Genomic DNA, 461373 nt, shown 5'->3' with positions numbered 1-461373 from the left:
CCAGTTGAACCATTATCTATATCTGATGGAGTAATTTGAGTATTTCCTGTAGCATCTAAAGTCACAGTAATATCTTGACAATTTGCAACTGGTGGATTAATAACTAATGGACCTTGATACTGAATTTTTATTATAACACCAGGATTATCTATTGATACACCAGAATTAGAAGATGGACCAGAAGTACCACCACCATTATCTGTAACAGCATAAATAGTTAATCCATCTGGAGAGATTGCTATATCACGATATCTATCGTTAGAGGAATGAAATTCTTCATAAAAATCACTAACTATATCTTCTCCATCTGGTGTTAATTTAGCTCTGTATATTGTTCCTTTTTTTAATGAAGGTACTAATAAAGATCTTCCCCAACCAGGAATATTATTAGCCTCATGAATATCTATACTTGAAGGCGCTGGTGTTGGCCAAGTAAACCAACCACCAGAAGGATCGTTTGCTATTGTACTATTATAAGTCCCAATTGGTGGCTCAAAGTTAGAAGGTGCTGCAGAAGGGTAAGATTCATATTCTGTTGCAGTTGCTGCTCCATTAGGACAGTTATGATCACTAAAATCTCCTGCATTACAAGAACCACCTAAAGAAGACCAATTGCAATAAGTATAAGCTAAGTTATCATAATAACCAGCTATTTCTGGCCAACCATAATTTTTACCAGATTTAATTACATTAATCTCGTCATCAGTTTTAGGACCATGTTCTGAAGCATATAATGTTCCATCTTGACTAAATATTATTCCTTGAGCATTTCTATGACCATAAGTATAAACATGACTTTGAACTCCGCTTAAATATGGATTATCTGATGGAATTGTACCATCTGTATTTAATCTTAATGTTTTACCAGGATAATTCTCATAATCTGCAGAATAACTTGGCAACACCTGAGATAATACAGGATTACAAGAATAGTCAAATTGATTTGCTCCTTGATCACCAATTGTATAGTATAATTTTAAATCTGGACCAAAAATTAATCGTCCTGAATTATGATCTGCACTTGCTGGCACATCTTCTAAAATTGCACCATTTACGTTTAAACTTGTATCTTCTGATAAAGATTGAGTTGCATTATCGTAAATTAATCTTGCAATTCTTAGTTTTAATTCTCCGCCATCATCATATGTATAAGAAATAAACACATAATTATTTAAAGTAGTATTAATGTCTTGATATAATGCCGGATGAATTGCCATACCCATTAATCCTCCTTGTTTTGCATTAGCAATTTTAGCACTTAGATCTATCATTGTTAAAGGCGCATTTGTTGCTGTTGCAGTGCTTACTTTTACAATTTTTTCACCAACTCTTTCTGTTACCCACAAAGTGTTGTCTGGTCCATAAGTAATTTCCCAAGGATAATTTAAAGCGCCATCTGCAGTAATTTTTACGGTAGACCAATCTGATCCATAAGTTATTGCAGTAGAACTTGGCGTCATAGCTGTTTGTGCTGTTAACAATTGAGTTAACAACATAATTGATAGTAGTAATTTTGATTTCATTAAGTAAGAATAAGGGCTTTGTTAGTTAATTATTATTTTTTTATTTAATGTGTTAGATTCTATTTTTAGCTGAACAATATAGACTCCAGAACTTTGATTATCGATTGAAATTCCTGAAGTTAATTGAGATGGATTTACATTATATTTAGTAAATATTTTTTGTCCTAATGTGTTGTAGATTGTGATTTGCTCAACAGTTTTATCTATGTTTTTTACAAATAGTTTTTTATCAGAATTATTATAATAAATTATTGAATTATCCCATTCTGGTTGATCCACAGATAAACTAGATTGTTCCTGAAACACAATTTTAAATCTATCGTTAAAAGTTCCGGATTCTGAATAAAAAGTATACGCTGTATCTGTTGTTAAATCATGATAAGTATTATTTAACGTATCAAATAAATAAATATCCTGACTGTTAGAAATGTTTACCAGTTCTTTTTTAGAAATGGAATAATTACCTGCATTCTCTGCGATAAAATGTAAATTTATAATTTTCTCTGGTATAATTTGAGCATAAGCTTGTATCACCATTTTTTTATCATTTAATGGTAAATACAAGTCGCTAGCATTAATTTGATAAGCCTTACTATCGTAACCATAATCATATTGATCTGAAGTAAAATCACTAAATCCTAAAACAATTTCTCTACCTAAATTATCTTGGGTTTTAAACAACAACCTAATCATTTGTATTGAATCTTGATTTGCTTCTACTTGATTTGCTTGAGAATTGTTTGTTCTAAAAAAAATAGATTCGCCACTAGTTTCAGTTTTAAAAATTCTCTGATTATTATTAAACTGTAAATCACCAGAACTTTCAACCTCTACCATAAATCCTTGCGCAACTGGTAAATATCTTGTTGGTGTTTTTGTTCCATCTTGCGACCCATTATTTGATCCGTTTAATCCAACAAATTGATAGGCTTGAACAGATGTCATTAAATTTAAAGTAGCATAACCACCTTGATATAAAGCTAAAACATGTGAATTTCCTGCCCATTGTTCCCATAAATAAATCTCACCACTTATAACCGATGCATTATCTGTTATAAATTGATGTGCATCTAAAGCAGATGGATACGGGTTACCTAATAAATATTCTGTTTTACTAACACCACCAACAGATCCAGCACCACCAATATCTGTTGCAGAGATTTGAATTACACCGTTATTTGGCTTTCCTTCAAATACATATTGAAATTCTGTTCCTCCTAATCCTAATCCTTTATGGATATAACCAACACCAGGTAAAACTGGATCTGTTATACTTATATTATTCCAATGAAAATAAGATACACCGTTTTGATATGTATGAGTCCAATAGGTACTTAGTTTACCTATTTCGTCATAACTTGTAGTAAATTCTATTGGTGTTAAAGCAGCATCTTTTAAAAGATCTAAAGTGAAATTAGAATTACTCGAATTGGTTGGAATATTGTTATCTGAAAGTGCTGTGCTTTGTGCATTTCCTATAGGTGATCCCCAATAATTATATCGATAGACATTAGATAGTCCTTCCTGTCTTCTTAATATTTTACCTGTTATACTAGTCACTAAATCACTTGTATTGGTTTGTACTAGTTGAGATTCGTCTACTAAATCTATTGTACCGTTTAACTCTAGATACCAATTATTTGATATTTCATTATCGTTATTTACCAATAATGTATTACCTGTATTTATTATTAATCCAGTATGCGCATGAGAAGTTGTTGTAGTAATGTTGTTATTTATTTGAACAATACTCCAAGGTTGATTTGTAGATACAGATGTAATATCCCAAACATTTCCATGTTGCCATGTTGCTGTATCTGTCCATAATCCATCTTGAACAGTTACATAAGGTAAAGGCGCTGTTTGAAAATATATTTGTTTAATATTGTATAGTTTAGCACCGTTAATTTCATCTATAGCAGTAGTAACTTTATTGTCTGTAATATCATCTTTATAAGCATCCATTTTATAATACTTAAGTAAACTAGATCCTATTGAATTAGTTGATATATCTTTTGGAATAACAGCACCTTGATTAAAGCCTAAACTTTCGTTTAATTCTTGGTAGACTGTTCTTTGCACTTCTAGATTTGTTAAGGCTGTAGAAAAAACTCTTACTTCATCTATTTCTCCATGAAAATAATTGTTATCTATGCTAGAACGCTTTCCTATGGTAAAATTAGAGCTATCTGCTGTAATGCCTCCAGACATAGCACTTGCTTGAAATTCTCCATTAACATACAATACGCTTTGACTAGCATCTGTTGTTATTGCTACATGTGTCCAAATATTATTAGTTATCACAACTGATGAAGAAAGTAAAACAGTACCATTTAATACTAAAGAAACTGTGCCATCTAAATTAACTCTTGCATAAAAATTATCTTGACCAGCAATTACTTGATCGTTAGCTAGCGTATTATTTCCAGTTAATTTTATCCAAGCTGAAATAGTTGCAGATCCAGAAGCGAGTATGTTTAGATCTTGAACATAATCATTTCTACCATCAAAAAACAAGCTATATGAACCATCTAAATCTCTTGGCGACCCAAATATTAAATCTGAAGTATCAAAATTGTCTAACAATCCATCGCCATCTGCATCTGAAGTTCCATCTATAACACCATCATTATTTACATCTAAATATTGATATATAGTTCCAGAAATATCAGATCCATTACTTAGATCATTAGTTGCGTCATGACTATCTATATCTAAATAATCAGGAATTCCATCACCATCAGAATCTTGTGGTAAGTTGTAACTAAAAGTCCCATGGTCATTTTGAGTAGGTCCATCTACATCATCATCATTATCATCTATTTGAGGTAAAATTCCATCACCATCTTGATCGTCTGACATGTTGTTAACAGTTGCATCTTGATAATCACTTCCTTCTGACAATCCATCGCCTGAAACATCAATATCTCCATAACCATCATATTCTACATTATCAAAAATACCGTCATTATCACTATCAAGATCTAAATAATCAGGAGTACCATCACCATCAGTATCTATTGGCACAACAGACTCGTAAGCATCATGTACACCATTACCGTTAACATCTACCCAAGGATTTGATGTATCATTATATACTGTTGCATCAAAATTATCATCTACTAACCCTAATTCTACAACATTAGGAATACCATCGTTATCATTATCTAAATCTACTGTATCTGCAACACCATCTCCATCTAAATCACACAAAGTTTGCTTAACAAAAATATCATCTATTGCTAAATCGTTACCTAAACCACCTAAATTAGCATTACTTAACTCTACTGTAAACTGGCTAAATGTTGTAGTAAAACTTGCTGTAACTTCTACCCAATCTCCAGCAGGACTAGTTGGATTAATTAATCCTGAAGAAGCAGAAGTAATTTCTACACCGTTGGGATCGTATATTCTAATAACAACTTCAGGCTTTTCTCTGGTAGATAATTCGGTAGGATCTATATCATCTCTATCAATATTTAATGCATAAAATCCAAATTGTATAGGAACATTTGGAGTTGCTCCAGTTATTTCTTGACTATAAAAAACACCAGGATCTTCTGTTGCATTAAAAATTGCCATTCTTCCGTTAACATCACCTGGTGTATGATCAAGACCAGCATACCAGTAATCTTCTGCCCAATCGGAAATATCTATATCTATTCCTTCTTGAATATCATTATCGTTAGTTATCGTATAGTGTACAGTATAATCACCATCATTAACACTTGTTGGATTATAAGTCGCTAAACAAGAACCAGCACCATCTTCATAACAATAAGATGTAGTAACTCCTGGATAATTTCCATTAATTTGAATTCTATTTGTTCCTGCTCCAAAGGTTTCATTTAAAAAAACAACATCTGTAGTTAATGCGTTAGAATAAGCTGTACAAGATAAGGTTTCTAGTGTATCTGTTAATCCATCATTATCATCGTCTTGATCAATGTTGTCTGGTACTCCATCTCCATCGGTATCTGGAAATGTTTGAGCGCCTTCACCTTCAACTAAAAATGTGTAAGGATTTTCATCTGGATCATCAGAATAAAGACTAACTACTGTTGAAAACGCTCCAATTGTAGAAGGATTAAAACCTATAGTTAATGTTGTAGATTGTCCAGGCGTTAATGTTGTCAAGGCTGGCGCAGTAATTATAGTAAAATCTGCAGAACCAGTTAGCGCCGCATAAGGAGGTAATAAATTTAAATCTAGTAATCCGTTATTTGAAATTATAAATGTTCTAGAAATTGTACCAGAATTAATATCGTATACACCAAAATCTGTGTTATTGTCTGTAGATGTAATTGTTGAACCAGATGCTACAAAATTACCATTACCAGTAACATCTAAATCTTGAGGTGAAGCAGGATCTAATTGAATATCTATGACATAATCTTCAAATTCTCCTGGTTGTGCTACTTGACCACATGGATCTGCTGGATACCAATACCTTCTTGTTCCAACTCTCATTATTGTAGTTCCAGAAAGCGCAGTAGTAGGTACTGTAAATGTTGCCGGATTAAAAGTGTTATCTGTATTAGAAAGCGAGTTATCTTCTCCATTTGCTAAATTAGGGACGTTATAAGAATCCCAAACTTGTTCATCTGCTGTATTAAAAACACCATCTTGGTTTAAATCGATATAAATAACCCAACCTGATCTGTTCTCTGTAGCTGCTGCATTTGAAACAGACAACTCCATCGTATATGAATTACCTTTATAAAAATCTACAATTGGTGTTACGTTTAAATGAGATCCATAACCAGCATCATCACCAGATGCGTAATTTAAGGTATTAGTTTCTCCTGGTACAAGAACATTGGTTATGTAATGTGTTCCCCAAGATCCAGTAGTTGGTGTACAAGCACCAAAATCTACAGTTATATAAACTGTTGCTGTGTCGCAATCTCCATTAGCATCACAAATTTGATACGTAAAACTATCGTTACCTATAAAATCCAAATTTGGTATATATTCAAAAACTCCATCTGATAATTCGGTAATTGTACCATTAGTTGTGGTGCTTAGTAAGGCATAATCTTCTCCGTCACTTCCATCTGTTCCTATATCGTCATTTAAAGCAACATTAATTTGATTATCTACACCTGAAGTACTGTTTTTAATCACATTTAATTCATCATTAGAAGCAAAAGGATCAGGTGATGCTAAAATATTAACCGTGTAATCTTCTGTTTCTCCAAAGTTAGATGTATCGTTAGCACAAGAGCCTGGTTCGTACCAACTAACCATATTAATTCTTAATCTTAAATTAGTTAATGTAGCGTGGCTTGGCACTGTGAAGCTAAATGATACTGTATTGTTAGTTGAAGTTCCAAAAGACCAGATTTGTTCATCTACATCATCAAAATCGTTATCATTATTATAATCTATCCAAACACCATAACCTGCAGCTCTCCAATTATCTACTCTAGCGGTATGTATATTCATCGTGTAAGTACTACCAACAACCAAATCTGTAGATTGCGCTGTAAAATCTGAATAGCTATTTGTAGGACTAACGTAAGTAGATACGTTATTGATAGTATTAATCTCTACTTGACTGATATAGTGTTGTGATGGATCACCAAATGTAGGTGTACAGTATTGAGCGTGTAAATTATAGAAAAAACCAGATACAAAGAATAGTATAAAACATAACGTTTTATGGTTGGTTGGTGTCATATTGATAGCTTTTTTGGGTTTTTTATGTAATTCACATATTAATCTCTAAAAAAGAAATAAAAATGTATATTTACGAAGTAAATTTATAAATGTGTATATCACATTTTTCAATTTAATCGATAAAACGATACAAAAAAACGCTTAAAGACACTTTTTATTTAAAATCTATCTAAATAATAAGCATTTTCTTATCAAAACCGAATACATATTCTACTGAGTTATATAACATTACAAAAAAAGCCTCTAAATGTTAGAGGCTTTTTTATTATTTGATAACTGTTATTGCTTATTTAACTATTATCTTTTTGTCTATACTTGTATTATTATTTAATTGAATTGATACAATATAAACACCTGTACTTATACCATTTATAGCTAATCCATTAGCTAATTGATGTGTTGTTACACTACTATTTTTATACATCACTTGTCCTAACGTGTTGTATATAACTAATGTTTTTACTTCTTCTTTTAACTCTTTTACATATAACGATTGTTGTGTTGTATTATAATACAATGTTATTTGATCCAATTCTACATCTTCTGTAGATAATGTTTGATTGGTTTGAAATACAACATCAAAACGATCGTTAAAAGTTCCTGCTACAGATGTGAAATTATAATCTAAACCTGATTTTAAATCGTGATAAGTCCCATTTAAATTATCCAATAAATAAACTGATTGATCCATTGGTATATTATCAAAACTTGTTGCTTTTATTGTGTAAGTACTGTTTCCGTCTGATTTAAAGTTTAAGTCTATCACCTTATCTGATGTGATTGGTGAAAAGGCTTGTATGTTTGATTGTTGGTTATCTAATGGCATTGTTAAATCATTAACAAAAGTCTCTGTCGCTATAGCATCATAACCATAATCAAATGCATCTGAAGTTTGATCACTAAATCCTAAAACAATCTCTCTACCTAATCCATTGGTATTGGTAAACTCTAATTTTATTTTTTGAAACGCTACTTCTGGCGCTGCACTTGTTACTGCTGTATTGTTTTGTCTAAAAAATACTGACTCGCCTGCTGCTTCGGTTTTAAATATACGTTGTCCATTATTAAACTCTATAGCGCCTGTTCCTGTAACTTCTACCATAAAACTTTGTGCTACTGGTATGTATCTTGTTGGTGTTTTTATTCCTCCTTGTGATCCTACTGCATTATTATCTATTCCTATAAATTGATAAGCTCTTACTTTACCTAATTTATTTAAAGTCGCATATCCTCCTTGATACTCGGCTAACACATGTGAATCGCCTGCCCATTGTTCCCATAAATACAATGATCCTGATATAACGCCTGCATTATCGTCTATAAATTGATGAGCATCTATTGCAGATGCATATGGATTTCCTACTAAATATTCGGTCTTTGTACTTCCTGCATCTGATCCTGCTCCGCCTACATCATTTGCTGATAATTGGATGGTTCCGTTGTTTGGCTTTCCTTCAAATATATAAGAATCTAAAGTTCCTCCACCTTTTTGCGTGTATCCTAATCCTGTTGTTATTGGTGTGTTTTGATCAAAACCTTGCCAATTCCAATAACTTGTAGCGTTTTGATAGGTATATAACCAATATGTACTTATGCTTCCGTCTTGATGGTAACCATTTGTAAAAGACACTAAGTTTCCGTTTGCATCTTTTAATGTATTTAATGTAAAGGCTGTATTGTTTGGATTATTTGTTGATGTGTTTTCATCTATTAATGTAGTTGCTGTTGGCGCTCCAACTGGAGAACTCCAATAATTATATCTGTACACATTACTTTGTCCTTCTTGACGTCGCAATATTTTTCCTGTTGCTGATGTTACTAAATCACTTGTTAATCCTTGAACTAATTGTGAATCGTTTTGTAAATCTAATGTCCCATTTAACTCTAAATACCACGTGTTGTTAATTTGATTATCTCCGCTAACAGTAAGTGTTTTATTATTATCGATAAACAACCCTAAATTTGTTACTGAATTTGCAGTAATTACATTATTTTTTATCGAAACAATACTCCAATCTTTTATTTGATTATTCGTTGTAATATCCCAAACATTTCCATGTAACCACGTATTTGACATTGTCCATTCTCCTGCTTGTCTAGTTTGATATGGTAATGGTGCTGTTTGTAAGTAAATATCTTTAATATTATACATTTTTGCACCAACAAATTGATCTATCGCAATAGTAACTTTGTTATCTAAAATATCATCTTTATAAGCATCCATTTTATAATAACGAATTAATGAAGAATTAAAAGTAGCCGAAATTTCTTTAGGTATAATTTTACCTGAATTAAAGCCTTGATTTTCATCTAATTCTTGATAAACCATTTTTTGTAATTGATCTACGGTAACAGCTTCATTAAATAATCTTACCTCATCAATTTCACCTTTAAAATAATTACTATCTGTATTAGAAGCTCTACCAATTGTAAAACTTGAAGTGTCGTTTAACAAATTACCTATTACACTTGTGTTTTCATTTACAACTTCTCCATTAATTAAAATTGAAAGATTTCCATTTAAACCATCGTAAATTGCAGCAACATGAACCCAAATATCAGATTCTACCGAAACTCCAGAATTGTAAGTATTTGCATTAACTTTTGTACTTATATTACCATTAGATTCTACTTCTAATCTAAAGTTATCTTGTCCTACAATTACTCTTTTACCAACAGATGAAGGTTCTATTTTTATCCAAGCCATTAACGATGCACTTGTCCAATTATTAATAACTGCATCTTCTTCTACATAGTCATTACGTCCATCAAAATATAAAGCGTAAGAGTTATCTAAATCTCTAGGTGATCCATATCCATTATCGTTTGTATCAAAAACATCTAAAAGTCCATCATTATCAGCATCTGCCACACCATCTATTTGTCCATCATTATTAGTATCTAAATGAGAATAAACAAACATTTCTATATCATTTACACCATCGTTATTACTATCTACATCTAAATAATCCGGTATGTTATCACCGTCTGTATCTAATGCATCTGGATAACCAGAATTACCATGATCAAACTCGTCTGCATCATCATCATTAGTATCAACTATTGCTAGTAATCCATCACCATCTGAAGTGTCATTACTTACACCAGAATAAGAATCGTCTCCTTCTCCAACGCCATCACCATTTACATCTATATCTCCAAAACCGTCAAACTCTACTGCATCAAAAATTCCGTCGTTATCAGAATCTAAGTCCATAAAATTAGGAATTCCATCGCCATCTGTATCTATTTGCGTTGCGCCACCTTCGTAAGCATCGTGTACTCCATTTCCGTTTGCATCTACCCAACCATCTCCAAATAATGTAGCGTCTTTGTCTCCATCTGATAAGCCAAGTTCTACGATATTTGGTATTCCATCATTATCGTTATCTAAATCTACGCTATCTGGCACACCATCGCCATCTAAATCACATAAGATTTGTTTTACATAAATATCATCTATTGCAAGGTCATTCCCGTCTCCACCATCTTGATCATTAATTAACTGAATAGTAAATTGTGATGATGTAGATACAAAAGTAGTTTCTAAAGTTATCCAATCTCCTGCAGGATTAGAAGCATCTGTAGGCTCTATTAACCCTGAAGATTCTAATGCTATTAATGATCCATTTGGATCGTAAACAGCAATTGCTACTTGTGGTTTTTTCTTATTAGCAATATTTGGATGATCTGTTCTCATTAAATTTATTACAGAAAATCCATAGGTTACTTCTACTCCTGGAGTTACACCATTAATAGTTGCTTGATAAAAAATACCTGGATCGTAATCTGCATTAACAATTAACATTCTACCAGGTTCTGCACCATCTATATTATCTGGTGTGTGATCTAATCCAACATACCAATCGCTATCTGCCCAAGATGCTACATCACCATAAGGTGTTTGATTTATTCCATCTCCGTTAGAAGTTTGATAGTATAGTGTGTAAGATCCATCATTTAAATTATTTGATCCGCCACAAGTTGCTGTTCCATCTTCAAAACAATACGTTGTAGAAGCACCAGCATTTACTTCACTAATTGTTGCTCTATCGTAACCTGTACCAAAGGTTTCATTTAAGAATATAGTTTCTACTTGTGTTGCATAACTGTAAGTTTTACAAGTATTATCTTCGGTTGAATCTAAAATACCATCATTATCATCATCTAAATCTACATTATCTGGTACACCATCACCATCTGTGTCTGGGAAAGTTTTTACAGCTTCACCTTGAATTAAAAAGGTATAATCTTCTTCTGTTTCTCCGTAATCTACATCATCATTTAAAATTCTTACCGTAGCTGTTTTTGTTCCAACAGTTACAGGATCAAAAGTGATTGTAAAGGTTGTAGATTCTCCAATTGCTAAGTACGAAATTGAAGGTTGAGTAATTGTAAAATCACCAGTATTGTTAATAAAAGTAACTAATGGGTTACCTGTTAAAGTTAAAGGATCTGCACCGTTATTAGTAATTTTATAAGTCTTTACCATTGGCACTTCATAGACATCATACTCTCCAAAATCTGTATTGTTATTTGGATCTAACTCTGCTACTCCAGCACCATCAACAATTAAAGTTCCGTTTCCTGTCACATCAATTTCTTGAGGTGAATCTGGTCTAATTTGTAAGTCTAAAGTATAATCTTCAAATTCTCCTCTACTTCCATTCCAGTTATCGTCATTACACGGATTATCTGGCACACCATTTTGTCTTACAGCTACACGCATTCTTGTTAATCCTGTAACTGCAAAAGAAGGAATAAAAATTGATGGGTTATGCGCTTGAAACTGACCTACATTGCTTAAGTTTCCGTTATTATTCCAGACCATTTCTCCAGCATCTTCAAAATCTCCATCACCATTAAAATCAATCCAAATAGCATGTCCGATATTATAATAATTTCTATTCCAAAAAGTAATATTAAACGGATGACTTTCATTTTTGTATAAAACTGTAGATAAATGTGTATTGTCATCATATCCTCCTGGTTCTCTACCTTCTGTATTATTTATAGTACCAACGTTTACTGTTCTTACATAAACTCTGTTACTATTATTTCCTACAGAAGGTGTACAATAACTATGTCCTAAAGTTGTAAAATTATCTATTGAAGTACTTATAGTTGATGATCCACAATTTGCATTAATTTGAAAATTGTAATCTGTTAATTGATCTAAACCTGTTAATATAACTGTATTATCTGTAGTCACTACAGATTGCCAATTTATTAATCCGTCTTTTTTGTATAAAACCTCATAAGAGTCAACACCTGTTTGTTGATCCCAAGTTATTGTTGCTGTGTCTGGACCAATATTACTAACGGTAACATTATTTGGCGCAGTTAAACTATTAATAGTTATGGATTGCACTGAAGTATCACTATTACCACTTACAGAGTCATAATACAACCATGTAATTGTATAATTACCAGGCGAATTAAATGATGTTGCATCTGTAGTAGTTGGTGTTATAGTATTACATTGATAGCTAATATCTGCTGGTGTTGGCGCATCATAAGAACAGTAAGCGCTTACGCTAGGTAAGTTAGGAGCAATTAAAGGACCATTATAACTATTTACTGTCACTGTTGTTGTACACGTGCTTGTTTGAGTACCATCATCTACTGTTAAGGTAATAACATTTGGTCCTAAATCATCACAAGTAAACTCTGATTTATCAATTGATAAAGTCATTGTTCCAACAGAAACACTAGATCCATTATCTATATCTGCTGCTGTGATAGTTGCTGTATCATTTTGATCTAATGAAATTGAAAAATCTCCTTGACAATTTGCTATTGGTGCAGCTGTTGTAGGATCTCCTGATAAAATAACATCGTCTATATAATAATTATCATTACCATTTGCACCATTTTTAAAGTCTGAACTTATCGTAGCTCTAAATGCTGTTGCAGTATCTGGTATTGAAACAACAAAAGGGTTTGGAGTAGGAAAGTTTGTATTAAACATTCTTATATCTGGTTCTACCTGATAACCAAAAACATCTATAGGATTTTCACCTTCTACTAAAATTACTGTTGTATCTACCCAATTACCACCATCTAAATAAGAATATTCTAAAACTAAATCTTCGTTATTGTCAGGATCACCTAAAGATTGATATGCAATAGAAAAAGTAACATTCACATAATTTGTGATGTTTTTTTCTACGAACTCTATAGTAGGCTCATCATTCCAATAATTTTTTAATTCTAAACAATATAAATCTGAAGCTGGATTGGTAATATCTGTATTTACAACTCTTATAATACCTTCAGATGTAGAAGCAGTATAATCCCAATTATCTGTTCCAACATGCGTAGTTATGGTTTGACTTGATGGTGCAAAAACCTCATCTTTATCTGCAACTGTATATTGGTAATTTGGATTACCATTATTAAATCGCTGACTAGCAATTTCAACTTGTGCAACAATTACATTACATCCTAATAATAGGATTAATAAGGTTAGTAACTTAGCATATTTAGCTATGCTTAAATGTAGAGTTAATTTCATCAATAGGACTTTAAAGGTTTAGGGCTTAGTGTAAAACCGGCTGCAAAATTAAGTCCCAAAACAGCTTTTAAAGATTTTGGATGTTGTGGTAAAAACCGTAATAGATAAAATGCAAATATATCCGTTAAAGTGTAAAGCTAATGATTATAGACTCTTATAAATGAAGCTTTTAATGCACATTGAATACTAATTCGGTTAAAAAATAAAGCTTAAGTAAAATTTGCTTAAATTTTTTAAAATAAGATAGAAACAAGATCTTCTATATTAGAAATTAATTGAATTTTAATTCCTTTAGGTTGAATAGTAATTTTATTAAATTTTGAAACAAATATTGTTGAAAATCCTAGCTTTTCAGCTTCAAGAATTCTTTGCTCAACACGTTGTACAGGTCTAATTTCTCCAGATAAACCTACTTCGGCAGCAAAACAAAAATTGGTTTGTAGTGCATCGTCTTCATTGGAAGACAGAATTGCAGCAACCACAGCTAAATCTATTGCTGGATCGTCTACATTAATACCACCAGTTATATTTAAAAATACATCTTTTGCGCCTAATCTAAATCCAGCTCTTTTTTCTAAAACAGCTAAAAGCATATTTAAACGTTTAGCATTAAATCCTGTTGCGCTTCTTTGTGGTGTACCATAAACTGCAGTACTTACCAGTGCTTGTACTTCTATCATTAAAGGACGCATACCTTCTAATGTTGCCGCGACAGCATTACCTGATAAATCGTTATCTTTTTTAGATATTAGTATTTCGCTTGGATTAGATACTTCTCGCAATCCAGAACCTTGCATTTCGTAAATACCAATTTCGTTAGTAGATCCAAATCTATTTTTATTGGCTCTTAAAATTCTAAAAACATGGTTACGGTCTCCTTCAAATTGCAAAACCGTATCTACCATATGTTCTAAAATTTTAGGACCTGCAATTTGACCATCTTTAGTAATATGACCAATTATGATTACAGGTGTATTTGTTTCTTTTGCAAACTTTATAAGCTCTGTTGTGCATTCTTTAATTTGAGAAATACTTCCACTAGAACTCTCTACATAATCGCTGTGCAAGGTTTGGATAGAATCTACAATTACAATATCTGGATTTACAGACTCTATTTGTTTGAAAATATTTTGAGTTTTTGTTTCGGTAAGTATATAACAGCTATCATTATCTGGATAGATACGCTGCGCTCTCATCTTTATTTGCTTTTGACTTTCTTCTCCAGAAACATATAAAGTTTTATAAGGTAAGTGTAAAGATATTTGTAGTAGCAATGTACTTTTACCTATTCCTGGTTCACCGCCTAATAAGGTTAGTGATCCTGGCACAATGCCGCCACCAAGAACACGGTTAAACTCTGCATCTTTAGTATCTAGCCTAGCTTCTTTAGAGTCGTCTATTTGATTTAACTTTAATGGCTTAGAAACTCTTTTGGTCGTGTTAGAAGATGGTAATTTCCAGTCGTTTTTTTCTGGTTTTTGGACTACTTCTTCTACAATTGTATTCCACTCTTTGCAAGAGGTACATTGTCCTTGCCATTTAGAAAATTGTGTGCCGCAATTTTGACAAAAAAATGTTGTTTTTACTTTAGCCATATTGGTATTTTAAGCTATTAATAGCCAAAATCTGCTTTTATTTGCTCTGCTAATTCTAATACTTGATCTTTTGTTATGCCTCCAATTTCTTCTAAAATATATGCAGATTGGTAGGTTTTCATTGCTTTTTTAGGTTTACCTGTTTCTTCGTAAAAACGTCCTAAATAATAATGACCTAATAAAGTTTCTGGATATTCTTTACGTGCAAGATTACCTAAATCTTCAAAATACTCGTATTTTTCTTTTTTCTTTATAGATGCTTCTATAGCTTTAAAGTCGTTAATTAAAATAGGCTTTTTAATTCCAAATAAAGTCTCTATGGTTTGGTACTTTTCTTTAAGGTAGTCTACTGGATTAGTGTCTAGATTGAGGATTGTTGTTCTATATTCTTCTAAACTAATTGGTTGAAAAACTAAAAATATCTTTTGAAGTGCTTTCGGAATTGCTTGAGCTGGTAACGAGTAATGTGTTGCATCTGTAAAGGTTTCGAAAGTTTTTAAAAGATTGTCATTCTCTATTCCTTTCAAACTTGTTGCAAGTGCATCTACACTTGATTTTATATTTTTTTTATCGTTTTCTGAAGTTGCTAAATAATAAAATGTTTTTTGTTCTACTTTTGCTAATTTTTCGGTTAAATAACTATTCATATCTGGCGCTAAATCTGGACTTATACTTATATAAGCTTGAAAAAGTGGTTCTCCTTTTAATAAATAATAGTTAATATAGTTTGCTGTTAAACCATGTCCTACTGCTACTTTAAAGTTTTCTGTTCTAAAGCTTTTATTAATAAATGGAACTAACTCCATACTAACAAACTCGAAAAAAGCAGCTCCAGTTTCTGTTGGTAACGAATTTTGATCGCTGTAATAGCAATCTTCGTTTCTTTTTTGATATTGATTAATTCCTACTACAATTGCTTCTGGCATGTCTTCCCAATAGGCAGCATAATCTACATTGCCTGCGACGATTTCAAATAAATAATCGCCGTCAAATACTATCACTACTGGATATTTTTTATCTGAAGTGTCATAATTACGAGGCACTTGTATTTTTAACTGACGTGATTCTCCTAATTTTTCAGAATTTATTTCTTTATATAAGGTTTGTGCTGCAAGATGATTAAAAGCAATTAACGTAATTAGCAATAATAGAAAACGTTTCATAAGTCAATAGATTTAGTTTAGTGCAATGTACAAATTATTTGTTTCGGTTAAAAAACGGAAGGTATAATAAAGATAATCCTCCTAAAACAAATATTAATACAGTTTGTGATGTCCACATAATCCAACCAAATGCACGACTTGGATCTTCTGGAAGGGCAAATAATGTAAATGCAATTACGATTGCTTCTGGATACGATCCTATTCCTCCATTGGTTGCTGCAATACTAAATGTTGCAAGAATAAAACCCACTAAAACAGCTCCAAAACTTACGTTGCCTAAATCTTTTATTGCAAATGTTGTTACATAAAACATTAAAACGTACATGATCCATATAAAAAGTGTGTGAAATATAAATGCCCACTTTTTTTTCATTTTAAAAATACTTAACGCGCCTTCTATTAGTCCTTTTATAAAATCTTTAATTTTTACTGCAATTTTAGATTGGCTTTTTTTAATCATAACAATAGCTGTTATCGCTATTATTACGACAATTAATAACGCTGTAAGAATTTTTATTAGATTAAACTTTTGAAGAAAAAAATTAAAAATAAATTCAAATTGTATAACCAAAGTTAATGCTATAATAAAAAGCATTACTATAAAATCGGCAACGCGCTCTGCGACTATTGTACCAAATCCTTTTTGAAATGGAACATTTTCATAATTAGTTAATATGGTTGCTCTTGCAACTTCTCCTGCTCGCGGAATTGTGTAGTTTATTAGATAGGCTGCAAAAACAGCCATTATGCTATTACCTAATTTTACTTTATAACCCATTGGCTCTAACATAAACAACCAACGGTAAGCTCTTGATAAATGACTTAATAAACCAAAGATTACACCTAATAATATATACCAATAATTGGCTTCTTTAAAATGCTGTAATAAACCTGTTAGAGATATTTTTGATAAAGAATACCATATTAAAAAAACTCCCAATAAAATTGGGAGCATTATTTTTAATATTTTAACTATTGGTCTTTTAGACATTTATTTTAAAAGGTTTGTAGCTTCATCAGGAAACACCAAAGATGGTTTAAACACTTTTGCTTCTTCTATATCCATAAATGCGTAAGTGATTAAAATAAGCACATCTCCTGGAGATACTAATCTTGCAGCAGCACCATTTAAGGTAATCTCTCCGCTATTTCTTGGTCCAGGAATCGCATAAGTTTCTAATCGTGCACCATTGTTATTATTTACAATTTGAACTTTTTCACCTTGAATAATATTTGCAGCATCCATTAGATCTTCGTCTATAGTAATACTACCAATATAGTTTAAGTCTGCTCCTGTTACTTTAACGCGATGTATTTTTGATTTTACGACTTGTATTTGCATTGGGCAAAGATAATTAATTTAAAGCTATATTATCAATTAATCGGATTTCTCCTGCATAAACTGCAATAAAAGCTCTGTAGGTTTTATATTTAGATTTACGTTGTACGGTTTTTAAGGTATTAGCATCTGCAATTGTAAAATACTCTAATTGTAATAAGGTATGATTTGCAAATTGCTGTTCTACCCATTTAGTAACTTGATTAGCACTTTTTGTGCCAAACTTTTCTTTGGCAGTTAATAAAGTTTTATAAATAAATGGTGCCGCATTTTTATGTGCTTTGGTTAACCTAGTGTTTCTAGAACTCATTGCCAAACCATTTTCTTCGCGATGGATTTTACATCCTACTACATTTACGCCTAAATTATGTTTAGAAACTAACTTTTTAATTATTGCTAACTGCTGGAAATCTTTCTCTCCAAAATAGGCATTATCTGGTGTAACAATTTCAAATAGTTTTTTTACTATAGTACCAACGCCATCAAAATGTCCTTCTCTAAACTTACCTTCCATTTGGTGCTCTAAACCATCAAAGCTAAATTTTGTTGATGTTACTTTATCATCATAAATATCATTTACACTTGGCGCATAAATAATTATGTCTTTAGATAAAGTTTTTAATAATGCAACATCTTGCTCTAAAGTTCTTGGATATTTTTCTAAGTCTGACGGATTATCAAACTGTGTAGGATTAACAAAAATACTAACTATAACGTATTGATTATTAGACATTGCTTGTTCTACAAGACTTAAATGTCCTTTGTGTAATGCGCCCATAGTAGGTACAAAACCAATGGTATGCTTTTGGCTTCTTATAGACGAAATTTTATCTTTTAATTCGTTTTTATTTGTAAATACAATCATTATTTAGTATTTATTAACGCATGCAAACTTAATATTTTAGTGGCAATCTGCATAAAATTTTGTACTTTTGCGTGTTTTTTATTTTTAATTCTAAAAAACTATTAATTTATGAAAGATAAGAGGATATTATACGTATCATCTGAAGTGGTGCCATATTTACCCGAAACAGAAATTTCTTCAATGTCATTTGAAACACCTAGAATGGTAAACCAGCAAGGTGGACAAATAAGAATTTTTATGCCTAGATACGGTAATATAAACGAAAGAAGACACCAACTTCATGAAGTAATACGCTTATCTGGTATAAATCTAGTAATTAATGATCTTGATATGCCACTTATAATTAAAGTAGCATCAATACCAAAAGAAAGAATACAAGTTTACTTTATTGATAATGACGAGTATTTTAAAAGAAAAGCAACTTTTACTGACGAAAACGGAAACCTTTTTGAAGATAATGACGAACGTGCAATATTCTTTGCTAAAGGTGTAATAGAAACTGTAAAAAAACTAAACTGGTCTCCAGACATTATACATGTACATGGTTGGCTAGCTTCTTTATTACCGTTATACCTAAAACAATTTTATAATGACGAGCCTTTATTTAATCAAAGTAAAATCGTTACTTCTATTTACAGACAAAGTTTTGACAATACCTTAAACAAAGACTTAATCAATAAAATTAAATTTGATGGTATTGAAGAAGAAAAAATAAAAGATTTAGAACAACCAACTTACACAAATTTAATGAAAGTTGCTATAGACCAATCCGATGCATTAATCATTGGATCTGAAGAACTTCCTGAAGATTTAACAAAACATTTAAAAAATTGTAAAAAACCTGTTTTAGATTACCATGCAAAAGACGAATTTAGTGAAGCTTACACTAATTTTTACAATAATGACGTTTTAAGCTAACAAAAAGCACAAAATTTTAAATGAAAAAACATATTTTAAAAGTAGTAAAACCATTAACGTTTTTATTAGTTTTTGGTACTTTATTGATTGGTTGTGATGATGATTACTTAAGAATAGAAAGTGACATTAGCGGTACTCAAAACTTTTCTACTAATAAAAAAGATTTTCCTTTTTTATCTTATACCAAAAAATCAAATCCAGTACAAACAAATGGATTACCTAGTAATTTATTAGGCGTTTACAAAGATCCAAATTACGGATCAACAACTGCAAGTATAATTACACAAATACTACCAACAGATTTAACTCCAGACTTTGGTGACACACCACAAGTAGAATCTGTTAAACTATATATTCCATTCTTCTCTGAAGTAGAAAGTACAGATGACGAAGGGAATTCTACTTACACAATAGATTCTACATACGGTAATACTAGTGCGCCTTACAAATTATCCATTTATCGTAGTAACTACCTATTAAGAGACCTTGATCCTGCAACAGATTTTGAAGAAGAACAAGCATACTACTCAAACATCTTTGAAAATATAGATATAGACACTCAAACACTAGAGTTACTTTACGAGAATGATCAGTTTACACCAAATTTTGAACAAATTCATATTTTGGACGAAGACGGAGAAATAGAAACTAGACTTGCGCCAGGAATTAGAGTAGATCTAACCGATTTTGAAGCAGACATCAATTACTGGCAAGATTTATTAATTCCTAATGAAGATAACGAAGTATTAAGTAACGTAAGCAGCTTTAACAACTTTTTTAGAGGATTAATATTTAAAGTAGAAGCAATAGCACCAGATAACGATGGTAGTATGCAGATGTTAAACTTACTAAATAGTAATGCAAACATAACTGTAGCTTACTCGTATGACGATCCAGACGAAGACGATGCAAGTATTACCTTAGATGGTGCATACTCACTCTCTTTTACAGGTATTAAAGCCAATCATTTTGAAAATTTAGATTTTAATATCTCAGATGGTGATGCTACAAATGGCGATTCTAATTTATACTTAAAAGGATTAGATGGTTCTATGTCAATCATAAATCTATTTAATGGAGATGTAGAAGACGAATTTGGTGATAATGTAAATTCACTTGAATATTTTAAATCTAAAAAAGACAAGTGGCTTATCAATGAAGCTAATTTAACCTTTTATGTAGATCAAAATTTAACAATAGATAACGAACCTGAAAGAGTTGTGTTATATGATTTAAAAAACAACCTTCCAATTATAGATTATTATTTTGATGGTACAGATAACTTTATTAACCCTGTAAACTCAAAAGTAATCTATTCAGATAGGTTAACTAGAGATGATAACAACAACGGAGTTAAATACAAAATTAGATTAACAGAACACTTAAATAATATATTATTAAACGACTCTACTAACGTAAACTTAGGATTATTCGTTTCAACAAATGTTAATAATGTATTAGTTTCTAAAATATCAAATTCAACAAATCAAGATATATTACAATCTGTCCCAAGAACTAGCATTTTAAGTCCTGAAGGTACAATACTGCATGGTAGCAATACTAATGTACAGGAAGACTTAAGAGCAAAATTCGAAATCTATTATACAGAAACTGAAAATTAAATTATTATGTGCGGAATTGTTGGCTACATAGGTAAAAAAGAAGCTTACCCTATTGTAATAGAAGGTTTAAAAAGACTTGAATATAGAGGATATGATAGTGCAGGAATTGCACTTTATGATGGAAGCGATTTAAAACTATCTAAAACAAAAGGAAAAGTTGCAGATTTAGAAGACCGTATATCTTCAGAAATTTCAACAAAAGGTACCGTAGGAATAGGACATACAAGATGGGCAACACATGGTGTGCCAAACGATGTAAATTCTCATCCTCATTATTCAAATTCTGGAGACTTAGTAATAATACACAATGGTATTATTGAAAACTACGAGTCTATCAAAAAAGAATTAATTAAACGTGGATACACGTTTAAATCAGATACAGACACAGAAGTTTTAATTAATTTAATAGAAGACGTTAAAAAAAACGAAGATGTTAAATTAGGAAAAGCAGTCCAAATAGCACTTAACCAAGTAGTTGGAGCATACGCAATTGCAGTATTTGATAAGAAAAAACCAGATGAAATTGTAGTAGCTAAATTAGGAAGTCCATTAGCAATAGGCGTTGGTGAAGAAGAATTTTTTATCGCAAGTGATGCCTCACCATTTTTAGAATACACAAAAAAGGCAATCTATCTTGAAGATGAAGAGATGGCTATTGTTAGACTTAAAAAAGGTGTTAAAATAAGAAAGATTAAAAACGACTCTTTAGTAGATCCTTACATACAAGAATTAAAAATTAATCTTGAGCAAATAGAAAAAGGTGGTTACGAACATTTCATGTTAAAAGAAATTCATGAACAACCTAACGCTATAAAGGACACATACAGAGGACGACTTAGAGTAAAAGAAGGCATTATAAAAATGGCTGGAGTAGATGATAATCTGGAGCGTTTTTTAAATGCTAACAGAATTATCGTTGTAGCTTGTGGTACATCATGGCATGCCGGACTAGTTGCAGAGTATATTTTTGAAGATTTAGCACGAATTCCTGTAGAAGTAGAATATGCATCAGAATTTAGATATCGTAATCCAGTAATTACAGAAAAAGATGTCGTAATTGCTATTTCACAATCTGGTGAGACTGCAGATACATTAGCAGCAATAAAACTAGCAAAATCTAAAGGCGCATTTGTATTTGGTGTATGTAACGTAGTTGGTTCTTCAATAGCAAGAGAAACACATGCTGGAGCATATACGCATGCTGGACCAGAAATAGGAGTTGCTTCTACAAAAGCATTCACAACACAAATTACAGTATTAACGCTTTTAGCTTTAAAATTAGCTAAAGCAAATGGTAATATTTCTATTTCAGAATTTCATAAACATTTAACCGAATTAGAGTTAATACCAAATAAAGTAGCAGAAGCTTTAAAAGCAGACGACCATATTAAAACGGTTGCTGCAACCTATAAAGATGCTAAAAACTGTCTTTACTTAGGAAGAGGATTTAATTTTCCAGTAGCATTAGAAGGCGCGTTAAAACTAAAAGAAATATCTTATATACATGCCGAAGGATATCCTGCTGCAGAAATGAAACATGGACCAATTGCTTTAATTGATGATCAAATGCCTGTATTTGTTATAGCAACTAAAAAAGGTCATTACGAAAAAGTAGTAAGTAACATTCAAGAAATTAAATCAAGATCTGGTAAAATAATTGGAATAGTAACAGAAGGTGATGAAGATGTAAAAGAATTAGCAGATCACGTGATTGAAGTTCCTGAAACTTTAGAACTTTTAACACCTTTACTTACAACCATACCATTACAACTACTATCATATCACATAGCAGTAATGTTAGACAAAAATGTTGATCAGCCTAGAAATTTAGCAAAATCGGTAACGGTGGAGTAGTCACGAACGGGGGTGAGTTGATTTAACTTTTTACGACCTCGTTTAACTGGCATAATAGATATTTGGGTTCCGTTTTCGGAACCCTTTTCTTTTTCTAATACGACAGGTATTTTAAAATTAATATTTAAAAGGTGCAGTTTATTCTCATTATCATAGTTCACTGTTATTTTATCTATTATAACCTTGAGAAACTCCTTTTTCATCTCGTCTGAAATATTGGTTTGAGTTTTGATATGTTCTGAGAAATTGTCAATCCAGTCAAACCATTTCTGTTCAGTTCCTAATTGCCTTAGTTTACTTCTCAAACCTTCAATCTTCAATTTGACTTGTTTAAGCTTTATGGCGAGGTCTTTTTTTAAAAGTTTATAAACCTGTTCAGAAGAAAACTCTTGTAATATATTCCGTGATTCGATTTCTACTAAACCTCTTTCAATAGTTGTCTTAGTTTTTGTTAATTCTAAAATTTCAGCTTCGTTTAACTCTATCACTCGTTTGACTTCATTAGTATCAAAGCTACTACCGATAAGTGTTTTTTGTTTTAAAACATCCTTTATCTCAGCTGTGTTGGTTAAAATTTCAATAATTTTATTCCATAAAATACCATCAGTATTAGGTATGTTTAAACATCGTTTCATATTGCATTCAACATTCTGTTTATATGAATTATTAAATTTACGCTCACTTAGAGGACAATAATACTGGCGAATATATTTCTTTTCGTTAGTCCTACCTCCCATTGGTGTTCCACAACCACAAACTAAAAAGTCTCTAAACAAGTAAAACCGTGTTGTTCTGTTAATTTGATTTTTACGTTCTAGTTTTACTTTTTTCCTAGATTGAACTTCGTCCCATAATGTATAACTAATAAGTTGTGGCACTTCATTAGTGATTGTGGTATTAGATTTTTTATCTGTGAATTTTTGTTGCCCAGTATATATTTCATTCTTTAAAATAACTTGGAGAGAACCCATTGACCAGAGTTTATTCCCTCTTCTTGTTTTAATGTTGTTGTCTTCAAGTATTGATTTTATTTCTTTCAAAGATGTTCCTTTAGAATACTCACTATAAATCATACGAATCCATTTACTTTCGGACTCATTTTCTGTTAATCGATTTCCAATTCCATCCCACTTGAGCTTATAGCCAAAAGGACAGTCTCCTCCTCTCCAATAGTTTAGTTTTACCTTTTCGATTTTACCTAGTCTGCTTCTCTCTTTCCTAACCATATTGTCGTAAGTTGAAACTTCGCTGAGAATGCCAAGAATCATATTCTCCATAAAGTCCTGTGTATTATGTACACCATTTGATGTATGAAGAATGACTCCGTTTGCAATCATCTTCTGTCTTATGGTATACCACGTTATTTGACTGCGAGATAATCGGTCTGTATTCCACACATACAAATGTTTTATAATTTTCGAATCAATCAGTTTTAGAACGTTTAATAGTACTGGTCGATTGTCAAGGGTGTCTTTTGAAGAAGATGTACCACCTTCGTTATGTATGACATAGTTCATATTTAGTTTTTTAGCTAAGTCTATTCCAACATCCATTTGTGTTTTAAGTGATGTTCCTTCCTCCTCTTGAACAGACGTGCTAACTCTGACTAAAATGTGTAGTGTTTCTTTCATTAAATACCCTTGTTTAAACTATTCGGAAAATACTAAAATAAATGAAATCACAGTTATAAAAAAACCGAAACATCAAATTCAATAAAATACAGTGTAAAATCCCATCATATTTCAATGAGATTTATTAGATTAGACATAACTTAAAAATGGTTTAAAATGAACCGAATAAAAGAAGTTCTTAAAGACAAAGGAATTAGTCAAACTTGGCTTGCCAATAAGATGGGTAAAAGTTATAATACGATTAATGAGTATGCTCGAAACAAAAGACAGCCGAGTATTGAAGTCCTGTTTGAAATAGCTGAAATATTGAATATGGAGGCAAAAGAGCTAATTGAGAAACGAGATTTTAAGAAAAAATAAATGAATTTAGATACACAAAGCCTACAACCTATTATAAACTTCATCTGGACAGTAGCAGATGATGTTTTAATCAATAAGTATTTAGAAAACCAATATCAAGACGTTATATTACCGATGACAGTATTAAGACGTTTAGATTTGGCGTTAGAGCCTACCAAAGACCAAGTGCTTAAAACGCATAAAGAATTTAAGAGTAAAATAGATAATCTTCTAGGGTTATTAACAAGTAAAGAACACGGTTCTGGATTGGCGTTTTACAACACTTCACCATACACAATGAAAAAGTTGTTGGATGACCCAAAAAACATTGACAGCAACTTTGAAGACTATCTAAACGGATTCTCGGAAAATGTACAAGACATTATTTCTAAATTTAAGTTTAGAAACCAATTAGAAACACTTGAAAATGGTGGTATTACTTTTTCACTTATTGAGAAATTCTGTAATCCAAAAATAGAATTACGCCCTGAAAAAATATCACCTATGGCAATGGGTTATATGTTTGAGGACTTAATTCGCAGATTCAACGAAAAAACAAACGCTGCTGCTGGACGTCACTTTACACCTAGAGAGATTATTGAATTAATGACCCATTTGGTGTATTTGCCTGTAAAAGACCAAATACAAAACGGAACGTTTTTAGTATACGACCCTTGTGCGGGTTCTGGAGCAATGCTAACACAATCTAAAAAATATGCAACCAATCCTGATGGTGAAATAAAATCAAAAGCAACTTTTCATTTATACGGTCAAGAAAACACGGGTGAAATGTACGCCACCTGTAAATCTGATATGTTGCTAAAAAACGAAGACCCAGACAAAATAAAGTTTGGCTCTACATTGAGTGAGTATGGTTTTGACCCAAATCTGAAATTCAATTTTATGTTAACCAATCCTCCTTATGGAACAAGTTGGAAACAAGACATAGAAAACTTAAACGTAGGCACTGGTAAAAAAGTAGAAATAAACGACAGACGTTTTAACCTACCTATTAAAAACTTTAAAGGCGAACTAGAAGAAACATGTTTGACTTCACGTAGCAATGACGGACAGTTAATGTTTATGCTACATATGCTTTCTAAAATGAAAGACCCAAAAGACGGTGGTAGCCGAATTGCTTCTATACATAATGGTTCTGCCTTATTTACAGGCGATGCAGGAAGTGGCGAAAGTGGCATACGCCAGTACATTTTAGAAAACGATTTGCTAGAGTGTATTATACAATTGCCCAACGATATGTTTTACAACACAGGTATTGCTACCTATATCTGGATTTTAAGCAATGTAAAAGAAGAAAAACGAAAAGGGAAAGTACAATTGATAAATGCTTCTTCTAAAGAAATATTCTCTCAAAATATGAGAAAACCTTTAGGAGATAAGAGAGTTGAATTAAAACCCAATCATATTATTGATATACAAAATCTATATTTTGAATTCGAGGAAAACAAATATTCTAAAATATTTGACAACGAAGATTTTGGCTTTTACCAAATCACTACGCATCAACCCGAAATAGATGGAAAAGGAAACATTGTTAAAGACAGTAAAGGCAAGCCGAAATCTGATAAGGAATTAAAAGACTCTGAAAATGTACCTTTAAAAGAAAATATAGACGACTATTTCGCTCGTGAAGTATTACCATTTGCAGAAAATGCTTGGTATGATAAAAAGAAAATGAAAGTAGGTTATCATATTCCCTTCACAAAATACTTTTATGAATACGAGCCTTTAAGAAATTTAGAACAAATTGAAAAAGATATTATGGCTCTAGAAAATGAAACAGATGGTTTATTAAAAGAAATTGTTTCATAATGAGTAAAGTAAAATATCAATCATACAAACCTTCAAAGACAATTTGGCTTGACCAAATACCAGAACACTGGCAAGAAACTGACTTGCGAATGCTGTTTTCAGATAACAAAGTGAAAAATTTAGGGCTTGTTGAAAAAAATCTATTGTCTTTAAGTTATGGGAAATTAAAAAGAAAAGATATTGATAATGCAACAGGTTTAGTGCCTGCTTCTTTTGAAGGCTATCAAATTATAGATGAAGGCTACATTGTTTTGAGATTTACCGACCTTCAAAATGATAAAAAAAGCCTTCGAGTAGGTTATGCTAATGAGAGAGGTATTATTACAAGTGCTTACATCGGACTTGCACCAAAAACTGATTTAGATTCAAAATACTATTATTATTTACTTCATTATTTAGATAAGTTTAAGTATTACTATAATCTTGGTGGTGGTGTTAGACAATCTTTGAGTTATAAAGATTTTGGAAGGGAAACCATTTTAGTTCCTAGTGATGAAGAACAAACCACAATAGCCAATTTTCTCGACTACAAAACCGAGAAAATCAACCGTTTTATTACCAAGAAAAAACAGCTCATTGAGTTACTCAACGAGCAAAAAGCAGCCATAATAAACCAAGCAGTTACAAAAGGCATCAACCCAAATGTACCAATGAAAGATAGCGGTATTGAATGGTTGGGAGAAATCCCTGAACATTGGAAAACAACCAAACTAATTGGTGTTTCCAATTTTGTAAGAGGTAATTCAAGTTTTAAAAAAGATGAATTATTGAGTAATGGAAACTATGTTGCTTTGCAGTATGGAAAAACATATAAAATTGATGAAGTTGATAAAAATTTTCAGTTTTATGTTAATGATGAGTTTTATAAAGATTCACAGGTTGTAAACAAAGGAGATGTAATTATTGTTTCAACTTCAGAAACGATAGAAGATTTAGGACATTCTGCTTTTTACAATAGAACTGATATAGGTTTATTAGGTGGAGAACAAATGCTGTTAAAACCAAATAAAAAAATAGATGGAAAGTATTTGTATTACTCTTCAAAAGTATTCACAAAAGAACTTCGTAAATATTCCACAGGTGTAAAGGTTTTTAGGTTTAACATTAATGACTTAAAAACAATATATACATCTATTCCTCCAATTGAAGAACAAATTAAAATTTCAGAATATATACAAAGTGAATTAAACACAGTAACCAAGACTATAACCACAATAGAGAAAGAAATTACTTTAGTAGAAGAATACAAAACAGCTTTAATAGCAGAAGCGGTTACAGGTAAAATAGATGTAAGAGATTTTAAACTACCTACAGAAGAAACACCTTTGGCAATGGTAGCAGAGGAAGCTTCTAATTATAAAAAAGAAGTTAATTAATTTGATACAAGTTAATACATACCGTTTTTTTGACTTGTATGAGAGATTTCCAAATTTGGTCGTACCAGATTATCAACGTGCTTATACTTGGGATGTTGCCAAAGTACAAGAGTTGTTACAAGATTGGGAAGAATACATTGCTTCAAGTCCTAAACAAACCTATTATATGGGTTCTGTATTGTTGTTTGCCAATACTAAAGATGCTAATTTTCAAATTATAGATGGTCAACAAAGACTTACAACATTAGCACTAATCTATTACCAACTATATGGCTCGTTGCTAAAAGGGCAAAATGTACAATACAATCAAAGTGTTTCAGGTTTTAACATTGCCAAAAACTTAAACTTTGCAAAGCAATCCATAGCTAGATTAGAAAAATTAAAGGATTCTAAAATTTTCCACAAGCTAGAGTTTACGGTAATTGTAAGTGATAATCAAGACCATGCTTTTGCGTTTTTCGATTCTCAAAACAATAGAGGTGTTAGTCTTGGCGTAGATGATTATCTAAAAGCATATCATCTTAGAGCATTACCCGAAAAACTACAAGAGCAAAAAGCAAAATCTTGGGAAGATATTACCTTTAAAGCCAGAAAAGAAGATAACCATTTGCTAGACCTCAAACATTTATTCAATGAAATATTGTTTAAGGTGAGACAATGGAAAGGGCAATCGCATTTCCCGTATCCTAATAAAACGGAAGTGTTAACAGAGTTTCAAAAAAACACGTACAGTACAGAGACTAAAAACGCTTTTCGTTTATTTCCTAATAATAACAATATGCGTTATCACCAATTAGAATATACAGAGAATGGTGTACTACTGGTATCAGCAGAAAAACCTTTAGCTAAAAAAGACTATCCTTTTGCTATAAGGCAACCCATCTATAAAGGACAGAACTTTTTTGATTATACAGATAAGTATCACGCCATATTTCGTTTTCTTTTTAACACCAAAGAACAGAAGTCTCTTGAAATAGAAAAAGCATTGCTTTTTTATAATGCTTTGTACACCAAAGATATGTCGGAGTATTTACGTTATTATATGCAAATGTGTTTAGTAGCCTACTATGACAATTTTAAGGAAGAACAGTTCTTTAAAGCCATACAGTATTTCGATTATTATTTAGGAGCCATTAGGTTAGAGAAATATTATGTGCGTCAAGAAGCCATAAAAAACAGTTTAAAAAATGCGTCTAATAGCTTATTGGATGTAATATGCAGTGCTTATTTGCCTAATGAAGTGTTTAGTTTTATTAATCAAGCAAAACCTACTGAAAACATCTATATCAATAATGGGTTCTTAAATGGAAAAAAAGAAGTAAAAAACAATGTAATAGACCGATATATAGAAAGGTTATGTGAGTATTATAATAAGGATGTTGATAATAGATTAATTGAAGTAAAGAGCCGAAAGCAATGGATAGCATAGTATCAAATTTAACAGATATAAAATCAATTGTAGCTCAAGAATTTGAGTTCAATATTCCTATCTATCAGCGATTGTATGTTTGGACAGAAGAGCAAGTAAAAACCTTATTTGAAGATTTACTTACAGCATATAAAGCAGATAAGGACATATACTACATAGGTGGAGTCATAACTGTAAATAATGAAAATAGCGACAAGTTGTATGACCTGGTAGATGGGCAGCAGCGATTTACCACACTATGGTTATTATCCAATGAATTAGGAGGTAATCTTGAGCCATTCACCTATAAAAATGGAGAACTTAGGTTAAAGTTTGCCATACGTCAAAATGTAACAGACTATTTCAATAATATAGGTAATGCAGAACATTCTTCATCAAATGATTCAAAAGACTATTCTGATTTATTAAAAATAGGGAAAGCTCGAAATCAAATTAACCAATTGATTTTACAACACTTAGAAGATGAGGAAGAAAAAATAAAATTCTCAAATTATATTTTTGAAAAAGTAAAAATGGTATTAACCGATGTGCCAAAAACTACTGACCTTAACAAATTGTTTGAAGCCTTAAACAACAGAGGTGAGCAGTTGGCACATCACGAGATACTTAAAGCTAGGCTACTTAACTACATTAAAAATGTAGAAAAGAGGAATCAATATGCCAAACTATGGCAAGTATGTTCTGTAATGGATAATTATTTAGAACGTGTTATTGCCTTAGAAATTGGCTCTTCAAAGGATGTAGCTCATATTTATCATAATGGATTTCACATTAATGATGTTTTAAATTTATTCGAAAGTTCAAATCCTCAAACCACTCTTATGCTAAGCGATGTGTTAGAACATCCTGAACAATACGAGGATATTGCAACTTCAATTAAAGACAATATTACTCATCATCCTGAATCAAATGAAGATGAGTTTGAACCAGTGAGGAGTATTCTCTCTTTTCCTCAACTTTTGCTACATACATTACGTATTTTTCTATTCAAAAATGATGATGAGGATATTTTACGTATCAATGAAAAAGAGCTTTTAGAAACTTTTGATAAGCACTTATTGAAGTCTGAAATTATCAACGAAAAATTTGTAGTTAAATTCTTTAAAACATTGTTTAAAGTTAGATATTGCTTTGACAGATATGTAATAAAGTGGATTACTGTTTTAGAAGACAAAGAAGAACACGGTATTAAGGACATTTATAAACAAAACCAAAAAAAAGGAGGCTGGACTTATTATTTGAGAAGATTGAATAAAGACAGTTTGAACGGAATGGCATTGCTACAAAGCATATTATACCATTCTCAACAAAACACGACTCAATACTGGTTGACACCTTTTTTATATTGGATGATTGATGAAAAACCATCATTTAATGATGCCTATTACTGGTTAAGACAATTAGACAATACCTTATTTAGTTCAAATACGGAGCATATTTCTTTACCAGAAAGAACTATTAATTCTATGGAAGATTTTTTAGATGTAGAATGTGATGCAGAAACAGTTTTCGGTACTCTGGAGAATTTAAATAATTCAGGTGTTAGCTTTCCACACTATTGGTTTTATAAAATAGAATTTATACTCTGGTATTATAGAGGTCAATTGGATAAAGAAGATGAATGGAGTAATTATAAAATGACAGCAAGAAACTCAATTGAACATATAGGCCCGCAAAACCCAAGAGACCCTAGAGACAAGGTTTGTATTGAAACCTTAGATACAATGGGCAATTTAGTGCTGGTTACTAGAAGTATAAATTCAGAATACAGTGACAAAGCATATGGTGTTAAACGCAGTATGTTTGAAAATAAAAAAGTAAAAGGAAGTATAGATAGCTTAAAATCAGATTTAATATATAATGAAGATGTTTGGAATGATGAAAAAGCAAAAGAACATTTTGAAAAAATAATGGTATTGCTAAATGATTATTTTCATGACCACAATTTGAATTAACTATGAGTAAAAACACCAATACAAAAGAAAATGGCTTTGAAAAGCATATTGTTGATTATTTAGTTAATAGCAACAACTATGTAGAAAGAGCAAACAGCAATTACAATAATATCAATTGTATTGATGAAGATTTGCTGTTTCAGTTTTTAGAAAAAACACAAGCCAAAGTATTAGACAAATTAAAACGTTACCATAAAGACCTTTACAAACAAAAAATAGTAAAGCGTTTAAACGACCAAATAAAACAAAAGGGCATTATAGAAGTTTTGCGTAAAGGTATTGTAGATGGCTTTACAGATACCAAGCTACGCTTGTTTTATGACAAACCAGTTTCTGTATTCAACAAAAAAGCAAATGACTATTACCAAGCCAATATTTTTTCGGTGATGCGTCAAGTCTATTTTTCGCCAAAAAACAAAAAATCTTTAGACATTGTTACGTTTATTAATGGTATGCCAATTATCAGCTTTGAGCTTAAAAACGAGCTTACCAATCAAAATGTAAAACATGCCATAAAACAATACAAAACTGACCGTGACCCAAACGAAGAGTTATTTCGTTTAGGCAGGATGGTTGTTAATTTTGCTGTAGACACAGAAGAAGTATGGATGTGTACAAAGCTAGAAGGCGACAGCTCTTATTTTTTACCTTTCAATAAAGGAAATAAAAACGGAGCAGGAAATGAACCTAATGGTGGTATAAAAACAGATTACCTGTGGAAAGAGATTTTAACTAAAGATACTCTTACCAATATCCTTCAAAACTATGCTAAATTAATCACAGAAGACAAAGAGTATATAGACGCTAAGGGTAAGAAAAAAGTAAAAAAAACTAAAAAACTTATATTTCCTCGTTTTCATCAATTAAACGCTGTTTCCCGATTATTAGCAGATGCGCAAGAAAAAGGGGCAGGTCAAAAATATTTGATACAACATTCGGCAGGTTCAGGTAAAAGTAACTCCATTTCTTGGTTGGCTCACCAACTGGTTGGTTTACATGATAAATCAGGTTCTAAAACAATTTTTGATACCGTTATTGTCATCACAGACCGAAGAGTTTTAGATAAGCAAATACGAGAGAACATAAAACAATACCAACAAGTCAAAGGTGTTGTACAAGCTATTACAGATGGAAGTAAGCAATTAAAAACTGCATTAGAAGAAGGAAAAAAAATAATAATTACTACCATTCAAAAATTCCCCCATATTGTCGAGGATATTGGTGATTTACCAAGCAATAATTTTGGAATCATTATAGACGAAGCACATAGTAGTTTAAGTGGACAAATGGCTCGTAAATTAAACGAAACACTAGCCAAAGTTTCAGACGAAGAACAGCTTCAAAGTGATTTAGAAAACTATGATGAAACAGAAGATAATGAAGTAACAGGTGAAGATTTTATAAGGGCAATAGTTAAAGCTCGTAAACTCTTACCTAATGCAAGTTATTTTGCTTTTACAGCTACGCCAAAAAACAAAACCTTAGAATTATTTGGCGAACCATTTGAACAGGATGGAAAAACCAAATACAAAGCATTTCATTTGTACTCAATGAAACAAGCCATAGAAGAAGGTTTTATTAAAGATGTATTGCTTAATTATACAACATACCAAAGCTTTTATGCTTTACTGAAAAAGATAGAAGACGACCCAGAGTACGATAAGAAAAAGGCTCAAAAAAAACTGAAAGCCTATGTCGAAGGTCATGACCATGCTATCAAAAAGAAATCCATTTTAATGATTAACCATTTTATAGATAATGTAGTTAAGAAGAATAAAATGGGTAACAAGGCAAAAGCTATGATGGTTACAAGTAGCAGAGCTAAAGCGGTACAATACAAACACGCTTTTGATGCTTATCTAAAATCTATTAATAGTCCATACAAAGCAATTGTTGGTTTTTCTGGGGAAATAGATGGAGAAACTGAATCAAGTTTAAATGGTTTTCCAAGCGGTAACATACCTGAAGAATTTGAAAAAGATGAATACAAATTTTTATTAGTAGCTAATAAGTTTCAGACAGGTTTTGACCAACCACTGCTTCATACAATGTATGTAGATAAGAAATTAGGTGGTGTAAATGCGGTACAGACCTTATCCCGACTAAATAGAAGTCATCCGTTAAAAACAGATACTTTTGTTTTAGATTTTGCCAATTCTTCTGAGGATATAGAAAAAGCATTTAAACCATATTTTGAAAATACTATTTTAGGAGAGGCTACAGACCCAAATAAATTATTTGACTTACAAGATGCTTTAGACAGTTATCAAGTCTATTCTAGAGAGCAAGTAGAAAAGTTTTCAAATAAAATATTAGCAAATGTAACAGTAGACCAGTTACACGACATTTTAGACCAGTCAAGTGTTGTTTTTAGAGAAGATTTAGAAGAAGAGCAACAAGCGGATTTTAGAGCAAAAGTAAAGACTTATGTACGTTTGTATATATTCTTATCTCAAATTGTAGATTTTGAAAATGCATATTTAGAGCGTCTGTATATTTTCTTAAATCATTTACAAAGCAAATTAGGAACTGATGCTGAACCTGATTTTTCACAAGGTGTTTTAGATAATATAGATATGGATAGTTACCGCCTACAATTGGAAGCCACCACAAATATAGCAATGGAACAGGGAGAAGATTTACAACCTATTCCTACAGAAATGAGAGGCGGAACATCTGACCCTGAAATTGACCAATTATCTAATATTATTAAAACTTTTAATGACCGCTATGGAACTGAATTTGAAGATGCTGATAAGGTTAGGCAAATGGCTGAAAGTGTTGTAAATGGAGTGGCTAAAAACAAAGATATGCTAAATTCTATCGAGCATTCTGACGAACAGAATGCAAGAATTACAAGTGATAAATTAGCACAAGACGAATTACTGAAACACGTAACAACAAATTTTGATTTTTATAAAGTCATTAATGACAACGAAGAAGCTAAAGAGGAGTTTAATACAATGGTTTTTAATATGGTAAAAGAAATGTTACGTAAATCTTTATAGAGATTACATTAAAAAACTAAGACAACTATTGAAAGAGGTTTAGTAGAAATCGAATCACGGAATATATTACAAGAGTTTTCTTCTGAACAGGTTTATAAACTTTTAAAAAAAGACCTCGCCATAAAGCTTAAACAAGTCAAATTGAAGATTGAAGGTTTGAGAAGTAAACTAAGGCAATTAGGAACTGAACAGAAATGGTTTGACTGGATTGACAATTTCTCAGAACATATCAAAACTCAAACCAATATTTCAGACGAGATGAAAAAGGAGTTTCTCAAGGTTATAATAGATAAAATAACAGTGAACTATGATAATGAGAATAAACTGCACCTTTTAAATATTAATTTTAAAATACCTGTCGTATTAGAAAAAGAAAAGGGTTCCGAAAACGGAACCCAAATATCTATTATGCCAGTTAAACGAGGTCGTAAAAAGTTAAATCAACTCACCCCCGTTCGTGACTACTCCACCGTAACGGAATGTTCTCCAACGGGACAACACTCAGCACCTATTAAACCTATATACTCACTTAATATGTCTGTAAGTTTATCATCATCTAATCTATGGACATCAACTTACAGTCCATATCAGCAAGAACTTTTTGATATCATAAGTAAGTTTCATGAGAAAGATGGATGGAACTTTAAACAGATATCGGATTGGTTGATTGAGAACAATTATAAAACACCTAGAGGTAAGACGTTCACTCACACGCATTGTTGGAGTATTTATAAGAAGAAGAGCAAAAGCATTCAGAGGTTCAGTCGAGAGTTCGAACCTACAATAACGGATGTAAAGATTAATCAGATTTAATTAGGCAGAAAGATTAGTTGTCATGGCATTCTTTACCTTATATATGTAGTTAGGTGAGCATTCAACGATTCGACTAATCTTTCTGATTCCTATATCTTCATTAAGTAAGGTCATTATCTTTTGAACTTTTGGTTTAGATAAGAAGGTCTCAACACTTTCTGTACTACCGATTTTTCGTCCTTTATATTTACCATCTAATTTAGCACGTTCAATTCCTGCTAATGTTTTTTCTCTAGTCTGGTGGTATTGGAACTCACTAATCGAGCTTAATATATTAATAAGCAAGTTAGACATCACGCTCTCTTTACCATCAATAAGAGTAGTTATACCCTCATTTTGCGATGTGATAGGCACATTATAGCTATGGATAGTTTTAATGGTTTTAAGTATGTCCTCTAGGTCTCTTCCAAGACGGTCGATACGAAGGACTATCACTTGATTAATCTTACCGTTTGCAATATCCTCAATAAGTCGCTTACCACTTGGACGTTCGAGGAATGGGATACGACCGCTGACACCTTTATCTTCATACACCTTCCAACCATCTTCAATTTTATCAATTTGAGTTCCGATGTTTTGAAGGTAGTGAGATGTTCTTAGGTAGTATCCAATATTGCTCATAAATGTTATTAATTTAGGTTGTATTAAATAATAACACTAATATAGTGATAATTCCCTGACAAGTGTATGTTTACGGCAATTATCTTATCGTGATTATGTATATTGAATAGATTAGACTTTTAAATAATAACATTACAAATTTTGACCTGTGATAGAACTTTAATTAGTAATCTAAAAGTACAGGTCAAAATTTGTAATGCAAGTGTCTGGTTTAACTTTTAATAAAGAGTTTTGTGACTATTATATAATTGGTATGACATTGCCAAAATTAAAATGGATAGTTTGGTCAATTAATTAAATTATATAGGAATCTTTTTGATTACCGTATAATTCCTACAAGAATTTAACTTATCTGTTTTATTAAAATTATTCAGTTTTTCAAAGTTGTAATTTTGAGGACTCACCATTTTAGATAAAATACCTTTTTCACTTAACGTTGAATGTAATAATTTCATGCTTTTTTCAATTATCACTTCTTCAGTTCCGTTGTCAATAATTGCATAACAAAATTTACTTCTTCTATTTTCAGGTTTTTCTCTAAAAACAGACAATTCATTATCGTATTTTAAATAAAAATCGTTTATACTAATGGATATGGTTTTTTTAGAATTAAAGTTATCCTTTTCTATGTTATAATCAACTAATATATGTTGATTCAACCCTTCTCTAGGGTATTTATCAGAAAGCTCCTTAAGAAGTTTTTCAAATAAATCTGCATTATTTAAAGAGTTAATATTCATATCAAACCCTAAAAAACTTAAAATAGGGGAATCATTGACATCTGACTCAATTTTCCTATTACTCTCTAAAATTTTCAAACTCTCTATTTCTAACTCTTCACTATCTGTCTTTGAGGTAGAAGTTTTATATAATTTTAGAAAAGAGTCATTAACTTTATTGATAATATGTTCTTTAAAAAAATGTTGAAATTGTGGTTCACTTATAACCTTAACATTTTGATAATTGCCTTTTATTAATTCATCAGAAAGATTCTTTGAAAAATGAGAGCTTATTTCATTTGGTATAATTGAATTAAGGATGTTTTTTAAAGTTATCTTATCAATACAATCTCCTTTTGAACTAATAACACTGTCTGTCATTTGTGTAATTATGCTATCTTCATGAATGGTTTTATAAGTGTTAATATAATCTACAATTCTTTTGTCTATTGCTTTTTTACTTGATGTGTTAATAATAAAATTGAAAACGTCTTTAAGTTTATCTTTTTCCCTGTAATAATACATTAAGGTGTTATAACTCCTTCTTAATTTTTGTAATAATGGATGAAAAGCAGAATGATACGCACATTGATAATACCTGATTTCGTCTCTTATTTGTAGGCTATTCTGGTCTAAACTAAATGTAGGCTCTATTTTATCAGCAGTTGATTGTATTCCTTTTTCAAAATAAATTCTTTGACCTGTATCTAAAGTTAGTAATTCATTAATGACATTCAATGAGAACTCGTTTGATAAATCTCCTGTTTTCAATTTTGAGTTTCCTGTATCTGAATTCAAAACATAATAAACCTTACAGTCATGAGTTACTGCTTGTTTAATAAAGGTATCCAATCTCTTTTGCTCTGTGATTAACTGCTCGTTTAGTTCAAATGTAGCTGTTGCACAATCTGATACTTCTTCAAAATGACTAAAACTCACATCACTATATTTAGTGCTTTTTGCTAGCGTTTTATTTTCATAAGTTTTATCTAATTTGTTCTTGTCAAAGATAGAATTGACTTCATCGTTTTTGATTGCAGGTTTATTAATTTTGAACAAATTAGGATTTGAAGTATCCATCAAATTAGAGAAACAATGTATTTCAGTTAATCTAGAACGGTTTCTAAATAATAATTGAATTTGCCCTATAGCTGTGTCATAGCCATTATTAGAACTATAATCAAAAATAAAACTTACCCCTTTCTCTACCCCTGATGATATATTTACACCAACATTTAATACAGAGGTACTATACATTAAATCTACATTAAGATTTTCATTTTTTACTAATTCTTTATAAAGGTCTAGCTCTTTTGATTCTGATGAAACATAACTTCTTGATGGAGGCTTAATCCCCATATCATTGCAGTATTCCTCTAACTTGTTCCATTGTAAATTTATTTGATTTTTATTTTCACAAAAAATTACAACTTTCTTTCCTTGGTCTAAATCAGATACTACTTGCTCAAATATTTGGATATCTTTTTTTACTCTATCGGTATGAATAAAATTATGCACGTATAAAGATGGAGTCTCCTTGTGAGATTTAACAATGTTTAAAAGTTTAAAATCATTTTTATGATATTTAGATATTGTCAATAATTCTATACTAGGAGTTGCAGATAATAAAATAAATTTTGCCTTTGAGTTTTCTTTTTTAACTTCTTCAATTTTTAAAAATGATTTTGGAATTGCTTCTCTATAAGAATCTGAAGTTAATAAGTGAGCTTCGTCAAAAACAATGTAATCATATTTAGAAACTAAATCATTTGGAAGATGAACGAATTGGTCATAGGTTAAAATTACAGATTTAAGATTATTTTTATCATCATATAATTTTTCAGAATTGTTACCAATTGACTGAATATATTCAATGCCATCATTAGTTTTAATTATTTTATCTCCAGTAGATGCAACTATTTGACATAAACCATTTGCTGTTAGAGCTTGTTGTTCTACCATCATTTTACGAGGTACTATAAATAAGACACTAAAATCTTTCGTTAAGCCATCTATATTAGGATTGTTTTTACCCAGAAAGGTTGTTGTTTTTCCTAATCCACAACCTGCATATATATAGTTTATATATGATGTACAATTCTTAATGATTAAATCTGTTGTTAGAAATCCCTCAACCTTTAAAGTTGTGCATATATCAGTATTTTTAATTATGTCAAGAACAGGATATTCGTAACCTGTGGATTTGTATGTTCTATGAAGAGATAATTCAATATCTCGTTCTGTTATTCCTAATAAATCTTTTGCAGTAGTATCTACAACTTCAAATTTACCATTATCGTCAATTTTAAAAGAGTTAAAAATTGTATTTGAACCAATGACTTCATTTAACTCTACTAATGAGTAAGTTTTTTCAAGACTCTCCATTGGATGGTCATAAAATTTATCTTCATCATCAAGCAATTCCCAATTATTCAGAACAGATTTTGTATCAAATATTTCTTTGTTATTTTTTTCTTCATAAATACTCTTAACATAATTATAAGCCTCTCTGGAATCGCCATTAAATTCAAGTTGAGATAATAAATCAAATGGGGTAAAACCCTTTAGGCTACTCGTAAAACATTTAAATGTGTTATTACTTGATAATGATATGGAATCATTTCTCTTACCTACTTTTGATAGTTTAGAATATCCTTGAGAATTTTCTTCTTTAGTTATTTCATATCCATTGTTCATGAATATTTCATAACAGAAATGTTCCATGTTATATTTTTTAATTAATGGTTGATTGTTATATTCTTGATTATAATCATCATCAGTGTATGTGTATGTGTATGTTGATTCCTCTCTTTTATTTTCATATCTAACTTCATTTAGTTCTTTATCAACTTCAATAGACTCAATTTTAAATTCGATAGCATCTTTATTTAATTCTATTTTATCCCAATTATATCTGTCATTGTTACTATAAAACTGAACAGGAAACGAACGTCCTTGAGTAAATTGAGCTTGAGCTTCATCAAATTTAATTTTACAAGGTAGGTCTAGTTTATTATTAATGTAATCATAAACTGCCATCCCCATACTTTTATGAAGTCTATTATCAGTTTCATTCGCTAAACTAGGAACATATATAACACCACAAATACCAAGTCCACTTGCTGACCTAGCTGTTATTAGAGCGATTTTTTTTAAATATTCAAACACTTCGGTATTTAACTTATTAGGAATCCCATCATCTGTATATAATCTTGGGTTTTCTTCTGGCTTTACATCTACATCAAAAAACAAAAATGGAGAACCCTGACAAATAGAATTATACTGTGTACTTATCCCTCCTTTCATTAATCGTTTTGAAATAACTAATCCCTTAGCTTTGTAATTATATCTTGAAGGTATTTCAAATTCAATACCTTGTTCAATGGATTTCTTCTTAAGGTCTTTCAATTCCATTTTCATAGAATAATGGGAAGAAATATTTTGGGCAGAAAATGCATTTAAAGCAATAATAAGTTCATTAGTACTGTAATGTGCATATATTCCATCAACATGATAATCCTTTTCGTTTATACTTCTAGGTGTTTTTGACTTTTCTTCATGTTCGAAAATGGATAGTTCAGCTCTTTTAGCCTCCTCTATTTCGGACTGAAATCTATATTTAAGAGAAGTTCTTCCGTAGAATAACACTTTACGACCATAATCCTTACTACCTATACTGAATCTAGCATTGTAGTCCGTAAAGTATTTTTTATCATAATCAAGAGGTGTATACCCATTTTGATTTTTTTCAACTGATGTTATTTTAAATTGAATGCTCTTATGTGTCATATTTATATTGTTGTAAAAATTTAAGGATTACTTTCATGAATACTTCCAAAATTCACCCCTTGCTAAAGTAATATTTTGAAAATATAGGTACTCACTAATAATTGATTTTTATATCTAAACTTATCTGCTTACTACTAAATCATATTAGCTTAAAGTATATATATAGTATAAAGCAATAAGAAATTAAACAAACATGGAAGAAAGGTTATACACACGTAAAGAACTTCAGTCTTATTTTTCAGTATCCATATTCACAATAGATAATTGGATAAAAAAAGGGGATTTAAAAAGTTATAAAATCGATAATACTGTAAGAATATCTCAAGGTCAATTAAAGGAATTTCTAGAAAAAGTAAAAAACTAAAAAAATGAATAAAATAGAAAAAGCAAAAGAAAAATTATTTAAAATATTAAGGAAAGAAGACATGTCTGGTGATTCTTCGGAAATAGCACAATTCCATTGGAAACGAAATTATGGTGTTTATAAAGATTTACCTTTTTATGAATCTGATAACTCTTATTATTTTGAAGAATCTAAAGGTATTATTCCTTACAATGAAAGGGATGAACAATATGTAGATTATCTTGAATGGTTTAAACCAGATTTTGATAGAGGAAAATTATTATTTGTTCCACATATTACGATATTTCATAAAGGAGCTGTAAAATATGTTCTTATTATAGTAGATGGGAAGGATACACCACATTCTGAGTTAAAGGTAATGGATGATTTTTTCTCTGGATATTGGAATTGCTATCAAATAGAAGCAGATGATATACTAAATTGTGAAAATTTAGAATCTATTGATAAGATAAAAGCTAAGACGATTGTGGATTGGTGGGGAGAAGATATTTAGGAAGAATAAAAAATGAAAAACCACTCAAATACTGAGTGGTTTTTTATTCTATTATTTAATGCTAAAACTATAAGCCAAATATAATTACAGCCCCTTTTAAAACTTGATTAAATTCGACCATGACTTCTTTTGTTTCCATGTCTAATAGCTGCATGAAATCATAGTATTTGTCATCGTTATTATCATATAATGCTTGTACTTTTTTCTGAAGAGCTTGTCCTTTTTTTGTTGCTTCGTAAGCAGCTTTCGTTTTACTTCTATACTGAGCAATTTTATCTAATAAACTAGTTATTTCAGCTTTGTAAGTTTTCATCTTACTTACAATTTTTTTTTCATCTGCGTTAAGTTTTTTAGGTTTTCTTTCTACTGCATATGGGTCATATATATCAATATTGCTATTATAAAAATCAGTACCAGAACCATCTACACTTTTAAAAAAATTATAAGTAGAATATCTTGAATAATTTTTGTCCCCTTCTAACACTTGGTCTTCATAAGTTCCATCATTTACATTATAAGAGTATGAAACCTTTATTTTTCCAGCTAAAAAATATTCTCCTTTAATATTTGTATTGTCTCCTAAATACATAAGTTTTTTGAATGTTAAACTTTTTTTAGGTACTTTGTTTAAAAGGTCTTTTTCGTTTAAATCCTTAATCACCAAATTAGTCCCTTCTAATTCTTTTAATACTTTTTTACTTTCTTCTAGTAAGTTTGGACTATTAATATCAATACCTTCAAAGTGTACTGTCCCAGACCATTTAGATTTTAATCCACTAAAGTACGGTTGATATTTAGTTAAAATTTCAATTCTTTGAGCGCTAAGAGACTTTCTAAGTTTCCTTCCTTCTTTACCTTTTACATTTTCAGATTCACTTAATTTTTTTGAAATAACTTCATAATCCTCAATAAACTCTTTCACTGCATCGTTATAAAACCCATCATACATTGGATTTTTTACTTCAGCTTCATAATCTGGCACAAACCATGTTCCTTCTCTTACGGTATAAATGCTATATCTACTTATATCACGAAATTTGAATGTTTCTTGACTGAAAGAAAGCATACAATTTAGTATAGCTAGTACTATTAAAAAATTTGTTTTTCTCATCTTTAAATCTTCTAATTTATTTTAACATAAGTTTCTTCAACTAATACTCCACCATCATCAAAGCTAATTTTTAATGTCGTATCATTTAATTCTACTATTTGATATACATCTGTTGATGAATCGTCAAAATTCAATGTTAGAGAAGATTCAGATAATTCAAACTCGCCATTATCAAAGTCTTCATCGCAGTAATCGTCAAAATATCTTTCCGTAAAAGAGTTATCTTCATTAAAGACATATTGTTCTCTTTCATTATTGCAAATAATTTGAGTTTCACTGTCAACGCCATCATGGGTAACATTGCTTTCTTCCCATGTACCTTTTAATAGGTCTAATTGTGTAGTAGTAGGTTCTGTTCTTTGTTCTGAAGAATCATCACTAGAGCATGAGGATATAAATAGACTTGTTGCTAATAATGATGAATAAAAAATAATTCGGGTGTTTTTCATTGTATTTAGATTGATTAATATTTGAAAATCACTAAAGATATTTCAGAAGCTTCTGAAAGCTTTACGGTTTTCCTTAATGACTGTAATTTTCTTACAAATGTAAAACAAAAAAGGTTGTAAACAACCTGTTATTTGCAATTGGTTGATAATACCTAATTGTTCTCAAATTTGAATATGACCAAAAGAGAACGTAAAAACGAGGTTTCCTTGTTTTGTATTGAACTAGGAAAACACCTAAGAACTTTGAGAAAAGAAAGAGGTTTATCAATTGAAGAAATTGCTTTCAAAGCCGAAATTGATGCTCAGAACCTAAGAAAATATGAATTAGGAAGGCAAGAGATGAAGATTTCTATGTTAAAACGTATAGCAACTGCTTTTGATTTAACCACTTCAGAATTGTTAGTTTTTGATAAAAAACCTTAACCAATATTTTTTTACTTAAAAATCTCCTTTTAAGTAATAAATTATATCTTTAACTCTCCCTTAATTTTTTTATAGCTATGTTATTTCTATTAAGTAAATGACATAGTTAAACTCGTGAATAAACTAAAATATTTTATGTCAAAAAATAAGTTAACATTAACTACATTAGAATTTTGATTGGGGGATTCTGCCAACATATTAATTTGAAGAAGTAGTTGAAACCATTATGTAAAGAGAGGGCTACTATAGAGAAGAAGCCAAGGATGACACTTATTTTCAGTTACCAGAAGAATCAAGACGGGAAACGATAACAAAACATATTGAAAATATTGATTTTGAATATATAAAGAACTGGATGATAAAAGTAAAAGAACTATGTTGTTAAAATAAGTATAGAGAAAATGCAGTATAGAAAAAAAATTGTTGAAATTTTAAGAAATAGAGACACATCTCTACCACAGAAAATTGACCAAATTAAGCATAACGTAAATTCAGGTCAATTTAAAGAAGCTCTTTCACTTCATTCTTTATTCAAAAACTTTTTGCACAAAACCCCCTATTTTAATTCAATTGAGGATATACATCTGAAAGAACCGTTTAATTTTTCTCAAAACTTAAAGATTGAGTTTAGATGGCTAACTAATATTTTAGAAGATTATTTCTCAGAAATTAATGATTTCATGAAATTGAAAAATAATTTCGAGACATTATTAATGTTGGATAATTATGATGAAGCGAGATTAATAGTTTTAGAAATAGAAGACAAATTTGGAATTAGCCTATGGAGCATTGAGGCTCATTTATTTGTGGAAGATAATATAAATGGGACTGAAGCTAATTGGAATTTACTAAGTGACTACCTTACTAAGATTAAAACTCCTCTTTATGAATTCATTATTAATTCAAGTAGTAAAAGAGTTGAATCTAAAATGAGTTTTGAGAGCTTTTTAAATCATTTTCAAAATGACATAGACACCATCAATGCAGATGGAGTTATTGAAGATTTTTTGGTGTTCAAAAATTTTAATTACCCCAATTACGATTATTCTTATAAAAATTTAGAAAGCGTTTACTATGTAGCAAACACACTTTCTATAGTAGACCAATATTTGATTTTAATTGATGCTATAATATATAACACTAATAAAATCAATAAGCATGATAGGTTCTATCAAGTCTTTCTTAAAAAAGCTAAAAAAATTATTCATAACGACAGTAGATTAATAAATCTTTATAATTTATTAAATATTAAGGATGACTACGATACAGCCAATGATAATGAATTGTTTTTTAATTGTTCCAACTCTTACTATAAGGGGTTGTTTAAAAAAACACTTAAGTTTTCGTTAGAAGGGTTAAAAGAAAACCCTTTAGAATTTGAATATTACGAATTTTATTGTAAATCTTTAATTAATTTAGAGTCTGATTTTATTAAAACAGGCATCAGTAGAGCTATCGATAAAATTCTTTTTAGTGTATTTCAGGTATTTAGTTTCAAAAATGATGAACAAGAGCATTTTGATTTCTTATTAACTACAGCGTTAAGATATATGAATACAAGTTTTGGAAAACAAGTATTCAGTTTAATATCTGAAATTGAAGCAAATTTAGAAAAACACTACATAAGAGGCTTGTTTTCTTCTAGCTACACAACTAGCAAGTTTCTTTTCTTTCATAATACGAGAGAATGTATTATAAAAAATCTTACCCCTGTTAGAAACAATTTTTCTTTTCAAGTTGCTGAATACAAATTAGGTCTAACAACAAATCTAAAAAAACCAATTTCTAAAGATTATAGACAAAACAAAACTTTTGAAGCTATAAGATATTATAATAAAAAGGAATATCCTGAAGTAATAGAATTGTTAGAAAATGACTCAAAACTTGATACAATCAATTATTACAGAGAAAGAAAAATAAGTTTATTATTCCACTCTTACCTTCATCAAAATTTACTATCCAAAGCATTAAAATTATATGGACTTGTTTTTTTTGATGAGAATTTTAGTTCAAGGAAAATTAACACATCCCTTTTATTTAATAAAATTAAAGAGTGTAAAAACAAGCAAGGTTTTGAGGTGCATATTGAGTTTCCTATCGTTATGTCATTACACAGTAAAGAGTTTGACCTATATGAAGCTTATGATGATTTTTTATTCGCAAATAATATTGAAGACCTAAAAAATTTAGATATTGATTCTTTTGTTCATCGCTTTGGTTTAAGTAAGACTATTTATTTCCTTGAAAATGTATCAACCATTGACACAATTAAATATTCCTCAGATTATGGTTCTATTAGTGAAGTCGAAGAAGATAGGGTAATGATTCTTAATATTCTAATAAAATTAAATAATGATTCAAAAACCGAATATGAAAAAGAAATAAATGAGATATTAAGAACCAATTCAGTTAGAAAAGTTTTAAAAGAGGTAGATGAAGGTAGACTGTATATTGATGTAGACAATCTTAAAAAAAAACAAATTAAAAAGTTTAAGGATGATTTTAAAAGATTTAAAGAAATAGAACAATCTTCATCAGCGCAAAAATTAATTAGTTTTAATCCATCTAACAAGCAAAACTGGGATGAATTACTATCTATTAGTTCATCAAAAATTGACTCATATAATTCCGCAGAATATTTGGCTTTTAAAAATATTTATTTAGAATCTAGAGAGAATTTTTTATTTAGTAAAGAGCATGGTTTAGACAGCTGCTTAAGCACCAGAATTCGACACGGTGCTTTGAAAAACCATATCCGAAGTGTTTTTGAGAAACTTAATTTGGTAACATCAAAACTTAATAATGAATATAAGGATAATGATGTATGGGCGCAACAACTCAGTGGTTATTTCGTAGAAAATATTAGAGTACAAAAAGCTCTAAAGAAATTCTCATCTGAAATTGACGAATATATTATTTTCATAGTAGATAAACTAATCCAGATTAAAACAGAAAAGACAAAAGAAAAGGATTATGGTATTTTTGGGTTTTTCACAAATGATGATATATTATATGATTTTTTTGAAAGAAATAGAGAAAAATTTGATACTACTGAAACTATTATAGATATGTTGCTTACAAATTTAGTTGAGCACACTCTTATATCATTACAGAAAAAAATAGTAAATAAATTTAAAGGTGATATTAGGACTAATTTTCAAGAAATTATTGATAATTGTATAGAAGAAGTACGAGAATTTAATTTAACTTCAGATTGTGAACTTATACCTAATTTAATTAAATCTGGCACTGAAATACAAAAAGAGTTAGAGGTTATATCAGACTGGTTTTATTTAAACACTACAAACTCTACATCACTTCTCAGTATAGATACTGTAATTGAAGCCAGTATTGTTCTTACTAATCGAATTAATCCTAATTTTCTCATAAAACCTACTATTCAAAATAATATAGCTCCTTTTGGTGTTTATTCAAGTACAATATTTGTTTTTAATATATTATTAAATAATATCATTTCTCATTCTAAACTGACACCTAACGAGGTTAAGATTCATATTAGTATCGATTTACATCTTGATAAATATGTAAAAATTGCATTTTGTAATAATTTAAAGGAAAATGAAGATTATTCTGAAAACAGAAAAAGACTTGAAGAAGTAAAGCAAAATTGGAACGACCATTCCAATATTGATAGGTCAAATAAAGAGGATAAAAGTGGTTTTGATAAAATTAAAAGGATTCTAATTTATGAAACCTCTGCTAAAACAGACATGTTTGACTTTTCATTTTCCGAAAATAACTTAACAGTTGAATTATTTTTTCCTTTTGTAAAATTAAATGAAGATGAATAAAGTATTAATTATTGAGGATGATATAACTAAAATTGCTCGTCTAAAAGAATTTTTTAGTAGTGACTCTATTACTTTAAAAGAATCCTATCAAAGTGGTGTATCCGAGTTAAAGAAAAATTTCAGAGAATATGATTTTCTGATTTTAGATATGACTATACCTTTGTGGGGGAAGGGTAATAATGATTTGGGGGGAAATTATGAACAATTTGGAGGAGAGAAAGTTCTAAGAGAAATGAAACGAAAAAATTTATTCCTACCTACTATTCTCTTTACAATGTTTGATGTATTTCCAACTAATGATGGAGCATTGACATTTAAAGAATTGAATCAAAAATATAACAAGGAATTTGAAGAATTTTATATTGGAGCAGTTCTTTTTAAGACTAATGAAGATAATTGGATTGAGAAACTAGATAAATTGATAATCGAAATAAAAAAATGAGTTTTATAAGTATACTCATAGTTGATGATGACTTAAAAAAAATCACATCGATTATAAATGCAATAAAAGAAACAATTTCAGAAACTTTATCTATAAATCAAGCATCTTGCGTTCAAGAAGCAATTGAGTATTTACAAAGAAAAGAATTTCATCTTTTAATTACAGACTTAAAAATGCCTATTAAACATGATGATTCTCCTGATGATTCAGGCGGAGAATCATTAGTTAGAAGTTTATACAGAAGAAAAACTAAGGCAAATGTTCCAATGTATATTATAGGTTTAACTCAGTTCATTGAGTTAAAAAAAGATTTAAAAAATGTTTGGAATGTTTGGTATTATGATGCTAGTGAAGAAAAATGGAAAGAAAGTTTAAGAGATTTAATATTTCATATAAGTCTTGTTAAATCTCGAATAAATGTTGAAAAAATAGAAACCTTATTTGTAGAGGGAACAACTGATAAGAAAATAATTAAGTCTACTATTTCTAAGTTTTACCCTAAAAAAGAGAAGTTATTATTCATTGATACTTTAAAGTTTGGAGGAGGAGCTTCTTGGGTTGAGAGACAGTTATTTATTTGGGGGAAACAATTAGCCATAAAAACAAATGATAATAAATATTTAAAAGCAATCGGTTTATTTGATGATGATAAAGCAGGGAAAGATTCGATTGAAAAACTTAGAAATCTTATCGATATAAACTCAGCTGAATCTAAAACATTTATTATTAGAAAATGTAGTGCTAAATATTCTCCTATATTAAAATCTATTAAAAAAAAGGGAATTACTTTTTCTACTGTAATTGAAGATTTGCTTTCTGAATTCTTTTGGAAACAAGCTAAAAAGAATGAATGGTTAGAAAAAAGAGATTTAACTAATATAGTAATTGATGATGCAAAAATAAGTTTATCGATTAAAAGTGATTTTACCGAAGATAGGTTAGAAAAATTTGGGTTTACTAAATTGGAAGCACTTATTATTTTATATAAAATTGGTGATGATTATAAAAAACCTTTTGCTAAATTGATTATGGAATCTGATAAGGAATTACTCATGCCAATTAAATATCTCGTAGATGATTTTTTTGAATCATTAAGTTTATAATGTTAAAAATTTAAATCAAAAATTAACAGCTCTTCTGGGACATAATAACTAGCTGAATACTTTAGTTCTTCACCTGTTTTTCTAAACTCACTAAAAGCTTTGTTATACCACAATGGGTCATTTGGTTTGTTTGAATAATCATCAAATAACTTTACATCAAAATAGTGATTATCCTCAGTCCATGGTTCTATTCCGTAAATTCCGAAATTCATCTTTTCAATTCTCTCTAGAACAGTTTTAAAATCAGTTTCAGAGAAATATGCTATTGTCGGAGCATCCCAACCTGTATTCAAATTTGTAAGTCCTTCAAAAATTTGTTTTTCTAAAATCTTATTTTTCAAACTCTGGTTCATTAATTCTTTCTTTAATTAATAAATACTTCACGACCGAATGCCAATCTTTGAAGTTCTCTTGTCCAAAATGGATATGTTCGCCTGAAAAACGGTCAACCCCATTTGCGAGCCTATCGTCAATAATGTAATCGCCATGGTTCAAATGTTTGTTATGAGATAAAATCAATCTTTTATAGGCTAATTCAGGTAAATATTTTTTTACCCATGATACTTTTTCAGATGCTGCGGTTGGGTTATCCCAAGGACTAGTGGAAAGTATGTATACATCAAAATGTTTTGAAAGTATTTCAAAGGAATTTATTGAATCTTTCATCGGCTTCATAAGAGAAAAAATTCCCTCTATTTCATCCATGTTATCTTTATATTTCTCTTTTATACTATTGTCTAAAAAAGGGAATGCAGAACGGAAGTCTACCAATACATTGTCCATGTCAATGTATAGGATTTTTTTGTTTGTTTTACTCAAATATTTATATGTTATTATTTACACTTAAATATATGAAAAACCCGATAAACATTATACCAAACTATCCATTTTAATTTTGGCAATGTCATACCAATTATATAATAGTCACAAAACTCTTTATTAAAAGTTAAACCAGACACTTGCATTACAAATTTTGACCTGTACTTTTAGATTACTAATTAAAGTTCTATCACAGGTCAAAATTTGTAATGTTATTATTTAAAAGTCTAATCTATTCAATATACATAATCACGATAAGATAATTGCCGTAAACATACACTTGTCAGGGAATTATCACTATATTAGTGTTATTATTTAATACAACCTAAATTAATAACATTTATGAGCAATATTGGATACTACCTAAGAACATCTCACTACCTTCAAAACATCGGAACTCAAATTGATAAAATTGAAGATGGTTGGAAGGTGTATGAAGATAAAGGTGTCAGCGGTCGTATCCCATTCCTCGAACGTCCAAGTGGTAAGCGACTTATTGAGGATATTGCAAACGGTAAGATTAATCAAGTGATAGTCCTTCGTATCGACCGTCTTGGAAGAGACCTAGAGGACATACTTAAAACCATTAAAACTATCCATAGCTATAATGTGCCTATCACATCGCAAAATGAGGGTATAACTACTCTTATTGATGGTAAAGAGAGCGTGATGTCTAACTTGCTTATTAATATATTAAGCTCGATTAGTGAGTTCCAATACCACCAGACTAGAGAAAAAACATTAGCAGGAATTGAACGTGCTAAATTAGATGGTAAATATAAAGGACGAAAAATCGGTAGTACAGAAAGTGTTGAGACCTTCTTATCTAAACCAAAAGTTCAAAAGATAATGACCTTACTTAATGAAGATATAGGAATCAGAAAGATTAGTCGAATCGTTGAATGCTCACCTAACTACATATATAAGGTAAAGAATGCCATGACAACTAATCTTTCTGCCTAATTAAATCTGATTAATCTTTACATCCGTTATTGTAGGTTCGAACTCTCGACTGAACCTCTGAATGCTTTTGCTCTTCTTCTTATAAATACTCCAACAATGCGTGTGAGTGAACGTCTTACCTCTAGGTGTTTTATAATTGTTCTCAATCAACCAATCCGATATCTGTTTAAAGTTCCATCCATCTTTCTCATGAAACTTACTTATGATATCAAAAAGTTCTTGCTGATATGGACTGTAAGTTGATGTCCATAGATTAGATGATGATAAACTTACAGACATATTAAGTGAGTATATAGGTTTAATAGGTGCTGAGTGTTGTCCCGTTGGAGAACATTCCGTTACGGTTGAATAAAAAATCAATATACATTCAAGAAAAGCTTCAAAGTTTAAATTATTCAAAAATGACCTTTGGTTTTTAAGAATAATTGATTTTGAAGCTTATTTTTTTCATAAAAACATATTATGCACGCATAATTTTCTTTCACTTTTTTTTAAGATATAGTTAAAAAACGTATATTGCCTGCATAATTTAACTAAATCTAGAAAATGAAAACAACCCTAAAAATTGTAATGTTGTTTTTTTGTGTAGTATCATTTGCACAAACAACAATAACAGGTACAGTGGTAGATGATGTAAGTAATCAACCAATACCTAGCGCCAATGTTATTATAGTCGGTACATCAGAAGGTACAGTAACCGACTTTGATGGAAATTTCTCATTAACAACAGATCAAACACCACCATTTACAATTCAAGTAAGTAGTGTTGGGTTTACAAGTAAGGATGCAGAAATTACTTCAAACAATCAAACAATAAATATCGTTCTAACCGAAGGAACATCTTTAGATGAAGTTGTTATTTCAGCATCAAGAACTCCAGAACGTATTTTTGAATCTCCAGTAACCGTAGAACGTTTTGGTTTAAAAGAAATAAAAAACACAGCTTCTGTAGATTTTTATGATGGTTTAGAAAATTTAAAAGGTGTAGACATTAACACCAATAGTTTAACTTTTAAATCTATAAATACTCGTGGTTTTGCAACATTTGCAAATACTCGTTTCATGCAATTAGTAGACGGAATGGACAACTCTGCTCCTGCCTTAAACTTCCCTTTAGGTAACTTATTAGGTATGACAGAAACAGATGTTCAAAGTGTAGAATTATTACCAGGTGCTTCATCTGCGCTTTACGGTGCAAATGCATTTAACGGTATACTTTTTATGAGAAGTAAAAGCCCATTTGACCATGAAGGAATTAGTGGTTACATAAAAAGAGGTATTACATCTCAAGAAGCAGCTGGAGACAACACTTTAACTGATTTAGGAATAAGAATGGCTCATAAGTTTTCAGATAAATTTGCAGTTAAAGTAAACTTTGGATATTTAAAAGGAACAGATTGGGCAGCTACAAGTGAAAAAGACAAATTAAATAGAGGTCTTACAAGAGCAGATTATGACTATGATGGAATAAATGTTTATGGTGATGAAGTATCTACAAATATTAGAGCCGCTTCTGGTCTTGGAATCATACCTGATGTTACAGTTAGTAGAACAGGTTATAATGAGCGTGACTTAACTAACTATAATGCAGAAAGCGTAAAAGCAGATTGGGGAGTATATTATAGACCAATTAAGGATAGTGATTTTGAAATTGCTTATGTAGGTAAAGTAGGATCTGGTAACACTATTTATCAAGGTGCTAACAGATACAATATTAATAACTTCTTTTTACAGCAACATAAACTAGAAATTAGAGATAAAAATTTCTTTGTAAGAGGTTATGTAACTGAAGATAAAGCGGGAGACTCTTATGATATGGTCTTTACCGGTATTAATATTAACAGATTTTGGAAAAGTGATGCAGATTGGTTTGGAGATTATATAGCTACTTATGCTGGAATAGAGCTAAGTGGTAACCCTTTAGGTTTATCAGAACAACAAAAACATGACGCTGCAAGAGCAGCTGCTGATACAGGAAGATATTTACCTGGAACTCCACAATTTAAAAATGCTTTTAACAAAGTTACAAGAGATCCAGATTTAAGTACAGGATCAAAATTTCAAGATAACTCAAAAATATATCATGCAGATGCGAATTATAACTTTAGCGATATAATTAAATTTGCTGAAATACAAGTAGGAGGATCTTACAGAAAGTATAAGTTAAACTCTTTCGGTACAATTTATACAGATAACGATGGTCCTATAGATTACTCAGAAGTTGGTGTATATACTCAAATCCAGAAGGAATTTGATTTAAGCGAAAGTGTAGAATTAAAAGCAACAGGATCAGTAAGATACGATAAATCAGAACTGTTTGACGGCTTCTTCTCTCCAAGATTATCATTAGGTTTTACAGTTAATAAAGACCACAACATACGTGCGTCAGTACAAACTGGATTCAGAAATCCAACAACTCAAGATTTATATATTGGTTTAGATGTTGGAAGAGCTGTACTAGTTGGAAGTGCTCCTGACAATCCTCAAAGATATGTAGATACTTATGATGTAAGTCCTGCAGGACAAACATTTACTGGTTCTAGTAGCATACAATTCTCAGGTTTAAATGCATACACAAATTCATACCTAGCAAATTCAGTTCAAGATTTTGCAGCTTCAACAAATCCGGCAGACTTAAAAGTTGGAAATTCAAATTTTGCTCAACCAGAACAAGTAACTTCATTTGAATTAGGGTATAGAGGTAAGCTTAATAAAGTGATCTTAGATGTAAGTGCATACTATAACACATACAAAGATTTTTTAGCTAATGAAACAGTAATAGCACCTTTCTATGGAACAGTTGGAGATAATTCATTATCGTTACTAGCTATTCAAAACGGAGATTATCAAGCCTATCAAACTTATACTAATTCAGATGCAAATGTTAATTCTTATGGTGCAGCATTGGGTGTAAACACTAAAGTTCTTGGAGATTTTGATTTAGGATTTAACTATACTTATGCTAAGTTAGACTTTGATACGGAAGCTAATCCTGATTTTAGAACTAATTTTAACACACCAGAACATAAAGTAAAAGCAAGTTTCGGTAATACTGAATTATTTAAAAACTTTGGATTTAATTTAGCTTGGAGATGGAGCGATGCTTATTTCTGGGAAGCTTCTTTTGGTGATGGAGAAATCCCTGCTTACCACACAATTGATGCACAAATAAACTACAGAGTTCCTAGTATTAAATCTACTTTTAAGGCTGGTGCAACAAACATTTTAGGTGATGAATACTTCACAGCATTTGGTACAGGATTTATAGGATCTCAATACTATTTATCTTGGACTATAAATAACTTATAAAATTAATGAAAATGAAAAAATTAAAATATATATGGTTTATCGCTGCTGCTATAAGTTTAACAGCTTGTAGTGATGATGATAATAATACAGAAGAAATGTCAGAACCATTACCAGAATTAAATGCTGGTAGTGCCAACTTTTCAACTTATGTTTCTTTAGGAAACTCATTAACTGCTGGATTTTCTGATGGTGCATTATATAGAATATCTCAAGAAAACTCAATGCCAAATATTTTATCTTCACAATTTTCTTTAGTTGGTGGAGGTAGTTTTACGCAGCCATTAACTAACGATAATACTGGTGGATTATTAGCTGGAGGAAATCAACTTCCAGGATTTGGTCCTAGATTAGTGTTTGATGGTTCTGGACCAGTATCTTTAACAGATCTTAATCCTATGGCTACAATTACTACAGATATTGTGTTAAACAATCCTACCGGACCGTTTAATAATATGGGTGTACCAGGAGCTAAAAGTTTTCATCTATTAGCACCAGGTTATGGAGATTTAAATGGATTATTTACTTCACCTGCTACTGCAAATCCATATTTTGTAAGAATGGCTAGTTCAACAAATACATCTGTAATTGCAGATGCTATGGCTCAATCACCAACGTTTTTCTCATTATGGATAGGAAATAATGATGTACTTGGTTATGCTTTATCTGGTGGTGATGGTTCAGATCCTATTACAGATCAAACAACTTTTGATTTTGCATATTCAACACTAATAAGTACCTTAACTTCAGGAACTTCTCAAGGTGTTGTAGCAAACATTCCTGATGTAACTTCAATACCTCATTTTACAACTGTACCTTACAATCCAGTACCGTTAGATCAAGATACTGCTACTGCTCTTAATCAAGGGTATCTTAATTACAACGCTGGTTTACAATTCGCTTTAGCTAATAATTTATTAACTCAAGAAGAAGTAGATAGAAGAACAATTACTTTCTCAGCTGGAGAAAACAATGCTATGGTGTTAGTAGATGAGAATTTAACAAACTTAACTGGTTTTGGTATACCAAATTATAGACAAGCAACAGCTGCAGACTTATTTGTATTACCTCTATCTTCTTTAATTCCACAAGGTTATGGAACTCAAATCCCACTAGAAGACAGATGGGCATTAACACCTGAAGAGCAGTCAGAAATTGCAACTGCAACAGCAAGTTTTAATGCTACAATAGAATCGGCAGCAAACAATGCAGGTTTAGCTATTGTAGATGCTAATACGTTATTAAATCAGTTAGCTAATGGAGGTATACCTTCAAACGGATACATTTTAACTGCAGATCTTGTAACAGGTGGTGCATTTTCATTAGATGGAGTACATCCAAATTCTAGAGGATATGCATTAATAGCAAATGAGTTTCTTAAGGCAATAGACGCTAAATATGGATCAAATTTTGAAGCGTCTGGTAACCTAGTAGATATTAGCAATTATAATACTACTTATTCTGCAACACTACAATAAGTAAATAAATAATATTAAATAAAAAACACCTTATAACCTAAGGTGTTTTTTTATATTCAAAAAAGAAAAAAAGGACTTTTATTTTAAATAAAAACACCTATCTTTGCACGCGAAAACAGAAGTAGTTTTCATTCAATTAAATACCATAATATTAAATAGATAAGTAATGTCAAAAGTTACAGGTAAAGTTGCACAAATAGTTGGTCCAGTTATCGATGTAGAATTTGGTGCTGGTGCAGAACTTCCAAAAATTTACGATTCATTAGAAATAAATAAAGCTGATGGTTCAAAATTAGTATTAGAAGTACAATCTCATATTGGAGAAGATACAGTTCGTACTATCGCTATGGACTCTTCAGACGGTTTAAGTAGAGGTACTGAAGTTGTTGCTACTGGTGCTCCAATACAAATGCCAATAGGTGGTGATGTTTACGGACGTTTATTTAACGTAATTGGTGACGCTATTGATGGTTTAGGTGATTTACCTAAAGCTGGAGAAGCTGGTTTACCAATTCACAGACAAGCACCTAAATTTGAAGACTTATCAACGTCTACAGAAGTATTATTTACAGGTATTAAAGTAATTGATTTAATTGAGCCTTACGCAAAAGGAGGTAAAATTGGATTATTTGGTGGTGCAGGAGTTGGTAAAACTGTATTAATCCAGGAGTTAATTAATAACATTGCAAAAGGTCACGGTGGACTTTCAGTATTTGCTGGAGTTGGAGAAAGAACTCGTGAAGGAAATGACCTTTTAAGAGAGATGTTAGAGTCTGGAATTATCAAGTATGGTGAAGACTTTATGCACTCTATGGAAGAAGGTGGATGGGATCTTCAAAAAGTAGATAAAACTGCTATGAAAGACTCTAAAGCAACTTTCGTATTTGGACAAATGAATGAACCACCAGGAGCACGTGCACGTGTTGCCTTATCTGGTTTAACAATAGCAGAATATTTCCGTGATGGCGCTGGAGATGGACAAGGAAAAGATGTACTTTTCTTCGTTGATAACATCTTCCGTTTTACACAAGCAGGATCTGAGGTATCTGCACTTTTAGGACGTATGCCTTCTGCGGTAGGTTACCAACCTACATTAGCAACAGAAATGGGTGCAATGCAAGAGCGTATTACTTCTACTAAAAAAGGATCTATTACATCTGTACAAGCGGTATACGTACCTGCGGATGACTTAACGGATCCAGCACCAGCAACAACGTTTGCTCACTTAGATGCTACAACAGTATTATCTCGTAAAATTGCCGAGTTAGGTATTTATCCAGCAGTAGACCCATTAGATTCTACTTCAAGAATTTTAACTGCTGATATCTTAGGAAACGAGCACTACGCTTGTGCGCAAAGAGTAAAAGAATTATTACAACGTTATAAAGAATTACAAGACATTATTGCTATCCTTGGTATGGAAGAATTATCTGAAGAAGATAAGATGGCAGTAGGTAGAGCAAGACGTGTACAACGTTTCTTATCTCAACCATTCCACGTAGCAGAGCAGTTTACAGGTATTCCAGGAGTTTTAGTAGATATTAAAGAAACTATTAAAGGATTTAACATGATTATGGATGGTGAATTAGATCACTTACCAGAAGCAGCGTTTAACCTTAAAGGAACTATCGAAGAAGCTATCGAAGCTGGAGAAAAAATGTTAGCTGAAGCGTAAAATCAGTTAGCTGTATTAAGTATTCAGTCCTTAATGCGACTGCAAACCTTAGACAGTAAACTGCAAACTAGAAAAATATGTATTTAGAAATTGTATCACCAGAAGCTACTTTATTTAGCGGAGAAGTAACTAGTGTTACCGTACCTGGTTTAAACGGAGACTTTGAGATGTTAAACAATCACGCTCCTATTGTCTCTATATTAAAAGAAGGTACTGTTAAAATTACTGGTAATATAGAGTTAGATGAAGCTGTAGAAGATCGCTTTACTAAAGGCGATAAAAATACTACTTTGTTAAGCATTAATTCTGGTACAATAGAAATGAAGGACAATAAAGTAATTGTATTGGCTGATTAAGACTTTACAATTTATTTAATCATAAAAAACGCGAAGCATATGCTTCGCGTTTTTAGTTTATAATTATTATACTTTTTTAATCACGTTGGTAACAATGCCCCAGATTAAAAAGTTATTGTCTTCGGTTATTCTAATTATAGGATAATTAGGATTTTCTGGCTGTAGCCAAACTTCGTCTTTTTCTACACGTAAACGTTTTACGGTAAACTCGCCATCTAAAAAACAAACTGCTATTTTGTTGTTTGTTGGTTCTAAACTACGATCTATAACTAACAAATCGTTGTCTTCTAATCCTGCTCCTATCATAGATTGACCGCTTACGCGTGCATAAAAAGTGGCTTCTTTATTTTTTACTAACTCTTCGTCTAAGGATAATCTATGTTCTTTAAAATCGTCTGCTGGCGATGGAAATCCTGCAGATATACCTGTGTCAAAATAATGTGCAGATGCGTCTAGATTTACATCTGGCGTAAAGAAGGTTAAACTTCCTGATTTGTGCTTAATCATAGGTCTAGTCGTTTAGTTGGCAAATGTGCGCGTTAGGGATTGAGGTATTGTTGAAGCACATCTTTGATTGCGACTACCGAAAGCCCGACCGTTTTGCGGTAACGCCCAAATTGTATGTTGCTTACTTTGTTTCATTTTACTTTACTACGATAATGTCTTTAAAATTTGTTGTATACCGTGGTGATAATCGTTCTTGACGCATCTTCCATGTGCGTTGTAGGTCTTGGTTTGCTAATTTAATCTTATTTGAGTGATATTTTGAATTTATTTTGTCTATTGTTTGCATTAGCGGTTGGTGTTTTGGGTTTTCGTTTTCAAAAATGTTTAATTGATAATTATCTGTTGGTACTAAACCGGTTACCATTACGCCTGCTTTTTTATATTGTATGCCTTTTTTAAATATTTGTATTGCTGTGTTTACTGCTGTATTACTTATAATGAGGGACGAGTTTGTTGCATAGGGTAAATGTACTGCTACACTTTTTGAGTATTGCGGTTGTTCTTTTTTATGCTTATCGCTTTTTAAAAACACAATTATTGTATGACAACTCGAGTGTTGTTTGCGTAGTTTTTCGGCACAGGTTACTGCAAAGGTTGCTACGCGTTCTTTTATGTAATTTATATCTGAATACGTGTAATCAAAACTTCTGGTTGTTGCTATTGCTTTTTTGGGTTGGTTATATTCTTCTAATGTTAATGTTGGTACGCCGTTTAAATCACGATGTAGCCGTGCTTCTACTACAGAAAAATTGGCTTTTACCCAATCTTCTGGTAAATTAGCAAAATCTAATGCTGTTTTACATCCTTTTGTAAGTAAGCGTTTTGATAGCTGTCTACCTATACCCCAAATATCATCTATTTTCAACCATTTTAGGGCTTTTAATCGCTTATATTCTGTATCTATTACGTAAACGCCTTTTGTTTGATTAGGATATTTTCTAGCGATCTTATTAGCGACCTTACTTAACCCTTTTGTGGTTGCTATGCCTACACAGGTTGGTATGCCTGTCCATTTTAAAACACGTTGTCTTATTTGTTGTCCATAATCGTTTAGATTGTAATTTTCAAATCCTTTAAATTGCAAAAAGGATTCGTCTATACTATATACTTCTACATCTGGTGTAAATTGTTTTAATATAGACATAACACGACTACTCATATCGCCATACAATGGATAATTTGAAGATAATACATGTACATTGTGCGCTTTACAATATGTATCCCATTTAAAAATTGGTGCGCCCATTGGTATATTTAACGCTTTACACTCGTCACTACGCGCAATGATACAACCATCATTATTGCTAAGTATAGCAACTGGTTTACCGTTAAGATTTGGGTTAAATACGCGCTCACAAGAGGCATAAAAATTATTACAATCTACTAATGCAAACATATGTGTAAAATTAAACAATATGTTTGAATTTATAATGCATTTTTTATCTTGAAGAATGTTAAAATTTATATTTAAAAATAAATATTTTCTTACAAAGTGTAACAAAACCGATTATATACTCACTAATCTATAGCAAATAGTTAATTGAATATATTTTTATATTGCCTAAAAAGTTCAAACACACTATATTTCATCTTTAAAACTTACACATTATGTTAGATTGGTTTTCTACTTTAGAATGGTTTCCTAAAATATATTGGGCTATAGCTATTATAGCATCATTAAATTTTATAGTATCAATAGTTATGTCTTTAATAGGTGGCGATGCTGACGAATTAAGTGATGTAGATGCTGAAATAGATGGAGACACAGGTATTGGTTTTCAGTTTATAACTTATAAAAATCTAGTTGGATTTTTTACCATATTTGGTTGGTCAGGTATAGCTTGTATAGACGAAGGATTTTCTAAACCAACAACCATAATCATATCTTTAATCTGCGGACTAATTATGATGGCTATTATGGCTGCAATGTTTTACTATATGAGAAAACTTAGTGATAGCGGTACTTTAGACTATAAAAATGCATTAGATCAAATTGGAGAAGTGTATTTAACAGTTGGTGCTAATCGCTCTAAAATAGGAAAAGCACATGTGCGCATACAAGGTGCTTTACGCGAATTGGAAGCGCTAACCGACTCTGAAACAGATCTTAAAACTGGTACCGTAATAAAAGTCACCTCTGTTACTCCTAACGGGATATTAATCATCGAAAAATTAAATAATTAATCAATATGATAACACTAACCACACAAGATGCCTTTAATTTAGGCTTTCCTGCAGCTGTAATAGCCGCAGTACTTTTCATTTTCTTATTCTTAATCGTGCTTATAAAACGTTATAAGCGTTGTCCTTCAGACCGTATTCTTGTGGTATATGGTAAAGTTGGCGGCGGGCAATCGGCAAAATGTATACATGGTGGTGCTGCATTTATCTTACCGGTTATTCAAGATTACGAGTACTTGGATTTAACACCAATTTCTATAGAAGTTAATCTAGTAAATGCGTTATCAAAACAAAATATTCGTGTAAATGTACCTTCACGCTTTACCATTGGTATCTCTACAGAACCAGGTATAATGCAAAATGCAGCAGAACGATTATTAGGTTTAGGTCAAAATGAAATTCAAGAATTAGCACAAGAAATTATCTTTGGTCAATTACGCTTAGTTGTAGCTTCTATGGATATAGAAGAAATTAACAGCGACCGCGATAAATTTTTATCTAATATATCTGAAAGCGTAGAGTCTGAATTAAAGAAAGTTGGTCTTAAACTAATCAACGTAAACATTACAGATATTGTAGACGAGTCTGGCTACATTGAAGCGCTAGGTAAAGAAGCTGCAGCGCATGCAATAAACGCAGCACGTAAATCTGTAGCCGAAAAAAACAGAGATGGATCTATTGGTGAAGCAAATGCTTTACAAGATGAACGCACACAAGTAGCAGCAGCAAACGCAAGAGCTGTAGAAGGAGAAAATACCGCAAAAATATCTGTAGCAAACTCAGATTCATTACGTCGTCAACGTGAAGCAGAAGCAGAACGTGTAGCAATTGCATCAGAAAAAGTACAATCTGCAAAAGCATTAGAAGAATCTTATGCAGCAGAAAAAGAAGCCGAAACAGCAAGAGCAGAAAGAGAACGCTCTTCTCAAATGGCAGATGTTATTGTACCTGCCGAAATTGATAAAAAGAAAGTCGAAATAGACGCAGAAGCTGAAGCAGAACGCATAAGACGTAAAGCAAAAGGTGAAGCAGACGCTATTTTATTTAAAGCACAAGCAGAAGCACAAGGTTTATACGAAGTATTAACAAAACAAGCAGCTGGTCTTGACGAAATTGTTAAAGCAGCCGGAAACAACTCTAAAGACGCAGTATTATTGCTAATTGCCGATAAACTTCCTGAATTAGTAAAAACGCAAGCCGAAGCCATTAAAAACATAAAAATTGATAAAGTTACCGTTTGGGATAGTGGTAATAGTCAAGACGGTAAATCTTCTACTGCAAATTTCTTATCTGGCATGTATAAATCTGTACCGCCATTACAAGATATGTTTAATATGGCTGGTATGGAATTACCAGAATATTTAAAAGGAAAAAATGTAGAAGAAGTAAAAGACACTTCTAATAATGAAACCGATAACAAATAAAACACTAAAGGTTTCGGTTAATATTTAACCGAAACCTTTTTAATTTTCAGTCATGTCAACAACCTTTAAAACTATAGCAAAATTTCAGTATTCTGCAGAGGCGCAGATTATAAAAGGTCGTTTAGAATCTGAAGGTATCGAAGTGTTTTTAAGCGACCACTTGACCATAGATACAGATCCTTTGGTAAGTAATGCTATTGGTGGCGTTAAACTTAAAGTATTAGCTAAAGATGCTTTAAAAGCACAACATATTTTAGAAACTATTAATAAATACTCGGTAGATGATAATGGCAACGCTATACAATGTCCTAATTGTAACAGCAGCAAAGTAGCTATGTTTTCTACTATTAAAGATTTTAAATCTTTTTTTTCTTTTATGGTTGGCTTTTTATTTGGCACACTTCCCTTTTATGCTAAGGATAAATATAGATGTAATGATTGTAAAACTGAATTTGATATAAAAATAAATGAATAAATATACCATTAGTTATATAGAAAAAATACCATTATGGCGAACTATTTTAGGCGTTGCAATAATAGTTTTTACCATCTTTAACTTAGTAACATCAGGAAATATAGCCACAATCGTTCCTTTAGCTTTCAGCTATTTATTATTAAAAACTGAAGGCACAGAGATTGATTTAGAATCAAAAACCTACAGAAAAGTGTTTTCAATTCTTGGTTTTAAAATTGGTAAGTGGCAGTCAATTCCAGACATTGACTACGTTTCTGTTTTTGCAGCAACATTTAACACCAAAGTTTGGGTATCTTCAGCCTCTACAAATATTTCTGAAAGCAAATATGCTATCAATCTATTTTATAATACTAAAAATAAAATTGAAGCGACAACGGTATATCAAGAAAAAGAAGCTTTTGATATTGGCTTACATCTGGCAGATGCACTTGACGCTGACTTATTAGATGCTACTGAAACTGGTGATTTTAAATGGATGAACAAAGATGCCTATCGTGAAAAAGGCGAATTTGTTTACGAATAAACTAAACTTTAACCGCATCAAAAGACTGCTTCAAAATTTTAACTACGGTTTTAATTTCATCTTCATTTAAGTGACCAAAACCTAATCGCATAGCACAAAGTGATTTATTTTGATACAATATGGTTTTTGGTAAAAATAAATTGTTTGCTTTTGCTTTTTCGGCTAATTGAAATAAAGATATACTCGTTTTAAATTCTAACCATATAGCTAATCCACCATCAGGGATTTTCCATGTAGCTATATCTTTAAAATGGATAGTTAAACATTTGGACAAATAATCTCTGCGTTGTTTATAAACCGTAATATTTTTCTTGATTAATCGGTTAATTTCACCTTCTGCAATAAGCTCAGACAACATTTGTTTTTGTATTAAATCGCCTTGTTTGTCTAATAGCTGAAGGTAATTATTAGCTTCTTTAATTACGTTTTGCGGCGCGATTAAAAATCCTATTTGAAAACTAGGAAAAAAAGATTGTCCTAAACGTCCTAGATAGATTACAACGCCTTCACTATCTGCACTTGCCATAGGCAACATTGCCGATCCATTAAATTGAAAATCGTAATCAAAATCGTCTTCAATTATAGCAAAATTATAAGCTTTAGCTAGTTGTAGTAATTTAACACGTCTTTCGGCAGACAACGTTACTGTTGTTGGGTATTGCCTATGCGCACAAACATAAACACATCTAATACTGTTTTTGGTAAAATGCTGTTCTATAAAATCTACATCTATTCCGTTATGATCAACAGGTATGGTAATTAAATTTGCACCAGCTTGCTGAAAAATCATATTTGATTTATAAGGACTTAATTGCGCAACCAATACCACATCGTTTTTTTTAATAAGTAATTGCGATACGATATACAAACTCATCTCTGTACTTCGTGTACTTAAAATATTATGCGGCATTATGTAAAAACCGCGTGTTGCATTTAAATAATTACACAGTTGTTTATTAAATATAGAATAGAATTGATCTTGGATTTGATTCCATTTAGACACTAAAGTTGGACGTTTCATAGACGCACTATACCAACGCGAAAATTGATGCGTTGGATGCAATCTTAAATCCGGTTGCCCATCGTTTAGCACATATGCACATTCAGAATTTTCTTCTGTAGATGCTAAATTAAATGAAGATTGAAATGAAAACCCTGCTGTTTCTGGATACGTTTTTAATTTTTCTAATCCTTGTGTAGCACCTTTAATTGCTGCTGTTTTCTTTTCAGGCATTAAAACAAAAGTCCCTTTATTTGCAACTATATCTACCCAACCTTGTGATGCTAATTCATCATAAACTGCAACTACTGTATTGCGATTTACACCAAGCAATTCGCCAAATTTTCTGGTTCCTGGCAACTTAGTTCCTTCTGTTAAATAACCACGTTGTATAGCATTTATAACTTGCTGTGCAATTTGAATGTACTTGGGCGAAACAGATGTATTATCTAAAGCTGTTAATGTTAATAATATGTCTTCAACCGGACTATTCATTGTTTTAAAACTGGACTAGTTTACTAATCCGGAAAGTTACGAATTTTGCAGCTTCAAAAATCACATTAAAAATTTATTATGAAATTGACTCGTTTTTTTATCGGGCTAAGCGTTTTAACAACAAGTTTACAAGCGCAAGATTTACAAAAAGAACAACAATTAGACTCGGTTGTTATCTCTTCTACCAGAATAGATTTACCGTTTGAAGAAAACTCTAGAACTATCACTGTGATTTCTTCAACAGATATTAAAAATAGTGCTGCTACCAATGTTGCAGATGTGTTACAACAATTTGCTGGTGTAGACATTAGACGTCGTGGAACTGCAGGTAGCCAAGCAGATTTATATATTCGTGGTGGCGGATTTGACCAAACATTATTACTAATTGATGGTATTAAAATGGACGATGCACAAACAGGACATCACACCATGAATGCGGCTTTACCATTAGAAGTGATAGAACGTATAGAGATTATTAAAGGTCCTGCAGCTCGTGTTTTTGGACAAAACGCTTTTACTGGTGCTATAAATATTGTAACTAAAAACAGTTTAAAAAATACGGTATCTGCAAAGTTAGAAGCTGGTAGTTTTGGACAATTTAATGCTGGCGTTACAGTTGGTGCAGATTTAGAAACCTCTTCACATATTGTACATATAGACAAAATGACGTCTGAAGGTTACCGCTATAACACAGATTACGATAACAGCAATTATTTTGTAAAAAGTGTTTTTAATAAGAAGAAAAAAGCAATTGAAATGATTGCAACGTTTCAAGAGCGAAAATTTGGAGCTAATGGATTTTATGCTCGCGAAAGTGCAATAGATCAATACGAAGAAACTCAAAATAGTTTACTAGCATTTTCAACACAATTTAAAACCGAAAATCTTACTATAAAACCACGTGTATATTGGAAGCGTAATCAAGATGAATACATTTACATACGTAACAATCCAACAGTTTATAGAAATTTACACATTACAGATAAAATAGGAACAGAAGTTAACGCGTCTTACACTTCTAACCTTGGTGTTACTGGTTTTGGTGTAGATGTATCTAAAGTGTATATTAGAAGTAATAATTTAGGTAACAGACAACGTTTTATGTCTACGTTATTTTTAGAACATCAGTTTAAATTATTTAATAATGTTGTAGATGTTACACCTGGAGTTGCAGTAACGTATTTTTCAGATTTTAAATTTTATGCGTTTCCTGGTTTAGATCTTGGTGTTAAAGTAACTAACAACCTTAAAGCTTACGGTAATATTGGTTACACTTATAGAATACCAACTTATACAGATTTATTTTACAACGATCCAAGCACAGAAGGAAACGAGAATTTAGAACCAGAAAAAGCTTTTGCTCAAGAAATTGGGTTAAAATATAACTCTTCAAAGTTTTCTGCTTCTGCAGCAGTATATAATAGAGATTCAGAAAATCTTATTGATTTTATAAAACCAACTGTAGATGCACCTAAATTTATAGCGTCTAACATTGCTAAAGTAAACACTAAAGGTTTTGAAGTTGAAGCAAACTATAATTTCAACATTAATAATTACAAGCAAACTTTTGCAGTAGCTTATAACTTTTTAGAAGATAATATTATTGATCAAAATAAAGAGTTATCTCGTTATTCTTTAAATACATTAAAACACCACTTTACATCACGTTTAAGCACTCAATTATTTAAAAATATTACTCAAAATATTGTTTATAAACATGCAGAGCGTACAACTGGTCAAAGTTATAATGTTTGGGATGCATCTTTAGAGGCTAGATTAAAACAATTTACACTAACCGCTACTGCTAGCAATATTTTTAATGCAGAATATATAGAAGCAGGTTTTGTACCAATGCCACCAAGCAATGTGCTTTTTGGACTACGATATAACTTTAACTAATCTATAAGACAGCTAACTATAGTACATTTGGTAACGTTTTATTAACTTTGCTAATTAATTTGTTAACTGTTTAATTTGGATCTAAAAGATATACCAAGAGTTAAAACCATAACTAAGGAAGCTTTTTTAAAAAATTATTTTAAGCCACAGCTTCCTGTTGTGATCGAAGAGTTTATTACAGATTGGCCAGCTTACTCTAAATGGAGTTTAGACTACATGAAAGACATTGCTGGTGAAAAAACTGTACCGTTATACGACGATAGACCAGTAGATTACAAAGATGGTTTTAACGAGCCTCATGCCAAAATGAAAATGAAAGATTATGTAGATCTTTTAAAAAAAGAACCTACAAAATACCGTATTTTTCTTTGGAATATCTTAAAAGAAGTCCCGCAGTTACAAAAAGATTTTAAATATCCAGATTTTGGGTTAAGGTTAATGAAAGGGTTACCAATGCTATTTTTTGGCGGTCGTGAGAGCTATACATTTATGCATTATGATATAGATTTAGCTAACATTTTTCATTTTCATTTTGAAGGTAAAAAACAATGTATATTATTTGACCAAAAGCAAAATAAACATTTATATAAAATACCACATTCGCTTATAACCAGAGAAGATATAGACTTTGCAAATCCAGATTATACCAAATGGCCAGCATTAAAAAATGCTAATGGTTGGGTTTGTAATTTAAATCATGGAGAAGTACTTTATATGCCAGAAGGCTATTGGCATTACATGCGTTATCTTACTCCAGGATTTTCTATGAGTTTACGTGCTATAGCACGAAACCCGAAAAACTTAGGAAAAGCTATTTATAACGTATTTATCATGCGAAGCATTGATAACGTCATGCGACGTATTAAAGGTCAAAAATGGATAGATTGGAAAAACCAAAAAGCCATTACAAATACAAACAAATTTTTAAGCAAATAATTACAAATGAAAAACGGATTACTTATACTTACTTGTCTAATCACAAGTTTTATGTCAGCACAGTCTTTTAGCGGAAAAGACGATCAAAAATTACAAATTGGTGCAAATTTTCAAGATAATGTAAACGGTATTGTAATCACTTACGATTACGGTTTAGGCGAAAACATTTCTGTAGGTTTAGTTACAGGTTATGCTTTAAATCTTAACAACGGTTTAGAAGCAGATTTTGATAACAGAATAGATTTAAAAGCTAGATTTAATGCCAACCTTGGTAACGTATTAAACATTAGCGATAATTTTGATGTGTATCCTGGAATAAATTTAGGGTTAAAAAACTTTGGTGGTCATTTAGGTATGCGTTATTTCTTTTCTGATGGATTTGGAATCTTCTCAGAATTTGGTACCACTTTTGCCAAATATAAATCAGGAAGATTAAGTCCTGCTGAAAAAATTCACAATCAATTTACTGCAAATATTGGAGCTGTATTTAATTTATAGTTCAGTACTTTATAAAATTAAAGCCTTTCAAATTTACTAATTGAAAGGCTTTTTTTATGGAATTAACTCATTTACCTTATCATATACTAAATGTGTTTCCCAACCGCGATAAAGTAAGTAGTCTACTAACTTTTTTTTCTTCTTAAAAGTATCGGTTTCTTTAAGTGCATTACATCTTTTTCTTGCTAATTGATCTATTGCGTTATAATAATCTTCATCCGTAATCGTCTTTAAAGCTTGATTAATATTGTAAGAGGAAATATCTCTTCGTTTTAATTCTAATTCCAAACGACGTTTTCCCCATTTTTTAATATTAAACTTTCCGCTAACAAATGCTTTTGCAAAACGTTCTTCATTTAAAAAATTATTATCGATTAAATGAACAATTATTACATCTATAGCTTCAGGAATCATCTTCATACTTAACAATTTAGTATACACATCTTTATGGCATCGCTCTTGGTAAGCACAATAATGTTCTAATTTTCTTTTAGCGTCTTCTACCGTATAAGAATTATTCATATTTCAATAATAAAACACATAATTAAATAAATATTAAAAAAGTAGGACAAATATTAAGTTTTAATTAAATATCACTATAAAATGTTGTCGTTCATCGAATTATTACGGATTTTACCCTACAGTTTACCTATATTTGCTTCTGGTCATTTTTTAAAAAACCAATTATAATGAAAAAACTAATACTATCAATAATTTTGACACTTACTGTTTGTGTTTCTTTTGGGCAATCTGATATTATAATTAGTCAATACATTGAAGCCGATTCTGGGACTATACCAAAAGGAATAGAAATATTTAATGTCTCAGGAGCTGATATAACTTTTTCTGCAACTAATAATCTTCAAGTTTATCAAGGAACAAATGGTGGAGCATGTAATCTACTGACAGGTATTAATATCACAAGCGGAACACTACTTGCAGATCAAGTTTGGGTAATTGGAACTTCTAACTTAACGACTTATGCAACCACAAATGGTACAAATCTTTCTGGAACAACAACGTATGCATTTTCATTTAATGGAGATGATGCGTTATCATTATATTTAGGAGGAACTATTCAAGATATGTTTGGTCTGTGCGGTACAGATCCAGGATCAAGTTGGTCAGGAAGTGGTGTAAGCACTGCTAACAATAACCTACAAGTATTAGATGGTTTATGTGATGGTGATATTGATGGTTGGTCTGATCCTAGCACAAGATTTACTCAAATCGCAGATGGATCAACTATGACAGGATTTGGAGATGCTCCTGCATCTTGTGGAAGCGTTACTCCACCAGACATAATATTAAACTCTGCTAATCCTGCAACTGCTGCTACAAATATTATTCAAGCTGCAGACGATACTCCAATCTACGCATTTGATTTAACAGTATCCACAGCCAATGCGACCTTAACAGATGTGTCTTTTACAACAACAGGTACATATGCAGCTTCAAACATCACAAATTTTAAATTATACTACTCTGCAGATGCAACTTTTAATGCAGGTACAGATACTTTACTTGATAATATAACAACAACATTAGGACCAGGCACACATACATTTACTGGATTTAGCCAATTAATTTCTAATGGAAGTACTGGCTATTTATTTATTACTACAGATATACCATGTACTTCAACCAATGGTAACACAATACAAGTAAGCGCTTTATTAACTACAGATTTAACCTTTGTTTCTGCTGGAAGTGTAACAGGAACAGCTTACGATAGTGATACACATACTATACAAACTGCAACACCAAGCAACGTTACAGGATTAACAACTTCTTTATGTGAAAATAATACTACTACTGTAGATTGGACTTTACCAACAGATTGTTATGATAATATTTTAGTGTTTGCAACAGACACATCTTTTTCTACAGCTACACCAACTGGAAATGGTGGTACATACACAGCTAGTACAACTTTTGGAGCTGGTACTGCTTTTGATGGTGGATTTTGTGTTTACAAGGGAACAGGAACTACTGAAACCATAATAGGCTTAACCAATGGTACTACTTACACCTATAAAGTTTTTACAAGAAACGATTTAGAATGGTCTAATGGCGTAGAAGTCTCTTGCACATCTGTATTTGCCTATTGTACATCAGGTGCTACAAGTGCTTTAGATTCGGAAATAGAAAATGTAACGCTAGTTGGAGAAAATAATACAATATCAAATAATACTACAGATGTATGTACAACTGGTGTTAATGATTATACTGCGATGAGTGCCGATTTAAATGTTGGTGGATCATATACTGTAATTGTAGAGTTTGGAGATTGTGATAATGGTACACAATATAACGGTGCTGGTGGAGTTTGGATCGATTGGAATGGCGATGGCGATTTTGACGATTTAAATGAAACTATTACAACTTTAGATGTTGCAGTAAGTGGCGGAAATGTAATAGAAAATATAACCATTAATGTTCCTGCTTTACAACCTGTAGGTAATTATAGAATGCGTATTGTACAAGAAGAAGGCGGTTCTACTGGAACTGTTTCGCCTTGCGGCACATTTACTTACGGTTCTACAGAAGATTACACCATAGAAGTGATTAATGCTTGTATACCTACACAAACTATTGTTAGCTTCACACCTACTTCTGGACCAACAGAAAGTATAGTAACAATAACAGGTACTGGCTTTTCAGGATCTTCAACTGTAGATTTTAATGGTACTAGCGCAACAATCTTAAGTCAAACTGCTACCGAATTAGTTGTAGAAGTACCAAGCGGTGCTACAACTGGTGTTATTACTGTAACCGAAAGTGGTTGTCCTGTAAATTCTTCGTCAAACTTTACAATTATAGATGCTTTTGGATCTTGTTCTGGAGGAACAAGTTTTACCGATTTAATAATTACTGAAGTATATGATTCTGATTCTGGAAACGGTTGGTACATGGAATTATATAATCCTACTGCAACAGCAATAGACTTAGATGCTGTAGGAACAGATTTTGAAATTGAACGCTATGCAGATATTGGCGATGCTGCACCATCAAGAACTATAGATTTAACAGGTACAGTTGCTGCCTATTCTGTGTTTACTTTAAGAATAGGAAGTGCTACGCCTAATCCATGTTCTACTATCACTTATGATTTTACAGAATTAAATGCAGGTATTAATGCTAATGATGAAATTAGATTAACTAAAAATGGATTGCAACATGATGTGGTACATTGCCCTAATGAAACTGGATATTCTATTTTAAGAAACTCTGTTGCAACAGGTCCATCAACAACTTTTACAGCTGGTGATTGGACAACAAATTTAACTGAAAGTTGTGCAGATTTAGGTGCATTTGTTTTACCTACTAGCTTACCTACAGCGTCTCCAATAAGCGACGTTTCTGGTTGTACTGGTGTTACTTTTAACTTTACAGCAACTGCTGGAAATTCTGGGACTTTAACTTATGCATGGTATTACAATGATGGCGTTTCTCCAACATGGTCTACCGTAACAAGTACAAGCTTTTTACCAGGATCTGTTACTGGAGAAAACACAAACACATTAACAATAAATGGGTTTGATTTAGATGGCTATCAATTTTACGCAGAAGTTACAGAAGATGGAAGTTGTGGACAAGCAACAAATGCAGCTCAAGTTAGCATGGTTACTACGACTTGGTCTGCAGGAACTTGGGATAATGGCGTACCTAATTTAACTACAGTAGCAATAATTAATGACACTTATAATACTGGAACAAACGGAAATATAGAAGCATGTAACCTTTACATTAATACTGGAAATACATTAACTGTATCTGCAAACTCATATGCTACAGTTCAATATAGCATTTATAACAATGGTGGTTTAATTGTTCAGCATCAAGGTTCTGTAGTACAAATTGATGACGCAGGAATATATGACGATTCTGGTAGCGCATTAGGATCTCCTACAACAGTAGAAAAATTAACCTCAACACTTGACGCTTGGTATGAATATACCTATTGGAGTAGTCCTGTGTCTGGTGAAACTTTTGGCAATGCACTTTTCCAATCTAGTCCATCTAGAAGATTTAGTTTTAATGCTGCTAATTTTATAGACTCTACCTACGAGACTAACAATGACAACACTGCAACTATTGGAGCAGGAATAGACGATATTGATGACGATGGAAATGATTGGCAATTAATGGCTGGCACAGATGTATTAACGCCTGGTGTTGGTTATGCGGCTACGCATTCAATCGCAGCATTTTCTGGACCTAATAATTACAACTATTCATTTAGAGGACCTTTAAATACTGGAACTATAGTTGTATCTGTAGAAAGAAATGACACAGAACTTGGAGATACAAATTGGAATTTAATTGGTAATCCTTATCCATCTGCAATAGATGCAGATCTATTTTTTACCGAAAATAATTTTGCTACAAATCCAACAGATGGTAAGTTAGATGGTGCTATTTATTTATGGTCTCAAGCAACGCCACCTTCTGCAACAACTAACGGAAATGAAGTTTTAAATTTTAGTAATAACGATTATGCGGTGATTAATGGTGCTGCCGAAGTTGCTGGAGGAGATTTAATAACACCTGACAGATTTATCCCTTCAGGACAAGGGTTTTTTGTTACTTATTCTAATTCGCCAGCTTCTACATCTGGTAACGTTAGATTTAATAATGCAATGCGTGTTAACTCTAATAACGATCAATTTTTTAGAACAGCTAATCAAAATGGAATAGATAATAAAATTTGGGTTAATCTAACTTCAGATTTAGGTGTACATAATCAAATTGCTGTTGCTTATGTTAATGGTGCTACTGCAGATAATGATGGTGAATTTTATGACGCAAAAAAATCTGGAGCTATTCTTTCGGATATTGCTTTATATTCGCTAATACCAAATAACGATAAAAAATTAGCAATACAAGGTAAATCACCTCAAGACATTAATCTATCTGAAGTTATCTATTTAGGCTTTATAAATAACATAGAAATTCCTTCTATTTTCACGATTTCTATAGATCATTTACAAGGTGATTTCTTATTAAACAATACAGCGTATTTAAAGGATAATTTATTAAACACACATCATAACTTAACTAATTCTGATTATGTGTTTACTTCAGATCAAGGAGAATTTAATAACCGATTTGAGATTGTTTTTACAAATCCTGCTTTAAGTATAGATGAATTTACATTAAACAACGAAAACACATCTATTATATCACTTCCTAACGATGAAATTAAAGTCACAGCACCAAAACATTTAAAAATTAAAAATGTTACTATTTACGATGCTTTAGGACGCAAAATAATCAAACTTAAAGGTCAAGAAAACACCGAAACATATCAATTAAACAATATTAGTCAAGCTGTTTATTTAGCTGAGATTGAACTTTCAAACAAACAAATTGTAACTAAGAAATTTATTAAAAAGTAATTTTAATACTAACGCTTTAAAAAAGGGAATCTAAAAAGATTCCCTTTTTTTATAGTGTATATTTTAAAGATACTATTAGATTTCTTCCTGGTGCTGCAATACCTGAAGAATACATTTTATAACGTTGATCTGTTATATTTTCTAAAGCTGCAGTAAGTAAAGCTTTAGGCGTTAAATTATATTGCGTTCTTAAATTAAGTGTGTACCAAGAAGGTGAGTAAGGATTACCGTTTTCATCTAAAGCATAAATGTAATCTTTACTTGCTTCAGATGGTGCCAATTGAGAAAAAGACAATGCATTATTGTAATTTACAAATCCATCTATTTTTATTTTATCTTTTGAAAAAATAATATGTGTGTTGCCAAAACTTGGAGCAACATGCCTAACAGGCACTTCTATACCATCTGTTGTTTCTGTACCACCAATAAAATTGTAGTTTGACGTTAATTTTACCGAATTTGAAAGCTTTAATAACGCTCCAATTTCAAATCCATAGATCCAAGATTTTGAGGCATTTTGTATAGATTGTACATTACTTAATTCGCCATCATATATAATTTCTGTTTCACCGTTTAAATCACCATTTCTTCTAACCAATGCATTATCTAAATAGGTGTAATACGTCGCCATATCTAAAACAAAAGTCTTATTAAAATTTAGTTTTAAACCTAATTCTCCGTTATATGCATACTCAGATTTTAAATTATTATTTGGTACAACTACAGATCCTGGTTCTGAGTCAAAAACCTTTCCTACATCATCTATATTTGGCGCTCTAAATGCTGTAGATAAATTAAATTTCCATTCTAATATTTGATTTGGTAACCACGTTATTCCTGCTGATGCTGTTAATGCGTCGGCATCTATGTTTGCTGTGTTAAACGGTAAGTTTAAATACTGATTATTAGACGTAAAATCTGAATTTTGAGCTATATGATTATATCTTAAACCTGTTTGTAAAACAAATTTTTTAGTTGGTTTATATTTATAATTCACATAAGCAGCAGCACTTTGCCAAGTTGCTCCGTCTGGATATCTTGACACAGTATTGGTTGTGGAATTATCTTCTATATTTAATGTAAATCCTTTAGAATTAATTTTATTATAGATATACTCTAATCCATAAAATAAATAGGAAGCTTCACTTAAATCTTTTTCAAGATCAAGGTTAAAAGAGATTGCATTTACTTGCTCTTCTCTAACATTTTTAAAAATAGATTGGTAATCTCTATCTAGTCTACTTTCTTCAAAAAATTGGTACGCTACTGTTGTCTTTACATTATCATATAACGAAGAATTACTATTTTTTTTGGTAATTTTTAAATTAGACATTAACCATCTTTGCGGTCCATAATCCCATACTGCAGATCTAAGTGTATTAGCTCTATATCTTATCAATCTGTCATATCTAGGATAATTAGAGGTTGTGGTATAAAAAAGTCCAAAATCAAAATCTAAATTATCTTTAGGAATAAATTTAATTTTCTGCATTAAATTTAATTGATTGTATCCTGTAAACTTTTGTATTTTAGGATTGTAATTGCTTATTATATAATCTTCATTATTGTTTGTGATTATATACTCTGGTCTTAAATACTCGTTTGGACCATTAGATCCCATTCTTAAATCTTCAAAATCTGTATACGTTATATTGGTTAAAAACGCCCATTTTTTTAAACCAAAATTAAGATCAAAATGGCCAGTTTTTTCTTGATTTGCTGTAGAATATCGTACTAATGTATTTGCTGTTACTTGTAAGGAATCTGAATAAGACAATTCTGGTTTTTTAGTGTAAAAACTCATTACGCCACCAATTGCATCGCTACCATAAATTGTAGATCCTGCTCCAAGCAAAACTTCGGTTTTATCTATGGATAATGGATCTATAGAGATTACGTTTTGTAAATTTCCGCCTCTAAAAATGGCATTATTCATTCTAACACCATCTACTGTAATTAATAACCGATTAGTAGAAAATCCTCTAATCATAGGACTTCCGCCACCTAATTGACTTTTTTGCACATAAACCTGCCCTGTACTTTCTAATAAATCTGCACTAGTTTGAGGATTATTTATAGTAATCTGGTCTTGACTTACCGCTAATATTTTTTTGGGTATATCTTTTAAATTTTGTTTAAAATTTGAAGCCGACAACACAACTTCTTCTAACCCTAATTGGTTGTCTATTAAATAGACAATTTCATTTTTAATACTATTTTTTTTTAAGCTTTTTAATTGATAAGCAATATGCTGAAAGTAAATGGTCTCCTTAGCATTAAAATTAGTTATACTAACTATTCCGTCTAAATTTGAAATAGCTGTTTTTGTTTGTGCTTTATTATATAAAGCAACGCCAACTATTGGTAAGTTAGTGTTAGTATCTAAAATCTTAATATTTTGAGCAGATAAAACTGAAGAAACAAGTAGTAATAATATTAAAAGGGTATGTTTAACTGAATACTTCATTTAAAATTTGCAGTGATTTTGGAGATTTAAAATTGCCCAAATGTAACTCAAAATACGTCAATAACATTGTTAAAAATGCTTGTCTTTGTTTTGCATTAATTTTTATTGAATCTAAAGCATCAAAATTTATACCTAATAAAGATTTTAAAAGTGTTAAATTTTGATCACCTATACAATATTTGGACGTATTAATTTCTTGAAACTGACCTTCATATAAATTAAAATATTCACAATCTATATCACTTGTATCTGGATAAAATCCTAGATATTTTGTAAGCTCTAATAAAAACAACAGATGAAAGTTAGCAAAATTATGATGCGTATCTAACCATTGTAAAGATGTTTGCAGATAATTAAAAAGTGATACGTTTTGTTCTTCTTCTTTTAAAGCTTGTGCTAAAATTTCGGCAATAAACATTGCTATAGCACTTTTTAAAATATTAGTGTGTAAACTTGTATATAAGAAATTAGATTTTAAATCTTTAATGTATTGTAAAGATCGATTCTCTTTATAATCTGTCTCTAATTGAAGTTGAGACAATGGTTGAAAATATGCAATCTTTTTATTATTCTTTTTAGATTTTAAAATTCCTTTTAAAATGTAACTAGTTATCCCTTTATCGTTGGTATAACATTTAACAATTAGATCATTATCATTAAATCTAATTTTGGTTAAAACTATAGCATTAGTAGTAATTAACATTACCTTATAACCATTAGTTTTAAAACTTTAGTTTCTAAAGTATCTAAATCGTTAAGCATAACAAGGTAAACTCCTGAAGCTACAGTATCTCCAACTAAGTTTTTACCATTCCACAATGCTGTTCCGCCATCAATTTCTAGGTTATAACCTTTAAATCTTGCATTAGTTTTAGATTGTGCTTCTGCAACAAGATTACCTTCTATGTCGGTAATTTTAATATTAACGTTTTCAGAGATATCTCTAATTTTAATTTTATTGGTTGCAATATCGTAATTAGGTCTTACTGGATTAGGAAACACAAAAGCATCTTCTAATGTTGTTTTTGGTTTTGAAGCATCTGATTTGAATGAAAGTAAGCCTTTTTCTGTAGCAATATAAACAACTCCATTTACTTCATCTAGTGCAACATCTAAAACACCATTGGTTGGTAAAGGAGAATTATCTTTAGTAAAATGAAAAATAGTTTCTTGACCATCTGAAGAAAAATAATACAATCCAGTATCTAAGGTTGCAATCCACTTGTTATTAGATCCATCTACTTCAATATCTGTCACATACTGCTGAAATAAAAGTTCACTTGCTTCACCGTTATCTAACACAATAATGTTATCTACTTCTGGGTTAGTTAAAAACTGCGTAGTATTATAAACAACACGTATACCTTTATCTGTACCTAACCATAATTGTCCTTGTCTATCTATAGCTATAGTTTTTACAGAAGGTGATGGCATGCCTTGTACTTCTTCTCTTATATTTACAAGAGTTGGATTACTTCCGTTTGGTTTATAAGCAACTAATCCATAACCATGACTTCCAGAAAATATCGTACCATTATCGTCAAAAACTATAGAAGAAAATCCTAAATTACTAGTTGCTGGATCTATTAAGGATTGATAACTGTATGATGTCCATTGACCAGATTCTGATTTTCTATTTAAAGTTTCATCAATCCTTCCATTATGTACATATAGATTACCATCTTTATCAAAATTTGATGCTAATAATAGGTGAAGATTACCAGCAAAAGGAAAAATCGTGCTATTGTCTTGGTTATAAAAATTTGAAATTTCGTTATCTTGGAATTCAATTAATCCAGAATAATATGAACCTATATAGACATTTCCAGAATCAAATGGATTAATAGAAATGTTTGATAAATACCATGGTCTAAATATGTTTTCTTCTAAAGTATCATAAACTATGTTTCGCCATTCATCTTCAATAAAATGACTAATACCTGTTCTTCTATTTCCTCCATTAAAATTATAGGTTACAGAAAAACCACCATGTGTTCCCCAAATTTGTCCTTCTTGGTATTTTATTTTAAAAAAACGATTCCTTAATGGACTTTCTGGATGAATTTCTTCAAAATCTTCGGGTGTAATTAAAGATGTTTTTAAAACACCATAAGCTGGTTTACCAGTATTTTCTATACGATTGGTACCAATATATAAATGGTCATTTAAATAAATACTTTTACTAAAATTACTATCAAATTCACTATTTGTAGTGGCGTTTATTATCGGTATAAAATCACTTGTATATGCATTTGCCTCTAGAAGTGTAGTAACTACTAAATTATCTTCTATATTTTTAAATCCAGTTATGTCTCTAGTATATGCAGCAACTTGAGATATAGCAATATTATTTAACTCGTAAACCCTTCTATTACTTCTAGCAACATAAATTTTGTCTGCAACTGCTTGAATACCAACCCAATTTCCTGGTCTAAAGGATTCCCATTGATTGTAGTCTATAAGATTAGGGTTTAATAGATCTGCTCTATATAAACTTTGCTCTGTTGAGGCGTAAAGATTACCTTCAAAAATTGTAGTTTGTGTTACTTTTAATTGAGATCCGTTTGGTCCAATATAATATGTGTCTCCAAATTCTAAAGAATTTATATTATATACCGAAATGCCATAATCTGTAGCAATATAAACCAAATCTCCATCTCTTGTAAAATGATTTATTTTTTTATCATTTGGTGGTATTGTTGGTTTTTCTATTATGTCTACAACAGTTAAAAAGCTTCTATTAGCTTCGTCATAGACTTGCATTAATCCGTTTTCAAAACCTATTAATACTAAACTTTCATCTTCTATATATAAAATACTACTAATTACTTCTCCAGAAATACCTTCTATAGTAGATATAGTTTCCATCACATTAGTATTTACATCGTAAGTAAATAATGCATTTTCTGCTGCTGCATAAAATTTATCTGTCCCATTTGTAATGTCTTTTATTTCCAAATAAGAATAATGACCTTTCCAAGCATCAGAAAATTCTTGCCCAAAAGCTTGACTAACTACAATTAAAAAGAAAAAAATAAAGTTTGTCTTTAAACAAGTCATTTACATGTGTTTTGTTGCTATAATAAAACCCAAAAATACTATATTTTATTGTATTTTAGGCCTCAATAATTTATAGCTTGTGTTATTTAGTAGCCCGGTTTTTCTATTTTTATTTTTACCTTTTTCTTTATTGGTATATTATGTTACTCCTAAACGGTATAAAAATTTACTTTTATTACTTCTTAGTTTAGGGTTTTATACTTGGGGAGAAAAACAATTAGTAGTATTAATTATTTTATCTGCTTTTACAGACTATTTTGCGGGATTAATTATTGCTTCAGGCAAAAAAAAAGCCGGACTATATCTTTCTATATGTTTTAATCTTGGGATTTTAGCCTATTTTAAATATGCCAATTTTGCTCTAACCAATATTAATGCTGTGTTAGAGTATTTTAATTTAAATGTATTTTACTTTAAATCTGTAATACTACCTATTGGAATAAGTTTTTACACCTTTCAAACTATGTCTTACACGATTGACGTGTATAGAGGTCATGTTAAGGCGAATAGAAATTTTATAGATTTTGCAACCTACGTTACGTTATTTCCGCAATTAATTGCAGGACCTATTGTTAGATATTCAGAAATTGAAACAGAATTAAAACAAAGAAGTATTTCTTTAAACACTTTTAACCAAGGAATACAACGCTTTATAATTGGATTAGCAAAAAAAATGATTATTGCTAATAATTGTGCAATTTTTGCAGATGCAGCCTTTAGTCTTACTGGTTCACAATCTTCAGCATTAATAAGTTGGATAGGGATTATTGCCTATACACTACAGATTTATTTTGATTTTTCTGGTTATTCGGATATGGCGATTGGATTAGGTAAAATGTTTGGTTTTAATTTTCCAGAAAACTTTAATTTTCCTTACATATCAAAATCTATTAGAGAGTATTGGCAACGTTGGCACATGACTTTATCCCAATGGTTTAAAGATTACTTATACATTCCTTTAGGCGGAAATAGATTAAGCAACTCACGTACATATTTAAACTTGTTTATTGTTTTTTTACTAACAGGTTTATGGCATGGCGCAAGTTGGAATTTTATTATTTGGGGAATCTTTCATGGACTGTTTATTGTTTTGGAACGCTTTGGATTAAGCAAATTTTTAAATAAACAAGTTATATTTTCACATCTGTATACACTTTTAGTTATTCTTTTTGGGTTTGTAATATTTAGAAGTGAAAATATTGATTATGCTGCCAACTATTTTAAGTCTCTTTTTAATTTTTCGGCTAAAATAAATTACGAATTTTTAGCATTTTACTTGACAACTGAAGTTTGTATTGCTTTAATATTAGGTGCAATCTTTTCAACTAAACTACTCGAAAATTTAAAAACGATTATTATTAAATCTAACAACATAAAAACTATAAAAATCGCTAAACTTTCTTATGATATTGGATTGATTCTATTATTTGTTTTCTGCTTTTATTATATAGCTACAGATGCTTATAACCCATTTATTTATTTTAGATTTTAAGATGAAAGCTAGATTGTTTATAACCGTATTTTTAGTTTTATTACTAATTCCAAACGTAGTTTTACTTTTTGGTTTAGAATCTAACTTGGAAACTAATGAAAATTTAAAACATGCTACTTTTCCTAAAATCGAAATTAATAAACCTACCAAAACACTATCTGCAATAAACAGTTTTTATACTGGTAATTTTGGCTTAAAAAAAACAGCTGTAAATCAATACATTTACTTTAAAAGAGCTATTCTAAAAGAAGATCCTTTACCAAATTATATGGTAACAGGTAAAGACAATTGGTATTTTCTAGGAAACCAATATAATAATGTGTTTAAAAATACTTTTGGAGTTATTCCGTCTGAAAAACCATCAAAAATATTAAGCTATTTAAATACAGTTAATCAATATTTATCCAACCAAAACATTAAATTTTATGTGGTTGTAGTTCCTGATAAACATCAAATTTATAAAGAATATCTACCTTACACTTTACCGCAAGGCACTACATTATTAAATCTTGTAAAACAAAATGCAAGCTTAAATTCTAGTCATGTAAAATTTATTGATTTACATAAAAGCTTATTAGATAAAAAAGAACAACACCAAATTTATTATAAAACCGATTCTCACTGGGATAATTTAGGTGCGTTTTATGGCTACAAAACACTTATGCAGGAATTAGAAAAAGATTTTGCAATTACATCTTTAAATAAAGACGATTTTAACATTACAACAAGCTTAAAAACAATTGGAGATAATACAAAGATGACAAACCTTAAACATGAGGTTAATTTCGTGAATTTAGAACCAAAATCACCAAATAAAATAGACGTTGTGTTAGACGACCAAAACTACTTACATTTTAAAAATAATTCTAAAACATTAAACCTTTTAATGTACAGAGATTCTTTTACAAATGCATTAACACCTTTTTTAAACCAAACATTTAATAATGTTATTTTAATCAGAGATTTTAATGTGGCAAAATCACATATTAACAAACATAATCCTGATATCGTAATTCTTGAAATCGCTGAGAGAAACTTAGATTATTTAAGTAGAGCTACTTTAAAATAAAAAAACCGCTTAAATAAGCGGTTTTTTAAATATTTGATAAGATTAGATTTATACTAATCCTTGTGCTAACATAGCGTCTGCTACTTTAACAAAACCAGCAACATTAGCGCCTTTTACGTAATCTATAGAACCATCTTCATTCTTACCATATTCTACACATGAAGCATGAATATCGTCCATGATTTGATTTAATTTAGCGTCTACTTCTTCTCTAGTCCAATTATAACGTAAAGAGTTTTGACTCATTTCTAAACCAGAAGTTGCTACTCCACCAGCGTTAGATGCTTTTCCTGGAGAGAATAATACTTTTGCTATTTGTAACACTTCAATAGCTTCTGGTGTAGTTGGCATATTAGCACCTTCTGCAACTGCTATTACTTTATTGTTTACTAAAGCTTCAGCTTCTTCTTTATTTAATTCATTTTGTGTTGCACATGGCATTGCTACATCACAATTTACAGACCAAGGTCTTTCGCCTTCATGGAAGGTAGCTGATGGATACTTTTCTGTATACTCGTGGATTCGTCCTCTTTTTACATTTTTAAGCTCCATAATAAATGCTAATTTTTCTTCATCTATACCATCTTTATCATGAATATATCCTGAAGAATCAGACATTGTTACTACTTTTCCTCCTAATTGTGTTGCTTTTTCGCAAGCATATTGTGCTACGTTACCAGATCCAGAGATGACAACCGTTTTTCCTTCAAAAGAATCGTTTTTAGTTGCTAACATATTTTTAGCAAAATATACACAACCATATCCTGTTGCTTCTGGTCTTATTAAAGATCCACCGTAAGATAATCCCTTACCTGTTAAAACGCCTGTAAATTCGTTTTTTAATCTCTTGTATTGACCAAACATGTAACCTATTTCTCTTCCTCCTACACCAATATCTCCTGCAGGAACATCTGTATTTGCACCAATATGTCTGTATAATTCTGACATAAAAGATTGGCAAAAACGCATTACTTCGTTATCACTTTTTCCTTTTGGATCAAAATCACTTCCTCCTTTTCCTCCGCCCATTGGTAAAGTGGTTAAAGAGTTTTTAAATACTTGCTCAAATCCTAAAAACTTTAAGATACTTAAGTTTACAGATGGATGAAAACGTAATCCACCTTTGTAAGGACCAATTGCCGAGTTAAATTCTACTCGATAACCTCTGTTAACTTGAGGTTTTCCATTATCGTCAATCCAAGGAACTCTAAATATTATTGTGCGTTCTGGCTCTACCATTCGTTCTAATAATAATTTATCTTGGTACTTTGGATTAGCTTCAATAAACGGAATTACAGTCTCTGCAACTTCGTGTACTGCTTGTAAAAATTCTGGTTCGTGACCATTTTTTGCTTTTACTTGATCTAAAAATGCTTCTATTTTTTGTTTCATTATTACAATAAAAATTATGACACTTTTAATTTTGGTGTCAAATTGCAGTACAAATATACATTATCTTTAAACATTTAGCCTACTTTTTTAACTTTTCGCAAACGTTTTAGTTATTGTCTTTTTTGATATTTTAAAATTAATTATCGCATTTTATCTGTATTATTTGTATGTTAGTCGTGATTTTATATATTTGTTGGATATTTAGCCTCTAAAACTAAAGCCTTATTATGCTTAACCATAAACAATTAACGTTGATTTTACTAGTCGTTTTAACTAGTACTACTGCATTTTCTCAGTTAGGCTTCTCGCACGAAATTGGTATTATAACTGGTCCTGTTGCCTTTAAATCTGATTTTGGAGAACGTTTAGATTACGAAACTAACGCTGGTAACTCTGGTATTGGTATTGGACTTGTTCACTACATTAACTTTTCTTATCAAGCAGATTGTAATTGTTATACTACAGATAACTATTTTAACGATCACTTTAAACTTAGAACAGAAATATCTTGGAATAAAACCAAGCTAAATCATTTAGGTGAATGGGTACAACCGTATAGAACTAGTGTCGAGGCTCAAAAACTTAGAGCGCATTCTGGTGAAGCTAATAACTTAGATATAGGTATGCAATTAGAGTATTTTCCTTTAAGTATTAGATCGTTCCAGGCTTTTGGCTATAAATTTGCACCATTTGTAAGTCTTGGTGCACATTATGTGTCGTACAATCCTAAAGTTTACACAAATTATGGAGACCAAAGTGTAGCTAATATGAATAACTTTTATTCACCTTGGTATACAACAAATCCTAATTTAGATCAAGATTTTGAAAAACCAGTAGATCCAACGTCTGGAAGTACTTGGTCTATTGTATCTAGTATTGGTGTAAGATATAAACTTACTGTAGTTTCAGATTTAATGCTAGACTTACGTGGGCAATATTTTGCTAACGATTGGATTGATGGTTTAAATCACCAATTAGACTCTAATAAATATAACGATTGGTTAGTATGGCTAAACTTTGGTTATATCTATTATTTAGATTAAAAATTAAATTTACAACATAAAAAAAGCCAACTTTTACAGTTGGCTTTTTTGTTTTATTTTTAGATAATTATCCAATAGCTTGTTTAAGATCATTAATTAAATCTTCTTCGTCTTCTATTCCTACACTTAATCTAATTAACGCATCTACTACGCCTGTCTTTTCTCGTTCTTCTTTTGGTATACTTGCATGTGTCATACTTGCTGGATGACCACATAAAGACTCTACACCACCTAAAGATTCGGCTAATGTAAATACTTTAAGATTTTCTACTATTCTAATAGCATCTTCATAACTGTTTCCTTTGGTAACGAAACTTATCATACCACCAAAATCTTTCATTTGAGATTTAGCAACTTCATGGTTTGGATGACTTTCAAAACCTGGCCAATACACCTTTTCAATTTTTGGATGTGATGCTAAATATTCTGCAACCGCTTTTCCGTTTTCACAATGACGTTGCATTCTTACATGTAATGTTTTAATTCCGCGAAGCGCTAAAAAAGAATCTTGTGGTCCACAAACAGCGCCACTTGCATTTTGTATAAAATATAAACGATCTGCTAAGTCTTTATCTTTAACAATTAGTGCGCCCATGACTAAATCACTATGACCACCTATATATTTTGTTGCCGAGTGCATTACTAAATCTGCTCCTAGATCTAATGGTTGTTGTAAATATGGCGTAGCAAACGTATTATCTACCGCTAAAAGCACATTGTGTTTTTTTGCAATCTCTGCAGTTGCTTTTATATCGATAATATTCATCATTGGGTTTGTTGGTGTTTCTACCCAAATTAGTTTGGTATTATCATTTATATAATCTTCAATATTACTAGCATTTTGCATACCGATAAAATGAAACTTGATCCCAAAATCTTCAAATATTTTGGTAAATAATCTGTAAGTTCCACCGTATAAATCGTTAGTGCTTATTACTTCGTCACCAGGTTTTAATAGCTTCATTACAGCATCTATTGCAGCAAGTCCAGATCCAAACGCTAGACCATATTGCCCGTTTTCTATACTAGCAAACGCATTTTCTAAAGCTTGACGTGTTGGATTGTGTGTTCTAGAATATTCAAAACCTTTATGTCCACCAGGTGTAGATTGTGCGTATGTAGAAGTTTGATAAATTGGAGGCATAACAGCACCATAAGCTGGGTCATGTTTTTGTCCACCATGTATCGTTTTTGTATTAAATTTCATAGTAAATTGTTTTGATTGCAACAAAAATAACGTTTAATTCGTTGTATTCAAACTACACGTCTTGCTTTAAATTATGTTTAACGTTATGAAATTAAAATCGCCATTTTTACTTATCATTTTAGTCTTTTTAAGTAGTGTTTCATGTAAAAAAGAAACTAATATTTCTTTTTCTGAAATCAATATTTTTTCTGAAAAAGAAACTTTGGTAGAAGTTGTAATACCTAAAGCAAATGGCGATTCTAATATTGCATCAACAATAAATAATACACTTACTAAGTTTGCTTGCGATATTTTAAATATAGATAGTGCTAAAGAAAAAAAATTAACTATCGAAGAAAGTATAATCGCTTTTAACAATGCTTACAAAGATTTTAACGCTTTAATACTTAAAGAATTTGAAGGCGATTTCCCTAATTGGGAAGCATTTGTAGATGGAGAAATTTCTTATAAAAACGAAAGTATTGTTAGCATTGCTATGACAGGAAGTGTCATTACAAATGCTGCTAATAACAACTTAGTGTTTAAGTTTTTTAATTTTGATCTAGCAACAGGAAAATCTTTAAAAACTAAAGATTTAATTAATGATATAGACCAATTTACCGCATTAGTAAAAAAGTACTACGACAAAGAATTAATGACTGTTCATACAAGTCTACAAGCAAAAAACCTAGACTTTAAACTTCCAGAAACAATAGGCTTTAATGACGATGGTGTAATAATAATTTATAATGATTTTGAGTTTGGCGCATTAAGTAAAGACGCTGTAGAATTTACAATTCCTTACACAGTTGCTAACCCATTTTTAAAATACTAAATAACGCGTTTTAAAGCCAATACATAACCTAAATGTATACCTTCATGAAAGTTGTTAAACGCAATCGCTTCATCTACATTAGTTAATGTACTTTTAGTTGTTACCGTGTATTCGTGATAGGTTTGAAAAATACGGTTATCATAATCTTCTTTAGTTTTCTCTATAGTACTAAACAGTAAACCCTTAATTAGATCAACTTCTGCTTGTGTAACATCACGTTCTACTTTTGTACCTTTTCTATACATTTCTACCAACTCATCACTTACAATCATAGGAATACCTGATAATTTATAAACCAACAATTGTTGTGTTACAATGGTATGAGCAACATTCCAAATAATATTATTATTAAAACCTTCAGGCACTTTATTAAGTTGTTCTAAGGTTAAATTTTCTAGTAATCCTTTTAAAAATTTTCTACTTTTTAAAGTCGTATCAAATGCAAAATCCATAGTAATTTCAATTTTCAATAAAATTAAAAATTTCAATAATTTTAAACTAATTTCAGTTCAATTTTAAGAATAAAAAAAGAAATTAATAATTCGCTTTCGCGGAAGTTTTGCCAGAAAAAGCATTAAACTTTTGCAAAAAAAATCGAAATTTGCCTACAAACACCATAACTAATGAAAAAAGTATACTTCCTTAAAACTTGCAATACCTGTACAAGAATTATTAACGATTTAAATCTTGATAATACTTTTACCTTTCAAGAGATTAAAAACGAACCTTTAACAGCAAAACAAGTTGACGAGTTAGCAACATTAGCTGGAAGTTACGAAGCGTTGTTTAGCAAACGTGCTAAGCTTTACAAAGAAATGGGTTTAAAAGACCAAAATCTAACCGAAAAAGATTTTAGACATTATCTATTAGAACATTATACATTTTTAAGCAGACCAGTAATAATTATAAACAATACTATTTTTATTGGTAGTAGTAAAAAAAATATTGAAGCGGTTAAACAAGCATTAAATGAATAAACTACGTATACTTGCTTTAATTGCAGCATTTATTGTGCAATTATTGTATGGCTTAAACTTTACATTTGCTAAAGATGTCATGGTAAATGGACATATTAAACCCTTTGGTTTTATTGTACTTCGTGTAGCTGGAGCTACTATTTTATTTTGGATTGTTAGCCTTTTTGCACCAAAAGAAAAAATTGACAAAAAAGACTACAAAACATTTTTACTTGCTTCTATTTTTGGAGTTGTAGTAAACATGCTTTTTTTCTTTAAAGGCTTAGAGCTTACTACACCAATACATGCATCGGTAATAATGATTACTAGTCCTATTATCGTATTAATACTATCTTCTTTTTATCTTAATGAAAAGATTACAAAACTTAAGGTTTTAGGTGTTGTTTTTGGATTTACTGGCGCAGCGATACTAACTGTTTATGGTAAATCACCAAATCCAGGAGACAATGTTTTATTAGGAAATATTATGGTGTTAATTAATGCATTATCCTATAGTATTTACATTATAATTATAAAGCGATTAACCGAAAAATATCATCCATTTACGTTTATTAAATGGCTGTTTTTGTTTGGCTTTTTTATGGTTTTACCGTTTGGATATTCAGATTTAACGGTAATCAACACAAGTACATTTACACCATATATTTGGTTTTCGGTAATATTTGTAATTGTTGGCGCAACGTTTGGGACTTACCTATTAAACCCTTTAGCTTTAAGACACTTACGCGCATCTACAGTAACTGTATTTATTTATATGCAACCATTAATCGCAGGTATTTTTGCAATTATTATGGGAAGCGATGCTTTAACAACAGTTAAAGTGTTAGCGTCTGCATTAATATTTTTAGGCGTGTATTTGGTTACAAAAAAACCTAAACTACAAGCTTAGGTTTTTTGGTTTTCTGTTATGTTTTCTAGTATCTTCTTTGGTTAAGATGCTAAAGTCTTCAGTTTTAGGGAAATGTTTTGTTAACTCTAAAAGATCGTCTGGAAGATTAGTTAATTTTCTAGAGTTTAAATCTATCCAAGCTCCAAAAATTTCACAAAAGGCAAGATTTTCACCTTTATGATTGTAAAAATTATGATCAAATTTAAAGAACATTCCGTCTTCACTTAAACCAGAAACTTCAAGAGTTACGGTTACTGGATAACCTAAAAAGGTTTCTTTAAAATAATGTACATGCTCATGAAAAACTACTGGACCAAGACCTTCTTTTACCAATTCTGATAAAGAAAATCCGTGTTCATGTAAAAACGCTGTACGCGTATGACTCATAAAATTAATATAAGCAGAGTTGGCTAAATGCCTATTAGCATCTATATCACTCCAACGTATTTCAAACTGTTTTTTGTACATATTTAAAGTGTTTAATTGTCAAAACTACAATTATTTACTGTGCATGCATAATAAAATTTCTAAATAAGCTGTTAAATTTCAATTTCTGTAGCGATAACATTTTACTTACCTTTGCGCTTAATAAATTCATTTTGTTTATGATATATTCAATGACAGGTTATGGTAAATCTGTTTTACAGTTGCCAACAAAAAAAATTACAATCGAGTTAAAATCGCTTAACAGCAAAAACCTAGATTTGAATGCACGCATGCCTTCTATTTATAGAGAAAAAGAACTTGAGGTACGAAAAAACATTGCTAATAAATTGGTTCGTGGTAAAGTAGATTTTTCTATTTATGTAGAAACCACTGCAGACGACACTTCTACACAAATTAACACGCCAGTTGTAAAACAATACATGCAACAATTAAAGGAAGTTGTAAATGGTGATGATACCGAATTACTAAAAATGGCAGTTCGTTTTCCTGATGCTTTAAATACGGTTAGAGAAGAAATTGACGAAAACGAATGGTCGCAAATTAACACAGAAATTAACACTGCTATAAACGCTTTAAACGAACACCGTTTAGACGAAGGAAAAGTGTTAGAAGCAGATTTTAATGCCCGTATAAAAAACATCGCTGACTTGTTAAATCAAGTAATAGCTATAGATCCAGAACGTATTGAAGGTGTTAGAGAACGATTAAAAAAAGGGATTGAAGAACTTAAAGAAAAGTACGACGAAAATCGTTTTGAACAAGAACTAGTTTACTACATCGAAAAATTTGATATTACCGAAGAAAAAGTACGTTTAAACAACCATTTAAATTATTTTACAGAAAGTATAAATAGCCCAGATAGCAACGGTAAAAAACTAGGATTTATAAGCCAAGAAATTGGTAGAGAAATAAACACGATTGGTTCTAAAAGTAACTACGCACCAATGCAACAATTGGTCGTACAAATGAAAGACGAACTTGAAAAAATTAAAGAACAATTACTTAACGTACTTTAATAATTTAAAAACTATATGTCACGCTAAGCTTGTCTAAGCGTACTTAAAATAAAAGACTTGACTAAAGACAACACAAAACAAGGTAAATTAATAGTATTTTCTGCACCTTCTGGATCAGGAAAAACAACCATTGTAAGACATTTACTTAAAGACGATAATTTAAATTTAGCCTTCTCAATTTCTGCAACTTCCAGAGAAAAACGTGGTACAGAAGAGCATGGTAAAGACTACTACTTTTTATCATTAAAAGACTTTAAACAACATATAAAAGACGACGATTTTTTAGAATGGGAAGAAGTTTACCGCGATAATTTTTACGGTACTTTAAAAAGTGAAGTCGAGCGTCTTTGGGCATTAGGTAAAAACGTTATTTTTGATATAGATGTATCTGGCGGATTGCGTATTAAAAGAAAATTCCCAGAGCAAACACTTGCTGTTTTTGTAAAACCACCAAGTATAGACGAGCTTAAAATACGACTTAAAAAACGTAAAACAGAAAGCGAAGACAAGATAAATATGCGTATCGCTAAAGCAAGTGCAGAACTTGCAACAGCTCCGCTTTTTGATGTTATTATAGAAAATGATAATCTAGAAAAAGCATTAACAGAAGCAGAAAATTTAGTTGGTGCATTTGTAAAACAATAGTTAACAAACGTCAGTTCGAGTGATTTTTTGAATGGTTACTAAGTGTAGCCGAAGTAAAAAAAAATTGTATCGAGAACATCAAAATCATGAAAATAGGCTTATACTTTGGATCTTTTAACCCAATACACATTGGGCATTTAATTATAGCCAACCAATTGGTAGAAAATAGCGATTTAGACCAAATCTGGTTTGTCGTAACGCCACATAATCCGTTTAAAAACAAAAGCACGCTTTTAGACAATTACCAGCGTTTAGAAATGGTCTATTTGGCTACAAAAGAATACGATACCTTAAAAGAAAGCGATATCGAGTTTAACTTACCACAACCCAACTACACTGTTAATACCTTAGTCCATTTAACCGAAAAATATCCTAATCACGATTTTGCCTTAATTATGGGCGAGGATAATTTAAAAAGCTTCCATAAATGGAAAAACTACCAAACCATTTTAGAGTATCACTCCATTTATGTTTACCCAAGAATTAGTGAAGGTAAAGTAGATACACAATTTAACAATCACCCAAAAATAACACGTGTAGATGCGCCAATTATAGAGTTATCTTCTACTATGGTTAGAAAAGCAATAAAAGAAGGTAAAAACGTAAAACCATTATTACCTGAACACGTTTGGGAATATCTAGATCAAATGAATTTTTATAGGTAATAAATCCATTTGATTTTGTCAAATTTTACAGCTAATTTCGTTTAACAACCGATAATACAAATTGGAAACTCGCTTTATCATTACATTAGGTACAATTTGAACAAAATGAAAGTCATATTAATTTTATTAATTGCCTTAATTAATACTTCTTGTAATAATTCAAAGCTTAATGAACTGAACAAAAGAATTTCAACGTTAGAGAAGAATAATGTAACATTAATAGATTCCATTCAACAATACCAAAAGGAATTAGAGAAAAAGAAAACGAAAGATACATTTTGGACTAACAAAGAAAAATATGATGAAGGAACCTCTTACTTTAAAGTAATTCCACATGATTCAGTTTTTTTTGGCAACTACTTTACTAAAGAAACAACTTATAGCATAAAACATATTTCTCTTGATGATACTAATGGTGTTTTTATTGCGAAATATATTACTGAAACTAAAGGATCTATCCAAAGCGAAGGAACCAAAAAGAATATAAAAATAGAATTAAGTCATTTTGATAAGCCAAATAATGTTCTCTATAATATTGAAAAAGAATGCCATCAAATCGAGTTAGATAATAAAATTTATAAGACATATCAATTTGGTTGTTGTTTAGAAAAAGACACTTATGAATTTTATGATTATAGTAATAAGTCCATTGTAAAATCAAATTTGAAAATCATTTCAAGTTTGATACCGAATTCTAATATTGACTTTTATGTTGGTTATGAAATTGACCAAAAAGAGAAAAACTCTGATTTCTATAGTGGAACTTTGACCTTTGCATATGATAATTCCGATAAATTCATAATTAAAACCTTTGGTAATAAAAAACATGATTGGTTTAATTCAGAATTAGATATAATTTCTAATAGCAAAAAAGATTATAAAATTGAAGAGGATTATGAAACAGTATTTAATATTTTGTCACTTAATGAAATTAGGGATAAAGAGAAAGTGAACGAAATCACTCTCATTTTAAAAATTGACGACAAAATAGTTCTTAAAATCCCAATTATTAATGGGAAACCTTTTGGAAAAAATGATAGAATACATAAAATAAAACTTGAAATATAAAAAACTTTACATAACAACTGTTATATTCCATTGCTGCTGAATTTCCTCACCGGAAATTCAATCTTATTAATTATCTTTCCGAAACATCGGAAAATGACTTGCGTACTTTTTCCGCAAAAAAACGTAAACAAATACGTTAATCAAAACTTCCCAAAACATTTACAATTTCCTTAACCCTATTTCTTTAGTAAAAGCTTTAATTTTATAGTAAACCAAAAATTAAATTATTTTATGAAGAGAAAAGCAACAGCCATTTGGCAAGGTACAGGTAAAGACGGTAAAGGTATTTTAAATGGACCAAGTGGCGTTTTAGACAATACACCTTATAATTTTAAAGCTCGTTTTGAAAACGAAGACGGTAAAGCTGGAACAAACCCAGAAGAACTAATTGCAGCTGCACATGCTGGTTGTTTTGCTATGGCACTTAGTTTTGCCATACAAGAAGCAGGTTTTGAAGCTAACAAATTAGACGTAGATGCTACAATTACTGTAGAGCAACAAGATGGCGGTTTTGCCTTTACCCATATACAATTAGACCTTACTGGAAAAGTAGATGGTATGGACGAAGCAAAATTTAAAGAACTTGCCGAAGGTGCTAAAAAAGGTTGTCCTGTAAGCAAAGCTTTAAGTAGTGTAGATATTAGCTTAAACACTACATTTGAAAGTTAAAACTAGATATTTATTATAAAAAAAAGCCAACTTAAATGTTGGCTTTTTTAATTCTTATTTTTCAACAGGAGCATCATCTACGTTACAATCGGATAAATAAGCTTCTACAAACATAGCCCAATTATTGCCCGCAAAATCTGTACCTTCTGCCCAAGCTGTTTCTCCACCAGTTGGTCCATTTACTTCTGCATGTGCAGCAAAACAATAGTTTTCTTGCAATACAGACGCATCTAAATAATAAGATACTGTATTTACATCTGGGTTATGTGTTGTAGAATGCTCAAAATGTCCAACTTTAGGATTACCAGATCCTGTTGTTGGTATACTTTTATCTTCACAATTACCAATGCTTAAATGTGTTGCTTGTATGGACCAATTTTCATTTGTAGTATAGGTGATCACTAAATCATCTCCATCTAAATCTACAGATACTGTTCCTGCAATATGATGTTGGCCTGCAATTAGATTTGTTACCATGCAAGGCTCATCGTAAGATGCTCTTTGCAAACTTACATCTGCTGTACTTATCCTAAAATTTGGATCTGTATTATTAAACTCAGCATTAGTACTAATTGGTTGATCTTTGTCGCAACTTACTGTTAAAAAGAAAGTTAAAAATGCAAATGCATAAAGGGATACATTTTTCATAATAAAAAAATTAAGTAGGTTTATATCGAATTAAATTATCTAATTATCGATATAAAACATAATTTATTCGTTATAATGCATTTTATTTTAACAGTTAAAAAGGTTTTCTTACAAAAAAACCCAATTTGAATTAACAAATTGGGTTTAATTTTATATTTATTGGTTTAATCTAACGCAGGAATACGTAATACTTGTCCAGGATAAATCTTGTCTGGATCTGTAAGCATTGGTTTGTTAGCTTCAAAAATTTCTGGATATTTCATTGCATTACCATAATAGTGCTTTGCAATTTTACCTAATGTATCACCACTAACTACTGTATGAAATTGAGCTTCTGGCTCTACAACTTCTGCTTCTGCAACTGTCATTTGATCATCTACTGTTGCAATACCGTCGCTATTTCCTACTAATAAAACTACTTTTTCTTTTGTTGCTTGATCTTTAGCTTCTCCTGTAATAGTTGCAGCATCATCGTCTATTAGTATATTTAAATTAGTAACTTCTAAGTCTAAATCGCTTACCGTTTCTTCTAATTTTTTGGCAGCCATTTCTTCCATCTTTAATTCGGCAGCTTTTGCTTCTGCTGCTTCTTCTGCATCTGTTTTTCCTATTCCAAAAACTTTTGCTCCTGCATTTTTAATAAATGAAAATAATCCCATAATTGTTATTTGTTTTAATTGTTAATATTGTTATTGTAAAGTTAGCAAAAAGGTAGTAATTAATTTTATCTACTACTAATTAGTTTAACTGTATGGTTAAATTGTAAAAAAAACCGTTTAAAAGTAATTTTTTAAACGGTTTTTCTAACTAACTAATTAACTAAATTCTCAAAAATTAAGCTCTTGTGTTCTCTCTTGTATTTTCTTTTTTCTTAGTACGTTGTACACGCTTCTTGTGTGCAGAAGTTTTATTTTTATTTATGTCTTGTCCAACTTTTAAATATTGTATGTAACCTCTTCCTGTAAATTCGTATACTGTACCAGAACTTGGATGATATAATTCTACACGTTGATCATTAATAACGCTTAGTTCAAAAAATTCATTGTCAAAATAATCATAATCTAGTGTTAATGTTTTTAGGTACATGTTACCAGAAACATCATTTACACCGTATAATCCTGAATAATCCCAATATAAATTGTTTGGATTTGTTCCTTCTGGATCTTGAGAACTTCTAAAGCTGTTATCGTTTCCGCCAGATAAAAACTGAAGGAAGTTTTCATTATCAAATTCGTTTAACGCTCCGTAATTACTTGTGTATGTTTTTTCCCAAGCTTCGTATTCTTGTAAAAAGTATTGAATATTATCATAAAACACATAATCGTAATCAAAGTTTGCACGTTGGTAACCGTGTAAAATATATGAAGTATCATTAAATGGATTGTATAATTCTATAGTATTATAATCTAATTGATACACATCAAAACTATCATAACCATCTATATCATGATCTATATCTAAAATCATATCGTACGCATTGTAATAGCCTATTTGTATACCATAACCATTACCTTGGCTTCCTATTCCTACTAAGTTGTTATTTGCAAAAAGATTTCCGTTTCTAAAAGAAATTGTAAATGCCATTTGTAAAAAAGGTGATTCGCCATAACCAATGGTTTCGTTTATATCTACATACCAAAGATCGTAAGAGTTTAGTAGCTGATTTACAGACATTGGTTCTTGATAATCGTTGTAAGCATAATCGTCTACAACTACTTCTGTGTAACAAGAAGTAAATAATAATGCAATTAAAGCAAAACCTGAAAGTAGTTTTATCGTCTTCATAATCTGTCGTTTTAAAGGATTGATAGTTTTTAGGTTTCAAAAGCTGTGCCAAAAATGTAAATTAACTGATTTACAGCACTAATTGAAGTCTTTATTTTTATGTATTTTTGATATTGAATTTTATAATATTATGAGTCAATCTTTAAAATACGCTGTTTTTGGTTCTGGTAGTTGGGCTACTGCAATTGTAAAAATGCTTTGCGAAAACCTTGATGAAGTTGGTTGGTACATGCGTAGTGTTTATACAAAAGAACATCTAATAAAAGAACAACATAATCCAAGTTATTTAAGTTCGGTAGAATTTCATTTGGAGCAATTAAAATTAAGTAATGATATTAATGAGATTGCTAACTATGCAGATGTATTAATTTTTGTGATTCCGTCTGCATTTATTCATGCCGAATTAGATAAATTAAAAGTAGATATTACTAACAAAACTGTAGTTTCTGCAGTAAAGGGAATTATACCAGAAAGCGGTTTATTAGTTGGAGAACATTTTCATGATATTTATAATATTCCTTTTGAAAATATTGGCGTAATTGCTGGTCCTTGTCATGCTGAAGAAGTTGCTTTAGAGCGTTTATCTTACTTAACCATTTCTTGTGCAGACCAAAAAAAGGCGCAAACAATTGCAGATGCTTTATCTAGCGATTATATAAAAACAAAAACTAGCGACGATATTATTGGTACCGAATATGCTGTGATGCTTAAAAATATTTATGCAATTGCTGCTGGTATTGCTCATGGATTAGGTTATGGTGACAACTTCCAAAGTGTGTTAATGAGTAACGCTATTCGCGAAATGAAACGTTTTATTAAAAAAATGCATAAAATGAAACGTAACATTAACAACTCTGCTTACTTAGGTGATTTACTGGTTACAGGATATTCTACATTTTCTAGAAACCGAATGTTTGGAAACATGATTGGTAAAGGTTACACAGTAAAATCTGCACAAATGGAAATGAATATGGTTGCAGAAGGTTATTACGCTACAAAAAGTGCTAAATTACTTAACCAAAACAATAAGAAAAAAACACGTTTACCAATTATAAACGCTGTATATTCTATACTTTATGAAGGTAAAGATCCTAAAAAAGTATTTAAAAAACTTACCGATAAATTAGATTAAAATTAACGTTTTATTACACAATTAATTAGTTGTAAAGTCTACTTTTACATCGTGAAAAAGTATTTACATCTTTTATTAATTTTAAGCGTTACCATTAGCTTTGCGGCTACTAAAACACATCGTTTTAGTGACCAAACTGCTTTTGTGTCTTCTAAACAAGATACTGTTACTGCGCCTGTTAAGTATTTAACCGTTGCTAATACTACAGATCCTATAGTAATTAACTTTTTAGATGTAGACATTTCTAATTACCCATCTAATTTTAAAGATAATTTATACGGTAATCTAGACGCTTTAACTGCTTATTTTACGACAACTTGTTTGATCAAGTTTTACAATCTAAATGCAATTTTGCTTTGTTTTAATAAGTCTGATATTGCATATCCTTTTCATACGCATTTATAAGGTTTTGTTTAAAAAATAAATCATTAAGAAGGTTTTAATAACCTACATTTTACAATTTTTAATTTTAAACAAAATGGATACAACAAATACTATAATAGGTGTTGTTATTACCCTTTGCTGCGGTATTCCTTTCTTTTTATTATACATGTCTAAAAAGAAAAAAACACAACAAAAAACTAAGCTTTTTAAATCTATTGCTGAAGAAAAACAACTAACTATAAACAAAATAGATGTTTTTAATCATTTAACTTTTGGGTTAGATACAGCTAAAAAAGTAGCGTTAATTACTAATAATTCAGCTTACAATATTGTAGATTTAACTACTTGTGATAGCGCTGTTTTAGATGTACGTAAACAACGAAAAAGTAAATCGTCTGAACAAATTACAGATGTATTTTTAACTTTTAAAAATCCTAACAGTACTACTATAGATTTTAATCTGTTTAATATAGATATTAATAGGCTAATAGATGGCGAAGTAGAAGTTGGTCACAAATGAACCAATACCATAAATCAATTAATTAAAAAGTAAACTAAATAAGCCTTGAGTTTTCAAGGCTTATTTAACAACTACACCTCTAACCTTCATTAACGGTACAGGTTGTAATGCGTTTAAATTTATAGTGTTTTTTCTAAAGGTATATGTTTTGTCATACATGGTATTACCTTCAAAAAACGTGACTTTAAATTGATTGTTAAGTGTAAAAAGTTCTTCTTGAATTAACTCTATTTTGGCGTAGCTTTTCTTAGGTAGTTTATCTATTTTTTTTCTAAAAACAGATGTTGTCTTACTATCAGAATAACCACTAGTAACAATTATTACTGTATCTAAATCTACGTCTTTATCGTTAATAATATAAGCATTCCAATCTTGAGTTTTGTACACATCATTATACTCATTAACTATAGCAATGTAAACGCCTTCTACTTTTGGAATAAATATGTCTTTTTTCATCTTAACTTTTTAAGACTACAAAAATACTATTAAATTAATTTAATATTAAAGTATAATCTACATCATCTACAGTAATTAACTTATCATAAACATTAATTACTGGCTGTTTTACTAATGTTTTAAGTTGATTAACTTCTTGTCTATTAAACATTAGCACTAAGTTATCTTGTAAGGTAGGTATTGGTATTTTTTTTGTAATTCCTGCACTTGCGTACTTACATTCCCAAAAATCGGGCTCTAAATTTAAAATATACTGTTTAAATTGTTTAAACTCGTTAACAGTAAATTCAAAATATATATTATTAAATTCTAAGTGAAAATGCTTGCAGTTTTTACACAAAGACAATTCGCCTTGAGATGTTTTTGATATTGATTTTACGTTATTACACATAATTTTAAGTTTTATGTTAGTAACAATCCATCTTTATTTGACCGTTATCTATAAAGTAACTTACGTTGTTACTTAAATTGTTTTGGCAAATCGTATCTAATTGGTCTAAAACACAAGTTTGCATTGCAACCGAACCACAAATCATTACAACACCTTTTTGCTCTAATACAGAAGCTATAATGTTGTCTTTTTGTGCTATAACATCTTGAACATACGTTTTATTCCCTTCTTTAGAATACGCTATATTACATGTGCTTAGTAACTGCTTGTGTTTTGCTTCATTTAAATAAGCATCATAAATATTAACTGAAGTTTGCGTACGCGTGCCCCAAAACAAATGCTTTTTAATGTTTGAATTTTGATTAATCATACCCAAAAAAGGTCCAATTCCTGTACCATTTGCGATAAAAACAGCATGTGTTGTGTGTTTTGGAAGGTAAAACGATGGATTTTTATTAATTCGTGCTTTGATAACTTCACCTTCTTTTAACTGACTAAAATAATTTGAACAAACGCCAAACTGATGTTTTTTGACACTTAAAACCAGTTTATCTTCAAATTTTCCTAAAGAGTATAATCGCTCTATTTGATCTTCTTTAGGAAACACAGATAACAAATCACCAGATTGTATTTTGTGTGTGTTTTTAGTTTGTAAAGTCAACACAAAAGTATGATCCTGGTTAATTTCAGATTTTGAAACTACTTTAAAATCTTGAAGATTTTTTGGTGTTTGTAATTGTTTTACTTTAGGTAATTCTATGTCTAATTGCGATTGTAAATTAAACGCTATACACCAATTTTTAAACGCATCTAAAGACTGATTATTAATTGTTTTTATTGGTAAAAATTGGGTGAAATATTGACTGTTATTTAGTGCATTATTTACATCTTCTGCAAACTGGCAATATGCCTTATACTGTAAAGACCCAAATCCAACAACACTAAATTTTAGGCTTTGGTTTTGTGGCGTATTTTTAAACGTATCTAAAAATTTATTAGCGTTTATTGGCGCTTCACCATCGCCATACGTTGCTGTAAAAACAATTAAATGTTCGGCTTTTTTGTAAGTTGAATAACTGTTTAAATCGGAAATAAAAACACTTTGTTTTGCATTTATCAAACTGTTAAATAATGCCGAAGCAAATCTGTAAGTACTTCCTGTTTCTGATCCTACAAGAATGATAAATTTTGCTTGATCTTTGGTGTATTTATTTTTTGGGATTACAGTATTTTTCTTTCGTCTTAAAGTCATATCAAACCCAGAATACATAAAATACAAGATGTTTATGGTCGCAATTAGCAAAATTAAAGACCAAATAATACTGCCTTTTCCTGTATGTAGATTTAAACTTAGTATTGAAAAATAAGACGTTAAAGATGTGTTTTGTTCGCTTAAAATTTCACCAGAATATTGATGTATTAGCAGCTCTTTATCTTTAAGCTTTAATGTGTAGTAATCCTCGACAAACTCAGAAAAAGGAAACTCTAAATGCTTAACTTGATCTAAAGTAATTGTATCAAATATTGAAGCCGATTTTTCTGTTGAAGATGCCTCTAACGCTTCAAAATCTACATCGTGTTTAATCGCTTGATCGGTAATTACATCAAACTTAAGCAGCGATAAGTACACACCTGTTATAGTAATAATAATTATTGGCAAAAGTGACCAACGACCAAGTACGATATGCCAATATTGTGACGGATTTTCTTTTACAATTTTGGCAAAAAAGTGTTTAATTCCGCTTTGTCTTTTAACGACCAAAATAAAACCGGTAATTGCTATTAAAAGCAATAAAAAAGAGCCTAAAGCAACTAAAAACCGACCAGTGCTTTTTAAAAATAAAGACCGATGTAAGTTAGTTGTAAATTGAAAAAACTTTGATGGCTGAATGTTTTCACCTAAATAATTAGCTGTTTTAGGATTAAAATAACCGTCTAGATTTTTGCCATCTTTAGTAATAACAGAAGCAGATACAAACTGGTTTGCATCTACTTCTATTTGTAAAATTTCTGGATATGTTTGTTTAAAGGTATTAACTGTTTGGTCTAGACTAATTGTTTTTAAATCTTCTACTTTATAAGGTTGAAGTTGTTCTGAAATAGGCTGAAATGCTAAAATTATACCTGTAACAGACGCTAATAAAATAAAAACAGACGCTGTAATAGCTAATGCTAAATGACTATATCTCCAGATAGAAATGGTCATATATTTAAAGATTAGTTAGGCATTAAACGTACATAACGAATAAAACCTTTACCGTCGTGTTTTGCCTTTAAGTTTTCTGTTGTTAAGTCAAACTCTATATCTTTTGTGTAATATTCTTGATCTTCTACAGCAGTTTCAAATCTTAATTTATAACCTTTGTTTATTTTAGAATCGTCAATATCTAAAACGTTAATTGCGCGTTCTCCACCAGCAATAGTTGCTCCTGTAATTGCATCTATATCTGCTCTAACTTTACCTTGGAATTTCCACCATTGTGTGATATCGTAGTACCATTCTTCATCATCACCTTGTACATATAATGTTTGGTCATAATCACCATTTGGATTAATTAAAGACACAACAACATATGCGCCTTCGCCAGTATAATTAGTCATCTGTATCATACATTTATACTTTGTAGTCGTTATTGTTGTAAACGACCAAAGTAAAGCAGATAATAATGTTATGCTTAGTGTTATTTTTAATGATTTCATTGTTTTTATTTTCTATTTAATAAAGTTTAAATCAACTTTATTTTCATTTAAAATTTCGTTTTCTAAAGCTAAATCGTAAGCGGTTTCTCCAAAAGTAGTTGTTGCAGATTTATCTGCACCAATACTTAACAAATACTTAAGTATAACATCGTTTTTAGCTTTCATTGCTGCAAGAAGTAAAGCTGTATTTCCGTCGTTATTTTTTGCATTAATATCTGCAACTTTTAAGTTAACTACTTGCTTAATTAAGTCTAAATTTTGATTGTTTACTGCAAGGTGTAGTAGAGTACTTCCATCCTTTTGTTTTTTAGAAATATCTAAACCTTTAGATTTTAAAAAGCTTAATTTTTCTGAAAATAATTTAGGGTTTTTAGCATTAAAAGCTTCAATTAGATAATAATTAAGATTATTGCCATTATTATCTTCTACATTAACCTTTGCACCTTTAGAAGTTAATAATTTTACAACATCTACATCATTATAACTTGTAGCTAATACTAATGCTGTTTGTCCCTTTTTATTTTTGTGATTAATATCTTTTACGTGTTGTAATAAAGATGCAATCACTTCTATATTATTTCTTGATACTGCATTTAAAAACGGTGTGTTACCATCTTTATCTACAGCATTTACATCGTTACCATTGGCTAATAAATAATTGATAACTTCAATATCTTTAGTACGTGCTGCAGCATTATGCAATGGTGTTACGCCTTCTTTGGTTTTTACTTTTGGGTTTAAACCATTGTTTTCTAAAAACTTATAAACGTGTATTCCGTTGGTTTTACCTCTTGTACCTTGACTAGCAAAAATAAATGCTTGATCGTTACCTTTTACACCTTTATTAGTAAGCTTTTGTAACAACTCTAAATTACCTGTTCTAGCAACGTAATTATAAATTCCGTTACCATTATGGTCTTTAGAATTTAAATCTAATCCTTTAGAAGTAAAGTAATCTATTAATTTAAAATCTTTGTCACTTGGCGCTGCTAATAATAAAGCATTTGCACCACTATGATTTACATCTTTTAATAAGTTTGCGCCATTAGCTAAACATAAATCATATACTTTAGTGTTAGTTTGACCTGCATTAGCTGCAAAGTTTAAAACGGTTAATCCATGATCGTCTAAAATATCGGTCTTTGCACCTTTATTTATTAATTCTTGCATGTATTGGTCATTACCTTTGTAAGCAGCCCAAAAAATGTATGTACGACCATCATGAGTTAGTTTATTAACATCGTTACCTTTTATAGATTGTAAGTATTGTAAAGTTTCTATAGGTGCATCTTGTAATATAGCATACACCATTGGATCAAAACTATTTGGATTTAATTGTGTTGGATCATGTCCTTCTTCTACTGCAATTTTAACTGCTTCTACAGAAGTTGTATTTGACCAAAAGTTTCTATCTAATAACTTGTTATTTTGTGCAATTACACTAAGATTAATAAAAAGTATTAGTGTTGTAAATATGTGTTTCATTTGTTTATTCTTTTATAAAACTATCTATTACTGGATTTATTTGTTTTGCTGTATTATAATTTTCGTCGTCAAATAAATATTTATATAGTAATTTATTATCTACTTTTTCTTCTAATTGTAAGTTTTTATGTCTTCCATAAACTTCATCCCATTTTGCTCGTACTGTAGACCATTTATCTTGGTGCGCTTTCCACCAATCTTGTGCTGCTTGACAACGACTATCGTCTACTTTTACATAGGTGTTATACCCTTTTTCTTTAGCTAATGTTACATCGTCTTTACCTTCGGCTCTAATAACTTTAGCGTTATCTTGATCATGCAACCAACCGTATTCTGTTATTTCGTGTCTGTTACCTCTTAAGGTTACATTATAATCACTACGTTTAGTGTATTCGCGTCTTGGTAATGGCGCTGTTGTTGTGTTTTCCCAATAGCTTTTACCGTCTACATGTACCCAAGTTGCACTACCTTCGTAACGTGGACTATCATCTACTTGATATACCTTTTGTGTCCATTGACCTTCAACTTCATCTTCTGTTTTTGTCACAAAATTCCATTTATTATCACCATCAAACATATAAAAATCTTTGTTTTGGAATAACCAATCTTGACGCCAATGTTTTACAATATGTGGACTAGCTGGATTACCAACTTGCAGTAAATGCTGTATAGATATCTTATTATCAGCATCTTCTACTAATTGTGCCCATTCCAAACCTTTGTCTACTTTAGTTTCTGATGGTTTATATAACGAATCCGAGCTATAATTAAAGGTCTCGGCAAAGTTAAAGGTTACTTCGTAACATCCGCACATTTTTTTTATAGCTGCTTGATCTTGCTCTTTTTTAGATTGTGCAGTAGCGTTAAATGCTACTAAGAAAAATAAAGTAATTACTAGATAGTGTTTCATTTTTGATGAATTTAAATTTTTTTAAAAAAATATTGTTCTTATTTAGACTGAATTAAAATAACGTTTATATTTGCGACAAATTTAATCAAGAATGATTCTAAATAAAAAACTTTTAACGCTTTATTTTTCATTTTTTTCAGCTTCGCTTCTTTTTGCTCAAGAAAAAGTAAGTGATACGACAAAAATTGAACAGTTAGAAGAAGTTATAGTGACTGGTCAATATAATCCGCAGTCTATAAAAAAATCGGTTCACAACGTAATTGTTATAGATAGAGAAAAAATAGAGAAGCAAGCAGCAAATAACCTTGCTGATGTTTTAAATTTTAATTTAAACTTAAATATTATACCAAGCTCGCAAACAGGACAATCTAAAGTAGAATTTTTTGGTTTAGATGCGCAGTACTTTATAGTAATGCTTGATAATGTTCAAATAGTTAACGATAACGGTTTTGGTAATAATATTGATTTAACCCAAATAAACCTTGACGATATAGAACGTATTGAAATTGTTGAAGGAGCAATGGGTGTAGAAAATGGCGCAAACTCAGTATCTGGAGTTATTAATATTATCACCAAGAAAACATTAGAAAACGATTGGCAAATACAAGCTTTTGTTCAAGAAGAAACTGTAAGGGATGAGTACGAATGGTTTGATAAAGGTAGACATATACAAGCGTTAAGTATAGGACATAATTTTAATGATAAATGGACAGCAAAAATTAACCTTAACAGAAATGATTTTGCTGGGTTTTATAATGGAAGAAAAGGACAAAATCACTATACAGACGATGGATTAAGAGGTTACGATTGGCTACCTAAAACACAATTAAATGGTAAAGCAATTTTAAATTACAACACAGATAATTTTAAAGCCTTCTATAAGTTTGAATATTTTAATGAAGATTTAAGATATTATGATGCAACCGTTAGACCAAACATAAATGTACAAGCTCAAACCAGTAACCCATCTTCTACAGATAGAATATTTACTACAAATAGATACATTAATAACTTAATAGTTGATGGAAAATTAAAATCTGGTGCTGTTTACAATGCCACATTTTCTTACCAAAAACAAGAAAGAGATTTAAACGAATTTAACTACTACATTATTACCAAAGAAAAATCTAACGAAACAGATCAAACCTACCAATCCAGTAATGTATTTTTCTCTAAAGGAACTATTAACAACCTAACTAAAAGCGATAAATTTAATTATCAATTAGGTTACGAAACCAGATTTATTAAAGGTTTTGACACACAAGCTTCCGGTGATGTTACACAACAAGATAAAGAAATGAAGCAAAACAATAACGCTGTTTTTGTGTCTTCAGAAATTAATGTAATTGACAAATTACTAATAAGACCAGGTGTAAGATACGAATACAACTCGATGTTTAAATCGCAACTACTAGGATCTTTACACGCTAGATATTTATTTAATAAAGGTTATGAGTTAAGAGGTAGTATAGGTTCTTCATATCGTACTCCTAATTTTGAAGAACTGTATTATTATTTTGTAGACTCTAATCATGATGTTAGAGGTAATCAAAATTTAAAACCAGAACGCGGCTTTTCTTCATTTTTAAATCTAAAAAAACGCAGTTGGTTTAATGACATTTCAATGTCTAACAACCTAAAATTTAGCTATATAGATCTAAAAGACAGAATCGAATTAGCAGTAGTAAACACACTACCATTACAATACCAATACATAAATATAGATGGCTATAAATTAATAGGTTGTTCCTTAGAAAATAGCATAAAAAAGGACAATTGGGCTTTTAATTTAGGAGCAACTTATCAAGGTATTTCTAGAATAATGAATAACGAAGCCAATGCCAAAAATGACTTTTTATATGCCTTACAACTTAACACAAGCGCAACCTACTTTATAAATAAATGGAATACAGCTTTTACCCTTTTATTAAAACATAATGGTAAACAGCAAAATTACATTGGCGATGGTAGTGATAATGAAGGAAACACGTTATTTAAAAAATATACAACCAATGCATTTACATGGATGGATGCATCCATTAAAAAAACATTCTTGGATAAAAAAATAGATGTCACATTAGGTGCCAGAAACCTTTTAGATGTCACAACAGTAGCTATTGATGGCGCAAGCACATCTGGTATACACAGTTCTAATAATTCTGGATTATTGTTAGGCTACGGAAGATCTTATTACCTAAAACTATTATATAATTTAAATTTTTAATACAAAATGAAAAACAAATTTTTAACCTTAATACTTTGTTTAGGTGCTTTAGCCCTAACAAATTGTAGTAGTGATGATGACAACAACTTACCGTCAGAACCTATTGAAGTTGTAATTGAAGGTGCAGAAGTAGCGCCAACTGTTGGTGGACCAAATCAACAAAATCAAGTGTACGTAGACTTAAGTACAAACACAATGACTAGTGTACAACGTGATTCTTGGGACTTAGGTTTTTACTCAGGATCAGACTTTAAAGTAGTAATAAATGGATCTATTTACATGGCTGCAGGACAGTTAACTGCTACAGATATAGATGCTGTTAGCTCTAGTGATCAAGAAGTGCAAGATTTACAGCCTCAAGTTGCTGTTGGTACTTTTGATGCTAATAATACTGTTTTTGTAGATGCACCTAATGGTGATTTATCTGGTACAGCTTTCGCTGAAATTTCTGCAACAGATGCTAATAACCATGTGTATTTAGTAAACTTAGGAAATGAAGTTGGTACAGCTACAGCAAGTACAGGAAGTGTTGAAATTTCTGGAGATGCAAGAGGATGGAAAAAAGTAAGAGTATTACAAGATGGATCTAATTACATATTACAATATGCAGATTTAGATGATACAACACATCAAGAAGTAACAATATCTAAAGATGCAAGTTATAACTTTAGCTTCTTTAGTTTTAACTCTAACTCGACTGTAAACATAGAACCAGAAAAAACAGAATGGGATTTAAACTTTACGGTTTTTACTAACGAAATACCAGGATATGGATCTTATGGTTACTCAGACTATGTAGTAAATAACACCTTAGAAGACGCTACAGTTTATATGATAGATACAGAAGTAGAAACAGAATTATCTTATGACAATTTTACTTTAGCAGATGTAGATGCTACTTTATTTTCTAATGCAGATAGAAGAAGTATTGGAAGCAGTTGGAGAAATGGTGGTGGACCAGGTACATTACCTTCTTTAAAAGACAATGTTTTTTATATCGTTAATGATACAGACGGAAATTTATATAAATTAAAATTCTTAGCATTAACAAACGACAATGGAGAACGTGGTTATCCTAAATTTGTTTACAATTTATTACAATAGTGTTAATTGTAATTGTTTTTAAAGTGAAAAAGCCTTAGTTAAATTACTAAGGCTTTTTTTAATAGTATTTATTAGTATAATCGTTGGAAGATATACCTCTTAAACTGTACACAACAAAATGATTTAAAATTTCTTTTTGAGAATACTTATCAATCAAATTTGTGTTTTTTAAAGCAATCTCTTCAAAGCGTTTAAAATACAAATCACAAAATAACTTTAGGTTTACGTTATCTTTTATCATACCTTTTTGTTTTGCTGTATTTAATAAATCATACACTGTTTTAGATACAAACTCATGTCTAAATTTATTAAATAACATATACGCATCTGGATAATATTTTTGAAGTCCAAAAATAAACGATGGTTTAAAATTTTTAAGATGAATTAATGCTGTTTTATACAATAAAACAACACAAACAATTGGATCTTGTTCGTGCTTTTGTATATCTGAAGCATAGTTAGAGTAATTAGCGACAAGCAATTTTACACTCTCAAAAATTAATTGGTCTTTACTATTAAAATGATGATAAATGGTTTTTTTAGAAATTCCTAACTCAGATGCAAGCTCATCCATTGTAAAGCTTCTACTACCAAACTTTACAAATTTTTCAACCGATTGCTCCAACAATTCTTGCTTGCTTATCATGGTTTTTAATATGATTTTAGCTGTTTCATAAAATCTCCAAAGTGTGGTAAAAAAATATTAAACAAAGGATGTTTTCTATTTTTAATAACTACTTCACTAAAAAGTTTTAAGCCTACAACAAACTCTTTATTTGTAGCATCATCAAAAATATTTTTTTGCTGAATACGGTCTAAAATTTGTAAAATATTATCATGATTTTCAAACTCAAATTGTAAAGTACCACTTGGATTTGACTCATCTTTTAATTCAACTTCTTCTAATGTAATTTTGTATGTATTAGTCTTTTTCATGGTAACTTGTTATTTCCATCCGCCACCTAAAGCTTCATATAATGTGACAACACTTAGTAATTGTTGTAATTTATTATCAATAACACTTAACTCTGCAGTTAATACACTTTGTCTAGCTGTTAATAAGTCTAAATAGTTTGCAAAACCATTTTTAAGTAGCTCGTCCGAGTTTGCTTCTGCTTTGCGTAAAGCTTCAACTTCATTATTAACAAATTCATATTTTTTAACCTCAGCTTGATAACTATAAAGCGCATTAGAAACTTCGTTACCTGCATTTAGTAAAGTTTGCTTAAACGTTAACAAAGCTTGTTCTTGTTGTGCTTTTGCTACTTCATGCTGAGTTTTAATTTGCCTACCATTTAAAATTGGTTGTGCGATACCACCAACTAGATTGGCAAATAAAGAGCTAGTATTAAATAATTTATCGATATCTAAACTTTGTAAACCGCTTGTTGCAGATAATGTTAATGATGGGTAAAAGTTACTTTTAGCAACATTTGTAAGCTCAAAAGTTTGAATTAATCCAAACTCGGCAGCCATTACATCTGGTCTGTTTCTTAAGATAGTTGCTGGAAGACCTAATTTTAATTCATTATCAATGGTTTGATTGTCTAGACTATTTCTATCAAAATGCTGTGGCGATTTACCTAAAAGTAAACTTAATGTATTTTCTGCTTGAAAAATAGCTACTTCTAAATCTACCTCTAAAGCTTTTGCATTGTTATACTGCGCAATGTTTTGATCTACTGCAACTTGATTTTCTTGCCCAGCTTCCTTCAATGCTTGGATAGTTTCTACACCTTTTTCTCTTGTTTTAATAGTTTCTCTAGTGACTTTTAATTGTTCATCTAATGCAATTAATTGATAATATGTAGAGGCAATACTTGCTATTAATTGTGTTTTTACAGCTTGATGTGCTGCAACACTTTGTAGGTAAGATGCTTGGAAGGCTCTTTTATTACTTCTAATTTTCCCCCAAATATCTGCTTCCCAAGATAAGGCTGCAGATAATTCAAATTGATCGATATGATCTGTGCCTAAACTGCTTAAAATTGCACCTTGCTGTCCGTTTTCGGACAAGTAACTTCTAGTTGCAGATGCATTACCAGTAATGGTAGGTAAAAACCCAGCTTTACCTTGTTTTACATAAGCTTCTGCTGCAATTATTTGTTGTATTGCAATTCTAATATCTATATTATTTTGCAAACCTTCTTCTATATATTGTTGCAAATACTGATCAGTAAAAAGTTGTTTCCAAGAAATATCTGCTAAAGACAAACTATCTTCTGGTAATTGATCGGTACGATATAGATTATTAGTTTCTTCAAATTCTGGTCTAGAATAGTCTTTAGCTACAAAACAACTTTGAATTGTAAAGGCTATTAAAATAAGTAATATTGGTTTACTTATTTTTTTTAGAGTTATGTTAGATTTCATAATTGTTAATCTTCTAAATTGTTAGTTTGCGGTTGTCCAGTAAATTTTTCTTGTAACCATTGAAAAAAGATGAATAGAATAGGAATTACAAATACACCTAAAAGTGTTCCTATTAACATTCCTCCTGCTGCACCAGTACCAATAGATCTGTTACCTTCTGCTCCAACACCATTTGCTAACACAAGTGGCATTAATCCTAAAATAAAAGCAAAAGACGTCATTAAAATTGGTCTTAGACGCGCTTTAGCACCATGTATTGCAGCTTCTACTAGATCTTCGCCTTGTTTTCTTCTTTGTAAAGCAAACTCTACAATTAATATGGCGTTTTTAGCGAGTAAACCTACAAGCATAACTAAGGCTATCTGGAAGTAAATATTATTTTCTAAACCAAATAATTTTGTTGAAATAAATGCGCCAAAGATACCTACTGGTAAAGATAAAATTACTGCTAATGGTAATAAGTAACTCTCGTATTGTGCTGCTAATAAGAAAAAGACAAAGAGTATACTTAATCCAAAAATTATTGTTGTTTGATTACCTGCGCTAGATTCTTCTCTAGATAAACCAGAATAGGCAACTTCAAAATTTGATGGTAATTTTGAGGCTTCTGCATTTACAATTGCTAATGCATCACCTGTACTAAAACCAGGATTTGAAGCTCCAGATACTTTTGCCGAATTATATAAGTTAAATCGAGTTACCGATTGCGGACCATAAACACGTTTTAAAGAAACAAACTGTGTTATTGGTGCCATATCACCACTTCCTGTTCTAATATATAATTGATTTAATGAGTTTTCATCTGTTCTATCTTCAGGAAGTGATTGTACATACACACGGTATTGCTTACCAAATCTTGCAAAATCTGCAGCGTAAATTCCTCCAATATACCCTTGTAAAGTAGAGAAAATACTACTTACAGATACGCCTAAATCTTTTGCTACTGGTACATTAATATCTAATTGATATTGTGGATAATTAGTATTAAAAGAAGTTTGTCCATATTGTATTTCTGGATGCTGCATTAAATTACCAATAAAATTTTGAGTTGCTTCATTTAATTGCTCTACACTACCACCAGATTTATCAAGTAAATTAACTTCAAAACCAGAAGACAAACCAAATCCAGGTATACTTGGCGGCGCAAAAAACAATACTCTAGCATCTTGTATTCCTGCTGCCATCCCAAACAATTTACCTGTTATAGCATCTATAGTTTGATCGTCTGCAGTACGTTCGCTCCAGTCTTTTAATTTTATAAATCCAAATCCATAGTTGCTACCCGATCCATTAATTAAACTTCTACCATTTACAACTGTTACACCATCTATTCCGGGAATTTGAGATGCATTTTTATAGACTAAATCTGTAATTTGTTTTGTTCTATCCATTGATGCTCCTGGTGCTAATTGTACATCTATAAATAAAACGCCTCTATCTTCACTTGGTACAAATCCAGTTGGTGTTGTTGTGGCAGACCACCAAATTCCAACACCTGCTAAAAGTAGTATGACTACAGTAACAAGTTTGTTTTTATATAAAAACTGTAAGCTTCTTCCATAACGTTCAGTCGTTGCATTAAATCCTTTATTAAAAGCAGAATAAAAACGTTGTACGACATTTTTGTTTTTATGTGAATCGTCATGAGATTTTAAAAACAATGCACATAATGCAGGACTAAGCGTTAATGCATTTAAGGCTGAAATTAATATAGCAACAATTAATGTCACACCAAATTGCTCGTAAAACACACCTGTTGGACCTTGAACAAAAGTTACAGGTATAAATACTGCAGCCATAACTAATGTAATAGAAATAATGGCTCCAGATATTTCGTGCATAGCACTAAGTGTTGCCTTTTTAGCATTTGTTTCGCCTTCATCCATTTTAGAGTGTACAGCTTCTACCACAACAATTGCATCGTCAACTACAATACCTATTGCTAAGACTAATGCAAACAGCGTTAGCAGGTTTATGGAATAGCCAAATAAATTTAAAAAGAAAAAGGTACCAACAATTGCTACAGGTACTGCTATAGCAGGAATTAAAGTAGATCTAAAATCTTGTAAAAAGATAAATACAACTAAAAATACTAAGATAAAAGCTTCAATAAATGTGCTTACTACCTTGTCTATAGAAGCTTCTAAAAATTGATTAGTATCAAACGGAATTATCACTTTAATTCCGTCAGGAAAATCTTTTTCTAACCTTGATAATTCAGATTTAATAGTTTCAATTATTTCTTGAGCATTAGATCCAGCAGTTTGAAAAATACCCATATTAACACTAGGATATCCATTGGTTGACCCAAAAGAAGCGTAGGATTGAGAATCTAGTTCGACATCTGCAACATCTTTAAGCCTTAAATATTGACCATTATCTAATGCTTTTATAATTATATCGCTGTACTGTTGTTCTGTTTTAAATCTACCACTATAGGTTATTGTATATGAAAATGACTCACCACTATTTTCCCCTAAAGATCCAGCAGAAGCTTCTAAACTTTGCTCGTTTAAAGCTGATGTAATATCTGAAGGATTTAAATTATACGCTGCTAACTTTTCTGGTTTTAGCCAAATACGCATGGCGTAATCTTGAGATGAAAACACATTAACATTACCTACACCATTTACACGTTGTATTGATGGGATAACATTAATCTTTAAATAATTTTGAAGAAATGTAGCATCGTAGTCTTCATTTTCTGAATAAAACGACATGAACATTAATGCCGAAGTTTGCTGCTTTTGAGTTAAAACTCCAGATTGCGTCACTACTTGTGGTAACAAAGGATTGGCTCTTGCAACACGGTTTTGTACATTTACAGCAGCAATATCTGGATCTGTTTCTTGATCAAAATAAACTGTGATTTGTGCTGTTCCAGAGTTAGAAGCTGTAGAGGTAATATAAGTCATACCTTCTACACCGTTAATTTGTTCTTCTATAGGAATAACAACAGATTCCATAATAGTTTCTGCACTTGCTCCTGTATAATTTGCAGATACTGTAATTGTTGGAGGCGCAATATCTGGATACTGTTCTATTGGCAAATTAGTAAGTCCTAGAACTCCTAAAATGACTATAATAATTGAAATAACTGTAGATAGTACAGGTCTTTCTATAAATGTTTTTAGCATAATTTTTATTTAAATAAAGGAGTTATTGGTTTTGTGATACTATCAAAAGAGACTTCTTTTGGTGTAATTTCAGTACCGTTTCTTAGCTTACTTATACCAGATGTTATTATTTTATCGCCTTTTTGCAATCCTGACTCAACAACATAAAGATTATCTACTGTTCCTTTAATTGTTATTATATTAGATTTTACTTTATTATCAGATTGTAACGTGTAAATAAGTACGTCTTTTTGTTGTTCGAAAGTAGCAGATTGCGGAACAACAATTGCATCTTGATAAGTAGTTGGTATTCTTATTTTACCACTGTTTCCGTTAGTAAGAATTTCATTTGGATTATTAAATGCGGCTCTAATTTTTATTGTTCCCGTATTTTGATTAATCTGACCTGTACTTGTTTGTATTCTTCCTGTCTCTGAGTATAACTCTCCGTTAGCCAATACTAAACTTACATCTGGAGAATTTTTTATTCGTTCTGATTTACTTTTACCTTCCATTTTTTGAAGGTAGTTAATGTATTGTGCTTCATTTAAACTAAAAAAGGCATACACTTGACTTATCTCACTAACAGTTGTTAATGCTGTAGCATCGCTTGGGCTTACTAAAGAACCTTCTCTTAAATTTATTGCACCAACATAACCATCTACAGGACTTTTTACTGTAGCATAGCCAATATTAGCATTTATACTGTTGTAATTAGCTTTAGCTTGGGCTAGATTAGCTTTTGCTGTTTCTAATTGGACTTTACTAATAATATTTTTTTCTACTAATGGAATTAATTTATCTACTTCTACCTGAGCTGCATTAACACTAGCTTTTGCAGCATTGGCATCTTGTGATAACGATTGTGTTTCTAGCTTAAAAAGTGGTTGTCCTTTTTTTACTTTTTCTCCTTCGTCTACTAAAACCTGTTGTATATATCCAGATGTTTTTGCTCTTACATCACTATTTACTATTCCTTCTATTCTAACTGGATATTCTTGATAACCTGTAACGGTTTTTTCTTGTAAGGTTGCTACACTAAATGTTGCTGGTGCACTTTGTGTTGGTTGTTGTTGCTCCTGATTTTTACAACTTATAATGGTTGTAATACTTAGCACTATGATTAGGAATTGGCTTATACGTTTCATATATAATTGATGGTTACTTTTTTTCTATTTCTAAAATTTTTATTCTTAATTTTTCTAGTGAGTTTATTGCTTCATTTAAATAAATAAGGTAGCTGTCATGAAAGTCTAACTTGAATTTTTCTTCTTGGTTTGTAACAACCAATTCATTCATTTTTTCTTTGTATTGCTTTATCTCTTTATGTAATTCAATTTGAATTTTCCAGTCTTCGACCATTCTATCTATTCGCTGAAAAATAGTGTCTGGATTTTTGATAAAATATTTTTTACGGTCGCCTGTTTTAGTAAAATATTTTATTTTTTTTAAATCTGATAAATGGTTTAAGTGTGTAGATATTGTGCTTTTACTTGCACATAGCTTATCTACTAACTCTTCGAAAGTAGTTCCCGAATCTCCTGTTAATATAATGTATGACAATATACGAGCTGCAACTGGAGCTAATTGATCTGTTTGTTCAAAAACGATTCCTAAGCGTTCTACCAGATCGTGTTTTTGTTTTAGTAAATCTAAAGTCATTGTGTTTAATTAGATTTACAAAATTAAGTTTAGTTCGGGAAAAACCGAACCGAACGAAGTTAAATTGTTGTTAAATAAAAAAAGCCGGACAATTCCGGCTTTTTAAACTAAGTTTATTGATTATAATGCAGATTTAAATTGACTTAAAAACCTAACATCATTTTCGCTTAGTAATCTTATATCTCCTATTTGGTGTAATAACATAGCTATACGATCTATACCAACACCAAAAGCAAATCCTGAGTATTCCTCTGCATCTATATTACAGTTTTTAAGTACGTTTGGGTCTACCATACCACAACCACCTATTTCTAACCAACCTGTTCCTTTAGTGATTTTGTAATCGGTTTCGGTTTCTAATCCCCAATATACATCTATCTCAGCACTTGGCTCTGTAAATGGGAAGTATGATGGACGTAGTCTTATTTTTGATTTTCCAAACAACTCGGTTGTAAAGTATTGAAGCGTTTGTTTTAAGTCTGCAAAACTTACATCTTTATCTATATATAATCCTTCTATTTGATGAAAAAAACAGTGCGATCTTGCAGATATTGCTTCGTTACGGTATACTCTTCCTGGTGAAATAGTACGTATTGGCGGTTGATTATTTTCCATGTAACGTACTTGTACAGAACTGGTATGCGTACGTAATAATATGTCTGGATTTGTTTGTATAAAAAAGGTATCCTGCATATCTCTTGCTGGATGATATTCTGGAAGATTTAAGGCTGTAAAGTTATGCCAATCGTCTTCTATTTCTGGTCCTTCACTTACGTTAAATCCTATATTTGAAAAAATATCTATTATTTGATTTTTTACAATAGATATTGGATGACGTGATCCTATTATTAATGGCTCTCCTGGTCTTGATAAATCACCACTTACTCCTGCATCTTGCGTGTTATTTTCTAACTCTTCTTTAAGTTGATTAACTTTATCTTGTGCCGTTTGCTTTAACTTGTTTATAGCTTGGCCAAATTCTTTTTTCTGGTCGTTTGCTACATTTTTAAACTCAGAGAAATACTCGTTTAGTAACCCTTTTTTACCTAGGTATTTTATACGAAACGTTTCTACTTCTTCTTTGGTTTGTGCTTTAAATGCTTCGGCTTCTGCAATAAGCTCTTTAATCTTATCTATCATGACTTCCATTAATAATGGGCAAATTTACTATTTTTTATGGTTTAGACCTTACTTAGTGCAAGCTTTTTGTTGGCGGATTGGCGCGTTAAGGATAGAGCAATTGTTGGAGCACATCTTTGATTGCGACTTGCGAGAGCCTGACCCGATAGGGTAACGCTATAATTTATTTTATGTACTTGGTTTCTATAAAGTAGTTGACTATGGCTTCTTTCATTAATATAGATTGCTCGCCTGCTTTTAATGCTGGTAATTGTTCTTTTACTTTATAATGTGGCCAACCATCTTCATCCACAAAATCAAACTCATAATAACCATATGGCTCTAACAGTTTGCAAATGGCTATGTGCATTAAATCTAATTTGTGGTCTTTTTTAAATCTACGGTGTAATTGTCCCAACTCTTGTACGCCTATTAGATAGATTATGGCGTCTAAATCTAGTGTATCTCCGTCTGCAAATTGTGCGGACAATTTACTTACTACTTCTTCCCATCTTTGTTTTAACTGCTCGTCTCTAGACATAATTTTATTAAAGTTGCAAAGTTAGTTTATATTTGTTGAAATTGTAAACTTTATGGCGGTTATAGATATTGTTTTAGGCGCACTTTTATTATTTGGCTTAGTGCGTGGTTTGTTTAAAGGTCTTTTTGTAGAACTTGCTTCTATTATAGCACTTGTTGGCGGTGTTTATGGTGCTATACATTTTAGTTATTTTGTTGCTAATTTTTTAGAAAATAAAACCGAATGGAACGAAAAAACCATTAATATTACTGCGTTTGCTATTACGTTTGTGGTTATTATTTTACTAATTAGCTTGGCTGGTAAGGCGCTTACCAAATTAGCAGATTTTGCCTCTTTAGGTATTTTAAACAAACTTTTGGGTGCTGTTTTTGGTGCTTTAAAAATTGGATTGATTTTAAGTGTGTTACTTATTGTTTTTGATAAAATGAATAACACGATTACTTTTGTTAACGAAGAGAATATTGAAAATTCTATACTTTACAAACCTGTTAAAGGTTTGGCACCAATGATTTTTCCTAGTATTATTAAATCTGAAGATGAAACTTTAGAAGAAGAAGATAATGATATTATTGATCCTGCTGAAGATACTAACGACGTGCAAGCTTAAACATCATTACCTTCTTATTCTTATTTAAAAGTTTATAAAGGCTATCATATTTATTTGGTCTCTTGAGTCTGAACTGAATATTTGATTCATCCAACCTAGTTCAAATTTTACAGCGTTATTTAGTTTATATCCTGTACCAAAATAGATCCTATTGCGATCAAACAAGTCTTTTTGGGTATTAATAAACAGCTCGTTATAACTTGATAAATACCATGTTTTATCTTCTAAATTTTTATGATTTAATGGATAATTTAAAGATAGGAAGTATCTTAATCGCATTTTAAAATCGTCTTCTACAAAACGTTGTTCAAATCTATAACGGTGTGTTATATTTAATCTGTTTTGATGCTGTTTTGTTATAAACTGCTGAAAAATTCTATGTTCATTTACATTAATTTTATCTTCTGTTTGACCTATGTAATTTTCAGATTTTATGTAACCGTAACCTAATAGTAGGTTGTTATTATTTTCGGTTAAATTATATCCTATTCCTGTTCTTAACAGTAGCTGCTCTAGATCGCCTATAGCATCGTAATTACGGTATTGGACTTCGGCATGTAAATTCCATTTACTATTTAATTGCTTGTTACCAAAAACGATTATCCAATTACCTAATTCGCTATTTTGACTTATCCCTAAAAAAGGCAGCATTACTAAAACTAGTAATGCTGCAAATGTGTTCTTTTTCATGTTAATCTTATTCGTAAAACTCTACGCCACCAGTATTAATATCGTACATAGCGCCTATTATTTTAATCTCGCCATTTTTTTCCATTTCAGAAAGTATTGGACTTTCTGCATGGATGCGATCTATTGTAAGTTCTACGTTTTTCTTTGATACCTCATCTACAAATTCTAAGTTTTTAGAGTTTCTTAAACTCTCATCACTTGGTTCTGAGACTGCATTCACAGCTGGTGTTATTTTCTGGATTAACTTGGTTAGGTTACCCATTTCGGCATGATCACATGCACCTTTTACAGCGCCGCAACTTGTATGTCCTAATACTACAATTAGTTTGGTTCCTGCTAATTTACAAGCAAATTCCATGCTTCCTAAGATGTCTTCGTTTACAAAGTTTCCTGCAATACGTACGCTAAAAATATCTCCTAATCCTTGATCAAAAACAAGCTCGGCAGAGACACGAGAATCTATACAACTTAATATTGTTGCAAACGGAAATTGTCCTTCGCTTGTATCATTAACTTGCTCTAATAAATTACGATTTGCTTTTAAGTTTTGCTGAAATCTTTCGTTTCCTTCTTTTAAAAACTGTAATGACTTTTCTGGCGTCATTGTAGCTTGTGTTTCTTTAGTATGTGCTTTCATAGTATCTTCTATTGTGTTGTTTGTTAGTTTAATTGTGTTTTAGGTTTTAATTTAAAGAACTCTACAAAACTTTCTGGGTTTTCTATTGTTCCTCTTTCTGAAATTAACTTGATATTGATATTTCGTTCTTTTGCTTTTACTGAAAAGTCTTCTAAAATCTCGATAATATCATTATCTAAATATCGTGTTTTTCTTACATCTAATTCTAAATAAGAATTTTCTGGTAAACGGTCTAATTCTTTTAAAATTGCTCCTTTGTTAAAGAAAGTTACTTCTTCTGCTAGTGTCATTTTAATTTTTCCGTCGTCTACATCTTCTCCTTCTTTATGTAAGAAATGCGAGTTTTGGTAGCTTTTTATTAGTATAACTATAATACCTACTGCTAATCCTAAAGCAATTCCTTTTAATAAATCTGTAAATACAATACCTGCAACTGTTACTATAAATGGTAAAAATTGTTTCCAACCTAAATCATACATTGTTTTAAATAATGCTGGCTTTGCAAGTTTATATCCTACGATTAATAACACTGCTGCAAGAACAGATAACGGTATCATATTTAATAACTTAGGTATTAATATTACAGAAATTAATAAAAAGAAACCATGTATTATTGCCGACATTTTACTGCGTCCGCCAGATTGGATATTTGCCGAACTACGAACAATTACTTGCGTAATAGGTAATCCTCCAATCATACCAGAAAGGATATTTCCGGTACCTTGTGCTAATAACTCTCTATTAGTTGGTGTTACATTTTTATATGGATCTAACTTATCGGTTGCTTCTACACAAAGTAAAGTTTCTAAACTTGCAACTAATGCAATAGTAAAAGCTACAATCCAAATTTCTGGATTTGTAATTGCTGTAAAATTAGGAAAGCTAAATTGTCCTAAAAACGACGAAAAATCTTCTGGAACAGGTACGCTTACTAAATGTGAGCTTTCTATTCCTAAAGTAGAATGTCCTTTTGTTAATACATAAAATATGATACCAACAACTACTGCTACTAAAGGACCTTGAATTAACTGAAATATTTTACCTTTTTTAGATAACACATTACTCCATAATAGTAAAATTGCTAATCCAATTACACCTATTAATAAAGATCCTGGTGTTATGTGATTAATCGAATTTAAAATTTCAGAAAATGTATTTTCACCATCTACTTGGAAAAATGCAAAATCACCTTCTGGATCTGGATCGTATCCAAAAAAGTGTGGTATTTGTTTTAAAATAATGATAATACCAATACCTGTTAACATACCTTTAATTACTGAAGACGGAAAGTAGTAACCTATGATTCCTAATCTTAATAATCCAAATACTAATTGGATTATACCTCCTAAAACTACAGCGACTAAAAAGTTTTCATAACCACCTAAAGTACCAATTGCTGTTAATACAATTGCTGCTAGTCCAGCAGCTGGACCACTAACACCAATTTTAGATCCACTTAAAGATCCTACTACAATACCACCAACTATACCAGCAATTAAACCCGAAAATAAAGGTGCGCCACTAGCTAATGCAATACCTAAACATAATGGTAATGCCACAAAAAATACGACTATACTTGCAGGTAAGTCATTTTTAATATATTTAAACATATTATAAATTTTGAATGTTGCTTGATTACAAACAACTTTAATTATTAATTAAAAAGAATGACGTAAACGTCAAAAAAATCTAAATTATAATAAGTTGTAATCTGGTGGCGGAGATATTAAATTTAGGTCTGGTTTAGTATAAGATTTAAAGAGATAATCTAAATTAGGAAAATCTTCGTTTACAATTAAACATTCTGAATCTTCCTTTGTATTAGTAACTACTAATTTTAGACTTTTAATTTCCTCTTCTTCTTCAGAAACACTGTATAATACCGATATATCTATATCTGAATCTACAACAACAATAATTGAAGGTGCTGTAATTAGCCCTAAAAATAAAATTGAAAAAAATATAGATATAAACTGTTTGGACATGTTTATTTTTTGAGAAACAAATATAACTTTTCCACTATTGAAAAAGCTAAATATACTAAAAAGTATTTAGTAATTTAATGTCTCCCGAAATTATCCAACCCTCTTTACCGTCTTGTAACTTAATTTTTTTCCAATTATTAATAGTATCTAAGACTTGTACTTTTGTGCCTTCATGTAGTACAAATGCTTGAGTACTTCCTAAATTAGGTTCGGATTTTACTTCTGTTTCTTTAGCAAAAACTATGGCTGGATTATTACTATTATCTAAGTTTTGTTTTTTAAAAGCAAAACTTAAAGTAATTAGTCCTAAAAAAAGACTTAATAATGCTGTAATAAAGCTTATTCTTTTCTTACTAGCTAACTGTGTAAAAAAATAGGTGATAATTAGCATTACAAAACCTACAACAAACACTATAGTTAATATGGCCCAATTATCAAAAGTTAAAGCATGAATGGCTTTATTAAAAAACTTTGATAATCCTAATTTTGGCACTTCCTGAATATTGTCTATGGTCATATTTTTCGCATAAGCAATATTGTTTTTTATGTCTTTATCGTTTGGTTTTAACTGTAATGCTTTTTCGTAGTAATATATACTTGGCGCTATATTATTTAATTTATAATGCGCGTTACCTAAATTATAATATATATCTGCAGAATGTTGACCAGTTTTTAAAATCTCTTCATACTTATTAACTGCATCTGCAAACTTACCTTCGTTATAAAGTGCATTAGCTTGATCAAACAAACTATTGTTTTGTGCTTGAGTAAAAACAGTTACTAAAAATAATATGTAAACTACAAGTTGTTTCATAAAATATACTAACGTATTTGTTTATCTATATTACTAATTGTAGAAGATGCTTTGTTATAATCTTGTTCCATTGCTACTTGTGTCATTGGTGTATATCTTGCCAACTCACAATTTTCTAAAAGCTTTAAAAAGTCTTTAATAGTATTGTTATCTACTTGCTTTTGTTCTAATAGAAGACTTATTTTTTCTTTACTTAAATCTGTAGTTTCAATATTCAATCTACCTTTTAAGTAATTATGTAATGCTTTTTCTAATGCGATGTAAAAAGCTTCTTTTTGTCCTAAAGCTTTTTTAGCTTCAGAAAGATACTTTTTAGCTAACCTATCTGCTTTTCTTAATCTATTCCCAACAACATCTGCGCTACGTTGGTCTCTTTTACGTCTGTAAAGTAATGCTAATGGTATTGCTAATAAAGGCGTAATTAAACTCATCCAAAATGCAGTTGTATTAAAAAAAGTTTCTTGTTGTATTGGTTTTAAATTGGTTTTAGTTTTTATAAATGCAAACTGATTATCATTTAAAACTACTGCTTGTTTTTGATTGTTATTAGTAGGTAAATTATTATCTGCGTCTGCATAAACTGGTCCTTCTAAAACATTTATAACAATATCTTTAGAAGATAAGACTTTGTAAGTTTCAGTTTTTAAATCAAAATAAGAAAATGTAACTGGCGGAATAGGGAATTTTCCTTTGTATTGTGGTACAATGGTATAACTATCAGAAATTTTTCCTTGCATTCCTGCTAGGTTTGTTCTAATATTCTCTTCATGTTCTGGATCGTAAACTTCTAATGCACTTGGAGTTTTTAATCCAGGTAATTCAAATAGTTTTAAGTTACCTTTTCCTGACACTTCTATTTTTGCTTGTAAGGCTTCTGTAGCATTAAGCTCGGTTTTTGTCGCAGTAACATTAAAGTCAAATTCGCCAACAGCACCAGTAAAATCTACTGGTTTACCTTGTTGTGGCAACGGTTTTACATTAATTGTTCTTGTATTGGCAGTTATTGTACGATGTGCTTGATTGTTTATTCTTCGACCAAAAATATCTCTTTGATTAGTTGGTACGTCAATTGTTAAATCTAAGCTTAAAGGTTCTATCTCTAATTTTCCTGTTTTTTGAGGAAATAACACTGCTTTTCTTAAAACTACATATCTATATTCTTCTCCGTCGTAAGTCCCGTTTTGAGGTCTAATTCCTTTAATATCTATATTCTGACTCCAAAATCCATTGAATTTAGGACTTTCGGTTTCTCTAAAATTACTTATTCCTGCTTTTGGAGCAACATATAATTTGTAAACTACTGTAATTGGCTCGTTTAAATAAGGATTTGTTTTAGATACTTCGGCTACCAAATGAATATTTTCTTTTAAAATATAATCTGGATCGTTTGGGTTTTCTGGTATATCTATAGCTTTGGTTACCTTTATAGTGATGGGCGATGTTTTATAAACAGTACCATCAATCTCTATAGTTGCTTGATTAATGGTAAATGTTCCCATTTGTTTTGGTGCCAAAAAGTAACTATATGTTTTTGAAAAATTACGCTTACCGTTAAACCACGAATGACTTACAGACTGGTTTGGTCCACCAACTACTGTAAATCCTTCAAAATTTGGAGATTGAAAATTATCTCCGTCTTTATTCATTTCAAAATCAACACGTAAACGTTCGTTTAAACCTAATTTTTTCTTACTAACTTTAGCTACAAAACTTATTGCTTCTTCATCTTGAGCTATAGCAAATACTGGTGCTAAAGCAAGTAGTAAAATGAATATGTGTTTAAGTAATTTCACTATTAATTCTTTTAATTCTGAATGTTAAGCTTCAAATTTATAATTTTTTACCAATCTTTATCGGTTTGCACTTTGGCACCTTTAACCTTTTGTGCATTTATTTTTTCTTGAACTTTTTGTTCTTGGTTATTCATCGCTTCTAACAAATTTTTAATTTGCTGTGGCGATAATTGACCTTGTTGTGGTTGTTGCTGTTGGTTATCTTGATCGCCTTCTTTTTGATCTTGATTTTTATTATCATCAGGTTTACCATCTTTATCTTGGTCTTGATCGCCTTCTTTTTTGTCCTGATCGCCTTGATCTTTCTGGTCTTTTTGATCTTGGTCTTCTTGTTGTTTTTCGTTATTTTCTTTTTGATCCTCGTTTTGGTTTTCGTCTTTATCACGGTTATTTTCTCCGTCTTTATCGTCTTCTTGAGGCTCGTCGTCTTGCTGGTTTTTTGCACAGTCTTTTGCTAAACCTAAATTGTAACGTGTCTCGTCATCTTTTGGGTTATTACGAAGTGCATTTTTATAAGCTTCAACCGCTTCTTTACATTTTTCTTGTTTCATTAAAATGTTACCAATATTGTGAAATGCTCTATGCTTTTCAACTTTATCTGTAGCGTGTTTTGCTGCTTGTTGATTACGGTATAATGCTTCGTCTAAGCTTCCTTTTTGATAATATTGATAGGCTAAATTATAAGCGCCAACAGCTTGGTTTGGTTTTGTAGATAAGGCTTTACGGTATTCCATTTCGGCATTTACAAAATCGTCACTTTTTGCAAATTCATTTGCATCTGCTACGTAAGATAATGCTTTGTTGGTTTGCTTTAAAAGTGCTTTTTCTTGGTCTTTGTCTTGAGCAACTAAGCTTACCGAAATTAATAAAAGTATGTAGGTTAATACGTTTTTCATTTTAAATTATCCTTTAATATAATGAAGCCTATAAATATATAAAAGACCTTTATGTATTGGTGTTAAGGGTTTTATAAATTCTCATTGAATAAATTTAATTTTTTAAGCCAAGCTGTTTTTCGTTCTAAAAGGAAAATATCTATAAAAAACAGAAAAATTGCTAAGCCTAAAAACCATTGAAATTGGTCTTTAAAATCGGCAATTTGTTTAGCTTCAAATTCGGTTTTATCCATAGTGTTTAAAATGTCTTTCATTTTATTAACTACTTGATCTGTAGATTGTCCTTTTAAATATTGTCCATTTGCTGTTGCTGCAATATTTTTTAGTGTTTGTTCGTCTAATTTTGTGATAACGGTTTCACCTTGACTATCTTTTTTATAACCTGTAATTACTCCATTTCTTTTTAATGGTATTGGTCCACCTTTTGTTTGACCAACGCCAATAGTAAAGATTTTTATGCCTTCATCTTTGGCTTGCTCTGCAACTTGTACTGCTGCTTCACTATGATCTTCTCCATCAGAAATGATAACTAACACACGATTAGTCTGCTCTTCATCGTCATAATACGTTGTTGCCAATTGTATAGCTTCATTTATAGCTGTTCCTTGTGAAGACAGCATATCTGTATTCATGTTCTGCAAAAATAATTTTGCTGCCGAATAGTCTGTAGTTATTGGTAATTGCGGAAACGCTTTTCCTGCGTAAGCGATAATTCCAACACGATCGCTACCTAAATTGTTGATGATTTGAGATACTAATTGTTTTGCTTTTTCTAATCGGTTTGGCTTAATATCTTCTGCCAACATACTTTTAGACACATCTATTGCAAAAACAATGTCTACACCTTCGCGTTTTACCGTTTCTAACTTTGTTCCAATTTTTGGGTTAACTAATGCAATAGCTAGACTTGCAAATGCCAGACTTAAAACAATTATTTTTAGTACCGATTTAAATACCGATTGGTTTGGACTTAATCGCTTTAAAAGTGCTTTGTCTGCAAACTTTTTTTGGGTTTGCTTTTTCCAAAATAGTAGCAACAAAAAGAAAACAACTATCACCGGAATGATTAGCATTGTCCAAAACCATATTTTTTCTTCTAGTTGAAACATAAATTTTTAATTTTTCGCTTTCGCGGAATTTCTTTTAAACAAAACTTCTAAAGATTGTAATTCTCATAAGATATTCTAGCAATAACAATACCATTGCTGCAATTACAAATGGTCTAAAATGTTCTTGATAGGTTGTGAATTTTATCTCGTCTATTTCGGTTTTTTCTAGTTTATTTATTTCGTCATAAATCTGAGCCAGTTTTTGATTATTTGTGGCTCTAAAATACTTTCCACCAGTTGCTGTTGCTATACTTTTTAGCAACTCTTCATCAATTTCTACTTGTACACGATCATACTGAAATCTTCCATTTGCTAAAAAAGCAACAGGTGATAACGCCATACCATTTGTACCTAATCCAATGGTGTAAACTTTAATACCAAATTCTACAGCTAATTCACTTGCAATAGAAGGATTTATAGCTCCAGAATTATTAACTCCATCGGTTAATAAAATAATGACTTTGCTTTTGGCTTTACTATCTTTTAATCGGTTAACCGAAGTGGCTAATCCCATACCAATTGCTGTTCCGCCTTCAATAATGGTATTATACTGTATTTCTTCTAAGCTACGTAAAACAATAGCTTTATCGCTGGTTATTGGTGTTTTTGTGTAGCTTTCTCCAGCATACTCAACTAGTCCAATACGGTCGTTTGGTCTTCCTTTAATAAATTCGGACGCTACATCTTTTAATGCTTCTAAACGGTTAGGACGCAAATCTTTAGCCAACATACTTGCAGATACATCTATTGCCATAACAATATCTATACCTCTTGTGGTTTTTGTTTTGCTTTTAGTTTCTGAAGTTCTTGGTCGCGCTAACGCAGTAACTAATAAAGCTAAAGCAATTAATCGTAATGCAAATAATACATGCTTTAGCTTTGGCAACCAAGATTGATTTGTTTTAAATCCTTTTAAACTTGAAATTTTAAGCTCAGCTGTTTGACGTTTATGTTTTAAAACATACCAAAGTATTGCTAGCGGTAATGCTAACAATAACCAGAAAAAGATTTTATTTTCAAAAGTTATCCCTTGTAACATTATTCGTCTTTAGGTTTTAATTCTATAGATGCTAAAACACGCTCTACAACTTGGTCTAAATACACATCATCTTTTGCATATGTAATCATTATTTGTTGTATTACATTTTGATTTGCAAAACTTAACAACGCAAACTGACCATTGATATACTTCTCTTTATTAGTATCTATTGGATACTCTAATGTACCTGATGTTTTTACACCTTCTGCGCCATTAGGCGTAACAAATTTATCTGTAACTGGTAAAATATTTCTTGCGCCTTTAGCGTCTAAACTTTTAAGATTATCTTCTATTGCTTTCTTAATATTATCTTCTGCAGATGGTTTATTTTCGGCTTGCGGATTTACTTCTATTGTAGTTGTAGAAACTTCTATGATAAATTGATTTTCTAGTTGATACGCAAAAGCTGTTTTTGTAATGGGTTGCGCTATACTTTGTTCTACCTCAACATCTTCTCTTTTTAAAACTTCTGGAGTAGAAATTGTCATTGGCGGAAAACCATACTCACTAGTTACCCAATTACCTTCTAATAATTGTTTGGTGTCTTTACCTGTGACTGTATCTATAACGTAATTAATACCATACTTATAACTAAATACGCCAACAGTTCCTATCAAAAACACTAAAGCAATTGCAGCTGTAATCCAGATTTTTTCTTGTTTTTCTTTTTTAGCTCTTAGCTTAAGGTATTCTTCGTTTTTACGTAAATCTTCTTCGCTTGGTTCTGGTAAGGCTTCTTTTACTTGATCTATTTCTGTGTCTATGGTTTGTCTGTCTAATTTAGCAAGCTCGATATCTGGAGCAGATTTTGCAAATTTTACCAAATCGGCACGTTTTAAAATAGCTTCAATATTTTTTATATCATCTTTGCTTAGCTCTATTTGATTACCTTCTTGCAAAATATTTAATCGATCTATTAATTGATCTGTAGTACTTTCTAATGCTTTATCGTAAACTTTTTCATCTAAATATTTTCTAATGATAAAGGTTAGCTCAGAATAGTACTCTTTGATTTCGGCACGTTCTAAATATTTAGTTTCGTCTAGTTGCTTTAAGGCTAATTTTGCACGATCGTAAGGTGGTAATTGTGCTATTTTTTCTTCTTCGGTTAATGGTTTTTTTCGCCACACCAACCAATACACTAAAAAGGCTATTATTGCAGCGATAGCAATAATTAGCAACAACCATAACCACCAATTGCTAGAAGGTTTTTTAACGTCTATCATTGGCTTTACATCGTAAAGCTTTTGCTTGGTTGTATCTACAACTATATCGTTAACCTCAACCAACATACTATCTGTTGCAAACGTCTTACCTGCAATAATTATTTTTTGCTTTGGAATTACGTATTTACCAGAATCAAACTGTGTTAAACCGTACTTTTTTATCAGTTTGTATTTAGCATCGTATTTTATAGTATCTGGCTGATAGGATTCTATCATCTCTAAAGGCATAAATGTTTGACCTTCAGGAAAAATAACTGGGTTTACCGTATCGGTTTCGACTTCAATTTTATAAGTGATTTGTTCACCAATTTTTATTGAAGTAGAATCTATAGATGATGTAACTTGCGCAAATGATAAAAACGAGAATAGAAAAAAGATCAAAGACCAAAAGCCTTTTGTGTTTACTTTGTTATATTTTAAATACTGTTTCTTCATATTAAATTAGGTTTGGACTGCGCTAAACCTTACAATTTATCCTCTTGTTTTAAAATAGCCTAATAGTTTTTTTACGTAACTTTCATCGGTTCTGCAAGACAAACTTCCTGCGCCAGATTTTGCAAAACTATCTTTAAAGTAGTTGACCTTATCTGCATAAAACTTTGCGTATTCTTGTCTTACTTGTTTAGAACTTGTATTGACTAACATTAGCTCGCCAGACTCTTCGTCTTGCATATTTACCATACCTAAATTTGGTATGTTTTCTTCATGTTTATCGTAAATTCTAATTCCTGTTATATCGTGCTTTCCAGCTGCAATTTTTAGGGTTTGCTTGTAATCTTCAGCAATAAAATCGCTCATCATAAAAACAATTGCTTTCTTTTTCATGACGTTACGTAAAAACTTTAAAGCTTCGGAAATATTGGTTTGTTTGCTTTTAGGTTGAAACTCGATTAACTCGCGAATAATACGCAATACATGAGATCTTCCTTTTTTTGGTGGTATGTAAAGTTCTATTTCATCTGAAAATAAAATCAGACCTATTTTGTCATTATTTTGAGTTGCTGAAAATGCTAGTGTTGCAGCAATTTCGGTAATGACTTCGTTTTTAAATTGTTGTTCTGTACCAAAAAATTCTGATCCAGAAACATCAACCATAAGCATCATGGTTAGCTCACGTTCTTCTTCAAAAACTTTTACGTAAGGTTCGTTATAACGTGCGGTAACATTCCAATCGATGTTTCTTACATCATCACCAAATTGGTATTGGCGTACTTCAGAAAAAGTCATACCACGACCTTTGAAAGTCGAATGGTATTCGCCTCCAAAAATATGATCAGACAAACGACGTGTCTTAATCTCTATTTTTCGAACTTTTTTAAGTATTTCTTTAGTATCCATTGTTTCAGTATGCAGTGTTCAGTGTGCAGTTTGCAGTCCTAAATAGTATTTAGTTAAAAGAATTCGGTAAATTAAGTTTTACTGAAGACTGTTGACTAAATACTGCCAACTGATTAAGGTACTTCAATTTCGTTTACAATCTTGTTCACGATGTCTTCTGCAGTTACGTTTTCTGCTTCAGCTTCGTAAGTAATTCCGATACGGTGACGTAATACATCTTGTACAACAGCACGAACATCTTCTGGAATTACATAACCACGACGTTTGATAAACGCATAACATTTTGCTGCATTAGCTAAGTTAATACTACCACGTGGCGACGCACCAAAAGATATTAATGGTTTTAAATCATCTAGTCTATATTGTTCTGGGTAACGTGTAGCAAAGATGATGTCTAGGATATATTTTTCAATCTTTTCATCCATGTACACTTCTCTTACTGCTTTTTGTGCTCTTATAATTTGATCTGTAGTAACAACAGGATTTACTTTATCCCAAGCGCCTTTTAAATTAGCACGCATGATTAATTGCTCTTCAGCTTGTTTAGGGTAATCAATCACCGTTTTTAGCATAAAACGGTCTACCTGTGCTTCTGGTAAAGGATACGTTCCTTCTTGTTCTACTGGGTTTTGAGTTGCCATTACTAAAAATGGCTTATCTAATTTAAAGGTCTCGTCACCAATAGTTACTTGCTTTTCTTGCATCGCTTCTAATAAAGCCGATTGTACTTTTGCTGGTGCACGGTTAATCTCGTCTGCCAAAACAAAATTGGCAAATATTGGTCCCTTTTTTATCGAAAAGTCATTTTCTTTAATGTTATAGATTAATGTACCAACAACATCTGCAGGTAATAAATCTGGTGTAAATTGTATCCTACTAAAACTAGCATCAATAGCTTGTGATAAAGTGTTAATCGCTAAAGTTTTTGCTAGACCTGGCACACCTTCAAGAAGTATATGTCCTTGTCCTAATAATCCGATTAGTAATCGCTCGACCATGTGTTTTTGTCCAACAATTACTTTATTCATTTCTAGCATAAGTAAGTCTACAAATGCACTCTCCTTTTCTATTTTCGCATTTATTGATGCAATATCAACAGTACTAGTATCTTCCATTATAAATTAGTTTTTTAGGAATTTGAAACTATAATAATTTCAAGCTCTGCAAATTGTAATTTTTTTTCAATTACCGATGTTAATAATTGGTTAAAAGTTCTTAATTTAAAAGACTTTTAAGAGTATTTTTACATAATTAGCACAAATATAAAAACTCAAATTAAAAAGAATGAATTTTTCTAAAGTAATAGCTGGAACAATGACTTGGGGACAATGGGGAAAACAATTGTCAAAACAAGAAATGATTAATCTTATGCATCATTGTGTAGAAAACGATATACACACCTTTGATCATGCAGATATTTACGGCGATTACAGTACTGAAGCAGATTTTGGTCACGCTTTCGCGGAAAGCGGAATCGACAGAAATAACATTGAGTTAATTAGCAAATGCGGCATACAATACCTTGGTAAATCTAGACCAGAATTAAAAGTTAAACACTATAACTACACTAAAGAATATATTATTTGGTCTGCCGAAAACAGCTTAAAACATCTAAAAACAGATTATTTAGATCTGTTATTATTGCATAGACCAAGTCCATTAATGCAACCTGAGGTTATTGCCGAAGCAATTTCAATATTAAAAAAAGAAGGAAAAATTAAATCGTTTGGAGTTTCTAATTTTACACCAAATCAAACGGATTTATTAAATAAATATGTTGGTGTAGACGTTAATCAAATAGAGTTTTCTTTAACACAGCATACCGCTATGCACGATGGTACATTAGACCATATGACGCTAAACAACATTCAACCTATGTCATGGTCACCTTTAGGTTATGTGTTTAAAGAAGATACAGAGCAAACAAGACGTATACACAAGCAATTAGGCGCTTTTTTAGATAAATACAATGCTACCGAAGACCAATTACTATTAGCTTGGATATTAAAACATCCTTCAAACATTATTCCTGTAGTTGGTACTACAACAAAACAACGTCTAAAAGATGCTTATGCAGCTACTAAAATTGATTTAGAACTGGAAGATTGGTTCTTAATTTTAGTAGCTTGTCAAGGTCATAAAGTGCCTTAATTATTCAAATAGAAAAACTAAAACTTTATACATTAAAATTTAGACCTTTAAAAACTGTAAAAAAATGAGTCAAAAAACTGCATTAATAACAGGAGCAACAAGCGGAATAGGAAGAGCAACAGCACACGAATTTGCCAAACATGGCATTAAACTTATACTTTGCGGAAGACGACAAGAACGATTAGACACCATTGAAAAAGCACTGTCTAAGCAAACTAAAGTTTTTACTTTAAATTTTGATGTTAGTGACAAAAATGCTGTGTTTAATGCTATAAATTCTTTACCAGACGAATTTAAAACCATAGATATTTTAATTAATAATGCAGGTAATGCACACGGATTAGATCCTATCCAAAGCGGAAATTTAGACGATTGGGACAAAATGATGGACATAAACGTTAAGGGTTTACTTTACGTTAGCAAAGCCATAATCCCAAATATGACCGAGCGTAAAAGCGGACACATTATTAACATTGGCTCTTCTGCGGGAAAAGAAGTATATCCCAACGGAAATGTATACTGCGGAAGTAAACACGCAGTTGTTGCCATCACCGAAGGTATGCGTATAGACCTTAACCCTTTTGGGATTAAAGTTACAGCTATAAATCCTGGATTAGTAGAAACTGAATTCTCTAAAGTACGCTTTAAAGGTGATGCCAAAGCAGATACCGTTTATACAGGTTACAAAGCGTTACAAGCAGATGATGTTGCCGAAGTTATCTATTTTGCTGTATCGCGTCCAGCACATGTTAACCTTGCAGACGTGTTAATGTTTTGTACGGCTCAAGCTAGTAGCACGATTGTGAAAAAAGAGTAATCTATGATAGATTGGTTGAAAAATGAATGGATTGCTTTAGCTTCAAATTATTCTAGTGATAAAGATTTAATCTATAATTATTGGGAAGACATTATATCTCAGTATTCTAAAAAATCAAGATATTATCATAATCTAGAACACATTCATAATATGCTAGTTCAACTTGAAACTATTAAAGATGAAATAGCTAATCTTCCAGAACTCAAATTTGCAATTTGGTATCACGATATTATCTACAAATCAACCAAAAAAGACAACGAAGAAAAAAGCGCAGCATTTGCTAAAAACAGACTTAAATCATTCAGTTTTAATATAAATTCGATTAAAAAAGTTGAAGAATTAATCCTTTCAACTAAAAAACATAACGTAATTTTAAATCAAAATCAAGATAACGCTTACCTATTAGATTTAGATTTATCGATTCTTGGATCTAATTGGGAAACTTATAAAAATTATACTCAACAAATTAGAAAAGAGTATAAAATATATCCTGATTTTATGTATAAATCTGGTCGAAAAAAAGTGCTTAAACACTTTTTAGAACGGGACAACTTGTACTTTACTAAAACTTATAAAATACAATTTGAAAATAAGGCTAGAGAAAATATAAAAAGAGAATTAGAAACACTTTAAAAGTTTCGTACCAACGCAGTAATGACAAACAAATGATCAATAAACGTCTTTTAATTAAAAACTTACTTGCTCATAATGATGAGAACAGTTTTTATGACAAAAAACGAAAAATTGATATTGGTCAAAAAGAAGGCAAAGCAAAATTTTTAAAACACGTTTGCGCACTTTCTAACTCTAACCCAAAAAATAATTCTTATATCGTCATTGGCGTAGAAGACGAAGACAATAAAATAGTTGGTGTAGATTTTTTTGACGATTCTAAAATTCAGAATTTAATAAATGCCTATTTAACCAATCCGCCAATTGTACAATATGAAAACATTCCTTTTCCGCATTTACCAGATTACAAGGTTGTCGGATTAGTCACTATTAGACCAAGCGACGGACTTACATCTTTAAGAAAAAACATTTGGAAATATTATGGCGGCTCTGTTTTTTTTAGAGACGGAAGCATGAGTATGCCTAAAGTTTTTGATATAGAAATTAAGGATGTAAATTCTGAAATTGTTGCTTCTATCGAGAAACATGCGCAAAATAACATTCAGCATATTTTAGATGGTGTTATGGATTTTATGCAAAAAAGAAACGATTACAATCCAAAATACATAGTCTTTAAAGAGTACTTTATAGTCTGTTGGGCAGGAATAAAAAAGGTGGTAAAAGACGAAGTTTTTTATTCTAGAGTTGACATAGAACTAATTAACGAACAGGTTAGATTGTTTTACTCTACGTTAGATGAAGTCGCTATACAATATAACGAAGATTCTTTTTCTATTTTAGAATATGTACAACTAGGCATACAAGGTAATTACAAGTATTATCCGCTAGAAGAAACCACAATTTCTTTTAACGAAAATGCAAATTACAACATAAACAGCACTTTGGTTTTTAATCCGCCAGAATATGATAAAAAAGTACTTCATCATATTTATAATTCTAATAATTCTATTTTAGAAAAATTAAAAAAAGGAATTTCTTTAAATAAAATAGAATTACAAGATCTAAACAACCTACCAGAAACGTATCTAATATGTTATCTAAATTTATTTCATGAAGCCATAGATAAGCTACATGAATCTAAACCTTTTTTAAAAAAATACCCAAAAATTTATATCAAATATAAAGAGTGTATTAGAATATTAAGAAAGGTAAAATACAGTTAATCAAGTATTAAACTACCATTTATACAAAATTAACGACCAGTTATAAATTAGTTAACCGTAAGTTTAATGTTCTGTGATATATTTACAGAGCTATTAATCAACTTTCTATAATCTTTTTCTCCCGATAAAGTTTCGGCATTGAAAAAGATTTAAATTAAAAAAACCACTATCAAATCACGACAGTGGTTTTTTGTTGGTTAGTAAATTATTTACCGCCATTTAATTGGCTTTGCCATTCTTTTAATGCTTTCCATTGTCCTTTTGCAGCATATTCTGCTTGTTTTGGCCAAGTTCCTGGTTTGTGCATTTCAAAACGTTTTCCGCCAGATTTTAAAACGTCTTTACACTTTTCTACAGTACAATTTGCTAAATCTGCCCAAGTAGTTACATCATGATTATGAAATAGTTCTTTTATTTTAGGTCCAATACCTTCTACAACGGTTAAGTCGTTTTCTGTTATTTTTTTCCCAAAAACTGCTTTAGCTTCTTCTGGATTAAACGCAACACCTTTAATAGTATTTGTTGCTGTTAAAGACGATGCAATTGTGTTTGCTGCACCAGATGTATGAGACACATTAGATTTACTTGATTTACATGCTGCAAGATCTGTTTCTAATTTAGAAATCCTGTTTTTATACACATCTACATCTATAGTAGTTGTGTTTTTAGAACTTAAAAGTTTACCTAATAAATACCCTAAAAAGGCACATATTAATCCAACTAGTAATGGAATTAACCAACATGGTATTGATAATAAAATTATAGTCATGGTTTTTAGTTTTAGTTAATGGTTACGACAACGCGTCTATTTTTTGCTTTTCCTTCTTCTGTTGTATTATCTGCAATTGGGTGATCTGGTCCAACAGATGTACTAATAATCTTGTTTTCTGGTATACCGTTATCCATAAGATAATTTTTAGCAAAATCTGCTCTACCTTGACCTACTTTAATATTAGTTTCTCTAGATCCTTGGTTATCTGTATGACCAGTAATAACAATATGGGATTGATCTACTTTTGTTAAATAATCTACCATATTTGCTACTTTTTGTCTTTGTGAAGCTGTTAACTCTATAGCTACTTGTGCAGTATCAAAATATAAGATTAATGGATCTGCTTTAATAGCTTTTAATTGGTCTTCTAATTCTTTTGTATTTACAGTATCTTGCTGGTCTTTTGTTGTAATATTAAAATTTAAAGGTCCATATAAAACCAAACTTACATCTGCTGTTAAGCTATTATCTAATTGGCTATTTGTAGTTATATTTTTATAATTAACACCTCTTGATGCTATTAAATTTTTAACCGCATTTGCTCGTGCTAAACCAAGATTTGGAAACGCAGAATGGTTTTCTTCTTCTTCTTTATAAACACCAGTAATTAAAAGGTGCTTTTCTGGATTAGAACTAAAATATTTGGCTAAATTATTTAAACCGTCTTCTAGATTTGGAGACAAAGGTTTAATAACATGGTAATCTGAAGTTTTAAAATTAAAACTACTATTTGTTTCAATATTAAAATTACCATTTGGATCGTTAACTAAAAATGGTGTTTTAGTTACTGTAGGTTTTACTACATCATTAGTTTTTAAATGATGTTTTTTATGGTTGTGTTTACCATTGTTACTACAATATTGACAACAAAAAAACCAATATAAAATAGTACCAATAATAATGGTTAGTAAAATACCTAAAAGATATCTAGTTTTTTTACTCATAATTTTAGGTTTAAGTTTATGAGTATTAAGTTATTAAAAATATGTTAATGTTTTAACGCTTAGATTATAATATCTCTATTGAAAAGTGAATTTTTCGATAAAACACAAATATTGTAGGTAAAATCTTTCATTAAAAAAGCCACATCTAAAAAAAAGATGTGGCTTAACTTCCGCGAAAGCGAAATTATATTATAAATCAAACTTAATACCTTGTGCTAAAGGTAATTGGTCTGAATAATTTACTGTGTTAGTTTGTCTACGCATGTAAATCTTCCATGCATCAGATCCTGATTCGCGTCCGCCACCAGTTTCTTTTTCACCTCCAAATGCGCCTCCAATTTCTGCTCCAGAAGTACCAATATTGACGTTTGCAATACCACAATCACTACCAGCAAAGGATAAGAATTTTTCTGCTTCTTTCATTTCGTTAGTCATGATTGCAGACGATAATCCTTGTGCAACACCATTTTGCATATCGATTGCATTTTCTACATCGCCAGAGTATTTCATTAAATATAAAATTGGTGCAAAAGTTTCTGCTTGAACAATTTCAAAATCATTTTTAGCTTCAATAATCGCTGGTTTTACGTAACAACCAGACTCGTATCCTTCACCTTCTAAAACGCCACCTTCAACTAGTACATTTCCGCCTTCAGCTTTTGCTTTTTCTATTGCAGATAAATACGTGTTTACAGCATCTGTATCGATTAATGGTCCAATGTGATTTTTCTCGTCTAAAGGATTTCCAATAGTTAATTGCTTGTAGGCACCAACAATAGCGTCTCTTACTTTATCGTAAACAGACTCGTGGATAATTAAACGACGTGTACTTGTACAACGTTGTCCGCAAGTTCCAACAGCGCCAAATACTGCACCAGGTACAACTACTTTTAAATCTGCAGTTGGCGTAATAATTATAGCGTTGTTTCCTCCTAATTCTAATAAAGATTTACCAAAACGCTCGGCAACAGTAGCACCAACAATGCGTCCCATACGTGTAGATCCTGTTGCAGAGATTAACGGAATTCTATGATCTGTAGTCATAAATTCTCCTACTTTATAATCTCCATTTATAATACAAGAAATACCTTCTGGTAAGTTGTTTTCTTTTAATACCTCAGCTATAATATTTTGACAAGCTACAGCACAAAGTGGCGCTTTTTCTGAAGCTTTCCAAACACAAACATCACCACATACCCAAGCTAATGCTGTATTCCAAGACCAAACAGCAACTGGAAAGTTAAATGCTGAAATAATCCCAACAATACCTAAGGAGTGCCACTGCTCTCTCATAACGTGTCCAGGTCTTTCCGATGGAATAGTTTGTCCGTTTAACTGTCTTGATAAACCTACTGCGAAGTCGCAGATGTCTATCATTTCTTGTACTTCACCGTAACCTTCTTGTAACGATTTACCCATTTCGTAAGATACTAACTTACCTAATGGTTCTTTTAATTCTCTTAAACGGTTACCAAATTGTCTTACAATTTCACCTCTTTGTGGCGCAGGCATTGCTCTAAATTGTAAAAAGGCATCTTGAGCAGTTTTAATAACTTTATCGTAGTCTTCTCTTGTCGTTGTAGATACTTTACCTATAAGCTTTCCATCTGTTGGAGAATATGATGCAATTAAAACACCACTTCCAAAATTATTAGAACCTGTAGATGTTCCGTCGTTTACATCTTTAAGTCCTAATTGATTTAAAGCGTCTTTTATTCCGAAATCGGTAGCAGTTGCTTCCATATTTATGTGTTTTTTACGAATTATTTAATTTTTAGCGAATATACTAATATTATGTTGATTTTTTAGGACAAAGTCAGTTATAAAATTGCTAATTTTAATGCAACTAAATTTACATTATGATGCGTTTTAAAATTATAGTAATCACTTTTTTAATTGGTGTTGTTTTTAGCTGTAATAGTGATAAAAATACTACTAAAAACATACCTCAAACTACTAACAATACTTCTAAAACTATAACTAATAAATTTGCTATAGTTATTCATGGCGGCGCTGGTACAATTTTAAAAGAAAACATGACCAAAGAAAAAGAAGCTGCATATAAATCAAAACTAGAAGAAGCTGTAAAATTAGGGTATAATATTTTAAAAAATGGAGGAACTAGCTTAGATGCTGTACAAAAAACTATTACTGTTTTAGAAAATTCTCCTTTGTTTAACGCTGGAAAAGGTGCTGTGTTTACTAATGAAGAAACTATCGAGCTTGATGCGTCCATTATGGATGGAAAAACATTAAATGCTGGCGCTTGTGCAGCTGTTACTACTGTAAAAAACCCTATAAATTTAGCAAGAACAATAATGGATGTTTCGCCTCATGTGTTAATGACAGGTCAAGGCGCAGAAAACTATGCTAAAGAACAAAGTATTGAATTAGTAGATCCTAATTATTTTAAAACTGAAAACCGATTAGAAAGCTTAAAAAAAGTTAAAGCTCAAGAGCTAAAAAAAGATAAAGGATTAGCTTTTTACGACGATATTATCAAAGCTTCAAAATTTGGAACAGTTGGTTGTGTTGCATTAGATAAACATGGCAATTTAGCAGCAGGAACATCTACTGGCGGAATGACTAACAAACGGTTTGGTCGTGTTGGCGATGTGCCAATAATTGGTGCTGGTACTTACGCAAATAATGCGACTTGTGCTGTTTCTGGAACTGGTTGGGGAGAATTTTTTATTCGCGCTACGGTTGCTCATGATATTTCTGCATTAATGGAATACAAGGGATTATCACTAAAAGAAGCTACAAAGGAAGTGATCCAAAACAAAGTACCTAAACTTGGAGGAAAAGGTGGTATTATAGCTATAGATAAACTTGGAAATATTGTTATGGATTTTAATACTGCTGGCATGTATCGTGCGTCTATCAATGATAAAGGCGAATTATATATTGGTATTTACAATCAATAATTTATCATTTTTTTAACATTTACCTACAGACTAAAACTTAAAATTTTAACGTAATTAATTTAACAAGTATCTTCCTATTAATCTTTTATATAAAACTATTAATCAATGCAATTAAAATCTTTTTACCTTTTTGTTCTTTCCTGCTTTATAATTCTATCATGCAAACAAAAACAAACTGAAACAGATAATCTTTTTAAGTATAGAGATTATATTAGTTATACCACTTCTGGACGAATATCGGTAGCAGATAAAATTAACATTAGTTTTGCTAAAAACATTAGTGATTGGACTGCAGATCAAACATTAGACAGAGAATTTTTTAAAATCAATCCACATGTTCAAGGCGAGTTAAAAGCGGTAAACAATCACGCGTTTACCTTTATTCCTGACGAAAATTTAAAACCTAATACAGAGTATCAAGTCACATTAAACTTAGAAAAGCTTTATAATGATTTACCTGACGGTTTTGATAATTATACGTTTAATTTTAAAACCATTACGCCTAATTTTATAGTAGAAACAAATAGCATACAATCTTATAGTAGAGAATTACAATACGTAAATGGTATTTTAAAATCTGCAGATGTTATTACAATAGACAAAGCAAAACAATTAATTACTGCACAACAGGACGATACATCTTTAAAAATTGTTTGGAACGAAAAAATTGAACCTTCAAAGTATTTTGAATTTAAAATAGATAGTATTAAACGTAAAGTAGAAGATGATAAAATTACAGTAAAATGGAATGGCAAAGCCATAAATGCAGATAATACTGGAGAAAATACAATAACAATTCCTGGTAAAAACAATTTTAAAGTTGTTAGCTTAGATGTATATCAAATTCCAGAACAATACGTTGCGCTTAACTTTTCAGATCCAATAAAAAAACAACAAAATTTTGATGGATTAATTACAATACAAAATGCTAAAAATCCAAAATTTATTGTCGATGGTAATGTACTAAAAGTATATCCAGAAACTAAGCTTACAGGACAATTAAAAGTAGATGTTTTTCAAGGTATTACAAACACTTATGGATTTAAACTAAAAACACCATTTAGCCAAAATGTAGCTTTTGAAGATATAAAACCTCAAGTTAAATTAATAAATAGCGGTGTATTTTTACCTAATTCTCAAAAACTAAATTTCAACTTTAAAGCAGTTAATCTAAAAGCAGTAGATGTTAGAATTATTAAAATTTTTGAAGATAATGTACTTCAGTTTTTACAAGATAACGAGCTGTACAGTAACAACAATCGTGCTGTACGTCGTGTTGGAAGACGCATAGCAAAACACACCATTCAACTTATTGAAAATCCTATAGAAAATGATGGAAAATGGAAAACCTATAGCGTAGATCTTTCTAAATATATAAAAGCAGATCCTGGTGCTATTTACAGAGTAGAAATTGACTATAAAAAAGAATATTCTCTTTACGATTGCAATAATAATGTAACTTCTACCAATGATGATGAAGATGATTATTATTACGAAGATGATTACTATTACGACGATTATTATAACGATAATTACTCGCAAACAAATACCGAAGATGAAGATCTAAAAGAAGAAGAATATTGGGATAATCTAACCTATAGCTATCGTAATGACAATTATAATTGGAGAGAACGCAATAATCCTTGTCATGATGCATATTACAATTCTAACCGAGTTATAGCACAAAATCTTATTGGATCTAACTTAGGTGTGATTGTAAAAAAAGGAACGAATAATAAATACTTTTTTGCTGTAAGCAACATTTTAAACACCAAACCAGAAGCTGGAGCACAAATCACTTTATATAATTTTCAGCAACAAGACATCGAAAAAGCCATATCCAATAACGAAGGTTTTGCTACAATACAAGCAAATAAGCATGCTGCTTTTGCAACAGTAACAAAAGGCAATAATGTAACTTACATAAAACTAAAAGATGGTAATGCTTTATCACTAAGTAAATTTGATGTTTCAGGTAATACATTAAAACGTGGCTTAAAAGGATATATTTATGGAGAACGTGGTGTTTGGCGACCTGGAGATTCTATATTTCTAACCTTTATGTTAAACGATGCAGCCAATAAATTACCAAAAAATCATCCGGTAAAATTAGAGGTTACAGATGCTAACGGAAAGTTAGCTTACAAAAATGTAACCACTAAACACACAGATAATATTTTCACCTTTACCATACCAACCTCTACCGAAGACAAAACAGGAAATTGGAATGCTAAAGTTAGCGTTGGTGGCGCTAATTTTTACAAAACTTTAAAAGTTGAAACTGTTAAACCAAATCGTTTAAAAATAAACATAGATTTTAAAGACAACATATTAAAAACCAACAGTAATTTAAACGCAAATCTAGCAGTAAATTGGCTACATGGCGCGCCAGCAAAAAATTTAAAAGCCGAAGTAAAAGCTAAGTTTACTAATTCAAACGCTGGATTTAGCACATATCCTGATTACATATTTAAAGATCCTGCAAAATCTTTTAATACAGAAGACATAACTATTTTTGAAGGACAACTAAATGAAGACGGCTTAGCCCAAATCACAAAAAACTTAACGTTAGGTCAAGGTGCTCCTGGAATGTTAAATGCACAATTTTTAGTTAGAGCTTTTGAAAACGGAGGCGATTTCTCTTTAGATGCATTTTCTATGCCTTACGCACCTTACAACTCGTTTGTTGGTTTAAAATCGCCTAAACCAAAACGTTATGGATCTTTCGAGACCGACACAAATAACACCTTTAATATTGTTACGGTTAACGATCAAGGTAATCCTATACAACAAAATAATGTAGAAGTTAAAGTTTATAAAATAGAATGGCGTTGGTGGTGGAATTCTTCAGAAGACAATTTATCTAAATACACATCAAGCTCTTATTATAAACCCTTTTTTGAAACCACATTAAACACAAATGCACAAGGTAAATCAAGCTTTAATATAAAAGTTCCTGATCAAGAAGGTGGCAGATATTACATTACAATTAAAGATCCAAAATCTGGACATACAACCGGACAAACCGCATATTTTTATAAAAATTGGTGGAAACGTCAACCATCTAACGATAAAGAAGCAGCTAGTATGCTTGTGTTTGCAGCAGATAAAGCAAATTATAACGTTGGCGATATTGCTAAAGTTACTTTTCCTTCTGGCACAAATGCTAATGCTTTAATAAGTATAGAAAATGGTTCTGAAGTTATAGAACATAGATGGGTAGAGACTACAAAAGGTGAAACTACAATAGATATACCTATCACCAAACAAATGGCACCAAATGTATTTGTAAATATTTCTTTATTACAACCACATGCCTCTACAGCAAACGATTTACCTTTACGTTTATATGGTGTTATTCCTTTAATGGTAGAAGATCCAACAACCATTTTACATCCTGAAATTAAAATGGCTAGCGTATTAAAACCTAACGAAGATTTTACTGTTTTTGTTTCAGAAAAAAACAAAAAACCTATGTCTTACACCATTGCTGTTGTAGAAGAAGGCTTACTTGACTTAACCCGTTTTAAAACACCAAATGCTTGGGATGCATTTTATGCTCGCGAAGCTTTAGGCGTAAAAACTTGGGATATGTTTGATGATGTAATTGGTGCTTACAGCGGAAGTATTGAGCAAATTTTCGCAATTGGTGGAGATGGTAATGCAGCAGCAGGAAAAAACAAAAAAGCGAATAGATTTAAACCTGTTGTAACATTTTTAGGTCCATTTAAATTAAAAGCTGGCGATAATAAATCGCATACAATAAAAATGCCTAACTATGTAGGATCTGTTAGAACAATGGTTGTTGCAAGTCATTTAGAGACAGAAGCTTATGGTAACGCGCAAAAAGCTGTACAGGTTAAACAACCATTAATGGTATTAGCGTCTTTACCACGTAAACTTAGTCCAGGAGAACTTGTTACCTTACCTGTTACCGTATTTGCTATGGAAAACAAAGTGAAACAGGTAAGCCTGAAGTTAAAATTAAGTGACGGAATTTCAGTTATTGGAAATTCATCTAAAACACTAAGTTTTACTAAACCAGATGAAAAGATGGAATATTTTAATTTGGATGTAAGTAAAGCCAAAGGTATAAATACTATCGAAGTTATAGCATCTGGAAATGGCGAAACTTCAACTTATAAAGTTGAAATTGATGTAGAAAACGTTAATCCAATATCTACTAAAAGCTATACCGAAACGCTTAACCCAAACAGTGACAAAACCATAACGTTTTCAACCTTTGGTGTTACTGGTACAAATAGTGCAACTATAGAGTTTTCTACATTACCTCCAATGGATTTTTCTAAGCGCTTAGATTATTTAATTAGATATCCTCATGGTTGTGTAGAACAAACAACATCTAGTGTATTTCCGCAGTTATTTTTAACCGATATTTTTGATTTACCTCAACAAAAAATTCAGCAAATAGAAAAAAACATCAAAGATGGAATTAAAAGATTAGGGCATTTTCAAAAACCAAATGGCGGTTTAAGTTATTGGATTGGAGAAAATACTGCTAACGATTGGGGAACAAGTTATGCTGGTCATTTTTTAATTGAAGCCGAAAGGAAAGGCTACGTTTTACCTCTAACTTTTAAAAGCAATTGGATAAAATACCAAAAAGAAGCTGCGCAAAACTGGAGACCAAGTTACAGCAACTATAATTCTGATCTTGCACAAGCCTATAGATTATATACATTAGCACTTGCAGATAGTCCAGACTTAGCCGCAATGAATCGTCTTCGCGAATTTTCAGAGTTATCTAACGAAGCCAAATGGCGTCTTGCTGCAGCTTATGCATTAGCTGGACAAACCGAAGCTAGCAATGCATTATCAAACACTGCTAATATTAATTTTAAACCTTTAAAAAACAACTATTACACTTACGGATCTATTAACAGAAATCGTGCTATGGCTTTAGAAACAATGGTAATTACTAAAGATAAGCGCACTAAAGATCTAGCCGAAACTATAGCTAAAGACTTATCTAGCGACCAATGGATGAGCACTCAAACCACAGCCTATAGCTTATTAGCAATGGGTAAAATGGTAATAACCAATGGTGGTAAAGACATAAAAGTAAGCTATAATAGTAACGGTAAATCACATACCATTAATAGTTCTAATGCTTTAGCACAACGCGTTTTAAACATAAATGAAGGTAGCAATACAATTACTTTAAAAAATAATTACGAAAACCTTGTTTATGTCCGTATTTTAAGCGCAGGTAAATTACCATTAGGTAAAGAATTAGCAGAGCAAAGAGGCTTAAGTACTAACGTTTCGTACAAAAATTTAAAAGGAGATAAAATAGATATTTCTAAACTAAAACAAGGAGAAGATTTTGTTGCAACTGTACAAATCACCAATTCTAAAAACTATAGTATTAACGATGTTGCATTAACACAAATATTTCCTTCTGGTTGGGAAATTATTAATACACGTTTTACAGATTTTGGTAGCTCTACTACTAGTCAAGCTAGATTTACAGATATTAGAGATGACCGAGTTAATTTCTATTTTGACTTAAAACAAAAAGAAACTAAAACTTTTAACGTCATGCTAAATGCGTCTTATCTTGGTAAATATTACTTACCTGGATTACAAGCAGAAGCCATGTACGACAACACCTTTTTTGTTAGAAATAAAGGACAATGGATAGACGTAGAGAAGTAACAAACAAGCCAGAATTAAACTAATTTTAAGGAACGAGAAATTGTATCGAGAACTAAATTAAATTCTTGTTTTCGGTACAAATTTTCACTCTTTACAATCTATAAAAAAGTTACTCAAACTAACCAGTTTTATCAAAATATGAAAACACAATTCACAGAAAAGCAAAAATTTACACAATGGTGGCTTTGGCTTATCTTAATTAGTATTGGGATAATACCTATAATAGGTATTTACAAGCAGATAATTTTAGGTAAACCTTTTGGTGATAATCCAATGTCTAATGTTGGACTAATAGTGTTTACTGTTGTAATATTTGCGTTTATTATTTTTTTTAGAATTATACAATTACGTACCAAAATAGATGAACAAAACATTAATATTAAGTTTTATCCTTTAATTAATAAAACAATAAAATGGTCTGAAGTAAAATCTGCCAACATTGTAAATTATGGTTTTGTTGGCGGTTGGGGAATTAGGTTATGGACCAATTACGGAACTGTTTATAATATTAAAGGAAACATGGGTTTAGCTTTAGAACTAAAAAACGGTAAAAAACTACTTATTGGAAGTCAAAAAATTGATGATCTTAAAAGTTATATTAATAGTATTAATTAACGCTTAAGGGTAAAATGACCTACCATTTTTTGGGACTCGATTGTTATAATATACCAATAATCTGATGTTGGTAATAATTTCTTGTTAAAAGTACCATTCCAAGCTACTGGTTTATTTTTTCGGTAAAACAAAAGCTTACCATATCTATCAAAAATTTGCACTTCAGAAGAGGCATAAAATTCGATACCTTTTAAAGACCAAGTATCATTAAATGTATCGTTATTAGGCGTAAAATATTTAGGAATTACAAAATGTATAAATGTCTTTGTATCTATACCACAATTAGAATTTTCTCTAACATAAATAGTATATCGTCCACCTTCTAAATTTTGAAACACTGGTGAATTTTGATAATTAATTCCGTCTATAGAATAAGAAAAATTACCATTATAAAGCGTTTCTACAATTAAATCATTTTCATCTGAAAACACATTAGTAATTAATGGAGGATTAATTTCAATCACTTCAATTGTTCTAATAGACGAACAACCTTGACTATTTGTAACTACTACAGTAAAATTTCCAGGAGAAGACGTGGTAATTTCTTTAGTAGATTCGCCAGTACTCCAAGAGTACATCATATTATCTATGTTAGCGCTTAAAATAATACTTTCATTTTGACAAAAATAAATTACTTCATCATTAACTAATGGTTGCGAAGCATATGTTATAGTGACTGGTGTACGATTTACAGATTGACAATCACCATTTATAGATATGGCTTGCGCGTAATATGTTCCTTCTTGTAAAGGTAAAAACGTAGTGCTGTTTTCTTGAAGTAAATTTCCGCCTATTGCAGCATCATACCAATTTACTGTTACTCCTACAGGCACGGTAACTTCAAGTGGTAATTCTTCATCTTCACAAACTGTTACATCACCATTACTTACAGCGTTATTTGGTGTCGAAATTACTTCTACAAAAAACACATCAGAGATGACATTACATAAATTATTTGCAAGATTAATAGCATCTTCAGCAACTTTAACTCTGTAAAAAGAAGACTGTGTTACTGTAGTATTTAATGTTTGATTATTTTCTCCTGTAATTGGTGACCATGTCGTTGCATCTAAAGACATTTCCCACTGGTATGCATGTGTATTGTATATAGAATTATCTGGATTAGCTTGTAAAGTTAAATTATAAGGAGTATCTGTATCACATATATAAAGCTGATCTTGGTTAGCATTGTCCTGTACCACAACATTATCTCCACAAGATTTAAAAACAATATCGTCTATAGCTAGATCGTTTCCACAACCACCAACACCATTATTCCTCATTTTTAAAATAATGGAAGTTTGAGATGGAAGTGTTTGAAACACCAATCCATATTGCTCCCAATTTGGAGAAGAAGTTCCGTTAATAGAACCTGTATCACCACTTGCCAAAAGAGTAGTATCTGTATCGTCCCAAATTTCAAAACCTACATTAATTGGTATGCCAGATCCGCCACAACCAGAAGCTGGAAGAAGATTTATTAAGAATGCGGAAAACTCATAAGACGTATTTTCACATAATCCAGAAATTGTTGTGCGATAAAATTCGCCAGCAGTAAAATCGGCATTTACCACTAGACATTTTCCGTTAGTATCGCCAGTATGATCACCAACGTTATGCCAATCAAAAAACGAAGTTGTGCTAGAAACGGTATAAAAACCATCGTTAGGAGAACCACTTGTAAACGTATAAGATGTTGTGCCTGTTGGTAATGCTGGACCTTGAGTTGTTCCAGAACCAAAAGTTTCTATAAAAATAGGATCTCCAGAATTACCTGTACAAAAACCTAATTGTGCGACAGATAAATTGGCTGTTAAAAGAAATCCAAAAATTATAAATGTTTTAAGAAAGATTCTAATTTGTTTCACGTTTTAAATATAGAAATTAATTGCACAATTAAGTGTTAAATCCGTATTTTCACTTACTAATAGTACTGCCATACATGCAAAGATTTAAAAAAATTGTAAAGCACAATAAAAAGAAGCTAATAGCTGCTTTAATAATTTGTTTGGCGTACTACTTTTGTTTACCAAAAGTATTATTTACAGCTCCAACTTCTACAGTTATAACAAGTAAAAATAATTTATTGCTAGGAGCAAAAATTGCAGACGATGGTCAATGGAGATTCCCTGAAAATAAAGTGATTCCTGATAAATTTAAAGCTTGTATTCTAGCTTTTGAAGATGAGTACTTTTATAAACATCCTGGATTTAATCCAATTTCTATCATTAAAGCTTTTAAAGAAAATTATAATTCTGGACAAATAAAACGTGGAGGTAGTACAATTACTCAGCAAGTTATACGATTATCTAGGCAAGGTAAACAAAGAACTTACTGGGAAAAATTTAAAGAAATAATATTAGCAACTAGATTAGAGCTAAGATATAATAAAGAAGATATTTTAGCATTATACAGTAGTCATGCACCTTTTGGCGGAAACGTTGTTGGAATAGACGCTGCTTCATGGAGATATTTTAATAGAAATGCTAAAGACTTATCATGGTCAGAAAGTGCGACTTTAGCTGTCCTACCAAATGCGCCAAGTTTGATTTATCCGGGAAAAAATCAGCAAAGCTTACTAGCTAAAAGAAATAGGTTACTAAAAAAACTATTAGATCAAAAAACAATAGATAGTTTAACTTACCAATTATCTATTGCAGAAAATTTACCTATAAAACCTTATCCTTTACCTCAAATTGCGCCACATTTACTTCAACATATATCCAAAAAACATAAGGGACAATTAATTAAAACTAGTATAAATAAACATCTACAAGAACAAACAAACAACATTGTATTTAACCATTACAACCTTTTAAAACAAAACGAAATTTATAATATCGCAGTATTAGTTTTAGATGTTAAAACCCGTAAAGTACTAACCTACGTAGGTAATTCTCCAACAGACAATAAACATCAAAATTTTGTAAACATTATAGATAAACCGCGTAGCACTGGAAGTATTTTAAAACCCTTTTTATATACAGCAATGTTAGACGCTGGTGACATTTTACCTAGTACTTTAATTCCAGATGTACCAACGCAATTTGGAGATTACGAACCACAAAATTTTAATAAAGAATTTGATGGTGCAGTATCTGCAAAACAAGCACTTTCTAGATCGTTAAATGTACCAGCAGTAAGGATGCTAAATCAATTTGGATTAGATAGATTTCATCATTATTTAAAAAAATTAAAATTAAGAGATATAAAATATAACGCAAATCACTATGGATTATCACTAGTTCTTGGCGGCGCAGAAAGTAATCTTTGGGACTTATGTAAAAACTACGCAGCAATGTCTTCAACATTAAATCATTATACACAAACATCAAGTGAGTATTTTAAAAATGAATTTTGTGAACCTACATTTATTGAAGACGAAATTATAGACTTTGGAGCTAGATCATCAGAAAAAACATTGTTTGATGCTGCTTCAATTTACCATACTTATCAAAGTTTAAAAGAAGTAAATCGTCCTGAAGGCGAAGACAACTGGGAGTTTTTTGATAGTTCTAAAGAAATCGCATGGAAAACAGGAACTAGTTATGGCTTTAGAGATGCTTGGGCAATAGGCACAACCAGAGATTACGTAGTTGGTGTTTGGGTAGGTAATGCAGATGGAGAAGGCAGACCAGGATTGGTTGGAGTTCAAACAGCAGCTCCAATATTGTTTAATGTTTTTGATCTATTACCTAAAAGCAATTGGTTTAATCAACCTTTTGATGAAATGACTCAAATTAACATCTGTAATATAAGTGGTTATCGCGCTTCTTTAAATTGTAAAAACACTTCAAAAACATATGTACAAAAAAGCGGCTTAAAGACTTCGGCTTGTCCTTATCATAAATTAATTCATTTGGATAAAAATAAGCTTTACAGAGTAAATTCGACTTGTGAAACTTCTCAAAATATAACCACTACATCATGGTTTATTTTACCGCCTTTAATGGCTCACTATTACAAGAAAAAACATCCGTTTTACAAGCCATTACCACCATTTAAACCAGGTTGTTTTGAGCAAAAAAAACAACAAATGGAATTTATTTATCCTAATAACAATAATAAAATATTCTTACCAAAAGATTTTAATCAAATTAAAAATGAAGTTGTTTTAAAAGTCACACATTCTATTCCAGAAACCACTTTATATTGGTATTTAAACAACAAATATATAGGAAAAACAAAAAATCTTCATCACATAGCTATGAAACCAAAACAAGGGAATTATACAATTACTGTCACAGATGAATTTGGTAATGAAATCAAAAAAAACGTAGATTTTTCTCATTAATTTCAGAAATACACAGAAAATTCAACAAGGTTTTAGTGTAAGTTTAACATTTCATCGAAAAAAAAAGCATTATATCTATCTGTCGTAAGTTAATATAAACAGAAAGTATACCTTTAAATATCCAAACTATCAATTTTGGATAGTTTTTTTTAAGTTAAACTAACACAACAACCTCATTCCCTATGAAAAAAACTACATTAATAATTTTACTTTTTTTAGGTATAATTATTCAAGCTAATTCTCAAACTTATGTTCAAGAAAGCTTTGACACATCGATTCCAGCTACTTGGACAATCACAGATGCTGGTGGAGCTACGGGAGACTCTTGGGCTTCTGCCTTGCAAGGTGGCTTTAACAGCCTTAACGGTACTAACGGTGCTCTTGTAGATAGTGATGCAAATGGTAATGGTACATTACTTATAGAAACGTTAACTACTCCAGTATTTGATGCTTCTGCTGCAACAAATTTATTTTTAGATTTTGACCAATATTATAACAATATAGGTGCAGATTCAGCAATTATTGAAGTCTACGACGGAACCAACTGGGTTGAAGTCTTAAACCAAACTGCAGATGCAGGTAGTTTTGCAAATCCAGATCAACAACACATAGACATTACTGCATATGCTAATGCAAATATGCAAGTTAGATTTGTATATAACGATGGTGATGTATGGGCATGGTATTGGATGATAGATAATGTAATTATTTACAACTCTACTTGTCCAAATCCAACAGGGCTTACTGTAGACTCAGTAACAACAAATTCAGTAAATCTGTCTTGGACATTAGGAGGCACAGAATCTGATTGGGAAGTAATTGTGCAACCTAGCGGAACAGGATTTCCTTCAGGATCTGGTACACCTACAACGTCTAATGCTCCTTATACAGATAATACTCTTTCTCCAGCAACTTCTTACGAAGCTTACATTAGAGCAAATTGCGGAAATGGAGATTACAGTATTTGGGTAGGACCTGTAACTTTTACTACAGATAATTTACCTCCACCTGCACCAGTTGGTGTCACTTGTTCTAGTGGATCTTCTACCTTTATCTTTACTGAAGATTTTGGTAATGATACCAACTATGTTCCTACTGGATGGACAGGAACTACTTTTGCAGATTCTAACGGAAATTGGGATATTACAACACCTTCAAGTAACTCAACAGGTACAGGACCTGATGTAACTTGGGATGGAAATACTGGTACACATTTAGAATATGAAGCTTCAGGTAATACTACAAATGTTGCTTCTGCTATAACTCCTGCAATAGATTTATCTACAGCTGTAGATGGTGCAGAATTATCTTTCTATATGCATGCTTTTGGATCTAATATGGGAACTTTAAATGTTGGTGTTAGTACATCAGCAACAGGACCATTTACTACAGAATATACTTGGATTGGAGAATATCAAACTTCTGCAACAGATCCTTGGGTTCCTGTTGGAATAAATTTAGATGCTTATTTAGGTCAAGTAATATATATAGAATTTAGCTATGTTGGTACTGGAGATACTTGGGAAGGTGATATGTCTATAGACCAAGTAAGAGTTGAAACCTGTGGTAACTTTTGTGTTGCACCAACAGGATTATCTGTAGATGCATTTACAGATACAACAGCAGATATTTCTTGGACTGCAAATAATGGTGAAACAGACTGGCAAATAGCTGTTCAATTAGCAGGAACTGGTACACCAACCTCTGGAACTTCAATAAGTTCAAACCCATACACAGCAACAATGCTTAACCCAAGCACAGATTATGAGGTTTATGTATTAGCCGATTGCGGTAATGGTTTAAGTGTTTGGGCAGGACCAATTAATTTTACAACTGCAAATACTCCGCCACCAGCACCAGTTGGTGTCACTTGTTCTAGTGGATCTTCTACGTTTATCTTTACAGAAGATTTTGGTAATGATACTAACTACGTTCCAACTGGATGGACAGGAACTACCTTTGCAGATTCTAACGGAAATTGGGATATTACAATTCCTTCAAGTAACTCAACTGGTACAGGACCAGATGTGACTTGGGATGGAAATGCTGGTACACATTTAGAATATGAAGCTTCTGGTAACACCACAAATGTTGCGTCTGCTATTACTCCTGCTATAGATTTATCTACAGCTGTAGATGGTGCAGAATTATCTTTTTACATGCATGCTTATGGTGTAGATATGGGAACTTTAAATGTTGGTGTTAGTACATCAGCAACAGGACCATTTACTACAGAATATACTTGGATTGGAGAATATCAAACTTCTGCTTCAGATCCTTGGGTTCCTATTGGAATTAACTTAGATGCTTATTTAGGTCAAGTGATATATATAGAATTTAGCTATGTTGGTACTGGAGCTACTTGGGAAGGAGACATGTCTATAGATCAAGTACGAGTTGAAACTTGTGGTAACTTTTGTGTTGCACCAAGTAATATTACAATAGCTGGAATTACACATGATTCTGCAGATATTTCTTGGACACCAAGTGGATCAGAATCACAGTGGAATTACGTTGTACAACCTGCAGGAACTGGCGTGCCAACATCAGGAACAACAGTTGGAACAACAACTCTAACAGAATCTGGTTTATCACCACTAACAGACTATGAAGTTTATGTACAAGCCATTTGTGGAGCAAACACAAGTGTTTGGGCTGGACCAATTAGTTTTTCTACTACAGTACAAACAAACTTTGTTTTAGATTGTACAAATGGTGGACCACAAACTTTAAACTACTGCTACGTAAACAATGATACAAATGTCTTTACATTTACAAGTTCTGACGGTACAACACCTTTAAATATTACATTTAATGCAGGTCAAGTAGAACAGAATTGGGATGAATTAATCGTATTGGATTCAGACGGTATAACAGACTTAAACGCTGCAACACCTTATGGAAACAATGGTGACGTAAGTGGTATAACATATCAATCTACAGGATCTTCAATTTCTTTCCAAGTTCAAGCAGATGGTATCTTTGATTGTGGATCACAAGGTTATACACCACTAGATGTTACTGTAAGTTGCGCTACTTGTGTATACCAAGTTGTAGACTTTAATACAGTTACGAATTGTAGTAATGGTAATAGTGAGTTTTTTATTGACGTTAATGTTACAGATGCTGGAGACTCTAACTCATTAACAATATCTAACGATTATCCTGGAAGTACTCCAACTGTTGTAATGGGTACAGGTACATATCAAATTGGACCTTTCCCTCTTAATACAGATGTTATTGTAACTGTTGCCAATACAGATGATAGTAATTGTATAGTTACAAGCAGCGTTTTAAACGTACCTGTTTGTCCACCTGCTAATGACGAATGTTCAAATGCAACAATAGTAACACCTAATTTAGATGAAAATTGTACTAACATAACCAATGCTACACTTTTTGGAGCTACTGCTTCTTCTCAAGCAAATACTTGTTTTGGAACAGCTAATGACGATGTTTGGTTTCAATTTACTGCAAGTGCAACAGATCACGGTATTGATATTAGCAATATAATTGGAGATACAATTAATTTAAATCACGCCTTATATGTAGGAACAGATTGTAATAGTTTAACAAACTTATATTGTGAGGCAGCAAATTCTAGTATAGCAAACGGATTAACAATTGGTACAACGTATTATATTAGAGTTTACACAGATGGAAATATAGCATTTCAAGATGTAAACTTTGATTTATGTGTATTTACTATTCCGCCTCCAATTTCTGTTAACACTACGCAATATACTGTTCCAGAATTAGTTACAGATGTACTAGTTAATTCACCATGTGCAATTGTAAATAACATAACGTGGTCTACAGGTACAGATTTTGGACAAGAAAATGGTATAGGGTATTTTGAAGCTAATGGGTCTTCATTCCCATTCCAAGAAGGAATTGTTATGGTAACTGGTGACGCTACAGAAGCTCCTGGTCCAGAAACCGGAACACAAGGAAGTGGCGGTTGGGCAGGTGATGCAGATCTAGAAAATCAATTCCCTGCAATAGATCCTGGTACAACAAATGATGCAACAATAATTGAATTTGATTTTACACCGTTAATAAACCAAATGTCATTTAACTTCATTTTTGCTTCAGAAGAATATGGAACATTCCAATGTGGTTTTTCAGATGCTTTTGCTTTCTTACTTACAGATTTAACTACTGGAATTACAACAAATATAGCACTGGTTCCTGGTACATCAGATCCTGTATCAGTATTTACTATTAGAGATAATCAATACAATGGTAACTGTGCATCTGTAAATCCAACATTATTTGATACTTATACAGATATATTTGATTATCCTAACGGAATTGGATCTAATCCTATAGCAAACCCAATAAACTTTAGAGGAAGAACTGTACCATTAACAGCTTCATCTACTGTTACACCAAATAATCCTTACAGAATAAAACTAGTTATTGCAGACGATAATGATTCTTCATTTAATTCAGCTGTATTCCTAGAAGCAAGTAGTTTTGATATTGGTACAATAGATTTAGGTAATGATATATTAATAAGTGATGGAACAGCAACATGTGAAGGTAATACTGTAACGTTAGATTTAGGTATTGCACCACCAACAAACGCTACAATTACTTGGTACACTGTAGATAATGGAATTACAGAACCAATTCCTGGAGAAAATGCACCATCCTTAGATATAACTACTCCTGGAACATATCAAGTAGACATAACTTTTGATGGAGTAAATGCTGCATGTTTCTATTCTGATGAAATCTTAGTAGAGTTTTATCCTAATCCAGAAATTGTAGTTGGTGATATACCAACAATTTACGAATGTGATGTTGACAATTCTGGAATTACCACTTTTGATATAACTCAAAATGAAGATGATATCTTAGGAACACAAACTGATGTAACACTAGAATATTTTGAAACAGAACAAGATGCAATAGATCAAGTTTCTCAAATTTCTAATCTTACAACTTACACGTCAGCACCAACAACAATCTATATTAGATTAACAGATGATATCACAGGATGTTATACTGTGGATAGCTTCGAGTTAGATTTAGCACCAAAACCTGTATTAGGTACGCCTGATAGTATTTTAGGTTGTGATAACGATGATGACGGAATAGCAGAATATGACTTAACACTTAATGAAGACTTAATAGCTAATGGTCTAACAGATTTAAGTTTTAGTTATTATTTAGATGAAACTGACGCCGAAACTAGTACAAACGCTATTACAAATCCAACAATTTATCAATCTGCTGCAACTACAATATACGTTAGAGCAGAAACCACTGAAGGTTGTTTTGAAACTACCATGTTTGAATTATATTTTGGTATACAACCAGAGACCACATTTGGAGATGTAGTTTACGAGGTATGTCCAAACGCTACAGTACCAATTACAGTAACAGCAATACCTGATAATTACACATCAAGTGAAGTAAGTGTAGTGTGGTATGATCAATACGATACAGTAATTTCAGGCGCTACAAGTTTAGATTTAGATACCGTATTAACCGCAGGAGTTTATACAATAGAGGTTACTTTTACCGATACAGGATGTTCAAACACCGCTGAAGTATTAGTAGAAGAGTTAGAGAGTTGCGTTATACCACAAGGGATATCACCAGGATTAAAAGATGGTAAAAACGACACATTTGATTTAAGTAGTTTTGATGTACAACGCTTAGAGATCTATAACCGTTACGGTACTTTAGTCTACTCAAAAGACAATTATATTAATGAGTGGCATGGACAATCTAATAATGGAGACGAGTTACCAGTAGGAACTTATTACTATATTATGAAATATCAAGGAAGCAAACAAAAAGCGGCTTGGATTTACATAAACAGATAAACAACTAATCAATAATAAACACAACCAAAACAGATACTATGGAAACAACCAAAATAGCCAATAAAGCAAGAGCTATTTTGGTTGTTACATGTGACTATCCAAACACAGTAAACAATAACACATGAAAAAAGTATACATCCTATTCGCTTTGCTCTTTGCAATGCAAGCACAAGCACAGCAAGATCCACAATACACACAATACATGTATAACATGAATGTGGTAAATCCAGCCTATGCAGGTTCATATGAAGGCGTATCAATAGGCGCATTATATAGAAGCCAATGGGTAGGATTAGAAGGCGCACCATCAACAGGAACCTTAACCATTCATTCGCCAGTAGGTAATCGTGTAGGTTTAGGACTCTCTTTAATTAGTGACGAAGTAGGTCCAGTAAACGAGACAAATGCTTATGTAGATTTCTCTTATACCTTACCAGTAGGAACATCTACAAAATTAGCATTTGGTTTAAAAGCAGGAGCAACCTTTCATGATATAGGTTTAGTAGGATTAGATTTAATCGATCCAAACGATCCTTTCTATTCACAAAACATCAATGAAGTTACACCAAACATAGGAGCAGGTTTATATTTTTATAAACCAAACAAGTATTACATCTCTGCATCGATGCCAAATATTTTAGAATCTGTACACTTAGATGCTAATGGATTTAAAATAGGCTCAGAAATACAACACGCGTTTGTAGCAGCAGGTTATGTATTTGATTTATCAGAAAACTTCAAGCTTAAGCCACATGTAATGACAAAGGTAGCCTTTAATGCACCAGTGACTTACGATGCAAATTTAAACCTATTTATGTATGATTTTGTAGAAGTAGGCGCAGGCTATAGATTAGACGATTCTTTTAGCGGAATGATAAACTTTTTAGTAGCACCAAACTTAAGAATAGGTTATGCCTATGACAGTGTAAACTCTCAATTAGATGTAGTCACCAACTCATCACATGAGATTTTTATCAACTTTGATATTAATCTACCAAGAAAAGTATCAAGATCACCACGTTATTTCTAAACCAGATAAGCTAACCAGAACAATGAAACATATACAATTATTTATAGTTTGTGCCTTAATAAGCACCATAAGTTTAGCACAAAGCAGTGCCACACAAAAAGCAGATAAACTCTTTGCAAAATACAGATTTGTAGACGCTATAGAAGCCTACAATAAAATTGTAGAAAAAGGAGAAGCAGATGCCTATGTGTATAGTCAATTAGCAGAAGCCAATTACAATATTTATAGCACAGAAGCAGCAGAGAAATGGTACGCAAAAGCATTTGAAGCAGGAGCAAATCAAGCCGAGATGTATTACAAGTACTCAGAGATGTTAAAAGCAAACGGTAAGTACGAAGCTTCTAATACACAAATGGATAAGTTTGCAGCTATGCAACCATCAGATGATAGAGCAATGATGTATAAATCCAATCCAGATTATTTATCTAAAATATTAGATCGCGGGAAAAAATTTAACGTACAAAACTTAGATATCAATACTGCAGGATCAGACTTTGGAGGAACATTACAAGATGGTAAATTATACCTAACAAGCTCAAGAAACGCCAATCGTAAGAAGTACGGATGGAATGAAGAACCATTTTTAGATATCTACGAATATACTGTAGCAGACGATGGTACATACCAAGGAGAAAACCTATTAGATGGTAAAATAAACACTAAATACCACGAAGGTATCGTAAGCTTTTCTCCTGACGGAAAAACAATGTACTTCTCTAGAGAAAGCTTTTATGAAGATATATATGAAAAAGACAGTCTGTCAAACACTAAATACAGTGTACTACACCTATTTAAAGCAACAAAAACAGGAGACGATTTTAGTAAAGTAGAAGCCTTAGCAATAAACAGTCCAAACTATTCTATAAAAAACCCAAGTGTAAGTGCAGATGGAAGCACGATATACTTCGCTAGTGATATGCCAGGAGGATACGGTAAATTTGATATCTACAAAGCAACCATAAATACAGACGGTACATTAACAGCGCCAGTAAACATGGGACAAAAGGTAAACACAGAAGGACAAGAAATGTTCCCATATATTAGTGATAATAACACACTATACTTTTCGTCAACAGGACATTTAGGACTTGGAGGAATGGATGTATTCCATACTAAAGAAATAGACGGAAAAATGGCACCAATCCGAAATGCAGGAATTCCAATAAATAGTAACGGAGACGATTTTGCATTTAGAATGAACGAAGCAACAGGCGAAGGATTTATATCATCTAACCGTCAAGGAGGAAAAGGAAATGATGATATCTATGCGATTAAAAAGCTACAACCATTATGCGATGTGTTAATTACAGGAACTGTAGTAGACGAAAAAACAGGAGACGTATTAGCAGGAGCAACAACAAGTTTAGCAGATGCTAATGGAAACATATTAGCAACAAAAACAACCAACGCAGAAGGTGTTGTAGAGTATATTGTAGAATGTGAAACAGATACAGAATTACAAGTAACTATGGATGGTTACGAAAGTAATAAAGTTACTGTAGAAGGTACAAATGAAGAAGAAGTCGCAGTAGAAGTACCATTAACACCAATAGAAGAAATAATTACACCAATAGAAGTGGTATTAAACCCAATTTACTTCGAGTTTGATAAATCAAACATCACTGCAAAAGCAGCGTTTGAATTAGATAACTTAGTACAAGTAATGAACAAATACCCTGATATGGTAATAGAAGCAACGTCACACACAGATTTTAGAGGATCTGATCGTTATAACCAAGGATTATCAGAAAGACGTGCACAAACCACTAGACAGTATATTATATCTAAAGGTATTGATGCTAGCAGAATATCTGCTTCTGGTAAAGGAGAATCGCAACCAGCTGTAGACTGTAACCCTTGTAGTAAAGAACAACACCAACTTAACAGAAGAAGCCAATTCTTAATCGTTAGTGGTAACCCTAAGAATATGTAAAAAAAGTTTTTCAACCAAAAACTTAAACCATTAAAAGCCTTGCTAAATTAGTAAGGCTTTTTTTAGCGCAATTTGAATCCTTTTGCTGCCCACCAAGGATGAATTTCAATATCTAATCTACCAGCTTTTACCATTGGATCGGACTTTGCTAAACTATCTGCCATTTGCTGTGTTGGAACATTATAAATTGTAATTCCTCTTATATCTCCATCATCTCCAAATGGTCCAGAAATATCTGCAAAACCTTGTTCATACATACTACCTAAGTGTGCTAGATGTTGCTCCTGCAATAATTTTGCTTCCTCTTCAGTTTGATTTCGGTTTGAACCAGATTTTAGAAATGCGATAAAATATTGCTGCATTATAACTGTATCTTTAGTAGTTTCATCTACATAACTAAAGGTTTTAAATCCTTTAGCCTTTAAATTTGATTCTATTTGACTAGAAGTTAATCTAGTTGTATCTATTTTAATTGTATTAGCTTCTACATTTTCTTTCTTAGTAGTAGTACAAGAAAATAAAAGTAATATTGTAATTAGAGAGAATATATGCTTCATCATTACCAGTTTTTATAAGGGTTTAGACTTAATTGAGAGTTATAATATTTTATGATACCTGTTACTTCTTCACCTAACCAGTCGGGCTTAAAAAATTCTTGATTTTCAGTTTGTAATTCAATTTCGGCTACGATTAATCCTTCATTATCGTTTAAAAAATAATCTACTTCAAAAATAAAACCTTCTACATCTACTTGATATCTAATTTTATCAATTATGCCTTTTTTACATAATTTAAGTAAATCTTTTGCGTCTTGTACAGTTATACTTTTTTCCCATTCAAATCTAGATAATCCGTCTTCTGTAGAAGGACCTTTTATTGTTAAAAATCCTTGATCTCCTTTTAGTCTAACTCTTACTGTACGTTGTTTATCTGTACTTAAAAAACCTTGTGTAATGCGTTCTTTTTTAAATGCTAAGTCTTTAAATCTTGTAGATGTTACTAAAAACTTTCTTTCTATTTCTATCGTAGAGGACATATTATTTCTTAATTGGTATATATAATGTAGAAAATGCTATAAAAGCTATTGCAGACCAATAGGTTGACAATATAATTACTTCTGAAAAAGTAAAATTAACAACAAACATATTGTAGGCTAAAACTGCATCAGAAATTAAAAACAAAATAGCTCCTATAGCAATCCATTTATAAACATTACTGCTCTTTAAAAAGTATAAATTTAATGCTTGCCAAGCCATTATTACAATACAAACTATATATAAAATAACTGGTATTAATAATTGGCCTAAATTGTCTTTTAGCACATAAAACATTGCTATTGCAAAGATGACCAAAAAAACTAAAGGTTTATAATTATATAAAAAACCGTTTATAGTAGTAAATGCATAACTAAACAAAATATGCCCGATTAAAAATGAAACTAAACCATATATAAATAAGTATTCAAACAATAATAATACATCACCCATAAGACAAAAACACAAGCCAAGTATTATTAGTAAAGCATACCTATTTAATTTTGGTTTTATATAAATTATTGGTAAAACTAAAATTAAAACTGTTGTTAACGGTTTTAAAATATAAAACCAATCTATAAGTTTTAAATATGATGTTGAAATAGCTATTAATGCTACTATTAAAGTTATTAAAAGGTATATAGATTTTTTCATAATTATACATTGTAATTTATAAATTTACATCATGTCAAGTGATTTACCAATTAGAAAAATTATTCATGTAGATATGGATGCATTTTACGCATCTGTAGCGCAAATGGATAATCCTGATCTAAAAGGTAAACCTATTGCTGTTGGTGGCGGCGGAATTAGAGGTGTAATTAGCGCAGCAAGTTATGAAGCAAGAAAATTTGGAGTAAAAAGTGCTATGTCTGGACAATTAGCCAAAAAGCTTTGTCCTGAATTAATTTTTGTAAAATCAGATTTTGATAGATATAAAACCATTTCTAATAAAATTAGAGCTATTTTTTTAGATTATACAGACTTAGTAGAACCGTTATCTTTAGATGAAGCGTATCTTGATGTTACAGAGAATAAAAAAGGAAATCCTAGCGCATCTTTAATTGCTGAAGAAATTAGAAATCGAATTTATAATGAGGTTGGTTTAACAGCTTCTGCTGGAATTAGTATTAACAAATTTGTTGCTAAAGTTGCTAGCGATTACAATAAACCTAACGGACAAAAAACAGTTAATCCTGAAGAAGTTTTAGACTTTTTAGAAGCTTTAGATATTAGAAAATTTTATGGTATTGGTAAAGTTACTGCCGAAAAAATGTACCAAAAAGGCATCTTTACTGGTAAAGATTTAAAATCAAAAACTATTGAATATCTAGAACAAAACTTTGGTAAATCTGGCACTTACTATTATCACATTGTAAGAGGTATACAGCATAGTCAAGTTAAACCAAATCGCATAAGAAAAAGTCTAGCTGCAGAACGTACGTTTAGTAAAAACTTATCTTCTGAAATATTTATGCTAGAAAAATTAGATCATATTGCTGAAGAAGTTGCTAAACGATTATCTAAAAACAAAGTTGCGGGTAAAACCGTGACTTTAAAAATAAAGTATAGCGATTTTACCTTACAAACTAGAAGTAAAACTTTACCCTATTTTTTTGCTGATAAAGCGGTGATTTTAGAGACTGCTAAAGAATTACTATACCAAGAAAAGTTAAACAATTCTGTGCGTTTATTAGGTATTTCTTTATCTAATTTGAATACTGAGACTAAGCCTAAAAAAGTACTAAATAAACAATCTGTAAGTGTGCAATTACAGTTTAAGTTTTAATAAAAAACCAGCTTTATTTTTAAAACTGGTTTTATATTATAATACTGTATTTGGCTTGCGTTAGCGATTGTAGCATTGTTGGAGCTACTTGCAAAGAGCGACTGCGAAAAGCGCGACCCTTTAGGGTAACGCCATTAGTTTAAAAACTACAGCTAGTAATTTCTGTTACTCTTAATGTGTTTACCATTCCTTTATCTTGAATTGGCATCGCTGCAAGACTTATTAACATATCGCCTACTTCTAAAAATCCTTTTTGGCATGCAATAGCGTTTACGTCTTCGATAGTTTCGTCTGTACTTACGTATTTATCGTAATAAAAAGCGGTTACGCCCCAAAGTAAACTTAATTGAGTTAATATACGTTGGTTTGATGTAAAGACTAAAATATGAGCATTTGGTCGCCAAGCAGATATTTGGAATGCAGTATAACCACTATTTGTTAATGTTGAAATGGCTTTTGCATCAATCTCGTTTGCCATATGAGCTGCGTGATAACATATAGACTTTGTTATATACCTTTTTGTTCTAATATGTGGTGGCGATTGCGGTACTTGTATTAAATCAGATCCTTCTACACTTTTTATAATGTTAGACATTTGTCTAATTACTTGTACTGGATATTGTCCTACACTTGTTTCTCCAGAAAGCATTACTGCATCTGCACCATCCATTACAGAGTTTGCAACATCGTTTACTTCTGCTCTAGTTGGTGTTAAACTGTTGATCATAGTTTCCATCATTTGTGTTGCTATGATTACTGGTATTCTTGCTTTTTTTGCTCTTAATACAAGTTGCTTTTGTACTAATGGTACTTCTTCTGCAGGGATTTCTACACCTAAGTCACCACGTGCAACCATTAATCCATCACAATAAGCTACTATTTTATCAATATTAGCTACGCCTTCTGGTTTTTCTATTTTTGCAATAATTGGGATTTTATGGTCGCTATGCTTTTTAATTAATTCTTCAAGCTCCATTAAATCTTCTGCATGTCTAACAAAGGATAAGGCAATCCAATCTACACCTAGTTTACATGCAAAAATTGCATCTTCTACGTCTTTTTCTGTTAATGCAGGTTGAGATATATTGGTATTAGGCAGATTTACTCCTTTTTTAGATTTTAATGGTCCACCTTGTATTACTTTGGCTACAACTTCTTTCTTCTTGTCTGTAGATACAACTTCAAATATTAACTTACCATCGTCTAAAAGTATGCGTTCTCCTGGTTTTGCATCTTGAGGAAAATTATCGTAAGTCATGTAAACTCTTTCTTTTGTTCCTTCAAAGCGTTTACCTGTTGCAAATATTATTTGGTCTCCTGGATTTACAATTACTTCTTGCTTCATTACTCCAACACGTAGTTTTGGTCCTTGTAAATCTGCTAATATTGAAGCATTATAACCAAACTCTTCGTTTAATTCGCGTATCATCTGTACGCGTTCTTCTACGTCTTTATAATCTGCATGAGAGAAGTTAATTCTAAATACGTTAGCGCCTTCGTCTAACATTCCTTTTAATACCTCTTTACTACTTGTTGCTGGTCCTAAGGTTGCAACTATTTTGGTCTTTTTTCTTGTTGGCATTAGTTGAATATTAAGTTGTTTTTAGTTTTTAAATTGTCTACATCAATACTATATGCTGTAACAATTTGTGGTATTTTTAATAGTTTGTTTAGTATGAGTTTTTCTTTATTTAAAGGAAACTCTGTTTCTACTTTTAGTAGATAGTTAACTTTTTTAAATTCTGGTAACAAATATTTGTTTGTTGTTAGAAATGCTTCGTTAGAAAACAGCGAGTTTATATCCTGTTGTTGGTCTTGCTTTACCTTACAAGAATTTGCAACTAGATAATAAATAATGTGTTGCTTTTCTTGATTAAACTCATACAATGAAAAGCTAGAATTATCTTTAGAAAATTTTACATCTTCTTGCTTTCGTTTTAATCTAATATCTAAAACTTGGTTGATTAAAAAAGCTAATCGATAATCTTCTAAAGTACAGTGTATACCTATTAGTATGTATTGCTCTTCTTCAAAAAAATCGTCTAACAATAATTTTTTAACAGCCATTTTAAATAGTTAACTAAATGTAAATATAGTACATAAACGCTTATTTTAAGCATGTTTTATGTATTCTTAACATGAAAAAATAACGAAAACGTTGTAGTGTTTTAGGGAATTTTGAGCTTAAATTGGCTTATAAAATTGTTGCTTTAGAGATTTCTTTTTGAAATGCAAAATAGGCTCTTTTAGATGCTTTTTCTTCTGCTTTTTTCTTTGATGTTGCTCGCGCTTTTGCTACAACTTTATGATCTAAGGATAGTTTAACAGAAAAATGTTTAACATCACTATTACCGGTATCTTCATAAACATTATAGTCAAAATGTTTTTTTTCTTTTTGACACCATTCTATTAATAAGCTTTTGTAACTTATTACTTTTCCTTCTAGTTTTTCTATATCAATATAGGGACCTATAATTCTATTTTCGATAAACTTTTCGCAAGCAGCATATCCTTTATCAAGATAAATTGCTCCTACTAATGCTTCAAAAAGATTACCATGAATATTATCTCCAAACTGACCTTTTGGTATTTTACTTTTTACCAATTTTATCAAGCCTAAATCTTTACCTAGCTCATTTAAATGTTCTCTACTTACTACTTTAGATCGCATTTTTGTTAGATAGCCTTCATCTCCACTAGGAACTTCTGTGTACAAATAATGAGCTATTACGGCACTAAGCATTGCATCACCTAAAAACTCTAATCTTTCGTAATTAACAATGTGACCTTTACTGTTCTTTATGTTCATAGAACGATGCGTAAAGGCAGTTTTATAGTGCTTTAATGTCTTTGGCTTAAAGTTTAATATTTTGGTAAGAGCCGTAAAAAATTCCCCTTTGTCTTTAGACCGGGAATTAAATATGTTTTTAAGGCTTCTCATTTAGATATAGAACTAATCTAATTTCTTAAATAAAACGCACGCGTTGTGACCTCCAAAGCCAAAAGTATTACTCATAGCTACTTTTATGTCTCTTTTTTGAGGTGTATTAAGTGTTAGGTTTAGTTCTGGGTCAATGTTTTCGTCAACCGTAGTGTGATTAATTGTTGGCGGTACAATTCCATTTTCCATTGCCAAAATAGATGCAATAGCTTCTATAGCTCCTGCAGCACCTAATAAATGGCCTGTCATGGATTTAGTCGAGTTAATATTAATGTTCTTAGCATGATCACCAAAAACAGCTTTAATTGCTTTTAACTCGGCTACATCACCTAATGGAGTAGATGTACCATGAGTATTAATATGATCTACATCTTCTGGTTTTAAACCTGCGTTTTCAAGACAGTTTTTCATAACTGCTATTACTCCTATTCCATCTGGATGAGGAGCAGTCATGTGATGCGCGTCTGAAGATAATCCTCCACCAAGTACTTCGGCATATATTTTAGCGCCTCTTGCTTTAGCATGTTCATATTCTTCTAATATTAATGCGCCTGCACCTTCACCTAAAACAAATCCATCTCTAGTTGCATCAAATGGTCTTGATGCTGATTCTGGACTTTCGTTTCTTGTAGATAAGGCATGCATAGCATTAAATCCGCCCATTCCTGCGATTGTTACAGCAGCTTCACTACCACCAGTTACAATTACATCACAGTGACCTAAACGTATGTAGTTTAAGGCATCTATTAATGCATTTGCAGAAGATGCGCAAGCAGATACAGTAGTGTAGTTAGGTCCCATAAATCCATTTTTTATAGAAATGTTACCTGGAGCAATATCTGCAATCATTTTAGGGATAAAGAAAGGGTTAAATCTAGGTGTTCCATCTCCGTTCGCGTAATTTAACACTTCGTTTTGGAATGTTTCTAAACCACCTATTCCTGCGCCCCAAACAACGCCAACTCTAAGTTTGTTGACCTTGTCTAAATCAAGGTTTGAGTCCGCAATAGCCTCGTCTGACGCGACCATTGCGTACTGTGTAAACCTATCCATTTTTCGTGCTTCTTTTCTATCAAGAAAATCTGTTGCCACGAAGTTTTTTAACTCGCAAGCAAAGTTAGTTTTGAATTTTTCGGTATCAAAATATGTAATAGGCGCAGCACCGCTTTTACCATTAACAAGACCATTCCAGTACTCGTCTTTAGTATTACCAATTGGTGTTAACGCTCCTAAACCTGTAACTACTACTCGCTTAAGTTCCATAAATATTGTGCTTATTTTGCAGCTTCAATATAAGATACAGCTTGACCTACTGTTGCAATGTTCTCTGCTTGGTCGTCTGGAATTTGGATATCAAATTCTTTTTCGAATTCCATAATTAATTCTACAGTGTCTAAAGAATCTGCTCCTAAGTCGTTAGTGAAGCTTGCTTCGTTTACTACTTCGTTCTCATCAACACCTAATTTGTCTACGATAATCGCTTTTACTCTTGATGCAATGTCTGACATAATTTTAATTTTTTAGTTTTAATTAAGTGGCAAAAATAAAAAACTTTAATTTAAAACACACTTTTAGTAAAAAAATGTGCTACTAATTTAAATATTTATATTGAAGAATTTAAGTTTTTGCCCGTAATTGTTAATAATTATTGCTTTTTTTGTTTGAAGAATTTAACATTGAAACTATAAAAATGAAACGTGTAGTAATTTTTGCGTCCGGAAGTGGAAGTAATGCTGAAAATTTAATTAAGTTTTTTCACAATAGTGACAATGCGTCTGTTGTTCAAGTATTGACTAACAATCCTCATGCCAAAGTTTTAGACAGGTGTAAAAAACTGAATGTTAGCGCATTATCGTTTAACCGAATTGCTTTTACAAAAACAGAAGACGTATTAAACATATTAAAATCTTCAAATCCTGATTTAATAATATTAGCCGGGTTTTTATGGAAATTCCCAGAAAATATACTTAACCAATTCCCTAATAAAGTTATTAATATTCACCCTGCATTGTTGCCAAAATACGGCGGAAAAGGCATGTACGGTATGAATGTACACGAAGCTGTTGTAAAAAATAAAGAAACAGAAACTGGCATAACAATTCATTATGTAAACGAAAATTATGATGAAGGGGCTATCATTTTTCAAGCAAAATGTGATGTCTTACCAAATGATAGCGCACAAGATGTTGCTTCAAAAATACATGAATTAGAAATGGAATATTTTCCTAAAGTCGTAGATCAACTTTTAAATGGGTAAGAAAAAAAAGAAATACTATACGGTTTGGAAAGGTCACAACACAGGTGTTTTTGAAACTTGGGACGATTGCAAGGCCCAAATTAAAGATTTTGAAGGCGCACAATACAAATCTTTCACAACATTTGATGCTGCAAAAAAAGCATTAAAAGGAAATTATTTTGATTACGTTGGCAAAAACAAAACATTTAAAAGTGATTTAACTGAAGAACAACTAAAAAAAATAGGTCAACCTAACTATAATTCTATATCTGTAGATGCTGCATCTTCTGGTAATCCAGGAAAAATGGAATATCGTGGTGTAGATACCAAAACCAAAAAACAACTATTTATACAAGGTCCTTTTGAAGAAGGCACCAATAATATAGGCGAATTTTTAGCTATTGTCCACGGATTAGCATTTTTAAAACAACACAATAGTAACCGTATTATTTATACCGACTCTAAAACCGCAATAAGTTGGGTTAAAAAGAAAAACTGCAACAGTAAATTAAAACGTAACGATAAAAACAAACCAGTTTTTGATTTGGTAGATCGCGCAATAAAATGGCTTAACGAAAACACTTATACTACAACGATTTTAAAATGGGAAACCAAAGCTTGGGGAGAAATACCAGCAGATTTTGGAAGAAAATAATCTACCTAGAATAGTAACTTAAAAATCGATTAAAAAGTCATATATTTGCCGCTTAATTTAAAACGCTTTATGGGCAAACTAGTAATAGTAGGTACAGTAGCTTTTGATGCTATAGAAACACCTTTCGGTAAGACCGATAAAATACTTGGTGGCGCAGCAACTTATATAGGATTATCTGCTGCAAATTTTAATGTAGATACAGCAGCAGTATCTGTAGTTGGTGGTGATTTTCCTCAAGAATATCTTGACCTTTTAAAAGATAGAGATATCAATATTGAAGGTGTAGAAATAGTAAAAGACGGTAAAACATTTTTCTGGAGTGGTAAATACCATAACGATATGAATTCTCGTGATACGTTAGCAACTGAGTTAAACGTATTAGCAGATTTTAATCCAATTGTACCAGACAATTACAAAGACTCTGATGTAGTCATGCTAGGTAACTTACATCCTATTGTACAAATAGGTGTACTAGTTCAAATGACTAAAAAGCCAAAATTAGTAGTCTTAGATACTATGAATTTTTGGATGGATACCGCATTAGACCAATTACACGAAGTTATAAAACGTGTAGATGTCATTACAATTAATGATGAAGAAGCAAGACAATTAACAGGAGAATACAGCCTTGTTGTTGCTGCAAGAAAAATCCACGAAATGGGTCCAAAATACGTAGTAATTAAAAAAGGAGAACATGGTGCGTTACTATTTCATAATGACAATGTATTCTATGCTCCAGCATTACCACTAGAAGAAGTTTTTGATCCAACAGGAGCAGGAGATACTTTTGCTGGTGGATTTGCAGGTTATTTAGCAAGTACAGGCGATGTATCTTTCGAAAACATGAAAAACGCAGTAATTTACGGATCAACTTTAGCATCCTTTTGCGTAGAAAAATTTGGAACAGAACGTATGTTAACGCTAACAGAAGACGAGGTAAACAAACGACTGCAACAGTTTAAAAACTTAACACAATTTGAAATTGAATTATAAAACTTATGCGCTCTAATTTTTTGAGCGCATTTTTTATTAACTTGTTTCAAATTAAGGACATATAAATTTATCATTCTTAAAAACAACACACAACACAACTACAATGAGTGATGCTTTAAAACACGAATGCGGTATAGCGCATATTAGACTTTTAAAACCTTTAGAATATTATAAAGAAAAATATGGTAGCGCATTTTATGGCGTTAATAAAATGTATTTAATGATGGAAAAACAGCACAATCGCGGACAAGATGGTGCTGGATTTGCTAGCATCAAATTAGATACAAAACCAGGAGAACGTTATATATCAAGAGTTCGATCTATACAACAACAACCTATTCAAGATATATTTGGACAAATTAATAGCCGCATTAATCAAGTATTAACAGAACATCCAGAATATCAAGACGATGTTGCTCTACAAAAAAAGCACGTACCTTATATAGGCGAAGTACTTTTAGGTCATGTACGTTATGGTACTTTTGGTAAAAACAGTGTAGAAAGTGTACACCCGTTTTTAAGGCAAAACAATTGGATGCATCGTAACCTAATACTAGCAGGAAACTTTAACATGACTAATGTTAAAGAATTATTTAACAACCTAGTTGCTTTAGGCCAACATCCAAAAGAATATACAGATACCATTACTATAATGGAAAAAATTGGACACTTTCTTGACGATGCGGTAAGTAAAATTTATAAAGACTTAAAAAAAGAAGGTTATAGTAAACACGAGTGTTCACCATTAATTGCAGAACGATTAAAAGTGCATAAAATATTAAAACGCGCTGCAAAAAATTGGGATGGTGGTTATGCTATGGCTGGTCTTTTAGGTCACGGAGATTCTTTTGTATTACGTGATCCAGCAGGAATAAGACCTGCTTTTTATTATAAAGATGATGAAGTTGTTGTAGTAGCATCAGAGCGACCTGTGATTCAAACTGTGTTTAATGTAGAATTTGATGATGTTAAAGAACTTGAACCTGGTCATGCTATCATTACTAAAAAATCCGGAGACGTTTCTATAAAACAAATTTTAGAACCTTTAGAGCGTAAATCTTGTAGCTTTGAACGCATATATTTTTCTAGAGGAAGCGATGCCGAGATCTATCAAGAACGTAAAACTTTAGGTAAATTATTAATGCCGCAAGTGTTAAAAGCTATAGATAACGATACTAAAAACACAGTGTTTTCGTACATTCCAAATACAGCAGAAACATCGTTTTATGGAATGATTGATACTGTGGAAGAACATCTTAACGAAAGAAAAACACAAGATATTTTAGATGGCAATGGTAACTTATCTAAAGAGCAAGTTATTTCAATATTAGAAGAAACACCTCGTATTGAAAAAATAGCAATTAAAGACGTAAAACTAAGAACGTTTATTACCGAAGATAGTAGTCGTGACGACTTAGTAGCACACGTTTACGATGTCACATACGGTGTAATAAAACCAACAGATAATCTAGTAATCATAGACGATAGTATTGTTAGAGGTACAACTTTAAAGAAGAGTATTATTAAAATGATGGATAGATTACATCCTAAAAAAATAATAGTAGTTTCTTCTGCACCTCAAATTAGATATCCAGACTGTTACGGGATAGATATGGCAAATTTGGAATCTTTAGTTGCATTTAATGCTGCTTTAGAACTATTAAAAGACAATAACAAATACGATTTAGTAGAAGAGGTTTATAAAAAATGTAAATCTCAAGTAGATTTAGCAGATAAGGATATAAAAAATTATGTGAAAGAAATTTACGATCAATTTACGCCAGAACAAATTTCTGATAAAATTTCAGAATTACTAACAGACAAAAGTGTAAATGCTAAAGTAGAAATCATATTTCAATCTGTAGAAAATTTACATAAAGCTTGTCCTAAACATTTAGGAGATTGGTATTTTACTGGTAATTACCCTACAAACGGTGGAAATAGAGTTGTAAACAGAGCGTTTATAAACTTTTATGAAGGCAATAAAGAACGTGCTTATTAATGCATAAAAAATGTTAAATCCTTATCATTTTGTCACTTAAGCGATTTTATTTACACTTTGACTATTAATTACAATTATTAAAAATAAACTTCGTTATATTTGAACTTACCATAACATAAGTAGGTTAAGTTCATGGTAGATTTGGGGCAAAAAAGCTGGACTCTCGTCCGGCTTTTTTATTTTTAAAGTGTTGATATTCAAAATATTAAACAAAAAAAGCGAACCATTTTGGTTCGCTTTAATATTTAAGTTGCTAGATAGCTTATTTTGCTTCTGCGTAACGTCTTTCTACTTCGTTCCAGTTAATTACACTGAAGAAAGCTTCGATATAATCTGGTCGTCTATTTTGATAGTTTAAGTAATAGGCGTGTTCCCAAACATCTAATCCTAAGATTGGTGTACCTTCACAAGTTACGCCTGGCATTAATGGATTATCTTGGTTTGGTGTAGAACATACTTCTACTTTTCCTCCTTTGTGAACACATAACCATGCCCAACCAGATCCAAACTGTGTTGCAGCTGCTTTACTAAAGGCATCTTTAAAATTATCAAAAGAACCAAATTCTGCTTCAATAGCATCTTTTAACTCTCCAGACAAACGTCCTTTTCCTTCTGGATTCATTACTGTCCAAAATAAAGAGTGATTGTAAAATCCACCACCATTATTTCTAACAGCACTATTTGACATATCTAAATTAGTTAAAATATCTTCTATAGATTTACCTTCTAAGTCTGTTCCTTCTATAGCGGCATTTAACTTAGTTGTGTATCCGTTATGGTGTTTACTATGGTGTATTTCCATAGTTCTTGCGTCTATATGTGGTTCTAATGCATCGTAAGCATATCCTAATTCTGGTAATTCAAAAGCCATATTGTTTGTTTTTGTGGTTAATATTTTATTGTTCTCAAAATTACTAAGAATTTAGGTTTTTTCTTCAATAATGCTAATAATTTATAACTATTTTAAGATTGATTGTCCTTATCTTGTAACAAATATTTTTTTTAATGAATACTTTTACGCCTTTTAAAGTTTATAATGCTTCAGCTGGTAGTGGTAAAACTTTTAATCTTGTCAAATCTTATTTAAAACTTCTTTTTAAAAACGAAAATATTTTTGCGTTTAAACACATTTTGGCAATGACTTTTACTAATAAAGCTGTTGGCGAAATGAAAGATCGTTTATTAAAAACTTTGGATGAATTTTCTAAAACTAATGTTTTAGATGGTAAAAACGACATGTTTAATTTAATCTGTACAGAATTAGATTTAAGCCCAATACAAGTACATACAAAATCCAAAAACCTTCTTAATACAATTATGCATAATTATGCTGCTTTTGATATTACTACAATAGACGGTTTTAACCATAAACTTATTAGAACGTTTGCTTACGATTTAGATCTTCCTGTAAATTTTGAGGTAGATCTTGATACAGATAGTCTTTTACAAAAAGCTGTAGACAACCTAATTTCAAAAGCAGGAACAGACACAACCTTTACTAAAATATTAATTGCATTTGCATTAGAAAAGGCAGATGATGATAAAAGTTGGGATATTACTTCGGACTTATTTGAAATGTCTAAAAAACTAATTAACGAAAATGATATACCACATTTAAATGAAGCTTTTAAAGATAAAACGTTAGAAGATTTTAAAGTTTTAAAAAACAGTTTAAAATCTAATATTTCAAAAATAGAAAAAGAGTCAAAAAAGATAGGTAATGAAGCATTAGATTTAATTCAGGAAAATGATATTCCGATAAATCATTTTGCTAGTTCTGATTTACCTAATCATTTTAAAAAACTAGCAACACTTAATTTAAAGAGTTTATTATTTGAAGGAAGATTAGCTAAAAATCTAGAAGAAGAAAATTATTTTGGAGCCAAAGCGACAGCTGATACAAAACATTTAATTTTAACTATAATAGATACTCTTAAAGATCTTTACTATAGATCCCAAGTAATAACAGAAGGATATACTTTTCTAAAAGCGATATACAAAAACATCATTCCGTTATCTGTATTAAACGCTATAAAAACCGAATTACAATCTATAAAAGACGAAGAAAACAAATTACTAATTTCTGAGTTTAACACATTAATTTCAGAAGAAATTAAAAACCAACCAACACCTTTTATTTACGAGCGTATAGGAGAAAAATTTAGACATTATTTTATAGACGAATTTCAAGATACTTCTTTGATGCAATGGAATAATTTAATTCCGTTAATGGAAAATGCCTTAACTGGCCAAAATTTAAAAGGAGAAATTGGCACAGCAATGATCGTAGGTGATGCTAAACAAGCAATTTACCGTTGGCGTGGCGGAAAAGCAGAACAATTTATAGAGCTTACTAAACAAACCAATCCTTTTCCTGTAAATAAAGACGTTATTCAATTAGAATACAATTACAGAAGTTGTAAAAATATAGTCGATTTTAATAATTCGTTTTTTAATTATACAGCCACAACAAGTTTTAGAAATCATGACTATGCAGAATTATACAAAGACGCTAGTCAAAAAAATAAAACTTCAACAGATGGATACGTTAATTTAACGTTTTTAGATTACACAGATAATGACGATAAAGTCAATCAATACAACTCTAAAACATTAGAAATAATAAACAATTGTTTAACTAATGGTTTTAGTTTAAAAGACATTTGTATCCTAACTAGAAAAAGAAAAGATGGTGTTAGTATTTCAAAATATTTAGCAGAAAATAATGTTGCTATAATTTCTTCAGAAACCATGTTAATAAACAATTCTGAAGAGGTAAAATTAATTACCAACGTTCTAAGAATATTAGAAAACCCAAATAACTTAGAGGTTAAAGCCAACATATTACATTACATTGCTAACACTTATGATATAGCTAATAAACACGATTTTATAAGCAAAGCTTTATCACTAAATGAGGAAGTATTCTTTAAAACTTTTAATCAATTTGAAATCTTCTTTGATGCAAATAGCATAACACAATTATCACTTTATGATACTGTAGAAAGTATAGCAAGACAATTTAAATTAACAGATGAATCTGATGCTTATATTCAGTTTTATTTAGATTTGGTGTTAGACTATTCTCAAAAAAACATCACAGATATTTCTGGGTTTTTAACCTATTACGACAACAAAAAAGATAAATTAAGTATTGTGTCTCCAGAAAATCAAGAAGCTGTTCAAATAATGACAATTCATAAATCCAAAGGATTAGAATTTCCTGTTGTAATCTTTCCTTATGCAGATTTAGATATATATAGAGACAAGAAATCACAAATTTGGTTTCCTTTAGAACAGAAGGATTTTAATGGTTTTTCTAAAACCTTAATCAACGTCAATAAAGATTTAGAAATGTTTGGCGATCAAGGCGCTGTAATTTACAATCAATTTAAATCGCAACAGGAATTAGACCAAATAAACTTACTTTATGTCGCACTAACACGACCAGAAGAACAACTTTATATCATTTCAAAAAACGAAACTAAAATTACCGAACCTAATAGTTTTTCAAAACTATTTATAGCCTACTTACAAGATCAAAATATTTGGGAAGACAACAAATATTGTTATGAATTTGGTAATCCTAAAAGAGAATTAAATCCTGAATTAAAAAAAGACAATACCATAACAGACAAACAATTTATTAGCGTAGACAAAAAAGACCATAACATTAAAATAATTTCTAAATCGGGATATTTATGGGACACAAACCAAGAAGACGCTATAGAAAAAGGTAATATTATTCACGATATAATGGCAAATGTTAAAACAAAAGAAGACATTCCGTTTGCCGTAAATCAAGCAATAAAAGATGGTATTATCAATAAGCAACAAGCAACAATTATAACAAGTAATATTAATCAGATTGTTAATCATCCTAAACTTACTGCATATTACACAGATCAATATTTGATTTACAATGAAAAAGATATTATACTATCTAACGGACAATTAATAAGGCCAGATAGATTAGCAATAAAAAATAACGAAGCAATTATAATAGATTACAAAACAGGTGCTGTAAACAATAAATACGAACAACAATTACAACTTTATACTACACAACTAGAAATGATGGGCTACAAAGTCTCTAAAAAAATTCTGGTTTATATAAACGAAAATATTGATGTAGTAGAATTTAATAATTCATAATTTAAATCAATTTGAACTCTACACTGACACAAAACATTTAAATTTGCAAAAACTAAAATTCTCGTATGTACAATAAAATAAAAGATTTCTTACAAGCTGAAATAAAAGAAATAAAAGACAATGGATTATTTAAAGAAGAACGAATAATTACTTCTGCTCAAGGTGCCGAAATAACACTTAATACTGGCGAAACCGTTTTAAATTTTTGCGCTAATAACTATTTAGGATTATCATCACATCCTGAAGTTATACAAGCCGCAAAAGATACAATGGACACACATGGATTTGGTATGTCTTCTGTAAGATTTATTTGTGGTACTCAAGATATACACAAAACATTAGAAGCTAAGGTAGCAGAATTTTATGGTACAGAAGATACCATTTTATATGCAGCAGCTTTTGATGCAAATGGTGGTGTTTTCGAGCCATTATTAGGTAAAGAAGATGCTATAATTTCAGACTCACTTAATCATGCATCCATAATAGATGGTGTAAGACTATGTAAAGCAGCAAGATATCGTTACCAAAACAACGATATGGAAGATTTAGAAAAACAACTAATTGCTGCCAATCAAGCTGGTGCAAGATTTAAAATTATTGTAACAGATGGTGTTTTCTCTATGGATGGATTAGTCGCTCCATTAGATAAAATTTGTGATTTAGCAGATAAATATGATGCATTAGTAATGATTGACGAGTGTCATGCTGCTGGTTTTATAGGTAAAACTGGAAGAGGTACCTTAGAAGAAAAGAATGTAATGGGACGAGTAGACATCATTACAGGAACACTAGGTAAAGCACTTGGTGGCGCAATGGGCGGATACACAACTGGTAAAAAAGAAATAATAGAAGTATTACGTCAAAGATCAAGACCTTATTTATTCTCAAATTCTTTAGCACCAGCTATAGTAGGTGCATCTATAAAAGTATTTGACTTATTAGCAAATGACAATAGTTTAAGAGATACATTAGAAGAGAACACAAACTTTTTTAAATCTGGACTAAAAAATGCTGGATTTGATATAGTAGACGGAGATTCAGCAATTGTACCTGTAATGTTATATGATGCAAAATTATCTCAACAAATGGCTAACATGTTGTTAGAAGAAGGTATATACGTTATAGGATTTTTCTATCCTGTAGTACCTAAAGATAAAGCAAGAATAAGAGTACAGCTATCAGCTGCACACACAAAAGCACATTTACAAAAAGCAATAGATGCATTTATAAAAGTTGGAAAAAAATTAGAAATCATTTGATATACAGCTATATTTTAACTCGCTTAACATCAAATAATCAATATTTTTATATATTTGTCTTTGTTAATAATTATTAACAACTTAAATTTGCCTCTAATTAACACTTAAAAATTAAATTTTTGAATATGAAAAATCTTAGCAGATTAATGTTCACAATGTTACTTGTTGCTACTATGGGTAACGTTATGGCACAAGACCAAAACAATCCTTGGGCTATCAACTTCGGTGTAAACGCAGTTGACGTATTCCCTGTAGGAGAAGACACTCCACAAGGTGGATACTTTGACGAGTATTTTAACGTTGGAGATCACTGGAGTATTTTACCATCTTTATCAACTATCTCTGTATCTAAGTATATTGGAGATAACTTTACTGTTCAAGTTGGTGGATCTGTTAACCAAATTAAAAAATGGGGACAGGATAATAACAACCCAAGCTTAGAAGTTGATGATTTAGCATACTACGCAGTAGATGGTAACGTTAGATATCATTTTGCTAGTTTATTAAATTCTTCAAAAATTGATCCTGCTATCGGTATTGGTGGTGGTTACACTTGGATCGAAGAAGGACCTTACAACTTATTTTCTACAAATGCTGGATCAGATAACTTAGTTGGTGCTGGTACTTTAAATGCATCTTTAGGATTAACTTACTGGTTCTCAGAAAATATTGGTTTATTCGTAGAGTCTAAATACAAGCACTCTTTCGAAGATTACTTAACTAAGCATTTCCAACACTCTGCTGGTATCTCTGTAAAATTCGGAGGAACTGACACTGATGGTGACGGAATTTATGACAAAGACGATGCTTGTCCTGAAGTATTTGGATTAGAAGCGTTTAACGGATGTCCTGATACTGATGGTGACGGAATAGAAGATGCTAAAGATACTTGTCCAAACGAAGCTGGTTTAGCTGAGTTTAACGGATGTCCTGATACTGACGGTGATGGTGTTGCAGATAACAACGATAACTGTCCTGAAGTTGCTGGTTTAAAATCTTTAGCTGGTTGTCCAGATGCTGATGGTGATGGAATTACTGATGCTGATGATAACTGTCCTAACGAAGCTGGTCCTGCTGCAAACAATGGATGTCCTTGGCCAGATACTGATGGTGACGGAGTAACAGATAACGTAGACAAATGTCCTAACGAAGCTGGTACAGTTGCTAACAATGGTTGTCCAGAAATAGTTGAGCCAACTCAACAAGTAATGGATCAATTAAACAGCTATGCTAAAACTATCTTATTCGATACTGGTAAATCTAGCTTCAAAAAAGAATCTTTCTCTGTATTACAGTCTATAACTGCAATCTTAAAAGAATATCCAAAAGCTAACTTTACTATCGAAGGTCACACAGATAGCCAAGGTAGTAAAACTTTAAACCAAAAGTTATCAGACTCTAGAGCAAACGCTGTTATGGCTTACTTAATCCAAAACGGAATTGATGGAGATAGATTAAGCGCTTATGGATTTGGTGAAGATTACCCAATCGATACTAACGCTACTGCTGCTGGAAGAAGAAACAACAGACGTGTAGAAGTAAAACTTAAGAAATAAGTTTTAACACATATCTATAAATATTTAGAAAAACGCTTCGGTTAACCGAAGCGTTTTTTATTTTTATAGTATGACAAGTTTTATCTATCAAGTATTAAATGACCTAAAAAGTAAGGGCTTTAATTTAAGTGACGTTTCTTTTGTTTTACCAAGCAGAAGAGCTGGTGTATTTCTAAAAAAAGAACTTAGTACGCTAGTACAAAAAAACATATTTTCTCCAGAAATTATAAGTATAGAAAGTTTTGTAGAAGAATTAGCAGATTTAAAAAGTATCTCTAATACAGAACTGTTATTTGAATTTTACACAGTCTACACCAAAATAACTCCTCTAACTGAGCAAGAACCTTTTGAAAGTTTTACTAAATGGGCTCAGCTTATAATTCAAGATTTTAATGAGATTGATAGGTACTTAATTCCGCAAAAAAACATTTTTGAATATTTATCTGCTATAAAAGACTTAGATCACTGGTCTTTAGAAGCAAATCAAACACCATTAATAAGTAACTATCTAAAATTTTGGAATAAACTATATGTTTATTATCAAAAGTTTACCTCACATTTAAAACTTAAAAACAGTGGTTATCAAGGTTTAATTTACAGAGAAGCTGTGAATAATCTTGAAAATTATATTCAAAATACTAAGAAAACACATGTCTTTTTAGGCTTTAATGCTTTAAACACTTGTGAAGAAACTATAATACAAGAATTACTTCAAAACGAATTAGGGTATACATATTGGGATATTGACAAATCTTTTGTAGATAGAAAATACCACGATGCTGGTTTATTTATCAGACAACATTTAAAGACTTGGAAATACTTTAAAAACAATAAATTAAACTGGTTAGAAAATCTATACGAAACAAAAAAAAATATTACGGTTTTTGGTGTTCCTAAAAATGTAGGACAAGCAAAAACTGTAGGCACTATTTTAAAAGAATTATCTAAAGACCAAATTAAAAATACAGCAGTAATTTTAGGTGACGAAAACCTTTTGCTTCCTGTATTAAACTCTATACCAAAAAAAATAGAAGCAATAAATATTACAATGGGATTTCCATTAAAATCAATCCCGTTAGCTTCTTTATTTGAACAATTATTTTCACTACAAATTAATAATCAGTCAAAATATTACTATAAAGATATTATTGCAATTATTAATCATCAATACACCGCTTTATTATTTGACCCTTCAAACGTAAAAAAAATAACAAATACCATAAACACTAACAACCTAATTTATCTTACTAAAGAAGAGTTAATAGAAACTATAGAGAATGATAAAAATATAATTAGTTTACTATTTACAGATTGGAATAACAATGTAGATAATGCTATCGAGAGCTGTTTTAAGCTAATTAGTGTAATAAAAGATAAATTAGTAGAAGACAGAAAGGCAAATCAATTAGGCCTAGAATATTTATACAGGTTTAACGCTCTATTTAACGAAATCTCAAGCCTAAATCAAAAGTTTAAATCACTAAATAGTATTTCTGGGTTATATAGTGTTTACAAAGAATTATTAAGCTCAGAAACTTTAGATTTTCAGGGAGAACCTTTACAAGGACTTCAAGTAATGGGTATGCTAGAATCACGTGTAATAGATTTTGAAACAGTAATTATAACTAATGTAAACGAAGGTGTTTTACCGTCAGGAAAAAGTAATAATTCATTTATTCCGTTTGATGTAAAAATTGAAAAAAACCTTCCTACCTATAAAGAAAAGGATGCGGTTTATACCTATCATTTTTATCATTTGCTGCAAAGAGCTAAAAACATTTATATTCTGTATAACACAGAAACAGATGCTTTAATAGGCGGAGAAAAAAGTAGATTTATAAACCAATTAGAGTTAGAAGGTATTCATGATATTAATCACAAAATAATAGCTCCTAAGATTAATGTTAAACCAGAAAAATTACTAACTGTACCAAAAACTAAATCTTTAATAGAAGCTATTAAAAATGTAGCATTAAAAGGGTTTTCTCCATCTTCTTTAACCAATTATGTAAGAAATCCTATAGATTTTTACAATCAAAAGATATTAGGTATAAATACTTTAGATGAAGTAGAAGAAAATGTTGCTGCAAACACACTTGGTACTGTTGTACATAATACTCTAGAAGCTTTATACATACCTTTAAAGGGACATATTTTAACCCAAGAACATATTAAAGGTTTATTTCCTAAAATAGATGAATACATAAATAAATTCTTTAAAGAAGAATATAAAGAAGGGCTAATAAATCAAGGTAAAAACTTAATAGTTTATGAGGTTGCAAAACGATACATCACTAACTTCTTAAACTTTGAATTAGAGCAAATAAAAAAAGGAAATAAAATACAAATTATTGATCTAGAGAAAAAAATTGAAAACGTATATATCAATATAGATCAACTGGATTTTCCTATAAAGCTTAACGGTACAGTAGATAGAATAGATGTTTGCAATGGTAAAACCAGGATAATCGATTATAAAACGGGTAAAGTAGAACAAAAAGACGTTACCGTAGTAAATTGGGAAGACCTAACAACAGATTATAAAAAGTATAGTAAATCATTTCAGGTACTCATGTATGCGTACATGTTAAACAAAAAAACAGAACTTAACTTTCCTGTAGAAGCTGGAATTATTTCATTTAAAAATTTAAAAAGCGGATTTATAAAATTTGCTAAAAAAGAAAAATCTGGTACCAATAATAAAGACTTTGATATTACTGAAGACACTTTAACAGAATTTGAAATCGAGCTAAAAAAATTAATCATAGAAATATGTAATCCAGAAATCCCATTTACTGAAAAAGAAATTAAAAATGATTATTAAAAACCAAGTCTTAAATCGAAATAATAATAAACCTATTGTTTGGGATGCATTTTATAATTCCAATGCAATTAAAAAACCTTTAGTCATTTTTTGTCACGGTTACAAAGGGTTTAAAGATTGGGGAACATGGAATTTAATGGCTCAATCGTTTAAAGATGAACATTTATTTTTTGTGAAATTTAACTTTTCTCACAATGGAGGAACAGTAAAACAACCTATAGATTTTCCAGACTTAGATGCTTTTGCCGAAAACAATTATACTAAAGAACTACAAGATTTAGACGATTTAATTACGTACTTAATTAGTAATAAAAACGACTATTTAAATGAAATTGACACTAATAATATTACTGTAATTGGACATTCTCGTGGCGGCGGTATTAGTATAATTAAAGCAAAAGAAGATAGTAGAATCAAAAAACTAATTACTTGGGCAAGTGTTAGTAGTTTTGGTAAAAGAACTTCTACAACTGGTGATTTAGAACAATGGAAAAAAGATGGAGTAAAATATGTGATTAACGGTAGAACAAAGCAAAAAATGCCACATAATTACCAGTTTTACTTGGATTTTAAAGCAAACGAACAGCGTTTAAATATTGAAAATGCTGAGAGAAATATAAAAATACCTCATCTAATTATACATGCAACAGAAGATCCTTCAGTTAGTTTTGACGAAGCTTTAAATTTAAATCAATGGAATAAAAATAGTGTTTTATTAGAAATACCAGATGCTAACCATGTATTTAACAGCAAACATCCTTGGGATAATGCTATAATGCCTTTAGCCTTACAGACTGTAGTTTCCAATTCAATTAAATTTATATTGGACTAAGCAATTTTTAAATTATGCTTAGCGCTTAATAAAAGTATGGCTTTAATTAATTGATTTTTTTCAATTGGTTTAGTTATAAAATCGTTCATACCTAGTTCTAATACTTTGTCCTTAGTATTTGGCATAGCATCGGCAGTTACAGCTATAATAGGTATATTTTTATTAAATGATTTTACTTTACCAGATCTAATATGTACAGTAGCTTCATAACCATCCATAACTGGCATTTGTAAATCCATTAAAATTACATCAAAAGGTTTAAGGTTTAAAATTTCTATTGCTAATTTACCATTATTAACAATGGTATATTCTATACCTTTTTGCGTATCAAGCAACCTTTTAATTACCATTTGGTTAATTAAATTATCCTCTACAACTAAAACTTTAATAGGTGTTTTTCGATCTAATGATAATGTATTATCTAAACTGTTATGTATTGATGTACTTATAATTTTTAATGGTATATCTATGTAAACTTCTGTTCCTGTATTTAGTTGACTTTCAATTTTAATATTTCCTTGGTGTAAATTAACTAGATGTTTTACAATGGTAAGACCTAAACCAATACCTCCAAATTGGCGTTTATGGTTATTTCTCATTTGATTAAAACTATCAAAAACATTTTGCTTTACACTATCTGTCATTCCTACGCCAGTATCTGCTACTTGTATAGAAAATCTACTATAATTATTAGGTTGTGAAGAGCATTTTAATTTAAAAACAACACTTCCTGAAAGTGTAAATTTTACAGCATTACTTAATACGTTATTTATAATTTGAACAAACCTTTCGGAGTCGCCTTCTACTATTTCAGGAATTTCTTCATCGATTTCAAATACGTAATTTAATCCCTTTTTTTCTGCTTCGGCTTGCCAATTATTACTTATTTGTGTGATTAGTGATTTAGGATTAAATTCTTTTATACTTAATCGTAGTTGGTTACTTTCTATTTTTTCAAAATCTAAAATATCGTTAACGTTACTTAATAAGCTTAAAGATGCATTTTTTATAATTTGATATTGATCTGTAGCATTGGTATTTGTATCTATTTCAGTCTGTACAACACCTAAAATTGCATTTATTGGTGTTCTAAGCTCATGACTCATATTAGACATAAAATAGGATTTTAATTCACTAATTTCTTTAGTTCTATTTAAGACTAATTGTTGTGAAGATTCTTTTTCTAATCTTAATTTTCTAATAAGGTTAGTCATAGATAGTGATAAAAATATTACCTCTAATCCAGATCCAAACTTGGCGCTATTTAATGTGTAAAAATTATTTGGTAGTATTCCTAAATTATTCATCACAAACCCTAATAAGCCTATCACCAAGAAAAAAATACCAACAAAGAAAAAGGTATCTATTTTAACGTTTTTCTGCTTTAAAATTACCAATGTGGTTAGAATTAGTAATAAACTAATTAGACCGTTAACATTGCTAATTGGATAAACCCATTCCATTGTTTTTGCAGATAGTAGCGTTAGTAAAAACAAAGCTGCTAACACAAAATAAATACCTTTATAAAATTTATAAATAGATTTAGAAATGTTTTTAATATCTAAAAAATACTCGCAATATTTTAAAAGAAAAAAGTTAGAAAACAATGCTGTAATTAGGACTGCTTTATAATTAAAAAAACCTGCTTCAGGAAATATATATTGAAAAATAAACCCATCTAAAGCACCTTGTAAGAATGCAATAGACAGCACGTAACTACTGTAGTATAAAAATGTTTTTTCGGATAAACTACTATAAAAAAACAAGTATACAATTCCTGCCAAAAATAAAATTCCGTAAAATAACCCTAAAAATAATTGTTGCGAATAGTTTACTTGCCAGAATTGTGCTTCTGTATATAAATTTAAGGGTACATTTATGGTTTCTCCATCACTACTTAAATGCAAATAAAAAGAAGAAATAACATTGGGTTGTAACTCAAATTTAAAAACAGTATTACGATGCTGTACTTGTCTTTGATTAAAAGGGATTTGATCACCACTTTTTAATAGTAAAGTTTCACTATCTGTAAGCTTGTACAAATTAGCTTCATTTGTTATAGGTCTTGCAGTTTCTAAGTAATAAACTATTGGATTATTGGTCGTATTTTCTAAATTAAAATTTACCCAATAATTAGACGTAGTAAAACCTAAATTTAAGTTATCTGAAGTTAAAGGTTTAAATCTAGAGGTATCAATAGCCTTTACTTCTTCTAAGGAAAGTAATTTATCTTCTACATTTATAATTTTTGCAACTTCATATAACTTTTTATTAGTTAACAAAGGATTAAAAACTTCTGTTGTTTGCGCCCAAATAACATTACAAAATAACAGTAACCATAAAGTGGTTTTATGCATATAACACTAATTTGTTAATACTTACGGTCTTTTAACTGTAAGAGTTTTTAAATAGAATGAAAAAACGACAAACTGTTAAATATAATAGTTGTAGTTTACAAATAATCGATAAAAAGTAAAGGTTGAAACGTTTTAAATTTCAACCTTTTAAGAATACTATAATTTATTTTATTGGCGCTTATTTTAATCCGCTTAAGACTAAAACTGGTAATGTAGACGCATGAAAATCTTTTTTTAAGATTGAATTTTTCTCCCATAATTTTGTAAAGAAACCTCGCTTACGTCTTACCACACATAACATATCTGGATTATTATCTTTATAATTTTCTAATACACCTTGAAATGTAGTTGCGTTTTCTGAAGTACTTGTACTATCTACCAATAGCTTTAATTCTTCAGCTACATCAAAATCACCTTCATTATAAAATGGTGTTTTTACCAACAATAAATTTAATGCAGATTTGTACTGCGTTTTTATAGCTTTTAATGGATCTAATACACCTTCTTTTTTAATAGTTGCAGATTTTAATGCCATTAAAATAGAGTTAATAGGCTTGTATTTAAAACCTTCAGGAATTATTAAAGCAGGTATATTGGTTTGCTTAATAATTTTTCCTGATGTTTTACCTAGATAAACTTCATCTTTAATAGAGTTGGTTCTTGGCTCTAATAAGATTAAATCTACATCTAAAGTCTTACAAACCAATTCTAAAGTATTTATTAATTTACCCTTAAATGTTTTTACAATCACTTCTACATCTTTTGTATCTACAGTAGAAATATGTCTATTAAGAAAATCTAAACTTTCTCTTTCTAAAATATGATCTACTTTAATCATAGTACCAGATTTTGTATAAACATTATAAATTTGAACGACGTATAATTTTGCTCCAAAAGCTTGAGCAAAATCTACCGCATATTGTAAATGACTTTGTGCATTTTTAGATGATCCAACAGGAACTAAAATTGATTTCATAGGATAAAATTTAGATTACAAAAGTACAGTAATTTTTATTTGAGCGATATTTAATTAAAGATTTTCCGACATTTGTAGCCTTAATCAAAGCTAAAAGTTTGACTACAGATATAAGTTTAAATAAAATAAATAAACTTGCAATTCCTGCATTAATTGCTGGCATATCAGAACCTATTTTATCGCTTACAGACGCTGCTGTAATAGGAAATGTAAATCTAAACCCAACCGAATCTTTAGCTGCTATTGGTATTGTTACTACGTTTATATCTATGCTTATTTGGGTTTTAGGGCAAACACGTAGTGCTATATCATCAATCATTTCTCAACATCTTGGTGCAAATACTTTGGATAAAGTTAGACAACTTCCTGCGCAAGCTATTTTTTTAATTACTGCTTTAAGCATTTTTATTATTGTAATAACCTATCCTTTTGCTTCTAATATTTTTAAACTTTATAATGCTGAAAATATAATCCTAGATTACAGTGTAGAATATTATAGGATACGTGTTATAGGTTTTCCGTTTACGCTTTTTGTTATTGCAGTATTTGGTACATTTAGAGGTTTACAAAACACGTTTTATCCAATGGTTATTGCCATAATTGGCGCTGCTTTAAATGTAATTTTAGACTTTTTATTAGTGTATGGTATAGATGGTGTTTTTGAAGGTTTACATATTAAAGGTGCTGCTTATGCAAGTGTAATAGCGCAACTAATAATGGCTGTAATTGCAGGATTTTTGTTACTAACAAAAACTAGTATACCGCTAAGGTTTACTTTACCTTTTAATCCGCAGATTAAAAATTTTACACTTATGATTTTAAACCTGTTTGTGCGCACATTAGCCTTAAACATCACACTTTATTTTGCTACAAAATACGCAACAGGTTATGGTAAAAATTACATTGCAGCTTACACCATTGCTATTAATTTATGGTTTTTAGGCGCTTTTATAATAGATGGTTATGCTAGCGCAGGAAACATTTTATCTGGTAAATTATTAGGCGAAAAAAATTACAATACACTTATTAACCTAAGTAATAAGCTAATAAAATATGGCATTTTATTAGGTGTATTCGTAGCAATTATTGCTAGTTTATTTTACTATCAAATAGGTACAATTTTTACTAAAGAACAAGCTGTTTTAGAAAAGTTTTATAGTGTATTTTGGATTGTTTTAGCCATGCAACCATTATGCGCGTTAGCTTTTATTTTTGATGGTATGTATAAAGGTCTTGGTAAAATGAAGGTTTTAAGAAACGTCTTATTATTATCTACTTTCTTAGTGTTTATTCCTATACTTTGGATTACAGACCATTACAATTTAAAACTTCATGGTATTTTTATAGCCTTTACCTTATGGATTATTGCACGCGGTATACCATTAATCATAATTTTTAGAAAACAATTTTTACCGCTAACACAAAACAACTAACTTTACTAAAAATAAAACTTACAATTAATTATGAATAGAATATTCTTACTACTAGCTATCGTACTTATTATCGTATATTTTTACAACAAACGTAGACGTTACTAACGCGTTTTAAGCCAACCTGTAATACTTAAACGTTTTGTGTTTACAGGCTTAACTTCGTGCTCTATAATTTGGCTTTCAAAAATAACTACTCGTCCTGGTAAAGGGTAAATTATTTTATCATTTTCAGGATTGTTTTCATCTAGATATAACACCAATTCGCCACCATTTTCTGGTTGCCAATCTTCGTGATTTAGATAGCAGACAAAAGATAACTTACGCCTATCGTCGTTTTTAAATGTATCTAAATGACGCTTGTAAAACGTACCTTTTGGATAAATAGCATAATGAAATTCTTTATGCAAAATACCCATAAAACAAGTCTTATTTAAATAATTAACCAAGTGATTAATCTTATTAAAAAATAAGCTTTCAGAAGGATTAGCTCTTGCTTCGTCCATCCATAAAATTACATCGCCTCTAATAGATTTAGCAATTACCTCATCAAACTTATTTCCAATAGCAGCTTTTTTAAACGCATCTTCTTGGTATTTTTCTAATAAAGATGTTCTTAAAATATCTACTTCAGTGTCATCAAAAAAATGGTCAATTACACAATATTTTTGATGTGCAATATCGCCTATAATCCTTTCATATAAAGGAACTTCGACAAAATCGATAGCTTCAAAAAGCTGACTCATTAGCCAATTATTTTAAAAAAAGTGCGCAAATGTAAACTAAAAACTAATTGGTTTTACAAAATCAATATCTTTGTAGCATAAAATTAATGTATGTCAAACATCAGAATAACAAAACAATTCTCTTTTGAAACTGGTCATGCGCTTTATGGCTACGACGGTAAATGTAAAAATGTTCATGGTCACAGCTACAAACTAGACGTAACCGTGATAGGACAACCTATTACAGATACTAAAAATGTAAAGTTTGGTATGGTCATAGATTTTGGTGACCTTAAAAAAATTGTAAAAGAAGAAATTGTAGACGTTTTTGACCATGCGACTGTATTCAATAAAAATACGCCTCATGTAGAATTAGCAAAAGAACTTCAAGATCGAGGTCATGATGTTTTACTGGTAGATTATCAACCAACAAGTGAAATGATGGTTATAGATTTTGCTAAAAAAATTAAAGACAGACTACCAAATACTATTAAATTACATTCTTTAAAACTTTCTGAAACTGCAACCAGTTACGCACAATGGTATGCAAGTGATAATGAATAAGCCTATTAACATACACGTACCTAACGGAAAGAAAATATACTTTGCATCAGACAACCATCTTGGTGCGCCAACCAAAGCAGCATCTTTACCTAGAGAGAAAAAATTTGTGGCTTGGTTAGATGAAGTAAAACAAGATGCAGCTGCTATTTTTTTATTAGGCGATTTATTTGATTTTTGGATGGAATATCGCAATGTTGTACCAAAAGGCTTCACAAGAACATTGGGTAAATTAGCCGAAATTACAGATTCTGGAATTCCTATTTACTTCTTTGTTGGTAATCACGATTTATGGATGAATGGTTATTTTGAAGAAGAATTAAATATACCTGTTTACCATAAACCACAAGAATTTACCTTTAATAACACATCTTTTTTTATAGGTCATGGCGACGGATTAGGACCTGGTGATAAAGGGTATAAACGCATGAAGAAATTGTTTACCAATCCTATTTCTAAATGGATGTTTCAACGATTGTTACATCCGGATTTTGCAATGCGTTTAGGTAATTATTTATCGGTAAAAAACAAGCTTATTTCTGGTGATGATGACGCTAAGTTTTTAGGCGAAGACAATGAATGGTTGGTACAATATTGCAAAAGAAAACTGGAAGACAAACACCGCGATTATTTTGTATTTGGTCACAGACATTTACCTTTAAATATTGACCTGACCCAAAACTCTAAATACATCAATCTTGGCGATTGGATACAATATTATACTTATGGTGTTTTTGATGGTAAAAAAATGGAGCTTAAAACGTTTAAGTCATAATAAAATTAAAAAACAGAGCTAAAAGGAATATTATAGCTATAAAAACAAAAGCTATAATTAAGTATAGTTTTACCATCTTACTTTGATCATTGAAATCTGAAACCAAATTTGATTCTACAGTGGCAACAATTTCATTGTTTATGATAATATTATCAACTTTTTTATGATCAGAATCAAGAAATACAAATCTTACTTTATCACCAAAATATTCATTTTCGACATAATAGTTTATTTCTTTTTTATCTAATTCAGATTCAAATAATATCTTATCCTTAAAAGAAATCATTAACTTATAATGATTTTCAATATTATCTTCTGTCTTCATTTTAAACTAAAAAACTAATCCAATAATGCGTCTAAAGTCAAAACATCTAGATTACCATCTGGAAAAAGATTGCGTTTCTTTTCAAATTCTATTATGGCATTTCTGGTAATTGTATGATAAACACCATCTAATTCTAAATCAAATCCTTTTTTAACTAACAGCTTTTGTACTTCGTAAATAAAAGCACTTTTTTCGCCTAATCTAACTTTAGGATTTGCTGCATACATGCTTTTTATTTTAGATTTAAAAATAGCATTACTATCAGGTTTTGTATTATTCCCTTCAAGTTTCAACTTAATTAAATCGTTTGTTAATCCTTCTTCTTTTAATTGTTTAGAGGCTTCTAACTTAGCTTCGTAATACTTAACTTTTGCTAACTTTTTTCGATATTCGTTAACTAAAAATGTTGTAGATTCATCGTCATCTTCTGGAGATTTTACATTAATTTCATTTACATTCCATTGCATGTTAGTAAAACCATTTAAAGCTTGTACTGCTTCAAAATAACCATAAACTACATCTTGATTATAATACTCTAAATCAATTTTTTCACTTGATTTATAATTAAAGTTATCTGGATGAAAACGTTGATATTCTTTATACTGGTTGTAAGCAAAAATTAATACGATAATGACAATTAAAGCGATGATTAGTTTTTTCATAAATCAAAAAGATTAGCTTGCGAATTTCAAATATAAAAGAAATTTAAATTGAATTACACGTTGTGATCTTCAATATCTTCAGTAAGATCTAATTCTCTTAGCGTTTTATTTTTGGCTCCAATAGCAACAACAGTAACTAAAGTCATTATTCCGCCAAAAATAACAGCGACAGAAGGACCTAAAATTTTTGCAGCCAAACCGCTTTCAAAAGCACCAAGCTCGTTAGACGATCCAACAAACATACTATTTACAGACGCAACACGACCACGCATATGATCTGGCGTTTTTAACTGCAAAATAGTTTGTCTAATTACCATAGAAACACCATCTGTAACTCCAGAAAAGAATAGCGCTAACACGCTTAACCAAAATAATTTTGAAGCTCCAAATACGATAATACAAATACCAAAACCAAAAATTGAAATTAATAATTTTTTACCTGCATTTTTATTAACTGGTAAATAGGTAGTAATAAACATAGTTAAAATACTTCCGATAGAAATAGAAGCATTAAGCACACCAAATCCTTTAGAACCAACTTCTAAAATATCTTGCGCAAAAACCGACAATAGTGCTACTGTACCGCCAAATAAAACGGCAATCATATCTAAAGTTAGCGCACCTAAAATGGCTTTATTACTAAACACAAATTGTAAACCAACCTTTAAACTTTTTCCAACAGACTCGCCAATATTTGGGTTTAAAATAGGTTTCTTTTTAATCTTGAAAGTAATTAGTAATGCAAACGTAACTAGAGCAAAAACAATACAAAGTGTTTTATCAACACCTATCCAATCTATTGAAAATCCTGCAAATAATGCTCCGGTTACGGTAGCTGCTTTCCATGTGCTACTACTCCAAGTTGCTGCATTTGGGTAGATTTTTTTGGGAACAATAAGCGCAATTAATGAAAAGATGGTTGGTCCAAAAAACGAGCGTAAAAATCCGCCAAAAAACACCAAAGCATAAATACAGTATAAAATGTTTTGGGTTTTCCAATCGCTAACCACTTTATCCCAAGTCAATAAAAACAAGCCTAAACTAATTAATGAAAATGCAGCAATACAAATAGCTAGCAAGTTTCGTTTTTCTTTTTGATCTACAATATGTCCTGCAAAAAGCGCCATAGTAAAGGCTGGAATAATCTCCATAAGTCCAATAAGACCTAAGTATAACGGATCTTTTGTTAAAGAATACACTTCCCATTCTATCACAATAAATTGCATAGACCAACCAAAAACTAAGGCAAATCTTAACAATAAAAAGATGTTGAATTCTTTAATGCGAAGTGCTGCGTATGGATCGTTTTTTTGCATGCTATCCTTTTATATCTCTAATTTTAAGTTGAAGCGATACGTTACCTTGCCAATGGTTTTCGTCTACAGAATATACAGCGCTAAACGGTTGTTTGTTTTTAATAAGCTCTAGTTTTTCACCTAAATTAAATCCTATGCATACAAATTGTTTACCCGATTGTGTTGCTGTAAATCTTAAATGTTTATCATCTTCTCCAACACATTTACCATAACCTGTATCTTTTAGATTATCGGTCATAAAAATTGGTGTCATATTTCCTGGTCCAAATGGTGCAAATTGCTTGATTATTCGCCAAAATTTTTCATCAATTTCAGCTAAATCAATTTGCATATCTACTTTTATTTCTGGCGTTAGTAGGTTTTTATCTATGGTTTTAGAAACCTCATCTTCAAAAGCTTGTTTAAACGCTTCGTAGTTTTCTTCTTTAAGGGTTAATCCTGCTGCGTATTTATGTCCACCAAATTGCTCGATATGCTCAGCGCAACCTTGTAACGCATTATACACATCAAATCCAGAAACCGATCTAGCAGAAGCTGCTAACTTTTCGCCACTTTTTGTAAATACTAAGGTTGGTCTGTAATAGGTTTCGATTAAACGAGACGCCACAATACCAATCACACCTTTGTGCCAATGGTCTTGATATACTACAGTTGTTAAACGGTTTTCTTCATTTTCAGACTTTATTAACTCTAAAGCTTCTTGAGTTATACTTTGGTCTGCTTCTCTCCTATCGGTATTAAATGCTTCAATCTCTTCAGCATATTGTATGGCTGTTTGCAAATTGTTTTCGGTTAAAAGATCTACAGCATATTGCCCATGTTTCATTCTACCTGCAGCATTAATACGTGGCGCGATGATAAAAACTACGTCGGTTATAGTTAATGAATCCTTTTTTATCTGATTAATTATGGCTTTAAAACCTGCACGAGGTTGCGTATTTATAACCTGTAAACCAAAGTAAGCTAACACTCTGTTTTCGCCTGTAATCGGGACAATATCTGCACCAATTGCTGTGGCAACTAAATCTAAATATGGGATTAAATCGTTTAAAGTTTCGTCAAAATTGTCAGCTAAAGCTTGTATTAATTTAAAACCTACGCCGCAACCACAAAGTTCTTTGTATGGATACGTACAATCTTCTTGTTTTGGGTCTAAAACCGCTACAGCATTTGGTACTTGATTACCTGGTCTATGGTGATCGCAAATAATAAAATCTATACCTTTTTCTTTAGCATAGTCTATTTTATCTATTGCTTTAATACCGCAGTCTAATGCAACGATTAAACTGAAATCATTATCGTCTGCAAAATCAATTCCTTTGTAAGAAACGCCATAACCTTCATCATACCTATCCGGAATATAAGTTGCGACATTTGCAGTTTTGGTCTTTAAATAGGAAGACATTAACGCTACCGAAGTTGTTCCGTCCACATCATAATCGCCATATACCAATATATTTTCTCCGTCTTCAATCGCTTTCAAAATTCTAATCACTGCTTTGTCCATATCTTTCATTAAATATGGATTGTGAAGATGCTCTAAACTAGGTCTAAAAAAGTGTTTAGCGTCTTCAAAAGTTTCTATACCGCGTTGCACTAAAAGCGTTGCAATTGCTTCATCTACATTTAAAGATTGTTGCAGTTGTTTGACAATTTCTGGGTTTGGTTTTGGCTTTAATGTCCAACGCATAGTGGAAGTGAAAAGTGTCTTAAATATTTAAAGTGACTAAAGTTGAAAATGATTATTTGTTGTGAAATTTAATATCTGTTTTTACGTCGGCAAATTGTCTAAACATTTCCATGACGCCGCAATATTTTTCGACAGACAATTGTACTGCTCGATTAATTTTTTCTTCGTTTAAATCGGTTCCTGTAAAGTGATAGGTTACCCAAACGGTTTTGTAATATTTTGGATGTTCTTCGGTTAACTCGCCTTCAACTTCCATTTTAAAATCGTCAACCTCAATTTTCATTTTTTCTAAAATTGAAACAACGTCTAAGCCAGAGCAACCGGCTAAAGAAGATAACATCATTGCTTTTGGTGATAGTCCTTGGCGTTCTTTCCCTTCAACAATTGTGTCCATTAAAACATGATGATTACTTGGGTTATCAGAGTCGAATAGCATTCCGCCTTTCCATGTTGTTGTGATTTTATGTGTCATAATTGCGAATTTTTTTGTTTATTGAAATACCAAAATTACACTAATAAAATAAGAAAACCGATGCCTTTAGTAAATCCTTTACACGCTGATCATGATATTGAGACCAAAGAACTAGCCGACTTTTTTAATGAAACACTTGGCTTTTGCCCAAATTCGGTTTTAACCATGCAACACAGACCGGCAATAAGTAAAGCGTTTATTAATTTGAATAAAGCAGTAATGGCTAATGAAGGTAAAGTGACTTCTGCTTTAAAGCGCATGATTGCTTGGGTTAGCAGTAATGCAACAGGTTGTAGATATTGTCAAGCTCATGCCATTAGAGCTGCCGAACGTTATGGAGCAGAACAAGAACAATTAGACCATATTTGGGACTATAAAACGCATCCTGCTTTTAGTGATGCCGAACGTGCTGCGTTAGATTTTAGTTTAGCCGCAAGTCAAATACCAAATGCGGTTGATGAGACTATTAAAACCGAATTATACAAATATTGGAATGAAGGTGAAATTGTAGAAATGCTTGGCGTAATTAGCCTTTTTGGTTATTTAAACCGTTGGAATGATAGCATGGCAACCACCTTAGAAGATGATGCTATTGATAGCGGAAACCAGTATTTAGGCAAACATGGTTTTGAGGTTGGGAAACACGTTTAAATAGTTAACGGTTTTCAGTTGCAGTAGGCAGTATGTGAAAATAACAAGGTTTTACTTCTTCCCACCAACACAAATAACAATTTCGCCTTTTGGTGGTTTATTAGTATAATATTCTAAAACTTCTTTGGCTGTACCGCGTATAGTTTCTTCATACAATTTGGTAAGTTCTCTAGAGACTGAAACTGGTCTGTCTTCACCAAAATACTCACAAAAATTAGTTAATGTTTTTATTAGTTTATGCGGACTTTCATAAAATATGATGGTTCTGGTTTCTTCAGCTAAAAATAAAAATCGGGTTTGTCTTCCTTTTTTAACGGGTAAAAATCCTTCAAAAACAAACTTGTCGTTTGGCAAACCACTATTAACTAATGCTGGGACAAATGCTGTTGCGCCAGGAAGACATTCTACTTCAATATTATTTTCAATACATGCTCTTGTTAGTAAAAATCCTGGATCGGAAATTGCTGGTGTACCTGCATCACTAATCAAAGCAATGGTTGTGCCTGCTTTTAATTTTTGTACCAAACTTTCAACCGTTTTATGCTCGTTATGCATATGGTGACTTTGCATTGGTGTACTAATTTCAAAATGCTTTAATAATTTACCTGATGTACGAGTATCTTCAGCTAAAATTAAATCAGATTCTTTTAAAACTTCAATCGCTCTAAAAGTGATATCTTTTAAGTTTCCTATTGGCGTTGGTACAATGTATAGTTTGCTCATTATAATTTGAAATAGTATTCAAATTTACAACCTTTTAACATATTACGAAGCAACCATTAACTATTTTAGACATCTATTAATAAACCAACCATTAATGAAAAAATCACTTTTATTTCTTTTGTTTTATTTTCTAATTTCAACTATTAAGTCTCAAACAACAGATTTATCTATTGTTGTTGAGGCACAAAATTTATCAGGAAATCCAATTTCTCAAATATCAATAAATCAAGAATTTCAATATATAGTTACAATTATAAATGGTGGTAACGCTGTAAATAATGCTTCATTTTCTCAAACCTTAAATTCTGAATTAACCATATTAAGTGCGCAAAGTCAAAATCAAACTGGAAGTGCAAGTGCTATAGATCCTATAAATATATCTGGAACCGTAATTGATGGTACTATTGCAAGTATGCCTTCAAATTCTAGCGTACAAATTAAAGTAATTGTTAAAGCTCCTTTAACTCCTGGTGGAATAGCAACTAATGCAACTGTTTTTGCTCCAGATGGAACTACAGATAATGAAAGCTCTAATAATCAATCAATAATATCAATAGATGTAGTAGATGTTCCTATAGATTTTACTGTTGATTATAATCAGATTAATCCTGCTTTAGGTACTGGTATTAGTGCTTGGAATGAAACTGTGACTTACCAACTTACTATTACCAATAATAGTAATATAGATTTTCCTATAAATAATTTTTCTCAAATTTTTAATCTTGATTCTAACATATTATATGGTAGACCAAGAATAGAACTTGAATCTATAAGTTGTATTGGTGGCACCAATGGATTAACTTGCCCTACAACGCTTAATGTTATAGATAATAGCATACAAATAGTGTCTTCTACATCTGTCATGTTAACTGTGGATCAATCAATTAATTTTCCATCAGGATCATCTTTAACATTTGAAATTGAAATTAACTTTTTAGATCCTTTATGCGGTACCGATTTACAGCAAATAAGTGTGTCTAGTTATTCTGAAATATTTTTAAATCACGACAATGAATCTTCTAATAGTTCGGTTGCAATTAATACACCATTACTATACTCTTTTGCTTGTCCTGAGGCAGATTTATGCATAAGCTCTACACAAATTAGCCCTAATCCAACTCAAACAGTTAATTGGGGAGAAATAGTTACTTTTAATACAACGGTTTGTAATTCTGGTCCTGACGATGTTTACATGAGGTTTTTTTTACAAAATTTAAGTGTAAACTTAATTTGGGACCTAATTTCTATAACTTGTACTAACACCAGTGGAAATATTACATGTACAGATTTTACTCTAACTAATCAAGATCAATTCTGGGAAAGTAATGTGTTTTTATTACCTGCCAATACTACTATTGATATAGAAACAGAATTTTTATATTTAGAGTCTGACGATTGTACTCAAACCATAGAAAATAATAGTTTAGGACATGTAAGAAGTGGTGTTAATTTAATTGAAACTTTTGTCGTAGATCCTAATATAAGCAACAATGCCGAAAGTGATTTTGTTTTATTACCACCTTTAGATGTATGTCAAGCAGAAGATTATGTAAATCTAAGCATAACCAAAACACAAATAAGCCCAATATTACCTGAAGGTAGTACACAAGACAACACAACTTCTTGGGGAGAAGTTACCTATCTAATTACTGCTAGTAACACAAGTGACCAAGATGCGCCAGTTCAGATAATAGATTTTATGCCAAATGGTGAAAATATAAATACAGAAGCAAGTCTAGTTTCTGTTAATTGTATCTCTACTACAGGTAACGCTACTTGCATTTCTATTCCTAATGCCAATATAGATGTGGTACTTGATGGATTACCTGACGGAAGTACTCCTGATATTTTTTGGGAAATTACACCTGAAGACAATTACATCTTACCTACTCAAAGCTCTGTAACGTTTGAAGTAGTAGTTAATTGGATGCCACAATGTGCGCCTGTGTTTATTAAAGCTACAAATAGCGTTTCAATAAATAACTTAGATAATGTTTTAGATAATAACGAGAGCGACAATATAGCTACTGTTAATACTTATTTTGCAACTTGCGTAGATTTAATTGTGCAAACTTATCCAGAATATACTTCTGTAGGAGTAGATAATGGTTTTAATTGGATTGTAGATATTACCAATAGTAATACCAGTAGTAATGCTGTAAATATTGATTTTACAAATATTTTAGGAAATCAATTTACAATCTCTGGATCGCCTACTTGTAATATAATTTCTGGTAATTCTTCGTGTATAAATAGTTTTAATATTGTAGGTAACACAATCACTGGTAATATTGCAAGTATAGATTCTGGAGCTAATATACAGATAATTATACCTGTAAATTCTCCAGGATTTGGAGGCGCATTTACTAATACTGCACAAGCAATACCTAATGGAAATGATAATGAAGAGCTTACTCCAGAAACTAACATATCAATTAGCAATGTTCAAGTTTTAGCACCAACATTAGATAAAATGTTTTCTCCTAATCAAATTACAGAAGGCGAACATTCTAATTTAATTTTCACTATTAGTAACCTATCAGGAAATCCAGAACAAAATAATATTGATTTTATAGATAATTTACCTTTAGGAGTAACCATTTCTGGCCCAATAAATTGGGTTAATTCTAATGGTTGTACCGCAACATTTAATTCTGCAATTGGAGGCAATTCGGTTGAAGTGACGAACTTACACTTTCCAAATGGTGTGTCAAATTGTAGCTTTTCTGTTGAAGTAACCTCAGTCATTCCTGGTTTTTACGAAAACAATAATTCTAATTTTAGTGATCAAAATAATATTGATAGTTCTTTGGCTTTAGCTACACTAACAGTAATTGAAGACACATCAAACGTGGATATAGAAATTTTAAAGACTGTAATTCCGGAAGAAACTGCAATTAACAGTATTGTAGCTTATACCATCAAAGCTACAAATATTGGATCTACAACTGCAACTAATATTCAAGTTGAAGATGTTTTACCTAGTGGACTAATGTTTGTTAACGCATCTACATCTTTAGGTGTTTTTGATAATCCTACAATGACTTGGTATATAAACACTTTACAACCTAATCAATCTGAAGAACTTGTAATAGAAGCGCAAGTAATTTCTACAAATAATTTATTAAATACTGCAGTTTTAAATCATGTGGACCAAGTAGATAGAGATCTTACAAATAATGAAGATAATGCAGAATTACAAGTAAATAATTGCCTTAAGATACCTAACGGATTTTCACCAAATCTTGACACTTTAAATGATACTTTTATAATTCCTTGTATCGAAGATTATCCAAACAACGAATTAAAAATCTATAATAGATATGGTACTTTAGTTTACAATAAAACAAATTATCATAATCAATGGGACGGAAAACCAAATACTGGATTATTTAATCAAAACAAAGTTTTACCTGTTGGAACCTATTTTTATATTTTTAGAATAAACTCTAATCCAACACCTTTAGTAGGTTATATATATTTAAATTACTAATTATTGATCAAATCTTGCTTCAACAATTTGCATAAATCTTGCTTCATAATCTTCTTTGCCTTCCCAATTATTATAATCTGGTTTTACAACATTGCGTATTAAATGTGTGGCTTCTGTAAGATCAGTAGTTGTATTTAATTGGGATAACACACGGTTATAATCTTCGGTACTACCGTCAAATAAATGTTTGATAAATGCTAGTTTATCATTCAAACCAATATTTAATCCGTTATTAAATTTATCGTTTAAGCTTTTCTTTTCGGTTGTTTTTACTTCAGAAATTGGTTCAAAAACAGGCATTTTATCAAATCCAGCTGTTATCTCTTCAAAATCATTTTTATGGTACTCTTTTTTTGGCAACACTTCATTAATAAGCTCGTCTACTTTTTGAGACTCTTGAGGCATTTGAGCAACCATATCTTTAATTTTTTCCATTAAAGGCTCTGTGATTTCGTCTTCTTCTACATCATCAAGATTTATATATATTTTATCATCTACTTCTATATTATCACTAATCTTATTATTAAAAGCTGTATCTAACATTCCAAAAAATGAAGAGTCGTTACCAATAGTTGGCATATCATCTTCAAAATTTTCGTTTGCAAATTTTAAAACCGTTAATTTTTCATAAAGTGCAGCAACTTCGGCATGCATTTTATTTACATCTTCTTTTCCTCCAAGTTTTAAAATTCTATGTGCAATACTTATTAATTCAGACTCTAACTTCTTCTTCATAATTTAATTTTTTATAATTTTTAAATTTAATATAAGTTGCCTTTTGATTTTTAATAAATTTGAGCCACCTTTATAAACAAACGAGTACCTAACTCATTTTAGTGTTAAAATTACAAAATGTTTCTTGAAAATACAGTAAATCAAAAAGAACAATTTGGATGGATTGAAGTCATCTGCGGATCTATGTTTTCTGGTAAGACAGAAGAGTTAATAAGAAGACTTAAACGTGCCAAATTTGCAAAACAAAAAGTAGAAATCTTTAAACCTGCTATAGATGTACGCTATGACGAAGAAATGGTGGTATCACATGACGCTAACGAGATTAGATCTACGCCTGTTCCTGCTGCTGCAAATATCCCAATACTTGCAGATAATTGTGATGTAGTTGGTATTGATGAAGCTCAGTTTTTTGATGACGAAATTGTAAAAGTTTGTAACGACCTTGCTAATAAAGGTATAAGAGTAATCGTCGCTGGATTAGATATGGATTTTAAAGGTAATCCGTTTGGTCCAATGCCTAATTTAATGGCAACAGCAGAGTATGTAACAAAAGTACACGCCGTTTGTACTAGAACCGGTAATTTGGCACAATACAGTTTTAGAAAATCTACAAACGACAATTTAGTTTTATTAGGAGAAACCGAAGAGTACGAACCATTAAGTCGTGCTGCCTATTACAAAGCTACAATGCGTGAAAAAATAAAAAACATAAAGGTTAACGATGCCCAACAACTTGAGGCTAAACCTAAAGAATAATGACAACTACTAAAGAAACTGTTTTAGAAATAGACTTAAAAGCTCTAAAACATAATTTTGAATTTTTAAAATCCAAAATTAATCCAAACACAAAATTTTTAGCAGTTGTAAAAGCATTTGCCTACGGTAGCGACGCTGCAATTGTAGCTAACTATTTACAAGAATTAGATGTAGATTATTTTGCAGTTGCTTATACCAGCGAAGGTGTTACCTTAAGAAACGCTGGTGTTACAAAACCCATTTTAGTACTACATCCACAACCAGTAAATTTTGACACTATTATAGAGCGATGTTTAGAACCAAGTATGTATTCTAACCGCGTTTTAGATTTATTTATTGCTTGCGCAGAAAAACACAAACAAACCAATTACCCAGTACACATAAAATTTAATACTGGACTAAATAGAATTGGTTTTACAAAAGAAGACATAGATCCTATTTTACAAAAATTAGACACAACAAATAGTGTAAAAGTAAGCTCTCTTTTTTCTCATTTAGCAGCAAGTGAAGATTTAAATGAAAAAGAATTTACTATAAACCAAATAAACACATTTAAAAACATTGCTAAACAATTTAATTCTAAATTAAACTATACAGCATTTTTACACATGTGTAATACTTCTGGAATATTAAACTATCCGGAAGCACATTTTGATATGGTAAGAAGCGGTATTGGTATTTATGGATTTGGTAATAGCAAAACATTAAACAAGCATTTTAAACCAATTGCAACTTTAAAAAGTACAATTTCACAAATACACCAATTAAATACAGGTGATAGTTTAGGATATAATAGAGGCTTTAATGCAACGCAAAACACAAAAACAGCAACCATACCAATTGGTCATGCAGATGGAATAAAAAGACAATATGGTAAAGGTAATGGCTTTGTTATAATCAATAACCAAAAAGCTAACATAATTGGCAATGTATGTATGGATATGATAATGGTTGATGTAACAAATATTACCTGTAAAGAAGGAGATGAAGTTATTATTTTTGACCAAAATAATAATGCTGAAAATTTAGCCGAAACAGTGCAATCTATATCCTACGAATTAATCACAGCGATATCTCAACGTATAAAACGTACAGTTCATCGATAATTTTTACTTTTTATAGGTTTAAAAAATCGGAGTTTGTTAAAATTTTAACTAAATTCAATTTCAAATTAAAATTAACTAACATTAAAATTTAAGATTATGCTTAAAGAATTTAAGAATTTTATCATGACAGGTAATGTCATAGATTTAGCTGTAGCAGTAATTCTTGCAGGTGCTGTAGGAATGGTTGTAAATGGATTTGTATCTGATATCATGATGCCAATAGTTGGTCATTTTGCAGGAGGAATGAATTTTGAAGATTTAAAATTAGTATTATCTCCAGCAGTAGTAGATGCAGAAGGAACCGTAACAACTCCAGAAAATGCAATCTTATATGGTAAGTGGATCAATGCAATTATTAACTTAATTACAGTAGGATTTGTTTTATTTATGATTGTAAAAGCATACAATAAAACTAAAAAACCAAAAGAAGAAGCTCCAGCTGCACCAGCAGGACCATCTGAAATTGATTTATTAAAAGAAATAAGAGATGCTTTAAAGAAGTAATCTTAAATTTAAATAAATTTTAAAAAATCAGGAGTTATTTTTAATTCCTGATTTTTTTTATGGCAATTTTTAAGAAATTTTTATCCATAAAAAAGGTTACAAATAACCTAAATACGCTAATTTTATTGCAAAATTTTAATACCATAAAAAATGAAAGTAGCAGTAGTTGGAGCAACAGGAATGGTTGGCGAAGTCATGTTAAAAGTACTTGCACAACGTAATTTTCCAGTAACAGAACTTATACCAGTAGCATCACAAAGATCTGTTGGCAAAACCATAACTTACAACAATAAAGATTACAAAGTTGTAAGCTTAGAAGACGCTGTAAACTCCAAACCAGATATTGCATTATTTTCTGCTGGAGGAAACACATCTTTAGAATGGGCTCCAAAATTTGCAGAAGCAGGTACAACCGTAGTAGATAACTCTTCTGCATGGCGTATGGATGAAACTAAAAAATTAATAGTTCCAGAAATTAATGCTACGCAATTAACTAAAGAAGACAAAATAATTGCAAATCCTAATTGCTCAACCATTCAACTTGTAATGTGTTTAGCACCATTACATAAAAAATATAAAATGAAGCGTGTCGTTGTTTCTACCTACCAATCCGTTTCTGGTACTGGTGTTAAAGCGGTACAACAATTAGAAAATGAAATCGCAGGTGTAAAAGGCGAAATGGCATATCCTTACCCAATTGGTAGAAATGCATTACCACATTGTGATGTCTTTGAAGAAAGTGGTTATACAAAAGAAGAAATGAAGCTTGCTCGCGAACCTCAAAAAATCTTAGACGATCGTACATTTTCTGTAACAGCAACAGCAGTAAGAATACCTACATCTGGTGGACATAGCGAAGCTGTTAACGTAGAATTTGAAAATGATTTTGATATAAATGAAATAAGAGAAATATTAGCCGCTACTCCAGGTGTAATTGTTCAAGATAATACTGCAACAAACACATATCCTATGCCTATTTACGCACATGATAAAGACGAAGTTTTTGTAGGTCGTATTAGACGTGACTTAACACAACCAAATACACTAAACATGTGGATAGTAAGTGATAATTTACGTAAAGGTGCTGCAACTAACACTATCCAGATTGCAGAATATTTAAAGGAAAACAATTTAATTTAAAAGATTACAACTGTAATTAGCTAAAATTCATCTATTAAGCTTTACAAGGTGTTAAAAAAATTAATATCTTGTAAAGCTATTAATCATTCCAAATAGATGAAAAAACAACTACTCTATCAATCACTACTTTTAATTTTATTAATTGCTGCTTGCTCTTCAAAAGAAGATTATATAGCTGTTCCAGAAAACCCAGAATCTTCAGTTAATTTTGATCCTAACACAGCACCTTTTCAGCAATTATCTCAATATAATTTCTTCCAAGGAGAACTTAAAAATTTAGATCCTGTAGATGGTGTCATTCCTTACGAGCCTATAAACACTTTGTTTACAGATTACGCGCATAAAAAACGCTTTATATGGATGCCAAATAATACCTCAGCAACATATGTAAATGATTACAGTATTTTAAATTTCCCAATAGGAACCGTTTTAATTAAAAACTTTTATTACGATACCGTACAACCAGATAATACAACACGTATTATCGAAACTCGTTTAATGTACAATACTTCAGAAGGTTGGAAATTTGCAGAATATATTTGGAATAATTCTCAAACCGAAGCTGTATTAAATATGAATGGTAGCACTACAGATATTAGTTTTACAGAAAATGGAGAAACAAAAAATATAACCTATAGAATACCATCTGAAGCAGAGTGTTTTACATGTCACAAAAATGGTGTAAATGCTGTTCCTATTGCTCTTAAACCGCAAAATATTAATAGTAATTATAATTATTCCGATGGATCTAATAATCAATTATCAAAATGGGTAGAATTAGGTTACTTATCAGGTAACATACCTACAAACATAGATACTGTTGTAGATTGGGAAGATGCTTCTCAAGACATTACCCAAAGAATAAGAGGTTATTTAGATATTAATTGCGCTCATTGTCATTCAGATAATAAGCATTGTGATTACAGACCAATAAGGTTAGCTTATGGTGATTATACAGACGAATCTAGTTTAGGTGCTTGTGTAACTCCAGACACACAAATTTCGCCATATACAGATATAATTGTTCCAAACAACATCTCTAGATCTGTAATGCATTTTAGATTAAGTACAAATCAAGAAGAGTATAGAATGCCTCTTTTAGGAAGAACAATTGTACACGAAGAAGGTGTTCAGTTATTAGAAGAATGGATAACTTCACTAACCATATCATGCAACTAAACAATCAATCATATGAAAACAAAATTACTCCTTTTAGTATGCTTATTTATAAGTGTACTTAGTTTAGGTCAGTCTAATTCCAATTCTTGTGCAGAAGCAGATTCAGATACACCAATAACAACATCTAGTACATTTACAATTTCAGAAGTAAATGGTATTGGTATAGATGGATCTGAAATACCTTCTCCTATTTGTGCGCAAAACGGAAGTGGTGCAACAAATGGCGAATGGTACAAATACATACCAAACGATAATTACACAGTTACTATAACTACAGACTTGCCTCAAAACTCTGGTTTAGATACTAGAGTACATATATATTCTGGAACTTGCGGTAGCTTAGTTTGCGAAGGTGGTGATGATGATTCTGGCGATGGATTTTTATCTGTTGCAACTTTTAATGCAACAACAGGTACAACTTACTACATAGCATTTGATGATAGATGGAATGATAGTGGTTTTGATTGGGAATTAATAGAAGGAAATGTTGTTGTTCCTCCGCCACCAGCGCCAGTAACCTTTACACAGCAAGCACTTTCTACAACAGGTTCTAATAGAGCTGTAGTAGATATGAATGGTGATTTTTTAGACGATATTGTTGCTGTAAATGCAACAAACATTAACATTCGTCATCAATTAACAACTGGTGGATTTGATAATATTAATATTGCAACTACTTCTGCAGACTTTACGCCTAGCTGGAGTCTTGCTGCGGCAGATTACAATGCAGATGGTTATACAGATTTAGTATATGGTGGCGGATCTGGTGTAACATTTATGAGGTCTAATAGTACAGGAACTGCTTTTACTGAAATTTCTGGACCAGAATATGTGTTTTCTCAACGCTCTAATTTTGTAGATATAAATATGGATGGTCATTTAGACGCATTTGTATGTCACGATGTACAACCAACAGTATATTACATAAACGATGGTAACGGTAATCTAACCTACTATCAAACCGCAACTACTGGAGCACCTTTTAATTTAGGAGACTATTCTTCTGGTGGACATTACGGATCTATTTGGGTAGATTACGATAATGATGGAGATTCCGATATGTTTATCGCAAAATGTGGTGGTGAAGAAGCAAGAAGACGCAACCAAATGCATAGAAACGATTCTTATTTAGATGCAGGAAACAATTTAGTTGTAAGTTATACAGAAGTTTCAAATTCTATTGGACTGTCAGATCCAATGCAAACATGGTCTTCTGCTTGGGGAGATTTTGATAACGATGGTGATATGGATGTATTTGTTGGCGCTAGTTCTGGCGCACATAAATTAATGCGAAATGATATTGACGGAAGCGGAAACGTGACTTTTACAGATGTATCTTCTTCTTCAGGAGTTTTATTATTAACGTCTACAGGGATAGAAAATGTGACTTATGATTTTGACAACGACGGAAACTTAGACATTGCTTCCAACGGAAACTTGCTAATTGGTAACGGTGATATGACTTTTACCTTGTATGAAAACGTATTGCCTGTTGGCTCTTTTGGAGACTTAAATAACGATGGTTTTATTGATGGATTTAGTAGTGGTGGCACTATTTTTATGAACGATACAACAACCAATAACTGGATTACTATTAACACAGTTGGAACAGCAAGTAACATAAACGGAATTGGTGCAAGAATAACTATAGAAACACCATCTGGATTCCAAATAAGAGATGTAAGAAGTGGTGACGGATTTAGATACATGAACACCTTAAACACACATTTTGGTTTAGGTACAGACACTTCAATAACAAGTATTACAATTGAATGGCCTTCAGGTATAGTAGATACTATTTTTAATCCTACAATTAATCAATCACATAATTATGTAGAAGGCGCAAACCAATTAAGCATAGAAGAGTTCTTAATTTCAGACTTAATTTTATATCCTAATCCAACGACTCATTATTTAAATTTAAACACTGAAAATTATAACCTTAATAAAGCAGAATTTTCAGTTTTTGATATAACAGGAAGACAAGCCTTTAAAGGAAAAATTTATAATAACAAAGTGGATGTATCAAGATTACAAAGCGGAAATTACATTTTAAAAATAGATGTTAACGGTAGTGTAAAAGCTCAAAAATTCATCAAAAAATAAAATTCAACTTAAAAAAGTCTTAAAAAGCGTTTGTATTAGATATACAAGCGCTTTTTTCATTAATTTTAACCTATTAATTAAATCAACTTAAAATGAAAAAGCTTGCTATTGGTCTTTTATCGTTAATAACAATTATGTCTTGTAAAGAAGAAATGAAGCAGAAAGAAACAATAAAAGTCACCTATCCTGAAACAAAAAAAGTAGATACTGTAAACACCTATTTTGGTACAGAAGTCAAAGATCCATACAGATGGCTTGAAGACGATAGAAGCGCCGAAACTGAAGCTTGGGTTAAAGCCGAAAATAAAGTCACACAAGGTTATTTGGCTAATATTCCTTATCGCGAACAACTAAAAGATCGCTTATCTAAATTATGGAATTACGAAAAAATTGGCGCACCATTTATAGAAGGTGATTACACGTATTTTTATAAAAATGATGGATTACAAAACCAATACGTCATCTACCGTTACAAAACAGGAGATGATCCAAAAACAGCTGAAGTTTTCTTAGATCCAAATACATTTAAAGAAGATGGAACCATCTCACTTGGCGGAACAAGTTTCTCTAAAAATGGTAAAATTTTAGCTTATGCAATTTCAGAAGGTGGTAGCGATTGGCGTAAAATTTTAGTAATGGATGTAGAAACTAAAGAAATCATTGAAGACACTTTAGTAGATATAAAATTTAGTGGCATGTCTTGGTATAAAAACGAAGGATTTTATTATTCAAGCTATGACAAACCTAAAGGAAGTGAATTATCTGCAAAAACAGATCAGCACAAGGTTTACTATCACAAATTAGGAACATCTCAAAGTGAAGACCAATTAATTTATGGTGGCACAGAAGCCGAAAAACACCGTTATATTTATGGAAATGTGACAAGAGATGATAGATTCTTAATCATTTCACCTAGAGTTTCGACTTCAGGGAACAAGCTTCTAATTAAAGATTTAACAAAACCAAATAGCGATTTTGTAACTATTTTAGACCATACAGATAGTGATACGTATATTATAGAAAATGAAGACGATCAACTATTTTTAGTTACAAATCTTGAAGCGCCTAACCAAAGGTTAGTAACCGTTAATGCGTCAAACCCAACTCCAGAACACTGGAAAGACGTTATTCCGGAAACCAAAAATGTACTTAGTGCATCAAAAGCTGGTGGTTACTTTTTTGCAGAATATATGGTAGATGCTGTATCAAAAGTATTACAATATGAGTATTCAGGAAAATTAGTACGTGAAGTAGAATTACCAGGTGTTGGTAGTGCTGGCGGATTTGGTGCTAAAAAAGAAGAAAAAGAACTTTACTACTCATTTACCAATTACGTAACGCCAGGTAGCATATATAAATATGATATCGAAAACGGAACATCTGAGTTATACCGTAAACCAGAAATAGATTTTAATCCTGAAAATTATGAAAGTAAACAGGTGTTTTACACATCTAAAGATGGTACTAAAGTTCCTATGATAATTACACATAAAAAAGGATTAGAGCTTAATGGTAAAAACCCAACAATTTTATATGGTTATGGTGGATTTAATGTAAGCCTAACACCTAGTTTTAGTATTGCTAATGCGGTATGGATGGAACAAGGTGGTATTTATGCTGTTCCTAATTTACGTGGTGGCGGAGAATACGGTAAGGCTTGGCACGATGCAGGAACACAACAAAAAAAGCAAAACGTTTTTGACGATTTTATTGCTGCTGCAGAATATTTAATTACTAACAAATATACCTCTTCAGATTACTTAGCTATTAGAGGTGGATCAAATGGCGGTTTATTAGTTGGAGCAACTATGACACAACGTCCAGATTTAATGAAAGTAGCATTACCTGCTGTTGGTGTTTTAGATATGTTACGTTACCATACATTTACAGCTGGAGCAGGTTGGGCATACGATTATGGTACAGCAGAAGACAGTAAAGATATGTTTGAGTATTTAAAAGGATATTCGCCAGTACACAATGTAAAAGAAGGTGTACAATATCCTGCAACTATGGTAACTACAGGTGATCATGATGATAGAGTTGTACCTGCGCATAGTTTTAAATTTGCAGCAGAATTACAAGAAAAACAATCTGGAGACAATCCTGTATTAATTAGAATAGAAACCGATGCTGGTCACGGTGCTGGTACACCAGTTAGCAAAACCATAGAGCAATATGCAGATATTTATGGATTTACATTATTTAATATGGGCTTTAATGTACTACCTGAAAAAATTGAAAGTTTCAAAAATTAAAACATCTTAATATAAATTTAGACCTCACAAGTGTTAAAAACCTGTGAGGTCTTGTTATTTTTGCAACTATGCTAAACGTACAACATCTAACATTTTCCTATAAAAAAACACCTATTTTAAAAGACATTTCTTTTAAAGTTAATGCTGGCGAAAATCTCGCTATTATTGGTGAAAGTGGCTCAGGAAAAAGTACGTTATTAAATCTTATTTATGGCGAATTTGATTTAAACCAAGGACAAATCTTTTGGAAAGACACCGAAATTCTTGGTCCAAAATACAACTTGGTTATTGGTTACGAATTTATGAAATATGTACACCAAGAATTCGATTTGATGCCATACATAACCGTTGCCGAAAATATTGCTAAACATCTGTCAAGATTTTATCCAGAAGAACGCGAAGAACGTACCAACGAGCTTTTGAACGTTGTAGAACTTGAAGCATTTGCCAATGTAAAAGTAAAAACACTATCTGGCGGACAAAAACAACGTGTAGCACTAGCTAGAGCTTTAGCCAAACAACCTGAAATTATCTTATTGGATGAACCTTTTAGCCATATTGATAATTTTAAAAAACAAAGCTTAAGACGCAATGTGTTTAAGTACTTAAAAGACAAAAACATTACGTGCATTGTAGCTACACACGATAAAGAAGATGTTTTAGGGTTTGCCGACACAATGATTGTACTAGAAAACCAACAAATTTTAGAACAAGGCAAACCAGAAGCGTTGTACAACAATCCCAAAACACCTTTAATTGCTTCGTTTTTTGGCGAATTTAATATGATTGATGACAAAATTGTTTACGCAAATCGGTTGGAAGTTGTTGAAAAATCTAACCTAAAAGCAACTGTAATCACCAGTTATTTTAAAGCCTATCATTATTTAATTGAAGCTGATTTAAATGGTGAAAAAGTATTTTTTGAGCATCACACTTCAATAGAAAAAGGTCAAGAGGTTTATTTATCTATTTCAGAATAATTATTTCATTATAAGTTTTATAAGCTATACTTTTTTCATTTTTTTGTTAATCTAAAAAGCATTTTTCAAATAAAAGTTTAATATTTGCACTGTAAAAATTAAAAAACACCTTTATGAATCTATTAAAATCACATAATCCGGACGCAAAATTGTGCCTTTTTTAGTATTAATAGATTTAGATAAACAATATAAAGTTTAATAAAAGCGTCCAAATTAATTTTTTGGACGCTTTTTTTTATAAATTTTTTCAATGTCAATTAACAATGTGCTAATTAACTACATAACAGACCATCAAGCACTTAGATTTCTGAAGTAATTCGGATAGGATTTCTATTATCTAAAATTAATATAACTGTTTGATTTTTAGCAAATTAATTTCATAATTTATTTGGATTTTACTAAAATTCAATTTTATATTTGCACCGCATTATTGCAACAAAACAATTTTAAAACGAAGTAAAATGTTTCACATTAAAACAAATCAATGTATAGCGACAGAACTAGGTTTTGTAGTATACACGCTTCGTGACATCTTTCCGGATAAATAGACATCTATTTTTATCATATAAAGAAGTCCGAAGCCTAAAAGTTTCGGATTTTTTTATGCCTTATTTTAAAAAATATCAGGATACGTATTCCGAAATAAATTCAATCAACACTTTTTAAAACAATGTTGAGTTGAACAGATTTTTAATTTTTAAAAATCGCTTTCAAATTAAATAGTAACAGCCAAATTAAGACATGATTACATACAATTTAAAAACATGTATTGAAAATTTAAGTGGCTTTACATAGGTAATAATCTTGTAAAGAACTTTAAAATGAAAACAAATTGGAACACACAGAACAAAGACTTAAAGCAAAGTGCTTACATAACATTAGTTGAAAAAATATACTTAGAGCAAAACACACCAACTAGATATAATGGATCTATCGAATCTATGCTTAAAGAATTTTTTTCTAAAACAAGCAACAAAAAATACTTGTGGAAGAGAGAAACATTTAAGCGATTATTAGTTCATGTTTATAATCAAAAATGTTTTGCATTACTAAGATGCTATGATAGTGTCAATGTTTTACATAATATAAGTTCTTTCGGAAATGTAACTGTAAGACCTGTAGAAGAATGGAAAAAAATATCTGGTAACAACAATGATCAATTAAGCTCTTTAATAAGACACAGTTTTGCAAGATATGACGTGCCAAAATTTTTAGAACAAGTATTTTATACAAGTGAAAAAAAACAAATGTATTGGTACGTACAACTAGGAAAAGGAAAAAGTGTTAAAAGCTTATCTAATATGCCTGTTAAGCTTACAAGTAAAATGGCTCATGAGTTTAGAAACGCTCCATCTTTTTTGACAGTATATGAAGCTTTAATATACGCACAAGCGTTAGGCTATGGAGCTTCTACTAAAGTTGCAAAATTGATAGCTCATTCTAGGTTGTCTATTATAAGAGATGAAAATCAAGCTTTTTGGGCAACAGTTGTTCAATTTTTTTCTAAAGAAGAGAATTTAGAGGTGAATGAGTTAAATAGTGTTGTAGACTATTTAACATTCAAACATCAAGAAAATTCATCTTTTTCTATGAAAAACAGAACTTACAAAAGCCTATTAAGTCAATCTGAAGAATGGCACCAAAATGTTTATTTAAAACAAAATGGAGAAAACTATTCTTGGGAATCATCAGGTATCAAACCTTTATATTTTGAAGAAATAGTTGACAATAAAAAAGTGGTTTATAAAACCGAAGAGCTTTTAACTTCAGCTGCACTTTTTGATGAAGGTAACGCAATGAAGCACTGTGTTGCAGAATATGATGAAGACTGTTTAGAACAAAGTTGTGCTATATTTTCTTTGAGAAAAGAGGTAGAAGGAGAGCCAATAAAACGTTTAGTAACATTAGAAGTCGGGTTACAAAATTTTGAAATTATTCAAGCAAAAGCTGTTTGTAATCAAGAACCTGACAAAAAATCCTTAGCGCTTATAAATTACTGGGTAAACAACTCTCAAGTAAGACAAAAAACTGTACAGGAGTTTCAGCAAGTGCAACCTTTAGCTTATCAAAGAATGGTTGAAAGAAGACAGATAAATAACAGACAAGAATTTGACTCAGCTTTAATGATCAAAGTAATTTTTTGGATTTTATATGTCCTATTTAGGATAATGATGAACAATTAAAACAGAAGGCGATTAAAAGTCGCCTTCTAATCAAAACCAAAACAATGGGAAAGAAATTAAGTGGAAAAGACCTAATCAAATTAGGCTTTCCCAAAAATAACAGTATTAATGTGACTTTAGGTCAGATTAATCGCTATCAAAAACGAGTAAAAAAAGAGAAAATATTAATTGAAGCAAAAAAAGTATTACTAAATCCTGAAGCATATAAAGGAGATGGCGTTTGGGGGAAAATAGCTGAAAGTCTATTAGATCCAGTAAATGTGACAAAACAAAAACTTAATACACATCGCGCACCTTTTCAAATTTATGGAGAAAATGAAATTGATGACCAAGCTAAGTATCAATTATTCGATGCTTTAAAATTACCAATTTCTGTAGCTGGAGCTTTAATGCCAGATGCACACGTTGGTTACGGATTACCAATTGGCGGTGTGTTAGCCACTAAAAACGCGGTAATACCGTATGGAGTTGGTGTAGATATTGGATGCAGAATGTGTTTAACTATATATCCTGTTAAGGCATCTTACTTAAAAGGCAAAAAGCATCAATTGGAAAACATCTTGTTAGAACACACTAAATTTGGTATGTACGAAACGCATAAAATAAAACACGATGATCCAATTTTTGAACGTGATGAGTTTAAGACCATTCCGCTAGTAAAGCGATTAAAAGATAAAGCTTACAAACAATTAGGCACATCAGGTGGAGGAAATCACTTTGTAGAATTTGGAGTCATTAGTATACTAGATATAAATAATGAATGGGATTTACCATTGGGTGATTATTTAGGCGTTTTATCGCATAGCGGTTCGCGTGGATTAGGTGCAAACATTGCAAAACACTATACGTATTTAGCAACAAAACAATGTCCTTTACCTAAACATGTACAACATTTAGCTTGGCTAGATTTGAATACTCATGATGGTCAAGAGTATTGGTTAGCTATGAATTTAGCAGGTGATTATGCCAGAGCTTGTCATGATAATATCCATAAACGTATAAGTAAACTCTTAGGTGAAAAACCTATTGTAAAAATAGATAATCACCACAATTTTGCTTGGAAACAAGAGGTAAACGGTGAAGAATGTATCGTGCACAGAAAAGGAGCAACACCTGCAAAAAAAGGAGAATTAGGTATTATTCCTGGATCTATGACTGCGCCTGGATTTATAGTAAGAGGATTAGGTAACACTAATAGTTTACAATCGGCATCTCACGGAGCTGGACGCGTATTGTCCAGACGACAATGTAAAACAACATTAACACAAAGCGCTATTAAAAAAGAGCTACAAAATCATGATGTTTCACTAATTGGTGGCGGTATTGACGAAGCGCCTATGGCATACAAAAACATAGAAACTGTAATGAAAAATCAACAAGAATTAGTTGAAGTCATAGGGAAATTTACACCAAAAATCGTGAGAATGGATAGATAAAATTTTAAAAATGAAATTATGGGAACACATATATTAAACAATTATATCTTTAAAGCTCTAGATGCTTATCCATATGAATTAGAGAAAGCTACACAAGCCATAAATTATGCTTTATCATACAATGAAAAAGACACTATGGCATTATGTTTAAAAGGACGAATCTATGCTGAAACTTTGAAAGATTACGATACAGCTAAAATAATTTACACTGAAGCACTTGCAGAAAATATTAATGCATTTCATATCTATCCTCATTATATAAACGCTTTATTATGGAATGAAGATTATGAAGAAGCTGAACGTTTTATTGATTTTGCATTAAAAGTAAAAGGGTCTGATAAAGTAGAATTATACCATAAAAAAGCTGTTCTTTTTGAACATCAAGGTTTGTATAAAAAAGCTTTAAATAAAATAAAACTCGCTAAACGTTTTAACTACGATAGCAGCAATATTTATGACTTAAAAGAATCAGAATCTAGGATAAAAGATAAAATGCCTAAAAAGGCTAAAAAGAAGAAGAAATAAATCTTAGAAAGGAAGAAAGTGGACTGACATATATTGGTCTGCTTTTTTGCTTATATAATCTCTGTAATTTCAAAAGTCATATTTCTAAAAGTTACTTTATCACCAACCGATTTTCCGAGAAGTAATTGACCAATTGGTGTACTTGCAGAAATGGCGTAAAATGTGTCACCTTCTACTTGAAGTTCTCCAGCGCTAATACTAATAAAATAGTTGGATGTTGTGGTAAAAACAACGCTACCTAAACCAATGTTTTTAGAGGTTGATTCGGTGTTAATTTTAGACAAAATTTGTTTCGTTTTTTCAATTTCAGCTAATTGATGTCCTGCTTTTTCGCGCTCTAATTGTAACATGGCGCGACCTGTTTCGTGCTTATCGCCAGCGCTACTTTTGGTTTCGCTTTGCAGGCTTTGTTTTATATCTTCAATAACCGCCAAAACACTTTGTAAACGCGTTTCTAAACTTTGGTTACAAAGCTGTAATAATTGGGTTTTAATGCTTCGGTTTTTCATCGTTTTTCTTAGGAAATTTTAATGGTCCGTAAAAACCCATTTGTTTGATAATCCATTGTTTTCTAGCTGAAATATAACTGGTTGCTGGTTGCGCTTTATAGCGTCTTGGGTTAGGCAAAATTGCAGCAATTGCAGCGGATTGATTCATATTTAATCGGTTAGCCGATATACCAAACCAATGTTGTGCTGCTGCTTCAGCGCCATAAACGCCATTACCCATTTCGATACTGTTAAGATACACTTCTAAAATGCGTTCTTTAGACCATAGTTTTTCGATTAAAAAGGTAAAATAAGTTTCTAAACCTTTGCGTAACCAACTTCTGTTTGGCCATAAAAACACATTTTTTGCAGTTTGCTGACTTATAGTACTTGCGCCTTTAATACGTTTTGATTTTTTATTGTTTTGGTAAGCCTTTTCAATAGCTTCCATATCAAAACCATTATGGATTACAAATTTCTGGTCTTCACTACAAATCACAGCTTTTTGCAAATGCATCGAAATTGCTTCCATTTTAACCCATTTATGTTTAAACGTTGAGGTTTTTTCGGTGTTTTCAAAAGAACGAATAGCCATTAAAGGTGTGTAATATACAGGTATGTAACGATACAATGCTACCCATAACACTGTAATTACGACAAACCAAAAACAACATTTTAATAGAAAACGAAAGAGTCTTTTCATTATTTAATTTAGGGTTATTTCTGCTAATTCTTTACCAATTAAGCTGCCAATTGCTACACCCATTCCGCCAAGTCTAACACCACAAAATACATTATTAGAAAGTTGTTTTACAATAGCCTTTTTTTGTTTACCAACGCCCATAATACCAGACCAACGCTGATTGATTTCAAAATCTATTTCGGGTAAAATCGTGGTTTTTAAAAGTGTTTCCAATTTGTTTTGAATGAGCTTGGTTTGGGCAAATTCGGTAGTTTCTTCGGTTTTAAAATCAAGGTTGCGTCCGCCACCAAATAGGATGCGATTATCAATATTTCTGAAATAATAATAGCCTTGATCTAAATGAAATGTGCCTTGTATATGTAAGTTTTTTATTGGTTTTGTAATGAGTACTTGTGCTCGTGCTGGTTTTACGTTTGGTATGTTTAATTGTGAAGCAAATCCATTAGTGGCAATCATTAATTTTGATGTTGAAAACTCGAATTGATTCGTCTTTATTTTTACCAAATTTTGGTCTTCCACAAAACTTTCAACAGTAATATTATTTAAAATTTTTATGCCTTTAGATTGTGCTTTTTGTAGTAAAGCAGACATCATTTTTCCTGTGTCTATTTGACCTTCAAACTGATTAAAAATATATTGGTTTTTTATATTCTTAAAATTGAAACTATTGTCTTTTACGCTAAACACTTCAGCATTAAAAAGTGGTTTTAATAGATTGTTGATATCTTGTTTTTTTGACAAGCAATTTTCAAATAAATTGTCGTTTTCGGTAAACAATTCGTATCCACCAAAAGCTTGATAATTTATGGTTGTATCGCCTAAGGTTTGTCGTAGTAATTGCAAGCCTTCAATACGCTTTTTAACTAAGTTAAATACCTCTGCTTCGGTATGCGAATTTAAATCGTCTAAAATTTCACTCAAGCTACCAAAGCAAGCAAATCCTGCATTTTTAGTACTTGCGCCTTGTGGTAACATCCCTTTTTCAAGAATTAAAATATTGGCTTTGGGATACATTTTTTTTAATTGCAATGCACAATTTAAACCAACAATGCCGCTTCCTATAATAGTGAAATCTAAGTTGGTTAACCACGATTTTATTTCCCAGTAACTAAAGTTCATTTTCAAAATAAATTAATGGTAGAAAAATACAACTATTAGTTTTTAAGTTGCATTAATAGGTTAATTTTTTTGTTTTTAGAACTTAATTTCCCATTAATACTTAAGGTATTTTGGTCTTCCTGATTTGCAGTAATATTTAATGTGTTTAACTGTTCTAAATTGAAATTAAAAAAGGTAAATAATTGCTGATTTTTAACTTGATTAAAATCGACTTGAAGTGAAAACACATGCTTTGCAGTTGTATTTAATTTGCTGAATTTGGCCTGTTTTTGTGTAGATATTAATACGTCCTGAGTAGTTGTATCTGCATGTAATTGGTACAAAGGGAAAATTTTAGAATTAACCGTTTTTTGATTTACTATGTTTGAATTGTTTAAATACTGAAAAAGTTTTGAAGCATTTGCATCTAATTGTAAATTAATATTTGGTACGTCTTTATTAACTAAAGTTTTGATTGGAACTTTTTCGAAATCGTCATTATAATCGTAAGTAACAATTGTATCTTCTTGTTGGGTTTTCCCATCTACAAAAAGTGAATAATAACCATTCAAATTATAATTTATAGAGTCTAAATGTATTGTTGTGGTATCTATTGTAACAGTGCCTAAATTGCCTTTATACATAAGGTTTAAATAGGCTTGCAAACTATTGTTTTTGCTATAATTAACGCTTTTTAGTGGTTTAGGAATTTCAAATTGATTGGATAATTGTAATTGACCATGAATATCTAAATTTCCGTTTTTAACCATTAGATTAATAATCTTATTTGGAGAAACTATAGAGACGTGCGCATCTTGTTTTTTAAGTTTATCTAATGTTTCAGTATTTGGGATTAGTGTGTTTTTATTAGTAAATATTTCTAATAATACATCGTCTACATTAGCCTGACTTGGGTTAAATATTAAAATAGATTTTTCTGTATTATATGCTACTGTAAGTGTGTTTTTATTGTTGCTATATAACGTGTAATTATTATTTTTTGAAATTGGTTTTAAGGCGTATTTTTTACTTAAATATTGACTAAAATCACTGCTATCTTTAATTTTAATTACACTAAACCATGTTGTAGATGGTTTACTTTTAAGTGTATAAATAAATATATTTGATGGTAATGAAAATCCTGTTTTAAGCGAATCTTTCACTTTTATAGAATCTTTATTTTTAGTATTATTATCGTAATAATAAGATGGATTTTTTAAAGCATTAAACACTATAGATTTTGCGGTTTTATCTACACTTAGTTTAATTATTGTACTAGCCTCTTTATGTATTACATTTTTATAAGACATATAATCACGGTACTTTAATATGCCTATAAAAATTAAGAGCAGCACACTAATACAAATGGCTGCTCTAATTATTATTTTTTTAATATTCATTAAATATTATTTTGCTAACTCTTCAATAGTATTAAAGATGTATTTTAAAGCATTTTCTTGGTTAGAAGGTACTTTGATTACCATTTCGGTTTGAATGGAGTTACCTTTGATTTTTGAGGTTTTAAAATACGCGTCTTCTGTGTTATTTAAAAACCATTTAAACTTACCTGTTTTATCCATGTTCATCTCTTCCATAGGAAGTTGTTTTGCCAATTGTTTAGGACTTAAAAACATAGACGATGTATTTTTAGTTAGTAGTTTTTTGTGTGCAGAAGAAAGTTTTGCTTTAAACGTTCCGTTTAAAATCTTTGTCATCTCTAACTGGTTGGTTCCTAAAAATATTATATCATCTTTTATTACAAAATACATGCTTAATGGACTTTTTGGAACTTGAATTTTATACAAACCATTAGAATACGTTACTAATTGCTTGTTTCTTGTATAATCTAAAACCTTATTTATTATTGTTGGATCTTCTGTAGATGCCATTAATAAAAAGTCTGGAATAGTTTCATTTTTGGTTTTTTCTACTTCTTCATACTCATAATCTTCATTGTACTGATAGGTTGTGTATGTAACTTCTTGACTTGATAAACCAGATAGTAAAAATAACATATCACCTTTAAGGACATCTGCGACTGCTTTTTCATCTAATAATAGTGAAAATAGATCTATCCCTAAACTTGCTTCTTCTGCATAATTTGGCAAGTTTTTATATACCTCTTTTATTAGTTTTGGGTATTCTTTTAAGGTTTCTTCTGTATCCATTGCATAGCTCATGTATGCAATTAACTTATCTTCGTTGATGTAGTTTAAAAACTTTTTATTTAATGGTCTTGATGTCATTTTTTTATAGCTATTTGCCATACTTGGTGACATTGTATAGGTTGCTTCTAGCTTCATCAAATCTTCTTCTAGATATAAATTAGCATACAATCCTGTATCTGCATACATTTTGGACATATCAAATCCAGAAAACTCGGTATAATAAGAGTAAGGCATAAAGCTTTTGTAAATAGCCTGAAAATCTCCTATCCAAATTGATGCTTCTGCATCTTTATCTAAACTTTTAGAAAATTTACTGTTATCTAATATTGAATGGCTTTGTTGGCTATTTAATACTTGCGCTGCTTTGTTAAAAGACCATTGCTCTTCTAATTTAGATTTAATTTCGTAATCGCTATTACCATTACTGTAATTATCGTAGGTTTGATCATCTAATGTATCGTCTTCCTCTTCATTATAATCTTCATCATAATTATCCTCTTCGTTGTAGTCTTCTTCGTAATTATCTTCTTGATCTTCTTTTATTAAATATTCTACATCTTCTTCGGCATATAATGATTGATCATAATACGTAAGACCGTATCTATCTGCTATTTCTTTTTGATCAAAATAAGATTGTACTAAACTACCATAAACAAACACAAAATTATTGTTGTCCCAAACGGTTGCTTCACTTCCATTATTTTCTGTAGTTTTAACACCGTTTACAGTAGTTATAGTCTTGTTTTTGTCTTTTAAAAACGTTTCGAACGTTGTAATGTTTTTAATCGGGATAATTAAGGTATTGTAAAAAATACTATCGTTTGATTGATAAAAGTAATGAGCGGTATTTTCTAAATCTAATCCTAGTTGATTTAAAGACGTATACGTGTTATTGTTATCAGAAATTTCTTTTAACATCTCTTTTGCCATCATGGTATTATCTAGCTCTTCCATAGATAACATCTGAAATAAGTTTTTTCCCTTTATACTCGCTACTATACTTGCGTCTTGAGGTATTTTTGAAAAATTGTCTTGTGCAAAACTAATGGTAGTTGCACAAAGCATTAGGAAGCTTAAAATAGTTTTCATTTAATTTTTTGTGGTTATTTTTTAAGTTGAATTTGATTATTAAAATTGCTGCTGCCATTTATTATATCCATCGCATTTAAGCGTTGCATAATAGCTTTTTTGGATTTTGAAATTTTTGCAGAAGTACTTGTTTGTGAAGAAATCTCTGAAGCAAATCTATATATTATAGTGTATGATGCGTCTTTAAATACCTTTTTGTTTTCTTCTTTTAACTTATTGTATTGTTTTTTTATCTCTGGTGAATAGGTGTATTTTCTTTTGAAATTACCTTTATTTACATCGAAAAAATAAGAAGATAATGCTGTAGTTTTTTTGTTTTTACTTAGAGCATCTTGTAACAAATTATTGATATTATCTATGCTTTTGAAATCACATTTTATAGAAAACACAAAATTATCGTAATCTTCTGTTTTTTGTATGTTAGTAATTCCTGTTGCTTGATTTAATTCTGAAACAACATCTTTTAAAACATTTTGAATATCTTTTCTGGAAGGTACTTTTACACCATTTATAGAGTCTAAAAGCATAATTGAAGCGAGTTTAGATTTACTTTGACTCATGTTTAAAGTAAAAGTCATGCTTCCTGAACCGTCTTTTTTTAAATCTACTTCTTCTACTACTTCAAAACAAGAAATACAACATAGACAAAGTACAAATAAAGAAACTAGTTTAAAAAACTTCATTTTAATAGCGATTAATAATATTTCAAATATAACGAAGCTTAACTAATAAAAATAAAAAACTCCGAAAAGGTTTATTTTTCGGAGTTTTAATTATTGAAATTTGTAAAATTAATCTACTAAAATCTTTTTAGTTATAGTTTGTCCTCCATTATTAATATTTAATAAATATAATCCTGATTGAACATTACCTAAATTAATTGTTTGATTAAAATCACCGTTAGCATTATAAGCTTTTGATAACACAGATCGTCCTCTTACATCATAAACCTCTAAAGTTACATCATCTTTAGCTCCAGAAAACTTTACAGTAAATTCTCCGTTATTTGGATTAGGATAAATAGATAACGAATTATTAAGTTCGAAAGAATTTGTAGATAATACAGGCTCTGTTACAGTACTACAAATTGTAATAGTTGTAGAGTTCCAAGTTGCAATATTACCATCGCCTACAGCGATATCTGTTATATAAAAAATCCAATCTCCTGCTGAGTTTGTTCCATCTGCGTTAGAAAGTGCTGTTTGAGGTAATACATTATCTCCATTAGCAGTAGATGCACAATTTATAGCTGTTCCTTCATCATCAAAAATAAAATCTGCATTTTGAGATCCTGCACATACACCAGAAGCTAATCCATCTACTCCAGTTCCTAAATATTCTGGATATCTATATGCATAATATAAATCTCCATTATTGTTATGAGTTATATCAACTGCAATATTAACATCTGTAATAGTGTAGGCGTCAGGTATATTTAAAACATAACCAGCATATGAACCTGAATTTTCAGGAACAGAAATCCCTGCATTAAACACATAATCTTGACAAGTGTCTACTGTAGTATAAGTATAATCTCCTATTGCGAAAAAATAATCATTTACATTAAAAAATATATTTCCGGCACCTTCAACCATTATTCTACAATATGGTGCAGATACATTTGGCACTGTAATATCATGAGATCCATCGTTTGGTACATTAGATGCTAAAACTGTATCAAAATTTTGTCCACCATCTGTAGATAATAAGATGTTTACATTAGCTGTATTTACACCATTAGCTGTTGTTCCTGCTACGTTCCAAGTGATAGTTTCGGTAGTACCTTGTGTCCAAACAATTTGGTTTGTATTTTGAGAAGTAACAATAAATGGTCCAGCAGCAGCATTTACTGTTGCAGTCATAGCATCTACTGCTGTTTGTCCACCATTTGGATCGTTATCACGTACTGTAAGTCTAAAATTAATATCTCTGTTTACTGATGCTAATTTCTCCCAAGTTGTAGAAACACCACCATCAACCATAATATCTTCAAGTCTAGGAATATATCTAGTAGGATTATCTGTGCCCTCAAAAGATCTAACTAATGGACCAGATGTATTAGTCTCTGCTGGTAATCCAGCAGCTCCTAAATCATATTGCTCCCAAGTGAATGTATGAGTACCTGTTCCATTAACATCTGTAGAACTACCTGTAAGCTTATAAGGTGTTAATCCTGGTATAGTGTAATTTGCGCCAGCAATTGCTACTGGAGCTGTATTTCCTGTCGGTGTTTGAGCTGCACATGTACTATTTCCAATAAAAATATTATCCCACATCATCTGTAAACTTTTTTGATGAAAATATGCATCACTATTAGACTGTACGTTTTGAGGTGCACATATACCAGCATAAGCCATAATTGTACTACCACTTCCAGGCTCATAAGCATTAGAAGCTGTTCTATTACCATTACAACTACCAGTATTTCCGTTAAACGTATGCGGTGCACCATATTGATGACCTATCTCATGTGCAACATAATCTACATCATAAGGATCTCCTATTGGAGCAGGAGAACCTGTGATACCTCTTGCTTTATTAGAAGTACAAGGTGAATTTAATTGCGCTAATCCACCACCACCAGTAGAAAACGTATGACCTATATCGTAATTAGTAAAGCCTATATTAGCGTCTATAACTGTCTGGCTTTCGTTAATTAAAGCACCAGCATTATTATTAGAAAAACTATCTGAGTTAATAAATATTACATCTTCGTTATTAGCAACTAATGTCATTGTAACAGATAAATCTCTTTCGTATATAAAGTTATTACGGTTTAATGTTACAACCATTGCAGCAAGCACAGCAGCTTTTTTAGAGGCTTCAGTGTCTCCTGCAGTTAAACCTGCAGCTGTCCAATGAAATTCTGAATATTCTATTGTACATGCAAGAGCTAATCTAAAGTTTCTCATTATACCATCGTTAGCATTAAATGAGGTTGTTTGATTAAAACTTCTTTCAGTTGTGTCTTCTGTATCTTCATCAAAATGACATACCCATTCTTGATCTAAACGAGGTAAGTCTTTTTTTGCATAAACAATATAGTCATTACCGTTTTTTGTGTAAGGATCTATAAACTCAAACCCAACACCAGAAATAAAGGACATAGTATGTAAACCTTGAGGTGTGATACTAAACCTCATAATATTAGTAGGATTATCTATACTTTGAGCAACATATGTTCTTATGTTAGAATATTTATTTTGTAATTGATCTTCCATAACAGAAGCTTCTTTTACTCTAAAATTCTCAAAAGAATTATTTGAAGTTGGAAAAGAAACTATCTTGTTTGATATAACATCAAGATTTTTTCTTTTAGGTGCGTCCTGAAGATAATTTTTTAAAGCCTGAATATCTAAAGTATAATATTGAGCTTTAACAGGTTCTGTCTTTCTAAAATTTAATTGTTTTTTGGAAGCTTTCCCCTTTGTTGTAGCTGTCCAAAAAGATCGTCCATCTTGAGCCATTATATTTAACGTGAACATTAAAAACAATAAAGCTAAGATGCTATTCTTGTAGTTTTTTTTCATAAAAATAGGATGTTAGTGTATTAATTATATAAAATTATAAGTATCTTTCTGTATATACAAGTAAAGAACGTTAAATGTTATTTTATAATGAATAAAATTATTTTTTTGGTATTATTATGTATTTCTTGTAAACCTACAACTAATATGACAACAACAGAAAGTTTGTTAAGTAATAAAACGTCATATTGTCCTGAAGACGGTACTTGTAGTGTAGAATTTATTGAAAACAAATCTTACACGCTTAACTATGACGAGTTTAACAAGTCTTACTTAGATGTTGAAAATTCTTCTTCATTTTCAACGTTTATTTTTAATTATACTAAAAACCCTATTGCTAATACAGAAGACAGTAGTTATAACGAATATGTATATTTAAAATTAGATAGTAAAACTATCCAAACAGGTACTTTTAAAGACGAACAACTATATGATTTTTCTCCTATTTATGGTAGATTGTGTTTTTGCAGAGGAAGTAATGGCTATGTAAAAATTAATAATGGTAGTCTTCAAATTAGTAAATTAACAGATAAAACCTATAAGGTTTTGTTTAGCTTTAGTGTTAGCGAATTACCTCAAACTATAAATACTATAGAAGAAATTATTAATTTTAAATAAAAAAAAGCGACTTAAATAAGTCGCTTTTTTTATTATTCATCTTTTGGTTTTTCCATTTTAAAATCTTCCATAAATTTTGTGGTATAATTACCTGAAAGATAATCTGGATGATCCATTAATTGTCTATGAAAAGGAATTGTTGTCTTTATTCCTTCAATTACAAATTCGTCTAAAGCTCTTTTCATTTTATTAATAGCCTCTTCACGCGTTTGCGCAGTGGTTATTAACTTAGCTATCATAGAATCGTAGTTTGGCGGAATACTATAACCAGCATAAACATGAGTATCTAAACGAACACCATGTCCTCCTGGCGCATGAAGTGTTGTGATTTTTCCTGGTGAAGGTCTAAAATCATTATATGGATCTTCAGCATTAATACGACACTCGATTGAATGTAAATTTGGTGTATAGTTTTTACCAGAAATTGGCACGCCAGCTGCAACTAAGATTTGCTCACGTATTAAGTCAAAATCTATAACTTGTTCTGTAATTGGATGTTCTACTTGAATACGCGTATTCATCTCCATAAAGTAGAAGTTTCTATGTTTATCAACAAGAAATTCTACAGTTCCTGCGCCTTCATAACTAATATATTCTGCAGCTTTTACTGCTGCTTTTCCCATTTTATCTCTTAATTCATCTGTCATGAATGGAGAAGGTACTTCTTCTGTTAGCTTTTGGTGACGACGTTGTACAGAGCAATCTCTTTCTGATAAGTGACATGCTTTACCTGTGCTATCTCCAACGACTTGGATTTCGATATGTCTAGGCTCTTCAATAAGTTTTTCCATATACATATCGTCATTACCAAACGCTGCTTTAGATTCTTGCCTTGCAGAATCCCATGCATCTTTTAAGTCTTCTTCTTTCCAAACGGCACGCATACCTTTTCCTCCTCCACCTGCAGAAGCTTTAAGCATTACTGGATAACCAGTTTCTATTGCTATTTTTTTACAGTCTTCAAAAGTTTCGATTACACCATCACTTCCTGGTACGCAAGGTACACCTGCAGCTTTCATTGTCGCTTTTGCAGATGCTTTATCTCCCATTTTATTAATCATTTCTTCAGAAGCTCCGATAAATTTAATATCGTGCTCTTCACAAATTTTGGAAAATTTAGCGTTTTCTGAAAGGAATCCGTATCCTGGATGTATTGCGTCTGCGTTTGTTATTTCTGCAGCTGCAATAATATTAGACATCTTTAAATAAGATTCGCTACTTGGAGCTGGACCTATACATACAGCCTCGTCAGCAAATTTTACGTGTAAACTGTCTTCGTCTGCTTTAGAGTAAACAGCTACTGTTTTTATGCCCATTTCTTTACAGGTTCTAATTACACGTAGTGCAATTTCACCTCTATTGGCAACTAATATTTTTTTAAACATAACGTATATATTTTTAAAATCTCAAATTCCAAATACCAACAAATTGGGACTTGTTTTTTGGAATTTAAAAATGGGTTATGATGGATCTACTAAAAATAATGGCTGATCAAACTCTACTGGAGATGCATCGTCTACTAAGATTTTAACGATTTTACCTGACACTTCAGATTCAATTTCGTTAAATAATTTCATCGCTTCAATAATACATAAAACATCTCCTTCTGCTATAGATTGACCTACTTCTACAAATAATGGTTTATCTGGAGATGGTTTTCTATAAAAAGTACCAATAATTGGTGATTTAATTGTAATGTATTTAGAGTCCTCTGTAGATGCTGCTTCTGTTGGTGCTGCTGGCGCTGCAGGTGCTGCTGGCGCAGGAGCAACTGGCATTTGAGCCTGCATTGGCATTTGAGCCTGCATTGGTACTTGTTGTACTATTGTTGTCTCTGTATCTGATCCTGTTTTTATAGTGATTTTAACATCATCAGTTTCTAATTTAACTTCACTTGCACCAGATTTTGCTACAAATTTAATTAAGTTTTGAATGTCTTTTAAATCCATAAGTATTAAGTTATTAATTTAAGTTTCTAGTTAGTTTAAGAATTATATGCCCATTTTAAATAAATTGAGCCCCATGTAAATCCACCTCCAAAAGCTGCAAATATTAAATTGTCTCCTTTTTTAAGTTGAGATTCAAAATCATGCAGTAATAATGGTAACGTAGCAGATGTTGTATTACCGTATCTATGTATATTTTTAAGAACTTTACCTTCTTCTAGGCTCATTCTATTAGCAGTTGCATCTATAATGCGAAGGTTTGCTTGATGTGGTACTAACCAAGATACGTCTTCATGCGATAAATTGTTTCTTTGCATTATTTTTTCGCAAACATCTGCCATATTAGCTACAGCAAATTTAAATACTGTACGTCCTTCTTGGTGAACAAAATGTTGTTTATTATCTAATGTTTCTTGGGTTGTAGGTAATATTGATCCTCCTGCTTCTATTTTAAGGAACTCTCTTCCTGAACCGTCACTTCTTAAGTATTCGTCTTGAAAACCTAGTCCTTCTTCATTTGGCTCTAATAATACAGCGCCAGCACCATCACCAAAAATGATACAAGTTGCTCTGTCTGTATAGTCTATTATGGAAGACATTTTATCTGCACCTATTAGTAGTACTTTTTTATATCTTCCAGACTCGATATAGCTGGTTGCTGTGGATAATCCATAAAGGAAACTAGAGCATGCTGCTTGTAAATCAAAAGCAAAAGCGTTAACAGCTCCTATTTGTGTTGCTGTAAATACTGCTGTAGATGCTACTGGCATATCTGGAGTAGCGGTTGCAACTATTACTAAATCTATCTCTTTAGGATCTAGATTTTTTTTCTCCAATAAGTCTTTAGCTGCTTTAATTGCTAAGTATGAAGTGCCTTCTCCTTCTTCTTTTTTAAGTATTCTTCTTTCTTTAATACCTGTTCTGGTAGTGATCCATTCGTCATTTGTATCTACCATTGTCTCTAAGACTTTATTTGATAATACAAATTCTGGTACGTAAGCACCAACACCTGTTATTGCAGCAGTTATTTTGCTCATATATTTTATCTAATTTGGTCAATTTTGATCTGTTTTTAACAAAAATTGACATAAATCAAGCTAAATTAGTCAATTTTGAACTAATTTATTGCAAAGTAAATGGTTTTTAACGTAAAGAAAAGCGTTTCATAAAAAAAACGCTCAACAAGTGAGCGTTTTCTTATATGCATGCATAATAAATTATGCTACGTTTTCTTCTACTGAGTTGTCTATTAATACTTGACCTCTGTAATATAATTTACCTTCACTCCAGTGAGCTCTGTGGTATAAGTGAGCTTCACCTGTTGTTGGGCAAGTTGCAATTTGTGGCGCAGTTGCTTTATAATGCGTTCTTCTCTTATCTCTTCTAGTTTTCGAGATTTTTCTCTTAGGATGTGCCATTTTATATTATTATTTATCCGTTAATAGTTTTTTTAATGTATTCCAACGAGGATCAATCTCGTCTTTTTCTTCTTTTTTGTCTTTAATTTTAGGACTTAATTCTTCTAATTTTTTTAGTATTTCTGAGTCTAATGTTCCATCTTCTATCCCAGGATGCACTAACTTACTTGGTAAGCCTAATACTATTGTTTCGTAAATATACTGTTGTACATTAATTTCATACTCACCGTGAGGAATTATAAGAATATCTATATTCTCATCATTAAATTCTTCACCAAATTTTACAACTAAATCAAATGTGTTGTTTAATTCTTGGTCGTATGGTTCATTAGTTACATCACAATATACATTTACAGTACCTGATATTTGAAAATGTAATTCTAGTAATGTAGATTTTTTATTTAATATTAAATCTACTTTAATATCACTAGAGTTAAACTCTTCATACTCAAAATGATCAAAGAACGTTTGGTCTATATTATAATCAAAATGATGTTTTCCTTCTTTTAAACCTACAAATGGTATTGTAAATTCTTTTAATTGCTTCATTACCACATCTATTTTGAGCCTGCAAATATATAAAATTTTCTTTATTTTAAAGACTTATAAACATTTTTTTGTTTATATCTTTTTTTTTGAAAAAGGTAAAGGGTTTTTACTTATTTCTGCAAACTCGTTTCTATTATTAAATATTTTAATTGCTGCAAAGATTGCTTCTTTAAAAGATCCTATATCTGCTTGACCTTTTCCTGCAATCTCGTAAGCTGTACCATGATCTGGTGATGTTCTTACTTTATTTAATCCTGCTGTATAATTTACACCTTGCCCAAAAGACAATGTTTTAAATGGTATTAATCCTTGATCATGGTATGATGCAATAATTGCATCAAAGTTTTTATAATTATTTGATCCAAAAAAACTATCGGCTGCATATGGCCCAAAAACTAATTTTCCAGATTCTTTAATTTTTTTTAAAGCTGGTCTTAATATCTTATCGTCTTCTGTGCCAATTACTCCGTTGTCTCCTGTATGAGGATTTATACCTAATACAGCAATTTTTGGTATATTTATCTTAAAATCTTGTTTTAAAGAGTTATAAACTGTGTTAATTTTATCTTCGATTAACTTTGTTGTAATATGCTTGGATACATCTTTAACAGGAACATGGTCTGTTAACAAACCAACTCTTAATCCATCGTTGATCATAAACATTAAGCTGTTACCTTCTAACTCTTGATTTAAATAATCTGTATGACCTGGAAACTTAAATGTATCGGACTGTATATTATGTTTGTTAATTGGCGCTGTTACCAAAACATCTATTTGGTCATTTTTTAAGGCTTTTGTGGCTTCTTCTAATGACTTAATAGCATATTCTCCTATTTTTTTGTCGTCTTTACCAAAATTGATATTTACATTTTCTTTCCAACAATTATATACATTAACTTTTGAGTTTAATGCTTGGTTTAGATCGTTTATACCGTTTAAATTAACCTCTAGTTTATAATATTTTTTTACAAAACTTAATGTTTTTATTGAAGCAAAAATTATTGGTGTGCAAAATTCTAACATTCTAGAATCTTCAAAGATTTTTAAAACAACTTCCGGTCCTATACCATTTAAATCTCCAATAGAAATTCCTACTTTAATATTTTCTTCTTTCTTCATTAATAATACTAACTATTGTTTGTAATTTTACATGCAACAAATTTAATTAAATAATAACGATTACTTTTATGTTTACCGGAATTATTGAAACTATTGGTACCGTAACCAATTTAACCTCAGAAAAAGAAAATTTACATATCACTGTAAAAAGTGATATTACTTACGAATTAAAAATTGATCAAAGCGTATCTCATAACGGTGTATGTTTAACAGTTATTGCTATAGACGATAATAATTATACTGTTACTGCCATAAAAGAAACATTAAACAAAACTAATTTAGGATCTTTAAAAGTTGAAAGTAAAGTAAACCTTGAAAGAGCAATGAAACTTGGAGACAGGCTTGATGGTCACATAGTCCAAGGTCATGTAGACCAAATAGGAGAGTGTACTAATATCCAAGAAGCTAATGGTAGCTGGATATTTACTTTTAAGTACGATACTGAGTTGTCTAATATTACTATAGAAAAAGGATCTATTACTGTAAATGGAGTAAGCTTAACTGTAGTTAACTCTAAAAAAGACAGTTTTAGTGTTGCAATAATCCCTTACACTTATAAGCATACTAATTTTAATACATTTAAAATTGGTACAATAGTAAATTTAGAATTTGACGTTATTGGTAAATATGTAAAACGTCTTAACGAGTTAAGCCTTTAATTTTTTACTAATCTTAATAGCTTTGTAAACACCAAACACTAAAGCAACTACAAATAAAACTGCTATACCACTATCTATTGGCAAACCAGGTGGTGGCGGTTGTGGTGGTGGTGGAGGCGGAACGTTTACTCCTTGTGCTATTGTAATTAGGCTAAAAAACATAAATAACATTTGGGCTATTATTTTTTTGTTGAACTTGTAATAAAATTCGGCTGTAAAAGTATGAAAAAAAGTAAGCTAACAAAATTTTTTCAACAGTTTTTACTTAAAAATTATCTTTAAAGTGCAATTTTATTCGTTGAAATGCGTATTTAGTAATAAAAATAGACTTTTTTTGTTAATAACTTAATACTCTGCTATTATAAAAATAACAATACACATTAAAAATTAAACAAAAAAAGCTTCACTTTAAAAGTGAAGCTTTTCAATTTCAAGAAGTGGTCCCACCTGGGCTCGAACCAGGGACTTTCTGATTATGAGTCAGATACTCTAACCAACTGAGTTATAGGACCCGAAATTGGAGTGCAATATTACTACTATTTTTCTTATACTGCAAACAATTTTTAAATTACTTGATATCTTGACACAACTCAATTAATACACCGTTTGTCGATTTAGGATGTAAAAAAGCAACTAATTTATTATCTGCGCCTTTTTTAGGTGTTTCATTTAACACAATAAAACCTTCTTTTTTAAGTCTTTGTATTTCTTGCTCTATGTCTTCTACTGCAAAAGCTATGTGATGTATACCTTCTCCTTTTTTTTCTATAAATTTTGCTATCGGACTATCTTCTTTTGTTGCTTCTAATAACTCTATTTTATTTGGTCCTACCTGAAAAAAGGATGTATTTACACCTTCACTTTTAACGGTTTCTATTTTATAATGAGCTTTACCAAAAAGCTGTTTAAAAAGTCTGTTTGATGACTCTAAACTCTTAACCGCTATACCTATATGTTCTATTTTATCCATTTTTTATTGTAAATTAGGTCTAATAATTGCTTAAATATGTCTTAAAAGTAATATATTCTTATAATAACAACTATTTTTGCAACATGGAAGAAAGTCAAAGACAAAAAAAAATTGCATCTGTTTTACAACGTGATCTTGTAGATATCCTTCAAGGTGCCGCAACTAAAGGTGGTTTAAAAGGTGTTATTATATCGGTTTCTAAAGTTAAAGTTACTGTAGATTTAACCGATGCAAAGGTATATTTAAGTATTTTCCCTAACGATAAAGGAAAAGAACTATTAGAAGGAATTAGATCCAATACTCCGTTTATTAGACATGAATTAGCACAACGTACAAAAAATCAATTACGTCGTATGCCTCAACTTATGTTTTACATAGACGACTCTTTAGAATACATAGACCAAATCGAAAAATCTTTAAAAGGCGAGGACAATCCTATAGCAAACCCAGATTTATTAAGCAAAAGAAAAAAATCTTAATTGAATTTTTCGCTTTACATAGTCAAACGCTACTTACGCTCTAAAAGCAGTAATAATGCTATTAATTTTATATCAATTATAGCGATGATTGGTATTGTGTTAGGCTCTGCTTCTTTATTTATTGTATTGTCTGGTTTTGCAGGTTTAAGAAATTTCACTTTAGAATTTACAACTATTATAGATCCGGATTTAAAAGTAGAAACAACTGTTGGCAAATCTTTTATTCTTTCAAAACAACAAGAAGAAAAATTAAAGTCTATTAAAGCTATTAAAAGTTTTTCAAAAATTATTGAAGAACGAGTTATTGCTACTTATGATGGTAACAATCATCCTGCTTACATCAAAGGTGTTGATCAAAATTTTAATAGCATTACAAAAATAGACTCTGTAATTCCTATAGGGAATTGGATATATCCTGAAACGCCACAATCTGTTGTTGGTTGGACAATCTCTACACATTTATCAGTTGGCGCAAACGATTATGGCGAAGCGATGACCTTATCTGTACCTAAACCAGGAAAAGGACAAATAACTTCTCAAAATCAAGCAATTAATCAGGTTAAAGTAGTCAATGTTGGTATATATGATATAAATGAAGACATTAATAACAAGTACATATTTACACCTATATACATAGCTAAAGAATTATTGAATTATTCAGATAATCAAATTACTAGTATAGAATTTGATGTAGATGAAAATGCTAATTTAGAAGAAACTAAAGCTCAAATTCAGAATATCTTAGGAAAAAACATAATTGTAAAAGACAAAGACCAGTTAAATGATGCCATTTACAAAATGTTGAATACCGAAAATTTAGCAGTCTATCTTATTTTTACTTTAGTACTAATTATAGCTTTATTTAATATAATTGGCACCATTATAATGGCGATTTTAGATAAAAAGCAAACCTTAAATACACTTTATAATTTAGGCGCAAGTGTAAAAGATATTAGAAATATATTTTTATATCAAGGTATTTTAATGACGTTAATTGGTGGTATTTTAGGTTTAATTATAGGTTACATTCTTGTGCAAATACAGCTATCTTTTAAACTAGTAATGATTACTCCAACATTACCTTATCCTGTAGCATTGCAATTAAAAAACTTTGTAATAGTTTTAATTACTTTAATGATACTTGGTATAATAGCTTCTAAAATTGCTTCTTCAAGAATAAATAGAGAGCTAGTTAAAACTCAATAATTACACGTCTTTCTAACTGCTAAATATTATTGATTAAGGTTAGCGTTATTCAGTAAACACATAATCTGAAAACTGTTCTTCGACCTCATCAAAAGCAGCAAACACATCTACAGAATGGTCGCTAGTTACCATTTTTGTTCTGTATTCTTTAAAGTGAGGTATACCTTTAAAATAATTAGTGTAATGTCGTCTAGTTTCTAAAACACCTAAAGTTTCACCTTTCCAATCTATAGCCATTTGTAAGTGTCTTCGCGCAGCAGTTACACGTTCTTGCATTGTAATTGGTCTGTAGTGTTCTCCTGTTTCAAAAAAGTGCTTTACTTGTTTAAAAAACCACGGATTACCAATTGTTGCACGACCAATCATACATCCATCTAAACCATATTGATCACGCATTTCCATTGCGCGTTCTGGCGTATTTACATCGCCATTTCCAAACACAGGAATATGCATTCGCGGATTATTTTTTACTTCGGCAATTGGTTTCCAATCTGCGTTACCTTTATACATTTGCGCACGTGTACGACCATGAATAGCAATTGCTTTACAACCTACGTCTTGTAAGCGTTCTGCTACTTCAACAATTCTAATAGAATCATGATCCCAACCTAAACGTGTTTTTACGGTAATAGGTATATTGGTACGTTTAACCATTTCGGCAGTAAGTTGTTCCATTAGGCAAACATCTTTAAGGATTCCTGCACCAGCACCTTTACTAACTACCTTTTTTACTGGACAACCAAAGTTAATATCAATAATATCTGGTTTAGACTCAGAAACTATATCAATGGTTTGTAACATACTATCCATATTGGCTCCAAAAATTTGAATACCTACAGGACGTTCTTTTTCGTAAATATCAAGTTTGATAACGCTTTTAGCTGCATTACGTATTAAACCTTCGCTAGACACAAACTCGGTATACACCACATCTGCACCTTGCTCTTTACATAATTTTCTAAAAGGCGGATCGCTTACATCTTCCATTGGTGCTAACAACAACGGAAATTCTGGAAGTTCTATATTACCTATTTTTACCACGTTATCAATTTTTTTGGCAAAATTACACCTTTTTAAATAATTGTAATAAAAAAGACCTTATAGCTTCTTTATTCTATAAGGTCATATGCTCTAATTAAAGTTATTGATTATTAAAACTGTATCTCCTTCTCTACCTTTTCGCCATTTCTATCAACAACTACTTTTGTTTTATCGCCTTTATTAAAGGTTGAAAGTACTTTCATATAACTCATCATATCGGTCACACTACTATCACCTAATTTTACAACAATATCTCCTTTTTCTAAACCTGCTTTTTGTGCTGGCTTATCTTCACTAATACCATCAATACGCATACCTTTACCATCAAATAAATAATCTGGTATAACACCTAAACCAACTTTAAACCGTGGCGTTTCTTCACTTTCGTTTTTAGTTTTCCTAAATGGTAATTTTCCGTTATCATTTAGGTCTGTTATTACATCAAAAATATAATTTGAAATTGTGCGCATTCCGTTGTAATTCAACTTATCAAAATCGTCTGAAGGTTTGTGATAATCTTCGTGCTGACCTGTAAAAAAGTGTAACACAGGCACATCTACATTATAAAAACTTGTGTGATCACTTGGTCCAACGCCAGACTCGTTTTGGACTAATTTAAATTTATTGTTATGCGCTTTTAATGTTTGTTTAAAAATTGGTGAAGTACCAACACCATAAACCGCCAACGTGCTATCTGCTTTTAAACGTCCAACCATATCCATATTTATCATATAATTGGCTTTATCGTTACTTACTGTTGGATTTTTAGCGTAATAATTAGAGCCTAATAAGCCCATTTCTTCACCAGAAAAAGTGATAAATAAATAGTTATTTGATTTGTTAGAGTCTTTTAATTTTTGTGCAAGATTTAATAAAACGCCAACACCACTTGCATTATCATCTGCGCCATTATGGATTTGCTTTGTTTCGCCTCTATATAAACTTCCTTCTGCGCCATAACCTAAATGATCATAATGCGCACCAATAATAACCGTGTTTTCTGCTTGATTATCTATAAAACCAACTACGTTTGTTCCGGTAATTGTGCTGTCTCCATTTTTTACAGTATAATTTACTTTTTGGTGCGGATTTGTTTTTGGTTTAAATGAAAACTCTTGAAAAAAACCATTTGTTCCTTTTGGTTGTAATCCTAAATCTTCAAAACGTTGTGCAATGTATTTTGCAGCTTTTAGCTCGCCTTTACTTCCTGTTTGTCTACCTTCTAAACTATCGTTTGATAGGTAAATCACATCTTCTTTTATAGTTTTTTGAACAGGCTTATTGTTATGACAAGCTGTAACAATTAGTAAAAAAACTGTTAGTTTTATAAATTTCATCTTTTAGAAATGTTAATTTTGTCAAAATTAGTTAAATTAAACCACTAATTAAAGTATCCCATGAAAAGTAAATTAATAGCTGTAATTTTAATTGTTTTATCCCTATTTTCTTGTAAAGAAGAAAATAAAAGAGCACCTATTCTAACTGAAAAAAAAGAATTTAAAATTACTGATAGCACGTTAATTTTTCCAGAAGAAAAGCATTTTAAAAGCTTAAAACAAATCACTTTTGGAGGCGATAACGCAGAAGCATATTGGAGCTTTAATGATAGCATGTTGGTTTTTCAATCTAATTTTAAAAATTGGAATGTAAGCTGTGATCAAATGTTTTTAATGCAAGCTAATGAGACGTTTAAAAACACTATTCCGCCAATGGTTAGCACAGGAAATGGAAGAACAACTTGCGCTTACTTTTTACCTGACAACAAGCATATTATATATGCATCTACACATTTAGGAGACAAAGATTGTCCAGATACACCTTTACGTAAAAACGGAAAATACATTTGGCCTGTTTACGATACGTTTGACATTTTTGTTGCCGATCTAGAAGGGAATATTGTTAATCAATTAACCAATGAGCCTGGTTATGATGCAGAACCAACTGTGTCGCCTAAAGGAGATAAAATTGTGTTTACCTCTACTAGAAGTGGCGATTTAGAATTATACACCATGAATATAGATGGTACAGATGTAAAACAAATTACAGACCAATTAGGTTATGATGGTGGCGCTTTTTTCTCTCCTGATGGCACAAAAATTATATTTCGTTCTTCACGACCAAAAACCGAAAAAGAAATTAAAGACTATAAAGATTTGTTAGCCGAAGGATTGGTAGAACCAACTGAAATGGAACTATACATTTGTAACGCAGATGGTAGTGATTTAAAACAATTAACAGATTTAGGAAATGCAAATTGGAGTCCGTTTTTTCATCCTAGCGGAAAGAAAGTATTATTCTCTTCAAATTTTGAAGCAGAACGCGGTTTTCCGTTTAATTTATACTTAATTGATATAGATGGTAAAAACCTAGAACGTGTAACGCATAGCGAAACTTTTGATGCGTTTCCTGTATTTTCTAACGATGGAAAAAAATTAGCATTTTCTTCTAACAGAAATAATGGCGGTAATAGAGATACCAATCTTTTTATTGCAGAATGGCAGGATTAATTTCTTGTTGTTGTTCTAAAAATAAGTACCTTTTAATTTAATCTATCGCGTTCTTTTTTGCTTTTAGTACGCTCGTTGGTTTGTAAAGTAGTGTTACCAAATTTGTAACTAAAGCCTAATTTTACATACCTGTTATCTTGGTTATGAAAACTTAAATTATCTTGTCTACCGTATTTAGTTCTAACCGTAAAATCTTGTTTGTTAAACAAATCTGCAAAAGCTAAAGACAATGTTGCTTTATTTTTAAATAGCTTTTTAGATAATGAAAGATCTGAAATTAAACGTCCATCTACAGTTTGAAATCCTTGTAAATTTTTACTTATATAAATTAAAGAAAAATTTGCTGTTAAACTTCTGTCCTTTAAAAATGTAAAATCATTACTTAATACAGAGTAATTAGTCCATTGGCTTTGTTTAACGTTTTGATTATCTAAAATAGCTTCTTCTTGCATATTATACATAGAAGTTACAAAATATAAAGACCAATTATCTACTACGTCAAAATACGTGACAAAATCCAATCCAAATTCTATTGCTGTACCTATATTTTTAGGCTGATAAATAATAATATTATTAGTGTTGTCTTGTATAGGAATTTCGTAAATACCTTGAGAAATATCTTTGTAATAAAATTCAAAAGTATAATTACCATGTATAGTTGTACCTAATACAATTTTGTTGGTAAATGTTGGCTGTAAAAAGGGATTACCAGTTACAATTGTATTATCATTCAAGAAAAAATTAAAAGGATTTAAATTTTGATAATTTGGTCTATTTATACTTCTTTTAAAATTTGAATACAGGCTTAAATTTTCGGTAGTTTGCCAGCTTAAATTAAGTGTTGGAAACCATTCTAAATAGTCTTGTTTATTTAACACATTTGTGCTTAAAGATTGACCTTCAATATCTGTTTGCTCTGCTCTAAGTCCAGCAGAAAAACTCCATTTTTCCCAATCTATATTATAGTTTAAATAAGCTGCAAAAATAGCTTCATCGTAATTGTAATTATCAGAATCTTGTGCATTGTATGTTGTGTTTCCTGTTGTAGGATCAATATCAAACTGTATAATATCACTTGCAGTGTTTATTACAGACGTTTTAACACCTGCAGATAATGTAGATGTTTCATTTAATGGTGTCTCGTAATCTAATTGCGATGTAAATATATCTGTAACTTGATTATTATCTGTTTTAAAAGCAGTATCAAAATTAGAGCTGCTATTTGCAAAATAATATTGAGAGTTTACTTGTTGGTGTCTTTCATAATCATACTTTGTCATATGCGCATTTACAGATAAAGTACTTTTATTTTTAAACTTTTGTACAAAGTCTAAATCTAATGCTAAATTGTATTTATTATCATTAGAATTATTATTAACAATAAAATTATAATCGTTGTTTGTTGTAAAGTTTGTTACAATTGTATTTCCGTTTGTATTATAGTCGTAAGACGGTAAATATAAAACGTTAGTTGTTAGACTTAATGTGCTGTTATCACTTAAAAAGTAATCAAAATTTAAGTTGGTGTTATGTGTTTTTGAAGTTGTATTTCTGTTTAAAGCAGACAGCCAATTTTCTGAAATTGAATTATCAGTTTCAAAATAATTAATTTCGTTTATATTATCTCTATTTATCTTACTATGGTTATAACTGTAATTTAAATTAACATTTATCTTTTCTGTTTTAAAAAACTGGTTTATTCCAGCATTATATCTAGGAAATACACCTTGTGTGTAATTAGAAAATACATTACCTCTATAACCTGTAATTAAATTTTTACTCATTACAATATCAATGACAACTCCATTATCTGCGTCATATTTAGCAGATGGATTAGTAATTACATCTATTTTTTGAATAGAATTTGCTGGCGAATTTTCTAATAGCTGTGTCACTTCAGATGCAGATAATTGCACCTTTCTGCCATTTATAAAAACTGTTGGCGAAGTGTTTTTAACAGATAAATTATTATCTAAAATTAAAATACCTGGCGTACTTCTTAAAACATCTAATATATTTCCTTCAACCAAAGCAGTGTTAGCAACATTAAATGTTAATCGATCTGCTGTTTTTACTAATGTTGGTTTTTTAGCACTTAAAACCACTTCGTCTAAATTCTCTGCAGAAGGTTTTAAAACAATAATTTGATCCAATCCACTAGAGTTGATCGTTATGGTATTAGTAAAACTTTCGTAACCCAAAAAAGAAGCTTTTAAAATGTAAGCTTTAAAATCTAATCCTGTAATAGTAAATTTTCCTGCTTCGTCTGTACTAGCGCCTTTTACACTAGTAACGTCATTGGCATCTGTAAGTAAAACGTTAACAAACGGTAAAGGCAAATTATTTTGATCCAAAACTTGACCAGAAACAACTGCATCTTGCGCTATTGCTAAAACCGAGAATATACAAGTAAAAAGTGTTGCTAAGTATTTCATTTATATAAAAGTAGGCATGCAAGATAATAATACTTATTAACATTTTCTTGTGGGAAAAACCGCAATTTTTTTAACCAATGGTACTAAAATAAAAATCTTAAAATCCTTAATATTTACGTTATATTTGCAACATCTTTTAATAAAGATGAATATTGACTATGAAGAACATTAGAAACTTTTGCATAATTGCACATATAGACCATGGTAAAAGTACACTTGCAGATAGACTTTTAGATTATACTGGATCTGTTACAGAAAGAGAAAAGCAAGATCAACTTTTAGATAATATGGACTTGGAGCGAGAACGTGGTATTACCATTAAATCGCATGCCATACAAATGGACTATAATTTTGAAGGAGAAAAATATATTTTAAACCTAATAGATACGCCAGGACACGTAGATTTTTCTTATGAAGTATCAAGATCTATTGCTGCTTGTGAAGGTGCATTACTAATAGTAGATGCTGCACAAAGTATACAAGCGCAAACTATATCTAACCTTTATTTGGCATTAGAAAATGATTTAGAAATTATTCCTGTCTTAAATAAAGTAGATTTACCTAGTGCAAATCCTGAAGAAGTTACAGACGATATTGTTGACTTATTAGGTTGTTCTCCAGAAGATGTAATTCACGCCAGTGGAAAAACTGGTTTTGGTGTAGACAATATTCTAAAAGCCATTATAGAACGTATTCCTGCTCCAAAAGGGAACGAAAATGAACCTTTACAAGCCTTAATTTTTGACTCAGTTTACAATCCATTTAGAGGTGTAGAAACTTACTTTAGAGTAATTAATGGGTCTATAAAAAAGAATCAAGAAATTAAGTTTATCGCTACCGGAAAAACTTATGGCGCAGACGAAGTAGGAACCTTAAAACTTAAACAACAACCTAAACAAGAAATAAAAGCTGGAGATGTTGGTTACGTAATTACAGGGATAAAAGAAGCTAAAGAAGTTAAAGTTGGTGATACAATTACAGATGCTAAAAACCCAACAAAAAATGCTATTGGTGGTTTTGAAGATGTAAAACCAATGGTATTTGCTGGTATTTATCCTGTAGACACAGAAGATTATGAAGAGTTAAGAAGCTCTATGGAAAAGCTTCAGTTAAATGATGCTTCGTTAGTGTTTCAACCAGAAAGCTCGGCTGCATTAGGATTTGGTTTTCGTTGTGGATTCTTAGGAATGTTACATATGGAAATTATCCAAGAGCGTCTGGAACGTGAGTTTAACATGACTGTTATTACTACTGTACCTAACGTAAGTTATCATGCATTTACAAACAAAAATCCAGATGATATTATTATAGTTAATAATCCATCTGATTTACCAGAACCTTCTACCTTAAATCGCGTTGAAGAACCTTACATAAAAGCTACTATAATTACAAAAGCAGACTTTGTAGGAAACGTAATGAGTTTGTGTATAGAAAAACGTGGACAAATTACAAATCAAACGTATTTAACACCAGAACGTGTTGAACTTAGTTTTGATATGCCTTTAGCTGAAATTGTTTTTGACTTTTACGACCGTCTAAAAACCGTATCTAAAGGTTATGCGTCTTTTGATTATCATCCAATTGGTATGCGAGCTTCAAAATTAGTACGTGTTGACATATTACTTAACGCACAAAATGTAGATGCACTATCGGCTTTAATACATGCAGATAATGCTTATTACATTGGTAAAAAGATGTGCGAAAAACTTAAAGAATTAATTCCTAGACAACAATTTGATATTCCTGTTCAAGCTGCAATTGGAGCAAAAATTATTGCTAGAGAAACCATAAAAGCTTTACGTAAAGATGTAACTGCTAAATGTTACGGTGGAGATATTTCGCGTAAACGTAAACTTCTAGAAAAACAGAAAAAAGGTAAAAAACGTATGCGCCAAGTTGGTAACGTAGAAATACCTCAGCAAGCATTTATGGCTGTATTAAAGCTAAATGATTAACCAATAAAAAAAGCCTTCTTTTTAGAAGGCTTTTTTTATTTTAATTAGTTTGGTTTTGAACTGTATCTACTTTTTCTACATCTAAAGGTTTTCCTAAATACACAAGTTTAAAACCTGCTTTTACATCACCTAAATCGGTATTATCAGAAGCTATTATATGTAATTCGCCTTCATCATCTTTTATAAATAAAGGAATAATATCTTTATCATTATTTGTAGTCTTTATCAAGTCTTCTAAGTGAGCTTTATCAATAATTTCAATTTCTTGAATACTTGGAAATTTTCTAGTAACCGCAGATAAAGAATTATAATCATCTGTATGAGAAAATAATCCTTCTTTGGGACTATTTGTTTCGTCTAATATTTCTGCAGTAGAGACTAATCTAAAAGCACCATTTTCTCCAAATTGTTTAGCAAACTTATTTATAGCATATTTATTAATATCACTATTTCCTGTTAATGCCATAAGATAACCAACGTCATTTAATTCTATATTATCTAATAAAGTTTGAGAATAAATATCTGTATTTAATGCTTCTAGACCAAGCTCCTTAGCTTTATTAATATTGGTTTGGTTGCTATCTATTAAAACAACATGTCTGCCATTAGATTCTAAATAATGCCCTATTAATCTAGAAACTTTAGAAGCGCCAACAATTAAAATTCCGCTAGATTTATTTAAAAATACACCAACTAATCTAGCAAATAATCTAGCTGTTGTGGCATTTAATAAAACTGTACCTAGTACAATTACAAAAACTAAAGGTGTAATATATTCTGCACCATAAACGCCTTTTTTAGCTAGCTTTAATCCAAATAAAGAGGCAATACCTGCAGCAACAATACCTCTTGGTCCAACCCAACTAATAAAAAGCTTTTCGTTTAGTTTTAATTTAGAACCATGAGTACTAATAAATACGCCTAATGGTCTAATTAAAAATACAACTACAGAAAATAATGCTACTGTTTGCCAATTATAGATTAAAAGTAAATCGCTGTAATTAATATTAGCAGCTAAAAGAATAAATAAAATTGAAATTAATAGTACACTTAAAGACTCTTTAAAATAAAGTAAATCTTTTAAGTAAGGTGATTTAGAGTTACCTAAAACCATACCCATAACTACAACTGCTAATAAACCAGATTCGTGCGCAAATGCATCTGATAAAACAAATACACCTAAAACTGCAGCTAAAGAAAAAACATTAAGTAAATAATGTGGTACCCATTTTTTATTAATAATAAAGTTTAATGCATGAGCAAATGTAAATCCAAAAGTAGCACCAAAAAGTACAATTTTACCAAATTCGATTAAAGCTGTTTTTGTAAATTCTCCGCCAGCATCTACACTAATAAATTCAAATACTAATACGGCTACTAAAGCACCTATAGGATCTATTAAAATACCTTCCCATTTTAAAACTGCTGAAACATCCTTTTTTAAAGGAATATTTCTTAAAATTGGTGTAATTACCGTTGGTCCAGTTACTATGATTAAACCAGCAAATAAAAATGAGATTTCCCAACTTAATCCAAAAATGTAATGTGCTGCAATTCCTGCTCCAAAAAAAGTAACAATAGATCCAATAGATATTAATTTAGTAATTACAGGACCTACGTTTTTTATTTCGGCCATTTTTAGGGTTAGTCCACCTTCAAACAGAATTATACTTATGGCTAAAGAGACAAAGTAGAATAAACTTTCTCCAGGAAAAAGACCTTCTTCTCCATTCCAAATAGGTTCTATCCATTTTTTTCCATCAAAGGATAAAAATTCTGCAGCAATTGGACCAACTAATAACCCAATTAAGATTAATGGTAAAATTGCAGGTATTTTAAATTTCCATGCAACCCATTGCGCTAAAATTCCTAAAATAATTATGCCGGCTAGTTCTAACATTTAATTTGATTTTTCGTGAAAATACTAATAATGTTAATTTTTCAATAACATTTAACCCAAATTTAGATAATAATATGAAAATGTATAATGAAAAATTTAGAAGAACTCTAATTATAATGCAGGAATAACCATATTTCTTAATAAATCCTTAATATTTAATATGTATTAGTCTATAATTAGTAATTTGCAACAAATATTAAGTCTTACAATTATTCATTTTACATGAAATTATATCCAATAGAATCTGGAAATTTTAAATTAGATGGCGGCGCAATGTTTGGCGTAGTCCCAAAATCTTTATGGACCAGAACTAATCCTGCAGATAGTAATAATATGATAGATATTGCTGCTAGATGCTTATTAATAGAAGACGGTAATCGGTTAATATTAATAGATACTGGAATGGGCAACAAACAAAGCGAAAAATTTTATGGATACTACCATCTTTGGGGAGATTATTCCTTAGAAAAATCGCTTAATAATGCAGGTTTTTCTACAGATGATGTTACAGATGTATTCATGACGCATCTTCATTTTGACCATTGTGGAGGAAGCATAAATTACAATAAAGACCGTACAAAATTAGAACCTGCTTTTAAAAACGCTCACTTTTGGAGTAATAAAAATCATTGGCAATGGGCAACACAACCTAATCGACGTGAAGTTGCATCCTTTTTAAAAGAAAACATTTTACCAATGCAAGACAGCGGTCACTTAAAATTTACAAGTATTCCGCAAAACGACATATTAAAAAACTCAGAGCTTGGTTTTGACATCTTTTTTGCAGATGGACATACAGAAAAACAAATGATTCCTATGATTAACTATAAAGGAAAAACCATTTGTTTTATGGCAGATCTTTTACCAACTGTTGGGCATTTACCTTTACCTTTTGTAATGGGTTATGATACAAGACCATTACTGACCTTAGATGAAAAAGAAAAATTCTTAAACCTAGCAGCAGATAACAATTATTACTTATTTTTGGAACACGATGCACATAACGAAATTATAACCGTACAACATACCGAAAAAGGCGTACGATTAAAAGACACATTTACGTGCAACGATATATTTAATTAACAATTACTAAACAATAAAACGCAATGACAATTAATTACAAGCCATTAATGCTGTCTGCATTTGCAGCAGTTGTGCTTTCAAGTTGTGGTGGTAATGCACCAATCTTATCTACACCAATAGAAAATATTGACAATACACCTATTAAAGAATCTGAATTAACAGAAGCCGAAGCACACAATTGGGGACATTTAGATTTAGTAAAAGACACGATTCCTGGAATGAGTGTTGATAAGGCTTACGCCGAAATTATTAAAGGTAAAAAAGGACAACAAATTATTGTTGCTGTAATAGACTCTGGTATAGACATCGAGCATGAAGATTTAGATGGTGTTTTATGGACAAATACAGACGAAATTCCAGGTAACGGTATTGACGATGATAAAAATGGTTACATAGACGATATACACGGTTGGAATTTTTTAGGCGATGCTTACAACGAGCAGTTAGAAATGACGCGTATCGCAGCTAGTGGTAACACAAGCATAGCAAGATATAACGAAGCTGTAGAAAAAGTAGAACAAGATTACCAACGTGCTTTATCTAACAAACAACGTTACGATCAATTATACACTCAAGTAACTAATGCTCATGATGTTTTATCAAAACATTTTGGAAAAGAAGATTATACACCAAAAGAAGTAAGTGAAATTACCTCAGAAGATCAAAAAGTAGTCGAAGCTAAAGCAGCTGCTACTATGCTTTACGGTTACGGATTAACATCTATGACAGAAGCTAAAAAGCAATTAAAAGGTGGTATCGAATATTTTACAGACCAATTAAACTATAACTTAAACAAAGATTTTAAAGGTCGTACTACTGGTGATAATCCAGACGATTTTAATGACAAACCAGGTTATGGTAACAACAACGTAATGCCTTCAGTAAAATCTGAAAGTCACGGTACACACGTTGCTGGTATTATCGCTGCCGAGCGTAATAATGGATTAGGTGCTAATGGTGTTGCAAATAACGTACAAATAATGTCTTTACGAGCTGTACCAAATGGTGACGAGTATGATAAAGACATCGCAAAAGCTATTAGATATGCTGTAGATAACGGTGCAAAAGTAATTAATGGTAGTTTTGGTAAAAGCTTTTCTCCACATTCTGAGTGGGTAAGAGATGCTATTAAATACGCAAGTGATAATAACGTTATTTTTGTTCACGCAGCAGGTAACGACAGTAAAAATGTAGATGTAGAACCAAATTTCCCTGATGATAATGTAGATTTTGTTGAAATTTCAGATACTTACATTCGTGTTGGAGCATTAGCGCCAAGTTATGGGACTAAAATGATTGCTGGATTTTCTAACTACGGACTTAAAAACGTAGATGTATTTGCTCCAGGAGCACAAGTATACTCTACAACTCCAGAAAACGAATATGACACAAAAGGTGGAACAAGTATGGCTGCTCCTGCAGTTGCTGGTGTTGCTGCTTTAGTTTGGTCACAATACCCTAAATTAAAAGCATCTCAAGTAAAACAAATAATTATGGATTCTGGTTTACCAGTTAAATCAAAGCTTATTGTTGGTGGTGATGCAAATAATATTAAATCATTATCAGAAATTAGTAAATCTGCTAAAATTGTTAATGCTTACAACGCATTAATTATGGCGTCTCAAATTTCTAAATAATTTATATAAAATTTAAAAAGCCTCAACCCTATTCTGTTGAGGCTTTTTTATTTCAACTAAAAATTAACTTATGAAAAAATTATTGCTTCTTACCGTTGCTTTCGGTTTTTTAACTGCTTGTAGTTCGACAAAACAAGCGGTTTCAACTTCAGAAAGTTCAACTGAAAAAAACTCTACATATTGGCAACAACATGTAGATTATAAAATGGATATTGATATGGATGTAAACAATTATCAATACCAAGGAAAACAAACATTGGTGTATACAAATAACTCACCAGACGTTTTAAATAAAGTATTTTATCATTTATACTTTAATGCATTTCAACCAGGTAGCGAAATGGATGTGCGTTCTCGCACTATTGAAGATCCAGATTCTAGAGTTGGTGATCGTATAAGTAAATTAAAACCAAACGAGATTGGTTACATAAACGTAAATAGCCTAAAGCAAGACGGTAAAAAAATTAATTATGAAACGGTTGGTACTGTTTTAGAAGTAGAATTAGCTCAACCTATTCAACCAGGTCAAAGTGTAACATTTACAATGGATTTTGATGCGCAAGTACCAGTTCAAATTCGTCGTTCTGGACGTGATAATGCAGAAGGCGTTGCGCTTTCTATGACACAATGGTATCCTAAGTTAGCTGAATATGATTTTGAAGGTTGGCATGCAGATCCTTACATAGGACGCGAGTTTCATGGTGTTTGGGGAGATTTTGAAGTTAACTTAACCATAGATAAAGATTATGTTGTTGGTGGTACTGGTTACTTACAGGGCGAACCTGAAATTAAAGGCGACAAAAAAACAATGCAATTTTTAGCGCCTAATGTGCATGACTTTACCTGGGCTGCAGATCCGGATTATATTCATGATTCGATGCAAGTTCCAAACGGTCCAATGCTTCATTTTTATTACAAAAAAGATTTACCTGCAGATAACTTAAAATATTGGAAAGATTTACAACCTAAAACCGTTGAGTTAATGCAATATTTTTCTAAAAACGTAGGTAAATATCCTTACGATCAATATTCTGTTATTCAAGGTGGTGATGGCGGTATGGAATACGCTATGTGTACTTTAATTACAGGTAAACGTAGCTTTGGTAGTTTAGTTGGTGTAACAGCACATGAGTTAGCACATACTTGGTTTCAATTTTTATTAGCGACAAACGAGGCTAGACACGAGTGGATGGACGAAGGTTTTACAAGCTACATTAGTGATCATGCTATGAATGTTGTGATGAACGAAGGAAAAGAAATTCCTAACGCAAATGCTTATAGAGGTTACATTTATTTAGCAAAATCTGGTAAAGAAAAACCACAAACTACACATGCAGATCGTTACGAAACTAATATGGCTTATGGTATAACAGCTTATAACAAAGGTTCTGTATTTTTATCTCAATTAGGTTACATTATTGGTGAAGACAATCTTAAAAAAACACTAAAAAAGTACTTTAACGATTTTGCTTTTAAACATCCAACACCAATTGATATTATTAGAACTGCCGAAAAAGTATCAGGTTTAGAATTAGATTGGTACTTAATAGATTGGACACAAACAACCAATACTATTGATTATGCAGTAACTTCTACAGAAGAAAATAATAGCATAACAACAGTAAATTTAGAGCGTAAAGGCTTAATGCCAATGCCTTTAGATATTGAAGTAGAATATACTGATGGAACATCTGAATGGTATAATATTCCTTTAAGAATTATGAGAGGCGAAAAACCGTTAGCTTCAAACGTAAAAATATTAAACGATTGGGCTTGGGCATATCCAACCTATAGTTTTAGTATAAACAAGCCAAAAAGCGCCATAAAAAGCATAACAATAGATCCAAAACAACTAATGGCAGATGTTGATAAAACCAACAATACATTAGAGTAATACTGTCTATTTAAATGAAATTAAAAGCTTCAACAATTGTTGAAGCTTTTTTTATTCTTAATCCTTTATATTTGAAAAGCTATCAATAAAACTGAAAAAAGATGAAACATTTAGCCTACGTATTAATTCTAGTATTAGCTTTTAGTTGTAAAGACAATCAAAAAGAAAAAGTAGAAACCACAGTAGAAACCACAACACATACAGAAACCTCTACACAAAACACTGAAAAAAATACTGAAACTACCGCAGATTTACCTTTTCTAAAAGATATTAAAAGCTTAGAAAAAGACAAATCTGCTAATCCAATTGAAGCGTTTAAAACAAAAGCGACAAACATTGCAACCGAAGTTGTTAAACTTAATAAAGACAATATTAAAGATGCTTTAGCTAAAGCTAAAGACTTTAAAAATGTAGTCATTACTGTAGATAATCATACCATTGTAAAATTAGATGTTAACGATTGTAAACCTTCTAGTGCTTGGAGCGCTTGCATGCCAAAAGCTGAAGGTTATATTAAAAAAGGAGACTTAGTATATCAAAACGATTATGCAAACAATATTATTGGTTTACCAGATGGTCAAGAACGTTTGCTGTTTTTGTTTGATTAGATAAGCCACAATATCTACAAATGTTTGAATTTTCATATCTTAGCTTAAATTTTAAGTCTTCAAGACCTTTCTTTTAAGAAACATGCAGCAAATAGATCAAAAAATAACCGCTATAATCAATCATTTTCAGCTTAATAATTATGCGTTTTCAAAACGTATTGGTGTTACCGGAACAACTATAGACAGTATTGTTAACGGTAGACCTCAACCAGATGGGACACGTAAAAAAACCAAACCTGGTTATGATGTGTTAAGTGCGATTATAGATCAATTTAACATCAATCCTGACTATCTTTTTGGTAAAAGTGATGTGATGTTAAAGCAAGATGTGGCTAAAATTCAAACATATTCTGGAGTTCCTCAAGTCGTTGCTGTTAATCAAAACGATGAAGAAAACGTAGTTTACGTTCCTGTAAAAGCAAGAGCTGGTTATTTAGATGGTTATGGAGATAGCGAGTATATCGAGACTTTACCATCTTTCCATATGCCACATCTTACAAACGGAACCTATAGATGTTTTGAAGTGCAAGGTAACTCTATGGTACGTACATTTTTTGATGGCGATTTAGTGTTTGGTAAGTTCGTAGAAGATTTATCAGATATTAAAGATGGTCGTGTGTATATAGTTGTTAGTAAAAACGATGGTATTGTTTTAAAACGTGTTATCAATCGTATTGAAGAGCGTGGTAAACTTATCTTAAAAAGTGATAATAAAGACGGTAACTATCCAACCTATACGATAGATGCAGAAGATATTATGGAAGTATGGTACGTCACTATGTTTGCATCCAAACAAATGCCAGAACCAATAGATGTTTACGACCGTTTACACGAACTTGAAAGTAAATTGATACAACTTCAAGAAGCATTAAAAAACTAAATTAATGCACTACACATACAATAAAGACGAAAAACTTAAAAGCCAAAAAGCAATTGAGCAGTTATTTGCCGAAGGAAAATCTGTTTCGGCATATCCTTTGCGTATGGTCTATCTAGATAACCAAACGCAATTAAAAGTTGGTGTATCTGTAAGTAAAAGAAATTTTAAATTAGCGGTACATCGTAACCGAGTAAAACGCTTGCTACGTGAAGGCTACAGACTTAATAAAAATCTGTTAATAGACAATAAGTTAGACCATTACACGCTAATGATTTTATATATTAGTAAAGAAATGCCCGATTTTAAGATTATTGATAAAAAAATGAAGGCATTACTCACTAAATTTAATGACCAAGTTTCTAATATAAAGAAGAATGAAAAAGATATTTAAAAAACGCATTTTAATTCCTGTTTTTGCGTTAACAATATTTATAACTGGAAGCGCCTTTAAAAGTGATTTTTTCGAAATAGCTAAACAAATCGAAATTTTTACCACGCTTTTTAAAGAGCTTAATATGAATTACGTAGACGAGACTAATCCTGCAGATTTAATGGATAATGCCATTAAAAATATGCTTAACGATTTAGATCCGTATACTAAATTTTATAACGAGCAAGATGTAGAAGCAGAGCGTATACGTCGTACAGGAGATTATACTGGCGTTGGTGCAAAAATTAGAACTTTAAAAGATAAATTGGTTGTTGTAGAACCGTATAAAGATTATCCAGCAGACAAAGCTGGTCTTAAAGCTGGTGACGAAATTATAGAAATAGATGGTATAAAAGTAGATGGTTATGAAGATGATGCCTCTAACCTATTAAAAGGCGCGCCAAATTCAACATTAAATGTAACCTACAAACGTCAAGGAAAAACCAATACGACAACCTTAACACGTTCTGAAATTGAAATTAATGCTGTACCTCATTTTTCTATGATTAATGAAACTACAGGCTACATTGTACTTCAAAAATTTAATGCAAAAGCCTCTATGCAAACCGAGTATGCATTAAAAGATTTAAAGGCGCAAGGCGCAAAAAGTATTATATTAGATTTACGTAATAATCCTGGTGGATTACTTCGCGAAGCTATAAATATTGTAAACCTTTTTGTACCAAAAGGACAATTGGTAGTAACTACAAAATCTAAGGTAAAAAAATACAATAAAACCTATTACACAAAACAAGAGCCAATAGATACAAAAATTCCAGTTGTGGTATTAATTAATGGTCGTAGCGCATCTGCTTCCGAGATTGTTTCTGGTGCTTTACAAGACTTAGATAGAGCAGTAATTGTTGGCGCACGTAGTTTTGGTAAAGGTTTAGTACAGCGACCAAAAAAGCTAACTTACGGTACACAACTTAAGGTTACAATTTCTAGATATTATACGCCTTCTGGACGTTGTATACAGTCTTTAGATTATTGGAATCGTGACGAAAATGGTAACGCGGTAAGAATAAAACAAGAAAATTATCATGAATTTAAAACTAAAAACGGACGAAAAGTCTATGATGGTGGCGGCGTTTTTCCAGATGAAGCTTTAGAAACTACCAAAAATTCGGCAATCACAGACGCCATTTTAAATAGTCAAGCCATTTTTGATTTTGCAACACAATTCTACTACAATAATTCTATTGAAAATATTAATAATTTTCAGCTTTCCGATTCAGATTTTAACGCATTTAAAGCGCATTTAAAAACTTCTAGTTTTGAATTTGAAACCGAAACCGAAAAAGCCTTAAAAAAAGCTTTAGAAGTCTCTAAAACCGAAAATCTAGACGACGATATTAAAAAAGAATACAATAATTTACAACAACATCTAGAACAGGTAAAAATAAAAACCGTAGACCAAAACAAAACACAATTAGTAAACTTACTAACCGACGAGATTGTTAAACGTTACGTGTACAGAGAAGGACTTTACGAGTATTATAAAATAAATAATCAAGAAATTAAAACAGCAACACAAATACTAGCAAATCCAAACCAATACAATAAATATCTTAATTAAAAAATTGCTATATTTAGAAGTTATCTTACTTAAAATGAAATCATTTTTAATCCTATTTTTATTAATTACAGGTTCGGTTATATCACAAAACGAGTTAAAACACGATGTATATTTTAACACAGACGAATACGATGTACCTTTAACCGAAGAGAACAGACTTTTGCTTTTTATTTCTTCATTAGACACTATAGCAATAGATAAAATTTCTATTTATGGATTTTGTGACGATCGTGGTACTAACGATTATAATTTAGAATTATCGCAAAATAGAGCAGATGCTATAAAAGACATGTTTTCTAGTTATGGGATAGATAAATCTTTAATAACAAATGTAAATGGTAAAGGCGAAATACTTTTAAAAGTTTTAAATGAAGACGAAGTCCATAAAATAAGAGGTTTAAATCGTAAAGTAGAGATTATTGTTAAACCAAAGGATAAAACCAAAGAAACAGCAAAACCAGAAGTTACAACTACTGCAACAAAAGACAAAAAAGTAACTACACAAGACATAGCAAATGGTACAGTAAAAAAAGGAGATAAGATAAGATTAGAAAATATCTACTTTAAAACTAATTACAGCTATGTTACTTCAGACTCTAAAAAAACTCTGGAAGAATTAGCAAAAATATTAGTAGCTAAAAAAAATATATACTTTACCATACAAGGACATGTTTGCTGTACACAAAATAGTCGTGATGCAGTAGATAAAAAAACTCAAAAACGAAATTTATCTGTAGCAAGAGCCAAATATATTTACGATTATTTAGCGCGAAAAGGTGTAGATAAAAAACGAATGAAGTATGTCGGAATGCGAAGAAAATTTCCGCTTGGTGGCGATCCAAAATACGATAGAAGAGTAGAAATTGTGATTACATATATTGCAGAAGAATAATCTTTTTTAAAAAAATAATTCAAAAAAGGAGGTTTTTACAACCTCTTTTTTTTTGAATTCGTAAAAAACATCCATTAACGGTTCAAAAAATCGGATAAACAAAATAGTGATTCAACGGTAAAATTTTACCACTTGTCTTAAATGGTGTTTTTCATCTAAAAATAGTGTTGTTAATCAAAAAATTTTCAGCAAACTAAAGTGTGCCAGTACATTTGCGCCGCCTTAGATAACTATTGAAATGAAAAACTTAAGCTACATATTTTTATTTATTGTTTCGGTTAACAATTTTGTTAATGCTAATAACACTACTTTAAAAACAAAATCTAGTAAAGTAGTTAAGCATGATGTTTATTTTGATACAGATAAACACCAAATCACAAAAGAAGAATTTACAAAACTTGTACAATTTTTAAATGAAACTAAAGATGTTGATATAGAAAGAATGTCTATAGTTGGATATTGTGATGATAGAGGTAATGCTAATTACAACAAAACATTATCAAATAAACGTGCAGAAGCAATTAAGAAAATTATTATTTCTTATAGAAATAGCACTAAACAACCAGAAATATTAAATGTAAAAGGTAAAGGTGAAGTTGCTTTAAATACTAAAGAAGAAGCTTTATTTAAAGAATTAAGAGCTTTAAACAGAAAAGTATCTATTGTTATTGCTCCTAAAAAATTAATAGCTGGTTCTTTTTTTGCAGAAGATGTTAATAAAGGTGATTTAATAAATCTTAAAAGTTTAAATTTTGTTTTAGGGTATCGTTACTTAACTCCAGAATCTAAAAAAGCTTTACAGGAATTAGCAGACTTTTTAGTTAAAAGAACAGATATCTTTTTTACTATTAATGGACATGTATGTTGTACAGAAAATGGTAGAGAATCTAGAGATAGAGAAACTGGTAAATTAAACTTAAGCGTTGTAAGAGCTAAATATATTAGAGATTATTTAGTAAAAGCAGGAGTAGATGCTAAAAGAGTGAGATATCAAGGATTAGCCGGAAAATATAACTTAGGTGGATCTACAAAAGAAGATAGAAGAGTAGAAATTTTAATAAGACATATTTCTAAGTAAAGTTGAGTTAGTTAAGTTTTTTAACTTTATTTATAAAAAACCGCATTGTGCCAAATGCGGTTTTTTTAGTTTTTATATAGCATGGCAATATGCGGTATATCATCTTCTAGATATTGTTCGCCTACTTCAAAAAAGTTTAGATTATTATAAAATCGTTTTAAGTAACATTGTGCAGATATTTTAATATCTGTAGTATTATAATTGGTTTTAATAGCCTTTATAGATGCTTCCATGATATCATATCCATACTTATGCATACGCTGGTTTTCTTTAACTACTACTCTACCAATACTTGCTAAATTAAAATAATCACCAGGTTTAAATAAGCGTGTATAAGCCACAATTTTATTATCCTTTATTCCTAATACATGTAATGCGTTTTGATCTTTTCCATCTATATCTTGATACACACAATCTTGCTCGACAACAAAGACTTCACTTCGTAATTGCAATACTTCATACAATTCATTTATAGTTAATTGATTAAAGGATTTTACTGTAATATTTAGCATAAAATTTTAGTCTTGAACGATAATATCTTTAGGATCTTCCTTTTTATATTCTGGTTGAATGTTTACGTGATTAATATCAAATTCGTCATGTAATAACTGCTCAATTTGCTGTAAAATAACATCAAATTGGGTTATAGTCATATTACTTTCTAAATCTAAATGCGCTTCTAAATGAAGTTCGTCATCATTTAAATTCCATATATGTACATGATGTAATTTTTTAATATGATCTAAGCTATTAACACGTCTTACAACATCTTCTACATTAATATGCGAAGGTGTAAATAACATTAGCATTTTTGTTGAGGTTTTTAACAAATCGTATCCAACCCAAATTAAATATAAACCTATTAAAAACGTTAATACGCTATCTATCCAAAATATTTGGTAATACTTCATTAATAAACCACCAATTAATACAGCCACACTTGCTAACATATCTGTTAGTAAATGTAAATAAGCCGATTTTATATTGATGTTGTTTTTAGAATCTTTTCTTAATAATAAAACACTTAACCCGTTAAATAGTATAGCTATAAAGGATAACCAAATAACTAAGTTAGAAGCAATATTTTGCGGATTTTCAAATCGCTTAATGGCTTCTATAATTAATAAAATAGCTACAATAATTAAAGTTGCCGCATTAATAAAAGCAGCTAAAATTTCGGCACGTTTATAACCAAAAGTTTTATTATTAGACGCTTTACGTTTTGCTAGTTTAGAAGCTGCATAACTAACAATTAAAGATATTACATCGCTTAAATTGTGTAAAGCATCACTTAATAATGCTAAACTACCAGATATAAATCCTCCAATAATTTGCGCTACAGTAATTCCTATATTTAAAAAGATAGAAATTAATAATTTCTTCCCTTTTAAATCGTGATCATGAGCATGGTTATGTGCATGATTATGTCCCATTTTTAAGAGCAAACAGGAATTTTATCCACTCTATTTTGGTGTCTTCCGCCTTCAAATTTTGTATCTAAAAACGTATCTACCATTGCTATGGCTTGTTGTAAAGCAGTATATCTAGCAGGTATACACATTACGTTGGCGTTGTTATGCAATCGCGTTAATTCTGTAATTTCTTTAGTCCAACAAACACCTGCTCTAACCTTTTGGTGTTTGTTAGCAGTTATTGCTACACCATTTGCACTACCGCAAATAAGTATACCAAAATCGGCAGCATTATCTGTTACATCTTTAGCGACTGGATGTACAAAATCTGGATAATCTACACTATCTGATGCATCTGTACCATAATTAATAACTGTAATACCTTTAGCTTCTAAATGCTTTTTGATAGCAAATTTATATTCGGTACCAGCGTGATCGTTTCCTATTGAAATTTTCATAATAATTGTTGTGTTGTTAATTGTGTTTCAAAGTTACTAATTGCTTGTCATTATTAATAAAATAAAGCGGTTAACTTATTCATAAAAATTAAAACCAACGGTATTTTATAGCATACCTGTTAATAACTACAATAATTGTTAATTACTCTTTTAATACTATTAATTACTTGTTAATATCTTCTTATTGTTTTTTAAAAGATTTATTTGGATTTCAACTTAAAAATTACAATCCGTAACGTTTAGTTAACATCAAAATTAGTTAACCTTAATTTTTTGTAAAGTTATTAGCACTAAAAAGTCAATTTTCAACGTCAATTTTATAAGTATTTATTAAAAATTAGATGTTAGTTTACGTTTTTAACAACTGTTAATAACCTAATTAGTATGCTTAAAAATCAATAAGTTAAATAGCTAATAAGCTGTTAATAGATTTTGTTAACTAACAAATCAAACAAAAATTTGAAAAAGTTATACCGTTATTAACAAACAATAATCATCATCATTATTTTTTTAAATTTTTAAAAGAAAAGAAAGTATATATAATATAAATGTGAATAAAGTTTTTTATTTAACGCTTCCTTAATTTTATTTTAAATTTAAAAATGTAGCTTTGTATAAACTTAAAAATCGTCTCTCCTTTAAATTTAAGTTTAAAACATAACCGAATTTCATTTAACTTTAAAGAAATTCAATACATTAAAAAATATAAATGTCAAAGAAGAAAAAGAAAAGGAAACCTAGTCATAATAAGATTTCCAATCTAACAGAGACTATTCTAAACATACTTAGAAAAGAACGTAATAAACCCTTTAACTACAAGCAAATTGCTGCCAAATTAGGCGTTAATGATGCTAGTAGTCGTAACCAAATTATAAAAAAACTTGCGCAGCTTAAAGCTAAGCAAGAGATTGAAGAAGTAGATCGTGGTAAATTTAAAGCTATTGTAAATACCGAGTATCACACTGGTATTTTTGATGCGTCATCACGTGGATCTGGCTATGTAATTTGTGACGCTTTTGAAGAAGATATATTTATTGCTTCTAACAATGTTAATAAAGCATTAGATGGTGACGAAGTAGAACTTTACGTCTTTAAACGTCGTAAACGCGGTAAGTTAGAAGGTGAAATCACACAAATTATTAAGCGTGCAAAAACGCAATATGTTGGTGTTATACAAATACACGAAAAGAATAATTTTGCATTTGTAGTCCCAGATTCTAACAAAATGACTACAGATATTTTTGTACCTATTAACAAAATTAATAAAGCTGAAGATGGTGATAAAGTCTTAGTAGAGTTAGTAGATTGGCCAGAAAAAGCAGATTCACCAAACGGACGTGTAAAAGAAGTCCTTGGTAAACCAGGAGAACATAATACAGAAATCCATGCTATTTTAGCCGAATATGGTTTACCGTATGAATTCCCAAAAGAAGTCGAAGATTTTGCAAATCAAATAGATACCTCTATTAAGCCAGAAGAAATTAAAAAACGTCGCGATATGCGTAAAGATTTAACCTTTACCATAGATCCTAAAGACGCAAAAGATTTTGATGATGCATTATCCATTAAAGTTCTAGAAAATGGCTTATTTGAGATAGGAATACACATTGCAGACGTATCTCATTATTTAGAAGAAGGTACTATTTTAGATGATGAAGCTTACGAGCGTGCAACATCTGTTTATTTAGTAGATAGAGTAGTACCAATGCTACCAGAAATATTAAGTAATGGCGCATGTTCTTTACGTCCGCATGAAGAAAAATATACGTTCTCGGCAGTTTTTAAATTAAATGATAAAGCTGAAATCAAAGACCAATGGTTTGGTAGAACAGTAACGTATAGTGATGCAAGATTTGCTTACGAAGAAGCGCAAGCTGTTATAGAAAATAACACAGATTTTGTCATTTCTAATAATACAGAAATGTCATCCATAAAAACCGAAATTCCAGAAGACGTTTCACTTACTGGTAAAACATACAATACGCAACCAGAAATAGCTGAGGCAATTTTAGTTTTAGACCGATTAGCAAAGAAAATGCGAAGCAAACGTATGCGTTCTGGAGCAATTAGTTTTGATAAAGTAGAAGTAAGATTTACTTTAGATGAACAAGCAAATCCTACAGGTGTTCATTTTAAGACCAGTAAAGATGCTAACAAGTTAATAGAAGAATTTATGCTATTAGCTAACCGTAAAGTATCAGAGTTTGTTTCTAAAATGAAACCTTCAAAAACCTTTGTTTATCGTGTTCATGACGAGCCAGACGAAAGTAAATTAGCTGCTTTACAAGGTGTAGTTGCTAGATTTGGTCATAAACTTAACTTTAAAAGTCGTGATAGTATTTCATCTTCATTAAACAAATTATTAGAAGATGTTCAAGGTCAAAAAGAGCAAAATTTAGTAGATACTTTAGCAATTCGTACTATGGCTAAAGCCGAATATACTACGCATAACATAGGACATTACGGATTAGCTTTTGATTATTACAGCCATTTTACATCGCCAATTAGACGTTATCCAGACGTTATGGCGCATCGTTTATTACAACGTTATTTAGATGGCGAAAAAAGTGCAAACGAAGAGATTTATGAAGAAAAATGTATGCACTCAAGTAACATGGAAAATTTAGCGACAAAAGCCGAACGTGATAGCATAAAATACATGCAAATTAAGTTTATGCAAGATCATAAAGACGAAGAATTTGTTGGTGTAATTTCTGGTGTAACCGATTGGGGAATTTATGTCGAAATTATCTCCAATAAATGCGAAGGAATGGTGCGTATTAGAGATATAAAAGACGATTATTATGAGTTTGATCAAGACCAATTTGCACTTGTTGGACGCGACACAAAAAACATGTACCAATTAGGAGACGAAGTTGTTGTAAAAGTAAAACAAGCAGATTTAGTAAAACGTCATTTAGATTTTGATTTAGTTGGTAAACACGAAGCGTAGATTTTTAAATTAAAGATTTATTAGCAAAATAAACTTGTAACATTTATAAAATTTTACGGACTAATCAATAAAATATAAACCATGATTTTAACCACAACAAATACTATAGAAGGCTTTAAAATAATAGAATATAAAGGCATTGTAACTGGTACTTCTTTTGAAATGAAAACAAAGTTTTCTTTTAAAGTCGAAAAAAGTAAAGACATCACAAAAGCGGTAATTAACGAAGCTAAGGAACATGCGTTTCAAGAGTTACAAGACAATGCTAAAAATTTAAATGCTAATGCTGTAGTTGGAATTAGTTTTGATATAGAAACTGTAAATGGCTCTTATTTTTTTGTTTCAGTAGTTGGAACAGCAGTAAATGTTGCATAATTAATCAACGATTCGAGTGATTTTTTAATACTTAAAAAATCATATCAAGAACAAAATATTTATAAAACTGTAACACTAATTAAAAAATAGACTCTTAATACAAACAAAACCTTCAATATTATGAAATATTTACTGTCTATTTTAGCTTTAGTTTTTAGCTTAAATACCTTTGCACAAAACCCAAAAAGTCAGCATGTAGGTGACTTTACAACGGTTAAAGTTTTCGATTTAATAAAAGTAAGTCTAGTAAAATCTGACGAAAATAAAGTGATTATTACTGGTGAAGATGTAGACGATGTAGAAGTAGTAATTAAAAACGATATGTTAAAAATACGCATGGATATAGACCGTATTTTTGATGGTACAAAAACCTTTGTTGCTGTGCATTATAAAGATATAAAAGTTATTGATGCTAATGAAGGATCTAAAATTGTAGGTAACGAGCTTATCACACAAGACGCAATCGAATTACGTGCCCAAGAAGGTGCTACAATTATTGCAGGATTAGATGTAAACACAGTAAATGTAAGAGCTGTAACTGGCGGAATTATAGAAACTAGAGGTAAAGCTAACACTCAAAATATTACATTAAATACAGGTGGAATTTACGAAGGAAGAGATTTTCAAACTAAAAATACAAACATAAAAGTAAGAGCTGCAGGAGAAGCAGAAGTAACCGCAAGCGATACTGTAGATGCGCGTATCACTGCTGGTGGAGATATTGATATCTATGGTAATCCTAGAACCGTTACTAAAAAAAATACTTTTGGCGGATCAATTACAGTTAAAGAATAAATAACTTAATTAAAGTAAAGTTAGGTTAAGCGAAGTCTAAACCTAAATAAAAAAACAAAAGCTTCAGTTTTAAATTGAAGCTTTTTTATTTCTGTTAATAAGCATTCTATAATCAATAAATAATTTCTTTACTTTGTAAGACAATCCAGCTATACAACATGTTTGACGATATTCTTACTGCAATTCCTTTTGGTATCATTCTATCTTTTACTATTGGACCAGTATTTTTTGTTTTGTTAGAAACTGCTGCAACCAAAGGGTTTAAAAGTGCTTTAATATTTGATGCAGGAGTAATTCTAGCAGATATTTTATTTATTGTAGTTGCATTTTTTAGTACCGAAAAATTGGTAGGTAAAATTGAAAAAGATCCTAATTTTTTAATTTTTGGAGGTGTTTTATTAGCTATTTATGGCTTTATTTCATTTATAAAAACATCAAAATCGTTTAGAGAAATAGTAAGAGAATATCATAAAGTAGAAATTAAAAAAGGCTATGGTAAATTATTCTTAAAAGGCTTTTTGCTCAACTTTATTAACATTGGTGTACTGTTAGGTTGGGTAGCATTTATTGTAATTGCTAATTCTATAACCACGTCTAAAAATGGTGTTATTGTCTTTATTAGTACCATGTTAATAACTTATTTTTTAGCAGATTTAGTAAAAATTACAGCTGCAAAAGCTTTAAAAAATAAGCTTACACCAAGACTTATTTACAAGACTAAAAAGATCGTAGCATTAGTAATATTAGGCTTTGGCGTACTATTACTAGTCCAAGGTTTCTTCCCAAAAGAAAAAGAATTACTTAAAGAAAAAATAGAACAGATTAATCCTTTGGATTAAGCTTGTCATTCCGCACTTGATTCGGAATCCAAAATAATTCAATCTTATTTTCTAAAAATTGTAAACAAAAAAAGCTTCCAGATTTTCTGAAAGCTTTTAGAGGCGTCTAGCGGATTCGAACCGCTGTACAAGGTTTTGCAGACCTCTGCCTAGCCACTCGGCCAAGACGCCAATTGTAATTGGACAGCAAATGTAAAAAAAATAAACTTTTTACACTATTTCTTGAAGTTTTTTCTTTTGTCACTCATAACAATTGTTACTTGCTCTACATCGCCACCAATTGGCGGATTTATTTTACTTACACTAACTGTTGCTTTTTTAATCATTTGATCTTCAGTAAAAATTCGGTTTAAAATGCGTCGTGCTACATGCTCTAAAAGTGCGCTTGGTACTTTCATTTCTTCAAAAATAATTCTATTTAAAAACACGTAATCTACCGTATCTTTTAGTTGATCTGTCTTTGCACTATGCTGTAAATTGGCTGTAATTTCTAAATCTACACGATAATCACTACCAATAGCAGTTTCTTCTTTTAAACAACCGTGATGCGCAAATACTCTAATATTTTCAACTTTAATTTTTCCCATTTCAATAAAAATTTATGCAAAAATACCTAAAAATTATACGTGCTTTATTTTTAAAGGAAAGAACAATTCATTTCAACTAAAAAATATTTAATTTTACACTTTATTATTAAAGTAGATTAATAGCAGTAATCACTTAAAAATAAACCTAATTACATGTCTGAAGAAACAAAATCACTCAATTTTATTGAGCATATTATAGAAGAAGATTTAGCTAACGGATTAGCTAAGGATAAATTACGTTTTCGTTTTCCGCCAGAACCTAATGGCTATTTGCACATTGGTCATACCAAAGCTATAGGTATTAGTTTTGGTTTAGGATTAAAGTACAATGCGCCTGTTAATCTTAGATTTGACGATACTAACCCAGCAAAAGAAGAGCAAGAGTATGTAGATGCGATTAAAAAAGATGTGGCTTGGTTAGGTTACCAATGGGAAAACGAGCTGTATTCTTCAGATTATTTTCAACAGTTATACGATTGGGCTGTACAATTGATTAAAGACGGAAAGGCTTATGTAGATAGCCAATCTTCTGAAGCGATGGCAGAACAAAAAGGAACACCAACGCAACCTGGTGTAGATGGTCCTTATCGTAACCGATCTGTAGAAGAAAATTTAGACCTTTTTGAACGCATGAAAAATGGCGAATTCAACGAAGGTGAACATATTTTACGTGCAAAAATAGACATGCAACATCCTAATATGTTAATGCGTGATCCTATTATGTATCGTATTTTAAAGAAGCATCATCATCGTACTGGTAACGATTGGTGCATTTATCCAATGTACGATTGGACGCATGGCGAAAGTGATTATATCGAGCAAATTAGTCATAGTTTATGTTCTTTAGAATTTAAACCACATAGAGAGCTTTACGATTGGTTTAAAGAGCAAGTTTATGACTATTCTAAGGAAACCTATCCAATGCAGCCAAAACAGCGCGAATTTGCGCGTTTAAATCTGTCTTATACCATTATGAGTAAGCGTAAGTTGCTTAAATTGGTAGAAGAGAAGGTAGTTTCTGGTTGGGACGATCCGAGAATGCCAACCATTTCAGGTTTACGACGTAGAGGTTATACACCAAATTCAATTAGACAATTTATAGAAAAAGTAGGTGTTGCAAAGCGTGAAAACGTGATTGATGTGGCGCTTTTAGAATTCTGTGTACGTGAGGATTTAAACAAAACTGCACCACGTGTTATGGCGGTTTTAGATCCTTTAAAAGTAGTCATTACTAATTATCCAGACGATAAAGAAGAATGGTTAGAAGCAGAAAATAACCCAGAAGACGATAGTGCTGGATTTAGAAAAGTACCTTTTTCAAAAGAAATTTATATCGAAAAAGACGACTTTAAAGAAGAAGCAGGAAGTAAGTTTTTTAGATTGAAATTAGGCGGCGAAGTTCGACTTAAAAATGCGTACATCATCAAAGCTGAAAACGTAGTAAAAGATGCTGAAGGAAATATTACCGAAGTACATTGTACCTACGATACAGATACCTCTAAAAAAGTAAAAGGAACGTTACATTGGGTTTCTATAAAACATGCAGTAAAAGCTGAAGTTAGAGAATACGATAGACTGTTTATGGACGAAGCGCCTGACAGTCATGACGGTAAAGATTTTATGGAATTTTTAAATCCAAATTCTTTAAACATCATCAATGCATTTGTTGAGCCAAGTTTAAAAGAAGCTAAAGTAGGAGAGCAGTTTCAGTTTCAACGTTTAGGGTATTTTAATGTGGATGACGATTCTAAATCTGATGCCTTAGTATTTAATAAAACCGTTGGTTTACGTGATAGTTGGGCAAAACAAGCACCAAAACAAAATCAAAATCAGCCTCAAAAGCAAACCAATAATCGTCCTGCGATAGAGCAAATAAAGTCTTTTGGTAAAAAGTACGATAGACTACCAGACGATGCTAGAGCAAAAGCAAAAGCACAGATTTTAGAATTAGCTAAAGACGTTTCTTATGAAGATGTAGAGCCACTTTTTAATACTTCGGTTAAGAAAAGCGGTACACGAATTATCACTATGATTACGCTTGGTGTTTTACTTAAAAATGGCTTAGAAAAAAATGAAGCGATTAATGAGTTTATCAACAAAGCATTAGAAGACAAAAACAAGTTATTAGTAGAAGAAGCGCAACAGTTAGCTTAAGACAATGACATAATTATTAACCGCTAAGTTAATCTTAGCGGTTTTTTTGTACTTTTAAATTACTAACTAATTAAAAATTAATATTATGGAATTTAATTATCTAGCAGTTTTTGTTGCTGCAATTGTACCGTTAATAATTGGCTTTATTTGGTATAACCCTAAAACTTTTGGAACCGTTTGGATGAAACATGCTGAAATGACTGAGCAAAAAATGCAGTCTGCAAACATGTTAAAAATTTTTGGTGTTACATTAATTCTTTCGTTTGTATTAGCTTTTATACTGCCTTCAATTACTGTTCATCAAATGGGCGCATTTAGTTTAGTACAAGGCGATTTAGGTATTCAGCCTTCTTATGAAACTTTTATGGCAGAATATAAAGATGAATTTAGAACCTTTAAACATGGTGCTTTTCATGGTGTTATAGCTGGATTATTTATAGTCTTACCTATTTTAGGTATTAATGCTTTATTTGAAAGAAAAAGCTTGAAATATACACTAATCAATGTTGGATATTGGACTGTAACACTTGCTATTATGGGAGCAATTGTTTGTGGCTGGAGATAATTTTGTAACTTTTAATAATTTTAAAGACTGATAGGTAACTTTCAGTCTTTTTATTTTTCAATTTGATTTCATATAAATTATATAATTCTGTTATAAATATTCCTACGTCTTGGGATAAGTTAACTGTTAAGGATATTTTTTTAAAAACTAACTTTTTAAATGCTTTAGAATTATCAAGCCCAGATCATATATCTTCATTTTATTTAGCTATTTATAATAATCAAGAATTGGTTGGAATTGCCATTATCCAACGCGTAGAGATGTATTTGGATAATATCTTTAGAAAAACATCAGATCATACATTAAAACGCTTAGGTAAAGCTGCAATTGCTAGAATTGTAAGAGGTAATGCATTAATTGTTGGTAATTTAATGCATACTGGACAACATGGGTATTATTTTAATTCAAATAAAATACATGCTACTGTTTTTTTTGAAACCGTATTTAAAGCTTTAAAAAGCTTAGAAAAGACTATAAAAAAAGAATCCAATAAAACGATTAGAATTATTGGGTTTAAAGACTATTTTAAAGATGATGTTATTCATTTAAATACACACATATTTGATAAAAATAGCATGTATAAGGTTAAAGTACAACCTAACATGATATTTAATATTCCTTCACATTTTAACTCGATTTCAGACTACAAAATAGCATTGAATAAAAAATATAAAAGGCGTTATAATACAGCGATTAAAAAATCTAGTGCTATTGTAAAAAAAGAACTTTTATTAGAAGATATTAAGTTGCAAGGTAATGCTTTGTATAAGCTTTATAAACATGTATCGGATCAGGCAAAAGTGAATTCGTTTATACTAAAACGTAATCATTTTTATCAACTAAAATTAGATTTACAATCCAATTTTAAAATCTTTGGATACTATCTAAACAATGAGCTAATTGGATTTTACACGCTTATTTTAAACAATAGTCAACTAGAAACTTATTTTTTAGGTTACAATCCTAGATATCAACAAGAGTATCAAATGTATTTAAATATGCTTTACGATATGTTAGAGTATGGTATTGATCATAAATTTAAATCTGTTGTTTATGCAAGAACAGCAATGGAAATTAAAAGTTCTGTTGGTGCTAATCCTAACGATATGTTTATTTACATGAAACATACTAATACACTTTTTATAAACCCATTGTTAAAGTTTGTAGTTAATACTTTAAATCCTGTTAAAAAATGGGAACAAAGACATCCTTTTAAATAAAAATTTTAACAACCATTTAGTATATAATCTTTTGATTTATAAGTGATTTAACTTAATTTGAATGGATAACTTTAATCAAAAATTATTATGGATGCAATACAAGATTTATTAACCAAAATATCGGTTAAGACAAGAGAAATAGAAGAAGATTATCCCGAGTTACAAAAGTACTTAGACGAGCAACGTATTACACTACCAAAAGATAGTTCTAGTAATACAATAGATAAACAATCTTTAGAAGATTATCTAAATTCTTTACAGAGTTTAATTGATAATTATGAAAAAGAAAGTCAATAAAAAAAGCCTCTATTAAGAGGCTTTTTTTGTGTTTATTAGGTAAGTTTTATTCTTCTTCTTTTTTACGTTTAGCTTCTTTCATAGCTTCACCAATTTGGTTACTTGCCGTAAAACTTGCAACCATTTCGTTTAGCATATTACTTCCAGCTTGTGGCGCATTAGGTAATAAGATTAAGTTACTATTAGTTTCTTCACCTAACGATTGAAGCGTATCGTAATGCTGCGTTACAACAATTAAAGCAGATGCTTCTTGACTGTTAATACCAACGCGGTTTAAAACTTCTACAGACTCTTCTAATCCACGCGCAATCTCGCGTCTTTGATCTGCAATACCTTGACCTTGTAAACGTTTACTTTCTGCTTCAGCTTTAGCTTTTTCAACAATTAAGATACGTTGTGCATCACCTTCATATTGTGCAGCAGTTTTTTCACGTTCTGCAGCGTTAATACGGTTCATTGCAGCTTTTACTTGTGCATCAGGATCTATATCTGTTACAAGAGTTTTAATAATGTCAAATCCGTAGTCTAACATCGCATCGTTTAGCTCAGCTTTTACCGCTAATGCAATATCATCTTTTTTAACAAAAACGTCGTCTAATTTCATCTTTGGTACTTCTGCACGTACCACATCAAATACATAACTTGTAATTTGCTCATGTGGATAATCTAACTTATAAAATGCATCGTACACTTTTTGACTTAACACACGGTATTGTACAGATACTTTAAGTCTAACAAATACATCGTCTAATGTTTTTGTTTCTACAATTACATCTAATTGCTGAATTTTTAAGCTTAATCGACCAGCAATTTTATCTATTAAAGGAATTTTTAAGTGTAGACCAGATTGTCTAATACTATGAAATTTACCAAAGCGTTCTATAATTACTGCAGTTTGTTGTTTAACAACAAAAAATGCTGAAATTAAAAGGATTAGTCCTAAGACTACAAAAGGAATTAAAAATGGCATAATTAATGGTTTTTTAGTTTTACTTTATTGATTACTAATTTAAGTTATATTTGTTCACTAATCTATACTATTATTAATGAAAAATTTTAAACTTTATCTATTAGTAGCAATTTGTACTCTATTTGTTACATTTTCTTTTGCACAAAGAAGTTCTTACAATATAAAAAACGGATTTGCTCTTGGTGGTGGATTTACACAATTTAATATTAACACAGATAATTTTAATACAAAAAGTGGTACAGGTTGGTTAGCACATATGTCTGCAACTGTAGATTTACCGCATAAATGGTACAACGTAAGTTATGGTATGCAATTATCTGAAAACAGATTAAGTATTAATGGTTTAGCATCTAATTTAAGTTCTAATTTTGAACCTATAGATTATAAAGTATTAACGGCTCAAATAGCTTTTTTACTTCATGCAAAATTAGCTGGACCTTATTTAACTTTAGATTTTGGACCAATGTTGCAATACAATAGTGATTTAGAATTTGATGACGATGGTCAAGAAGAATGGTTTATTGCCGAATTTGATAGCGTATTAGCAAAAGACTTTGTAGATCTTACTAATTTTAATGTGAATGGTGTTGTAGGTTTAACTGCTGGTTTTGAAAACTTTAAAGTTAGAGGACAATACATTTACGGATTTACAAACATTTTAAATGATTTAAACGATGCTCAGTTTAGTCAAAATTTAGAAAAGAAATTTAAAGGAAACCAAAGTATGTTAGCTTTAGCATTATTAATCACGTTTTAAAGTTTATACCTAATAAATTAATCAAAAAAGCCTCTAAATAATAGAGGCTTTTTTATTGATAGTTGATTAATATTTTAACCTATTTTTTCAATTAAATTATCAATACGTTTAACAGTTTCGTTTTTACCAATCATATACATGATGTCAAAAACATCAGGTCCTTGTAATGCACCAACTAAGGCTAAACGTAGTGGCATCATCACTTTACCAAAGCCAATGTTGTTAGACGTAATCCAACCTTTTACATCGTTTTGAAGTGTTTCAACTTCAAAATTTTCAATGTTATTTATGATAGATTTTACCTCTGTCATTATAGATTTTGTATCGTCTTTAATGGCTTTTTTAAAGGCTTTTTCATCGTATTCTGTTGGAGCTTCAAAGAAGAAATTACTTAAGTCCCAAAAGTCGTTTACAAATGTTGCTCGTTCTTTAATTAATCCAACAACCATTGATATGTAATTAACATCTATGTCTTTTAATGAATCATGATTTTGTTTAAACGCTTCAGCTAAATCATCATTACTTTGTTCTTGCATGTAATGGTGATTAAACCATTTAATTTTATCTGGATCAAAACGTGCTCCGGCTTTATTCACTTTAGATAAATCAAACGCTTCTATAAGTTCTTCTAAACTAAAAATTTCTTGTTCTGTACCAGGATTCCATCCTAAAAAGGCTAAAAAGTTAACAACAGCTTCAGCAAAATATCCATCTTCTTTATACCCTTTAGACACATCACCTTCTGGAGACGTATATTCTAAAGGAAATACAGGAAATCCTAATTTATCGCCATCACGTTTACTTAATTTTCCTTTTCCTGTTGGTTTTAGGATTAACGGTAAATGTGCAAATTCTGGTGCTTCCCAACCAAAAGCATCGTATAATTGGTAATGTAAAGCAAGACTTGGTAGCCATTCTTCACCTCTAATAACGTGCGTAATTTCCATTAAATGGTCATCAACAATATTAGCTAGGTGATAAGTTGGCATTCCGTCTGCTTTAAACAAAACTTTATCATCTAAAATGTTGGTATCAATTTTTATATCACCACGAATAATATCTTTAAGATGAAGCGTTTGATCTTGCGGACTTTTAAATCTGATTACATAATCTTCACCAGCATCTAATTTAGCTTGCACGTCTTCTGCGCTAAGCGATAAAGAGTTGCTTAACTTTTCTCTGTTATGCCAATTGTAGATAAACGTTTTTCCTTGAGCTTCATGGTCTTTTCTGTGTGCATCAAGTGCTTCTGCAGTATCAAATGCATAATACGCATGACCACTTTTTATTAATTGATCTGCATATTGTTTGTATAAGTCTTTACGTTCGCTTTGTCTGTACGGACCAAATTTTTCATTTTTATTTGGACCTTCGTCAAACGGAATATTACACCAATTTAAACTATCTATAATATACTGTTCTGCACCTTCTACATAACGGTTTTGGTCTGTATCTTCTATACGTAACACAAAAGTACCGTTGTGTTTTTTTGCAAATAAATAATTAAATAATGCGGTACGTACACCGCCAATATGTAAAGGTCCTGTAGGACTTGGTGCAAAACGCACTCTAACTTGTTTTGACATTTCTTTTGGTTTGAAAGTGCAAAGATAGAATAGAGTAGAAGAAACACAAAGAACTATTTTAAAACAAGTTTTAAGCGCCTTTAACAGACATAAAAAAATAAAAACTGTATTTTAGTAAGTTAAATAAAAAAATGGCTTTGAATAACTTCAATATCATACAAACCAAATTAGAACAATTTATTAGAAAATATTATACTAATGAGTTGATTAAAGGCGCTATCCTGTTTTTTAGTATTGGCTTGTTATATTTAATTATTACACTACTTATTGAATATTTTCTGTGGTTAAATTCTGGTTTACGTACAGTTTTATTTTGGTTGTTTATTGCTGTTGAGGTTGGTTTATTTATCAAATTTATTACATTGCCATTAGCCAAGTTATTTAAGCTTCAAAAAGGCATTAACTATAAACAAGCATCGGCAATTATTGGTAATCATTTTCCTGAAGTTAATGATAAGTTATTGAATGTACTTCAGCTAAAAGAGACTAACGATAATAGCGAATTACTTTTAGCCAGCATCGATCAAAAAGCTGAAGAATTAAGCCCAATTCCTTTTAATTTTGCGATTAATTTTAAACACAACACTAAATATTTAAAATACACAGTTATCCCAATTGCTATTTTATTATTAAGTTTTGTTTTAGGTAAAAATAATTGGTTTACAGATAGTTATAAAAGAGTAGTTAATTATCAAACCGCTTTTGAGCCGCCAGCACCTTTCAGTTTTTTTGTTATAAATGAAAGCCTGCAAACCGAAGAAAACAAAACCTTCAGGTTATTTGTACAAACCGAAGGAGATGTTGTTCCAGAAGACGCACAAATCAATTTTAACGATCAGTCATACTTTTTGCAACAACGACAACCAGGTACTTTTGAGTATGTTTTTGAACAACCAAAACAAGACATTACTTTTAATTTATCTGCTAATGGTGTTAACTCAAAACCATATAAATTACATGTTGTAGAAGTCCCAACATTGTTAAATTTTCAGATTGTTCTAAACTATCCAAATTACACCAATAAACGTAACGAAGTTTTAAAAGGCATTGGTAATGCTGTTGTACCACAAGGCACACAAATTACTTGGCAACTTAATACCAAAGCAACTGATCAAGTAGATTTAATTAGTAAAGATACTTTAGCCTTTACTACAGAAGAAAACGGTGTTTTTAAAGCCTCTAAACGCGTTTATAATAATTTAGACTACAACATTAGCACAAGTAATAAAAACCTTAAAAATTACGAGAATTTAGCGTATAGTATTTCTGTTATTAAAGATCAATATCCAGAACTTAAAATTGAATCTAAAACAGATAGTTTAGACCAACAAACTTTGTATTTTAAAGGTCAAGTTAGTGACGATTATGGTTTATCTAAATTACAGTTAGTCTATTATCCTTCAGAAAACGAAACGAATAAAACTGTAAAAAACATACCAATTTCATCTTCTAATTTTGATGAATTTTTAACTGCTTTTCCAAATAATCTAGAGATAGAAGCTGGTATTCCATACGATCTGTATTTTGAAGTTTTTGATAATGATGCGGTAAATAAAAATAAAAGCACAAAAAGTTCGGTGTTCACATACAGAAAGCGTACAAAAGATGAAGAAGAGCAAAAGCAACTTAACGAGCAAAATAAGACCATCCAAGATTTAAATAAATCTCTTGAAAATTTTGAAAAACAAGAAGAGCAACTTAGTCAGATATCAAAAACTCAAAAAGAAAAATCAGAGCTCAATTATAACGATAAAAAGAAGCTTGAAAATTTCTTGAAGCGCCAAAAGCAACAAGAAGAGATGATGAAGCAATTCAATAAAAAGCTTCAAAATAATTTAGAAGAATTTCAAAAGGAAAATCAAAAGGAAGATCCGTTTAAAGAAAAGTTGCAAGAGCGTTTAAAAGAGAATGAAGCACAATTAAAAAAAGATGAAAAGCTACTTGAAGAATTAGAAAAACTTAAAGAAAAATTTGAAAAGGAAGAATTTTCAGAAAAACTAGACAATCTTGCTAAACAGGCTAAAAACCAAAAGCGTAGTATGGAACAATTATTAGAATTGACCAAGCGTTACTACGTATCTAAAAAGATGGAAAAAATTAGTGAAGATTTAGACAAATTAGCTAAGGAACAAGACAAATTAGCTAACGAAGATCCAGAAAAAAACACTAAAGAAAAGCAAGACGAACTCAATAAAAAGTTTGAAGATTTACAGCAACAATTAGTAGATTTAGAAAAAGAAAATAAAGACCTAAAATCTCCTATGGATTTACCTCGAAACGCAAATACCGAGGAAAACATAAAAAAGGAACAGCAAGAGGCAAGTGACGAACTAGAGAAAAAGGAACAATCTTCAGACCAACAACAAAAACAAGACAAACAAAATTCTGCTAAGAAAAAACAAAAAAGTGCAGCTCAAAAAATGAAACAGATGAGTATGAGTATGCAAATGCAAATGTCGGCTTCTGGTATGCAACAGTTACAAGAAGATGCAGAAATGCTACGTCAAATTATAGATAATTTAGTTGTGTTTTCTTTTGATGAAGAAGACGTAATGAATCGCTTTAAAAACATAGAAGTTAACCATAACGAATATGCTAAATATCTTAAAAAGCAACACGAATTAAGAACTCATTTTGAGCACGTAGATGATAGTTTGTTCGCAATCTCTTTACGTCAACCAGACTTTTCTCAGCAAATAACTAAAGAGATTAATGATGTGTATTTTAATATTGATAAAGCATTAGATCATCTTTCAGAAAACCTTTTATACCAAGGTGTTTCTTCTCAACAATATGCATTAACTTCTGCTAACAATTTAGCCAATTTACTAAACTCTGCTTTAGATAATATGCAAATGCAAATGGGTATGCCATCACCAGGACAAGGCGAAGGCGGTATGCCACTTCCAGATATAATTATTAGTCAAGAAGATTTAGCTAAGAAAATGGAAGAAGCAATGAAAAAAGGTAAAAAAGGACAAGATGGACAACAAGGTCAGCAAGGTGAACAAAAACCTGGAGAAGAAGGTCAAAACGAAGGTGATAAAAAAGGAAAGAAAGATGGTGAAAAAGGAAATAAAGGTGAAAAAGGTAAAAAAGGTAAAGAAGGAGGAAAAGATGGTGACGGACAAGGACAAGGCGGTAGCGAACAAGGCGATGGTGATTTTAATGAACAAATGAATGCAGAATTATTTAAAATCTATCAAGAACAACAATTATTACGTCAACAATTAGAACAGCGCTTAGATAAACAAGGATTAGGAACAAGTAGTGAAGCTCAGCAATTATTAAAGTCTATGGAAGACGTAGAACTCAAATTAATTAACGAAGGATTTACCAACCAAACGTTAAGTAAAATGATGGACATAAAGCATCAATTGCTAAAGCTAGAAAATGCTACCTTACAACAAGGACAGGACACAAAAAGAGAATCTACAACAAACACTAAAGATTATAATAATACATCTACCAATATTATTAATCAGGCAAAACAATATTTTAATACTACAGAGATATTGAACAAACAAAGTTTACCTTTGCAACAAGTGTATAAACAAAAGGCACAAGAATATTTTAAACAAACCAATGATTAGCTTTAATTACGAAACCGATTTTAAGCTTCCTAACGAAGACGTACTTAGTAAATGGATATCATCTATAATTACACTTCATAATTGTAAGGAAGATGAAATATCTTATGTGTTTTGTGATGATGAATATTTACATAAATTAAATGTACAATTCTTAAATCACGATACATTAACAGATATAATAAGCTTTGATTATTCTGTAGGTAAAAACTTACAAGGCGATATATTTATTTCAGTTGAAAGAGTAGAAGATAATGCTAAAGATTTAGGTTTAACTTTTAAAGAAGAATTACATCGTGTAATCATACATGGTATTTTACACTATTGTGGTTTTAAAGATAAAACCGAATCTGATGCTAAACAAATGCGTTTAAAAGAAGATGAAGCTTTAAGTCTACTACAAACCATGTTATAGATTGTTGTATATTTGCACGCTAATTTTTTAAAGAATTTTAAAACGTTCCACGTGGAACAATCCAAATATTATGTTTAACGAAGTTTACGATGTTATAGTTGTTGGTGCAGGACATGCTGGTAGCGAAGCTGCAGCTGCAGCTGCTAATATGGGAAGTAAAACCTTATTAGTAACTATGAATTTGCAAAACATTGCTCAAATGTCTTGTAATCCTGCAATGGGTGGAATTGCTAAAGGACAAATTGTAAGAGAAATTGATGCGCTTGGCGGTTATTCTGGTATTGTAAGTGATACCTCTGCAATACAGTTTAAGATGCTTAACAAATCTAAAGGACCTGCAATGTGGAGTCCAAGAGTCCAAAGTGATCGTATGCGTTTTGCAGAAGATTGGAGATTGCTTTTAGAGCAAACACCTAACTTAGATTTCTATCAAGAAATGGTAAGTGGTTTAATTGTTAACGATGGAAAGGTTGAAGGAGTTGTTACTTCCTTAGGAGTTAAGATTAAATCTAAATCGGTCGTTTTAACTAACGGAACTTTTTTAAATGGCTTAATACATATTGGTGATAAAAATTTTGGTGGCGGAAGAGCGGGAGAAAAAGCAGCAACAGGTATCACAGAACAATTAGTAAATTTAGGCTTTGAATCTGGAAGAATGAAAACAGGAACGCCACCAAGAGTAGATGGTCGTTCTCTAGATTTTTCTAAAATGATAGAACAACCTGGTGATGTAAATCCTGATAAATTTTCGTATTTAGATATTACAAAACCTTTAACCCAACAACGTAGTTGTCATATGTCTTACACCAGTGAAAAAGTGCATGATTTACTACGAGAAGGTTTTGATCGCTCACCAATGTTTAATGGTCGAATTAAAAGTTTAGGACCAAGATATTGTCCATCTATAGAAGATAAAATTAATCGCTTTGCAGATAAAGATAAACATCAATTATTTGTGGAGCCTGAAGGTTGGAATACGGTAGAATATTATATTAACGGATTTTCAACTTCACTTCCAGAAGATGTTCAATTTAACGCGTTAAGATCCGTTGTTGGATTTGAAAATGTTAAGTTTTTTAGACCAGGTTATGCTATAGAATATGATTATTTTCCGCCGACACAATTACGTCATACATTAGAGACTAAACTTGTTGATGGATTATACTTTGCAGGTCAAATTAACGGAACAACTGGATATGAAGAAGCAGCATCTCAAGGATTAATGGCTGGTATAAATGCTGCATTAAAAGTTCAAGAAAGAGATGAATTTATCTTAAAAAGAGATGAAGCTTATATAGGTGTTTTAATAGACGATCTTATTACAAAAGGTACAGAAGAGCCTTATCGTATGTTTACATCTAGAGCAGAATATAGAACGTTATTGCGACAAGATAACGCCGATTTAAGATTAACACCTAAAGGATATGAGCTTGGTTTAGCTTCAGAAAAACGTTTAAAACGTATGGAAGAAAAACACGAACAAGCAGAAAAGTTTGTAGAATTTTTCCAAAATACTAGTGTGACTACAAGTGAAATAAATCCTATTTTAGAGTCTAAGAATTCTTCATTAATGAAACAGCAAGATAAGATGTTTAAGATTTTTGCTAGACCAAATATTGATATTGAAGACATGAAAAAAATCGAGTCTGTTTCTAATTACATTAAAGATAATAATCTAGATAATGAAATAATAGAGCAGACCGAAATTCAAGTTAAATACTCTGGATATATAGCTAAAGAAAAAAATAATGCAGACAAATTAACGCGTCTAGAAAATATAAGAATTCCAGATAATTTTGATTATTCTAAACTTAAATCCATGAGTATGGAAGCAAGGGAAAAATTAAATAAAATTCAACCTGTAACTATATCTCAAGCATCTAGAGTAAGTGGAGTTTCTCCTGCAGATATTTCTGTTTTATTAGTGTATTTAGGAAGATAGATTTTAAACGTTCCACGTGGAACGTTTACTTTTTTTATCAGTTTTAATTCTTCTTTTTTGATTAGACTTTAAATTTATGAGTAAAGAACAAACACAATTACATATAAAAGACCATTCTGTTTCAGGAGAATTATTTCAACTTAAAGAGAATAAAAACTATGGTTTTTTAGAAACCTTTCCTCAGCCAAAAGCTAGTCAACTTTCAGAATATTATAAAACCGAAGATTATATTTCGCATACAGATGCAAAACGAAATTGGTTTGAAAAAGCATATCATTTAGTAAGACGTTTTTCTTTACAGCAAAAATTAAAACTAATTAATGGGTTTAAAACCGACACTAAAACACTTTTAGATGTTGGTTGTGGTACTGGCGATTTTTTAAAAACAGCAAAAGAAAACAATTGGATTGTTTCTGGTATCGAACCCAATTTTGATGCAAGAACAATTGCAAATCAAAAAACAGATCAATCTGTATTTGATATTTATCAATTAGAAAACTATGAAGCTAATAGTTTTGATGTAATTACGCTTTGGCATGTTTTAGAGCATCTTCCAGATTTAGACCATCAAATTTCAATTTTTAAAAAACTTTTAAAACCAAATGGTAGGTTAGTGGTTGCTGTACCAAATTATAAAAGTTTTGATGCAACTTATTATAAGCAATTTTGGGCAGCTTATGATGTACCTAGACATTTATGGCATTTTAATCAAACTTCAATTTCTAATTTATTTGGCACTTTTAATTTTAAATTAGATGGTATAAAACCAATGTTGTTTGATTCGTTTTACGTTAGTTTATTGTCAGAGCAATATAAATCTGGAAGTAAAAATTTAATTAAAGCTTTTTATATAGGATTACGATCTAATTTTAAAGCAATACGTACAAAAGAGTACTCTTCTTTAATTTACGTCCTTAAAAAAGTATAAAAACTTAAAATAAAAGCTACTGAGATTAAATAGTAGTTTAATTAAGGGAAACGTATTAAGAATTTTTAAAACGCGCTTAAAACGCTTTATTTTAACTCGATTTTTATAGTAATAAGTTATATAATTTAAATATTATTATAAATATTTCTTATATCGGTTTTAAAGCGATAAAAAATGGTAATCACTTTTTTTAATTTTTTACATTTGCCAAAATTTAAAATATTTAATGATGAAAAAAATAATTGGTGTTTTAATACTTGCTTTAGCATTTACATCTTGTCAAGAACAAAAAATAGGATTTATCGATAATGGAAAAGTAATTAACGATTTTCAGCAAAAAATAGATCTAGAAGCAAAATACAAAGCCAAAGGAGAATCTTTTGATAAAAGAAGAGATAGTATTTCTCAAGCTTATAATTTAGATGCAAAAGCAACTGAAATGAAATTAGCTAGATTATCTCAAAGTAAACAGCAAGAAGGGTTACAAGAATTTAGACAAAAGTGGCAAATTGTTCAACAAAAGTTACAATTTGAAGAAGAGCAAATGTCTAAAGCTTTTAATACAGAAATAGATTCTGTTTTAACTAAAGTAAAGGATTTTGTTAAAGATTACGGTAAATCTAATGGCTACACTTTTATTTTAGGTAAAAACGAAGCTGGTAGCGTTATGTACGGTGATGATGCTAAAGATCTAACAAAAGCTATTACAGATGCTTTAAATGAAGCATATAAAAAATAAGTTACTTTTATTGTAATATTAAAAGCGTTAAACACTGTTTAACGCTTTTTTTGTTTATATAACCTTTTATTTATCAGTAGTTTTCTCACTTTTACTTATATTTATCCTGCTATTAATCATTTTAAAAAGACTATGAGAAAATTGCTAACGCATTTCATCATTTTCTTTACTTATTTTACTACTATTTGTGCTCAAGAAGCAACTCCGTTTAAAAGCGAAAAGTCGTTTTATATTTATGGAGATGCAACTACTATTGGTAATAATATTTTAAGTAAAGACGTAAAACTTCCTTTTAATCAACCACTAATTACTAATGATGATATCGAAATGGTTTATGTAGATGTAGACCAAGATATTACAACATTTAGTTCTAGTTCGGCTCAATTAAAACTACCTGAAAATCAATCTAATATAGTCTATGCAGCTTTATATTGGACTGGTACTTACAGCTATATTTATGGAAGTAAAAGAGAACAAAACGGACAGCTATTTTTTCAAGGAAAAAGAGACAGAAACAGAAGCGTTTTAAGTACTGTTAAACTTAAATTACCGCATCAAAACTATCAAGATATTCAAGGTAAGGTAATATTTGATGGGTATAAAAAGGCTGCATTTCATTTAAATGCACCTTATGCATGTTATGCAGATGTTACAAAATTACTTAAAAATGCAATGCATTTAGACGGTCAAATTACGGTAGCAAATATACATGCAACACAAGGTTTTGTAGCTGGCGGAAGTTCAGCAGGTTGGATGCTCTATATAGTTTACGAAGCACCAACAACACAACCAAAATTTATTACAACTTTTAATGGGTTTGCGCACGTAGGAACAGATCCAGTTATCATTAATTTAAAAGGGTTTAAAGTACCAGAAGAAGGCGAATTTAAAACCAACCTAACATTAGCTGCTTTAGAAGGAGATTCTGATATAACAGAAGATGAATGTTTTATTGCCAATCCTAAATTAAAAACAGCAACACGTTTGAAAACAGAATTTAGAGTAGAAAAAAACTTCTTTAATAGTACTGTAAATCAGAATATTAAAAGGATTCCTGATAGTAAAAACACCTTAGGATTTGATATTGCAACCTTAACTATAGAAAATACTAATGAAGTTGTTTTGGATAATACTACTGAAGAAGTCGAGCTCTTGTTTAATACTAAAGAAGACCGATTTTACTTGTTTTTTACTGCTTTTGAAACTGAAATAAGTAAAGAATTTTTTGATAAAATAGAACTTAATGATCAACCAAATGTGGTTAAATTAAACAGTCAAAATATTGAAAATCAAATAATTGAAGTAAAAAAAGCTGTTATTACAAAAGAAGAAGAACAAGAGAAAACGGTAGCTTTAAATAGTATAAAAACTAATGATAGTATATCTTTTAAAACCGAAAATAACGACGTAAACCAAAGTGAAAAAGAGGTTAATTTTAAGTCAAAACTTATCACAAAAGGACAATCACAACAATTGCAATCCGGTAATGTAATAATAAGTTCTTCTACTTATGTCGAAGCTTTAAAAATTAAAGACAAACCACTTGAAACACAACAATTTAAACTGATTTTAGAAAAAAATGCTGCCGAAATAAAAGGTGTAAAACAAGGCTATTATGTTATTACAAAGTTTTTTTCTTCACCAGAAAATGCATTTAAATGGCAAGAACATTTAAAAACTAAAGGATATGAAACCAAATTTTTAATAGACGAGAGTAAAAAACTATATTATGTATATTTACTTCATACCGAGAATTTTTATGATGCTTATATGCAACATAAAACATTGTTAGAGCAAAGTATGTTTAAAGATAATTGGGTATTTAAGGTAAATATGACAGATTTTTAAATTACTGTAAAATATATAAAGTAAACAATGTTGGTATTAAGTAAACTACAATTGTTCTTGCTCCATCGTAATCCTTAGCTACACGTTGTCCAAATAAAAGTAAAAGTAAAGTGATAGCACTTAAAATACTTGCATAAAATCCTAAAGAAGCATTGTCGTTTACTAATAATTGATAGATGCCAATTATGGCTAACAAACCAGCTATAGTTTCTAAAATTAAAATTATAGCAACATTAACTTCTACCATATTTGCCATAAAAGTTTTAGAAAAATGAGATTTTAACCAATTTATATTGCCTTTCCAATCTAAAATTTTATCTAATCCAGATTGTAAAAAAGTGATTGCTAAAAAAAGTAATAATATAATTTCTGTAATGTGATCTAATATTGAATTCATAGTAAAAAGGGTTAATATTGGATGGTTGTTATTCTTGTTTGGCGTGTAATAATCGGGTTAATTTTATGGATAAATCTGTAAGTATAATTTTAGAATTTCCGTTTCTTTCTATATGATAAATAGCATCTTGCAATTCTTCCGAAATATCTAAAATATTGTTATTGTGTACAAAAGGAGCAAATTTAGCTAAGTCAAATTTTTCAGCTTTAGCTTCAAAAAAAACTAAATCTTCTGCGCCATAATTAAGTAATAAGGCTTGTCTAAAAAAGTCTAAACAGAAGTTTAAAAACTGCTTTTGGGTTTCTCTTCCTGTTTTAGCTATTTCTTCACTCCAACCAATTAAATCATGTATTGCTGCTTTATTTCCTTTGGCTTTAAAAGCTGCTCTAATCCAAAAAATAAACCATTTTTCAAATTGAGTATCTTCACTATCGTGATAGACTAAATCGCATGCTTTGTTATAATTACCTTCAGATTGGTGAGCTATTTTTATAGCATCTGTTTCGTTAATATTAAATTGTTTAATAAGTCCGTCCTTGATGTCTTCTTCTGCTAATGGCGGAAAATGAATAATTTGGCAACGCGATCTAATAGTATTTATAATCTGCTCTTCGTCTTCGGCAATTAGTAAGAAAATGGTCTTATTTGGCGGTTCTTCGATTAATTTTAAAAGTTTATTTGCGGCTTGCGTATTTAACTTTTCTGCCATCCAAATAATCATAATTTTATAGCCGCCTTCATATGATTTTAAGCTTAAAGCTTTTACAATATCTTGAGCTTCGTCTACACCAATTTGACCTTGTTTATTGTCTACACCTAAAAGCTTGTACCAATCAAACAAATTGCCATAAGGTTGTTGGTTTAAAAGTTGCCTCCATTCTTCTAAAAAAGCACTGCTAACAGGATGTTTTTTTACTTTTTCTGTAGTAGTTACAGGAAAAGCAAAATGTAAATCTGGATGAGAAAAGTTTTTAAATTTTAAGTTGCATGCTGCATTACCATTTAAGTTTTCTGCATCTGTATTGTTACATAAAATATATTGCGCATATGCAATAGCCATAGGCAATGTACCAGAACCTTCTGGTCCAACAAATAACTGTGCATGTGGTACACGACCATGATCTGCACTTGTTGTTAAGTGTTTTTTTATATGTTGTAGTCCTAAAATTTCACTAAAAAGCATAAAGCAAAGATAGTTTTCTTCTAAATTAAAAGCGAATATCTTGCTGGTTGATTTTATTAACTAGCTTACAATGTATCATAGTAATTGTATATATTTGATGTTTACTTAATTTAAGAGTTTAAATGAAACGCCTAACATTATTTTTTATCTGTTACATTAGTGTTTACAATGTTTTTGCGCAGGAGCAAAAAACAATTGTAGACTCTACTTTTATAGATGGCGTACCATTTAAATCTGTAAACGAATTTTACATTTTTGGAGATGTTGCTGTAATAGGTAATAATATACTTAGTAAAGACAGTAAAAAACCATTTAACGATAGGTTAGAGGATAATGACAATATTAAAATGAAATATGTAGATATTGATGATAATCCAGAAACCTTTAGCTCTAGTCAAGCCACACTTAAATTGCCAAACGATGTAAAAAAGATTGCCTATGCAGGTTTGTATTGGACAGCAACTTATGCGTATGAAAAAGGCACCAGAAAATCTCAAAAAGAAAACTATATCTATCGTGGCAACGGAAAAAGATCGCCTGTTTTAAATCAAATACAGTTTAAAATACCAGATCAAGACTACAAGTCAATTACCGGTCAAGTTATTTACGATGGATCTACAAATACAACACATGTTATAAACTCGCCTTACGTATGTTATGCAGATGTAACAAACATGTTACAAGAATTAAACAATGCATCAGGCGATTATACTGTCGCAAACGTAAAAGCTACAGAAGGATTTTTATCTGGCGGAAGCGCAGCAGGTTGGATGCTTTACGTAATCTATCAATCACCAACAGATAACCCTAAATATATTTCAACCTACAACGGATTTGCATTAGTAAATCACAAACCTGTAGATATAACATTTAAAAATTTTAAATCTGTTAATCAAGGTGATGTAAAAACCTCAATTGTAGTGTCTGCATTAGAAGGTGATAATAATTTACAATACGATCAATGTGCAATAATAAAAGCAAATAAAAACGAATTTCAGTCACTAAGTAATGGCGCAAGATATCAGCAAAACTTTTTTAATAGTACCATAACCAATAATTCGATAATTAACAGAGATCGATTACCAAATAGTGAAAACACTTTAGGATTTGATATTGCCCAATTGGATATTCCAAACTATAATAACTCTTTGATTAATAATAGTATGAGTGAAACAACGCTTAGATTAAATACACAATCAGATAGGTATTATTTATATTTTACAGCATTCCAAACAGAGATATCTCAAGCCTATTTTAATGATGTAGTCCAAGACAACACAAAAACAGCTACAACACAAGTTAGCGTAGCGCCAGAGATAATTAGGTCTAATCCAGAAACACAACCTAGTTACAATACAATAGAAAAAAGAAAACCATATCAATACACAAAAAAGGGATTAAATTCTAAGTCGTTTAATTATTTAAAACGAAAAAAATCTACAGTGGTAATTGGTATAGAAGGCGGATATTATGTGGTAACAAATGTATTTTCTGACGCAACAAAAGCTTCACGCTGGACAGCAAACCTAATAAAAAAAGGGTTTGATGCAGATGTATTTGTAAATCCTAAAAACAATTGGAATTACGTATATGTCTTACGAAGCGATACAGCAGAAGACGCCTTTAAACTAATGGAAGAACTTAAAACAAATTATAGATACAGAGATACATGGATTTTTAAAGCCAATCTCGATTAACACAAAAACGCAACTAATGAAAACGCTTAACGATTTCAATTTCAAAAACAAAAAAGCATTAATTCGTGTAGATTTTAATGTGCCTTTAGATTCAAATTTTAATGTAACAGATGCTACAAGAATAGAAGCAGCAAAACCAACAATAATTAAGATTTTAGAAGATGGTGGTAGCTGTATTTTAATGTCCCATTTAGGAAGACCAAAAGGCGCTCAAGACGAGTTTTCTTTAAAACATATTGTAAGTAAAGTAGAAGATATTATTGGTGTAGAAACACAGTTTATAGACAATTGTGTTGGCGATACTGTAGAGCAAGCAGCATCTAACCTTCAACCAGGTAAAATTTTAATTTTAGAGAACTTACGTTTTCATGAAGAAGAAACTAAAGGCGATAAAGATTTTGCAGAGCAATTATCAAAATTAGGAGATATTTATGTAAATGATGCATTTGGTACAGCACATCGTGCACACGCATCTACAACAGTTGTAGCGCAATTTTTCCCAGAAAGTAAATGCTTTGGATACCTTTTAGAACAAGAAATAAAAAGTATTGATAAAGTTATGAAAACTGGAGAAAAACCAGTATTGGCAGTACTTGGCGGCGCAAAAGTGTCTTCAAAAATTACGATAATAGAAAATATTTTAGATAAAGTAGATCACCTAATAATTGGTGGCGGAATGTCTTTTACGTTTGCAAAAGCCAACGGTGGTAAAGTAGGAGATTCTATTTGTGAAGACGATAAAATGCCTTTAGCTTTAGAGATATTAAAACAAGCAAAAGAAAAAAACGTACAAGTACATTTACCTGTAGATGTAATTGCTGCAGATAAGTTTGATAACAATGCAAACACTCAAATCTGTGATATTAATGCAATACCAGATGGTTGGCAAGGATTAGATGCAGGACCAAAATCTTTAGAAAACTTTAAAGCGGTTGTTTTAGAAAGTAAGACCATTTTATGGAATGGACCTTTAGGTGTTTTTGAGATGGAAAACTTTGCAAACGGGACAATCCAATTGGGTAATTATATAGCACAAGCTACTAAAAACGGAGCATTTTCTTTAGTTGGTGGCGGCGACTCTGTAGCTGCTGTAAAGCAATTTGGTTTTGAAGACAAGGTTAGTTATGTAAGTACTGGTGGCGGCGCAATGCTAGAAAGTCTAGAAGGAAAAACTTTACCAGGTATTGCTGCAATTTTAGAATAATTTAAGCATAATTTACGTTAAGTATTTAAACATCTTTTTATGTTAAAAAACAATTCCAATATAATCGTATTATTATTTTCACTTTTTAGTGGTTATATCTTTGCTCAAGATACGTTACAAGAGACAATAAGACTGCGTCAAGACCAATTAGTCTCTGGAGAAAGCTATGAAATAGATACAATTATAGATGGACAAACATATTTTAAAAAAACAATAAAAGCTGTTTCTGGTACTATTCCAGAACAGCTTTTAGATAACGATTATGCGGCGCAAATAGATAAAAAATGGTTAGAAGAGCTTTATAGCAACACACTTTTTGATACGATTTATAGAGATGTAACAGATTTAAAATACACTGCTGTTTATTATCCAGAATTGCCAACAGATACTTTAAAAGCAAGATTAAAACGGCTTAATGCAAAAACACCTTTTAATGTAGAATACAATCCGTCGTTAGAAAATGTAATTAAATCGTTTTTAAAAAATAGACATCAATCTTTTGAACGGTTAATGGGATTAAGCAATTATTATTTTCCAATGTTTGAACGCGAGTTTGACAATTACGATATTCCGTTAGAGATGAAATACCTTGCAATTGTAGAATCTGCCTTAAAACCAAGAGCAAAATCTAGAGTAGGAGCAACAGGACTTTGGCAATTTATGTTTGCTACAGGTAAACAATATGGTTTGGATGTAAGTAGTTATGTAGACGAAAGAAGTGATCCTATAAAATCTACTGAAGCAGCAGCAAAATACTTAGCAAAATTATATGAGTTATTTGGCGATTGGGATTTAGCTTTGGCAGCATATAACTCTGGACCAGGTAACGTTAGCAAAGCTATAAGACGTTCTGGAGGATATCAAAACTATTGGAATATTCGTCCACATCTTCCACGTGAAACAGCAGGTTATGTGCCAGCATTTTTAGCGACAATGTATATTTTTGAATATGCAAAAGAACATGGTTTTGTACAACATAGACCAGAATTTAATTACATAGATACAGATACAATACATGTAAAACAAATGATTACATTAGACCAAGTATCTGAGTTTACTGGTGTAAAAATAGAAACCTTACAGTTTTTAAATCCCTCTTATAAGTTAGATATAATTCCATTTATAAAAGATGAAAATTATACCTTACGTTTACCAAGACATGTTGTAGGTGCATTTGTAAATAATGAAGACCAAATGTATGCTTATGCAAAAGCCGAATTTGATAAACGCGAAAAACCGTTACCTCAATTTTTCGAATCTGATACAAAAACTAGATATAGAGTTAAGCAAGGTGATTATTTAGGGAAAATAGCTAGAAAATTTGGAGTAAGAGTTAGTCAGATTAAGCAATGGAATGGTTTAAGAAGTAATAACTTAAAAATAGGACAAAGACTTACGATTTACCCGCGTAATGGCGCATCTATCCAAAAGGTAAATGCTTCATCTTCAAGTAGCTCTGGTAATAATTCTTACAAAGGAAAAACATATATTGTGCAAAAAGGAGATAGTTTATGGAGTATCTCTCAAAAATTTTCAGGAATTTCTGTTCAAAATATTAAAGATTGGAATGGTATTAGTGGTACTAATTTAAAACCAGGAATGACATTAAAATTGTCTAAAAGCTAAATTTCAATTTAAAACAACTCACACGATGAAAAAAATAATTTTACTTGCAGCACTAGTGTTTGTAGCATTTGCTTGTAATAACAAAGAAAAAGGTAATCAAAGATACATTCCAGACTCTTCAGGAAATTTAAACAATCTTTCTGTAGTTATAGATAGTGATTTATGGAAAGGAAAAGTTGGTGACGCTATTAGAGACGTTGTAACTGCAAATGTTCCAGGTTTACCGCAAAACGAACCAATGTTTGATATTAATCAAATACCGCCACAAGTATTTAAAGATTTTGCAACTAAAAATAGAACAGTTTTAAAAATAGCAAAAGGCAAAGATGCTGGATTAAAAATAGCTAACAACGTTTATGCAAAACCGCAAAAAGTAGTCTACATTACAGGACAAAATAATAACCAGATTTTAGAGATTTTAAATGCAAATAAAGACAAAATAATTTCTGCTTTTAAAACTCAGGAAATTAATTGGAGACAAAGCCAAATAAGTAAATCGGTATTAAACACAGGAGATTTAGAAAAAAACTTAGGCATAACAATTAACTTTCCTTCGATTTATAGAATGGCTAAACAAGAGAAAAACTTTTATTGGATAAGAAAAAATCTAAGTACAGGAACCAATAATGTTATGATCTACACACTACCTTTTGACTCTATAGATACCAATGCAGATATTATAGAGCAAGCTGTAAAATTTAGGGATAGTATAGGTAAAAAATATATTCCTGGTCCATTAGATAATACTTACATGAAAACAGAAGAAGCCTATTCACCGTTTTTATTTACAACAACAATAGATGATAAGCCAGCTTTTGAAGTAAGAAGTACTTGGGACATAGAAGGTACTTTTAACGCAGGACCATTTGTTAATTATATGATTGAAGATAAGGCAAATAATAGATATGTTGTTGCCGAAGGATTTACATTTGCACCATCTGTTAATAAGCGTGATTTTGTGATGGAGTTAGAAGCAATTATAAACTCTATAAAATTTAAATAATACTAAATAGTATATAAGTAAAAAGCCCAATGTTAATCATTGGGCTTTTTACTTTTTAAAACAAAAGTTTTATTTATTTTCTTCTTTAGGATCTTCTTTGCTAGCGTCTTTAAATTCTTTTATACCGCTTCCTAAACCACGCATTAATTCTGGTATTTTTTTACCTCCAAAAATTAATAATATTACTACTACAATTAATATAATTTGTGGTACACCTGGAACACCTAAAAATATACTGTTAGCTATCATGACTTTAAAATTTAGAATACAAAGTTAATAATTAAAGTTTAATAATAACGTTTATATGCTAACTTTAGCATTTACTAAAAGCGGTTAACATAATATTTTAATTACTTTTGTTTTTTACTATGGCAAAAAGCGAAAAAAAATCTAAGAAAATTAAGAAGAAACTACTTCATAAGTATAGATTAGTAATCCTAAACGAAGATACTTTTGAAGAGCGATTATCATTAAATTTAAATAGACTTAATGTCTTTGTTTTAGGTACACTTTCTGCTATATTTTTAATAGCATTCACAACACTATTAATAGCATTTACACCTTTAAAAGAATATATTCCGGGATATTCGTCTACAGCTTTAAAGAAAAAAGCAATAGCACTAAGTTTTAAAACAGATTCTTTACAACGCGTAATAGATTTTAACGAAAAGTATTTTGCATCCATTAAACAAGTACTGCAAGGCGAGGTAAGTGTAGCAGATTTTGACAAAGATTCTATTATAGAAGCAGTAAGACAAGAAGCTAGTGAAGTAGACTTATCACCAATAAAAGAAGATTCAATTTTAAGAGATAAAGTAGATAAAGAAGACAAATACAGCTTATTTGAAACCGCAACATCAAAAGCTAATTTTGTGTTTTTTCCACCAGTAAACGGTGTAATTAGCGAACCATATAATGTAAAAACAAAACATTATGCTGTAGATATTGTAGTAGAAGAAAATACGCCAATAAAAGCAGCAGCAGATGGAACAGTGATATTTGCAGAGTGGACAGCTCAAACAGGTCATGTCATCATAATAGAACATAGCTTTGGGTTAATTTCTGTGTATAAACACAACGCATCTTTAACCAAAACACAAGGTGATTTAGTAAAATCTGGAGAAGTCATAGCAACAGCTGGTAATACAGGAGAATTAACTACTGGACCGCATTTACATTTCGAGCTTTGGAGCGATGGTTATCCAGTAAACCCAACTAATTTTATAGACTTTAAGTAATGTCTGTTATAAAATCCATATTAGCAAAAGCATTTGCTAGACGTGTACATAGTAAAGTCCAAAAATGGGCTAATAATCCACTTGTAACACAAGAAAAAGTTTTTAAACATTTAATATCTGAAGCAACAAGTACCAAATTTGGTAAAGACCACGATTTTATAAGTATAAATACATATCAAGATTTTGTAAAACGTGTTCCAATAAGAGATTATGAACAACTTAAACCTTACGTAGATTTAGTAGTTGCAGGTGAAGAAAATATACTATGGAAAGGCAAACCATTATACTTTGCAAAAACTTCAGGAACAACATCTGGCGCAAAATACATTCCGCTTACTAAAGAAAGTATGCCAACACATGTAAAAGCAGCTAGAAATGCCATTTTATTATACATACATCAAACAGGTAATGCAGATTTTGTAAATGGTAAAATGATTTTTTTACAAGGTAGCCCAATTTTGAAAGAAAAAAACGGAATACAATTAGGTAGATTATCGGGTATTGTAGCGCATTATGTACCAAAATATCTTCAAAAAAACCGAATGCCATCATGGGAAACCAATTGCATTGAAGATTGGGAAACCAAAGTAGATGCTATTGTAGATGAAACCTTGCTAGAAAACATGACTGTTATTTCCGGTATACCATCATGGGTACAAATGTATTTTGAAAAACTGCAGCAAAAAACAGGAAAAAAGGTTGGAGATGTATTTAAAAATTTCAATCTATTCATTTTTGGTGGTGTAAATTACGAGCCGTATCGTGCTAAATTTGAAAACCTTATTGGTAGAAAAGTAGATAGTATAGAGTTGTATCCTGCAAGTGAAGGTTTTTTTGCATTTCAAGATAAACAAGAAGAAAAAGGTATGCTACTGCAATTAGATTCAGGCATGTTTTATGAGTTTGTAAAAGCAGACGATTTTTTCAATAAAAACCCTAAAAGAATCACTTTAAAAGATGTTGAGGTTGGTGTAAATTACGTTATGATTATATCGACAACAGCAGGACTTTGGGCGTACAATATTGGCGATACTATTCAATTTACAAGTACAAAACCATACAGAGTCATTGTTTCCGGTAGGATAAAACATTTCATATCTGCATTTGGAGAGCATGTTATTGGTAAAGAAGTAGAACAAGCTATAAAAGATGCAACAGCAGATACATCAATTAGAATTAATGAATTTACTGTTGCTCCGCAAATAAATCCAGATTCAGGATTACCCTATCATGAATGGTTTATAGAATTTGAAAATGAGCCAGAAAATGTTTCAGATTTTGTAAAAAAAATAGACAATTCTTTACAACAACAAAATAGCTATTACTTCGATTTAATTGAAGGTAAAGTGCTTCAGCCTTTAAAAATTACTAAAATTGAAAAAAACGGATTTCAAAATTATATGAAATCTATAGGCAAATTAGGCGGTCAAAATAAAATACCAAGATTGTCCAATGATCGCAAAATAGCAGACGCTTTAAATCCCTTTTTATTAGGTAAATAATATTATATTTGCCCATAAAATTAATGTATGAGTAAAAGAAAACCACATGAAAGAACTAGAGCTCAAGAAAGTTCTAGCGCAATTGAACGCATGTATATTACAATGCGTCACTTGTTTAATCGTGGGTTTTATAAACCAATGGGCGTATCTGGAGAAACCTTAAGAGAAGCATTATTGGTATTAAGACCAGAAATTTATGGTTCAATCTCAGAAGAAAAAGCAGAATTAGAAGGATTACTTTACGTTATAGATCGATTACCACATGGTATAGAAGAATGTAGGTTTATTAACTTAACCAGTGATGAAGGTTATAAAGATTCTCATTTCGAAGCTATAATTCCACCAAAAAGAAGAAGAAACTGCTATCGTATAGACGATGAGCAAATGAATATTGAAATTACCAGAGGAAGATCTGAGATTTACGATATTTTAACCCATTTAACCTTCATGTTTGTAGAGTCTCATAAAATAAGTAAACGTGTACTTATAGATGAAAATGGAGCTACAACAAGAGATTGGCAAAAATTAGAACAAGCTGTTTTACAAACAAAAAAATTAACTCAAAAAGAGCGCGAAATAGCAATAACGCATACTGCAAATATATTAGGTCGTACTTTTAGAGAGTTAACTACAGTTTATAACACCTTTGCATTACCAAACAAACCAGAACGTTTGTTACACATAGTTTATTGGTTAGGTAAATTAGCAATAGAAGAAGTTGTAAATAACAATAAACGTACTGTGACTTTTAGTCCAGTTTTAAGAGAACGATTAGGACATCATTTACATGGTGATATTTGGGCTAATACAATTAAAGACACCTTACAAAAACACGGACTTTTAGAAAGACCAATACACATAATTAGTGCCAATTTACATAGCGTTATGAATACGTTATTTGCGCCTATAGCATTAAAGACAGAAGTAAGTAAAAAAGACATCTTTAAGGTTTATGAAAGCTTAAGTCAAAGTCAAAATGCAAGCTTACGCAATAAAGTAAGTCAAAAGGCGTTACAGCAAGGAATGATATATATTAAAGATGAATCTGGAACCAATATAGATGTTCAAATATTTGATACATCAAAAATAGATTTATTAAAAACAGATTTAAACTTGCCAAAACCAACTAAAAATACAGAAGCACCTGTTCTATTCGTTATGGATTACGCGTTTGGAGAGCAAGCTTATGAGACTATAGATGAATTTTTAAAACCTTACCATACAGATACAGGTAAAATTCATCTAAACATAGAGTCTGTTTCAATAATGGGTAAAGCAGGAATTTTAGAAGGTGGTAAAGGAGACATCATGATTCCATCTGCACATATATTTGAAGGTACAGCAGATAACTATCCATTTACAAACGAGTTAAGTAAAACAGATTTAGAAGGACAAGGCGTAGATGTTTATGAAGGCTCTATGATTACAGTTCTTGGTACATCACTTCAAAATAAAGATATATTAAAGTTTTTCTATAATTCAACTTGGAATGTTATTGGATTAGAAATGGAAGGTGCGCATTATCAAAAAGCAATTCAAGCAGCTTCAAAAGTAAGAAGAAGTATAAACCCAGATGTAAAAGTTAGATATGCCTATTATGCAAGTGATAACCCATTAGAAACAGGTAGTACACTTGCTTCTGGAGGATTAGGAACATCAGGAGTTAAACCAACATATTTAATAACAAGAAAGATATTACAACAAATATTCGCTTAATAAATAATTATGAGTAAAGAATTACCAAACAACCAAAAACAAAACGAAGAAGTAGATTTAATAGTGTTATTAAACCTGGTAGGAAAAGCGTTTAATAAGTTTTTTAACTTCATTAAAGTAATCTTTAAGTCTATTTTTTCTGTTATAGTACTTTCTTTAAAATTCTTACTACAAAAATGGAAAGTGATTTTAGGTGTAATATTTATTGCAGCAATAGCAGGTTATGCTCTAGAGCGATCTAAACCAACTATTTATAGTACAGAAATGTTGGTTGAACCTTATTTTAATTCAAAATATCAATTAGTCACTAACATTAATTATTTTAATGCGCTTATAGCAAGTCAAGAAACAGAAACTCTTAAATCTATATTTGATGTTAAAGAAGATATCATCAAAGAATTAGTTGGATTTCAGATAGAGCCTGGTCCTGAGTCAGAAAATGATAGATTATTACATTATGAAGAGTTTATTAGACAATTAGATTCTGTAAGAGCTCAAGAATATACTTATGAGCAGTTTTTGGAGAATAGAAGTGTTTATGCGGGTAAATATTTTTTAATTAAAGCAAATGCATATAAGTCTGATGTCTTTAAAGATCTAGAAGAAGGTATACTTTCATCTTTTACAAACGATTATACAAATAAAGAAATTAAAAGAAGAGACGAATTAATTAAAATAGAGAAGAAAAACTTAGAAGAACAGCTTGAACAAGTTAAAGAATTACAAAAAGTATATATTAATGTATTAGAGAAAGAATCCGATAACAAGAAAAGTAATGTTACTTTGGGAGAGCTTTCTATTTCAACAAAAGATAAACAAACAACCAAGGAATTTGAGTTACTTCAAGAAGAACAGAAATTAAGAAATCAAATTAAAAAACTTGAGGAAGAAAAAATAGAACAAGATGTTATCTACGAAGTTATATCTAGCTTTCAAAGAGTTGGAAATGCTTCTTCAAGTTGGTTAGAAAAATACTCTATAATTTTTCCTTTTATAGCATTTGTTTTATTAGTATTATTTTTTGTAGCTAAAAAAATAGTAACATTTACATTAAACTATGAAGAATAGATCGGTACTTGTAACTGGAGGCGCAGGATTTATAGGATCTAATTTCATCCCATATTTTCTTGAAAATAATCCAACAACTAAAGTTGTAAATTTAGATAAGCTCACCTATGCAGGAGAGCTTTCTAATTTAAAAGAAGTAGAAAATAACCCGAATTATAGCTTTGTAAAAGGCGATATTTGTGATAGAAGTTTAGTTCAATCATTATTTGATAAATATCAATTTGATGGCGTTATACATTTTGCTGCAGAGTCTCATGTTGATAATTCAATTAATAACCCAAGTGCATTTGTAGATACTAATATTTCAGGAACCTTTAATTTGATAGATGTAGCAAAATCCAATTGGATGGAAGCACCATTTAAATACAAAGACGGTTGCGAAAACAACAGGTTTCATCATATATCTACAGATGAGGTTTATGGTTCCTTAGGAGAAACAGGATTGTTTACAGAAAACACGCCTTATGCACCAAATAGTCCGTATAGTGCATCTAAAGCATCTTCAGATTTTATCATTAGAAGCTATTTTCACACCTATGGGATGAATGTCGTTACCACAAATTGTTCTAACAATTATGGACCAAAACAGCATGACGAGAAGCTAATACCAACAATCATCAGAAAAGCTATTTCAGGAGAAAATATTCCTATTTATGGTGATGGAACAAATGTTAGAGATTGGTTATATGTCTTAGATCACTGTAAAGGTATAGACCTAGTTTTTAAAACAGGAAAAGCTGGAGAAACTTACAATATTGGAGGTAGAAATGAAAGAAATAATCTGTACATTGTAAACACTATCTGTTCAATTTTAGATGAAATAAAGCCTGCAGACAAATCATATAAAGATCAAATAACTTTTGTAACAGACAGACCAGGTCATGATTTTAGATACGCAATAGATGCTTCTAAAGTTGAAAACGAATTAGGTTGGAAAGCAGACGAAAACTTTGAAACAGGCATAAAAAAAACCATAGATTGGTACCTAAAAAAATATACTGATTAATGAAAGGAATAATTTTAGCAGGCGGATCAGGAACAAGACTTCACCCATTGACAAAAGTATTAAGTAAGCAGTTAATGCCTATTTATGATAAGCCAATGATATATTATCCGCTTTCTACATTAATGCAAGCTGGTATAAATGAAATTCTAATAATTTCTACACCAGAACACGTTCCTTTTTTTAAACAGCTTTTAGGAGATGGATCAAGCTTAGGCTGTACTTTTCAATATGCAGTACAAGACGCACCAAACGGTCTTGCAGAAGCATTTATTATAGGAGAAGAATTTATAGGAGAAGACAAAGTAGCACTAATCTTAGGAGATAATATTTTTTATGGGACTGGACTTGCAGACCTGTTAAAAGCAAATAATAATCCTGATGGAGGTATTGTGTATGCTTATCACGTTACAGATCCAGAACGTTATGGTGTAGTTAATTTTGATAAAGAAGGCAAAGCACTTTCTATTGAAGAAAAGCCCGAAAATCCAAAATCCAATTACGCAGTTCCTGGAATATATTTTTATGATAATGAGGTAGTAAAAATTGCAAAAAATATTAAACCAAGTCAAAGAGGCGAATTAGAAATCACCGATGTAAACAAAGCTTATTTAGAGCAAGGTAAGCTACAAGTAAGTATTTTAGATAAAGGTACGGCTTGGTTAGATACAGGTACATTTAAATCTTTAATGCAAGCCTCTCAATTTGTTCAAGTTATAGAAGAACGTCAAGGGTTAAAAATAGGAGCGATAGAAGAAGCTGCATATACAAGTGGTTTTATAACTAAACAACAGTTAATAGACCTTGCTACGCCACTTTTAAAAAGTGGTTATGGTAAACATTTATTAAGCTTAGTAAAAGAAGACTAATGATTGCTAAAGAAACTAAGCTACAAGGTTGTTATATTCTAGAACCAACTGTTTTTGGTGATTCAAGAGGCTATTTTTTTGAAAGCTACAACAAACAATCGTTTGATAAACTGATCAACCAAAATATAAATTTTGTACAAGACAACGAGTCTTTTTCTTCTCGTGGAGTTTTAAGAGGATTACACGGGCAAAAAGATGAGTTTGCTCAAGCTAAATTAGTAAGAGTAACACAAGGCGAAGTACTAGACGTAGCTATAGATTTTAGAAAAGATTCACCTACATACTTGCAACATTTTTCAGTAAAACTATCTTCTAAAAACAAAAAGCAACTATTTATACCAAGAGGATTTTTACACGGTTTTGTAGTGTTGAGTCAAACAGCAGTATTTAATTACAAATGTGATAATTGGTATAACAAAGATGCAGAAATTGGAATTATGTATAATGATTCCGATTTAAATATAGATTGGTTGCTAAATGAAGGTGAATTGTTAATTTCAGATAAAGATTTAAAACTACCAACCTTAAAGCAGTTTTCACCATGACAAAAGTATTAGTAACAGGAGGAAAAGGGCAATTAGGACAATGTTTGCAATCTATATCTAACGACTTTAAAACGTTAGATTTTGTGTTTTTAGGCAGCAACGATTTAGATATTTCTAATAACATAGAAGTAGAAGCTTATTTTAAAAATAATACTTTTGACTATTGTATTAATTGCGCAGCATACACAGCAGTAGATAAAGCAGAAGAAGAGACAGAAAAAGCTAAACAGATCAATGAAATTGGAGCTAAAAACTTAGCGCATGCTTGTTTTAAAAATAACGTGACTTTGATACATATTTCAACAGATTTTGTTTTTGATGGACAAGTAAAAACACCTTATACCGAAGAAGATAAGACAAATCCAATATCAGTATACGGAAAAACAAAACGAGACGGAGAACTACAAATAACCTCTACTTTATCGCAATATTTTATTATTCGTACATCATGGTTATATTCAGAATTTGGAAGTAATTTTGTAAAAACCATGTTGAGGTTATCAAAAGAAAGAGAAGAATTGAGTGTAGTTGATGATCAAACAGGAAGTCCAACGTATGCAAAAGATCTAGCAGCTGTTATTTTAAAAATTATAAATAGTAAATCACAACAATTTGGTATTTATCATTATTCTAATCAAGCAGAAATTACTTGGTATGATTTTGCAAAAGAAATTTTTAATCTAACAAAATCAAGTATTACGCTAAAAAAAACAGACTCAAAAACGTTTAAAACATTAGCTACTAGGCCAGCATACAGTGTTTTAAATACTAAAAAAATACATACACTTTTGAATTTTAAACCTGTAAATTGGCAGAAAAGTTTAGATAAGTGTTTAAAAGCAATTACTTTTGACCAAAATAGCTGATTATGAATATTAAAATAGCTGTAATAGGGTTAGGGTATGTAGGATTACCTCTAGCTGTAGAGTTTTCAAAGAAATATAAAGTTATTGGATTTGATATAAATGCCAATAGAGTATCTGAGTTAAATACAGGAGTAGACAGCACATTAGAAGTTCAAGAAAAAGATCTTAAAGCTGTTTTAAAGACTAGTAAACTGGGCTTAAAAATCACAAATCAAAAAGAAGATTTAGCCAATTGTAATATATACATAGTTACAGTACCTACACCTGTTGATGTTAATAATAGACCATTATTAACACCATTAATAAAGTCTTCGCAAACCATTGGAGAATATTTAAAAAAAGAAGACATTGTAATTTATGAGTCTACAGTGTATCCAGGTGTTACCGAAGAAGTTTGTGCGCCAATTTTAGAAGAAGTTAGCGGACTTACTTTTAATAAAGATTTTACATGTGGATATTCACCAGAAAGAATAAATCCAGGCGATAAAAAACATACTATTACCAAGATTAAAAAAGTAACTTCTGGCTCTACGCCAAAAACAGCAGAAATTGTAGATAATTTATACGCCTCTATTATTACAGCAGGAACACATTTAGCACCTTCTATAAAGACTGCAGAAGCGGCAAAAGTTATTGAAAATGCACAAAGAGATATTAATATTGCTTTTGTAAACGAACTAGCAAAAATTTTTAATAAACTAGAAATAGATACGCAAGCAGTTCTAGAAGCAGCCTCTACAAAGTGGAATTTTCTTCCATTTAAACCAGGTTTAGTTGGTGGACATTGTATAGGTGTAGATCCTTATTATTTGGCGCAAAAAGCTCAAGAAGTAGGTTATCATCCAGAAATAATTTTAGCAGGAAGACGACTTAACGACTCTATGGGAGAATTTGTAGCATCAGATTTTGTAAAACTTATGCTTAGCAAGGATATAGAAATAAAAAATGCTAAGATTTTAATGCTTGGTATAACTTTTAAAGAGAATTGTCCTGATATAAGAAACACAAAAGCAATAGACGTATATAAAAGTTTAAAATCTTATAATATTGATGTAGATGTTTATGATCCTTGGGCAGATATAAAAGAAGTTGAAGAAGAATATAATATTAGTTTAGTTTCTGATATTAAAAATAAATACGACGGAATAATTCACGTTGTTTCTCATAATGAATTTAATGGGTTTGATTTTATAAATTTTAAAAAGGATAATTCTGTTGTGTACGACGTAAAAGGAACATTAAAAACTTCTTTAATAGACAAACGCCTTTAAAATGTATAAAACTTTATTCCATAAAAAAGAAATAAAAAACCTGTGCTTTTTAGTAACAGGTGGCGCAGGATTTATTGGCTCAAATCTAGTAGAATATTTACTAAAATATCAGGCGAAAAAAGTAATAGTTTTAGATAATCTTTCAACAGGAAAACTTTCCAATATTAGCGATTTTATCAAACAATCTAATTGCGAGTTTATAGAAGGCGATATTAGAGATTTAGATACTTGTAAACAAGCAATGCAAGATGTAGATTACGTCTTACATCAAGCAGCTTTAGGTTCTGTACCACGATCAATTAACGATCCAATAACCTCTAACGCTGTCAATATTTCTGGTTTTTTAAACATGTTGGTGGCTGCTAAAGAGTCTTCAACAGTAAAACGAATAGTATATGCCGCATCGTCAAGTACATATGGCGATAGTAAGCAACTACCAAAAGTAGAAGACAACATAGGTAAGCCATTATCACCATACGCAGTTACCAAATTTGTAAACGAGCTTTATGCAGATGTATTCTATAAAACCTATGGTTTAGAAACTATTGGTTTAAGGTATTTTAATGTGTTTGGACAAAGACAAGATCCTAACGGAGCTTACGCTGCAGTAATCCCAAAATTTATAGGACGTTTTTTAAATAATGAAGAGGTTATTATCAATGGTGATGGAAAGCATTCTAGAGATTTTACATACATTGAAAATGTAGTACAAGCCAATATAAAAGCGGCTTTAACAGATAACCCAAACGCAGTTAATCAAGTATATAATGTTGCTTTTGGTGATAATACTAATTTAAATGAATTAGTTGAAGCCATTATAAACGGACTTTCAGCTTTAAACATTTCAACGTCTTCCAAAATAACGAATGGACCAGAAAGACAAGGTGATGTAAAGCACTCTTTAGCAGACATATCTAAAGCCAAAACAAATTTTGAATACAACCCTGAGTTCTCCTTTTTAAAAGGAATAGAACACACAATAAAATATTATATCAAAAACAATGAGCAAAAATAGCATTTCAGATAACTTAAAAACAGCAATACAAGCCTCTTTAAATGCAGGAAAAGCAATTATGGATGTTTATGATTCAGACTTTGCTGTAGAAGTAAAAGACGATAAATCACCTTTAACTGAAGCAGATAAAAGAGCTAATGACATTATAAACACCTTTTTAGTACCAACTAAAATTCCTGTTATTTCAGAAGAAAACAAGCAAACAGAGTACGAAGTTAGAAAGCTGTGGGATATGTGTTGGATTGTAGATCCAGTAGATGGTACAAAAGAGTTTATAAAACGTAATGGAGAGTTTACAGTAAACATTGCATTGGCACAAAAAGGAATTCCAAAATTAGGCGTAATTTATGTCCCAGCAATTAAAACTATCTATTTTGCAGATGTAGAAAACAAACAAGCTTTTAAAGCAGAATTAAATGCTCATGATGTTTCAATAGATGAAGTTTTAAGTTTAGCAGTTAAACTAACACCAAAACAAGAAGAATCAACATTAGTAGAAGTTGTTGGAAGTCGTTCTCACATGAGTCAAGAAACACTTGATTACGTAGAACAATTAAAACAACAAGGAAAAAATGTAGAAATAGTATCTAAAGGCAGTTCTTTAAAATTTTGTTTAGTTGCAGAAGGAAAAGCAGATGTTTATCCGCGTTTTGCTCCAACTATGGAATGGGATACTGCAGCAGGGCAAGCCATATGTAATGCAGTTGGAATAGAAGTAATATCTAAAGCAACAAATGAAGCATTATTATATAACAAGAAAAATTTATTAAATCCTTGGTTTTTAGTGTCTAAATAGATGAAAGACGTATCACATAAAAGGCATATTGCTAAAACAATAACTTGGCGAATAGTAGGAACTATAGATACTATTATTCTGTCTTGGATTATATCAGGTAATCCTTTTACAGGACTAAAAATTGGGTTTGCAGAAGTCATAACAAAAATGCTATTATATTATCTACATGAAAGAGCATGGTTTAAAATAAACCTGTCTAAAGATGGTAGAATATTAGAAAGCCGCAAAAGACATATTGCAAAGACAATTACATGGCGATTTATAGGAACATTAGATACAATGATTTTAGCTTGGATTATATCTGGTGATCCATTAACAGGACTAAAAATTGGATTTGCAGAAGTCATAACAAAAATGATATTATATTACCTGCATGAGCGTACATGGTATAAGATAAATTATGGATTAAATGAAAGAAGAAAATAACATAGACATTAGTAACCACATAATTAAACATAATTATCAAGTTACTAAATCAGATAGAAATAAGCTAAATAATCATAATTCCTTTTTAATGTGGTTTACTGGATTATCTGGCTCAGGAAAATCAACAATAGCCAATCTAGTAGAACTAGAATTACATAAAAAAGGAATAAAAACCTATGTTCTTGATGGTGATAATATTAGAAAAGGAATAAATAAGGATTTAACCTTTGCACCAGAAGATAGAACAGAAAACATTAGAAGAATTGCCGAAATAGCAAATCTAATGGTAGAAGCAGGCAATGTGGTATTAGCAGCATTTGTGTCTCCTTATAAAAAAGACCGAGAAAATGTAAAGAATATCCTCAAAAACAGTAATTTTGTCGAGATTTACGTCAATACTAGTGTTGAAGAATGTGAAAAAAGAGACGTAAAAGGCTTGTACAAAAAAGCAAGAGCAGGAGAAATAAAAAACATGACAGGTATTTCTGCGCCATACGAAGCGCCAGAAAATCCCGATTTAGAAATTATAACAGAAAACTTAACAATAGAGCAATCTGTAAACGAAGTATTAAAATATATTCAACCAAAATTACAACTCAAAGATGAGTAAATATTATTTAAATTATTTAGACGAATTAGAAAGTGAAGCAATCTTTGTATTGCGAGAAGTATGGGCACAATTTCAAAATCCAGTAATATTATTTTCTGGAGGAAAAGACTCGATAGTTGTAACACATTTGGCAAGAAAAGCATTTTACCCAAGTAAAATCCCTTTCTCTTTAATGCATGTTGATACAGGACATAACTTTCCAGAAACCATTCAATTTAGAGATGATTTAATAAAAGAATTAGGCGCTAACTTAATTGTTGGATCTGTACAAGAATCTATAGATGAAGGAAGAGTTGCTGAAGAAAAAGGAAAAAATGCAACACGAAATGCATTACAAATCACAACACTTTTAGATGCAATAGAAGCAAATAAAATAGACTGTGCAATTGGTGGAGGAAGACGTGACGAAGAAAAAGCAAGAGCAAAAGAGCGCTTTTTCTCTCATAGAGACGATTTTGGACAATGGGATCCAAAAAATCAAAGACCAGAACTATGGAATATCTTTAATGGTAAGCATTTTGAAGGAGAGCATTTTAGAGCATTCCCAATAAGTAACTGGACAGAAATGGATGTGTGGAATTACATAAAAAGAGAAAACATTGCGATACCATCTTTATATTTTGCACACGAGAGAGAAGTAGTATGGCGTAATGGATCATGGATACCAAATTCAGAATTTTTAATTCTAGACGAAAACGAAACTATAGAAACCAAAAAGATTAGATTTAGAACCTTAGGAGATATTACCATTACAGGAGGAATAGAATCTGATGCAGATACAGTAGAAAAAATAGCTCAAGAAGTTTCAGCAATGCGTCAAACCGAAAGAGGTAACCGTAGTGATGATAAAAGATCAGAATCTGCAATGGAAGATCGTAAAAGACAAGGATATTTTTAATTAAACACCAAATAAGACTTATAAAATGTTAGATAACAATCAACTATTAAGATTTACAACAGCAGGAAGTGTAGACGATGGAAAAAGTACTTTAATTGGTCGTTTATTATACGATTCTAAATCAATTTTTGAAGACCAATTAGAAGCGATAGAAAATACAAGTAAGAAAAAAGGTCATGATGGCGTAGATTTAGCCTTGTTTACAGATGGTTTAAGAGACGAAAGAGAACAAGGAATTACCATAGATGTAGCTTACAGATATTTTACAACACCTAAACGTAAATTCATCATAGCAGATACACCAGGACACATACAGTATACACGTAATATGGTAACAGGAGCTTCAACAGCTAACGTTGCAACAATATTAGTAGATGCAAGACATGGTGTAATAGAACAAACAAAAAGACACGCCTTTATAGCATCTTTATTACAGATTCCTCACATTATTGTGTGTATTAATAAGATGGATTTGGTAGACTTTTCAGAAGATGTTTATAACAACATAGTATCTCAATTTGAAGAAATATCTTCAAAAATGCTAGTGAAAGACGTTAGATTTATCCCTATGAGTGCTCTATTAGGAGATAACGTAGTTAATAAATCTGAAAACATGAAATGGTATCAAGGAGCACCAATGCTTCATACTTTAGAGACTATGCACATTAGTAGCGACATAAATAAAGTAGATGCACGTTTTCCTGTACAAACCGTTTTAAGACCACAAAGAGATGAGTTTATAGACTATCGTGGTTATGCTGGTCGAGTAGCAAGTGGTATTTTTAGACCAGGTGATGAGGTTACAGTAATGCCATCTGGTTTCACCTCTAAGATTAAAACTATAGACACATTAGATGGAGAGTTAAAAGAAGCTTTTGCACCTATGTCTGTATCTATGACATTAGAAGACGATATAGATATTAGTCGCGGAGATATGATTGTAAGATCAAACAACAAACCAGAACCTTCACAAGATATTGAAGTGATGTTATGTTGGTTAAACAATAGTCCGGCCAAACCAAGAGCTAAATACACCATTAAACACACTTCTAATGATCAAAAAGCGATGATAAAAGAAGTTGTTTACAAAATAGATATAAATACTTTAGAAAGAATAAATGATGATGTAGAATTAAAAATGAATGACATCTCTAAAGTAAAAATTAGAACAACAAAACCATTAATGATCGATTCTTATAGAGAAAACAGAACTACAGGAAGCATAATCTTAGTTGATGATGCTACAAATGAGACTGTTGCTGCAGGAATGATTGTTTAAAACATTTAAGATGAAAAAAATATTATTGTTAATTACTGTAATTACACTAGTTTTTAGTTGTAAAAATGAAGAGAAACCAATTCAAAACGAGCAACCAATAGTTGTTGAAGAAGCTCCAAAACAATTAGAACTATTTATAACTTGTAAAACAGATAAGACAGATAAAATAGAAGTTATTTTTAATAGAATAGAACTAAAAAATAACAGAGAAGGAGAATATGTAATTACAGATAAAATAAGCTCTCAAAATCCTATGCAAGAGTATAGTTATCAAATGTTTGATGACTATATTGTGACTTTAGTACAATTAAAGTTAGGTAAAGTACCTAAAAATTTAATAGTAGATCAAATAGCATTAAAATTTGATAAAAGACAGGTTATAATTAAAGGAGAAGAGTTAGATAAATATTTTGCAATGAATAAGTTTGTATCTTTTAATAAAGAAACTAAAACACTTACTACAACCAAAATAGATAATAAACATATTCCTATTTTAACATTAAGACAAGGCTTTATAAAAAGACTATTTAATTTTGAATAATATTTTAAAATTAAAAACACTATTTAAAGAACTCAATAACAAAAATTTTTTGTTATTGAGTTTTGCTTTTTTATTATCATTAAATCAAAAATGGTCAACAATAAATCTTATACTTTTGGTTGCCTTATCTTTGATTAATATAAAAAGCTTTAGTTTTAATAATTTTAAAAAATTTATACCATTTATAGCGTTATATTTTTTATATGCAATAGCATACTTTAAGGATAGTTATCAGTTTGGTATGGTAATGTTTGAGCAAAAAGCAAGTTTAATTGCAATACCTATAATTTTTTCTGTTTATAAGCTAGATTATGACACGTTTATTAAAGTATTAAAAGTTTTTGTTTATGGTTGCCTTACAACTTTTATTATCTACAATTTAATAGCTTTTTATAACTCAATACACTTTGCTCCATTTTCTTTTAATCCCTTTATTACTAATGAACTAAATCAAGAGTTTGATAATGTTTCTATACTTCTAAAAAATCATTTTTTAGCAAATAACTTTATTAAAAGCATGAATGCTACATTTATGTCTATTTACTTTTGTTTTGCTATTTATGTAGTGTTTTATTATAAACAATATTTTAAATATTATAAATTGTTTGTAGTACTTTTTACTTTAGGTGTTTTACAAATATTTAGTGTCATAGGTTTTATTACATTAATAATTATCTTCTTAATTATTTTTTTAAAGAATTTTGAAAAAACAATTTTAATTGGAACAATATTGTGTTTTATAAGTATTCCTGTATTAGTTAGTAGCTTATCAAACAATAATTTAATTTCTAAAAAGTTAGAACAATTAGACAATAGATTAATAATTTGGCCAAATGCCTTTAAAACTGTTTCTACAGATTATCTATTGGGGATAGGTGTTAAAAAAGGACAAAGGTCTTTAGAATCTAATTATCCATTAACAGGAGATTTTGGATATATTTCTCAACTAAAAAAAATTGATGCCCATAACATGATGTTACAATTTATTATAGAAATTGGTATTATAGGGTTTATTATTTTTTTAATTTCAATTTATGCTTTAGTTAGTAAAAATAATACGAATCATAAGATTGCAATAACTTTTAGTATTATAACACTACTGTTATATACAACAGAAAGCGCTTTTACTACTTATGCAGGATTGTCTTTTTTTTGTTTCTTTTATGGAATATTTATTTCTAGAATAACTTATGAAAATTAATGTTACACTATCTGTTAAAATTGTTTTTTACTTATTATTTTGCATAATAAGTAACCTAATATTTGGTACGTTTTATCATGGTATTATTTTAATTTCTGTTTTAGAAATAATAGACCAAATAAAAAAAGATCATTTTATATCTACTTATACATTCTGGAATATTGGATTTATAATTATAATTTGTTTAGACGGTATTATTTCTAAGGATGTTATAATTGAAGATACAGGCACTTATAATTATAATAAAACAGCTTTAATCTTTTTAATAAGTCAATTTATAATAATCTGTACTTATAGGTTTTTTGAAAAAAAATCATCTTTAAATTATGTAAAAGAAAAAGTAATTATAGATATAAAAGACTATTTAAAACCTATTACATTAATAATTGTAATAGTATTATACTTGTTTTTCTTATATTCTGAGTTTCCTAACACTATTAATTCTCTTCTGTATAGTCGATTTGATTTAATTAAAGAGAAAGAATTTGGTGGCTTAGAAGGCGCTAATAGATCTTTAATTAATAGTTTTATTTATTACATTTCTGGTTTTTCAGGATATATTTTACCTTCTTTATTTTTTATAGCTTTCAATAAAAAATTTAGTCCATTTCTATCTTTTATTTTTGCCATAATTCCTTCTTCGATAATTTGGATAATGTACATAATCATTGGTACAAGACACCATATTTTATTTTCGTTCTTAGGTCTGGCAGGTACCTATGCATTAATAAATAAAACTAAGTTTAAATTTAAAATAGTCTATTTTATTTTAATCATTAGTGGTTACTTTATATCTAATAAAATAGTTGATATTAGAAGACATGGTTTATTAAATTATATTACAGGTAACAAGATAGAGAGATATATTAGAGACACTAGTCAATTAAGTACAGATAAGACAGTAAAATACATGAGTTATGTTGTAGATTATTACGACAGAGAAGAAAATAGTTATCGATACGGAAAATCTTCCTTAGCAGTAATCTTTTTTTGGGTACCAAGGAAAATATGGAATGATAAACCACCACAATTTTCTTATTGGTTTATCAGAGAGTATTTAGGCGGTCAAAAAGGATTTAGCGATAAATTTAGTGCTCCTGGTAGTTACTTAGCGGAATTATATTCAGATTTTGGGAAAATAGGAGTAATATTAATCTCTATATTTATTGGGTTTTTGTCAAATAAAATAGACTTATATTTTAGTAAAATAAAAAGAATAGACTCCTATAAGCAAATTATGATTCTCTCTTTTTTCTTAGCGTCTTTTTTCTTTTTTCCAAGACAAATAAATCAGTTTTTTTCCAAGTTTGTCATTGTATTTATAATAATTTCAATCATATTTAAATTTAATACAAAGCTAGTTTATAATAATAGTAATAATCAATTAAAAAATGAGTAGTAATTATAAACAGCTTTTAAATTTTGCTTTAAAAAACTCTGGTAGCTTATTTTTATTAAAGCTTATAGGAATAGCCTTAAATTATGTTGTTTTAATTTTTATTCTTGAAGTTTATTATTTTGAAGGTAATGGTGAGTTTGCAAAATTTGTTGCGCTATCTAGAGGTATAAAAGTTTTTGTTGTATTTGGATTAGATTACTTAATTGTTAAGCAAGTTGCTTCAAATTTAACTCTAGATAACAATCAGGATTTTAAGTTGTTTGTTGCCTTTTTTATTAATACGGTACTATTTGCTTTTGGGTTTTTAGTGGTTAATCAGTTTCTAGAATTAAACTCAGTATTATTAGGCGGTGTTATAGTTCTGGCTTTTTGGCGTTTTATTGGTCATTATTTTAGAGGTCAAAATAACATGGTAATTTATGGTTTTTTTGAGTTTGTAGTGTTTCAAGTTACAGTTTTATTATCCCTTCTTATTTGTAACTTTTTGAATAAAAACTTAGATTTTTTAACTGTAATTGTAGGTATTAATATTGTTTTTTCTTTTCTAGTAAGTATTTATGTTGTAAAAAGATTTTTTAAGACAATTAATAGAAAAGAAGTAATAAATATTTTAATACAAACATTTAAAACAATAATTACTATATATAAAAAATCAATCCATTTTGTTTTTACAAACTCTATAAATATTTTTTCAGTTACAATTATGTATGTGATTATAGAGTCCCAATATACTACAGAAGTTTTAGGAATTTATGACACAATATTAAAAATGTCATTGGTTGTAACCTTACCCTTAATAGCTACAAATGGTAGAGTTTTAACAGTAGCAGCAAAGTATTATAACAATAATCAAATTACAGATCTTACAAAGTATCTTAAAACAAACACAAAAGTATTATTTATCTCAAGTACTGCTATTTTCTTAGGTTTAATTTTATTTTTCTACCTGTTTGCTGAATTTTATAAACCAGAACTACATAATTACTGGTGGTTGTTTTTAAGTTTAATATTTGCTCAGTTAGTTAATAATTATGCTGGACCAGTAGGAATTGTATTGCAAGCTACCGGTCATGAAAAAGACTTTAATAAAATAACCCTTATAACAGCTCTATATCTAACAATATCTACATATATTTTTACAAACTATTTTTCTATTACCGTAGTAGGTGTAAATACAATTATATATTTAGTTTTGCTAAATAGTTTAGCATTAAAAGTGCAATTAAAAAAATTAAAAATAAACCCATTTTAAGGATATGAACTTTGTAGAAAGAAAGTACAACTCTTTAGTTAGATATGTATACTGGCACTATTTTTCAAAAAAATTAAATCTATTTCAAATAGTAGAGTACCCAAAATCTGGTGGTACATGGATGACTCAACTTATTTCTAAATATCTAGATACATATTACCCTAGAAATGTAGTTCCTAAATTTAAACACGCCGTTATACATGGACATTATAAATACAGTGATTCTTTCAACAAGATTGTATATGTAGTAAGAGACGGAAGAGATATTATGGTATCTTATTATTTTCATTATGTAATAGGAAACTCTAGAATTAATCCAAATGTAACAAAGAAAAATAGAGATAAGTTGCCTTTTGAGGATTATGATAATATTAAGCAAAATTTACCTTTGTTTATAGAATATCTATACACAGATTACTTAAAAGGTTTTAATAAATTTAGTTGGTCTCAATTAAACGAGGATTATTATAGACATAAAGACAAAATATGTATTGTTAGATACGAAGACATGTTAACAAATACAGCATTAGAGTTAGAAAAAGCGTTAATTTTTTTAGGAGAAACCTCTATAGACAACAATAAATTAGAAGATACAGTAAACGCTTATAATTTTAAAAATCAAACAAAACGAAAACCAGGTGAAGAAGATAAAAATAGTTTTCTAAGAAAAGGCGTATCTGGAGATTGGAAAAACCATTTTACTAAAGAAGCAGCTATTATGTTTGATAAGTATGCTGGACAAAACCTAATAGATTTGGGTTACGAAAAAGATAGAAGTTGGATAGATAAACTTTAATAAAAATGTCCATAACAACCAAATATATTATTTTAGCAGGTACAAGTAAAGCAGCAACTACATCTGTATTTAATTACTTAGCCGATCACCCTAAAATTTGTGGTTCACATATAAAGCAAACAAACTATTTTTTAAATCAAGACACACAAGATAGTTTAGGTTTACATTCTACATATAGTTATACAAAAGATTTTAAAGATTATAAAAACTATTTTAATTCTAACAATCAAGAAAAATATAATCTAGAAGCAACTCCTGATTATATGTATTATCCAGAAACAATATATAGATTACAAAGTTTTTCCAATCTTTATGATACCAAAATTGTACTTATACTAAGACATCCAGTATCAAGGTTTAAATCTTGGTACAACTTTGGAAAACAACAAGGCTCCATAGATCAAAATATTACTTTTAAGGATTATTATAAAAAATCTAAAGAATATTTAGGTGATAGTAATCCTAGTTTAATGGCTTATAAAACAGGATTTTATTCAAACTATTTAAAGACAATTTTTGATGCCTTTAAAAGAGAAGACATTATTATTTGTTTCTATGAAGATTTAACCTCTAATCCGCAAGATTTCATGCTAGAGTTAAGTGATAATCTTAATATTGAAAAACAATTTTATAATAACTATAACTTTTCGCACTTTAATAAAACAGTTAAAACCAAAAGTAAGCTTCTAAATAAAACTTATAATGGTTTTAGATCCTTTTATATAAAGTTTTTAAATAAAGGAAAATTAGGTGTAAAGATAGGTCAGTACTTAAAAAACATATTAAGCCCATTATATAAAAAAATAAATACGACCAAAATAAGTACAGACCATGTAGATCAAGATATAATTAAAAAATTACATGAGGATTACCAACAAGAAATTCTAAAAATAAAAACTTTAATACCTAAAACTCCTTGGTAAAATGACATATACTACAACTTATAAAAATGTATTAAAATGGCGAGGAAATTACCTTAAAACAAATATTAGAGATTTTGTATTAAAGTTACTATCGTTAAATAGTAGCGTAAAAAAAGATTTTAAAGGAATACAATTTTTGTACTTTCATTATATCTATGATGATGAAGTAAAAAATGCCGAAAAAATAATTAAATACATATCAAATAATTTTAAGGTTATAAGTTATAGTGATGCTGTAGAAAAGATCTTAAACAATAAAATAGATGATTATTATATTTGTTTTAGCAGTGATGATGGATTAAAAAGCAACTTAGTTGCTTCAAAGATTTTTAAAAAATATAACATAAGCTGTTGTTTTTTTATAAATCCTCAAACTATAGAGAATAGAGATATAAGTTTTCATAATAAAGTTTGTACAGAGCGTTTAGGAGTACCATTAACTGAAATTATGACTTGGGAAGATATTAATACTTTAGTTAAGGATGGTCATGAAATTGGAAATCACTCTTACGATCATAAAGAACAAGTACACTTAAACCCAACCGAGTTTGAAGAGGATCTAACTTTAAGTACTAAAATGTTAGAAGAAAAAGGGTTAACTATAAAGCATTATGCTTATCCAAGAGGCCAATTTAAATTTTTTAAAGAATCATATTTAAATCAAGTCTACAAATTTGGTTATAAAAGTTGCGCGACAGCAGTAAGAGGTTGCCATATAAGCCAATCTAATGGTTTAAAAAGTACTAATATAGCATTAAGAAGAGATGTTGTTGTTTTTAAAGAACCACTAAATTTTGTGAAGTATTTTTTAAGTAAAGCTCAAAAACAAGCAACACAAAATAACACCTATTGGATTAATAACTTATGATAATAAATCTTCAATAGCTTTATTAATGTTATACTTATTTTTAAAACCAGTATCAGTAATTTTATTAATAGAATAATATTTATTCCCTAAATTGTTTTTTCCTTGTTTAATATATCTTAAAAACCAAGGTATTTGAATAGGTGGATAAAATTTGGTTTTAGTTTTATTAACTATCGAATATATATCTTTAAATTTTAAAGCTTCTTTTTCTTGATTTATTATAAAAACCTCATTGTTATAAAACGTTTTAGTGTTTAAAAAGTAGGAACAAGCAATAGCAACATCTTTTACGTATATATAATTAGCAATTTCATTACCCTTTATCCATCTTTTTATTTTACTAGAAAATGATTGATTAAAATCGATGTGATCATAACCAAACACATTTGTAGGTCTAATAATAACACTATTACAGTCTGTTTTGTAAAAGTTGTTTTTAAAAAAAACTTCGGCTTCTAATTTTGTTTTTTCGTATTCATTTAACGGGTAACATTTTGAGGTTTCATCTAATATTTTTTTAGAATTATATCCAATAACACCAACGCTACTTAAAAGACAAAAATATTTAATATTACTTGTTAATGCTGCTTTAGTTATATTCTTAGTACCTTCTACATTAACTTGATACATCTTATTAACATCTCGCTTTTCTCCTGCAGCATGTATCACACCATAACATCCTTCTAAAGCTAAGATTAGACTAGAATAATCATTAAGATCACCTATTATATATTCAATGTTTTGATGACTTATATTCTGCTTAGCTTTTCTAGTAAGTATTTTTACAAAATAACCTTGACTAATTAACTCTTCAACAATTTTAGAGCCTAAAAACCCATTACCTCCTGTTACTAAAATGATTTTTTTGGTCATTTAATGTTTAAATTATTAGAAAATACCTTTTACAATATTAATACATTAGATTTAAAACATTTGATTAATTTTGTCAAAAATTAAATGTTGAAATCTAAAATAATTTTAGAAGCTAGTAATATTTATTCTGGTGGCGGATTAGTTTTGTTAAAGCTATTATTAACAGAACTAAAAGAATATGATATAGATATCCAAATCTACTTAGGATATGACCACGTAATTAATGATATTAAATCAGAGAATTACCCTAATTTAAATATAATTAAAACAGGTAAATTAGGTACGTTTTTTAGATATTTCAAATTTAGAAAAGATGTTGTTTACCTTTGTAATTTACCACCTTTTGTAAAAAACAAAGATTCGTTTTTAGTGTTTTATAACGAATTATTTTTCAAGAAAAAAAACCTACTATCTAAAGCTGGGATTAAGTATTTTATATTTAGTAATTGGTTTAAACTTTTTAATAAAAACGTAGATAATGTCCTAGTACAATCTAAACATATAGAAGAGCTAATACTTAATAAAACTTCAAGTAAAAACGTATTAACAATTCCAATTTATAAAAAATTCAAAACCGAATCTATTTATAAAACCGAATATGATTTTTGTTATGTAAGTAGTGCTGCACCACATAAAAATCATAAAACATTATTTAAAGCTTTAGAAATTTTATTAAAAAAAGGCATTAAAACAAATCTACTTGTAACAATACCTAGTCATCAAGAAGGATTAATGGAATATGTTAATACTATTAATTCAAATTATCCAAATACAATTATTAATGTTGGATACATAGATAATTCTAAAATAGAAGAAGTATATTTAAAATCTAAAGCTTTAGTATTTCCATCTACTGCAGAAGCTTTTGGAATGCCTTTAATAGAAGCACATGATTTAGGACTTAAAGTATTAGTTTCAGATTTACCTTATGCTTATGATGTATTTGAAAAAGTTCAAACTTTTAACCCTACAGATCCAGAAAGTATTGCAAATAAAATGGAACTGTTTTTAAAAGGCGAATTAGAAGGCAACAAGCAAATATCTAAAGTGGTAAATAAATTAGACGAATACGTAAACTTACTTATAACAAAAAAATGAATTTTAAAGACAAAACATTATTAATAACAGGTGGTACAGGATCATTTGGTAATGCCGTTTTAAATCGATTTGTAAATTCAGACTTTAAAGAAATAAGAATTTTCTCTAGAGACGAAAAAAAACAAGACGAATTACGTAGGCAATTATCTAATCCAAAAGTAAAATTCTATATAGGTGATGTACGTGATTATAGATCTGTAGAAACAGCAGTAAGAGGTGTAGATTATATTTATCATGCAGCAGCATTAAAACAAGTGCCTTCTTGCGAGTTCTTCCCTATAGAAGCCGTAAAAACAAATGTATTAGGAACAGAAAATGTTTTAGATGCAGCAATTAAATATAACGTAAAAAGCGTAGTAGTTTTAAGTACAGATAAAGCAGTTTATCCAATCAATGCAATGGGTATTTCTAAAGCAATGATGGAGAAAGTATTAATAGCAAAATCTAGAAATGCTGGTAATACTGTAATCTCTGGTACAAGGTATGGAAATGTAATGGCTTCTCGTGGATCTGTAATACCATTGTTTGTAGAGTTAATGCAGCAAGGTAAAGACTTAACATTAACAGATCCTAAAATGACTCGTTTTATGATGACTTTAGAAGATGCTGTAGACCTAGTTTTATTTGCATTTAATAATGCAGAACCAGGAGATATGTTTGTTCAAAAAGCACCAGCAGCTACTGTAGAAACTTTAGCAAAAGCATTATTAGATTTATATAAATCTAACAGTAAACTTAAAGTAATAGGTACAAGACACGGAGAAAAACTTTACGAGTCCTTATTAACAAGAGAAGAAAGAGTAAAAGCAGAAGATTTAGGTGGCTATTACCGTGTGCCAGCAGATAATAGGGACTTAAATTATGCTAATTATTTTTCTGAAGGTGAAGTAGATATGGATAAAGTAGAAGATTATCATTCTCATAATACAGAACAATTAGATGTTGAAGGCATGAAAAAATTGCTTTTAAAATTAGACTTTATCAAAGAAGATATTTCAAATATATAATTCATGATTTTAGAGCCTAAATTAATAGAAGGAGGAACATATCAAGATCATAGAGGAACATTACAGTTTGTAAATCCATTTGATATGAAAGATGTAAAACGTATGTATTTTACAACGCATCCAGACACATCAACAATTAGGGCTTGGCAAGGACATAAAATAGAAAGTAGATGGTTTTACTGTGTAAAAGGAAGTTTTGAAGTAAAACTTGTTAAAATAGATAATTGGGATAATCCTTCAGACAATTGTAAAATTTATCACTTTACATTAGAAGAAGACAAGCCTCAAGTATTATTTATACCACAAGGTTATGCAAATGGCTTTAAAGCAAATACAGAACAGTCTAAATTAATGATAATGTCAAATTATGCATTAAATGAAATAGAAGATGATCATTACAGATTTGAACAAACAAAATGGGTAAATTGGAACAAAAAATAAAAGTAGGAATAACAGGGCAAGCAGGGTTTATAGGAAGTCATTTATATAATTATCTAGGTACAAAAGAAAACATAGAGTTAATTGACTTTGAAAGATCTTATTTTGAAGACAAATCAAAGCTTTCAAATTTTGTAAGTCAATGTGATACCATATTGCATATAGCTGCAATGAATCGTCATGAAGACCAACAAGTAATTTATAACACTAATGTAAATTTAGTAAACCAATTAATAGAAGCTTGTCAAGACACAAATTCAACACCAAAAATTATATTTTCATCATCATCTCAAGAAGAAAAAGATAATTTATATGGTAAATCTAAACGAGACGGAAGAGAAGCATTAGAACAGTGGGCAAAAAATAACAATTCCCAAGTCGCATCTTTAATTATTCCTAATGTATTTGGACCATTTGGTAAACCATTTTATAATTCATTTATCGCGACATTTAGTCATCAAATAATTAATGGCGAAACACCTAATATAATAAACGACGGAGAAGTAAATTTAATTTACATCAATCAGCTTTCAGAAGTTTTTTATAAACATATAATTAGCAATCAAGACACACCTGCATTAAAATATACAGTACCTCATACAGCAACAAAAAAAGTTTCTGAAATACTTAACCTATTAAACCATTTTAATAAAGAGTATGTCCAAGAAGGAAAAGTACCAAATGTACCAATAAACAGCTTTGAAATTAACCTGTTTAATACATTTACAAGTTTTATTCCATTACAGTCTTATTTCCCTAGAAAATTCACCAAGCATGAAGACAACCGAGGTGCGTTTGTCGAAATAATGCGTGCAGGCGTTTCAGGTCAATCCTCATTTTCAACAACAGTACCAGGAATAACTAGAGGTAATCATTACCACACTAGAAAAATCGAAAGATTTGCAGTAATACAAGGTAAAGCTAGAATAGAATTAAGAAAAATTAATACAGATAAAGTATATAGTTTTGATTTAGATGGAAAACATCCAGCTTATGTAGACATGCCAATTTGGTACACACATAATATTAAAAACATAGGAGACACAGAGTTAATTACCCTTTTTTGGATAAATGAACCTTATAATCCTGAAGATGCAGATACTTACTTTGTAGAAGTATAGTTTTAAAAAACACCATAGATAGTATAAAATAAAGATGAAACAATTAAAAGTAGTAACAGTAGTAGGTACTAGACCAGAAATAATAAGATTAGCATGTGTTATGCAAGCATTAGATAAAAATGATGCAATAGAACACATAATAGTTCATACGGGTCAAAATTACGATTATGAGCTTAATGAGATTTTCTTTGAAGATTTAGAAATAAGAAAACCAGACTACTTTTTAAACGCTGCAGGACAAAACGCTACAGAAACTGTTGGAAATATTTTAATCAAGATAGATCCTATATTAGAACAATTAAAACCAGATGCATTTTTAGTTTTAGGAGACACAAACTCATGTTTATGTGCAATACCTGCTAAAAAAAGACAAATTCCAGTATTTCATATGGAAGCAGGAAACAGGTGTTTTGATCAAAGAGTACCAGAAGAAACTAACCGCAAAATTGTAGATCATGTAGCAGATATAAACCTAACATATAGTTCCATAGCTAGAGAATACTTATTAAGAGAAGGATTATCTCCAGATAGAGTGATTAAAACGGGTAGTCCAATGTATGAAGTTTTAAATAAATTTAAATCAAAAATTGAAGCTTCTAATGTATTAGAAACGTTAGGTTTAGAAAAGCAAAAGTTTTTTGTGGTTTCTTCGCACAGGGAAGAGAATATTAACAACCCTAAAAACTTCAATGGTCTAATAGAATCTTTAAACCTAATTGCAGAAAAATATAATTACCCAATAATAGTCTCTACACATCCAAGAACAAGAAATATGTTAGAGGCAAAAAAAGTAAAAACACATAAAAACATTCAGTTTTTAAAGCCATTAGGATTTAACGACTATAATGCATTGCAAATGCATTCATTTGCAGTATTATCAGATAGTGGAACTATATCTGAAGAATCTTCAATTTTAAATTTTCATGCACTAAACATTCGTGAAGCTCATGAAAGACCAGAAGCAATGGAAGAAGCTTCTGTAATGATGGTAGGATTAAATCCAGAACGCATAATGCAAGGTTTAGCAGCATTAAATGCTCAAGAAAGAAATCCAAAAAGAAATTTTAGAGAAGTTTATGATTATTCAATGCCAAATGTTAGCGAAAAAATGGTAAGAATAATTATTTCGTACACAGATTACATTAATAGAGTTGTTTGGTCAAAGTAAAGCAATGAGAGTTTTAATAGTTAAACAACTTTTTAATCCAGAGCCAACAGCCAAGAGTTTAGATTTTGCTAAAGAACTAGTCTCTAGAGGTCATGAGGTAGAAGTCTTAACAGGATTTCCTTCCTATCCTATTGGTAAAATCTATAAAGGGTATAAGCAAAGCTTGTTTAAAAGGGAGAATATAGAAGGTATAAATGTAATTAGAGTGCCAATTTATCCAGACCATAGTAACTCTGGATTCAAAAGAATATTGCATTATATATCTTATGCTTTTAGCGCTAGTTTAATTGGGTTGTGGCTTGTAAAAAAACCGCAAGTATGTTTTGTATACCAAGGTGCAATTCCTGTTGCAATACCAGCTATAATTTTAAAAAAAATAAAAAAAGTTCCGTTTTTATATGATATAAACGATTTATGGCCAGAAACTGTAGCTGCTTCAGGAATGCTTAGTAAGCCTAAAATATTAAAAATTATAAATTCTTGGTGTAATTGGAATTATAGAAACGCAGATTTTATAACAGTAGCAACACCAGGATTTAAAAAAAGTCTTTTAAGTAAAGGTGTGCCAGAAAATAAATTAGAAATTGTATCTAATTGGAGTAGAGATCAAATTAAAAACGCAAAGCTTCCTCAAGAAACTTTAGATAGATATTTTGACGCTTCAAAAATTAATATTTTATATGCTGGTAATTTAGGAATAGTACAATCTTTAACAACTATTTTAAAAACAGCTAAAAGCTTACAAAATCAACAAATAGATAAAATTAATTTTATTTTTCTTGGAGGTGGAGCAGATCAAGAAAATCTAATTAATTATAAAGAAAAAGAAAATTTAAATAACGTAATTTTTATACCAAGAGTAGATTCTTCAGAAGTAAGCAAATATTTAAATGCAGCTAGTTTTTTAATGGTGCATTTAAAAGATGATCCTTTATTTAGTATTACAATTCCATCTAAAATATTAGCATATTTAAAATCTGGAAAACCTATTTTAATGGGTTTAAAAGGAGATGCTAGTGATATATTAAATGAAGCAAAAGCAGGATTTACTTTTGAACCAGATAACAGCCTTGATTTAGAAGATAAAATAAAAAAAATGATAGCTCTAAACCCGGATCAGATAAAACAAATGGGGATTAATGGTAAAAAGTACTATCAAGAAAATTTATCTATAGAATCTAGTGTAGATAAAATTGAAAAAAATTTAATTAAAATAGCAAATAATGAGTAATTATACACCTGTTATAATTATAGGAGCAGGAAGATCTGGTACCAATATGTTAAGAGATATACTTACATCTTTACCAGAATTTGACACTTGGGATTGTGATGAAATTAATCCAATATGGCGATACGGGAATAAAAATTATCCAACAGATGAACTACCAGAACATTTAGCATCAAAAAGGATAAAAAAATATATTAATAAAAGATTTTTAAGACGCTATAAAAAAAGTCATGCTCCATTTATAGTAGAAAAAACTTGTGCAAATTCTCTACGCTTAAATTTTGTACATCAAGTTATCCCAGATGCTAAATTTATTATTATTAATAGAGACGGTAGAGATGTTGTACCAAGCGCTATGAAAAGATGGAACTCTAGTTTTGATTTAAAGTATACATTAAAAAAATTAAGATATGTTCCTTTACAAGATCTCTTTTATTATGTTTGGAAATTCGGTTATAATAGGTTAAAAAAAACGGTAACAAAAGAAGAATCTTTATCTTTTTGGGGACCTATTTATAAAGGCATAGATAAAGATGTTGTTAACCTAACATTGTTGGATTTATGTGCTCAACAATGGATGCATTGTGCAGAAAATACAATAATACACAGACAACAAATAGAAACATCAAAGATTTTAGATGTTAGATACGAAGATTTTGTGTTGAATCCTCAAAAAAATTTGGAAGAAATATTAAAATTTTTAAAAGTTGAAAGTAAAGGAGATTTACAAAAAGCAGTATCTAAAGTGAGTATAAAAAGTGTTGGTAATTACAAAAAAGAATTTTCTCAAGAAGAACAAGTACATCTTAATAAAATTTTAAAACCAACTTTAGAAAAATTAAATTATAGCATTGACTAAATTACAGAAAATATCAAAAAGAATTTTAGACATAATACTGTCTTTAATAGGTTTAATACTAGCAGGTTGGTTAATTTTGTTAGCAATAATAATTGCAAAATTTGATACAAAACTAAGTGGTATATTTAGACAAAAACGAATCGGTCAATATGGTAAACCATTTTATGTTTTTAAAATAAGAACAATGAAAAATATAGAAGGTTATACCACAACTGTATCAACAGATAAAGATCCAAGAATAACCAAAGCAGGAAGATTTTGGAGAAAAAGCAAGATAGATGAGTTACCTCAACTAGTAAATGTATTGTTTGGAGATATGAGTTTTGTTGGTCCAAGACCAGATGTACCTGGATTTGCAGACCAATTAACAGGAGAAGATAGAATTATTTTAACAATTAAACCTGGAATAACAGGTCCAGCTTCTATCTATTTTAAAAATGAAGAAGAATTGTTACAAAAGCAGGACAATCCAGAATCTTATAATCAAAATGTAATTTGGCCTAAAAAAATAGAAATTAATAAAGAATACATTTATAATTATTCATTATTACGTGATATAGGTTATATAATTAAAACCTTTTTATAATTATATGAAATCAAAAATATGGTTATCTACACCTCATATGGGTGGATCAGAACAAAAATATATTAATGAAGCTTTTCAAGACAATTGGATTGCTCCATTAGGACCAAATGTAACAGGATTTGAAACAGACTTAGAGAATTATTTAAGTAACAAAAATAGTTTTATAGCTTGTTTATCGTCTGGAACAGCTGCTATTCATCTTGCATTATTACAATTAGGTGTAAGTAAAGGAGATGAGGTGATTTGTCAAAGCTTTACATTTTGTGGCACGGCTAACCCAATTACATATTTAGGAGCAAATCCTGTATTTGTTGATAGTGAATCTAAAACATGGAATATGTGTCCTGATTATTTAGAACAAGCCATTATTGATAGAAAATCTAAGGGTAAAACTATCAAAGCAATAATAGTGGTGCATTTATACGGAATGCCTGCACAAATTGATAAGATAATTGACGTTGCAAAAAAATATGACATACCAGTTATTGAAGATGCAGCAGAAGCATTAGGATCTACATATAACAATCAAAAATGTGGTACTTTTGGAGAATTTTCAATATTATCATTTAATGGAAATAAAATTATAACCACTTCTGGTGGAGGAGCATTAGTTTGTAGATCAATAGAACAAAAAAACAAAACGATATATTATGCTACTCAAGCAAGAGAAAATACACCACATTACGAGCATACTGAGATAGGTTATAATTACAGAATGAGTAATATTTCTGCTGGAATTGGTCGCGGTCAAATGGAAGTTTTAGATAAACATATTGGATTAAGACAAAACAACAATAAGTTTTATAATGAAATATTTAAAGACATTGATGGTATATCAGTCTTTGCAGAGCCTTCAAGTCAGTTTGTGTCAAATCATTGGTTAACTTGTATATTAATAGATCTAAGTAAATCTAAAATTACTAGAGAAGATATTTATTCAAAATTACTTGAAGAAAATATAGAATCAAGACCCTTGTGGAAACCTATGCATTTACAACCTGTTTTTAATAAATACCCTTATTATGGAACTAATATTTCAGAACAACTTTTTAAAAATGGATTATGTCTTCCAAGTGGTTCAAAATTAGAAAATGAAGAATTAGAAAGAATTAAAAATACATTAATAAGCTTATTTAATGATTAATAAAAATAGTCTAATTGTACTGATCCTGTTATCATTCATTATTTTTTTAGATAATGGGAATAGGTATAATCTAGAACTTATTTTTATCTATTTTTCTATCGTTGTTATTTCAACAACTCAAATCTTTTCTAATAAAGCCTTACCCTTTTCTTTACATAATATTTTTAATTTATTTTTTTTATTCTTTATTGGAATAGCTCCAGTAATTCAGTATAAAAATAATATTGTCTTTTTAAATAAATTAAGTTCTTTAAATGATTTAGATTACATTAAAGGAGGTGTTTTTTATTTAGTAATCTTATTGATTTATAATATCTTATACAATAAAATATTCAATAAAAACAATAACGAATTGTCTATAAAGAAAAGGCGGACTTTTGATTTTTATTATGATAAAAAGATTTTACTATTACTTTCTTTATTTACATCCTTAATAATATTAATTTATTTTAATTTCAATTTAGATATTTTAATATCTAGAAAATCATTAATTCTTTTTTCTAGAGAAAGTTATAAACCATTAACTTCCATAGTAAATACATTAAGACTAGTTCCTCTATTTAGTTTGTTATTTTTGAAACTATCTAATAAAAACAATATTAAGCTAGAAGTTACTTTACTCTTATTAACCATTTTATTAAATATTCCTACTTCAATACCAAGATTTAAAGTAGCTGTTGTCTATCTACCTTTATTGTTTGTGTATTTTAAACCTATCTATATCAAAAACACGTTTAATTATATTTTCTCTATTGGATTAATGATTGTGTTTCCTTATTTACATCACTATAGATATAACCACAATATTTATAATAATCCTTTTAAAACCAATGTTTTTATTGATGCGCATTTTGATTCTTTTCAAAATTCAATCAATTTAATTAAACATTGTTCTATAACATATGGAGAACAATTACTAGCAATTATTTTGTTTTTTGTTCCTTCAGATTTATGGACATCAAAACCTTTAAACAGTAATAAAATTTTAGTAAAATCAATAGATTATGACGGGTTTTCAAACATTGCAATAGGTTATTTTGCAGAAGGCTATTTAAATTTTGGATATATTGGTGTTATTTTATTTATTATTTTAATTGCATTTTTAAATGCTTACATTGACAAGAAGTTTTGGTCTAATAACAAAAAAAAGAGCATATTTATACTCATATATTTTATACTTCTTCCATTTGAATTTATATTATTAAGAGGAAGTTTAAGAGCTTTGTTTGCAAATTTAATAGGTTCAATATTGTTAATTTGCCTTATTTATATCCTTTTAAACCACAAAAACATAAAAAAATTAGCAAAAAATTAGCATCTTTGCTTAAAATAAAAGCTTAGATGTTGTAATGGGAAAGCTAAAACAAGCCTTTAAACAAGTAATAGAATCTAGCCGTAAAAGGATAGATTTTAAAAGTATTGGTTACTTACCAAGATGGGCTATTTTATGTTTTGATTCTATAATACTTGTATTATCACTTTTTGTAACAAAACTAATAGTTAGTAATGTCCAAAAAACTATATTGTTAGACATTTCGTTTACTAAACAAGAGGTAATACTATTAGTAGTAAACATCTTATTTTTTATCCTTTTCAGGACCTATGCAGGATTAATAAGGCACTCTACATTTATAGATGCAGCAAAATTTATTGTGGCGACATTAGCTACATTAGCATCTTTAGTTATAATTCATTATTCGTACTATTTCTTTGTAGAAGAAGAGATTTTCTTTATTCCAAAATTGTTAATATACTCGGTAATATCTTTTTGCGGATTATTCTTATTTAGAGTATTAGTAAAGCAAGTTTTTGAAGTATACCAAAGATATAATGATTACGAATCTAGGTTAAATGTACTCGTTTATGGAACAGGCGAAAATGCAATAGCAATAGCTACAGCGCTTAAGTCTGAAAAACCAGCTAGGTATAATGTTTTAGGATTTATAGATAGAGATGGTAAAAATAAAAGTAAAGAAATCTTAGGGTTACCAATAATTCACATAAATCGAAAGATTGCTGTGATTTTAAGAATTTACAATGCGCAAGCTTTGATATTAGCAGATAATACGATAACAAAAGAAGAAAGCATTAATATCGTAGACAGCTGCTTAGAGTATAATTACAAAGTATTTAGAGCACCATTAATTTCTGATATAGAAACTAATACAAACTTATCTTCTCAGATTCAAAAAATACAAATCGAAGATATTTTAGAAAGAGATCCAATTAAACTTGATAATAAATTAGTTGCTAAAGAAATTTTTAATAAATGTATATTAGTAACAGGTGGAGCAGGATCTATTGGAAGTGAAATTGTAAGACAAGTTGCAAACTATAAACCAAGTAAACTTTTAATATTAGATCAAGCAGAATCGCCTTTATATAACATTCAGTTAGAAATTAAAAGAGATTTTCCAGAGTTAAATTACGAAGCAATAATAGCAGATGTAAGGAAAGAACATATACTAGAAGAAGTTTTTAAAACTCACCAACCCAATGTAGTATATCATGCAGCAGCATATAAGCATGTTCCGTTAATGGAAAGACATCCATCCGAAGCCATATTTGCAAATGTTTTAGGATCTAAAAATGTAGCAGACTTAGCATACCGTTTTAAAGCCGAAAAATTTGTTATGGTATCTACAGACAAAGCGGTAAATCCAAGTAACGTCATGGGTGCATCAAAACGAATAGCAGAAATGTATGTTCAAGCACTACAACAAAAAGTATCTAAAGAGAACAACACCACAACACACTTTGTCACAACAAGATTTGGTAACGTATTAGGAAGTAACGGTTCTGTTGTTCCTTTGTTTAAAAGACAAATTGAAGAAGGCGGACCATTAACAATTACACATCCAGATATTATAAGATACTTTATGACCATTCCAGAAGCTTGTCAGCTAGTTTTAGAAGCTGGAGCAATGGGTAATGGAGGAGAAATCTTTATTTTTGACATGGGTGAAGCGGTTAAGATTATAGATTTAGCTAAAAAAATTATAAGACTTGCAGGATTTGTTCCTTATAAAGATATAGATATAAAAGTAGTAGGATTAAGACCAGGAGAAAAACTATATGAAGAACTATTAAGTGATAAATCCACAACTTTACCAACGTACAACGAAAAAATAATGATTGCTAAAGTAGAAAGTTATTCGCATTTAGAAATCAACAACCATATTCATCAATTAATAGCTATTGCAAAAGAAGAAGACAAAAATGCAATAGTTAAAAAAATGAAAGACATAGTACCAGAATTTTTAAGTATGAATTCTGATTACGAAATTTTTGATAAAAAAATAGTATAATTCCCAATGAAGATAGCCGTAATTGGTACAGGTTACGTAGGATTAGTAACCGGAACATGTTTAGCCGAAACAGGAAACGAAGTATTATGTATAGATATTGATCAAGAAAAGGTCAATAAAATGCAAAAAGGAGAAGTCCCAATTTACGAACCACATTTAGATGTACTTTTTGAAAGAAATATAAAAGCAAATCGCTTAAAATTTTCAACCAAATTAGAAGAAGGATTAGAGCATGGAGATATCATTTTCCTTGCATTACCAACACCAGAAGACGAAGATGGCTCTGCAGACTTAAAATATATTTTAGGTGTTGCAGACGATATAGGAAAACTAATCAAAGACTATAAAGTAATCGTTGATAAAAGTACAGTTCCAGTTGGTACTTCAGATAAAGTAAAAGCTACAATAGCAAAACACGCAACAGTAGATTTTGATGTAGTTTCTAATCCAGAATTTTTACGTGAAGGATTTGCTGTAGACGACTTTTTAAAACCAGAACGTATAGTTATAGGTTCTAGTAGCGATCGTGCGACCAAGCTAATGGAAAAGCTATACAAACCATACGTAAGATCTGGCAATCCAATTATTATAATGGATGAAAAATCTGCCGAACTTACTAAATACGCATCAAACTCATTTTTAGCCGCAAAAATCACGTTTATGAATGAGATAGCCAACTTCTGTGAAAAAGTTGGAGCAGATGTAGATAAAGTACGTATTGGTATGGGAACAGACTCGCGTATTGGTAAAAGATTCTTATTTCCAGGAATTGGATATGGCGGATCATGTTTCCCAAAGGATGTTAAAGCCTTACACAAATCAGGTTTAGATAATAGTTACAATTTCAAAATTTTAGATGCTGTAATCAATGTTAATGCTAGGCAAAAATTAGTTCTAATTCCAAAAATAGAAAATCATTTTGATAATAATTTAAAAGGAAAAACTATTGCCATTTGGGGATTAGCCTTTAAACCAGAAACAGACGATATTCGTGAAGCGCCTTCATTATATATGATTGATCAGCTTTTAGCTCAAGGTTGTAACATTGTTGCTTTTGATCCAGAAGCAATGCCAAATGTAAAGCGTAAATTAGGAGATAAAATTACCTTTGCAGATAATATGTATGATGCGTTAAAAGATGTAGATGCATTAGTAATTTCTACAGAATGGAGTATATTTAGAACACCAAATTTTTCAAAAATGAAAGACTTAATGGCAAGTCACACCATTTTTGATGGTCGTAATTTATACGAGGTTAAAGAAGTACAAAACGAAGGTTTTAAATACATTTCAATAGGTAGATAAATGAGTCAAAAAAGAGTTTTAATTACAGGTGCAGCAGGCTTTTTAGGGTCTCATTTATGTGATAAGTTTGTTAGCGAAGGTTATTTTGTTATCGGTATGGATAACTTTATTACCGGCGATTCCAAAAATATCGCTCACCTTACAGGAAACTCTAATTTCAGGTTTGTAGAGCATGATGTAACCAATTACATCAATATAGAAGGTGATTTAGATTATATCCTTCATTTTGCATCACCAGCAAGCCCAATAGATTATTTAAAAATTCCTATTCAAACCTTAAAAGTAGGTAGTTTAGGTACACATAACTGTTTAGGATTAGCACGATCTAAAGGCGCTAGAATGCTTATTGCTTCTACATCAGAAGTGTATGGTGATCCATTAGTACATCCTCAAACAGAAGATTATTATGGTAATGTAAACACCATTGGACCAAGAGGTGTATATGACGAAGCTAAACGCTTTCAAGAAGCCATTACTATGGCATATCACAGATTTCATGGTTTAGAAACTAGAATAGTTCGTATTTTTAATACTTACGGACCAAGAATGCGACTTAACGATGGTCGTGTTATACCAGCATTTATGGGACAAGCCTTACGTGGTGAAGACTTAACCGTTTTTGGTGATGGTTCTCAAACACGTTCGTTTTGTTACGTGTCAGATCAAGTAGATGGTATTTACAAACTTTTATTAAGTGATTATGCAAATCCTGTAAATATTGGTAATCCTCATGAAATTTCAATTAAAGATTTTGCAGAAGAAATTATCCAATTAACAGGAACAGACCAAAAAGTAATCTATAAAGATTTACCAGTAGACGATCCTATGCAGCGTCAACCAGATATTACTAAAGCTAAAGATATTTTAGGTTGGGAACCAAAAGTTGGCAGAGCAGAAGGTATGAAAAAAACATTCGATTATTTTAAAAGTTTAACTGAAGACGAACTATATAAAAGCGAACACAAAGATTTTACAAACTACCATAAATAATTTATGGAATTTATACGCGGAAGATACTCTTGGTTACTACGACCTTTTCTAGTAGTATTTGACATATTTGTCATTAATATCTTTGCGTTTTATGTGTTCAATTTTAATGAAGAAAATCTATATTTTTTCTCTTCAGCGTATTTAAATAATAAACATCTATTATACATAGTCTATTCTATAGTATTATGGTTTATTTCAACCTCTTTAATTAACTTTTACAATGTTTATAGATATACATCTGCAATAAACATTGTATCGCTCTTATTTAAGCAGTTTTTTGCGTTTTCAATAATAGTATATGCGTTTATTGGTGTGTTTAGAAGTATAGATGTACAGGCATTTACGACATTAAACTACTTGTTATATTGTTTTGCATGTATTGGCTTTGTTAAACTGGTTAGTTTTTATGCCTTAAAAACGTATAGAAGTTACTTAAACGGAAACGTAAGACGTGTCATCATTATTGGAAAAAGCGAAGGTGCATTAGAATTAAAACAACTTTTTAATTTAAAAAAAGAATTAGGGTATGATCTAAAAGGCATGTTTGCAGATCAAACCACTAATCCAGACATCACAGGAACAATAAAGGATAGTTTTGATTATCTAAACAAAAATTCTGGTGTAGATGAGATTTATTGCGCAATAGACGAGCTTTCAGAAAAACAAGTCAACGAGTATGTAAAATATGCTAATTTACACCATTGTAACATTAAGTTTATTCCAAAAACAAACAAGTTATTTACCAAAAGGCTAAAAACAGACTATTATAACTATTTGCCAGTTTTATCAATGCAAGAAGTGGCTCTAAACGATGGTTTTAATAAGTTTTTAAAGCGCTTTTTCGACATAGTTTTTTCCTTAATGGTAATGTTTTTTATACTATCATGGTTAACACCATTGTTGTTTATTTTAATAAAACTAGAATCTAAAGGTCCATTGTTTTTTAAACACAAACGAAACGGAATTAATTATAAAGAATTTGATTGCTATAAGTTTAGATCCTTAAGAGAAAACAAAGAAATTAAAGGAACTTACGTCACACAAGATGATAACAGATTAACCACAATTGGTAAGTTTTTAAGAAAAACAAGCATAGACGAAATTCCGCAGTTTTACAACGTTTTAAAAGGCGATATGAGTGTTGTAGGACCAAGACCACATATGTTATCCTATACAGACGATTATTCTAAAAAAATAGACAAATACAACTTTATCTTTAGGCACAATGTAAAACCTGGCGTAACAGGATTAGCACAAATAAAAGGATATCGCGGAGAAATTAAAAGTGATGAAGATATTATAAACCGAATTAAATACGATAATTTTTATATAGAAAATTGGTCGTTAGTTTTAGATCTAAAAATCATATTTCAAACCGTTTTAAATATTTTTAAAGGACAAAAAACAGCCTATTAATGCAGCCATTAGTGTCTATAATTACGCCAATGTATAATTCAGAAAAATTTATTCTGAAAACTATTGAAAGCGTTATAAATCAAACCTATTCTAATTGGGAATTGTTACTTATAGACGATGGTTCAACCGATAATACCATTCAAATAGTTGAAGATTTTAAGCAGAAATACACTAACATCAAACTACTTCAAAATCCAACCAATTTAGGTGCTGCACAATCCAGAAACAAAGGAATACTAGAAGCAAAAGGAGATTACATCGCATTTTTAGATGCAGATGATTTATGGAAACCCAATAAGCTAGACCTACAAATTCAATTTATGCAAACTCATAATTGTGACGTTAGTTTTTCTAGTTACGAGCAAATAGATGAAAACGTTAAACCGCTAAACAAATTAGTACAAGCCATACCAAAACTTACGTATAATAAATACTTAAAAACAAACTACATTGGCAATTTAACAGGAATGTACAATGCCAAAACTTTAGGCAAAATAACAAGTCCCGATTTAAGAAAAAGACAAGATTGGTTATTATGGTTAGCTGCAATTAAAAAGTCTGGTAAACCAGCATTAGGTATACAAGAATCTTTAGCGTATTATCGTGTTAGGCAAAATTCAATTTCTTCTAATAAAATAGAATTACTTAAATACAATTACCTAGTCTATAAAAAAGGCTTAGGGTTTAGTACTATAAAATCGCTTTATAGAATGCTTATTTTTCTTTGGGAACATTTTATGGTAAAATCTAAGCTGATAACCAAAATAAAATAGTCTTTGTCATGTCTAGCATCTAGCATAGCGAGACATCTCACATTTTGTAAATTATTAATTAAACAGCAACAAAGGTAAATCGTTTCTACAAAATAAGTATACACGTTAGTTCGAGTCAATTTGTGAAGCATGAACAAATTTGTATCGAGAACTATTTTACTATTTTAAAACAAACAACTACATTTTTTTAAATATTAATCTTGGTCACTGAGCGAAGTCGAAGTGAATTTAAGAAAACCAATATTAAAAACTACATGTATGATTTTTAATTACGGTTTTTACCACAACAAAAAAGAGTGAATATTACAGTTATTCGGTAAACCGCAAAAAAAAACGATTAAAAACAAATAGTATGAAGTTTTTTCCTATAGTTTTATCCTGCCTTTAAAACTAGAATGAAAATTTAGTCGTATTTATTTTATTTTATAGGTAACAAGATTAATCTATAACAAGCGCTTGTTTTTTATTATAATAGCCTGACTAAACTATTAAAATAGCATTACGACTAAACCCAACGACTAAAATTTACGGCTAATAAAAAAAATATTAACCAACCGGTTTAAAATAAATAACTGGTTTTAAATTTTAGAAATTATGAAAAAATTAATAAAAATTTTAGCAGTATTCATTCTTACGTTAGGTGTAATTTCGTGCTCACAAGATTCTTCAGAGACTCAAATCGACAAATCTAACAATCCATTGAATTCTAAATTAACTGCACCTAATGGATTATCGTTAAGTAAGTCTATTAGTAATTTAAATCAAAAAATATTCAATGACAAAGTTGAAATAGTTGACCTAAATTATTTAGAAACACCAAATAATTATGAAGGATTTGCTGTAGAAATCACTTATATAAATGAAAATGGAGATACTGAAAATATAATTTTTGCTAGAAACATTAATAATTATAAATATAATACTGACGAAATATCTATAAATAGCACTTTTTATGGTAGAGTTCAAGATCCTGGCGATATCGTAGTCAGATGTTCAGGGTCTGGTTGTTGCTATTCTGGAGGCAATTTTAATACAAATACAGGAGAAATGACTTTCTATTGTAAATGTGAAGGAAATTCTGAAGGTAATAGTAGTTGTACAATGACTATTACTACTGGCTAATTAACTTAATTAATAAAATTAGGCTGCATAATCACATACATAAAAAATAGCAGGTAGGAGCTAAACTTTAAATTCAGTTCTTTTCTGCTATATTTGTTTTAAATGGAGATTTGACACGCTCAAAACTTTATTTTAACTAAAAAATACAAAAAAACAAATAGTGTATGAAATTATTCGCCACTGTTGGAGTTTTCCACCATTAAAGGCTTAATAGTAAAATCTAAGTTGATTGTTTCTACAGAGAAGAAATAAACTGCTTCAACTTTCCACTGTTTTGACGTTGTAACACTTCTTTTTGCTCAAAAACTAGCTTAAGATTTGGTTCTAAGTATTTATCAACCGCGAGTTGCACAGCTTGTTTTTGCTCATTGGTTAAAGAGTTTTCAGCAACATAACTAATTAAAAATGTGTTCAATTGGGTTTGTTCGATTACAAACTCTTTAACGTTGGCTTTAGTATCCATCACGGTTTTAGTAACGTAATAAAAGGTCAATCCTGCTGCCATTTTTCCACTAGGTAATTTAATAATGTCACTAGTTCTACCTGTTAATTGTTCTAAAATGGGTTGTTGCAATGTACTAGCTTTAGATAAACGTCCAATATCACCAAGCTCGTAACGTATAAACGGATGCGCACGATTAAACAAATCAGTAATTACTACTTTTCCTGTCTCTCCGTAAGGTAAAGGTTGATTATTATCGTCTAAAATTTCAACATATAAATGGTTGCTGTTAACTAACCATTGCTTGTCTTTGTTTTGGAAAGCGATTAAACCTAATTCCGCAGCGCCATATTCGTTAACAATTGGGATATTAAATTGTCTTTCAAGTAATTGTTTATCAGCTTCAAAAAGCATTTCAGAAGTTACAATACATACGTTTAACGTTGGGCAAATATTTTTTAAAATGATATTTTTTCGCTCTAAAAACTTAGCAAATTGTACAATGCTACTGGTATAACCGTTAATGTAGTCAAATTTAGTATGCTTAAACTTTTTCAATACAGTTTCTAAAGCAGCATCACTCAAATCAAACACTGAAAACCGAAAACGATTACCCAACCAATCTTTTAAACGCTCTTTGTAATACCCTTTTTTATCTAGCGGAATGCCATAAAAACGCGCCTGTTTAGACGTGTTTAAATCAATATCATACCAAGCGTAACGTTGCATAAACGTAGCCCAAGTCATTGCGTGTGCAAAATTGTCTTTAGCAAAGCTAAAAGGCGTACCCGAAGAACCAGAAGTTTTATGTTGATGTACCGTTTTTTCGGTGTATTTGTTAGACAAACGGTCTTTTAAAGGTTGCTGTAAATTGGCTTTGGTTAACACAGGTAGTTCGTTCCAATTATTAGAGTCAACACCGTTACATAACTCTTGATAAAATGGCGTGTTTTCTAAGTGAAATTGGACGATACTTCGTAATTGTCTGCTTAAAAAATTAGCGTACGCTTTCTCGTCATAACTTTCAATTAAGCGCAAGGTTTTTTTAGCTTCCTTTATCGGGAAACCTTTAAGACGTAAAGACCATTCAAATCGTTTCAAAAGGTTGAATTTTAAACTGTAAAATAAAGAAATAAAAACTATCTGATTAAATCCTAACAGAATTCTTTTAAATAATTATTTTTGTGCCAAACAACACAACAATCAACTCATGAATATTTTAGTATTAGGTTCTGGTGGAAGAGAACATACAATAACTTGGAAATTAGCGCAAAGCGAAAAATGTGGTAACCTTTTTGTAGCACCAGGAAACTCTGGAACTGCAAAAATTGCTAAAAATGTACCAGTTTCGGTAACCGATTTTCCAGCCATAAAAGACGTAGTACTAAACAACAATATAGAAATGGTTATTGTTGGACCAGAAGATCCTTTAGTGCAAGGTGTTCATGATTATTTTTTAGCAGACGAAGAGCTTAAAAATGTAGCTGTAATCGGACCACAAAAAGCAGCAGCAACATTAGAAGGTAGTAAAGAATTTGCTAAAGAATTTTTATTTAGACACAACATTCCTACTGCAGCATACCAAAGTTTTAATGCGCAAAATGTAGAAGAAGGCTATGCGTTTTTAGAGACTTTAAATCCGCCTTACGTTTTAAAAGCAGACGGATTAGCAGCAGGTAAAGGTGTTGTGATTTTAAATGATTTAGATGAAGCTAAAGCCGAACTAAAAAGTATGCTTGTAGATGCTAAATTTGGCGATGCTAGTACCAAAGTAGTTATCGAAGAGTTTTTAGACGGCATAGAATTAAGCTGTTTTGTTTTAACCGATGGTAAAAATTATAAAATACTTCCAACAGCAAAAGATTATAAGCGTATTGGAGAAGGTGATACAGGTTTAAATACTGGCGGAATGGGTGCAGTATCTCCTGTACCATTCGCAGATCAAGCGTTTTTAGATAAAATTGAAAACCAAATTGTAAAACCAACTATTGAAGGTTTACAAAAAGACAATTTGCCATACAAAGGGTTTGTGTTTATTGGCTTAATTAAAGTTGGTGACGATCCTAAAGTGATAGAGTATAACGTGCGTATGGGTGATCCAGAAACCGAAGTAGTTCTACCAAGACTTAAAAACGACTTTGTCGTTTTGATGGATGCTATAGCGACTCAAACTTTAGATAAAATCATTTTAGAAGTAGATCAAAGAGCAGCAACAACAATCATGTTAGTGTCTGGCGGATATCCTGAAGCTTACGAAAAAGGAAAAGAAATTTTTGGAGTAGAAAAGCCAACAGAGTCTATTTTATTTCATGCTGGAGCACAAGAAAAAGACGGTAAAATAGTAACGTCTGGCGGACGTGTTATGGCAGTTACAAGTTACGGAGAAACGTATCAAGAGGCCATAAAAAAATCTTACCAAACTATAGAAAATAATCTAAAGTTTGATAAGATGTATTATCGTAAGGATATTGGTTTCGACTTATAAAAAAGAATGAGACGAGATACTTTTATCCTCTTCGTTGTTATCGTTAAATATTTTTAATTGCTTCATCCAGTAAACAAAAGCAACAAATCCTATAATCATAAATAACCAGTTCATGATATTGGCTGCCCACCAATTTTCAAGTTCTAAGTTTCTTAATGCATCTAAAGGAGCAAATAATACGTTAACAAATAAATCTTGTATTGCGTTAAAAAAATCTTTCATGATTGTATATTTATACAGCAAAAATACAAAAAGAGTTAATGATTACAACAATTTTTAGTAAATCAAAACCAATTAATTACATAATAGTCTTTAGTATTATGTTAATTGCTTACTTAGTTTTGGGTTTTAAGTTTAACTTTTTTAGCAATAATTCTAATGGATTAGTGGAGCATATCTTTGCTTTTCTTGGCGCTTTTTTTAGTGTGCTTATTTTAAATTTTATTGTCTTAAAAAATGGACTATCGCAACAAAATAATTATGAGATTTTAGTTGTTGCATTATTTTTTCTTGCATTACCTCAATCATTTTTGTCAATAAAAATTATTGCGTCTAATCTGTTTATTTTATTGGCTTTAAGACGAATTATAAGTGTTAGGTCTAAAAAAGATTTAATTAAAAAAGTATTTGATGCAGGATTTTTAATTGGTTTATCTTCGGTATTTTATTTCTGGTCTATTTTGTTTTTTCCGCTAATAATTATTGCATTATTATTTTTTTCTGAAACTAAATTTCAATTATACATTATTCCATTTTTAGGACTCTTATGTGTTGCGATAATTTTGGTAGCATTATCAGTAATTTTGCATGAAGATTTTACTTCATTATTACCTCAAAATTTTAGTGTAAATTTTAATTATACGGCTTATAATTCGTTTCAGTTTATTGGTGCAATAACATTGCTGTTGTCTTTTGGGTTATGGTCGTCTTTATTTTACTTAGCAGACATTAAAAAGAAAATGCGTAGTTATAGACCATCATATAAAATAATGTTTGCCGCTTGTATATTGGCTAGTTGTATTGTTGTAATTGCGCCAAATAAAAATGGTAGCGAATTTTTGTATCTGTTTTCGCCACTTGCTGTTATTTTTATGAATTATATAGAAACAATCAAAGAAAAATGGTTTAAAGAAACCTTTTTAGCTTTAATTGTAGTTGTACCAATACTATTATTAATGTTGTAGTTTTTCGCCAAAAGCTAAATCTCCTGCATCGCCTAAACCAGGTACGATATAGCCTTTACTGTTTAATTCTTTGTCTACTGTCGCAATCCATAAATGTGCATCTTTTGGCAAGTGCTTTTCTAAATAATCTACACCTTCTTTCGCGCCAAGAACAGCAAAGATGTGTAAGTTTTTTGGTACTCCAAAAGGTTGTAAAGCTTTATAAGTAGCAACTAAAGATTGTCCTGTAGCTAGCATTGGATCTGCCAAGATTAAAGTTTTGTTATTTAAATCTGGACAAGCTAAATATTCAACAACAATTTCAAAAGAATCTGGATTGTCTTTGTGATGTCTGTATGCAGAAATAAACGCATTTTCTGCAGCATCAAAATAGTTTAATAATCCATTGTGTAAAGGTACGCCAGCACGTAAGACAGAGCATAATACAAGATCGTTAACGTAAGTTTTAACATCCATCTCTGCTAATGGCGTAGTGATGGTTTTGTTTGTATAGTTTAAAGTCTTACTCATTTCGTAACTTAATATTTCACCTATGCGCTCTATATTTCGTCTAAATCGCATGCTGTCTTTTTGGACATTTACATCTCTTAACTCGGCGATAAATTGATTAATAATCGAATTTTTTTCAGATAAATTATGAACAATCATTTTAGAAAACTATTAAGTTGAAATGCAAATTTATTATTATTTATTAAAGCCGTTTTAGGATAAGGCTATTTTATTTTAAAATGCGTAATTTTACGCACTTAAATAACAAACTATGTTTACAGATAAAGCGAATAAAATCTTTCAAGATGTAATTGAAAAATACCATGTTATAAATACAGTAGATCAACCGTTTACTAATATTTATGACGAAAAAACTAACTTATTAGAACATTTACTTTACAGAAAATGTTGGATAGATACTGTACAGTGGCATTACGAAGATATTATTAGAGATCCGCAAATAGATCCTGTAGCAGCATTAAAATTAAAAAGACAAATTGATGCCTCTAACCAAGACAGAACAGATATGGTAGAGTATATTGATAGTTACTTTTTAGAAAAATATAAAGACGTTACACCTAAAGCAGACGCAACTATAAATACCGAAAGTCCAGCTTGGGGAATTGATAGATTATCAATCTTAGCATTAAAAATTTATCACATGCACGAGGAAGCAACACGTGAAGATGCAACTGAAGCACATAGAGATGCTTGCCAGAAAAAACTTGACGTATTATTAGAGCAACGTGTAGATTTAAGCACAGCTATAGATACACTTTTAGACGATATTTCTAAAGGAGATAAGTATATGAAAGTATACAAGCAAATGAAAATGTATAACGACGACGAGCTTAATCCTGTGTTAAGAAATCAAAAATAATTTCACTTAAAATATAAGTTGAAATGCCAAAAACACAGCATATATTAGTTATTCGTCTCTCTGCAATGGGCGATGTTGCTATGACAGTTCCTGTGTTACGTGCATTTACACAACAACATCCAAAGGTCAAGTTAACGGTGTTAACGCGACCTTTTTTTGCGCCTTTTTTTAAAGATTTACCCAATACTTCGGTATTTATTTTTGACGATAAACAAAAGCATAAAGGCATTTTTGGGTTGTATAAACTGTATAAAGAATTAAAAGCGCTAAACATTGATAAAGTTGCCGATTTACATAATGTTTTACGTACTAAAATTTTAAAGTTATTTTTCTTTAATAAGACGTTTGTGCAAATCGATAAAGGAAGAGCAGAGAAGAAGGCATTAATTAAAGGTGAAAATTTTACACCTTTAAAAACAACACACCAAAGATATGCCGATGTGTTTATAAAATTGGGCTATTCTTTAGACTTATCAAATCCAACATTTCCTAAAAGACAACCAATACCAGAAGTAATTGTAAAACAAATCCATCCATCTAATAAAAAATGGATTGGTATTGCGCCTTTTGCACAATACCCTTCAAAAATGTATCCTTTATCTAAGATGAAAGAGGTTGTTTCTAACTTAAATATGCATTTTGAAGTATTTTTATTTGGCGCAAAAAATGAAGCTGAACAGCTAAACACTTTAGCTAAAAATTTACAAAACACTCATGTTATAGCTGGACAATTATCTTTTGAAAAAGAATTAGATTTAATTTCTAATCTAGATCTTATGCTTGCAATGGATTCTGGTAACGCACATATTGCAGCCATGTACGGAATACAAGTGGTTACAATTTGGGGCGTAACACATCCGTATGCTGGATTTACAGCGTTTAATACACCTTTAAAAAATCATTTAGTACCAGATAGAACCATTTATCCTAAAATACCTACTTCTATTTATGGGAATAAATATCCGTTAAACTATAAAAATGCTGCTGGTAATATTGAAGTGAAAACAATTGTAAATACAATAAATACCATTGTTAATAACTAAAAAAGCCTCAAAAAAGACTTTGAGGCTTGTAGATTGTAACTACTAATAAATATTAATATTATCCCTTAAACTAACACATTGTAGCATTATAATCTGCTGCTAAAGTAACAGATTAATGATTTACTTTAAAAAGTACGATTAGTTAAGTTAGTAAAATCGACAAAATACACATTTAATCGATAAAGCGATTAAACATCATCATAATCCACAATAATCGATGCAGATGTTGGATGTGCTTGGCAAGTTAATATTAGTCCTTCTGCAACTTCATTATCTGTTAAAATGTTGTTTTGTCGCATTGTAGCTTTACCGTCTTTAACTCTTGCTATACAACTACTACATATTCCACCTTGACAAGAATAAGGTGCATCTAAATCATGATCTAAAGCAGCTTCTAAAACAGATTGAGTTTGTGGCATTGTAAAAGTTTTCTCTTCATCATCTACAATAATTGTAATTTTAGAATTACCGTTGCTAATAGCTTCAACTTCTTCTACAGGAACTTCGGTTTTAGAAGAAAATAATTCAAAAAATATGTTATCATCTTCAATATTATTTTCTGCTAACACGTCTTTTACTGTGTTAATCATACCTTCTGGTCCACAAAGGTAAAAAGCATCTATAACTTCTTCTTTGTATTTATTTTTTACAATAAAGTTTACTGTGCTTTTTTCAATTCTACCAAAAAGAGCGTCTGTTTCTTGGGATTGACTGTAAACAAATTGTATAGTCAAACGGTCACTATATTGATTTTGAATATCTAAAAGTTCATTTAAAAAAATGGTATCGTTTAATGTTTTGTTACCGTAGACAAGCACAAATTTACTATTTGGTTCTTCCTCTAATACAGTTTTTAAAATGCTTAAAACTGGAGTAATTCCGCTTCCTGCAGCAAATGCAGCAATGGTTCTAGTTTTTGAAGTGTCTGGCGTAAAAGTAAATCGACCTTGTGGTTTTGCAACGTCTAAAGTATCTCCAACTTTTAAAGTTTGATTGGCGTATTTAGAAAATGTACCGCTTTCTACTTCTTTAACAGCAACGGTTAATTTTCCGCTAGAAGGCGATGTACATAAAGAATAATCACGTCTTACTTCAGCACCATTTAACGTGGTTTTTAAAGTAATGTATTGTCCTGCTTTAAATTGATAATAATCCTTTAAATGATCTGGCACATTAAAAGTTATTGCAACACATTTATCGGTTTGACGCGTAATATCTTGTATAGTTAGGGTATTAAATTGAGACATAATTGTATTGTTTTTTGCAAAAATAATGAAGCATAAATTGTCTTAAGGTAGAATTATTAAAAAATTAATACATAAGATTATTATGCATAAGAATTTTATGTATATTTGACTTATGGCAAATTCCAAATTATATAAAGGTAGTTTAACTACCATTATTTTAAAGCTTTTAAATGAAAGTGACAAGATGTATGGTTATGAGATTACCCAGAAAGTAAAAGAAATTACTAAAGGCGAACTTAAAATTACCGAAGGTGCATTGTATCCTGCATTACATAAATTAGAAGCAGATGGATTATTAGAAGTTGAGGTACAAAAAGTAGATAATCGTTTACGTAAATACTATAAACTTACAGAAAAAGGAACTACAGAAACTGTAAATAAATTAAACGAATTACAAGAGTATATTAAAACCATGCAAATTTTGGTTAATCCTAATTTTAGTTTAGAATAATGCAGACGTTAAGTAAAGAAGACATACAGTTTATAGAATGTTTTTTACTAAAACTTAATATTAAGTTTATAGATGTAAGGTTAGAATTAACAGACCATTTAGCAACAGAGTTTGAACAAGAGAGTAAGTACATTTTACTTGAAGATTTTCTAAAAACTAAGGTTAGATTTATTAAAGATTTTGAAACTAAAAGACAAAAATCTATCCATTGGAGCTATCAACGATTATTATTAAAACAAGTAATTAAGTTTTATTATAAACCAAAGTTTATAATTTTTAATGTATTAATCTTTTTAATCGTTTATTCATTTGTAAATTTTTCTCAATTAAAAAATGGATTTATAAGTCTGCTATTAACCATCTTTATTATAAATATGGTAGGTTTTGCTAAAAGATCTTACAAAGAAAAAGACTTTAAAAAATTGCAAATAGCACAACCATTATACTCCATTATGGCATTGCCTTCTTTATTTCTTTATTTATCTAATATTATTAAAACACCGTTATTAGAACAGCCTATTTTTTTTGTAATTTACTTTTACATAGCATTATTGTTTAATGTGTCTGGATTAATGGTTTTACTAAAGAAAAAGAACGATATATCAAATTATTATAAAATGATTAATTAGTTTGAAGTTGACAAAAGAACACATACAAGAATTATACGCGTTTACAAGAAATCATTATGTATATCATTACGATTTACAAACCGAACTTGTAGACCATTTAGCTAATGATATTGAAACTATATTGCAAGAACAACCTAACTTGTCGTTTGAAGATGCAAGAGACCAGTCTTTTAAAAAGTTTGGCGTTTTTGGTTTTATGGATGTTGTAGAGCAGCGTCAAAAAGCAATGAATAAACGCTATTACAACTATTTGTTATCAGAGCTTAAGCAATGGTTTTCTATCCCAAAAATAGTGATAACATTAACTATGTTTTTAATGTTTTATACAGCTTTTACTTCAAGGTTTGCTCAGTATTTTTTCTTCATAACTTTTGGTGTTTTAGCAATTTGGACATTGTATAAAAGTATTCAGCTTAATAGAGAATTTAGAAGAAGAAGTGAGTTGTCTAACAAAAAATGGTTATTAGAAGAGCTAATCTTTAAACAAGCCGGAAGTGTAGGAATTGTTTTCTTATCTCAGTTTTACAACATTTTTACTTGGAGCGATGTGTTTATTTCTAACTCTAAATTAGTAGTGCTTACCGCAGCTGTATTTACATTGTTTTATCTTATTAATTATATAAGTTTTAAGTTAATACCAGAAAAAGCAGAAACTTTGCTTAATACCACTTATCCCGAATATAGTATGTAACAAATTAAAATACATTGCTACTAATACAATTAACCAAACCAAACAATCTATGATTTTTCAATTTATAAAGCTAGAATGGAAGCAATTTACTAGATCGGCAAATTTTGGAAAAAGTCTAGGCATTAAAATAGTTATGGGCTTATTAGCCTTATATTTTATTGTCATGTTTTTATTTTTAGGTATCGGACTTTATCCTGCATTAAAAAAACTTTTCCCAGAACAAGACCCTTTTTTAATAGTTAATAAAGCCATATTTTTTTGGGTTTTAATGGATCTGTTAATTAGATTTTTTTTTCAAAAACTACCAGTATTAAGTGTTAAACCGTTATTAACAGTACCAATTGCTAAAAAAAACATAGTTCATTATGTCTTAGGTAAATCGCTTTTATCCTTTTTTAACTTTTTACCATTATTTGCATTAGTACCTTTTAGCGTGGTATTAATTGCTAAAGATTACGATACAAGTGTTGTTTTATCTTGGTTAGTAGCATTAATCTTAATATCGTTAATAAGTAACTTTGTAAACTTTATTATAGAAAGTTTCTCCGCCGAAACCGAGCTGTCTTATCTTCCAATTATAGCTATATCAAGTGGTTTATATGGGTTAAATCATTTTGGCTTAATAGATATATCTGGAGCATTATCTACCGCTATATTAACTATAGCAAACACACCAATTTATTTATTAGTATTAGTTGTCATATTAACGGTATGTTATTGGGCTAATTATAAGATATTAAAGCAAAAACTATTTTTAGATCATGCTTTAAAAACTAAAATTAAAGAAGTAAATAGCTCTAATTTAGGTTGGACAAAAAACTTTGGCGATATAGCACCTTTTATGCAATTAGATTTACGATTAATTTGGCGAAATAAAAGACCAAAATCGTCAGTGTTTATTTTGGTAATAGGCTTATTGTATGGTTTGTTTTTTTATCCAAATCCGCAATTTCAAGATTCTCCAATGATATATGGATTTGTAGGTATTTTTGTTACCGGTATATTTTTAATCAATTTTGGTCAGTTTATTCCAGCTTGGGATAGTGGTTATTATAAAATGCTAATGAGCCAAAATATAAAATACGAACAATACTTAAAATCTAAATATACACTAATGATAATAAGCGTAATTATCATGTTTATTTTAAGCATTCCTTATGTGTATTTTGGATGGAAAATTTTAGCGGCTCATTTTGCAGCAGCCATTTATAATATTGGCGTTAACAGTTATGTAATAATGCTTGGCGGAAGCTTTAACCGTAAAAAAATAGACTTAAATCAACGAGCAGCTTTTAATTATCAAGGTACAGGCGCTGTACAGTGGATAATTGGTATACCATTAATGTTATTACCAGCAGCAATTTTTGGATTAACGTCTTATTTTGTCAACTTTAATGTGGCTTTATTTGTACTAATCCTATTAGGATTAACCGGCATTGTGTTTCATCAAAAGTTAATGAAACTAATAACACAAAAATACTTAGCCTCTAAGTACCAAATGATCAACGCTTTTAGTCAAGACAATTAATAAATAATACTCTTTTAATCATGATAAAAACAACCAACCTATCAAAAAAATATAATTCTAAAGAAGTTTTAAATATCTCTAATTTATCAATACCAAAAGGTCAAAGTTTTGGATTGGTAGGTAATAATGGAGCAGGAAAAACCACTTATTTTAGTTTACTTTTAGATTTAATAAAGCCAACAACTGGGCAAATAGAAAATACCGGAGTTATTGTTAGTCAAAGCGAAGATTGGAAGCCATTTACTTCTGCTTTTATTGACGAAAGCTTTTTAATAGGATATTTAACACCAGAAGAATATTTCTATTTTATTGGCGATTTACGTGGTCAAAATAAACAAGACGTAGATAATTTGTTAGCACAGTTTGAAGATTTTTTTCATGGCGAAATTTTGAATCAAAAAAAATATCTTCGTGATTTAAGTAAAGGAAATCAGAAAAAAGCAGGAATTGTAGCTGCTTTAATTGGTAATCCAGATGTGATTATTCTAGACGAGCCTTTTGCAAATTTAGATCCAACAACACAAATTCGTTTAAAACAAATAATTAAAGATTTAGCACAAAAACAAGGTGTAACGGTTTTAGTGTCAAGTCATGATTTATTGCACGTTACAGATGTTTGCGAGCGTATAGTAGTTTTAGAAAAAGGTCAAGTTGTTAAAGATATACAAACTAGTGAAGCTACTTTAAAAGAATTAGAAGCTCATTTTTCTGGTACAGATCAAATGGTTTGAAGCAATGTAATTCTATAGTTTATAAAAGAATACGCGCAATAAAGGCTACTTTTTTTAGCGGAATGTCTTCAATTTTAAGTTATTTCAAAAAAGATGCTTATTTTTACCATCTTACAACCATAAATTATAATAATTTAGGCTGTACACAGTTATGTATTACACAAATACAAAAGCATTGAAAATAGCATTAAAAATAACCTTAGTTACTCTATGTTTTGCACTAACAATTACTAGTTGTTCGCGTAAAAAAGACAGTTTTATAAACCGAAACTTTCATGCTGTAACTGCAGAGTATAACACACTTTTTAACGGTTTTAATGCTTTAGATCAAGGTCGTAATAGCCTTAATTCTTCTTATTTTGATAATTATTGGGAGATTTTACCTGTAGAGCGTATGCAGGTAACAGATGAAATTATCTTACCAGGACAATCTAAAAATGCAGATTTTACTAGAGCAGAAGAAAAAGCTGTAAAAGCAATACAAAAACACGGGATGAATATTCAAGGAAAAGAATATAATCCGCAAATAGACGAAGCGTATTTACTTTTAGGGCAAGCCAGATATTTTGATCAACGTTTTGTACCAGCACTAAATGCGTTTAATAAAATATTATCAAGTTATGCTGCTTCAGACAAGATTAATACTGCAAAAGTTTGGAGAGAAAAAACAAATATGCGTTTAGATAATAATGAAATTGCTATCGAAAACCTTAAACGTTTACTAGATCAAGAAGAATTAGAAGATCAACAACTAGCAGATGCAACATCTACATTAGCACAAGCATACATTAATTTAGAGCAATTAGATACTGCAATTGTCCATATAAAAACAGCCTCTAAAGCCACTAAAAAAAATGAAGAAAAAGGACGATTTAACTTTATAAAAGGTCAGCTTTACAATGCTTTAAAATATAAAGACAGTGCTAACATGGCTTTTGATCAAGTTATAGATTTAAATCGTAAAATTCCTAGACAATATCTTATTGCTGCCGAAGTAGAAAAAGCCAAAAATTTTGATTACGAAAACGGTAATAAAATCGAATTTTTAGAGCATCTAACAAAACTTGAAAAGAATAGGGAAAACAGACCTTTTTTAGATAAAATTTATCATCAAATTGCCCAGTTTCATTTAGAAAATAAATTCGATTCTTTAGCAATAGCATATTACAACAAATCGCTTCGTACAAATTCTCAAGACAAGATTTTAGTAGCCAAAAACTACCAAACATTAGGAGATTATTATTTTGATGATGCACAATATAAATTAGCTGGCGCATATTACGATAGTACGTTAACAAATATGGTAGAAAACAGCAAACCATATAGAACGATAAAGAAGAAAAACGACAATCTAGAAGATGTTATCTTATACGAAGGAATTGCAGATGCTAACGATAGTATTTTAAGGTTGGTAGCAATGCCAAAATCTGAACAGCTATCGTACTTTACAACTTATACCAATGGTTTAAAAGAGGAAGCGCTTGCAGAGCAAGAACGTTTAGAAATTGCCCAACGTAAAAAAGGTTTAGAACAAACCACAAATACAACCAATAAAGGATTTGGTCCACCAAGTGTATCTAATCCTAGAGCAACATCAAGTTTTTACTTTTATAATCCATCTACAGTAGCTTACGGTAAAAACGAGTTTGAGCAACTTTGGGGAGAAAGAGAGAATAAAGATAATTGGCGATGGTCAAATTCTGGAAGAGGCAATTTTTCTGCACAAAACTCAACAACTTCAGTAGTAGAAAATGCAACAGAAGATCAAAAATATAATCCACAATATTATATTGATCAATTACCACAAACAGAAAAAGAAATTGATAGTTTAATAAAAGATAGAAATTATGCCTACTATCAATTAGGATTAATTTATAAAGAAAAGTTTAAAGAGTATCAACTGGCTAAACAAAAGTTTACAACCTTGTTAAAAAGTGCGCCAGAAGAACGTTTAGTACTTCCTTCAAAATATAATCTATATAAAATTTATGAAATTTTAGGTGAAACTAACGCGTCTGAAATAGCAAAGCAAGATATAATAGAAAATCACGCAGATTCTAGATATGCTTTTATTTTGCAAAACCCAAATCAAGCAGTTGCAGATAATCAAGATAGTCCAGAGAATTTATACAAACAAACCTATTTGTTGTTAGAAAAGCAGCAATTTGAAAAAGTAATAAGTGATAGTGATACCTATTTAAACTATTTTGATGGCGATCCAATACAACCAAAATTTGAATTATTAAAAGCGACAGCAAAAGGTAGATTATATGGTTATCAAACCTATGTAGATGGGTTAAATCAAATAGCTTTAGATTATGCCAATACAGAAGAAGGTAAACAAGCACAAGCATTAGTAAATAGTCTACAAACTTTAGGAGATAGTAGTTTTAAATCTAACGATATTTCAAAAAACTTTAAAGTAGTTTATCAATTTGATACAACAAATAAGGATCAAATAACCGAATTTAAAAAGCAATTAGATTCAGCAATTACAAAAATCTCCTATTATGATTTAGCAACATCTGTAGATGTTTACAATACAGACAAAACTTTTGTTGTAGTTCACGGTATAAAAAGTATAGATGGCGCTAAAGGATTTGCTCAAATTATTAACGAAGAAAAGCAAAAATCAAAAAAGATAACAAAGCCATTTTTTGCAATTTCTCAAGACAATTATCAAACAGTACAAATACATAAAAATTTAGATACTTACTTAGCAAGTCAATAATCTCCCAAATTATGAAGAAAAGTAAAAATCAAGATCAAATTTCAATACAAAACATTATAGCTAAAGGCACCAAAATTGTAGGTGATTTTTTTAGTGAAGGCGACCTACGTGTAGATGGAACGGTAGAAGGAAATATAGAAACAGCTGGAAAAGTAGTGGTTGGAAAAGAAGGAGTTATCTTAGGAAAACTATCTTGTAGTAATGCTTATTTTGAAGGACAATTAAAAGGAACCTTAGAATTAACAGGTACATTAACGCTAAAATCTACAGCACATATAGAAGGTGATGTTGTAATAGAAAAATTAGCAGTAGAGCCAGGCGCAACATTTAATGTGTCTTGTGTAATGAAGTCTTCTGTAAAAGATATAAATGGCACGTCAAAGCAACAAAAAACAGCCTAATAAGTACATCAGGTTTACCTCAATTGCATTGCAAATGGGATTAACTATCTATTTTGGAAGTAAACTTGGAGAATGGCTTGATCAAAAATATAATACGACTAACCAAATTTATTACAAAGTAATAACCTTAATAGCAGTTGGAGTTGCGATGTTTTCGGTGATTTATCAAGTTATAAAAATTACAAACAAAAAATAATGCCAAAACGCATCTTAACAACTGTAGCAATTATTATTGCCATTTTTTTTATTAGTTACGGACTAAACAACTATGTTATCGGTCAAGCTTTACCATTTTCATTATTAAGTGTTTACTTGTTTCATGCAATAGCTACAATTATAATATATCTTATCGTAGAAACACTAAATGAAAAATTGCCAAATCAAGTAGGATATGCTTATCTAATGCTAATCTGTTTTAAAATAGGTGCATTTGTACTTATCTTTCAAAAGTCTATATTTTCATTAGAAACATTAGAGATGACTTCAAGAATAAGTTTAGTAATCCCATTGTTTGTATTTCTAATTACAGAAGGAGTAATTATAGGTAAATTATTATCCCGTAAATAAGGTTAAAATAATCAGATAATTAGCTATAAATTAAAAGCAATTTTTTAAAATGAAAAAAATGCTTTAGATATTTAAATAAATGCTTACATTTGCACGAAATTTAGAGGCAAAACTTTAATTAGTCGTAAAAAATGATGATTGCAAAAAAATCTATCAAATTAATTATAGCATTATTCTGTGTATTAATAACTTCGGTGACTTTCGCAGACACTGATAAATCTCACCAAGAAGATCAAAAGGGTAATACAATTGATACACCTTCAGAAATTAAAGAGTATATCCAACATCACTTAAAAGATTCTCACGATTTTCATCTATTTACAAACAACAAAACAGGAAAACATTGGAGCATGCCATTACCTGTAATTGTTTGGACAAGTAATGGATTAAAAGTGTTTATGTCTTCAGAGTTTCATCATGACGATAACGGTCAAGTAATCGTAGAAAAAGGAGACACTAGATTAGTAAAATTACACAGTAAAATATACGAGTTAGACAATGGTGCAACAACTGTTGCTTTTGATGATTCACATCATCCAACAAATGCACACAAAGTTTTAGATTTTTCTATAACTAAAAGTGTGTTTGGTATGTTACTAGCTGGATTATTAATGATTTTAGGTTTTGGTAGTTTAGCAAAAGGTTACAAAAAAGGAAAAAATATCCCAACAGGTATTGGTCGTGTGTTAGAACCATTAGTAATCTATGTAAGAGATGATATAGCTAAGCCAAATATTGGAGAGAAAAAGTACCGTAAATTTATGGGCTTCTTGTTAACAGTATTTTTCTTTATCTGGATATTAAACTTATTAGGATTAACACCATTAGGTTTTAACGTAACAGGACAAATAGCTGTAACAGTATGTTTAGCAATATTTACAGCAGTAATCTATTTATTTAGCGGAAGCAAAGATTTCTGGATGCATACATTATGGATGCCAGGAGTACCAGTAATATTAAGACCAATATTAGCAGTTATAGAATTAATAGGATTTGTGTTAATTAAACCATTCTCTTTATTAGTTCGTTTATTTGCAAACATGACAGCAGGACACTTTGTGGTAATGAGTCTTATAGCATTAATGATAACAATGAAAGAAGCATTTGGACCAGTAGCATCTACAGGTATGTCTTTAGTGTTAGCATTATTTATATCGGTTATCGAAATATTGGTAGCCTTTTTACAAGCGTTTATTTTTACGATGTTATCATCGTTATTTATAGGTATGGCGGTTGAAGAACATGACCATCATTAATAAGAATTTGTTTAATTAATATTTAAAATCAATTAGTATGTACAATTTAATTGGAGCAGGATTAATCGTAATCGGTGGAGGAATCGGTTTAGGTCAAATCGGTGGAAAAGCAATGGAAGGTATTGCTCGTCAACCAGAAGCAGCTGGAAAAATCCAAACTGCGATGATCATCATCGGTGCCTTATTAGAAGGTTTAGCATTCGGTGCATTAATCTTAGGAAAATAATCCTAAAACAAAACAAAAACAACTTCTGTAACGGTTGGTTACAGAAGCTGTTTTAAATTAAACAAACACAAAGAAGTAATCAATATCAAATGGAAACTTTATTAAACGATTTTTCAGTAGGTTTATTTATAATGCAAGCGGTAATCTTATTAATACTTATCGTATTAATGAGAAAATTTGCTTGGAAACCAATCTTAGACGCTTTACAATCTCGTGAAGATGGTATCCAAAATGCATTAGAAGCAGCAGAAAATGCAAAAGTTGAAATGCAAAACCTTCAAGCAGATAACGATAAGTTATTAAAAGAAGCTCGTGCAGAACGTGAAGCAATGTTAAAAGAAGCACGCGAGCTTAAAACAAAAATGATTGAAGACGCAAAAACAGAAGCGCAAGAGCAAGCAAATGCAATGATAGCTCAAGCACAAGCTGCAATAGAAAGCGAAAAGAAATCTGCTATGGCTCAATTAAAAAGTCAAGTAGCAGGATTATCTGTAGATATTGCAGAAAAAGTAGTACGTCAAGAATTATCTAACAAAGACAAACAATTAGAGTTGGTAGAGTCTATGTTAGGTGAAGCAAAATTAAACTAGTCAAAATATCATGGCAGGAGAAAGAGCAGCAATACGTTACGCAAAAGCAGTATTAAATTTAGCAAACGACAACAATACAGCAGAAGTTGTAAATGGAGATATGCAGCTAATAGTAAATACAGTTGCGCAAAGTAAAGATTTAAAAGATATGCTTTACAGTCCTGTAATACGTTCATCTGTTAAAAAATCTGCATTGCTAGAAGTATTTAAAAATGCAAATCAAGCAACAGTTAACTTAATAGATGTACTTATTGCTAATAAACGTACATCGTTATTACCAGCAGTAGCATCAAGCTTTGTAACACTTTTTGAACAACAAAAAGGAAATCAAATAGCAGAAGTTACTACAGCTGTACCATTATCTGGTGATTTAGAAGCTAAAGTGTTAGCCAAAGTAAAAGCACTTACAGGTAAAGAAGCAGCAATTAAAAATATTGTAGATGAAAACATTTTAGGTGGTTTCATTTTAAGAGTTGGAGATACACAATACAATGCAAGTATCGCTAACCAATTAAGCAAATTAAAAAGAGAATTTACAATAAATTAAATATAGTTAGAAGTTAATCTAACGTCTAATATCTAAAAAAGATGGCAGAAGTAAAACCAGCTGAAGTATCAGCAATCTTAAAACAACAACTTTCAGGTTTTGAAGCAAGTGCTTCATTAGACGAAGTTGGAACAGTATTAACAGTAGGAGATGGTATTGTACGTGCATACGGATTATCAAACGCTCAATACGGTGAGTTAGTAGAGTTTGAAGGCGGATCTGAAGGTATTGTACTTAACCTAGAAGAAGATAACGTTGGTATCGTATTATTAGGTGGATCTACAGGAGTAAAAGAAGGATCTACAGTAAAACGTACAAATCGTATTGCATCTGTTAAAGTAGGAGAAGGAATTGTTGGTCGTGTTGTAGATACATTAGGTAATCCAATAGACGGAAAAGGACCGATCTCTGGTGATACTTATGAAATGCCATTAGAGCGTAAAGCGCCAGGTGTTATCTATCGTCAACCAGTAAACGAGCCATTACAAACAGGTATTAAATCTGTAGATGCCATGATTCCTGTAGGACGTGGACAACGTGAGCTTGTAATTGGTGACCGTCAAACTGGTAAAACAACAGTTTGTATAGATACTATCTTAAATCAAAAAGAATTTTACGATGCAGGACAACCTGTATATTGTATATATGTAGCAGTAGGACAAAAAGCGTCTACAGTTGCAAACATTGCTAAAACTTTAGAAGAAAAAGGAGCTTTAGCTTACACTACTATTGTAGCTGCAAATGCATCAGATCCTGCTGCAATGCAAGTTTATGCGCCATTTACAGGTGCTGCAATAGGTGAGTATTTTAGAGATACTGGTAGACCAGCTTTAATTGTATTTGATGATTTATCAAAGCAAGCAGTTGCTTACCGTGAGGTATCTTTATTATTACGTCGTCCACCAGGACGTGAGGCGTATCCAGGAGACGTTTTCTACTTACACTCAAGATTATTAGAACGTGCTGCAAAAGTGATCGCTGATGATGATATTGCTAAGAATATGAACGATTTACCAGAATCTTTAAAATCTGTAGTAAAAGGAGGTGGATCTTTAACAGCATTACCAATTATCGAAACACAAGCTGGAGACGTTTCTGCTTATATCCCAACTAACGTAATTTCTATTACAGACGGACAGATATTCTTAGAATCAGATTTATTCAACTCTGGTGTACGTCCAGCAATTAACGTAGGTATCTCGGTTTCTCGTGTAGGTGGATCGGCTCAGATTAAATCAATGAAAAAAGTATCTGGTACATTAAAGTTAGACCAAGCTCAGTTCCGTGAATTAGAAGCATTTGCTAAATTTGGATCAGACCTTGATGCTGCAACATTAAATGTAATTGAAAAAGGTAAACGTAACGTAGAGATCTTAAAGCAAGCACAAAACGATCCTTATACAGTAGAAGATCAAGTAGCAATAATCTATGCTGGATCTAAAAACTTATTAAGAGATGTGCCTGTAGAAAAAGTAAAAGAATTTGAAAGAGATTATATCGAATTCTTAAACGCAAAACATAGAGGTATTTTAGATACTTTAAAAGCAGGAAAATTAACAGATGAGGTTACAGATACATTAACTACTGTAGCTAAAGAATTATCTGCTAAATACAAAGCATAATAATAGATTTTAGTATTGAGTAGTGAGATTATAAATTGTCTCACTACTGAATACTCAATACTAATTACTAAATATGGCAAATTTAAAAGAAATACGTAATAGAATATCTTCAGTATCTTCAACGATGCAGATTACAAGTGCTATGAAAATGGTATCTGCTGCAAAGTTAAAGAAAGCTCAAGATGCTATTACTGCAATGCGTCCTTATGCCGATAAGTTAACAGAGCTTTTACAAAGTTTAAGTGCTACTTTAGATGCAGATACAGGAAGCAAATTTGCAGAGCAAAGAGAAGTAAACAAAGTATTAATAGTTGCTATCTCCTCAAACAGAGGATTATGTGGTGCTTTTAACTCTAATATTATTAAGCAAACTAATAATTTAGTAGATCATGTTTACGCTAATAAAGAAGTTTCTGTTTTAGCTATCGGAAAAAAAGTTAACGATGCTTTTAGTAAAAGAGGTATAGTTATAGACAATCAAAGTGATGTGTTTGATGATTTAACTTTTGATAACGTAGCATTAATTGCGCAGTCTTTAATGGATAAATTTGTAACAGGACAATTTGATAAAATTGAAATCGTTTACAACAAATTTAAAAACGCTGCAACACAAATAGTAATGACAGAGCAGTTCTTACCAATTGTACCAGTACAAAGAGAAGAAAATGCTAATTTAGATTACATATTTGAACCTTCTAAAGCAGAAATCGTAGAAGAGTTAATCCCTAAATCTTTAAAGACTCAACTTTACAAAGGTGTTAGAGATAGCTTTGCTAGCGAACATGGTGCGCGTATGACAGCAATGCATAAAGCAACAGATAACGCAACTGAGTTAAGAGATCAATTAAAATTAACTTATAACAAAGCACGTCAAGCAGCAATTACTAACGAAATCTTAGAAATTGTTGGTGGTGCAGAAGCATTAAACAATTAAGCGAAAGCTAAATGTTTATAAAAAGCAAAGCACTAAACAATTAAGCGAAAGCTAAATGTTTTCAAAAAGCGAAGCACTAAACAATTAAGCGATAGCTTGTTTTACAACATATAAAAGCCTTATCAAATTTGATAGGGCTTTTTTTATGGAATACGTTTTGATTATATTTATACAAATTAACAGTTATGCAAAATATTATTAAAGGTTTAATAGTTTCAGTATTATCTATACTGTTTTTTCAATGTTTTTCTGCACAAAAACTATCTAAAACTGCTAGTTTTGAGATACAAAATCCATATTATCAACATTGGATAGCTGGAGTAAAAAATGGAGGATCAGGAATTAATGTGTTTATTTCACTTTCTAAAATTGAAAATTCAACAACCATAGATAGTTTATATTTTAGAGGACAAACTGTTAAATTAAACACTAAACCAAATAATCCAAATCTATTTATAGGACGTATTTTAACTAAAGCGAATCAAAATGAAGATTTTCAACTAAATATAGATGCAAATAGTCTTTTTGATGTAAAAGAAAACGAAGCAGTTATCATTTATACTGAAAATGATATAAAGAAGTATTACAAAATTGAACATATTAAAGAAAAACAAGCGGAGTTTTTTCCAAGTGCGCCACCAAAACAGAATTAATTTTTAACCTACTTACATAATGAAAGCCCTTAAATTTCAAATAACACTTTTAGTGATAATTGTTTGCATTTGTAGTTGTACATCCTCAAAGTATACATTACAAAAGCAAGCACCAATTCAATTAACGCAAACCTATTTACAACATTGGACTACAGGCGTAGCAATAGGTAGCTCTGGCGTAAATTTATATTTTGCTAATCTATATCCAAATCATGAAGGAATCACGTTAGACAGTGTTTATTTTAGACAAATGAAGGGAAAATTAAAACCCATAAAAGGACAATATTTTTCAAGACTAACAAGGATGTTATCTAATAAAGAAGGCAATGCATTAACCACAAATGGCTATTTTCCTTTTGATTTAAATAATAGAGAATGTGTAATAAGTTATACAGAAGAAGGAACCACAAAATATTATAAAGTAAGTAATATAAAAGAAAAAGAAGGTGTTTATTATCCAGATGGACCGCCAAACAATTAATTTTTTTTTACTTTAACAAAATCAATACATTTAGATTAAATTAAACACACCTTTTTGAGCGGATTTAAATCTCTTTTTAAGCAAACATTTATCTATGGTTTAGCAACAGTTTTACCAAGAATGTTAAGTTTTATACTTGTGCCATTATACACAGATCCTTCAGTGTTATCAAGAGCTGAATATGGCGAAGTATCCTTTATTTTTGCTTATTTCGTTTTATTTAATGTGGTTTTAGCCTATGGTATGGAAACCGCGTTTTTTAGATTTTTTAATAAAGAAGAAAATCAAAAAAGTGTTTTAAATACCTCTGCAACATCTTTAACAGTAAGTAGTTTCGCTGTTTTAGGTATTGCTTTTCTTTTCAGAAATCAAATTTCATCTATAATAGAAATTGACTTACAATACTTAAACTTAGTCTTTCTAATATTGCTTTTAGACGCATTAGTAATTATACCATTTGCTTGGTTAAGAGCTACAAGTCAACCTATGAAGTACGCTATAATTAAGATTTTAAACGTAGCTGTAAACTTAGGACTTAATGTCTTTTTATTAGTTTATTTAAAAGATTTAGCCGAAATTAACTCCATTTTCAATTCTATTTATAAGCCTAAATTCGAAATCAATTATATTTTCATTTCTAACGTCATTGCTAGCGCATTAACGTTGGTTTGGTTGTTACCATTTTATAGAAAAGTGAAGTTTAAAATAGACATTAAACTTTGGAAAAAAATGATGAACTACGCTTTACCTGTACTTATTGCAGGTGTAGCGTATTCTATAAACGAAACCTTTGACCGAATTCTTTTAAAAGAATTATTGCCTGAAAATATAGCAGATGACCAAATAGGTATGTATTCTGCATGTTATAAACTAGCGCTGTTTATGACGCTTTTTGCAACAGCTTTTAGATTAGGCATAGAGCCTTACTTTTTTAGCCATTCAAAAACTAAAGATCCACAAAAAAATTATGCCAAAATATTAGAGTTTTTTATTGCATTTGGAGCAATAATTTTAGTAACAGTAGTTGTTTTTGCAGATATAATAAAGCCTATAATTATTAGAAGTGAAGCTTATTATGACGCCATGTGGATTGTGCCTTTTATACTATTAGCCAACTTTTGTCTTGGTATTTATCATAACCTATCTGTTTGGTACAAAATTACAGATAGGACTAAATATGGAGCCTTTATTTCGGTTTTTGGTGCAGTAATAACATTGTTAATTAATTACATTTTAATACCTAAAATAGGGTTTAAAGGATCTGCAATTGCAACGCTTTGTGCTTATAGCTTGATGATGTTTTTATCTTATTTTTATGGAAGAAAATACTATCCAATTCCTTACAATTTAAAGAAAATAGTCATTTATTTATTGGTGTCGATTAGTTTCTCTTTCATCTATTTTTATAATTTTAGAGGTAATTATTTTATTGGTTTTACTGCAATAATTGTACTTTTAGGCATAGTTTTTCAACTTGAAAAAAATGAAATCAAAAAACTACTCAAATAACATTTCATGCAAATAAAAATCATTAATAAATCCAATCACGCTTTACCGCATTATGAAACTATAGCGTCTGCTGGAATGGATTTAAGAGCAAATATAGAAGAGGCAATAACCTTAAAACCTTTAGATCGTACTATAGTTAAAACAGGTTTATTTATAGAGTTACCAATAGGTTTTGAAGCGCAAGTAAGACCAAGAAGTGGTTTAGCCGCAAAAAAAGGAATAACTGTCTTAAATGCGCCAGGAACAGTAGATGCAGATTATAGAGGAGAAATAGGTGTTATCCTTGTTAACCTTTCTAACGAAGATTTTACGATCGAAAACGGCGAGCGTATTGCACAGTTAGTAATTGCAAAACACGAACGTGCCGAATGGATTGAAGTAGAAACTCTTTCTGAAACATCTCGTGGAGAAGGCGGTTTTGGAAGTACAGGGACAAAGTAAGGACAAGACTCACTATTTCTAGAAAATCAAATAAACAACTAGACAAAAAACAAATTAACTTTAAAAATGAAAATAATAGTACCTATGGCGGGAAGAGGATCTCGTCTAAGACCACATAGTTTAACAGTTCCAAAACCACTAATTCCTGTTGCAGGACAATCAATTGTACACAGATTAGTAAAAGATATTGCAAAGGTCTTAAAACAGCCAATTACCGAAGTTGCTTTTGTTTTAGGTGATCCAGCTTGGTTTGGAGACGATGTGGTAGACAGTTTAACAGATTTAGCAACTAGTTTAGGTGCAAAATCCTCAATCTATCGTCAAGATCAACCTTTAGGAACAGGTCACGCCATTATGTGTGCTAAAGATAGTTTATCAGGACCAGCAGTAATTGCTTATGCAGATACTTTAATTCGTGCAGATTTCAATTTAGATCCAGAAGCAGACTCAGTAATTTGGGTAAAGCAAGTAGATCAACCAGAAGCTTACGGTGTTGTTAAATTAAACGACAAAAAGGAAATTGTTGAACTTGTAGAAAAGCCTCAACAATTTGTTAGCGATTTAGCAGTTATAGGTATTTACTATTTTAAAGAAGTAAGCCAGTTAAAAGATCAACTTCAAAAAGTATTAGATAATAATATTATTAATGGTGGCGAATATCAAATTAACGACGGTATTAAAGGCATGATGGCAGACGGAAAAGTCTTTAAAACAGGCGAAGTTAGCGAGTGGATGGACTGCGGAAACAAAACCATTACATTAGATACAAACCAACGTATGTTAGGCTTTTTACAAGCAGATGGAGAAGAGCAACTTGTTTCTGATTCTGTTAAAAATGAAAATTCAACAATTATAGAGCCTTGTTATATTGGAGAAAATGTAGTGCTTAAAAACACAACGGTTGGACCTTTTGTTTCAATTGGTAATAATTGTGTTATCGAAAATTCAACCGTTAAAAATAGTTTAATACAAAACCATACTAGTATAAAAAATGCTAATTTAGACGAAGCTATGATTGGTAACCACGTTAAGTACGACGGTAAGTTTACCAAAATTAGTATTGGCGATTATTCTGTTTTGGAATAATAATTGTCCTAATTAAACTAAAACAATCACTTAAACCTTTGCAAAAAGGTTATTTAGATGAAAATAAAGCTTTACATCTTATACTTATTTTTCGGTATGTTATGCATTCCGCAGATTAATTATGCCCAAATAGATTTTAATAAAGCACCAGATGACGATTTAGGTAACTTTGAAGATGAGTTTCAAGAGTATTTCTACGAAGCAATGAAGCAATACGGTATAGAAAATTATGATCGTGCTGTACAAAACCTTCAAAAGTGTTTAGAGTTAGACAATTCGCAAATTGTAATTCATTATCAATTAGGAAAAAATTACAATCAATTAAAAAACTTTGGAGCAGCAGAAGAAGCCTTAAAAGAAGCCTTAAAAATTCAACCAGGTAATGAATGGGTTTTAGATGAAATGTACCATGTATACATACAGCAAAAAGAGTACAATAAAGCAATAAAAACAGTTAGGCAATTAGTAAAATACCATCAAGATTATAAAGAGGATTTAGCAAACATTTATGTGCAAACAGGAAATTTTAAAGACGCTTTAAAAATTCTAGACGAATTGGATGAAGAATACGGTATTACAGACGATAGAGATTTACTACGTAACCGTATTTACAACGCGACAGGAAGAAAAAAAGAACAAATAGAAAACCTAGAAGAACGCGTAGATAAAAATCCAGAATCTGAAGAAAATTATCTAAAATTAATCTATCGTTACAGCGAGAACAACGATAAGAAAAAAGCTTTTGAAACTGCCAAAAAACTATTAGAGATTCATCCAAAAAGTGAATTAGTTCACTTAGCATTATACAAATATTACCTTGATGAAGGTAGTTATGATAATGCAATACAGTCTATGAAAATTGCACTGCAAAGCTCTAAGATTAATCCAGATTCTAAGATAAAAGTGTTAGCAGATTTTGTAAAATTTGTAAGCGCAAATCAGCAATACGAAAAAGACTTGGTAGAAATAACAAGTATGTTAACAAAAATAGAATCAAGTGGTAAAACATTAGTAGAATTAGCACAATATTACCTGGTAAAAGGCGATAAACAAAAAGCAATTTCGTTTTACGAAAAAGCATTACAAATAGAAGAAGAAAACTATGGTATTTTAAGAAACATAATATTATTACACATAGATTTAAAACAATTTGAACAAGCTAAAGAACGAAGCCAAGAAGGTTTAGAAATATTTCCATCGCAACCAGTGTTATATTTAACACATGGCGTATCATTAAATTATTTAAATAAGCCAGAACAAGCCATACAAACCTTAGAAATGGGCTTGGATTATATTATAGAAGACGTTGCAATGGAAAAAGATTTTTACAATCAATTAGCAAAAGCCTACACAGCAATAAACAATTTAACAAAAGCAAAAGCGTTTAAAGAAAAAGCGTTACAACTACAAGACACTAATTAATGAGTAATACGTTAAAATTTGCTTTAATAGCACTATGTTTTATAACACTAACCATTAGCTGTAAATCTACTAAGACCATTACAGCAAATGGAGAATTAAACAGTAAATTAACTACTAAACAATTAGTAAAACAGATAGAAAAAGTAGATGCTAATTTTAAAACCTTAGTAGGAAAGTTAAAAGTAGAGTATATCCAACAAGATCGATCTGAAGGTACAACAGTAAGCTTAAGGATAGAAAAAGATAAAACCATTTGGATGAGTAAGCTAGGCATAGCCAAAGTGTTAATCACACCACAAAGAGTAGCTTATTATAACAAATGGGATAATACATATTTTGATGGCGATTTTACATATTTAAGCAACCTTTTAGGAACAGAATTAGATTTTCAAAAAGTACAAAATATGCTATTAGGTCAATCATTATTTGCTTTAAACGATAAAGATTATAAGCTAGATATCTTTGATAAATCCTATCAATTACAACCAAAAAAACAGCGCGAATTATTCGAGTTATTTTTAATGATAAATCCAGCACATTTTAAAATGGATTCTCAACAAATAGCACAACCAGAACAACGCCGTATATTGCAAATAGACTATCTATCGTATCAAGAAGTAGAAAATCAAACCTTTCCTTCTCAAACAAAAATATTAGCTGTAGAAAACGAAGATCAATTAGAAATCAATTTAGAATTAAAATCTGTACAGTTAGACGAAGAAGTAAGATTTCCGTTTACAATACCTTCTGGTTACAAAAAAATAGAATTATAAAATGATGAAGTTACGCCGCATTTTAAATACAACAATTACGCTATTATTCGTACTAGGCATAACTTTGGCGCAAGCACAAACTACCAAAAAAGACCAACTAGAAGCAAGACGAATAGAATTACGAAAAGAAATAGAAAAAATAAATTCATTATTATTTTCTAATCAAAGTAAAAAGAAAAGTCAAACTGCTTTAATAGAAGATCTAAATTACAAATTAAGCGTAACCAATAACTTAATTAAAGTCACCAATCAGCAAGCTAATTTGTTAACTAGATCAATAGCTAATAATCAAAAAGAAATCACGCAATTGCGTGACGAGCTTTCAATTTTAAAAGAAAATTACGCAAAAACCATTCAAAAAAGTTATAAAAATAAAAGCGAGCAAAGTCGTGTGATGTTTTTACTGTCTTCAGAAAATTTTAGACAAGCCTATAAGCGTTTGCAGTATATGAACCAATACGCAAAAGTGCAACAAAAACAAGCCGAAGATATTAAAGTAAAAGCCAAAAAGCTTCAAGATTTAAATTTAGGATTAGTTAAGCAAAAAGAAGAAAAAGACAAGTTAATTGCAGAAAATAAAGTAATCCAAAAGCAATTGGAAGCCGACAGAAAGCAACACGAATCTGTTATGGCAGACATAAAAAAGGATCTAAGTAAATACGCTTCTCAAATTAAAGACAAACAAAAAGAAGTAAATAAAATAGATCAAGAAATAGATAGAATTATTAAAGCCGAAATAGCTAAATCTAACAAAAAAGCAGGTAAGACTTCTACTTACGAATCTGGTTTTGCACTAACTGCAGAAGCAAAATTAGTAGCAGCAGACTTTTTAAACAATAAAGGAAAATTACCTTGGCCAGTAGAAAAAGGTGTTGTTAGATTACGTTATGGTAAGCAACGCTCCTTAATAGATCCTAAGTTAGAAATACAAAGTAATGGTGTAAGAATAGCTACAGAAAGAGCTGCTAAAGTAAGAGCAGTTTTTAAAGGAACAGTTCTTGCAGTTATGGTACAAAAAACAAGTAATCCTGTTGTTTTAATCCAACACGGTAATTATATCACAGCTTACGGTAATTTACAAAGAGTATTTGTAAAAAAAGGTGACGAAATTTCTACAAAACAGGAGATAGGCGAAGTCTTTACCGATAGTGAAGGAGAGACTATGCTTAAGTTTAGTATTTATAAAAATAACGCTTCACAAAATCCAGCAGAGTGGATTTATAAGATGTAACTATTCAAATAATGCTTTTAGCTCTGTAGCATCTTTGGGTTGCATTTTACCAGCTAACACTAAGCTTAATTGTTTACGTCTTAAAGCAGCAGCAAAACGTTCTTTTTCTAATTTAGTTTCAGGGATTAATTCTGGAACATTTACAGGTCTTCCAGTTTCATCAACTGCTACAAAGGTGTAAATGGCTTCGTTAGCTTTTGTACGTTCTCCAGACTCGCGATCTTCAATCCATACATCAATATAAATTTCCATAGAGCTTTTAAAGGCTCTAGAGACTTTAGCTTCTACAGTTACAACACTTCCTAAAGGTACAGCTCTATTAAACGCTACGTGATTAACAGACGCAGTTACAACAATACGTCTACTATGGCGTCTTGCACTTATACTTGCAGCACGATCCATACGCGCTAGTAATTCGCCTCCAAAAAGATTATTTAAGGGATTAGTTTCACTAGGTAATACTAAATCTGTTAATGTGGTTTTAGAGTTTTCTGCAGTTTTAGGAGTCATAATTTTAATTTTTTGCAAAGGTAAGGCGAATTGTATTTTTTGTTTTAGCTTTTTACAAATAATTAATATTTTATTAAAAGAAAAAGAGCTTATTCGTATAAAACAAATAAGCTCTTTTATATAAAATTTTAAGATGTTAGTCTAATTGTTTGATAAGCAACCAAGCGTCTTTATTGCTAGAAGTTCTTACAGTATTTAAAACTTTAATAGCTTCTTCTCTTGTAGAATAGCTTCCGTAAACAACTTGGTGTAAACCAAATTTGTTAGTACCTATTTTTCTTGCTTTGTAACCTAAATTTCTTAGTTGATTAACTTTTTTATCAGAATTTTCTTCTACTCTAAAAGCGCCAGCTACAACATGAAAATTTCCTGCTTGTTTACTAACGTTTAAAGTAACAGCTGGTAATGGATTACTAATTACAAATGTAGCTTCTTGTATTTGATCTTCTAGTTGATTGTTAGCTTCTTCCTGTGCTATTTGGTTGTGATTTTCTATGTTTTTATAATAGTTGTTTACACCAAAACCACTAAGTCCTAAAGCTATTATTGCTACTGCTGCATATTTTAAATAAGATTTACTCTTACGTTTTTGAGTAGTAATAGCAATTGTTGGTACTTCTTTTTCTAAAGTGGTAACGTCTTCTTTGTAAACTTCTCTTGTTATAGAAGGACTCACGTATTGCGATAAACCAAATGCATCTGTTAAATAGTTTAAATGGTAAGATGGCGTAAATTCAATTTTACCAATACTATTTAATGTTAAATCACCAATATTTTCAAAAGTTAGTGTTTCACCTTCTGTTAAATAAGATTTTAATGATTTAACGCGCATGGCTATATTTTGCGTAGCAATTTCAAACGGAATTTTTTCTACATCTGCAATGTACTTTGCTAACAAACCATCATTATTTTGTATTTGCTCGTTAAAAGATAACATCTTTTTTGGAGGATAAAATGCATTTGTAGTCTCGTGTACTTCTGCCGATTTACGTTGTGTTAAAAATGCACCAAATTCTGGTACAGTAACACAATCGTAACGGTATAATAAATCGCTTATGTAGGTTTCTAATTGCATAAAAACAAATTTATAAATTTTTAAAAACCAATAAAATTTTAAGCCTATTATTTATTAACAGCAATAATTTTCTTTTCTTGTAGTCTAATTATCAGTCTTATAAAATGATAAACGAAGATCAGCTTTTATATATATTGGCCTTACAACACGTTTCTAAAGTAGGAGATACTACAGCTAAAAAGCTAATTAATCATTGCGGATGTGCAGAAGCTGTATTTAAAGAGAAAAAATCTAACCTACTTAAAATTGATGGTATTGGTCAAATTTTATTAAACGAAATTTTTAAATCAAACCATCTAGAAGCTGCAAATACAGAGTTAAAATTTATAAAAGATAATGAGATTAAATACCATTATTTTACAGACGATACTTATCCTGAAAACTTAAAGCATTGTATAGATAGTCCTATTTTATTATTCTCTACAGGACATATTAATTTAAACAATAAGCACATAATTAGCGTTGTTGGAACTAGAAAAATAACAACTGCGGGAATTGCTTTTTGCGAAAATTTAATTGAAGAACTAGCAATTTATAATCCAATAATAGTTTCTGGATTTGCATATGGTACAGATATTACAGCACACAAAGCAGCTTTAAAACACAATTTACAAACTATAGGTTGTTTAGCACATGGCTTAAATCAAATTTACCCAAAAACACATAAAAAGTATGTGGCAGATGTAGAGCATAATGGTGGTTTTTTCTCAGATTTTTGGAGTAGTCATACATTTGACCGTAATAATTTTTTAAAAAGGAATAGAATTATTGCCGGTATTAGTCAAGCTACAATTGTAATAGAATCTGCAGAAAAAGGTGGTAGTTTAGTCACTGCAGATATAGCTAATTCTTACAATAGAGATGTGTTTGCTGTACCTGGTCGTATTACAGATACACAAAGTGTTGGATGCAATAATTTAATAAAACATCAAAAAGCACATTTATTATCTACACCTTTAGATATTCCTTATTTATTGGATTGGAAGTTAGAAGATTATAAGCAGAAACCTATACAGCAAGAATTATTTATAGAATTAACAGAAGAAGAAACAGTAATTTATAATTACTTAAAAGAACAAAATAAGGTCTTATTAGATGTAATTGCTATAGATTGTAAAATACCAACTTATAAGTTAGTAGGTATATTGTTAACTATGGAATTAAAAGGTGTTATTAGACCTTTACCAGGCAAACTATTTGAAGCCATATAAAAAAAACCTTGAAATTATTTTTCAAGGTTTTTTTAGTATTAATAGCCTACTTTTTTTCTAACACGGTCTAAAACTTGGTCTGCTACTTTTTTTGCTTTTTCTGCTCCAATTGCTAAAGCTTCATCTACTTTATCTAAATTATCCATGTAGTAATTATAGCTTTCTCTTTGCGTTTTAAAAGTGCTTAAAACTAGCTCATATAAGGCTTGTTTAGCGTGACCATAACCATAATTTCCGTTTTCGTAGTTGGCTTTCATGGTTTCAATTTCATTTTCAGAAGCTAACAAACTGTAAATAGCAAAGCAATTACAAGTGCTCCAGTCTTTAGGTAATTCTAAAGGAGTACTATCTGTTTGGATAGACATAATTTGTTTGCGTAATTTTTTTTCGGGTAAAAATATGTCGATAATGTTTCCTTTACTTTTACTCATTTTAGCGCCATCTGTACCAGGAATTAATTTTGTGTGTTCTTCAATTTTTCCTTCAGGTAAAACAAATGTATCTCCCATTTTAGCATGAAATCTAGACGCAACATCTCTAGTCATTTCTATATGTTGTAATTGATCTTTACCAACAGGAATAATCTCGGCATCGTAAAGTAAAATATCTGCAGCCATTAGCATTGGATATGTAAAAAGACCAGCATTAACATCTTCTAATCGATCTGCTTTATCTTTAAAACTGTGCGCTAGTGTTAATCTTTGATACGGAAAAAAACAGCTTAAATACCAAGATAACTCTGTACATTGCGGCACATCACTTTGTCTATAAAACACTGTTTTTTCTATGTCTAAACCAAACGCTAACCAAGTTGCAGCTGTAGAATAAGTGTTTTGACGTAGTGTTTTAGCATCTTTAATTTGGGTTAAAGAGTGCATATCTGCTATAAATAAAAAAGATTCGTTTTTATTATCGTTTGCTAATGCAATTGCAGGTTGTAATGCGCCTAAAATATTACCTAAATGTGGTGTTCCTGTACTTTGTATACCTGTTAATATTCTTGCCATAGTTTTTTTAAATTGAATTAGCAAAGGTAATTTTTTTAACAGAATTGCTCAATTAATTTATTTAGTTTTGGCATGAATGAAAATATTTAAATATATATTTTGGGTTTTATACCGTGTTTGGTTTTATATACTGGTTGGTTTACCAATTATTGTATTGTTTCCTTTTTTGTTTTTTTCTATTTTAAAAGAAGCTTGGTATCCTTATTTTTTTAAGTTAGCAAGGTTTTGGGCAAGGTTTATTCTATTAGGAATGGGCATGCCTACAAGGATAGAATACTTAGAAAAACCTATACCTAAAAAAAGCTATATGTTTATCGCTAACCATACGTCTATGATAGACATTATGCTTATGTTAGTAGCGGTAAAAAATCCTTTTGTGTTTGTAGGTAAAGCAGAGTTAGCTAAAATACCTTTGTTTGGTTTTTTCTATAAACGTACGTGTATTTTAGTTGATCGTGGTGATGCCGAAAGCAGAAAAAAAGTATTTATAAGAGCACAAAAAAGATTAAAGCAAGGATTAAGTATATGTATTTTTCCTGAAGGATTAGTACCAGAAGAAGATATAGATTTAGCACCTTTTAAAGATGGTGCTTTTAGATTAGCAATAAACCATAAAATACCAATAGTGCCTTTAACATTTGCAGATAATAAAAAACGATTTTCTTATACTTTGTTTAGTGGTGGACCAGGTGTTTTAAGAGCTACGATGCATCCATTTATACCGACTTCGCATTTAAGTATTAATGAAACCAAAACTTTAAACGAACAGGCTAGATTGGTTATATTAAATCAGTTACAATTATTTAAAGCTTAACAATTGATTTTTAGATATTAGTTGACCAGATTCTGAAATACCTTCAATAAAAATTATAGCATCCTTTTGATAGTTTTTAGGGACACTAAAAGTTATAGCTTTATTTGGTTCTAATATGATGTTTGGTTTCCAAAAAATAGCGCCAAATTCTTTATAGGTTGAGTTTGTATAAGAAGGATATTTTGGAGAGTAGTATTCCTTTTCTTGGTTAAAGCCTATAGGTATTTTGACTGTTGAAAACAGACTATTTTTAGATGCATATTCTTGAGGTGAAAGAGTGTAAATATATATTACTTGAGCAACTTTACCAGGATCTCTACCATAAAACACTTCTTTTACAGTATTTGTATACATACTTTCAATGATCCAAAGATTAAAAGTTATTTCATTATTGTCTAAAAACACACGAACTTCTGGACTTAGCAATTCGTCTTTCTTTTCAGACATAGAAGTAGATTCTATTATTTCACCTTCAGAATCATACTTTGTAAATTTTCTTCCTCTTTGTGAAATACCTTTTGGGAGAAACTTGAAACCTGTATATTTAAATCCTTTAAACTGTAAAAAATCAATGATAGTCTCTCCTGATGGAATTATCATATTTTTCATTTTGACACTATTTAACATAGTTATAGCTCCATAAGGTTCGCTATTAATCTTTTTTTTAGGTGCTTCTAAGATTACTTCATCTAATACTGTAACATCTTTTGATAGGTCTTTAAAATTTGATACTTCTAATTCAAAATTATTATAATTAATTAAGTGTTTTTTATTTAAAGTTTCTTTTATTGAATAATTACTATAAGTAATATAAGGTAATATTTCTAGAAGCTTGTCATTAATTTTTAAACCAAAATCTACTGAACTGTTTTTTTTAATAAAAGTGTTTTTTAATACTATAGGATTTTGGTTGCTTTTAAACTCTTTAATTAAATTATTTTCTTTTGAAAACATCATAACAGCTCTTTTAGGGCTTAATTTTTCTTTAATGGTTAATGTTAAATCTATTCCGTTTTCAAAGTTAAAGTTGTTTTTAGGAGGATTATTAAAAATATTATTCCAGCTATATTTGCTCCAGCCTTGTGTAAGTAATAATAGGTCTAAATCTTTAGATTTATTTTTTGAAGCGTTAAAATAATAATTAGCGTTTTCGATAAACCCTTTTACATAAGGTTTTAGCAAAATTTGTGATTTAATATTATTGTTAGGTTCATAAGCTTTAGTGCTAGAAGGCAAAAAACTTGAGCTTAAAAATATTTTTTCTTTAGAGTAGTTGATTACTGTAGCTCGAATAGAATCATAATTAATTTTAGAGGTTGTAACTTTAATGTTACTAGAACTATCTTCAAGATCGTTAAAAATTAATCGTTCTAAAAGAGGTTGATTTTTTTCGTTAAATAATGTAATAATATTTGCACCTTTAAATAGTTCTTGCTTTTTAAGTAATAAAACGTAGTTTTTATCTATATTATTAAAGTCAAAGAAAATGCTTTTATAACTTCTGGTATTGTGTATAAAGACTCTATATTTTTTACCATTAAGTACGTTTAAAGATTTATTATTGGTAAGTATATTTAACACAAAAGAATCATCCAACACTTTAGTATTAAGTGTAATACCAATTTGTTTAGGTATATTGGTTTTTTGTTTTATAGTAGTCCCATTATAAAGTGTAGCTTCAAACGTATAAATTTCATTATTTTTAATTGGTAAGTTTACATTTGCAAAACCTAGTGTATTAGTATTAAAAGAACCAATGTTTTTACTGTTACTATCAATAATTTTCCCCGATTTAATTTTTACACCTTCATTGTTTTGATTTTTAATCAATATGGCAATATTATTAACTGTATTTTGAAGTAAATGACCACCTTCAGGCATGAGTTTAAATTCATAAAAATCGTCTTGAGAGCTAGTTTTAGCACTAGTATTTTTTTGATCAGATAGGATAGAGATTCTTTGAGTGAAGGAATTATCTTCACTAAAGTTTTTCATCCAGTTTGTAGAGGCCTTAATGTAATAGTTGTTTTGAGTAAATGTTGAGTCAATTGGTATACTACCATATCCAATTCCGTTTTTTATTTGTATTAAATGTTGTTCTTTTTGTTGTCCAGATTCATCAAAAACGGATACATATAAATTAGATGAGGTTGGGTGAAGTTTATTAGAGTTTTGTTCAATTAGGTAAGATTGAAACCAAACTTCTTCACCTTTTAAAAATGATGTTTTATTAAGATGTAAATAAGGTATTTCTCTTGTATTTTGAAAGTAATTAGAGTAAAGATTATCAATGTCTTGAGATATACATTGAATAGAAATTAATAGAGCGATTAGTTTGGTGATTTTTTTCATGAGTTGGTTTTGTTGGTAATTCTTATCAATTATTGTACCAAAAAAAGCTACTCTATGGCAAAGAGCAGCTTTTAAACTTAACAATTTTCTATTATTAGAAAATTAACTAAAACCTAAACTTAAAATTTATAACTTAAACCTGTATATAAACCAATTATATATGGGTTAAAGTTTGTTGGTGTATTTTCATAAGCGTTTATTTGATATTTGAAAGTAGGTTCTAAATTAAATTGAATAGCTTTAGAAAAATTATAGTTAAAACCTACTCCTAAATTGGAAGTGAAGCTTAAATTATTAATGTTATTTGCCTTCCCAATTTCCATCTCTTCACCATCAAATTCTGAAATTATATTATTATTTTCTAAAAGGAATGTACTAAATCCTCCAATTAAATTTATACTAAATTTAGAGTTTATAAACGTGTATTCAAACTCTAAAGGGATTTCATAATAACTTAATTCTTGATTAAGAGAAACACTTTTTACAAATCCTAAGTTAGGTGTTTGTAAAAACGATTCGTTACCACTTATAACATTAATATTTAAGTTGTTATTAATTGTATTAAGATTTAAATTTCTTAAGGTTTTTGGGTTGTTGTTTATGTTTTGATATACAATAACATTGTTGGTGTTGTAGCTTAAGTTTAATTTGTTAATACCAGTTCTTACTTTAATTTTATTATTCAATGCATAACCTACTTTTACACCATAGCCTGTATTAATTGCTCCCGATTTATCATTTTTATTAAATTGTTCGTCAATATGAGAACCATTTCCAAAAGAATTGTAGTAAACAGGTGCAGCATTAATATTTACACTCCACCTGTTGTAGTTATTTTCTTCTTCAATTATTTCTTCAAGTTCTTCTTTTGCTATTGCTTCTTCAATACTATTTTCTTTTTTATCTTCATCTAACTTAATTGTCTCTAATGAGTTTGTAGTTATTGTAGAGTGTAAAGTTGTATCTAAAACAGTAATTAAGTCTTGTACTTTAATTTTATTAGGATTTTTTAAACCAGAATTAGCATTTGATGCGTAATTATTAGTGCTATTACTGTTTTGGGTGTTTATACTAAGGTTATTTTTATTCGATTTTTTAGAACTAATAATTGTGTTTTGATTTTTAGGTCTTTCACTCTTAGTTTCTTGATTTGTATTTACTACAACTTTATTTGAAACTTTTGTTAGTTTTTGTTGTTGTAATTTAGTTTCTGATTCTGAGTTGGTAATATTTTTATTATTGTCCAGCTCTAAAGTTGAATTATTTTTAATTGTTGGTTTGGTATCTCTAGTAGTATTAGTAGTTTTTTGGTTTGTTGTATCTACAGGATTATTTACTGTGTTTACTACTTTAGGTTGTTTTGTATTATTATTTATATACATATTTAATCCTAAACCAAGCATTAGTATAAGGCTTGCAGCAACACCAATAAATTTTATCCAAATTGGTATGACAACAATTTTTTTGTCATCTTCTTTTAATTTAGACTGTATTTTATCCCAATTGTAGTCTTTGGGTTTAACTTCAAATTCTTTAAATTTCTCTTGAAACAGTCTATCTAAATTTTTCTTATTCATTTATAAAGATTGTTTGTTACTTATTTGTTTATAAGCATTAATTTTTTCTTTAAGTATTAGTCTTGCTCTTGCAAGATTTGATTTACTTGTACCAGATGTGATTTTTAACAAATTACTTATTTCGTTGTGAGAATATCCATCAAGAACATATAGGTTAAATACTAATCTATATCTATCAGGTAATTCTTGTATACATTTTAATAGAAAATCTAATTTAATGTTCTCTTCATCAATATCAACAGTTTGATCTTCTATAACTTCTTCATTTACTATCTCAAATACTTTTTGATTTCGATAACATTGCAAAGCGGTGTTTATTGTAATTCTTTTTAACCAACCTTCAAAGCTTCCTTTGTGATTATATTGTTTTATATTTTTAAAAATGGTTACAAAACTATCTTGTAAGTTATCTTCTGCTTCTGCATAATTGCGCGAGTATTTTAGACATAAAGAGAATAGTTTGCTTGAAAATAGCTTATACAATTCACTTTGCGCTTTTGTATCATTTTTTTTACAATTATGTATAAGTTTTTCTAGACTCAAAAGTCTTTTTTTTTATTGATTTACAGGTACTTCTATAATTAGATATGTGTCATTTCCGCTGTCATCTTCACCTTGCCAAAATTTAAACACATAGTTTTCTGTTTGAGTGGCTTCTAATGTAAATGTTCTTTGTTGTTCGTCATTTAATTCTAAACAGTTTTGGTTATTATCAAGCACTGTGCTCATAATAGCTACTGTTCGTTCATTATTATCTTTAACATAATAAAAATCATTAAAAGCATGACATGAGTTAGGCCTCAAGTAAGTTACAGTTATTTCGTGTTCTTCTCCATAGTTAAAAGATTCTGGAACAATTGCAGATTCTATTGGTAATATTTCAACATGATAGTTCTCTATTACATTATTCTCATCGTCTAAACTACACGATAATGCAACTAAGCTAAGTAGTAAAATTAATACTTTTTTCATCTTAATTTGGTGCTATATTTCTTTATAGATGCATTATGTTTTAAATGGTTGCGTCTATAAATAAAAAAATCCCGAATTTTTCGGGATTTTGTTTTTATTGTTCTTCTTTTATTGCTGCTTTAATTTTTTCTTCTAATTCTTCAAACAGTTCTGGATTGTCTTTTATAACTAGTTTTACTGCATCTCTTCCTTGTCCTAGTTTTGTGTCTTCATAACTAAACCAAGATCCACTTTTCTTTACTATACCTTTATCTACAGCTACATCTAAAATTTCTCCTACTTTACTAACACCTTCACCATACATAATATCAAATTCGGCAGTTTTAAATGGCGGAGCAACTTTGTTTTTAACCACTTTTACTCTGGTTTTATTTCCAATTACATCTCCATTAGAGTCTTTAATTTGTGTAGATCTTCTAATATCTAATCGTACAGAAGCGTAAAATTTAAGTGCATTTCCACCAGTTGTAGTTTCTGGGTTACCAAACATTACACCTATTTTTTCACGTAATTGGTTAATAAAAATAACGGTACAATTTGTTTTGCTAATAGAAGCTGTAAGTTTTCTTAAGGCTTGAGACATTAAACGTGCGTGTAATCCCATTTTGGAGTCACCCATTTCACCTTCAATTTCACTTTTAGGTGTTAATGCTGCAACAGAGTCTACTACAACTATATCTATTGCACCAGAGCGAATTAAGTTATCTGCAATTTCTAATGCTTGCTCACCATTATCTGGTTGAGAAATAATTAAATTATCAATATCTACACCTAATTTCTCTGCATAAAAACGGTCAAATGCGTGTTCTGCGTCAATAAAAGCAGCAATTCCACCACTTTTTTGAGCTTCGGCAATAGCATGTAAAGTTAAAGTTGTTTTACCAGAACTTTCTGGTCCATAAATTTCAATAACTCTACCTCTTGGGTAACCACCAACGCCTAATGCAATATCTAACCCTAAAGATCCAGATGCAATTGCATCTACATCTACTACAGCAGCATCACTCATCTTCATTACAGTACCTTTACCGTAAGCTTTATCTAATTTATCTAAGGTTAATTGTAGGGCTTTTAATTTTGCTTCGTTTTCTTTACTCATTATCAGTTCTTTTTATAAAAATTTAATGCTAAAATACTATTTTTTTTAACCTTTTTCATTTTCTCACGCAACCTTTTTAATGTTTTTGCATCTACTTAATAAAGTGGAAAAGATATGCTATGAAAAAGAAAAATTTTACCGCTTTTTATAAAATATTAATTCTTAAAACTGCTGTAGAATGAAATATTTAAATAAAACAGTGTTGATTAAAGCATTAGGTGTTTCAATCTCTATTTTAATAAATAGCAGTTGTAAAACCGATGGTGGTTAACTCGTTATATTTTTTTAATACAATCAATTAAAAAATTAATAAACGAGTTAGTCTGTTAAAAGTCCTTTGTAAATCGCAAAGGACTTTTTTCTTTTTAAAAAATTATTTGTTTTATTTGTAACATATTGAAGGATCACTCATTTATTTTAATGAAACACAATAAACAATTTTCTTATATTATTTTAGTATTACTCTTTATCAATTGTAAGCCTGTACAACCTTTTAAATCAGTTAAGGATCAAAGAAATAGTATGGCTTTAATCAAAAAAGAATTAAATATTAGTAAAAATCAATTAAAACAAATAAAAAAAGAAGACTCTGTTTTGTTCTTGTTGACAAAATCTTTGAAAAACTCTGTAAAACCAGAACGGTTAGAACGTAGATTAGATTCCTTTTACCAAAAAAGATATACAAAAAAGGAATTACTAGTAATGTTAGAATTAGAGTATATCTTTAGACATGACAAAAACCCAGATATAGAACTAGACAGAAGTAAAAATCCTAAACAAGGCATAGATATTACCAATGTCGATGATGGTTCAAAGTTTATAGATAGTTTAATTGATAAACATGTTAAGTTGAATTTTAAGAATAAAGATTCTTTAAAATAAAAGTTTTAGAATACTTAAAGTCCTTTGTAAATCGCAAAGGACTTTTTTCTTTTTAAAAGCTTAGTGTCTTGTTTTTCATAGGTTTAGTGCTAAATGTGTATTCCAAATCTTGCAATACCCAATATAAATTCTACCTTTGCAGCATTTATTAACACTTAAATCGAAAGTATAGCATGCAACTGTACAACAAATTAAGCGCTAATGAACGTGCTGAGCTTATAAAAAAAGCAGGAAAAGAACGTCTTACACTATCTTTTTACAAATATGCGCGCATTAGCAATCCGCAAGAATTTAGAGACCAATTATTTATTAAATGGCGCAGTTTAGATGTCTTAGGTAGAATTTATGTTGCTACCGAAGGTATTAACGCACAATTATCACTTCCAGCAGATAATTTTGAAAATTTCAAAACGCATTTAGATAGCATTGATTTTTTAGAAAATGTTAGACTTAACATTGCAGTAGAGCAAGACAATATGTCTTTTTTAAAGCTGAAAGTAAAAGTTCGTGACAAGATTGTTGCAGATGGATTAAACGACGAAACTTTTGACGTTACCAACAAAGGAATACACGTTAATGCCGAAAAGTTTAACGATTTAATCGAAGACAAAAACACGGTACTAGTAGATATGCGTAATCACTACGAAAGTGAAATAGGTCACTTTAAAAACGCAGTGACACCAGATGTAGATACTTTTAGAGAATCATTAGATATAATCGAAGACGATTTAAAAGCACATAAAGAAGACAAAAACCTGGTCATGTATTGTACAGGAGGAATACGATGCGAAAAAGCTAGCGCATATTTTAAACACAAAGGATTTAAAAACGTCTATCAACTTGAAGGCGGAATTATAGAATACACAAGACAAGTCAACGAAAAAGCTTTAGAAAATAAGTTTATAGGAAAAAACTTTGTGTTTGACGAGCGTCGCGCCGAACGAATAAGTGACGATGTAATTGCGCAATGTCACCAATGTGGCGAACCTTGTGATACGCATGTAAACTGTGCTAACGATGCTTGTCACTTACTATTTATACAATGTGAATCTTGTAAAACCGAAATGAATAACTGCTGTTCTTCAACCTGTAAAGATATACATGCTTTACCATATGAAGAGCAAAAAGCATTACGTAAGGGACAAGGTAATAGTAACGACATCTTTAAAAAAGGACGTGCAGATTATTTACCATATAAAAAAGATTTACGTAACATCTTCGAAAATTTAAATCCAACACAAGACTAAAAACAATTAGAATAAAAAGTATTTAGTCAAATAATAAATTAAAAGATACCTTTAAAAGTTTCTTTACAACTTAATCTAATAAACACTAGTGTTTTAGATGTTGTAAAGAAGCTTTTTTAATTTTAAAACGTAGATTTTCAACCCTAAAAAAGCATCAAAAACTTAACTCGATTTTTATTATTTTAAAGTCATAAGAATAATCTTATCTTTACAAATTAAAGTGACTTAAATTCTATATAGTATAAAAGTCGCAAATTATTAATCGTCATCTAAGGTTAACACCTTTAGATTCAATATATACATAAATAATATGGCTTGTCAAAGTTGCGCTACAGGAAAAGATGGGCAGCCTAAAGGTTGCAAAAATAACGGAACATGTGGTACAGATAGTTGCAATAAATTAACAGTTTTCGATTGGTTAGCAAACATGTCTATTCCAAACGGAGAAGAACCTTTTGATTGGGTTGAGGTTAGATTTAAAAATGGACGTAAACATTACTACAAAAACTCAGAAAAACTAACATTAAGTATTGGAGATATTGTTGCAACAGAAGCTCAATCTGGTCACGATATTGGTATGGTTACACTTACTGGAGAGTTAGTAAGAGTTCAACTTAAAAGAAAAAAAATAGACACCAAAAACGATATATTAAAAATTTATCGTAAAGCCTCACAAAAAGACATAGATATTTGGAGCGAAGCAAGAGACCGTGAAGAACCAATGAAGGTTAAAGCGCGTCAATTTGCTATAGATTTAAATCTAAAAATGAAAATCTCTGATATCGAATTTCAAGGCGATGGTAGTAAAGCAACATTCTATTACACAGCAGAAGAACGAGTAGATTTTAGAGAATTAATTAAAGTTTACGCTAGAGAATTTAAGATCAGGATAGAGATGAAGCAAGTAGGTTTCCGTCAGGAAGCTTCAAGACTTGGTGGTATTGGATCTTGTGGTCGCGAGTTGTGTTGCTCTACTTGGTTAACAGATTTTAGATCCGTAAGTACTAGCGCAGCGCGTTACCAACAATTATCATTAAACCCTTTAAAATTAGCAGGTCAATGTGGTAAATTAAAGTGTTGTTTAAATTACGAGCTAGATGCGTATTTAGATGCTTTAAAATCGTTTCCTAAAACAGACGTAAAATTATATACAGAAAAAGGTACAGCAGTTTGTCAAAAAACAGACATCTTTAAAGGTCATATGTGGTATGCCTATGAAGGCGAATGGATGAATTGGCATTTAATAACTACAGAGCAAGCCAACGAAATCATACAAATAAACAAACAAAAGAAAAAAGTAATTAGTCTTGAAGAGTACACAATAGATGTAGAAATTGATACTAAAACCGAGTTTGAAAACGTTGTTGGTCAAGATAGTTTAACAAGATTTGATAAGCCTAAGCGTAATAAAAAACGCAAAAACAATAAAAACAGAACTAAAAACAATAAGTCAAACAAAGTAGAAGCTAAAACAAATTCTAAGTCAAATAATCCAAACGCTCAAAATAAACGTACAAAAAGACGTAGACCAAACAAAAAAAAACCAAACAATAATAAAACCAATGAAAATAAATAAAATACTAATTTTATTATTGTTAACCTTAGTGATGTCTTGCGACTCTTCAGCTGTTTTTGATGAGTATAAAACAGTATCTACAGCTTGGAATAAAGAAGATGTAGTTAGTTTTAAAATCAATCCGCCAGACTCAATAAAACCTTACAATTTATTTGTAAATATTAGAAACACTAATACCTATAAATTTAGTAATCTATACCTAATAGTTCAAATGAAATTTCCTCACGGAAAATCAATAACAGACACACTACAATACCGTATGACAACACCAACAGGTAAGTGGTTAGGTGAAGGACTATCTACCGTAAAAGAAAATAAATTATGGTATAAAGAAGGTGTAGTATTTAACGAAAAAGGAGAGTATCAAGTAAATATTCAACATGCAATGCGTCAAAACGGAGAAGTAAATGGCGTTGTAAACCTAGAAGGCATTACAGATGTTGGATTTAGAATAGAAAAAACAGAATAATAAAATAGCTACGTATGGCAAAAACTAAAAAACAAGAAACTACAAGTTTTGACAAGTACATAAGATGGTTTTGGATGCTTTTTTTAGGAGGTATTCTATTTATTTGTTTAATATTTTTCTTAGCCTCTTTAGGTGCTTTTGGTGAAATGCCAGATCATACACAGTTAGAAAATCCAGAAACAAATCTAGCTACAGAAATTGTCTCTTCAGACGGAAAAACATTAGCAAAATTCTATTTAAACGATAATAGAACGCCAGTGTTTTACGAAGACTTACCGCAAAATCTTATAGACGCTTTAGTAGCGACAGAAGATGCAAGATATTACGAGCATTCTGGAATAGATGGAAGAGGATTATTACGAGCAGTATTAAAACCAGGAAGTGGTGGCGCAAGTACAATATCTCAACAATTAGCAAAGCAATTATTTCATGGTGAAGGATCAAAAAATATAGCAGAGCGTTTAATACAAAAAGTTAAAGAGTGGATTATCGCTGTAAGATTAGAGCGTCAGTATACAAAAGAAGAAATTATCGCTCAATATTTTAATATTTACGATTTTGGTAATAATGCAGATGGTATAAGATCTGCAGCTAGAATTTACTTTGGTAAAGAACCTAAAGAATTAGATGTAAAAGAATCTGCCATGTTGGTAGGAATGTTTAAAAATTCTTCATTATACAATCCAAGACCAGATAGAAATCCAGAAGGTGTAAAAAATAGACGAAATGTAGTATTGTCTCAAATGGTTAAATATGGAGTTTTAGATGAAAAAGTTAAAGACTCTTTACAAAAAACAGAACTTGATTTAGATTTTAATCCAGAGTCACATAATGATGGTACAGCTACTTATTTTAGAGAATATTTAAGAGCCTTTTTAAAAGACTGGGCAAACGATCCTAAAAACAAAAAACCAGACGGATCAAAATATAACATTTACCAAGACGGATTAAAAGTATACACGACTATAGATTCTAGAATGCAAACCTATGCAGAAGATGCTGTAATTAACCATATGAAAAAACTTCAAGCAGAATTTTTTCATCAAAATACACCAGATCGTAATCCAACAGCTCCATTTTTAGATTTAGATAAAGAAGAAATTAATAGCTTAATGCAACGTTCTATGAAACAATCAGAACGTTGGAGACATATGAAGTATGATTTAAAAAAATCTGAAAAAGAAATTATAGCCTCATTTGATAAGCCTACAAAGATGTCTATTTTTTCTTGGGAAAGAGGTGAAATAGATACCATAATGAAACCTATAGATTCTATGAGGTATTATAAGCATTTCTTACAACCTGGATTAATGAGTATGGATCCGCAAACAGGACATGTAAAAGCATGGGTTGGAGGTATGAATTATAAACACTTTAAATACGATCACGTAAAACAAGGTAAACGACAAGTTGGATCTACATTTAAGCCTTTTGTTTATGCAACTGCGATAAACCAGTTACACATGTCGCCTTGTGATAAATTACCAAAAGCTCCAATAACTATCGAAGCTAATAAATTTGGAAATCCAGAACCTTGGGCTCCAAAAAACTCAGATGGTGATTACAGTGGTGAGTTAACTTTAAAACAAGCCTTAGCAGGATCTGTAAATACTATTACAGCAAGATTAATGGATAAAGTTGGTCCAGAACCAGTATCTAAATTAGCAAGAGATTTAGGTGTAGAGTCAGAAATACCTGCTGTACCATCTATAGCATTAGGTACGCCAGACATTAGCTTATATGAAATGGTTGGAGCCTATTCTGCATTTGCAAATCAAGGTGTTTACACAAAACCAGTAATGGTTACTTCAATCGTAGATAAAAACGAAACTGTTTTATACCAATTTGTTCCAGAAACAAAAGATGTTTTAAGTGAAGAAGCAGCTTATGTAACAGTAAAATTAATGCAAGGTGTTGTAGAATCTGGATCTGGTGCAAGATTAAGACATAATTGGGCAAAAAACGTTCAAGTATATAAAGAAATAATAACAGGTTATCCTTACAACCTTAATTATCATATAGCAGGAAAAACAGGAACTACGCAAAATCAATCCGATGGTTGGTTTATGGGTATGGTACCAAATTTAGTTACTGGTGTTTGGGTTGGAGCAGAAGATAGAGCAGCGCATTTTAAAACCATCACTTATGGTCAAGGTGCATCTATGGCCCTACCAATTTGGGGAATGTATATGAAAAGCTGTTATGAAGATGAAGATTTAAATATTTCAAAAAACGATTTTGTAAAACCTAAAGACCTTTCTATTGTTGTAGACTGTGATGGTTATGTACAAGATAATGCAACTAATAACGGAGATTTAGATATGCCAGAAGATGATGTGCCAGATGAGTTAGAACTTTTTTAAAATTCCGGAATAAATTTTAAAAGCCATTCTTTTTAGAATGGCTTTTTTATTTCTTAAATTTAAACCACTAAAACATCAAGAAAAAATGATTAAAAAAACGGTTAAATCAGTTCAAGAAGCCTTACAAGGTGTAGAAGATAATATGACGTTTATGTTAGGTGGATTTGGATTAAGCGGAATACCTGAAAACGCAATAGCAGAATTAGTAAAACGCAATGTAAAAAACGTAACTTGTATCTCTAATAATGCCGGAGTAGACGATTTTGGTTTAGGGCTTTTACTTCAAAAAAAGCAAATCAAAAAAATGGTATCTTCTTACGTAGGAGAAAACGACGAATTTGAAAGACAAATGTTATCTGGAGAATTAGATGTAGAGCTTATTCCTCAAGGTACACTTGCCGAAAGATGTCGCGCAGCACAATCAGGCTTTCCTGCAATATATACACCAGCTGGATACGGTACAGAAGTAGCAGAAGGTAAAGAAACAAGAGAATTTGATGGTAAAATGTATGTGTTAGAACACGCATTTAAAGCCGATTTCGCTTTTGTAAAAGCTTGGAAAGGTGACGAAGCAGGAAATCTTATTTTTAAAGGTACAGCGCGTAATTTTAACCCAGTAATGTGTGGCGCAGCAAAAATAACAGTTGCAGAGGTAGAAGAGTTGGTGCCAGTAGGAGAATTAGATCCTAATCAAATTCATATTCCAGGTATTTTTGTACAACGTATTTTTAAAGGTGAAACTTTTGAAAAACGTATAGAACAACGTACAGTAAGATCAAAAAGTTAGATAGAAATCTAAAGTTAAAAGTATTTAAACTGTCTAAAGTTAACTTAACCAAATAACAGGAAGTACTTTTTATCCTAAATATTAATTGTGCCCAAATTTAAGTAGTTAAGGCACTTATAATTTAAACTAAAAATGTTAGATAAAAACGGAATAGCAAAGCGCATTGCAAAAGAAGTTAAAGATGGTTACTACGTTAACCTTGGTATTGGTATACCAACTTTGGTGGCTAATTTTGTAAGAGACGATATAGAAGTAGAATTTCAAAGTGAAAATGGAGTACTTGGTATGGGACCATTTCCTTTTGAAGGTGAAGAAGATGCAGATATTATAAACGCAGGAAAACAAACCATTACAACATTACCAGGCGCAAGTTTTTTTGATAGCGCTATGAGTTTTTCTATGATTAGAGGTCAGCATGTACATTTAACCATTTTAGGCGCAATGGAAGTGGCAGAAAACGGAGATATTGCAAACTGGAAAATACCAGGAAAAATGGTAAAAGGAATGGGTGGAGCAATGGATCTTGTAGCTAGTGCAGAAAATATAATTGTTGCTATGATGCACACTAATAGAGCTGGCGAATCTAAACTACTTAAAAAATGTTCTTTACCATTAACAGGTGTTGGCTGCGTTAAAAAAATTGTAACTAACCTTGCTGTTATAGAAGTCACAGAACAAGGATTTAAGTTATTAGAACGTGCACCTGGTGTAACCGTTGAGGACATAAAAAATGCAACAGAAGGCACATTAATCATTGAAGGTGAAATTCCTGAAATGAATATTTAATTATATACATATATGCGTATTCAATCTCTTGATAAGCAATTTATAGAATACACTTATATAGAAAACAGAAATCATAATGCAATAGCAGATCGTTTTGTTAGAAACACTACTATTGCATTAGATTTTTTAGTTAGAACTAGTGTGTTAACCATTTCTTTTAAGGAAGATGATATATTACAAAGATTTGATGTTATAGATATTTTAGTTGCAGATACTACAAATAATATCACAATAGTACCTTCTAATAAAAATGCATATAGTCCAAAATATAATACTATACAATTTTACGATACACATGGTGTTGTATTTAGAAAAAATCATAAAAAAAGATGGTTTAGAAGTAATAAAGGATATAATTCTCCTGTATCGTTATTAGCACATGAGCTTATCCATTGTTATAACGAATTATATGATACCGAAGACTATTTAAATAGAAAACAAGATTTTACCTCAAGAGGAAAAAAGATAGATCAAGATGGTAACGATTTATCTTTTCCAAATGCCGAAGAAGTTTTTGTAATAAAAATGACCAATCAAGTTGCAGCTAGATTAGGTGAAGATAGACGTTCTAATTACGGTAGAAGTTACTATCCAACAAGACATGTCTTAACTACTAAAAAGGCTAAAAAATTGTTTTAAAATCCTGTTAAAACCGTGTTAAATGTTAAAAAAATATGTATTTAGTCGAAAAATAATGCGTTTAAACCGATAAAATAAATTTTTTTACGCATATTTACAATCCCAAATTTAACCAAATAACATATCCCTAATCTACCATAAACAACTGCTTATGTCTTTTGCTTCAAATCTATCTGAACAACCTACAAATTCAATAAGCAAGTTTTTTATTTCGGTAAAAAACACATTTAGATTAACTAAAAATCTTTTTGTACTTACTAAAAAGCTGTTTATGTTATAATCCTTTTGGGATTGCGTCTATCAATTTTTTTGTATACTCTTTTTTAGGTGAAGCATAAATAACATCTGCATCATCTAGCTCTTCAATTTTACCTTTATTCATAACTAATAATTGATCACTCATGTATTTTACAACTGCTAAATCATGAGAAATAAAAATATAAGTAAAGCCAAAGTTTTCCTTTAATTCATTAAGAAGATTTAAAACTTGTGCTTGTACAGAAATATCTAAAGCAGAAACAGATTCGTCACAAACAATTAATTTTGGTCTTAAAGCAATTGTTCTAGCAATTCCTATACGTTGTCGTTGTCCTCCAGAAAATTGATGAGGATATTTGTAAAAAGCAGCTTTTGTTAATCCTACTTTTTCTAATAAATTTAATGTCTCTTCTTTTCTTTCTTCTTTAGAAGTATAAAGGTTATGTACTTGCATAGGTTCCATAATAGCTTCACCAACGGTTAAACGTGGATTTAAAGAAGCAAATGGATCTTGAAATATAATTTGAATGTCTTTACGTAAAGATTTTATTTCCTTTTTAGTAAGGTTGGTAATATCTTTACCTTTATATAAAATTTGTCCAGAAGTAGCTTGATCTAATAATAAAAGGGCATTACCTAAAGTAGATTTTCCGCAACCAGATTCTCCAACCAATCCAAGAGTTTCGCCTTCATATAATTTAAAGCTCACATCGTCTACAGCTTTAAACTTTTCTATTGTTTTAAAAAGTCCAGTTTTAGAAATGTATTCTTTTTCAAGATTTTTTACTTCCAAAATAGGGTTTTTACCGTAAATGGATTTATGTTTTTTTGCGCGTTCTAATGCAGTAATTATCTTGTTATCGATATTATTTTGCATTACGTCTTGTATTGTAGGTAAACGCTCTAGTCTTTCGTTTAAAGAAGGTCTTGCTTTTATTAAAGCTTTAGTGTATTCGTTTTTTGGATGATTAAATATATTTTCGGTTGTATTTTGTTCAACAATTTCACCTTTATACATTACAAAAGTACGTTGCGCTATTTCAGATATTAAAGATAAATCGTGAGTAATAAATAAAATACTCATTTTAGTGTCTTCTTGTAGCTCTTTTAATAATAAAATAATTTCCTTTTGTACTGTAACATCTAGTGCTGTAGTTGGCTCGTCTGCGATTAATAATTTAGGCTTACAAGCAATAGCTATAGCTATCATAACACGTTGTTTTTGTCCGCCAGAAATTTCATGCGGATAAGCATTAAATACGCGATTTGGATTTGGTAATTTTACCTTTTCAAACAGTGATAATACCTCTTTTTTTACTTCTGTTTTAGATAAAGAAGTGTGTTTTTTTAATACCTCTTCTACCTGTTTACCACAGCGCATAGAAGGGTTTAAAGAGCTCATAGGTTCTTGAAATATCATTGCTATTTCATTACCTCTTAATTTTTGATACGCTTTTTCTTTAATAGAAGTTAGATCAAACGAGTTATATGTAATTGTTCCAGAAGTAATTTTGCTTGTTGTTTTGGGTAATAATCCCATAATAGCAAGTGATGAAACAGATTTTCCAGATCCAGATTCTCCTACTACACCAACTATTTCATTTTCATAAATAGAATAAGAGATTGATTTTATAATTGAAATGAAATGTTTATCAGATTTAAACCCAATCGATAAGTTGTCTATTTTTAGTAAAGGCTTGCTCATTATATGTAAAAGTAACTAATTTCTTGCAATGGATTGTGGTTAAAACCGTACAATAATTCGAATAAAATTTTTTTTATCGTTTTTAGTCGAAATAATTAATAAAATCTCACTTATGTATTTAATATATTAATACATTAACAAAAATTTAGCAAAATAATTAATTAAAAACCAAAACTTTAAGTATGAAAAAAACAATTACTTTATCGTTTTTAAGTTTGTTTTTTGTGGTTTTCTCGTATGCACAACAACGCGAATGTGCTACTATGGAAAATCTAGAGTACAGAAAACAACAAGATCCTAAACTTGAGCAAAGAATGGCTCAAATTGAAGCATTTACACAAACCAAAATTGAGCAAATGCAAAACAATTCTAATAGAGTAGATGGAAGCATCATTACATTGCCAGTAGTAGTACATGTTTTGTATCGAAATTCTACCGAGAATATTAGTGTTGCACAAATTCAATCTCAGTTAGATGTTTTAAATGAAGATTTTAGAAGAACAAATCCAGATGCAGATAACACTTGGTCACAAGCTGCAGATACCGAGATTCAATTCTGTCTAGTAACTGTAGATCCTAACGGAAATGCTACAACTGGTATTACCAGAAAACAAGTAACTAGACAAGATTGGGGAACAAGTGATGATATGAAACGTTCTTCTACTGGCGGAGTAGATCCTTGGGACACAAGTCAATATCTTAATATGTGGATTGTTCCAAGAATGACAAGTGGAGGAAGTACTATATTAGGATACGCTCAATTTCCAGGTGGTAATGCTGCAACAGATGGTGTTGTAATGGCATATAACTATTTTGGTCGTGTAGGTAGCGTTTCTGCACCTTTTGATGGTGGTAGAACAACAACACATGAGGTTGGTCATTACTTAAATTTAAGACACATTTGGGGAGATGCTAATTGTGGTAACGATTTTGTAAGTGACACACCAACGCACCAAACCGCTAATTATGGTTGTCCAACTGGACAAACGTCTTGTGGATCTACAGATATGCCACAAAACTACATGGATTACTCAGACGATTCTTGTATGAACTTATTCACGCAAGGTCAAAAAAACCGTATGCGTGCTGTTTTAGAAGCTGGCGGAGTAAGAAGAAGCCTTGCCTTATCAGATAAATGTGGTGCAGCGCCTCAACCAACATGTAACGATGGTGTACAAAATGGAGACGAAACTGGTGTAGATTGTGGCGGATCTTGCGCGCCTTGTCAAACAGGTCCACAATATTGTGCATCACAAGGAAATAATGTTAATGACGAATATATTTCTAGAGTACAATTAGCAAGTATAGATAATGCTTCTGGAGCTCAAACGTATTCAGATTTTACAAGTATTTCTACAGACTTATCTAAAGGTTCTGGTTACACGGTAACAGTAACTCCAACTTGGACAGGAACTACTTATGCAGAAGGGTATTCTGTATGGATTGATTATAACCAAGATGGTGATTTTACAGATTCTGGAGAGCAAGTTTGGACAAATGCAGCAACACAAACTTCACCAGTTAGCGGAAGTTTTTCAGTACCAGCTTCAGCTACTAACGGAGCAACAAGAATGAGAGTTTCTATGAAATATAACGGAATACCAACATCTTGTGAGGCATTCTCTTATGGTGAAGTTGAAGATTATACGGTTAATATTATAACAGGAACACCAGATACAACGCCACCAGTAATTACATTAACTGGAGCATCTACAATTAATTTAGAAGTTGGAGACACTTATACAGAATTAGGTGCAACTGCTACAGATAATCAAGATGGAGATATTTCTTCGAGCATTGTTATAACAGGAACTGTAAATACTAACGCAGCCGGAACATACACAAGATTTTATAACGTAAGTGATTCAGCAGGAAACGCTGCTTCACAAGTAACAAGAACAGTAATTGTTACACAACCAACAACAGGATCTTGTTCTGGTGGTATTAGTGCATTCCCTTATTCTGAAAGTTTTGAAAATACTTTAGGTGCTTGGACGCAATCAACATCAGATGACTTTAACTGGACTGTTGATGCCAACGGAACGCCTTCAAGCAACACTGGACCATCTAGCGCAAGTGCTGGAACATATTATGTGTATATGGAGTCTTCTTCACCAAATTACTCGACAAAAAGAGCAATTTTAAACTCACCTTGTTTTGATTTAAGTGCAGAATCTCAAGCAACTTTTAGTTTTGATTATCATATGTACGGTGCAACTTCTATGGGAAGTTTAGCGTTACAAGCAAGTGATAATAACGGTGCAAGTTGGACTAACGTTTGGAACCAATCGGGTAACCAAGGTAATTCTTGGCAAACTGCTACTGTAGATTTAAGTGCTTATGTTGGTGGCACTGTTCAATTGCGTTTTAATGGTGTAACTGGCACAACTTGGCAAGGTGATATGGCGGTAGATGCTATTAACCTATCTACTTCTGGTGGCGGTAATGCAGGTTGTTCTAATGTAACATTATCAATTACTTTTGATAACTATCCAGAAGAAACCGCTTGGACATTAACCAATAATTCTGGTCAAACAGTTGCGTCTGGCGGTACTTACGGTTCGCAAGCAGATGGATCTACTTTAAATATTCCTATTGGATGTTTAGATGATGGTTGTTATAACTTTACGATTACAGATGCTTACGGAGATGGTATTTGCTGTTCATACGGAAATGGTTCGTATACCTTAACAAACACAGATACTGGTGCTACATTAGCTTCTGGTGGATCGTTTACTAGTAGTGAAACTACAAACTTCTGTTTAACAAATAATGCTAAGTCATTTACTAGTACTGTAACATCTTCAAGCCAATCTAACAACCAATTTTTGGTATACCCAAATCCAGTTAAACAATCTTTAAATATCGAACTAATTGGTTTTGAAGCTCAGACTTACGAAATTAAAAACATGTTAGGTCAAACGGTATTAAAAGGTAAGTTTACATCTAATATTGATGTGGCTAAGTTTGATGCTGGTGTTTATATTTTACAAGTAAACATTGGTGAAAAATCTAAAATCAAACGATTTATAAAAGAATAATCCCTTAACTAATCAACCAACCATTAAACTATAAAATCCAGAGTGAAAGCTCTGGATTTTTAATTTTCAGTTACCTCAAATGTGGTTTAGACTTAAAAGAATTAGGTCTCGACTGCGCTCGACCTGACAATGCGCTCGACCTGACAACTTTAATTTTGAATAAAGATTTTAAACATGAAGAATTTCGTCTTCTTCTAATAAATTATCACCTCTTAAACGCAATAATATTTGCGCTACAGCAATAGTGTCTTTTTCGCAATAGGTAATAATTCTGTCTATATTATTTTCTTCATAATACACTCTAAATACTTCGCTACCATCAATATCATCTTTTGGTGAAGGTATGCCTAAAACATTAGTTAATAATTTAAGAGAAGTAAAGGTTTTATAGTCGCCAAACTTCCATAATTCTAAAGTATCAAGATGAGGTACTTCCCAAGGTTTTTTACCAAAAAGGTTAAGTTTATATGGTAATTCCATATTGTTTATAATCATTCGCCTTGCAATGTACGGGAAGTCAAATTCCTTACCATTATGTGCACATAGTAAATGTTTTGCATGACTAAAATGTGTAGTAAGTAGGTTTTTAAAATCTTGTAAAAGTTGTTGTTCTTCACCATAAAAAGAGGTTGTTCTAAACACTCTTGTATCACCATGAATTTTAAAATATCCAACCGAAATACATATAATTTTACCAAACTCTGCCCAAATACCTGCGCGTTCATAAAATTCTTCTGCGGTAAAATCGTCTTTACGTTGGTATTGCGATTTGTGTTCCCAAAGTGCTTGTTTAGTAGCATCTAAATCAGAAAAATGCTGCGTTTCTGGAACGGTTTCAATATCTAAAAATAATATGTGTTCTAGATTGAGTTTGTTAATCATTCTCCAACATTTTATAAGCTTCTTCAATGTAAATTGAAATATCTGGTGTAAAAGTAGCTACAGCGTCACCAGGTCCTTTGCTATGTCCAAGTCTTACAATAATTACGTTGTCTTCTGGCTCAACAATAACATATTGTCCTAAATGACCACGCATCATAAAAAAGGATTTGTCTCCTGCGTTTTTTAACCACCAACCGTAACCGTATTCTGGACTTTCTTTAAATCTTGGTGTTATCGATTTTGCAATAAATGCCGAATCTAACACTTGTTTTCCGTTCCATTTACCATGATCTTTGTATAGTTTTCCTAAACGTGCAAAATCTTTAGCATTACTTGCAATACAACAATAGGCTTTTACCAAATCGTGTTCTTCGCTGTCTAATTGCCAAAGGGTTTGGTTTTCGCTACCTAAAGGCTTCCAAAAACTTTCTTCTAAATAGTCATATAGTTTTTTTCCTGTTGCTTTTTCTATAGCCATTGCTAACATTTGTGTGTCACCACTTGCATATTTAAAGGCTTGTCCTGGAGTATTTACCACTTTTAAGCCATTCATTACTTTGGCTAAATCATCGTCAAAATAAGCACGTGTTGTGATGGAAAATGGCGAATAATAAGCTTCGTCCCAATTGGTTCCGGAACTCATTGAAGATAAGTCTCCAACCGTCATTTTTGCTGCTTTACCATCGCAAAATGCAGGTAAAAAATCGCAAACAGGTTGATCTAAACTTTTTATATGACCTTGCATTATAGCTTTACCCAACATTGCAGATACGTAGCTTTTTGCCATAGAAAAGGAGTTTGATTTTGAGTTTTCATTATAACCATCATAATATTTTTCAAACCAAATACTATCATTTTTAATAATTACATAAGCAACTGTACCAAGATCTTTATTGGTGGTTTCTAACTTATTTGTTGGCTTTACCCTATTGTAATTTTTATGATTTTTCCATGGTTGAGGTTGGCTAATATCTATTGTTGCATTATCAAATTTTTTATAATCGTCCAAAAATGCTGTAGTATAACCTCTAAGGTAAATTGTTCTTACCGCTTTTATTAAATAGTCTGTATCTGTTATGTAAAGGGTTGCGATTATTAGGGCAAAAAGTATGATTAGTACTTTAAAAGTTTTTTTAATCAATCTCATTTTTAAGTTAGTTTATGGTAATTAAATATAATGAAATTATGGCTAGTTTTCTTTTTTTGCGTTTCTTGACGCTATTTTTTCTTTATAAAACGTCTTTGTAGCTATGTAAAGTGTTTTATCAAATTCGGCAATTGTTTCTCCTTTATCGTTCACTAATTGCATGGTCTTTATAATATCTACTTGAGGCGTTTGTTCTAGTTGAGATTTTAAATCAAGGATTTCATTTTTATCAAAAATAAATTCGCCATAAATGGTCCCTTTTCCTGGTCGTTTATATCGTGCAGTAACAGCCTTATCCCAAACAACGTAATCGTTACCAAGTATTTGAATTAGTTGAATCATATAAATTGGATCTGTTGCTGCAAGCATGCTTCCTCCAAATATAGAACCAGCATAATTTCGGTTTTTCCAATTTAAAGACATTTTGATTTTTACGTAATGTAAATTATCACTTACAGAAATTATTTTTGCTGTAGTACGTCTATACATTGGCGACCAATTAAAACCATATTTGTAAATGGTTGAAGGTTTTAAAAAACGGGTTAAAATCTGTGTCGCTGTTTTATACATTAAAATAAAGTTTGTTGTTTGTATGGACTTTCATGCTCTAACAACCATTGTTTGCGGTGCAATCCGCCAGCATAACCTGTTAAACTTCCATCACTGCCAATAACGCGATGACACGGAATAACAATCCATAGCGGATTTTTACCATTGGCGTTTGCAACAGCTCTAATAGCTTTTACATCGCCTAATTGTTGTGATAATTTAAGGTAAGTTGTTGTTGTACCGAAAGGTATAGTTTGCAAAGCGTCCCAAACTTTTTGTTGAAAATCTGTGCCTTGCGGATTTAATTTTAAACTGAAGGTTTGTCGTTTACCCTCAAAATACTCGTTAAGTTGATAAACACAGTCTTGTAAGACTTCTGGAATGATATCGGTTAGTTTTTCTTGAGATTCCCACTTTCGTGGGAATGACAAACTATCGGTTTCGCCTTCATTAGTTTCGGCGAGTTCATTATTATTTAATACCGAAATAGACATTATACCATCTACATCACCTTCGATTTTAGTGACTCCTAAAGGCGAATTGATGTAGCAGGTTTCCATTAATTTTCGTTTTCTATAATTCCTAGTTTTTTAGCACGTGCTTCCCAACTTTTTCTTGCTAAATGTTGAAGATCAGAAACGTTATCACTTTCGTCCATAATTTCAAGTCCTAAAAGCGTTTCTATAACGTCTTCCATAGTTACCAAACCACTAACACTTCCGTATTCGTCAACAACTAAAGCCATGTGGTTTCTGGTTTCTACTAATTTTTCAAAAAGTGTTGGTATTGGTAAATTTCTTTCTACAATAATAATATCTCTTCTTAAATCTGCTAGCTTTTTTGTACCATTACCTAAAGCCATTTCCTTGAAGATTTCGTCTTTTAAAACTAATCCTTTAATGTTGTCTTCTGCATCGGTATAAATAGGAATTCTTGAAAAACGAAGGTTTAGGTTTTTATTAAAAAAGTCTTCTACAGATGTGGCATCGCTTTCGGTTTTCATAACGGTTCTTGGCGTCATGACATCTTTAGCCATTACATCTTTAAAGGTTAAAAGATTTTTTATGATTTTACTTTCGTTTTCTTGAAATACACCTTCTTCGTGAGCCATATCTGTCATTGCATGAAAATCTTCACGACTTAGTACGCTTCCATGATGACCTTTACCGCCAATTAACTTTGTGGTAAGTTGTAAGATCCATAATATTCCTGTCCATTTAAGCGGAAATATTAATATATGAAGTGCTTTTGTAGTAAAGTTAGCTAGCTTTTTCCAATACGTTGCGCCTATGGTTTTTGGAATAATCTCTGAAGCTACTAATATTAAAACCGTCATAATTGATGATACTACACCAACCATAACATCTTCTGTAAATTTAATGCCTAAAAACGATTTTATTTCAGAACCAAAAAGTTCTGCATATGCAGCTTTTGCTTGTACACCAACCAATATGGCACCAACTGTGTGAGCAATAGTATTTAAAGTTAAAATAGCTATTAATGGACGATCTACATCTTTTTTTAAAGCCTCTAAATCTTCTGCATAAAGCTTACCTTCTTGTTTTTTAACATTAATAAATGTTGGTGTGATACTAAGTAAAACAGCTTCTAAAATAGAGCATAAAAACGAAAAGAAAATCGATACAAACGCGTAAAAAAGGAGTAATCCCATAGGTTGTTTTTGGTTTTAGTTTGTGCTAAGTTACGATAATAATTTTACAACATCTTTAGCAATCCTTCGACTGCGCTCAGGATGACTAGCTATGTTTATTTTTTATTTAAATAGTTAACTATGATTAATAATCTTAACGACATCTTTAGCAAAATAAGAGGCAATAATGTCTGCGCCAGCACGTTTTATTGCTGTAACTTGCTCTAGCATTACTGCGTCATGATCTAGCCAACCTTTTTCGGCAGCAGCTTTAAGCATGGCATACTCACCAGAGACTTGATAAACTGCTACAGGAACATCAACTTCGTTTTTAATCTCACGTACAATATCTAGGTAGCATAATCCTGGTTTTACCATAACAATATCTGCACCTTCGTCTATATCCATTTCGGTTTCTCTTATGGCTTCAAAACGGTTTGCATAATCCATTTGGTAGGTTTTTTTGTCTTTTGGTACATCAACCATATCTACTGGAGCAGAGTCTAACGCATCACGAAATGGTCCATAAAATGCAGATGCATATTTAGCAGAATAACTCATAATACCTGTGTTGATAAAACCTTCGTCTTCTAATGCTTCACGAATGGTTAAAATACGTCCATCCATCATATCGCTTGGCGCTACAAAATCGGCACCTGCTTCTGCATGAGAGACGCTCATTTCTGCTAAAACTTCAGCAGTATCATCATTAATAATTTGTCCGTTGTCTACAATACCATCATGACCGTAAGACGAAAATGGATCTAAAGCCACATCTGTCATTACTAACATGTTTGGACAGGCATTTTTTACCGTTTTAATGGCGCGTTGCATTAGTCCATCTGGATTTAAAGCTTCTGTTCCTTTATTATCTTTTAAGTTATCAGGTACTTTTACAAATAGTAATACCGACTTTAAGCCTAACTTCCATAGTTCTTTGACTTCATTTTCTAATAAATCTAAACTGTAGCGATAATAGTTTGGCATAGATGCAATTTCTTCTTTTACGCCTTTACCTTCTACCACAAAAAGTGGTACTAAAAAATCGTTTGGAGATATAATGGTTTCTCTAACTAAGCTTCTTATAGCCTCGTTAGTTCTTAGTCTTCTGTTTCTTCTTAAAGGATACATGTAATTGTGTTTTTTAAGTATTTACTTAAATGATTTATTTTGCAAAACCTAGATAATACCAATGGTTATTTTCTTTTACAAATTTAGAATTTTCATGGATAACATCTGGTTTTCCGTTTTCAAAAAAGAATGCGTTAAATTTTACTGTATCTACAGTACTTTCTAATACTTCTAATTTTATCCACTGAACAGATTTTGCCCATTTTTCGATATTTTTCTTGTCTTTTGTAGGTCTTGTACTTTTATGATGTGTTTGCATTAGATAATCACCATTTGCTAATACAAAAGCAGAATATCTTGAACGCATTAATTGTTCAGCAGTTTCTGTTTTACCTCCATTTTTATGAAAGATTTCGCAGCACTCTTTATAGGATTTTTGTGATCCGCAATAGCAATCCATAAGTTATACCCAGTTTTTAGGGTTTTTTAATACGTCTAACAATTTAGCTTCGTCACTACCGTCTTCTGGATTATGATCGTAAACCCATTGTACATGTGGTGGAAGACTCATTAAAATACTTTCTATACGTCCGTTAGTTTTTAAACCAAACAATGTGCCTTTATCATGTACTAAATTGAATTCTACATAACGACCACGACGTATTTCTTGCCAATCGCGTTGTGCTTTTGTGTATGGTAAATCTTTACGTTTTTCAACTATAGGAAGATAGGCTTCAAGGAAACTATCGCCAACTTCGGTTACAAAATCGTACCAGTTTTCCATGCTCATTTCTTCTGTTGCTTTGCAATAGTCAAAAAATAATCCGCCAATACCTCGTGCTTCGTTACGATGTGTGTTATGAAAATACTCGTCACAACGTGCTTTGTATTTTGGATAAAATTCTGGATTGTGTTTATCGCAAGCGGTTTTACACACTTGATGGAAATGTGAAGCATCTTCCTCAAAAAGGTAATAAGGCGTTAAATCTTGTCCGCCACCAAACCATTGGTCTACAATATTTCCATCTTGGTCATACATTTCAAAATAGCGCCAATTGGCATGTACCGTTGGCACCATTGGACTTTTCGGGTGAATAACAAGACTTAAACCGCATGCAAAAAAATCGGCATCTTCTACACCAAAATACTTTTGCATACTATCTGGTAATTTACCGTGTACACCAGAAATATTTACACCGCCTTTTTCAAACACATTTCCGTTTTGGATCACGCGTGTACGTCCGCCGCCACCTTCTGATCTAACCCAAATATCTTCTTCAAATTTGGCTTTTCCGTCTATAGCCTCTAAGCCAGCAGTAATTGTGTTTTGTAAGTCTTGTATGTATTGGTAAAATTTATGTTTCATTATGTAATTCATATAATTCCATATCTAATGGCTTTTCGCCATTTGGAGTAAATTCGTTTTTTAAAGTTTTAATCCATTTAAAATTAGTATTCTTAGCGACTTTTACGCTTCCAATATTATCTTTATGAACTATAATTTGTAAGGTGTTTAATTGTAATTGGGTAAATGCAAATTCGCTTAAACATTTAACCGCTTTAGAGGTAATGTTTTTTCCTTCAAAAGGATAACCAATGCAGTATGCATATTCCCCTTGTTTTGTGTTCCAATTTAGCTCTTTTATATAGATTATACCTGCTAATTCTCTTGACTCAGATTGTTTTATTGTAAATAGAAATTCTTCTTTATTATAAAACTGTTTTACCTTTTTATCTACGAATAATTGAGATAAGGTTGGAGTTAAATTTTGAGCTAATGTTTTAGGAAAATAGCGTTTTAGTCTATCTTGATTTGCTACAATAAAATCACATAATTTCCAAGCGTCACCGTTATGGATTGGATTGATTTCAAAGTTGTCAAATCTTAAATTCATTTTAATGGCTTAATTTTTCGGCATTAATCACTTGTACCGTTTTTAAAGACGCAGCAGTAACCGACAAAGGTAATACGAGTATGATACCAAAAATAGGGATTAAAAGTAGTAACATAAAAACAATACCATTACCTATTGCAATACCACGATAACGTCTAACAAAACTTATACTTTCGTTATACTTAAAATGTCTTTCTAAGGTGTAATCCATATTACCAAAACCAGCGTAATAGGCTTGTGTTAAAAATAGTAATATACTTGATATTATGCCTATTACAGGAATAAAACTAATTAATAATATTGGTAGGGTTAGTAATAATTCTCTAGTTAAATTTCTAAGGTTTATTTTGATACCTCTTGATAATTGTTCTGAAAACGATGTATTACGATGTTGATGTTGTTGAATGCCTGTTAAATGTGCTTCAATTTTTTCTGATACAGGACTCATAAAAGGTGCAGAAAGCGCCATAATAATATGCTTGTAAAGTATTAAGCCCAAAGCAACAACTACAAAACCACCAATAAAAGATGAAATGGTTGTAAAGGTCTCTTTTCCCCAATCCCAAAACCAAACTTTAGCGATAAAATTACCAATATTATCTGATAATCCGTAAGCCGAAACACCAATAACTAAAGCTGTTACAAAGCTAATGATGATGGGAACGAAAAAATATTTCCAGAGTTTTAATTTTGAAATTAAGCCGAAAGCTCCTGTATAACCTTGTAACCCTTGTAGTATGTTTTTTATCATAACTTTAGTTTAAAAGTTGTGCTTTGACTACGCTCTGCTTGACACGTTAGCGATTGAGGCTTTGTTGAAGCTCTTTTATTTGCTACTAAAAGCAAATAAAAAGCGACTGCCGAAAGCGCGACCTACTTTTTTACATCTATTAGTTTAAATTTATGACTAGTTGTTACTAAAAAAGTAGGTAACGCCTTAAAAATTTTAAGCTTTATAGTTTTTTACAGCATCTATAAATGCTTTTGCGTTTTCTAAAGGTATGTCTGGTAAAATACCATGACCTAAATTAACGATGTATTTATCTTTTCCAAATTGGTTAATCATATCTGTCACCATAGTTTTAATTTTTTCTGGTGAAGAATATAATCGTGTTGGATCAAAATTACCTTGTAAAGTAATGTTTCCGCCAGTTAAATAACGTGCATTTTTAGGAGAACACGTCCAGTCTACACCTAAAGCAGATGCACCAGATTTTGCCATAACGTCCAACGCAAACCAGCAACCTTTACCAAATGCAATTACAGGAGCATCATCTTTTAAAGCATCTATAATTTGTTGAATGTATTTCCATGAAAATTCTTGATAATCTTCAGGAGAAAGCATTCCGCCCCAAGAATCAAACACTTGCACAGCGTTGCAACCTGCTTTTACTTTTTCTTTTAAGTAGGCAATGGTTGTATCTGTTATTTTTTGAAGCATTTGATGCGCTGCAACTGGATTTGTAAAACAGAATTTTTTGGCTTTATCAAAGTTTTTGCTGCCTTGTCCTTGTACGCAGTAGCATAAAATTGTCCATGGTGAACCTGCAAAACCTATTAACGGAATCTCATCATTAAGTTTTTCTTTGGTTGCTTTTATGGCTTGATATACGTAGTCTAATGCTTCTGTAACGTCTGGTACAATTACATTGTCTACATCTTGTTGTGTGCGTATTGGATTTGGTAAATAGGGACCAAAATTAGGTTTCATTTGTACCTCAATATTCATAGCTTGAGGAATCACTAAAATATCACTAAATAAAATAGCTGCATCCATACCGTAACGACGTATAGGTTGTACGGTAATTTCGCTTGCTAATTCTGGTGTTTGACAACGTGTAAAGAAATCGTATTTGGCTTTAATTTCCATAAATTCTGGAAGGTAACGACCTGCTTGACGCATCATCCAAACTGGTGGACGTTCTACGGTTTCTCCTTTTAATGCTCTTAAAAATAAATCGTTCTTAATCATATTTTTGTCATTCCTGCGAAAGCAGGAACCTATTTAATTTATATTTCTTTTTATGCATTCCTGCATATACAGGAATGACAGCTATCTTAATTTAATTATTAAGATTCCTGCTTTTGCAGGAAGTAATCATTTACTAGTTCTATAACGCTTTCTACAGTTGGTACTTTGGCAATACGTACATCTTTAAAATGTTTACTTGCTTCTTTTGCTGTAGTTTCGCCAATACAAAATGCAATACCATTAGCAACGTTTTCTTTTTTATAACTCTGTACTGTTGAAGGACTGTAAAACATTACGCCTTCTACAGATTCTGGTATTTTTAAGCTATCGTATTTTGTTTGATAGGCTTCAATTTCGTTTACCTTAATATTGTTGTTTTCTAAAATGCTTGGTAAATCGTCTAAGCGTAAGTTGCTACAGAAATAAGTTACTTCTGTACCTTCCATATATTCAACTAAATAATTGGCTAGTTTTTTTGCGTTTTTTTCGCTTTGCTTAACCTTTCCAATGCGTTTTTCTATTAGTTTTTTAGTACGTCTTCCAACGCAATAGATGTTTTTAAATTGAAGCTCGATAGGAGAGAAGCTTGTTAATAAGGCTTCGACTGCATTTTTGCTAGTAATAACTACGTTTTCAATCTTGTTTTTTACAAATCTTGGATGAATACGGTTTAGGCTTATTTTTATAAAATCGTTACTTTCTGCTGTAACTTTTTCATTAAATAATAATCGTTGATCTTCTGTAAACGATTTGGTTGAGTAAATATTTACTTCTTTATCTTCGTTTTTTAGTTGATCCATTAATCGTTTTCCGCCACGATCTATTATGTAATTGGCAGCCCAAACAGCTAGATCATGATGCTCTCCTAATGGTTTACTTCTTTTTACTTCAACTTTTTTTGTTCCGTCTTTGCTTAATAAAACGCCATGAAAGTGAATTTCGTCATCTTTTATGTAAGCATTTCCACCAATTGGAGCAGTGCAACCACCTTCTAAAGTATTTAAAAACTTACGCTCTATGGATGTACAAATTTCGGTTTCTTCGTGATTAATTTCCGATAGTATATCTAATAATTCTTGATCTTCCTCTAAACCAGCAACCATAATAGCGCCTTGCGCTGGTGCCGGTACCATCCAATCTAAGTTTACAGCGTTTTCTGGTCTAATGTTAAGTCTGCCTATTCCTGCTGCTGCAAAAATTGCTCCGTCCCAATCGTTATCTTCAAGCTTTTGTAAGCGCGTATTAACATTACCTCTTAAATCTACTACATTATGTGTAGGATAACGGTTTAACCATTGTGCACGTCTACGTAAGCTACCTGTTGCAATGGTTCCTTTTTTTGAAGCTAAAAATTCTTCATTTTTTTTGAATACCAATGTGTCACGAATATTACCGCGTTTTAATACTGCAGCTTGTACGATACCTTTGGGTAATACAGTAGGAACATCTTTTAAAGAGTGTACTGCAATGTCTACATCGTTATTAAGCATTGCAATATCTAAAGTTCTGGTAAAAATCCCGGTAATACCAAGCTCGTAAAGTGGTTTGTCTAAAACGATGTCTCCTGTAGATTTTACAGGTACTAATATGGTTTTATGACCTTTTTCTTCTAATAATTTTTGGACAACTTTGGCTTGGTATAATGCTAACTCGCTATCACGAGTTCCTATTCTAATTGTTTTAGACATTTGTTGTGGTGTTTTCTAATTGAAACACTTTTTTTATAAGTTCTAGACTATCGTCTGTAGATGTTAAATTATCTTTTAAGTGATGCGCAAAGTGATTTGTAATCTTTTGTATAATATTGTTGCTAATCAATTCGGCTTGTTCTTCATTAAAATTAGCTATTTTTTTGCGTTGTGTATCTAACTCGGCTGCTTTAAAATCTAATAATTTATGTTTTAAAGCTTTAATTGTTGGCGCAAATTTTCTTGTAGCTATCCAAGCATCAAAATCACTTTTTATGGTTTCGATAATAGCCTCGGCTAAAGGTATGTGTTGTTTTCTGCGTTCTAATGTTTCGTCAGTGATTTGTGATAAATGATCTAAGTGTACTAATTTTACTTGATCTAATTCAGTTACATTATTATCTACATTTTTTGGTATAGATAAATCTAAAATTAATAACTCTTTTTTAGACTGAATTAAGTGTTTATCAACTGTTGGGTTTTGTGCGCCTGTAGCTACAATTAAGATATCTGCTTTATTAATTTCTTCTTGAAGGTTTGCATAATCTTTTACTATTAGATTGAATTTTCCTGCAATAGCTTCGGCTTTATCTTTTGTACGGTTAATTAAAGTGATGTGCGAATTTTTAGAGTGTTTTACTAAATTTTCACACGTATTACGACCAATTTTTCCTGTTCCGAATAAAAGAATGTTTTTATCTGAAACGTTTTCAACTGTATTAAGAATATATTGCACAGAAGCAAAAGACACACTTGTTGCACCTGTAGAAATATCGGTTTCTGTCTTTATGCGTTTGCTAGCTTGTATTACCGAGTTAAGTAATCGTTCTAAAAACGGATTTAAAAGATTATATTCTTTAGAGGCTAGCGCACTTTTTTTAAGTTGTCCTATAATTTCAAAGTCACCTAAAATTTGACTGTCTAAACCAGAGCCAACTTTAAATAAATGCGATACAGCATCGTTACCTTTATAGATGTAAGCATATTTTTGAAACTCTTCTATATTACCTTTAGAATTGTCACAAAGCAACTGGATTAATTGGTAAGGATGTTGCGCAAAACCGTAAATTTCGGTTCTGTTACAGGTAGATGTTACAATTAAGCTTTCTACACCATTAGCTTTAGCTTGCTGTAATAGTGCAGTTTTAGAGTTGTCATCTAAACTAAAATGACCTCTAATTTCTGCATCTGCTTTTTTGTAACTTAAACCTAAGGCATAAAAATATGTGCCTAATGTTTTTTGATATTGCTCCATGTTTACCTGACTGGGACTTTTAGGATTACAAATTTATGCAGGAAGACTAGTAAAAAATAACGCTGAAAGAACTTTTAATATCGATTAGCGTTTTTTAGCCGCGTTTTTTTAAAAACAATGACAAAAGTCATATTTTTGTAGTAAAAGCAATGGTTTTGAACGTTTTTGTTTAGAATCATTCTAAATAAAATTGTATTTATGTCACTTTCAACCTCTAATAAAAATGTCGCTAAAGGTTCTTTTGAAGAAACGCAAGTAGACGATCACGTTTTTGTGTTATCTTATCAAAATGAATCTACTGAAAATCAAGTCATTGAACGCTACATTGATAGCAGTTATATTCAATTTCATTTCTGTTTAAAAGGTGAAAGTACCTTTGTTTTTAATAATGGTAATTACCGTTTGGATATTAAAGAAGAAAGCTCTTTACTTTTATATAATCCAGAACGCGATTTACCCATTCATTTAGAGGTTAATCCTAATTGTTGGTTGGTGACGTTGATAATTTCAATAGAAAAATTTCATAGTTTATTTTCTCAAGAAGCCAATTATGTAACGTTTTTAAGTGAAGATAATCGCGATAAAAAATATTATAAAGACGGAAAAATTTCGCCATCTATGGCTATTACTTTAAATCAAATTGTGAATTATAATTTGAATTCGTCTATTAAGAATCTATATTTTAAAGGAAAGGCTTACGAGCTTTTAAGCTTGTATTTTAATAGGGCAGAAGATGCAGATACAGAACAATGTCCGTTTTTAGTAGATGAAACCAATGTGGCAAAAATAAAGCGCGCAAAAGATATTATTATCGCGAAAATGTCAGAGCCACCAACGCTACAAGAATTATCTGAAGACATTGGATTGCCACTTAAAAAACTTAAAGAAGGATTTAAACAAATTTATGGCGATTCTGTATTTAGTTTTTTATTTGATTACAAAATGGAAGTTGCGCGTAAGTTACTAGAAAGTGGTGCGCATAATGTTAACGAAGTTGGTTTAAAAGTTGGCTATAGTACTGCTAGTCATTTTATAGCAGCGTTTAAGAAAAAATACGGTATTACTCCAAAAAAATACATTCAATCTAAGTGAAAAAAGGATGCAAAATTGCATCCTTTTTTTTAGTAACCGCTACTTTTTAATCGTTTTCTGTTTTTATGTATTACAAGGTCTAATACATCTTGAATAAGATCTTTGTTTTCTTTATTTTGGTCTATATAATCTCCACTATAACCAGATTTATAGTAGACTTTAGTTTGTAATCTGTCTGGATGTTTTGGTTTTAAAAATGCAGCATAATAAAATCGCTTGTCTTCTCTTTTATCTCGTTTTTTTACTAACATGTAAAAATAGATGTCTCCGTTTTGATCGTCGTCTGTGGTGAATTCTTTTTTTCCTAAAAAGTGAATTGAATCTCTGTCTTTTTGAATGGTTTTGTTTTCAAAAAGATAAGATTTTGCAAACATCTCTTGAGTGATTTGAGATTTTAAGTATGGCTTGTATAATTTATGTTTATACATTTTTTCTACTAAAGTAGATTGGTTTTTAAATTCGTTTATGGTCTTCTCTTTTAACTTTTCTGGTATTGTTTCGTTTGCTTGCTCTAAAAATACGTAGTATGTTGTTAAGGCGTTATTGTTTTCTGTATCTAATAACTTGTCAAAAAATGTTTTAGTGTTTTGTTCTTTTCTGTAAGGAAATAATAATTTTATGTATTCTGGTAGCAAAGATGTGTGCGATCTGTAACTGTAATTGTTTTTAGTACTTAGACTTCGTTTAATTTCTATTTTCCCGTCGGTAAGTATTTGTTTTTTATATTTTTTATAAAGTTTTGTTTTGACAATACTGCTGTCTTTTAAGCGTGTTAATAGCTTGTAAATTGGTGCTTTATATTCTTCTATTGTTGTGTATTGTAACACATCTGGAAATAGAGATTTTTTAAGTTGTAATGAATCTTTATAAGAGTAAAACATATAATTTACACTATTATCTAACGGTAAATCTTTACTTAATAATTCTAAAAACTGATCGTAAGATTTTTTTGTTTTACTTTTTATTAGCGACTTTAATATTGTAGTCTGGATATCTGGATTGGAGTAAGAGTCTATATATAATTGCTTTAAAAATGCATTTGTTCTAGAATCTTCTAATGTGCTTAATTGCTCTATTAAATAGGTTTTAATGTCCTTCTTGTTATCCGGAAAATCAAAGTTTTTAATTATATCTATTATTGTACTTGCGTTAGATTTACTAAATTTAATTTTAGAGTCTGCTTTAAGTATAATACTATCGTTATTTTTTAATGCTTCAAAGTATATATTTGTTTTATCGGTAAATACCGATTTTCCTAACAAGGTATCTAATGGATCAAATGTATCATAAAACGTTGTTATAAATTTAGATGGTCCAGAAATAGTATCTGTTAATGTTTTTAGTTGAAATAATGCACCTTTCTTTAAAATGTTTTTTACTAAGATTTCTTTTGCACTAAAGGAGTCTTTTATGGAATATTCGTAATAATATTTGTCGTCCTTTTTATATTTTTTTGGCTTTACAATATTATAAGGTTTAAAGCTATTGGAATAGTCGTCTATATCTTCATGTGTTTTATATTCTTCTGTAATTTCATTCCATAAGCTGTCTATGTTTTTATACATCTGTAGATCATGAAATTTTGTTTTTGTGATGTCAATCTGTTCGTTAGCTTTAGAAAAATACGTTGTATTTGTACGTTTTTGTTCGTAGTCTTTTTTCTTTGATCCGTAATTATAATAATCGCTTTGTGTTGGCGCTTTTGTGTTTGTAATTACTTGAAAATGTAGCGATGTATCTATCACTTTTTTAAAGCCTTCGTGTTTGGTTTTTAAAAATGAAAACGAATTAAAATAAGTAGTTGCATGTTCAGGTGATTTACCTACAAAGCCTAATAGATAATAACTACCATCTTTTACTATACTTTTTAGGTGTATATGTTGTTTGTCTATAGTATCTTTTTTTGCTTCTCCTTGATAACTATAGTAATTGTTGAAATTTTTAAATTGGCCAGAAGTATTTTCTAATTCTAAATCTTTAAAAAAATTAGTTACAATAAATTTAGCTTCAAATTTATCTTCCTCTATGTAATACGTGTCATTAAAAGCAGCTTCTTTTAAAAAATAATAACCATTATTTGTAAGTCCTTGTATTAATTTTTGACCTGCATTTTCTAAGTTTTCTGTTACATAAAATTCCGGAAATACAACACTATATTTATTAAATGGTGATGTGAATTTTTTAGTTGAATTACTTGGTGTTTTAAAGGAGATTGAATTGAAAATTTCGGCTTCTTTGTTTAATACATATTCCTTTTGTCCAGCTAGCTTAATAATTATTATTTCTAAAGGAGTTTTGTAAATATGATATTTTTGATAATCACCTTTTTTAGTTTTGTTTAATACACTAATGCCAGGATAAGGTTGGTTAAGCTGTTCCTTTTTAATAATGTCACCTGGAATATCTTCAAAAAGAAAATCGTTTAAACGTTCTAGTGTAATGTCTTTTTCGTTTGGTAAAAATTCAAATGTGTTATATCTGTTAATGGTAAGGTAAGCACCATTAGTCATATCTGGAGATATGTAATATTTTTGTGTGCCATAAGCAAATTCATATAAAGGTGTAAATGTATTTAAGGTTAAAAAATGATCTGGCGTACTATTTAAACTAGTTGGTTGAGGTATCATTTTATCTTCTAATGCCTCTTTTTTATGTTTTCCTGTTAATGATTGTAAAGAAGTTAGCGCTTTTACTTTATAACCTTTATCTTTTAATAATTGTAGCATGCCTTTTTTTCCGGGTAAATGGGCAGCGCCAACACCTGCAAACATAGATTGGTATTTCATAATACTGTCCATGACTTTAACCATATTTGAGTTTCTTGTATAAAGCATATTTTGTCTAAAAAACTCTGTATTAGACGCAGCACCAATAGAGTCTAAAAGGTTTAAATTTCTGTCTCTATAAGTGTTTTCTTGAAGTAAATACGGACTTTCTTTTTCATATAATTTTTGCAGCCAAGGATCTATTTTAGGTTTTCTAGCATTATGTTGTGCTTTTGTTACTAGATATCTAGATTCTTCTAGGTCTTCCAAGCTGTGAATGGGTTTGTTTTGTTTTTTTCCTGCTTGATAGATAAACATATCTAGATAAGTTTCTTCTTCAAAATTATCTGAAGCACCATCTTTACGGTATAAATACCCGTTAATCATTCTATTATTAGACCTAATACTACCTCTAATATCTAGCTCTTTAGGATGATTTAGATTAAACATGTAAGAATAAAAATTCTTGTCATAATCCCCATAGGTATAGTTTTGAGGCGTTAATATTAACGATTCATAATTGTAAGGTAACCAAGTAGAAGGATCAGATTCTAGAGCAATACTTTCGGTATTTTCTAAAGCCTCAAAAAAGATATCATCTAACCTAAAAGCAACTTTTTTGCTAACATGCATGGTGCCATATATGTAAGAAGGTTTGGTTAGATTATTTCCTGTAATTTCCCATAATAAACTTTGATTGTCTTGTTGAGCAAAAGATGATAGCGAAATTGTACAAAGTAGTACAACAATGATTTTTTTCATAAAAAACTGAATATCTATACAGTAAATATATTAAACTAAATTATAACTAAAAGATTTTACTTATCTAATGATAGACTTTTAGTATACGCTAGATTTATATTTTAATGCTTATTATAAATTAGAGTTGTATTTTTGCAACTTAAATTATTGTAGATGAAAAAAGGAGTACTTTTAGTAAACTTAGGATCACCCGATAGTCCAAACCCAAAAGATGTAAAAACATATTTAGGCGAATTTTTAATGGATCCACGTGTTATAGACGTGCCAAAATGGGCAAGAACCTTGCTTGTAAAAGGTATAATATTAAACACTAGACCAAAACAAAGTGCCAAAGCCTATCAAAAAATTTGGTGGGAAAATGGATCGCCTTTAATTGTTTTAAGTGAGCAATTACAAGAAAAAGTACAAGAACAATTAGATATTCCTGTTGGATTAGCCATGCGTTATGGTAGCATGACGATAAAAAAAGGCTTACAAGATTTAGTTGATAAAGGTGTGGAAGAGGTGTTTTTAATTCCGCTTTATCCGCAATTTGCTATGGCTACCACAGAAACGATTTTAGTCTTAGCTGAAGAAATTAGGCAACAACATTTTCCTAATTTAAAAATTGAAAGCTTACCAGCATTTTACAATAAACCAGAATATATTAAAACCTTAGCAGAGTCTATAAAATCTCACTTACAAGGTAAAAACTACGAGCATCTATTGTTTTCTTATCATGGTGTTCCAGAACGTCACATTAGAAAAAGTGATATCACCAACGGACATTGTAAACCAAGTGATATAGTAGACTGCGCATGTTGTAAAGTACCAAGTAAAGCGCATGAGTTTTGTTACAAACACCAATGTAAAGAAGTAACACGGTTAGTTGCAGAGTATTTAAATTTAGAAGAAGGAACATATTCTACATCCTTCCAGTCTAGATTAGGATTTGATCCATGGTTACAACCATATACAGACAGAACCATTGAAAAATTAGGACAAAGTGGTATAAAAAATATGGCAATTGTCACACCAGCTTTTGTAAGTGATTGTCTAGAAACTTTAGAAGAAATCGCTATGGAAGGTGAAGAAATTTTTCATGAAGTTGGTGGTAAAGAATTTACAACAGTACCTTGCTTAAATACAGATCAAAATTGGGTAAATAATCTAGTAAGTTGGATTAATAATTGGTCTAATGCCAATCAAAACGCTTAAATGAAACAAAGTAATTCTGCTAATCTTGGCACAGAAGCAATACCAAAGCTTTTGATTAAACAAGCTGTACCTGCATCTATAGGTATTCTTGTTATGTCGCTTAATATTTTAGTAGATACAATATTTGTAGGGCAATGGATAGGATCTATTGCAATTGCGGCTATAAATGTTGTGCTTCCTGTTTCGTTTTTTATTGCAGCTTTAGGGATGAGTATTGGTGTTGGTGGATCGTCTATCATATCTAGAGCTTTAGGAGAAGATAATTACAAAAAAGCGCTACGCGTTTTTGGTAATCAAATTACTTTAACACTGTTGTTTACAATAGTTTTTGTGGTATTTGGTTTGTTGTTTGTAAATCAAATAATACCAGCTTTTGGAGGTAAAGGTGATATTTTTGAACCCGCAAAAATCTACTATACTATTGTATTGTATGGTATTCCTTTTTTAGCACTTTGTATGATGGGTAACACCGTAATACGTGCAGAAGGAAATCCCAAATTTGCAATGTATGCTATGCTTATCCCATCTTTGGGTAATCTTTTTCTGGATATTATATTTATTAAATTTTTAGACTTAGGAATGGCTGGTGCTGCTTGGGCAACAACTGGATCGTATTTATGTTGTTTTGTTTATATTTTATGGTATTTCTATTCAAAATATTCAACGTTAAAAATTCAAGCCAATCAATTTAGGTTAGACAAGCCTATAGTTTCAGAAATAGCTAGTCTTGGTTTTGTAACCTTATCTAGACAAGCTGTGGTTAGCGTAACCTATTTATTTTTAAATAATATTTTATACAAATTAGGAGGAGAAAACTCTGTTACAGCTTACGCTATTGTAGGACGTATGTTAATGTTTGCATTATTTCCTGTGTATGGTATTACTCAAGGGTTTTTGCCAATAGCTGGTTTTAATTACGGAGCAAAAAATTACCAACGTGTTAAGCAAACCATTTATACAGCAATAAAATATGCTGTTATTTTAGGGACTTTAGTGTTTATACTTTTAATGGTGTTTCCAGATTACATAACAAGATTGTTCACAGCAGATCAAGAAGTTTTAAAACAAACACCTAACGCAATGCGTTGGGTTTTTGCGGTTACGCCAATAATAGCAATACAGTTAATTGGTGCAGCTTATTTTCAAGCAATTGGTAAAGCAGTTCCTGCATTATTATTAACATTAACTCGTCAAGGTTTTATTTTTATACCTTTACTTTTAGTTTTGCCTAATATGTTTGGTGAGCTTGGAGTATGGCTTAGTTTTCCAATTGCAGATATTTTATCAACTTTAGTAACCGCATATTTTTTATATCGCGAAGTAAAAAATAACCTAACAAAACCGTCTAATGGAGTATTATAATTACATTAAATCACTACACTTAATATTTGTTGTTACTTGGTTTGCAGGTTTGTTTTATATTCCGCGTTTGTTTGTATATCAAATAGAAGCTTTTTATAAACCATCGCCAGAAAAAGAAATTTTAGGAAAACAATTAAAATTAATGGCAAAACGGTTATGGTTTATCATTACTTGGCCAAGTGCAATCTTAGCAACACTATTTGCTGTTTGGTTACTTGTTTTACAGCCTTTTTGGCTGGAACAACCTTGGATGCATGTAAAACTTACATTTGTAGTTTTATTGTTTCTTTATCATTTTAAAACGCACGTTTATTACAAGCAATTACAAAAAGATATTGTTAAAAAGACATCTAATTTTATGCGACTTTGGAACGAAGGCGCTACATTTATTCTCTTTGCTGTTGTGTTTTTAGTGATTTTAAAAAGTGCCATAAATTGGGTATTTGGAGTAATAGGAATTATTGTATTAGGTGTGTTATTAATGCTTGGTTTTAAAATTTACAAACGCATTCGCGAAAAAAATCCTAACGCTTAAAACCTTATTCCTATTTTGGTTTGATTATTGCTATATTTAAGGAATGAAAATCGCAAAACTTTCTCTTCGTGTACGCATATTTATAGCAATGATTTCTTTAGTGCTATTAGCTTCCATATTAATAGCATTGGTTGCAGCATATCAATATAGAGAAGAAACTCAAGATTATCATAAACAACGTTTAGAACGTAAAGAAACTAGCATAAAACGTCACATTAATTTTGTTATTAGAGAAACGTCTTTTGAAGTTGTTCCAGAGAAAATTCCTTTCATTTTTAAAGAAGAAATCTATAAAATAGCAGACGTACATGGATTACAAGTTAATTTATATGATTTAGAAGGAACGCTATTAATTTCGTCTAAAGCAGCATTGCCACAAGATGTAAAAGAAAAATGTTTAGATGCCGAAATTTTAAATATTTTAAACTCTACAGTAGACCATCGATATGTCCAAAAAAGAGATGTAAAAGGACAAAGTTTTAGGTCGTCTTACACTTACATTACAGATCAAAAGTTTAAGCCTTTAGCGATTTTAAATTTACCATATTTAGAAAATGACGATTTTTTATCTCGCGAGTTAAATGAATTTTTCGAGCGTTTAGGTTACACCTATATTTTAATGCTAATTATAGCAGTAATACTAGCGTTTTTAATATCTAAGTATATCACCAAATCACTAAAAACAATTAGTGAAAAAATTAAGCAGATTAGATTAGAAAAACGAAACGAAAAAATTGTCATAAAATCTTCTTCTTCTGAAATTGATACACTGGTAAAATCTTACAACAGTATGCTAGACGAGCTTGAAGAAAGTGCTGTAAAATTAGCAAGAAGCGAACGTGAGCAAGCTTGGCGCGAAATGGCTAAACAAGTAGCGCACGAGATTAAAAATCCGTTAACGCCAATGCGATTAACAGTACAAAGTTTTCAAAGAAAATTTAATCCAGAAGATCCAGATATACACCAAAAATTAGACGAGTATAGTAAAACTCTAATTCAGCAAATAGATACTATGAGTTCTATAGCTAGTGCATTTTCCAATTTTGCAAAAATGCCTGCTCAACAAAACGAACAATTAAATGTTGTAAAAATTATAGACTTAGCGTTAGATATTTTTAACGAAGATTACATAGAATTTTTACCAGAAAAAGAAGAAATTATTGCAAAGTTAGATCGTACACAGTTAATACGTGTAGTTACCAACTTAGTAAAAAATGGTATACAAGCCATACCAGAAGGTAAACAACCAAAAATAGTGGTACAGGTATTAGATTTAGATACAGAAGTACAAATTAATATATCAGATAATGGATCTGGTGTATCAAAAGAGAATCAAGATAAAATTTTTGAACCTAAATTTACCACAAAGTCAAGCGGTATGGGATTAGGATTAGCAATGGTAAAAAACATTGTAGAAACCTACAAAGGAAACATTACCTTTGTCACTCAAGAAAACACAGGAACAACGTTTAGCGTTTTGTTTCCTAAAGGATAAAAAACATTTCTATTATGAATTTTGAAAATATATTAAGTACAACCAATCAAGGTATTACTACCATTACAATTAACAGACCATCAAAGTTAAATGCTTTAAATAAAGCAACCATAGAAGAGCTTCATCAAGCTTTTAACGCAGCAAATCAGGACAAAGACACTAAAGTGATTATAGTTACTGGTAGTGGCGAAAAAGCTTTTGTTGCTGGTGCAGATATTAGTGAGTTTGCTAATTTTGATATAGAAAATGGCGGAAAATTAGCAGCCAAAGGACAAGAAATTTTATTCGATTTTGTTCAAAATTTAAGTACACCTGTAATTGCAGCTGTTAACGGTTTTGCACTTGGTGGCGGATTAGAATTAGCTATGTCTGCTCATTTTAGAATAGCAAGTGATAATGCAAAAATGGGCTTACCAGAAGTAAGTTTAGGTGTAATTCCTGGTTATGGTGGTACACAACGCTTACCACAATTAATAGGTAAAGGTCGTGCTATGGAAATGGTAATGACTGCAGGAATGATAGATGCACAAACTGCGTTAAGTTATGGTTTAGTAAATCACGTGGTAACTCAAGACGAATTATTGCCTCTAGCAGAAAAAATTGCTGGAAAAATTATGAAAAATTCTAGCGTAGCTATTGGTAAAGCTATACAAGCGGTTAACGCAAATTACAAAGATGGCGTAAATGGATTTGAAGTAGAAATTGAGCAATTTGGAGCTTGTTTTGGTACCGAAGATTTTAAAGAAGGTACAACAGCATTTTTAGAAAAAAGAAAAGCAGATTTTCCTGGTAAATAAACAGTAAAATTAACTGCATAAAAAAAGTGAGCCTAACAAGCTCACTTTTTATTTTTCAACTAAATCTAACTAACTAGAAGTTAAATTTCTTTTCAAATACTCTACCTTCAGTGGTGAATATTAATTTGTAATTCCCTTTTTCATTTTCAGATAATTTATAAATCTTTTCAAGAGAAACAGCATCTGTTAACTTATCTTCATGTATAAGTTCGAAGTTGCCAGTATTGTTTTTGTCAAATAATAATTCGATGTTTAATGGTGACTTGTCTAATGATAATTGAGACACTAAAACTAAATTGTCTTTAACTCTTACAGATGGTTTGTAAACAATAGTTTCTTTAGCTTTTTCAAAAGTAACTTGATTGTAAATCACATTAAACGGTATTGTGTGAATTGCTAAATCTTTATTTAATTCAAAATAATAATTACCATCTGGTAAAGCAGTTAAATCAAATACTTTGTGGTATAAACCTTTTTTAGTTATTCTCTCTTTATAAATAACAATATTGTTGTTGTCTATAATAGATAATTGTTGTCCTTGATCTACATTTTTAATAGTAACCGTCGTTTTTTCTGCATTTGCATTAACGCTAAATGTCTTGTCTTCGTTTGCAACACTTAAAGTAGTAATTAATACAGCAACTACTAAGGCGCTTTTTTTAATTAGATTTTTCATAATTTTTCTTTTTTATGAGGGTTATGATGCAAATGTATGCCCAAAGCTAACCTTAAAAAACATCTATATTGGTCAAAATATATACTATTTTAACCTCAATAAGTGCTACGAAAACGATATAGGTTAATATAGTATATTTCTGAGGTAATTTGGTATAGATTATAAAAAGTAAATATTGTAAATTTGCTATCTAATTAAACGACTTTAATTAAGTGTTACAAAAACCAACATTTGAAAAAATTACACCAGACTTTGGAAGTTCTATTACAGCTGTACAAAAAACAAAAAAGCGTAAAAGAAGTGATGCATTTTGGCATTTTCATCCAGAGATAGAGTTAGTTTATGTAAATAAAGGTAAAGGGAAGCGTCACATTGGAAGTCATTTATCCTATTTTAATAACAGTCAATTAATATTAATTGGTTCTAATTTACCTCATAATGGATTTACAGATCGATTAACATCTAAAGGTAAAGAAACATTAATTCAATTTAGACCAGAGTTTTTGGGTGATCAATTTTTTAATATTCCAGAAATGGCTAGCATTGCTATTTTGTTAGAAAAAGCAAAAAAAGGAATTTTATTTAAACCAGAAACTAAAAAGATAGTAGGACCAAAGATAGAAAAGTTGCCAAAACATAATGGTCCAAAACGTGTAATTAAACTATTAGAAATATTACACTTATTATCTCAAGCCAAAGATTATGTTATTTTAAATGCAGATGGTTATGCTTTTGAAACTCAGCCACAAGACAGTTTAAAAATTGATAAAATATTTAAACACATTAATGCAAATTTTCAAAATCATATAAGTTTAGAAGAAGTTGCAGACCAAGTTAGTATGACAGTTCCTGCCTTTTGTAGGTATTTTAAAAAAGCAACAGGAAAAACTTTTACGCAATTAGTGAATGAATATAGAGTTGTACACGCAACAAAATTGCTGTTAGAAAGTAAAATTAGTATAACCGATATTTGTTTTGAGTCTGGATTTAATAACTTTTCTCATTTTAATAAAATCTTCAAAGAAAATACAGGTAAAAGCGCTTCGCATTACAGAAGCGAAATGCAACATCTTATAGGTTAATCAAACATGATGTTGATAATTAATTTGTAAAATGATTAATTACGAATTTATGTTTTGTAATTTTACAAAAAATTATAAAATATGTTGAATAATTCGATTAAAAAAGGACGTGGCGCGCAGCAAAATATAAGCAATCGTTTTTTTGAATTGTCACATGAAATTAGAGCCGATTTTTTAGAGTATTGTGAAAAAGAAGGCGAATTAGCAGATAATGACAAAACACAATATTTAGAAGTCTATCCAAAAACCATAGTAAATAAAGTAAAATCTCCAGATGTTGGTATGTCGTATTCTATGAATATGTATCAAGGTTGCGAGCATGGATGTATTTATTGTTACGCAAGAAATAGTCATGAATTTTGGGGCTATAGCGCAGGTTTAGATTTTGAAAGACGTATTCTGGTAAAAAAAAATGCACCACAATTATTAGAAACTATTTTAAAAAAGAAATCTTGGAACGCGCAAACCATAGTTATGTCTGGCAATACAGATTGCTACCAACCAGCCGAAAAGCAATTTAAAATAACCAGAAAATGTTTAGAGTTATTTTTAAAATACAAACATCCAGTATCTATAATTACTAAAAATGCGTTGGTTTTAAGAGATTTAGATCTTTTAAAAGCATTACAAAAAGACCAGTTAATAAGTGTAAATATTTCGATTACATCTTTATCAGAGCAAACACGACGTGTATTAGAACCAAGAACAGCTACCATAAAAAAACGACTTGAAACTGTAAAAATTTTAAGCGAAAATAATATACCTGTTAATGTTATGTTGGCACCAATAATTCCATCTATAAACAGTCATGAAATTTTACCATTAGCAAAAGCAGTAAGTGAAGCTGGAGCATTAAGTATTGGACACACTATAGTAAGGCTTAACGGTGCAATTGGGCAAGTATTTACAGATTGGATACAGAAAAAAATGCCCGATAAAGCAGAGAAAGTACTTAATCAAATTAAAGATTGTCACAACGGAAATTTAAACGATTCTAGATTTGCAACTCGCATGAAAGGTGAAGGTAATATAGCAAAACAAGTTTCAGATTTAATGCAATTAGCTAAACTTAAATATTTTAAGGATAAAGCAATGCCAACATTAAATACAAACCTACACGAAAGTTATAAAGACGGACAATTAAAGTTATTTTAAACTACTTCTCACCATGCCATTCAGCATAAAACTGCTTTAAAAAATCGACCATGTAATTGTGTCTTTCTTCAGCAATTTTACGACCAGTTTTGGTATTCATTTTGTCTTTTAACAATAATAATTTTTCGTAAAAATGATTTATACTTGGTGCAGTAGATGCTTTATATTCGTCTTTTGTAAGGTTTAAATTAGGTTTAATATCAGGATTGTAAAGTGCTCTATTTTTAAATCCACCATAATTAAAGGTACGTGCAATACCAATAGCACCAAGCGCATCCAAACGATCTGCGTCTTGTATCACTTCTAATTCTTTAGACTTAAATGCATCAGTCTTATCTATATTAGAACTAAAAGACACGTTTTCAATAATTTTAATAACGTGATTAATTACTTTGGTAGATACGTTTTGTTTCATTAAAAATTCTCCAGCTATTTTAGGTCCAATAGTATCATCTCCATTGTTAAATTTGCTGTCTGCAATGTCGTGTAATAAGGCACCAAGTGCAACAACTAACTCGTCTACCGTTTCACCTTTACTAATTAATAACGCATTCTTGTAAACACGTTCTGTATGAAACCAATCGTGTCCGCCTTCAGCATCTTTTAAAGTGGTTTTTACAAAGGTTTTAGTAGCTTCAATAATTTGATTATTTTTCAAAAGTGATGGCGTTTTTAATGGTGTTTTCAGTGGTTTCAATAAGTGTTTGAGTATCGAAATCACTCACCTTTAATGGTTTATGAATCGTATATTTTAGACGGTAACCAATTCCCATAGGAAATTTCCCGTAAATCAATGTTTTCCAGGAATTATTTATCGTAACAGGGAAAATATATGCATTTGGTGCATGCTCAATTAATGTGGTTAATCCACGAGTTTGAAATGGTTTTGGTTGTCCATCACGACTACGCGTACCTTCAGGAAAAATAACAACTCCACGATTATGAGTTTCTATATAGTTTGCCATTTCTTTAATCTTACTAAGTGCTTGTTTGGCGTCTTTACGATCTATTAAAACCGATCCGCCATGTCGTAGATTATAAGATACACTTGGTAAACCTTTACCTAATTCCTTTTTGCTAATAAACTTAACATGAAAACGTCTCATAAACCAGATTATTGGCGGAATATCGTTCATGCTTTGGTGATTAGCCACAATAATTACTGGAACATTTTTAGGTAAATCGCTTGGCACTTTAAACTGATAGCTACAGCCTAAGAAATGCAAGCAACGTGTCAAGCAAAAATTAAGATAATCTACACTTTTTTTATGCGTTTGATAGCCAAACACATTAAAACAAAACCATTGTATTGGATGAAAAACAAGTAAGCTTAACCCAAAAAATAGGAAGTAAATACAAGTTAACGGATAAGCTAAAAGTTTTCTCATTTGTAGTGATTTTTAAGTTTCAAAAATAAAAAAACCACGATAAAAAATCGTGGCTTTTAAATAATACTTTATCGTTATAAAGGCTTAGCAATGCTCGTTATAAGCATCCATAAGGTTTTGAGCAATAAGTTCTGCTGGTCTACCTTCAATATGATGTCTTTCTAACATGTGTACTAATTCGCCATTTTTAAAAAGCGCCATACTTGGTGAGCTTGGAGGAAACGGTACCATATGTTGTCTAGCAACATTAGTAGCTTCTTTATCAACACCAGCAAAAACCGTAACCGCATAGTCAGGTTTTTTAGGATTGTTTAAACTCATTTTTGCTCCTGGACGTGCGTTAGCAGCAGCACAACCACAAACCGAATTTACAACTACTAACGTTGTACCTTCTTTTGCTAATGCAGCTTCTACAGCTTCAGGTGTATGTAATTCTTCAAAACCAACGTTTGTTAAGTCTTCGCGCATTGGTTTTACTAATTCTGCTGGATACATATTTATGAAATTTTTTTATTTATAAATCTATTCTGTGCAAAGATAAACAAAAACCATGCAAAAGTTATTTTGGCGTTACCTGATAACACCTATGGTGTCATAAGGTCAGGCTATCGGCAGTCGCGCTTTGCAAGGCGCTCCAACAAAGCCTCTATCCTTAACGCGTCTTATCTGCCAAAACCAGTAACAAAACCAACAAAAAGTATACTTACAAAGTGTTATATTTACAACAAAAACAAATTAATGAGCGGATTAAAATGGATTGGTGCCACTTTAGGATGGTCTTTAGGTGGACCAATTGGTGCAATAATCGGATTAGCATTAGGTAGTATTGGCGACGCATTTGCAGATGGTAAAGGAACTTTGTTAGGTGACGGACAACCAAAACAACAAAGACCAAAATACAGAACACGACCAGATTACCGTACACAACAACAAAAAAGAGCGCAAACAACATCAGGAGATTTTGAAGTTAGTTTACTAATCTTAGCTTCTGTAGTGATAAAAGCAGATGGTAGTCAAGACCAACGTGAGCTTGATTATGTTCGTATGAAGTTTGTAGAAATGTATGGCAAGGACAGAGCTAACAAAGCCTTTAGATTATTTAAACAAATTAATAATCAAAGTATAAATACGCGTCAAGTTTGTTTGCAAATCAAAACTATGATGGATCATGCAGCGCGTTTACAACTGCTTCATTTTTTATTTGGTATCGCACAAGCAGATGAGATTGTTATAGATGAAGAAGAGCGTCAAATCTATACCATTGCAGGTTATTTAGGAATTAGCAGTCGTGATTATAATAGTATAAAAGCGATGTTTTATAATCAATCAGATAATGCGTATAAAATTTTAGAAATAGATAAAACTGCAACTGTAGACCAAATAAAAAGAGCGTATCGTAAAATGGTGATGAAATATCATCCTGATCGTGTAGAGCATCTTGGCGACGAACACAAACAAGGCGCAGAAGCGAAGTTTAGACAAGTACAAAAAGCTTACGAACAGTTACAGAAAGAACGTGGGTTTTAATTTGTCTTCCTGTGATTAATATAGAAGTCAACTTTTCAATTTTTTTAATATGAAATATAGCATTGCTCTTTTATTTTTTATTTGGAGTGTTTCAAGCACAGCGCAAGATATTTCTGGCGTGTACCTTTTGCATACAAATTCTGAACAATTTGAATTAAAGCGTACCTTAACGTTACATCAAGACGGAACTTTCAGCTTTCATAATTATAAAAGAGATGAAAACGGAATACCTAAAGAAACCAACACTTACGGTAAAGGACATTGGCAAATAGATAAAAAGGTTGTTTCTTTTTCATCTACATCTTTAGACGATACTTTCACTTTAGATTTTAATGAAACTAAAGCAAGATACATATCTAAATCACCAAGAGACACATCGGATAGAGTTATTAAAACAGCCTTACGTTTTTATCAATCTAACTTGTTTTGGGTAAAAGGTATGACTTTAGAAAAACAATAGAATTACTTTAAAGTATAACGCATCCCAAAAAACACTCTAATTCCTTGGTTTGGTGCATAGACATAAGATGGGTCAAAGGTTAATGCATAAGGGTTATCTGGTGTTGCAACAACATTACCATTATTATCAAATTGAACATTCTCGTCAAAAGGATCGTTTGCTCTAGCAATGATAAAAGGGTTGCCTTTATTTGGTGTCCAGTCTAGTAAGTTTTTTACGCCACCATAAATGTCAAGGTTTTTAAACTTATCGTAGGTTAATTGTATGTTTTGTATGCTCCAAGTAGGCGAGTAGTCTTGTCTTGGATCTAAATCGCCTAAAGTTGGTAAACGCATTGGTCCATAAACATTACCCGTATAATCAATGGTTAGATGCGTTGGATAATGTTTATATGATATTCCCCAAGTTCCTGTAAAACGTTCGGTTAAAATTTGTCGTGTCGTTATGTTGTTTTCAGTTTGGGTAACATCTTGTACTGTCGCACCAATATTTGCTTTAAAACCTGTTGCAAAAATAGCATCAAAGTTTAAGCTTAACCCTTTAGAAACAGAATGTCCATCTAAATTATCGTAAATAATTTGATTAGGATTAGTATCATAATCTGGTAAAATGGCATTAGTAAAATAAGTATACCAAGCCGAAGCATCTAAAGTGAAAATCATACCTTTTTTAGTGTAAAATTTCTTTAGATAGTTAAGGTTAATATTGTACGATTGTTCTGGATCTAAAGTTTCTTCAATTATTACATCTCTTGCACCAGTTAATGCAGCATGATCTTCGGTAAAAAGGTTTACAACTCTAAAACCTGTTCCTGCATTTAGTCTAATAATATCGTCTTCGGTTGGTTTGTATTTGTAAGCAATACGAGGTGTTAGAATAGATCCATGTCGGTTATCATAATCATATCTTAACCCAAACAATAAATTTTGTTTGTCGTTTAGCTTAATTTCATCTTGAACAAAAAGAGAAGGTATGGTAACTTCATCTGCATTTAAAGTCGCTGTTGTATTGTCGTTATAATAGTTGTATCGTAACGCTGCACCAAATAATAAATCGTGATTTTTTAAAGGTTTATCCCAAACCAATTGCGTAAAACCAATACGTTGTTTTGCTAAGTATGGCGTATCTCCATATACTGAGTTTTGGTCATGATCAGAATATGAAAATTGCAGATTGATATGCTCATTAACTGGTAATTGATACTTACCTAAAATTTCAAATCGGCTAGTGTAAATGCTTTCGCCGTAAACTTCGTTTCCACCACGAAAACTTTTATTCCATTGTAATTCGCCGCCATATCTATCTTCATAAAAATAACGTCCAGCAATAGAAAATATGCGGTTATCTTGTCGTTTAAAATCCCATTTATTAAATATTGAAATTCGGTCTTGAAGCGTCAAATCTGTAAAATTATCGTTGTTATTATCTATTGGATTATCATATTTAAAGTAGTTAGTTCCAAACAGTAACGTTGCTTTTTCGCCAACTTTTGCTTTAAAACCAGCGTCAACATTAAGTTCGCCCCAAGAATTTATAAAACTATCTGCAAAAACCGTTGGCGCATTCTCTGGACTTTTTGTGATAATATTTATTAATCCACCAACTGCTTCGCTACCGTATAAAGAAGATGCAGGACCTTTAACAATTTCGACTTGTTCTATTAAAGAGTTTGGTATACCAGATAAACCATAAACAGTAGATAAACCACTAACTATCGGCATACCATCTATCATTACTAAGGTGTATGGACCTTCAAGTCCGTTAATGTGTATATCGCCAGTATTACACACATTACAATTAAGTTGAGGTCTTACACCGTTTACGTTTTGCAACGCTTCAAAAATATTTGGAGTTGGGTTTTTTTTGAAAAATGTTGGCGTATACACTTCTACTGGAACAGCACTTTCTAATCGGTTTACCGCTTTTAATGTTCCAGAAACTACGACTTCATCTAAAGATTGGTCATTTATAAGTTGAAATGATAGGTTTTTAAAGTTTTTATCAACTGTAATTTGTTTCTTTTCAGTTTTAAAACCAACATAAGATGCAACAATTGTATAATTGCCACTTGCGATGTTTTTAATTTCGAAATAACCGTTTTCATTTGTTGTAGTTCCAATTTTGGTGTTTTCCAAATAAACGTTAGAGTAAGGTATACTTCCGTTTTCTGAAGAAACTGTACCAGAAATTGTATATGTATTTTGAGCTACACATATTACAGAAAAAAGAGATATTAAGAGCGAAACTAGCTTCATTAGTTAATTATTTTTATGCAAATATAAACATATTTTTAGTCTTGTCTAAAAATATGTTTTTGAATATAAAAATTTGTATCTTTGTTTATCTAAAAATGAACTAGTGACTTTATCTGAAGAGAATTATTTAAAAGCAATTTATCATCTTGGTAAGCATGGTACAACAGCAGTAAGCACCAATGCAATTGCAGAGCAAATGGAGACCAAAGCGTCTTCTGTAACCGATATGGTTAAAAAATTAGCCGAAAAAAACTTGGTAAATTACGTAAAATATCAAGGTGTTAGCCTAACAAAAGATGGTAAAATTGTAGCGACTTCAATTATTAGAAAACATAGACTTTGGGAAGTGTTTTTAGTGCAAAAGCTTAATTTTACTTGGGACGAAGTGCACGATGTAGCAGAGCAATTAGAGCATATTAAATCTGATAAATTAGTCAATCAATTGGATGCGTTTTTAGAGTTTCCTACGCATGATCCGCATGGAGATCCAATTCCGGATAAAAACGGAAATATGGTTACAAGAGAAAAAACAATTTTATCTAAAGTAAACATTAACAGTGTTGGTGTTTGTGTTGGTGTAAACGATTCTTCATCAGATTTTTTAAAATATCTAAGTAAACATAATATAGCCTTAGGAACTTCTATTGAAGTGGTTGGAAAAGAAAAGTTTGACGACTCTATGACTATAAAAATTGAAGACAAAACACTTCAAATTTCTAAATTAATTTCAAATAACATTTACATAAAACTAGTATAAATGGATAGTATTGTACAATATTTTGAGTCTATAGACCCAATTTTAGGAGCGTTGTATGCATCGTTATTCACATGGATAGTTACAGCTGCAGGAGCTTCTTTAGTATTTCTTTTTAAAGGAATGAATAGAGCTTTGTTAGATGGTATGCTAGGTTTTACAGGTGGCGTTATGGTTGCTGCCAGTTTTTGGAGCTTATTAGCACCAGGAATAGAAATGAGTCCTGGCGAAGGATTTGTAAAAGTGATTCCTGCTGCGGTAGGATTTGCTTTAGGCGCATTATTTATTTTTGGATTAGATAAAGTATTACCGCATTTACATATCAATTTTAAAGAAAGCGAAAAAGAAGGCGTAAAATCTCCTTGGCACAGAACAACCTTATTAGTATTAGCAATTGCATTACATAACATACCAGAAGGTTTAGCAGTTGGTGTGCTTTTTGGAGGCGTTGCTGCAGGAATACCAGAAGCTAGTATTGGTGGCGCTGTTGCTTTGGCATTGGGAATTGGAATACAAAATTTTCCAGAAGGTTTAGCTGTTTCTATGCCATTAAGACGTCAAGGCGTAAGTAAGTTTAAAAGTTTTTGGTATGGACAGATGAGTGCAATTGTCGAGCCTATTTTTGCAGTTATTGGTGCTGTTGCAGTTACCTTTTTTATTCCAATTTTACCTTATGCATTAGCTTTTGCTGCAGGCGCTATGATTTTTGTAGTTGTAGAAGAAGTCGTGCCAGAAACACAAAGAGATAAATATACAGACATAGCAACCCTTGGATTTATTGGTGGATTTATTGTCATGATGACCTTGGATGTGGCTTTAGGATAAGTTGGCAAGATTTTGGTTATATTTATCATATTGACAACATGTTAAGCTAATTTTTATGAAACTATTTTATTTTGCCTTAATACTATGTTTTAGTGCTACTGTTAAAGCACAAGACTCTATTGCAATAGCAGTAAAAGCACCAAAAATTGTAACTAATTTAAAGTCTGGAAAAGCCTTTAGTTATGAAGATGTTGAGGTGAAATTTATAAAAGTGATTTCAGATTCGCGTTGTCCAAAAGATGTTACTTGTGTTTGGGCTGGAAAAGCAGAAGTTTTAGTGTCTATTTTAAAACAAGGAAAAGTCCTAGAACAAAAAACCATCACGATAACACCTTATGCTAATCTAAAAAATCCAATAGTTGTTGATCAGTCTTCAGCTAAATACTCTATAGAAGGTGTAGATTTATTGCCTTATCCTGTAAGTACTAGTAAAACAAAACCTGAAGATTATGTGCTTCAGTTACATGTGATTGATTAGTTAATTACAACCACAATTGTCACTTCCACATGCCTTTTTTGTTTTCTTTTTAAAGAAGTATTTTTTTATTAAAAAGTATAGTGCAAAGCCAAAGGTTAAAAAAACTAATATATTTTGTAACGTATTCATTTTATTTTAAAAATTGAAAAGCTAGTAAAGCAGTAATATAAGCAATTGACGTCATAATTACAAGCTGTAAAACTGGCCACTTCCAGCTGTTTGTTTCTCGTTTTACAATTGCCAACGTACTCATACATTGCATTGCAAACGCATAGAATAATAATAAAGAAATACCAGATGCAAAATTAAATAATGGTCCGCCAAGTATTGGATTTACTTCACCTGCCATTCGGTTTTTTATAGTGTCTTCATCATCATTACCTACGCTATAAATGGTCGCTAATGTACCAACAAACACTTCGCGAGCTGCAAAGCTACTTACAATTGCTATCCCTATTTTCCAGTCGTAACCTAAAGGTCGTATTACAGGTTCTATTGCGCGACCTGTTAATCCTATAAAAGAATGTTCTAATTTATGAGATGCTATTTTTTGGTCTAATTCGTCTTGAGATAAATTTTGCGACGCGTATTCGGTTTTTATAATGTCTTCAGCATTATTAAAGTTTTCTCCAGGACCATAAGACGCTAAAACCCAAAGAATAATTGAGATCGCTAAAATAATTTTACCAGCACCAAAAACAAACGACTTTGTTTTTTCTAATACTGTTAATCCAACATTTTTAAATAATGGTAATTTGTAGTTTGGCATTTCTACTACAAAAAACGTTTTACTTTTAATTTTTAGCACCTTATTTAAAATGTATGCCGAAATAATTGCAGTACCAAAACCTAGTAAATACAACAACATTAAGGTTAATGCTTGGTAGCTTAAACCTAAAAATCGTCCTTCTGGAATCACTAAAGAAATGATAATTAAATAGACAGGTAATCTAGCCGAACACGTTGTAAAAGGTGTTACTAAAATGGTGATTAGACGTTCTTTCCAGCTTTCTATATTACGAGTTGCCATAATTGCTGGAATGGCACATGCAGTTCCAGAAATTAGTGGGACAATACTTTTACCGCTTAGTCCAAAACGTCGCATAATACGATCCATTAAAAAAACCACACGACTCATGTAACCACTTTCTTCTAGTATAGCTATGAAGAGAAATAAAAATGCGATTTGCGGAATAAAAATAACAATACCGCCAAGTCCAGAAATAATACCTTCGGCTAATAAATTAGTAAATGCGCCTTCTGGTAATGTGTTTTTAACCCAATCACTAAGACTAGCAAACGTACTATCAATAAAATCCATTGGTACAGCAGACCAATCGTATATTGCTTGGAAGATTAGCAACAAAATCATAAAAAAGATGGCGTATCCAAATATTTTATGAGTTAAGATACGGTCTAATCTTGTACGTAAATCTTTAGCCTGACTTGCATCTATGGTTTGTCCAATTTTTAAAGTGTTATTAATAAATTGGTAACGTTTTATGGTTTCTTTTTGCTGTAAACGTTTTAAATCACTTTTAGATTTGGTTTTAAAACTAGCAATAGCTTCAATTTCGTTTCTATCAGTTTTTCCGAAATTAACATCTTGAGTAATCACCAACCATAATTTATAAAGTAATTGGTTAGGAAAAGCTTTGCGTAGTTTGTCAAAGTAATCAGAATCAATCTCAGACGCATGTAAGCAAGGTGTTGTAGAAATGTCTTTGTAATTAGAAATTAGATCTTTTAAGCCTTCTATACCTTGTTTTTTTCTTGTGCTTATTAAGGCAATTTTGGTATTTAACTCTTGCTCTAAATAAGGAATATCTAAAGAAATACCTTTGTAACTCATCCTATCTGCCATATTAATCACAAGGATGGTTGGAATTTCTAAATCTTTTATTTGTGTGAAAAGTAAAAGATTTCGTTTTAAATTTTCTACATCACTTACTACTACAGCAACGTCAGGAAAATCTTTGTCGTTTTTATTTAAAAGAAGTTCGATAACTACATTTTCGTCTAACGAAGATGCATTAAGACTATAAGTTCCTGGTAAATCAATGATGTGCGCTTTAACGCCTCTTGGTAATTTACAGATACCTTCTTTTTTTTCAACAGTAATTCCTGGATAGTTTCCAACTTTTTGATTTAATCCTGTTAAGGCATTAAAAACAGAAGTTTTACCTGTATTAGGGTTACCTATTAAAGCGACATTAATTTGCTTACTCATACCGTTTCTTTTTCAATTAAAATATGAATAGCAGTTTCTTTTCTAATTGCCAGATGACTACCGTTAATGTTTAAATACATTGGATCTGCAAAAGGCGCTAATTGAACCAATTGAACACTATTACCGGGCAAACATCCCATTTCTAAAAGTTTTAGAGGAATATGTTTAGAAGAGACATCTATTATAGTAGCGATTTCTCCTTTTTTTAATGTGTCAAGTGTATGATTCAAGCTTATTTAGATTGATTTTAAAGAAGCAAAAGTAATGGAAAATTTTAGCCTAAAAAAATTGAAAGCTAAAAACTAATCTTGGTATTCTTTTTTTAGCGTTTTTAAATCTTTTAAAAGGCGTTTAATTTCATCTTTTTTAGTACCATCGTAATAGCCTCTAATTTGTCTTTTTTTGTCTATTAGCATAAAGTTTTCGGTATGTACCATGCCGTAATCGTCTGGCATTCCATCGTCTTTAACTGCGAGATAACTTTTTCTTGCTAATCGGTAAATTTCGCCTTTATCTCCGGTTACTAAATTCCATTTACTATCAATAACGCCTTTTTTAATAGCGTAGCGTTTTAGCTGTGCTACACTGTCAATTTGTGGTGTTACAGAATGTGATAGAAGCAAAACTTCTTCGTCATTTTTAATTTCTTTTTGAATATCTACCATGTTATCTGTCATAATTGGGCAAATGGTTTGACAGGTTGTAAAAAAGAAATCGGCAACGTAAATTTTATCTTTATAAGTCGCTTGGGTAATAGTATCTCCGTTTTGGTTGATTAAACTAAAATCGGCTATTTTATGATATTTTATTTGGTGTTGAATGGTGCTATCTACCAACTCTGTACTTACCATTGCAGGTTGATAAATTGGTAAAGGTTTTTCTACATTTAAAATGCTGTAAAATATTGAAATAATTATAATTGAAATTATACCAAAAACAATAGCAAATTTTTTATACGCTTTAAAAAACGAAAGCATGACTAAGATTTTAAATTGAGATTACAAAAATACGACTAATTAGACGATTAACTTTATGATAAAGCTCATAAAATTTGTTAATAAACGTAAACCATAGAGGTATAAGTTTTTAATACTAAGGTTAAATACTTACTTTTGCCGACTACTATAGAATAATTATACTAAATGGAATTTATCATAAAAATAGGGCAATTTTTATTAAGCTTATCTTTACTTATTGTCCTTCACGAATTAGGACATTTTATCCCTGCAAAAGCGTTTAAAACTAGAGTCGAAAAGTTTTACCTTTTTTTTGATGTAAAATACTCTTTATTCAAGAAGAAAATAGGCGAAACGGTTTACGGTATAGGATGGTTACCGTTAGGAGGTTATGTTAAAATCTCTGGAATGATTGACGAAAGTATGGATACCGAGCAAATGGCACAAGAGCCACAACCGTGGGAATTTAGATCTAAACCAGCTTGGCAACGTTTAATTATTATGTTAGGCGGTGTTTTTGTAAACTTTCTATTGGCTTTAATAATTTACATTGTAGCGTCTTTTGCTTATGGCGATTCAGATATTTCTGCAACAAGTATAAAAGATGGTTTTTTAATCGAAAATCAAATTTTAAAAGATATAGGATTTAAAACAGGTGATAAAATTGTTAAGATAGATGGAGAAGCAATTGAGTTTGAATCTGATATAAGAAAAAATATTATAGGCGCTAATAACGTGACAATCTCTAGAGACGGAGCACAACAGACTATAGATTTACCAGTAGATTTTTTAGGTCAATTATCTTCTAGTAAAGACCGTAGTTTGTTTGATTTAAGACAACCTTTTATTGTAAAGCAAGTCTTGGATACTTCGTTAAACAAAAGTGTAGACTTAAAAAAGGGAGATATTTTTAAAACAATTAATGGGCAACCAGCTCAATATTTTGATCAAATTCAACCAATTTTAGAGGCAAATAAAGGACAATCTGTAAGTGCAGTTTTGCTTAGAGATAATTCAACCATAGAAAGGACATTAGAAGTAGATAATAACGCAAAATTAGATATCCAAACCATTACAAGTGTAAAGACACTTGAAGACTTAGGTTATTTAAAAATTATTAGAAAAGAATATTCTTTTACAGAAAGTTTTGGTGTAGGTTTAAACAAATTTACTGGTCAAATAAGTTCTTATTTTGGTCAATTAAAAGCTATTTTTAATCCTAAAACTGGTGCTTATAAAGGTGTAGGAGGATTTAAGGCTATCTATGACATTTTTCCAGATACTTGGAGTTGGCCAGCTTTTTGGAGTTTAACAGCCTTTTTATCGATTATGTTAGGAGTTTTAAATTTATTGCCAATACCTGCATTAGATGGCGGTCATGTTATGTTTTTATTATATGAAATCGTATCTGGACGTAAGCCTAGTGAAAAGTTTTTAGAAAAAGCCCAAATGGTAGGTTTCTTTATTTTAATAGCTTTAGTATTATTTGCAAACGGTAATGATATTGTAAAAGCAATTTTTAATTAAAATTTTTAAAAATATTGTTTGTAGAAATTAAAAAAACATATATATTTGCGCTCGCAACGACGAAAAAAACACTCCTCCTTAGCTCAGTTGGTTAGAGCATCTGACTGTTAATCAGAGGGTCCTTGGTTCGAGCCCAAGAGGGGGAGCAATTTTAAAGCCACTTTTTTAAGTGGCTTTTTTTATTTTAATATTTAAATGTCAAATTTTTTAGAACAATATTCTTGTAAGGCTCGTCATAATTTTGAATTTGGTATTGTAAGGTTTTATGAAGATTTTTTAATTACCGAATTAAAAGAAGGCGCATGTTTTAATATTAATGATGCCTATAAAATCTCAAAATTAATTCCTGATTATTTTCAAGATAGACCTTTTGGTTACATTTCGAATAGAATTAATTCTTATGCTGTAACTCCTACAGACTATTTAAAAATTAAAGAAGTCTTTCCTACAATAAATTCTTTAGCAGCAGTGATTCATTCCTCTATGCAAAAATCTGTCATAGAAATAGAAAATAGTTTTTTAGAAAATCAGATATTAGATTTTGATAATCTAGAAGACGCCATTAAATGGACTAAATTGAAATTAAAGGAAAAAAATAACTAATTTTTTTCCTTTAATCGAATTGCTAAAATTGCTGCTATTCCAAAAAAGGCACCAGCAAATAGCATTGCATTTATTGCATTTTCGTTTAATAGATATTTGTAAATAGGACCAAAAGTTAAGGTTTGTATAAACATTGGAATTACAATCATCATGTTTAATATTCCCATATAAACACCTCTTCGTTCTTGTGGTACAATTTTAGAAACCATAGTGTAAGGTATACCCATCATTGCTGCCCAACCTATACCAAATAAAACCATTGGTAGTAATACTAAATAAGGATCTGTAATGTAAGGAATTATAAATAGTGCTAAAGCAGTTCCTATTAGACTTAATGAATATATCTTTTTACCTCCAAATCTTAATGTTAATGGTACTAATGCTAGTGCTACCAACATAGTTACTGTGTTATAAGTTAAACTCATTTTAGCAGCTTGAGATCCAGCTTCAGAAATGTTATAACCCATTGTCTTCATAAATAGAGGTGTAGTAAATTGCCAATAAATAAATAATGCGTACCATTGGAACACATAAACTCCGCCTATTTTCCACATAAATTTTGGCATTGTTTTTACAGCTTCAAAAATTTCAACAAAAGGTAATTTTAAACGCTTTATAAAAGAAAATCTTTTTATTTGGTTAATTTCTTTCATTTCTTCTTTTGTTGGTGGAATTTCTGGAGTTTTTAAAACCGACCAAAGAATTGTTACCAAGGATAAAAAAGCACCAATAAAGAATGAATAATATAACCATTGAGGTATGCTACCAGTTTGTTCTACTGTATCGTTACCAAATAAATATTGAAATAATACAATAGATCCATTTGCAAGTAGTATTCCCGCGCCAACAAATAAACTTTGCATTTGATAGCCTAAACTAAGCTGCTTTTCTGGTAATTTATCACCAACAAATGCACGGTAAGGCTCCATAGCCATATTGTTTCCTACATCTAAAATCCATAGTAAACCTACTGCAAACCATAAATAAGGACTATAAGGAAACATAAATAAACAAATACTACCTAGTAATGCACCAATTAGAAAATATGGCTTACGTCTTCCCCAACGGTTAGACCAAGTTTTATCAGACATAGCACCAATAATAGGTTGTACAATTAGTCCGGTAACTGGTCCTGCAATGTTTAACAATGGAAGCATTTCTTCTTTAGCTCCTAAAAATAAAAATATTGGATTTATTGCTGTTTGTTGTAGTCCAAAGCTATATTGAATTCCAAGAAAACCAACATTCATATTTAATATCTGCCAAAAACTTAATCTAGGTTTGCTAATGTTCATGATAACTAATTAAAGATTTAACTTATTTGCTGCAAAATGTCCAAGCTTTTTACCTTGGTCTAAACCATTGTCTATAGCTGCTCTGTAGTGAATTCCTCCATATAACCTACTTAATGCTGCTTCTGTAGAAGCGTCGTAAAAGGAGTTGAAACTACGTACAGGAATTCCGTATGGCACTTCAGAGTCATCATCAAAAGCAAAGTTGTCTCCAAATATTTCAGTTAAAACTACAGATGCTGCTCCAGAAACTACAGAATGACCACTAACATATTCTGGAAATGGTGGTGTTTGTAATATTGGTAACCAATCTGGATCTATATGTTGATTAATTACTGTTTCTGGACGTATTAAATTACTTCTATATTTTTCATCCCAACAGCTAATAAACGCATCTGCTATTGCAATAGATGTTTTTGCATACGCATTTACAGTATCTTCAAAATCTGAATTTGTCTTTTTTGTAGCTATTTGAGTTATTAAAATCCAATGTGCTCCTGGAGATATTTTTTTTGTGGCAAACATAAAATGACCTCTAGTTACTGATACAAACGGATTACAATCCCAAAATTGTGCTATTTGAATTTCTTCTGAATCATCTCCTTTTTTTGTGATGTCTTGACTTACATTATAGACTTCCATTAATTCCTCGTAAAACTTAGAATCTTTTTCTAACGAAAAGGTTGGTGGCGGAACTGGTTTAAATTGTGCTGCCGAATCTAATAAAAATGGTCTAATTTTATTCCAATGTGGCTCTATACCATCCATATAATTTGGAGGTGTTGGTTGCCAACGTGATAAATCGTCTATATCTACAGTAAACTTAGGCATTGTTCTAGTTTGTTTGTAGTTATCTTTATCCATCCAAGCTTTGACGTGATCTATTACTTTATTGGCGTAAGTTTGCGTGACTTCAAACTCTTCTAAATTTGTATTTTTAAAATTAGTGTATAAACTATCCTTTAAAACATCTAGCTTTTCTTCAGAAAAAATTAAACTTCTACTAATCTCTAAGTGAGCCATTAATGCAGCTAATTTTAAATTAACTCCAGAATTAGCATCTGCTTTTGGTATTGCTGTGTAACCTGTAACTTTTCCCTCTAGTGATTTGTGTTTGTTACTATTTTGCGCTAAGATTTCGTAAGCTGTGATATTTGGATATGCAAATACACGACTAGCAACAGGTGGAGAAAATATATCATGTATCATGATGTCTATAACCTTATTTACAGATGCATGATATTGATCTGTAGTTATAGTTATTGGTTCTGGTTTACTACAACTTGAAACAATTAGTGTAATTAAAGCTAGACGTATATAATTTTTGTTAAGTAGTTTTTTCATTGTTAATTAATTCTGTTTTACAATGTAAGATTTATTGTTATTAGAAATTGTTAAAAAGCGATGATTATCCAAGTTAATAATTTTTCTGCCAATAAATTCCTTTGGTAAATTAATAGCTTTATTATTTAATGAATTTTGATAGTTAATTATTCCACCAGGATTTGCTGTATTTTGTCCAAGTTCTGTTACAAAACTATTTGTATTCCCTACATAATAAATGTTATTATTACTAACAGTAAAGTCTTCTATACTGCTTAATTGTGCTTGATTTGGTAACGAAACAGCTTTAAACGATTTACCTTGATTGTAGTAAATCATACTTCTTAATTCGTATAACTTTTTAGTTTCTAATATCTCCTTTTTATCAAATAAATCGGTTATAGATTTTACGTTAGAAAAGGAATTATAAGTCGTGAATTTTTTCTTTAACATTGGTAATTGCTGCATCAATTTATCTTTTGAAGCAAAAGGAACATATGTTCCAAAATAGTCATAGAAAATTATTTGATCTAAGGTTTCATTTTTATCAAAATCATCTAAATGCATTAAAACAGGTTTTTCAAGACTAGCTTTCCATTTAAAATTTAAACCTACATTACCTGCAAGAATATCTAATTTTCCATCGTTATTTAGATCTGTTAATGTTACAGTATTCCATAACCCATTAGTTTTGTCTAAGCCATAATCTATAGTTTTGTCTATAAATTTTTGCTCTTCTGTATAACTAAACACGCGTATTGGCATCCAATCTCCTACAAGAACAAGCTCTACGTCACCATCATTTTCTAGATCTGCCCATTGGCTATCTGTAATCATTCCCATTCTAGCTTTACTTACAATTTCAAAAGTGTTATTTCCTTTGTTTTTTAAGATAAAACTAAATGGTGTTAATCCATATGCGCCAGGAATAGACCTGTTACCAATAAATAAGTCTGGATAGCCATCTTTATTGAAATCTGCACTAGAGACAGATCCACCATTGGTAGCTAATAGTTTAGACTGTAATCTTGTAAAATTCCCTTTTCCATCGTTTATATACACACGATCTTCTAATAATGGATCACCTTCTGGAAAATCATTTCCGCCACTTAAAGCATATATGTCAAGATCCTTATCATTATCGATATCTAATGCGACAGCATCTACATCTTCATAGATATTATCTTTTATAAAAGCCTCTACGTTTTGTAAGTTAAAATCTCCGTTTTTATCTTGAAAATATAGTGAAGGTTGTTGGTCTCTTGCTCCGCCAATAAATAAATCCTCTAAACCATCTTTATTAAAATCTGCTTTTACAACAGATGGACCTTCTTTAGATAAGTTTTCAGGGATTAAACTTTCGCGATCATAATCTAAGTAAGTATTTTCTTTATGGGTATAATTAAAAGGAATTAACGCTGTTTTACTGTCTTTTGTAGTAACACTAAAATTAGTTGTATTCTCTTTAAAAATAGTAGTGTTCGCGTTAATTTTAATGTTCTTTTTTACTGTTTTAGATCCATCTAACCATACTACTGCTACAGAATCTACAGTATTGTTTTTACCTAATCCAAAATGAACATTTCTTGAAGAACTTGATAAAAATCCTCTTACTGTTATTTGTTGTTTTAAATACGTGTTGTCTTTAGTGTAAACATAAACTTTAGCACCATTTGTGTTTAAGTTATTTTCTGAGTTTTTTAATTCAATATTTAAAAAATTACTATTAGTAGTTGTGTTTTCTAAAAGTGTAGCGTTTTCATTTAAATTATTAACTACAATATCTAAATCTCCATCGTTATCCAAATCTGCATAAGCAGCACCATTAGAATAGGTTGCTAAGTTGTTATTGTCTACTTTAGTTTTTTCGAAACTTAATTGATCTTTATTAGTAAAAAGAACATTTGGTAAGCTTAAAGTAGGCATTGTATTAATTAACTTAAACTCAATTTGATCTGCTTCTGTGTCTTTATATTTTGCAAAATCTACAGTGCTTAAGTATTTAATATAATCTAAATCGTTAGGTCTTTTGTAAATACCGTTTGTTATGTAAATATCTTTTAAACCATCGTTATTATAGTCTAAAATTAAAGGTGACCAACTCCAATCTGTCGCATAAGTATTGGTGATTAGTGCGACATCTGAAAAATGATCTCCGTTATTAAGTTGAAAATGATTACGCGCATATTGTTGCTGAAATCCAAAAGACTCTTTAATCTGATTGATCTTATCTGTATCTTCTCCGCCAGATTTTAAAAATATTTCAGAATTGTAAGGCATCATATCTAAGGTGAAAATGTCTAGCAATAAATCATTATTTACATCTTCTATATCTACACCCATTGTAAATCTTGAAGTGTTGTTAAAATAGTCTGTACTAGCTTCTGTAAATGTTTTGTTTTTATTGTTAATGTACAGATAATCGTTTTCATGAAAATCGTTACCAACGTAAATATCTAAATAGCCATCATTATTAACATCTGCTGTAGATAGCGCAAGCCCGTAACCTAACGCGCTATTATAAATTCCTGCAGATTTTGTTACATCTTCAAACTTTATTTGACCTGCGTTTTGTTTGTTTTCAAATAAAATATCACCTGATTGCTCATCAGATTTTTCTCTTAATTTGATATTACCGTAAGAGTGTGTTGTATGTATTGAATGATTCATTAAATACATATCTAAATCTCCGTCGTTATCGTAATCAAAAAAAGATGCTTGTGTAGAAAAACCACTAAAATCTAATCCGTATTTACTTGCTTGTTCTGTAAATGTGTTATTTCCTTGATTAATATAAAGTTCGTTTTTAGCCTTTAACCCTTTGTAGTTACCAACTTTACAAACATAAATATCTAATAAACCATCGTTATTTATATCTGCCATAGTTACTCCAGTAGACCAAGTACTATCTTTACTAATACCACTATTTAAAGAGATATCTTTAAATTTTAAATTTCCTTGATTTAAAAATAACTTGTCTGCTTTTTGGTTGGCTGTTAGATAAATATCTTCAAGTCCGTCGTTGTTTATATCTCCAATTGCAACGCCGCCACCATTATAATAATATAAGTATTCAATGATATTTAAATTTCCATTTTGTTGTAATTGATTATTGAATTTTAAACCAGAATTTTCAGGCTTTACAACGTTAAATGGTGCATTTTTGGTTGTGCTTTCGTTTTGTGTTTCTTTTTTGTTTTCTTTTGCACAACTAACAATTATCAAGAAAATAAAGATTAATTTTTTAACCATAATTAATAATTGTAGACTTCTAAAGAGTCGTTATTTTTAGTGATAAATACTTTATTGTTTAAAACCTTAATATCTCTTATTTGACCTCTTACATTTAATCCTTTACCAGTTTTAAACTGTTTAAAATTACCATCTCCTAGATTTTCTAAATAATTACCAAAAGAGGCATCGTAACGACCAAACTCTGGCATCACACCAAATAAGTTTCCTCCTAAAACTATGTCTAAATCACCGTCTTTATCAAAATCTGAAGTTGAAATAGCATAGATTGGAGATAATTGCGCTTGGTATGGCAATGGATTAACATCAAATTCAAAATTTCCTTGGTTGATTAGAATCACAGAACTTAACGTGTTTGCTTCTAATTGCACACTAGAGCTTAGCTCTGAAGCAGAAAATATATCCTGTATTGTTGCGTTTTTAAACGATTCGTAATCTGGATAACGTTTAGATAAATACTTTAATTGATCTACCAAGTTATGTCTAAGTGCGTAAGGATATTCTTTACCATTATCTGCTGTAAATCCTAAAATAGGATCTACGTAACTATTACCATCAAAATCGTTTGCATATAGTTTTATAGGTTGTGTTTTACTAGCTTTAAAACGACTGTTTAATCCGTGATTACCAACAATTAAATCTAAATCACCATCGTTGTCAAGATCTGCTTTTTCAATAGTATTCCACCAACCTTTTAGTTGTGCTAGTTTATGGTCTTTTAATTTATGGAATGAGCCTTTTTTGTTTTCGAACATCTGAATACCCATAAACTCTCCAATAACTATTAAGTCTGGATATTCATCGGTATTAAGATTAACAAAAATGGCATCTGTAATCATGCCTAAATCTTTAAAATCTTGGGCTAGAGTAGAGGAAGATTCTTTAAAATTACCTTTACCGTCGTTAATTAAAAGATAACCAGATCCTGGTTGCGCGTATGCATTAGGAATTGTTCTTTCGCCAACAAATAAGTCTAAATCTCCATCATTATCAATATCCGCAGATGTAACTGTACTTGTACTATGAAATCCTTCAGACGTTGGTAAAAGTTGAGGTGAAACCGTAAAATTACCTTTACCATCGTTTATATATAATTTATCAAGATAGTTAGAACTATACTTTGAAGTTTCTACACTACCGCTACACACATAAAGATCTAAATCTCCATCATTATCGGCATCAAAAAATAAGCTTTCAGCATCTTCAGAAGATTTTTGTCTATCAAAAACAGTTGTATTACTTCGTTTAAAACTGTTGTTGTTTTGAAGGTATAATGAGCCTGTAAATCCTTTAGATCCACCAATGTAAATATCTGTTTGTCCATCACCATTTACGTCGCCTAAACTCATTTTAGGTCCTTCGGCACTTCTCATAAAAGGTAAAAGTCTATCAACATTAAAGTCTACATAATTGTTTTCGTTATGTTTAAAATCGATTATGTTTTTAGAAGGACTAAAAACTGCAGTTTCATCTGTTGCTGTAGTAATTTGATTGTTATTAACCGCATCTTTTTCATCTACAGTAATGGTAGTATTTGGTTTAGGATTTTTAATTGTTGAAACTTTTCCGCTTGGCCATGTTACGGTTAGCATTAAATTTTCGGTATCTGTAAATCCAAAGTTAGGCCTAAAGTCCATAGAGGATTGAAAACCTCTAACAGGTTGTTGTTCTAAAAATATAGTACTGTTTTTTGTAGTTAATTTTAATTTTGCACCAATACCATTTAGATTTTTTCCTTCACCTTTTAAAATAACTTTTAAATAGTTGGTTTTAGTGTCTTCTAATGTGTTTTGATACACAAATAATGGCATGTTAACGTTGTTTACTACAACATCTAAATCGCCATCATTATCTAAATCGCCATAAGCAGATCCGTTAGAAAAGCTTTCTGTATTTAATCCGTTATAAGTTCTTTTAAATTGTAAATCGCCTTGATTAATATAGGCGTGATTTTTAACCTTATTGGAAGGAATAATGTCTATTAATTTTTTATAATTTACTTGATTTCCAGATACTATGGATTGTACAACTTCTTCGTTAGACACATACTTTAAGTAATCTTGATTGGTAAGATCTTTATATATACCGTTAGCGATATATAAATCCTTTAAACCATCGTTGTTCATGTCAAAAAATAATGCGCCCCAACTCCAGTCTGATGCTTCTACACCACTAAATCGACCAACTTCGCTAAAGGTTAAATTACTATTGTTTAGCTGAAGCATATTTCTTGTGAATTGATGGAAATAATCGTTTTTTACGTTGTATTGATATTTATTCCAATCTTCAAAAGTGGTAACTGTTTTAAGTCTTTCGTATTCACTAGGTAGCATTTCGGTTACAAAAATATCATTGTATCCATCGTTGTTAATATCTGCAGCATCTGCTCCCATTGATGCACCACTAATAGAATTTAAAGAGGTTGTTAGTGTTTCTTTAAACGTGCCATTTTTTTGATTTATGTAAAGGTAATCACGCTCAAAAAAATCGTTAGAAACATAAATGTCTTGCCAGCCATCATTATTCATGTCTCCAACAGTTACACCAAGACCAAATCCTATAACACTACCATAAATACCAGCTTGTTCGCTTATATCTATAAATTTACCTTCTTTGTTTTCAAATAGTTTATCACCACCTAAAACATCACGTTTTGGTCGTTCGTTTTTCTTTAAGTTGAATGATCCTATAGATTGATAGGAATTATTAAGAAGATAAACATCCAAATCACCATCGTTATCAAAGTCGAAAAACGATGCGTGTGTAGAAAATCCTTTGTCGTCTAATCCTAATTCTTTGGCTTTATCTGTAAATGTGCCATCACCGTTATTGATAAAGAATTCGTTTTGTTTATTATCTCCTTTAACATCTCCAGAGTTACATACATAAATATCTAAAAATCCATCTGCATTTATATCTACCATTGATACTCCTGTAGACCATGCTTTTGTGCCTCCAACTTTTGCTTTGTCTGTAATATCTTCAAATTTAAAATTACCTTTATTTAGATAAAGTTTATTTTGATTGAGATTAGAGGTTAGGTAAATATCTTGTAAACCATCGTTATTAATATCTCCAATAGATACGCCGCCACCATTATAAAAATTTCGGTAACGGTATACGTTAAATTCGTCTGTTGATACTAAGTTGTTTTCAAAATTAATACCTGTTGTAGCAGCATCTAACAATTGAAATTGTGGTGCTTCGTTTTGGGTTTCGTTTTTTGTGTTTTCCTCTTTATTTTTACAAGAAAATAGGATAGAAGCTGTACAAAGTGTATATATTATAGTTTTTAATTTCATAAGGAAATTTATTACTTTTTCATGTTGTTATATTTATAGGCTAAATCTTCTATTACAACAGAAACATCTTTGTCTGATGATTTGTTTAGTTGAATTTGTCTATTGCCATCTACTTTAACTAGTACATTTTTAACGTTTATAAAATCGTTACCTGGATACCATTTTAATAAACTGTCTTTAATTACCGGAAATAATTGCTCTGATTTTAAATTATCGTTCCAAGGTGACCAGGCTACATAAGTAAACGTTACATCCATTGCAATAATGTTATTCTCTGGACTAAATTTAGGATAGAACAACATGTTTATTTTTTCTGTTGTTTTTGTACTGTCTTCTGGTTGTAAAACAATTTTTACATTTTGGTTGTTTCCACCATGAGTAGCCAATCCTTTTTTGTTTAGATTCCAACAGGTTTCAAAAAATTCTTTTTGAGATTGACCAAATTTTAACCCATGAAAAATGGTGTTATATTCTTTACCACTGTTTAATTCAGACTTTACTAATTTGGTGTAGTCTGATTGACAAGAAACACTTACTAGAATTAAGAAAAGTAACGTAAATTTAGTTGTGTAGAATTTCATAAAATTTTAAGCTGCTATTATTAATTGTTGTTAGAATGTAGTTTTTATTATTTAATCTTAAAGTTTTAAAATCTCTAATTTGCCCATTAATATTTAATGATTTGGCTGTTTTAAATGGTTGTTTTTTATCTCCATAAACGATCCAGCCTTTAGAAGCATCTTGTCGACCAAATTGTGGTTTTACTAAGTATTGATTTCCTCCAAAAATAATATCATTAAAATCATCATTATTTGCATCTAAAACTTCTATTGCTTCTACATTAGAGTATTGTATTTGACTTGGTAACTTAAACTCTTTAAATGTATTATTTTTATTTAAAAATAGGCTTGTTTTAACACGGTTAATACGTGTTTTATAAGCTTTATTTAATTGCTCTTCAGAAAAAATAGAGTTAATATCTGCGTTAGCATAATCTTTATAATATAAAAGCTTTTGTTTTAAGCTTGGTAGTTGTGCAATAAGTTCGTCTCTATCCAATATAGGATAGTATTTGTCGTTTAGTTGATGACAAATAATTTGTTCTGCGCTACCGTTATTGTCAAAATCTGAGACAAACATTTTTAGCCCTTCTTTAAAAAATGTATTAGTCCCTTTATTACCAACAATTATATCTGTTTTACCATCATGATTAACATCTGCTAGTTTTAATGTTTTCCAGAATCCATTTGTGTCTTTAAAGCCATAATCTTCGGTTTTATTGACTAATGTTCCGTTTTGGTTTATAAATATTGAAATTGGCATCCATTCACCAACTATTATCAAGTCTTTAACACCATCATTATTAAAGTCTTCCCAAGCAGCATCTGTAATTAAACCTATGTTTTGTAATGCTTTAGGTTGAATTAATTCGAAATTATTTTTACCATTATTTTTTAAGATATAACCGCTTGCTGGTAAGCCATAGGTTTCAACTTTAAAACGTTCGCCCAAGAATATATCTAAATCTCCATCTTGGTCGTAATCGTAAGCAGTTGCAACCGATGTGCTTATAGGTGTTTTAAATGGTAAAACTGTGTTTGATATCGTGAAATTTTCATTTCCATCATTTACGTATAATCTATCATTTAATGAAAAATCAAATTTTGAAAATTCTTTGCTTCCACTAGTTACGTAAAGATCTAAATCTCCATCATTATCACTATCTAAAAAGATAGCGTTAGTATCTTCCGATTTAGCATTTGCTAAAAATGGTTGTGTTACTTCTTTGAAGATATTGTTTTTTGAGGATATAAATAGCTTGCCAGATTGTCCCTTAGCACCACAAATATAGATATCTAATATGTTGTCGTTATTGATATCTGCAGTAATCATTTTTGGACCTTCGTTATTATACATTTCTGGTAATAACTGTTCGCGATTAAAATCTACTGCGTGATTTTCATTATGAATGAAATTAAATATTGGCGTTACAGATTTTAATATTTGATCGTCCTTAGTGTTGTTTTGTTGTGTAGTTGTATTTGCTTCATCTTGAAAAAACTCATAAGTTTTATTGGTTTTTAAATCTGAAACTTTTGTAACCGTATTGTTTGGCCAAGTAATTATTAAGCTGTCTATTTTGTTGGAATTGTTGACTCCAAATAATAAGTGGTTTGAAATTGAGCTTTCAAAACCTCGTGAAGGATAGTTTTCTAATACGCTATAAGTATTGTTGTAATAAATTTCTGCTTTTGCGCCAATCGCTTTTGTGTTTTGGTTACTACCTTTAAGTTTTATTGTTATGCTTTTGTTGGTTGTTGTATCTGTTGTGTTTTCGTAAATAAACGCTTCACTATTTATATTGTTTACTACTAAATCTAAGTCACCATCGTTATCAAGATCTCCGTAAGCGCTACCATTACTAAAACTAGGTTGTTCTAATCCCCATTTTTTAGCAACGTCTTCAAATTGAAAATCACCTAAGTTTTTAAAAGCCGCATTAGATACTGGTTGAGAAGGCATTAGATTGATAAGTTTTTCCATTACATTTTTATCATTCTTAATCATTTCTCTTATTTGATCTTCATTAGCCATATAAACTAAGTAGTCTCTATCTAATAAATCTTTTACAATACCATTACTTATAAAAATATCTTTGTAACCATCATTATCGGCATCAAATAACAAAGATGCCCAACTCCATTCTGAAGCTGCAACATTAGAAAATCTGCTTATTTCTAGAAACGTGCTATCTCCTAAATTTTTATGTAGTGCATTTCTTGAAAATTGATGATGATATCCTTTTTTTACTGCCAAGTCGTATTTATTCCAAGATTCAAATAATGTCTTAGTACGCTGTCTATTTAAAGATTTTGGTAACATTTCTGTAACCATTATGTCTATGTTAGAATCGTTATCTAAATCGGCAGCATCTGCGCCCATAGATCCCATAGAAATTGAATTAAATTGGTTTTGAAGATTTTCTTTAAACGTACCATCTTTTTGATTGATGTATAAGTAATCTCTTTCAAAAAAATCATTAGAAATAAATATATCTGGCCAATCGTCATTATTATAATCACTTACAGTAATTCCTAATCCAAATCCTATTGCACTAGAATATATATTTGCTTCTTCTGTTACATCTACAAATACACCATTTTCATTTTTAAGAAATTTATTACCCGATGTAGTAGATTTTAAACGTTGGTCTTTTATTAAATCGTAATTTCCTACCGATCTAATTGAGTTATTAAGTAGGTAGCAGTCTAAGTCTCCATCTTTGTCGTAATCAAAAAAATTAGCTTGTACAGCTAAACCTACAAAGTCTAATCCATATTTTTTTGATTGTTCTGTAAAGGTCAGGTCACCATTATTAATAAATAATTCGTTATGTCTGTTAGGTTTGTTACTTGGTGGACCAGCTTTACAAACATATATATCTAAAAACCCATCGTGATTTATATCGACAAAAGTAACTCCAGAAGACCATACATCATCACTTGCTACTTTGGCTTTATTAGTAATATCCACAAATTTCCAGTTTCCTTTATTTAAATAAAGTTTGTTGTTTACCAAATTACCTGTGAAAAATATATCTTCTAATCCATCATTATTTATGTCTCCAATTGCAACTCCGCCACCATTATAAAAGTTTTTATAAGTATAAGGGTTTAACGTTTCGGTTTCAATAAGTGTGTTTGCAAAAGTAATGTTAGTACTATCTTTAATTTTAAATAAAGATGAAGGTGAATTAGATTCCACTTCATTTTTCTTAGTACAAGAATAAAGTGTAAATACTATGATTATGTATGATAAATATTTCAATTATAAACTATACTTATTAATTAATAAAACGGGTTAGCCAAAAGCTGGTTAACCCGTTTTAAATATAAACAAAAACTTAGTTTGTTAGTTAGTTATTTGTTGTTAGTATCCTGGATTTTGTGTTAAACTACCATCAGAAGCATCAATTTGTTCTTGAGGTATTGGGAATACAGTTCTAAAGTTATCAGAGTTTGTCTTTTCCCACCAAGAATCTCCCCATTTTCCAAAACGGATTAAATCTTGTCTTCTAGTAACTTCCATAAACATTTCACGACCTCTTTCAGCTAAGAATTCATCAGCATCAATAGTATTTAATACAGGTACTCCAGCACGTAATCTAATAGTGTTAACATCAGGTAACGCCATGTTCCAGTTACCTGCAACTCTTGCGTCTGCTTCAGCACGTATTAAGTATAAATCACCAAGTCTGATTATAGGGAAATCGTTATCCATATTATCCTGTTGTCCTTGACGGAAGCTAAATTTTCCTAATCTTGCACCACCTTTTCTAGATGCATTTGGCTCTAACTCGTTAATATCTGGAGTATAGTCTAATTCAAGTTGACCATCTGTTGCAGCATAATCTAATATAGCAGATCCACCAGCATCTAATTGAGGACCTACGATAAAGTTAGCTGTTTTACGAGCATCAGCATCATCATAAGAATTATAGAAATCCTCTAATGCAGAATAACCATTCCAAGGTTGATTTGCTAAATTCCAAGTAAATTGACTTGAATAGTGTAAAGACATTTGCGCAAAGTTCATATTTGGTCCTGCAACATTGTCATAAGGTATTGACCAAATTATTTCAGGATTGTTGAAATTGTTAGGAGCAAATACTGCTGCATATCCTTCTAACATATCAGGATCAGTATCTACACCAGGTCTTTTTCCTACATTTTCTACTGTACAACCAGTATCACAAAGCATATAACCTCCATTATCAATTACATAACTAGCAGCAATAGAAGCTTCAGAATATCTGTCTGTACCTGTGTAAACTTCAGCATTTAAATATAATTTAGCTAATAATCCTAACGCTGCAAACTGGTTTACTCTGTATGGATCTTGAGCTGTAGTCAATGGACTAGATGATAAGTCCATAGTTGCAGATACCGATGAAATACCTAAGGCATCTAACAATTCGCTCTCTACAAAATCAAATACTTCTGTTCTGGTAGATTGTGGAGCATCTACTCCAGGAGTAGTAATTAATTTTACTCTACCATACATATCTAATAATCTGTAATAGAAAAATGCTCTTAAAGTTTTTGCTTGAGCCATTTGATTTGCATCTAATCCGCCATCAGCTATTGAAGAGTTACAAGCAGCAATTGCTGTGTACTGTTGTCCCCAAGCTCCATTTATTGGTCCATTAGTAGATGTAAATGTATGTCTGTGCATATCTATCCAAATACCACCATCATACCAGTCTCCACCTTTTTGTGTTACTGCCATTTCATCTGTAGATACAGATTGAACAGACCAGTATCCACCATGGTTTGCAGAGCCTGATTCTCTTAATTGGTTAAATGCATTACTTAAAGCATCACTTGGTCCAGGTCCACCACCATCAAATGATTCTGGTAATGGAATTGTAAACTCCGAGTTTGGGTCTCCTACCAAATTTTCATCTAAATCTGTACAACTTCCTAATAATAGAAGAGAGCCACAGAATAAAATTGATTTATAAATATTTTTCATAGTGTTTTATTTTAAAAATTAACATTAACGCCAAAAGTTACTGTTCTTGACGCGAAGTAATTATATCTTCTATCTATACCAGGTGTTAAGGGATCTGGAGCTTGAGTTAAGAAACCTCCGTTATCTATAGATCCTCTATCTGTTAATGATGGTTCTGGATCTGCACCTGAATAATTTGTAATAGTGAATAAATTTTGAGCACTTAAAGATAATCTAACATCTTTTATATAATTGTTTTCTTTAATATCAAAAGTATATCCTACAGAAATGTTATCTAATTTTAAGAAATCTGCTTTTTCAACATATAATGAGCTGAATTTAGCATTAGTAATATTAGGATCTGCATATTCTGTATTAACTAAGTTGTATGATCCTTGAGAACCAACTCTTGGCTCATAAAATACTCTAAAGTTATTTACTAAACTATGTCCAAAAGCACCTCTAAAAAATGCATTTACATCCCAGTTTTTATATTGTAAAGAGTGTGACCAACCTAATTCAAAATCAGGAATACCTTTACCTAACTTAGTTAAATCTCCGTCTCCTACATTTCCAATTTCTTGGTTTACATCTATACTACCATCACCATTTACATCTACAAAGTTTTGGCTACCATTAGTAACAGTTCCATCCCATAGTGCACCATAAATTTGACCAATCTCTTCACCTTCTGCAACTAATATCACAGCTGTATCGTTTTGTCCTGGAGCACCTAAGTTACCTCTTAAAGTTCTAGCGCCATTAAATTTATCTAAAGTAGACTTGTAAGTTGAAAATACTATTCCAGAGTTATAAGTTAAATCGTCTTTTTTAATAATGTCATAATTAACAGCTAATTCTAAACCTTTTGTAGACAAATCTCCAACGTTTTCTACTCTTGTTCCAACACCGTATACAGCAATATCTGCTGGTACTTCTAATATGAAGTCAGATACTTTTCTAGTATATAAATCTAATGTAGAAGTAAATCTACCAGCGTTATATTCGATACCTAAGTTGGTTTCAGCTTTTTCTTCCCATTTTAAATCAGGATTTCCTGCTACAGTTAAACTTACTGCGCTTCCTAATAAACCGTATTGGTTTTGAGAACGACCATATGTAGATGGTAAAGATCCTGTAACACCATATCCTAAACGTACTTTAAATAAATCTGTACCGTCTAAATTTAAATACTTATTTAAATCTACACCTAAACCTAAAGCTGGAAATAATCCCCATCTATTGTTTTCTCCTAAAATAGTAGCACCTTCTTGACGTAATGAAGCGTTAAAGAATATAGCATCGTCCCAAGTAGCATTTAATCTACCAAAGAAAGCGATAATACGTTGGTCAGGAGATTTATTACTGTTTATATCTAAATCACTTGATAGTACTATTAATTCATTAGAAAATTCTAAAGCATTATCAAAGTCTAAACCTGCAGTGTCTTCATTAGCAAATCCACCAACACTAATAAAGTAATCACTAGTGTTTGATTGTTGCCAAGAATATCCTCCAGTTAATTTAACATTTAACTTGTCAGAGAAATCTTTATTCCAATCTCCATAGATCTCAAATAATTTAAATCTACTTTCACCAGTGTATTTTCTTGCACGACCTTTTCTGTCTGGACTTGCAGCATTACCTCTATATAAAGAAGTAGTTCTGTAATACTCTTGGTTTGTATAATTTGAAATTTGTTCTGAATATAATCCGTTAAGAGTAATATCGTCTGTAAGTAAATATTTTAAGTTTGCACTGTAAGTAAACTCTGTTCTTCTTCCAGTGTTTGAATTTTGGTTTATAATAGAAACAGGGTTAAAACTGTCAAATAAACCTAATGTTTCAAAATATCCACCGTATTGAGGTGAGTTAAAGTCGTATGGTGAATCATCTCCAAATACAGGAGCTGTTGGGTTGTATAATATAGCATAACGTAATGCATCATTAAAACTAAAATCACTATCACGCTTTGTGTAAGATGCATTAAAATCTACTTTTAATTTGTCATCTAAAAAAGCAGTTTTACCATTAAATCTTGTGTTAAATTGCTTAAATCCAGATCCATCTAATATACCTTGTGCATCTCTAAAGTTAGTAGATACTCTAAAATTAGTATCGTCATATCCTCCAGAAACTGCAAAGTTGTGTACGTTAGTAATGGCATTTCTTGTTACAAGATCTAACCAATCTGTTTTACTTCCTAAATTTACTCCACCAGCTTCAATAAACTCATCAGCACTCATAATATCTACTGTATTTGCAATAGTTGCAGAAGCTACAGATCCGTTATAACTAATTTGAGTAGCACCAGACTTACCTTTTTTAGTAGTTACAATAATAACACCACTAGAACCACGAGAACCATAGATTGCTGCAGCAGATCCATCTTTTAATACCGTCATACTTTCGATATCACTTGGGTCAATATTGTTTAATGATGCACCAATTACACCATCAATAACGATTAAAGGAGACGAGTTAGATCCTACTGTAGAGATACCTCTTAATCTAATTACAGCATCTTCGTTAGGATTTCCTCCTTTGTTGTAAATACTTAAACCTGCAACTTTACCTTGTAAAAGCTCTGAAGGACTATTAATAGTACCTTTGTTAAAAGACTCTTCATCTACTTTGGTTACAGCCGAAGTAATTTCTTTTTTTGTTGTACTACCATAACCAACTACAACAACTTCTGCTAACTGTGCAGCATCTTCTTGTAAGGTAATGTTAATACTTGTTTGACCATTTACGGCAACTTCTTGAGTTGTATACCCTAAATAGCTAAAGACTAATGTGGCATTACTTGATGATAAATCAAGAGAATAATTACCGTCAAAATCGGTTTGAGTTCCATTGGAAGTCCCTTTTTCAATGATGTTAACACCAGGTAAAGGTCCATTTGCCTCAGATACAGTACCCGTAACTGTCTGCGCCGAAACAAAACCTCCAAAAAGCAATAGGCATAGCAGCCAAACTTGTTTAAGTAATTTGTTTTTCATATTTGATTTAGTTAATTAGTTACTAATTCTTTTAATTAAGATAAACATTATTGTTAATTTAATGTTAATCAATTTACGAATTTTATTTTTTTTCGGCATTAAAAAAAGATATTCTCAAAAAAACACCTCTTTTTTTTAACGAAAACGTTATCGAAAAGTTTTCGGTGTTGTCATTTCAGTATTTATAAGGCTTTAAAAGTTTGATTTGCATAAATATTTAATGAAATTTATTGCGAATTAGTATTATTTTATTGATATATTGCTAATATGTTAAACTTTAAATTTTTCTTAAAATAAATGTCTAAACCTACATTAAGTAAAATTGCTGCTACATTAGGCTTATCGGTAGCAACAGTTTCTAAAGCTTTAAAAGATTATCCAGACATAAGTTTTGCAACTAAAAAGAAGGTGAAGGAATTGGCAGAAAAACTTAACTACACGCCAAATTCTTATGCACAAAGTTTAAGAAACCAAGAGTCTAAAATTATAGGCTTAATTATTCCAGAAATCGTACATCATTTTTTTGCTAATATTATTTTAGGTGTTGTAAAAGCTGCAGAAAAAGAAGGTTATTTAGTAATTACCTTACAATCTGATGAGAAATATGAGGTTGAAAAAAAACAAATAGAATTATTACTTAACAAAAATGTAGACGGAATTTTAATTTCTTTAGCAGATAATACCGTAGATCACAAACATGTTAAACATATAAAAGATAGTGGCGTACCAGTTGTTTTATATGATAAAATATCTAAACTAATTAATTGTCATAAAATAGTAATAGATGACGAAAAAGCTGCTTTTGATGCCACTAAACACCTTATTGAAAGTGGTTGTAAAAAAGTAGCTCATATAAGAGGACCATTAAAACCACAAACTACAATTGACAGATTTAAAGGGTATAAAAGAGCTCTTAAACATTTTAATATTGAGTTTGATAATAATTTAGTTTTTGAAACTAAAAACTTGTCTTTTAAAGATGGTAAAGAGATTGCAGAAGATATTTATAGAAATCACAAAGATATAGACGGTGTTTTTGCTATGACAGATTTATTAGCAACAGGCGCATTAGTTAGACTTCAAGAATTAGGGTTAAGCATACCTGAAGATATTTCGATTATAGGTTTTAGTAATTGGTTTTTAACAAAAATTACAACACCAAGATTGTCTACTGTAAATCAACCAGGTTATGAAATGGGAGAAGCAGCTTTTAAGATGCTTTTAGAAGAAATTGATGATCACAAAAATAACAGGAATGTTATCTACGAAACTGTCGAAATACCAACAAAAGTAATTATTAGAGACTCTACTTTAAAGCATTAAGTTATTTATTTCTTCTTGATTTAATTTAGGATTTGCGCCATTAGATCCTGCTACTAACGCACCAATTGCGCAGGCATAATCTATAGCTTTTTCATAATTACCAAAGCTTTGTATTTGATAAATTAGTGTAGCAAGAAATGAGTCGCCAGCACCAACCGTATCTTTTACCTTTACTTTATATCCTTTGCTTTCATAAAATTTACCATTTACTAATAATATAGCGCCTTTATCTCCTTTTGTTACACAAACATGAGAAGCATTAAATGTATTAGAAATGGCTTTCATATTATCTTCTATAGTTGAAAAGCCTGTATTTATTTCTTTTGAGATTAGTTCTAATTCTTCATCATTAAACTTAATAAAATCTGCAAAATCCATTAATTTAAAAAGTGTTTCAAATTCATAATAAGGCGCTCTTAAATTAACATCAAAAACCTTAAATTTTGCATGTTCTAACAAAGTAAATAATGTGTTTTTTGAAGTGGAATTACGACAGACCAAACTACCATATATAAATACATCACTAGTTTTTACTAAGTCAATATTACTTTGGTTAGTAGATATAAAATCCCATACAGACGGATTTTTAATATCGTAACTTGCAGATCCATTTTGATCAAGAGTCACCAAAACTTGTCCTGTTGGATAATTATTGTTTGTTTGTATATATTTTGAGGTTAAATCATTACTATCTAAGTAGGTTAATAATTGCTCGCCCAAATTATCATTACCAATTGCACTAATAATTGAAACATTTTTTGTGAAAGATTTTAATCTTAATGCAACATTTAATGGTGCGCCACCAATAATTTGGTGATCAGGAAATACATCCCAAAGGACTTCGCCAAAACAAGTAAAGGTTTTCATATTTATTTTGAGTTTATTTGGCTTATTTCTAATGTTTTTATAATTGAAGTAGACTTGTTTTTTGTATATAAATCTAAATTTTCAAAAGGTATTGAAGGGAAAAATATTTCTGTCATAACTGTAGTACCATTATTGTAAAATATTTCAACCGAAGTTTTATCAATCAAGATGTGAATATCAATTTCAGTCAATGTTTCATCTAACGTCGCTTTAGAAACACTATTTGCAAATTTATTAGAAAAGCTTAAATCACCAGATTTAGACCTGTCAATAAAAACGTTATTGTTTATGTTGTTTAATCCAAATTCTACCACTTCATTTTTAGAGTTAGATAATTTTAGGGTGTAAACATCTTCCTTTAAATCTGAAATTTTTAAATACACAGACGCTTTATTTAATAGGTCACTATTATTATTTATAATGTTTTTGTTACCTATTAATTTGACGTCTTTTGTAGTAGATATTTTATTTAGATATGTGTTTAATTCTTTAACAGGTTTAGACGTTAAAAAGTATTGGTTATTTATTAATTCTAGTTCTAAAGTTCTAGCTGTTGTCATAGCGCTTCGCCATTTTTTAGTAGGGACTTGTTGCGCGTATTCCCAATTAGACATCCAACCAATAAATAGTTTTCTTCCATCTTCTTTAGGTATATTTGACCAAGTTACACCAGCGTAATTATCTCTACCAAAATCTAACCATATTGCTTCTTTTTTTTCTAGTTGATTTTGAAAAATAGTATCTAATTTAAAAGTTTTTCCATCAAAATCTCCTACAAAATATTGTGTTCCAGATCCGCCATTTATATGACCAGGATTTATACTTTGAAGTAAAACCCATTTTTTTGTATCTGTACCGTTAATAGTAATAGGGAAAAAATCTGGGCATTCCCAAACACCATCATGATTACCTAAAAACTCACCAAAATCTGATAGTAAATCCCATTTTTTTAGGTCTTTAGAACTGTAAAAAAATGTTTTCTCGTAGGTTGCTAACGTCATTAACCATTGGTTGTGATCTTGGTCCCAATATATTTTTGGGTCTCTAAAATCTTTTATTCCCGGATTAGGTAATACAGGATTACCACTATATTTTGTCCAAGTTCTTCCTTTGTCTAAAGAATAAGCAATACCTTGAGTTTGGTAATCTATTTTGCCTTTTTTTTCTGCGATAGCATCGTGGTAAGTAAACATCGCGATTATTGGAGTTTTGCCATCTTTACCAAATCCGCTTGTATTATTAATATCTACAACTGCACTTCCAGAAAAAATATACCCTAAATCATCTGGGTAAAGCGCAATTGGTAACTCTTCCCAAGTAATTAAATCGTTGCTAATTGCGTGTCCCCAATGCATTGGTCCCCAAATGTTATCTTCAGGATAGTATTGAAAAAATAAATGATATTCGCCATCTAAATAAAACATTCCGTTAGGATCGTTCATCCAGTTATTTTGTGGTGTAAAATGAAAATTTGGTCTATATAATTGTTCTTCGTTAAAAGACATAACTTGGTATTCTTTAGTATTAGTTTGTTCTTTACAAGACATGATTATTAATGATAAAAAAAGAAGCGATTTAATTAGTTTCATCTTTGACAAGTTTTTTACTTAAATCTTCAAGAGAGATTCCTTTAGTTTCAGGCATTATAAACAATGCAAATGCAAGTTGTAATACCATCATAAAGGCAAAAAATGCAAATATTGGCCAAGGATTATCGTTAAAGATGCCTTCATTTTTATCTAAAAATACAGGTGTGATTAATGTTATTATTGCTGCGAAAACCCAATGTGTGCCACATCCAAAGGAGTTTCCCATAGCTCTTACTTTATTAGGGAAAATTTCTGAAATAAACACCCAAATTATTGCACCTTGACCAATTGCATGAGAAACCACAAATAAAATAATAAATGTAAGTAGGATTACAGCATCTGCACTAACTTTAAAAGCCCAAGCTACTACAGATAGACTAATTATATAACCTATAGATCCTATTATTAATAGTTGTTTTCGGCCAAATTTATCAATTAAGGACATGCCTAATATTGTAAAAATTAGATTGGCTACACCAACATAGACTGATGCTAAAAATGGGTTTTCTATGCCTGCTCTACCAAAAATTTCTGGTGCATAATATAGAAGAAAGTTTATGCCAGATAATTGATTAAAAAAGGCAACAAGAAACGCTAGTAATAAAGGAAAGTTATATTTTTTCTTAAAGACACTAGTTGTGTTTTTTTCCGTTGTGTTTATTTCTTTTTTTATTTCATCTAGTTTGGTTTCTGCTTCGTTATTATCGTGAGTTATTTTAAGGATTTTTAAAGCTTCTTCGTGATTATTAGCTGTTATTGTAAGCCAACGCGGACTTCGAGGTACGCCTAAAATCATAACACAATAAATTAAAGCAGGAATTGCTTCTACACCTAACATCCATCGCCAATCATTTGCTCCATCAAAACCTTGTAGCCATAAGTTTGAAAAATAGGCGATTAGTATTCCAAAGACAATATTAAACTGGTATAAAGCAACTAGTTTACCTCTGTTTTTAGCACTTGAAATTTCTGAAATATACATAGGTGCAACTACAGACGATGCTCCAACGCCAATTCCGCCTATAAACCTAAAAAATGAAAATGAGTATTTGTCTACTGCAAACGCAGATCCTAAAGCAGAAACTAGAAATAAAATTCCAATCCAGAATAATGTTTTCTTTCTACCAAATTTATCTGCAGGAATACCGCCAAGTAAAGCGCCAATTACTGTTCCCCATAACGCCATAGACATAATAAATGTCCCGTGAAATAAAGGAGAGGTATTCCAAAGTGCTTTGATTGGTTCGTTTGCTCCAGAGATTACAACTGTATCAAAGCCAAATAAAAATCCAGCAATAGCAACAGTTAACGACCAAAAGGTTGTTTTACTTTTCATAGTTAGTTTGTTTAGTTAAGGCTAAATTAATTGAATAGCTCTCAATTAAACAAACTACGTAGTTTAAACTTGGTTATTTAAACACGAAAACGTTTTAGTAAATTTTAGTGCAGAATTATAAATTTTCTTTAAAAACAGAAATAAAACACTGTTAATCAGTTCTTTTAGATTTAAGATTGCTAAGCATTTGATTTGTGATATTATCTAAATCAAAGTTGTGTTTCCAATTCCAGTCTTTTCTTGCATTAGAATCATTTATACTACTAGGCCAAGAGTTTGCTATATTTTGTCTAAAATCTGGTTTGTAAGTTATTTTAAATTCTGGTAGTTGTTTTCTTATAGAATTAGCAATTTGTTTTGGTGTAAAACTAATTCCAGATAGATTGTAAGAAGATCTTATTTTTACTTGTTCTGGATTTGCGGTCATTAATTTAATTGTAGCATCTATCGCATCATCCATATACATCATTGGTAGTTCTGTGTCTTCAGATAAAAAACACTCGTAACTGTTAGTTTTTAAAGCTTCATGGTAAATTTCTACAGCATAATCTGTAGTTCCTCCACCAGGTAAGGTTTTCCAACTAATTAATCCTGGATATCTTAAGCTTCTAACATCTACATCGTATTTTTCGTGGTAATATTCGCACCATCGTTCTCCAACTTGTTTAGTAATACCATAAACAGTAGTTGGCTCCATAACTGTACGTTGTGGCGTATCTTGTTTAGGTGTTGTAGGTCCAAATACAGCAATACTAGAAGGCCAAAAGATTTTTTTAACTGCTTTAGCTTTTGCTAAATTTAGAACATGAAATAAGGATTGCATATTTAAATCCCATGCTTTCATTGGGTATTTTTCTCCGGTTGCACTTAGTATTGCAGCCATAAGATAAATGGTATCTATATTATGTTTTTCACAGCATATTTTAAGTGAAGCATAATCCATAGCATCTATAATCTCAAAAGTACCAGAGTTAACTAATTCAAGATTATTGTAATTTATATCACTAGCAATAACATTTTGGTTGCCGTATATTTCTCTAAGTTTATAGGTTAACTCAGATCCAATTTGTCCACAAGCTCCTATAATTAATATTTTTTCACTCATTTAGTAATGAATTATGCAAATTTTTGTTCAAAAATAAGAACATTTTTAAAGATATTTCAATAAAAAAATGCTAAAAATTACAACAAAAGATTAGTTAATAATTAAGAATTACAATTAGTATCAGTTATATTTGTTTTGATAATAATTATTTGTTTATGAAAACTATTTGTATCTGTATAATTTGTTGCATTTTAAGTGTTAGTTGTAAAAAAAATAATAAGGAAGTAAATGAAGATATAACTACAGAAATATTAGATTCTACTTCAATTTCAAAAGAAGATTTAAAACAAATTAATTTTACAGATATTGGTTTAGATATTAAAACAGATAAAGTAATGGCATCTTGGCAGCCATATATTACTATAGCTGATGCTGTCGAGAGTTTAAAGCAAGCGGATTTTAGTTTTTTTACAGCGGATATAGAAGTGTTTAATTCTGCAATTAAAGATTTAGAAAACACAATTCCAGAACCAATAAAAACTCAATCTATACAAGCACGTGTATTAGCTTTAAAAACTCAATTATTAAAGTTAAAAGGACTTGTTGCACTTCAAGCAATATCCAAAAAAGAGAAGTTACTGGCAGTAAAAGAAGTTTTTGTCGCTTTTTCTAATTTAAATCTTCAAATAAATAAAAAAGTAGAAAAAGATAGTCAAAACATAGAAAGACCTTATTAGTTATGAAAACACAACACTATTTAACAATCTTATTTACTTTTTTTTTAATAATCGTTCATGGACAAGACACTTTAAAACATAAAATAAATAATATAATTGACGATTGGCATAACGCTGCATCTAAAGCCGATTTTAACGCTTACTTTAATCTAATGACAGAAGATGCTGTATTTATTGGTACAGATGCTTCCGAAAATTGGCAATTAGAAGAATTTAAAACATTTTGTAAACCTTATTTTGAAAAAGGAAAAGCATGGTCTTTTAAAGCTTTACAACGAAATGTGTATTTAAATAAATCTGAAAATTTAGCATGGTTTGACGAGCTGCTAGATACACAAATGGAAATTTGTAGAGGATCTGGAATAATGGAACTTACAAATGATGGATGGAAAGTAAAACATTATGTGTTATCTATAACCATTCCTAATCCAGATGTAAAACAAGTTGTAAGAATTAAACAAGAAGCAGATAGTATTTACAAAGAAAAGCTTTTAAATAAAACCGAATAAATACTCTAAAAAATCTCATTTGACGTTAAAAAAGCTCTGTTTATCAGTTTGTTATCTAAAATACATTATTTTTGTAAAAAATTGCCTCATGAAAAAAATTATACTTTTAACTCTACTTTTAAGTATTACATCTGTTTATTCACAATTTAACCAAGAAGCACCTTGGCTAAAACAACTTAAAGCAAGCTCTGAAAATAGTAAGCAGCAACTTACATTTAATCAAATTGTTAATGCTTTTAACGACTATTGGTTAGATAAAGATTATACTGCAAGAGGTAGTGGGTATAAACCTTTTAAAAGATGGGAATCTTATTGGTCTAATTACGTTAAACAAGATGGGACTTTACCAACTGCTAAAGAATTATGGGATACTTATCTTGAAGTAAAGAATCAGTCTAATACACAAAGAAGCAACAGTATTGCAGATGCAAGTAATTGGCAACCTGTAGGACCTTTTACACATACAAATACAGGTTCATGGTCTTCTGGTCAAGGACGAGTTAATGTAATAGTTAAAGATCCTAATAATATAAATACTCTTTATGCAGGTGCACCAGCTGGTGGAATTTGGAAATCTACAGATTCTGGTAGTACATGGGCAACAACTACAGATGATTTACCTCAAATAGGAGTATCCGGAATAGCTGTAGATTATAATAATTCAGATATAATTTATATTGCTACTGGAGATGATGATGCTGGAGATTCTTACAGTGTTGGAGTAATGAAATCTACAGATGGAGGACAAACATGGAATACCACTGGATTAAATCCAGGAAACTCTCCAACTTCTATGAACGATATTTATATGCATCCTACTAATTCAAATATTCTATGGGTTGCTACAAATAATGGTGTTTTTAAAACTACAGATGCAGGTGTAACATGGTCTAATCAAAATTCTAGTGGATTTAGTAACGGGACTGCAGGTATTAATATAACAGATATTAAGATCAATCCTTCAAATCCAAATACGATATACGCTGTTTCAGCAAATAGATTTTATAGATCATTAGATGGTGGAGAAAGCTTTAATGTGGTGACTAGCGGTTTGCCTTTTAGTAATATTTCAAGATATGTTTTAGATGTTACTCCAGCTAATCCAAATGTAGTTTATGTTTTAGCTTCAGATAACGGATATTCTTTTTTAGGCTTATATAAATCTTCAAATTCTGGTGCAAGTTTTACAACAGTAGCAAATCAAGCATCTGTTGGTGATATTTTTGAATCAACTCAAACCTGGTTTGATATGGCTATGGCTGTTTCAGATACCAATGAAAATGAAGTTTATACTGGTGTTTTAAATATTTGGAAAACCAGTGATGGCGGTAACACATTTACAAAATTAAATAATTGGAGTTCTCCTTTTTCAAGTACGTATACACATGCAGATATTCATTATTTAAGATTTTTTGATGGTGAATTATTTGCCGGAACAGATGGTGGTTTTTATAAATCTGATAATGCAGGTACAAGTTTTACAGATCTTACCGCTGGTATGCAAATAAGTCAATTTTATAGAATAGCAGTATCTAAACAAACTTCTACTAAGATGGTTGGAGGATTACAAGATAATGGTGGTCATGCCTATTCAAACGGACAATGGAAAAATTATTACGGAGCAGATGGAATGGAAACAGCAATAGATCCAAATAATTCTAATAACTATTACGGATTTATTCAAGGTGGTGGCGGTTTGTATTATTCTACCAACGCTGGATCTAATTTAACTGGTGCAATTGGAGCGCCTACTGGAGAAAATGGTAATTGGATTACACCGCTTGCAATGAGTAATAATGGCGAATTATTTGCAGGATATTCTAGTCTTTATAAATTAGTTGGTAGCGATTGGTCTGCTGTTTCTTCTTCTTTTGGAACAAATATAGACGTGTTAGAAATAGATGAAATAAATCCAGATAACATCTACGTAGCAACTAATTCTACACTAAGAAAAAGTACAACTAATGGTATTACTTTTTCTACAATAAATACTTTTTCTTCAAATATCACATCTATCGAAGTTAATAATACAGATAATTCTATTGTTTATGTAACAACTTCTGGTCCATTAGGTCAAGTGTTTAAATCTACAGATGGAGGAAATAATTTTACTAGCATAACAAGTGGTTTACCTGCGGTAACAAAAAATATTATAAAGCATCAAGCACTTCATTCTAAAAACCCATTATTTTTAGGAACAAGTTTAGGTGTTTATAGATATGATGATGATACTTTAACTTGGCAATTATTTAATAATAGTCTACCTAATGTATCGGTAAGAGATTTAGAAATTAATTTAAACGATAATAACATTACTGCTGCAACTTATGGTAGAGGTATATGGCAATCTGCAATTCCGTTTGAAGTTCCAATGGACGATATAAAATTAGTAGCTGTAAATGGAATAAGTCAATTAATAGAATGTAATGCTACTTTAGCTCCAGATGTGGAAGTATTTAATAATGGACAAAATACAATTACAAGTATAGATTTTGTTTACACAATAGATGGTACACCAAATTCATTTACTTGGACAGGTACGTTAGCAAGTCAAACAGCGTTAACAATTGCTCTGCCTTCATTTACTTTAGATAAAGGGTTACATACCTTTAATGTTACTTCTAATATTGCTAATGATGCGTTTGCACAAAATAATGATTCTGAAACGGTAAATATTAAATCTACATCTACAGGAACAACTTTAGTAGTAAACACATTTGAGACACCACAAGAAGAACTTCTTGTTTATGATGAAGGCGCATCATCTCAATACTGGGAAAGAGGTTTAGCAAGTGGTACTGTATTAAACGCATTTGTAAACAGTACAAATGTTTACGGGACTAATTTGTCAGGACAATATGCTAATAACACAAAAAGTTATTTAGTTTCAGAATGTTTTGATTTAACAACATTAGTAGCACCAATTTTAAAGTTTGATTTAGCGTTTCAACTAGAACAAGATTGGGATATAATGTATGTAGAATATTCGATTAATCAAGGTCAAGACTGGAATGTGTTAGGTACAGCATTAGATACAAATTGGTATAATAGCGATACAACTTCAGGAGAAAATGGTACTTGTTATAACTGTCCTGGTGCACAATGGACTGGATCTAATACAATTATGACTCAATATTCATATGATTTGACTGCATTTAATTCAGAAACAAGTTTTATGTACAGATTTGTATTTCATTCCGATCAATCTGTAACTCAGGAAGGAGTAATTATAGATAATCCAGTGATAGAAGGTTCGCCTTTAAGTATTTCTGAATTCCAAAATCCTAGTTTTAATATCTACCCTAATCCATCTTCAGGTGTTTTTAATATTAAGACTCAAGTGAAAGATGAGTTTAAAATTACAATTACTGATATCACAGGAAAAGTAGTATTAAATAAAGAAAAACAATTTATAGATAACACAGGTGTACAAATAGATTTAAGTAAATATCAAACTGGTATTTATATGTTAAGTTTACAATCTAAAACCAGTCAAATCTTTAAAAAACTAATTGTTAAATAACAGTTAATATAAACTTAAAAAAAGCGTCTTATATCAAGTATATAGGCGCTTTTTTTATATCTTGTAAATCATAAAACTAACTTTTTTAATATACTTATAAAATGAAATTCAACTTTAAACAATTAGCTCTCTTAAGTGCTTTAGGAGGCGTTGTTCTTGTTGGTTGTAAAGAAGAAAAACAACCTGTAGAAGAAACAGCACAACTAGAAGTAGTTCCAGGAATAAATACAGATTATATGGATACATCTGTAAAACCAAGCGAAGACTTCTTTAAATACGTAAACGGTAAATGGTTAGAAACTAACGAAATTCCAGAAGACAGAACCGTTTGGGGAAGCTTTAACGAATTAAGAAAAAAAACAGATGCAGACGCATTATCAATTTTAAAAGATGCAATGTCTAATGATAAGGACATCAAATCTATAAATGTAGTTCCAGGTTCTGATCAAGAAAAGGCGGTTTTTTACTACCAAACTATCATGGATACCGTTGGTCGTAATAAAGCAGGATTAGATCCAGTAAAACCATATTTAGCAAAAATTGAAGCTATAAACACTATCGAAGACTTACAAAACTATATGATTGAAATGGAACCAGTTGGTGGTGGAGGATTATATGGTGTTGGCGTTGGAGCAGATCCAAAAGATAGTAATCGTAATGTAGCTTACTTAGGTGGCGGAAGTACAGGTTTACCAGATAGAGATTATTACGTTAAAGACGATGCAGACTCTAAAGAAAAAAGAGAAAAATACGTAGCTCATATTACAAGAATGCTACAATATTTAGGAGATACTGAAGAAGAAGCAAAAGAGCAAGCAGAACAAATATTAGCATTTGAGACGCGTCTTGAAGAAGCTAAAATGGATAAAGTAGATAGACGTGATGCTCGTAAAAGATATAACCCAAGATCTATAGAGCAAGTTCAAAAAATGGTTCCAGAAGTAGACTGGAAAGCATTTTTATCTGGCGTAGGACTAAAAGACTTAGATACAGTAATTGTTGGCGATTTAGGATATTTTAATAGATTACATGAAGTATTAGCAGACAACAACGTAGATAATTGGAAGTCTTACCTAAAATGGCAAACTTTTAATAATGCTGCAGGATTTTTAAGCACAGAATTAGAAACAGCTAATTGGGAATTCTACGGAAAAGAACTTAACGGAGCTAAAAAACAAAGACCAAGAGAAGAAAGAGCTTTAGGTGCTTTAAACGGTACTATTGGTGAAGCTTTAGGTAAATTATACGTTGACAAAAAGTTTCCGCCAGAAGCAAAAGCAAAAGCAGAAAAAATGATTCAAAACGTTATACTTGCTTTTGAAAATAGAATTAAAAATTTAGAGTGGATGAGTGAAGAAACTAAGCAAAAAGCTATAGAAAAACTTCAAGCAACTACCGTAAAAATTGCTTATCCAGACAAGTGGAAAGATTACTCTGAATTAGAAATAAAAAGTGTTGAAGAAGGTGGATCTTACCTACAAAATGCACTTAATGCAAGAGCATGGAATTTTAAAGAAGATATTAATAAATTAGACAAGCCAGTAGATAAGTCAGAATGGTATATGGCACCTCAAATTGTTAATGCATACTTTAATCCAGCATACAACGAAATTGTATTTCCTGCTGCAATTTTACAACCACCATTTTATAACTTTAATGCAGACGATGCTGTGAATTATGGAGGAATAGGTGCTGTAATAGGTCACGAAATATCTCATAGTTTTGACGATTCTGGAGCACGTTATGATAAAGATGGAAACCTAAATAACTGGTGGACAGACGAAGATTTAAAACAATTTGAAGAGTTAGGTTCTGATCTTGCAGATCAATATTCTGCTATCGAAGTTTTACCAGAAACCAATATAAACGGTAAATTTACTTTAGGTGAAAATATTGGTGATTTAGGTGGTGTTTTAGCTGCTTATGATGCTTTACAGTTAAGCTATGAGCAAGATGGTAGACCAACCGAAACTATAGATGGATTTACACCAGAACAACGCTTTTTTATGAGTTGGGCAACAGTATGGCGTACAAAAATGCGTGACGATGCTTTAAAAACAAGAATAAAAACAGATCCACATTCTCCTGGAATGACAAGAGCTGTACAACCTTTACTAAATGTAGATGCTTTTTATGAAGCATTTGGAATTAAAGAAGGAGACAAAATGTATATTGCTCCAGAAGATCGAGTTAGAATTTGGTAAGCAACACCTTCATATAATAAAAAAGCCTTCAGACATCTGAAGGCTTTTTTTATAGTTAACTACTTAGGTTTATTCTTTAGTTGTAGTACTTTCCTTTTTTTGTTGCATTAAGGCGTTTTTTGCAATATTTGCCATGTTAAATGCAGGAGCTAGAGCAATTGCTTCGTCTAATTTATTTACAGCTAATCCAAGGTTGTTTTCTTTATTTTGGTTGTAAATAATTAAGGCGTCTAAATAGTAAAAACCAGCTTTTAAAGGTACAGTATAAGGCTGCTGCGTTTCAAAATAAGTTTTACCTTGTTTGTCTGTAACTTTAGATAATCCAAGGTTTACATAGTTTTTAGCTTCTGTTAATTTATTTAGATTCAGATTAATTTCTGCAATTTCATAAGCCACTTGCGGATTTTCAGTTTTATTATAAATCTTTAAATAAAATGGTAAGGCTAATTCTAATTCTCCTAATGTTTTTAAAGCTACAGCTTTAACTTCTAAAGCCATATCAGAATCGTTAGCATTATCTTCTATTCCAATAGTATTTAAGGCTTGATTAAATTTATTATTCTTATAATACACATAGGCTAAAGTATCTTTTCGTTCTTTAGAAGGTTTTAAGACATTTAAATGTGTTAAGGCGTTAATAATACCTTGTACATCTCCTTGTGTTTTCATTTGTTTATAATACGCTTCGTAATGCGCGATTAAATCATTGTTGTTTTGTGCCGTTATGTTTAAAGAAAACAAGACAATTACTGCGTAGATTAAGTGTTTCATTGTATTAAAATTTTGAGTTTCAAAACTAAAAAATTAATTTGTTATTTATCTTAAAATAAACCAAATAAGGTTTTAATCTATTGTAATGGTTTTTTTTATAATTATGGCATCATTTAAAACAAATGGTTTTGGAATCATCCAAGACAATCGTTTAGGTATTGTAAACAGATTATTTTCTAACAAATCATTAGACGCTTCGTATAGTTGAAGTGTTGTTTTTTGATCTATTGGTACAGTAATATCTAGCTCTAGATAGTTTTGATCTGTTGTGTAATAACAAAACAAACGGTTGTTTTTTCGTTGTTTAAATACAGTATTGTCTTCTTTGTTTTCTTTTGTGATTTCTACACCATTTAAGACCATTTTTTTAAATACCATTGTGCTGTCTGCAAACACTTCTAATCGTTGTATATCTCTATTAGGTGTAATGCAAATGGTATAAGATCGTAATTTATCTATTATAGTGTCTTTGCTTATTTGTATGGTTGGTTCTGCTATGTTTTTTAAAGGCGCTTTTTTAGTAAAACTAAATCCTGTTCCATATTTACTTCCAAATGTATTAGCATTAAATAGTGTGTTATTATTAGAAGTAGTATCTATAAAGTTTTTAGTGTAGCTATCTAAATTATTATCGTAAGTAGCCCAATAAGCAGTTTTTGTATCAGAGTCTATTGCGTAGACTAAGCTATTAGGTTTTGGTCTATCTTCAGTAAAGCTAGAATTAAAATGTGCACTTAAAAATGCAATTATTGAAAGTATTAAAAATGAAAAACTCCATCTAGTTTTATGTTTTAAATGTCCAAAAACTGGTAAGCATAATCCAAAAATAAGTACAACTAATATTGCCGAAACAAATAAAATTTTAAGTCCTAATCCAACAGGAAACATTTTAACAAAAGGAGACATGATTAGTAATACGGGCATGGTTAAAATGGCTAATAAAACAAGATTAGGTTTGTATTGTTTTACAAGAACAAATAAGGCTAATAACCCAAAATATAACGGAATTACAAAAAAACTTGCTCCTTTTAATTTTAAAGCCACTAAACAGCAAATAATTATCCAAAACGTTAGTGGAGCAACTAGTAAATTACCAAGATTGTTTACTTTTTTAAGCTTACTGTATACCCAAAAACTAATGCTTAAAGTTATTAAAACAGATAGCCAAATATAGGTGTGACCATTATAGGTGAAGTCATGTAAAATTTCGGTGTATTCTGGATAAATAATTAAAATTAATTGCCAACCAAAGAAGACCAAAAGTCCAGAAAATATTAAAGAAAAACTATAAGCAACAAATCCTTTACCAATATCTTTTGTATTAAGTTGCTTTTGTCTAAATCCATAAACTACTATTGAAAAAAACAGTAGTATAGCCACTATTAACATTGGCATAATCCATTTAAAAGGATAAGTGATAGTTTTAAAAAACGGAATGTTAAAGTAAACGTTATCTTCAGTACTTTTTACAGTATTTAAATTGGCTTGACTAAAGTGTTTTAGTAATGGCATAAGGTAAGTACCTTGATGCTCTAAAGTTGTTCTGTCTAACCTTTGGTAATTATCTTTTACTGTGTGATAATCAAAATGATCGTCGATAAATGCAAAGTTAAAACCTTCAATATCGCCATCGCGTCTAAAAACGGTTAAATCGGTATCGTTTGGTAGCATTTTGTAAATACTATAGGCTAAACTGTTGGCTACTGGATATTGCGGATTTGCAGCCACAAATTCTTTCATCAAATTAGCATTTCCGCCATTAGTTTCAATAAGCATATAACTTGGTCCGCCACTTCCTCTAGCTTCAAAGTTTAAAACTAAACCAACATCTTTTGCCCAAGGATGTTTATTTACAAATAATTCGGCACCATTTAAGCCTAATTCTTCAGCGTCTGTAATGCAAACAATAATATCGTTTTTTGGTGTGTTTCCTTCAGCTAAATACGCACGTAAACCTTCTAAAATGGTAACAACGCCAGATCCAGCATCACTTGCTCCAATGGACGAATGCGGATTACTATCGTAATGTGTTAACAGCATTAAAGCTTTGCTATTACTTTCGCCTTTAATTCGGGCTAAAATATTTACAGGTTTAGTAAAATTATTCCATTTACTATTTATGTAACCTTCTTGAGTTTGGGTAGTTAAACCTAGTTTTTCAAGTTCAGAAATAATATAACGTCTAACACGTTCATTTTCTTTATTGCCTGTGTAATGTGGCGCTTTAGAAATTTCGGCTAAATGCACCAAAGCTCTATCTGTAGAGAATTGTGTTAATGGTGTGTCTAAATTTGAAATTTTATTAGGAAGTAAAGCCTCAAAACTTAAATAAACAGAAGCACATATAATTAAAACTGCTATTAATTTTTTAAACATTTTTGGTGGTTTTTGTTTAGTGATATAAAAGTAATAAAATAATAGTGGAATAAATACTTAGGATAAGTGACTGAAAATAAGTAACTTTAGTTAAACTAAATACTTAAAACTATGGGAATTAAAAGTTTTGAAGCGCCTAAAAAAGGACAGCAAATGGTTGACGATGTATCGTTAAAGGTGAAAGATTATATGACTAAAGATTTAATAACTTTTAAACCTAATCAAACTGTAGAAGATGTCGTAGAAACGTTAATAAAAAATAAAATTTCTGGTGGACCAGTTATTAACGATAATAACGAATTGATAGGAATAATCTCTGAAGGTGATTGCATAAAACAAATTAGTGAAAGTAGATACTACAACGCACCAACACAAGATAGTTTGGTAGAAAATCACATGATTAAAAATGTTGAAACTATAGATGGAAACTTAAATATTTTTGATGCTGCCAATAAGTTTTTAAGTGCTAAACGTAGACGTTTTCCTATTGTAGAAGACGGTAAGTTAGTTGGTCAAATAAGCCAAAAAGATATTTTAAAAGCTGCGATGCAATTAAAAGGACATAATTGGAAACCTTAACGACCGTGTTTTGGTTTTAAAGCTTCTGTAGTATCTGTAATTAAAATCTTGTTTTTGTCTTTTGCCACTAATGTTGCTACACGAGAATAGTTGTAGTCTGAAACAGGCTGTTCTAATTCTACCCATTTTACATAGCCAGCAACAGTAATACGCTCGCCAACTTCTATGATAGATTCGCGGTAACGTAATTGTTTGTTGAAACCAAAAAGTCCGGTAGATTCTATACCATAATTATCTAAAAGTGATTTAAATTCTGGTGTTGGATCATTAAATGTACCTGAATTTGCCTTTTTATCAGACACTAAATAGGCATAATAATTTTCGGGATTTTGCTTTGGGAAAATTAGCAATCTTTCGCCTGTTTGCTCCACAAAAAAATCTTGAATCTTTTCCTCATCAACAACAGTTTTCCAACGCGAATTTTTACCGCTGCCTACTTTCTTTTCAATTAAAATCTGATAAAACACACATTCGCGTTTACTTAAAGGTGCAATTAAAGGTTGGTTAACGTTAAGTGCATTGCCTTCAACTTTAGAATAATGATGATTTTGTAAACTACCAATTTTACTAAAGCGTAATTTTTTTAAACGTCTTAATATGATAGTTTTTGCGCTAAAAAAGTAAACTAAAAACGCAATTAAAGCAATAACAACAATTATAATAGATATAACAGTAATTTTTTCCATAAAGTGAAATGTTAATTATTAGTGCCTTTTTTTAACTAAAGTTACAAATACATGTTAAATATTAACTTAAAATTATGGCTTATTATGTAAGCTTTAATAATTTTTTAACCAAAGGTAAAGTAGCTTTGCACTAACCCAATAAACTAAAAAATTATGAATAGAAAATTACTTTTTACACTGTTTACATTTATTACATTAAGCGCTTTTGCCCAAGAAGATTCAAAATATTGGTCTGTAGGTTTTGGTGTAAGTGCAATAGATGTTTATCCTGTTGGTGAAAATTCACCTCAAGGCGATTACTTTGACGAATATTTTAATGTAAATGACCATTGGAATTTAGGTCTATACGTTGATGTTTCTAAAAATTTAACTTCAAAATTAGCTTTAGGCGCTAGAGCGACTTATACCCAATTATCTAAATGGGGAGAAACAAATACTGTAGACAGAATACCTGTAGACAATTTAGATTACATTGGATTAGACGGATCTTTAAAATATACCTTTTTAGACAACACAGTTATTTCTCCTGTAATTGGAATTGGTGGTGGATATACTTGGATAGAAGAAGGTCCTTTTAATACGTTTTCTAATGCGCAAGGTACAGACAATCTTGTTGGTGCAGGTACATTAAACGGATCGTTAGGATTAGTGTTTAATTTATCTGATAATATTTCTCTAAAAGCAGAAAGTACTTATAAACATGCTTTTAAAGATTATCTTACAAAGCACTTCCAACACTCAGTTGGATTTGTTTACCATATTAAGGAAAAGAAAATTATTGAAAAACCAGACTCAGATGGAGATGGCGTAACAGATGATATGGATTTATGTCCAAATGTTGCTGGATTAGCAGAATATGCTGGTTGTGCAGATACAGATGGAGACGGTTATCCAGATACATTAGATAAATGTCCTAACCAAAAAGGTACAGATAACGGTTGTCCAGTTCCTGTAGTTGTAGAAGAGGAAGAGGAAACAGTTCCTGTTGTTACTGTTGCTCCTAAAGAAATTTCTAGTGCTATTTACTTTGATTTTGATAGTTCTGAATTAAATAATAATGCAAAAGAAGTTTTAGATATTTTAAGTCAAGAAGCTAAAGATAGAAGTGAAGTAAACATCCAAGTAGATGGTTATGCAGATAGTATAGGTTCTGATAATTACAACAAATCACTATCACAAAAAAGAATTAATAGTGTAATGGATTATTTAGTATCTAAAGGTGTAGATAAGTCTTTATTTACAACAAATAACTATGGAGAAGAAAATCCTGCTGCAACAAATAATACAAAAGAAGGAAGAGCTTTAAATAGAAGAGCTAAACTAAAAGTGACTTTAAAATAAACACTTATAATTACTATAGAAAAGCCTTAATGTTTTTGCATTAAGGCTTTTTTTATTGTCGTTTTACAAGTGCATAAAAATCATTATCTAAAGGTAAATAACCTTGGTCGTACACAAAGTAATATATGGTTCCTGCTTTTGTTGTGTAAATGCTAGTAAAGTAATTAAAATCAAATCCTTTTTCTATCAATTTTGTACGCGTAGTTTTTGTTTTTTGTTCAGGATTTAAAGCCTCTAATATGCGCCAATTTTTACGTAAACGGTTATTTATATTTCTAATTAAATTTTTTCCGTCTTTGTTTAATTTATTGTTATACGAGTTACGACAACCATCAGAACAGAATTTTTTATCAATTCTTCCAACTATTTTGTCGCCACATTCTGGACAGGTTTTACTCATAGTTTTGGATTATTAATTTTATACCAACGTAAAGTCATTTTTTCTGGCGGAAAATAAAAATCGTTTAAATAGTGTAAACCAATTTTTAATAACGCATTGTGTGATGCTTGATTATCTATGTGCGTTGTAGCATAAAGACGTTTTAAATTTAAAACTTCAAACGCGTATTTTGCAGCAGCTTTACCAGATTCGGTAGCGTAGCCTTTTCCCCAATAGTCTTCAATTAGGCGGTAGCCAATGTCATAATATGTTGTGAAGCCATTCATATTATATTCGGTGTTAAGACGTAAACCAGACCAACCTACAAAGTTGCCAGTTGCTTTTTCTATGACTGTAAATCTGCCAATACCACGTTGTTTGTATTGTTGTTTTACACTATCTATTACGGTTTGCGCTTCTGCTTTGGTCTTTATTGGTCTATTGCCTAAATATTTATGTACGTTTGGATTACTGTCTAAAGTAAATAAGCCATCAAGATCTTCGTCACGCATTTCGCGAAGTAGTAAACGCTCGGTTTCAATATTAAAGGTCATTTATTTTTTGTAATTAAATTTTACTTCATCTACGTCACCTTCATCTGCAATAACGACGTAAATATTTATTTCGTTATCGCTAATTTTTTCAAAAGTAAATTGATCAAAATACACGCGATTACCTTCAATTTTCACCAATTTAGCATCAACAGTTTCGTCTTTTTCTTCCCAACCTTTAAAATCGGCTCCAAAATGTTTTAGTTGAAAAAGTAAGGTATTGTCTACTTCTTTAATGCCACCTATTTCATAAAAAACTACTTTTTGATCTACAACTAATTTGAAAGAAAACATCATAGAATCTCCTAATGGCGGACTCCAAATTTCTTCTGTAATGCCTCCAAAAGCTTCACCTTTCCAGTGACCAGCAATCCAAGACACATCGCTTAATTTAGCTTCTGGTGACACTGAGTTTTCAGTAAATTTTAATGTGTTGTTCTGCGCGTAGGTAAACGAAATAAAGAATAAATAAAAGATAATAGCAAGTTGTTTCATAACAATGAAATTAAAGAGATTAAGGTACAAAAATTATTCATTTACAAATGGTTACGTTGGGCAATTAATAACGTATTGGTACCATTTAATTTATTTAAAGTTTCAGTTTTGTACTTGTTTTGATTTAAAATTGAAATAATGCTAGCTAACTTCTGGTCGTTATTTTGATGTAAAGCAGCATTAAAAATGATTTGGTGTTTTGCCGAAGCTGTTTTTAAAATTGCTGTCCAAAAATGTTCTTCTAAAACAAAGTTTGGCACTTCGGTATCAATAAAAATATCTATGATGATGAGGTCAAAATTCAAATGAGTTTCATCTAAAAAATCAACAGCATCTTGACAAATTATCTTAAGATTTTGATCTGTTTTTAAGCTGAATTCTTCTTTAGCTAAATCAATAATTACAGGATCAATATCTACACCGTAAATCTGTTTTTTATAGTTGAAATCTTTTCGTAATGTTTCTATAACACTTCCGCCACCAAGACCTAAAACCAAAATATTCTCTACGGTTTTTAGGTTGATTTGCTTTAATCCAACCTTTAAAATGAGCTGTAAACTACCGTAAGAATAGTTAGCATTTTTAGTGTTTAAATGCTTTTTTCCGTTGTACCAAGTAATTTCTAAAGTATCGCTATACTTAGATTTTATTTTTTTAGTAATCGGGTAGAGGTAGCTTAAAAGTCTTTTCATTACTGGTAAAAGTAGCCTTTTTGTTTCAAATAAAAAACATTTACAAACGACAACAAACGATTACATTCGACATTAAATAGGTAACAACCGAATAAAACTTGCAAGCTGTCTCATCTTTGCACTGTCGAAACATAAGAACTCGATAGTATTAACTGTTTAACATTAAAAATTAAAATTATGAACGCATTAAAAAACAAAGTACAGTTGATTGGTAGATTAGGACAAGATCCAGAAATTGTAACCTTTAACGACGGAAACAAAATGGCTAAATTTAGTCTTGCAACAGACGATAGCTACAAAGACAAAAATGGCAACAAAGTAGAACGTGCGTATTGGCACAATATAGTTGTTAAAAATGGTTTAGTAAAAGTAGTTGAAGAATATGTAACTAAAGGTCAAGAAATTGCTATAGAAGGTAAATTAACCAATCGTGTTTGGGAAGATAAAGATGGAAATAAACGTTATGTTACAGAAGTAGTATGTAACGAGTTGTTGATGCTTAGTAAATAGGTATCAAATTAAATAAAAAAGGCTCGCTTTAAGCGAGCCTTTTTTATTTATTATTTAGCAAATAAAATGTAAATAGCAATTACAATTGCGCATATTACTAGCCCAAATTGTTTTACATATTTATAAGGCTCTATAGACACTTGTTTAGTATATTCTAAAACAAAAGGAGTTTCTCTTGGTTTTATTTTTCCTATAATTAACATTATTATCACGTTGGCGATAAATAAAATTGCCATAATATGTAAAAAATGAGGATAAGCATCTGCTTCAACAACTCTTAAGGCTTGTGGATCTGTAATGCCTGTAGCTTTAGCTTTTTCTAATGCAGCTTCTACACGACTTGGTCCAATCCAAAACTGACTTATAATATATAAGACCGAACCAGAAATAATCCCAATTTTTGCAGCAATTGCAGGAACACGTTTTGTTAAGTAACCAACAACTATAATAGTAAAAATTGGAATACTATAAATACCATTTATTTGCTGTAAATAATTAAATAAACTTCCAGCATTAGCAATTAATGGTGCGATAAACATTGCAGCTATAGCTAGACAAACACCAAATATTTTTCCGTATTTAACTATGGTTTTTTCCGGAGCTTGTGGATTTATGTGTTGTTTGTAAATATCAATTCCAAATAAAGTAACCGAGCTATTTAAAACACTATTAAACGAGCTTAAGATTGCCCCAAATAAAACTGCTGCAAAAAAACCAATTAGTGGTTTTGGTAATACAGCTCTTACTAATTCTGGATAAGCTAAATCACTAGAAGCTAGATTTCCATCAAAATATTGATAGGCAATCATACCTGGTATAACAAGAATAATTGGTCCTAATATTTTTAAAAACGAAGCTAATAATAAACCTTTTTGTCCTTCAGCTAAGTTTTTAGCACCTAAAGCACGTTGTATAATTTGTTGGTTTGTTCCCCAATAAAATAACTGAACAAGCATCATTCCTGTAAAAATTGTTACAAACGGTACTTCTTGCCAGCTTTCGCCAGTAGAGTCAAAACGTTCTGGATGAGTATTTACAAGAGCATCTAATCCAGTGAAAAAGTCACCTTCGCCTAAAGCTATTAAACCAAAAACAGGAATTAAAATACCACCAATTAATAAACCAATTGCATTTATAGAATCTGAAACAGCTACAGCTTTTAATCCTCCAAAAACCGCATACACAGATCCAATTAATCCAATTCCCCAAATACAAATTACAATTGCAGATTGATCTGAAACACCTAATAGTGTTGGAATATCAAACATACCACTAATTGCTACAGATCCAGAATATAAAATTACCGGTAATAGTACTACTACATAACCAGTTAAAAATAAACCAGAAGTTATTGTTTTTGTAGTGACATCAAATCGTTTTGCCAAAAATTGTGGTACAGTAGTTAGTCCACCTTTTAAATATCTTGGTAATAAAAATATAGCAGTTACTACCATTGCAATTGCAGCTAATGTTTCCCAAGCCATTACAGATAGTCCGTCTTTATAAGCACTACCATTTAAACCTACTATTTGCTCTGTAGATAGGTTAGTTAAAAGTAATGATCCTGCAATAACGCCAGCAGTAAGACTTCGTCCACCTAAAAAATAACCATCGGATGTATTTTCGTTGGTTTTAATTGTAGCAAAGTAAGAAATTACAGCAACCAACGCTGTAAATCCTACAAAGGAGATTATTCCAATCATGTTTATTTAGTTTTAGTTAGTTTAAAATTGATATAAACAGGTAAGTGATCTGATGGATATTTTGTTTCCCAATTATCACTTAAAACTGCATATTTTTTGACTAAAATAGATGATTTTGATACAAATACATAATCAATTCTTGTTTTTACTGCGATATTAAAATTAAAACCATTGTATGTTCCTGTTGGACCAAAAACTAATTTGGCAACAGAATTACTATCATTTAATTTTTCTTTAATCGATAAAATAGGACTGCTTTTTGGCTCTAAATTAAAATCGCCCATTAATAAAACCGGATAGTTTTTTGTGTTTAATGTGTTTATTTTTTTTAGAATTAACGCCGCACTTTTTTCTCTAGCAACTTCACCTACATGATCAAAATGCGTGTTAAATACCCAAAATGTTTCTTTTGTTTTTTTATGTTGAAATAAAGCATAAGTACAAACACGATTACAAACTGCATCCCAACCTATACTTACTTTGTCTGGAGTTTGGGACAACCAAAAAGTTGACGATTGAAGTACTTTTAACTCTTTATTTTTATAAAAAATTGCTGAAAATTCACCTTTATTTTTACCATCATCACGACCAACACCAATATAACTGTAATCTGTTAATAAGCTATCCATATCTTTCATCTGGTTTGGCATAGCTTCTTGTACACCTAAAACATCAGGCTCGTAAAACTTGATTTGATTAATAAAAAAAGGCTTACGGTTTTGCCAACTGTTTTCGCCTTCTTTTGGAAAATCTAATTTAATATTATAAGTCATTGCAGTGTAATCTTGAGCAAGACTTAATGTTGAAATTGAAAATAGGATAAGAAAAAGATATTTCATTTTACTCGATATATTGTATTTCACTAAGTTCCGAAATTCCATTTTGATTAAAAGCTTCAATGGTAAAATAATACGGCGTATCTCTATCTAAGCAGCGCATAAAGTGTGAATTAGTATCGTAAACTTGCCAAGATTGGTACAATTTGTCTGGTGCAATTCCCCAACGTATGTTATAACCTTGTGCGCCTTCAACTTTATCCCAAGAAAATGAAATGTCTCTACGGTCTTTTTCACGACTAATTTTAATGTTAGCGACCTTTTTTGGTGCTTCACCTAAGCCTAAACCAAAAACTCTAACTTCGGACATGGCGAAGTTATTTCCTGGTACTTTTATATTGTTATATCTAACGAATTTTGCTTTTACAGGTTCATCTAAAACTAGGTAAGCGTTTGGTGCATCAATATCAGATTTACTTCTATCTACAACCGTTTTCCAGTTTTTACCATCTACTGAAGTTTCAATAGTAAATTGATGTTTTAAACCTTCAACACGTGTGTAAATTCCTGATTCGTGATCGTGATAATTTAACTGAATGGCGTGTACGGTTCCTTCATTTAACAATTCGATTGTGATCCATTGTTTATCGTCGTTAGCTTCGGCAACCCAAAAGGTTTTAGGGTTTTCGTCGGTTAAAACTTTTGAAGTTATTTGTCCTTCAGAATTTTTTTCTGTTGGGATTTCTTTGACTTCAACTTCATCATCATTAGACGTAAATTTCATGATTTGTTGAAGTGAAGACGATACAGTTACATTGCCTTTATACGATAATAACATCCAGCCATTATGTTGTCCAGCTTTTGATGGATGATTAGCACCATAACGAGGATAATCGCCGTACGATGTGTTGCTGTACATTAAACCATCTTCGTCAAAATAGGTAGGAAACATACATAAACGACGTTCCCATTGTGCGTTAGATGCCAATGCCATTGTCGCAAAATGCCAGTATTGACCGTTGGTTTGTTTTACTGTAATACCGTGTCCTGCACCATTGGTAAATCCGCCAGGTTTAAAACTCATTGGATTATTTTTCATATAGGTGAAAGGTCCAAGTGGCGAATCGCCAACATACACACCATCTGCATAGACATTAAATTGTGTGCCTGGCGCTGCATATTGTAAATAGTACTTTCCATTGTGTTTGGTCATTGACGCGCCTTCCATATAACCTTCTTTTAAAGTTGGATGAAAGTTGTTTTCGCCAAAACGTTCCCAACCGTGCTTTTCTTCATCTAAATTTATCAACTCTTCTCTATCGCCAGTTTCTAAAAAACGGTCGTCTTTATTCAGCATTTTTACGCGAATAGGATGCACGTTAGAACTTCCCCAATACAAATACGACTTACCATCGTCATCAATAAATAATTCGGAATCTTGAATGTTATTTGAAATGGAAGCAGTTGGTGTCCATAACCCTTTTTTAGGATCGTCGGTATATAAAATACTTCCGTAACCTGCCGGATCGCCAGCAAAATAAACTAAAGAATCTTTGTAGTTGAACGCTGTTGGTGCGTTGCTACCTTCAAAAAACCATTGTTGTGGTTTGATGAATTTCCAGTTAACTAAATCTGTGGAATGCCAATACCCAAAAGATCGTGTGACGAACATATAATATTCGCCTTTAAACTCAATTACAGCTGGATCTGCACCAGAACGATACGATTGATTTCTGGCAGAATTATAAACCATATAGGTATAATCGATGTCTAGCGGATTGATGTAGGTTTGTGTGGTATCAATTACGTTTTTTACAGAAGATTTTGTTTCAGGAATTTTATTATTAACACATGATTGTAATATTAGTAATGTGGTTAAAATAAAATATAAGAATTTCATTATTTTTTTGTTTTAAAAATTTTGGTTTGAACAATGTCTTGCTCGATTATGGTTTGATTAAAAAATTCGAATATTTTTTTTAAATCTTTAAAAGGTATACCAGCTATTTCATGACCTGCATCATTAATAACTTTAAAATAATACGAGGAATTTAATTGATGTAATTTATTTGCTATAACATTAGAGCCATCTAAAAATATATAACCAGGCTGATCTTTTTTACAAAAGTGATGCGGTGCATTGTCAAAAGGTACTAATGGATCCTTTGTTCCATGAAGCATAACTGTAGGAATTGCGTTTTTATCTGAAATGTAATTTGCATCTACCATAGCGCCAGCACAAGACATTACTCCAGCAAATTTTATTTGATTATATGGTTCTAAATCTTCTATAAAATATGGTTTCATGTAAACTGCATTTAAAACACCTTCTGCGCCAGCACTACTTCCTCCAGCAATAATTTTGGAAGTGTCTATATTAAATTTGTCTGAATGCGTTATTAAATAGTTTACTGCATCTAAATAATCTATTGCAGCTTGTTTAAATGTTTCTAGTTTTTCTTGTTTAGAACAATTGCAGCCAAATCCTGTTTTAGTTCCCTTTCTTAATAACCTATATGAAATGGAAACACTAACATAGCCTTGTTTTTTTGCAACATATTTGGCTAGCTTTTTTTCATATTTATTATCTCTTGTTCCTCCAGAAAATCCGCCACCATGCATCCAAACAAAAACAGGAAGTTTTTGGTTTTTCTTTACACGTCTTGGTTTATAAATATCTAATTTTAATGTGTCTTTACCTTTTATGGCATAGATATAAGTTTCTTTTTTTTGAGAAAAAGAAAACAACGAAATAAAAAATATTAGATATGTTAAGTGTTTCATTTTAAAATTATTGAGTTAATGTAATTACAGCTTTTCTAGTTGTATTAGAATCTGTTCCTACAAATATCTCAAAATCTCCATCTTCTGCAATATAGTCTAAGTCGTAATTATAGAATTTTAAATCTTCAATTGAAATTTTAAAATCTACAGTTACTGTTTCCCCCTTTTTAATAAATATTTTTTGAAACCCTTTTAATTCTTTTACAGGCCTTGTTACTGTACCAATTAGGTCTCTAATGTATAATTGTACAACTTCTTTACCATCATAATTTCCTGTATTACTAACGTCTACAGATACAGTAATTGTGTCTGTTGAATTTAAGTTGTTTTTACTAAGTTTTATTGGGCTATATTTAAACGTTGTGTAACTTAAACCGTAGCCAAATGGGTATAAAGGCTCATTACGCACATCTAAATAATTACTTCTAAATTTCTCAAATTTTCCATCTGTATTACCTAAAGGTCTTCCTGTATTTTTATGGTTATAAAAAAGAGGAATTTGGCCAACATGTCTAGGGAAAGTAGTTGTTAATTTTGCAGATGGATTAATGTCTCCAAATAGTACATCTGCAATTGCTAATCCTGCTTCACTACCAGGAAACCATACGTTTAATATTGCAGGAACATTTTTGTCTTCTTCAACTAAAACTAACGGTCTTCCTGTAAACAATACTAAAACTACTGGTTTTCCTGTTTTTAGTAAAGCGTTTAATAAGTCTTTTTGTGATTGTGGAATGTCTAGATTTGTTCTACTACTGCTTTCTCCACTGTATTCTGCTGCTTCTCCTAAAGTAGCAACAATAACATCCGATTTATTAGCAATTGCTAACGCTTCGTCTAAAAGCTGTTTATCTGTTTTGTTATCTCTTGGTATGTCTTTACCAAACATGGTTCCTCTTTGTTCTAACGTCAAATCATAATCCACATTACTACCTTTAGCATAGTTTATGTTTGCTTTATCGCCAATTACCGATTTTAATCCATCTAAAACTGTTATTGATTTTTCTTGATCTGTTGCAACACTCCAAGTACCAGCCATATTTACAGCAGTATTGGCTAATGGACCTATTAGGGCAATTGTTCCAGATTTTTTTAAAGGTAAAGTTTCGTTTTCGTTTTTAAGTAAAACCATAGATTCTGCAGATACTTTTCTAGCAAAATCTTTATTTTCTTTTGTAAATATTTCTGTTTTAGCTCGTTCTTCATTACAATACTTGTAAGGATCATCAAATAAACCAAGTTGGTATTTTGCAGTTAAAATGCGTTTAACAGCTAAATCAATTTCTGCGATAGAGATTTTATGTTCTTCAACAGATTTTTTTAATGTGTTTAAAAATCCTTCTGAAACCATATCCATATCTGTTCCAGCACTTAAAGCTAAAGCCGAAACTTGCTGTAAATCGCCCATACCATGGTCTATCATTTCGCTTACACCTGTATAGTCTGATACTACAAAACCATTAAATTTCCAATCGGTTCTTAATAAGTCTGTAAGCAACCATTTGTTACCAGTTGCAGGAATACCATCAATTTCGTTAAACGATGCCATTACAGATCCAACACCTTGGTCTATTGCTGCTTTGTAAGGCGGAAGATATTCATTATACATTCTAATTTTACTCATGTCTACGGTATTGTAATCTCTACCAGCTTCTGAAGCGCCATATAATGCAAAATGTTTTACACAAGACATTAAAGTATTATTATCACTAAGATTATCTTGTTGGTAACCTTTTACCATAGCTTTTGCAATTTGACTGCCTAAATAAGCGTCTTCACCATTTCCTTCCGAAATTCTTCCCCAACGCGGATCTCTAGATACATCTACCATTGGCGAGAATGTCCAGTTTATACCATCTGCACTAGCTTCTTGAGCTGCGACTCTAGCAGTTTTTTCAATCATAGGCATATCCCAAGATGTAGATAATCCTAACGGAATTGGAAACGTAGTTTTATAACCATGAATAACATCCATACCAAAAATTAAAGGTATTCCTAGTCTGCTTTTTTCTACAGCTATTTGTTGAACAGCTCTAATTTTTTCTACGGTTTTAATGTTAAAAAGTCCACCAACTTTGCCTTCTTCTATTTTTTTAGCAATGTTAGAGCTTTGGGCTTGACCAGTAGTTATATCTCCTGAAGAAGGCAAGTTTAACTGTCCTAATTTTTCTTCTAAAGTCATTAATTTTATAATTGAATCTACTTTAGCTTCAAAGGGATTATTTGAACTTGTTGATGATGTGTTAGTGCTAGTATTACAACTAAAAATTGTAATAAAAAGTACTATAGTATATAATGGATTAATTGTTTTTTTATTCATTAGTTTTTGTGTTTGAAAATAACCAAGTTAGAAGTTTAGGTTCTGCAAAAGCACTATCCCAAGAGTTATGATTGTCTTCTGCATATAATGTAAAATTTGGTGTTCCGCCAGCATTAATTATGGCATTTACCATTTGTACAGATAATTGAGGTTTTACAACATTATCTTTTGCACCATGAAAGATCCACATAGGGACTTTTGTTGCAAAGTTTGTAACATTTTCTGTATTACCGCCACCACAAATAGCAAAAGCAGCTGCAAATAGATTGGGTTGTCTTGAAATAATTTCGAATGTGCCCATTCCGCCCATAGATAATCCTCCAACGTATATTTTAGAGTTATCTACATAGTTGTTTTTAGTAATGTTTTGCATTAAATCAATTACTAATTGTAAAGCTATTGTCGCTTCTTTTTCCTTTGGAAACGTTAAACTAATTGGATAACTACTTCTATCTACTTCTGCATTTGACCAATAACTATCTGTTGGACATTGAGGGAAAATAACAATAGCAGGAAAAGCACCACGATTTATTTTATCTGTAAACAATTTACTACCATGCGTAAGTTGTTTTTGGTTGTCGTTACCACGTTCTCCAGCTCCATGAAGAAATAACACGACAGGATATTTTTTGTCTTTTGAAAAATGTTCTGGATACATTATACGATACTTAAGTGTATCACTGTTTTTAATATGAAATTTTTCTTCAAATGCATCATTTTGAGCAACTGTAATTACCGATAAAAGGAAAAAACATACAGTGAATTTGTTTTTTAAAAGTTTCATTATTTTATCTTTTTAATATGAAAATCCTAACGTATTTAGACCGTTTTGGATGTCTTGGTTTTGCATAAATAAATTCCAAAGTAAACCAGAACGATAGTTTTCTATCATTATAATTTCTGGACCTTGATCTATTGCTAAGTATCTTTTTGTGTACCAATTATAATGCGGACTAAAAGCATCATAAAATCCAGCTGGACCAAGTAAGTCTTCGCCTTGTTGATAGAAGAATTGCATAGCAGCTAGAGATTTTTCTGGTGTATAAGGTATGGAGCTTATTGCTGCAGTTGGCGAAATTACGCCAGTATCGTTTTCTGGATCGTGAGCATTATAGCCAACGCTTCCGTCATTATTTCTAGAATAACTTGCGGTTAATCCCCAACAATTTGAACCGTAACCAGTAAAATTATTTGGATTTGAAACACAATGTTGATAATTGATAGTTGTATGATTTTTATTTAAACTCCAATAATCAGCATATTGATCTGACAGATTATTTGGATTTAAGCCTAAATAGGAATAATGCGCCCAAAATAAAGGACCAGTTCCTGCACCAGCATGATCTAAAATTAAAGGCGTATTATATTGGTTTTCTGAAGTTACAATAGCACCATTGTTAGCCCAACCATTTGTGTATACATTTGGGTTTATAGGATAATCTGGCGATGCTGCGGCTAGTATATATGTTATTAGAGTTTCGTTATAGCCTTTTAATTCTAAATTAATATCAAAATTGTGATTTGGACTCCAATGCCAATATAGCGTCTCTTGATTTTGTGTATACCAATCCCATTCTACACCTTTCCATAGATTATCTGCTTGATTGGCAAGGTTTTGTTCTTCTTGAGTTCCGTTTTTAAAATATTCTTTTATACAAATTAAACCTTGAGCTAGAAAAGCTGTTTCAACCAAATCGCCACCATTGTCTAAAGAACTAAAGGGAATTGTATTTCCCGAATTACCATCTATCCAATGTGACCATGCACCATGAAATCTATCTGCGTTTTCAAAAAAATCTAAAATGGTTTGTAATCTAACAACTGCTTTAGATCTGGTAATGTAACCTCTTTCTATACCTACAAGTATAGCCATTAGACCAAAACCACTACCGCCAGTAGTTACTACATTACTATTTAAATTTGGATTATCTACATGGTAACGTTCTCTTGCAGCGCCCGAAGGTGTATTTGCAAAATCCCAAAAATATTTAAACGTTAATTGTTGGGTAAGATTTAGTAAATCTTCGTTAGAAATAGGAATTACTTCAGGATTGTTATCAGGATTATAAGGTTCTTGATAGCCTGGACCTTCGCTGGAAGAGCAAGACATTACTATTAATATAAAGATGAAATATACTCTTTGCATTATAAAGTACTATTAACGGTAAATTGTAATTTTTCTAATCCTTTTTTAACGTCTTCATTTTGCATAAATAGTTTCCAGAATAAACCAGTCCTGTAATTTTCTATCATTACTGGAATTGGTCCTTGATCTATAGCCAAATATCTAGGTAAAGCCCATTTTTGTTCTAAACTAAACGCATCGTAAGGACCATATTTACCAATTAATGTATCTTGCTTAGTGTATAGATACCTTAGCATTTGCATGCTTTCTTTAGGCGTGTATGGAAAAGATGAAAGTGCAGCAGTAGGAGCAATAACACCCAAATCTGCACCAGGTCTATGTCCAGAATATCCTTTAAAGGAATAGCTTGAAGTTAATCCCCAAAGACTATCTCCATATCCTTTATAGTTTTTAGGGTTATCTTTTGCATAACTATAATGAATTTTTGCATGGTTTTGAGTAAGTTTCCAATAGTCTGCATATTGGTCTTTTAATCCTTTAGGATTTAAGCCTAAATAGGAGTAATGTGCCCAGAATAATGGACCAATAGCAGCTTCATCATGTTCAAAATAATCTAAAACAAGCTCGTGGTTATACATGCTGTCTTGAGATTTTATTTGTCCATTTCTAGCCCAACCTTTTTCATATACTTCTTTAGATATAGAATGTGTTGGAGATGCTGCAGCTAAAACATACATTATTAAACACTCATTATAGCCACCAACAGGAAAATTCATTTCCCATTTATACTCTGGTGACCAATGCCAATACAGCACATCTTCTCCACCTTTAGTATACCAATCCCATTCTACTTCTCTCCAAAGTTTATTAATCTTGGATACAAGTTCTTGTTCCTCTTTATTACCGTTTTTATAATATTCTGATACTGTTAAAAGACCTTGAATTAAAAAAGCTGTTTCTACTAAATCGCCACCATTATCTTTTTTGCTAAATGCAAGTACTTTACCTGTTTCTCCATTTATCCAATGAGGCCAAGCACCATGAAAACGATCTGCCTTTTCTAAAAAATTAACAATTTTAGTATATCTTTTTAAGGCTTCGTCTTTAGTAATCCAGCCTCTTTCTATACCAATTAGAATAGCCATGACACCAAAACCACTTCCGCCTGTTGTGACTGTGTTTTTTGGAGACGTTGGATAAACATTATCCATATGAATACGTTCTCTAGCAAGTCCAGAATTAGGTTCTGCACCTTCCCAAAAATAATTGAACGTTTGTTTTTGAATGGTGTCTAACAATTCATTATCACTTAAGGTTTTGGTCGTGTTATTAGTGTCTGTAGTTTTGTTTTGATTATTGTTTTTACAACTAATAATAAGTGTACAAACAATAAGGTAAAATACCGTATTTTGCTTAAATAATGTCATTTAATGGATAGGGTTAAATACTTTAGCTGCATTTATAAATAGTATAAATACAGCTAAAGCGTGAGTATTAGACTAAATCTAAATATGAAATTTTGCTATTAATTATTCTAGTCTATCATGTTATTAATTTCTTCTGAAGTTAACGCTCTGTCAAATAATCTTAGTTCGTCCATTGGACTACTATCTGATGCGTGTCCCCAATAATCAAAAGTAGGTCCGCCAGCACCAATAACTATTTCGGTACAATTAGTCCAATCTACCGGATTAGATAAGGCGTTAGTATTAACTTCAGTTCCATTAAAATATATTTTGCTTTCTGTTTCAGAAACGGTTAAGGCAATATGTACCCATTCTCCAGCAGCAACAGTAATTACATCACCATCGTTCCAACTTTCACCTGTACCAGTTCCTATATTTGCTTTTATTCTTTGTTCGGTAGCATTTCCTTCTCTAAATAATCTAAATCCTTGAAAACGGTCTGCAGCATCATCACCAACTGTAAGTATACCAGCTCTATCTGGTGTAGCACTTACTTTGTACCAGAATGTTGCACTAAAGGCTGTAGTAGAGCCAAAAATGTTAGATATAGGATAGGTTAAATAAGAGTCTGTTGCCGATAAAAAGGCGTTAGAACCTTCGTAGCTTTCTCCAGCGAAAAGTGTATTACCTATTACAGTTGCATCTGTACTTCCAACAAAATCGAAATTACTACCATCAAAAGGCATATAAAATTTTTCTTGATAAAGAGGTTCGTAAGGACTTGTTACGTCTATTAAATTTTGAATTTCTGATTGAGACATTGCAACACTAAACAACCTTAATTCGTCCATTACACTATTATCAGAATTGTGTCCCCAATAGTCAAAAGTAGGTCCGCCAGCTCCAATTACTAAATCTGTACAGTTAGTCCAGTCTATTGCACCAGAAGGTGTTGCTGTATTAACAGGTAAACCGTTAAAATAGATTACTGTTTCTGTTGGAGAAATAGTAAACGCAACATGTACCCATTCTTCTGCTGTTACATCTATTACATCACCGTCATTCCAACTTTCTCCAGTACCAGTTCCAACGTTTAGTTTTATTCTTTGACTGGAAGAGTTTCCTTCTCTAAATAACCTAAACCCTTGAAAACGGTCTGCAGCATCATCACCAATTGTTAGAATACCAGATCGGTCTGGAGACGCATCTACTTTATACCAAAATGCACCTGTAAACTCGTCACCAAGGTTAGATTGATCTAACTCGAAAGATAAGTAAGAATCTGTAGTTGCTTTAAATGCATTAGAACCATCATAACTTACACCAGCAAATTGAGGATTACCTATTTGTTCTGGATTTGTGATAGAAATTAAATCTGTATATACACCATCAAAAGGCATGTATAAAAACTCGCCGTTAAATAAAGGCGTGTAAGGTGGCTCTTTGCTAAAAGTAACAATTTGAATGGTTTGATTACCAGAAATATCTGTTGCTATGATTTCTAGTGTATGATCACCTGTTGTAATACCGTCTTTTGTTACAGTTGTTTGAAATATTCTATAGTCTACAAAAGAATTAAAACTAGCGGTTTGATTTCCGTCTACATTAACTATAACGCTTGATATTTCTATATCATCTTGTACTTCAAATTCTATGTCTATAGTACTTTCTAAATTTAAATCTTGTATAGTTGTACCATCTGTTGGATAGGCTATTTCTACAACTGGTGCACCAGCATCTGGTCCTGGATTAATTTGTGTTATTGGATCTATACCATCTTCACAAGATGTTATTGAAAGTATAATTGCAAAAACACTTATTATTTTATATAAATTTTTCATAATCTAATTGTTTTATTCAAGAGGTAATAAGTCTACTTGTGCTTGAGGATATGGTAGTAACTCGTCTTCTGCAGTAAAAGTTCTGCCTTCATAACTAAGCTCGTCATATC

At 30.8% G+C, this 461373-nt stretch carries 387 protein-coding genes and 3 tRNA genes (2 of these 390 cut by a window edge); 217 read left to right on the top strand and 173 right to left on the bottom strand.

Annotation, left to right across the window (positions count from 1 at the left end):
- From IFB02_RS06700 to panC, 8 genes are all read right to left on the bottom strand, one after another.
- On the bottom strand, window positions 1–1523 hold the 5' portion of the coding sequence (locus IFB02_RS06700; protein WP_106687509.1) for a PQQ-dependent sugar dehydrogenase. 1411 nt of this gene lie to the left of the window's left edge; only the first 1523 of its 2934 coding nucleotides appear in the window; its start codon is at window positions 1521–1523; its stop codon lies off the left edge, out of view.
- A 21-nt stretch (window positions 1524–1544) separates the two neighbouring features.
- Window positions 1545–7205: a GEVED domain-containing protein gene (locus tag IFB02_RS06695; RefSeq protein ID WP_106687510.1), complete on the bottom strand. Its 5661-nt coding sequence runs from the start codon at window positions 7203–7205 to the stop codon at window positions 1545–1547.
- 286 nt (window positions 7206–7491) lie between these two features.
- Window positions 7492–13722 carry a LamG-like jellyroll fold domain-containing protein gene (locus tag IFB02_RS06690; protein ID WP_191073155.1) on the bottom strand — a complete coding sequence of 2077 codons (6231 nt, stop codon included), beginning with the start codon at window positions 13720–13722 and terminating at the stop codon, window positions 7492–7494.
- 233 nt (window positions 13723–13955) lie between these two features.
- A complete protein-coding gene (gene radA / locus IFB02_RS06685) occupies window positions 13956–15317 on the bottom strand; it encodes a DNA repair protein RadA (RefSeq protein ID WP_106687512.1) in 1362 nt (453 codons plus the stop codon).
- A gap of 17 nt (window positions 15318–15334) precedes the next feature.
- Window positions 15335–16480: an alpha/beta hydrolase gene (locus IFB02_RS06680; protein WP_191073154.1), complete on the bottom strand. Its 1146-nt coding sequence runs from the start codon at window positions 16478–16480 to the stop codon at window positions 15335–15337.
- Between the two features lie 34 nt (window positions 16481–16514).
- Complete coding sequence (locus IFB02_RS06675; RefSeq protein ID WP_262891937.1) at window positions 16515–17435, bottom strand: lysylphosphatidylglycerol synthase transmembrane domain-containing protein; 921 nt, start codon at window positions 17433–17435, stop codon at window positions 16515–16517.
- A gap of 36 nt (window positions 17436–17471) precedes the next feature.
- On the bottom strand, window positions 17472–17822 hold the full coding sequence (gene panD / locus IFB02_RS06670; RefSeq protein WP_027879612.1) for an aspartate 1-decarboxylase: 351 nt from the start codon (window positions 17820–17822) through the stop codon (window positions 17472–17474).
- 13 nt (window positions 17823–17835) lie between these two features.
- Window positions 17836–18684, bottom strand: a complete 849-nt coding sequence (gene panC / locus IFB02_RS06665; RefSeq protein ID WP_106687515.1) for a pantoate--beta-alanine ligase — start codon at window positions 18682–18684, stop codon at window positions 17836–17838.
- A 108-nt stretch (window positions 18685–18792) separates the two neighbouring features.
- Here panC and IFB02_RS06660 point away from each other — a divergent pair, with 108 nt between their 5' ends.
- Genes IFB02_RS06660 through glmS form a run of 3 tightly spaced genes read left to right on the top strand, consistent with a single transcriptional unit; the run spans window position 18793 to window position 23078 of the window.
- On the top strand, window positions 18793–19602 hold the full coding sequence (locus IFB02_RS06660) for a glycogen/starch synthase (RefSeq protein ID WP_106687516.1): 810 nt from the start codon (window positions 18793–18795) through the stop codon (window positions 19600–19602).
- Window positions 19603–19622: 20 nt separating this feature from the next.
- The gene (locus IFB02_RS06655; RefSeq protein ID WP_106687517.1) at window positions 19623–21224 is read left to right on the top strand and encodes a DUF4270 domain-containing protein; all 1602 of its coding nucleotides are present in this window, start codon (window positions 19623–19625) and stop codon (window positions 21222–21224) included.
- A gap of 6 nt (window positions 21225–21230) precedes the next feature.
- Window positions 21231–23078 (top strand): glutamine--fructose-6-phosphate transaminase (isomerizing), encoded by a 1848-nt coding sequence (gene glmS / locus IFB02_RS06650; RefSeq protein ID WP_106687518.1) that lies wholly within the window; start codon window positions 21231–21233, stop codon window positions 23076–23078.
- Here glmS and IFB02_RS06645 read toward each other — a convergent pair.
- On the bottom strand, window positions 23039–24709 hold the full coding sequence (locus IFB02_RS06645; RefSeq protein ID WP_191073152.1) for a recombinase family protein: 1671 nt from the start codon (window positions 24707–24709) through the stop codon (window positions 23039–23041). The two genes, glmS and IFB02_RS06645, sit on opposite strands and share 40 nt — an antisense overlap.
- Window positions 24710–24865: 156 nt before the next feature.
- Here IFB02_RS06645 and IFB02_RS06640 point away from each other — a divergent pair, with 156 nt between their 5' ends.
- From IFB02_RS06640 to IFB02_RS06610, 7 genes are all read left to right on the top strand, one after another.
- A complete protein-coding gene (locus tag IFB02_RS06640) occupies window positions 24866–25069 on the top strand; it encodes a helix-turn-helix domain-containing protein (RefSeq protein ID WP_191073151.1) in 204 nt (67 codons plus the stop codon).
- Window positions 25070–26881 (top strand): type I restriction-modification system subunit M, encoded by a 1812-nt coding sequence (locus IFB02_RS06635; protein WP_191073150.1) that lies wholly within the window; start codon window positions 25070–25072, stop codon window positions 26879–26881.
- Window positions 26881–28257 carry a restriction endonuclease subunit S gene (locus IFB02_RS06630; protein ID WP_191073149.1) on the top strand — a complete coding sequence of 459 codons (1377 nt, stop codon included), beginning with the start codon at window positions 26881–26883 and terminating at the stop codon, window positions 28255–28257. Before IFB02_RS06635 ends, IFB02_RS06630 begins: the two co-directional genes overlap by 1 nt.
- A gap of 1 nt (window position 28258) precedes the next feature.
- The gene (locus IFB02_RS06625) at window positions 28259–29686 is read left to right on the top strand and encodes a DUF262 domain-containing protein (RefSeq protein WP_191073148.1); all 1428 of its coding nucleotides are present in this window, start codon (window positions 28259–28261) and stop codon (window positions 29684–29686) included.
- Entirely contained in the window at window positions 29674–31641 is a 1968-nt protein-coding gene (locus IFB02_RS06620; RefSeq protein WP_191073147.1) for a DUF262 domain-containing protein, read from the top strand. Before IFB02_RS06625 ends, IFB02_RS06620 begins: the two co-directional genes overlap by 13 nt.
- A gap of 2 nt (window positions 31642–31643) precedes the next feature.
- On the top strand, window positions 31644–34649 hold the full coding sequence (locus IFB02_RS06615) for a type I restriction endonuclease subunit R (RefSeq protein WP_191073146.1): 3006 nt from the start codon (window positions 31644–31646) through the stop codon (window positions 34647–34649).
- 141 nt (window positions 34650–34790) lie between these two features.
- Window positions 34791–35462 carry a hypothetical protein gene (locus IFB02_RS06610; protein WP_191073145.1) on the top strand — a complete coding sequence of 224 codons (672 nt, stop codon included), beginning with the start codon at window positions 34791–34793 and terminating at the stop codon, window positions 35460–35462.
- On the opposite strand, the gene IFB02_RS06605 is transcribed toward IFB02_RS06610, so the two are convergent.
- Entirely contained in the window at window positions 35463–36083 is a 621-nt protein-coding gene (locus IFB02_RS06605) for a recombinase family protein (RefSeq protein ID WP_191073134.1), read from the bottom strand.
- Window positions 36084–36382: 299 nt separating this feature from the next.
- Window positions 36383–40591, bottom strand: coding sequence for a DEAD/DEAH box helicase (locus IFB02_RS06600; protein WP_191073144.1), 4209 nt, complete (start codon window positions 40589–40591; stop codon window positions 36383–36385).
- A gap of 193 nt (window positions 40592–40784) precedes the next feature.
- Here IFB02_RS06600 and IFB02_RS06595 point away from each other — a divergent pair, with 193 nt between their 5' ends.
- Both IFB02_RS06595 and IFB02_RS06590 read left to right on the top strand, forming a co-directional pair.
- Window positions 40785–40955, top strand: a complete 171-nt coding sequence (locus IFB02_RS06595; RefSeq protein WP_191073143.1) for a helix-turn-helix domain-containing protein — start codon at window positions 40785–40787, stop codon at window positions 40953–40955.
- Between the two features lie 4 nt (window positions 40956–40959).
- Window positions 40960–41448, top strand: coding sequence for a hypothetical protein (locus tag IFB02_RS06590; RefSeq protein WP_191073142.1), 489 nt, complete (start codon window positions 40960–40962; stop codon window positions 41446–41448).
- A 67-nt stretch (window positions 41449–41515) separates the two neighbouring features.
- On the opposite strand, the gene IFB02_RS06585 is transcribed toward IFB02_RS06590, so the two are convergent.
- Together IFB02_RS06585 and IFB02_RS06580 are read right to left on the bottom strand one after the other, a co-directional pair.
- The gene (locus IFB02_RS06585; RefSeq protein ID WP_223878885.1) at window positions 41516–42559 is read right to left on the bottom strand and encodes a hypothetical protein; all 1044 of its coding nucleotides are present in this window, start codon (window positions 42557–42559) and stop codon (window positions 41516–41518) included.
- Window positions 42560–42570: 11 nt separating this feature from the next.
- A complete protein-coding gene (locus tag IFB02_RS06580; RefSeq protein ID WP_191073140.1) occupies window positions 42571–43008 on the bottom strand; it encodes a lipocalin-like domain-containing protein in 438 nt (145 codons plus the stop codon).
- Window positions 43009–43182: 174 nt separating this feature from the next.
- Between IFB02_RS06580 and IFB02_RS06575 the strand changes: the two genes are divergently transcribed.
- The 4 genes from IFB02_RS06575 (at window position 43183) to IFB02_RS06560 (ending at window position 48788) form a co-directional block, all read left to right on the top strand.
- Entirely contained in the window at window positions 43183–43431 is a 249-nt protein-coding gene (locus IFB02_RS06575) for a helix-turn-helix domain-containing protein (RefSeq protein ID WP_191073139.1), read from the top strand.
- 401 nt (window positions 43432–43832) lie between these two features.
- Window positions 43833–47243 (top strand): hypothetical protein, encoded by a 3411-nt coding sequence (locus IFB02_RS06570; protein WP_191073138.1) that lies wholly within the window; start codon window positions 43833–43835, stop codon window positions 47241–47243.
- The gene (locus IFB02_RS06565; RefSeq protein WP_191073137.1) at window positions 47236–47685 is read left to right on the top strand and encodes a hypothetical protein; all 450 of its coding nucleotides are present in this window, start codon (window positions 47236–47238) and stop codon (window positions 47683–47685) included. The genes IFB02_RS06570 and IFB02_RS06565 overlap by 8 nt, the downstream gene beginning before the upstream one ends.
- On the top strand, window positions 47682–48788 hold the full coding sequence (locus tag IFB02_RS06560; protein ID WP_191073136.1) for a response regulator: 1107 nt from the start codon (window positions 47682–47684) through the stop codon (window positions 48786–48788). The genes IFB02_RS06565 and IFB02_RS06560 overlap by 4 nt, the downstream gene beginning before the upstream one ends.
- A 2-nt stretch (window positions 48789–48790) precedes the next feature.
- Here IFB02_RS06560 and IFB02_RS06555 read toward each other — a convergent pair whose 3' ends face one another.
- Together IFB02_RS06555 and IFB02_RS06550 are read right to left on the bottom strand one after the other, a co-directional pair.
- Window positions 48791–49141: a hypothetical protein gene (locus IFB02_RS06555; protein ID WP_191073135.1), complete on the bottom strand. Its 351-nt coding sequence runs from the start codon at window positions 49139–49141 to the stop codon at window positions 48791–48793.
- On the bottom strand, window positions 49119–49607 hold the full coding sequence (locus IFB02_RS06550; RefSeq protein ID WP_223878884.1) for a 5' nucleotidase, NT5C type: 489 nt from the start codon (window positions 49605–49607) through the stop codon (window positions 49119–49121). Before IFB02_RS06550 ends, IFB02_RS06555 begins: the two co-directional genes overlap by 23 nt.
- 342 nt (window positions 49608–49949) lie before the next feature.
- Here IFB02_RS06550 and IFB02_RS06545 point away from each other — a divergent pair, with 342 nt between their 5' ends.
- The 5 genes from IFB02_RS06545 (at window position 49950) to IFB02_RS06525 (ending at window position 57385) form a co-directional block, all read left to right on the top strand.
- Complete coding sequence (locus IFB02_RS06545; RefSeq protein ID WP_191073134.1) at window positions 49950–50570, top strand: recombinase family protein; 621 nt, start codon at window positions 49950–49952, stop codon at window positions 50568–50570.
- 546 nt (window positions 50571–51116) lie between these two features.
- Entirely contained in the window at window positions 51117–53879 is a 2763-nt protein-coding gene (locus tag IFB02_RS06540) for a TonB-dependent receptor (RefSeq protein WP_106687519.1), read from the top strand.
- 11 nt (window positions 53880–53890) lie between these two features.
- Window positions 53891–55354, top strand: a complete 1464-nt coding sequence (locus IFB02_RS06535) for an SGNH/GDSL hydrolase family protein (RefSeq protein ID WP_106687606.1) — start codon at window positions 53891–53893, stop codon at window positions 55352–55354.
- Between the two features lie 166 nt (window positions 55355–55520).
- Window positions 55521–57029, top strand: coding sequence for a F0F1 ATP synthase subunit beta (gene atpD, locus IFB02_RS06530; protein WP_106687520.1), 1509 nt, complete (start codon window positions 55521–55523; stop codon window positions 57027–57029).
- Between the two features lie 77 nt (window positions 57030–57106).
- Window positions 57107–57385, top strand: coding sequence for a F0F1 ATP synthase subunit epsilon (locus IFB02_RS06525; protein ID WP_106687521.1), 279 nt, complete (start codon window positions 57107–57109; stop codon window positions 57383–57385).
- A 66-nt stretch (window positions 57386–57451) separates the two neighbouring features.
- On the opposite strand, the gene IFB02_RS06520 is transcribed toward IFB02_RS06525, so the two are convergent.
- Both IFB02_RS06520 and IFB02_RS06515 read right to left on the bottom strand, forming a co-directional pair.
- The gene (locus IFB02_RS06520; RefSeq protein WP_106687522.1) at window positions 57452–57892 is read right to left on the bottom strand and encodes a LexA family protein; all 441 of its coding nucleotides are present in this window, start codon (window positions 57890–57892) and stop codon (window positions 57452–57454) included.
- A gap of 136 nt (window positions 57893–58028) precedes the next feature.
- Complete coding sequence (locus IFB02_RS06515) at window positions 58029–59288, bottom strand: Y-family DNA polymerase (protein ID WP_191073133.1); 1260 nt, start codon at window positions 59286–59288, stop codon at window positions 58029–58031.
- 212 nt (window positions 59289–59500) lie between these two features.
- On the opposite strand from IFB02_RS06515, the gene IFB02_RS06510 reads away from it, so the two are divergent.
- Genes IFB02_RS06510 through IFB02_RS06495 form a run of 4 tightly spaced genes read left to right on the top strand, consistent with a single transcriptional unit; the run spans window position 59501 to window position 62495 of the window.
- Entirely contained in the window at window positions 59501–60076 is a 576-nt protein-coding gene (locus IFB02_RS06510) for a hypothetical protein (RefSeq protein WP_191073132.1), read from the top strand.
- Between the two features lie 5 nt (window positions 60077–60081).
- Entirely contained in the window at window positions 60082–61497 is a 1416-nt protein-coding gene (locus IFB02_RS06505; protein ID WP_106687525.1) for a flotillin family protein, read from the top strand.
- A gap of 52 nt (window positions 61498–61549) precedes the next feature.
- Window positions 61550–61972 carry a putative signal transducing protein gene (locus IFB02_RS06500; protein WP_191073131.1) on the top strand — a complete coding sequence of 141 codons (423 nt, stop codon included), beginning with the start codon at window positions 61550–61552 and terminating at the stop codon, window positions 61970–61972.
- Entirely contained in the window at window positions 61965–62495 is a 531-nt protein-coding gene (locus IFB02_RS06495; RefSeq protein ID WP_191073130.1) for a hypothetical protein, read from the top strand. Before IFB02_RS06500 ends, IFB02_RS06495 begins: the two co-directional genes overlap by 8 nt.
- A gap of 1 nt (window position 62496) precedes the next feature.
- Here IFB02_RS06495 and IFB02_RS06490 read toward each other — a convergent pair whose 3' ends face one another.
- Window positions 62497–63990 carry an aminotransferase-like domain-containing protein gene (locus tag IFB02_RS06490; protein ID WP_191073129.1) on the bottom strand — a complete coding sequence of 498 codons (1494 nt, stop codon included), beginning with the start codon at window positions 63988–63990 and terminating at the stop codon, window positions 62497–62499.
- Window positions 63991–64068: 78 nt separating this feature from the next.
- On the opposite strand from IFB02_RS06490, the gene IFB02_RS06485 reads away from it, so the two are divergent.
- From IFB02_RS06485 to IFB02_RS06475, 3 genes are all read left to right on the top strand, one after another.
- Complete coding sequence (locus IFB02_RS06485) at window positions 64069–65889, top strand: TonB-dependent receptor plug domain-containing protein (RefSeq protein WP_191073128.1); 1821 nt, start codon at window positions 64069–64071, stop codon at window positions 65887–65889.
- 75 nt (window positions 65890–65964) lie between these two features.
- The gene (locus IFB02_RS06480; protein WP_191073127.1) at window positions 65965–66825 is read left to right on the top strand and encodes a cupin-like domain-containing protein; all 861 of its coding nucleotides are present in this window, start codon (window positions 65965–65967) and stop codon (window positions 66823–66825) included.
- A 6-nt stretch (window positions 66826–66831) separates the two neighbouring features.
- Window positions 66832–67323: a DUF6646 family protein gene (locus tag IFB02_RS06475; protein WP_106687531.1), complete on the top strand. Its 492-nt coding sequence runs from the start codon at window positions 66832–66834 to the stop codon at window positions 67321–67323.
- Between the two features lie 54 nt (window positions 67324–67377).
- Here the strand turns inward: IFB02_RS06475 and IFB02_RS06470 are convergent, their stop codons facing one another.
- Window positions 67378–67845: a regulatory protein RecX gene (locus IFB02_RS06470; RefSeq protein ID WP_191073126.1), complete on the bottom strand. Its 468-nt coding sequence runs from the start codon at window positions 67843–67845 to the stop codon at window positions 67378–67380.
- 167 nt (window positions 67846–68012) lie between these two features.
- Here IFB02_RS06470 and IFB02_RS06465 point away from each other — a divergent pair, with 167 nt between their 5' ends.
- A complete protein-coding gene (locus IFB02_RS06465; RefSeq protein WP_191073125.1) occupies window positions 68013–72725 on the top strand; it encodes a GEVED domain-containing protein in 4713 nt (1570 codons plus the stop codon).
- A gap of 49 nt (window positions 72726–72774) precedes the next feature.
- On the opposite strand, the gene IFB02_RS06460 is transcribed toward IFB02_RS06465, so the two are convergent.
- The 3 genes from IFB02_RS06460 to porZ are packed head-to-tail and all read right to left on the bottom strand — an operon-like array spanning window position 72775 to window position 78252.
- The gene (locus IFB02_RS06460; RefSeq protein WP_106687534.1) at window positions 72775–75192 is read right to left on the bottom strand and encodes a TonB-dependent receptor; all 2418 of its coding nucleotides are present in this window, start codon (window positions 75190–75192) and stop codon (window positions 72775–72777) included.
- Window positions 75176–75895 carry a DNA repair protein RecO gene (gene recO, locus IFB02_RS06455; protein ID WP_106687535.1) on the bottom strand — a complete coding sequence of 240 codons (720 nt, stop codon included), beginning with the start codon at window positions 75893–75895 and terminating at the stop codon, window positions 75176–75178. The genes IFB02_RS06460 and recO overlap by 17 nt, the downstream gene beginning before the upstream one ends.
- Window positions 75895–78252, bottom strand: a complete 2358-nt coding sequence (gene porZ / locus IFB02_RS06450; RefSeq protein ID WP_106687536.1) for a type IX secretion system anionic LPS delivery protein PorZ — start codon at window positions 78250–78252, stop codon at window positions 75895–75897. The genes recO and porZ overlap by 1 nt, the downstream gene beginning before the upstream one ends.
- A gap of 130 nt (window positions 78253–78382) precedes the next feature.
- Between porZ and IFB02_RS06445 the strand changes: the two genes are divergently transcribed.
- Together IFB02_RS06445 and IFB02_RS06440 are read left to right on the top strand one after the other, a co-directional pair.
- Entirely contained in the window at window positions 78383–79744 is a 1362-nt protein-coding gene (locus tag IFB02_RS06445) for an MBOAT family O-acyltransferase (RefSeq protein ID WP_223878883.1), read from the top strand.
- The gene (locus IFB02_RS06440) at window positions 79710–80813 is read left to right on the top strand and encodes a DHHW family protein (RefSeq protein ID WP_106687538.1); all 1104 of its coding nucleotides are present in this window, start codon (window positions 79710–79712) and stop codon (window positions 80811–80813) included. The genes IFB02_RS06445 and IFB02_RS06440 overlap by 35 nt, the downstream gene beginning before the upstream one ends.
- A gap of 48 nt (window positions 80814–80861) precedes the next feature.
- On the opposite strand, the gene gdhA is transcribed toward IFB02_RS06440, so the two are convergent.
- Window positions 80862–82205 carry an NADP-specific glutamate dehydrogenase gene (gdhA, locus tag IFB02_RS06435; RefSeq protein WP_106687539.1) on the bottom strand — a complete coding sequence of 448 codons (1344 nt, stop codon included), beginning with the start codon at window positions 82203–82205 and terminating at the stop codon, window positions 80862–80864.
- Between the two features lie 227 nt (window positions 82206–82432).
- Between gdhA and IFB02_RS06430 the strand changes: the two genes are divergently transcribed.
- Window positions 82433–83248 (top strand): THC0290_0291 family protein, encoded by an 816-nt coding sequence (locus IFB02_RS06430; protein WP_106687540.1) that lies wholly within the window; start codon window positions 82433–82435, stop codon window positions 83246–83248.
- Between the two features lie 67 nt (window positions 83249–83315).
- Here IFB02_RS06430 and IFB02_RS06425 read toward each other — a convergent pair whose 3' ends face one another.
- The gene (locus IFB02_RS06425) at window positions 83316–84455 is read right to left on the bottom strand and encodes a cystathionine gamma-synthase (protein ID WP_106687541.1); all 1140 of its coding nucleotides are present in this window, start codon (window positions 84453–84455) and stop codon (window positions 83316–83318) included.
- An 85-nt stretch (window positions 84456–84540) separates the two neighbouring features.
- On the opposite strand from IFB02_RS06425, the gene IFB02_RS06420 reads away from it, so the two are divergent.
- Complete coding sequence (locus IFB02_RS06420; protein WP_158256267.1) at window positions 84541–85269, top strand: DUF3298 domain-containing protein; 729 nt, start codon at window positions 84541–84543, stop codon at window positions 85267–85269.
- Here IFB02_RS06420 and IFB02_RS06415 read toward each other — a convergent pair.
- Window positions 85266–85721: a DinB family protein gene (locus IFB02_RS06415; protein WP_106687543.1), complete on the bottom strand. Its 456-nt coding sequence runs from the start codon at window positions 85719–85721 to the stop codon at window positions 85266–85268. The two genes, IFB02_RS06420 and IFB02_RS06415, sit on opposite strands and share 4 nt — an antisense overlap.
- A 171-nt stretch (window positions 85722–85892) precedes the next feature.
- Between IFB02_RS06415 and IFB02_RS06410 the strand changes: the two genes are divergently transcribed.
- Complete coding sequence (locus IFB02_RS06410) at window positions 85893–86246, top strand: arsenate reductase family protein (RefSeq protein WP_106687544.1); 354 nt, start codon at window positions 85893–85895, stop codon at window positions 86244–86246.
- Window positions 86239–87135, top strand: a complete 897-nt coding sequence (locus IFB02_RS06405) for a DMT family transporter (protein WP_106687545.1) — start codon at window positions 86239–86241, stop codon at window positions 87133–87135. The genes IFB02_RS06410 and IFB02_RS06405 overlap by 8 nt, the downstream gene beginning before the upstream one ends.
- Here IFB02_RS06405 and IFB02_RS06400 read toward each other — a convergent pair.
- Window positions 87124–87603, bottom strand: a complete 480-nt coding sequence (locus tag IFB02_RS06400; RefSeq protein WP_106687546.1) for an acyl-CoA thioesterase — start codon at window positions 87601–87603, stop codon at window positions 87124–87126. The two genes, IFB02_RS06405 and IFB02_RS06400, sit on opposite strands and share 12 nt — an antisense overlap.
- A gap of 137 nt (window positions 87604–87740) precedes the next feature.
- Here IFB02_RS06400 and IFB02_RS06395 point away from each other — a divergent pair, with 137 nt between their 5' ends.
- The 5 genes from IFB02_RS06395 (at window position 87741) to IFB02_RS06375 (ending at window position 91645) form a co-directional block, all read left to right on the top strand.
- Window positions 87741–88598: a YicC/YloC family endoribonuclease gene (locus IFB02_RS06395; RefSeq protein ID WP_223878882.1), complete on the top strand. Its 858-nt coding sequence runs from the start codon at window positions 87741–87743 to the stop codon at window positions 88596–88598.
- Window positions 88599–88655: 57 nt separating this feature from the next.
- Window positions 88656–89243 (top strand): guanylate kinase, encoded by a 588-nt coding sequence (gene gmk, locus IFB02_RS06390; RefSeq protein WP_106687548.1) that lies wholly within the window; start codon window positions 88656–88658, stop codon window positions 89241–89243.
- A gap of 86 nt (window positions 89244–89329) precedes the next feature.
- Window positions 89330–89908, top strand: a complete 579-nt coding sequence (nadD, locus tag IFB02_RS06385; protein WP_106687549.1) for a nicotinate (nicotinamide) nucleotide adenylyltransferase — start codon at window positions 89330–89332, stop codon at window positions 89906–89908.
- Between the two features lie 105 nt (window positions 89909–90013).
- The gene (locus IFB02_RS06380) at window positions 90014–90976 is read left to right on the top strand and encodes a hypothetical protein (RefSeq protein WP_106687550.1); all 963 of its coding nucleotides are present in this window, start codon (window positions 90014–90016) and stop codon (window positions 90974–90976) included.
- A 231-nt stretch (window positions 90977–91207) separates the two neighbouring features.
- Window positions 91208–91645 carry an OsmC family protein gene (locus tag IFB02_RS06375; RefSeq protein ID WP_106687551.1) on the top strand — a complete coding sequence of 146 codons (438 nt, stop codon included), beginning with the start codon at window positions 91208–91210 and terminating at the stop codon, window positions 91643–91645.
- Between the two features lie 54 nt (window positions 91646–91699).
- Here IFB02_RS06375 and IFB02_RS06370 read toward each other — a convergent pair whose 3' ends face one another.
- The 3 genes from IFB02_RS06370 to IFB02_RS06360 all read right to left on the bottom strand — a co-directional run bounded on the left by IFB02_RS06370 (window position 91700) and on the right by IFB02_RS06360 (window position 94078).
- The gene (locus tag IFB02_RS06370) at window positions 91700–92293 is read right to left on the bottom strand and encodes a hypothetical protein (RefSeq protein WP_106687552.1); all 594 of its coding nucleotides are present in this window, start codon (window positions 92291–92293) and stop codon (window positions 91700–91702) included.
- Between the two features lie 164 nt (window positions 92294–92457).
- Window positions 92458–92952, bottom strand: coding sequence for a peptidoglycan-binding protein LysM (gene lysM / locus IFB02_RS06365; RefSeq protein WP_106687553.1), 495 nt, complete (start codon window positions 92950–92952; stop codon window positions 92458–92460).
- 175 nt (window positions 92953–93127) lie between these two features.
- Window positions 93128–94078: a nicotinic acid mononucleotide adenyltransferase gene (locus IFB02_RS06360; protein ID WP_106687554.1), complete on the bottom strand. Its 951-nt coding sequence runs from the start codon at window positions 94076–94078 to the stop codon at window positions 93128–93130.
- Between the two features lie 130 nt (window positions 94079–94208).
- Between IFB02_RS06360 and IFB02_RS06355 the strand changes: the two genes are divergently transcribed.
- From IFB02_RS06355 to IFB02_RS06345, 3 genes are all read left to right on the top strand, one after another.
- The gene (locus IFB02_RS06355) at window positions 94209–95210 is read left to right on the top strand and encodes an NAD(P)H-dependent glycerol-3-phosphate dehydrogenase (RefSeq protein WP_106687555.1); all 1002 of its coding nucleotides are present in this window, start codon (window positions 94209–94211) and stop codon (window positions 95208–95210) included.
- Between the two features lie 51 nt (window positions 95211–95261).
- Window positions 95262–95615 (top strand): hypothetical protein, encoded by a 354-nt coding sequence (locus tag IFB02_RS06350; RefSeq protein WP_106687556.1) that lies wholly within the window; start codon window positions 95262–95264, stop codon window positions 95613–95615.
- Between the two features lie 73 nt (window positions 95616–95688).
- Window positions 95689–96114: a hypothetical protein gene (locus IFB02_RS06345; RefSeq protein ID WP_146131250.1), complete on the top strand. Its 426-nt coding sequence runs from the start codon at window positions 95689–95691 to the stop codon at window positions 96112–96114.
- Window positions 96115–96174: 60 nt separating this feature from the next.
- Here IFB02_RS06345 and IFB02_RS06340 read toward each other — a convergent pair whose 3' ends face one another.
- The 6 genes from IFB02_RS06340 to IFB02_RS06315 are packed head-to-tail and all read right to left on the bottom strand — an operon-like array spanning window position 96175 to window position 102056.
- On the bottom strand, window positions 96175–96570 hold the full coding sequence (locus IFB02_RS06340; protein ID WP_106687558.1) for a hypothetical protein: 396 nt from the start codon (window positions 96568–96570) through the stop codon (window positions 96175–96177).
- A gap of 34 nt (window positions 96571–96604) precedes the next feature.
- A complete protein-coding gene (locus IFB02_RS06335) occupies window positions 96605–96961 on the bottom strand; it encodes a DUF6686 family protein (RefSeq protein ID WP_106687559.1) in 357 nt (118 codons plus the stop codon).
- A 16-nt stretch (window positions 96962–96977) separates the two neighbouring features.
- Window positions 96978–99167, bottom strand: coding sequence for a PepSY domain-containing protein (locus tag IFB02_RS06330; RefSeq protein ID WP_106687560.1), 2190 nt, complete (start codon window positions 99165–99167; stop codon window positions 96978–96980).
- A gap of 11 nt (window positions 99168–99178) precedes the next feature.
- Window positions 99179–99661, bottom strand: a complete 483-nt coding sequence (locus IFB02_RS06325; protein WP_106687561.1) for a DUF2271 domain-containing protein — start codon at window positions 99659–99661, stop codon at window positions 99179–99181.
- Between the two features lie 12 nt (window positions 99662–99673).
- A complete protein-coding gene (locus IFB02_RS06320) occupies window positions 99674–101146 on the bottom strand; it encodes an ankyrin repeat domain-containing protein (RefSeq protein WP_106687562.1) in 1473 nt (490 codons plus the stop codon).
- Between the two features lie 4 nt (window positions 101147–101150).
- Entirely contained in the window at window positions 101151–102056 is a 906-nt protein-coding gene (locus IFB02_RS06315; RefSeq protein WP_106687563.1) for a DUF6607 family protein, read from the bottom strand.
- Between the two features lie 91 nt (window positions 102057–102147).
- Between IFB02_RS06315 and IFB02_RS06310 the strand changes: the two genes are divergently transcribed.
- The gene (locus IFB02_RS06310) at window positions 102148–104280 is read left to right on the top strand and encodes a TonB-dependent receptor plug domain-containing protein (protein WP_106687564.1); all 2133 of its coding nucleotides are present in this window, start codon (window positions 102148–102150) and stop codon (window positions 104278–104280) included.
- Window positions 104281–104286: 6 nt separating this feature from the next.
- Complete coding sequence (locus IFB02_RS06305) at window positions 104287–105384, top strand: HmuY family protein (RefSeq protein WP_106687565.1); 1098 nt, start codon at window positions 104287–104289, stop codon at window positions 105382–105384.
- A 58-nt stretch (window positions 105385–105442) separates the two neighbouring features.
- Here IFB02_RS06305 and IFB02_RS06300 read toward each other — a convergent pair whose 3' ends face one another.
- From IFB02_RS06300 to IFB02_RS06265, 8 genes are all read right to left on the bottom strand, one after another.
- Window positions 105443–106030, bottom strand: coding sequence for a TetR/AcrR family transcriptional regulator (locus IFB02_RS06300; RefSeq protein WP_106687566.1), 588 nt, complete (start codon window positions 106028–106030; stop codon window positions 105443–105445).
- Between the two features lie 5 nt (window positions 106031–106035).
- Entirely contained in the window at window positions 106036–106320 is a 285-nt protein-coding gene (locus tag IFB02_RS06295; protein ID WP_106687567.1) for a DUF3861 domain-containing protein, read from the bottom strand.
- Window positions 106321–106329: 9 nt separating this feature from the next.
- Window positions 106330–107757 carry an efflux transporter outer membrane subunit gene (locus IFB02_RS06290; RefSeq protein ID WP_106687568.1) on the bottom strand — a complete coding sequence of 476 codons (1428 nt, stop codon included), beginning with the start codon at window positions 107755–107757 and terminating at the stop codon, window positions 106330–106332.
- Between the two features lie 5 nt (window positions 107758–107762).
- On the bottom strand, window positions 107763–110894 hold the full coding sequence (locus IFB02_RS06285) for an efflux RND transporter permease subunit (protein ID WP_106687569.1): 3132 nt from the start codon (window positions 110892–110894) through the stop codon (window positions 107763–107765).
- Between the two features lie 5 nt (window positions 110895–110899).
- Entirely contained in the window at window positions 110900–112021 is a 1122-nt protein-coding gene (locus IFB02_RS06280) for an efflux RND transporter periplasmic adaptor subunit (RefSeq protein ID WP_106687570.1), read from the bottom strand.
- A gap of 13 nt (window positions 112022–112034) precedes the next feature.
- Window positions 112035–112535 (bottom strand): GbsR/MarR family transcriptional regulator, encoded by a 501-nt coding sequence (locus IFB02_RS06275; protein ID WP_106687571.1) that lies wholly within the window; start codon window positions 112533–112535, stop codon window positions 112035–112037.
- Window positions 112536–112655: 120 nt separating this feature from the next.
- Entirely contained in the window at window positions 112656–113675 is a 1020-nt protein-coding gene (pheS, locus tag IFB02_RS06270) for a phenylalanine--tRNA ligase subunit alpha (protein WP_106687572.1), read from the bottom strand.
- Between the two features lie 163 nt (window positions 113676–113838).
- Window positions 113839–114195 carry a hypothetical protein gene (locus IFB02_RS06265; RefSeq protein ID WP_106687573.1) on the bottom strand — a complete coding sequence of 119 codons (357 nt, stop codon included), beginning with the start codon at window positions 114193–114195 and terminating at the stop codon, window positions 113839–113841.
- A 52-nt stretch (window positions 114196–114247) separates the two neighbouring features.
- On the opposite strand from IFB02_RS06265, the gene IFB02_RS06260 reads away from it, so the two are divergent.
- Complete coding sequence (locus IFB02_RS06260) at window positions 114248–114802, top strand: CvpA family protein (RefSeq protein WP_106687574.1); 555 nt, start codon at window positions 114248–114250, stop codon at window positions 114800–114802.
- Between the two features lie 24 nt (window positions 114803–114826).
- Here the strand turns inward: IFB02_RS06260 and IFB02_RS06255 are convergent, their stop codons facing one another.
- The 12 genes from IFB02_RS06255 to IFB02_RS06200 form a co-directional block, all read right to left on the bottom strand.
- The gene (locus IFB02_RS06255; protein WP_106687575.1) at window positions 114827–115492 is read right to left on the bottom strand and encodes a DUF2490 domain-containing protein; all 666 of its coding nucleotides are present in this window, start codon (window positions 115490–115492) and stop codon (window positions 114827–114829) included.
- Between the two features lie 7 nt (window positions 115493–115499).
- Complete coding sequence (locus tag IFB02_RS06250) at window positions 115500–116129, bottom strand: carbonic anhydrase family protein (protein WP_106687576.1); 630 nt, start codon at window positions 116127–116129, stop codon at window positions 115500–115502.
- A gap of 23 nt (window positions 116130–116152) precedes the next feature.
- Complete coding sequence (locus tag IFB02_RS06245; protein ID WP_106687577.1) at window positions 116153–117739, bottom strand: SulP family inorganic anion transporter; 1587 nt, start codon at window positions 117737–117739, stop codon at window positions 116153–116155.
- 84 nt (window positions 117740–117823) lie between these two features.
- Window positions 117824–118114, bottom strand: coding sequence for a hypothetical protein (locus IFB02_RS06240; protein WP_223878881.1), 291 nt, complete (start codon window positions 118112–118114; stop codon window positions 117824–117826).
- Window positions 118115–118169: 55 nt separating this feature from the next.
- Complete coding sequence (locus tag IFB02_RS06235; RefSeq protein ID WP_106687578.1) at window positions 118170–118928, bottom strand: tetratricopeptide repeat protein; 759 nt, start codon at window positions 118926–118928, stop codon at window positions 118170–118172.
- Window positions 118929–118936: 8 nt separating this feature from the next.
- The gene (locus tag IFB02_RS06230; protein WP_106687579.1) at window positions 118937–120721 is read right to left on the bottom strand and encodes a BatD family protein; all 1785 of its coding nucleotides are present in this window, start codon (window positions 120719–120721) and stop codon (window positions 118937–118939) included.
- 47 nt (window positions 120722–120768) lie between these two features.
- Complete coding sequence (locus IFB02_RS06225) at window positions 120769–121617, bottom strand: tetratricopeptide repeat protein (RefSeq protein ID WP_106687580.1); 849 nt, start codon at window positions 121615–121617, stop codon at window positions 120769–120771.
- A gap of 71 nt (window positions 121618–121688) precedes the next feature.
- A complete protein-coding gene (locus tag IFB02_RS06220) occupies window positions 121689–122726 on the bottom strand; it encodes a vWA domain-containing protein (RefSeq protein ID WP_106687581.1) in 1038 nt (345 codons plus the stop codon).
- Window positions 122727–122760: 34 nt separating this feature from the next.
- The gene (locus IFB02_RS06215; RefSeq protein WP_106687582.1) at window positions 122761–123765 is read right to left on the bottom strand and encodes a vWA domain-containing protein; all 1005 of its coding nucleotides are present in this window, start codon (window positions 123763–123765) and stop codon (window positions 122761–122763) included.
- Window positions 123765–125426 (bottom strand): BatD family protein, encoded by a 1662-nt coding sequence (locus IFB02_RS06210; protein WP_106687583.1) that lies wholly within the window; start codon window positions 125424–125426, stop codon window positions 123765–123767. The genes IFB02_RS06215 and IFB02_RS06210 overlap by 1 nt, the downstream gene beginning before the upstream one ends.
- Before the next feature lie 36 nt (window positions 125427–125462).
- On the bottom strand, window positions 125463–126329 hold the full coding sequence (locus tag IFB02_RS06205; RefSeq protein ID WP_106687584.1) for a DUF58 domain-containing protein: 867 nt from the start codon (window positions 126327–126329) through the stop codon (window positions 125463–125465).
- 113 nt (window positions 126330–126442) lie between these two features.
- Window positions 126443–127444, bottom strand: a complete 1002-nt coding sequence (locus tag IFB02_RS06200) for an AAA family ATPase (RefSeq protein WP_106687585.1) — start codon at window positions 127442–127444, stop codon at window positions 126443–126445.
- A 169-nt stretch (window positions 127445–127613) separates the two neighbouring features.
- Here IFB02_RS06200 and IFB02_RS06195 point away from each other — a divergent pair, with 169 nt between their 5' ends.
- The 4 genes from IFB02_RS06195 (at window position 127614) to IFB02_RS06180 (ending at window position 131093) form a co-directional block, all read left to right on the top strand.
- Complete coding sequence (locus IFB02_RS06195) at window positions 127614–128480, top strand: aldo/keto reductase (protein WP_106687586.1); 867 nt, start codon at window positions 127614–127616, stop codon at window positions 128478–128480.
- A 64-nt stretch (window positions 128481–128544) separates the two neighbouring features.
- A complete protein-coding gene (locus IFB02_RS06190; RefSeq protein WP_106687587.1) occupies window positions 128545–129297 on the top strand; it encodes an SDR family NAD(P)-dependent oxidoreductase in 753 nt (250 codons plus the stop codon).
- A gap of 3 nt (window positions 129298–129300) precedes the next feature.
- A complete protein-coding gene (locus tag IFB02_RS06185; RefSeq protein ID WP_223878880.1) occupies window positions 129301–129930 on the top strand; it encodes an HD domain-containing protein in 630 nt (209 codons plus the stop codon).
- Between the two features lie 32 nt (window positions 129931–129962).
- Window positions 129963–131093, top strand: coding sequence for an ATP-binding protein (locus IFB02_RS06180; protein ID WP_106687588.1), 1131 nt, complete (start codon window positions 129963–129965; stop codon window positions 131091–131093).
- 205 nt (window positions 131094–131298) lie between these two features.
- Here the strand turns inward: IFB02_RS06180 and IFB02_RS06175 are convergent, their stop codons facing one another.
- The 3 genes from IFB02_RS06175 to amaB all read right to left on the bottom strand — a co-directional run bounded on the left by IFB02_RS06175 (window position 131299) and on the right by amaB (window position 134552).
- Window positions 131299–131862 carry a hypothetical protein gene (locus IFB02_RS06175; protein WP_106687589.1) on the bottom strand — a complete coding sequence of 188 codons (564 nt, stop codon included), beginning with the start codon at window positions 131860–131862 and terminating at the stop codon, window positions 131299–131301.
- Between the two features lie 11 nt (window positions 131863–131873).
- Window positions 131874–132809 (bottom strand): OmpA family protein, encoded by a 936-nt coding sequence (locus tag IFB02_RS06170; protein ID WP_106687590.1) that lies wholly within the window; start codon window positions 132807–132809, stop codon window positions 131874–131876.
- A gap of 189 nt (window positions 132810–132998) precedes the next feature.
- Window positions 132999–134552, bottom strand: a complete 1554-nt coding sequence (gene amaB, locus IFB02_RS06165; RefSeq protein WP_106687591.1) for an L-piperidine-6-carboxylate dehydrogenase — start codon at window positions 134550–134552, stop codon at window positions 132999–133001.
- 119 nt (window positions 134553–134671) lie between these two features.
- On the opposite strand from amaB, the gene IFB02_RS06160 reads away from it, so the two are divergent.
- From IFB02_RS06160 to IFB02_RS06150, 3 genes are all read left to right on the top strand, one after another.
- Window positions 134672–135736 carry an isoaspartyl peptidase/L-asparaginase family protein gene (locus IFB02_RS06160; RefSeq protein ID WP_370214078.1) on the top strand — a complete coding sequence of 355 codons (1065 nt, stop codon included), beginning with the start codon at window positions 134672–134674 and terminating at the stop codon, window positions 135734–135736.
- A gap of 105 nt (window positions 135737–135841) precedes the next feature.
- Window positions 135842–141415, top strand: coding sequence for an alpha-2-macroglobulin family protein (locus tag IFB02_RS06155; RefSeq protein WP_106687593.1), 5574 nt, complete (start codon window positions 135842–135844; stop codon window positions 141413–141415).
- A gap of 138 nt (window positions 141416–141553) precedes the next feature.
- Window positions 141554–142030, top strand: a complete 477-nt coding sequence (locus IFB02_RS06150) for a phosphoethanolamine transferase domain-containing protein (protein WP_106687594.1) — start codon at window positions 141554–141556, stop codon at window positions 142028–142030.
- Here the strand turns inward: IFB02_RS06150 and IFB02_RS06145 are convergent.
- Complete coding sequence (locus IFB02_RS06145; RefSeq protein WP_106687595.1) at window positions 142027–143898, bottom strand: T9SS type B sorting domain-containing protein; 1872 nt, start codon at window positions 143896–143898, stop codon at window positions 142027–142029. The genes IFB02_RS06150 and IFB02_RS06145 overlap by 4 nt on opposite strands.
- A 74-nt stretch (window positions 143899–143972) precedes the next feature.
- On the opposite strand from IFB02_RS06145, the gene pbpC reads away from it, so the two are divergent.
- The 4 genes from pbpC (at window position 143973) to IFB02_RS14015 (ending at window position 155127) form a co-directional block, all read left to right on the top strand.
- Complete coding sequence (gene pbpC, locus IFB02_RS06140) at window positions 143973–146324, top strand: penicillin-binding protein 1C (RefSeq protein WP_106687596.1); 2352 nt, start codon at window positions 143973–143975, stop codon at window positions 146322–146324.
- Window positions 146325–146506: 182 nt separating this feature from the next.
- Window positions 146507–152164, top strand: coding sequence for a choice-of-anchor L domain-containing protein (locus tag IFB02_RS06135; RefSeq protein WP_165569188.1), 5658 nt, complete (start codon window positions 146507–146509; stop codon window positions 152162–152164).
- 121 nt (window positions 152165–152285) lie between these two features.
- The gene (locus IFB02_RS06130) at window positions 152286–153194 is read left to right on the top strand and encodes a PorP/SprF family type IX secretion system membrane protein (protein WP_106686723.1); all 909 of its coding nucleotides are present in this window, start codon (window positions 152286–152288) and stop codon (window positions 153192–153194) included.
- A complete protein-coding gene (locus IFB02_RS14015) occupies window positions 153127–155127 on the top strand; it encodes an OmpA family protein (protein WP_270005553.1) in 2001 nt (666 codons plus the stop codon). Before IFB02_RS06130 ends, IFB02_RS14015 begins: the two co-directional genes overlap by 68 nt.
- A gap of 62 nt (window positions 155128–155189) precedes the next feature.
- Here IFB02_RS14015 and IFB02_RS06120 read toward each other — a convergent pair whose 3' ends face one another.
- The 3 genes from IFB02_RS06120 to IFB02_RS06110 are packed head-to-tail and all read right to left on the bottom strand — an operon-like array spanning window position 155190 to window position 156815.
- Entirely contained in the window at window positions 155190–155684 is a 495-nt protein-coding gene (locus IFB02_RS06120) for a YciI family protein (protein ID WP_106688171.1), read from the bottom strand.
- A gap of 2 nt (window positions 155685–155686) precedes the next feature.
- Window positions 155687–156163: a CYTH domain-containing protein gene (locus IFB02_RS06115; RefSeq protein ID WP_106688170.1), complete on the bottom strand. Its 477-nt coding sequence runs from the start codon at window positions 156161–156163 to the stop codon at window positions 155687–155689.
- 1 nt (window position 156164) lies between these two features.
- Window positions 156165–156815, bottom strand: coding sequence for a lysoplasmalogenase (locus IFB02_RS06110; protein WP_106688169.1), 651 nt, complete (start codon window positions 156813–156815; stop codon window positions 156165–156167).
- A 31-nt stretch (window positions 156816–156846) separates the two neighbouring features.
- Here IFB02_RS06110 and dinB point away from each other — a divergent pair, with 31 nt between their 5' ends.
- Window positions 156847–157950: a DNA polymerase IV gene (gene dinB, locus IFB02_RS06105; RefSeq protein WP_106688168.1), complete on the top strand. Its 1104-nt coding sequence runs from the start codon at window positions 156847–156849 to the stop codon at window positions 157948–157950.
- Window positions 157951–158089: 139 nt separating this feature from the next.
- Here dinB and pyk read toward each other — a convergent pair whose 3' ends face one another.
- From pyk to IFB02_RS06080, 5 genes are all read right to left on the bottom strand, one after another.
- Window positions 158090–159532 carry a pyruvate kinase gene (gene pyk / locus IFB02_RS06100; RefSeq protein WP_106688167.1) on the bottom strand — a complete coding sequence of 481 codons (1443 nt, stop codon included), beginning with the start codon at window positions 159530–159532 and terminating at the stop codon, window positions 158090–158092.
- Entirely contained in the window at window positions 159532–160017 is a 486-nt protein-coding gene (locus tag IFB02_RS06095) for an IPExxxVDY family protein (RefSeq protein WP_106688166.1), read from the bottom strand. The genes pyk and IFB02_RS06095 overlap by 1 nt, the downstream gene beginning before the upstream one ends.
- A gap of 127 nt (window positions 160018–160144) precedes the next feature.
- On the bottom strand, window positions 160145–160891 hold the full coding sequence (rnc, locus tag IFB02_RS06090) for a ribonuclease III (protein ID WP_106688165.1): 747 nt from the start codon (window positions 160889–160891) through the stop codon (window positions 160145–160147).
- A 12-nt stretch (window positions 160892–160903) separates the two neighbouring features.
- Entirely contained in the window at window positions 160904–162154 is a 1251-nt protein-coding gene (gene fabF, locus IFB02_RS06085) for a beta-ketoacyl-ACP synthase II (RefSeq protein WP_106688164.1), read from the bottom strand.
- Between the two features lie 11 nt (window positions 162155–162165).
- Window positions 162166–162399 (bottom strand): acyl carrier protein, encoded by a 234-nt coding sequence (locus IFB02_RS06080; protein ID WP_027879414.1) that lies wholly within the window; start codon window positions 162397–162399, stop codon window positions 162166–162168.
- A gap of 182 nt (window positions 162400–162581) precedes the next feature.
- On the opposite strand from IFB02_RS06080, the gene purN reads away from it, so the two are divergent.
- The 4 genes from purN to IFB02_RS06060 all read left to right on the top strand — a co-directional run bounded on the left by purN (window position 162582) and on the right by IFB02_RS06060 (window position 166777).
- Window positions 162582–163148, top strand: a complete 567-nt coding sequence (gene purN, locus IFB02_RS06075) for a phosphoribosylglycinamide formyltransferase (RefSeq protein WP_106688184.1) — start codon at window positions 162582–162584, stop codon at window positions 163146–163148.
- Entirely contained in the window at window positions 163141–163782 is a 642-nt protein-coding gene (locus tag IFB02_RS06070) for a ribonuclease H1 domain-containing protein (RefSeq protein ID WP_106688163.1), read from the top strand. Before purN ends, IFB02_RS06070 begins: the two co-directional genes overlap by 8 nt.
- A gap of 69 nt (window positions 163783–163851) precedes the next feature.
- Entirely contained in the window at window positions 163852–164775 is a 924-nt protein-coding gene (locus IFB02_RS06065) for a PfkB family carbohydrate kinase (RefSeq protein WP_191073124.1), read from the top strand.
- Between the two features lie 103 nt (window positions 164776–164878).
- Entirely contained in the window at window positions 164879–166777 is a 1899-nt protein-coding gene (locus IFB02_RS06060; protein WP_191073123.1) for an amidophosphoribosyltransferase, read from the top strand.
- 262 nt (window positions 166778–167039) lie between these two features.
- Here the strand turns inward: IFB02_RS06060 and IFB02_RS06055 are convergent, their stop codons facing one another.
- Window positions 167040–167648, bottom strand: coding sequence for a superoxide dismutase (locus IFB02_RS06055; RefSeq protein ID WP_106688160.1), 609 nt, complete (start codon window positions 167646–167648; stop codon window positions 167040–167042).
- Between the two features lie 134 nt (window positions 167649–167782).
- Between IFB02_RS06055 and IFB02_RS06050 the strand changes: the two genes are divergently transcribed.
- The 5 genes from IFB02_RS06050 to IFB02_RS06030 all read left to right on the top strand — a co-directional run bounded on the left by IFB02_RS06050 (window position 167783) and on the right by IFB02_RS06030 (window position 177403).
- Complete coding sequence (locus IFB02_RS06050) at window positions 167783–170932, top strand: UvrD-helicase domain-containing protein (protein ID WP_191073122.1); 3150 nt, start codon at window positions 167783–167785, stop codon at window positions 170930–170932.
- A gap of 65 nt (window positions 170933–170997) precedes the next feature.
- Window positions 170998–172191, top strand: coding sequence for a glycine C-acetyltransferase (gene kbl, locus IFB02_RS06045; protein ID WP_191073121.1), 1194 nt, complete (start codon window positions 170998–171000; stop codon window positions 172189–172191).
- Between the two features lie 125 nt (window positions 172192–172316).
- A complete protein-coding gene (locus IFB02_RS06040; RefSeq protein ID WP_106688157.1) occupies window positions 172317–173747 on the top strand; it encodes an OmpA family protein in 1431 nt (476 codons plus the stop codon).
- Between the two features lie 70 nt (window positions 173748–173817).
- The gene (locus IFB02_RS06035; protein WP_106688156.1) at window positions 173818–176571 is read left to right on the top strand and encodes a PD-(D/E)XK nuclease family protein; all 2754 of its coding nucleotides are present in this window, start codon (window positions 173818–173820) and stop codon (window positions 176569–176571) included.
- Complete coding sequence (locus tag IFB02_RS06030) at window positions 176561–177403, top strand: alpha/beta hydrolase family protein (protein WP_106688155.1); 843 nt, start codon at window positions 176561–176563, stop codon at window positions 177401–177403. The genes IFB02_RS06035 and IFB02_RS06030 overlap by 11 nt, the downstream gene beginning before the upstream one ends.
- Here IFB02_RS06030 and IFB02_RS06025 read toward each other — a convergent pair.
- Together IFB02_RS06025 and IFB02_RS06020 are read right to left on the bottom strand one after the other, a co-directional pair.
- Window positions 177400–179760, bottom strand: coding sequence for a hybrid sensor histidine kinase/response regulator (locus IFB02_RS06025; RefSeq protein ID WP_106688154.1), 2361 nt, complete (start codon window positions 179758–179760; stop codon window positions 177400–177402). The genes IFB02_RS06030 and IFB02_RS06025 overlap by 4 nt on opposite strands.
- A gap of 178 nt (window positions 179761–179938) precedes the next feature.
- Window positions 179939–180736, bottom strand: coding sequence for a universal stress protein (locus tag IFB02_RS06020; protein ID WP_106688153.1), 798 nt, complete (start codon window positions 180734–180736; stop codon window positions 179939–179941).
- Between the two features lie 98 nt (window positions 180737–180834).
- On the opposite strand from IFB02_RS06020, the gene IFB02_RS06015 reads away from it, so the two are divergent.
- Window positions 180835–182169 carry an MATE family efflux transporter gene (locus IFB02_RS06015; protein WP_106688152.1) on the top strand — a complete coding sequence of 445 codons (1335 nt, stop codon included), beginning with the start codon at window positions 180835–180837 and terminating at the stop codon, window positions 182167–182169.
- Between the two features lie 101 nt (window positions 182170–182270).
- On the opposite strand, the gene IFB02_RS06010 is transcribed toward IFB02_RS06015, so the two are convergent.
- Entirely contained in the window at window positions 182271–182912 is a 642-nt protein-coding gene (locus IFB02_RS06010; protein WP_106688151.1) for a 2OG-Fe(II) oxygenase, read from the bottom strand.
- Between the two features lie 90 nt (window positions 182913–183002).
- Here IFB02_RS06010 and IFB02_RS06005 point away from each other — a divergent pair, with 90 nt between their 5' ends.
- Both IFB02_RS06005 and IFB02_RS06000 read left to right on the top strand, forming a co-directional pair.
- Window positions 183003–183455: a 6-pyruvoyl trahydropterin synthase family protein gene (locus tag IFB02_RS06005; protein WP_106680905.1), complete on the top strand. Its 453-nt coding sequence runs from the start codon at window positions 183003–183005 to the stop codon at window positions 183453–183455.
- 10 nt (window positions 183456–183465) lie between these two features.
- Entirely contained in the window at window positions 183466–184227 is a 762-nt protein-coding gene (locus tag IFB02_RS06000; protein ID WP_106688183.1) for a UDP-2,3-diacylglucosamine diphosphatase, read from the top strand.
- Here IFB02_RS06000 and IFB02_RS05995 read toward each other — a convergent pair.
- The 5 genes from IFB02_RS05995 to IFB02_RS05975 are packed head-to-tail and all read right to left on the bottom strand — an operon-like array spanning window position 184217 to window position 188692.
- Complete coding sequence (locus IFB02_RS05995; protein ID WP_106688150.1) at window positions 184217–184552, bottom strand: hypothetical protein; 336 nt, start codon at window positions 184550–184552, stop codon at window positions 184217–184219. The genes IFB02_RS06000 and IFB02_RS05995 overlap by 11 nt on opposite strands.
- A gap of 14 nt (window positions 184553–184566) precedes the next feature.
- Window positions 184567–185214: a peptidoglycan-binding domain-containing protein gene (locus tag IFB02_RS05990; RefSeq protein WP_106688149.1), complete on the bottom strand. Its 648-nt coding sequence runs from the start codon at window positions 185212–185214 to the stop codon at window positions 184567–184569.
- 53 nt (window positions 185215–185267) lie between these two features.
- A complete protein-coding gene (locus tag IFB02_RS05985; RefSeq protein ID WP_106688148.1) occupies window positions 185268–186530 on the bottom strand; it encodes an MFS transporter in 1263 nt (420 codons plus the stop codon).
- A 1-nt stretch (window position 186531) separates the two neighbouring features.
- Entirely contained in the window at window positions 186532–188220 is a 1689-nt protein-coding gene (gene recJ / locus IFB02_RS05980) for a single-stranded-DNA-specific exonuclease RecJ (RefSeq protein WP_191073120.1), read from the bottom strand.
- 52 nt (window positions 188221–188272) lie between these two features.
- Entirely contained in the window at window positions 188273–188692 is a 420-nt protein-coding gene (locus tag IFB02_RS05975; protein WP_106688146.1) for an OsmC family protein, read from the bottom strand.
- 60 nt (window positions 188693–188752) lie between these two features.
- Between IFB02_RS05975 and IFB02_RS05970 the strand changes: the two genes are divergently transcribed.
- Window positions 188753–189343, top strand: coding sequence for a carboxymuconolactone decarboxylase family protein (locus tag IFB02_RS05970; RefSeq protein WP_106688145.1), 591 nt, complete (start codon window positions 188753–188755; stop codon window positions 189341–189343).
- Between the two features lie 51 nt (window positions 189344–189394).
- On the opposite strand, the gene rsmI is transcribed toward IFB02_RS05970, so the two are convergent.
- Window positions 189395–190066: a 16S rRNA (cytidine(1402)-2'-O)-methyltransferase gene (gene rsmI, locus IFB02_RS05965; protein ID WP_106688144.1), complete on the bottom strand. Its 672-nt coding sequence runs from the start codon at window positions 190064–190066 to the stop codon at window positions 189395–189397.
- Between the two features lie 94 nt (window positions 190067–190160).
- On the opposite strand from rsmI, the gene IFB02_RS05960 reads away from it, so the two are divergent.
- Window positions 190161–193559 (top strand): DUF7933 domain-containing protein, encoded by a 3399-nt coding sequence (locus IFB02_RS05960; RefSeq protein ID WP_106688143.1) that lies wholly within the window; start codon window positions 190161–190163, stop codon window positions 193557–193559.
- On the opposite strand, the gene IFB02_RS05955 is transcribed toward IFB02_RS05960, so the two are convergent.
- Complete coding sequence (locus IFB02_RS05955; RefSeq protein ID WP_106688142.1) at window positions 193560–194294, bottom strand: hypothetical protein; 735 nt, start codon at window positions 194292–194294, stop codon at window positions 193560–193562. It lies immediately after the preceding gene.
- A gap of 117 nt (window positions 194295–194411) precedes the next feature.
- Between IFB02_RS05955 and IFB02_RS05950 the strand changes: the two genes are divergently transcribed.
- The 11 genes from IFB02_RS05950 to IFB02_RS05900 all read left to right on the top strand — a co-directional run bounded on the left by IFB02_RS05950 (window position 194412) and on the right by IFB02_RS05900 (window position 208464).
- Window positions 194412–195050: a thymidine kinase gene (locus IFB02_RS05950; protein ID WP_106688141.1), complete on the top strand. Its 639-nt coding sequence runs from the start codon at window positions 194412–194414 to the stop codon at window positions 195048–195050.
- Window positions 195050–196156 (top strand): alanine racemase, encoded by a 1107-nt coding sequence (gene alr / locus IFB02_RS05945; protein WP_106688140.1) that lies wholly within the window; start codon window positions 195050–195052, stop codon window positions 196154–196156. Before IFB02_RS05950 ends, alr begins: the two co-directional genes overlap by 1 nt.
- Before the next feature lie 96 nt (window positions 196157–196252).
- Window positions 196253–196660: a large conductance mechanosensitive channel protein MscL gene (mscL, locus tag IFB02_RS05940; protein ID WP_106688139.1), complete on the top strand. Its 408-nt coding sequence runs from the start codon at window positions 196253–196255 to the stop codon at window positions 196658–196660.
- 150 nt (window positions 196661–196810) lie between these two features.
- Entirely contained in the window at window positions 196811–197800 is a 990-nt protein-coding gene (locus IFB02_RS05935) for an aspartate-semialdehyde dehydrogenase (RefSeq protein ID WP_106688138.1), read from the top strand.
- A 96-nt stretch (window positions 197801–197896) separates the two neighbouring features.
- On the top strand, window positions 197897–198979 hold the full coding sequence (locus IFB02_RS05930) for a hypothetical protein (RefSeq protein ID WP_106688137.1): 1083 nt from the start codon (window positions 197897–197899) through the stop codon (window positions 198977–198979).
- A 12-nt stretch (window positions 198980–198991) separates the two neighbouring features.
- Window positions 198992–201085, top strand: coding sequence for an FG-GAP-like repeat-containing protein (locus tag IFB02_RS05925; RefSeq protein ID WP_106688136.1), 2094 nt, complete (start codon window positions 198992–198994; stop codon window positions 201083–201085).
- A 92-nt stretch (window positions 201086–201177) separates the two neighbouring features.
- On the top strand, window positions 201178–203340 hold the full coding sequence (locus IFB02_RS05920; protein ID WP_106688135.1) for a prolyl oligopeptidase family serine peptidase: 2163 nt from the start codon (window positions 201178–201180) through the stop codon (window positions 203338–203340).
- Between the two features lie 68 nt (window positions 203341–203408).
- A complete protein-coding gene (locus tag IFB02_RS05915) occupies window positions 203409–204320 on the top strand; it encodes an ABC transporter ATP-binding protein (protein ID WP_106688134.1) in 912 nt (303 codons plus the stop codon).
- A gap of 821 nt (window positions 204321–205141) precedes the next feature.
- Window positions 205142–206503, top strand: coding sequence for a PcfJ domain-containing protein (locus tag IFB02_RS05910; RefSeq protein WP_106688133.1), 1362 nt, complete (start codon window positions 205142–205144; stop codon window positions 206501–206503).
- A gap of 44 nt (window positions 206504–206547) precedes the next feature.
- Complete coding sequence (locus IFB02_RS05905) at window positions 206548–207939, top strand: RtcB family protein (protein ID WP_191073119.1); 1392 nt, start codon at window positions 206548–206550, stop codon at window positions 207937–207939.
- An 18-nt stretch (window positions 207940–207957) separates the two neighbouring features.
- A complete protein-coding gene (locus tag IFB02_RS05900) occupies window positions 207958–208464 on the top strand; it encodes a tetratricopeptide repeat protein (RefSeq protein WP_191073118.1) in 507 nt (168 codons plus the stop codon).
- A gap of 50 nt (window positions 208465–208514) precedes the next feature.
- On the opposite strand, the gene IFB02_RS05895 is transcribed toward IFB02_RS05900, so the two are convergent.
- The 7 genes from IFB02_RS05895 to IFB02_RS05865 all read right to left on the bottom strand — a co-directional run bounded on the left by IFB02_RS05895 (window position 208515) and on the right by IFB02_RS05865 (window position 217540).
- Window positions 208515–208973 carry a GreA/GreB family elongation factor gene (locus IFB02_RS05895; RefSeq protein ID WP_191073117.1) on the bottom strand — a complete coding sequence of 153 codons (459 nt, stop codon included), beginning with the start codon at window positions 208971–208973 and terminating at the stop codon, window positions 208515–208517.
- Window positions 208954–209658 carry a monofunctional biosynthetic peptidoglycan transglycosylase gene (gene mtgA, locus IFB02_RS05890; protein WP_223878887.1) on the bottom strand — a complete coding sequence of 235 codons (705 nt, stop codon included), beginning with the start codon at window positions 209656–209658 and terminating at the stop codon, window positions 208954–208956. The genes IFB02_RS05895 and mtgA overlap by 20 nt, the downstream gene beginning before the upstream one ends.
- Window positions 209659–210774 (bottom strand): NAD(P)/FAD-dependent oxidoreductase, encoded by a 1116-nt coding sequence (locus tag IFB02_RS05885; RefSeq protein WP_106688128.1) that lies wholly within the window; start codon window positions 210772–210774, stop codon window positions 209659–209661.
- Window positions 210775–210809: 35 nt separating this feature from the next.
- Entirely contained in the window at window positions 210810–212153 is a 1344-nt protein-coding gene (locus IFB02_RS05880; RefSeq protein WP_146131251.1) for a hypothetical protein, read from the bottom strand.
- A gap of 6 nt (window positions 212154–212159) precedes the next feature.
- Complete coding sequence (locus IFB02_RS05875; RefSeq protein WP_106688126.1) at window positions 212160–214010, bottom strand: hypothetical protein; 1851 nt, start codon at window positions 214008–214010, stop codon at window positions 212160–212162.
- Between the two features lie 14 nt (window positions 214011–214024).
- Entirely contained in the window at window positions 214025–214693 is a 669-nt protein-coding gene (locus IFB02_RS05870) for a hypothetical protein (RefSeq protein ID WP_106688125.1), read from the bottom strand.
- 108 nt (window positions 214694–214801) lie between these two features.
- On the bottom strand, window positions 214802–217540 hold the full coding sequence (locus IFB02_RS05865) for a zinc-dependent metalloprotease (protein ID WP_106688124.1): 2739 nt from the start codon (window positions 217538–217540) through the stop codon (window positions 214802–214804).
- 144 nt (window positions 217541–217684) lie between these two features.
- Here IFB02_RS05865 and IFB02_RS05860 point away from each other — a divergent pair, with 144 nt between their 5' ends.
- The gene (locus IFB02_RS05860) at window positions 217685–218155 is read left to right on the top strand and encodes a hypothetical protein (protein WP_191073115.1); all 471 of its coding nucleotides are present in this window, start codon (window positions 217685–217687) and stop codon (window positions 218153–218155) included.
- A 32-nt stretch (window positions 218156–218187) separates the two neighbouring features.
- On the opposite strand, the gene accC is transcribed toward IFB02_RS05860, so the two are convergent.
- From accC to pdxA, 6 genes are all read right to left on the bottom strand, one after another.
- Window positions 218188–219540, bottom strand: a complete 1353-nt coding sequence (gene accC, locus IFB02_RS05855; RefSeq protein WP_106688122.1) for an acetyl-CoA carboxylase biotin carboxylase subunit — start codon at window positions 219538–219540, stop codon at window positions 218188–218190.
- Window positions 219541–219615: 75 nt separating this feature from the next.
- Window positions 219616–220104, bottom strand: coding sequence for an acetyl-CoA carboxylase biotin carboxyl carrier protein (gene accB / locus IFB02_RS05850; protein WP_106688121.1), 489 nt, complete (start codon window positions 220102–220104; stop codon window positions 219616–219618).
- Between the two features lie 35 nt (window positions 220105–220139).
- The gene (locus IFB02_RS05845; RefSeq protein ID WP_106688120.1) at window positions 220140–221138 is read right to left on the bottom strand and encodes a beta-ketoacyl-ACP synthase III; all 999 of its coding nucleotides are present in this window, start codon (window positions 221136–221138) and stop codon (window positions 220140–220142) included.
- A gap of 180 nt (window positions 221139–221318) precedes the next feature.
- The gene (gene rpmF, locus IFB02_RS05840; protein WP_027879374.1) at window positions 221319–221519 is read right to left on the bottom strand and encodes a 50S ribosomal protein L32; all 201 of its coding nucleotides are present in this window, start codon (window positions 221517–221519) and stop codon (window positions 221319–221321) included.
- A 9-nt stretch (window positions 221520–221528) separates the two neighbouring features.
- Complete coding sequence (locus IFB02_RS05835) at window positions 221529–222068, bottom strand: YceD family protein (protein WP_106688119.1); 540 nt, start codon at window positions 222066–222068, stop codon at window positions 221529–221531.
- A 72-nt stretch (window positions 222069–222140) separates the two neighbouring features.
- Window positions 222141–223187 (bottom strand): 4-hydroxythreonine-4-phosphate dehydrogenase PdxA, encoded by a 1047-nt coding sequence (pdxA, locus tag IFB02_RS05830; RefSeq protein WP_106688118.1) that lies wholly within the window; start codon window positions 223185–223187, stop codon window positions 222141–222143.
- Between the two features lie 68 nt (window positions 223188–223255).
- On the opposite strand from pdxA, the gene IFB02_RS05825 reads away from it, so the two are divergent.
- Window positions 223256–223846 carry a riboflavin synthase gene (locus tag IFB02_RS05825; RefSeq protein WP_106688117.1) on the top strand — a complete coding sequence of 197 codons (591 nt, stop codon included), beginning with the start codon at window positions 223256–223258 and terminating at the stop codon, window positions 223844–223846.
- On the opposite strand, the gene IFB02_RS05820 is transcribed toward IFB02_RS05825, so the two are convergent.
- The 3 genes from IFB02_RS05820 to mce all read right to left on the bottom strand — a co-directional run bounded on the left by IFB02_RS05820 (window position 223835) and on the right by mce (window position 224816).
- Complete coding sequence (locus IFB02_RS05820) at window positions 223835–224008, bottom strand: PID-CTERM protein-sorting domain-containing protein (protein ID WP_223878879.1); 174 nt, start codon at window positions 224006–224008, stop codon at window positions 223835–223837. The genes IFB02_RS05825 and IFB02_RS05820 overlap by 12 nt on opposite strands.
- Window positions 224009–224284: 276 nt before the next feature.
- A tRNA-Ile gene (locus tag IFB02_RS05815) sits at window positions 224285–224358 on the bottom strand.
- Between the two features lie 56 nt (window positions 224359–224414).
- Window positions 224415–224816 carry a methylmalonyl-CoA epimerase gene (mce, locus tag IFB02_RS05810; RefSeq protein WP_191073114.1) on the bottom strand — a complete coding sequence of 134 codons (402 nt, stop codon included), beginning with the start codon at window positions 224814–224816 and terminating at the stop codon, window positions 224415–224417.
- Between the two features lie 83 nt (window positions 224817–224899).
- On the opposite strand from mce, the gene rbfA reads away from it, so the two are divergent.
- Together rbfA and IFB02_RS05800 are read left to right on the top strand one after the other, a co-directional pair.
- Window positions 224900–225295, top strand: coding sequence for a 30S ribosome-binding factor RbfA (gene rbfA / locus IFB02_RS05805; protein ID WP_191073113.1), 396 nt, complete (start codon window positions 224900–224902; stop codon window positions 225293–225295).
- Window positions 225296–226501, top strand: a complete 1206-nt coding sequence (locus tag IFB02_RS05800) for an FtsX-like permease family protein (RefSeq protein WP_191073112.1) — start codon at window positions 225296–225298, stop codon at window positions 226499–226501.
- Window positions 226502–226546: 45 nt separating this feature from the next.
- Here the strand turns inward: IFB02_RS05800 and dusB are convergent, their stop codons facing one another.
- A complete protein-coding gene (gene dusB, locus IFB02_RS05795) occupies window positions 226547–227542 on the bottom strand; it encodes a tRNA dihydrouridine synthase DusB (RefSeq protein ID WP_106688112.1) in 996 nt (331 codons plus the stop codon).
- Between the two features lie 110 nt (window positions 227543–227652).
- Window positions 227653–228879: a M28 family peptidase gene (locus tag IFB02_RS05790; protein WP_106688111.1), complete on the bottom strand. Its 1227-nt coding sequence runs from the start codon at window positions 228877–228879 to the stop codon at window positions 227653–227655.
- A 60-nt stretch (window positions 228880–228939) separates the two neighbouring features.
- On the opposite strand from IFB02_RS05790, the gene IFB02_RS05785 reads away from it, so the two are divergent.
- On the top strand, window positions 228940–230049 hold the full coding sequence (locus tag IFB02_RS05785; RefSeq protein WP_106688110.1) for a TolB family protein: 1110 nt from the start codon (window positions 228940–228942) through the stop codon (window positions 230047–230049).
- A gap of 32 nt (window positions 230050–230081) precedes the next feature.
- Here IFB02_RS05785 and IFB02_RS05780 read toward each other — a convergent pair whose 3' ends face one another.
- Complete coding sequence (locus tag IFB02_RS05780; protein ID WP_106688109.1) at window positions 230082–232484, bottom strand: TonB-dependent receptor domain-containing protein; 2403 nt, start codon at window positions 232482–232484, stop codon at window positions 230082–230084.
- A 158-nt stretch (window positions 232485–232642) separates the two neighbouring features.
- Here IFB02_RS05780 and lepA point away from each other — a divergent pair, with 158 nt between their 5' ends.
- Window positions 232643–234439, top strand: coding sequence for a translation elongation factor 4 (gene lepA, locus IFB02_RS05775; RefSeq protein ID WP_106688108.1), 1797 nt, complete (start codon window positions 232643–232645; stop codon window positions 234437–234439).
- Between the two features lie 40 nt (window positions 234440–234479).
- Here the strand turns inward: lepA and IFB02_RS05770 are convergent, their stop codons facing one another.
- Window positions 234480–236339: a cation:proton antiporter gene (locus IFB02_RS05770; protein WP_106688107.1), complete on the bottom strand. Its 1860-nt coding sequence runs from the start codon at window positions 236337–236339 to the stop codon at window positions 234480–234482.
- A gap of 222 nt (window positions 236340–236561) precedes the next feature.
- On the opposite strand from IFB02_RS05770, the gene IFB02_RS05765 reads away from it, so the two are divergent.
- The 9 genes from IFB02_RS05765 (at window position 236562) to IFB02_RS05725 (ending at window position 246420) form a co-directional block, all read left to right on the top strand.
- A complete protein-coding gene (locus IFB02_RS05765; protein WP_106688106.1) occupies window positions 236562–237422 on the top strand; it encodes an MBL fold metallo-hydrolase in 861 nt (286 codons plus the stop codon).
- A 23-nt stretch (window positions 237423–237445) separates the two neighbouring features.
- Window positions 237446–239059, top strand: coding sequence for a S8 family peptidase (locus IFB02_RS05760; RefSeq protein WP_106688105.1), 1614 nt, complete (start codon window positions 237446–237448; stop codon window positions 239057–239059).
- A gap of 70 nt (window positions 239060–239129) precedes the next feature.
- Window positions 239130–240953 (top strand): M1 family metallopeptidase, encoded by a 1824-nt coding sequence (locus IFB02_RS05755; RefSeq protein WP_106688104.1) that lies wholly within the window; start codon window positions 239130–239132, stop codon window positions 240951–240953.
- Window positions 240954–241054: 101 nt separating this feature from the next.
- On the top strand, window positions 241055–241561 hold the full coding sequence (locus IFB02_RS05750; RefSeq protein ID WP_106688103.1) for a hypothetical protein: 507 nt from the start codon (window positions 241055–241057) through the stop codon (window positions 241559–241561).
- An 82-nt stretch (window positions 241562–241643) separates the two neighbouring features.
- Window positions 241644–242441 carry a LexA family transcriptional regulator gene (locus IFB02_RS05745; RefSeq protein ID WP_106688102.1) on the top strand — a complete coding sequence of 266 codons (798 nt, stop codon included), beginning with the start codon at window positions 241644–241646 and terminating at the stop codon, window positions 242439–242441.
- A 4-nt stretch (window positions 242442–242445) separates the two neighbouring features.
- The gene (rnpA, locus tag IFB02_RS05740) at window positions 242446–242832 is read left to right on the top strand and encodes a ribonuclease P protein component (RefSeq protein ID WP_106688101.1); all 387 of its coding nucleotides are present in this window, start codon (window positions 242446–242448) and stop codon (window positions 242830–242832) included.
- Window positions 242816–244450, top strand: coding sequence for a S41 family peptidase (locus IFB02_RS05735; protein WP_106688100.1), 1635 nt, complete (start codon window positions 242816–242818; stop codon window positions 244448–244450). Before rnpA ends, IFB02_RS05735 begins: the two co-directional genes overlap by 17 nt.
- Window positions 244451–244484: 34 nt before the next feature.
- Window positions 244485–245342 carry an OmpA family protein gene (locus IFB02_RS05730; RefSeq protein WP_106688099.1) on the top strand — a complete coding sequence of 286 codons (858 nt, stop codon included), beginning with the start codon at window positions 244485–244487 and terminating at the stop codon, window positions 245340–245342.
- Window positions 245343–245580: 238 nt separating this feature from the next.
- On the top strand, window positions 245581–246420 hold the full coding sequence (locus tag IFB02_RS05725; RefSeq protein ID WP_106688098.1) for an OmpA family protein: 840 nt from the start codon (window positions 245581–245583) through the stop codon (window positions 246418–246420).
- Window positions 246421–246485: 65 nt separating this feature from the next.
- On the opposite strand, the gene IFB02_RS05720 is transcribed toward IFB02_RS05725, so the two are convergent.
- The 3 genes from IFB02_RS05720 to rpiB are packed head-to-tail and all read right to left on the bottom strand — an operon-like array spanning window position 246486 to window position 248290.
- Complete coding sequence (locus IFB02_RS05720) at window positions 246486–246932, bottom strand: GNAT family N-acetyltransferase (protein WP_106688097.1); 447 nt, start codon at window positions 246930–246932, stop codon at window positions 246486–246488.
- A gap of 6 nt (window positions 246933–246938) precedes the next feature.
- Complete coding sequence (locus tag IFB02_RS05715; RefSeq protein ID WP_106688096.1) at window positions 246939–247853, bottom strand: cation diffusion facilitator family transporter; 915 nt, start codon at window positions 247851–247853, stop codon at window positions 246939–246941.
- A gap of 2 nt (window positions 247854–247855) precedes the next feature.
- Window positions 247856–248290 (bottom strand): ribose 5-phosphate isomerase B, encoded by a 435-nt coding sequence (gene rpiB / locus IFB02_RS05710; RefSeq protein ID WP_106688095.1) that lies wholly within the window; start codon window positions 248288–248290, stop codon window positions 247856–247858.
- Window positions 248291–248999: 709 nt separating this feature from the next.
- On the opposite strand from rpiB, the gene rnr reads away from it, so the two are divergent.
- The 4 genes from rnr to IFB02_RS05690 all read left to right on the top strand — a co-directional run bounded on the left by rnr (window position 249000) and on the right by IFB02_RS05690 (window position 253252).
- A complete protein-coding gene (gene rnr / locus IFB02_RS05705) occupies window positions 249000–251243 on the top strand; it encodes a ribonuclease R (RefSeq protein WP_106688094.1) in 2244 nt (747 codons plus the stop codon).
- A gap of 81 nt (window positions 251244–251324) precedes the next feature.
- Window positions 251325–251618 carry a heavy metal-binding domain-containing protein gene (locus IFB02_RS05700; protein WP_106680813.1) on the top strand — a complete coding sequence of 98 codons (294 nt, stop codon included), beginning with the start codon at window positions 251325–251327 and terminating at the stop codon, window positions 251616–251618.
- Window positions 251619–251738: 120 nt separating this feature from the next.
- On the top strand, window positions 251739–252413 hold the full coding sequence (locus IFB02_RS05695; protein WP_106688093.1) for a head GIN domain-containing protein: 675 nt from the start codon (window positions 251739–251741) through the stop codon (window positions 252411–252413).
- A gap of 158 nt (window positions 252414–252571) precedes the next feature.
- Window positions 252572–253252 carry a LysE family translocator gene (locus IFB02_RS05690; protein WP_027879347.1) on the top strand — a complete coding sequence of 227 codons (681 nt, stop codon included), beginning with the start codon at window positions 252572–252574 and terminating at the stop codon, window positions 253250–253252.
- A gap of 100 nt (window positions 253253–253352) precedes the next feature.
- Here IFB02_RS05690 and IFB02_RS05685 read toward each other — a convergent pair.
- Together IFB02_RS05685 and folB are read right to left on the bottom strand one after the other, a co-directional pair.
- Window positions 253353–253423: transfer RNA gene (locus tag IFB02_RS05685), tRNA-Cys, on the bottom strand.
- A gap of 44 nt (window positions 253424–253467) precedes the next feature.
- Window positions 253468–253839 carry a dihydroneopterin aldolase gene (gene folB, locus IFB02_RS05680; protein ID WP_106680808.1) on the bottom strand — a complete coding sequence of 124 codons (372 nt, stop codon included), beginning with the start codon at window positions 253837–253839 and terminating at the stop codon, window positions 253468–253470.
- Window positions 253840–253992: 153 nt separating this feature from the next.
- Between folB and IFB02_RS05675 the strand changes: the two genes are divergently transcribed.
- From IFB02_RS05675 to IFB02_RS05660, 4 genes are all read left to right on the top strand, one after another.
- Entirely contained in the window at window positions 253993–255993 is a 2001-nt protein-coding gene (locus IFB02_RS05675; protein ID WP_106688092.1) for a glutamine--tRNA ligase/YqeY domain fusion protein, read from the top strand.
- Window positions 255994–256078: 85 nt separating this feature from the next.
- Window positions 256079–256558 (top strand): DUF1761 domain-containing protein, encoded by a 480-nt coding sequence (locus IFB02_RS05670; protein WP_106688091.1) that lies wholly within the window; start codon window positions 256079–256081, stop codon window positions 256556–256558.
- A gap of 62 nt (window positions 256559–256620) precedes the next feature.
- Window positions 256621–257778, top strand: coding sequence for a GNAT family N-acetyltransferase (locus tag IFB02_RS05665; protein WP_106688090.1), 1158 nt, complete (start codon window positions 256621–256623; stop codon window positions 257776–257778).
- Between the two features lie 87 nt (window positions 257779–257865).
- Window positions 257866–258075: a hypothetical protein gene (locus IFB02_RS05660; protein ID WP_106688089.1), complete on the top strand. Its 210-nt coding sequence runs from the start codon at window positions 257866–257868 to the stop codon at window positions 258073–258075.
- A gap of 46 nt (window positions 258076–258121) precedes the next feature.
- Here IFB02_RS05660 and IFB02_RS05655 read toward each other — a convergent pair whose 3' ends face one another.
- Window positions 258122–259045 carry an SPFH domain-containing protein gene (locus IFB02_RS05655; protein WP_106688088.1) on the bottom strand — a complete coding sequence of 308 codons (924 nt, stop codon included), beginning with the start codon at window positions 259043–259045 and terminating at the stop codon, window positions 258122–258124.
- Between the two features lie 76 nt (window positions 259046–259121).
- Between IFB02_RS05655 and IFB02_RS05650 the strand changes: the two genes are divergently transcribed.
- The gene (locus IFB02_RS05650) at window positions 259122–259802 is read left to right on the top strand and encodes an outer membrane beta-barrel protein (protein WP_106688087.1); all 681 of its coding nucleotides are present in this window, start codon (window positions 259122–259124) and stop codon (window positions 259800–259802) included.
- Between the two features lie 74 nt (window positions 259803–259876).
- On the opposite strand, the gene gltX is transcribed toward IFB02_RS05650, so the two are convergent.
- A complete protein-coding gene (gene gltX / locus IFB02_RS05645; protein ID WP_106688086.1) occupies window positions 259877–261388 on the bottom strand; it encodes a glutamate--tRNA ligase in 1512 nt (503 codons plus the stop codon).
- A 131-nt stretch (window positions 261389–261519) separates the two neighbouring features.
- On the opposite strand from gltX, the gene IFB02_RS05640 reads away from it, so the two are divergent.
- The 6 genes from IFB02_RS05640 (at window position 261520) to IFB02_RS05615 (ending at window position 270850) form a co-directional block, all read left to right on the top strand.
- Window positions 261520–264981 (top strand): DUF4175 family protein, encoded by a 3462-nt coding sequence (locus IFB02_RS05640; RefSeq protein ID WP_223878878.1) that lies wholly within the window; start codon window positions 261520–261522, stop codon window positions 264979–264981.
- Window positions 264974–265393, top strand: coding sequence for an rRNA maturation RNase YbeY (ybeY, locus tag IFB02_RS05635; RefSeq protein ID WP_106688085.1), 420 nt, complete (start codon window positions 264974–264976; stop codon window positions 265391–265393). The genes IFB02_RS05640 and ybeY overlap by 8 nt, the downstream gene beginning before the upstream one ends.
- Before the next feature lie 70 nt (window positions 265394–265463).
- Entirely contained in the window at window positions 265464–267335 is a 1872-nt protein-coding gene (mnmG, locus tag IFB02_RS05630) for a tRNA uridine-5-carboxymethylaminomethyl(34) synthesis enzyme MnmG (RefSeq protein WP_106688084.1), read from the top strand.
- A 76-nt stretch (window positions 267336–267411) separates the two neighbouring features.
- Window positions 267412–268263 (top strand): class I SAM-dependent methyltransferase, encoded by an 852-nt coding sequence (locus IFB02_RS05625; RefSeq protein ID WP_106688083.1) that lies wholly within the window; start codon window positions 267412–267414, stop codon window positions 268261–268263.
- Between the two features lie 226 nt (window positions 268264–268489).
- A complete protein-coding gene (locus IFB02_RS05620) occupies window positions 268490–269002 on the top strand; it encodes an OmpH family outer membrane protein (RefSeq protein WP_317173497.1) in 513 nt (170 codons plus the stop codon).
- 132 nt (window positions 269003–269134) lie between these two features.
- On the top strand, window positions 269135–270850 hold the full coding sequence (locus IFB02_RS05615; RefSeq protein ID WP_106688081.1) for a hypothetical protein: 1716 nt from the start codon (window positions 269135–269137) through the stop codon (window positions 270848–270850).
- A 1-nt stretch (window position 270851) separates the two neighbouring features.
- Here the strand turns inward: IFB02_RS05615 and IFB02_RS05610 are convergent, their stop codons facing one another.
- Window positions 270852–271247, bottom strand: coding sequence for a DoxX family membrane protein (locus IFB02_RS05610; RefSeq protein ID WP_106688080.1), 396 nt, complete (start codon window positions 271245–271247; stop codon window positions 270852–270854).
- 28 nt (window positions 271248–271275) lie between these two features.
- Complete coding sequence (locus IFB02_RS05605) at window positions 271276–272430, bottom strand: DNA polymerase III subunit (protein ID WP_191073111.1); 1155 nt, start codon at window positions 272428–272430, stop codon at window positions 271276–271278.
- A 122-nt stretch (window positions 272431–272552) separates the two neighbouring features.
- Between IFB02_RS05605 and IFB02_RS05600 the strand changes: the two genes are divergently transcribed.
- Genes IFB02_RS05600 through IFB02_RS05585 form a run of 4 tightly spaced genes read left to right on the top strand, consistent with a single transcriptional unit; the run spans window position 272553 to window position 277960 of the window.
- Window positions 272553–274127 carry an SPOR domain-containing protein gene (locus IFB02_RS05600; RefSeq protein WP_191073110.1) on the top strand — a complete coding sequence of 525 codons (1575 nt, stop codon included), beginning with the start codon at window positions 272553–272555 and terminating at the stop codon, window positions 274125–274127.
- Between the two features lie 16 nt (window positions 274128–274143).
- Window positions 274144–275331, top strand: a complete 1188-nt coding sequence (locus tag IFB02_RS05595) for a phosphoglycerate kinase (protein WP_191073109.1) — start codon at window positions 274144–274146, stop codon at window positions 275329–275331.
- A 39-nt stretch (window positions 275332–275370) separates the two neighbouring features.
- Window positions 275371–276957, top strand: a complete 1587-nt coding sequence (locus IFB02_RS05590) for a lytic transglycosylase domain-containing protein (RefSeq protein ID WP_106688077.1) — start codon at window positions 275371–275373, stop codon at window positions 276955–276957.
- 25 nt (window positions 276958–276982) lie between these two features.
- Window positions 276983–277960 carry a DUF4837 family protein gene (locus IFB02_RS05585; protein WP_106688076.1) on the top strand — a complete coding sequence of 326 codons (978 nt, stop codon included), beginning with the start codon at window positions 276983–276985 and terminating at the stop codon, window positions 277958–277960.
- A gap of 69 nt (window positions 277961–278029) precedes the next feature.
- Here IFB02_RS05585 and tatA read toward each other — a convergent pair whose 3' ends face one another.
- Window positions 278030–278209 (bottom strand): twin-arginine translocase TatA/TatE family subunit, encoded by a 180-nt coding sequence (gene tatA / locus IFB02_RS05580; RefSeq protein WP_106688075.1) that lies wholly within the window; start codon window positions 278207–278209, stop codon window positions 278030–278032.
- Window positions 278210–278328: 119 nt separating this feature from the next.
- On the opposite strand from tatA, the gene IFB02_RS05575 reads away from it, so the two are divergent.
- The 22 genes from IFB02_RS05575 to IFB02_RS05470 are packed head-to-tail and all read left to right on the top strand — an operon-like array spanning window position 278329 to window position 300042.
- The gene (locus IFB02_RS05575; RefSeq protein WP_106688074.1) at window positions 278329–279198 is read left to right on the top strand and encodes a M23 family metallopeptidase; all 870 of its coding nucleotides are present in this window, start codon (window positions 278329–278331) and stop codon (window positions 279196–279198) included.
- Window positions 279198–280700, top strand: a complete 1503-nt coding sequence (locus tag IFB02_RS05570) for a GH3 auxin-responsive promoter family protein (protein ID WP_106688073.1) — start codon at window positions 279198–279200, stop codon at window positions 280698–280700. The genes IFB02_RS05575 and IFB02_RS05570 overlap by 1 nt, the downstream gene beginning before the upstream one ends.
- 27 nt (window positions 280701–280727) lie before the next feature.
- On the top strand, window positions 280728–282416 hold the full coding sequence (locus IFB02_RS05565; RefSeq protein WP_106688072.1) for a DUF6909 family protein: 1689 nt from the start codon (window positions 280728–280730) through the stop codon (window positions 282414–282416).
- Window positions 282417–282425: 9 nt separating this feature from the next.
- Window positions 282426–283484, top strand: a complete 1059-nt coding sequence (locus tag IFB02_RS05560; protein WP_106688071.1) for a hypothetical protein — start codon at window positions 282426–282428, stop codon at window positions 283482–283484.
- Window positions 283474–284490, top strand: coding sequence for a dTDP-glucose 4,6-dehydratase (gene rfbB / locus IFB02_RS05555; RefSeq protein ID WP_106688070.1), 1017 nt, complete (start codon window positions 283474–283476; stop codon window positions 284488–284490). The genes IFB02_RS05560 and rfbB overlap by 11 nt, the downstream gene beginning before the upstream one ends.
- Window positions 284490–285356: a glucose-1-phosphate thymidylyltransferase RfbA gene (rfbA, locus tag IFB02_RS05550; RefSeq protein WP_106688069.1), complete on the top strand. Its 867-nt coding sequence runs from the start codon at window positions 284490–284492 to the stop codon at window positions 285354–285356. The genes rfbB and rfbA overlap by 1 nt, the downstream gene beginning before the upstream one ends.
- The gene (rfbC, locus tag IFB02_RS05545) at window positions 285356–285901 is read left to right on the top strand and encodes a dTDP-4-dehydrorhamnose 3,5-epimerase (protein WP_106688068.1); all 546 of its coding nucleotides are present in this window, start codon (window positions 285356–285358) and stop codon (window positions 285899–285901) included. Before rfbA ends, rfbC begins: the two co-directional genes overlap by 1 nt.
- A complete protein-coding gene (rfbD, locus tag IFB02_RS05540; RefSeq protein ID WP_106688067.1) occupies window positions 285898–286767 on the top strand; it encodes a dTDP-4-dehydrorhamnose reductase in 870 nt (289 codons plus the stop codon). Before rfbC ends, rfbD begins: the two co-directional genes overlap by 4 nt.
- A gap of 2 nt (window positions 286768–286769) precedes the next feature.
- A complete protein-coding gene (locus IFB02_RS05535; protein ID WP_106688066.1) occupies window positions 286770–288038 on the top strand; it encodes a nucleotide sugar dehydrogenase in 1269 nt (422 codons plus the stop codon).
- A gap of 1 nt (window position 288039) precedes the next feature.
- Complete coding sequence (locus tag IFB02_RS05530) at window positions 288040–289053, top strand: SDR family oxidoreductase (protein ID WP_191073108.1); 1014 nt, start codon at window positions 288040–288042, stop codon at window positions 289051–289053.
- The gene (gene cysQ, locus IFB02_RS05525) at window positions 289040–289849 is read left to right on the top strand and encodes a 3'(2'),5'-bisphosphate nucleotidase CysQ (RefSeq protein WP_106688064.1); all 810 of its coding nucleotides are present in this window, start codon (window positions 289040–289042) and stop codon (window positions 289847–289849) included. The genes IFB02_RS05530 and cysQ overlap by 14 nt, the downstream gene beginning before the upstream one ends.
- Window positions 289850–290275 (top strand): DUF2061 domain-containing protein, encoded by a 426-nt coding sequence (locus IFB02_RS05520; protein WP_106688063.1) that lies wholly within the window; start codon window positions 289850–289852, stop codon window positions 290273–290275.
- Window positions 290276–290282: 7 nt separating this feature from the next.
- Window positions 290283–290885 (top strand): adenylyl-sulfate kinase, encoded by a 603-nt coding sequence (gene cysC, locus IFB02_RS05515; protein ID WP_223878886.1) that lies wholly within the window; start codon window positions 290283–290285, stop codon window positions 290883–290885.
- Window positions 290878–291783, top strand: a complete 906-nt coding sequence (gene cysD, locus IFB02_RS05510; RefSeq protein WP_106688062.1) for a sulfate adenylyltransferase subunit CysD — start codon at window positions 290878–290880, stop codon at window positions 291781–291783. Before cysC ends, cysD begins: the two co-directional genes overlap by 8 nt.
- 25 nt (window positions 291784–291808) lie before the next feature.
- Entirely contained in the window at window positions 291809–293062 is a 1254-nt protein-coding gene (gene cysN / locus IFB02_RS05505; RefSeq protein WP_106688061.1) for a sulfate adenylyltransferase subunit CysN, read from the top strand.
- A 10-nt stretch (window positions 293063–293072) separates the two neighbouring features.
- Entirely contained in the window at window positions 293073–293603 is a 531-nt protein-coding gene (locus IFB02_RS05500; protein WP_106688060.1) for a hypothetical protein, read from the top strand.
- A 55-nt stretch (window positions 293604–293658) separates the two neighbouring features.
- The gene (locus tag IFB02_RS05495; RefSeq protein WP_146131252.1) at window positions 293659–294804 is read left to right on the top strand and encodes an O-antigen ligase family protein; all 1146 of its coding nucleotides are present in this window, start codon (window positions 293659–293661) and stop codon (window positions 294802–294804) included.
- Window positions 294794–296203 carry an O-antigen polymerase gene (locus tag IFB02_RS05490; protein ID WP_106688058.1) on the top strand — a complete coding sequence of 470 codons (1410 nt, stop codon included), beginning with the start codon at window positions 294794–294796 and terminating at the stop codon, window positions 296201–296203. Before IFB02_RS05495 ends, IFB02_RS05490 begins: the two co-directional genes overlap by 11 nt.
- Entirely contained in the window at window positions 296196–297455 is a 1260-nt protein-coding gene (locus IFB02_RS05485; protein WP_106688057.1) for a lipopolysaccharide biosynthesis protein, read from the top strand. The genes IFB02_RS05490 and IFB02_RS05485 overlap by 8 nt, the downstream gene beginning before the upstream one ends.
- Before the next feature lie 4 nt (window positions 297456–297459).
- Window positions 297460–298251 (top strand): sulfotransferase domain-containing protein, encoded by a 792-nt coding sequence (locus IFB02_RS05480; RefSeq protein ID WP_106688056.1) that lies wholly within the window; start codon window positions 297460–297462, stop codon window positions 298249–298251.
- A gap of 5 nt (window positions 298252–298256) precedes the next feature.
- On the top strand, window positions 298257–299174 hold the full coding sequence (locus IFB02_RS05475; RefSeq protein WP_106688055.1) for a sulfotransferase domain-containing protein: 918 nt from the start codon (window positions 298257–298259) through the stop codon (window positions 299172–299174).
- 1 nt (window position 299175) lies between these two features.
- Window positions 299176–300042 (top strand): polysaccharide deacetylase family protein, encoded by an 867-nt coding sequence (locus IFB02_RS05470; RefSeq protein ID WP_106688054.1) that lies wholly within the window; start codon window positions 299176–299178, stop codon window positions 300040–300042.
- Here the strand turns inward: IFB02_RS05470 and IFB02_RS05465 are convergent.
- Complete coding sequence (locus IFB02_RS05465; protein WP_106688053.1) at window positions 300037–300915, bottom strand: NAD-dependent epimerase/dehydratase family protein; 879 nt, start codon at window positions 300913–300915, stop codon at window positions 300037–300039. The genes IFB02_RS05470 and IFB02_RS05465 overlap by 6 nt on opposite strands.
- Window positions 300916–300999: 84 nt before the next feature.
- Between IFB02_RS05465 and IFB02_RS05460 the strand changes: the two genes are divergently transcribed.
- From IFB02_RS05460 to IFB02_RS05385, 16 genes are all read left to right on the top strand, one after another.
- A complete protein-coding gene (locus IFB02_RS05460) occupies window positions 301000–302013 on the top strand; it encodes a glycosyltransferase (protein WP_106688052.1) in 1014 nt (337 codons plus the stop codon).
- Window positions 302010–303020 (top strand): SDR family NAD(P)-dependent oxidoreductase, encoded by a 1011-nt coding sequence (locus IFB02_RS05455; RefSeq protein ID WP_106688051.1) that lies wholly within the window; start codon window positions 302010–302012, stop codon window positions 303018–303020. The genes IFB02_RS05460 and IFB02_RS05455 overlap by 4 nt, the downstream gene beginning before the upstream one ends.
- Before the next feature lie 3 nt (window positions 303021–303023).
- On the top strand, window positions 303024–303461 hold the full coding sequence (locus tag IFB02_RS05450; protein WP_106688050.1) for a WxcM-like domain-containing protein: 438 nt from the start codon (window positions 303024–303026) through the stop codon (window positions 303459–303461).
- Window positions 303446–304579: a polysaccharide biosynthesis C-terminal domain-containing protein gene (locus IFB02_RS05445; protein WP_223878877.1), complete on the top strand. Its 1134-nt coding sequence runs from the start codon at window positions 303446–303448 to the stop codon at window positions 304577–304579. Before IFB02_RS05450 ends, IFB02_RS05445 begins: the two co-directional genes overlap by 16 nt.
- A 34-nt stretch (window positions 304580–304613) precedes the next feature.
- Window positions 304614–305747: a non-hydrolyzing UDP-N-acetylglucosamine 2-epimerase gene (gene wecB / locus IFB02_RS05440; RefSeq protein ID WP_106688048.1), complete on the top strand. Its 1134-nt coding sequence runs from the start codon at window positions 304614–304616 to the stop codon at window positions 305745–305747.
- A gap of 4 nt (window positions 305748–305751) precedes the next feature.
- Complete coding sequence (locus IFB02_RS05435; protein ID WP_146131253.1) at window positions 305752–306978, top strand: glycosyltransferase family 4 protein; 1227 nt, start codon at window positions 305752–305754, stop codon at window positions 306976–306978.
- Window positions 306971–307834 carry a sulfotransferase family protein gene (locus tag IFB02_RS05430; protein WP_106688046.1) on the top strand — a complete coding sequence of 288 codons (864 nt, stop codon included), beginning with the start codon at window positions 306971–306973 and terminating at the stop codon, window positions 307832–307834. Before IFB02_RS05435 ends, IFB02_RS05430 begins: the two co-directional genes overlap by 8 nt.
- Window positions 307827–308420, top strand: a complete 594-nt coding sequence (locus IFB02_RS05425) for a sugar transferase (protein WP_106688045.1) — start codon at window positions 307827–307829, stop codon at window positions 308418–308420. Before IFB02_RS05430 ends, IFB02_RS05425 begins: the two co-directional genes overlap by 8 nt.
- 4 nt (window positions 308421–308424) lie before the next feature.
- Entirely contained in the window at window positions 308425–309564 is a 1140-nt protein-coding gene (locus tag IFB02_RS05420) for a DegT/DnrJ/EryC1/StrS family aminotransferase (protein WP_106688044.1), read from the top strand.
- The gene (locus tag IFB02_RS05415; protein WP_106688043.1) at window positions 309557–310879 is read left to right on the top strand and encodes an O-antigen polysaccharide polymerase Wzy; all 1323 of its coding nucleotides are present in this window, start codon (window positions 309557–309559) and stop codon (window positions 310877–310879) included. Before IFB02_RS05420 ends, IFB02_RS05415 begins: the two co-directional genes overlap by 8 nt.
- 34 nt (window positions 310880–310913) lie before the next feature.
- Window positions 310914–312872, top strand: coding sequence for a polysaccharide biosynthesis protein (locus IFB02_RS05410; protein WP_106688042.1), 1959 nt, complete (start codon window positions 310914–310916; stop codon window positions 312870–312872).
- Between the two features lie 6 nt (window positions 312873–312878).
- On the top strand, window positions 312879–314177 hold the full coding sequence (locus IFB02_RS05405; protein WP_106688041.1) for a UDP-glucose dehydrogenase family protein: 1299 nt from the start codon (window positions 312879–312881) through the stop codon (window positions 314175–314177).
- Window positions 314178–315167, top strand: a complete 990-nt coding sequence (locus tag IFB02_RS05400; RefSeq protein WP_106688040.1) for a UDP-glucuronic acid decarboxylase family protein — start codon at window positions 314178–314180, stop codon at window positions 315165–315167. It begins immediately after the preceding gene.
- Window positions 315168–315170: 3 nt separating this feature from the next.
- Window positions 315171–316583, top strand: coding sequence for an exopolysaccharide biosynthesis polyprenyl glycosylphosphotransferase (locus tag IFB02_RS05395; RefSeq protein WP_106688039.1), 1413 nt, complete (start codon window positions 315171–315173; stop codon window positions 316581–316583).
- Window positions 316583–317356: a glycosyltransferase family 2 protein gene (locus tag IFB02_RS05390; protein ID WP_191073107.1), complete on the top strand. Its 774-nt coding sequence runs from the start codon at window positions 316583–316585 to the stop codon at window positions 317354–317356. Before IFB02_RS05395 ends, IFB02_RS05390 begins: the two co-directional genes overlap by 1 nt.
- Window positions 317357–318055: 699 nt before the next feature.
- Window positions 318056–318478, top strand: coding sequence for a hypothetical protein (locus IFB02_RS05385; RefSeq protein WP_191073106.1), 423 nt, complete (start codon window positions 318056–318058; stop codon window positions 318476–318478).
- Window positions 318479–318713: 235 nt separating this feature from the next.
- On the opposite strand, the gene IFB02_RS05380 is transcribed toward IFB02_RS05385, so the two are convergent.
- Window positions 318714–320021: a phenylacetate--CoA ligase family protein gene (locus tag IFB02_RS05380; protein WP_191073105.1), complete on the bottom strand. Its 1308-nt coding sequence runs from the start codon at window positions 320019–320021 to the stop codon at window positions 318714–318716.
- A gap of 109 nt (window positions 320022–320130) precedes the next feature.
- On the opposite strand from IFB02_RS05380, the gene purD reads away from it, so the two are divergent.
- On the top strand, window positions 320131–321405 hold the full coding sequence (purD, locus tag IFB02_RS05375; RefSeq protein WP_106688036.1) for a phosphoribosylamine--glycine ligase: 1275 nt from the start codon (window positions 320131–320133) through the stop codon (window positions 321403–321405).
- Here the strand turns inward: purD and IFB02_RS05370 are convergent.
- Complete coding sequence (locus IFB02_RS05370; protein ID WP_106688035.1) at window positions 321400–321627, bottom strand: DUF6341 family protein; 228 nt, start codon at window positions 321625–321627, stop codon at window positions 321400–321402. The genes purD and IFB02_RS05370 overlap by 6 nt on opposite strands.
- A gap of 38 nt (window positions 321628–321665) precedes the next feature.
- On the opposite strand from IFB02_RS05370, the gene IFB02_RS05365 reads away from it, so the two are divergent.
- Window positions 321666–322589 (top strand): DUF6427 family protein, encoded by a 924-nt coding sequence (locus IFB02_RS05365; RefSeq protein WP_146131254.1) that lies wholly within the window; start codon window positions 321666–321668, stop codon window positions 322587–322589.
- Here IFB02_RS05365 and upp read toward each other — a convergent pair.
- Complete coding sequence (upp, locus tag IFB02_RS05360) at window positions 322578–323237, bottom strand: uracil phosphoribosyltransferase (RefSeq protein WP_106688033.1); 660 nt, start codon at window positions 323235–323237, stop codon at window positions 322578–322580. The genes IFB02_RS05365 and upp overlap by 12 nt on opposite strands.
- Before the next feature lie 112 nt (window positions 323238–323349).
- On the opposite strand from upp, the gene IFB02_RS05355 reads away from it, so the two are divergent.
- Both IFB02_RS05355 and IFB02_RS05350 read left to right on the top strand, forming a co-directional pair.
- Window positions 323350–323958 carry a DUF4254 domain-containing protein gene (locus tag IFB02_RS05355; protein WP_106688032.1) on the top strand — a complete coding sequence of 203 codons (609 nt, stop codon included), beginning with the start codon at window positions 323350–323352 and terminating at the stop codon, window positions 323956–323958.
- A 23-nt stretch (window positions 323959–323981) separates the two neighbouring features.
- Entirely contained in the window at window positions 323982–325001 is a 1020-nt protein-coding gene (locus IFB02_RS05350) for a glycosyltransferase family 9 protein (RefSeq protein WP_223878876.1), read from the top strand.
- A 188-nt stretch (window positions 325002–325189) separates the two neighbouring features.
- Here the strand turns inward: IFB02_RS05350 and IFB02_RS05345 are convergent, their stop codons facing one another.
- Window positions 325190–326248, bottom strand: a complete 1059-nt coding sequence (locus IFB02_RS05345; RefSeq protein ID WP_191073104.1) for a ferredoxin--NADP reductase — start codon at window positions 326246–326248, stop codon at window positions 325190–325192.
- A 112-nt stretch (window positions 326249–326360) separates the two neighbouring features.
- Between IFB02_RS05345 and IFB02_RS05340 the strand changes: the two genes are divergently transcribed.
- The 23 genes from IFB02_RS05340 (at window position 326361) to IFB02_RS05230 (ending at window position 346748) form a co-directional block, all read left to right on the top strand.
- A complete protein-coding gene (locus tag IFB02_RS05340; RefSeq protein WP_106688029.1) occupies window positions 326361–326699 on the top strand; it encodes a PadR family transcriptional regulator in 339 nt (112 codons plus the stop codon).
- The gene (locus tag IFB02_RS05335; protein ID WP_191073103.1) at window positions 326699–327328 is read left to right on the top strand and encodes a hypothetical protein; all 630 of its coding nucleotides are present in this window, start codon (window positions 326699–326701) and stop codon (window positions 327326–327328) included. Before IFB02_RS05340 ends, IFB02_RS05335 begins: the two co-directional genes overlap by 1 nt.
- A 1-nt stretch (window position 327329) precedes the next feature.
- Window positions 327330–328019 (top strand): hypothetical protein, encoded by a 690-nt coding sequence (locus IFB02_RS05330; protein WP_146131255.1) that lies wholly within the window; start codon window positions 327330–327332, stop codon window positions 328017–328019.
- A gap of 49 nt (window positions 328020–328068) precedes the next feature.
- Window positions 328069–329547 carry a DUF5687 family protein gene (locus tag IFB02_RS05325; protein WP_191073102.1) on the top strand — a complete coding sequence of 493 codons (1479 nt, stop codon included), beginning with the start codon at window positions 328069–328071 and terminating at the stop codon, window positions 329545–329547.
- A gap of 20 nt (window positions 329548–329567) precedes the next feature.
- Complete coding sequence (locus IFB02_RS05320; protein WP_106688025.1) at window positions 329568–330278, top strand: ABC transporter ATP-binding protein; 711 nt, start codon at window positions 329568–329570, stop codon at window positions 330276–330278.
- A gap of 175 nt (window positions 330279–330453) precedes the next feature.
- Window positions 330454–333009, top strand: coding sequence for a type IX secretion system periplasmic lipoprotein PorW/SprE (gene porW / locus IFB02_RS05315; RefSeq protein ID WP_191073101.1), 2556 nt, complete (start codon window positions 330454–330456; stop codon window positions 333007–333009).
- Window positions 333010–333020: 11 nt separating this feature from the next.
- Window positions 333021–333410 (top strand): bactofilin family protein, encoded by a 390-nt coding sequence (locus IFB02_RS05310; RefSeq protein WP_106688024.1) that lies wholly within the window; start codon window positions 333021–333023, stop codon window positions 333408–333410.
- Window positions 333379–333606 carry an AtpZ/AtpI family protein gene (locus IFB02_RS05305; RefSeq protein ID WP_191073100.1) on the top strand — a complete coding sequence of 76 codons (228 nt, stop codon included), beginning with the start codon at window positions 333379–333381 and terminating at the stop codon, window positions 333604–333606. The genes IFB02_RS05310 and IFB02_RS05305 overlap by 32 nt, the downstream gene beginning before the upstream one ends.
- A complete protein-coding gene (locus IFB02_RS05300) occupies window positions 333606–333977 on the top strand; it encodes a DUF6168 family protein (RefSeq protein ID WP_191073099.1) in 372 nt (123 codons plus the stop codon). The genes IFB02_RS05305 and IFB02_RS05300 overlap by 1 nt, the downstream gene beginning before the upstream one ends.
- Window positions 333978–334108: 131 nt before the next feature.
- Window positions 334109–335233, top strand: a complete 1125-nt coding sequence (gene atpB, locus IFB02_RS05295) for a F0F1 ATP synthase subunit A (protein WP_106688021.1) — start codon at window positions 334109–334111, stop codon at window positions 335231–335233.
- 37 nt (window positions 335234–335270) lie between these two features.
- Window positions 335271–335459, top strand: a complete 189-nt coding sequence (gene atpE, locus IFB02_RS05290; RefSeq protein WP_004569351.1) for an ATP synthase F0 subunit C — start codon at window positions 335271–335273, stop codon at window positions 335457–335459.
- An 89-nt stretch (window positions 335460–335548) separates the two neighbouring features.
- Window positions 335549–336049, top strand: coding sequence for a F0F1 ATP synthase subunit B (locus IFB02_RS05285; RefSeq protein WP_106688020.1), 501 nt, complete (start codon window positions 335549–335551; stop codon window positions 336047–336049).
- Between the two features lie 10 nt (window positions 336050–336059).
- Entirely contained in the window at window positions 336060–336596 is a 537-nt protein-coding gene (gene atpH, locus IFB02_RS05280) for an ATP synthase F1 subunit delta (RefSeq protein WP_106688019.1), read from the top strand.
- A 41-nt stretch (window positions 336597–336637) separates the two neighbouring features.
- Window positions 336638–338218, top strand: coding sequence for a F0F1 ATP synthase subunit alpha (gene atpA, locus IFB02_RS05275; RefSeq protein ID WP_106688018.1), 1581 nt, complete (start codon window positions 336638–336640; stop codon window positions 338216–338218).
- 73 nt (window positions 338219–338291) lie between these two features.
- Entirely contained in the window at window positions 338292–339152 is an 861-nt protein-coding gene (atpG, locus tag IFB02_RS05270; RefSeq protein ID WP_106688017.1) for an ATP synthase F1 subunit gamma, read from the top strand.
- Window positions 339153–339337: 185 nt separating this feature from the next.
- A complete protein-coding gene (locus IFB02_RS05265) occupies window positions 339338–339805 on the top strand; it encodes a hypothetical protein (protein ID WP_106688016.1) in 468 nt (155 codons plus the stop codon).
- A 19-nt stretch (window positions 339806–339824) separates the two neighbouring features.
- Window positions 339825–340286, top strand: coding sequence for a hypothetical protein (locus tag IFB02_RS05260; RefSeq protein WP_106688015.1), 462 nt, complete (start codon window positions 339825–339827; stop codon window positions 340284–340286).
- 54 nt (window positions 340287–340340) lie between these two features.
- Window positions 340341–341795: an oligosaccharide flippase family protein gene (locus IFB02_RS05255; RefSeq protein WP_106688014.1), complete on the top strand. Its 1455-nt coding sequence runs from the start codon at window positions 340341–340343 to the stop codon at window positions 341793–341795.
- Between the two features lie 6 nt (window positions 341796–341801).
- Window positions 341802–342236: a dUTP diphosphatase gene (gene dut, locus IFB02_RS05250; protein ID WP_106688013.1), complete on the top strand. Its 435-nt coding sequence runs from the start codon at window positions 341802–341804 to the stop codon at window positions 342234–342236.
- 66 nt (window positions 342237–342302) lie between these two features.
- A complete protein-coding gene (locus IFB02_RS05245) occupies window positions 342303–343322 on the top strand; it encodes a sugar phosphate nucleotidyltransferase (RefSeq protein ID WP_106688012.1) in 1020 nt (339 codons plus the stop codon).
- A 57-nt stretch (window positions 343323–343379) separates the two neighbouring features.
- The gene (locus IFB02_RS05240) at window positions 343380–344744 is read left to right on the top strand and encodes a tetratricopeptide repeat protein (protein WP_106688011.1); all 1365 of its coding nucleotides are present in this window, start codon (window positions 343380–343382) and stop codon (window positions 344742–344744) included.
- Entirely contained in the window at window positions 344744–345517 is a 774-nt protein-coding gene (locus tag IFB02_RS05235) for a DUF4292 domain-containing protein (RefSeq protein ID WP_106688010.1), read from the top strand. The genes IFB02_RS05240 and IFB02_RS05235 overlap by 1 nt, the downstream gene beginning before the upstream one ends.
- 1 nt (window position 345518) lies before the next feature.
- Window positions 345519–346748 carry a murein hydrolase activator EnvC family protein gene (locus tag IFB02_RS05230; protein WP_223878875.1) on the top strand — a complete coding sequence of 410 codons (1230 nt, stop codon included), beginning with the start codon at window positions 345519–345521 and terminating at the stop codon, window positions 346746–346748.
- Here IFB02_RS05230 and IFB02_RS05225 read toward each other — a convergent pair whose 3' ends face one another.
- Together IFB02_RS05225 and IFB02_RS05220 are read right to left on the bottom strand one after the other, a co-directional pair.
- Window positions 346749–347258 (bottom strand): acyl-CoA thioesterase, encoded by a 510-nt coding sequence (locus IFB02_RS05225; RefSeq protein ID WP_106688009.1) that lies wholly within the window; start codon window positions 347256–347258, stop codon window positions 346749–346751.
- A 136-nt stretch (window positions 347259–347394) separates the two neighbouring features.
- Entirely contained in the window at window positions 347395–348333 is a 939-nt protein-coding gene (locus tag IFB02_RS05220; RefSeq protein WP_106688008.1) for an HU domain-containing protein, read from the bottom strand.
- Between the two features lie 107 nt (window positions 348334–348440).
- On the opposite strand from IFB02_RS05220, the gene dprA reads away from it, so the two are divergent.
- Entirely contained in the window at window positions 348441–349544 is a 1104-nt protein-coding gene (gene dprA / locus IFB02_RS05215) for a DNA-processing protein DprA (RefSeq protein ID WP_106688177.1), read from the top strand.
- 38 nt (window positions 349545–349582) lie between these two features.
- On the opposite strand, the gene trpS is transcribed toward dprA, so the two are convergent.
- Window positions 349583–350551 (bottom strand): tryptophan--tRNA ligase, encoded by a 969-nt coding sequence (trpS, locus tag IFB02_RS05210; RefSeq protein WP_106688007.1) that lies wholly within the window; start codon window positions 350549–350551, stop codon window positions 349583–349585.
- Window positions 350552–350627: 76 nt separating this feature from the next.
- Between trpS and IFB02_RS05205 the strand changes: the two genes are divergently transcribed.
- A complete protein-coding gene (locus IFB02_RS05205) occupies window positions 350628–351365 on the top strand; it encodes a lysophospholipid acyltransferase family protein (protein ID WP_106688006.1) in 738 nt (245 codons plus the stop codon).
- On the opposite strand, the gene IFB02_RS05200 is transcribed toward IFB02_RS05205, so the two are convergent.
- From IFB02_RS05200 to recA, 5 genes are all read right to left on the bottom strand, one after another.
- Window positions 351351–353717: a hypothetical protein gene (locus tag IFB02_RS05200; protein WP_191073098.1), complete on the bottom strand. Its 2367-nt coding sequence runs from the start codon at window positions 353715–353717 to the stop codon at window positions 351351–351353. The genes IFB02_RS05205 and IFB02_RS05200 overlap by 15 nt on opposite strands.
- A 119-nt stretch (window positions 353718–353836) precedes the next feature.
- Window positions 353837–355294, bottom strand: coding sequence for a hypothetical protein (locus tag IFB02_RS05195; RefSeq protein WP_191073097.1), 1458 nt, complete (start codon window positions 355292–355294; stop codon window positions 353837–353839).
- Window positions 355295–355837: an RNA polymerase sigma factor gene (locus tag IFB02_RS05190; RefSeq protein ID WP_106688003.1), complete on the bottom strand. Its 543-nt coding sequence runs from the start codon at window positions 355835–355837 to the stop codon at window positions 355295–355297.
- 12 nt (window positions 355838–355849) lie between these two features.
- Window positions 355850–356266 carry a hypothetical protein gene (locus IFB02_RS05185; protein WP_106688002.1) on the bottom strand — a complete coding sequence of 139 codons (417 nt, stop codon included), beginning with the start codon at window positions 356264–356266 and terminating at the stop codon, window positions 355850–355852.
- Window positions 356267–356360: 94 nt separating this feature from the next.
- Window positions 356361–357365, bottom strand: a complete 1005-nt coding sequence (gene recA, locus IFB02_RS05180) for a recombinase RecA (RefSeq protein WP_106688001.1) — start codon at window positions 357363–357365, stop codon at window positions 356361–356363.
- A gap of 420 nt (window positions 357366–357785) precedes the next feature.
- Here recA and IFB02_RS05175 point away from each other — a divergent pair, with 420 nt between their 5' ends.
- From IFB02_RS05175 to IFB02_RS05140, 8 genes are all read left to right on the top strand, one after another.
- Window positions 357786–358247, top strand: coding sequence for a hypothetical protein (locus IFB02_RS05175; RefSeq protein ID WP_106688000.1), 462 nt, complete (start codon window positions 357786–357788; stop codon window positions 358245–358247).
- A gap of 173 nt (window positions 358248–358420) precedes the next feature.
- Window positions 358421–359494 (top strand): oxygen-dependent tRNA uridine(34) hydroxylase TrhO, encoded by a 1074-nt coding sequence (gene trhO / locus IFB02_RS05170; RefSeq protein WP_191073096.1) that lies wholly within the window; start codon window positions 358421–358423, stop codon window positions 359492–359494.
- A gap of 310 nt (window positions 359495–359804) precedes the next feature.
- The gene (locus IFB02_RS05165) at window positions 359805–361070 is read left to right on the top strand and encodes a PSP1 domain-containing protein (RefSeq protein ID WP_106687998.1); all 1266 of its coding nucleotides are present in this window, start codon (window positions 359805–359807) and stop codon (window positions 361068–361070) included.
- Window positions 361057–361539, top strand: coding sequence for a gliding motility lipoprotein GldH (locus IFB02_RS05160; protein WP_106687997.1), 483 nt, complete (start codon window positions 361057–361059; stop codon window positions 361537–361539). The genes IFB02_RS05165 and IFB02_RS05160 overlap by 14 nt, the downstream gene beginning before the upstream one ends.
- 14 nt (window positions 361540–361553) lie before the next feature.
- Entirely contained in the window at window positions 361554–363902 is a 2349-nt protein-coding gene (locus tag IFB02_RS05155) for a penicillin-binding protein 1A (RefSeq protein WP_106687996.1), read from the top strand.
- A gap of 85 nt (window positions 363903–363987) precedes the next feature.
- Window positions 363988–364689: a CoA transferase subunit A gene (locus tag IFB02_RS05150; protein ID WP_106688176.1), complete on the top strand. Its 702-nt coding sequence runs from the start codon at window positions 363988–363990 to the stop codon at window positions 364687–364689.
- 132 nt (window positions 364690–364821) lie between these two features.
- Window positions 364822–365475, top strand: coding sequence for a 3-oxoacid CoA-transferase subunit B (locus tag IFB02_RS05145; protein ID WP_106687995.1), 654 nt, complete (start codon window positions 364822–364824; stop codon window positions 365473–365475).
- Window positions 365476–365487: 12 nt separating this feature from the next.
- Window positions 365488–366114: a hypothetical protein gene (locus IFB02_RS05140; protein ID WP_191073095.1), complete on the top strand. Its 627-nt coding sequence runs from the start codon at window positions 365488–365490 to the stop codon at window positions 366112–366114.
- 274 nt (window positions 366115–366388) lie between these two features.
- Here IFB02_RS05140 and IFB02_RS05135 read toward each other — a convergent pair whose 3' ends face one another.
- Window positions 366389–368077 (bottom strand): ABC transporter ATP-binding protein, encoded by a 1689-nt coding sequence (locus tag IFB02_RS05135; protein ID WP_191073094.1) that lies wholly within the window; start codon window positions 368075–368077, stop codon window positions 366389–366391.
- 182 nt (window positions 368078–368259) lie between these two features.
- Here IFB02_RS05135 and IFB02_RS13950 point away from each other — a divergent pair, with 182 nt between their 5' ends.
- Window positions 368260–371118, top strand: coding sequence for a GEVED domain-containing protein (locus IFB02_RS13950; RefSeq protein ID WP_223878874.1), 2859 nt, complete (start codon window positions 368260–368262; stop codon window positions 371116–371118).
- Between the two features lie 168 nt (window positions 371119–371286).
- Here IFB02_RS13950 and IFB02_RS05120 read toward each other — a convergent pair whose 3' ends face one another.
- The 13 genes from IFB02_RS05120 to hemA form a co-directional block, all read right to left on the bottom strand.
- Window positions 371287–372000, bottom strand: a complete 714-nt coding sequence (locus IFB02_RS05120) for a 3'-5' exonuclease (RefSeq protein ID WP_106687992.1) — start codon at window positions 371998–372000, stop codon at window positions 371287–371289.
- Entirely contained in the window at window positions 371993–373147 is a 1155-nt protein-coding gene (locus IFB02_RS05115) for a serine hydrolase domain-containing protein (RefSeq protein WP_191073093.1), read from the bottom strand. The genes IFB02_RS05120 and IFB02_RS05115 overlap by 8 nt, the downstream gene beginning before the upstream one ends.
- A 42-nt stretch (window positions 373148–373189) precedes the next feature.
- On the bottom strand, window positions 373190–373717 hold the full coding sequence (locus tag IFB02_RS05110; RefSeq protein WP_106687990.1) for a DUF4442 domain-containing protein: 528 nt from the start codon (window positions 373715–373717) through the stop codon (window positions 373190–373192).
- The gene (locus IFB02_RS05105; RefSeq protein ID WP_106687989.1) at window positions 373717–374256 is read right to left on the bottom strand and encodes a methylated-DNA--[protein]-cysteine S-methyltransferase; all 540 of its coding nucleotides are present in this window, start codon (window positions 374254–374256) and stop codon (window positions 373717–373719) included. The genes IFB02_RS05110 and IFB02_RS05105 overlap by 1 nt, the downstream gene beginning before the upstream one ends.
- Window positions 374256–375368 (bottom strand): CNNM domain-containing protein, encoded by a 1113-nt coding sequence (locus IFB02_RS05100; protein WP_106687988.1) that lies wholly within the window; start codon window positions 375366–375368, stop codon window positions 374256–374258. Before IFB02_RS05100 ends, IFB02_RS05105 begins: the two co-directional genes overlap by 1 nt.
- 114 nt (window positions 375369–375482) lie before the next feature.
- The gene (hemB, locus tag IFB02_RS05095; protein ID WP_106687987.1) at window positions 375483–376478 is read right to left on the bottom strand and encodes a porphobilinogen synthase; all 996 of its coding nucleotides are present in this window, start codon (window positions 376476–376478) and stop codon (window positions 375483–375485) included.
- A gap of 34 nt (window positions 376479–376512) precedes the next feature.
- On the bottom strand, window positions 376513–376878 hold the full coding sequence (locus IFB02_RS05090; RefSeq protein ID WP_106687986.1) for a YchJ family protein: 366 nt from the start codon (window positions 376876–376878) through the stop codon (window positions 376513–376515).
- Between the two features lie 3 nt (window positions 376879–376881).
- Window positions 376882–377784 carry an oxygen-dependent coproporphyrinogen oxidase gene (gene hemF, locus IFB02_RS05085; protein ID WP_106688174.1) on the bottom strand — a complete coding sequence of 301 codons (903 nt, stop codon included), beginning with the start codon at window positions 377782–377784 and terminating at the stop codon, window positions 376882–376884.
- Complete coding sequence (locus tag IFB02_RS05080) at window positions 377774–378313, bottom strand: GNAT family N-acetyltransferase (RefSeq protein WP_106687985.1); 540 nt, start codon at window positions 378311–378313, stop codon at window positions 377774–377776. The genes hemF and IFB02_RS05080 overlap by 11 nt, the downstream gene beginning before the upstream one ends.
- Before the next feature lies 1 nt (window position 378314).
- On the bottom strand, window positions 378315–379064 hold the full coding sequence (locus IFB02_RS05075; protein WP_106687984.1) for an EI24 domain-containing protein: 750 nt from the start codon (window positions 379062–379064) through the stop codon (window positions 378315–378317).
- 195 nt (window positions 379065–379259) lie between these two features.
- On the bottom strand, window positions 379260–380285 hold the full coding sequence (gene hemE, locus IFB02_RS05070) for a uroporphyrinogen decarboxylase (RefSeq protein ID WP_106687983.1): 1026 nt from the start codon (window positions 380283–380285) through the stop codon (window positions 379260–379262).
- 98 nt (window positions 380286–380383) lie between these two features.
- Window positions 380384–381973, bottom strand: coding sequence for a hydroxymethylbilane synthase (hemC, locus tag IFB02_RS05065; RefSeq protein ID WP_106687982.1), 1590 nt, complete (start codon window positions 381971–381973; stop codon window positions 380384–380386).
- Complete coding sequence (gene hemA, locus IFB02_RS05060) at window positions 381966–383228, bottom strand: glutamyl-tRNA reductase (protein ID WP_106687981.1); 1263 nt, start codon at window positions 383226–383228, stop codon at window positions 381966–381968. The genes hemC and hemA overlap by 8 nt, the downstream gene beginning before the upstream one ends.
- Before the next feature lie 198 nt (window positions 383229–383426).
- Between hemA and IFB02_RS05055 the strand changes: the two genes are divergently transcribed.
- Window positions 383427–384320 carry an AraC family transcriptional regulator gene (locus IFB02_RS05055; protein ID WP_106687980.1) on the top strand — a complete coding sequence of 298 codons (894 nt, stop codon included), beginning with the start codon at window positions 383427–383429 and terminating at the stop codon, window positions 384318–384320.
- Window positions 384321–384349: 29 nt separating this feature from the next.
- Here the strand turns inward: IFB02_RS05055 and IFB02_RS05050 are convergent, their stop codons facing one another.
- Window positions 384350–387847, bottom strand: coding sequence for a TraB/GumN family protein (locus tag IFB02_RS05050; protein WP_191073092.1), 3498 nt, complete (start codon window positions 387845–387847; stop codon window positions 384350–384352).
- A 153-nt stretch (window positions 387848–388000) separates the two neighbouring features.
- On the opposite strand from IFB02_RS05050, the gene hemH reads away from it, so the two are divergent.
- The 5 genes from hemH to IFB02_RS05025 are packed head-to-tail and all read left to right on the top strand — an operon-like array spanning window position 388001 to window position 393233.
- Complete coding sequence (gene hemH / locus IFB02_RS05045; RefSeq protein ID WP_191073091.1) at window positions 388001–389044, top strand: ferrochelatase; 1044 nt, start codon at window positions 388001–388003, stop codon at window positions 389042–389044.
- Window positions 389045–390406, top strand: a complete 1362-nt coding sequence (locus IFB02_RS05040) for an MATE family efflux transporter (RefSeq protein ID WP_106687977.1) — start codon at window positions 389045–389047, stop codon at window positions 390404–390406. It begins immediately after the preceding gene.
- Window positions 390393–390941, top strand: coding sequence for a CopD family protein (locus IFB02_RS05035; RefSeq protein ID WP_106687976.1), 549 nt, complete (start codon window positions 390393–390395; stop codon window positions 390939–390941). The genes IFB02_RS05040 and IFB02_RS05035 overlap by 14 nt, the downstream gene beginning before the upstream one ends.
- A 43-nt stretch (window positions 390942–390984) precedes the next feature.
- Complete coding sequence (locus IFB02_RS05030; protein ID WP_106687975.1) at window positions 390985–392436, top strand: sensor histidine kinase; 1452 nt, start codon at window positions 390985–390987, stop codon at window positions 392434–392436.
- Window positions 392437–392450: 14 nt separating this feature from the next.
- Window positions 392451–393233, top strand: coding sequence for an enoyl-CoA hydratase/isomerase family protein (locus IFB02_RS05025; protein WP_106687974.1), 783 nt, complete (start codon window positions 392451–392453; stop codon window positions 393231–393233).
- A gap of 73 nt (window positions 393234–393306) precedes the next feature.
- Here the strand turns inward: IFB02_RS05025 and IFB02_RS05020 are convergent, their stop codons facing one another.
- A complete protein-coding gene (locus IFB02_RS05020; RefSeq protein ID WP_106687973.1) occupies window positions 393307–393909 on the bottom strand; it encodes a hypothetical protein in 603 nt (200 codons plus the stop codon).
- A gap of 212 nt (window positions 393910–394121) precedes the next feature.
- Between IFB02_RS05020 and IFB02_RS05015 the strand changes: the two genes are divergently transcribed.
- Together IFB02_RS05015 and IFB02_RS05010 are read left to right on the top strand one after the other, a co-directional pair.
- Window positions 394122–394991 carry an AraC family transcriptional regulator gene (locus tag IFB02_RS05015; protein WP_106687972.1) on the top strand — a complete coding sequence of 290 codons (870 nt, stop codon included), beginning with the start codon at window positions 394122–394124 and terminating at the stop codon, window positions 394989–394991.
- A gap of 81 nt (window positions 394992–395072) precedes the next feature.
- The gene (locus IFB02_RS05010) at window positions 395073–396146 is read left to right on the top strand and encodes a PA0069 family radical SAM protein (RefSeq protein WP_106687971.1); all 1074 of its coding nucleotides are present in this window, start codon (window positions 395073–395075) and stop codon (window positions 396144–396146) included.
- A gap of 1 nt (window position 396147) precedes the next feature.
- Here IFB02_RS05010 and IFB02_RS05005 read toward each other — a convergent pair whose 3' ends face one another.
- From IFB02_RS05005 to IFB02_RS04995, 3 genes are all read right to left on the bottom strand, one after another.
- Complete coding sequence (locus IFB02_RS05005) at window positions 396148–396804, bottom strand: HD domain-containing protein (RefSeq protein ID WP_106687970.1); 657 nt, start codon at window positions 396802–396804, stop codon at window positions 396148–396150.
- Window positions 396794–397534: a lysophospholipid acyltransferase family protein gene (locus tag IFB02_RS05000; RefSeq protein WP_106687969.1), complete on the bottom strand. Its 741-nt coding sequence runs from the start codon at window positions 397532–397534 to the stop codon at window positions 396794–396796. The genes IFB02_RS05005 and IFB02_RS05000 overlap by 11 nt, the downstream gene beginning before the upstream one ends.
- An 84-nt stretch (window positions 397535–397618) precedes the next feature.
- Entirely contained in the window at window positions 397619–398029 is a 411-nt protein-coding gene (locus IFB02_RS04995; protein ID WP_106687968.1) for a BrxA/BrxB family bacilliredoxin, read from the bottom strand.
- A 243-nt stretch (window positions 398030–398272) separates the two neighbouring features.
- On the opposite strand from IFB02_RS04995, the gene IFB02_RS04990 reads away from it, so the two are divergent.
- Together IFB02_RS04990 and IFB02_RS04985 are read left to right on the top strand one after the other, a co-directional pair.
- Window positions 398273–399061, top strand: coding sequence for a DnaJ domain-containing protein (locus tag IFB02_RS04990; protein ID WP_106687967.1), 789 nt, complete (start codon window positions 398273–398275; stop codon window positions 399059–399061).
- 49 nt (window positions 399062–399110) lie between these two features.
- The gene (locus IFB02_RS04985) at window positions 399111–399521 is read left to right on the top strand and encodes a hypothetical protein (RefSeq protein ID WP_106687966.1); all 411 of its coding nucleotides are present in this window, start codon (window positions 399111–399113) and stop codon (window positions 399519–399521) included.
- Between the two features lie 2 nt (window positions 399522–399523).
- Here the strand turns inward: IFB02_RS04985 and IFB02_RS04980 are convergent, their stop codons facing one another.
- On the bottom strand, window positions 399524–401776 hold the full coding sequence (locus IFB02_RS04980; RefSeq protein WP_106687965.1) for a TonB-dependent receptor: 2253 nt from the start codon (window positions 401774–401776) through the stop codon (window positions 399524–399526).
- Between the two features lie 103 nt (window positions 401777–401879).
- On the opposite strand from IFB02_RS04980, the gene IFB02_RS04975 reads away from it, so the two are divergent.
- The 3 genes from IFB02_RS04975 to IFB02_RS04965 are packed head-to-tail and all read left to right on the top strand — an operon-like array spanning window position 401880 to window position 403833.
- Window positions 401880–402533 (top strand): metal-dependent transcriptional regulator, encoded by a 654-nt coding sequence (locus IFB02_RS04975; protein ID WP_106687964.1) that lies wholly within the window; start codon window positions 401880–401882, stop codon window positions 402531–402533.
- Window positions 402534–403355, top strand: a complete 822-nt coding sequence (locus tag IFB02_RS04970) for a ZIP family metal transporter (RefSeq protein WP_106687963.1) — start codon at window positions 402534–402536, stop codon at window positions 403353–403355.
- A gap of 55 nt (window positions 403356–403410) precedes the next feature.
- On the top strand, window positions 403411–403833 hold the full coding sequence (locus tag IFB02_RS04965) for a hypothetical protein (RefSeq protein ID WP_106687962.1): 423 nt from the start codon (window positions 403411–403413) through the stop codon (window positions 403831–403833).
- 130 nt (window positions 403834–403963) lie between these two features.
- Here IFB02_RS04965 and feoB read toward each other — a convergent pair whose 3' ends face one another.
- The 3 genes from feoB to IFB02_RS04950 form a co-directional block, all read right to left on the bottom strand.
- Window positions 403964–406063: a ferrous iron transport protein B gene (feoB, locus tag IFB02_RS04960; RefSeq protein WP_106687960.1), complete on the bottom strand. Its 2100-nt coding sequence runs from the start codon at window positions 406061–406063 to the stop codon at window positions 403964–403966.
- On the bottom strand, window positions 406060–406293 hold the full coding sequence (locus tag IFB02_RS04955) for a FeoA family protein (RefSeq protein ID WP_106687959.1): 234 nt from the start codon (window positions 406291–406293) through the stop codon (window positions 406060–406062). Before IFB02_RS04955 ends, feoB begins: the two co-directional genes overlap by 4 nt.
- 72 nt (window positions 406294–406365) lie before the next feature.
- Window positions 406366–407040: an SCO family protein gene (locus tag IFB02_RS04950; protein ID WP_106687958.1), complete on the bottom strand. Its 675-nt coding sequence runs from the start codon at window positions 407038–407040 to the stop codon at window positions 406366–406368.
- A gap of 165 nt (window positions 407041–407205) precedes the next feature.
- Here IFB02_RS04950 and rseP point away from each other — a divergent pair, with 165 nt between their 5' ends.
- From rseP to IFB02_RS04935, 3 genes are all read left to right on the top strand, one after another.
- Window positions 407206–408546, top strand: coding sequence for an RIP metalloprotease RseP (gene rseP, locus IFB02_RS04945; RefSeq protein ID WP_106687957.1), 1341 nt, complete (start codon window positions 407206–407208; stop codon window positions 408544–408546).
- A 72-nt stretch (window positions 408547–408618) separates the two neighbouring features.
- Window positions 408619–408692, top strand: a tRNA-Asn gene (locus tag IFB02_RS04940).
- 49 nt (window positions 408693–408741) lie between these two features.
- A complete protein-coding gene (locus IFB02_RS04935) occupies window positions 408742–409149 on the top strand; it encodes a hypothetical protein (protein WP_106687956.1) in 408 nt (135 codons plus the stop codon).
- On the opposite strand, the gene IFB02_RS04930 is transcribed toward IFB02_RS04935, so the two are convergent.
- The 8 genes from IFB02_RS04930 to IFB02_RS04895 form a co-directional block, all read right to left on the bottom strand.
- Window positions 409146–410444, bottom strand: a complete 1299-nt coding sequence (locus IFB02_RS04930; RefSeq protein WP_191073090.1) for an MFS transporter — start codon at window positions 410442–410444, stop codon at window positions 409146–409148. The genes IFB02_RS04935 and IFB02_RS04930 overlap by 4 nt on opposite strands.
- Before the next feature lie 9 nt (window positions 410445–410453).
- The gene (locus IFB02_RS04925) at window positions 410454–411785 is read right to left on the bottom strand and encodes a vanadium-dependent haloperoxidase (RefSeq protein WP_106687954.1); all 1332 of its coding nucleotides are present in this window, start codon (window positions 411783–411785) and stop codon (window positions 410454–410456) included.
- A gap of 6 nt (window positions 411786–411791) precedes the next feature.
- The gene (locus IFB02_RS04920; protein ID WP_106687953.1) at window positions 411792–415016 is read right to left on the bottom strand and encodes a VCBS repeat-containing protein; all 3225 of its coding nucleotides are present in this window, start codon (window positions 415014–415016) and stop codon (window positions 411792–411794) included.
- 2 nt (window positions 415017–415018) lie between these two features.
- Complete coding sequence (locus IFB02_RS04915) at window positions 415019–418318, bottom strand: VCBS repeat-containing protein (protein ID WP_191073089.1); 3300 nt, start codon at window positions 418316–418318, stop codon at window positions 415019–415021.
- Between the two features lie 11 nt (window positions 418319–418329).
- On the bottom strand, window positions 418330–418899 hold the full coding sequence (locus tag IFB02_RS04910) for a hypothetical protein (protein WP_191073088.1): 570 nt from the start codon (window positions 418897–418899) through the stop codon (window positions 418330–418332).
- Window positions 418880–422083, bottom strand: a complete 3204-nt coding sequence (locus IFB02_RS04905; RefSeq protein WP_223878873.1) for a VCBS repeat-containing protein — start codon at window positions 422081–422083, stop codon at window positions 418880–418882. Before IFB02_RS04905 ends, IFB02_RS04910 begins: the two co-directional genes overlap by 20 nt.
- A 165-nt stretch (window positions 422084–422248) precedes the next feature.
- Window positions 422249–423853 (bottom strand): RagB/SusD family nutrient uptake outer membrane protein, encoded by a 1605-nt coding sequence (locus IFB02_RS04900; protein WP_106687950.1) that lies wholly within the window; start codon window positions 423851–423853, stop codon window positions 422249–422251.
- Between the two features lie 11 nt (window positions 423854–423864).
- A complete protein-coding gene (locus tag IFB02_RS04895; protein WP_191073086.1) occupies window positions 423865–426834 on the bottom strand; it encodes a SusC/RagA family TonB-linked outer membrane protein in 2970 nt (989 codons plus the stop codon).
- 297 nt (window positions 426835–427131) lie between these two features.
- On the opposite strand from IFB02_RS04895, the gene IFB02_RS04890 reads away from it, so the two are divergent.
- Complete coding sequence (locus IFB02_RS04890; RefSeq protein WP_191073085.1) at window positions 427132–428157, top strand: LacI family DNA-binding transcriptional regulator; 1026 nt, start codon at window positions 427132–427134, stop codon at window positions 428155–428157.
- Here the strand turns inward: IFB02_RS04890 and IFB02_RS04885 are convergent.
- The 4 genes from IFB02_RS04885 to IFB02_RS04870 form a co-directional block, all read right to left on the bottom strand.
- Window positions 428146–429024 (bottom strand): carbohydrate kinase family protein, encoded by an 879-nt coding sequence (locus tag IFB02_RS04885; protein WP_191073084.1) that lies wholly within the window; start codon window positions 429022–429024, stop codon window positions 428146–428148. The two genes, IFB02_RS04890 and IFB02_RS04885, sit on opposite strands and share 12 nt — an antisense overlap.
- 2 nt (window positions 429025–429026) lie before the next feature.
- Window positions 429027–430613: a glycoside hydrolase family 32 protein gene (locus tag IFB02_RS04880; protein ID WP_106687946.1), complete on the bottom strand. Its 1587-nt coding sequence runs from the start codon at window positions 430611–430613 to the stop codon at window positions 429027–429029.
- Window positions 430600–431949, bottom strand: coding sequence for a sugar porter family MFS transporter (locus tag IFB02_RS04875; RefSeq protein WP_106687945.1), 1350 nt, complete (start codon window positions 431947–431949; stop codon window positions 430600–430602). The genes IFB02_RS04880 and IFB02_RS04875 overlap by 14 nt, the downstream gene beginning before the upstream one ends.
- A gap of 151 nt (window positions 431950–432100) precedes the next feature.
- The gene (locus tag IFB02_RS04870) at window positions 432101–433054 is read right to left on the bottom strand and encodes an NAD-dependent epimerase/dehydratase family protein (RefSeq protein ID WP_106687944.1); all 954 of its coding nucleotides are present in this window, start codon (window positions 433052–433054) and stop codon (window positions 432101–432103) included.
- 155 nt (window positions 433055–433209) lie between these two features.
- Here IFB02_RS04870 and IFB02_RS04865 point away from each other — a divergent pair, with 155 nt between their 5' ends.
- The 4 genes from IFB02_RS04865 (at window position 433210) to IFB02_RS04850 (ending at window position 439967) form a co-directional block, all read left to right on the top strand.
- The gene (locus IFB02_RS04865) at window positions 433210–433731 is read left to right on the top strand and encodes a hypothetical protein (protein ID WP_106687943.1); all 522 of its coding nucleotides are present in this window, start codon (window positions 433210–433212) and stop codon (window positions 433729–433731) included.
- Window positions 433732–433733: 2 nt separating this feature from the next.
- On the top strand, window positions 433734–434240 hold the full coding sequence (locus IFB02_RS04860) for a nuclear transport factor 2 family protein (protein ID WP_106687942.1): 507 nt from the start codon (window positions 433734–433736) through the stop codon (window positions 434238–434240).
- An 88-nt stretch (window positions 434241–434328) separates the two neighbouring features.
- Complete coding sequence (locus IFB02_RS04855) at window positions 434329–437763, top strand: T9SS type A sorting domain-containing protein (protein ID WP_106687941.1); 3435 nt, start codon at window positions 434329–434331, stop codon at window positions 437761–437763.
- Window positions 437764–437864: 101 nt separating this feature from the next.
- The gene (locus IFB02_RS04850; protein WP_106687940.1) at window positions 437865–439967 is read left to right on the top strand and encodes a M13 family metallopeptidase; all 2103 of its coding nucleotides are present in this window, start codon (window positions 437865–437867) and stop codon (window positions 439965–439967) included.
- Window positions 439968–440036: 69 nt separating this feature from the next.
- Here the strand turns inward: IFB02_RS04850 and IFB02_RS04845 are convergent, their stop codons facing one another.
- Both IFB02_RS04845 and IFB02_RS04840 read right to left on the bottom strand, forming a co-directional pair.
- Window positions 440037–440738, bottom strand: coding sequence for a hypothetical protein (locus IFB02_RS04845; protein ID WP_106687939.1), 702 nt, complete (start codon window positions 440736–440738; stop codon window positions 440037–440039).
- Window positions 440739–440810: 72 nt separating this feature from the next.
- A complete protein-coding gene (locus IFB02_RS04840; protein WP_106687938.1) occupies window positions 440811–443114 on the bottom strand; it encodes a M28 family peptidase in 2304 nt (767 codons plus the stop codon).
- Between the two features lie 111 nt (window positions 443115–443225).
- Between IFB02_RS04840 and IFB02_RS04835 the strand changes: the two genes are divergently transcribed.
- On the top strand, window positions 443226–443693 hold the full coding sequence (locus tag IFB02_RS04835) for a CBS domain-containing protein (RefSeq protein ID WP_106687937.1): 468 nt from the start codon (window positions 443226–443228) through the stop codon (window positions 443691–443693).
- On the opposite strand, the gene IFB02_RS04830 is transcribed toward IFB02_RS04835, so the two are convergent.
- Window positions 443690–444379 carry a hypothetical protein gene (locus IFB02_RS04830; RefSeq protein WP_106687936.1) on the bottom strand — a complete coding sequence of 230 codons (690 nt, stop codon included), beginning with the start codon at window positions 444377–444379 and terminating at the stop codon, window positions 443690–443692. The two genes, IFB02_RS04835 and IFB02_RS04830, sit on opposite strands and share 4 nt — an antisense overlap.
- A gap of 153 nt (window positions 444380–444532) precedes the next feature.
- On the opposite strand from IFB02_RS04830, the gene IFB02_RS04825 reads away from it, so the two are divergent.
- Window positions 444533–445720: an OmpA family protein gene (locus tag IFB02_RS04825; RefSeq protein WP_191073083.1), complete on the top strand. Its 1188-nt coding sequence runs from the start codon at window positions 444533–444535 to the stop codon at window positions 445718–445720.
- 52 nt (window positions 445721–445772) lie between these two features.
- On the opposite strand, the gene IFB02_RS04820 is transcribed toward IFB02_RS04825, so the two are convergent.
- Genes IFB02_RS04820 through IFB02_RS04805 form a run of 4 tightly spaced genes read right to left on the bottom strand, consistent with a single transcriptional unit; the run spans window position 445773 to window position 447837 of the window.
- Window positions 445773–446120 carry a hypothetical protein gene (locus IFB02_RS04820; protein WP_191073082.1) on the bottom strand — a complete coding sequence of 116 codons (348 nt, stop codon included), beginning with the start codon at window positions 446118–446120 and terminating at the stop codon, window positions 445773–445775.
- Window positions 446117–446653, bottom strand: coding sequence for a GNAT family N-acetyltransferase (locus IFB02_RS04815; RefSeq protein ID WP_191073081.1), 537 nt, complete (start codon window positions 446651–446653; stop codon window positions 446117–446119). Before IFB02_RS04815 ends, IFB02_RS04820 begins: the two co-directional genes overlap by 4 nt.
- Window positions 446654–447145, bottom strand: a complete 492-nt coding sequence (locus tag IFB02_RS04810; RefSeq protein ID WP_191073080.1) for a DUF6265 family protein — start codon at window positions 447143–447145, stop codon at window positions 446654–446656. It abuts the gene before it with no gap.
- 41 nt (window positions 447146–447186) lie between these two features.
- Entirely contained in the window at window positions 447187–447837 is a 651-nt protein-coding gene (locus tag IFB02_RS04805) for a fused MFS/spermidine synthase (RefSeq protein ID WP_191073079.1), read from the bottom strand.
- Window positions 447838–448014: 177 nt separating this feature from the next.
- Here IFB02_RS04805 and IFB02_RS04800 point away from each other — a divergent pair, with 177 nt between their 5' ends.
- Window positions 448015–448347, top strand: coding sequence for a single-stranded DNA-binding protein (locus IFB02_RS04800; RefSeq protein WP_106687930.1), 333 nt, complete (start codon window positions 448015–448017; stop codon window positions 448345–448347).
- Between the two features lie 50 nt (window positions 448348–448397).
- Here IFB02_RS04800 and IFB02_RS04795 read toward each other — a convergent pair whose 3' ends face one another.
- From IFB02_RS04795 to IFB02_RS04750, 10 genes are all read right to left on the bottom strand, one after another.
- Entirely contained in the window at window positions 448398–450050 is a 1653-nt protein-coding gene (locus IFB02_RS04795) for a solute:sodium symporter family transporter (RefSeq protein WP_191073078.1), read from the bottom strand.
- A 2-nt stretch (window positions 450051–450052) separates the two neighbouring features.
- The gene (locus tag IFB02_RS04790; protein WP_191073077.1) at window positions 450053–450889 is read right to left on the bottom strand and encodes an endonuclease/exonuclease/phosphatase family protein; all 837 of its coding nucleotides are present in this window, start codon (window positions 450887–450889) and stop codon (window positions 450053–450055) included.
- Between the two features lies 1 nt (window position 450890).
- A complete protein-coding gene (locus tag IFB02_RS04785) occupies window positions 450891–452726 on the bottom strand; it encodes a family 43 glycosylhydrolase (protein ID WP_191073076.1) in 1836 nt (611 codons plus the stop codon).
- Entirely contained in the window at window positions 452726–453610 is an 885-nt protein-coding gene (locus IFB02_RS04780) for an alpha/beta hydrolase (RefSeq protein ID WP_106687926.1), read from the bottom strand. The genes IFB02_RS04785 and IFB02_RS04780 overlap by 1 nt, the downstream gene beginning before the upstream one ends.
- A gap of 7 nt (window positions 453611–453617) precedes the next feature.
- Window positions 453618–455930, bottom strand: coding sequence for a beta-glucosidase BglX (bglX, locus tag IFB02_RS04775; RefSeq protein WP_106687925.1), 2313 nt, complete (start codon window positions 455928–455930; stop codon window positions 453618–453620).
- A complete protein-coding gene (locus tag IFB02_RS04770) occupies window positions 455923–456714 on the bottom strand; it encodes a carboxylesterase family protein (RefSeq protein WP_106687924.1) in 792 nt (263 codons plus the stop codon). The genes bglX and IFB02_RS04770 overlap by 8 nt, the downstream gene beginning before the upstream one ends.
- Window positions 456715–456726: 12 nt before the next feature.
- A complete protein-coding gene (locus tag IFB02_RS04765; protein ID WP_106687923.1) occupies window positions 456727–458076 on the bottom strand; it encodes a glucoamylase family protein in 1350 nt (449 codons plus the stop codon).
- On the bottom strand, window positions 458076–459443 hold the full coding sequence (locus IFB02_RS04760; RefSeq protein WP_106687922.1) for a glucoamylase family protein: 1368 nt from the start codon (window positions 459441–459443) through the stop codon (window positions 458076–458078). The genes IFB02_RS04765 and IFB02_RS04760 overlap by 1 nt, the downstream gene beginning before the upstream one ends.
- A gap of 107 nt (window positions 459444–459550) precedes the next feature.
- The gene (locus IFB02_RS04755) at window positions 459551–461263 is read right to left on the bottom strand and encodes a LamG-like jellyroll fold domain-containing protein (protein WP_106687921.1); all 1713 of its coding nucleotides are present in this window, start codon (window positions 461261–461263) and stop codon (window positions 459551–459553) included.
- 12 nt (window positions 461264–461275) lie between these two features.
- A protein-coding gene (locus IFB02_RS04750; RefSeq protein WP_106687920.1) for a RagB/SusD family nutrient uptake outer membrane protein crosses the window boundary here: on the bottom strand, window positions 461276–461373 show its 3' portion. Its footprint extends 1432 nt past the window's final position; 98 of the gene's 1530 nt are visible here — the last part of the coding sequence; its start codon lies beyond the right edge, outside the window; it ends in the stop codon at window positions 461276–461278.

Source organism: Mesoflavibacter profundi (genome assembly GCF_014764305.1).
GTDB lineage: Bacteria > Bacteroidota > Bacteroidia > Flavobacteriales > Flavobacteriaceae > Mesoflavibacter > Mesoflavibacter profundi.
The sequence above is the reverse complement of the archived record's forward strand: the minus strand, read 5'-3'. Positions and strand labels throughout refer to the sequence as shown.

What these genes read in the sequence shown, in the direction of transcription:
- IFB02_RS05585 (WP_106688076.1), top strand. Translation starts at nt 276,983, where the DNA reads ATGAAAAAAATAATTTTACTTGCAGCACTAGTGTTTGTAGCATTTGCT.
- IFB02_RS05865 (WP_106688124.1), bottom strand. Translation starts at nt 217,540, where the DNA reads ATGAAAAAAAACTACAAGAATAGCATCTTAGCTTTATTGTTTTTAATG.
- rpmF (WP_027879374.1), bottom strand. Translation starts at nt 221,519, where the DNA reads ATGGCACATCCTAAGAGAAAAATCTCGAAAACTAGAAGAGATAAGAGA.
- gdhA (WP_106687539.1), bottom strand. Translation starts at nt 82,205, where the DNA reads ATGAAACAAAAAATAGAAGCATTTTTAGATCAAGTAAAAGCAAAAAAT.
- dut (WP_106688013.1), top strand. Translation starts at nt 341,802, where the DNA reads ATGCAAATAAAAATCATTAATAAATCCAATCACGCTTTACCGCATTAT.
- IFB02_RS05750 (WP_106688103.1), top strand. Translation starts at nt 241,055, where the DNA reads ATGAAACATTTAGCCTACGTATTAATTCTAGTATTAGCTTTTAGTTGT.
- IFB02_RS05695 (WP_106688093.1), top strand. Translation starts at nt 251,739, where the DNA reads ATGAAATATTTACTGTCTATTTTAGCTTTAGTTTTTAGCTTAAATACC.
- IFB02_RS05150 (WP_106688176.1), top strand. Translation starts at nt 363,988, where the DNA reads ATGATTAAAAAAACGGTTAAATCAGTTCAAGAAGCCTTACAAGGTGTA.
- IFB02_RS06695 (WP_106687510.1), bottom strand. Translation starts at nt 7,205, where the DNA reads ATGACACCAACCAACCATAAAACGTTATGTTTTATACTATTCTTTGTA.
- rseP (WP_106687957.1), top strand. Translation starts at nt 407,206, where the DNA reads ATGGAATTTATCATAAAAATAGGGCAATTTTTATTAAGCTTATCTTTA.
- IFB02_RS05920 (WP_106688135.1), top strand. Translation starts at nt 201,178, where the DNA reads ATGAAAAAGCTTGCTATTGGTCTTTTATCGTTAATAACAATTATGTCT.
- IFB02_RS05365 (WP_146131254.1), top strand. Translation starts at nt 321,666, where the DNA reads ATGATTACAACAATTTTTAGTAAATCAAAACCAATTAATTACATAATA.
- atpD (WP_106687520.1), top strand. Translation starts at nt 55,521, where the DNA reads ATGTCAAAAGTTACAGGTAAAGTTGCACAAATAGTTGGTCCAGTTATC.
- IFB02_RS06330 (WP_106687560.1), bottom strand. Translation starts at nt 99,167, where the DNA reads ATGACCATTTCTATCTGGAGATATAGTCATTTAGCATTAGCTATTACA.
- IFB02_RS06525 (WP_106687521.1), top strand. Translation starts at nt 57,107, where the DNA reads ATGTATTTAGAAATTGTATCACCAGAAGCTACTTTATTTAGCGGAGAA.
- IFB02_RS04980 (WP_106687965.1), bottom strand. Translation starts at nt 401,776, where the DNA reads ATGAAGCTAGTTTCGCTCTTAATATCTCTTTTTTCTGTAATATGTGTA.
- IFB02_RS04765 (WP_106687923.1), bottom strand. Translation starts at nt 458,076, where the DNA reads ATGCAAAGAGTATATTTCATCTTTATATTAATAGTAATGTCTTGCTCT.
- IFB02_RS06460 (WP_106687534.1), bottom strand. Translation starts at nt 75,192, where the DNA reads ATGAAGTATTCAGTTAAACATACCCTTTTAATATTATTACTACTTGTT.
- IFB02_RS04950 (WP_106687958.1), bottom strand. Translation starts at nt 407,040, where the DNA reads ATGCTTTCGTTTTTTAAAGCGTATAAAAAATTTGCTATTGTTTTTGGT.
- IFB02_RS04840 (WP_106687938.1), bottom strand. Translation starts at nt 443,114, where the DNA reads ATGTTTAAAAAATTAATAGCAGTTTTAATTATATGTGCTTCTGTTTAT.
- IFB02_RS06580 (WP_191073140.1), bottom strand. Translation starts at nt 43,008, where the DNA reads ATGAAAAACACCCGAATTATTTTTTATTCATCATTATTAGCAACAAGT.
- IFB02_RS05225 (WP_106688009.1), bottom strand. Translation starts at nt 347,258, where the DNA reads ATGACTCCTAAAACTGCAGAAAACTCTAAAACCACATTAACAGATTTA.
- porZ (WP_106687536.1), bottom strand. Translation starts at nt 78,252, where the DNA reads ATGACTTGTTTAAAGACAAACTTTATTTTTTTCTTTTTAATTGTAGTT.
- IFB02_RS05925 (WP_106688136.1), top strand. Translation starts at nt 198,992, where the DNA reads ATGAAAACAAAATTACTCCTTTTAGTATGCTTATTTATAAGTGTACTT.
- atpG (WP_106688017.1), top strand. Translation starts at nt 338,292, where the DNA reads ATGGCAAATTTAAAAGAAATACGTAATAGAATATCTTCAGTATCTTCA.
- IFB02_RS05755 (WP_106688104.1), top strand. Translation starts at nt 239,130, where the DNA reads ATGAAAAAATTATTGCTTCTTACCGTTGCTTTCGGTTTTTTAACTGCT.
- recJ (WP_191073120.1), bottom strand. Translation starts at nt 188,220, where the DNA reads ATGCGTTGGACATTAAAGCCAAAACCAAACCCAGAAATTGTCAAACAA.
- IFB02_RS05885 (WP_106688128.1), bottom strand. Translation starts at nt 210,774, where the DNA reads ATGAACTTTAGTTACTGGGAAATAAAATCGTGGTTAACCAACTTAGAT.
- IFB02_RS06595 (WP_191073143.1), top strand. Translation starts at nt 40,785, where the DNA reads ATGGAAGAAAGGTTATACACACGTAAAGAACTTCAGTCTTATTTTTCA.
- IFB02_RS06245 (WP_106687577.1), bottom strand. Translation starts at nt 117,739, where the DNA reads ATGTTTAAATATATTAAAAATGACTTACCTGCAAGTATAGTCGTATTT.
- IFB02_RS05735 (WP_106688100.1), top strand. Translation starts at nt 242,816, where the DNA reads ATGAAAAAGATATTTAAAAAACGCATTTTAATTCCTGTTTTTGCGTTA.
- IFB02_RS05320 (WP_106688025.1), top strand. Translation starts at nt 329,568, where the DNA reads ATGATAAAAACAACCAACCTATCAAAAAAATATAATTCTAAAGAAGTT.
- IFB02_RS06030 (WP_106688155.1), top strand. Translation starts at nt 176,561, where the DNA reads ATGATTATTAAAAACCAAGTCTTAAATCGAAATAATAATAAACCTATT.
- IFB02_RS06155 (WP_106687593.1), top strand. Translation starts at nt 135,842, where the DNA reads ATGCAATTAAAATCTTTTTACCTTTTTGTTCTTTCCTGCTTTATAATT.
- IFB02_RS05450 (WP_106688050.1), top strand. Translation starts at nt 303,024, where the DNA reads ATGATTTTAGAGCCTAAATTAATAGAAGGAGGAACATATCAAGATCAT.
- IFB02_RS06560 (WP_191073136.1), top strand. Translation starts at nt 47,682, where the DNA reads ATGAGTTTTATAAGTATACTCATAGTTGATGATGACTTAAAAAAAATC.
- IFB02_RS05995 (WP_106688150.1), bottom strand. Translation starts at nt 184,552, where the DNA reads ATGAAGACAGAAGATAATATTGAAAATCATTATAAGTTAATGATTTCT.
- mnmG (WP_106688084.1), top strand. Translation starts at nt 265,464, where the DNA reads ATGTTTAACGAAGTTTACGATGTTATAGTTGTTGGTGCAGGACATGCT.
- IFB02_RS05725 (WP_106688098.1), top strand. Translation starts at nt 245,581, where the DNA reads ATGAAAAACTTAAGCTACATATTTTTATTTATTGTTTCGGTTAACAAT.
- IFB02_RS04885 (WP_191073084.1), bottom strand. Translation starts at nt 429,024, where the DNA reads ATGAAAACCTTTACTTGTTTTGGCGAAGTCCTTTGGGATGTATTTCCT.
- IFB02_RS06535 (WP_106687606.1), top strand. Translation starts at nt 53,891, where the DNA reads ATGAAAAAATTAAAATATATATGGTTTATCGCTGCTGCTATAAGTTTA.
- IFB02_RS06080 (WP_027879414.1), bottom strand. Translation starts at nt 162,399, where the DNA reads ATGTCAGACATTGCATCAAGAGTAAAAGCGATTATCGTAGACAAATTA.
- IFB02_RS06615 (WP_191073146.1), top strand. Translation starts at nt 31,644, where the DNA reads ATGAGTAAAAACACCAATACAAAAGAAAATGGCTTTGAAAAGCATATT.
- IFB02_RS05930 (WP_106688137.1), top strand. Translation starts at nt 197,897, where the DNA reads ATGAAAAAACAACTACTCTATCAATCACTACTTTTAATTTTATTAATT.
- IFB02_RS05030 (WP_106687975.1), top strand. Translation starts at nt 390,985, where the DNA reads ATGAAAATCGCAAAACTTTCTCTTCGTGTACGCATATTTATAGCAATG.
- IFB02_RS05900 (WP_191073118.1), top strand. Translation starts at nt 207,958, where the DNA reads ATGGGAACACATATATTAAACAATTATATCTTTAAAGCTCTAGATGCT.
- rfbC (WP_106688068.1), top strand. Translation starts at nt 285,356, where the DNA reads ATGATTGCTAAAGAAACTAAGCTACAAGGTTGTTATATTCTAGAACCA.
- IFB02_RS05745 (WP_106688102.1), top strand. Translation starts at nt 241,644, where the DNA reads ATGCAGCAAATAGATCAAAAAATAACCGCTATAATCAATCATTTTCAG.
- IFB02_RS05025 (WP_106687974.1), top strand. Translation starts at nt 392,451, where the DNA reads ATGAATTTTGAAAATATATTAAGTACAACCAATCAAGGTATTACTACC.
- IFB02_RS05990 (WP_106688149.1), bottom strand. Translation starts at nt 185,214, where the DNA reads ATGAAAAAACTAATCATCGCTTTAATTGTCATTATCGTATTAATTTTT.
- rpiB (WP_106688095.1), bottom strand. Translation starts at nt 248,290, where the DNA reads ATGAAAATTTCAATAGGAAACGATCACGCTGGTACCGAATATAAATTT.
- IFB02_RS05300 (WP_191073099.1), top strand. Translation starts at nt 333,606, where the DNA reads ATGCCAAAACGCATCTTAACAACTGTAGCAATTATTATTGCCATTTTT.
- IFB02_RS05230 (WP_223878875.1), top strand. Translation starts at nt 345,519, where the DNA reads ATGATGAAGTTACGCCGCATTTTAAATACAACAATTACGCTATTATTC.
- IFB02_RS06425 (WP_106687541.1), bottom strand. Translation starts at nt 84,455, where the DNA reads ATGAAATTTAATACAAAAACGATACATGGTGGACAAAAACATGACCCA.
- IFB02_RS06395 (WP_223878882.1), top strand. Translation starts at nt 87,741, where the DNA reads ATGATATATTCAATGACAGGTTATGGTAAATCTGTTTTACAGTTGCCA.
- IFB02_RS06640 (WP_191073151.1), top strand. Translation starts at nt 24,866, where the DNA reads ATGAACCGAATAAAAGAAGTTCTTAAAGACAAAGGAATTAGTCAAACT.
- IFB02_RS05905 (WP_191073119.1), top strand. Translation starts at nt 206,548, where the DNA reads ATGGGAAAGAAATTAAGTGGAAAAGACCTAATCAAATTAGGCTTTCCC.
- IFB02_RS05165 (WP_106687998.1), top strand. Translation starts at nt 359,805, where the DNA reads ATGGCTTGTCAAAGTTGCGCTACAGGAAAAGATGGGCAGCCTAAAGGT.
- IFB02_RS06095 (WP_106688166.1), bottom strand. Translation starts at nt 160,017, where the DNA reads ATGGCTGTTAAAAAATTATTGTTAGACGATTTTTTTGAAGAAGAGCAA.
- lepA (WP_106688108.1), top strand. Translation starts at nt 232,643, where the DNA reads ATGAAGAACATTAGAAACTTTTGCATAATTGCACATATAGACCATGGT.
- rfbB (WP_106688070.1), top strand. Translation starts at nt 283,474, where the DNA reads ATGAAGAATAGATCGGTACTTGTAACTGGAGGCGCAGGATTTATAGGA.
- IFB02_RS06315 (WP_106687563.1), bottom strand. Translation starts at nt 102,056, where the DNA reads ATGAAACACTATCTAGTAATTACTTTATTTTTCTTAGTAGCATTTAAC.
- IFB02_RS05350 (WP_223878876.1), top strand. Translation starts at nt 323,982, where the DNA reads ATGCCAAAAACACAGCATATATTAGTTATTCGTCTCTCTGCAATGGGC.
- IFB02_RS05470 (WP_106688054.1), top strand. Translation starts at nt 299,176, where the DNA reads ATGACATATACTACAACTTATAAAAATGTATTAAAATGGCGAGGAAAT.
- IFB02_RS05675 (WP_106688092.1), top strand. Translation starts at nt 253,993, where the DNA reads ATGTCTGAAGAAACAAAATCACTCAATTTTATTGAGCATATTATAGAA.
- IFB02_RS05780 (WP_106688109.1), bottom strand. Translation starts at nt 232,484, where the DNA reads ATGAAATACTTAGCAACACTTTTTACTTGTATATTCTCGGTTTTAGCA.
- IFB02_RS04880 (WP_106687946.1), bottom strand. Translation starts at nt 430,613, where the DNA reads ATGAAACTAATTAAATCGCTTCTTTTTTTATCATTAATAATCATGTCT.
- IFB02_RS06565 (WP_191073137.1), top strand. Translation starts at nt 47,236, where the DNA reads ATGAATAAAGTATTAATTATTGAGGATGATATAACTAAAATTGCTCGT.
- IFB02_RS04825 (WP_191073083.1), top strand. Translation starts at nt 444,533, where the DNA reads ATGAATAGAAAATTACTTTTTACACTGTTTACATTTATTACATTAAGC.
- IFB02_RS06225 (WP_106687580.1), bottom strand. Translation starts at nt 121,617, where the DNA reads ATGAAAAACGTATTAACCTACATACTTTTATTAATTTCGGTAAGCTTA.
- IFB02_RS05650 (WP_106688087.1), top strand. Translation starts at nt 259,122, where the DNA reads ATGAAAAATTTTAAACTTTATCTATTAGTAGCAATTTGTACTCTATTT.
- IFB02_RS06470 (WP_191073126.1), bottom strand. Translation starts at nt 67,845, where the DNA reads ATGAATAATTCTTATACGGTAGAAGACGCTAAAAGAAAATTAGAACAT.
- IFB02_RS06585 (WP_223878885.1), bottom strand. Translation starts at nt 42,559, where the DNA reads ATGAGAAAAACAAATTTTTTAATAGTACTAGCTATACTAAATTGTATG.
- wecB (WP_106688048.1), top strand. Translation starts at nt 304,614, where the DNA reads ATGAAACAATTAAAAGTAGTAACAGTAGTAGGTACTAGACCAGAAATA.
- IFB02_RS05390 (WP_191073107.1), top strand. Translation starts at nt 316,583, where the DNA reads ATGCAGCCATTAGTGTCTATAATTACGCCAATGTATAATTCAGAAAAA.
- IFB02_RS05175 (WP_106688000.1), top strand. Translation starts at nt 357,786, where the DNA reads ATGAAACACAATAAACAATTTTCTTATATTATTTTAGTATTACTCTTT.
- IFB02_RS06215 (WP_106687582.1), bottom strand. Translation starts at nt 123,765, where the DNA reads ATGTTACAAGGGATAACTTTTGAAAATAAAATCTTTTTCTGGTTATTG.
- IFB02_RS04820 (WP_191073082.1), bottom strand. Translation starts at nt 446,120, where the DNA reads ATGAGTAAAACCTGTCCAGAATGTGGCGACAAAATAGTTGGAAGAATT.
- IFB02_RS05260 (WP_106688015.1), top strand. Translation starts at nt 339,825, where the DNA reads ATGAAAGCCCTTAAATTTCAAATAACACTTTTAGTGATAATTGTTTGC.
- IFB02_RS06295 (WP_106687567.1), bottom strand. Translation starts at nt 106,320, where the DNA reads ATGAAAAAGACTAATACATACAAAATTACATTAGAAGAAGTTGAATTA.
- IFB02_RS06260 (WP_106687574.1), top strand. Translation starts at nt 114,248, where the DNA reads ATGGCGGTTATAGATATTGTTTTAGGCGCACTTTTATTATTTGGCTTA.
- IFB02_RS06280 (WP_106687570.1), bottom strand. Translation starts at nt 112,021, where the DNA reads ATGAAACGTATAAGCCAATTCCTAATCATAGTGCTAAGTATTACAACC.
- IFB02_RS04995 (WP_106687968.1), bottom strand. Translation starts at nt 398,029, where the DNA reads ATGTATCCAGCAGAATTAGTAAAACCAATGCGCGAAGACTTAACAAAC.
- IFB02_RS05600 (WP_191073110.1), top strand. Translation starts at nt 272,553, where the DNA reads ATGAAACGCCTAACATTATTTTTTATCTGTTACATTAGTGTTTACAAT.
- dinB (WP_106688168.1), top strand. Translation starts at nt 156,847, where the DNA reads ATGTCAAGTGATTTACCAATTAGAAAAATTATTCATGTAGATATGGAT.
- IFB02_RS05075 (WP_106687984.1), bottom strand. Translation starts at nt 379,064, where the DNA reads ATGATAAAAAACATACTACAAGGGTTACAAGGTTATACAGGAGCTTTC.
- IFB02_RS06220 (WP_106687581.1), bottom strand. Translation starts at nt 122,726, where the DNA reads ATGTTTCAACTAGAAGAAAAAATATGGTTTTGGACAATGCTAATCATT.
- IFB02_RS05765 (WP_106688106.1), top strand. Translation starts at nt 236,562, where the DNA reads ATGAAATTATATCCAATAGAATCTGGAAATTTTAAATTAGATGGCGGC.
- IFB02_RS06305 (WP_106687565.1), top strand. Translation starts at nt 104,287, where the DNA reads ATGAAAAACAAATTTTTAACCTTAATACTTTGTTTAGGTGCTTTAGCC.
- IFB02_RS06170 (WP_106687590.1), bottom strand. Translation starts at nt 132,809, where the DNA reads ATGAGTAAAAAAACTAGATATCTTTTAGGTATTTTACTAACCATTATT.
- alr (WP_106688140.1), top strand. Translation starts at nt 195,050, where the DNA reads ATGACAACTACTAAAGAAACTGTTTTAGAAATAGACTTAAAAGCTCTA.
- IFB02_RS05595 (WP_191073109.1), top strand. Translation starts at nt 274,144, where the DNA reads ATGAAAACGCTTAACGATTTCAATTTCAAAAACAAAAAAGCATTAATT.
- glmS (WP_106687518.1), top strand. Translation starts at nt 21,231, where the DNA reads ATGTGCGGAATTGTTGGCTACATAGGTAAAAAAGAAGCTTACCCTATT.
- IFB02_RS05480 (WP_106688056.1), top strand. Translation starts at nt 297,460, where the DNA reads ATGAACTTTGTAGAAAGAAAGTACAACTCTTTAGTTAGATATGTATAC.
- IFB02_RS05620 (WP_317173497.1), top strand. Translation starts at nt 268,490, where the DNA reads ATGATGAAAAAAATAATTGGTGTTTTAATACTTGCTTTAGCATTTACA.
- IFB02_RS05140 (WP_191073095.1), top strand. Translation starts at nt 365,488, where the DNA reads ATGCGTATTCAATCTCTTGATAAGCAATTTATAGAATACACTTATATA.
- IFB02_RS05340 (WP_106688029.1), top strand. Translation starts at nt 326,361, where the DNA reads ATGGCAAATTCCAAATTATATAAAGGTAGTTTAACTACCATTATTTTA.
- IFB02_RS06520 (WP_106687522.1), bottom strand. Translation starts at nt 57,892, where the DNA reads ATGATTAAGCACAAATCAGGAAGTTTAACCTTCTTTACGCCAGATGTA.
- IFB02_RS05145 (WP_106687995.1), top strand. Translation starts at nt 364,822, where the DNA reads ATGTTAGATAAAAACGGAATAGCAAAGCGCATTGCAAAAGAAGTTAAA.
- atpE (WP_004569351.1), top strand. Translation starts at nt 335,271, where the DNA reads ATGTACAATTTAATTGGAGCAGGATTAATCGTAATCGGTGGAGGAATC.
- IFB02_RS05090 (WP_106687986.1), bottom strand. Translation starts at nt 376,878, where the DNA reads ATGGATTGCTATTGCGGATCACAAAAATCCTATAAAGAGTGCTGCGAA.
- IFB02_RS06570 (WP_191073138.1), top strand. Translation starts at nt 43,833, where the DNA reads ATGCAGTATAGAAAAAAAATTGTTGAAATTTTAAGAAATAGAGACACA.
- IFB02_RS05565 (WP_106688072.1), top strand. Translation starts at nt 280,728, where the DNA reads ATGAGTAAAAGAAAACCACATGAAAGAACTAGAGCTCAAGAAAGTTCT.
- IFB02_RS06690 (WP_191073155.1), bottom strand. Translation starts at nt 13,722, where the DNA reads ATGAAATTAACTCTACATTTAAGCATAGCTAAATATGCTAAGTTACTA.
- rnc (WP_106688165.1), bottom strand. Translation starts at nt 160,891, where the DNA reads ATGAGAAGCCTTAAAAACATATTTAATTCCCGGTCTAAAGACAAAGGG.
- IFB02_RS04810 (WP_191073080.1), bottom strand. Translation starts at nt 447,145, where the DNA reads ATGAAACAACTTGCTATTATCTTTTATTTATTCTTTATTTCGTTTACC.
- IFB02_RS05200 (WP_191073098.1), bottom strand. Translation starts at nt 353,717, where the DNA reads ATGAAAAAAATCACCAAACTAATCGCTCTATTAATTTCTATTCAATGT.
- IFB02_RS05355 (WP_106688032.1), top strand. Translation starts at nt 323,350, where the DNA reads ATGTTTACAGATAAAGCGAATAAAATCTTTCAAGATGTAATTGAAAAA.
- IFB02_RS05845 (WP_106688120.1), bottom strand. Translation starts at nt 221,138, where the DNA reads ATGAGCAAAATAACTGCTGCAATAACAGGTGTTGGTGCTTACGTACCA.
- IFB02_RS04865 (WP_106687943.1), top strand. Translation starts at nt 433,210, where the DNA reads ATGAAAACTATTTGTATCTGTATAATTTGTTGCATTTTAAGTGTTAGT.
- pyk (WP_106688167.1), bottom strand. Translation starts at nt 159,532, where the DNA reads ATGCCAACAAGAAAAAAGACCAAAATAGTTGCAACCTTAGGACCAGCA.
- feoB (WP_106687960.1), bottom strand. Translation starts at nt 406,063, where the DNA reads ATGAGTAAGCAAATTAATGTCGCTTTAATAGGTAACCCTAATACAGGT.
- IFB02_RS05435 (WP_146131253.1), top strand. Translation starts at nt 305,752, where the DNA reads ATGAGAGTTTTAATAGTTAAACAACTTTTTAATCCAGAGCCAACAGCC.
- IFB02_RS06050 (WP_191073122.1), top strand. Translation starts at nt 167,783, where the DNA reads ATGAATACTTTTACGCCTTTTAAAGTTTATAATGCTTCAGCTGGTAGT.
- panC (WP_106687515.1), bottom strand. Translation starts at nt 18,684, where the DNA reads ATGATTGTATTTACAAATAAAAACGAATTAAAAGATAAAATTTCGTCT.
- IFB02_RS05880 (WP_146131251.1), bottom strand. Translation starts at nt 212,153, where the DNA reads ATGAATATTAAAAAAATAATAATTAGAGCAGCCATTTGTATTAGTGTG.
- IFB02_RS05465 (WP_106688053.1), bottom strand. Translation starts at nt 300,915, where the DNA reads ATGACCAAAAAAATCATTTTAGTAACAGGAGGTAATGGGTTTTTAGGC.
- panD (WP_027879612.1), bottom strand. Translation starts at nt 17,822, where the DNA reads ATGCAAATACAAGTCGTAAAATCAAAAATACATCGCGTTAAAGTAACA.
- IFB02_RS06205 (WP_106687584.1), bottom strand. Translation starts at nt 126,329, where the DNA reads ATGGATACTAAAGAAATACTTAAAAAAGTTCGAAAAATAGAGATTAAG.
- purN (WP_106688184.1), top strand. Translation starts at nt 162,582, where the DNA reads ATGAAACGTGTAGTAATTTTTGCGTCCGGAAGTGGAAGTAATGCTGAA.
- bglX (WP_106687925.1), bottom strand. Translation starts at nt 455,930, where the DNA reads ATGAATAAAAAAACAATTAATCCATTATATACTATAGTACTTTTTATT.
- IFB02_RS06120 (WP_106688171.1), bottom strand. Translation starts at nt 155,684, where the DNA reads ATGAAGCATATATTCTCTCTAATTACAATATTACTTTTATTTTCTTGT.
- IFB02_RS04790 (WP_191073077.1), bottom strand. Translation starts at nt 450,889, where the DNA reads ATGAAATATCTTTTTCTTATCCTATTTTCAATTTCAACATTAAGTCTT.
- IFB02_RS05285 (WP_106688020.1), top strand. Translation starts at nt 335,549, where the DNA reads ATGGAAACTTTATTAAACGATTTTTCAGTAGGTTTATTTATAATGCAA.
- IFB02_RS06485 (WP_191073128.1), top strand. Translation starts at nt 64,069, where the DNA reads ATGAAATTGACTCGTTTTTTTATCGGGCTAAGCGTTTTAACAACAAGT.
- IFB02_RS05110 (WP_106687990.1), bottom strand. Translation starts at nt 373,717, where the DNA reads ATGTATAAAACAGCGACACAGATTTTAACCCGTTTTTTAAAACCTTCA.
- IFB02_RS04965 (WP_106687962.1), top strand. Translation starts at nt 403,411, where the DNA reads ATGAAACTATTTTATTTTGCCTTAATACTATGTTTTAGTGCTACTGTT.
- IFB02_RS05055 (WP_106687980.1), top strand. Translation starts at nt 383,427, where the DNA reads ATGTCACTTTCAACCTCTAATAAAAATGTCGCTAAAGGTTCTTTTGAA.
- IFB02_RS05235 (WP_106688010.1), top strand. Translation starts at nt 344,744, where the DNA reads ATGAGTAATACGTTAAAATTTGCTTTAATAGCACTATGTTTTATAACA.
- IFB02_RS05560 (WP_106688071.1), top strand. Translation starts at nt 282,426, where the DNA reads ATGAGTAAAGAATTACCAAACAACCAAAAACAAAACGAAGAAGTAGAT.
- IFB02_RS06275 (WP_106687571.1), bottom strand. Translation starts at nt 112,535, where the DNA reads ATGACTTTAGATTTACTAAAACAAAAACACGATCTGGTAGAACGCTTA.
- IFB02_RS06335 (WP_106687559.1), bottom strand. Translation starts at nt 96,961, where the DNA reads ATGTGTAATAACGTAAAATCAATATCAAAAACATCTCAAGGCGAATTG.
- mce (WP_191073114.1), bottom strand. Translation starts at nt 224,816, where the DNA reads ATGGATAAAATAGAACATATAGGTATAGCGGTTAAGAGTTTAGAGTCA.
- IFB02_RS06475 (WP_106687531.1), top strand. Translation starts at nt 66,832, where the DNA reads ATGAAAAACGGATTACTTATACTTACTTGTCTAATCACAAGTTTTATG.
- IFB02_RS06540 (WP_106687519.1), top strand. Translation starts at nt 51,117, where the DNA reads ATGAAAACAACCCTAAAAATTGTAATGTTGTTTTTTTGTGTAGTATCA.
- IFB02_RS05020 (WP_106687973.1), bottom strand. Translation starts at nt 393,909, where the DNA reads ATGAAAAATCTAATTAAAAAAAGCGCCTTAGTAGTTGCTGTATTAATT.
- mscL (WP_106688139.1), top strand. Translation starts at nt 196,253, where the DNA reads ATGCTTAAAGAATTTAAGAATTTTATCATGACAGGTAATGTCATAGAT.
- IFB02_RS06065 (WP_191073124.1), top strand. Translation starts at nt 163,852, where the DNA reads ATGGGCAAACTAGTAATAGTAGGTACAGTAGCTTTTGATGCTATAGAA.
- IFB02_RS04855 (WP_106687941.1), top strand. Translation starts at nt 434,329, where the DNA reads ATGAAAAAAATTATACTTTTAACTCTACTTTTAAGTATTACATCTGTT.
- IFB02_RS05485 (WP_106688057.1), top strand. Translation starts at nt 296,196, where the DNA reads ATGAGTAGTAATTATAAACAGCTTTTAAATTTTGCTTTAAAAAACTCT.
- IFB02_RS05245 (WP_106688012.1), top strand. Translation starts at nt 342,303, where the DNA reads ATGAAAATAATAGTACCTATGGCGGGAAGAGGATCTCGTCTAAGACCA.
- IFB02_RS05730 (WP_106688099.1), top strand. Translation starts at nt 244,485, where the DNA reads ATGAAATCATTTTTAATCCTATTTTTATTAATTACAGGTTCGGTTATA.
- fabF (WP_106688164.1), bottom strand. Translation starts at nt 162,154, where the DNA reads ATGGAACTTAAGCGAGTAGTAGTTACAGGTTTAGGAGCGTTAACACCA.
- IFB02_RS06430 (WP_106687540.1), top strand. Translation starts at nt 82,433, where the DNA reads ATGCTTAACCATAAACAATTAACGTTGATTTTACTAGTCGTTTTAACT.
- cysQ (WP_106688064.1), top strand. Translation starts at nt 289,040, where the DNA reads ATGAGCAAAAATAGCATTTCAGATAACTTAAAAACAGCAATACAAGCC.
- IFB02_RS05960 (WP_106688143.1), top strand. Translation starts at nt 190,161, where the DNA reads ATGAAAAAATCACTTTTATTTCTTTTGTTTTATTTTCTAATTTCAACT.
- IFB02_RS04815 (WP_191073081.1), bottom strand. Translation starts at nt 446,653, where the DNA reads ATGACCTTTAATATTGAAACCGAGCGTTTACTACTTCGCGAAATGCGT.
- IFB02_RS06040 (WP_106688157.1), top strand. Translation starts at nt 172,317, where the DNA reads ATGAAAAATCTTAGCAGATTAATGTTCACAATGTTACTTGTTGCTACT.
- IFB02_RS05410 (WP_106688042.1), top strand. Translation starts at nt 310,914, where the DNA reads ATGGGAAAGCTAAAACAAGCCTTTAAACAAGTAATAGAATCTAGCCGT.
- IFB02_RS06150 (WP_106687594.1), top strand. Translation starts at nt 141,554, where the DNA reads ATGAAAACACAATTCACAGAAAAGCAAAAATTTACACAATGGTGGCTT.
- IFB02_RS06175 (WP_106687589.1), bottom strand. Translation starts at nt 131,862, where the DNA reads ATGACTATAATTTTATTATCAATACCATGTTGGTTAATTCCATTACTA.
- IFB02_RS06020 (WP_106688153.1), bottom strand. Translation starts at nt 180,736, where the DNA reads ATGAAATCAATTTTAGTTCCTGTTGGATCATCTAAAAATGCACAAAGT.
- lysM (WP_106687553.1), bottom strand. Translation starts at nt 92,952, where the DNA reads ATGGGATTATTTTCATTTATTAAAAATGCAGGAGCAAAAGTTTTTGGA.
- IFB02_RS06055 (WP_106688160.1), bottom strand. Translation starts at nt 167,648, where the DNA reads ATGGCTTTTGAATTACCAGAATTAGGATATGCTTACGATGCATTAGAA.
- IFB02_RS06290 (WP_106687568.1), bottom strand. Translation starts at nt 107,757, where the DNA reads ATGAAATCTAACATAACTCTAAAAAAAATAAGTAAACCAATATTACTT.
- IFB02_RS06675 (WP_262891937.1), bottom strand. Translation starts at nt 17,435, where the DNA reads ATGCTCCCAATTTTATTGGGAGTTTTTTTAATATGGTATTCTTTATCA.
- IFB02_RS05490 (WP_106688058.1), top strand. Translation starts at nt 294,794, where the DNA reads ATGAAAATTAATGTTACACTATCTGTTAAAATTGTTTTTTACTTATTA.
- IFB02_RS06555 (WP_191073135.1), bottom strand. Translation starts at nt 49,141, where the DNA reads ATGAACCAGAGTTTGAAAAATAAGATTTTAGAAAAACAAATTTTTGAA.
- IFB02_RS05000 (WP_106687969.1), bottom strand. Translation starts at nt 397,534, where the DNA reads ATGAGAAAACTTTTAGCTTATCCGTTAACTTGTATTTACTTCCTATTT.
- amaB (WP_106687591.1), bottom strand. Translation starts at nt 134,552, where the DNA reads ATGGAAGCAACTGCTACCGATTTCGGAATAAAAGACGCTTTAAATCAA.
- hemE (WP_106687983.1), bottom strand. Translation starts at nt 380,285, where the DNA reads ATGATTAAGAACGATTTATTTTTAAGAGCATTAAAAGGAGAAACCGTA.
- IFB02_RS05720 (WP_106688097.1), bottom strand. Translation starts at nt 246,932, where the DNA reads ATGCTAAATATTACAGTAAAATCCTTTAATCAATTAACTATAAATGAA.
- IFB02_RS05985 (WP_106688148.1), bottom strand. Translation starts at nt 186,530, where the DNA reads ATGCAAAAAAACGATCCATACGCAGCACTTCGCATTAAAGAATTCAAC.
- IFB02_RS06310 (WP_106687564.1), top strand. Translation starts at nt 102,148, where the DNA reads ATGATTCTAAATAAAAAACTTTTAACGCTTTATTTTTCATTTTTTTCA.
- IFB02_RS05310 (WP_106688024.1), top strand. Translation starts at nt 333,021, where the DNA reads ATGAAGAAAAGTAAAAATCAAGATCAAATTTCAATACAAAACATTATA.
- rfbD (WP_106688067.1), top strand. Translation starts at nt 285,898, where the DNA reads ATGACAAAAGTATTAGTAACAGGAGGAAAAGGGCAATTAGGACAATGT.
- IFB02_RS05420 (WP_106688044.1), top strand. Translation starts at nt 308,425, where the DNA reads ATGAAATCAAAAATATGGTTATCTACACCTCATATGGGTGGATCAGAA.
- IFB02_RS04870 (WP_106687944.1), bottom strand. Translation starts at nt 433,054, where the DNA reads ATGAGTGAAAAAATATTAATTATAGGAGCTTGTGGACAAATTGGATCT.
- IFB02_RS06655 (WP_106687517.1), top strand. Translation starts at nt 19,623, where the DNA reads ATGAAAAAACATATTTTAAAAGTAGTAAAACCATTAACGTTTTTATTA.
- IFB02_RS05100 (WP_106687988.1), bottom strand. Translation starts at nt 375,368, where the DNA reads ATGGGATTACTCCTTTTTTACGCGTTTGTATCGATTTTCTTTTCGTTT.
- IFB02_RS05195 (WP_191073097.1), bottom strand. Translation starts at nt 355,294, where the DNA reads ATGAATAAGAAAAATTTAGATAGACTGTTTCAAGAGAAATTTAAAGAA.
- IFB02_RS05115 (WP_191073093.1), bottom strand. Translation starts at nt 373,147, where the DNA reads ATGAGATTGATTAAAAAAACTTTTAAAGTACTAATCATACTTTTTGCC.
- IFB02_RS05790 (WP_106688111.1), bottom strand. Translation starts at nt 228,879, where the DNA reads ATGAAATTTATAAAACTAACAGTTTTTTTACTAATTGTTACAGCTTGT.
- IFB02_RS05305 (WP_191073100.1), top strand. Translation starts at nt 333,379, where the DNA reads ATGGCACGTCAAAGCAACAAAAAACAGCCTAATAAGTACATCAGGTTT.
- IFB02_RS06495 (WP_191073130.1), top strand. Translation starts at nt 61,965, where the DNA reads ATGAATAAATATACCATTAGTTATATAGAAAAAATACCATTATGGCGA.
- IFB02_RS05660 (WP_106688089.1), top strand. Translation starts at nt 257,866, where the DNA reads ATGGATGCAATACAAGATTTATTAACCAAAATATCGGTTAAGACAAGA.
- IFB02_RS06325 (WP_106687561.1), bottom strand. Translation starts at nt 99,661, where the DNA reads ATGAAATCATTAAAAATAACACTAAGCATAACATTATTATCTGCTTTA.
- IFB02_RS05430 (WP_106688046.1), top strand. Translation starts at nt 306,971, where the DNA reads ATGAGTAATTATACACCTGTTATAATTATAGGAGCAGGAAGATCTGGT.
- IFB02_RS05760 (WP_106688105.1), top strand. Translation starts at nt 237,446, where the DNA reads ATGACAATTAATTACAAGCCATTAATGCTGTCTGCATTTGCAGCAGTT.
- IFB02_RS04970 (WP_106687963.1), top strand. Translation starts at nt 402,534, where the DNA reads ATGGATAGTATTGTACAATATTTTGAGTCTATAGACCCAATTTTAGGA.
- IFB02_RS06465 (WP_191073125.1), top strand. Translation starts at nt 68,013, where the DNA reads ATGAAAAAACTAATACTATCAATAATTTTGACACTTACTGTTTGTGTT.
- IFB02_RS05825 (WP_106688117.1), top strand. Translation starts at nt 223,256, where the DNA reads ATGTTTACCGGAATTATTGAAACTATTGGTACCGTAACCAATTTAACC.
- IFB02_RS06200 (WP_106687585.1), bottom strand. Translation starts at nt 127,444, where the DNA reads ATGGAAGATACTAGTACTGTTGATATTGCATCAATAAATGCGAAAATA.
- recA (WP_106688001.1), bottom strand. Translation starts at nt 357,365, where the DNA reads ATGAGTAAAGAAAACGAAGCAAAATTAAAAGCCCTACAATTAACCTTA.
- IFB02_RS06440 (WP_106687538.1), top strand. Translation starts at nt 79,710, where the DNA reads ATGCTTATAACCCATTTATTTATTTTAGATTTTAAGATGAAAGCTAGA.
- IFB02_RS06575 (WP_191073139.1), top strand. Translation starts at nt 43,183, where the DNA reads ATGACCAAAAGAGAACGTAAAAACGAGGTTTCCTTGTTTTGTATTGAA.
- IFB02_RS04930 (WP_191073090.1), bottom strand. Translation starts at nt 410,444, where the DNA reads ATGAACATTAGCAAACCTAGATTAAGTTTTTGGCAGATATTAAATATG.
- IFB02_RS05455 (WP_106688051.1), top strand. Translation starts at nt 302,010, where the DNA reads ATGAATTTTAAAGACAAAACATTATTAATAACAGGTGGTACAGGATCA.
- IFB02_RS05715 (WP_106688096.1), bottom strand. Translation starts at nt 247,853, where the DNA reads ATGGGACATAATCATGCACATAACCATGCTCATGATCACGATTTAAAA.
- radA (WP_106687512.1), bottom strand. Translation starts at nt 15,317, where the DNA reads ATGGCTAAAGTAAAAACAACATTTTTTTGTCAAAATTGCGGCACACAA.
- IFB02_RS06010 (WP_106688151.1), bottom strand. Translation starts at nt 182,912, where the DNA reads ATGAGTCAGCTTTTTGAAGCTATCGATTTTGTCGAAGTTCCTTTATAT.
- IFB02_RS06130 (WP_106686723.1), top strand. Translation starts at nt 152,286, where the DNA reads ATGAAAAAAGTATACATCCTATTCGCTTTGCTCTTTGCAATGCAAGCA.
- IFB02_RS04755 (WP_106687921.1), bottom strand. Translation starts at nt 461,263, where the DNA reads ATGAAAAATTTATATAAAATAATAAGTGTTTTTGCAATTATACTTTCA.
- IFB02_RS06410 (WP_106687544.1), top strand. Translation starts at nt 85,893, where the DNA reads ATGAAAAAAGTATACTTCCTTAAAACTTGCAATACCTGTACAAGAATT.
- IFB02_RS05535 (WP_106688066.1), top strand. Translation starts at nt 286,770, where the DNA reads ATGAATATTAAAATAGCTGTAATAGGGTTAGGGTATGTAGGATTACCT.
- IFB02_RS06025 (WP_106688154.1), bottom strand. Translation starts at nt 179,760, where the DNA reads ATGCATAAAACCACTTTATGGTTACTGTTATTTTGTAATGTTATTTGG.
- IFB02_RS05405 (WP_106688041.1), top strand. Translation starts at nt 312,879, where the DNA reads ATGAAGATAGCCGTAATTGGTACAGGTTACGTAGGATTAGTAACCGGA.
- tatA (WP_106688075.1), bottom strand. Translation starts at nt 278,209, where the DNA reads ATGATAGCTAACAGTATATTTTTAGGTGTTCCAGGTGTACCACAAATT.
- IFB02_RS04875 (WP_106687945.1), bottom strand. Translation starts at nt 431,949, where the DNA reads ATGAAAAGTAAAACAACCTTTTGGTCGTTAACTGTTGCTATTGCTGGA.
- IFB02_RS06035 (WP_106688156.1), top strand. Translation starts at nt 173,818, where the DNA reads ATGACAAGTTTTATCTATCAAGTATTAAATGACCTAAAAAGTAAGGGC.
- IFB02_RS04785 (WP_191073076.1), bottom strand. Translation starts at nt 452,726, where the DNA reads ATGAAATTCTTATATTTTATTTTAACCACATTACTAATATTACAATCA.
- IFB02_RS04760 (WP_106687922.1), bottom strand. Translation starts at nt 459,443, where the DNA reads ATGACATTATTTAAGCAAAATACGGTATTTTACCTTATTGTTTGTACA.
- IFB02_RS06180 (WP_106687588.1), top strand. Translation starts at nt 129,963, where the DNA reads ATGATCAATAAACGTCTTTTAATTAAAAACTTACTTGCTCATAATGAT.
- IFB02_RS05570 (WP_106688073.1), top strand. Translation starts at nt 279,198, where the DNA reads ATGTCTGTTATAAAATCCATATTAGCAAAAGCATTTGCTAGACGTGTA.
- IFB02_RS06635 (WP_191073150.1), top strand. Translation starts at nt 25,070, where the DNA reads ATGAATTTAGATACACAAAGCCTACAACCTATTATAAACTTCATCTGG.
- IFB02_RS06340 (WP_106687558.1), bottom strand. Translation starts at nt 96,570, where the DNA reads ATGAAAAAAGACATATTTATTCCAAAAGTAGAAGGCGTTTACATTGCT.
- IFB02_RS05860 (WP_191073115.1), top strand. Translation starts at nt 217,685, where the DNA reads ATGACAACAACAGAAAGTTTGTTAAGTAATAAAACGTCATATTGTCCT.
- IFB02_RS05415 (WP_106688043.1), top strand. Translation starts at nt 309,557, where the DNA reads ATGATTAATAAAAATAGTCTAATTGTACTGATCCTGTTATCATTCATT.
- IFB02_RS05460 (WP_106688052.1), top strand. Translation starts at nt 301,000, where the DNA reads ATGTTGAAATCTAAAATAATTTTAGAAGCTAGTAATATTTATTCTGGT.
- IFB02_RS06185 (WP_223878880.1), top strand. Translation starts at nt 129,301, where the DNA reads ATGATAGATTGGTTGAAAAATGAATGGATTGCTTTAGCTTCAAATTAT.
- atpH (WP_106688019.1), top strand. Translation starts at nt 336,060, where the DNA reads ATGGCAGGAGAAAGAGCAGCAATACGTTACGCAAAAGCAGTATTAAAT.
- IFB02_RS04920 (WP_106687953.1), bottom strand. Translation starts at nt 415,016, where the DNA reads ATGGTTAAAAAATTAATCTTTATTTTCTTGATAATTGTTAGTTGTGCA.
- trhO (WP_191073096.1), top strand. Translation starts at nt 358,421, where the DNA reads ATGCAACTGTACAACAAATTAAGCGCTAATGAACGTGCTGAGCTTATA.
- hemA (WP_106687981.1), bottom strand. Translation starts at nt 383,228, where the DNA reads ATGGAGCAATATCAAAAAACATTAGGCACATATTTTTATGCCTTAGGT.
- IFB02_RS05640 (WP_223878878.1), top strand. Translation starts at nt 261,520, where the DNA reads ATGGCTTTGAATAACTTCAATATCATACAAACCAAATTAGAACAATTT.
- IFB02_RS06505 (WP_106687525.1), top strand. Translation starts at nt 60,082, where the DNA reads ATGATAACACTAACCACACAAGATGCCTTTAATTTAGGCTTTCCTGCA.
- IFB02_RS05035 (WP_106687976.1), top strand. Translation starts at nt 390,393, where the DNA reads ATGGAGTATTATAATTACATTAAATCACTACACTTAATATTTGTTGTT.
- rnr (WP_106688094.1), top strand. Translation starts at nt 249,000, where the DNA reads ATGTCAAAGAAGAAAAAGAAAAGGAAACCTAGTCATAATAAGATTTCC.
- ybeY (WP_106688085.1), top strand. Translation starts at nt 264,974, where the DNA reads ATGATTAGCTTTAATTACGAAACCGATTTTAAGCTTCCTAACGAAGAC.
- IFB02_RS04795 (WP_191073078.1), bottom strand. Translation starts at nt 450,050, where the DNA reads ATGATTGGAATAATCTCCTTTGTAGGATTTACAGCGTTGGTTGCTGTA.
- accC (WP_106688122.1), bottom strand. Translation starts at nt 219,540, where the DNA reads ATGTTTAAAAAAATATTAGTTGCCAATAGAGGTGAAATTGCACTACGT.
- IFB02_RS04850 (WP_106687940.1), top strand. Translation starts at nt 437,865, where the DNA reads ATGAAATTCAACTTTAAACAATTAGCTCTCTTAAGTGCTTTAGGAGGC.
- IFB02_RS06160 (WP_370214078.1), top strand. Translation starts at nt 134,672, where the DNA reads ATGCGTTTTAAAATTATAGTAATCACTTTTTTAATTGGTGTTGTTTTT.
- IFB02_RS05370 (WP_106688035.1), bottom strand. Translation starts at nt 321,627, where the DNA reads ATGAAAGATTTTTTTAACGCAATACAAGATTTATTTGTTAACGTATTA.
- IFB02_RS06265 (WP_106687573.1), bottom strand. Translation starts at nt 114,195, where the DNA reads ATGTCTAGAGACGAGCAGTTAAAACAAAGATGGGAAGAAGTAGTAAGT.
- IFB02_RS06110 (WP_106688169.1), bottom strand. Translation starts at nt 156,815, where the DNA reads ATGAAAAAATCTATATACCTTTTAATAACTTTAATAGTAGCATTAATA.
- IFB02_RS13950 (WP_223878874.1), top strand. Translation starts at nt 368,260, where the DNA reads ATGAAAAAAACAATTACTTTATCGTTTTTAAGTTTGTTTTTTGTGGTT.
- IFB02_RS06355 (WP_106687555.1), top strand. Translation starts at nt 94,209, where the DNA reads ATGAGTCAATCTTTAAAATACGCTGTTTTTGGTTCTGGTAGTTGGGCT.
- IFB02_RS05625 (WP_106688083.1), top strand. Translation starts at nt 267,412, where the DNA reads ATGAGTAAAGAACAAACACAATTACATATAAAAGACCATTCTGTTTCA.
- rnpA (WP_106688101.1), top strand. Translation starts at nt 242,446, where the DNA reads ATGCACTACACATACAATAAAGACGAAAAACTTAAAAGCCAAAAAGCA.
- upp (WP_106688033.1), bottom strand. Translation starts at nt 323,237, where the DNA reads ATGATTGTTCATAATTTATCTGAAAAAAATTCGATTATTAATCAATTT.
- IFB02_RS05240 (WP_106688011.1), top strand. Translation starts at nt 343,380, where the DNA reads ATGAAAATAAAGCTTTACATCTTATACTTATTTTTCGGTATGTTATGC.
- IFB02_RS06060 (WP_191073123.1), top strand. Translation starts at nt 164,879, where the DNA reads ATGAGTGATGCTTTAAAACACGAATGCGGTATAGCGCATATTAGACTT.
- rsmI (WP_106688144.1), bottom strand. Translation starts at nt 190,066, where the DNA reads ATGAGCAAACTATACATTGTACCAACGCCAATAGGAAACTTAAAAGAT.
- IFB02_RS06680 (WP_191073154.1), bottom strand. Translation starts at nt 16,480, where the DNA reads ATGAAACGTTTTCTATTATTGCTAATTACGTTAATTGCTTTTAATCAT.
- IFB02_RS04985 (WP_106687966.1), top strand. Translation starts at nt 399,111, where the DNA reads ATGAAATATAGCATTGCTCTTTTATTTTTTATTTGGAGTGTTTCAAGC.
- IFB02_RS04925 (WP_106687954.1), bottom strand. Translation starts at nt 411,785, where the DNA reads ATGAAAAAACTACTTAACAAAAATTATATACGTCTAGCTTTAATTACA.
- IFB02_RS06645 (WP_191073152.1), bottom strand. Translation starts at nt 24,709, where the DNA reads ATGAAAGAAACACTACACATTTTAGTCAGAGTTAGCACGTCTGTTCAA.
- IFB02_RS06190 (WP_106687587.1), top strand. Translation starts at nt 128,545, where the DNA reads ATGAGTCAAAAAACTGCATTAATAACAGGAGCAACAAGCGGAATAGGA.
- hemB (WP_106687987.1), bottom strand. Translation starts at nt 376,478, where the DNA reads ATGTATCCTTTAAGAAGAAACAGAAGACTAAGAACTAACGAGGCTATA.
- IFB02_RS06005 (WP_106680905.1), top strand. Translation starts at nt 183,003, where the DNA reads ATGTCAAACATCAGAATAACAAAACAATTCTCTTTTGAAACTGGTCAT.
- IFB02_RS06405 (WP_106687545.1), top strand. Translation starts at nt 86,239, where the DNA reads ATGAATAAACTACGTATACTTGCTTTAATTGCAGCATTTATTGTGCAA.
- IFB02_RS04900 (WP_106687950.1), bottom strand. Translation starts at nt 423,853, where the DNA reads ATGAAAAATATTTATAAATCAATTTTATTCTGTGGCTCTCTTCTATTA.
- IFB02_RS05590 (WP_106688077.1), top strand. Translation starts at nt 275,371, where the DNA reads ATGTTAAAAAACAATTCCAATATAATCGTATTATTATTTTCACTTTTT.
- IFB02_RS06195 (WP_106687586.1), top strand. Translation starts at nt 127,614, where the DNA reads ATGAATTTTTCTAAAGTAATAGCTGGAACAATGACTTGGGGACAATGG.
- IFB02_RS05120 (WP_106687992.1), bottom strand. Translation starts at nt 372,000, where the DNA reads ATGATTAACAAACTCAATCTAGAACACATATTATTTTTAGATATTGAA.
- IFB02_RS06240 (WP_223878881.1), bottom strand. Translation starts at nt 118,114, where the DNA reads ATGTCCAAACAGTTTATATCTATATTTTTTTCAATTTTATTTTTAGGG.
- kbl (WP_191073121.1), top strand. Translation starts at nt 170,998, where the DNA reads ATGTACAATAAAATAAAAGATTTCTTACAAGCTGAAATAAAAGAAATA.
- IFB02_RS05325 (WP_191073102.1), top strand. Translation starts at nt 328,069, where the DNA reads ATGATTTTTCAATTTATAAAGCTAGAATGGAAGCAATTTACTAGATCG.
- IFB02_RS05345 (WP_191073104.1), bottom strand. Translation starts at nt 326,248, where the DNA reads ATGTCTCAATTTAATACCCTAACTATACAAGATATTACGCGTCAAACC.
- IFB02_RS05265 (WP_106688016.1), top strand. Translation starts at nt 339,338, where the DNA reads ATGCAAAATATTATTAAAGGTTTAATAGTTTCAGTATTATCTATACTG.
- IFB02_RS05575 (WP_106688074.1), top strand. Translation starts at nt 278,329, where the DNA reads ATGGCAAAAAGCGAAAAAAAATCTAAGAAAATTAAGAAGAAACTACTT.
- IFB02_RS05700 (WP_106680813.1), top strand. Translation starts at nt 251,325, where the DNA reads ATGATTTTAACCACAACAAATACTATAGAAGGCTTTAAAATAATAGAA.
- pbpC (WP_106687596.1), top strand. Translation starts at nt 143,973, where the DNA reads ATGCAAAGATTTAAAAAAATTGTAAAGCACAATAAAAAGAAGCTAATA.
- IFB02_RS05040 (WP_106687977.1), top strand. Translation starts at nt 389,045, where the DNA reads ATGAAACAAAGTAATTCTGCTAATCTTGGCACAGAAGCAATACCAAAG.
- IFB02_RS06605 (WP_191073134.1), bottom strand. Translation starts at nt 36,083, where the DNA reads ATGAGCAATATTGGATACTACCTAAGAACATCTCACTACCTTCAAAAC.
- IFB02_RS06415 (WP_106687543.1), bottom strand. Translation starts at nt 85,721, where the DNA reads ATGGATTTTGCATTTGATACGACTTTAAAAAGTAGAAAATTTTTAAAA.
- IFB02_RS06235 (WP_106687578.1), bottom strand. Translation starts at nt 118,928, where the DNA reads ATGAAACAACTTGTAGTTTACATATTATTTTTAGTAACTGTTTTTACT.
- IFB02_RS05335 (WP_191073103.1), top strand. Translation starts at nt 326,699, where the DNA reads ATGCAGACGTTAAGTAAAGAAGACATACAGTTTATAGAATGTTTTTTA.
- IFB02_RS06515 (WP_191073133.1), bottom strand. Translation starts at nt 59,288, where the DNA reads ATGTTTGCATTAGTAGATTGTAATAATTTTTATGCCTCTTGTGAGCGC.
- IFB02_RS06545 (WP_191073134.1), top strand. Translation starts at nt 49,950, where the DNA reads ATGAGCAATATTGGATACTACCTAAGAACATCTCACTACCTTCAAAAC.
- IFB02_RS04990 (WP_106687967.1), top strand. Translation starts at nt 398,273, where the DNA reads ATGAGCGGATTAAAATGGATTGGTGCCACTTTAGGATGGTCTTTAGGT.
- IFB02_RS05955 (WP_106688142.1), bottom strand. Translation starts at nt 194,294, where the DNA reads ATGAAGAAGAAGTTAGAGTCTGAATTAATAAGTATTGCACATAGAATT.
- IFB02_RS05690 (WP_027879347.1), top strand. Translation starts at nt 252,572, where the DNA reads ATGTTTGACGATATTCTTACTGCAATTCCTTTTGGTATCATTCTATCT.
- IFB02_RS06630 (WP_191073149.1), top strand. Translation starts at nt 26,881, where the DNA reads ATGAGTAAAGTAAAATATCAATCATACAAACCTTCAAAGACAATTTGG.
- IFB02_RS05475 (WP_106688055.1), top strand. Translation starts at nt 298,257, where the DNA reads ATGTCCATAACAACCAAATATATTATTTTAGCAGGTACAAGTAAAGCA.
- IFB02_RS04935 (WP_106687956.1), top strand. Translation starts at nt 408,742, where the DNA reads ATGTCAAATTTTTTAGAACAATATTCTTGTAAGGCTCGTCATAATTTT.
- IFB02_RS05655 (WP_106688088.1), bottom strand. Translation starts at nt 259,045, where the DNA reads ATGCCATTTTTAATTCCTTTTGTAGTCTTAGGACTAATCCTTTTAATT.
- IFB02_RS06510 (WP_191073132.1), top strand. Translation starts at nt 59,501, where the DNA reads ATGTTAGATTGGTTTTCTACTTTAGAATGGTTTCCTAAAATATATTGG.
- gltX (WP_106688086.1), bottom strand. Translation starts at nt 261,388, where the DNA reads ATGTCAAAACAAGTTAGAGTGCGTTTTGCACCAAGTCCTACAGGACCT.
- IFB02_RS06300 (WP_106687566.1), bottom strand. Translation starts at nt 106,030, where the DNA reads ATGATAAGCAAGCAAGAATTGTTGGAGCAATCGGTTGAAAAATTTGTA.
- hemF (WP_106688174.1), bottom strand. Translation starts at nt 377,784, where the DNA reads ATGAAACATAAATTTTACCAATACATACAAGACTTACAAAACACAATT.
- IFB02_RS05875 (WP_106688126.1), bottom strand. Translation starts at nt 214,010, where the DNA reads ATGAAAACTATTTTAAGCTTCCTAATGCTTTGTGCAACTACCATTAGT.
- IFB02_RS05935 (WP_106688138.1), top strand. Translation starts at nt 196,811, where the DNA reads ATGAAAGTAGCAGTAGTTGGAGCAACAGGAATGGTTGGCGAAGTCATG.
- IFB02_RS05185 (WP_106688002.1), bottom strand. Translation starts at nt 356,266, where the DNA reads ATGAAAAAAGTATTAATTTTACTACTTAGCTTAGTTGCATTATCGTGT.
- atpB (WP_106688021.1), top strand. Translation starts at nt 334,109, where the DNA reads ATGATGATTGCAAAAAAATCTATCAAATTAATTATAGCATTATTCTGT.
- IFB02_RS05530 (WP_191073108.1), top strand. Translation starts at nt 288,040, where the DNA reads ATGTATAAAACTTTATTCCATAAAAAAGAAATAAAAAACCTGTGCTTT.
- IFB02_RS04845 (WP_106687939.1), bottom strand. Translation starts at nt 440,738, where the DNA reads ATGAAACACTTAATCTACGCAGTAATTGTCTTGTTTTCTTTAAACATA.
- IFB02_RS04860 (WP_106687942.1), top strand. Translation starts at nt 433,734, where the DNA reads ATGAAAACACAACACTATTTAACAATCTTATTTACTTTTTTTTTAATA.
- purD (WP_106688036.1), top strand. Translation starts at nt 320,131, where the DNA reads ATGAATATTTTAGTATTAGGTTCTGGTGGAAGAGAACATACAATAACT.
- IFB02_RS14015 (WP_270005553.1), top strand. Translation starts at nt 153,127, where the DNA reads ATGAGATTTTTATCAACTTTGATATTAATCTACCAAGAAAAGTATCAA.
- IFB02_RS05135 (WP_191073094.1), bottom strand. Translation starts at nt 368,077, where the DNA reads ATGAGCAAGCCTTTACTAAAAATAGACAACTTATCGATTGGGTTTAAA.
- IFB02_RS06380 (WP_106687550.1), top strand. Translation starts at nt 90,014, where the DNA reads ATGAAAGTCATATTAATTTTATTAATTGCCTTAATTAATACTTCTTGT.
- IFB02_RS05870 (WP_106688125.1), bottom strand. Translation starts at nt 214,693, where the DNA reads ATGAAGTTTTTTAAACTAGTTTCTTTATTTGTACTTTGTCTATGTTGT.
- cysN (WP_106688061.1), top strand. Translation starts at nt 291,809, where the DNA reads ATGTTAGATAACAATCAACTATTAAGATTTACAACAGCAGGAAGTGTA.
- rfbA (WP_106688069.1), top strand. Translation starts at nt 284,490, where the DNA reads ATGAAAGGAATAATTTTAGCAGGCGGATCAGGAACAAGACTTCACCCA.
- IFB02_RS05400 (WP_106688040.1), top strand. Translation starts at nt 314,178, where the DNA reads ATGAGTCAAAAAAGAGTTTTAATTACAGGTGCAGCAGGCTTTTTAGGG.
- IFB02_RS05610 (WP_106688080.1), bottom strand. Translation starts at nt 271,247, where the DNA reads ATGAATTCAATATTAGATCACATTACAGAAATTATATTATTACTTTTT.
- IFB02_RS04780 (WP_106687926.1), bottom strand. Translation starts at nt 453,610, where the DNA reads ATGAAACACTTAACATATCTAATATTTTTTATTTCGTTGTTTTCTTTT.
- IFB02_RS06490 (WP_191073129.1), bottom strand. Translation starts at nt 63,990, where the DNA reads ATGAATAGTCCGGTTGAAGACATATTATTAACATTAACAGCTTTAGAT.
- pdxA (WP_106688118.1), bottom strand. Translation starts at nt 223,187, where the DNA reads ATGAAGAAAGAAGAAAATATTAAAGTAGGAATTTCTATTGGAGATTTA.
- IFB02_RS05915 (WP_106688134.1), top strand. Translation starts at nt 203,409, where the DNA reads ATGCTAAACGTACAACATCTAACATTTTCCTATAAAAAAACACCTATT.
- IFB02_RS06590 (WP_191073142.1), top strand. Translation starts at nt 40,960, where the DNA reads ATGAATAAAATAGAAAAAGCAAAAGAAAAATTATTTAAAATATTAAGG.
- IFB02_RS06420 (WP_158256267.1), top strand. Translation starts at nt 84,541, where the DNA reads ATGAAATTAAAATCGCCATTTTTACTTATCATTTTAGTCTTTTTAAGT.
- IFB02_RS05205 (WP_106688006.1), top strand. Translation starts at nt 350,628, where the DNA reads ATGAAAATATTTAAATATATATTTTGGGTTTTATACCGTGTTTGGTTT.
- IFB02_RS05895 (WP_191073117.1), bottom strand. Translation starts at nt 208,973, where the DNA reads ATGAAAAACCGAAGCATTAAAACCCAATTATTACAGCTTTGTAACCAA.
- IFB02_RS06400 (WP_106687546.1), bottom strand. Translation starts at nt 87,603, where the DNA reads ATGTACAAAAAACAGTTTGAAATACGTTGGAGTGATATAGATGCTAAT.
- IFB02_RS06375 (WP_106687551.1), top strand. Translation starts at nt 91,208, where the DNA reads ATGAAGAGAAAAGCAACAGCCATTTGGCAAGGTACAGGTAAAGACGGT.
- IFB02_RS06660 (WP_106687516.1), top strand. Translation starts at nt 18,793, where the DNA reads ATGAAAGATAAGAGGATATTATACGTATCATCTGAAGTGGTGCCATAT.
- folB (WP_106680808.1), bottom strand. Translation starts at nt 253,839, where the DNA reads ATGGGAAAAATTAAAGTTGAAAATATTAGAGTATTTGCGCATCACGGT.
- cysD (WP_106688062.1), top strand. Translation starts at nt 290,878, where the DNA reads ATGAGTAAATATTATTTAAATTATTTAGACGAATTAGAAAGTGAAGCA.
- IFB02_RS05050 (WP_191073092.1), bottom strand. Translation starts at nt 387,847, where the DNA reads ATGAAAAAAATCATTGTTGTACTACTTTGTACAATTTCGCTATCATCT.
- rbfA (WP_191073113.1), top strand. Translation starts at nt 224,900, where the DNA reads ATGGAAGAAAGTCAAAGACAAAAAAAAATTGCATCTGTTTTACAACGT.
- IFB02_RS05770 (WP_106688107.1), bottom strand. Translation starts at nt 236,339, where the DNA reads ATGTTAGAACTAGCCGGCATAATTATTTTAGGAATTTTAGCGCAATGG.
- IFB02_RS05835 (WP_106688119.1), bottom strand. Translation starts at nt 222,068, where the DNA reads ATGAAGCAATTAAAAGAATTTACAATACCATTTGTAGGTTTAAAAGAA.
- IFB02_RS06285 (WP_106687569.1), bottom strand. Translation starts at nt 110,894, where the DNA reads ATGCTAAAAACATTTATAGAAAGACCTGTACTATCTACAGTTATTTCA.
- IFB02_RS06620 (WP_191073147.1), top strand. Translation starts at nt 29,674, where the DNA reads ATGGATAGCATAGTATCAAATTTAACAGATATAAAATCAATTGTAGCT.
- IFB02_RS05080 (WP_106687985.1), bottom strand. Translation starts at nt 378,313, where the DNA reads ATGAATTTAAGATTTGACAACTTTGAAATCAATCCAATCCATAACGGT.
- IFB02_RS06070 (WP_106688163.1), top strand. Translation starts at nt 163,141, where the DNA reads ATGGGTAAGAAAAAAAAGAAATACTATACGGTTTGGAAAGGTCACAAC.
- IFB02_RS04915 (WP_191073089.1), bottom strand. Translation starts at nt 418,318, where the DNA reads ATGAAATTAAAAACTATAATATATACACTTTGTACAGCTTCTATCCTA.
- IFB02_RS05910 (WP_106688133.1), top strand. Translation starts at nt 205,142, where the DNA reads ATGAAAACAAATTGGAACACACAGAACAAAGACTTAAAGCAAAGTGCT.
- hemC (WP_106687982.1), bottom strand. Translation starts at nt 381,973, where the DNA reads ATGTCTAAAACAATTAGAATAGGAACTCGTGATAGCGAGTTAGCATTA.
- accB (WP_106688121.1), bottom strand. Translation starts at nt 220,104, where the DNA reads ATGGATTTAAAAGACATTCAAAACTTAATTAAATTTGTAGCAAAATCT.
- trpS (WP_106688007.1), bottom strand. Translation starts at nt 350,551, where the DNA reads ATGGCAAGAATATTAACAGGTATACAAAGTACAGGAACACCACATTTA.
- IFB02_RS04770 (WP_106687924.1), bottom strand. Translation starts at nt 456,714, where the DNA reads ATGAAACTTTTAAAAAACAAATTCACTGTATGTTTTTTCCTTTTATCG.
- IFB02_RS05160 (WP_106687997.1), top strand. Translation starts at nt 361,057, where the DNA reads ATGAAAATAAATAAAATACTAATTTTATTATTGTTAACCTTAGTGATG.
- IFB02_RS05785 (WP_106688110.1), top strand. Translation starts at nt 228,940, where the DNA reads ATGAAAAGTAAATTAATAGCTGTAATTTTAATTGTTTTATCCCTATTT.
- IFB02_RS04800 (WP_106687930.1), top strand. Translation starts at nt 448,015, where the DNA reads ATGAACGCATTAAAAAACAAAGTACAGTTGATTGGTAGATTAGGACAA.
- IFB02_RS06600 (WP_191073144.1), bottom strand. Translation starts at nt 40,591, where the DNA reads ATGACACATAAGAGCATTCAATTTAAAATAACATCAGTTGAAAAAAAT.
- IFB02_RS04805 (WP_191073079.1), bottom strand. Translation starts at nt 447,837, where the DNA reads ATGAAAAGACTTTTAAGCTACCTCTACCCGATTACTAAAAAAATAAAA.
- IFB02_RS06345 (WP_146131250.1), top strand. Translation starts at nt 95,689, where the DNA reads ATGGATACAACAAATACTATAATAGGTGTTGTTATTACCCTTTGCTGC.
- atpA (WP_106688018.1), top strand. Translation starts at nt 336,638, where the DNA reads ATGGCAGAAGTAAAACCAGCTGAAGTATCAGCAATCTTAAAACAACAA.
- IFB02_RS05670 (WP_106688091.1), top strand. Translation starts at nt 256,079, where the DNA reads ATGGAATTTAATTATCTAGCAGTTTTTGTTGCTGCAATTGTACCGTTA.
- IFB02_RS06210 (WP_106687583.1), bottom strand. Translation starts at nt 125,426, where the DNA reads ATGAAGAAACAGTATTTAAAATATAACAAAGTAAACACAAAAGGCTTT.
- IFB02_RS05155 (WP_106687996.1), top strand. Translation starts at nt 361,554, where the DNA reads ATGGCAAAAACTAAAAAACAAGAAACTACAAGTTTTGACAAGTACATA.
- IFB02_RS06250 (WP_106687576.1), bottom strand. Translation starts at nt 116,129, where the DNA reads ATGAAAGCACATACTAAAGAAACACAAGCTACAATGACGCCAGAAAAG.
- IFB02_RS05220 (WP_106688008.1), bottom strand. Translation starts at nt 348,333, where the DNA reads ATGCAATTAGAAACCTACATAAGCGATTTATTATACCGTTACGATTGT.
- IFB02_RS04910 (WP_191073088.1), bottom strand. Translation starts at nt 418,899, where the DNA reads ATGAAATTCTACACAACTAAATTTACGTTACTTTTCTTAATTCTAGTA.
- IFB02_RS06370 (WP_106687552.1), bottom strand. Translation starts at nt 92,293, where the DNA reads ATGAAAAATGTATCCCTTTATGCATTTGCATTTTTAACTTTCTTTTTA.
- IFB02_RS04895 (WP_191073086.1), bottom strand. Translation starts at nt 426,834, where the DNA reads ATGAAAAACAAATTACTTAAACAAGTTTGGCTGCTATGCCTATTGCTT.
- IFB02_RS04835 (WP_106687937.1), top strand. Translation starts at nt 443,226, where the DNA reads ATGGGAATTAAAAGTTTTGAAGCGCCTAAAAAAGGACAGCAAATGGTT.
- IFB02_RS05500 (WP_106688060.1), top strand. Translation starts at nt 293,073, where the DNA reads ATGAAAAAAATATTATTGTTAATTACTGTAATTACACTAGTTTTTAGT.
- IFB02_RS05105 (WP_106687989.1), bottom strand. Translation starts at nt 374,256, where the DNA reads ATGGAAACCTGCTACATCAATTCGCCTTTAGGAGTCACTAAAATCGAA.
- recO (WP_106687535.1), bottom strand. Translation starts at nt 75,895, where the DNA reads ATGTTAATTACTACTAATGCTATAGTTTTAACCAAAATTAGATTTAAT.
- hemH (WP_191073091.1), top strand. Translation starts at nt 388,001, where the DNA reads ATGAAAAAAGGAGTACTTTTAGTAAACTTAGGATCACCCGATAGTCCA.
- IFB02_RS06115 (WP_106688170.1), bottom strand. Translation starts at nt 156,163, where the DNA reads ATGTCCTCTACGATAGAAATAGAAAGAAAGTTTTTAGTAACATCTACA.
- IFB02_RS05605 (WP_191073111.1), bottom strand. Translation starts at nt 272,430, where the DNA reads ATGCTTTTTAGTGAAATTTTAGGACTACAACATATAAAAAAACACTTA.
- IFB02_RS06320 (WP_106687562.1), bottom strand. Translation starts at nt 101,146, where the DNA reads ATGAAACACATATTTACAACACTAATACTTTTTATTAATCTTAGTGTA.
- IFB02_RS05010 (WP_106687971.1), top strand. Translation starts at nt 395,073, where the DNA reads ATGTTGAATAATTCGATTAAAAAAGGACGTGGCGCGCAGCAAAATATA.
- IFB02_RS06360 (WP_106687554.1), bottom strand. Translation starts at nt 94,078, where the DNA reads ATGAAGACGATAAAACTACTTTCAGGTTTTGCTTTAATTGCATTATTA.
- nadD (WP_106687549.1), top strand. Translation starts at nt 89,330, where the DNA reads ATGAAAATAGGCTTATACTTTGGATCTTTTAACCCAATACACATTGGG.
- IFB02_RS06500 (WP_191073131.1), top strand. Translation starts at nt 61,550, where the DNA reads ATGTCAACAACCTTTAAAACTATAGCAAAATTTCAGTATTCTGCAGAG.
- IFB02_RS06135 (WP_165569188.1), top strand. Translation starts at nt 146,507, where the DNA reads ATGAAAAAAACTACATTAATAATTTTACTTTTTTTAGGTATAATTATT.
- IFB02_RS05975 (WP_106688146.1), bottom strand. Translation starts at nt 188,692, where the DNA reads ATGACACATAAAATCACAACAACATGGAAAGGCGGAATGCTATTCGAC.
- IFB02_RS05970 (WP_106688145.1), top strand. Translation starts at nt 188,753, where the DNA reads ATGCCTTTAGTAAATCCTTTACACGCTGATCATGATATTGAGACCAAA.
- IFB02_RS06255 (WP_106687575.1), bottom strand. Translation starts at nt 115,492, where the DNA reads ATGAAAAAGAACACATTTGCAGCATTACTAGTTTTAGTAATGCTGCCT.
- IFB02_RS05820 (WP_223878879.1), bottom strand. Translation starts at nt 224,008, where the DNA reads ATGTTTTTTAGCCTAATTACAATAGCACAAGGAGTAAACGTTCCGCCT.
- IFB02_RS05395 (WP_106688039.1), top strand. Translation starts at nt 315,171, where the DNA reads ATGGAATTTATACGCGGAAGATACTCTTGGTTACTACGACCTTTTCTA.
- pheS (WP_106687572.1), bottom strand. Translation starts at nt 113,675, where the DNA reads ATGATAGATAAGATTAAAGAGCTTATTGCAGAAGCCGAAGCATTTAAA.
- IFB02_RS04890 (WP_191073085.1), top strand. Translation starts at nt 427,132, where the DNA reads ATGTCTAAACCTACATTAAGTAAAATTGCTGCTACATTAGGCTTATCG.
- IFB02_RS05615 (WP_106688081.1), top strand. Translation starts at nt 269,135, where the DNA reads ATGAGAAAATTGCTAACGCATTTCATCATTTTCTTTACTTATTTTACT.
- IFB02_RS05950 (WP_106688141.1), top strand. Translation starts at nt 194,412, where the DNA reads ATGTTTCTTGAAAATACAGTAAATCAAAAAGAACAATTTGGATGGATT.
- IFB02_RS05520 (WP_106688063.1), top strand. Translation starts at nt 289,850, where the DNA reads ATGAAAGACGTATCACATAAAAGGCATATTGCTAAAACAATAACTTGG.
- IFB02_RS04830 (WP_106687936.1), bottom strand. Translation starts at nt 444,379, where the DNA reads ATGGAAAAAATTACTGTTATATCTATTATAATTGTTGTTATTGCTTTA.